Genomic DNA, 388,623 nt, shown 5'->3' on the forward strand with positions numbered 1-388,623 from the left:
CTAACATCATGAAGGCTAAGAAGAAGCCACTAGATACTACAACGCCTGACGAGTTGGGTGTTGATGTAGCTCCACGTGTACAAACCTTGAAAGTTGAGCCACCTGCCGAGCGCAGTGCGGGCATCAAGGTTGCGGACGTAGCTGAGCTGGTTGAGAAACTAAAAAATGAGGCGAAGGTGATCTAAGATGAGTATTTTAGTAATTGCAGAACACGATAATGCTAGCCTCAAGGCCGCTACTCTAAACACTTTGGCTGCGGCTAAAGCGATTGGTGGTGACGTACATGTACTAGTTGCTGGCTCTGGCTGTGGTGCCGCGGCTGAAGCGGCTGCCCAAGCTGATGGTGTGGCGAAAGTATTAGTTGCTGACAATGCCGCATACGAATATCAGTTGGCTGAAAACGTTGCAGCGCTAGTTGCTGATTTGGGTAAAGATTACACCCACGTTTTAGCTTCTGCGACCAGTAACGGTAAAAACATCATGCCTCGCGCTGCGGCTTTGCTGGATGTTCAGGCTATTTCTGACATTATTTCTGTTGAGAGCAGCGATACCTTTAAGCGTCCTATCTACGCTGGTAACGTGATCGCAACAGTGCAAAGCTCTGACGCCATTAAGGTGATCACTGTTCGTGGTACAGCGTTTGACGCTGTGGCAGCCGAAGGTGGTTCTGCCGCTGTTGAATCTATCGATAATGCCCAAGATGCTGGTGTTTCTTCTTTCGTTGGCGAAGAGCTAGCGAAGAGCGATCGTCCTGAGCTAACCGCTGCCAAGATTGTGATCTCTGGTGGTCGTGGTATGCAGAATGGCGAAAACTTCGAAATGCTGTACAAGGTAGCTGACAAGCTAGGTGCTGCGGTAGGTGCTTCGCGTGCTGCGGTAGATGCCGGCTTCGTACCTAACGATATGCAGGTTGGTCAAACCGGTAAGATCGTTGCGCCTGAGCTGTACATTGCTGTAGGTATCTCTGGTGCTATCCAGCACTTGGCAGGTATGAAAGATTCTAAGGTTATCGTTGCAATCAACAAAGACGAAGAAGCACCAATCTTCTCTGTAGCTGACTACGGTCTAGTTGCTGATTTGTTTGAAGCTGTGCCTGAGTTGGAATCTTCCATCTAAGCCGGTCTTGAGTTTATTGATGGAGAAGGGCGGCTTGCTGCTCTTCGCTGAGCTTTGGGCTCAGGTGATTTCCATCAGTAAATTTCAAGCATAAAAAAAGCCGCAATAGCGGCTTTTTTTATGGCTGCGAATTAATCAATTATTCGCTTTTTAGCTTTTCAAGAGCGCCTTCAGCTTTCTCTTTTAGCTCGTTCATTTTTTCTTCGTCCTGAACGGCTTCTTCAACCTTGTTCATAGCGTCGCCAGCCGCTTCTTCAACTTTATCAGCAACAGCACCAACAGCTTCTTTGGCGCCTTCACCTAGCTCACCAGCTGCTTCTTTTGCGCTATCGCTCATTTCGCTCATGGCGTCTGAAGCTTGCTCTTTAAGGCCAGATGCAGCGTCTTGAGTCGCTTGGGCGGCTTGATCCAATAGATTACCAGATTCCGCTTTAGCTTCAGCAGCTGCTTCTTCAACAGCAGCGGCCGCTTTTTTCTCTTCGCTAGCGTCTTGTGAACAGCCAGCCAATGCCAAAACAGAAGCTGCCGTGAAAGCCAATAGACCGTTACGCATCAATTTAGTGTTAATTTTCATTCTATATCCCCTTTGTCTTCACTTATAATAAACCTAATACAGGTATATTAGGCGCGGCATCAAGACCCTTGTTCCTGGCAGCGCCTTTTTACTTTTATGAGCCCGCTCTTATGAGCGACTCAGGCAGTGTATCTGGCTTATCCTGAATAGAAAAGTAACCGATACCACATTTTTGCGAAGAGTTTGGAGTTATTAGTGGATATTGAAGTATTTGAAACCTGGTCACTGTATCTTGGGGTCGGTGGCTTAATCGCCTTTATGGCATTTATTGTTTGGGATTTAGCCAAGCAGTCAAATGCAGGGCGCTTCGGTACCATGATTTTGTTTACGGCTCTTGGCTTGGGGGTTCTGGGTTTTATCATAAAAACCGTCATTGTACAGATGATGGAGCAGTAAGCTCGTCAGCATCAAATCGCTAGCCATAGCTGTAAGCTATGCAGTAACCCGTTTTTGCGAGAACAGACCCTATGTTTAAGCTCTTTATTCCAGAATCCAAAGTTCATCGTGATCGCCGTTTAATGCGCGAAACTGATAGCCGAATGGCGAAATACAGTCGCCGAGGCATCTTAATCAATCTTGCGGTGTTTCTGTTTTGTGTTTGGATGGGGGAGCTATACCTGCAAGCGCCTACTGCTACCGCAATTTTAACCGTCGGCCTATTGGCATTAACGGGGGTGCGCAGCTTTTTTCTATTTCGTTTCGATGCACTTTACCCAAGAGCGCCATCACGATGGCGCAATCAGTACTTTTTAGCCTCTTTACTTGGTGCGCTATGGTGGAGCGTGGTTTTGGTAGCATTCACCTTGATCAAGGGTTTGGATGACGCTTCTACCATCTTGTGGTTTTACACCATCGTATTCTTTTCTTCGACGGCCAATGCTCTGGCTCCCTATAACCGGTATATGAGTTGGTATCAGTTCTTTGGTTTGATCCCTGGCGCGCTGGCCATGGTCTCACTGGGCACCATCAACGGTTATTTATACGGCATTATTATTTTATTGTTTTTCTTGCTCATGATTCATCAAGGTAGAATCGTTGCGGAAAGCTACTGGAAGAGCTTGGAAACCAATCAAGCCCTGACTCGCAAAACCATCGAGTTAGAAGCTGAAAAGCGTGATATGCAGGCCGCTGATCAATTTAGCACCGAGTTTTTACAGAACTTAGGCAGTGAGGTTCGGGTTAATTTGAATGATCTATTGGGAAGCTTGTCCCTGCTTGATCGCGATCAGCTTAACTCACACCAATCTGAACTGGTGGATATGGCGCATCGAACAGCCATGCACCAATTGGAGTTGATCAACAATGTTGGTGAATATCTAACCACAGTAGGCCGCCAGTATGAACGCGATATCAGTGTTTTCAATTTACGCCGCCTGCTGGAAAACGTGCTTGAGGACTTGTTTGAAGATGCGGCTCACCAGCATACCGAATTGAACTACTTGCTAAATTCCAGCATTCCTTTACGAGTGCGTGGCGATGCGGTTCGCGTTCAGCAGATTTTACATCAGCTGATTTACCACGTGATGTACTCGACTCAATCCGAAGAAATCACCATCGTTGGTAACTATAAGTTGGATAATCAACGCGATGGTAATTTAACCTTGAAAATCCGTTTGATAGGTTCGGGGGAAGATAAGTATTCGGCCTGGGAAACGACAGGTGAGAGTGGGGAGAGTGCTACTACCTTGGTTAATAGCTGGGAAAACAGTACTTCATTTGTTGTCTGTAAAGCGTTGGCCGAATCCATATCGGGTTTCGTTGAGGTTAGTCCTTCGCGTCACCAGGTTTTGGTTAGCTTGCCACTTGAAATATCTGGTAGCCTCACGCAAGAAGTTTCAGTCAACGCTCGCCTAAAAAACAAACGAGCTTTATTGGTGGATGTATCCAAAGAAGTGCGCAAACCAATGATGCGCGAATTTAAGGACTGGGGCTTAAGGGTCACCCACGAAAAAGATTTAGGCTCGGTGGTGCAGCTAATGTGGGACGCTCGCAACGATGATGAAGCCTTTGATTTAGTGCTGTTTTACACCCGTCATGGCAATCGTGACTGGATGGAGATATCCCAGCAGATCTTAGATAACGAACAGCTATGCGATGTAGCGCAGTTGATAGTGGGTAATAGGCGCGACATGGAGTGCACGGAAGTTACTGATTATGCTATCGATAAAATTCAAGTTGCTCGTTTAAACAAACCCCTGTCGCCACATGCAGCTCATAATGCCTTGCAATATTTATTGCTTAAAGGCGACTACGCTAAGCCGGACTGCCTCAATCACGATAAAGATAATATTTTGTCTTTTGAGGGGCACACGGTTTTGCTGGTTGATGATCATCGCGCCAATCAACTGGTGACACAGAAATTATTGGAAAAATTAAAGCTGCAAGTTACCGTCGCGATTAACGGTAAAGAAGCTTTAGATAAAATGCAGAATCAGAACTTTGATATTGTATTAATGGATTGCAATATGCCATTGATGGATGGCTTTGAGGCCACACAGATCATTCGTGAACGTGAAATCGAGCATGAACTGAAAAGCGCCGAAGCAGGTGAGCCTGTCTCAGAGCATATCCCAATTATCGGAATGTCATCGCATTTGTTTAATGGTGAAAAGTCACGCAGTTTTGCCGCGGGCATGGATGAATATTTGGCCAAGCCTATCGAGTTTTATAAGCTGCAACGATTGTTGCAGCGCTGGTTGAATAATTAGTTGTTCGCACTTTTAGATCAACAAAGATTAAAATCGCTTTAGTTTTGCTTTGATAACGTGCAGAAGCTTAGCTATTTTTGGCGCTTGCGGTTTGCTTAAACTCTGTAGTGGTCATGCCGCTCCATTGTTTAAAGCGTCGAAAGAAAGATCTGGGCTCAGCAAAACCTAGTTGAGTGCAGATGCTTTCGTTGTCTACTCCTTGCTTTAACATAGTCTTTGCTAAGCCAAAACGTAATTCACTGAGTTCTTCTTGATAACTGCTGCCGTTTTCTTCAAGCCTGCGCTGTAAAGTTCTTGGGCTAATATTCATTTTTTTCGCAAGGGCAGCTTTACTAATATCCTGTTGATTGAGTAATACTAGGATATGTCGCCGAATTTCGTCTAGCTCACTATTTTCCTTTTTGGGGGCCAGCTTTAGTAAAAGTTGATTAGCATGGCTAATCAGGGAATCCTGTAATGCGGGATTAGCTTGTGGTAAAGGTGCGTCCATAGCTTCTTTAGGTAGGCGTAATGCGGTGTGTGGGGCATTGAAATCAGGCGTACAAGAAAATACAGTTTGATACTGCTGAAGGTCGCTTTTACTTTGTGAGTGTTCAAAGCTTAAACCAAGCACATCGCCTTCAAGGCCCAGCATGTTTTTTCCGTATAAATACCAAGAAGAAAGCACCGCTTCGCTGATATGTCGCCGGGCCACTGGATCTTTTAGTTGGCAGTTCCAGCGCTGCTCGAAATACTCTTCCTGCTCAATTAACTCGGTGGTGCCCATATCCCCAACCAGTGTCTCATAGGTTGGCACCAGTTCAATGCATGCCCGTAAGCTAGCGGCGCTAATTGAGATAAGCCCAAGGCTTGCATACATGGCAGGGCTGATATGATTGCTAGCATAAAGCCCGAAATAGGGGTGTTTACTGGCGTTGATCAAGGCTATAAAAACGTCTTCGAAATGGGCCAAGTCAATTCTGGCTTCATTGTCTTGCAGCAAGCTCTCCGTAAGGTCGTGCTTTTCCAGTACTGGCGCTATATCCACGCCAAGAGCTTCAGCGGCGGTGAGGTATTGTTTTAGTGCGGGTATCGATGCGCTTAAAGAGGTCAAAATTAGCCCTTATTGTTGTTTCATTGCCGCTTTATCACGGTAAGTTAAGCGAAGATCTTATATTTTGGCTCGTTTGGTGATTCTAGCGTCTTCTCTCGTCATCGCAAAGTGCGCAATCTCACAATACTATAAATGCTGATATCTATTTAAAACTTAATGCCCTGTAATGGGCGATTGGAAATCAGGGGGTGTTTATGGGTGGGCAGTCAAATGGCCAAAAGCGTTGGAACGGTTGGGGCAAGCTTAATGGCGAATATGCGCATAGCCCAAGTTCGCAGGCTGTTGCGATGGCCGAGGAGCGCTTAGGTGCTGCTGCAGAGCTGCCGCTTGCTGATCTTCAAAGCGTGCTCGCAAAAGTACCCGCAAGTAACATTGCTGAACACCCCTTGCTGGATTTAAGTCCAGAGGTTCGTGTGCGTCATAGTCGGGGCCAAAGTTTGCCCGATTTATTTGCGCTTCGCTCTGGGGAATTAGGGGCAATACCTGATGCAGTGGCCCTGCCAAACGACGAAGCGGAAGTCGAGGCGCTACTGCAGCTCGCCGAAGAGCGCAATGCCATGATTATCCCTTATGGCGGCGGCACCTCCGTAGTCGGTCACATTAATCCGGCCAAGACCGAACGGCCTGTCATCACTGTGAGCCTAGCTAATTTCAACAAGCTTTATGAGCTGGATCGCGAGAGTCAAATTGCTACCTTGGGGGCTGGTTTGGCTGGTCCTGAACTTGAGGCGCTATTAAAAGCGGAAGGTTATACCCTGGGCCACTTCCCACAATCGTGGGAGCTTTCAACGGTAGGTGGCTGGGTCGCGAGTCGCTCCAGTGGTCAGCAATCTTTGCGCTATGGCCGCATTGAAAAAATGTTTGCTGGCGGCACCATGGTGACGCCAAAAGGCAGCTTGGACATTCCAACTTTTCCTGGCACATCGGCCGGCACGGATCTGCGTGAAGTCGTACTTGGTTCGGAAGGGCGTATGGGAATCATCACCAAGGTGAAGATGCGGGTTACGCCGCTACCCGAAGAAGAAAATTTCTATGGCGTGTTCTTTCCAAGCTGGCAACAAGGCAAATCATTAAGCAAAGCTTTGGCACAGCAGATGTTACCGCTCTCGATGATGCGGCTAAGCAATGCCGAAGAAACCTCTTCTCACTTAAAGCTTGGCGGCGATCCCAAGGCGATTGCTTATCTGGAAAAATATCTATCTTTTCGCGGTGTGGCTGAAGGCAAAGTAATGTTCACTTTTGGTACCACCGGTGACAGCAAAAGCTGCCGCTTCGCGCTCAAGCAAGTGAAACGTCTAAGTCGCAAATTTGGTGGTGTCTATATCGGTAAGTTAATTGGCAAGGCATGGGAGCACAGCCGTTTTCGTAGCCCGTATTTGCGCGATGGCTTTATGGATTTGGGTTATGCGATTGATACCATGGAAACCGCGGTAGATTGGAGCAAAACCGATACCACCATGGCTGCGATTGAAGAGGGTATTCGTAAAGCGGCTGAAGGCTTTGGTGAAAAGGTTCATGTCTTTACCCACCTCTCACATTTTTATCCGCAAGGCAGCAGTGTCTATACCACCTATATGTATCGTGCAGGCAGTGATTACCAAGAAGCCTACGGTCGTTGGTTGGCGTTAAAACAAGCTGGCGCTGAAGCCATTGTTTCTGTTGGTGGAACAATTAGCCATCAGCATGGTGTTGGCGAAGATCACAAGGCTTACTTGCCGGCTGAAAAAGGTGAGTTGGGCATTGCAACAATACAGAGATTGTGTAAACACTTTGACCCAAACAATATTATGAACCCCGGCAAGTTGGTTGATTAATTGCTGTCACTGTAGCAATTTTAGTGGAGACTAATGTGGTGAGTAAACGCGCGCAAAAGCTTGCACAAGCGCAAGACCAAAGTTGGGACATGATTGTTGTTGGTGGTGGTATTACCGGTGCTGGTGTGGCTCGGGAGGCGTCACGGCGTGGCTTGAGTGTTCTGTTATTGGAACAGCGAGACTTTTCCTGGGGAACCTCTAGCCGCTCTTCAAAAATGGTACATGGCGGTTTGCGTTACCTAGCCATGGGAGATAGGAAGCTCACCAAGGAATCCTTGCTGGAGCGCGAACGTATTCTGCGCGAGGCGCCGGGCCTAGTGGAGCGCATGGGCTACTATTTTTTATTGCCTAAAAGCTGGATGCCATGGCGCATGGTGATGAAGTTATTGCTGTCTAGCTATGATCGAATTGCAGGCATCAAAAATCATAAAATATGTGATACCGGTGAATTGCAATCGAACTTTAGCAACATATCTGTCGAAGGCTTAGAGGGCGCTGCTTATTATACCGATGCGGTAACAGACGATAGTCGCTTGGTGTTGCGAGTACTACAAGAAGCCGAGGCAGATGAGGCATGTTTGCTAAACTACTGTGAGGTGAAGAGTTGTACTGCCGATGACAAAGGCTTGCAACAGCTAGAAGTGTTCGATGCAGTTTCTTTAGATAGCTTTAATTGCAGTGCCAAAGTGGTTGTAAATAGTACAGGCGCTTGGGCTGATAAGCTTCGCCAGCAGCGCGTTGATGAAACCCGAGTGCGCCCGCTTAAAGGAAGCCATATTGTGCTTAAGCGTGGAGTGTTACCAATGCAAAGCGCTTTAAGTTGCCAGCACCCAGCGGATAAACGCAGTGTTTTTGTATTTCCCTGGGAAGGGCACAGTGTTATCGGCACGACTGATTTAGACTATGATAAAGAGCTGAGTAGCGAGGCGGCAATATCCAAAGAAGAGCTAGATTATCTTTTAGCGATTGTTGAAAAACACTTTCCCGGCACCAGCATTAACCAGAAAGACATTGTCTCCACTTGGTCTGGCGTTAGGCCTGTTATTGCCGGTGATAAACAGTTTAAAAAGTCACAACAGCTTGCGGCTAAAAACGCCAAGCGAAAAAGCAGCAAAAAGAAGCCTTCTAAAGAAAGGCGCGATCACGCGGTCTGGAATGATAAAGGTTTGATCAGTGCGGCGGGTGGAAAGCTTACCACTTTTCGAGTGATGGCTTTGGATGTCCTGCAAAAAGCTGAACAGTACATACCCGGATTCAAGTATGCTCGTGATGATGCCCAAGTGTTTCGAGGAGTAGATGCATCAAAACTTGAAGCGCTAAAACCTATTGTCAAAGACGAGGCTATTTTCGATACTGCAAGCGCATTTTATGGCTTTAAAGCAGCAGACTTTTTGTCTGAAAGTAACAGCGATGAGCTGCATGCCATCGAGCAGCAAAAATATTGTTTAGCGCATCTACGCTGGGCCCTTAAACATGAGTGGGTTGAGCATCTCGACGATTTATTGCTACGCCGTACACGCCTTGGCTTGCTACTTGAAGATGGTGCGAGCTCTTTGTTTTCTGTGTGTAAGACCTTGTGTATTGAAGAGCTGGGCTGGAGTGGCGAACGCTGGGAAGCAGAGCTTGAGCGTTACAAAAATATTTGGCAACAGCACTACAGCTTACCAACTGAATAATAATTGGCTCTAATATAAGAATTGCCCTATGAGTGATAAACCTTTTGTACTCAGTATTGATAATGGCACACAGAGCATTCGTGCGCTGGTCTATGATCGTGATGGTAATCAAATCGATAAGGCTTATGTACCCATAGAAGCCTATACCAGTCCAGAACCAGGGTGGGCTGAGCAATCGGCCGAATATTTTTGGGAAAAACTCTGCGTGGCCTGTCAGTGTTTGTGGCAACAGGGAATAGTAAAGCCAGAGCAAATTGCAGCGCTTAGTGTCACCACCCAGCGTGGCACCGTGGTGAACGTAGACAAAAATGGCGATGCTTTACGTCCGGCCATTATTTGGCTGGATCAGCGAGAGGCTCCGAATCCAGTTTCTTTGGGTTGGCTCGACTGGCCATTAAAACTACTGGGCCTAAAATCTAATATAGATTATTTTACCCGCCAGGCTGAAGCAAATTGGTTGGTACAAGAACAATCAGACTTGTGGCAGCAAACCCATAAATTTTTGCTGCTATCGGGCTACCACCACTTTAAACTTTGCGGTGAATTTAAAGATAGTGTCGCGAGTCAGGTTGCGTATATTCCATTCGATTACAAAGCACAGCAATGGGCAAAACCGAGTAGCTGGCATTGGAAGGCCTTACCGATTACTCAATCAATGCTGCCTGAATTAACGCCGGCCGGGGAAATGCTTGGGCACGTAAATGCTATTGCTGCTCAAGAAACCGGTTTGCTCGAAGGACTCCCCATTGTCGCTTCTGGCTCCGACAAAGCCTGCGAGCTATTAGGCGCGGGCGCCGTAGAAGAGCATATCGGCTGCTTAAGCTATGGCACCACGGCAACCTACAACGGTAATTTCGATCGCTATATAGAATCGGCCCCGATGATACCGCCATACCCAGCTGCAACACCTGGTCGATACAACACCGAAGCGATGGTGTATCGCGGCTACTGGATGGTAAGTTGGTTTAAGGAACAGATGGCACTGGAAGAGCGCTTGCGTGCTAAGGAAGAGGGCGTAGCGGTAGAAAGCTTATTCGACGAGCTATTAGAGCAAGTACCCGCCGGCTCAATGGGCCTGACTCTGCAACCTTACTGGAGCCCCGGCATTAAAAATCCAGGGCCAGGTGCAAAGGGCGCAATTATTGGTTTTGGTGATGTCCATACCAAAGCGCATATTTATCGAGCCATTATCGAAGGGCTTTGTTATGCCTTGCGCGAAGGTAAAGAGCGTGTCGAAAAGCGTAGCGGTAAAAAAATTAGCAAACTGCGCATCTCAGGTGGTGGCTCCCAAAGCGATCAAATTATGCAAATCTCGGCCGATATTTTCGGCATGGAAGTCGAGCGTCCCAGCACTTATGAGACCAGTGGTTTAGGGGCGGCGATAAATTCAGCCGTCGCTTTAGGTTGGTATAAAAACCACACCGAAGCCTGTAAAAGCATGAGCTCCATTGGCACGGTATTTACACCCAATAAGGGTAACGTGAAGCTCTATAATGACTTATACAAAGATGTGTATCTAAAGATGTTTCCTTCCTTAAGTCGTCTCTACCAATCAATACGTAAGATAACTGGCTATCCTGCTTAAAGCGGTTTGCTAGCTACTGTTCAGCGCAACGTCACGAGTCGAGTGCCAGCCTCCTGCGGCCTGTTTGTGCCTTCGCTTCTCTCAATAGTGGCTTATTAAGAGCTTCTTGACGTAATTCGGCCGTCGCTAGTGGCTACATCGTAATGGCAGGCCAACGCGCTAAAACCCTAAGGAAAGTATGTTTAATAGTACAATTTGCTTCATTTTTAGGCGCATAAAGCACTAAAGCGTAGATATATATCAAAAAACAATAAGAATAATACTCATTTGCCATTCCATTTTGTTTGGTTTTACTGGATACTTGCGCCCCATTAAAAACGGCTTAAAAAGCTCGGCGAAGATCTTGGCCAAAACACGGCCATGTCGCTCGCTAACGCATATATCCAAATAGGTATGGAGTGGAGAACATGAAAAAATTGCCTTTAGCTATTGCGCTAATCGCTGCAAATCAGGCCTTACTTTCTGGGGTGGCTATCGCTGAAGACGCTATCGAAGAAGTGATCGTAGAGGGTTCATACCTTTCTATGGATAAGCTCAATTCGGTTAAAAGTCCAACTCCTATTATCGATGTGCCACAGAGCTTATCGATCATCACAGCGGCGCAAATCAGCAAGCAGGGTTTCGATAGCGTTGCCGATATCATTAATTACACTCCTGGCGTAAACAACACCCAGGGCGAAGGCCACCGTGATGCGGTTGTATTCCGTGGTGTTCGTTCAACCGCTGACTTCTTTATTGATGGCGCACGAGACGACGTTCAATACTACCGTCCACTTTATAACCTAGATCAGGTTGAAATCTTGCGCGGCCCTAACGCACTACTATTCGGTCGTGGTGGTACTGGCGGCGTACTAAACCGTGTTAGTAAAAAAGGTCAGCTAGATAAAGATTTCACGAAATTTAGTGTTAGCGCTGATAGCTTCAGTGGCGTTGGTATTCAGATCGATACCAATACCAGCATTAATGAAGATGTAGCGTTGCGTATTAACGGCATGTACGAAGCTTTAGAAGGTGATCGTGATCATTTTGATGGCGACCGTTACGCGATTAACCCAACCCTACATGTGAAGTTGGGTGATGAGACGGCTTTAGATGTTTCTTACGAATATGTAGACTTCGAACGTTTTATCGATCGTGGTATTCCAACCGGTGCTGACGGACGCCCAGTTGAAGCACTTGATGGCGTAGTATTTGGCGATCGTAATCTAAACACAACTGGCTTAGAAGCTAATGTGTTCCGCGCTACTTTGCAGCACCGTTTTTCTGACAGCTTAAAAGGTAACTTCAATGTTACTTACGGCGACTACGATAAGCTGTATCAAAACCTTTATGCCTCTGGTTACGATCAGGCCAACACCCCAGATCGTGTGACCTTAGACGGTTACTTAGATACTACTCAGCGTGAAAACCTAACTTTGTCTGCAAACTTAGTTGGCGAGTTTGATACCGGTAGCATCGAGCATACTTTGATTGCTGGCGTTGAATACGGCGATACCTCTTCTAACCAAGATCGTTATAACGCTTTTTGGGACACTTCGGGTAAAGATAAAGAAACCATTCTTATCGATCAGCTAAGAAACCTGGTTGGTGGTGTAGGTGTTAATGCAGCAGGGCAGGCAACTACCGTTGTTTTCAATAACCCTGATTCTTTAAACGATGATACCCACGTCGATATTGAAGTGGCTTCTGTTTACATCCAAGATCAGATCGCACTTTCTGAAAACTTCGACATCGTTTTAGGTGCGCGTTTCGATAGCTTCGACATTGATGTGCTCAACGTAAAAGCGGATAACGAACGACGTACACGTAAAGACGAAGAAATTTCTCCACGTGCAGGTTTGGTTTATAAGCCACAAGAAAATATTTCTATCTACGCCAGCTACAGTGAATCTTTCTTGCCACGCAGCGGTGAGCAGTTTGCGAATATCAATGGTGATGCGAACAACCTAGACCCAGATGTTTTTGAAAACTCTGAAATCGGTTTGAAGTGGGACTTTGAAAGTGGCTTAAGCCTAACGGCTGCTTACTTTGAAAACGAACAGACTCGCGCTGCTCGTGATAACGAAACTGGCGAGAACTTTGAAGTTCGCGGTTTGGAAGTCGAAGGCTACGAGATTCAGTTGCAAGGTAACTTAACTGAGCAGCTTTCTATTCAAGCGGGTTACAGCAACCTAGATGGCAAAACTGGCTCAGGTGTTCAGCCTCGCGAATTGCCCGAGAACATGGCCTCTGTATGGGCTGGCTATCAAGCGACAGACAAGTTTGGTTTGGGCTTCGGTGTTATCTACCAAGATGAATCACTGATCAAAGACGGAAGCGATTTAACCTTGCCTAGTTACACTCGTGTTGATGCAATGATGTCTTACCAGGTTTCTGATGAGTTGCGTCTGCAATTGAATATCGAAAACCTAACAGACGAAGAGTACTTCCCAACGGCGCACAGCACCCACCAGGTAACTGTTGGCCAGCCAATGAATGCTCGTTTGACAGTTAGTGGTAGCTTCTAAGAAATTACCACTATTGAGCCTTTCTGTTGTTCAGTTAGGCTTCTCTAAAAACCCGCGGTTTTTGCCGCGGGTTTTTTATTGGCTGAGAGGTGGTAAAAGATTGATCATATTGGGCAAATGTTGTTCAGCCTGACATTGCAGCGTTGTTAAAGGCTGGTCTACTTAGTTAAAAACTGAACAGCAGGGCGCCTATTGTGTGGCGATTCTGGGGCTATCAAACCACCGACTCGGACCGCCTATGCCGGTTTAAGCTTACTAATAACGAGTATTTATCTTATTTATGGTGCCTGATCGACCCAGCTAATACTCAATTACACCCTATATACAAAGGGTCTAGCCGTTTTTCAGTTGGAATACATTGCTCCGACTTGCCCTAAGCTCCCTAATTTAGAACCCCTAGAGTACTGATCTAAAGGGCGAATTCTGCTAAAATTGGCACAGTTTGCCAAATTTGCCGACTAGATTAAGCCAGATAAAAAGAGGTTATGTAAGTTAATGAACTTGTATGCTGAATATCTCCAAGAGATTGAGCTTCGCGATAAGGAGCTTGGGTTACACCCTAAACCTATTGATAGCGCCGATCTACTGTCAGAGATCATCGAACAGATTAAAGATCAAAATCACGAACACCGCGCTGATTCCCTAAAGTTTTTTATTTACAACACGCTTCCAGGCACCACTCCAGCGGCTGGTGTTAAGGCGGAGTTTTTAAAAGACATCGTACTGGGTAATGAGAAACTTGATGAAATAAGCCCAGAGTTTGCGCTTGAGCAGCTTTCCCACATGAAGGGTGGTCCATCAGTTCGCGTATTACTAGATATCGCATTGTCTGATGACAGCAACAACAACGCGGCCGGTGAAGTACTAAAAACTCAAGTATTCTTGTACGAAGCAGATACCGCGCGTTTGGAAGAGGCCTATAAGGCTGGCAATTCAATCGCCAAAGGTATCCTAGAAAGCTACGCACAAGCTGAGTTCTTTACCAAGTTGGACGACATTCCAGAAAAAATTGATGTTGTTACCTATATCGCCGCAGAAGGTGATATTTCTACCGACTTGCTTTCCCCAGGTAACCAAGCGCACTCTCGTTCAGACCGTGAATTGCATGGTCAGTGCATGATTACCCCTGAAGCTCAGCAAGAAATTGCAGCGATGGATAAGCAATACCCGAATGCCAAAGTAATGTTGATTGCTGAAAAGGGCACCATGGGTGTTGGTTCTTCTCGTATGTCAGGTGTGAACAACGTGGCCTTGTGGGCGGGTGAAAAAACCTCTCCATATATTCCATTTGTTAACAATAAGCCTGTAGTTGCCGGTACCAATGGTATTGCACCTATCTTCCTTACCACCGTTGGTGTTACTGGTGGTATTGGCTTGGATTTGAAAAACTGGGTTAAGAAAACTGACGAGAACGGCGAAATCGTTTTCGATGAAAATGGTGATCCAGTACTAGAAGAAGCCTACTCAGTAGAAACTGGCACTGTGCTAACCATCGATACTAAAGCTAAGAAGCTTTATAACGGTGACAAAGAGCTAGTTGATATTTCTTCTTCATTTACTCCACAAAAAGTTGAGTTTATGAAGGCTGGCGGCTCTTATGCGGTAACCTTCGGTAAGAAGCTACAGACATTTGCAGCAGAGACTCTAGGCGTTGAAGCTCCAGCGGTTTACGCTCCTTCAAAAGAAATTTCTCACGAAGGTCAGGGCTTAACAGCGGTTGAGAAAATCTTTAACCGTAATGCTGTAGGTGTAGCCTCTGAAACACCACTGCACACCGGTTCTGACGTTCGTGTAAAAGTGAACATTGTAGGTTCACAAGACACCACCGGTTTGATGACTTCACAAGAACTTGAGTCAATGGCCGCTACGGTTATTTCACCAAGTGTTGACGGTGCATACCAGTCTGGTTGTCACACGGCTTCTGTATGGGATAAGAAAGCTCAAGTTAACATCCCTCGCTTGATGAAGTTTATGAATGACTTCGGTGTGATCACCGCGCGCGATCCTAAGCACGTTTACCACTCAATGACTGACGTAATTCACAAGGTATTGAACGATATCACTGTGGACGATCGTGCAATCATTATTGGTGGTGATTCACACACTCGTATGTCTAAAGGTGTTGCCTTTGGTGCGGATTCAGGTACCGTAGCGATCGCTTTGGCAACTGGCGAATGTGCAATGCCAATTCCAGAGTCTGTAAAAGTGACCTTCAAAGGCACCATGAAAGAGCATATGGATTTCCGTGACATCGTACACGCTACCCAAGCTCAGATGCTGAAGAAGTTCAACGGCGAAAACGTTTTCCAAGGTCGTGTAATTGAAGTGCAGATCGGTACTTTATTGGCTGACCAAGCGTTTACCTTTACCGACTGGACAGCAGAGATGAAAGCGAAAGCTTCTATCTGTATCTCTACTGATGAAACGCTTATCGAATCACTTGAGCTGGCGAAATCTCGCATCCAGATCATGATTGATAAGGGCATGGAAAACCGCGACAACATGCTGAACCGTTTGATCAACTTGGCCGATCAGCGTATTGCTGAAGTGAAATCTGGCGAAGCTCCTGCTTTGGCACCAGACGACAATGCCAAGTATTACGCTGAAATGGTTGTAGATCTTGATGTTATTGAAGAGCCAATGATCGCTGACCCAGACGTAAACAACGAAGACATTTCTAAGCGTTACACCCACGATGTGATTCGTCCAACGTCTTACTATGATGGTCGCAAAGTTGATCTAGGTTTTGTGGGTTCATGTATGGTCCACAAAGGCGATATGAAAATCATCGCTCAGATGCTACGCAACCTAGAGAAAAAAGGCCCAATCGAGTTCAAAGCACCTTTGGTTGTAGCTCCACCAACATACAACATCGTTGATGAGCTAAAAGCCGAAGGCGACTGGGAATTGCTACAGAAGTATGCCGGTTTCGAATTTAGCGATGACAATCCTAAAGAAGAAGCACGTACTAAGTACAAAAACCAAATGTACTTGGAGCGTCCTGGCTGTAACCTTTGCATGGGTAACCAAGAGAAGGCTGAGCCAGGTGATACGGTATTAGCAACTTCTACTCGTTTGTTCCAAGGCCGTGTTGTTGAAGATACTGCCGAGAAGAAAGGTGAATCATTGTTGGGCTCAACTCCAATGGTAGTACTAGCGACTATCCTTGGCCGCTTCCCAACTTTGGAAGAGTATAAAGAGGCTGTAGAGGGTATTAACCTAACTTCTTTCGCTCCACCTTCTGAAGATCTTGCAGTTCCTGCACAGGTTCTGAAGCTAGGCTAAGTTACTTTTTAAGCTTTTCAGCACCTTTTGTAAGGACTGGAAAGCTTAATTGTTAACCAGCTGCAAACAATGCTCGCTTTTCTACTGGCAATTAAAATTGCTTGTTAGAAGCGGGCATTTTTTATGCCTGGATTTTCATGTCTATTACAGGCATTCAATACACTAATGAGACTCATTATCATAATCGATTAGTCATAGCCCTCGGTTATGTGGGAAATAAACTTAACTTGAGGGAGGATGTTTAGAGGCTATACTTAATTATGAAAGCTGTAGTTTGCTACGATTGTTGGTGTTTCATCGAATTCACTTGACGCCCCTTAGTCTTATAAAGCCGCTATAACTACAAATTATCTAAATGAAGAGGCTCATGTCTAAGAACTCAAAATTTTTCATGGGGTGTAGCTGTATCTTGCTCCTGCTTATCAGTCCGCTCAGCTGGTCTATAGAGCCTCTCCGTCTGTTAAATTGGGAAGATTACCTAAGCCCAGAGCTTATTGAAGCGTGGGAGGCTAGTAATGTGCCCTTGCAAGAGGTTTACTTCGATAGCGATCAGGACAGGGATGCCATAATCGTCAACTCAGAGAGGCATCATATCGATGTGGTGGTGATCGATGAAATTGTTGCTCACCGCTTCGGCTCCAATGGGAAATTTCTAAAGCTCGACGAGACTATCCTTCCTTCACTAAGGCATATAGATCCATTTTGGCGCGAGCGCTGCGGTGAATATGCCATGCCTTATTTATGGGGCACGCTCGGCATAGCCTATCGTAACGATAAACTCGCTTTACCACCGAGCTCTTGGGCCGATTTACTCTCACCTGTCGAGAGTGTCCGCGGGCATATCGCCATGTTAAACGATTACACCGATATGCTGGCTCCTGCATTGTTTCAGCTAGGTTATGATCTTAATACTGAAAATCGTGCACATCTAAAGCAGGCCTTTGAGCTTTTAAAGCAGCAGGCTGATAGTGTTTTGACTTATGAATACGCATTAACCTATGCAAAGCACGGTGATAAATTACAGGATCTGCATATGGCGGCGGTTTATGGTGGTGATCAACACACGCTTAACGAGCTTGATGGAGATCAAGGACGCTGGGAATATGTCGTTCCGGCGGATGGCACGGTGCTGTGGGTAGACTGCTTGGCAATCATTAAGGAAAGTTCAAAACAAAAACAATCGATAGCACTGCTAAATTATTTAAATACACCAAGCGTAGCCGCCAAAAACGCTGTTTATAATCGCATAGCTACAACGAACCATGCCGCTGTTACTTATATGGACAAGGCAGAAGCTGAAGAACTAGGTATGCAAGCTTTAAAGAGGTTGCAAAATAAGGCCCAGCTTTACCGTGAGTTAAGTAATCAAAACGTAGCATTAAGACTCAAAATTATCAATGCGATAATGAATATTCATGAATCTAAGAACTCGAACTAGTTTACTATTGTTGCCGGTTATAGTGATTAGCTATGCCTTGTCGTCTTGGTGGATTTACCAGCAGGAAAGGGGGACATTGCTGGAATTAGAAGTCGCAAAGCTGGAACAAAGGCTAAGTAGTCTGCACTCAGACTACATGGCTTTCAGAAACTTCCAGGACGCTTATTTGATGTCTTTAGTTGAAGGAGATTTGCTTGCGCAGTACTTATCTGAACCCGACAACATCTATCGATTAAGAGTGTTGCAGCGGCATATGGATAGTGCCTTAAAAAGACAGCTGTCTCAGAGTAAACCCTATCTATCGATTCTAATTCTCAATGCTGATAATCAGCAGCTATTGTACCTAGAGAATAGCTTAGATCCTTTTGCTGAAGTATCAACAGAAGAGATTCAGTTTGCGCGCCAATTAAGGGCAGAAGGTGTCGACAAGCGTAGCAGTGTGCATATCGATAGCAAAGAAGAAATGTACATATATCAAGCCATAACCTTAGATGAAAGTACCTATAAGCAACCTTTGCCATCTCAATTGTCTGAAGCCTTAATCGTAGTCGTGGCTATTAAATCTGAAGGCCTACTGCAGTCCTTAGATCGCCTAAGAAACCTCTATGATGCGGAAATTCGTTATATTAAAAATAATGAGAAATCGCTTAATACAGCAGGGGGTTTAAACTTCGAATTTGAATTGAAATTAAGTGATCTCGACTCAATATCTTTTAATGTCCCTAGATCACATTTTGATGGGGTTTTAAAAGACCTTAGGCTTAGAATGGTGTTGCTAACCTTTCTATTTGCCTTGCTTACCTATCTACTTCTGCAGTCTCTAGTTGCAAGGTTTATAACAGTACCTATAGCCGATCTTGACTCACAGCTTGACGAGCTTATTAAAAACGAACGCAAAGAAATTGTTGTCGCGCAAGATACGGGGGAAATAGGGCGTCTGGCAAAAAAATTCCAGGAGCTCTATGTCAGGCTTACAAACTCATATCGTCAAAGCTATAAGCAAGCCAGAGAAGATTCCTTGACTGGTCTTTCCAATCGAGTAGCGTTTAATGAAATGGCAAGTCGCCTCTTTTCTAGATCACTTGATATCGCCCCTGTTTACATCTGTTATATAGACGTCGACAACTTCAAATACGTTAACGATAAGTATGGGCATGAAGTCGGTGACAAGCTGCTATGTTCTGTATCCAAAAGACTTAACGCTACAGTCGAAGAGCATAACAGAGACGGTCGGCATCAAGTTGGAGTTTTTCGCTTATCTGGCGATGAGTTTGTTATCTTGGCTGCAGATTGCAGTAAGCAGGAAATGACAGACTGTGCGGAAGCTGTTTTGAAAATGTTCAAATCTGGTTTTGCCATCGACGAAGAAACCTATCCAGTTACGGTTAGTATAGGCTTGGCCGTCTCAAGTAGTGATTTATCTTTTTCTGAACTGATGTCCAATGTAGATCTGGCAATGTATCAAGCCAAAAAGTCGGGTAAAAACTGTATCGCCTATTACTCTGAAGAGCTGGCTCAACAACATCGAAGAATGCAGGAAATAGAACTGGAGCTTAAAGGTGATCGCTTTGATAAGGAGCTGCAGATCCACTACACGCCAATCGTAGATGCACAAGGTAAGCTATGCGCGTTAGAAGCCCTGTTACGTTGGAACTCTGAAACGCTAGGCTCGGTTCCTCCGGATGAATTTATACCGCTAGCGGAATCTATTGGTGCATTCGAAAAAATTGATCTGTGGGTGATTTCTCGAGTCTTCAAAGATTTTAGTGTGCTCAACAATACTCTACCCACGGTGAGCCGAGTATCAATCAATATTTCGTCAGCCGAACTCAACTCGCTAACCTTTGTTGATAAGCTTAATCGATTGGCAAAGTATTACCGGGTTGTGAATCAGTATTATGTTTTGGAGGTAACCGAGACTTTTGCTACTGGTAATAATGAGCAAGTTATGGATAACTTAAAGAACATTCGAAAGCTTGGGTTTCGAACGGCTATTGATGATTTTGGTACGGGGTATACCAGCCTAATGCAAATGCTGGATTACCCCGTTGATGTAATAAAGTTTGATCGTTCTTTAATAAACCGCATCGGTCAAAAAGGTAGTGCGGAAACAGCACGATCTTTAGTTAATCTATGTAAGTTACAGGGCTTGTTTGTTGTCGCTGAAGGTATAGAAACCAAAGTTCAGAGTGAATTGTTTAATGATATTGGCTGCGATTACCAGCAGGGCTATTTTCATGGTAAACCTGCCCTCCTGGAATCACTACAGGCGCAATACAACCCACAGCTTAGTAAAGAAAAAATCATCGATACAGCGAACTGATGCATTGATTATTTGGCCTTCAGTTATCAAAACCACTCAAGACTAACTTTCCGATTGACGTTCCTGATTCCAGCTTCCGGTGTGCTGCAATCAAATTCTCGGCATTAATAGGGCCTAGGTTTTCTCCTATCGTTGACCGAATGATTTGCTGATCAACTAGCTTTGCTATATTGGCTAGAATGCTTCCTTGTTTGTGCATATCATCGGTTTCAAACATAGAACGGCTAAACATAAATTCATAACATAGCGATAAGCTCTTTGGCTTCAAGAGTGTGAAGTCTAAATCACTTGGGTCATCAATTAGAGCGATTCGACCGAATGGTTTAATAATCTCTACAAACTGCTCAAAGTACTGTTCAGTGTGACTTAAACTGGCGATGTGAGTCACTTTTAAATTAAGCCGATCAATTTGGTCTGCTAATGCTTGGCTATGGTCGATAATATGGTCGGCGCCGATTTCTACAAGCCACTCCTTGCTCTCTAGCCGTGAAGCTGTAGCGATCACTGTTGCATTGCTTAGCTGTTTTAGTAACTGAATAAGTATTGAGCCAACGCCACCTGCCGCTGCGGTAATTAATACAACTTCGTCTTGTGTGTGGAAATCAGCTTTCATGGCGATGCCTAATTTTTCAAAAGCCAGCTCCCAAGCGGTAATTGAAGTAAGGGGCAGGGCGACCGCGTGCTCAACTGAAATATTTTTAGGCGCTTTAGCGACAATACGTTCGTCAACGAGGTGATACTGAGCGTTGCTGCCTTGTCGGTTTAGATCGCCGGCATAAAAAACGCGATCGCCAATTTCAAACTCGGTGCTGTTTTCGGCTTTAGCCACTACCAAACCTATAGCATCCCATCCCAGCACCTTATTCTCTCCCTTATTGGGCGCAACCATTTGCCGGATCTTGAAATCTACTGGGTTCACTGCAATCGCCTCGGTTGCTACCAGCAAATCACGGCCAGTTGGGGTAGGGGTGGCTAACTCAATATCCAGTAGAGCGGCGGGATGGTCGATATCTAAGGATTGTTTATAGGCCACGGCTTTCATTGTGTTGGGGATAGCTGGATTGATTGCTTTGTTCACACTTAACTCTCTCTCAATTGACGATTAGCGTAGTGTAGAGATTGAATTAAATGGTAAAAACAGCCTAAAATTTGAATTATTAACAAAATAATTTTGATAAAGGCTTATTTTGAATACCGAAGATCTAAAGATAGCCATTACCATAGCTGAGCTTGGCAGTATTACTGCGGCAGCAAAGCGACTGGATATGCGAAATGCCACAGCAAGTGCGGCATTAAAGCGACTAGAGCAACAGCTGGGTGCCGAGTTGTTTATTCGTACGACTCGGAGTTTGCGCTTAAGTAAAACCGGTGAGCACTTCATTCCACAGTGCAAAGAGGCTTTATCTATATTAGAGGAGGCTAAACTACAAAGTTCAAACACAAATAAGTCAATTACTGGGGAGCTAAAACTTGCAGTCTCGTCAGACCTAGGACGAAATCTGTTACTACCATGGCTCGATGACTTTATAGCGCAGCATCCAAAAGTAAGTCTTAATCTAAGCATCGATGACCGACAAGTAGATTTCTATCGGGGCGGTATAGATATCGCCATTCGGTATGGATCACCAAAAGACAGCGGATTCTACGGGTTTAAACTTTGTGACGTTCCAGGTTTACTATGTGCTAGCCCAGGCTATCTGCAGCAATATGGCGAACCTGCGACACTGGAGGAGCTAAAACAGCACAACGCCTTGCTGTATCAGTTATACGGCCTTAGCCACGATCTGTGGGAGTTTACGCATAAAGGCGGCAACCGTAAGTTACGTATGAAGAGCAACCATATTTGCAACGACGGAGATGTCGTTAGACGTTGGTGTGTGGCCGGTAAAGGAATAGCCGTAAAGTCCAGTTTAGATTTGGCCAACGATTTAATTGCCGGGCGACTTAAAGTCATTATGGAAGATTTCCAGCCTCCAGTAAAAGAGCTTTGGCTAATCTGTCCAAGTAGGCAACTGATCACGCCAGCGGTAAGAGCGCTTAGAGATCATTTGCGTAATCGGTGTAAGCAGTTATTGGTGCAGCTGCAGGAGCAAGGGATTTTTAATGGCTACACAGGGCTGTAGGCCCTTGATTATAAGGGTTTAGCTCGATCTGGCTGGACGACTCGCAAAAGTGTTCAGTCGAGCATATTTTTAAGTTATTGATTTATAAGGTAATTTGATATTTGAACTTTTTTCAAAGTGTTCAGTTTTTGCAGCGACTTTCAATTTTGATGTATTGGTTACTAGCTTTTTCTATTGTATACAGCTGGTCGTCCAAGTGGTTAGCGATTTCTCGGTTCTGCTGTTTCTTGGGCTTATTCAATGGAACGACTGGGGCTTATATCAAGGGATGCCCTACATTTTGCTGGCCAACGTTACGGTGTTTTTGGTGTGCGGCTTATTTTGGAGCTAACAAGGTTGGTTAGATTGATTGTTGACCCGTGGTTATCTATATAATCTGCTGTGCAATCAAATGGCCAGACAGGAAGAATTTAGCTTCATTCGAATAAACTGATTGTCTTAATAAAATTAAGTTCTTACTAAAGATTGGGTAGTCACTATAGGAGGCCTATAGCTTAAATATTGTTAAATGCTCTAGTGTGCAGCCTCTTGGCTCAAGCCTAGACACTATTTGCTGCTCAATAATTGAGCGCCTAACTTTGGCCAAGGGTATTTGCTGTTTATATGTTATTCCCTTTTAGGACCTTTAGAGTCTCTGAGGGGTCTAGACCCAAAGCTTCGCAATACTGCACAAACTGGAATATATCGAGTTTCCTCTGATTTGACTCAACTTTTTGAATCACAGAGTGAGGTTCATTTATGCGCTCCCCCATTGCCCGCATACTAATTCCAAGCTCTAAGCGTCTTTTTTTGAACAGTAAGCATAGCTGCCTGTAACGTTCTGATGTGATTGCTTTTTTCATCACGCCAGATTAAAGTAAAACCCCCAGTGTACCCTTATAGGGTACACTGGGGTGTCCCGGCAGTTATATACATTGAGTTATAACATCGGGGGGGCTATTTTGCTAAGAAACCTTTTCAAGCCAATGAAAGATATCAACTCGTTAGACACCTATAGTAAAATTTGCCTGTTGGCATTTACAGCATCTGTACCGGAAGGCCGTTTTAAAATCCCTGTATCTAGTTTTGACGACTTAAACATCTCTCCTGCACGATTTTTAACCAAGTCAATTTTGTATGTCCTCGAGGCTGATGGTTGGATTGAAATAACCGGTGAGGACCTGGTACTTAACTATAAGAATGATGACCAATTTCTTGTAGAGCTAATGTCAGGGCTTGAACCAAGCTGTGAGACTGAGCTTATGGCTATTCGCGATCTTGCACACCAACTCTTAGTCGCGGAGTGTATAGAGTTTTTGGCAGCCATTTGTGGAGCTTCATTAGAAGATTCAGCGAAAAAAGGTGAGCCGCCTAATCTTCTATTTGAATTGACTGAGACTTGGTCGTTATCGCTTGTCCATCAATTTTTATGGCGTGCAACAAAGGAAATCGAAAACTGTCGTTTAACCCGCTTATCAAGCTCTGGTCAAAATTATCTAATTCAGGTCTCAGAAAAAGCAAAAGAGAAATCTGAGGATTTTATCGAGTCCAAATTTAAGACAATTAACTTTAAAAGGTCACTATCTTTTAGTCGTAGCAAACTAGCAGTTGTGTTATACACAATGATTAATCCATTGAGCGATCGCGATGTTTTCACTGGGGCTCCATTGGAGGGTTTTAAGTCTATGAAAGTAAAAATGTCGGAGGCTATGGAATAGCTCGCCATATGTTTGCTGTTAGCCGACGACGAGTCTAGAAAAGAAAATGGTACTAACCGTCGAACACTCAGAAACTGGGTTGCCATATTTCGCGGACTCGGAGTTAAAGGAAAAGATTAACAAATACTGTACAAGTCCAGATGAAGTATTGTGCGATATGTACAGTATCCTATTTGGTTGTACAAGAATAAGACTCGAGTTTTATCCATGTGATGTCAAATGTGCTCTTATTAAACTTGGTATTTCAGTAAAATTCTACGACCCTTCGGTTGGAAAAATGATCTATGTTAGTGCAAGGTTATCAGGGATTTACGATTATCATTTTTCACAAAGCTAAAACAATTGAATGCAGTCAAGTAAAAATTGCTACTTTCATAGAGGGCTTTTCAAGTAACAATGATCTTGGTGTATTAGATCAGGAGGGCAGGGGTTCTCAGGAGAAAAATTAATATCGTAAAACTTAGATCTTCTAAGATTGAGAACACGCTTGGATCAAGTAGAGCATGACTACTTGGCATTACAATGAGGTGCAATGGTGGGTGCGAAGCCCCCGATGTCACTGCACATAATATCTTGATACTTCTCAGGAATCACAACGACAAATTGTTCATCAATCAAATATATCGCAATATCATCACTATAATACGAATATGGATGAGCCCAGCTTGGTAGCATTCTTTGCAAATCACCTTTAGATAGAATGTTATTGGTTGATGAGTTAATTCCGTTTACGACAGTTGATAAAAAAGTAAGAATTGAGCGAAACAAGCACCAGCAGTCGACTTCATAAATCAGCAGGCTTAGGCATACTGGCAACGCATTTTCATTGCGTATAGGAGACCCTGGCATGTGGAATCGCTGTTTACCTTCTGTGAAGTTAGTCATGAGGGCGGGTATTAAAGGAGCAGTGTAGCCAAACGTGTTTATGTATATACGTTCACCGACAAAACCTTTTGGCCTATTATGAGTGCTGGGCGATATCTTTAGCAGAGAACTCCATATCTTATACGCTATGATTAGGATATCCATTCCTTCATAGAAATAATCTAAGACTTCCACCTCTTGAAGTCTAGTTTTAGTAAGCTTTACTCCCGATACTGATTGTATTAGATGTTCTATTCGAATTTGGACTTTTTCACGAACCAAATTAGAGCGGGCATTTAGATCGGCAAGATTAAACTGATGAAAATTTGGTTTAGAATGTCTCGGTATTCTTTTTATAACGCTTTTTTGGAAAGAAGGATTCAAACCTTTAACAAATTCCCTGCTCGATGGATAGATGGCCAGCATGATACTTAAATATATCTCTTCGTTGGCAAAATGACTATTGTGTTCAGCGAGCGTATACGCCCCTTGAAAAGGATTGGATGTGCTGATTGGCGTTATAGGAAAATCCAGCTCGCAAAAAGAAACAAGGGGGGAAAGTGCTTCAAAATATGGGGTGGGGTTAAATAGTGCGTCGATTAACTCGGATTTCGAGTTGTAATGTTGCGAGTTCTGGGGGTTAAAATTATTTAGTGAATGGGAAAGGGGGGAACTGCTGTTTTTTTCTTCCAATGGGTGTTTGTGTATGGGGCAGCTGTTTATCCAAGAAATCTCGTAGAGCCATGAGTGATATCCCAGTTCACTACAACGAGGGCAAAAGCTATGAGTACTTTCTTGGCGCCCTTGTTTGAACATAGGCCAGGGCGGCTCTGTAGTTCTTCCGTATTTATTTCGCTGATAATCATTAACTTGATGTCCGGGCTGTGGGAATATGCAGCTTTCTTTGTAAGGAGGGGGGTGTTTTCGCCAACGCTTATTTTTTGATAATATTGGGTTGGCAGCGATATGTCTTAGTTGTTTTCCATAATCGCTTTCAAAGGGTTTCCATAGTGCCCTGCCAGAGTTAGGTTTCATCGGAAAAGACCGTCGTCAATGTTGGCTCATTACCAGCGGCATCTAGTGACTTTTCAAATATCTGCTGAAGAATAACTGAGTCGGGCGACCAGTATTGTGGAAAGTAGTCTCTTATCGCAATAGATAGCGTCCGGTTAACATATGTCATCCCCCAGCTATCGTAGCCAAAACGTTCAGCATAGTTTATGTTCCATAAATCCCACAGCATTTCCGTAATATCAGTTATTTTAAAACCAGCTCGAACTGCCTTTGGCGAGTGATAGTCTAGCCAGCTGCGGGGATCAGAAGGTGAAATAGGAGTTTCGTCATAGAATGTTAAGCAACGGCGCAACTCATCAATTGTACGTATACCATGAAACTCATAAATATAATTGAAAAATCGCTCTCGGATAAATCTACTGTCTTTCCCTAAGAGCTTCTTTGCCAAGGGTTGAAAGCGATCTTTATTAGCAATGAAAAAAATGCTTATGTTAACTTTCAGTTCTTCAAGTTCATTGAATAATTCCGCAAACGCATATAGCTGAATTACCTCTAATTCTTGAGCTTCATCAATGATCAGAACGATTCTGCGGTTGATGTTAGAGATCGATGCATCAGTAAAGAATATTAGGAGGTGATTCAACAGGTCGTCGGCCGTTCTTAGATTACTTATGGGGTCGATGAGACGACGCACAATTGTCGCGTATACGCTTCTGATTGTATTTTTGTCACGGGTACCGTAGCTAACTCGAAAAACCGGTATAGGATCACCGTTGTGGTCGAAAACAACGTTATCAAGTGAATTAATGGCTTTTGTTTTGCCCATTCGAGCGTCCCCTACAATTAAGCCGCCTGTAAAACCACAGTTAATCCATTGTATGACCGTTGCATGCAAGGCCTTAACCATTGGGGTGTTAATGCAAACTTGGCTTATATCATTATGCATCCGGTTTACCCTTGCGGCTTAAAAATACGGCTTGCCAATCGGGAATTGTTGATTGTGACCGTCTTTGTTTACGTGTTGATTGCTTAACCTGACGACTTTTACGTGTTGATTGCTTAACCTGTTGAATGTCCTTTTCAATCGGTTTTTTACTTTGGTTGGCACTAAGCTCTCGTCCAATACGTACAATTTCTAACGCGCAGCTCGGTGCACTTCGATTAGCGAGTAGGTAGTCGTAGTATTCGCCAAACGGATCTATCCCTTGTATCAGTTCTGTTTTAACCAATCGCATGATGTATTTGCGAGTTGCAACGCTATGTTCAAATCGCAGCCAAGTTCTAGGGGCCAGTAGCTCACCTAGGAAATCGCCATTAATCGTATATACTCGAAGTCGTGAAATGGCCTCGATGTGATACTCAATACTAACTTTTTTATTGATGAGCGATGCAGGTAGAACACCTGGTGCGCTATATCTTACGTAAAGAAAGTTGACCCAAGGTGCGCGGTTGCTCCCTTTTTCCGCGTGGACAGTAACCGTTTCTCGCAAGATACGGGGATCATTCTGAGCCGCAGAGCACGCTGGAAGTAGGGGTACTAGGTGTTGAGCCATTTGGGAACGCATCAAGTTAATCGGGGACTGCGCGCCAATGTTTCCCATAATGCGGTTATTCATTGTAGCAATATGCAAATCTATCATTTCCTCGACCGATTTTAGGGATACCTCAGGTGCGTGCTTTCGGTTGCGATTTGGCTCTTTTAAGGGGTCATTTGGGTGACTGCCAGTTGTTGATGGTAGTCGATGAATTGTCAAGTTTAGATCTCTGAATGCCGACTCAATAAGAACGCGGGCAATTGGATAGCCCGGAATACCAAGGTTCAATGTAGAGCACATAACTTCGCAGATATAATGACGGACATCATTTGCGATATGAATCAAAGCATTGTCCAATCGAATTATTCCCACTGCAGGACGCAGAAATTCTTCCCCTAGCTGTGTTGGCATGCTCGGCCCGTCTGGCCAGGATAAGCCTGGAGTCTTTAAATCATTGCTTTTCCAATGCGATTTCATTTGAGAAAACAGGGTTAGCATGTCATTTTTACTTACATGTTTGGATAGTACGATTTGGCGCGCAACTATACAGTTGGAGGCTACATCGCGACATGCAATAAGGGTAATTCGAGAAATTCGTAAACTGTCCAACAGCTTATTCAATTCCAAAACAATTTGTGATTCACAGTCGAGGGTATGTTCGTCTATTTCAAGTTCTTCGAATATACCCAGTGGCCGCTGTCTAGGTGCGCTTTTAGGTTGATTGGTTCTTTGAACTTTCAATTCAAGACTACGCTGCACGAAATAGTTACGGGCGCCTTGGTAACCGTGATTCTCAGCGGTAAAAGGATAGTGGTCTTTCGACCAATTCTGTTGACGCAAATAACGCAAGACGGCTTTGTGGAATGTATTTACTTTGAGGTTCTGGCTTCTACGAGATCGTGCTAAAAACTTCTTAAGTAACTTGTCGAGATGTGGCTTTAAACCCGGGACAACCTCCAATAAATGTTTGAATGCGTAGGCAGACCCTGATTTTTGGGAGTGCGTTGCCAGTCGAGTTTTTCGATGCCCAGGTTTGATTCGTACGCCTGGGATTAGAGCTTTTGTGAGCGCAGGTTCTTCTTGGCTCTCGCCACCTAAGCAACGATTCATAAATCGCGTCATTCGTCCACTGGATAAGTTGAATTCATTTTCAATAGATTTAAGGGGAACATTGTTTAGCGCACGATGTAAAAGCTGCTGATTTCTTAAAAATATTCGCCTCTTTTCTTTCGGTAAGCTAAGCACATCAATAGCCGGCCAGTTATTGAAATCATATAGCTCAGGCTTCTGTTGTAAACGCTCTTGCCAGCTTATATACATAGTTGTATTGGTGTGTCGTAATCAAGTTGCAAGACAGAAAGGTCGACTTCCAGCTCATGTCTATGAATGAGTCGATATAGTGCAGTCAGGTGATTTGTGTTATCTGCGTGACGAAGAGGGTTGATTATATCTCCAACGACGCATGAACCCAGTGCGCCGCAATGATTGAGCAGTTCCGCTTCGTCTGCGCGTGTATCAACTCCGTAGCGATTGGCTGCAGCTAAAGTTTGTACAATTGGCCTCCAGTGCAAAGCTTCTTTTTCTCGCGCGATCACCTCATCTACATTAAGTATAGTAAAGTACATTTGCTCTCGAGCAAAAAATACCCTGACTAACTCAGGGTCAGGCCAAGTCATTACGCCTTGTTTAGCAAGCTGGACCACCTCGGCTTTATCATCGTGTAATACATAATACGTAGGTACGTAACGGCTATTGTCGACTTTAAGTAAAAAGGGATGTGGAACGAAACTTATTACTGCCTTTCGACTTTCAAGCCACAGTGAGTGAATATACTCTGCATAACTGTGATAAACCCCTACGTTGGGATACTTAACACCAACATATTGAAAGGTATTGTTTTTCTTTAAGTTCTTGAGAGGGGTGGGTTGCTGATGAGGTACAAGATTTATAGCATCAACGCGAGCGAGCACATCGAGCGCATATGGGTTTTTGATAAAATCTTGGGGCATCGACATCCTCCTTAAATCAAGTATCGCTTACAGCCGCATCTATTCTTTCGACCTTCCATGTGCTTTCTCAAAGAGATCGAATTTTAGCTTTGGTGGCTATTTTTCATTCATGGCTATGCACAATTCCAATTATCAGTAATCTTCCTGGTTAGTGGATTATTAAAGAATAAAAGTGGCTGTTCGTAGCAAAACCATTTATGTGCAAATAAAACATTCAACAAAATAGAGAACGCTTTGTTGGCTGTTGCTCATTCGCGAGGTTGGTTTCAAGCGTTCCTAGAATAAGAGTCGCTTCTTAGGTGTTTAGGCGACCAACGATTTTGTATGCGAGCTCATGCTTGTTTTTTTGTTGCGTAATCTTTCGTGGTTAATCTGTAACATTAATTACGAACAGTATAAGGGGAGATAAGAACATTCGCTTCGAATTTGTTCTGATAAAAAGTATGATAAATATGAGGAATTGTTGTAATTAATCTAAATTGTTAGCGTTACTATTTTTTCCGTGATCCTGATTTAGAATTGCTAGATAGTCTGTTGGGAAAAGGTTGCGCTACTAAACTAACTTAGCACTACTGGAGTGCTAAGTAAATGCTATCTTTTATATATAGATAATGCATGTTTCAAACTAAGGCTAATCTAAAATAAAATGACAAGCATAAAATATTTTAAAGTATGCTTTTACTCACAGTGAACAATTTTAGAAAGTCAAATAAGCCGTTGCTTTAGGTAATCCTGCTTGATGGTTGTGTTTTGTTAGAGGGGCGATTAGCTAGATCACATGAGAGAGGGAGGCTGCATTTGTTCCTACAGGGTAATCAGCTTGATCACACTCAGGCATCAATATTTCAAATTGCGACTAAGATGTATAAAAGCCTTTTATACGGCAGCAGGCTAGATTTAGGCTGCTGTACCTTGACTTATGATAGTGGGTTTTACAGTATCAATCTGCTACATTAATACTGTATCAATACCATATGGATAGTGTTTATGCCATCAATTAGGTCAAGACAAACCGCCTCTATTAGGGCAATGGCGACGGTTAGCAAAATGGCAGGTGTTCGCCTGAAAACCGCACGTGATGAGGTACAGTTGAGTCAGCGCGGTATTTCTCCCGATGTTATAGACCAACTTAAGCAATTGGGAACTTCCAGCGCTGAATTACATTGGATTATCAAGCCCAGAACCCTGGCTCACCGAAAGAGCAAGGGGGAAGATTTAACCCAAGAGGAGACGGGGCGCTGGCTAAGGGTTGCAAAAATTCAAGCGCTGGCGTTGGAAGTCTTTGGTAGTAAAGAAAAAGCCATTTCCTGGCTTAGGAAGCCTACGCGTTCTTTCGATGATCAATCAGCCCTAGTGCTGCTCCAAAGTGAAGCAGGCGCACAGCTTGTTGAGGATAAGTTGAATCAACTGGATGCCGGTTACTTTGCATGAAGTGCCGGCGCATTATTAATTATGCGGAGCTCAAACGCATTGACCGCTTTAAAACATCCAGCGGGTAGCTCTACAAGGTAGTTCCTGTTGTTTACATGTAGGGTACCCGACATAGTTAAGCAGAGACCTAGCTAAATTAGAGATCTCACCAGAGGAAATGGCAGGCGATTATGAATTGTTGTAAGTAGAGCGTAGTATTCTTGAGTAATTAGGGCCTGAAAGGCTCAATTACAACCTTTGATAAGCATTTTAGTCGTAGGTAGGTAATAGAGGTTTGATTCCTTTGTGAGAGTTAGATGTTTTAGTTTATGTGGTAGCTATAGATCGCGTATACCAATTACTTGGTCGCAAGTATAAGAATGCATGCCAAGGTCATATATGGTGCTGGCCGATAGCTTAACTTCTCTAAATCAAATTAAGTGCCATCGGTAAAGCTTATTAACCATTTGCCTTATTTTGGTGTGTTCTTTTAGATAAAAGATAAGCCCCTGATCTTATATGGGAAACAGTGTTGCCCATATCGAAAAGCCCTGCCTATAATAGGGCTTGTTTTACACCTCGGTTCAAGGACGAAATGGTACAAATAACAGCCAGTAGCAAAAGATTATCCTCGACTCGCCCAGGCCGACCCATTCACCCGGTGGAAGCTCCCTCGGCCGCTTTTTCGATCCAGCCCGTGCAGATCGACTGGGACCGCTTAGTAGCCAAACGGCCCACGGTCCTGGACACTATCAACGCAATGCCGGCCTATCTGCTCAAGCCTAAAATCTTGATGTTGCTCGATGCGGAAAAACAGCCGACCAATCGCCTGATCCTTAAATTGATGTGGGCCACCGGCGCCCGAGTTTCAGGGGTGCTAGCGTTAAAGCCAACGTCTTTTGTCGATTACAGCTATGACGCTGGCGTGGTTCTCAAAACGCTGAAGCAGTGGCACGGTAGCCCTACCCAAAAAGCATTGAAACGTTCGCCCAAAAGCTATATAGCTATCATCGACCAGGCCTTGGAAGGTCGTATTCAAATTTATCTCTACAAGGGGCCTTTCAAGAAAATCGAGCGGATTTATCCAATGTGCCGGCAGTCGGTGAATCGGCATATTTATGCGTTGGTGGAAAGGGGAGGGGGCGCATCCTTTGTCATTTCATCGCATAAGTTTCGATATTCGTTTGCGATTCATTTGTTGCTAAACGAGCGGCTGTTGAAATACTTGAGTCAGCAACTGGGTCACAAGACAGTGGACAGCACCGAGATTAACACTAATGTGTTCACCGTCGATGGGACGCATTTTATGGATGGGGTGGATTTTCAATGATGGATTACTTTCGACACCAAATTAGTAATCTTTTCCTGCAACTCCAAACCCGCCCAGATACCTTGGTTAATTTATGAAGAAACCCCTTCAGCTGGAAGAACTTAATGAGATTTGATCTGAATGAAGCAATTCGCGATGTTTTAGATTTTCTGAAGAGTCATTGGAAGCCCTCGTTAGCGAAATATATTATTCTGCCATCAATGACGGTCGGACTAACTGCGCTTAGTGTTCCACTATGGGTCGAGGTAGCCAACTGGGTATTAGTCCACCAAAATATTCTCCCCGATTATAAACTTCCTCTTACGCAGCCAAATTACCCTCTGGGGGCGTCGCTTATAGGTTTAAGTGTTCTAGTTTATTTCCTTGATGTATGGCTAAAGAAAAATAGTACTCTGCCAAATCAATTAAATAAACTGCCATCGCAAGTGGCTAATGAAATAACAACTCATATGAAGAGTGGCGGTTTTACCGCTCAACACCTTCAAGATGAAAAAATAGAGAAGCTTGCTCACGAAATTACCGCGCTGCGATTTTTCGGTTCGTTTCCCAAGGAAGAAAAGGCGGCTGCTTTAGCAGAAAGCGTTATTGATGGAGAGTTGTCCGGCGGTACCCCTCAAGCAAAAGCCAGGGCACTAGCACTCCTGGCAAGGTACTTGTGTGTGGGGGAAGGAGTAGAGCAGGCCAAAATTTGGTTGTCACAATCTAAAAAACTGTGCCAAACGGAGGAGGCGGTAATAGCACAGGCCTTTTTTGATGCGATTGAATCGAACGATGTAGAGGCCGCGTCTGGTTTGCTTAAGGCAAGTGGCCCATCAAATTATGCCGCCTTCTTCATGATTAAAAAAACAGTGGAGGGAAGTGGGGCTGCTTTTGACTGGCTTGACGTCGCAGATTTAAGCGTTCAGGATTTAGATGATGATGGAAAAGTCGTTTTAATTTCTGCGTTACTGTCAGAACGTCACTGGGAAAAGGCTTTAAATATTGTAAAGTCTGTGGGCGAAGAATCCTTGACGAAGTCTACAGCGCTGGCTCAGCTTTCTGCATTCACATTTCTGGTAAATTCAATTAAAGCCGTTGAACTCCGTGAGAGCGTATTGACTTATATTCCGTTTGCGGCGGACAGATTCCCACTGGCTGATGATTCTGATTCTGTAGTGCTTAGAAATCGAGCTGCTGAGTTGTTTAAAATTTGCTCTAGCTTGGCAAGACATCTGCGGGCTGAAGATGTCGCGAATATGGCGGATAACTATGTGCTTTGGATAGAGCTTAGAAATAGTGAAACTCATGAACAGGCGAAGGCACAACTCCAGAGCTACTTTATTAGTTACACCCAAAAAACACTTGAGTATTTGCCGCTGGCGTTTGCATTTGGCATTGATGTCGATTTTGAGTCTATTGAAAAGGAAGTTAACAGGCAGACAGCGCTAAATCACGATAATGACCCAATTCTTGGTTTAGCAAGGTTTGTCTTGGCAAACACGAAAAAGTCATTCCCAGCAGTGGTGGAATATATTGCCAGTCACAGACATCAAATGGAAAAAGCAGTTAATCCCGTTGCTGTTGGAATGCTTGAAATAGAGGCATTGGCGCGGTCAGGTCTGGGGGATGATGCAGAAAAGCTCCTCCAAAAGGTAGAGAGCTCAGGTGCGCCTGATGCCGAAGTAAGTAATCTAAAAAATATCATTGAGTCAGTCAAGGGTAAAGATCCAGTTGCATTAGCCATAAGCCAATATAAACAAAGTAAAACTACCAATGATCTTTCACATTTGGTTGATTTACTGGAAAGAGAAAACATTGGGGATAGATACTACTCATATTGTAAGGAACTCTTTGATCGAACTGGTCAGGAATCTGATGCTACCAGAGTGTGTAATGCCGCCTCTTCGCTTGGAAAATTTTCTGAGCTTCATCAATTTCTGTTAGATAAGATGGATCTAGTTAAGAGAAGCGAGGGATTGCAGGCTCACTGGGCTTGGTCTCTATTTAGAAAGGGGGACCTAAGTGGTGCTCATGAACAGATTGCACTGTTGAAGCAATCTAAATCCCACCTACCTGATCTTAAAACGCTTGAAATCAATTTGGCCATATTAGGGGGTAACTGGGAATCCCTTAGCGTTTTTGTGGAGGATAGCTGGAATAGCCGGAAGGAGTTGAAGGCCGATGATCTTTTTCAGGCCGCACAGTTAGCCAAGGCCGTTTCTCCAGGTCGAGCAAGGCAAATAGTAGAGTTTTGTACTGGTAAATATTCTGAAGATCCTGAAGTGTTAGCAGCTTCGTATTTTACAGCGACCACAATGGGCTGGGAAGACAATCAAAAAACATCCGAGTGGCTCAATAAAGCGATGGTTCTCTCCAATGACGACGGACCATTGCATAGGGCATCATTAGAAGACTTAAAAGAGATGATGTCTGAAGCCAGGGAGAAAAATGAGAAGGTTTATAAAGCCTATATTGATGGTGATGCGCCTGTTATTACTGTGGCGGAGTTATTGAACAGGACAATATCTGACTTTTATCTGGTCCAGCCCCAGGAAAACAAAAGCGCGAAAGATATACGGCGGAAAAACTTAGTTCCAATATTTCATGGTGTTAGGTCGGATCAGATTATTGATTGTGATACTATTGCCATCGATTCTTCTAGTGCGCTGGTTATGGAGAATATAGGGCAGCTACATCATTTGTTTGATTGCTTTGAGAGAATTGTTATCCCTCACTCGTTCATGCGCTGGTTGTTTGTAGAAAAGCAAAAAGTTGCCTTTCACCAGCCGAGCCAGATCGCAAAGGCAAAATATTTTGAGCGTCTGGTATCTGACGGCAGAATTTCTGTTTTCCATCCTAAAACGATCAGCAACCCGGGGCTGGCGCTTGATGTAGGTGATGAGCTTGCCTATATACTTGAGGAGGCACACGCGAATCCTACAAATGAATCGCAGGCATTGGTGGTTTGTTCCTGCCCTGTGTATAAGGTCGGTGGCTCCTTCAGGGAGGTGGAAGCTGACCTTTCTTCATTTAACAACAGTCTGATTTCATGCACACAATTAATTAAAAAACTCGAAGGCCTGGCTGTAATCACTGAAGCTCAGCGTGTTAAAGCCATAAATTACCTATGCCAACACGAGAAAGAGTGGCCTGTCGATCTTGATGTGTCAAGTGGTGCGAGATTATATCTCGATTCATTGTCCATCACCTATTTGATGACCGTTGAAATGCTCGACAAGCTTAGTGATGCTGGATTCGAAGTGTATGTATTTAAGGGCGAGCGTGATAGGTATAGATCGCTGATAGACTACGCTTCAATCATCGAGCATGCAGATTCTAAAATAGAAAATATCAGGAAGTTATTTTCTAATGGACTTACATCTGGGAAAGTGATCCTTGCTGAAATGCCGCTAAATAGAGAGCAAGTCGCTGTTTCCAAGAATAAGTATGCGAGGCCAACAGAGGAGCTTTTTGAGACGCTTAAAGTATGCGATGCCGCTTTGATAGATGACCGATTTATGAATAAGCATAGAAATATTACATTTGATGAAAGAACAATACCAATTTTTACATCATTAGACCTTGTCGAGACACTACACCATAAAGAACTTATTTCTCAAGAACAAAAGCTTGATGCCAGAACATCACTTAGGGAGTTTGGGTTTGAGTTTGTTGGTATCTCCACAGAAGAGCTTGAATATCATTTAAATCACTCAGCTATGGCAGATGGTGAGTTTAGGCCAACTAAGCAGCTAAAACTGATAAGAGAAAATCTGCTTTTGATCAGGATTAGTGGCTTGGTTCAGCTCCCAAAAGATGCCCAGTGGCTACATGAAACCATGAAATCGATTGCACAAACCATAAAGGCTCAGTGGTCGGCAGATATCCCACTCGAACTAAGCCGTGCTAGATCTTGCTGGCTTTATGAGTTGATGGGCTTTCGAGAGTGGGCTCAGACCCACGAAATGAGGGACGATGGAGGCATGGCCTATTTGGGTGAGGTTTTAAGGGTGAATTTCATATTGATTGCGCAGGAGTCTATATCTGATAAGCAAAAGGAAGGCTACAAAGCTTGGTTGGATGAGTTTGTACTGGGGCCGTTGAGTGATATCGATTCGTGGAGCTTTAAGAATGTGGTTGACTCTATGAAGCAGCAGGTTAAAAGCGTTTCTCAACAATCGATATTGGAGGAAGAGTTGGATGGCTAACTCTGATTCTATGCGAGCTTATATGGCCTCCCATCTTATCAATTTATTCCCCAGCCTGGTCAGGGCGGAACTATTATCTGACTCTGAACTGTTGGAAGAGCTAGGTATTGCACCAGATGCTACGGTTAGTTTTAGTGATAACGGTGTAACTTTTGCCAGAAGTGCTCTCTTTAAGGCTATTCGCAGTGCTTTTGAAAAAATCGAGGAAGAATTTTTTCTTGAGGATATTAAGGGGGATCATTGGTCTCTGCGCCATCATCCGGGTGAACGACCAGCCTTTTCTTTAACTAAGGGCGATTTGCAGATACTTAATGATAGTTTTTGGCCGTTTTGTACTGAGGTGGACAGACGGTTAAGCGTATTTGAGGCTGAAGCGAAAGGTAGATCGTTTTCCAGAGAGGACCTGGAACGTTTGGGGGCAGTACTTTCGGCATCAATACTCAGTGATGAAGACGTATCAGATTTGTTGCTTGATTTGGATTGCTCGCCAAGTCACATTGAGGCTCTGTTAAGGCAGGAGTTTCAAAGCCCATCAAATAAAGTTTCCACGCTAGTTCCACGTGATATTCGCTATTACGAAAGGCTTGTGGGGAAATATTATGGGAGTAACAATATTGACGAGTATTGTGAGGTCGAGCTAAAACAGTATTTTGACAACAGAATAGAAAGTGAAGTGACTGAGAGTGATTTTTTGATGTGCATTCACAAGTCTATATCAGCAGTCGTTTCCAATTGCCTTGTTGATGAGGCTCAGTATCACGCAATGGCAAGCCGGGCGATCGAAACCTGCCACCCAATACTTTTAATATCATGCCTCGAAGTAGGCATACTGAAATTCAAAGATTCATCAGTTGCCATTATTAAGAAGCTGTTTGGGTGCATATCTTCTGCCAAAACGTTAGATAACCTGCGTCTGTTTTGCTCAATGGCAGTTTTTGTTGATGGCGAACTGGCGCGATTGCAGATATTCAAAGGAATGCCACCATTCTACAGGCGCCTTGCTTCATTCGCCCAATCAGCATTAATTGTTAAAGTGGCACTGGAAGAGGGTGTTGTTTTTGACAAAGTTGAGCAGTGGGCTTCTCAGCAAAGGGGGCTTTACTTTTTCTGCCAAAGCTTTATCGATTTGATAGAAGAGCCAAGGTGGCTCCCAACTTACTTAACCGAAGAGCAATTTATTAATGAACTGTATGGGCGGGTCAATGTAGCGTGTCAAGAGCCCGATGAGTGTGAGGTGGTTGAATATCTTCAAAAAGAGCTTACGTCTGGTTCGAGGTTGAATATGCACTCGTTCTTGCCCGGGCCATTGGAAGGTAACTCTGCACCAGCGGTTATACCAGATGAAATCTCGGATTTGCTTGCTAAGCATATCAACGGCAAAGCGTCATTTGATTCCTACAGGATTTTGATGAATTCAGCTCCCTTCTGGAAAATTGATGACGAATATTTGGAACATGCAGTTTCGCTACTCGAAAGCGCACAGCACAAGTTGGCATCAGTTAACGACAAGGATTCTGTCTACCAGGTGTTAAACGGGCTAGCTCAGGTTGCCTGTATGACCAGAAGTAAAAAGCTTGCTGTATCTGTGACGATCTTAAGCCGACTATATCGGGACTATATTGATGTGGATTCTGAGCCCGAAAACTATCTGGCAATAGGCGTTGTGGGGGGAGCAGCCTTTGAGGATAAAGATGGCTGGGCAGAATATATAGGACAATGGTGCACAGAATTGGCGTATCTGCAAATTAGTGAAGACTCTATTGAGAGAATGGAGCGGATGCTTGAAAGGCTTTGCATTCTGGAGCCCTATTTATTTTACACCTGTTCAAAAGCACTCAATATTTTTAGGATGCTGAGTAATAAATAAAACGCAGTCTATAAGGATGCCGGAGCCAGTTCTTTAATGTTGTATTTACTTGATTTTCTTTCTCCGCAAACAACGGATCATAGTTAAAATTTCAAGTATCCACTTTTGGCCTATGAAAGTTCAAAGTTAATGATTATTTGGATTTCCCCCAATTTAAATAAAAGGAGTGAAAAGTTTGCCTACAGAAATAATGGACTGGAAAGACATTGGAGATCAGTTTGATGGCGCGATCCTAGTTGGAAATGGTGCAAGTATAGCGGTAGACCAAAGCTTCCATTACGGGTCTTTAAAGCAGCATGCCATTGATAATGGGCTACTTACTAAAGATGTAGAAAGTATATTTGATTTCTTCCATACAGATGACTTTGAACTCATCCTGAGAATTGTCTGGCAATCTACGAATGTTAATAAATCACTTGATATTGATGATGATAAGACCGAGCAAGCATATCAACATATTCGTGACTGTTTGATAGCAGCGGTAAGAGATATCCATCCGGAGCATGAGGCGATATCTAATCAGGTACCAAATATTTATAATTTCCTCAAGCAGTTTAATACAATAATCGATTTAAACTACGACCTCATTGTGTATTGGGTCATGATGTATGGCCTTGACATCAATGATAAACATGCTTTTAAAGACTGTTTCGTAGGTTCATGCTTTGATGATGACTGGCAGCGCTTCAGAAAACCGCTTAGCGGACAGAGGCATTGCTCCTTGGTTTTTTACCCGCATGGAAGCCTTATTCTTGCCAGAGACAGAATTGAGAATGAAAAGAAATTAGCCGCATCAAGTTTTAGCCTTCTAGAGGGCATTTTGGATAAGTGGGAGCGAGGAAGTTATGTGCCATTGTTTGTTAGTGAAGGAACAAGCAATCAAAAGACGAAATCTATTCAAGGCAGTTACTATTTGAATACTGTATATCGAGAGGTGTTAACAAGCCTTCCCTCAAATTTAGTGGTATATGGATGGGGGTTTGGAGAACATGATATTCATTTACTAAAGCGTATAGGAAAATCAGGTATAGAAAGAGTTGCCGTATCAGTGTTTCGTGATGATCAGGCATATTGTAACCGCGTTACTCAAATCATTTCTGATGAGATTGGCAAGGATTGTGCGGTTTCTTTTTTCGATTCCAATAGTGCCGGATGTTGGAATAATGAATGATCGCCATGAGTTACAAAATCTTCTAAAGCATAGTTATGACATTATCAAATGTTCGATTTTTGGCCCAGACAGGACTAATCCATACTCTTTAAGGTTTCTGCTAGGATTTCCTCAGGAGGCTCTTCGTATATTAAAGTTGTTGATGGATTAACATGACCAGCAATTTTCTGTGCTATTTTGACAGATTTTTTCTGCTTGTGGATAACATTAGTAATCAGTGAGCGGCGCCCACTATGTGAGCTGGCTTTCTCAATTCCGGCCCAACCCCGCAACATCAAAGCCATATGTTCTTGTAGCGTGTTGGAAGAGTAGGGGCCACCTTTCTGAGTGATGAAAAGAGGGGAGGAAGGCTTTAGCTTTTCCCCTTTGCTAAGTCGCAAGCTTAGGTACTGAGCTAGAGCTTCACGAAGGCTCTGATCAACCATGGGAAGATCCCGTGATTTCCCTTTATGCTGTTTAACTGGCGGGTAAAAATTTTCTGAGTCAATGTCAGCCCCAGATTTAGCTAAGGCTTCAATTTGCCGAACAACTTTGTCAAAACTCTCAACATCAAAACTGATTGTTTTCCGTTGGTAGTGACTTTTGGAGCGCTTCATTGCGTTTGCACCTTTGGTGTAGGCTGCAGGCAGGCTCATTACTTCCAGCAAATTGAACTCAGTACCCGAAGAATTAAGCCTAGCAACTTCCTTCACTTGTAGGAGAGCAACCTCTTGAGCACGCAGTCCCAGCTTGAAGCTGATCTGCATGATAGCTGTGTTCTTTTCAGGGTGGCGGTGGTTCTGAATCAACTGGAAAAAACGACGTTGTTGTTCCGGAGTAGGCACACGTGCCTGGCCAGATTTAGCCATATAAACCTCAAAATAGGGGGGTATTGGACGACCTCAAAAAATGTAAAACCTATAAGGATTATAAGTTGCTGATTTATAATGATATGATTCTTGAAGGAACCTTATAAAGTTGATGATTTTCGTGGCTCAATGCTTATTGAAGCTGTGCGCCCAATGCCTCCTATAAAGTTGATAACCGGTCATCATACTAATCCTCGTATAATTTAAGCAAAAGTAGACCTTGTCATTTCATGACTTACCCCATACTCGTGTTTTGTTCTTTACGAATAATTCGAGGCACAAAGGGGCAGTATCAATCTCAACCTACCAACGGAAGCTCTGGAAAGAGCTGTTGTTGCAGGTGATGGCGCTGGTTATAAGCTATCCAGTTTAAGACGCAAATATAACCAATATATGGTACTTTCCTTTTCGAACGCTATTGTACAGTTCTCACAAGTCAGGGCTGACTACGCTAGTTAATACGGAGGTCAACAATAAAATACTAGATGCTATTCCCATTTCTAGATATATAGAATTAGCTAGTTTATTGCGCTGCTGTTTGTGATTAAGGCTTGGCACGAGCCTAAGCTTGTGATTGGCTGCGATTCCTAAAATGATAACCACAAATACTACCTTTAGAAGCAGCACTCTTCCGTGATCAGTGTAGAATAGGCTGTTTAAGCCTGAGTTTAGAGAAACACCTAAATAGAGCCCTGCAAAAAGAAGTAGAGTTACTAAAATCGAAGCTTGTTTTCCAAACCTATCCATTAGGCCTTTTAGCTTTCTGGTTTCCAGTGTTTTGCATGCGATTGCTAAAGAAGGAAGTGATCCAAACCACCATGCCATAACTAAGGCATGTATCATTAATGATAGCTTGGCTAGGTAATCTAGTTCGGATACATGACCGATAAGCGTGAATGAATATGTCAGCAAGATAATGGATAAAATCAAGATGCAGCTGCGAATCCACAAAGCGGGTGTTGAATCGACCTTTCTTTGCCCCTTTATTATTATCAAAAGGGCAAAGAATAAACCAATAGCGCGCAAAAGCGCTGAGCTTCCGATGGGAGAGTGAATCATAATTAACAATATATCTTGATCGAAGGCTCCTCTTAACCCTTCTTCTGCCATTGCCCCTGAGTTAGCAATGAACCATAAAAGGTTTGCGATGTTTGCGATGACTATGAGTTTTGTGTATTTGGGCTTCAATAAGGGAACCTTGAAAAGAAATGCATAGCTGACTATGCTGGCAAAGCCGGTGTAAAATAGTACCTTTGAAAGTACAATTAACCCATTCCAAATATGCATTTCCATAGTTGTGCCTATATATTAATGTACCATAAAGGTGTATTTTTCTTTCATCTTATGGCCGTCATTACCTAAGTAGATAATTTCGACAGAGTAGCTCTCGGGTTGTAGGTCCGGCAAGGACCATTGAAATATTGATTTAGATTGTTTTGATGGTTTGAAACCAAAGTTTACTTTTTCCCCTTTCCTGTCCTTCAGGGCAACTTTTACGATTCTAACCTTTTTATTGAATTCCAATGTTAGGAGTTCAGGCGGCATTTTCAGCATCGCATCTTTTGATGGAGTGGCTTGTAAAAGTTTTACGTGGGCGATTGCTGGGAAACTGATGGCAATGCTTGTAATAACAATGAGTTTTAGTAAATTTTTCATAAAATTGTCCTTGTATAAGTAATTTTTCTAGCTATTAAATTTCTCTTTGTTTATGAACTCTTGATTTACCCCGTTTTCTAAGATTATCTTCTCGATACTATGAATCATGCTTTCTGGGCCGCACAGGTAAAATTCGTACCTTTCGGTTTCAAGTTTTGGCATTTGTATAGTTGAAAGAACATCCTGAATCCGGCCTCTCTTTCCCATCCAGTGGCCTGAAGGATTTGAGACGGTAGGTGTGTAATGAAATCTGTCAATTTGTCTGCTTAGATTTAAGAACTCGTTATGGTAGACCAACTCTTCTTCATTGTTCGCGGAGTAAACTAATGTTATTTTCTCAGTCGATTCAGTGTTAGATAACATTTTAATGATCATGGGTCTTATTGGTGCAATTCCAGTTCCTGCAGCAATAAGGAAGTTGTGGTCTACATTTCTACTTGAAATTTGGAAGTTGTGTAGTGGTCCTTTTGCTGCTATACAATCCCCGATCTTTAGTGAACACATATAGCCAGAGCCAATTCCCGATGTTAGTTGCTCGTTACAAAAGTGCCACTTTATTAGGAATGTGATCTCATTTAGGTCAGCATTGTATTCGGTAATTGAGTAGTATCGTTGCGTTTTCTTATGCGGCATTTTCTTTATTTTTACGCTACTGCCTCTTTTTATAAATCTGTCTGGGACTTTATTCTGCGTATAGCCCTCAGGAATTGTTAGTTGCATGCTAGATCCTGGCGTATACAAAATACGTTCTTGTGATTCAATCTTAAATTTTAACTCTTTGATAGACGGCGTTATAAATTTGGATTCTGTCAGGCTTAGAGTAAGTTCGTTATCTCTATGGACTAAGTTAACTGACTCCACCTCATGGACGTAGTGTTGGCAACTAAGGCGATAGCCTTCTTTTAGCATACTAAGCGATATAAATGTTTTATCTAAATTTGTAGCATTCAGCGTAGGGGAGGTCCGGACCATGCATCTTCCGCAGGATCCTGCTCCGTCACACTGATTGGGAACAGAAATGTTAGCGCTTTTTAGGCACTCAAATATAGTCAAATACTTATTGCAGATTACCTCAGTTTCAATTTTTCTCTGATAATGTTGGCTGCTTACGGATATGGATTTGTAATCTCCATTCAGACTAATTTTATTAATCTTCTGTCTGAGTAATTGGATTAGCCAAATCATTCCAGTAATTGAAAGTACTGTGCTTAGTACCGCAAATAAGGTGATTAGCCAATTGTTAAAGCCGCCAGATACTCCATAGTCCATGAAATGCAGTATTTTCACCAACTCATTAAATCTGGATTGGTTTGTCGAGTGGCGTAATAACTTGGCCGTTACTATATCGAAATAAATTGTTGTATTTAAATCGTCATTTAAGGATGCAGTCCACATGGGATTTTCCTGTTGCGGATAGTCCAAAAATGGCGGATGGCGAATGGTTATAGAGTCAAAGGAGATCTTTTCATGGTAGATTGATTCAACTAAGGCTTGAATTTCAGCCGGTCCAACTGATTTTTGCAATCCCGTTGATGCATTGTATAAACGTGATCGACGTTCCTGATAGCTATGTGATCCTTTTTCAAAAATGAAATGGTAAAATGGCTCTCTTTGTATCCATACCAGTTCAATTTCTAAAGGCGGTTCAGATGAGATGGAGAAGGGATCGACAAACGTACCTCTGTTGTTGATTAAAATTTGTGGTGGCTGAATTTTTTCCTGCCCGATAGGCGAATGATCAGACAGGTTGAAGTATAACCCGGTCACAACCCAGATTATGACCTGTGTGCCAACAACAACAGAAATCCATTTGTGTATAAGGCGGTTTGACAGTTTAAGCTGCATCACGATTATCTCTCTGCTTATTGCGAGTAAAGTTCGCCACTGTTAGATATGCGCCAGCTACAGCTGAAATTAATGAGAAAATTGCCGCTATTCGAAGTAACCAATTCGAAACTTGATCTCCCTGTTTATAGTCCATTATGTGAAATCGCCACATCCAATCGAATAATCGCCAGTAATTGTGACGAACTGCTGTCAATTCTCCGCTCGACTGGCTAACGTAAAAGCTAGTATCGATAAGGTCGTTGAAAGATATCTTCCAAGCAGGGGTGTGTCTAGGTGATATCTCATTTAATTTGTCATCATATTCATCGATTAACGTTGCAGATTTAATGGGGGATTGTCCAGAATAGTAATGGCTGGCTATTTGAATGGCTTTCTCTCTATTTACAAGACCGAGTTCTTTACCATTCCTGATGCTAACAAGATGCGTCCTTGCTATAGCTGTTCTGATCCTATACACAGGTTGACCTACCAAGGTTGTCATGGTCAGCTCTATCGCAAGGGGGTACCTTTTTCGTATTAGCTCTATCGGATAGTTGGCTTTCACCATTTTTAATTTTTTATCCGTTTCCTTGAGCTTAGATTCACCGTGTATTTCGTGAATGTTGATGCTCACCATATATAAACCAGTAACTGACCAGATTAAAAACTGAAGGCCTAAAAAGGCCATCAGCCATTTGTGATAACGCCGAGCATATTTAATCACTGTGATTTACGCCCTTGGTGGTGCCCAAGACTTTGCTTTCTATAGAGGAAGTAAATCGCCGGTAAGACTAGTAATGTGAGAACGACAGCACTTGCCATCCCTCCGACCATGGGTGCTGCTATCCTGCTCATTACCTCCGATCCAGTTCCTGACCCGTACAAGATTGGGAGTAGTCCAACTATGATTGCTGCGGCTGTCATCATGACTGGTCGTACTCTCATACCTGCGCCTTCGAGAACGGACTGTCGCAATTCATCGATATCTAATGTCCTTCTATTCAAAGAGGCATGTTCTATTGCTGCGTTAAAGGATTGGTTTAGATAAACCAGCATAATCACCCCAATCTCTACGGCTACGCCCGCGAGAGCAATAAATCCAACCCCTACAGCTACTGAGAAGTTGAAGCCTTGAATATACATGAGCCAAATACTGCCGATCATTGCCAATGGTAAGGTGCCCATAATGATGGCAACTTCAGCAAAATTTCTAAAATTCATGTAAAGCAGAATAATGATAATCCCTAAAGTGAGAGGTATGACGTAGCTCAGTTTTTCCTTTGCTCTGAGCATATATTCATATTGGCCTGACCAGTTGATTGAATAGCCTGCAGGCAGCTGCAGTTCTTGTGCTACTGTTTTTTGGGCCTGCTGAACATAACTACCGACATCTACTCCTTCGATGTCGACGAAAACCCATCCGTTAATTCTTGCGTTTTCGCTTTTAATTCCAGGTGGCCCATCTTCAATTTTGATCGACGCAACATCAGCTAGGGAGATTCTCAGCCCTTCTTTGGTTACGATTGGGAGTTTCGATAGCTTTTCTGGTGAATCACGATAATCCTGTGGATAGCGAAGATTGACAGGGTAGCGCTCCTGTCCCTCAATGGTTTGAGTTACATTCATGCCTCCAATTGCGGAGGCTATAACCTCTTGGACGTCGGCTATATTTAAACCATAGCGAGAGGCGCTTTCACGTTCTATGTCAACTTTCAAGTATCGGCCGCCCGCAACTCGCTCCGAGTATACAGAAGCTGTACCGGAGACTTTCATCATGATTTCTTCGAGCTGTTTTCCTATGTCTTGAATCACGGAGAGTTCTGGCCCGGCGACCTTTATGCCGACTGGCGTTTTTATACCGGTTGCCAACATATCAATTCGAGTCTTGATGGGCATAACCCAGGCGTTGGTCAGTCCAGGGAATTTGACAAGCTTGTCAAATTCTTTTTTGAGGCTTTCGGTTGTAACTCCTTCTCTCCATTGTGACCTTGGTTTCAATTGGATAAAGGTCTCAATCATGGTTAGAGGGGCAGGATCAGTAGCGCTCTCTGCGCGACCAACTTTCCCAAATACCGTCTGAACTTCCGGAACGGTTTTAATTAGTTTGTCTGTTTGTTGTAGTAACTCCCTTGCTTTGCCAATAGAAATCCCCGGATAAGTCGTAGGCATGTACATGAGATCCCCTTCATCCAAGGGGGGGATAAATTCACTTCCGATTTTGCTTACTGGCCAGAAACCTATCACGCTAATAATAAGGGCGCAGGAAATAGTTGACTTGGGAAACTCAAGAACTATTTTTAAAGCTGGCATATAAATAGTTGTCAGCAAGCGGTTCACTGGATTTTTGTGCTCAGCTAGCACCTTACCACGAATAAAATAGCCCATTAATACGGGGACCAAAGTGATAGCTAGTGCTGCAGCTGCAGCCATGGCATACGTTTTGGTAAAAGCAAGAGGGGAAAACATACGTCCCTCTTGGGCTTCTAGGGTAAAGACGGGTACAAAGGAAACGGTAATGATCAATAGTGAGAAAAACAAGGCCGGCCCGACCTCACTGGCCGACTCGGCAACTATTTGCCAGCGGTTTTCTTCGGTGACTTCAGTTTTCTCCATATGCTTGTGCATATTTTCAATCATCACGATTGCCCCATCGATCATTGCGCCGATGGCAATAGCGATTCCTCCAAGGGACATGATGTTGGCATTGATTCCTTGCAGGTGCATTACGATAAACGCAGCAAGAATGCCAACAGGTAAACTGAATATGGCAACTAGCGATGAACGAACATGAAATAGAAATACGATGCAGACAAGCGCTACGACAATAAACTCTTCCAGCAACTTGAACCAGAGGTTTTCAACAGCTTCACCAATAAGCCCTGACCGGTCGTAAACAGTAACTATTTCAACACCTTCCGGAAGACCTTTCTTTAAGGTTTCTAACTTAGCCTTTACGCCGTCTATAGTTTTTTGTGCGTTCTCTCCGAAGCGCATTACCACTACACCGCCAACAACTTCGCCTTCTCCATTTAGTTCTGCCACCCCGCGCCTCATTTGGGGGCCTAAGTTTACTTGCGCTACATCTGCAATTGTTAGTGGTGTGCCATTTTCATTTATCCCGAGCGGAATGGATTCGATGTCTCGAATGTTTTTTATGTAACCTGAAGCAGTCACCATATATTCAGCTTCAGCCATTTCTACTACTGAAGCGCCAGTTTCTCTATTACCTCGTTGTAAAGCCATTTTGATGTGGCTGATAGGGATGTCATATGCACGTAAACGGTCGGGATCAACTTGCACCTGGTACTGCTTTACCATTCCACCAATGGCGGCGACTTCCGATACGCCCGGGACAGTTTGTAATTCGTATTTCAAAAACCAGTCCTGAAGACTTCTGAGTTGACTGATGTCAAGATTTCCAGTTTTATCGATCAAGGAGTAAAGATAAACCCAGCCAACACCGGTTGCATCTGGTCCTAGCTGGGGCTTGGCCGTACTTGGGAGGGATGGTGCAACTTGGCTTAGGTACTCCAGAACACGGCTTCTCGCCCAGTACAGATCAGTGTCTTCATCAAAAATAATGTAGACGTAAGAGTCGCCAAAAAACGAGTACCCTCGAACTGTAACTGCTCCTGGAACGGATAGCATTGCTGTTGTAAGAGGGTAGGTAACCTGGTCTTGAACAACTTGTGGCGCCTGACCGGGATAGCTGGTTTTAACAATAACTTGTACATCTGATAGATCAGGAATTGCATCTACCGGGGTATTTTTCAATGAGTACAGCCCAGCACCTATTAGTATAAAGGTTGCCAATAGAACAAAAAATCGGTTTCCTATTGACCACCGTATTATTGATTCAATCATCTAATTGCTCCGGTACTAGTGAGTCGAGTGGTCTATGGTTGACGGCTGAGGCTTCTCATTTTCCTTGGCCATCTGGGTAATCAATAGTTCATCCCTGACTTCAAATGTAAAATTGATATTGTCCCCTACGTTGAAATTTTGGATGTCAATGTCTTTAGCAATAGAAAACTCGACAGTTGCAGCAGGTCTATCCCATTTATCAATGGCGCCTCTATGAATGCTGGATAGTCTCGCACTTCTGTCTAGTGACTTTATTACGCCAGTTACCGTTGCACTTTGTGTTTCCTCTTCGCCCATAATATGTATGGCGGTAACTGTGTATTCACTTTCTTCAGTTCTTGTGACTTCAAAGTGCAAAGTTTGGCCCGGTTTCAACAGGCTTGCGTCAATGCTTTCGTGCAGGCCGAACTTCATTGTCATTTCCGGCCAGTCCCATACTTCTACTGCATTGTGATGAACTAAAATCATGCCATGGTCCTGCATTAGCTCTTTGACTTCACCTTGTAGCCAAGCTTTTTCTGGTTTTTCCTCGTGGGTCATGCGTTTAAAGTCGGAACTTTTGCTTGATTCAGAGTCTATTAGGAACTGTGCAGAAGTTACTACGCTGTCGCTCTCTGATAGACCGGCTGTAATTTCTGCGTATCGATCGTTGACTCGGCCGGCTTGTACTTCGATAGATTTAAATTGCCCGTCACCCAGGGCTAATACGACGCGGTCTTGACTGCCGGTTCGAATAAGTGCTTCTTTGGGAATCAGTATGGCGCTATCTGTCTGATTAGAATGTATATCCACCTTCGCGAACATATTTGGCCGCAAAGATTTGTCTGGGTTATCAAATTTCAACCTAACTCTTAATGTACGAGTTTTACTGTTTAAAGTTGGGTACACATAGTCAATATGCCCCGACCAATTCTTACCGGGCATATAATCAAGAGTCATCGATGCTGCTAAACCCTTTCTTATGAGGTTTGAGTCATTTTCAAATACCTCGGCTTCTACCCATACTTTGTCCAGCTTACCTATACTCATAAGAGTGTTTCCGGGCTTAACATAAAACCCCTCCCTTATCTTCAGATTTTCAACAACGCCAGATTGTGGTGCATAAAAAGTAACGTTTTGACTGACCCGTTGCTTTCTAATCAAATCTTTAATGAAATCTTCTGGCAGCTGTAAAGAACGCAGTCTATCTTTGGCTGCTGATATCAAAGCGCGATTATTGCGTTTTATAGCTATCAGAAGTTCTTCTTGGGCGTTCACGAGCTGAGGTGAATAAAGGGTGTAGAGTGCCTGCCCTTTTTGTACTGGTTCTCCGGTAGATTTAACGTGGAGTTTCTCTATCCAACCTTCAACCCTTGGGTGTATGTGAATGAGAAAGTCTTCATTGTATTGAACGTAACCTACTGTTGAAATTCTATTGTGCATTACTTTTCGTTCTACAGCTGCGGTTCGTACACCTAAGTTATTGATAACATGAGGTGCTATGGTTACAGCTCCAGGTCCAAAGTTTTGACTGGATGATGCTTCTTCGTATACAGGGATTAGGTCCATTCCCATGGGTGACTTTCCAGGTTGATCTCTACGATAATTGGAGTCCATTGGCGCCACCCAATATAGGGGTTTATCTTCTGCGCTATTATCCATTTCGCCTGGATTATTTACTTCAAATACCTTTATTCCAGTCACGCCTAGAGCTACGCCGATCAATGTTGCTAGCAGAGTTTTATTACTGAATGGCATTATAGAGCTCCTTTTTCTTGAGTCTTATTAGTGTTTTGGGGATAAGAAGACTGGCTTAAGTAGTAGTTAATTCGGGATACAGTTTTTAAAAGGTCAACATCAATTCTCAGTGCAGATATACGTGTGTTTAGCTCGGCAATTCGTGCTCGTACTACTTCTGAAAAGTCTCCGTCGTCATTGGTGTATGCTGTCAATGAGGCTTGCGCTTGATCGCGGCTCTTCATTAGCAAACTTTCTTTGTATAGTCTTTGCCTTTCTAAAAGTCGGGTTAAATTTCGCAACTCTTTTCTCAGCGAGCTAATAAGGCTTTTGTGTATTAAATACCTTTCTGCTTTGATAGCCTCAGCATCAGCAGTCGCTGCGGAGAGGGTTTTATCCTGTTTGTTTCGGGTGAATAGGGGAACGTCCATGCTTATGCCAACTGAAAATAAATCACTTCTATCTCTACCGTCTTGTGCGTTGTCTCTGTATCCGTAAGACGCATTGAGCGTCCATTTGGGCTTGTATAATTGCTCGGCAAGTTTAATCGATTGATTGAATACAGATTGTTTTACATCTATAGCGGCAAGTAGAGGGTGTGTTGACAAAAGGCTAGCGAGCTCTTGTTGGCTTGCGTTTTTCAGCTTCGTTAGGGTGGACCGGCTAAGTTCAATGTTTGGCAATTTCTTGGCTATTTGTGTTCCAGGGCTAAGAATTTGGCCATAGTTTTCAATTTCCTTTGAAAACATCCACTCGTTTAGCTTTTCATTTGATATTTCGAAATTTTGCTTTTCGCGAGTCAATCTGTCCTCGAGCTGCAGTATTTCGAGCTGAGCGCGAATAATGTCGTGTTGCCGAGTTTTGCCAATGGCGCTTGAGTAGCTAGACTTCGTTATATCAGTTAGCTGCTCAAATAAATGCCAGTCTTTTTCAATAAGCTCGATTGTAAACTGAGCGGCATAGCTGTCCAGCCATTGCTCTGATACAACTTTCTTGAGTTTGGCTCTGCGATCCTCTCTGAGGATAGGGTACTCAGCTGATTTTTTAAGAAGTTGATTTTTACGAATCGATAGACTATCACCCCGAGGCAGTGTTTGAGATATGCCAAGTTGCATTTGAGTCATGGGCTCCTGATCAAACTGTAGGGAATCAATCGCCAAGTTGGATAACTTCAATGACACTTTTGGATCTGCTAGGGTGCCTGCCGCAACACTTCTTGCCACGGTTGCTTTCTGATTAAGAACGCTTTGCGTTAACCAGGGGTCATTCTCTATGGCTATGGATACAGCCCTTTCAAGCGATAAAGTCTGTTCAGGAACTAGCCTGGACTCACTGTCAGCCAGCGCGGTTAAAGAAATGCTAGCCACAACGGCCATAATGCTTCCAGATCTATGCTTCATCGGATGCTCCATTTAGATCACTTCAAAAGTTATGTGAACTATCGACCAGTGGTATGTGGGCTGCGATTAATTCACATTGCCCGCCGCGTAGTGCGACAGCCTAAAGTAAGTATGTAGGGCTAGGGGGTGATGGGGTGCTACAGATATCAAACGCTATCGTTTTTGAATGAGGTTCGAAGATAGTGGTTTGATGTGCGAAACCAAGGCGCACTTACCCTAGCTTAAGCGTGAGCTGGTGGGCGATAAAGGGAGCTAATGTTAGAGCTTAGCTGAGCTTCTGAAATAATGCTGAAGGCATTTGAATGGAACAGCAGTAATGCTTGAGGAAGTTCACTATTTGCCGCATACGTTGAATTGCAGGCATTAGCAGGGCAGTTGCAGTCAATGTTACAGCAATCTTCTGCCATCTCACCAGGGTTGTTCGTTCCGTCATCCATTGCGGCATGATGGTGCATATCTGAATGGCTAGATGATGCAGACACGTCCAGGTGACTGGAGTTGTGAGTGTCGCTGGGCATTTCGCAGGCGGCATATGCTGAAGCAGATACTTGCGCAATTAAGGCAAATATCGCAAATAGCATTATTGCTGCTTTTGAAATTCTCACGTGCATCTCGTTCTCATTTACCAGGAAGCCTGTCGGCGCATAGTAAATCAAGTCTCTAGCGGATGTAAATACATTTCCTCATTTATATAATAGCAAAACTGAATATTACTATTCTATTAATATGGTTAGACGTTATTGATCACGGGTTGCGGATAGTGGGGCGCCTCATTTTTTCCTGTGAGGGCTACTGAGTGCTTCTAGCACTCTATTCATAGATGGATAATTGCAATTTAGGCGGCTATTTTCGGCTCTGCCACTATTGTTTTTATTAGAAATTTATTTGGCCATTTAACTTAGAATAATATTACCTACCTATAATCGTGTTGCAGTTTTCAATAAATTGAACTATCTTCGATCCAACACGCTCTATAGATTCGAAACGTCAGTTGTTCAAAAGTTGGATTATGAAGTCTGTAATAAGATATAAATACATTGTTGCGATTGTTCTGATGATGGCATTCATCTCTCAGACATATGCGGCTGTAAGTATGTCTTGCGAAACTACAGCGATGACGTCAGCTGTTGTAGCAAACGATGGCTTCGAAATGGATCACTCTCAGCATATGGGAATGTCCCAACCCACTGATGAGAATTCATCCACCTTTGTTGAATGTTGTGCAGATTGTGACTGTAGTCTCGGAGGGTGTAATGCCGCAGTTTTAATAGGAACGCATATAGCTTTTGCTCCTCCCTCCAACTTGCTGGCTAATCACTATTCGGATCATACAGTTGACAAACTAATTATCCCGCTCTATCGCCCTCCCATTTCCTGCTAACAGAGGATAAGTGCGCCTGAATTTTGGCGTATTTTCCACTTACCAGAGTTAGCGGGAGTTAAATACTCCCAGTTATTTCGCTATCTAAGCAGACCCGACTGTTATGGGAGTTGTTATGAAATGTGCTGTCAAATGTGTAAGCCGATTTCTGGTTGCTACACCTTTATTATTTAGTATTGCCGCTTGTTCTGAGCAAGCGGACCTCAGTCGCGATATAAATTCGCCTAGAATTCCTTCTGATCTCATAGTGCTAGATGTTTATAAAAGCCGAACTTGCGGTTGTTGTAAAAAATGGATTGATCATGCAGAAGGTATGGGTATTGAAGCAGATGTACACCATCCGTCAGACTTGAATAAGATTAAAATCGATCAAAAAATCGAGCCGCGCTATCAGTCTTGTCACACAGCCATCTCTACTGATGGATATGTATTTGAAGGCCACATCCCTGCTGAAGTAATTCAGAAGTTCCTAGCGTCTCCACCAAAAGATGCCATTGGCTTGGCCGTACCGGGTATGCCGGTGGGTAGTCCCGGCATGGAAGTGGGAGACCGTTTTGATCCCTATGACGTCCTGTTATTGAAAAAAGACGGCAGCTCTGAAGTGTATCAGCATATCAGTAAGCCCCTGATTGCCAAGTGAGGTGTAAAAAAGCCGTGAAAAAAAACGAAATAATCACGAGCCCGGCGATAGAATTTGATTGTTCACGTCGACGTTTTGTGACCGGCATGGCTGCTGGTAGCGCGTTGCTAGGCCTCGGCCTGGTTCCAAAGCTTTCCTTGGGACAATCAAATCCAATTCGCCGTAATCCTCAAGTCTTGAACGGTACAAAATTTAACTTGGATATCGGTTATCAAGCTGTCAATTTTACCGGGCGCGAACAAATGGCCACGGCGGTCAATGGTTCCGTGCCAGCACCCACCTTACGTTGGCGTGAAGGGGATCGCGTCACGTTGCGCGTCACTAACCATTTGGTTCATGACAGTTCAATACACTGGCACGGCATGATTCTCCCGGCAGACATGGATGGAGTTCCTGGATTGAGCTTCGACGGTATCAAGCCGGGCGAGACCTTCGAGTATAGCTTTGATGTGAACCAAAGCGGCACCTACTGGTATCACAGTCACTCTGGCTTTCAGGAGCAAACAGGCTTGTATGGCGCAATTGTAATTGATCCAAAGGAGCCGGACCCAGTAGCTTATGACCGGGATTATGTGGTCATGTTGTCAGACTGGTCAGATGATGCTCCTGAAGAAATATATGCCAAACTTAAAAAAAGTAGTGACTACTACAACTTTCAAGAGCGCACTGTGGGCGACCTTTGGCGCGATATTAGCGAAAAGGGTGTGGCTCAGACTTGGCGCGAACGCGGCATGTGGAACAGGATGCGCATGAACGAAACCGATATCAGTGATGTGACGGGTTATACATATACCTTTTTGATGAATGGCCAGACCCCGGATGACAACTGGCTCGGCTTGTTTAAGAAAGGGGAGAGAGTTCGCCTGCGCGTTATCAACGCTGCCGCAATGACAATTTTTGATGTCCGTATACCAGGACTGAAAATGACGGTCGTCGCAGCTGATGGACAAAACATTGAGCCGGTTACTGTCGATGAATTCCGTATCGGCGTTGCAGAAACCTATGACGTGGTGGTCGAACCCAGTGCGGATTCCGCCTATACCGTATTCGCACAAGCCATTGACCGTACCGGTTATGCACGGGGCACCTTGTCTCCTAGCCCTGAATGGAAGGCGGAAATCCCTGCACTGGATCCCGCTCCACTGTTGCAACACCGTGACATGGGTATGGGCGGAAACCACACAATACATGGTGGGGCAGCGATGGCGAGTATGTCTGCGATGGATCATAGCCAACACAATATGGGTGGGATGACAGCGCTTGAGCATACTGGCAATGCTCAGCTGGGCAAGGCTGGTTTTGGCAGCAACCGTCCAATCACTCATGCCAGAACCGAGAAAGGACCGCAGGTTAATATGCGAGCGGAAAATGCGCGCAGCGGCTTGAATGATCCAGGTATTGGGTTGCGGGAACATCAGCAGCGTTACGGCCGGCGGGTGTTGACCTATGCAGATATTCGCAACCTCTACCGGACTCAGGATTCTCGTGAGCCTAGTCGCGAAATCGAGCTTCATTTAACAGGCAATATGAATCGCTACATGTGGTCAATCAATGGTGTTAAATACACGGATGCCGAACCGATCCAGTTGAAATACGGTGAACGTGTTCGCTTCACCTTGGTGAATGACACGATGATGACGCACCCCATGCATTTACATGGTGTGTGGAGTGAATTGGAAACTGGTGAGCCAGACTACATTCCCCGTAAGCACACTGTGATAGTACAACCCGGATCTAAAATCAGCTATTTGGTCACTGCTGATGCCATAGGGCGTTGGGCTTACCACTGTCACCTGCTATTTCATATGCCGGGCATGTTCCGAGAAGTGCGCATAAGCTAGGAGGGAAATGAAAATGAAGATGTTAAACAATTTCTTATACCAGCTTACGTTGGGCGTGGCATTCACGGCAGCCCTGATTGAGGATAGCTTGGCGGGCAGCAAGGATGACCCGGTCCTTGCAATGACATTGATCGAGCGCCTGGAGTATCGTGATGGCGATGATCAGGACCCATTGTTTCTGGAAGGTCAAGGTTGGATTGGCCAGGATTTGCGTAAGTTTTGGTACAAAGTCGAAGCCGAAACTGTTGACGGGGAAACTCAGGAAGCTGAGTTACAAGCTCTATATAGCCAAGCGGTTGCACCCAATTGGGATCTGCAGTTTGGTTTACGTAAAGACTTTCAGCCAACGCCAAGCCGTAATTGGGCTGTGATTGGTTTTCAGGGGCTTGCTCCCTATTACTTTGAAGTGGATACAGCCTTATTTATTGGAGAGAGCGGTCGCACAGCCTTGCGACTAGGGGCAGAGTATGAATTGTTATTTACACAGCGCCTGATTTTAACACCTAAAATCGAAGTGAACATTTACGGTCAGAACGATCCTGATATTGGTGTTGGTTCAGGATTATCTGACTTAGAGGCAGGCCTGAGGTTGCGCTATGAAATTCGACGTGAGATTGCTCCCTATATCGGTGTGAATTGGAACAAGAGTTTTGGGAATACGGCTGATTTTGCTCGTCAAGCGGGCGAAGACACCGATGACTTCCAATGGGTTATCGGTGTGCGAGCTTGGTTTTAGAGAATATCCAAGATCGCCAATTTTTCTATTTTTAACAAGAGGATTTTTTAAATGAAAAAAATAATGCCTAGTGCTTTTATATTGCTAGCGCTTAACTTGGTGGTAATGCCTACCTTTGCTCACGACCCTGCTTTACATAAATTGAAAGAGGGGGCTTCCGAGTGTGAAGCCAAAAAAGGTATGGACCATTCAAAAGGTGATGCGAGTCATTCATCCAAAATGAAAAACTGTAAAAAGGCTGTTTCTGATAGCGAGGATCACTCTAGACATGAAGTCAATAAAGTTAAGATCGATGTGAAGAAAAAAGCTGCGAAGGATCATAGTAAACACTAGTAGCCAGCTGATTCACTTGGCGTCAGCGTTCTAGTGGACGTCAATATTCATGGGTGGGTGCGGGCGTTAATAGGATTAAGTAACGCCCATCACCCATGTTTTAGAATGATGGTGTCAATTTGAAGATGCAACTGTTTCGGTTGCGTTCAGTAGTGTTTTTTATTTTGCTCGACCCGAATTGATTTTCTGTATTAAGTATTTTTTAAATGCTTGTCAGGATCTAGTTGTGTTCAATAACAATTTAACTTGGGGTGCTCTGTAAAATGGTGATCAGCTTTCACAGTTCTCAAAGAATATTCTCTATATCTTTGTGGTTGGTACATATCTTTGTGATGTGATCTTGTTTAATTGACTTACTTCAATGTTTTTTAGAAAAATAGATGTATATTAAGGCTTGAAATAAAATAAGAGTACAAAATGATTCGTTTAATAGGTTTAGCTATTTTGATTTTAGGATTGATTACTCAGCCTATGGTCGTTGCTGTGCCTGTAACCATGGCGAATGAAAATCATGAGCCTGTAGCCTCTTCTGAATCTGGTGTGATGCCTCATGGCATACATCATCGTATTGATCAGCCTTCTGATAAAAGTTCCAAACATTCTGAACCCTGTCATCAACAGAAAGGTTCTACTACCAAAGCACATTCGGAATCTTGTGACATGTGCGACATGCAGTGTATCGATGGCATGTGTGCAACGTCCTGCACTTCCGGAGGTATGGTTGTGTTCAATAATGAACAGGTCAATTTGAGCAGATTAAATAAAAATCTTGTTTGCCATAGCCTTCTTATATCGTCACCTAACAGATTCCCTTCATTAATTTTTCACCCCCCTAAACACGCCTGATTTCCGATTGGCGTCGCTGCGCGTTTTTCGGAGCTTCCAAACATCGACCTATTGACCTAGGTGCTGCACGTAGGTTGTATGATCGTCCCTTGGTTCGGTTCGCGCTGGTTTTGCGTTCCGAAAGTCACTGGAAATGTATTTGCGATACCAATAAGCGCTTGTAAATACACAATTCGATTAAAGGCGTAATGAAAACGGTAACTGAAATCGCTCGGCAGTTTAGCGTCAGTGCTGAGACTATCCGGCACTACACCAAGCTTGGTTTGTTGTCTCCAAAAAGGGATGCGACTAATGGTTATCGGCTCTATGACTTACCACAGGAGAGACGTCTTCGTTTTCTCTTAGGGGCGAAACGGCTCGGGTTCACTTTGAGAGAAATCCAAACAATCCTGGAAGTGGCGTCTACAGGTGATAGCCCATGTCCATTGGTTCGCCAATTAATCGATCAGCGATTGGAAACTACCCGTACAGAGATGCGTGACGCACAGATGCTGATGGCTCGAATGGAATCGGCGTCCAATGAATGGCATGAACTGCCCAATCGTGATCCATCTGGAGAGAGTATTTGCCACCTTATCGAAACATGGGATAGCACCAATAGTAATGATGACCCTGCAATCTCAGGAGCAGAATAGAACAATGCAATTGACTGATAATAACGTATTAAAAGAAAAACAAATCCATAGTCCCGAACGTATTACATACCTACGCGTACACAATGCCTCTTGCGCCAGCTGCGTAAACAAAATTGAGGGTGCGCTAAAAGGTGTTGATGGCGTTCAAGAAGCGACGATGAATCTTGCGCAAAGCACGGTATCAGTCACGGGAGGTGCTCCTGTCGATAACTTAATCAATGCCATTAAGTCTGTCGGATATAACGCGGAAGGTATTACGGATACGTCAGACCAGAGTGTGCTTGATGAAAAAGAAAAAGCAGATGAGGCCTACTACCAACGCTTAATGCGAGAGATGTGGATTGCATTGTCGCTCGGTGTGCCCTTGATGATTTACAGCCTGGTTATCGGTGAAATGACCGTGACCACAACGACAGAGCGAGTGGTGTGGTTAACCATTGGTCTACTGACATTTGGTGTGATGTTTTTCGCGGGCAAGCATTTCTATGTGGGGGCCTGGAAGTCCTTTATCAATCACAGCGCCAATATGGATACTCTCATTGCCCTGGGTACAGGTACTGCCTGGATCTATTCCATGTTTGTTGTGTTCTTCCCATCTCTGGTACCAGAGATGGCTAGACACGTTTATTTCGAAGCTACGGCTATGATTATTGGCTTGATTAACCTTGGCCTCGCACTTGAAATCAAGGCGCGTGGCAGAACATCGGAAGCGATCAAACGCTTGATTGGCTTACAGCCCAAAACAGCAAGAGTGGTCCGCAACGGAGAAGATGTTGACATCGCCATTGAGGATGTCCAACTCGGTGATCTCGTAAGAGTTCGTCCTGGTGAAAAAATATCGGTTGATGGCGTTGTTTTAGAAGGTCAGACAGCAGTGGATGAATCCATGCTGACCGGAGAACCTATGCCGGTTGAAAAGGCGATAGGGGACGAGGTAGTCGCTGGTACTGTCAATAAAAGCGGCTCGATCTTATTTAGAGCCACCCGTGTCGGAAAAGATACCGCGCTTGCTCAGATTATAGAAATGGTCAAGCGAGCACAAAATTCCAAGCCGCCAATTGGTCGCTTGGCTGATCTGATTTCGGCGTATTTTGTGCCTATCGTCATGATCATTGCCGTTGTCAGCGCGCTTGCTTGGCTGAATTTTGGCCCTGATCCTCGTATTGCTTTCGCAATCGTGTCAGCTACCACAGTACTCATTATCGCCTGCCCCTGTGCGTTAGGATTGGCAACCCCCATGTCTGTGATGGTCGGTGTTGGCAAGGCCGCTGAAGCCGGTGTGCTGATTCGTAACGGTGAAGCGCTACAAACTGCCTCAAAGATAACTGCGATGGTGTTAGACAAAACAGGAACTATCACCTTAGGGCAACCGGCTGTCACAGACATAATACTCGCCAACGAAAATAACAAAAGTAGTGTCCTGCGTTTAGCTGCCAGCCTAGAGGCCGGTTCGGAGCACCCCTTAGCCCTATCGATCATTGAGTCCGCAAAAGAACGCGGTCTTGATTTTGGCACTGTTGAACAATTTCGAGCGATTGCCGGACATGGTGTTGAGGGAATCGTTGAGGGTCAGTCACTTTTGTTTGGCAATGAAAGACTGATGCAGGAAAAAGGGATCGATATCGACGCGTATGTCGAAAAAGCGCAAGAGATGGCCGCTCAAGCGCAGACACCTATGTACTTTGCTGTTGATGGAAAACTCGCTGCCATTATCGCCGTTTCCGACCCTATAAAGAGCGATTCTATCGAGGCCATAAAACGTCTGCAGAAAAATGGTGTGCGTGTCGTCATGCTGACTGGTGACAATCGCGCTACAGCGCAAGCCGTCGCGAAAAAAGTAGGCATAACCGAGTATTTTGCCGAAGTCCTTCCTGATCAAAAGTCTGACAAGATCGCGGAACTGCAGGGGCAGGGTGAAATAGTAGGCATGACCGGTGACGGTATTAACGACGCGCCCGCTCTGGCCTTGGCGAATGTGGGATTTGCTATTGGTACAGGGACAGATGTCGCCATTGAAAGTGCTGACATTACACTGATGCGAGGCTCGCTGCACGGTTTGGCCGATGCCATTGCTGTGAGTAAGGCAACACTCAGCAATATCAAACAAAATCTTTTGGGTGCTTTTATCTACAACGTTGCGGGTGTGCCCGTTGCAGCGGGCTTGTTGTATCCATTTTTGGGGCTGTTACTTAGCCCGGTCATTGCTGGTGCTGCAATGGCGTTTTCGTCGCTGACGGTGGTGACTAACGCAAATCGCCTCCGCTTGTTTAACGCAAAGAATCATTAGGGAGATGCCGACATGATGATCATAAATTTACTCGGTGTGGCGCTCATCGTCATGATTGTTTGGTGGTTTTGGCTTTACAAACCACAGGTCGTTTCTGCTGACAATAACACAGTGACAATCGTTGTGGATAACGGCACTTATGAGCCTTCGAGAATTCAACTGGCAGCAAGCCAGGACACGACCTTGCGATTCGTGCGCAAAGACGCATCCCCATGTGCAGCAACTGTGGTTTTTTCAGATATCGACATCAGCGAGGAGTTACCTTTAAACAAACCCAAAGATATCAGCCTTCCACCTTTGCCCTCAGGGGAATATCTATTCAGCTGTCAGATGCAGATGTACCGAGGCACGCTGATTGTGAACAGGAACGGAGAGTAACGACATGAAACAAAAGCAGTCTTTCTGGTTTAGCTCCAATGGTTTAGCAGCACTGATACTTATTGGCGCCGTTAGTTATTTCCTACTGATGGAACACCGCGAGCATCTGTTTCAGGCTTTGCCGTTCCTGATTTTATTGCTTTGCCCACTTATGCACATCTTTATGCATGGGGGACATGGTCATGGTGGCCATGGGGAGCATGGGGGTAACGACGATAAGAGTAGGGATGGTGATCCGGGTTATCAAAAAGGCTACGAAGATGGCCTTCGCGATCGAAAAGAACACCAGAATAAATCATAGATATTATTGAGGAACAGTGTCATGCAAGAGCATGAAGCTTATGGATTGTGGGTTCTAGTGATTCTGAACTCGGCAATATTTATTTTCTTCGCTTTTAGTTTTACAAAACCAAAAACGAAGCGCGACTGGCGGAGCTTAGGGGCGTTTTCCGCTTTTATTGTCGCCTTGTTCACCGAAATGTACGGCTTCCCTCTCACTATTTACTTTCTCTCTGGATGGCTCTCGGAAAATTATCCCGGCGTTAATTTTTTGGACCATGAGAACGGTCACTTGTTACATACGATTTTCGGTTTTGAGGGTAATGCACATTTTGACCCACTGCACATTGCCAGTAATGTGCTCATTGTGTTGGGATTCTTCTTGTTGGCGTCGGCATGGGGCGTATTACACAAGGCGCAGCAGTCTGGCGTGCTGGCAACGACAGGGTGGTATGCCCGCATGCGGCATCCTCAATACGTTGCTTTTGTTCTAATCATGTTTGGATTTTTGCTGCAATGGCCAACCATTCCCACCCTGGTCATGTTTCCCATTTTGCTGGTGGTATATCTTCGCCTTTCAAAGTCGGAGGAACGTCAGGCCATCGAGCAGTTTGGTGATCAGTACATTGAATACAAAAATACCACGCCAGCGTTTATACCCAAGCTGGGATCAATTCAAAAGGGGGACCTATATGAGTAATGAACAGCAACACAAACCAGGCGTCAACGAGAATTCACTCATGGTGCGAAATCTGAAATTGGAGGGGGACGTTCGGGATAACCAACAGATGATTGTTGAAGAAATTGAACAACTTTTGGGGGTAGATGCAGTCGCGATAGATGCTTCAGAAAATTTACTCAAGGTAGCCTATGACGCAACTAAAAGGCAGTTAGATGAGATCGAAGAGATAGTCAGGAAGTACGAATGCGATATCGCTGACGATTGGTGGACGCATATTAAAGAAGGTTATTACAAATTTGTCGATCAAAACGTAAAAGATAATGCAAACCATGAAGCCTGGAGCTGTCATAAAAGGCCGTCCGGAAAATAGCTAAAGGTTCACTGAGGGGAACGCTTTATGAAAATACAAAAATTAATAGCAAGTATTGGGCTTGTCATCGCTACGTCTAATTTCTCAGGGGCGGTATTTGCTGATACGACTGAAGAGCTAGCGAATCGGCTAGAGAAAATGCAGCAGGAAATGAATCAGCTCAGGCAGCAGCTTAGAGAGCGTGCAACAAAGAAAGAGGTGCAGAATATTCGTAAGGATGTAGCGTCCGCTGGCGAATGGTTACAGCCTGATACCCTAGTCCATATGGCTGGCTATGCTGACGTTGGGTTTGTCGATTCGGAATCTTCCGATGGCAGTTTTAATGTTGGTACCTTCGCTCCTATTTTTCATTTTCAGTACCGTGATTTAGTGATGCTGGAATCTGAATTGGAGTTTGAAGTAGGAGATGATGGCGAGACTGAAGTTAATCTCGAATACCTGAGTATCGACTGGTTTATCAATGACTATATGGTTTTGGTGGGCGGTAAGTTCCTAAGCCCTATCGGTCAATTTAGACAAAATATTCATCCCTCCTGGATTAATAAGCTGCCCTCAGCCCCCCCAGGGTTTGGCCATGATGGCGCGGCTCCGATTTCGGATGTGGGGTTCCAGTTGAGAGGTGGATTTCCTATAGGAGCCGTTAGAACTAACTATGCCGTTTATATCAGCAACGGACCTGAATTGATTGCGGAATTCGAGGACGGGGAATATGAACTCGACGGCGTTGAGGCCGAAGGCTTTGGAGCTGACGGTGACGGAGAGAAAGTTGTGGGGGGGCGTTTTGGGTTTATCCCCTTCGCAGGTTTTGAGCTGGGTTTATCCGCAGCCAGTGGTAAGGCAACGGTGACGTCGATTGAAGGTGGCGATAATAGCCTGCTCAATAATGAGGGTGCGCGCGACTACGATGTCATAGGCGCAGATTTTAGCTGGCAATACAAGACCTTTAACCTACGCGGTGAATATGTCGAGACTGAAGTCGGTGAAGATGTCGGAAACGGAACCGCGGCCTCTGAAGGCGCTACGTGGGAAACTTGGTATACCCAAGGATCCTACCGATTTGCCCAGTCCCAATGGGAATTGGTTGCCCGCTATAGCGATTTCGATTCCCCCCATAACAGTCAGGATCAAAAACAGTGGGCCATCGGTACCAATTACCTCTTTACCAATAACTTTATCGGCAAATTCAGCTACGAATTCAACGATGGGCAAGAGGGGAGTGAGGCTGATCAGGATCGATTTCTATTTCAAATGACTTACGGGTTTTAGTAGGGGAGAGCTATGATGATTACATTAATTATGAAAAACCTGAGTAGCGGTGGCAAGAGTGCCACCCTGTTGTTGGTGATGTTACTCGCAACACCTTCATTGTATGCATTTGATTATCCAGAAACGGGGGATTTCGCTAAGGGGAGTAAAGCGTGGAGTGAAAATTGCGTTCGCTGCCACAATATGCGTAGTCCTTCTGACCTGCGTGATGATCAGTGGGTTACGACCTTATTCCACATGAGAGTGCGAGCAGGCCTTACAGGCCAGGAGACCCGTGACATTCTGACATTTTTACAAAATTCAAATGCCAAAATAGAACGCACCAAACTAGTGAAGGCTTCAGTCACTACAAGCCAATCAACCACTACGAGCCAATCCACCAATATTTCTGGCAAACAGATATATGAAGGCAACTGTCAGGCATGCCACGGTGTAAACGGTAAAGGCACACTGCCGGGCGTGCCTGACTTGACGGATAAGAATGGTCGATTCTCAAAAAATGAGAGCGAGTTATTGAACAACATCATCAGCGGTATTCAAAGTCCTGGCAGCCCAATGCCTATGCCACCAAAAGGAGGGAATAGTAAATTGTCAGGGGATGAACTTGGTGCCGCATTGAAATATATGAAAGCAACATTCTATAAATAACGAACAGCGTTATATGTCCATTGATTTTTTACAACACTAGAAGGAAGCATGAAAATGTCAAATAAAATGGTAAGAGCATTTTTCCTGGTAATTTTTGTAGGTAGCCTGACAGCTTGCGGAACTACTCAGTTGTATCACGAATACCTTGCGCGAGGTCAGGTAGTTGGTGTGGATAGCAATGAAGTTGTTGTCTGTATTGGCAGCAGTGATGGTGCGAAAGTTGGGCAGGGTTTGCAGGTTTATCGCTACATTTGGGAAGGGGCGGAGGAAGAAGGTAATGATGACTATAGAAAAGAGTTCGTCGGAAACGTGGAAATCACAACTATCGTTAATGAACATTTTGCGCGGGCGAAAGTATCAGCTGGTGATGTGCGGAAACATGACATGGTAGAACTTAAAAAATAGTGATAGCTATAGAACTAGCGATATTTATTAGATAAGTCCTGGATAAACTACTTCAGTCTAAGATTGCCATTCATTAATTTCGCTGTAATGCATTGGTAGTAAAAGATCGAAGTTGCGATCCCTAATGGCTCTCGATAAGTTTTCTAAATATTAAAAAAGCATTACATCATGGCGCGCTTTAAATGTAACGAAAGGACATCTTTATGAAAAACTTCAGAAAACATGCCTTTATTGCAATGTTATTTATCACCCCTTTGGCTGATGCTCACAAAAGTCAGAACACAATACTAGATTGCAAGGCAGTACATTCAATGGGCGGCAAAAAGATTGAGATGATGCAAAGTCATATTTCTGAGATGGAGCAGCTTCTTGAGCTTGCTAGGCAAGAGGGAGATCTGAGAAAACGTCAAGAAATGTTACGGGATCATGCAGTGAGTATGGGGGAGGTGGTGAAAGTGATCGGGAAGGAAATGGATAACACGGGAGGGTGCCAAGGTAAAAAAATGTTGGATGCTAAAAATATAAGCGCGGCGAGAAAGATGGAAGCGATGAAAAAACGGATGGCTATGATGGAAAAAATAATGAGGCAAATGATGCGCCATACGACTGAGGAAGCAAAAAAACATGGTCACATGAATATGAATTAATGTAGTCAAAAAGCACTGCCCCCTCCTTATAAGTTGTAGAGGCGGTAGCTAGGTTACCCGCAGTGCAGTAGCCTTATTGCCTTTGGCATTGATCATGAAATGCCAAAGGCAGGTCGAGCTTAATCTATTCGGAATGTTTGATACACATGAAAGGCGTGCGTCATATGAAAAACTTACTTAAATCAATTGTCAGTGAACGAGGTCGTTCGTCACTGCTTATTCTTTCGGCCACCCTGCTGTCCGCTTGTTCGACCAATGCACAGCCTGCTGATGAAAAGGAAAGAGGCCCCGTACCTGAAAGTACTCAAGGAGTTGAAGACAACTCTGCCAGTGATTTCTCCAAGATACAGCGTGCGCTGGACCAAATAAACGGTAATTCAAAACTGGCAGTCTCATACGCCTCCTCAAAAACAACATCCATCGATAGGCAACTAGCAGGGGAAAGTTCAACGGCTTTGCAAGAAAATCCCAGCATGCAATCCTCTAAGAAGATTAACATGGGTAACGGAATGGGCATGAATATGGGTAAAAGCATGGGCATGGGTAAAGGCATGAAAATGGATATGTCTGCGCCTATGTCTATGCAAGGTATGCAGAAAGATAAAATGATGATGGGTAAGTGTAAGGGCATGATGTGCAAAATGGGCATGAAAAACATGTCCATGATGGGACAACCACCTAAAGATCAGGCACCTGGAACCACCAACACTGAAACTAGCCTTCCTGGCTACGTTAATGTGCCTCATCTCTACCACATTGGTGAAAGCGAGTTTTTTTTAGATCACTCTGCGCATCTTGACTTAACGCAAAATCAAATTGATCAACTTAAAGCCATTCAATCGCAATGGCAAAGCCAGCAAAACACCATAATTTCAGAGCGAGATTCCCACGAACAACGCCTGTGGGAATTTACCGCGATGGGTCAACCTGATTATAAGGCGATTCAAGAAACCGTCATGGCAATTGAATCGATAAATTCAAAGCTCCGCTTGATTTTCATAAAGCAGGTCGGACAGGCGGTAACGGTTTTAACCGCTCAACAAGTATCCAAGCTCACCGACACAAAGCTTTGAACAATCTTAAGGGAACACAGTGATGCCTCAAAAAAATAAAGTAAGAAAGTATTGGCCAACTGCACACTATTCGAGATTCCTGACGGTCGCGATGGTAGCTGTAGCAGGGTTGTTAGTGACCTTGTCAGTACATGCACAAGAATCTGACGCCGAGCATCGCAGCCATCACCCGGATGTCTATGGTGAGAAGAGTCAGTCTGAACCGGTTAATACAAAAGGCGGAAAGCTAGGTAAACAACCTTCCTCCGGCAATGGAATGGGGGCCGGTATGGGAGCTGGCATGGGCAAAATGATGGATGGCATGATGGAGAAGATGGGAGCGCCAAAACCCAAGGATCTTTACCCATCATTGATGCGGCTCCCTGAATTACCTGAGGAAAAGCGCGAAGAAGTCCTGGCAAAAGCGGTAGGGCGAATGCGAGCCGGTACCGCCATCATGGTCCAAGGATTCGATGCTTTGTCGCGAGCTGATTCACGACAGGATTTTACACGGATGCAATCGGCGGTCCTGGAAATCGAACAAGGATTAAGTCAGTACAACAGCGGCTTGGCGGCAAAGCGCGCTTTGACCGAGGGGCAAGCGCCTCGCCGGGTTGCCTTGGAATGGTTTAAGCGTGAAATGAACCTCCTGCCTACGGTCAGTTCGCATGAACCCCCTCGATTTCTGGGGATGACGCCATTGCATACGGGCATCATGTTGGTTCTCATCGCATTTGCCGTCACCATGATTTGGATGTACGTCTTCAAAATGCGTCGAGCGGGTGCATTGATGGAAGAACTCAGGCAGCAATCGCTTACCGATGCAGATGCTTCGCCAAAGACACATAAGGATAGTCAAAAGGAGTCCCCTTCAGCCAAGACCGCTGATGTCTCTAACACTGTTGTTCCAAGTAGTGATGCCCCGGCGGCCAATAAAGCTGGCCGTTATACCGGTCCTCTGCGAGTAACCGGTATATTTACTGAGACTCACGATGTCAAAACATTTCGCCTGGCGCAGCCGGACGGAGAACAACTGCCCTTTAATTATGAGCCGGGGCAATTTGTCACCTTCAGCTTATCGATTCCTGGCCAGGAAAAAATCGTCAAGCGTTCCTACACCATCGCCTCATCTCCAACTCAACGTGACTATATGGAGGTCACTATAAAGAGAGAAGAGCACGGACTTGTTTCACGCCATATGCACGACACCGTCAAGCTCAATGATCTGTTAGAAATTAAAGCACCCAATGGCAAATTCTATTTTAACGGCCAGGGGGTAAACAGTGTCATGCTTATATCCGGCGGAGTAGGGATTACACCAATGATGAGTGCTGTTCGTTATCTCACGGCTCAGTGTTGGGAAGGGGATATCTATTTCATCTTTAGCGCGCGAACAACCCACGACTTTATTTTTGAGCAAGAGCTACTTTATTTACAACGACGTCACAGCAACCTGCACGTATTGATTAGCATGACTCGGGCGGAAGGCACGGCCTGGATGGGCCCCCAAGGGCGACTAACCCCAGAGTTAATTAAGGGGTTCGTACCTGAATTGACATCGAAAGTTGCTCACATCTGTGGCCCCCCAGCCATGATGAATGCCATTTCCGATATGTTGCATGAACTAGGTATGCCAAAGAACAGTATCAAGACTGAAGCATTTGGTGGTGAACCCCCCAAGAAAAAGGCCGCCCCTTCGACGACATCGGGTACTGAGCCTACAGCTGAAGCCTCGACTCATGAGGTGAAGTTTGTTGCGTCTGGAAAGCATGGAAAATCAGGCCCTGAAGAAACCATTCTGGAGGTGGCCGAAGAATTGGACGTTGACATCGAAAGCTCCTGTCGAGCCGGGAGCTGTGGCAGTTGCAAAGTGAAGCTGCTTAGCGGGAGCGTCGAGATGGATGTGGACGACGGTCTGGAAGACGAGGATAAAGCCGGCGGTTACATACTGGCATGCCAAGCGATTCCCTCCACACCGGTTGAAGTAGAGGCCTGACACGATGAATAAGCAAGAACGACAGATTGTCGGTGGACTACTCCTGCTTATGTTGCTGCTCTGGCTGGGCTTTGTTTGGCATCGAGACCCCCGTTTCCCTGGCAGCTTTGAAGGCAGTCTTTTAGGGATCATTGCCGCGCTGTTCATGGTTGTTCCTTTGTTTTACCTGGTGATCAAAAGGGTGAAACCTTTGAAGAAATGGATCACCCGAAGAGTTCCTATGCCAAAGCTTCTCCTTTGGCATGTCTATGCCGGTGTACTCGGCCCTATATTGGGACTGCTGCACAGTGCTCATCGGTTTGACAGTTATGTGGGTTCTTCGTTGATCATTCTTATGTTTGTCGTGGTCATTAGTGGCTTTATTGGTCGCTACCTGCTCTCCCTGATTTCCTCCAGTTTGCGCGATAAAAAAGCGTTAAGGAGTGACCTTTACTCGAAATTTCAACAGGTCAGAGTGGAGTTGGAAAACCTTGGGAAAGAGGGGCTTCTCAGCCCTGTACATTCTTTTCACCGATTGCTTTTACCAGCACTTGTAGACACCAGTTTTTGGTCTCAGCATCCAGCCAGGGCATCAACTGCACAGGCTCTCAAACTGGTAGATGCCATATCCGATGTCGACTACAGCATCAAAATCCATGATACCGCTAAAGGATGGTTTCAACGCTGGTTGAAATTTCATATCGCCATTTCGTTATTGCTTTATGCATTGTTAGTTTTTCATATTGGTTCTGAAATTTATTTCGGGTTGAGGTGGCTTTGAAAACGCGTATTTTGACTTTTATTGGCATTGCTTTGTCGGTGCTTTTGATCAGCCATCTGTGGCATGAATCGGATAATCCAGCGGATATAAACTGGGAAAAAACGGTGAGCCCGGGAGATCTGAGCACAGCTCATGCTTTTCTTGAAAACAACTGTGAGGGGTGCCATACACCCGTACAAGGTGTGACACGCGAAAATTGCGTGATGTGTCACGCCAATGAGTTAGAAATTCTTCAACGACAGCCCACAGCATTCCACGCCGATGTGACTGAATGTACTTCCTGTCACCAGGAGCACCTTGGGCGAAACGCCAAGATTTCCGTTATGGATCATAAGTTCCTTACGACGGTGGGAATGGCAATGTTGCCAAATCCGGCCATTCAATTCGATGAAGGGACGGCTACACGCGATCTTCTGCAAAGCATCGTATCCAGTGATCGACCAACTGATCCATTGTTCGTACACCCGAGCATTTCAGTAGAAGAATCCGTTTTACAGTGTGCGAGTTGTCACGGCAATGATGACCGTCATTTTGGCCTCTTTGGTAACGACTGTGCTTCGTGTCATAGAACAGATCAGTGGTCTTTACCGGAGTTCATACACCCGTCAAATCAATCCTACGATTGTAACCAATGTCACGAAGCGCCACCCAGCCATTACATGCAACACTTCAAAATGATTTCTGCAAAAGTTGCGGGTCAACATAAGGCCAAGGTGGAAGAGTGCTTTGCTTGCCATCAGTCGACCTCCTGGAATGATATTAAACGTGCTGGCTGGTACAAGCACCATTGAGCCAGGAGGAATATATATGTTTTTAAATAGCGTTGCGGTCAGTGTCACATTGTTAGTTGGTATCATGCTGTTTCACCGACGGCTTCGTCACTCAGAACAATGGCGCGCTACTGTGACCCCCCTTGCATCCATTATTGGTAGCGGTTTTTTAATCGTTGCTCCCTTGTTGCATTCAGTGATGGGTAAATGGGCCTTACTGGGTATGGTAGGGCTATCGGTATTCGCTTACGCATTGGGCTGGGTCATACGTTTTAATATTGCTAGCGCAGAACCCTATCTGGAGAAACACCCCACAGGCGTTATCTCTCGATTAGAGAAAGCGGCTCAATGGAGTCTGGGGATTGCGTACGCCATTTCTGTGGCCTTTTATATCAGTCTGTTTACAGCCTTTATATTTGACAGGGTGGGAGTTTCTGACCCTGTAGCCGGAAAGTGGGCCACCACGGTTTTACTACTTTCAATCATGACAATCGCCTGGCTGCGCGGGGCGAAGGGACTGGAGTGGATAGAGCTTGTCGCGGTAACCATTAAACTGGCCATTATACTGGGTGTGCTTGCTGCACTACTGTCCTTCGACATAGTTGAGGGGGCTGTCTGGTTTCAGCATGAAGCCATTATGGAGCTCAGCGTGATTCAGACCATGGCGATGCTGGCAGGTATGCTGATGGTTACGCAGGGGTTTGAGACTGCTCGGTTTATGGGAGAACAGTACAATACCGAACAACGCATCAAAGCGGTCAAATATTCCCAGGGAATCGCTATCACACTTTATGTGGTTTTTATTGGGTTGACATGCCCGATTTTTCTTACTTTCCCTATTGCCGAACTCAATGAAACCACGATTAGCCATACCCTGGGTAAAGCCGTTTGGGTGTTGCCGTTTTTATTGTTGATTGCTGCAACTGCAAGCCAACTAAGTGCAGCGTTAGCTGATACGATCGGAGGCGGGGGCTTGTTAAAAGAGCTGGTTCAATGGCGACTTTCCAACAATGTTTACTACATGCTTATTATTGTACTGGCACTGTTTCTTGTTTGGTCCGCCAATGTATTTGAAATTATCAATTTTGCGTCGAAGGGGTTCGCGCTTTACTACCTTATCCAGGTTCTCATTGCTATTTCTTTAGTTTGGAAGTTTCCTCCAAATGGTATGCTGATATGGCTTCGGATAGCTTTCATGGGTGTGCTGAGTATTGCGCTTGTTTTTGTCATAGGCTGGTCAATTCCTGCGCCGCACACTTAAAAGGGAATCACATGTGAGGGCTGGCTCACCAATAGTGCTGCAGATTTACCGAGCAAAAAACTTAAATTTATATAACAAGCACCAGGTGGCATCCAAAAATTTCCACAATAGACCAGTGCTGGGGCATGGGCATGTACCAGACAATCTGCTTGATGGTAAGCGAATCAGATTTTTGGGATGTTCATTCTCAGAAAGTCCTAGATAGGATGCATGACCTAGACTTCGATGAATGCCCTATATGTTTGCTGGATAGCTTTGACATGGAGGGATTGCAATGTCAGTTATGCGGCCATGAGGACAGCTATATTGATTGCATTGAATGTAAAGAAGAGTTTTTGGCATCTCTCGGAGAAGAAGTAGGGGATTACGAACTCTGTCCTGTATGTGTTCGAGCAGATGCAGCAGCATTTAATCATGAAAAATATTAATTAACGAACGCCTGCTATTGCCGAAAGGAGCCTAGCCTAAATTTTTTAAAGCATCTTCTACGACTTCTTCCGGTGGTTCCTCATAGATCAGTGTCGTTGATGGGTTAACGTGACCAGCAATCTTCTGAGCGATTTTGACTGATTTCTTTTGCTTATGGATCACATCAGTGATCAACGATCGTCGTCCACTATGTGAACTGGCTTTTTCAATACCGGCCCAGTCGCGCAACATTAAAGCCATGTGCTCTTGTAATGTGTTAGGTGAGTACGGTCCACCTTTCTGGGTAACAAAAAGAGGAGAGGAGGGCTTTAGTATCTCCCCCTTACTGAGTCGCAAGCTTAAGTGCTGAGCCAGAGCATTACGGAGGTCCTGATCAACCATGGGGAGATCCCGAGATTTCCCTTTGTGCTGCTTAACAGGTGGATAGAAATTTTCAGGGTTTATGTCAGCGCCAGATTTGGCTAATGCTTCAATTTGCTGAACGACTTTATCAAAACTCTCTATATCAAAGCTGATGGTTTTGCGTTGATAATGGCTTTTGGAGCGCTTCATGGCATCGGCACCCTTGGTGTATGCAGCAGGCAAACTCATTATCTCAAGCAATTTGAAGTCATTTCCCGAAGGATTAAGTTTAGCAACTTCTTTTACTTGTAGGAGTGCAATCTCCTGGGCCCGCAGTCCTAGCTTGAAACTTATCTGCATTATGGCCGTGTTCTTTTCCGGGTGACGGTGCTCCCGAATCACTTGAAAGAGGTGGCTTTGTTGTTCTCGAGTAGGTACACGTGCTTGGCCTGATTTAGACATGAAATGCCTCAAAGTAGGGGTCCTGTGGAAGAACCGACAAATTTGACAAGTTTGCATAAACGACCAATTTATCATCAATTCTGAGGCCCATCGTCACGCCAAAAATGCTGTTTCACATGATCCTCCAATATCCTTGCCATCGCGTCTACATCAATTTTCCCGCTGCTTTTCTTGAAGTTATACCGACCTGTAAATAACGTATGTGTCCAGGCAATCGGTGAAATCCGGATAAATTCATCGATGACCGCTTGAGGCGCGCCGTTGGCCAGCATCCTTTGGTACACGGCATTCAAGATCATGCTGTTGTAGGCCACGATACAGTTGGCGATTAACCTGGCAGCATGGGCACTGACCCGGTTTTCGACGATTCTTTTGCCTTGAAAGATGCCGTTATAAGTCTTCCGGATATTGCTCTGAAGCTGATGGTAGGCCTCTGTGCGATTACGGGCGCTTCGGATTGCTTTCCTGAGCTCCATATCGTCAATCAGATTGAGAACATGGATACTCTTGAAGATGGTATTATATTCAAACAGCGCGGCTTTGAGCCTGGCATAACGGGCATGTGAGTTGAGCTTACGGATGATATTGCTCTGGGTGTTCTCCTGCATGATGAGTGAAAGTAATACCCGCATGACACCTCGACGTTGTGAGCGGATACGATCAACATTGATCACGCCCTTGGGTTTGAGGATTCCGGTGTCATAGTCTAACGGTTCAGCGGTATAGATATCGTCAGCAGCGTCTCGCACATTTTTGATGCTGGGGACATAATCCACGTCGATGGAATCCAGCGTGACAAAATTCAGCTTGTTCAATGAATGGTTATCACCGGTCACCATGTGGATATCAATATCGGTTTTGTTGTTGTAGATCATATCGTACAGCGAATGTCCTTCGTACTCGTTCAGGCCGATATTTTTCGCATTAACTGCCACATAGTTGGCGAGCAGCGTGTAGAGTGAGATACCACGGCCTTTGCCAAGGTGCTTCCTGGAGTAACGGGATTGAATTGTACTGTCTGTGGTCGCAAATTTTTGTCCATCCGCATCCGCTAGTACTTTCTCATCCATCAAATTCCACTGATTAAATATGGGAAGCGAATGAATGTGGTTACTGACAATTTCATTGGCGGCGCATAGCGTATCCACCCGCACGAAATCCTCCCGCATTGCACGTAACTGGCTGATTTCCAGGTCAGACATATCAGCCATTTTCAATGTACCGAACCCAAACGCCTCTGATAACAAGCAGGCGTTGATCGCCAGAGGCAGCGGTTTTTTCCGCTTGGTGTAGCGATCTTTCATGTGGGTAAATGCGCTCCACATTCCAATCCGATCGCCGATGAACATGACAATACTGGCAATGTCCACCTTGGGCAGGTTTTTAAAGAACGCATCATCCAGCTTTTCAACACTGTCATAGAGCAAACTCCAGTGTTGTTGTCCGGTCTTGGTTTCTCGAACACTGAATCCATGATTATTATTCTCACGGATATTGTGAGTCGTTCGCTCCCAGGCGTTGTTCAGCTCCTGAAGCGCCTCCTCAAGTCGCTGATCACAGTAGATGGGTATCTTGGGATAACCAAACTCCGCCGCGATCTTCTCAACATCGTCTACCAGTGCGTCGTCCACCAGATCGGTATCGATATCACAGTAAGAGACACTGTCATTGCAATAGAGACGGCCACGGTCAATCTCATGATAAATTTTCTGGTAAACAAAGAACTCGAACAGGTACGGATCGATGTGCGTGTCATTCGGTTCCCGCTTCAAATATTGATTCATGTTTTTGGGGATGGTAAACCCCAGGTCATCACAAATTTTTAAATCCGATGGACTTTTCCCGCTGGCATAATGCGCTTTCAGTAGATTGATCAATTCGCCGATGTAGCTGTTTTCCTTGTAGTACTCCAGCTTGACTGTTGTAAATATCGGGCGAAGATACAGTGCAAATATGCGAGAAGATTTTCCATAGTACTCCCACAAGGCGGCTTTCTTATCGAAAGATTTGCCTTCCAGAAACTCTGCCATGGCTGAAAACTGCTCTTTGGGCAACATGCTGTAGGCTGCTTCATTCAGTTCATCCTGACTCATGTTGGGGTTTCGATTTGGGAACCACTTCAAAAACTTGGCCAGCTTGGGAAAGTCGGTCACCACCTTGGAGCTGTGCTCCATATGAGCCATTGAGGCGTAGGTCTTGCCGGCGTCCATAATGGCGCGGGTGTGATAGCAAAAACTAACGATCAGATTATCCATAATCTGTTGGTAGCGGTGGTAAACAAAGCACAAAGCATAGAGCCATTTTTGCGGTTTGCTCAGCCGACGTAAGCGGGATGCGGCATACTGTTCGGCAACATCGGCATAGTAGCGAACGGCATTCTTTGACAACCCCAGAGACGGAATAAAACCGTTCGCAAACTCGTACAACTCCTCAATCCGCAGGGCTTTGTCCACTTCCGATTTGACCGCCGTATACTGAAAGTCTTTTTGATCCGCGCGAATGATGTTGAGCGCCGTGATACCATCATCTCGCCGCACCAGCGTCATAAGCTGGCCACTGATTGATGACGGTATGGAAGAGATGGCGTTATTTAACCGCTGTTCCTCGGCGGCAAAGGCGCGGCTGAACATGTCCTGGAACGTTCGATAGGACGGAATGATTAAATTCTGGTGATCGAAAAACGCGAGCAACTGCCGGAAAGCACTGTGCCCTTTGGGGTAATAGCGTAATAACAGACCGATGTGGGATTCTATTTCAGCTCTAAATTGAGGCGACCAGCTTCGGTAGTCGAAAAGTGACAGTATCGCCTGGCGTTGCTTACGCGAATATTCACGAGAGAGGTTTCCGGTGAACTGTGCCGCATCTGCACCGTTGTAATAGGTTGCAACGATATATTCAACATCGGCACTGACCTCATCGAGCGAATAGTTAAAAAACTGCTGCTTGGCCTTGAAATAACCCAATTGCAGGATGAAGTGGATACGGGTCTGGGTATTGCGAAACTGCTCAAGCGCGGCGCGTTCTGTCGGACTTAATGAAAAATACAGGCTTTGTTCATGGGTATTGAATTCTGGGCGAGCATATAACTCTTCGACTTCCGTGCTGGATAACAGCTGAATACGTTCGATATTTTCCATAGCGAGTGCCGATTCAATGCGGCCCGATCGTCAGCCACATTTAAATCACCTCGCGCCCATCCAGGTGATTCACTGGCACCATCCGCTTGTGCAGGACACCAAACACCACCAACTGCTGCGCATGAACCACGTAATAAATGACATGACTGATGTGGGGGAAGCTCAACACGTCCTCCCCTACATCCGGCCTGGGCTTTCCCAGGGACGGGGTTTCAGCCAGCAGGTGAAGGGTTTGTCGGAGTTCGAACAGGTATTTCTTCGACTGCGCTTCTCCCCATCGGTCTAGGGTAAAACGACGAATGTCGATAAGATCGGATTGAGCATCCGGGGTTAAGCGGTAATTTGACATGGCGTATTGGCGGGACTAATGATCCTTGGGAACATCGACAATGCCATCGGCGATCCCCTGTGCCAGCATTTCCATGAGTTTGGCAAAACGATAAAAGCCATCGTATTGCTGACAGATGTAATCCATTTGGATGTGAGAGGTGCTATCCATCACCCGTTTGAACACATCCATGTAGTCGTAGCAGGTTTGCAATAATTGCTCATCCCCGGCTTCGGTAAGAGGAAACCGGAGGGCGTGGTCATGGATGATCTTTACCATCTGAAGTTGTTCTGCATTCAGCTCGACAGCAGACATTTTTCTTCCCCCAGAAATTTTATCGTCTAGTCGTGGTGACCTGATTCCAAATCATTAAAAAATGCTTCACCATCAACGGTGTTACCTGCTTTGATATCAGCTTTGGTCTGAGTGGCCCTCGACTGCAACAATCTCAGCTTGAGCGCTTTAATGCTCTCGTACTCATCCATTGAGATAACCACAGCAACCGGTTTTCCGTTTTTATTGATCTGGATTGGCGCACGTTGCGCTTTTAGCAGCAGGTCACCAAACTGGGTTTTGGCTTCATTGGCAGAAAGTGTGTCCATGGTCTGGTACCTCACCAAATATCGTTCGATTCGTCCATAATATTCGAAACGAGCGATCTACGTCAATGCCTTGCCTCGCCTGTCTACACGGACATAGCCTCGAGCAGTTTCCCTGGAACTGGCCAGAAACTGCGCCATGAGCCCGACCTCAGTGAAAAATCGCCGAACAAGGTGGAATGGGATATCCAGGGTAGACGTGTGACTTCCAATGATCAGAAAACCAATGTTACCGCTTCGGATTCTGACTAGGTGGTCAGATTTTGCAGTATGCCGCACTGCTCCACCGTGCGGTCGCTTGAGCAACTGCGGCGCAACGCTTTGAGTTGCCTACGCAATTGCGTCAGCTCGGCAATGCGGTCTTCCACTTGTTGAATATGGGCGTCCATCATCCGATTCACCTTATCACATTGCGCGCCAGGCGAGCGTTTGAGCGCCAATAGTTGACGGATTTCCTTCAAGCTGAGATCCAGACTGCGGCAGTGTTTAATGAACAGCAACAGGTCGACGGCCGCTTTGTCATACAAGCGAAAATTTCCCTCGGTGCGTTGGGTTGAGGGCAGCAGATTTTCTTTTTCATAATAACGGATCGTCTGTATTGAGCAGCCGGTAACGCTCGCCAATTCTCCTATTTTCATAACCACCAATTTCACTCTTGATTCTATAGTGACTATAGAATTTAAACTGCATAACCAGGAAAAAACAAGAGCGTTTTAATATGACTGAGCAATGCTGTGCTAGCTGTAACAGCGATGCACGAGACAACACACCACAGATTTCCGATGGCACAAGCGTCGTCCAAGGCGGCTATGTTAGCGAGTATCATGTCTCCAGGATGGACTGCCCTTCGGAGGAAGGCGTGATCCGCATGGCATTGGATAGTGTGGAACCCAAAGTAACGCTGGAATTTGATACCCCCAATCGCATAGTGCGTATCTTTCATGGGGATAATGCCGATGTGATTGAGGAACGGATGCACTCTGTTGGTTTGGGCGCTACGCTTGAAATCACATCACCCGTAGACAGTGATGCCATCGCCCAAGCACATGAAGATGCACAACAGGAGGCACAAAAAGAATCGGGTATTCTGAAATGGCTACTCGCCATCAACGGCATCATGTTTGTCATTGAAATCACCATCGGCTGGTGGGCGCAATCCACTGGCTTGATCGCCGATTCCCTGGACATGTTCGCTGATGCCGCCGTTTATGGCGTGGCGCTCTATGCCGTTGGGCGCAGCACTCGGTTGAAACTGCGCTCGGCACATTTTTCTGGCTGGTTGCAACTGATGTTGGCGTTTGGCGCTTTGAGTGAAGTTGTGCGGCGGTTTATGTTTGGCAGCGAGCCAGCGTCCGTCCTGATGATGAGTATGGGCCTGGCTGCTTTGGCGGCCAATGTGTTGTGCCTTGTGCTGATCGCCAAAAGCAGGAATCGTGGAGCGCATATGAAAGCCAGCTGGATATTCTCCGCCAACGACGTGATTGCCAATCTGGGGGTTATCCTGGCTGGTGGCCTGGTCGCCTGGACCGGTTCCCGCTATCCGGATCTGGTGATTGGTCTCATTATTGGCGTCGTTGTCCTAAACGGTGCACGACGTATTTTGCAGCTGAAATCCTGACCGGAAACGGTTTTGGTGAACTTTTCTATAATATGATAGTCTATGGCAGCTAGTGTTTTGAACCTGACAACATAAGGGCTCCACATTTCACATGAACATCCGCCATCATTTAACTTGTCTACTGGCCTTACTGATTGCCCTGCAATCTGTGGCTGCCATGGCGGACGTTCACCAGCTTCATCAATCCGGGACGGAGCACCTGGAATTCGACCATTCGCATCAATCCACTGCCACTGATACCCACAACGACAATCTGCTCGCCAAGCAGACACCCGATCAGCCCGGACAGTCTGTATATGACTGCCACCATTGCTGCCATTGTCATGGCCACGGCTCTGTCGTTCTGATCGGAGCCACTTCACACTTAGCCGATTTATTCTCAGAAAACGGACAAGCCGACTATCAGGCCAACCTCACCTCTGGTATTCCCCCCTCTCTGTTTCGCCCTCCAATCGCCTGATCGCGCCTCAACAGCACGTCATCAGCCTCTGTAGCCTTGGGTTACAGCGAACAATTGGTATTTATTTTAGGGTGAAACATCATGAAACAGATCGCTATTGGGCTCGCGCTGAGCCGAGCGCTTGTCAATTCCGCTCAGGCCGAAAACAGCTTGCCTGAAATTGAAGTCGTCAATACCGACAACCAACGCTGGCATTTCCGCCAGGTGACCGTGAACCATACCGCCGCGGAGCTGACCGTCTTCGGACGGATGGATGCTCACCTGCGCTACGGCCTTCCCCGAGGCCATGTAGACATCGCAGCCTGGTCTGCTGATAACGAATTGATTGCGGAAACAACCACTGATTACTCACCGCGCCTTCTCACCAGACGCGCATCACGCAAGGGCGGCGTGCGTTTTTCTGCAAAGCTCCCCGCCTTGCCTGGTGATACCGTAATAAAGGTCGCCTTTCACCGGGATGAACCCCAACAACGGCAAAATCCGGTGCACGACCAAACCGTCGCACGCTGAATTTCAGGAGCATCAATATGAGACGATTTGACTGGCCCAGACGGGCCTTGCTGGGCGCGTGCGTGCTTTTTCTGCCCATGTTTGCTTACGCAGAGACATCGAGTTGGAGCGCCTGGCTCGCCTCCCAGATACAACAACACCCCGAGGTGCTTGCCGCCCGCGAGCAATTGCTGGGCTCCAACGCCAGCGCCGATGCGCTGGAGCAGCCGCTTTACAACCCGGAGCTGTCCACCGATTTGGAGCGTAATGGAGAGGAAGACAACTACTGGGTCGGCGTTCAGCAGACCATCGACTGGTGGGACAGACGGGGTGCAAGACGGCAGCAGGCGGGCTTTATGCGAAGCGCCGCCGAAGCGCTGTACCAGCAACAAGTGTTGGACAAAACCGCCGAGGCGCTTGCCGCACTGGTGGAGTGGCATGCCGCCAACCGCGCCGCCGCCATTGCCCAAGCGCAACAGCAGCAACTTAACGCCTTGCTCGAACAGGTGGATAAGCGCCAGCAGGCAGGTGATCTGGGCAGCATCGATGCCGAACTCACCTTTCTGTCCCTGTCACAGCAGCTGGCTCAGGTTGCCGAGGCCGAAGCCGCGATACAGAAAGCCGAAATCCGGGTTCGCGAGCTGCTGCCCGCATGGGCGCCCACGCGAGGCGGCATTCCTGATGATTTCTGGCCCTCCCAGCCAGACTTGACCTCGGATCAGGAGTTACTGCAACACCCGGCCGTAGCCAGCGCCCACGCCCGCTGGCAGTCGCTGAAGGAGGAAGCTGAAGTGACACGGCGTACCGCCAAGGCGGAGCCCACCTTTGGCGTCAATGCCGGGCGTGATGGTGGAGAAGGCGTTGTAGGGCTGACCTTCTCCATCCCGTTGAATGTCCGCAACAACTTCAGCGCAGAAACTCGCGCCGCTGAACGCATAGCGCTGGAGGCCGAGGCTCGTTTTCAGGCTATCTACCGCAAGCAGCGCTTTGACTGGCAGGCTGCACAGGCCACCTGGCAGCGCTTTGAACAGCAATATCGCCGCTGGCAAGAGGTTGTTCAGGGTCGGGTCGAGAACAGCGCCGAACTGCTGAAACGGCAATGGCGCACGGGTGATCTGTCCACCACTAATTATCTGCTGGCCTTGAATCAACGCACCGAAAGCCTGCTGGCAGGCATTGAGCTGGAAAAGCAGACACGGCTTGCGCTCACCGAAGCACTTCAGCAATCGGGCCACCTGAACAACGCAACAAAGTCATCGACAGCGTCAACGAATTAAACAGGAATGATAAACATGAATAAAACACTGGTAGCCATTTTGGTGGCTGGTCTTGCGACCGCAACCGCCAGCCACGCCAAAGAATCTGAGTCTGAGCATGGGCAGGAAAAAGCGACAACGGCGGCACCCCATAGCGAACAGGATAATCATGACGATCATCGTGAGGAAAACCATAAAGAGCATGATGCGCATAAGCCTGACAGCGAGCACGGCCACGATGATCATGGCGACGAAAATCATGATGAACACAGTGCCCACGACGAGCACAACTCCGGCTCAGAACACGGGCATGAAGAGCATAGCGAGGGCGGTGACCACGATAATCATGGTGGGCATGGAGGTCACGAAGAAGCTACTTCTGCCTCACTGAACCCGGCGCAAATGACCCTGGCCGATATTCAGGTAAACCCACTGACTCCCAGAAAGGTCGATTATCAGCTTTACGCACCGGGGGAGATCCTTTCCAACGGCTACACCAGTTACCGGGTATCGCCCCGGGTGCCCTCCGTGGTGCTGCGCCGCCATGTCGCCCTGGGCGATCACGTCGAACAGAGTCAGCCGCTGGTTACTCTGTTCAGTGAAACCGTGGCGCAAGCACAAGCCAATTACCGCACGGCTTGGCCTGAATGGCAGAGAGTACAGGAACTTGGGCGCAAAACCGTGGGTGAGCAGCGTTACATCACGGCCAAAACCAACCTAGAAGCGGCACGGGCGACGCTGCTGGCCTACGGCCTTTCCGCCTCGGACTTGCAAGCGTTGGTCGCTTCTCAGCAATCTGTTGCATTAGGGGAGTATACCCTGCATGCCGAGATTGACGGCGCGGTGCTTAGAGATGATTTCGAGCAGGGGCAGCGCATCGAGGCGGGCGCGCCCTTGATTGCGTTGGCCGATGAAAAGCAACTCTGGGTGGAGGCCCACCTGCCCGCCGATCTCTCCCTGACGCTGGGCGCGGGAACGCGGGCGGAAGTGGTGGCTGGGGATGTCCGTGTAAACGCCAAGGTCACTCAGGAGGCGCACACCATTGATCCCATCTCCCGTACCCGTACCGTGCGCCTGTTGGTCAATAACCCGGAACACCGCCTGCACCCTGGCCAGTTCGCCGAGGTGTATTTCCGATTCCAGACTAAAAGGCCCGTGCTAGCGGTACCCGAAACCGCACTGATGCGCGGCGCAGACGGAGATTGGACGGTGTTCGTGGAAGACCATCCTGGCGAATTCCAGCCAGTGGAGGTGGAGCTGGGTCGAGCGCTCGGGCCGCTACGTGAAATTAGCGGTGTCGGTCCGGGGGCTCGCATCGTCACTCAGGGCGCTTTCTTTGTTGCCTCTCAGATCGCCAAGGGCGGCTTTGACCCCCATAACCACTAAGCAGTAGGAGACCCCATGTTTAACCGAATTATCGATTGGGCGGTCATCAACCGATTGCTGGTGGTGATAGCCCTGATCACACTAACGGTCAGTGCCGTTTTTATTATTCCCAAACTGAATCTGGATGCTTTTCCGGATGTCACCAACGTGCAGGTGTCGGTCAATACCGAAGCACCGGGGCTGGCTGCCGAAGAGGTGGAACAGCTTATTACCTATCCCATCGAAGCCGTGATGTACGCCTTACCGGATGTGGAAGAGGTGCGCTCAATTTCCAAAACCGGCCTGTCCGGCGTTACCGTAGTCTTTAAAGAAGGCACCGATATTTATTTTGCCCGGCAACTGGTATTTGAACGGCTTCAGGCTGCCAAGGAGCTGATCCCCGATGGCGTCGGCACACCGGAAATGGGCCCGAATACTTCCGGCCTGGGTCAGGTCTATCAGTATCTGCTGGTGGCAGAACCCGATGCCGGTTTCGACGCCATGGCTTTGCGTAGCTTGAACGACTGGGTGGTGAAGCTGCTATTGATCCCGGCCGAGGGCGTGACCGATGTGCTCTCCTTTGGCGGTGAGGTGCGTCAGTACCAGGTTAACCTAAACCCGTCCCGACTGTTGGCCTACGAGCTGACCCAGGACGACGTCATGATGGCACTGGAGCGCAACAACACCAACGTCGGCGGTTGGTATATGAACCGGGGCCAGGAGCAACTGGTGATCCGGGGTACGGGTTGGCTGGATCATGGTGAGAAGGGCTTGGAACAGATCCGTCAGGTGCCACTGAAAACCGTGGACGGTACTACGATCACCGTGTCCGACGTGGCGCAAGTGGCCCTGGGCAGTGAGATCCGTCAGGGAGCGGTGACCATGACGCGCAAGAACGCCGACGACAAGGTGGAGAATCTCGGCGAGGTGGTGTCCGGCATCGTGCTCAAGCGCATGGGGGCCAACACCAAGGCCACCATTGATGGAGTCAATGCACGCATTGAGCGTATTAACCAGGCATTACCGGAAGGTGTTCGCTTCGAGGCATTTTACGATCAGGCGGATTTGATCACCCAGGCCGTACAGACCGTGGTCAATGCCCTGCTGCTGGCGTTTATTTTCATCGTCGTGATCCTTGCGCTATTCCTGATGAACCTGCGCGCCACCTTTCTGGTGTTGATGTCCATCCCGATATCTATTGGAATCGCTTTAATGGTGATGGCTTGGTTCGGATTGTCGGCCAATCTGATGTCGCTGGGGGGGATTGCGGTCGCCATTGGCATGTTGGTGGATGGCTCCGTAGTAATGGTGGAGAACATGTTTAAACATCTGACGCACCCGGATGCTGAACATGATACCCAGAGACAATCGCGGGTGGATTCCGATGACGTGGACCCTGTTGATGCGGCCCACGACCACGACCGTCATGGTATTGCCTTGCGCCTGCAAGAAGCCGGTAAGGAAGTCGCTCGCCCCATCTTTTTTGCCACGGCCATTATTCTGGTTGTCTTCATGCCACTGTTCAGCTTTGAAGGTGTCGAAGCCAAACTGTTTCAACCCATGGCCATCAGTATCATGCTCGCCATGCTCTCGGCGGTGTTGGTGGCCCTGATCATCGTGCCTGCACTAGCAACCTATCTCTTTCGCAGGGGGGTTCGCCAACGCGAGAGCTTTGTATTGAAGCCGCTCGATCTGCTCTATCGTAAAGGTTTAGCCTGGGCGATGGGACACAGCAAAGTGGTGGTGGGTGTCGCTGCCATTATGGTGGTAGCGGCCGCGTTGGTTCTGCCCCGCTTGGGTACCGAATTCGTGCCTGAACTGGAGGAGGGTACCATTAATCTGCGCGTCACCCTGGCGCCTTCTTCCAGTCTGGATACCGCGCTGGAAGTGGCCCCCAAACTGGAGGCCAAGTTGATGGAGTTCCCAGAGGTAACCTATGCACTGTCACGTATTGGCCGGGCTGAAATCGGCGGCGATCCTGAGCCGGTGAATAACATCGAGATCTATATTGGCCTTAAACCGGTGCCGGAATGGACCAGTGCAGACAACCGTTATGAACTCCAGTCATTGATGGAACAGAAACTGGAGCAACACCCAGGCTTACTGCTCAACTTCTCGCAACCCATCGCAACCCGTGTGGACGAGTTGCTCTCGGGCGTCAAAGCGCAGCTGGCCATCAAGTTGTTTGGTCCCGATCTTGCCGTGCTGGCCGAAAAGGGCCAGGCCATTGAGGCCGCAGTGAAAGAAATCGAAGGGGCGCGCGATGTGGCCATGGAGCAGATCGCCGGTGAATCTCAACTGGTGGTGAAGCCGAACCGCAGAGCTTTGTCCCGTTACGGTCTGGCCGTGGGCGACGTGATGGAGCTGGTACGCGAAGGGCTGGGAGGTGCCAGTGCCGGCCAGATCATCAATGGCAACGAGCGTTACGACATCTACGTGCGGCTCGCCGAGCGGTTTCGCGAAGACCGTGAAACCATTGCCGATCTGCGCTTACAGGCCCCGTCAGGTGCCTGGGTACGCCTAGGGGATGTGGCGGAAGTCAGTATCGCATCTGGACCACCGCAGGTACGTCGTGATGACGTGCAGCGTCGGGTTGTAATTCAGGCCAATGTTCAGGGACGGGACATGGGCAGCGTGGTTGCCGATATTCGTCAGGCGATTGTGGAGCAAGTGGACCTGCCCACCGGCTATTCCGTCGATATCGGTGGCCAGTTTGAAAACCAGCAGAGAGCGCAAAAGCGTTTAGCACTGGTGGTGCCGGTTTCGCTGGGATTAATTGCCTTGTTGCTTTATTTTGCCTTTGCCTCGGTTGGCCAGGCCATGCTGATTCTGGTGAATGTCCCGCTGGCGGTGATTGGTGGCGTGTTTTCACTCTGGATTTCCGGCCAGTATCTGTCGGTACCCAGCTCAGTGGGCTTCATCACCCTGTTCGGGGTCGCTGTACTGAATGGCGTTGTCATGGTGGAAAGCATCAATCAACGGATTGCGGACGGCCTTAAAGTATCGGATGCGGTGTTTGATGGAGCGGTTTCAAGGCTAAGGCCCGTGTTGATGACTGCTATTACCTCGGCACTGGGCCTGATCCCCATGCTGCTGTCGAATGGTGTCGGCGCAGAAATCCAAAAGCCTCTGGCGAGTGTGATCGTGGGCGGGTTGGTAACCGCTACGTTCTTGACGCTGTTTGTATTGCCGGTGCTGTTTGCCTGGTTTTCAAAAGGCAAGTTAAGCGACATGGCATAAACGTTGTGCCTGCCCTTATCGTTACGGTCAGGGCAGGTACATTTATTGTGTAAGGGTTGCTCATGCATCAACACGATCATTCACACCACAAAGATGAAAGTGCAAGCCGCATAGCAATGGCGTTCTTTCTTAACGTGGGCTTTACCATCATCGAATTCATCGGCGGCTGGCTCACCAACAGCACGGCTATCATGGCCGATGCGGTGCACGATCTGGGCGACAGTCTGTCCATTGGCAGCGCCTGGTTCCTGAACCGGCTGGGACGTAAATCCGCCGACACCGAATTCACCTATGGCTACCGGCGGTTGTCCCTGTTCGGCGCCCTGATCAACGGCCTGGTATTGATTGCCGGATCGCTGTGGGTATTAGGCGAAGCAATTCCCCGACTGGCCAATCCAGTGATGCCCGTCACCGAGGGCATGTTAGCGCTGGCGATTCTGGGCGTCACCGTCAACGGTATTGCTGCTTATCGCCTTAGCAAGGGAAATACGCTGAACGAAAAGGTATTGAACTGGCATTTATTGGAAGATGTGCTGGGGTGGGTGGCAGTGCTGATTATTTCAATCGTTTTGCAGTTTGCCGACTGGCCTATTCTCGACCCATTGTTATCGGTGGGGTTTACTCTCTTTATTCTGTTTAATGTGTGTCGGAATCTTTGGGTAACCTGCAAGCTTTTCTTTCAGGCTGTTCCAGATAAGGCGCTTCACGAAGAGATCCGGCGAACACTAATTGGCATTAATGGCATCAGCGGAATTCATCACCAGCACCTCTGGTCCCTGGATGGTGAACAGCATGTATTGACGGCCCATATCGTAGCGGATCACGAGGGAGTTTTTGGCCCTGACGAATACTGTGCCATCAAACAATCCATTGCTATGGCGCTCGAACAATACCCGCTGGCTCACACCACAATTGAAATCGAACTGCCCGAAGAAGCTTGCCGGGATCAACCCGTGCCCAGCCAAACGGATCAGCACTAACAAGAGAACTTCGTATGTCCATCCTCTACACGCTCGGTTTGTTTATCATCACAGCTATTGCGGAAATAGTCGGCTGCTACCTGCCATACCTCTGGCTGAAGAAATCGGCATCCGCATGGGTTCTGCTGCCGGCTGCGTTCAGCCTGGCGTTGTTTGCCTGGTTACTGTTGTGGGCAAACAAATAAGTCTGTAACTGGACAGTGCTGGAGCCCCGATTCTACCGTCGTCAGATATGCCTTACCGAAAATTATATTTGTAACTGAATGAACGATTTTCGCCTTAAATCACGCTACAGCCTGCATTCCACCGTTTTAGTTACAGACTTATTTGTTACGGTTACAAACATATTTGTTCAACTACAACTGTCTCTTCATCCAACCACCGCGGGCCGGGTTTATGCCGCCTATGGCGGCGTCTATGTTTCGACAGTCATGCTGTGGCTATGGGGTGTGGATGGGATTCGCCCGCACCTATGGGATTTTGTTGGCGTGGCCGTCACTCTGGTAGGGATGGGCATTATCATGTTCGCACCGAGATGATTTCGATCCTGTTTACTTTCCCTTTTTTGGAGATTCAGCGTTCAGCAGCAAACTCATTTTTTCCATCAGAATGACTGACGCGTTATTGTTGAACTGCTGTCCTTCCTCAATGTACTCCCAAACGGTAGCATCACTTTTCCAACCTCCTTGCTTTTTAATCAGTTCATAGTCCACGCGTTCCCGAGCCGCCGAGGTAGAGAGGCCGCGACGAAAACTGTGACTGCTCAGTTCGGGGACAAAATCGAACTGACAGGCTTTACCAAGGGTTTTGAGCACATCATTGATTGCCCCAGGATTCAATTGCCTGGCTTGAACCTGATCCCAGCGATTGACCGGCCGAAACAGCGGACCAATCGCTATATCAGCGGTATCCATCCATTGCTTTATTGCTCTGGCTGGACAACAGGTTGGATTCCCTGCAAAAGGCAGGGCTCGCACTAAGCCAGTAGCTTGCTGATCGGTCTTGGAACGGGGCAGCCGAATGATCAAGCCCTCAGGCTCCCACACCAGGTCCGTGACTTGTATTGCGAGCAACTCGCTGCGACGAAACGCCCCGAAGAAGCCCGTTAGCACCAGTGCGATATCCCGATACTTCTTCTTGCTATCTGGTAGTTGCTGGAGATGCTTTACCATCTGTGCGATGTGCTCCAGGCGCAGCGCCTTGGCTTTGCGTTTGGGTTGGCCGTGAGTGCGGCGGATGCCTTCCATCGTTTTGCGCACGAGAGGATCTTTTACTGGATCAGCGACTCCCTGGTAGTAGTGCCATTGGCCGATGGCCGTCAGGTGGAGATCCAGTGTCCGAGGGTTGAGAGATTCAGCTTTGATCAGTAGATAGCGCACGACAGTATCCCTGTCGGTAGGCAGTCGGCCACCCCATTTTTCGAATTGGCGAATGGCCGAGCGATACGCTTTGCGCGTGTTGTCAGAGGTGGCTGCCTGGAGATAGTGACGCAGCGCTTCGGATTCCCGATGGGCAATCTGATATGATCGCTCATTACGTAATGATAAGTCAGTGGTCAATTTGGGTGGTTTGCTGTGCATGAATCGAATTCCTATCGCGGTCGCTCAAAAGGCGGCTATGTACCGGCGTTACAAGTGAAAAAATTATGCCTGATTATCATAACCAACGATAATGGTCATTATCGTTGGTTAGAATTTGAAATTCAATCGTATTTGAAAAACATCAATATAATGTTATTTTACGTGTTACATAATACGTTATTAAATAATCTGAGAGGAATCCACATGGCCCGTGCCGGTGTCACTTACCACGACGTTGCCAAAGCCGCTGAAGCGATCAAAAGTCAGCGCCAAGAACCTACTGTAGACCGGGTGCGTGAACACCTCGGAACCGGCAGCAAAAGCACCATCGCACCACTGCTCAAACGTTGGCGATCAGATAACGGAGAGGCGGCCGATATCGGCGGGCTACCGAACGACTTAATCGAAGTGGTAAAGTCGCTGTATGAGCGGGTACAACAAATGGCCGACCATCGTATCGAGCAGGCCCGTCAGGAATTTGAAGGTTTCAATAACGAGCTTCGTAAAGAGTTGACCGATTCCAAAAACACAATCGCGCAGCTTACTGCTCGACAACAAGATCTTGAAAGCCAGATTGAGCGGCAAAACAAAGAAAAAGGTGAGGAAAAAAAGTTTCTGGAAGGTGCGCGTATCAGCCTGGTTAAAGCCGAGTCCCAACGAGACGAAGCGATTGCGAGGACTACTGAACTGAAGGGAAGCGTTGCTGAACTCAAGCAGGAAAACAAGGATATTCGAGAGCACTTTGAACACTATCAGCAGCGCACAGCGGAAGACCGTCAGCAGGAGCGCGAACAGTTTCGCACTGTTATTCAGGGATTAAAAGATCAGATTCGTGATCTGCAACACCGGCTCACCCAAGCCGAGTCCAAAGCGTCTGAGTTATTTGATGCTAATGCACAGTTACAAAGCAACGCCGGTAAACTTGAACAAGCCAATGCAACGCTAAACAGGGAGCTAAACGGAAAGATAGAAGATATCCAGGGTCTGAAGCGCGAGCTTGAAGACGCCGTGACGAAGTATCGGGATTCCCAGCATAAAAATGAACAAATGGCGGAAAACATGGCAGTGATCACCACCCAAAAAGCAGATGTGAGCAAGGAATTGGCTGTGTCAGCTCAAGTATTGGAGACCACCAAAGCCGAACTAAAAGCCTGCCAGGACAAGATTGCATTTCTGACTGACGAGAACAAGGTAATACTTCAGGAAAAGGCGATGATCCAGGGGCAGTTTAAGCAACTCCAGGGCTCGCTATGATCGTGTTAGAGCCAAACTTGTCAAATTTGTCGGTTCTTCCACAGAACCCCAAGTAGGGGTGAAATAAAATCCGTAATAATGATATTTTAACGGATTATTAGTGTTTTGCCAGCCAAATTGAAATTGCTGGCTAGTTTTTGCGCGCTAAATTCAGAGCTTGCCAAATGATCTTGGCGTCATCCAACGCTCTATGAACCGTATACTCATCCACATTTTCTAACTTGCTCCTGGCAGCAAGAAAAGTTTCTAAGTGATTATCTGAATCTTTAAGCAGTTCCTGGATATCGAGAACTTCAAATCGTTGGTGGATACTGCTATCGGCAAAAAGAACATTGCACCAGAAACCATCCCATTGGACAGAATCGCAATAGACCAGCTGCCCAGAGAGCTTGTTATTCAAGGCGTGTGCTACATGTGCTGGATTAAGCCCGTCAGATTCCAATTTAGACTTGGAAAGCGTATGAACAGCCTCAGCTTCGTCCGACCAGTATTGCCAATGGGGCATTGGTTTTATAAGAGCTTGGTACTCATCTGATCCATTTGTAAGCCCAACCTCTATGGGATAGCTCTGTTTAGATAAGCCACTGGCTTCAAAGTCGATGATCCACATACAACAGTATAAGGGTTATAGAGTTCAGACCAGTATATAGATCGGATATACAGGGGCAATTAGTAGTTGAAAGAAAAGCTGCCATTAGCAGGGGGCGCCTAGTTTGTAAGGAAATTGCCAACCTTACATGGAGAGTTGTTCCAGGTTAGGACGGCCGTATATTTATCGTTCTGACGACCACCTGTACACTTTGGAGAAAAACTGTACGGTATAGCGAAAAGAACTGAACACTTTTGCGAGTCGTCCACTGGCGTTCTGGTAGCTTTATCCATTAAGGTGCGCATAATGTATATTATGTTAAATAACATATTGCGCGCTCCACACATAAAACCCGTATTCCAGTTGGACGTCCATCTAATTGCTAAAGTTTCTTTTGATACTACTTACCTTCTCTATCATAGCAGCCAACAAATTTACGCAGTAAGTGACGCCAAGATTTTCTTCGATGTTCTTGCAGCTTTATTGCTTCCTTTAATATTAGATAACACATTCTGGACATTTGCACTTACGGGCCCGCCAATTTGTATTTGTACCTCATACAGTACTTCAAGTATTTTAAAGAAGTTGTTTTGTTTTGGGTTAGCTTTTTCGAGCCATTTGCAAAGGACCTCTCGGATTACCGAGCTATGCATCGGTGACGCTTCGGAAATATGCATTAAGTTGTCGCCAAGCCGGTTGAGTTTTAACCAGCCATTCTCTGATAGTTGAATAAGTACTCTCGCGGTCGTCATGACATCTAAGCAACGATTATCTACGCCTTCAATAAATGCATCTATAGCTAATCCGCGTGCATCAGCATCCTTCCCGGCCAGCCCCAAGCATAAAAGTAGATGGCTAGCCTCTCCCCAGTGGCGTTTCTTTGCAAATAAGCCAAAAAAGAAGCCAAAGTTAGGATCCCATGTACTGCTGTTATCATCGATCCTTGCGGCGAGATGCCGCACGCCGAGAACGTATGCACTTTCGGGGCATTGCGGCCACTGGTAAGTTAACCAGTTTCCAACCCATGGTGTGTTAAATTCGCAATACAGCCAAATTTGTTTAGCTAATGTATGACTCAGTGCTGCCGTTGGGATTTTCTTCCAATCGGTACTCACATCAGGGTGTATTACATCTTTTATTTTCCCTATCAAATCATTTAATGGCGAAGCTTTATCTATCTCGCATACCCCTACACTGATTTCAAACTCTGGGCTCTTCCATTCAGTTATACTGGTAGTTCCATTCCAAGTACTTTCGTTTCTGTTTTGGTGAATATACGCTTTCCAGGTTAATTCTGCAGGTTGTAGGCTATCGGGCCAAGAGTCTTTTATACCAACTTTGTTAAACTCAGTTTTCCAATCTTTGTATGGATCTCTACATCGAGCTGCAGAAATCCACAGGTCATAATCTACTTTATCGGCTTTACTGATTTCTAGACTGCCACCTAATGCAAACTGAGCAATGCGCCTAATTTTTTCGGGGAGATATATAGTGTCACCTAGAGCAAGTTCACGCTTATCTGGCGCCAACCGAATAACTGATAGACAAAAATCCTCGCGTTCCTTTTCCAAATACGAAGGCTTCATTTCATTTAACCTTCTTACCCATACGACGGGGTCGATCCATCCGGCAGTATGAGTAGGCGCAGCAAGAGTTTGAGCGGATTCTCCCTTATACACGCGATCTTTGATGTTTATAATGCGCCTAACTGCTGGTATGAGTGTTCCAGTGCTGGGAAAATACTTATCGTTAGGTGAGCGATACAGCGTACCCGTAATCCAGGTTAAAATGAGATCAGCTAAGGATAACTGTACCCCTCCCCAATTGACTGCGATACCATTTGAATTGGCAAGCCCCCCTCCTTCACACAAACGATGCTTGAGTGGGCTTACCAAATCTTCGAAATTTTTAGGTTTGCAATCACAGAGTCGGCTTATCCCATCGATAATTCGCTCTACCTCATCAGGCGAATCGACAACTTCAACGGCATGCGAGAGAGAGATGATAAGTTCGTCGATATCTTTAATTGGAGAAATCTCGACTAGGTCTTGGAGAATCTCCTGTTGCCTGATGTCTTTTGATAATGGAACGTATTCTAGGTCTTTAAGTTCTATCTCGACTTTGCCATTTTCACCACTCTCGAATGAATCAGATAAACGTGAAAGCCTAGCCCTCAACGCTGCAGAGGAATATTGTGAAATAATTTTAAGCTCTTCGATGACTTCGTAATCTGTTGGAGTTATCTCAGCCTCAATTAAGTCGAGTGCCTGTTCTTGAATTTCGATATTTGAATGCTTCAAGCCTTTCAGTAATGCTCTTAAGCTATCCTCCCGTAAGTCAGCTTGTGATTTATTAATTTTCTTTATCATCTTTAGAGTAGAGGCTGCATTTCCTTTTGCCTCTCTCATAAAGATTGAAGTGGATTCGCCTAAAAACTTTTTTTTGTCGAGATTGCCATCCTTTTCGATTTTCGAAAGCATTGCTAAGCTAAACTTGGCAACATGTCCAATCGGGTGGCTGAGCAAATCCATATATATGGATTGCATGGTTTGTCTCTCTGCCTTGGTCGGTTCTAGGTTCTTGTGAAATTTATGAATACCAGAAAGTTGATTCTGCTTGATGTCATTTTGCAATCCTAGCAAGGAAGCCTCAAGGAGCTTGTCACGATTAATAATGCCCTCTTCCGATAGCTTTAATAAAGCTTCTGTCCAGGTCTCGTAATTGTCGGGCGCGCCCTTTCTTAACCAAGATTCGGTATTAAAGGCCTGGTTTTCCACTTCAAATAAGCGCCAAACATACTCTATTAATATTGGATTGTTTTTTAAGTGTTCGCTGATAGGAGTGTAAGGTGGGTTGTTTGGTGATCGAGGTATTGACATCATTTCCCAAGCAAATTTGGCAATAAATCCATCTGCTGTTGGTGCGGTACAAATTCCCTCCGCTATCCAAGCAAAAACATCCTTGAAGGATGTTAAGCCAGATTCTAGATCTAAATCATAAGCCAGCCAGTCATCTAGCCAATCTGGTTTTCTGTCGGATATTATTCCCCTCCAAACTTCACGGCTATCTTGGTATATCATGAAATTTCCGGTTTTCAATGAGGAGAGAGGGCAAAGAGCAAATGCTGCTATACTTGCGTTAATCTGAGCTTTTCCATTCCAACAGTATTCTCCTTGACTCTTTATCGTCATCTTCAGTTGATCAGATGCATCATTATTAGCTTTGTTTCTACAAAGCTGCGAACGTAATTTGTTTGCTTTAACCGACAAAGCTTTTCGCTGCGCTTCGGTATAGTCTGATAATGTACTTCTAATTTCCTTTGGTGTTGCAGATAAAACAAGGCTTTCTAGTTTTTCATATGTAATGGCGTGGCTCATGAATCACTTCCTTCGATTATTAGCTGTACCGCAAGTATATGCTTGCATGGGCCGCGAGCGCCTTGGTATTTGCTAAACCATGGGCAAGTACAAACTTCGTCAGAATCGGATAGTCTCACACGATGGCGTGTTCCTGTGCCAGGGACAACGTACACTAGCTCCCCCTCTTTATCTGAAGTGGTTTGGATTTCACCGGTTTTCGCAAGTTTACGTGCTTGTTTTAATCTAGGCTGAAGGTCTTCCACCTTAGAAAGATCGAAAGGAAGTTCTCGATGAAAGTACATTTGGCTAGTTGCGTCAAATCCTGCCAAGCCTCGAGATCCTAGTACTGCAAGAGAGGACCTAATTTCGTGGGCATCTATTTTCAAGTTATTCGACATGTCTTTGATATCAATACAAGACTGCCATTTTAACTGTGCTCTTACTTGGGCAATAACTTCATCACTAGGAGGGTTTGCTAGCTTGGATAGCACTTGTCCTTCTCCTGAGAATCCGCGGTAGACTTCAGGGCTTATCATCAAGAAAAACGAGCCAACGTTGAAACACACCTCCCATGCACTTGTACCATTGGCTTCGTCACGCCAAATTCTTAAACTTTTAGCTCTGACGAGTAGCGGCTCAATGACTTTAACGCGATGAGCGCCAACCAATCTGACTGCGTCTTTTTGTTTTCTTTGACTAAGTCTAATAGACCTTCCCATTGAGATTACATAACTCGGCATTTTAGATTTAGCTGTTTTAGGCAAGCTTCGAACAAACCTCAGAGCGTCTGCTGCCCCCACCTCCATAGCTAACTCGAGTGAGGGTTGGTAAGCTTGCACTTCGCTAAAGCCTTTAATCCACCTTAGTGGTAGCTTTACCTTTTTTTCAATTGTCCTTTGATTGCCCTTAGTAAGTTCAACCCCGTCATTACCCACCGAAAACTGGACGTCCTCGTTATCACGAAGACGCATAAGTGCGTTTCGCATTGGTGTATTAAAATCGACATTAGTTGTACCCCGCCCAAACAAATCTCCTTCGAAAAATGGCGTTGGCAAGTCAACCCTTGCATATACACCACAACATCCACTAAACCCCTCTAACCTTAATAGCTCTTCATTACTCGTTAGCACAGGATCTAGATTTGTGGGGCGAGGTAAAAAGAAATGAGAACGAACCACGTCCGTTAAAGTAATCAGCATATCTCCCATAATACGAGGATATAGAACTCTACCATCAAAAAAATGAGGGTGAGCTTGATTTGAATCGCATGTAGCTAAAGAAAGCACAGGTTTACCAGCACTGTTAGTTAGGATTTCCGACGCGAATGAATATTTATACGTAAAATCGATCGAGGCTGCCATTCAGTATTTCCTGGTTCTTCAATGGATGTGTAGTCCAAATACGGTCGTAATAGTGAATTCAATGCTGTAGAGAGGGGGGAATACGACAATCCAGTAGCATGTAAATAGCAAAAGAATGTCTAAGGGGCACTTTCGAAGAGTAATTAAGAAGTCACCAGCATGCTCAACGAGAGCGTGAATATAGTGTTTGACTGTTACATCTAGCGTTTTAATCAGCTGCTCTCCTTTGCCGTACTCCCCTGTCCGCCGATAACACGGACTTGGCCTGTTTACAGAAAAAAGTACAGGCCTTCTTATGCAAGTAGCATCGTATCAAGAATCGCATTCAAGGTCGACTGTGACGAAACTTAGAAACCGTCGAAAAGTCGCAAAAAAATGTACCTTGTGCCAATTAGGCATTCAGTATTGAACTACGCTTTCACAGACAATCAGTATGTAAAGTTGAGGCTAGATGACAGTTGCTTATCAAACGCTAACAATATGTATTCCGAGTCAAAAGGCTCATGCTGCCAAATGCCCTTGACATAATTTTAGCCCCCTATAAGCTTTCAAGCTTCAATAATTAGACTGGCTGGCAATACTTACTCTATTCATAATGCCTAAACTCACTAAACCCCCTTCCCGGGCAAAACGTATAAACATTATCGTCATTCCTATTTCTACCCTCTCCTATCGTCCATCTAAATGTAAGGCAGTTATCTGGGCCGTTTAGCTCTAGTATTTCTATGCGAATACCGGCACGGGTTTTGTAGTGTCTTACTTCGCCTTGCTTCCAATAGCCTAGCGGGAATTTACTGCCTAGACCGTCGTAGCGGCGTTCTCCCCAGCGTTTGCGCTTGTCGTATACTCTTACTAAGCCATCTTTTGAATTGTTGACGGTGAAATGGGATTCTACTGGGCCGCCGCGTGGGGTGCTAAAGGTTCGTTTGTAGTATTTAATTTCCTCGCCCACCCAAGCGATTTTGCTTTGGTTTTTAGCTGTAAAGGGGCCTGTTAAATGGTATTTATCGCAGGGCCGGTTTCGCCCTATGGCTTGGGCGCAGGCCGTGTTTTCTACGGGGGCTAGCTTTAATTCGTGTTTGCCATCCCAAGTTGCACCAGTGAAAAGCTCGACGGGAATAAAGCGTTCTTTGCTTTGTTCATTATAGGCGTTTGCCCAGGGGTTTTCGCTTGCTTTGCTGGGCTTGCTATTGTCTGTACTTTGACTGCTGCAGCTTGCTATTAAACTCATTATTGCCGTTAAGCTCAGTGTCTTAAATGTGTGTATTGCTATAGGTGCTTTCATTATCCATGGCCTGTTATATAGCAGCGTTTTTTACGCTACATAAGTTACGCCGCATAAAGCGGCGTTTTATTATTTTATGACTTTCATTGAGGGGCTATTACTATGACGATGTTTTGCCTTTATTTGTTACTTCACTGGTAAATTAATCCGCTAATTCAAACCTTTTTATTCATACCTTAGGGAATGTACGGGCCTTTGTCTGGCTACTCGCCAAGCGTGTATCGCTACAATGCCCCAGGCCATTACAATAGCAATAATTACGGCGATGGCGACAAAGGGTAAGATAGACTGAATGGATTCTGGGAAGAAATCGATATACATGCCGGCCGCAAGGTAGCTTAAGGGCACTGCGATTAATACCGACCACAATACCGGCTTGGATATTTGCCAAACTAATAAGCCTATCACCTGCCCTAGGCTGGCGCCCAGTACCTTACGAATACCGATTTCTCGGGTTCGGCGCTGGGCCATAAAGGCCGCTAAACCAAATAAACCAATTAGCGAGAGCATTAACGCAATACCAGCAAAGCCTGAGATCACTGCGTTAATACCTTCGGCGATACGATAAAAGAGGCGGAAGTAGTAAGTTAAAAACTTGCTTTGTATTGGGTAGTTGGGAATTAGCGCATCCCAAGTTTGCTCGGTATTCAAGACGCCCTGCTGACGCTTGTTGGGCAGCAGATGTAACGATAAGAAGCGATAATCTTCTGGTCTTACCATAAAGCCCGTTGGCGGTATGGGTTGGTGTACACCAAAGAAGTAGCTATCGGCAACCACACCAATAATATGGTACTCGCGCTCTGTGGGATATTTCTCGTCGAGGATTTTATGGAAGTTTTGCCCAATAGCCGCTTCAGCTGACGAGATACCAAGCTTCTGTAACATACGCTCATTAACAATAACATTAATGGTGGTGCGTGAATCATCGAAGATATCTTGTGAACGCTGCTTATTAAAATTGCGGCCAGCGATCAGCTCTTGGCGATAATTACGCAGGTAGTCAAAGTCGATGGATACAAAGCTAACATCAAAGCGCCCTGCTTCATCACCTGCTCTAGCCGCTGCGCTGCGACGATAACCGCCCGATTGAAAAGGTACGGCATTGGAATAACTCGCCGCAGCTATACCTTCTTTGTTAAGCAATTGCTGCTTAAGTGCTTCTTGCTTTGGAACAATAGCTTCCACATCCATACGGCCAAGCACCAAGGTATCGCTTTTATTAAAGCTGGCGCTTAGCTCTTGCATTTTGGCGTTCTGAAAATAAACCACCATCACCATGGCTAGCATGAATATAGAAAGCGAAAACTGTGCGGCGATTAGAATGTTTCTAAACCACTGGCTGCCACCGGCTTTATTGGCACCGCCACGTAAACTTTCAATCGGCTGATGACGGGAGATTTGATAAGCGGGGTACGCACCAGCGCCTAGGCCGACCAGTAAGGTAATGCCGATGGCATAAGGCAATACCTGGCTATAATTTAACGCAACGGCTTTGCTGGTGCCGCTATTATATAAAGGCACGAGCCATTCAATCGCTGCTAAGGCTAATAGCATCGCAAAACTGGCGATCGTTAAGCTTTCAATTAAAAACTGCTGCAGCAATTGTGCTTTGCTGGCGCCAAGTGCTTTGCGTAGGCCCACTTCACGCACTCGGCCAAAGCTTTGTGCGGCGGCTAGATTGGTGTAATTAAGTGCGGCAATAATCAATACCATCAAGCCTAAAACCTGAGCGGCGATCATCACCGGAAAGCCCATGGCATCCCACACCATAGTGTTCGACATAATAAGCGGGCGTACTCGTAGCGCCTCGGTATATTCTCTGTCTTCTTCTGGAGTATGTGCATCAAACATGGCATCAGCTTCATGCTGTAACCAAGTTTTATCACGATTTTGGGGCAACAATACATAAATAGCCGCCGAGTTATTACCCATCTCGCCTTCTACAGTGAATTTATCGATTTGCGTCAGCGCATGATAGCTTGCGATCAAACCCAAGGCGTATTTAGGGCGCATATCCGAGTTTAAATGGCTGTCGGCGGCGATATCTTCGATTACCGCCGTTACTTGCAGTTCAATGCTCTGCTCTACTTTTACGGTTTTACCCATGGCATTCGCACTGCCAAATAACTGCTCGGCTAGGCTGCGGGTAAGCACTAGACCATCGGGTCGATCCAATGCCGTTTCGTTGCCGTGAATATAATTGAAATTAAAAATACGCGTGAAATCTTTATCGACAAAGCGCGTCCCTAAATAATAGCTATCTTTATCAATCGTTACTTGTTTGATGCGATGTACAGCCCGGGCAACCGCTTCTAGCTCAGGCAAACGATTTCGAATTAATGGGCCGTAGGCGGTAGCCGAATCTGGGTAAAGACCAATGGCTTCGCCTGAGGTGGGCGCAAATTTGCTCGCCAAGGTATAAATTCGCTCACGCTTATCGAACATATGATCGTGATTCTCTTCGTAAGCGGCGAGCAATACAGAGAACATAAAGATCAATAAACCGAGGGTTAAGCCCACGATATTAATCAGCGCAAACAATTTATGTTTGAGTAAGTTTCTAAGGGCAATGGTAATGTAACTTAAAATCATGACCGCCCCCTAGGAAACCGCGCGCAAGTTTTCGGCTAGAACCTGGCCATCAAATAGATTGATGCAGCGTCTGGCGTAATCAGCATGCGCTGATGAGTGCGTTACCATGATAATGCCAGTGCCTTCACGATTTAGGCTTTGCAGCATCTTCATTACTTCCTGGCCATGGCTGCTGTCTAGATTACCAGTAGGTTCATCGGCGAGGATTAGGATGGGTTTGGCCACCACAGCGCGGGCAACGGCTACACGCTGCTGCTGACCACCCGAAAGCTGGCCAGGGCGATGATCGGCGCGGTGAGCAATACCTACCCTATCCATCACTTCTGCAACACGCTCGCGGCGTTGCTTGCTGGGAATATTGTGGTATTGCAAGGCCAGCTCGATATTTTCACGTACGCTAAGCTCGTCGATCAAATTAAAATTTTGAAAGATAAAGCCAATATTCTCTTTTCTTAGCTGGCCTAACTGGCGCTCGCTATAGCCGCTAATATCTTGGCCCTTAAAAAAATACTGCCCTGATGTTGGCTGATCCAACATGCCTAGGATATTCAACAAGGTCGATTTGCCGCAGCCCGAAGGCCCCATAATGGCGACAAACTCGCCTTCATCCATACTGATATCGATTTGATTCAGTGCAATGGTTTCAATTTCGTCACCGCGATAGCTCTTGCACAAGTTTTGAAGTTTAATCACTGTTCTCTCCTAAGAGTCTTGAGATAATTTTAAGCGATCTGCGTCCTTAAACGCAGCATAAGGTGAGGTAATTATTTCTTCGCCGGCATTAAGCCCGGAAATCACCTCTATAAAGTCGTTGTTGCGGCGTCCTAAACGCACTTCCCTGCGTCTAGCTTCGCGGCCATCGTCACTTAAGACATATAACCAGCGCCCGCCGGTATCTTGAAAATAAGGGCCGTTCGGTATTAATAGCGCTGGAGTATTGGCGCCAAGTTGCAAGCGGCTTTGTACGCTTTGGCCTAAGCGAAGCTTTTGGGGTGATTCTGCTAAGAAAGTCATTTCAACTTGAAATTGACCACCGCGCACATCGGGGTATATTTTGCTAACGCTTAGCTGAAAGGCTTGGTCCTGTAGCTCTATTTGAGCTTTTTGGCCTGCACTTATGCGTCCTAAGTAATACTCATCAACAGCGGCTTTTAATTTAAAGGAATGTGGCTGGCTAATTTGCCCAATACGATCACCGCGCTGCACGCTTTGCCCGACCACCAAATCAAAACCAGAAAGACGCCCGTTAAACGGCGCACGAATATGCAGGGCTTCTAGGCTTTCTCGCGCAAACGCCAGGTTATCTTCCATTACCGTGGCTTTGGTTTTATAAAACGCGAGTTGTTTGGCCATCATGCGTTCATCCGAGGCTTGAGCCTCTTGGCCGATCTCAAAAAGCCTTTGATAATGGCGCAGCTCATCTTGGGTTTTATCAACGCTTTCCTGGGAAATATGGCCAGCTTTAAGTAAACGCTGAAAGCGCTGGTCTTGCCGCCCTAAGCGCTCAATGTGATAACTCAGCTCGGAAAGCTCGGTTTTATGACGCAGGCGGTTTTGCTCTAAGCGCAGCTCTTGCTCGCGCATGATATTCAACTGTTCGATCACTCGGGACTCGGTGCTCATCACGCTCAACTGCAAATCGGAATTTGAAAGCCTGGCCAGGGTTTGGCCTGCTTTTACCTCAGCGCCGTCTTCCACCAAAAGCTGATCAACTCGGCCTCCCTGTATCGCATCTAAAAAAACCGTTTTCTTAGGCTCCACTCGAGCGCGTAAGGGAATGAAATCATCAAACACGCCCTGCTGAGCCTTACCCGTTACCAGTCGATCACGCTCTAGGTTTAAGGATTTACCCTTTTCATAAAACAAGGCAAAAGCTAAAACAGCGGCTAGTAAAGCGGCCGCCATCAATAGCCAGCTAATATAGGGCTTTCTGCGTTCTATACGCCTATCCATTGGGTGATCGCTCAGTAGCTTGTCTTTATCGGGTAAACCTGTGTTGTTCATATGCAACCTATTAATGTACTGGCCCGGTTTTCGCTTTAATCATCTATATAACGCGCTTGGCCATGATGAATGTCATTGCCCAGTGGAATAGCAAAGCTGATGCCAATGTGTAAGTTGTTGTTTTTATTGGAATTAACGCTTGGCGCAGGTACTGACTGTTCGAAAGCGTTCATGGAGTACTGTTCGATAACGAACACAGGCTGTACGATAGCGAACATAATTGAGGAGATAGATTCTTGCCTGAAGACCACAAGATACTGGTAATCGATGATGATCAGGACATTCTGCTAGCCGCTAAGCTTCTGCTTAAGCGCCACTTTGCCGGGGTGGATATCTGTAATCGCCCAGAGCAGCTGCCTAAATTAATGGCCGCCACGCAATATGATGCGATTCTCTTGGATATGAACTTCTCCCCGGGTGAGAGCAGTGGCGAGGAAGGTTTGCATTGGTTGCAGCAAATCTTAGCGATCGATGCCGATGCCGTAGTGGTGCTCATTACAGCTCACAGCGCCGTTGAGCTTGCTGTAGAAGCCATGAAGTATGGCGCCACCGATTTTATTGCAAAGCCTTGGCAAAACGAGAAGATACTGGCCACGCTTTCTGCAGCGATAAAACTTAGACAAAGTCGGCAAGAAGCCAATTTACTGCGCCAAAGCAATGAAGGCCTTATCGAAGCCAATCAGCCCCATAGTGAAATGATTGGTGAATCGGATCATATGCAGCTGGTGAAAGCTATGATCAAGCGCGCAGGCCCTACAGATGCCAATGTGCTGATCCTTGGTGAAAATGGCACGGGTAAAGAGCTGGTCGCTCGGGATTTACATCAGCAAAGTTTACGTCACGATAAACCCTTTGTAGCCGTAGATTTAGGGGCTGTATCAGAAAATTTATTTGAATCGGAGTTATTTGGCCATGCCAAAGGCGCTTTTACCGGCGCCGACAAATCTCGAGTTGGACGATTGTTGGCAGCCAACGGTGGCACCCTCTTTCTTGATGAGATTGGTAATATACCCTTACACCTCCAAGCCAAGCTGCTAACGGTTTTAGAACAGCGCACGGTAACACCACTAGGCAGCAATAAAAGCCAGCCGCTGGATATACGCTTGGTGGCCGCCACTAATGTGGATCGCGAACAACTTTCCGATGAGCGTTTGTTTCGCCAGGATTTATTGTATCGTTTAAACACGGTGGAAATTAAACTGCCGGCCTTGCGTGAGCGCGCTTCCGATATCACCTTAATTGCCCAGTATTATTTGCAAAACTACAAGCGCAAATATCAAAAGCCCGAGCTTGCCTTTTCCAAAGCAGCATTAGCGGCCATAAGCGCCTATGACTGGCCAGGCAATGTTCGAGCTTTGCGTCACGCTGTTGAGCGCGCGGTTATTCTATCCGACGGGCCTTATATTGAAACGGCAGATATGCAGATGCCAACTGGAAACGCGCCTCTTAAGGAACATGAAGTAGCCAATGTAAACAATGACGAGCAACAGGATTCCGGAGCGCTATCACTCAAGGATTTAGACCTAGAAAAAGCCGAACGCGAATTGGTTACTACGGCCCTGCACCGTCACAGCTTTAATATCAGCCAAGCGGCCAAGGCTTTAGGTATTACCCGTGCCTCCTTATATCGCAGGATGGAAAAATATGATCTTTAAACGTTTTTCCCACGCTTTATATATTCAGTTGCTGCTGCTGTTTTTGAGTATGTTGGGCCTAGTGTATTTTATCGTGTTGCCGGGTTACTACGCCGTAAGCTTAATATTCGCCTTGCTAACATTTGCCAGCGTCTGGGCAATATTAAACTTGCTAAGTAAGCACAATCGCCAGTACAGCCGTTTATTACAAGCGGCAAATCATCTTGATTTTGATAACCGCCTGCCCGAGCCGCCTTTAGATTGCGGTTTTCCAGAGCTTAGCGAGCAACTTACAAGCCTGCTACAACATTGGCAAGAAAAGCTACAAGGCCAAGCCTTAGAGCTGAAACACGCCCAAGCAATGATCGAGCATATGCCCATTCCGCTGATTTCTATTCAGGGTGGTGATGGAGTCTATTTTCATAATCAGTCGGCTAGACGTTTTTTTGAGTTGGGTGATTACTGCAAGGCACAGGAGCTATCGCAGTTTGGGGAAGATTTTTTCTATTCGCTCAGCCAACTTAAACCCGGACAGCAAACTCTTTTAGATTTTTATGATGGCAGCCAATATCGAAAGCTTACTGCCCAGGCCAGTTTGTATATCAGTAATAAAGGCCAGGAAAAACTCGTGAGCCTGATCGATATTGAATCGGAGCTGGATCGCAATCAGCTGCAGGCATGGCGAGAAATGGCAGCGGTATTGAGCCATGAGCTACTTAATAGCATTACGCCGGTGGCTTCGCTGGCCGATACCAGTCAGCAGTTACTCGAGGATTCCATTGCTGTTTTAAAACAATCTAATCAACAGCCAAATGCCGATCAAAAGCAATTGGCTGTCGAATCGATCAATGATGCACTGGAAGCAAGTCAGGTATTAGCCCGTCGCTCCAAAGGTCTTATTGAATTTGTTAGTAACTATCGTCAGCTGCAAAAAAATGCCGAAGTACGCAGTGATATTTTTGCCCTAAATGATTTGCTCAAGACGCTGCAAACTTTGTTGAGCGCTGATAGCACCTTCAGGGATATCAATCTATCATTTAGCTGTGAACCAAAGGGACTTCAGCTGCATGCCGACCGGGAACTGATTGAGCAGCTAATGATCAACTTACTTAGGAATTCCGCGCAAGCCCTGAACGAGTATAGTATTAGGGGGCTGCGCTCCCAGGCCAGTATTCAAGTGCGTGCTTATTTAGATAAACGTAATCGCTGCCATATTGAAGTGGAAGATAACGGCCCAGGAATTAAACCAGAACACCAAAAACGTATTTTCCTGCCGTTTTACACCAGTAAGGCCAACGGTAGTGGTATTGGCTTGGCCATGGCCAGACAGACCATGGTGGCCCACGGTGGTAAAATTAGCGTGCATGATGCACCCGAAGGCGGTGCCCTATTTCGCCTGAGCTTTTAGAATGCTGGCAAACACTGTTTAAATAATGGAAACCTATTAATGCAATTAACCGTTGGAACTGATTCTACCTGGTCTTTAAGGGCTTGGATTTGCGCGCAAATCGCGGGCGTTGAAGTGGATATAAGCGTTATCGACTTAACGAGTACGGAATATAAAGCCAAGATACAACAGCAATCAAAAGCTGGCCAAGTTCCATTTCTAATCGACAATTCTGTAGAGAAGCAAGGTAAGCAGGCTTTAATTTATGACTCCCTAGCCATTGCTGAGTATTTAAACGAACGCTCCGAAGGTGCTCTGTTGCCTAGAGATATAAGCGATCGCGCATTGGCCCGAGGTTTATGTGCCGAGCTGCACTCGGGTTTTATGGCATTACGCTCTAACTGCCCGTTCAGCTTGCAAGCAGTAAGCCCTCTAAGCGAAATAAATTCCGATATTCAAAAAGAACTTGATCGTCTAGTTCAAATTTTTGAGAGCGCCAAGGGGCCATTTATGTTTGGCTCTGCAACTATGGTCGATGCCTTCTATGCCATATTGGCGTTTCGCTTGGCTCATTATGGGTTAAAACTTGAAGGCAAAGCTGGAGCCTATCAGCAAAGCTTATTGCAATGGAACCTGCTAAAGGCCGCTACTGAAAAAGCCAAGCAGTGGAATCAGCAAGCTAAGCAAACCAGCTAAGGAATAACTGTGAGCCACCGCCGCTTTACCTCAAAAGATGCCGCTTTAACCATTAACTATATTGGTTTTGTGTATCGTAGTTTGGTGGCCGAGGGCTACTCGGGCGATGCTTTGCTGCATGGCACCGGCTTATCAGGTGGTGATTTATTAAACCCAGATTTTCGTTGTACCTTTGAGCAGCATAAGGCGTTTGTATTGAATGCCATTGCTCTGACTGGTGATCCTCATCTTGGGCCTCGTATGGCGGCGCGTTTTAATCCACTTAATATCGGTTTACCTGCTTCGGCCGCGTTCAGCAGCGATGTATTTGCCACCGCCCTGGATGTTTTGCGACAGTTTGTCTCATTGAATTTCTCGATACTGTCTTTTGATTATGTACAAGAAGGCGAAGAGCTAATCATTCGCTGGCAGCCGGCGGTGGATGTCAGTGATATTGAGTACTTTGTGGTGGGCAGCAGCATTGTAGTCACCGAGAATTTTTGGAAGCTGCTCCTCGCTGAGGATCAAATCACCTTGTTTGCCGAGCTCGCTCTACCGGAACCAGAAGGCTGGGCAGAGTTCGCCCCAGAGCTAAACTTCCCGATTCGCTTTAATGCGCCTTTTAGTCGCGTTGTAATGCCAGCTCATTACCTAGATAAACCATTAAGCGGCACAGATCCAGTGTTGCATCAAAACATGCTCAGGCTCTGTGAGCGCCAGCGCGCTGAGACCTTTTTTGAAGAAGGCTTGGATGCCAAGCTACGCAAGCTGATTGCGCAAAGGCATTATCAAAGCTTGCCCATTGAGCAAGCCGCAGCTTATTTAGGGCTGTCAGAAAGAAGCCTACGTCGGCAGCTTTCTGATGCTGGTAGCAGCTATAAAAAGGTCCTGGATGAAGAGCGCCAATCACGTGCCAAGGAATTGCTAGCGGTTTCAGGCTTACCTATTAGCACCATTGCTTATGATCTGGGCTTCAGTGATCCATCCAATTTTAGCCGTAGCTTTAAGCGCTGGCTCGGGCTCTCACCGGCGGATTATCGAGAGCAACTTATTCAGGGCGTCAAAACTGACCAGTAACTGGCCGCCAATGACCGCCTGCCACTACTACTAAAAAGCCGTATATTCGTTAAGATACTCCTTAAAAGAACAGTAATAATAAGGAGTCCACAGTGGCCGATGAGCTGAAAACAGTCGATGTATTCTTTTCCTTCCGCAGCCCCTATTCCTATCTCGTTACCCCAGATTTGCTCAAGTTACGGGCAGATTACAATGTGGAGGTGAAGCTTCGCCCCGTATTACCCATTGCCCTGCGTGCCAAAGGCGCCCTATTCGATGATCCTCAGGCCCAGTTAAAAGTGGGCTATATCCTGACCGATGCTTTTCGTCGTGCAGAATTTCTAGGCATGAAAATGGCCTGGCCATCACCAGATCCAATCGTACAAGATCTCACCACCTTCGAGGTAGCTGAAGATCAACCCTATATTTACCGCTTAAGTGCATTGGGAATCGCGGCTGAAAAGCTCGGCAAAGGTATCGATTTCGCCCACGCCGCCTCCCATCTTATTTTTGGCGGCACTGAAAATTGGGATCAAGGTGATCATCTTAAAAATGCACTGGCCGACGCAGGTATAGACTTAGATGCATTAGAGGCAAATCTAAACATCGAAGATTGCCTTAAGGAAGTAGAAGCCAATCAGGCCATGTTAGAGAAAGCCGGACACTGGGGTGTGCCCACCATGGCATTTAACGGCGAGCCTTTCTTTGGCCAAGATCGTATTGATACTTTGCGCTGGAGACTGGATCAAAAAGGATTAAAGAAAGCCGACTAAATAAGAACGCCTTATTCCGAAAGGCAAAGATTGCTAAATACAAGAATAAATAAAACGTGGCAGTGCGCTGCCCATAGGGGAATCATAGGAGCAAGCGATGGATCTTCAAATACAAGGTAAAAAAGCCTTAATGGCCGGTGGCAGCGCGGGTATGGGGCGTGCGACCGCCGAGCGTTTGGCCGAGGCAGGTGCCGAGCTGTATATCAGTGCCCGCCGTGAGGCTCGCTTAAAGCAAGCAGCTGAAGAAATCTCTGATAAATACAATGTATCCGTTACTCCCGTTGTGGCGGATTCTTCTACTGATAGCGGCCGTGAAGCATTGTTTGCCGCCTGCCCTGATCCAGATATTTTAGGCATTACCATTAAGCCTCCGGCCCCAAATGGTGATTTTTTAAAGGTAACACCAGAGATGTGGCGCGAGTCTATTGAGACCACTTTGCTAGGGCCAATAGAAATTATGCGAAACTATATACCGGTAATGAAGGATAAAGGCTGGGGGCGCATCGTAAACATCGCCACTTTTTCCGCAAAGAACCCCATGATCTGGCGATTAATGTCTGGCCCCGCACGCTCGGCCTTGATTAATTACACGGCCAGTGTTTCGCGAGAAATAGCGCCTTACGGGGTAAATATAAATAATCTTTTGCCCGGAATGTTTCAAACTGAGGGCATGAGCGAGAGCTTAGAGCCCTATGCCGATGCCTTCGGTTTAGAGCCGAATGAAGATGTGGTGTTCACCCACTTTTTAGAGAACAATAAAATTCCCGCAGGCTTTTTGGCTGAAGCCGATGACCTAGCACCAATGGCCGCCTTACTGTGCAGCCCATTATCACGTTTTATTGTTGGGCAGAATATTGTAATTGATGGCGGACAACATCATTCCTTGTTTTAAAGCGGATATTTCTGAGCTGTTATTCAGCCGTGCTGAATAACAGCTTTGCTCACTTCCAAGCACTTTAAATCCCATATTACTTCTCTCGTCTCTCCTTTCCCGTCTCACATCTCACCTCAGGTGTCACCTTGTTCATTAGTGTATTTAAGTGGCTCATTCTAAGGTCGCATATTCAAACGATTTATCAGCGTGCTAGCCTGCAATCGCAATGCCTTACGACAATAATGCAATGAGGACATTCGATATGCGTTCTAGCAAGTTATTTTTATGCCTATCCAGTTTTGCTGTTTCTTTTTTAACTGTTTTTCAGTCTCAAGATGCTATGTCATTAAGTTGCGGTAGCTATAGCTTTCCAGCCTGCTCTGCCGCTGAAGATCAATTTGATGGTGGTTTTACACCACCTAACGGTTATGGAGGTTTCGGTGGCGGGCAATGTAGTGCTAGTAAAACACCAGTGATTTTTATTCATGGCAATGGTGATCATGCTATCAATTGGGATGCGCCACCTACACAAACTGCTCAAGGCTATAGCTTACCAAACCGAAGTGTCTATGATGAATTTAAAGCTCAGGGATATAACGATTGTGAGTTATTTGGTATCACTTACTTAAGCGCTCAAGAGCGTTCTTTACCTGGTTCAAATTATCATGAGCAAGACAAGCAAGAAATACTTGCCGATTTCATTGATAGCGTAAAGGCCTACACGGGCAAGAGCAAAGTCGATATTGTTGCTCACTCGCTGGGTGTCAGTATGGCGCTATCTTCACTTAAGCGATACGGACAATGGGGTAGCGTTAGGCGCTTTATTAATATCGCCGGCGCCGTAAGAGGTTTGCAGTCCTGTCGTTATGTAGGCTATGCCAACCCCCTATTTCCAACCTGCGCAGGACAAAACGTATTTGATAGCTACACCTTTGGCTTGCACCCATCAACTGGCGCTTTTTATGTAAGCTGGGGACGTAACGATTGGACAGGCAGCAGCAGTAACAAAAGTATGCGCCGATCACCGCAATACAATAGCGCGGTAAAGTTTTATACCCTGCATGCAGGTTTTCGAGATCAAGTACACTGCAGCACCTTGATTGGGTTTAGTTCCTGCGACAGCGGTGCTTTGTTTAATAGTCGCTCTAATGTTCCGGCACAGCTAAATGTAGGCGCCGGATCGATCGCTAACACGATAGATTTAGACTTCGATGATTTTAGTCCATTGAATCTATTGGGTGGTGATGCTGACGGTGTTGGTCATTTTGGTGCAAAGATTAATACCGGTGCGATTTTGTATAAAATGCTAAGCAGTAATTGTAGTGGTGCTGCATGTGCAGGCCAATATAGTGGGCCGGTGCAGTAGATTGGATTGCAACGACTTCGGTAGATTTATTACTGTATTCTACTGAAAGCTCTTGTAACGCTTATCCTTTAATCTTTGACTATAGAAATTGCCAGCGTAACAATTGCGCTGGCAATGCTAACAGGTTCACCACCTAGCTGAGCAGTAAAAAAACACTAGTTATAGTATCTTATCGATAATTCTAGGCTTATAGTTTTGCATTAGCTGCAATAATGTCTTAGGTTGCTCTTCCACCAGTAACAATTCTTGGTGCTGGGGTTTTACAAAGCCTTCTTCTGCCGTGTGCTGTAAAAACTCGACTAGCTTCTGATAATAAGCATTGATATTTAATGCTCCACATGGCTTTTGATGAAAGCCAAGCTGCGCCCAAGTGAGCATTTCAAAAAGTTCTTCGAGGGTGCCTAATCCCCCTGGCAAAGCGATGAATCCGTCAGCGAGCTCTGCCATCATTGATTTTCTTTCGTGCATAGATTCAACAATAATAAGTTCGCTTAAGCCTTTATGGGCTATTTCCTTGTCGGCTAATGATTTAGGCATTACGCCAATAACTTCGCCACCTGCGGCCAACACAGCATCAGCGATTTCTCCCATTATCCCTATACTGGCACCACCATAAACCAGAGCAATGTCTTGCTCGGCCAATAGCTTTGCTAGCTCTTTAGCGCCCTCGGCATACTCAGGGGCATTACCTGGGCTTGAGCCGCAGTAAACACATATTCTTTTCATATCGGTGCTTCTCGTTTATGGGTTCATTATATCGGCGCGACACATTATCGCTCTCTTTTATCGACAATCTAAATGCCTAAAAGCACGCATTATACCCCTGAAAAGACTGCTTCTAGGGTTGGCACCAGTCAGAAAGGTCTCATTTCCAAGCCAAAACTGACAGCTTACCTTGTAACTATTGTTATGAGACCTGAAGTTTGCTCAAATGCTTATTGGGCTGTAACGCGTTCATGAATGATGGTTTTATCAAGGACACGGCCCTGCAAATAAAGACACTGAATAACACCGCTAATAAGCAAAAAAAGGAGTGATCAATGTCGTATCTAGACACCGTAAAAGCACTTATCGAAGACTGGAAGCGTAAAGATCTCGACGCCGTGGCAAATTACGTTACCGACGATCTCGTCTATTTCTACGCTGCGGGCCAAGCCCCAATAAACGGCAAAAAAGCTTTTCGTGCTTTTCTTGAAACCATCAAAGAACATCAACAGCAGCCGGCTTGGCGTATTAAACGGAGCGCCGAATCGGTGAATACCTTATTTGTCGAAGGCGTTGACGACTATGTAAACCCTGCTGGGCATCATATACAAACTCCTTATGTAGGAATTTACGAATTTAGAGATGGCAAAATTTCTGCGTGGCGTGATTACTTTGATTTTGAGCTACTCAAAAAGATGGAAACCGGTGAAGCGCCAAACGAACACTATCAAGCACTAGCTAAGGCTTGAGGTCTGCTCTACTCAATGAATGTAAAGGATAAACCATGACAACCTTGGAATTAGCAAAGATATTTATTAATGCAGTACAAGCGGGTGACGAAGCAACCATGCGTAGCTGCATGCATAAAGACGCTGGCATATGGCATGATTACGATAATGTTACTCAAACGGTTGATGAGAATATTGCGTTGATGCATCAGATGATCAAGTTCGCCAAAGACAGGCAGTATACAGTACGCCGCTTGGAAGAATTGTCCGATGGCTACCTGCAGCGCCATACCCTAACGGTAACGGGCCTGAGTGGAAAAGTGTATACCGCCGAGGCGATGTGCATTATTACCGTAAAAGACGGCAAGATCTCACACATTGAGGAGTTTATAAACCCAGCTACGTTAGCTGGATTGTTTTCGGAGGCCAGCTCATGAATATCAAAGGCTGTGTCGCCATTGTCAGTGGAGGTAACCGAGGAATTGGTGAAGCCTTCGTGCTAGAACTTCTGGAAGCCGGTGCTAAGCATGTTTATGTAGGATCACGCGATCCGCAAAATGCCAAAGCTCTACAAGAAAAAGAACCTGAGCGTATCAGTGTACTCAGCTTGGATGTGGCTGATGAAAAACAGATAAAAGCCGCCGCCGAGCAATGTAGTGATGTTAACCTAGTGGTTAACAATGCCGGGGTATTCAACAAATTATCTCTTATGAACGCGCCTGATCTCTCAGCAATGCGCAATGAGATGGAAGTGAATTATCTCGGGCCGGTAGCAATGGCCAGAGCCTTTGCGCCTATCATTGAGCAAAATGGCGGTGGTTGCATTCTCAATGTGCTTTCGGCTGGCGGCATAGTTTCAGTTCCAGAGATGGGCGGTTATAGCCCTTCGAAGTTTGCAGCCAGAGCGGCCTCTAATTGTTTGCGAGCCGAGCTTGCTCCAAGGGGCATTCATGTATCTTCTTTGATAGTAGGCTCGGTAAAAACTCGCATGGCCGAACATGTAAAAGGTGTCGCTCAAGTGGAGCCTGCTGTAATTGCAAAGGCGGGAATTCTAGCGGCAAAAGCCGAAATTGATGAGCATGATACCGATCTCCATGCGATAGGAGTGCGTGCAGCTTTAGCGCGCGATCCCGCTGGTTTGGCGAAAGCTCTAGCGGCTGGGGTGGGTGCAGCCTAGCGAAGAAAGCTACCCTTTACTCCCAACCCTTTGCTTAAACCTTTTCAATAAATGCCCGCTTATGTAAAAAACCAAAGCGGGCATTTTTGTACGGGATCAACTTAGCAAATAATTTACGCAAAACCCGACTGAATACTAAGCAACTGATCTAAAATTCAATCAAGAGCTTGCATATCAGGTCATATATTTATCAAACCATTGTAGCATCAGCTCAGGTTGTTCTCCGCAAAAGTTATAACCGTCAAAGCGTTTGCTGGTCCCTTCGATCCAGTGTAGTTTTTTGTGCTCCGATTCAAGGCTGTTTAAGTTGTCAAAGGTCACCTGCACATCTTTATCGGTCTGGGACCAGCTGTCCTCTTTAACCTGGATAATTAGCGTGGGAACTTTTACATGGGGCGCATAAGGATGTGGGGACATCTCTTTATTCGCATATCCACCCAGCTTAATTTGCTCAAAATCCAGCTCCTCCATAAAGTCACCAAGACCAGCCTCGGTCATTATCATCTTCATACCAATATCCATAGAAGCTGGTTGCGGGCAAACAAATGCTTTTATCTCGGTGAAATACTCTGGGTGTTTGTTCATTGCAATCATGGCGGCGTTACCTCCCGCGCAGTGATTGAGTAGGCCGATCTTCATGCCAGAGAGCTTCACATTGCTCTTCACATAGTTTAAAGCCCCAATTACATCGCGCCATTCATTTAGGCCTACGGCACTTACTCCACCGTGAGCGCTGCCACTGCGCCCATGATTCCGTAGATCGTAACTAAGCACATTATAAGAAGCGTCATGCAAAGCCTTGTAAACAATGTTGAAATCTACAGTGACATCGTTGAATTGGCTCCAGGGCTCTAAATGCCCTGGGAAACCATAGCGGTTCATCGTCATTGGGTGATTAACGATAATAAGTTTATCTGAGCCTTCAGCTGGGATAAACCAAGCTTCTAATGGCACCCCGTCAAGGGCAGAAAAAAATACATCTTCATAGGCCATGCCGTAATCGCTCGGTGTTTTAAGCAGTGGCGCACGCTCGGGCTTCACACCGGCCGCCATGGTTTTTATCAACTGCATTTGCTCTGGGCTTGGGGCTACTTTGCTCATAAGAGATCTCCTGGCTATACCTGAAAAGTAAGGGTTTTGCTTGCGATGCCTAAGAGGCTAAGGGGGCTCGGCAGGCCTTTGCTCATAAGCACATCGCATGAATACAGTTTATAAATAAGCTGCGCTCACGAATAGGCTCTGATATATTGAAATACTATTAACATGAGACTAACAATGGAGGGGCTATGGCGGACTTTATTAATGGTATTACCTACACCCAATTACTGAGCTTTAGGGCCATCTTTGAAGCTGGCAATATCAGCAAAGCTGCCAAAAAGCTGGGTGTAAGCGCCGCTTCTGTAAGCCATTCCTTAAAAAGTCTGGAAAAGCAGTTATCTGCCCCTCTGTTTTTACGAACAACTCGTACTATCAGGGCGACCGAGCTGGGTGTGCGTTTATACGACGGTAGCTGCGCAGCCATGGACCAATTAAACACAACGGTCGAGCAAGCTTGCGAAAATCAGTGCGCCCCCAGTGGACGCTTATCACTCAATATGGCAAAGAATATTTATGATGTGTATTTGAAGGATATACTGCGTGAGTTTCAAGCCAACTACCCTAGTATTCAACTAGACATTAATTTGTCTGACTCCCTAGATCAGCATATCGATAACAACTTTGATATTGGCTTTCGTTTTGACAATACCGTCAATGAAAATATGGTGGTGAAACCTTTAGCCGAACGATTGAAAAAAACAAAAATTGCGCTGGCTGCGGCACCAAAATACATAGAACAAAACGGCCGGCTAGAGTCCATTGATCAGCTGAGCAAGCATCAATTTATCAAGTTTAGAATCCCCAGCAGCCAAAAACTGTTCCCTATTCGATTACGTGAAAATGATAACCCATCAAGTACAATACTATCGTTTGATGATTTGCCAACGGCAGCAATTGTTAACAATACCGATGTGTTGATCGATATGGCATTAGAGGGTGTTGGTATAGTAGTGCTGATCGATGCTATGCTAATGGAAAATTTTAGAAGCGGTGAATTGCTCCCTTTGCTAGAGACGCATTGGTGTGAAACAAATCCGATCTACATGTATTTTGCTCCAGAAAACCGGCACCTTGGGCGAGTGCGCTGCTTTTTGGATTTCGTGGATTTAAAGTTGTCGCCTTAAACTAGATGATATCGGGTGATAGTTGGAATATTGTTATAAATGCTTCGCAGGGAGTTCCATTGCTTGAAAATTATCGAACTATAGGGGACTCAATCAGCTCCGTTTTTTAGAATCTTAACAATACGCCCCAAGACGATTTCTGACAAATTCCATTCATATCCGGTAAAATCGGTTGTGTTAATAAACTGCACCACAACCGTATCAATATCTTCGTGATACTCTGCCAAGCTTTGGTATCCCGGCACTAAGCCACCATGCTCATAGACATAAAGCGTGTCATATAGGGCTTTCTCACCAGGTTTAAAAACTGTTCCTTTATTCAAGGCTCTTAGAAACAAGCCTACATCTTCGGCGCTTGCCAACATGCCATTATCGTTTTCTTTAAAGTCGTCCTCTACTCCAGCATAATAACCACTCATTACTCGCTCTAGGTCAACGTCTTTAATTGAGCTAAAAGTGTTTTTTAGGCCAAGGGGATTGAGTATTTCTTCTTGAATATATTGGTGATGACTATAGCCAAGGACTTTTTGAATAATATTGCGCAATAAAAAATAATTAGTGTTTGAGTATTGGTAGCTCTCTCCCGGATTGAAACTAATCGGCATATCAAGCGCAAACTTCATGGGCGTTAAGCGATTATTCTGTTCGTCGTCCCAGTAATCGGGGTGGTAGGTGAAATCAGGAACACCGCTGCGATGTTGTACCAGCATTCTTAGCGTAATTTTATCAGCCTGTGGAAGCTGCTCAGCATACTCTGGAAAGTAGTCTGCTACGGTGTCGTCTAAGTTTAGGCGTTCACTTTTAGCCAGCTTGGTGATTGAAACGGCGACATAGAGTTTACTAATACTGGCAATCTTAAACAGAGCATGGGGGTCGGCCACCACCTTGCTTACCCTATCCTTCCATCCTCCGGTATAGAATGCAGGAGGCTTGCCCGCTTGATCGACATAAACAATCATGCCGTCAAAGCCGTGCCCTATAGCTTCATCCACTTGTTCTTGTATTGTGGAGGGTAACGGTAATAACCAGGCTTTTACCAAAATCCAAGGCACGAAAAACAATGAGATACACGTAGCTGTTAAAAGTGCAATTCTTAGTGTTAGTTTTAACTGCTTGCTGTTCATAGCTGGATTTATTGGGTTCTAATTCGTTTATATTTGCTGATATATTAGGTCAATCGTCTTGCTAAGGCCACAAAGCGGTAGTTATCTCGGCCGAGATTAAGCTCCCTTTAACGAACTTCCTAGCCCTTGGCTTTGTATATGCGTTTATTAGCGGTCGAAACATTTTTAGAGGCAAACAGCCATCGTCCCTATTCTGACGAGAAATTTACCTGCCAATAGCCAACATCAACCCACTGATCAAACTTATAGCCGACCTCTTTGAAATGGGCTACCTGTTCCATGCCAAACTTCTCATGTAGGGCAATACTGGAAGGATTGGGAAGAGCAATCCCAGCAATAATCGAGTGGATGGAGCTCTCTTTGAGCGTCGCAAAAAGAGCCTCATAGAGCTTGCTGCCCCAACCTTTTGCTTTATTGTGCTTAGAAAGATATACCGTCACTTCAACCGAATAGCGATAGGCGCAACGCCCCTTCCACTTGCTCGCATAGGCATAACCTATAATCTCTCCATCTTGCTCGGCGACTAACCAGGGTAAATCAGATTGAATAGATTCCTGTATACGCCCTTTCATATCATCTTCAGATACTGGGTCTTCTTCAAAGGTAATGGTGGTGTTGGCGATATAGTGGTTATATATGTTCACGATGCTTGGTGCATCGCTTGGTTTTACAGATCGGATCATTCAAAGGCCCAGGGTAATTTGCTTGCTCGAGCTTATCATTGGTTTTACATATTTATAAAGACTTAGGTACGAGCGTTGTGGTTGCAGTAGCCAGCCTTGTTAAGCAATTTCAACATGGAGCCTCCATTCAGGAGAGAGGCTCGAATATTCGAGATTATCAGAATACTCACTAATATAGCTATAGCCCTCCCCCCTTGCCGACAAGTCCATCAGATATTTGCTCAGCTCTAAAAGCACCTCTTTGCACCCAAAAACCCGCAAATAATTTCTATTATTCCAGTCTTCCATGGAGTAGTAGTCATTTGTATCATTTTGTAGAGAAGTGAACAATTCATGATCAGAATCACTTAGATATATCTGTATCGTGATTTCAGACTCGGTAAGCATTGGCACAAAAGCTTTAGACGTTATTGCCTTTTCCACTAAACTTGCAAATAGTACATATTCTTCAGCCTTTCCAAATAGAACAAAGTCGTCAATAAGGCCGTTAGTACGGAACATTTGTCTCGTTTCGATTCTCACAGTTCTCACCTAGATTGAGGATTTTACTGGCTTAAGTAGCAGCATGCCCCAATAGATAGCAGCTGTGACAAAGGCGCCTTTTATGATTTAGTACTTGAACCAAAATACATGCCCTACCTCTAAAGTTTCCAGGTTCACATATACGTCACCATCGCCATGTAATATGCTCCGCTCAGATTGAAGCGATTGCGGCATTAGATAAGCGTAACAGCTCTTGTTACCCCTTATCAATTTCCCTTCGTTTAGCAGCGATTGCGACATTTTGTATGTGACAGTTTTCGTGCTGATGGTTTGTATAAAGACGTCAATATTTTCTATTGCTCTCGCTCTACTTTCTGGGGGAATTTGACAATAGTGATCAGTATTAAGACTTGTGCACCCTGCTACTAGCAGAGCCACTAGCACGATGCTTGTTTTAATCATAACAGTTTGTTTCCGGCAACAAAGCCTGTATCGTATTGAATGCATCACGTATTGCCTTTCCACATGCTATAGGGTTTGATTGCGCAATAAAATGTCCCCCGCTAATTTCGACCTCCTTAAACGTGGTGCACCTCGATTCTAAATGGGTAATTGCCTTGTTGCTGACTAATAAATCTATAGTTGGTTTAATATAGGTAACCGGACACTCTATAGGCGATACTGCTTCATGTAAGCTCGCTATATTGCGTAATCTTGAGTTCAGCTTCGCCTTGTTTGCCAACCCTAACGATTCAAAAACCGGGTTAACACGCGTTCTGCTTCCGGAAGCACTAAACCCTATTAGATAGAGTGCCCACCTACTTAGGATATTCGCCCTGAATAGGAAGCTAGGGATATACTTTGCAAGCCTTGACATTTGGCTTGGTCGAGAGACAAAGCTAGCTAAAAAGACTACGCCTTTAACCCGTGCTCCCAATAATTGACATAGTTCATATGCGACTCGACCTGAGTATGATTCAGCGATAATGAAAACTTCGTTATTTATCTTGGTAGATATTTCTACTGCCTGATTGATATATGATTCTGCATCAATATGATCATAAGAATATATGGTGGTATCCCAATCATTCGGCAATTGCTTCATTAACTCTTCAAATAGGTGCCCTGTTCCATCTAGCCCAGGAAGGAGTATTGTTTTCATAAGCAAACGTTTCGCCTGCAGTCGAATAGAGGAAACGTTTCGGATTTTCCTCCTCTATCGCGAACTTTATTCAAGATATTCATCCTTCCTCTAAGTTAGAGTCAAAAAAGGTGGTGAGTGGTCTATCGCTTGTCACGCTGGCTTGCAGTGTCAAGCGAAAATGCACGGCTGACATTTAAAGAGCTATAAGCCCTATATATTTTTGCAATTTGCTCCGATACTTTGGCTGCCTCTTCGTTTACAACTGTGAATCCATATCCCGAATTAGTATCGACCCAGCCAGATGTACCTACAACAAAAATAGAGTTGATCTCGTTTGTGCTTCTACCGTCGAAGTGGCCGATATAGGTAATAGCTCCGGTCTTCACTAGGAAAGGCTGGCTTAGATCTGGGTCTTTTATTGGAACCCGCTTGCCAACATCTCCTATGCCCCCCATTTCTACTAAATTGGATAACCTATAAGAGCCCTCACTGAACGGGAAAATTTCGATATCGCTATGATTCTTAGGCTGTTGCAGCTCAATAAAGAAAGATTCATTAGTTGACGTGTTGTGAATTTCTAAGGCCATTCTGGCGAAACTTTCACGATAACTATTTAGGAATCCGCCTGCGATGTAACCCACGTTACTGGCTGGAGTCGTGCCGAAACCTGAACGATCCTGGATATTATTGGCACAAGCAGATAATAAAAGTATCAATGGTAATGCTACATAAAGCTTTTTCATTACTTTCTCGATGTGTAAACGTTAAAGTCTGTCAGCTAAGGCAGTGTCAAGCAAGTCTAGCCTGTGTCTTTCTATGAAAACATTACTCACTTTATTGTGAGTGATATTGACTTAAGACCCTGCCTCTCTATATCCCAAAAATCAGACAAAAAGCAAAGCGCTATAGTTACCCTTGAAGTCGGCTGGAACGATAGCTGTGATTTGTTATGTGGCACGACCTAAATACCTATAACCGAAAAAGAACAACAACCCTGTGAGAAGCCATACAAGGCCAGCAATTATACTAAATGCACTAACTATCTCAGGGAACAATATGGATAACGGTAGAGTCGCAAGCCCGCGAAAAATGAAACCTATAGATATCACGTACATACCCAATTTAAGAAAAGGTAATGTTCTTAAGAGCGATGCGGCAGATAACGCGTAAGCTGCACAAAGGAGAAAAATAGACGAAACTAGCAAAGTACCCACCGGAGCGATCCAGGTGCCATCAATGGCAGATTGGACGATTTCAGGTGGTGCCATTTGGGCTTCGAAGCAAGCTGGCCCGAGGTAAATGCATGACATGTGGGCGATTGCAGTAAAAACTACAATCAAAGCGCCTAAAATTAGGCCAGCTTTAGCGATGGCCTGACTACTCTTCATAGCTAATCCTTTAAACACACAACGGCTGCCGGCACTTGGTAAACGGACTAGTCAGCGCCACCACCAAAACCCCCGCCGCTTGAACCATAATCGATGTTGTGCTCCCGGGAATACCCTCTATATTTTTTCATAAGAGCTTGATCCACACCAAATGCCTCGGCGACTTCTTCATCGCAGAAGATGCTGATAGCCACTTCTTCTAACTCAGCTTCATATCCTAATTTTTTAAGCGCCGCCTTAACCTGACCCTCCGTGTAACCTGAAGGCCTCCCATAGTCGATAGCAAGGGTTTGCGACATCGAAACTATGAACTTTTTCATCTTCCTTTTTACGAAGAATTCACGAAACATTTGATTTCCTTGTGTAACGCCGAAAACAAACCCAACGCCTAGGGGTGCCGATTTTCCTTAAATTGATAGGCATGCTTTACTCACAGCCTATCAATTTTCCAAGGTCGCTAGAAATTAAACCGGATATTTTCCACCCTCGGCCACCTCTATTATAAAGTATAAAGGTTGTTGCTCCCTGAGAGTATGTTCCGTCAGCGTAGTGATGCTTAAAGCCGATACTATACAAGCTCATTTTTTCTCCAAGAATACATTCTTTCTCTTTAATAATCTCGCTCTTTGTCAGAGCTTCAGTGTTTAACTGACTTCTCATGGTGGCTAGCAATTTCTCGAGAATCCCAAAAGAGTTTATGTACAACTCGTCTTCTGGTGTGAATATATTTACTGAATAATCCCAACGTTTTCTAATGAGATCGGAGATTGGCTTATTCCCACCAATATCATGAAAATGACCTACTATTACAGATCTTGCTGATTCAACCGCAAGGGATGAATTTGTCAAAAAAAGTAAACCGAGTAATGTAAATATTTTTTTCATTTAGATCCCTGTGGTCAGCTGCGTCTTAAATCGGTACGGAACGTAATTTTAGATAAGGTTTGGGCTTTGCGAGCAACACAAGATGGGTGTAGCATTGATTTTCACAATCGAGGTATTTTTAATGCATTTCTATTACCGTATAGATTCCGACAGGCATACTTTTACCATTACTGTGCCAGGTACCCACTTATCATTGCTGCGGTTGAATTTCATACTTATCGCTCTACTTAAACACGTATCACGGATATTCTGAAATCGACACAGTAACATGCCGCTATTACCATTTCCGAACCAAGCCTCTTTGTATGCCCCGTCAATCTGAAATTCGGAACCTAAATTTCGCAACATTGAATCCATTTCTCTAGTTTCAATCGCATCCATTGAAAGCAAGGTCCACTGGCCGTCATGCGCTACAGCACAATGTTCAAAGTCCGAGGGGATTGAAGCACAGTTTACTAAGCAAAGTACTGTGACCATGAGAGCTGTTTTACGTATAACACCCCGCACAGGGATGACAGATAAGAGCAGCGTTTTAGCGTTCCCGGCGGCCATCGAGAGTGACTGCTTTGGTTTGTTAAGCATTTGAGTTGCCCAGCATTACTACTATTATTACCTCGGTAATTATGGCAACAATAGGAACTGGAATTGAGTACAGAATGGCTCGTTTGGGCTTGAACTCTAACATAAACTTAAGTATTGATAACGGTACAAGGAAATACAACACATACCCTAATAGAACCCAATTCAGCGATAAACTTAATGCAGAGATCCCGATTGATATAAACATAATCAGTATCGATGGGGCCCATACAAACACGAAAGCCATCCACCAATCTACTTTAGGATCGAAATCCTCCGGCACTCGATTTCTATCAATGAATTTATATAGTCCTAGTAAAATTAGGCCTGCAATTGCAGCTTGAATCATAGCTCTTCCTTGTGTATTGCTCACGCCTAAAGCAGCGTATTTATCCACTGCTTTTTTGTTGAATGCTATTCGCTATCCATTGGATAAAACGTATAGCCTGTTTTCTTTGACCTTGACCACCAACTAATTTTTCTAACGCTCTCCATATAGATTTTTGGTTCAGCTTCGAAAGCTTGATCTATAGATGATATCAAATTTTCATCTTCTCTGATTTCAGCTACCGCAACGAGTTCCGCCTGCGCCTCGCTATCAGCTGTAACACTGCGAGTTGTATAGAAACCATATAATTTTGTTTCAGATTCAAACCTTAGAGGGAAGTTCCGGCCTTCCAATAACACTGCGTATCTCGACATTCGTTGTCTTCCAATGATACTCAGCTACAGGAACGTAGTGTAGCGAGTAGAGGCTGTGATTTTTGCGGGCAATTGTACCGCTGTTTGTTACGCATTTTTCACCACGAAGTGCACTTGCAGCGTTACCGTACTTTGCTGGGTTCTAAATTCTATAGATTCCAAGGAGTTATAAAATCCTTGAAGATATTTCTCTGAAATCTCGCCTCGATACGACATTTTGAATTCAGGGTTATTTTCCTTACGTAGCTCGATTTGCAGAAGTATCTCACCACCATTTTCATACCCCTCAGTTTGTTTTTCTAGGGAATCTTGAATAAACCCTATTAATTTCGCCAAATCTTCAGCTGTTGTATTTCTTTCAAAATCAGCCTGGGTGCTCAGAAGTCGCACTCCTGAGTTTATAACGCGCCCGTCTAGTGGCTTAACACCCTCCTTAGGCTGGTAAGTTTTCCAATCTGCTACGTAAGTTTTCCCGTCAACTGGATTGGTATACTCGTCCTCAGAAGCTATTACTTGCGAGCAAGCCGCCATTAAAAAAAAGATTAAAACGCGCATATTTATCCTTGGTGCAAAATGCTTGGCTTTGGAGCAGTCGGAACGTAGTGTACGTCTGTCTCCGCCGCGTCTTATGCGGCGAACTACAGCCACTTTTATGTCATTGTTCATAAACAATACCAAGGCTGAAAATGGCGCCTTGATGCTGTCCCAGGTGCCCATCATCGTTCTTGTCAAAAACACCCTTGATAATACCTCTAGACTGGCCTTCGTAACCACGCTCATCATAGAACCTTGGAATATACTCCACCCAAACTTGCCCATTGATATGGCTGCCCTCTGTAATAATATAATTGTCTTCTGTGCCCCAATTGAACATACCTTCTACCATTACCGTTTTATTATGAAAGCGATCGGGATTGATTAAGAGCTGCTCAGCTTGAACTACACAGTTCTCGAAATGGAGAGCAGGACTGCTTAGATCGCACTCTAGATGCCTTTCTCCCTGTAGAGTAGTTGTATAGAGTATAGATATCGCCATAGCTACACCGGCGCAAAGAAATAAGATACTTCTGATTGTGCTATTCATAAGTGCCTCAAGAGACTGGTCCTACCCAATAAAAGTAGACACTCTAACTATGCAGCCAATGCTGCTTTCTCTTCAAACTCAACTGGACTCATATATCCAATTGCAGAATGTCTTCTTAAACGATTATAAAACACTTCAATATACTCAAAGATACCTGATTTAGCTTCGCTAATCGATGCATATTGCTCAGCGTAAATTAATTCTACCTTTAACCTACTAAAGAATGATTCCATTGGTGCATTATCCCAGCAGTTTCCCTTTCGGCTCATACTCGGTTTGCATCCCCAAGACTTCATAAAGTCTATGTATTTTCTAGAGCGGTACTGCACACCTCTATCTGAATGAATGACCAGACCAGGCTTTACATCTCGCCTCTTAAAAGCCATCAGTAACGCCTCTGTTACTAGCTCCTCCGTCATCGATGTATCAAGCGCCCAACCTACAATAGCTCTCGAAAATAGATCCATGACCGTTGCCAAGTACAACCAACGATCTTTTACCCAGATATATGTTATATCTGAGGTCCACTTTTCGTTTGGCATATCAGAGCTAAAGTCTCGCCATAACAGGTTGTCCGATACGTTATTCATCGTAAGCGCGTGACTACCATATCGAAACGATTTTCCGTTTCTAGCTTTTAAACCCTGCCCCTGAAGAATATCCGCCACTGTATTCGTGGAACATGGTGTCCCAAGCGACTTTAGCTCTTCGGCGATTCTCGGTGCTCCGTAGCGAGCTTTATATGTCGAATAGACATCAGCGACTTGTGCTTCCATATACTCTCTGCGCCGGGCTCGCTTACTCTTTGGTCGGTTCAGCCACTTGTAAAAACCAGAACGCGACACTCCCAACACCTTGCTCATCAGACATAAGGTATACTGCCCTCGATACTCCATCATCAAGGCGTACTTCACTCTTGGTGGTTCGCGAAGTACGCAGCTGCCTTTTTTACGAACTCAAGCTCCTTTTCCAAAGCAGCTTTCTCACGCCTTAGCTTTCTAATTTCTTCGCTTTCTTTCTTGGAGTAATCCACGCCATCCATAGAGTTAAATTGCTTATCCGATAAGCGATTAAATTGACGCCGCCAATTGTAGATTTGCTGAGGACTAACCCCCAGCTCTTTAGCGACGGATGCTGTGGTACTACCTTCCTTTTCTGTTCTCTTAACGGCTTCCCTTCTAAATTCCTCGGTATAAGCCTGAGCTCTCTTTTTACGTGCCATTTGAGCACCTCCATATAGGTTTTCTAACTATACAGGGTGTCTACTAGTTTTGGGTAACTCGGATGCTTAACGCCACGCTCTGTGGCAAATTTGGAGCGCAGCGGAAAATTTGTCCGACAGCGCTTTGTTAGGCGTGTTGCTCATTTTCGCTTTCTAAGTCCAATTTCATAATTTCTTCGAAAAGAAAGTGCATTCCTAATAAAAGTTGATCGAACTCAGAAGCGTAATCCCCTTCATCAATATTTAGCTTTGACATAGTCTTTTCGTATTCCGTACCTTTTCTATGTGCTACACCAGTTGATCTAACAGACTGAACTCCTTTCAATAGACCGGATAGAGCCGAAAAATGTGGGGATTCTAACTTTTCAAGAAGGGCTTCCATTAATGATATTGATTTAGTCGATTTGTCAGTTACTCCTAGGTGATTTCTAAGAGACTTAACGTTTATTGAGTCTATCGTGATTTTTGTAAGAGCAAGCACTTGAGCATCAAATTCTGACTGTTCATTACTTAGCATTGAACGCAACGATTCATAGAAATGCTCATCCTTAGTAGAAAGAGGCAAGAAAAGATACCAGCCGTATTTTTTGTACCAATATTCTTGTATGTCTCTAAACTTCTGTTTAAATCTGTGTTCTGGATTTTCAGCATCGTAGAAATTTCCCAAAAAGCTCCGCTCAAAGTTTGTTCTACTAATTTTTCTTCCGTCGGGTATCAAATTAAAGCTTTTCCAATAAACCTGCTCTTTACTTGGCAAGTCCCTGCCTAAATCACCCAAAAATACTGACACATGATTTGGTGAATTATTATCAAACCTCAAACTCCACGCACCTGTCCTATATAAATGCCCATCTGTGATTTCATAATCAGAGGAACTGTAGTATTTCTGCATAACTTCTTTACGAAAAAATACTGGAGTTAGGTAATGAGGAGCATCGGGATTGGCGCCGAAATAATTAGCCAACAGATCAGGGTTACACGAAAACACTTCAGGATCATCAATATCGCCACCAATAATGAAATCCTGATACACCTTATCTTGCTCAAATGGCCATACGCCACACTTTTCCACGGATTCACATCGAATCAGCTTTTTTCCTAAGATCCTCGAAAAAGATGTGTATCCATCTGAATATGAATCTCCGGAATAGATTGTGTAGGTAAGCGATTCACCATTTACGTCGTCAGAAAAACCTGTTCTCTTTTCGTAATGCCGAGTCAGTTCAAAATATAGAAGCAGGTTCATCTGGCGTGCGGCCATAAAGGAACGTAAGTATCGCTTTCGGATTTTTACTTCATTTCGTTCTACTTTTATCACTTCAACTTCATCACCAACTTCATCGAAGCTGAGAAAAGAGCCTGTTTTGTTGTCATGATATAGGTTGTGAAACAGGCGAAACTCTTCAAGAATTTCTATGTAGTCTTCCTTTCTTCCATGAAAATCTCTAACTAGAATTGGTCTCAAAAAATCATCATCTGAATTGGTGTAGTAAGTCGTAATTTCTTCACCATCTTGATATGACGTACAAAAACCCGGCCCCCCACTGCCTATCATCAAGTCCCAGCCAGGTCGCTCCATTGCATGTTCCGTTTTTTCTTGACTAACAAGGGCGCAATACATTCCACCATCATGATCAGTATTGTTAATTGGCTCGCGTTTATAGACTGTAACCCAAAGCTCTTCGCCGTGCTTGTTGGATAAAAATTCGATAAAGTCTTCAAAAGTACTATTTGACATACTTAAAAATTATTTCCTTTTTCGCCAACAGCGGCGCTGTTGTTAGGCATTTTCTGGTTTCTTAGCCCAGGATGCGTTTTCGAAATAACCGAGTTCCTTTTGTATTCTAGTTACTTGTTCTTCGAAATCATCATTCCATTCTGGGATGTCTACATAAACAATATCGTGAGAGTACCCAACCTCTGACGGCCCCAACTTATCTCCTGATATGCCAACTACAATTTGGACATCGGGAAGGCGACCTCTTACAACCAAGCACCTTAAGCCTAGCTCTTGAACCCTGGCTTCTCTATCACTGCTTGGCCCTAGATGGAATACAAATGCCGTGTTTTTGTGCGCCAAAACTACTCTTGCAGAAATTTTTAACTCAGGCTTATGTAAAAACTCAGAAAAGGCATCGACTAGATTTGCTCTGTGACCACGCGGCTGGAGGGCCATTTGAACAAGAGCCAGCTGATTATCAGTGACCTGATTTGTGCCATATTCAAACATTCCGTCAGTAAGGAGATCGCCCACAAAATGCTCGATCAACTTGTCCCAAAAATATGAATCCTTATAAGACTCTTGGATCGCTTTGTAGTCATCAGAGTCTATGAACCCTCGGAAAACCGTATCATCAATCATTAGTAAATCAGCTTCTTCGTAAGGGAACGAATGATTGTTTAATAAATAGATAGCCAATAAGTCTTCAATGCCACCGCCGCTGAAAACTATATTGGCCCTGTTTATTAGAGCCTCAAACTTCGGAAAGAAAACCAACGAAGTCCGTGATCGTATCTAGAAGACCAAAAATTGCTCCAAGGCTAAACTCATCGCAAACATGTACGATTCCATAACCTAGGTCTCCCGACTTTGTTGGTATTCTTCGCTGAGCCCCAAGTGATACAGATACACGATGTACGATTCGATACTCTTTTGGTGGCAATTCGACCTTTCGGCCATCGTGCCTGGTGAACTCAACAGAAGAATCTAGCCATCGTTCAGCGCCCCATATTTGAGAAGCCGATTTATCTATTGCTGCTTTAGTCCACCTCTTCCAGCCAGCTTCATCACCTGTATCTTTGTATTTAATATCCTTCACAGAAATAATAACGATATGATTTCCGCAGACAATTAAGCAATCACAAAGCTCTTTTCCTTTCTTCCCAATTGGATTTGGATGAGTCCAAAGATTAAGAAAAGCTCTCTCACTAATAGAGTTCACAAATTTTTCTGATTCAGTCAATCCCTCGGACATACAATCCTCTCTGCGTGATGCCTAACGCTGCAGTTTGGGGCCGACATGGAGCGCCAGCGGAATGGCAGTCCCAGCCGAAGGCGACAACACCGCCTTGTTAGGCATTCTTGGCACCTTTAATAATTTCAATGAATTTCTTAGCACCGTAGCAACGAAATTTAAACACACCAAAAGCCGTAGATATTCTTATGATTTTTGTGAAGAAGCCATTCTCAAGTTCTATTGAGTTCATATGAGTAAACAATATTGATAATGAGTTATCTCCTTTGTGGAATAGTTCATTCAACCCATTCGGAGAGAATCTTAGACCTTCCTCAGTCAAATATACAGTTCCTCCGACCCAAAGGCCTCCATACTTATTCTTATATTTAGCAAGTACAGCCTCTACAATTTTCTCGTCGAAATCGACACCAGCAATATCAGCTATTTCACCTGCAATCGAAAGATCTTCTTTTGCATTTTCAATGAGAAAATTGCAAGCTTTTTTAGCCAAGTATGATTCTGGCATTTTCTCTCCTTGATGCCTAACGTAAAACGCATGTGCGCGTTTTTTTGCATCACATGGCGTTTCTTGTTAGAGGTTTTACCGGCGTAAACTCAAAAGGAATGCCACTTAGCTCTTTGCTCATTTTTAGAGCAGTCGCTTTATCTCTTGTGAGTAAGTTAGAAAGCTGCATGCTACTTGTAACCAAGTTATCATCGACGTTTAGTATTTCACCCAAGTAGTTCACTTGAGCAGGTTTAACATCAAACTTGAAAGCAATTCCTGTAGCAGAAAAACCTTCGTCAAAAACTCCGAACGCACCGCCACCAGCTACAACCACACTGCTTCCTCTTCCTTCTTCGCCAATTAAAAAATACTCACCAACAGGCAACTCAAAGATATGAAGAAAACCGTACTTCCCTTTGCCTAAGTTACCTAGTGGATACTTAGGTGCGCCAGGCTCGGCAGGAAGAAACTTGACTCTTTCTAACTCACCCACAGGATTCTTTTTCATAACGTGATAGCTAACAAACGACAAATTACTAAAAGAGATACCCGAAACCTCATTTCTGCCAGTAGCCACTGCGACAATTCCATAGCCTTCTGGCAAAGACCCATATTTCTGAAGCAAGGGAATACTGCTGGTAGATGTACACCCCGTGATGAATATTAAACAAATAATAATTGCAATCCTGGTCATTACCCTCTCCTCTAACGCCTGCAGCATGGGAAAGCTTGGAGCGCAGCGGAAAACTTGTCCTCATGACTGCTCTTGTTAACACTTGTCTTGAAGACAACTAAGTATTTCATTTTGCTGCCTTTTGTTAAATAGACCCAATTCAAATTCTATTTTTGAATTGCTACCATAAACAGATAATAGTTTATTCATAAAGCCAGATACCTTATATCCCTCGATATCTGATACAGAAAGAATTACCTTTTCTCCAAAATTAGAGTAGATCACGTACCGATCATTTATTTCTATCGAATATTCATCGATCTTTACTTTTCCAAAGTTAAATATTGCCAACCACAAAGTAAGAGCCAGCGGAAAAGATATCAACAAAATTAAATAAAGATTGAATGATTCAAGATTTAATTCATAGCCGAACAAGATGCCAATTGAAAAAGTAAGCGCCAACGTAACCAGAGAGTAAAAAGCCCCTTTCATTCTATAAACAATACCTTGCAACCTACTTTGAACAATTTTCATCTCTTTCTAGGCACTTTATGAGTGTTAACAGCTTATTCAACAGACCGGTATAAATAAAACCAAAAAGCGGACGCGTCTTAATAATTCGGGGATATCAGAAATAATAGGATGGTGTCCGTTTAAATACCTGTCTGCATTCCTTTGACTAAAGCTCTAATTTATTGTTTTAGCAGCTCTTTTTCAAGCATTAGTAAAATCATACCAAACTCACGAGACCTGGCGTTTAAATCATTAATAATTGGCGATCTTCTTGCTTTTTCTCGTGTGTAGCTTTTTTAGAGAATCGATTTTTTCTATCTAAGTTGTTGATATTACGAATGTTTGTGTTTTATTAATTGTTATTTCCCGAATTATTAGGAATCTATCGAAATAGTGCTTTTAAAATTATAACTGTATATCCGTGCAGTCGTTTTACTGTGGGCTTGTGGTTTTTGCTGGTTTTTCGAGCTATTTCAAGGAAGTACGATATGCCCTGCTATGGCTCTATTTTAAACACCTGCTGAAGCTGCCCGCTTTTCATACCTTGTAGTGCGGCGGGCTTGTAATTTGTTTCTTCTATGCGCTCAAGAACCGAGCTATGCAATGTTGAGTCTGGAGCGATTTCTCTATAGTCGGGTGCGGTGCGTAATACTTCCCTTTCTTCTTTCACCGACCAAACGCTTCTTGGGATATTTTGTACCCAGTGCCATGCACCTTGCAGTGACTTATGTTGCTCCGCAAGTGGGTTGGGTGCTATGTATTTGGCATCACTGCCCTTACCCATTACATAGCGATCATATTCCTTGGCTTCGATTTTTAAGGGGTATTTGTTTACCGTAAGGTTTTCGGTATTGCCTTTGGCTTCATTAATCATCCATTGCAGGGTTACTTTGGCTAGGCCAGATTCGCATTCGGGATAGCCTCCCCCGATATCGGAATGGACGCCGGCAAACCATACTTCTTTTATGTCTTGTTTATCTTGATGTTTCCTGCCCCACAGCATAGGTTGAAAGAAGGCTCGTTTTTCATCTATGGCTAAAGCGTGCCTGATAACTTCGACGCTTGGGTTGTTGGTGGTAAACGGTAAAAACACCGGGCTGTATATCCAACCGAAGGTGCTAACCGAATCCCATAGGCCTAAAAAGTTGATATTAATATTGCGGCCGTAGGTCTTTTTAAACTGCGCCATTAAGGCAAAATCGGTTTTCTTAGCCCTGTATAAAGTCAGTGCGTAGGGAATGAGGTTATGACAGCCTGAATCTAATAGGCCGATACTATGAATAAAGCCAGCTAGTACTCTGGCCGTATAGGCGCCGCGGCTAAAGCCGAAGATATACACTCTGTCGCCGTTTTGGTAATTCTCCATCAAGAAGCTATAGGCCTGCACCATGTTTTCTATAAGGCCCAACCCAAATGCTTGGCCTAGGCCTTTATAAAGTGTTTTTGCGATGGAGGATTTATATTTTGGGTCGCCTAAAGTACCTACGCCTGGGTCGTAATAGCATATTTGGGTGGTGTTGCGCTTAAGTACGCGAAAGAGCTTCACGATATTGGTATTCTCTTCACCAAATTTATTGCCCGTGCCATCAAGGCATATCACGATGTTTTTCGCCATGGCGGTAATCCTTTACGGTTTTATTACAATGCTATTACAGTGTGATTGGGGTATTACAGGGTTTTAATATTATTACTTTGATTGCCTTTGCTTATGAGGTTAATCCTTCCTATCTACTATGGCAAATTAATTACAGTTTTGCGGTTTAGCTAGGCCAAATTGAGAGCTTACAGGGAGATAGTTAGAGAATAGCTGGCGCTTAGAGTGACTTGAAGCAGTGAAAAGAAGCCTAGGGCGTAGCTTCTGCGAATGATGGGCATGCACCCTATTTTAAGATAAGGTACATGCCCGTTTTTTAACTAGCCGATCGGATTGGCATTAGCAAATTTCAGTACAACCTTAGCCAGTGCTTCGCCTTGGTCTTCTTGTAGAAAATGGCCGCCATTAACAATAGTCGTATGGTCCTGCCCTTCGCAACCAGGAATGAGCTTTTGCATAATGGCATCGCCACCTTTGGTTATCGGGTCGGAATCACTAAAGGCGGTTAAAAATGGCTTTTTCCATTTGCTTAATACCGCCCATGCAGCGCGATTGGCATCAGATGCCGGGTCGTCTGGTGTTGCGGGTACTAATAGCGGAAACTGACGTGCGCCCTCTTTATAGCTTTCGTCAGGGTATGGCGCATCGTAAGCAGCAACTACCTCTGGGCTGAGTTCAGTTGTGGTTGCACCAGAGATAATTCCACCTACGGGAAACTCGGGCACTTCTTGTGAGAATTTACGCCAATCCAAAAAGGCTTGCCCCGGCGCTTGATCACCAGTTGGCAGCATGGTGTTGGCCGCAACGGCTCGGGCAAATCGGCTCGGATTTTCTGCTAAAAGACGCAAGCCAATTAAACCGCCCCAATCCTGACAAACCAAAGTGATATCGTTTAGTTCTAATTGATCCAGTACGGATTGCATCCAATCCACATGGCGCTGGTAAGTATAATCGCTGCGCTTACTGGGTTTATCTGATCGTCCAAAGCCAGGCAGATCAGGTGCGATAACGCGGAAACCAGCCTCTACAAAAAGTGGGATCATTTTACGATACAAAAACGACCAGGATGGCTCGCCATGTAACAGTAAAACTGTTTCGCCATCGGCTGGGCCTTCAGCCACATAATGGACGCGCAACTCTCCGCCTTCACCGTCAGCAACGTTCAGGTAATTCGGTGCAAAGTCATAACCGGGTAAGTTTTCAAAACATTCATCGGGTGTACGTAAATATTCCATAGTGTTGTTCTCTCATTATTCTGTATTCAGTGGAGTAAATCTTTGACGCTGTGCATGGCATGTTTTAACCACTTTTTGTCGGGCGATCCGCGCCATTGCACGAGCATGCCATTAAAAAGCAGCAGTAAACTCTGGGCGCGCTGTCGGCAATCTATATCGTTGCCTAGCTGACCTATCGCCTGCGCTTGGCCTAGCGCATACTGCATTCCCTTTACTACTTTTTTCATGGCGGTTTTGCTTCGAAGCCGAACAGACTCTTCATGGGGGCCTAATTCAACAGAGCTATTTACCATCAGGCAGCCTAAGCACAGCTCGGCTGGGCCAGGATCAAAAGCGGTTTCAATAAAGGCTTCTATACCCGCCAAAGGGGCATTCAAATATTGGGCCTCAGCAGGCAATAGGTATTGTTTTACGCGCGCGCCGATAACGGTTTCGTTATAATGATCTAGGCAAGCTAGAAACAAGCCATCCTTAGAGCCGAAGCTGTTATAGATGCTGCCAGGTGTTAAGGCTGTTGCCGCCTCTAGATGCTTCATGCTTGTCGCACTAAATCCTCGCTGCCAAAAGCACTCTATGGCTTTGCCAAGCACAATATCCTGATTAAATTCTTTCTGTCTTGCCACAGCTCATCTCTTTTAGTGCTAATATTTCTAGAACGACTATTCTAGAATGATCACTCTAAAATAGCGCTGATAGGATAACTACAGCCATAAGGCCCATAAAACTGGCTATATTTGCCATCCCCTTGCGAAGATTGAAGCAGTAGCTTTGAGTTAAGGGGTAAACATTGAGAACGGCAGAGAACAATGCTTGGCAGCGCAGCCATAAGGCCGCACCACTAAGCGAAATCTTGAGCTGTGTATCGCTCGCAGGTCGAGTGGGTTTAAGCTGGCTTCTTACTAAGCACCCAGCTTATCGCAATTACAAATACGATATACGCCAATAAAACGGAAAGTGCTAAGCCTACCTGCCCCATCATTAGTAAGCCTGGTATAAAAGATACTAGCAATATATCTACCACAGACCCTGGCACATAGGCGATAGCATAATCGTCTAATACAGTGGATTTGGATTTTGGATCAACGATGCGCAGCAGCAAAATCCCCATAGCTACTGTTCCGGTCATCCATCCCCAGGAAAACAAGCCGGTCTCTACCCATTTTTCCCCAAAGATCTTTGGGGCGACATACAGTACCAAAAATACGCAGAGAATAATTCCGCTGATCATTAGCAAAATAAAGGGCGCTGCAAAGCTGATTAAAACACTCAGCTTGATAGAGGCGATGCCAAAAAATACCAGATAATCAGTGGCGGAGCTGGCACCGATATTAAACAATTTATCGTCGAAGTGATTTAAAGCCCCACTGGCTTTTAAGCCATAACGCAGTAAGCAGCCTAGCAAAAACGCACAGGCAAAAACCGGTACGCTAACGAACTGATTAAAAGACGATAAGATTTGGGATGCGTAATACGCCGCCATTACCACGACGGAAATTAAAGCGATATGCAAGGTAAAAGCATTCACGGATGAAGATGAGACCGTTTCCATCCCGATACTTTCACGCTGTTCTTCAGGAATTAGCCCTTTGCGAAAATGCTCTTCGAATTCTTCGAATTTTTTAATATGAGTAAGAATACCCAACCTAGACATAATATTGATCAAGGTCAGGCCGCCAAGTATGGCTAAAAATACACCCACCGTTGCAGCGGTAAGCGCTAAGCTCATACCGGCATCCCAGCCTAATTTATCTAAGCTATCGCCCACTGCCGCTGCGGTGCCATGTCCACCCATAAATCCAGAGGGCATTACTACTGCAAATGCTGCCGGTAGCTCGGGCCAAATATTGCTGAGCACATAAGCGCCCATTACGATGGCTAATAACCACTGGGATACGGTTATGATTTGATTAAATGCCCACAGCCGCCCCGTGCGCTGAATTAATGTGCTGGCTTTTGGGAATTCGGTACTTAAGCCTAAAGCGGCGAATATCACTGCAATTAGCACGCCGCCATAAGCGTTTTTTGAAAGCGGTAAAACATCAAAGCCGTTGCTTCCCAGAAGTAGTGCCAGCAGGCCCGCCATCATAGCAACGGGTATATACAGGCGTTGAAATAGGCTAAGTTTTACTCTTATATATTTGCACAACAAGATAAGTGCACTGGCTACGCCGACATCGGTAGCTAAATCCCAGGTATTAATACGGCCCCCTAATAAATCGATTACATCTTGGCTGTTTTATAGTTCTTGTTAAAGCTGTCTATTTCATGGCTCTGCGCTTATAACCTTGTAGTTTGTGCTAAGCCAGCTTGTGTTAAGCGCTCATCCTAATCTTGATGGCCTCGAATAGCCAATTTCTGGCCGAGCGTTCATTTCGTAATGCTCACTAGTATTTAGCATTAGTAAACTCATCATGCCGAGGTATTCACCTGAGATATAAGTCACCATAAACAATATAAAGTCTTCTAGGCTTGCTCGGCCTCACCTTTCACTTTATGCTCATATAGGTATTACTACCTATTTTGGGGTGGTGGTTTTTAGATAACGATAACAATAAGTGAGTTGAGGAAGCCTTGTGAGCAGCGAACTATCCAACACCTACAGTCAGTACGACAGCAAAAAGTCCCGCCGCTACGCCCTTGCTATGCTGGTGGCGGCTTATACATTTAACTTTATTGATCGCCAAATTCTAACCATTTTGCAGGAGCCCATTAAGGCCGAGCTTGGCCTTTCTGATACCGCTTTAGGGCTACTAACCGGTTTTGCTTTTGCCATGTTTTATGTGTCCATGGGTATACCTATTGCCCGTATGGCTGATAAAGGTGTGCGCCGTAATATTATTTCTGTGTCTGTTGGGGTATGGAGTTTCTTTACCGCTATCAGTGGTATGGTGCAAAACTTTTGGCAGCTCTTATTGGTGCGCATTGGCGTGGGTGTTGGCGAAGCCGGCTGCAGCCCCCCAGCCTACTCGATGATTTCAGATATATTCCCCCCGAAGGAGCGAACCACGGCCCTAAGTATTTACAACTTTGGCGTTAGCGGCGGAATACTCTTTGGCTTTCTAGCGGGTGGCTGGATAAACGAGTTCTTTGGTTGGCGTGTGGCGTTTTTGGCTGTTGGCCTACCTGGCATTTTACTAGCGTTCGTTTTGCGCTTTGCCTTAAAGGAACCGCAACGTGGTCGCTACGATACTGTGCAAGATCTAAACCAAACTGAGTCCCCTTCTTTGTCAGAGGTGCTTAAAACCTTATGGGGCTTTGGAACCTTTCGCCACTTAATGCCCGCTGCGGCACTCTACGGCATGGCCTGTTATGGCTTGCTTAATTGGGTGCCTTCCTTTTTTATTCGCACCCATGAAATCGGCACCGGTACATTAGGCACTTGGTTCGCGCTTATTTTAGGTATTGGCGGCGCCATTGGCACCTTTGCTACTGGTTATCTTGCCGACAAACTTGGCCACAATAATGCACGGTGGTTTTGCTGGATAACGGCTTTAGCGATGGGCAGTAGCATTCCCTTTATTTTGTTTATGCTGTTAGGGAACGATGCTCAGCTTTCCCTATGGTTGTTTATTGTGCCTGGCGCAATGCTGACAGCCTACGTGGCGCCAATTCTTTCAACGGTTTTGGGCTTGGTTAATACCAATATGCGAGCCACGAGCACAGCGATCACGCTATTGATTTTAAATGCGGTTGGCTTGGGCTTGGGGCCATTAATTATTGGTTTTTTAAGCGATTATCTCTCCGCGAGTATGGGCAGCGAAAGCTTACGTTATGCCATGTTGAACGTGATACCGGCCGCGATGATTTGGGCCATTGTGCATACCCTGTTTGCTGCGCGTTATATCAATGATGAGCTGAAAACAGAAGCTTGATAAGCTAAATTTGGGTGCGCTAATTGTATTAGCGCGCCAACGCTTCCACTAATGGATGACCGACAAACACCGCGGCATAAATATAAAGCAAGCTCGTGGCGAGTAACGCAAAAGATAGCAGCCCGCTATTCGCGACCAATGCCGTTTCGATAGATAAGTTTTGCTCTAAGCGGTTTAGGCGTTGCGGGCATTTTGTTTGATCATGTGCTTGCCCTTGTTGTTGATACAGCTGCTGTAATGCTTCAAGAAAGCCTTGCTGATTAATGTTATTGCCGAGTGCCCGGTAAGCTTGCAAATCACAATCGCTAGCACTGTGACGTAAAAAATCCTGCCTTATGGCTAACTTTATCGGCTTGGGCCACGCCGTCGTTGCCCATTTGAGTAGCCAGTATCGTAAATTCTCAAAGCTCGCCGCCTTGGCAAGTTGCCTGGCGATAATAACTTTTTGTTGCTGTGCTGCGCTTGCTGCCATTAAGCCGGTAGAAACAAATACTTTGGGCTTTAATAAGCCCACACAACGCGCCAGTGGCTTGGCATCTTCAACAATTCGATAACCACCCCGCTCTGCACTAGATAGCATATTCAGTAAACGTTTTAAGCGCAGATTCTCACGTAGCTGCCAAATCATACCCAAGCTTAATAAGGTGATGGTGGCAAGTGCAAAGGCGATGCTGCCAGAGCCTATTATGGAATCGACACTCACATGTAGGCTGTGTGGATTGCAGGCATCGCCATGGCAATGATCGGAAACAATGGGAAATGCCAATTCAGGGTGAGTAAGAATAAGTGTGCTAAACAAGGCACTCAGTGGTGCCATAAAGGCCAATACAAAAGTAAACAAGGCAGATTTAGCCGGTGCAAACCGCTCCAGTGATGAAGCAATCATTGGATAGATAAACGCCGAAAGCCAGCTTAAAAGTACACTTAATAGCAGCCATGCTAGTAGGTAAAAGGCAAACTGGATAAGGAACTCAATCATTTTTCAGCCCCTTTTACTGTGCCCATTGCGGGGCTCACTTTTGAGTCTGATTCTGAATCAGCATCGCTACCTTGCAACTGTTTAATAAGAGTTTTTGAAGCTAAGTTATTATCTTGGCCTTGCTGATCCAAATACGACACAAAGCCCGATATCATTGGCTCGATATCACCTTCACTGAATTGATCGGCAATATCGCCCAATAGCTGACCAATAATTGTACTGCGGCTAACTACGGCACGATAAAGGTATTGTCGCCCCTGTTTATTTCTGTGTAATAACTCTTTACGACACAGACGCTCTAGGGTGCTTTGTACTGTACTAAGGCTTAGAGTGGCTTCTTCGCTGTACTCTAAAACTTCTCTGGCACTGAGAGGCTGGTGTTCCCAAAGTATCTTCAATAGCTCTAATTCACGCTCACCCAAAGTTGGCGCAGGGCTTCTTGCCTGTTTTTTAAGCAGTAGCTGACTAAGACCTAGGCCAATGGATTTCATAAAGTTCGATCTATTATCGGTTTTCGTTTCTTGATAGAGAATGTAATGCATGGGAGCTCATAAACTGAGCGTGAGTCTAACAATTGTTTGAAATCGAATAAATGAAAAAACCACTTCTCGGCTTATTTGTCGCGATAAGCCAAATCTCACTGTCCTATGGTGAAGAGATTGAAACCATCACCGTCGAAGGTCGACAATCGAATCTCATCGGCAAGGCAATATCGGCATCAGAGGGTGTTATTGGCAAGCAAGAGATCGCCTTAAGGCCCCTACTTCGAACTGGCGAAGTCTTAGAGCTGGTGCCCGGGATGGTCGTTACTCAACACAGCGGTAGCGGCAAGGCCAATCAATATTTCTTGCGGGGCTTTAATCTGGACCATGGCACCGATTTCGCCAATTTTGTCGATGGTATGCCAGTGAACATGCGTAGCCATGGGCACGGCCAAGGTTATACCGATCTCAATTTCATTATTCCTGAAGCGGTTTCAAGTATCGCCTATAAAAAAGGCGCCTATTACGCCGATGTGGGTGATTTTAGCGGCGCTGGTAGCGCACAAATAAGCACATTAAAACGCAGTGATAAAAAGCGTCTGGGGCTAACGCTTGGTAAAGATGGCTTCCAACGTTTGCTGGCACTTGGCGGTGTCGAAATGGCTGGTGGTGATACCATTTTGGCGGCTGAGTCCAATCGCTACAACGGTCCTTGGCAGGGTATCGATGAAGATTTAGAAAAGAAAAACCTACTCATTAAGCATACGCGCCCTATCAGCGATGGCGAGTTAAGCCTTAGCTTCATGGCCTACGATAATGAGTGGAACAGTGCCGATCAAATTCCATCGCGTGCGGTTCAACAAGGACTAATCAGTGATTTAGGCATTATCGATGATACGGTAGGTGGCAAGTCCAGTCGCTATAGCCTGAATGCCCAGTGGCAGCAAGACGGCTTTCAGGCTGCGGCCTATCTCATCAATTACGATTTGAATCTTTGGTCTAACTTCACCTATTTTCTCGACGATCCTATTAACGGAGATCAGTTTGAGCAAGTGGACGACCGTAATATCTACGGCGCCAATATAAGCCAGTTAATAAACGCGAATTGGGGCAAGCTTGCCGTTAGCAACCGTATTGGTGCTGATCTTCGTATCGATGATATTTCTGAGGTAGGTCTATACCAAACACGCCAGCGAACTCGTCTAGGCGCCAAGCGTAGCGATAGCGTTGATGAAAAAAGCTTAGGCTTGTTTTGGGAAAACAAAATTTCTTGGACTGAAAACCTACGTACGGTGCTGGGTGTGCGCTATGACTATTTGGATTTTGATGTTAGCGATCGTCTAGGCATTAATCAAAATGGAATCAATCTCGCGGCTAATAGTGGCTCCGGTGATGACGATATCGTTTCCCTGAAAGGTAGCATTGTTTACAACCTTTCAGATAACTACGAGCTTTATGCTTCAGCTGGTCAAGGTTTGCATTCAAATGATGTACGCGGTGCTACGATTAAACTTGATCCAGCTAATGGTGAAGCGATCGATACGGTAGATCCTTTGGTAAGATCTTTCGGTTATGAAGCCGGTGTTCGAGCATTTATCGATCAGCGACTCAATGCCTCTTTAGCACTCTGGTACCTAGAGCTAGATAGCGAGTTATTGTTTGTGGGTGATGCGGGCAATACCGAAGCTAGCGGTCAATCTGAACGTCAGGGAATCGAGTTAACCGTTTATTATCATTTCAATGACTACCTCAGTTTGGATCTTGAATACGCCTATACCGATGGAGAATTTAGCGAAGCGCCGAGTAACGAAAATGCCATACCGGGTGCCATTGAGGATGTTGTACAAGCTGGTTTAAACCTCGATTTAAACAATGGTTGGTTTGGCAGCTTGCGCTGGCGCTACTTTGGCGATAGACCGCTAATAGAAGACGGAAGCGTCGTATCCGGTGAAAGCTCTATCATTAATCTGCGCGCTGGGTATCGAAGCAAGAATTGGACAGCTTATGCGGACATATTAAATCTTAGCGATAGCGATGCTCATGATGTCGATTATTTCTACGAATCAAAACTGAGCTCAGAACAAGAAGCAATCGAAGATGTGCACTACCATGTGATTGAGCCCAGAACCGTTCGTGTTTCTTTGGAGTATAACTTCTAAGAAGCAGGTAATATAAAAGCCGCACAAATAAAGCCGCCAATTCTCTCTAGAAATGGCGGCTTTATTTTTTCTTTCTTTTTCCTCAGCTATTTCCTATATCTACAATCTCTCAGGAATTATAAATTTACATTGACCACTGTTCGCCCGTGAGTTTTAACACCCTTAAGCTGCTGAGCGGTGGCTTCTGCAAGGTCAGCCAATCCCAATTCTTCGGTCATTGCCTCTAGCTTGCTAACATCCAAATCTTCAGCCAAACGTCGCCACGCTTCCTCTCGGCGAGCTTTTGGCGCCATTACACTATCAACCCCTGCCAAAGTAACGCCACGCAAAATAAAAGGCATTACTGTCGCCGGTAAATCACTGCCTTGGGCCAAGCCAGTTGCAGCAACAACCCCGTCGTATTTTAAGCTGGCGCAAATATTCGCTAAGGTGTGGCTGCCTACTGCATCAACAGCCGCTGCCCAGCGCTCTTTGTTAAGAGGTCGGCCTGGCTCGCTGAGTTCATTGCGATCGATGATTGAGCTTGCACCCAGGCTTTTTAAATAGGCTTCCTCACTAGCACGACCAGTAGATGCAACGACGGTATAGCCCAGTTTAGATAATATAGAAATCGCCACACTGCCAACACCACCGGCGGCTCCGGTAACCAATACCTCGCCCTGATCCGGTGTTACGCCATTTTTTTCCAACGCCATCACACATAACATGGCGGTATAGCCTGCCGTACCAATCGCCATGGCTTGGCGAGTTGTAAAGGCTTCTGGCAATGCAACTAATTGTGATGCTTGAACCCGCGCTTTTTGAGCATAACCACCCCAGTGGTTTTCGCCAACGCCCCAACCATTTAAGACGACCTTATCGCCAGCGCTAAATGCTTCACTTGAACTTTCAATCACGGTGCCGGCGAAATCAATACCTGGCACCATAGGATAGTTACGTATCGAAGGCAATCGTCCGTTTAAGGCTAAGCTGTCTTTGTAATTGAGCGAGGAATAATCCACATCAACTAAAACTTCACCATCAGGCAACTGGGACTCATTGATATCGTTTATTTCAATATTAACCGCGTCTTCGGTTTTAATTAATTGCAGGGCTTTCATGTTTTTTATTAACTCCAGCTTGGCTAGCTTAAAAAGAATGACTGGAGCTTAAAGTGCGGGGCTTATTTAGGTCAACATAAATAGCATTGGCTATTAGTCTAGGGAGTCGGGAGTGTCAGCTTTAGTGTCTTAATAGCCAATTGTAAACCGTTGTTACAAAAGTAGTGAGGCCGTCAAACGCCAAACAACTCTTGCTGTGCCGACCATTGCCCATCACAAATGCTATTTTTACCAAGCGCTTTTGCTTTATACATAAGGTCGTCGGCTGAATTTATTGCCTGCTCAGTAAGCTGAACACCCGGCATAGCGGTGTAAAGTCCAATGCTGGCTGTTAGCCTGCCAATCAACTTATCGTCTCGATTAACAATCTTAATGCGATTCAAATCGCGCAGGACATGGCGGGCCAGCCTTAGGGAATCAGTGTGTCCCATATTTCCCCAGGCGATGATAAATTCTTCACCACCGTAACGTGCGCATAAGTCTGAAGCTCTACCCGTGTATTTTCGCAAGACTTTCGCCGTTTGTTGTAAACAGCTATCACCAAATTGATGCCCACATCGATCGTTTATCAGTTTAAAGTCATCAAGATCGATAGCTAGCAGAGATAGGGGTTTGCAATCACGCTTGCACTGACGCCATTGCATTGAAAGGAAATCATCGAAGGCCCTGCGATTAGAAATCTTTGTTAAAGGATCTTGTTTCGCAAGTGTTCTAGCTTCTTGTTCTAATTTGACGCGCTGAGTAATATTTTTATGAGTGATGACAAAGTACTTGTCTGCGTCCATGCAAAACGATTCAATTTGCATATTAAACCAACGATCTTCAGACGCAGAGTGACAAGGGTAGTTCATATTGAACTGATCGATTTTACCACTCAAAATATCGTCAAGCCCTTTCAACACAAGCGTCGAAAACTCATCACCGTCTTCAGCGGCATTTATACAGGCTTTACGATAATTGATGCCCAGCCACTCGAAATCTAGTGCTTGTCCATTTTCAAAACCGAAATTTCGCCAGGAATCATTGACTAAAACGATATTAAAATGCTCGTCGAGCACTGCGATATTATTGCCGAGTGTATTTAACACCTGCATCAAAAATCCATTTGATAAAGACGTCATGATTAAAATCACTCTAAGTGGTAAGGGTTAATACAGTAGAATTCAGCCAAGCTCATTATCATCAATGATTAAGCGCTCGAACAAAAATGTCTGCACTCTCTAGACTGCTGTTTCCTTGAGCCGTGCAGAAGATATTAAAAAAACCTATTAATAAGGCGATAAGTCTTCTACGTCTTTAAGCAGATATTTAACACGTAATGCTAGCAGCCTAACTGTGAATAATAAAGATTGTTTAGGCATACATTTCTACAACTTATAATTTATTGTTATTTAAGATATTGGCCGCTGCTATTGCCAATTGATGGCGTTTACCGGACCTTTACTGAGGGCAAGCTATTCTAAGCTATTGATTTTCAGCGGTTTCAATATGGTTAAAGAGATCTAGCTGACACTTAATTTCTCTTTTTCGGTATGAGGGATTTTGTTCGAGCAGTAACTGGTAAGCCCTTCTTGGAGTTAGAAAGATACCACCACTTGTAGGGCCTCTAAGGCATTCACCGCTAAGTAGCCAATACCGCTGCCTTTCAGGGCAGGAACTTGCTACTTGATTCTGGCAAACATCCTTTACGCCATAGACGATCTTGCCTGAGCTCAACTCTTTAAAAACAACGTTAAATTCCATTTAAAACGCTCCTTTTATTTCAGCTTAAAAGCTACCACAAATGACAGTATATCTGGAATGAGTTTTAGGAATATCAAGACGAAAGGTCTCAAAAACGGTACTGCAGGTAAAGAAGCCAACAGGTCTAAATATTGTTGGCTTTTTGTCGAGAATATTTTAAGAGTGTTTTAAACAATCTAGCTTTTTACTGTGCTTTGCTACAAGTAATCCAGTGGGTTTACCAGTGTACGTTCACTATCTATCTGTAACAAATCCTTAATAATTGCCGTATGACCTGTTCCGCCGATCAAAACTATTCGCTGACCTGCTTTGGCCTGTTGTTGTAAGTTTGCGTACATTCTAAAGTTTCGATGCCACCAGCTAGCCGTCGAGTCGGCACCGGAATAACTGCCAAATGCCCCTACTTCGTTTAAAAGTAGGTAAAGTGCTTTGTTCTTTCGCTCAGTATCCACAGTGTTGTTAAAACGTAGAATAGTTTTAAGACTTTCAGTTTGATGGAGCTGATTGCTTTCACGGCTCATTTCTTCAATTTGCTTATTAACTTTTTGAGCGATTACTGGCGCATGCTTGCTCATTTCTTCAAAGACCGAGCTAGATTGCCAGTGCACTTCTTGCTCGTCATAACAAATGATATGTTTTAGACCGGACTGTTTGGCTATTCGAAAACCTAGCTGTTGATTTTCATTGATGCTTAGCTGGTGTTGGTTGGTAAGATAATTTCTGTAGGATTCATTTAGGCTGGCCTGCTGTTCTTTTCTACACTCCAAAAGAACCTTAGTTGGCTTATAGCCTTTGGCAATTTCTTTGCTTAAACCGATTAGATAGGTTTGACTCTCTTCATCTGTAACATCCAGTACTTCAGTTTTTACTTTATCTAAGCCAGGGTTGGCAAAGTGGAATACACTTATCGGCATAACTTGTGCTGGGCTACTCGCAAAGCTGATACTGCTAAAGACAATTGTCAGCCAAGCTAAAACGCCAATCTTGTTTTTATCTATATAAACTATTCTTTTCACCTGCTCTTTACTCCGCTAAAAAGTTACTTTTTATTGATTTGCAGCTTTAGACGATGCTTCTCTTTGATTGGATGTTGCGGATACTGCCTAGCTATTTATCTAGCTATTTATCTAACTACCTACTTACTCCCCGGTATTGCTTTAGCCTATGAATTGACCTTATTTACCAGTGTTGAGACGACCGGACTGTGGCTTAATAGCCAATTGAGCCAGATTTAGCTCGGGGCCGTATATGCTTCGACAAAGGATCTAGTTTTTGACGCATAGAGAGTTGGGAAAGTCATGGATAATAACGACGTCATTATTAGTTACGAACAAGAGCTAGTGCGGGTGCATCTTAACCGGCCAAAACAGCGCAATGCCTTAAACGATAGTATCCGACAAAAAATATCGGCTCTGCTTGATGAGCTAATGGAGCGGCCAGACACCCGCGTATTGCTCTTTTCTGGTGAGGGTGAATCTTTCTGCTCTGGCGCCGACCTTAAAACGACCTCATACCCTAAGGTAGAGGGCTCTTGGTCGCAGAGGCGAAATCGAACATCTACCTGGCAGCGTGTTCTCGAGCAGCTAGACCGTATTCCACAAGTTACCGTCGCAAGCATGCAAGGCTTTGTGATTGGTGGCGGCGCCCTTCTCGCAACGGCCTGCGACTTTCGCCTGGTGGCAGATAATGCCGTTCTATCCATACCCGAGGTTGCCATGGGAATACCCAATGTCTGGAATGGTACCCCCTTATTGGTTCGAGAAGTCGGCTTGCCGGTAGCTAGAGACTGGGTGATGACCGCTAAAAGAGTTAATGCCGATGAGCTGCTCAAGGTCAACTGGGCCCAGCGCCGCTTTCAAACGGAGCAATTAGCCAAAGAAACCCAGGCTTTTATTGAAGAGCTGCTGGAAATGCCTGCCGCTTCCCTGGCTATGACAAGATCTATGATCTCTGCCTTAGCGCGCAGCCAATCAGGCATGCAATTGGGCTGGGCGGATGCTGATTTACAGCAATGGTCCTTTACCGAAGAAGAATATCAGCAGAGTGCCCTGCGCTATTTAGAAAAACTTAAAAAATAATCTAAAGCTAAATTAAGCGAAATCGAATAAAACAAAAATAGAAATAACTAAAACATAAGAGAAGCTAACCATGCCTAACACATCACACAGTAAACTAATACTCAGCGGCAAGATCCTACTCGCCCTCTACTTCTTGCTACCCGGTCTCATGAAATTTATGCAGTTTGAGTTACACCTAGGGCTCATGCAGCGCCATGGTGTTCCCGCAGCAGAGCTAATGCTTATACTGGCCGGTATCGCCAATATCGGCGGTGCGGTTCTGCTGCTCGCCAACCGTCATGTTCGGCTTGTCGCACTGGGTTTCGCAGCCTATGTGATATTGGTTAATTTTATGCTGCATGATTTTTGGAATTTTGAAGGCATTGAGGCCAAGCACGAGTTACAGAACTTTATCAAGAACCTGGGGATATTGGCCGGCTTGCTTGTGCTTGCGGGTGCAAGCAAAAAGCGCTCGCTTGAGATGTCTAGCTTACTTGAATCTGATTCTAAGGCGACATCCGCCAGCTAAGTTGGTTCGCAACCCAAATTTGGGGCGCCTTCAACGATGTTGAAGGCGCCCAGTGGCTTATCGCACAGCGGTACAAGAACCAAATGAGACTAGCCACAGCAATAATGCGCCAGAACGCTTTTTAGCCTCTTTGGGCGACCCTTAAATCTTGTTACTGTATGCTCGTTGTTTACATTTGGTACGATCATGTTGTGCAAGCCCTCTATCTTCAAACTACTGCTGGTCTCATTTATAAGCGCTCTGTTTAGCTTTAACGCTGATGCTAAGGATACAGAGCAGCTTAATGCTAAGTACAAAAAGCTCGCCGATGGCCCATCAGCAGAGCTAGTAAAAAACAAGCTGAGAGAAGCCTTTGGCGGCGAAGAGGCGCTTCAAGGGCTACGCAGCTTCGAGGCGAAACTTACCATTAGTGTTCCTCAGGAGCCAACAAAGAGCAGCCGAAGCTTTTACTCATTTGCCCGTAAGACCATCGCTAAACAAGATGCCGATGGAAGCTTGTCAATGCTCAAAGGCCAGCACGCCATCAAGCTTGTGAATGAAAATGTGATCCGCTTGAGCCGCAAAGAAGTTAAAAGCTTGGCAGGTAATATGAAGCTTAACTTTTTCTACCTTCTAAGAAACAAACATTTAAAGCTTATTGGGCCTTTAGATATAGCCGAACACCCGAACGAGAGTTGGTGGATATTCAAGCTTAGAAAGACGCAGTCTCCGCCGATTGGGGTTGACTTAAAGAGCGGCCAAATACGCAAGCTGCTGTTTGATGATGGAAGCTATGTAGTCGAAAGCAATTATCAAAAAGTCAGCTGCGGCTTGAATTGGCCTTTAAATTTTACCGTATTTAAAGGTAATTCTGTTCAGCTGCAGGGTGAGTTTAGTGATATTAGGATCAATCAATCGCCCAGCTTTGAAACACCGCTATGGTTCTATCCTTAGCTACGGTCTTCACTTAATCCTCGATCTTTTCGACCAGTTCATCAAGCAACTCATACAATAACTCAAGCTTGCCAGGGCCAAAGCGCTGGCTAATAAATTCATATCGCTCGCTAGACTTTGGTGCAATCTCTACAAATAGCTGATGCCCAACATCGGTTAAAGAGATTAGCGATCGTCTTTGATCGCTAGAAGAGCTAGAGCGAGAAATGATATTTCTTGATTCAAGGTTCTGAATAATTCGACTTAAGCTGGGTTTTAATAGATAACAGGCCTCTGCAAGCTCAGAAATATCCATATCGCCATCGGCTTGCAATGCTCGTATTACTCGCCACTGCTGTGCGGAGAGATTGTGGGCTTTTAGTGCCGGCATAAACTTTTTCATTACCGCTTCCCTTGCCCGCAATAAAGACATGGGCAAGGAGCGGTCAAAACTGCGTAAACTGTCGCTCATAGATCCTCAGTATCCCGCAGCATTAGTAGTGCGGGCAATTACAGGGGCTCGTCGATCACCCCATTTACCAAGGTGCCCACCCCTTCTACTTCTACCTTAATTTCGTCTCCCGGTACTAAGTACCTAGGAGGATCGAAGCGTGCTCCAGCGCCATTGGGCGTACCTGTAGCAATGACATCACCGGGTTTAAGATGATAAAACTTCGAAAGATAGCTAATGATATATTTAAAGGGGAACATCATACTAGCGGTAGTGTCATCTTGGCGTAATTCACCGTTTACCCAGGTGCGCACGCGCATATCTTCGTATTGCTCGGGGGTAAATTCATCGGCGCTGACCATCCAGGGGCCAATACTGCCGGAATTAATAAAGTTTTTACCTTGGGTAACATTAAATTTTGCGTGACGTACCCAATCTCTTAAGGTGCCCTCGTTCATAATGCTCAACCCGGCAATATGTTCATAGGCGTCTTCCTCCGCAATACGACGCCCCGCTTTGCCAATAATAATGACAATTTCACCCTCATAATCTAACTGATCGGATTCAGGTGGGCGCCACAAAGGCTGACTGTGCGCGGTAAAGGAGTCGCTCGTGCGCATAAACAAGCTAGGAAACTTCGGCTGCTTAGAGCCATCTTTGTATTCGGCATTGCGATTTGCATAGTTCACACCAATACAGGCGATCTTTTCTGGTGTTAACACCGGCTGCAACAGCTCAACGTCAGATAATGCACAATCGCTGCTGGCAACAGCTGCAAGCGATTTGGCCTCCTCTAAACACCCCTCCCTAAGGGCCGAAAACAGGCTTCCCCCGAGTTTTTGACCTAAATCTACAATTCCATCCTCTTTGAGCACGCCCCAGCTAACTTCGTCCGCCTTTTTAAAGCTAATAAAACGCATCTTTCCACCTTTGAAAGCAATTTATAATTAACATGTTAATTTATATTTAAGGGGAATAGCAAGTTTGGCAGCCTATGCAGCGCGTTATTCGCTAATAAAAATGGGCTTGCGGTGAATATAATTAACATGTTAACTTAAATAACACGTTAATCAAATCCATGGAGTTACCATGTCTAGCTTTGCTCAGAACCAAGAGTCGGCAGCACGCTATTTAGAGCGCTTTCACAGCCAGAGCACAGGCCACTTTATTAATGGCGAATTTGTCTTGCCGAACAGCGCTACAACTTATGAAAACCTGAGTCCTAGCGATAATCAGAGCATGGGCAGAGTTGTTGCCGGCACTGCAGAAGATATGGATGCGGCGTGCCAGGCCGCGGCAGACGCCTTTCCCGAATGGCGAGATATGCCCGGTCAAGAGCGCAAAAAACTGCTGAATCATTTTGCCGATTTGATCGAGGCCAGAGCTGAAGAGATAGCCCTAGTAGAATCCTCTGACTGTGGCCAGGCGATTCGCTTTATGAAACAGGCCGCTATCCGAGGGGCCGCCAACTTTCGATTCTTTGCCGATAAAGCCCCGGAAGCCCAAAATGGCTTAGCACTTCACCAGGCTGAACATACCAATTACACCCTTCGCAGCCCAATTGGTCCAGTAGGCATTATCACACCTTGGAACACGCCATTTATGTTGGCGACATGGAAAATAGCACCAGCTCTAGCAGCCGGCTGTACCATCGTTCATAAACCAGCGGAGCTCACCCCATTAAGTGCCATGCTGCTGGCCGAAATAGCTCAGGAAGCCGGCCTGCCAGCAGGTGTTTGGAATACCGTCAACGGGTATGGCGCAACAGTAGGTAAGCGACTCAGTGAACACCCAGCCATACGAGCCGTGGCCCTGGTAGGTGAAAGTGCGACGGGCAGCCACATCATGCGCCAAGGTGCCGATACTTTAAAGCGTGTGCATTTTGAGCTTGGTGGTAAAAACCCAGTCATCGTTTTTGACGATGCGGATTTCGAGCGCGCTTTAGATGCCGTCGTTTTTATGATTTATAGCTTAAATGGCCAACGCTGCACGTCTTCTAGCCGCCTGCTCATTCAAAGCGGTATTAAAGATAAATTTTTAGCGGCTCTTGAGCAGCGAGTCAAAAACCTAAGCGTAGGTCATCCGCTCGATCCAGCAAGTGAAGTGGGCCCACTTGTGCACAAAGGGCATTATGAAAAAGTCATGTCTTATATGGATATCGTTAAGCAAGATGGGGCGACGGTAAAAGTGGGTGGGGTAGCTCGTAAAGATCTAGGGGATGGTAATTATGTTAGCCCGACCCTATTCACCGACGCGGATAACACCATGCGAATCGCCCGTGAGGAAATTTTCGGTCCGGTATTAACTAGCATCGGTTTTGATACCGAAGACGAGGCCATCGCCTTAGCCAATGATACCGAGTATGGCTTATCCGGGTATATATGGACAGAAAGCAGTGGTCGAGCAATGAGAATGGCTAGAGCGGTAGAAGCCGGAATGCTTTGGGTTAACTCGGAAAATAATCGCAACCTGCCCTCACCTTTTGGTGGCATAAAAATGTCTGGCATTGGTCGTGATGGTGGTGACTATAGTTTTGATTTTTATATGGAGACCAAAAACATATGTATTGCGCATGGAACTCACAAGGTACCGGTCTTGGGTGGCGAGTTACCATTGAAGTGATAGCCAACGATAAGACGTAGTTAGCCCTTAGTATCGAAATCAGAGCATGAGACCATTATGAAACAACCGATTTTAGGCCTAGTCAGCACAGCGATAATTGCAGCGCTCGCACTAGGAATAATTGCTTTATCAGAACCGTCATTTTTTATGGGTTGGCTTTCTTTTGCGGTAATGGCCTGCATCCCCACCCAAATCATCGCGGCCTTTGTGTGGGGGCCATTATTTGAAAATATGCCAACCGTCAGCAAAGGCTGTATTCAAACCGCCATCAGCCTGTTAGGTGGATTAATCTTTGGCTCCGCCTTACACTTTTTAGCTGGGCAAGGTTTTGGCCCAACACCCCAACTGATGATGCTAACAATTGTCACTGTTATCGCTACATTTTGGATTATGGTGGCTTGGAATGCTTGGCCCTTTGCCGCAATAATCCAGTCTCCGATTGCCTTGGGTATTGTTATTCTTTGTTCAGCCTATGTTTTAGCCTACGGCGTTTTCATCAGTCTGTTTAATTTCCACTTTTTAGCTGGAGCAGAAATCTATATTAGCAGCTTGGAAACAGATGGTTTATTTTCGGCCTGGCCAGTTTTAGCCTATCTGGTTACCACCGTCGCTATAATAATGCTGTGCTTGTTACTCGACTTTTACCCAGTAAGCCTATTATCCCTTGAGGGATCTAAAGCGGCCATTGTTAATAGCCTCTGGATATTGGCCTTAGCTGCAATTCCCTTTTATGGTTTTGTTTATATTGCGGGATTCGACCCTGTTAAATATATGGTACGTGGTCCGGTCAGCTTTATTTTCGGAGCTTTTATTGTGCTTAATCTCTTGGAGAATAGCCTATTTGGAAATCATCGAGCGATTATCAAAGCGCTACTCTCAGTGCTCTTGGCACTGGTGCTAGCTTTTACCATGCAGCTGATTTATCAGGCCTTTGCCCAGTGGCTAAATCCAGATATCAATTCTGGGCTACCTGACTATCAATTAGAGCTTTGGTTGGCAAACGCCATGCTGGCGATTACCTTTCCATTGATTGTGATGTTCAGCGATTTCTTTGGTTTATGGCCATTTCGACAAATTCGAAACGAACAAACAACGACTGATTCGCCAAGTGTTAATGACACACTAAAAACAGAAATTCAAAACTAGGAGTATTAACATGGGGCAAATATCTTTAGCGGCAAAAATTACTCATGTTCCTTCAATGTATCTCTCCGAGATGGATGGGCCCAATAAAGGTTGTCGCGAAGCAGCCATCAACGGTCACAAAGAAATCGCCCAGCGTTGTCGTGATGCAGGCGTCGATACCCTGCTGGTATTTGATACCCACTGGCTGGTCAATGCGGGCTACCATATTAACTGCGCTGAGACTTTCTCTGGGGTATACACGAGTAACGAACTGCCCCATTTTATTAAAAACCTTCCCTATGACTACAAGGGTAATAGAGCATTAGGTCATCTCTTAGCGGATGCTGCAACAGAGGCAGGAATCCTCACCCGAGCCCACAGCGATACCAGTTTGCCTTTAGAGTACGGAACCCTAGTGCCAATGAGGTATATGAACGACGATAATCATTTTAAGGTGGTTTCTGTTTCTGCGATGTGCCAAGTGCACAACTTAGAAGATAGTCGACGACTTGGCGCTGCTTTTCGCGAAGCAATCGAAAAGGACTATGACGGCAATGTGGCGATACTCGCATCGGGCTCCTTATCCCATCGTTTTGCGCAGAACGGCGTATCTGAAGAATATCTTTTTAGAGTTTGGTCTGAGTTTTTAGAAACCACCGATCGAGAAGTTATCGATATGTGGAAAAACGGCGAGTGGCAACGCTTTACCCAGATGTTGCCTGAATACGCTGAAAAGTGTCACGGCGAAGGCTTTATGCACGATACGGCAATGTTATTAGGCGTATTAGGTTGGGATAAATATCAGGGCCAAGTAGAAGTAGTAACACCCTACTTTGGCAGCTCTGGTACTGGGCAGATCAATGCCGTCTTTCCAGTTGAATAATACATCTACCTGCAACGCTACGCTCTAGGATATAAAAATGGCGCACTTTATTCTTGAATATTCAAGCAACCTTAGCCCTAGCGAGTTACAGTTTGAAAACTTGTTCGCTTCCTTACATGAGGCGGCCCTTGCTACCGAGCTTTTTCCGGTAGCGGGCTTGCGCAGTCGCGCTCATTGTTGTGAGCATTTCCGAGTGGCTAATGGTGATCCAGACTTTGCCTTTATCCATTTGGAGGTTCGCCTTGGCGCTGGACGAAGTGGCGCGGAGAAACAAACGGCGGCCGATGCGATCTTTGCAGCACTTAGCAATCACTTAAAAGATCTCTATGAACAGAGAGCTTTGGCTATATCTTTTGAAATGAATGAATTGCCAGCAACCTTAAAGTTTAACCAGAACAACCTCAGAACTTATCTTGCAGAGCCCTAAGCCCTTTTTTAGAAAACAAACACTTGAAAACTTGCATCTAATACAGTGATTAATATGAGTGAACCGCTAACACTATCAACTTCCGAAATTAAGCATGCTGCCCAAGAACTCTATCAAGCCGAACGTCAAGCGCAGCCTATAGATCCGATCAGTTTACGCTTCCCAGAAATGACCATTAGCGATAGCTATGCCATCCAAGAGCAGTGGGTGCAGCGTAAAATCGATGATGGCCAGCGGGTAGTCGGTTATAAAATTGGTTACACCTCTAGGGCCATGCAAAAAGCACTCAATATTAAAGAGCCCGATTATGGTGTGCTATTGGAAGATATGGTTTTTGCTGATGGTAGTGATATTGAGGTCAGTCAATTTTGTGACCCGCGCATTGAAATGGAACTCGCGTTTATTCTGAAAGAAGAGCTTAGCGGTGAGAACGTCACTGTCTTTGATGTGCTCAATGCCACTGATTATGTGGTGCCAGCATTAGAAATTATCGCTGCTCGCAGTCATCGCGTTCACCCAGAGACTCAATATAAACGCACCGTAAAAGACACTATTGCGGATAATGCAGGCAACGCAGGCATTATTATGGGCGGCCGCCCTATTAAACCCGATGCCAAAGATCTACGCTGGTGCGGCGGCTTGTTGTATCTCAATGGTTTGCTGGAAGAAACCGGCTTGGCTGCTGCCGTCCTCAATCATCCAGCTAATGGGGTTAGCTGGGTAGCAAAACGATTTGCGCCGCACGGGGTAAGCTTAAAATCTGGGCAAATCATTTTATCGGGCTCCTTTACCGCGCCAATAGCCGTAAAAGCGGGTGACACGATTCATGCTGATTACGGTCCATTAGGCGGAATCTCCTGCCACTTTGTATAGCCCCAGCGGCGATGAGAAAAAATTTCTGGCACAAAACAAGGCGAGCGATAATGAAATTAGAAGAGAACCAGTTTAAACAAAAGCTCAATGGTGGCGCCTGCCAGTTCGGTCTTTGGCTTGGGTTGCCCAATCCTATTTGTGCGGAAATTGCCGCAACAGCAGGTTTCGACTGGCTGTTAATTGATGCAGAACATGCACCCTATTCCCTAAAAGATATTCAAGGGCAGCTGCAAGCTTTGGCCCCTTATCCCAGCAGTGCTTTGTTGCGGCCACCGGAAGGCAGTACCAGCAATATTAAGCAGCTTCTCGATTTAGGCTGCCAGACACTATTGATTCCCATGGTGGAATCCGTCTTGCAAGCTAAACAACTTATTAATGCCATGTACTACCCGCCTAAAGGAGTGAGAGGTCTGGGTACTTCAATGGCAAGAGCCGCGAAATGGAATGGCATTAAAAACTACGTTGAGCAAGCCAATGATAATGTTTGTCTTATCCTACAAATAGAAACCCAGCAAGGACTGGAGCAGCTAGATGAGATTCTAGAGCTGCAAGACTTCGACGGGATTTTTATCGGCCCTTCAGATCTCTCTGCATCCTTAGGCTATATTGGTCAACCCAACCACCCAGATGTGGTCGACAAAATTGAACAAGCCATTTCAAAAATTAAATCTAAGGGCAAAGCTTGCGGCTTACTATCGGTCGATACCAGTATGACCCGACATTACGAGAAGCTAGGCGTCGATTTTATTGGGCTTGGTGTCGATGCTGCCTTATTGGCTCAATCCTTACGTTCACTCTCTGCGGAGTTTTGTGGACATGCTAGTAATAACATCAGTAGTGATAAGGATACTAATAACAAGCATGCCGGATATTGATTGCTCGGTGTATGTATAACTGTAACTGCAAAAACTACCCCTATTGCTTTGAACCACAGCATCATGATGAGCTGGTCTTACTGCTTAGCACCCTAAAACATATGGGGGAAAGCCACGGAATTGAGCTCGTTCATTGCCCTGTCTGTGGGCAAAGTTACAAAATAGAACAGTTAAAAATGGGCACACTCGTTACCAAGCATCAGAATCCACACTCTGTCTGTTTTTAGGCGAAGCGGCTGCTTCCAGCATGATTCAAGCTAAAACTGGAGTAAAGCACAAAATTCTCTTTAATTATTTCTTGTATTCTCCTCACTGTATAACTACAGTTAGCCCTGTTACTAAGGATAAGTAAGAGGCTAGCATGACTGGGCTCCAACACTGGTCTACAAGCCTCAATGCCTACCCAAGCTTGGATTTAGATCAGCAAAGCACAAAACTGGATGCGTTGTTTAAGCAGGCTTTACAATATAAAAGCGTGCTCGAAACCCTTCTTAGCATCACTGATGACTTTGTTTATATCAAAGATGCACGACATAAGTTTATGTTTGCCAGCGACGCCTTTGCACGCCTTACGGGTCATGAGCAATGGCGTGAACTACAAGGCAAAGACGACTTCGATATCTTCCCTAAAGAGCATGCCGAGCTTTATTTTGAGCACGAGCAAGGTGTTATTAACAAGGGCATTAGCCTTGCTCAGCATGAAGAACCCTACTACTTGCCCAGCGGCGAACTCGGCTGGGTGAGCAGCACCAAAAATCCAGTATTTGACGACAAGGGCAAGGTCATAGGCCTCATTGGTATTAGTAAAGACATTACCCAGATAAAGCGGCACCAAGAATTAATTGCCCATCAAGCTACCCATGATTGTTTAACTGATGTCTACAACCGAAAGGCGTTCTATGATTTTGGTGAAACCATGTGGGCTAAATTGCAGCGCGATAAAACTGAATCTACCCTGCTATTTATGGATCTCAATGAGTTCAAACAAGTTAATGATCGCTTAGGGCATCAAGTTGGCGACAAAATACTCTGCCGCTTTGCGAGTTTTCTTAAAGAGGAATGCAGGGATTCTGATCTTTTGGCTCGACTAGGTGGAGATGAATTCGTTATCTATATGGGCGGCGATAAAGACGCTGCGCTTAGTTTAGCGCGAAGATTGATTAGCGCTTCACACAAAGAAGAATTGTTAGGCTGCGCAATTAGTATTGGTATTGCGCATAGCAGCAATGCCGAAAATTTGGCCGAGCTGGTAAAACATGCCGACGAGGCGATGTATAAAGCTAAACGAAGTAAATCTCAGCAATATTGTTTTTATCCATTTTTAAGAGCCTAAAAATCATTCCGGCTCTTTGACGTAGACCTTTAGCTCCTCCTCCATTTGCGCGGCCAAACTCTTAAGTCGCGCAATCATTTCCTGATCTATTTCAACACCCTCGGCAAGCAGAGTGGCACCATTGCTGGCAACAAGGTCGCGTTGCAAACACATGCCAGCTTGAAGTTGATCCAACTTAATATACTTGTCTGCAGCATCTCGCAAAAACAGTTTCAATTCACTTTGTAATGTACAAAGCTGCTCGACAATAAGAGGATCATATTTGCTGCCAGACTGCTCTTTTAGTTTCCCTAGCGCCTCATCGATAGACAAGCAATTCGTTTCGATCAATCCCTGGCAATACAACAACAAGTCTGACACTACGGATAAAATCTTGGCTTCTGTAGAGATGTCTTGTGAATAAAGCCCCTTGGGATAACCTTGGCCATCCAGCTGCTCATGGCGCTGACTAATAATCTTAGCGGCACCTTTTAAAGGCGGCATACTGGACATCATGTTTTCTGCAATACTGATATGCGTTTGGAAATCGCGCTGCTCTTGCACGTCAAGGTCCAAGTAAGCACGCTTTATAAGCTTGTCTGGAAAACTAACCTTACCTAAATTTCGCAGAATGCCCGCATAGATTAATGCCCGAGTTTCATCTTTTTCAAGTTCAGACAGCTCAGCCATCTTTTTCAGCAATAACATAAGGTTCTGCTTGCTGATCAAAGAGTTACCCATTCTTTGTTCTATTAGGCTAGAGAACAAATTGGTCGTCTGTTGGTAATTGACTTTAAGCTGATCCAGCGAACTTTGCAGCTTGCTATTGCTCTCCGCTAAATCCTTGCTTCTTTCAGCGACTTTCTTCTCTAGGTCTTCATTGAGCTCTTTTAGCTGTTCATTCTGTCGTTTTACTTTTTCTTCCAATAGCTGTGTACGGTGCTTCCCATGGCTTATCGAAATACCTTTTTGAACAATCCGGCGTAACCGATCATCATCCCAGGGCTTCTCCATATAGAAATTGATTTTGCCCTTATTGATAGCCCCAATCGTAGATTCTAGGTCTGCATAACCAGTAAGCAAAATCCGCTCAGTTTCTGACCAGCGACTGGCAACTTCATTGAGAAATTCAACGCCATCCATGCCTGCCATGCGCATATCCGAAATGACAATATCGGCTGCTTGATCTTGCAGCGCCTGCAAGGCCTCGTGGCCGCTTGTTGAGGTGCGAATATTACAGTCCATATCAAAAAGCAGCCTTTGCAGGCTGTTTAAAATCGACTGCTCATCATCAACAATCATAATCTCGATAGCTGGCAAATCACCGCTATCAAATGACAGAATATCGCTAGTATTGGAATCCATGCCGAATTTCTCTTTAGATTTCATGGCTTTAGTATAAACCTAATACAAAACTTAGCCATTACAGTTTGCTATTTGTGATATTCAGCATAAACTGAATACGTCGCAACATGGAGGCTGTGCTATGAAAGGAGTAGTTTTTACAAATTTTGCCGAATTAGTAGAGGACAACTACGGCTTGGCTATGTGGCAAAATATTCTCGATACGGCGAATCCGCCATCGGGAGGTATCTATGTCGCTACCGCACAATATGACGATCAAGAGTTGATTTCTCTTGTCGGGGCGGCTTCTGAGCTGCTAGATATGCCGGCACCGGTGCTTATTCGACGTTTTGGCCAGTTTCTGTGGCAGTATTTTGAGGAAAACTACCCTCAGTTCATCACCTCACACGATAATCTCTTTGACTTCTTAATCTCGGTAGATTCGGTGATTCATATGGAGGTGAATAAACTCTACCCCAATGCCTCGACCCCAGATTTTGAATACGATCGAGAATCACCCAAGCAACTATTGATGCACTATCGCTCTCCACGAAAGCTCTGCCATCTATCTGTCGGATTAATAGAAGCATCCGCAAATTACTATCAAACCCCTATACGCATCGAACACCCAGTGTGTATGCATGAAGGCTCAGACCATTGCGAAATACGAGTTACCATTGCCGATGGATGAAATAGAAGTTTATAAAAAATCACTGGCACGTGAGCGCAAAGCCAGACAACAAGCTGAGCTTCTTCTGGAATCCAAGGTACGAGATATATACGAGGCTAATCAGCAGCTCGAGGCTGCAAACGCAAAGTTAAAACAGCAGCAAAAAGAGCTAATACAAACCGAGAAACTGGCCTCTTTGGGTACACTTTCAGCGGGTATTGCCCATGAAATCAATAACCCACTGGCCTTTATCAAAAGTAATATAGGCACCTTAGAGCGCTATTTTTTGTTTTATCAGCAGCATCTCCCCGAAAAACCTGGCGCTCAACACAGCGATATTAACCACGCCCGTCTAGAGAAAATAAAGTTTATTGCTGGGGATTCAGAAGCGATATTCTCGGAGCTGCGCGAAGGTGTGGATCGGGTACAAGCCATTGTGGCCGATTTAAAATCGTTTGCTCGCTCAAAGTCAGCGGATGTGCAACTTAACGATAGCAATGAAGCCATTCTTTCTGCGATTCGCATTACCAATAATAAGGTCAAATACCACTGTGAGATTCATACCGACTTGGCCGAATTACCGCCTATCATGTGTAATCTAAATGAATTGAGCCAGGTCTTCATTAATCTTATCGTCAACGCCTGTGATGCTGTCGATGAAAACGGTCTGATCAAAATTAAGGGTTATCAAGAGAGTGGCTATATTCACTACCTTGTAGAGGACAATGGCAAGGGTATATCTGAAAAGGATATGGATAAAATTTTCACCCCTTTCTACACCTCCAAGGAGGTTGGCAAAGGCACTGGTCTAGGGCTTTCCGTATCCTATGGCATTATAGAGAGCCTCGGAGGCACGATTCGCGTCTGCAGTGACATTGGCAAGGGCACCAGCTTCCACATCAGCTTACCGGTCAATCGCGAACCTATCGCAGCCGAATAAACTCCTTCAAATAGCTCTCTATCCTGCGACTTTCATGGGTTTTTCCTCTTTGCAAAATGCAAAAATTGCAATTTGGCAAGACATTTACAAACCCTTTTCAAGTAATAATCTCTTTATTTTCAATCACTTACCATTATAAATCTATAATGGCTTAAGTTTTGCAGAGCTAGCGTAAAGAAATCATCTTAAATTAGCTATGTGGAGTTATGCCATGAGAAAACAAGCCAGCTACCCCCTGCTTGGACTTGCAGCCATACTCAGTTTAGCGGCCTGCACCCAGCAACATGGACTAGGCCTGCCGGACAATGGCAATAATAGCGAGCGCCACTTTCTATACGGCAGCCAAGTTGACGTGCCAAACCACATTTACGGTATCGAGCCCATGTGCCAGGCCAGCTCCTTAAACAAGCCGAGTAACACTCTCCTGCGAAACAACAATGCACCCAAATCCGTGTTGGGCCCTGGTGATCTAATCGAGATCGAAATAAGCCTGGATAAGGCTCACTCAGGACATTTTATAATTTCCGCTGATGGTTATTTGAAGTTAGCCATGATCGAACCCATAAAGGCCGCAGGCTTGAGTAGCGTCGAGCTAGAACAGCAGCTAGAACTCGCCCTAATCAAAGGTTCTATTTACCAAGCCCACGCCCTGATGGTTGATGTGCGAGTCCTGCAATGGGCCGCAATCGATATTACGGTGCAAGGTTCTGTATTCGAGCCTGGCCGTGTTCGTATCAATGAAAAAAATAAAGAGCAGCAGGCTGAAAGTAAGTTGCTTGCTAGGGGTGACTTTGCACAAACTCGCTTGCTGTCTGAAGCATTACGTGCAGCTTCCGGCGTAAGGCCAGATGCGGATCTAAAAAATGTGCAGATCAGTCGCGGCGATTGGCGCTATCGTGTTGACGTTTCGGGAATCGTAGATGGCGGTGAATACCAAGATGTCGGTTTACAAGCTGGCGATAAAATTCATGTGCCGAGCACTGGCTGCATGCAGGAGTACTTAATCCGCCCGAGCATGATCACGCCAAAGGGGATGCGTGTATTCCTCTCAAACCTCAGTGAAACCGCTTCTAACAATGCTAATGCAGCCGTGGGGCGATACAGCAGCAACCTACCTTATGGTTCACGCCTGCTACATGCCGTTACCTCGGCTAACTGTGTTGGAGGTGCGAGTCTTAGTAACTCTTCTCGTAAAGTGATCCTAGCAAGCCGAAATCCATTTACTGGAAAAACCCGCGTGTTAGAACGATCAGTCGAAGAGCTTATTAGGCACCCAGACAGAGATAACCTCAATCCTTATCTGATGCCAAATGACGCTGTTGCCTGCTATGACTCAGACATTAGCAATGCTCGTTCATTTGCACGCTCTTTGTTAGACATATTGTCACCGATTAAATTGTTGTAACAGCCAAACAAATATTGAGAATTGATATGAAATCAAATAAGAAACAGCTAAAGAAAAAACAGGCAAGCCGCACTAAGCGTCGCTTGACTGTGCTGCTGTTTCTTGCCTTGAACATAATCCCAATATTGATGGTTGGACTGTATCTAATAAAGACACCGATTTTTCAAAGTAAAATGTCCATTCTTCTACCGGGCAAAGGTAGTAATAGTAATGTAAAACTAGAAAACGTTGGCCAAGTTAGCTCCAGTTCGAGCTCACCGTTCAGCCAGCAGTTTAATCCTAGAGCGAATTACAAATCGATTCTAGAAAGCCGAGACGTCGCCGAAAAAGTAAAGCGTCAACTTAATCTAGCCGAAGCCCCCGCTAGGCCCAAAGTTAAGCTATTGCAGCAAACTTCAATAATCGAGCTGGACATTCGAAGTGTTAATGCTGATCACAGCCAAGAGCTCGCATGGGCTTATTTTTCCGCACTGCAAGAACGCTTATCGGAGCTGCGAGAGGACGAGTTAAAAAGACGCCAACAAAGCACTCGCAAGGCCCTGTCTGTACAACTCAGTACGCTCAATGATAGTCGCTCGAAACTACTTAGTTTTCAGCAGCAATCTTTACTGCTAGACAAAAAAATGATGAGTGATCACCTCGCCTTAATTTCAGACACTCGTAGCAAAAAATCATCGCTAAGCGCCGCAATCAAGCGACTTGAGTACGAGGTGGATAGGCTCAGTAAGGATCTTGGTATCTCGCCTTATATTGCGGCAAAAGCCCTTAATTTACAGTCTGATATCCGCTTTAACGTTTATCTGGAAGAACTGGCGATCATTAACGTTAAATACAACGAGCATCGCGCTAAATTTGCTAAAAATCATCCAGAGATGCGCAAAGTTCAGCAGCGTTACAGTACCGCTCGAGCCAATATTCGCAAACGCAGCGAAGAAATAGCTGGAGAGTTCTCAGCGGAAATACTGCAAAACACTAATTTAGGCTCAAGCAAACAGTTGGCATCCCTATTTTCAAAATTGCTCATGGATAATGCCGAGCTAGAGGGCCTCAATGCAGAATACGAACAGATCAAACTTAATGAACTTCGCCTGCAAGACGAGTTAAAAATTCTGGCCCGTGAAGCTGCTGAATTAGACCGTCTTGAACGTGAGTTTCAAAGAGCCGAAGCTGTTTACAATTCCGCGGCGGCGCGTCTAGAGCTTAACCAAAGTGATATTTATGCGTCCTACCCTATTGTTCAACTACTCGCTGCACCGAGTATGGCTCTTAATCCGATCAGCCCTAATCCGATGATTGCCTTATTGGCCATTATTGCTGCGTTAGTCTTACTGAATTGTGGAGGGGTTTTGCTATGGCAAAGACAAGCCATTATTCAATTCTTATTGAAGAAAAACTGATCATTTATGCAATCCTAGCAACCTGGCCAGCGTATATTTTTGGATTGCTATATCTATTGGGCTCTGTTATCGCCTGGGTAATATTGCTTATTGTAATGCTTCGCCTGTATATCGAGGGCCCTAGGCACTACCAGCAACTATCTGTTTTGGTATTGCTTTGGGCTTTAGGCATGTTATTACTGCTTATTTGTCTATTGATCGCGCATGCAGAGTGGCAACTGGGCGCGGCGAAGACAATTAAGTCTAGTTTTGGCTGGGCTAAGGGCTGGGCGCTATTCGCGCTGTTTATTGGTCTTGGCGCATTGTTGCCTTTAAATTTAACGAATATCAGCCGCGCTTGCTGCTGGCTTGCACTAATGGGCGGGCTTTATGCATTTGTGTCTGTATTTGCTTTTATACTAAAACTGCCGCAGAGCTTATACATCTCTCCTTTGCAGTTTATGGGTGGTGGTGGTCCAGAGTTCTTTGATGTGCGTTTATACGGTATCAACCCAGAGACGAGCTGGCCACGCTGGTTTTTCTATGCGCCTTGGGCCCCGGCTGGGGGTTTAGTCGCCAGCTTGCTGCTGATCATGTGTAGCCGTACAGAACAACGGCCATTGAGATTAGCGGGAATGGCGAGCTGTGTACTTATGATGATACTTTGCCAGTCGCGTGTCGCTTGGATCTTACTCGTTATTTGTGGGCCCCTTTATGTTTTTATGCGCTTAAGCGCGCAGCGTCCGATATACCTTTTACTTGCAGTCATTGCGCCCGTATTGCTGTTGTTTAGTGTTGAGGCTATAGAGCTATTACAGACGACTATGGACGATATCAAGAATGCCCGACCAGACTCCACGAGAGTTCGTGCCGAGTTGGCGCAGATCGCCATCCAAAGCTGGCAGAATGACGCCTATTGGTTTGGCCATGGGATTGTAATCGCAGGCCCTAAGAGCGTAGAGTTTATGCCTATTGGCTCACACCACAGTTGGTATGGTCTGCTCTATGTTAAGGGTCTGGTGGGTTTACTGGCATTTGCTTGCCCACTCGTCATGACTGCACTTTATCTGCTCTGGCGTGCCCACGAAGATGCTGATATCTGCTGTGGCTTCGTACTCTGCTTTATACTCTGTGTTTATAGTTTCACTGAAAACCTAGAAATCCTTGCCTATATAATCTGGCCCGCTTTGCTGTGGATTGGCGCAAGCCTGAAAATACCTAGCAATCACAGTATCGATAAAAGTTGCCTTGAGCCAATTTTGCAAAATGCAAAATATTCCTAAACTGCAGTGAAATATGCTCCTGCAAGACTATAGCTTTCTTTAGGCTCAGCAGCATTCAGCCATTTAATTTATATAAAACAATAACTTACCAATACTCAATTTACTGGTACAGCGCTTGCAATAACCGCTGTACGACTACAGAAATGGAGTGGTGTTATGAATAAAGCATTCTTATTTGGCTACTATGGTATGCACAATGCGGGTGACAATGCCCTTCTGCTCGCCAGTGCCTGGGGCGCAAAGCGTTACTTCCAAGCTGAGCAAGTTACGGTCAATGCATGTCATGAACTCAAATTGCCACTACTCGGCTCTATTCCTTCGTTGATTAATGAGCATCAGGACTTTCCCGGACAGAATAGATTGCTGCAATACCGAGCTGCCTGGCAAAACAAGCATCTAATTTTCGGCGGCGGAAGTGTCTTTCATTGTGCCCGTGATATTCAACATATGCGCCATTTGTGCCGCATTAACCAAGGGCGCAACTCCGCCTTAGGGGTTGGGCTTGGGCCTTTTAAAAATACAGCCGCTGAAAAAGAGTGTAAAAAATTCTTAGAGCAATGTGATTTTGTTGGCGTTAGAGATCAGCAAAGTTATGAGATCGCTAAATCTCTATCTGCTAACGCGAATGTAGAACTAACTTTCGATCTCGCTGCGATACTAAGTGAAATCCCCAAGGCTCAGTTGCATCGCTGTTCGGAAGCTCAAGCGACACCTGGAGATAATAGCATTGTGGTAAATACCTCTCAGAAAGATAAACGACGTGGCATTGCTGTTGCTCTGTGCCCAGTTGAAAGACTCGGTGGCGACTATGCGGCTGAAACTTATCGCTTAAAAGCCTTAGCGCGGAGTCTAGCCTTAATACACGCATTAACGGGTGAGCCCATCTATTTATTTGATTTTAATGGGCATCCCACCCTGGGTGATAGCGCGGTTCACAAGCAGCTCAAAAACCTTATTCCCCAAGGTGTGCCCGTTATCTATTACTACTACCAAAGTAATCCGGCCTTGATAATAGAGAAGTTTAAACAAATGCGTGTTGTTCTAGCTATGCGTTTGCATGCGGCTGTTTTTTCCTACTTGGCTGAAACACCCTGCATCAATCTTTCCTATCACAGTAAATGTGATGGCTGGCATCAGCAAGTTAAGGCTCCAGCTCGATATCGCTTTGATGCATTTAAACTTAATGAAATGAGACTACAAAAAGAGTTGATTGACGGACTTGAGTATGGATTTGACGGGGCGCAGCTTGCTATCTCGGATGCATTAAGAGCTTCTTTGAAAAACTTTGATCTTCGTTCAATCGCTATGGAGGATCTGCTATGCGTAAATCACTAAGCATTAGTGTGGTAATACCCTTGTACAATAAAGCAGAAGAAATTATTGCCACTCTTGAATCAGTATTGAAACAAGATCGTGCTGCCGACGAAGTTATTATTGTCGATGATGGTTCTACGGATTCATCCTTTGAAGTTGTCAGCGCCTATATTTCCTGCTTAGCCAGCACTCAGAAAGACGCCATAAATCTTGTTCGGCAAGAAAACCAAGGTGTATCGGCTGCTAGAAACCATGGCATTGAACTAGCCAATGGCGAGTACATTGCCTTTTTGGATGCTGATGATGTTTGGCTGCCCCAGTTTTTGAGTCAGATTGAGCAGCTATATTTTGATGGTCATTCAAGTGAATTTCTCGCTACAGCCTATCAGTATCAGCTTGGCCAGCTTGATTACCAGGCTGCTAAATTTCGCTACGGTCGAAACACTGATTTAGAAAACTATTTTGATATGGTGGCTGAAGGAGATCTTCCTTTTAATGCTTCAAGTGTTTGTATCGCTAAAGCCTTATTACTAAAGCTAGGTGGCTTTCCGCTTGGTCAGCGTATGGGAGAAGATCAAGAGCTTTGGCAGCGCGCGGCTTTGTGTGGTCGTATCGCCTATTCGCCGCTACGCTTAAGCGTATACCGTTTGGAGGCGGATAATCGTGCTTGTGCGCAAAAACCTGAAACTCAGGAATGTCAGTACAGTCAGCAGTTGTTTGATATAGCTCGCCATGATGGTTTGCAGGATAGTCTACGCGGTAGTTTGCTTGCTTGCACAGCCACGCACCTTAGGCATTTGGCTAAGCTCAATATTGATGCTGCTTGTTTTGAGCAGGCTAAGAGCTTGCTTATTCGTAGTTTAGAGAGAAAGTTTACTTTTAAGAGTTTGTTTTATCTGCTTTTGAGCCATGCTTTCTTGTCCAAACAAGGGCTAAAGGCTTGGTTCTGCAAGATTGATGAATTGAGGGGAACCGAGAAAAATTCGCAGCTGTCACAGCTACGGTATAAAAAGCGCTGGAGAGGTAGTTTAGATCAGCTTTATTAATCGGCAATACTTATAGGCTTATTGTACTTCGAGGTAAATATCCAGACGCCAGCTTGGGGGAGCGATTTTCCGTTCCGACGCTGAGTGGACTCGCAACATCCAGTTGCTCACCCTTCGGGCAAGCCCTATTCTGCTCCTCGCAGAATAGTCATGCAGCAACCCGTTCCGTGGATTCGCGCCATCCGGGCGCTCAGCCTTCGGCCAAGCCCAAAACCTCTCCGAGAGATTTTGTCAGGAGCCTAGTCACTCCAAATCCCTCCCCCAAGCTGGCGTCTTTTCTATGTGGCCAAATTAAGATCGTTTTACTTTTTATGCTAACGATGAACGATACCCTTATTGTTCATCACAAGACTTTACTCAACACAACTCTCACTGCTGAAGCTCAATATATTGGTTCTCATTAACCGATAAATATAATTTGGAACTAGATAATGCTCTAGGGATAGGTGTACACGCTCGATTTCAACACACTCGAGGCTTGAGTGGAACGCAACTCTAAACTAATTGTCGAGCTAACAGATTAAACGAGGGCTAGTTTAGGTGCCTTTCTAGTAGTCAGGCACCTATTTACATTGGGTTCTATGCTCCACTTGATTTCATACTAGAAAAGGCTAAAGACTTCACCTTTTCAAAAACAATACCAGGCAGATAAGACGCCACTACACCGGCGAGCGTCATCAGTGTACGCAGTGGCTCTTGGACAATGATCTTACTATTACAAGCTACTGCTTTAATAAATAGCACGGTTGCTTTAAAGCTCTCTTGATTCATAACCGCACGCCTTGCCAGGTAGCGCAATTGATAGGCCCTGGCCAAGGGGTAATAGCGATTAAAAAACTTTGTATGCTTTTGCTTAAGTTTGGCAACTGCAGATTCCCAGCTAGCCAGTTGTTTGGAAACATTACCTGACAAGCCCTGCTGATTTACACGGTAGAATGTTAAGGCTTGCTTTAGGCCCTGTACTTCCCATTGTGTTTGTAAGGCAAGACGTAGCCAGCAATCAACATCTTCAGATTGACGTAGATCTTCATCGAAGTACTGTAATTGGTTGGGCTTGCTGCTATTGGGATTGAAGAATGCAATTTGATTTAATGCGGCCCTTCGTAAAACAGCGGCTGAGCCATTGCCTACTGGATTACGGCAAAATACATCGGCCGCGCTAATATTGTTTAATTTAGGATGCTGGCCGATGCCTAGGGCTTGATCAAGCTCATCGACAAACAGAGATGCGCTATAACTCAGTCCTAGCTTAGGGTTCTGCAGGAAGTGCTCATGATGCAGTTTGAGCTTGTCTTGATGCCAAAAATCATCCGAGTCAAGGAATGCTATGTAGATACCACGACTATAGCGGATGCCTGTATTACGCGCCGCAGCCAGTCCGCTATTCGATTGCTGAACTAATCGAATTCTTCCATCTTGGTATCGATTGAGCTTTGCGAGCGTTTTGTCGGTGCAACCATCATCAACGCAAATGATTTCAAAATCTTTATAGCTCTGATTTAGCAGAGAGTCTAAGCAACACTCAATATAGTCCTCGACGTTATACATAGGTACGACGACTGAAAATACCGGACGTTTACTATTATTCATAATGGCCTCCTGGCATTTTGTTGAAATATAAAACAACATTTAGTGCGATCATTGAAAGAAAGCTCAAGAGCCCTAGGCCGACAACAAAGGCTTGAGCGAAGGAATAGGCGGAATCAAAGTAACTGAATTGCAACAGTGCACATAGGCTTAGCAGACCAGAGCTTTGTAATAGAGCTTCCCATTTAAAATAATTTAGGCAGCGAATAATTAGTAAGCTGCAATCAAGCAGCAATAGAGCTACGCTGGCATAGCAGAGCAGACTCACGAGTTTTACGGCACCCTGCCACGCCTCACCAAAAAGTAGCGGCACATATAGCGGCGCTAACAGAGATTGCAGCACGAAGAAGCTGCTAGTGACTAGGCAAAGTCCATAACTACGCCAAATCGCTGAAAAACCTTCATTGCGGGAAAACTCTTTAGCTAAATAAGGGTGAATAGCTCTTAGAAAAGCGTTGCCCAGTGATTGGGCAATTCCAATTGCTGCATTACGAGCAAAGCTATAAAAGCCGAAAGCCTCAGGCCCAAGAACTCTCGCTGCAATAAACACATCACAACTTAGGCGAAATTGTTTGGCGAGTTCCGAGCCAAATACGGGTATAGCTTGGCGCAATAGTTTATGTGCTAGATTTGCCTTGAACTCAGCTTCAATATTATCTTCGCTATAGCGATAGAATAGAAAACACCACACTGCTGCGGAAGCCAACTTTGCATATACTATGCACCAAGCTGATTGCAGGTAAAAAGCTAAGAATGCACAACTTAGATCTTCTACAACAACAGAACTGGTGCTAAGGACAGCGAAACGCTTTAGCTGTTGGCGACGATGCATTAGATTTACACGCACCATAACCAATGGATAAAGCAAGTGGGCAAGCGCACTGTACTTTAGAAGCGTTGCTGCCTCCAATTGATTGAAATAGCTGCCGATAACGTTGGCCAATTGCCACTGGAGAATCATCGTAATAATAGCGATACCCCAGTTTAGGCTGGCAGCTTGCTGGGCCACCCAAAGTAGATCTCGCTGCTTGCATTGGATAATGAGTAGGCCGCCAGATAGCTTGGAGAGGCTTCGGAAACTCTCATGACAAATAGCGACAAACACCATCGTGCCATAAGCCTCGACGCCCAGTGCCCTCGCGATCACGATTATACTGAGCAAGCGACTGATGCGATGGACCCCTTCTGCACTCAGCAGTGATAAGAGGTTCTGTAACAGGCGACGATTGCTTTTGTCTAGCCGTTTAAAGGCTGCCGATAGATCCATACCCAATCTCCTTTTAGAGGGTATTTCAATATTCGGGCCAATCTAGATAGTTGCTGTAAGTAATTGATTAATATAGATATGTAAGGGTTTCAAAGCTGGGGTGCGAATTCGCATTTTGCAAATTGCATTGCGTTTTGTAGCTAGCGGGGACGCCACTGACGGGTCCCCAAGAGGGTACTAATCCTGCCACTGCTGCATTTTACGATATAAGGTTGACGGGCTGACTTCCAGCATGGCGGCCGCTTTTGCGACATTCTGATCACAATACTTGATTGCATCTTCAACCGCTTTACGTTCAACCTGGCTTAGGGGTATAGGGCATAGAACAGCTGAACTATCAGCGACATATCCATGTTGCTGTGAAGCCGCCTGCTCCATCACCGCCTCGCCGGCCTCACCTTGCACTTGGGAAACTGCTAAGGTTTTAGCGCTTTCAAACGCGGTACTGTATGACTTAGAGCGTATCTTCTTGGGCTTAATAAGTTGGGCGAGTTGATCCGTGCTCAATTTAAGGCTGTTATTGAGCTCAGTGCTATTAATCAACTGCTCCGAGCTAAGGATTACCGCACTATAGACAGCATTCTCTAGCTGGCGAACATTTCCTGGCCAATGATAATTACTAATCAAGGCCTCCGATTTTTCATCAAAGCCGATAATCAGCTTGTCTTCCTTTTGCGCAAAAAGCTGAAGAAAATGATTTGCCAATAGTAAAGCATCCCACTCACGCTCGCGAAGGGCTGGCATATCAACAGCGATGACGTTCAGTCGATAATACAAATCTTCCCGTAAAATACCGTTTTCAATTGCGGCTAATGGATCTCTATTACAGGCGCTAACGAAACGAATATTAACGGTCTCTTCCTGACTCGAACCGACTTTAGAATAGCGACCTGTTTGGATAAACCGCAATAGCTTCGACTGCAAAGACATATCCATTTCGCTGATTTCATCGAGAAAGAACGTTCCTCCGTCTGCTTTACTGGCTAATCCCTCATGCTCTTTGTGCGCCCCTGAAAAAGCACCTTTTACATGGCCAAATATTTCCGATTCCAATAATTCACTGGGTATGGCGGCGCAGTTCAGGGTGACAAATGGTTTATCTTTACGTTTACTATGCTTGTGTAAGGCTGCGGCCACTAGCTCCTTACCTGTCCCGCTTTCGCCTGTTACAAAAACACTGGCTTCACTGGGCGCAGCTTTGCTAATAAGCTGATATACGCACTGCATGGCGAGGCTGTCGCCTATAAAATCATCGAATTGCTCTTGGTTCAAGCAGCTAAGCTGACTCACGCTACGCTGCAGCATGAGTCGCTCTAGAATTAGACTTCGCAGGTACACCGCTTGCTCTAAGCTGTTTAGCAATTGATCGTTATCCCAGGGCTTTGTTATAAAGCCCCAGATACGGCCTTGATTGATGGCATCGAGTACCGTGTCTTTTTCACTCATGCCACTGAGGGCCATTCGAATAATCTCGGGGTATTCTTCAGCGACTTGAGCGAGCAATTCAATACCACTCATTTCGGGCATATTAATATCAGATACCAGAATGTCGACCGGGTTTTCTCGAATATAATCCAGCGCTTGTAAAGGAGAATTGAAAAACAAGCAGTTGGCCTCGCTTTCGAAGGTAACACGCTCGATAGCTTTTAAGATTGATTGCTCATCATCCACAAAAAGGATGCTGTACTGTCTGCTTCTTGCGACGATATTTGCTTCCATACCCTGGCCACTAATTCAGAAAAAGGCGTTAGCAGTTTAGCCTATAAAGGCCAGTTTTGCATAAAAGCTCATTTTGTTTGGGGGCTATTCTAGTAAAGAGTAATCGCCTTCGAGTTTTCCACATGCCCACTATTACCTCTATTTGAATATCCATTTGCATTCTGCCTTGCACAGTAAAAATTTTAGCAAAATGAAATAAATACATTGAAACCCAAGAATGGATAACTTCTTTATTTTCAATGGCTTAAGATATTTTTGAGTTTTGGAATAGCCATTGCAATAGCCCTGTTACATGACAAACAGGAGCTTGCTATGACTAAAGATAAACTGTCTATCGTACCCCAGGGGAAGTTAACGCGCGCCTGCGACGTGGCTACCGCAAGCCTCGCTTTAGGTCTCTATAGCCCATTTATTATAGGCGCAGCAATACGCTCATATTTCAAATCTGAAAGCCTCTTCAAAAAGGAAATCGCACTAGACGCCTTGCATCGACCTGTCCACCAGCTGTTACTCAGAAACAGTGAGCACAGCAATATTGGCCTGTACTTGAGTGTATTGAAGGGCCAGTTAAGCATTGTCGGGCTCGATCGCTTGCCTACTGACAGCCGCCTAGTCCCCCATGATATTAGTCCTGAGAATAGCAAAGCGGCTCATCCGGCAGGATTATTCAGCTTGGCCAGCAATCATCGTTCAATCGGCTTATTAGGTCCTAGCGAAACTCTCTCTTTGGAACAACAGTTCCAATCCCTGCAGGGGTTTACCTATTTTAAAACACTCGCCAAAACGGCCTTATGCAGCTTGCTTTATAAAGGCAAAAAACTGAAAAGCGAGGCAAGTTTCTATTTGTTTGGTTTGAAAATAGACAACCACTCCATGAGCGAAGCGATTGATTGGCTGTTCGATAAACCAGAACAAGGTTGTGAGACCGCCGTCTTTGTGAATGTAAATTCTGTCAATCTTAGCCACGAGCAAGCTGAATTGCGCCATGCAATCAACTCGGCCAATAAAGTTTTTGCAGATGGCTCAGGTGTTCGAATGGGAGCGCGTAAATTAGGCATTGCACTAAAAGGTAATGTCAACGGTACCGATATGCTACCAATTTTATGCCGTGAAGCCAGCTCGACTTCTAAACGTTTATTTTTATATGGCGCGGCTCCTGGTGTAGCTGCTAAAGCCGCAGACAAACTCCGCAAGAAATACCCTGGTTTAAGAATCGTAGGCGTACAACATGGCTTTGCTAATACTGGGAATAACGACAAGTTGGAACAACAAACCATTGACAGCATTAATAACAGTAAAGCGGATATTTTATTGCTAGGTTTGGGCTCGCCTTTGCAGGAGCAGTGGCTAAAGCGTAACCGCCATAAACTCAAAGTCGACAAGGCCCTAGCCGTTGGTGGTTTGTTTGACTATTACTCTGGAAATATTCCCCGCGCACCACTGTTTTTGCGAGAGCTTGGTTTTGAATGGTTATGGAGGCTGTTCCAGGAGCCAAGTAAAAAATTCTATCGCTATGTGATCGGCAACCCTCTCTACCTATTTCGCCTGCTTCGTTTAAAGCGTCAGCTGTAAGGAGTATTTGTGATGAATAATACAAGAATTAATTTTGACGCCATCAAACACAGTGGCCGGTTATACGTGCAATCTAATTGGCTTTACTACCAAAAGCCAGATCGAGGTTTACCAATTGTGCTGCAGCGTATAGCGGCGTTATTGGGGATTATAATCTTATCGCCACTATGGGCATTGCTTGTAATTGCAATACGAATGGAATCTAAAGGTAGCGCTATTTACCGCCAACTCCGGGTGGGCCGGCATGGACAGTGTTTTGCATTTTACAAATTCCGAACCATGTATTGCGATGACGACCCAAACTATATAGAGCCCGATCCGAAAGACAGCAGTCGTGATGGTATTTGCCTGAAGTTTAAAAATGACCCACGCATTACCCGCATCGGTGGCTTTCTGCGGCGCTCCTCGATTGATGAGCTGCCACAATTGTGGAACGTGCTAAAAGGCGATATGGCCCTAGTGGGCCCTCGCCCTGCGCTAGCGCAGGAGTTCGCCCAATATAGCCTTGCACAAATGGATCGCTTAAAAGTGCTCCCCGGTATTACCGGCATTTGGCAAATTTCCGGTCGCGCAGATATCCCATTTGAGCAGCAGTTAGAAATGGATCGCCAATATATCCAGTCACAATCAGCATTAGCCGACATCAAAATACTGCTATTGACCATTCCGGCTGTTATTCAAGCCAAAGGCGCCTATTAACAGGCGCCTGTTAATCTGCAATTCCTGCTTTAGTTTACTTAGCGCATAGACTATTATCCGCAGCCGCAAAAACGGATTCTATTATGCCTATTCGACTCATTTTAATTGCTGTCCTTGCTGTGCTCAGCATGTCCTTAGTGCCGGTATTGATAAAGTCAACCAGCGCTAACGAGGTGAGCATTGGCATTTTCAGATTAGCTATTGCACTCATTATTATTAGCCCTCTGGTTTTTTACAAAAAGCTATTGAGTGCTTTAAGTCGCCAGCAATTACTGGGATTGTTTTATATCGGCTTTTGCTTTGGGCTACATTGGCTAAGTTATTTTTATAGTATTAAAACAGCTGGAGCTGCCCTAGCCGCTATCGCTGTATCCACTTATGGCGCTCATCTCATACTTCTAAATGCCCTATTTAAGGGATACCGTGTTTCATTATCGGAATGCTTGGCGATTGCCGTGTGCATCGGTGGCTGTGTATTGGTTTCTCCTAAGGTCAATTGGCAAGAGGCCTCATCAATCGGCCTTATAAGTGGCTTAATTAGCGCCGTTTTATACGCTGCTATGCCACTACTTCATCAGCGTGTTGGCGAGCTGCCTACTCTAACGCGCACTTGGGGGCAATTCGCCTTTGCACTGCTGGTCTTTCTTTTGTTCTTCAGTGAATTTGAGATGCCCAAAACAACACTCGATTGGCAGCAGCTATTGGCTCTAGCGATAGTTTGCACATTGTTAGCTCATGGCCTTTGGGTAAAAGCCAGCACCGAACTGCCCGCCCTATTTACCGCCATGATTTATTATTTGTATGTGCCGCTAGCCATGCTATCCAGTTATTATTTTTTGAAAGAAGAGATTGGACTTAAAATGATGCTCGGCGCCGCATTAATTATTCTGGCAAATATGAGCTTGGCCCTATTGCAGTGGCGTCGCCAAAAATCATAATTCCAAATACTTAGTAACTGCACTTATTAAAGTCTCGGGTTACGCTAATCCAAGCTAATTAGCAATGTCGCAATACCACAGTGGCTACTTTTGACAGTAGCTACCTTTGTTCCCGCTTTCCGCCCTTTTCTCGAATTGCTCACTTTGACAGAATCTTCTGCTAGGCGTTCGAGGCAGCTATCAAGATCTGGTACAGAAAAAGCGATACCCCAAAAGTGGTCATGCTCTGCTTTTTGCTTCTCATCGAGAAACTCCATCACCTCAAGAATGTTGGCGCCAACCCTGAAAAATAATTGTCGAGCTCCCCATTCAGGACGGCTTTGATCAAGACGCATCGATAAGCCAAGCCCTTCGGCTAGATAACTTTTCAGCCCATCGCCATCACTACTATTGAGAACTATATGATCAACATCGTCGATCAGGCTTGCTGGATTAATACCCGCTCTAGCTTTTGCTAAGGGTAAGCGCAGCTTGTCTGGGCATTCAACAATAAATATACCTAAATCCATAAAGCCAGCTGATTCGCTGATTAACATTTGTTCGCCAGCCAGATAGCTATCAGCGTTGATCTGAGTATAGGAACCCCCCTGCTCATCTAACAGATTACGGCTAGCTGCCATTTTTTCACTTCGTAGTGCTATTGCCATGATGCCTTCGCCATAGCTCTCAAGGCGTTTTGAAAGTAGTCTTGAAAGAGGATTAGCTGAGCCTTCCTCAGGTAACTTAGCGATAAGCTCGAGGGTAGAATTTAACAGCCGAAAACGGGCATATCGGATGCCAAGCTTGTTGTCTTGGCCAAGCTCAGACTCATATCGCCCCAGTAAGGCCCGATAGCTGCTAACGCCATTTTCAAGATCATTTACAGCGATCATAATTCGGTCAATAGCACTAAAAGTAGCCATAGCGATTCCTTGTCTCGGGTTATCTGTGTCTCAGGTATTCAGCAGTCATCCGTTGGACAGCAGTTTACATTATCCCGACTATAGGATTTAGGGCGTAGACCGCCAATACTGGCGGATAAAACGCTCATTTCGGGCTTGGTCCAGTTGAATAGATTCTATAAGAGCATGTTCTCAAGTGCTTTAAAGCTCTGAAACAGCTTATTTGGGCCTGGTTCTTGCTGTATTTTTAAACAAATTAGAGGCATTTAACGCGAAAACCGCTCCGATCGTGGAGGCTCGGGATCAAACGAGCTAGTATTGGGTCTATAAATGCATACAAAAGCAAATCTGATACTCGCTGGCACAGCGCTCAGCGCCCGTTCAGATCAATGGATGTAACAATAACGTCCCCTGTGGGCTAAATAGCGATATATGATTATGAGAAAAACTGCCTTGTCTCTTTGCCTTCCGCTGTCGACCTTTTTGATTAGCGGTGCACTCGCCCTTTTACCGGGCCAGGCTGCTGCACTGCAGAAGCTCAGCTACGACAAAGACCAATCAAAAACGGCCCAGGACATCCTGGAAACCCTCAGTAGTCAGCATTATCGTCGTCAAAATATCGATGACAATCTGTCCCAACGCCTATTTGAAGAATATTTAGACCGGCTAGACCCGTATAAAGCTTATTTCCTTGCCCAGGATATTGCCTTATTTTCGGAATACAAAAAACAGTTCGATGATCAGCTAAGAGCGGGCTCACTTGATGCCGGTTACGATATTTTTAACCTATTCAGGGAGCGGCTCAGCGAGAGAACTCAATGGGTCCTCGATCAGCTGAGTAACGAGCAATATAAAGTCGATTTCAGCAAAGATGAAGTCCTTAACTTAGATCCAGATTTACGTCGCTGGGCTCAGTCGAGTAAAGACCTTGATGAATTCTGGCGCAAACGTCTGAAAAGCGACTTACTAAACCTTAAGCTTGCCGACAAAGACTTGGCTGAAGCCAAAAAGACCCTTAAACGCCGCTATAGCAATCTGCTTAAGCGCGTAGAGCAACAAGATACCCATGATGCCTTTGAGGCTTATATGAATGCCCTTGGAGCTTTATATGATCCTCACACCAACTACCTATCGCCAAGAACGATGGAGAATTTCAACATCAATATGTCTCTATCCTTAGAGGGGATTGGTGCGGTACTACAAACCGAAGATGAATACACCAAAGTCGTGCGTATTGTGAGTGCTGGCCCAGCAGATAAACAAGGTGACTTAAAGCCTTCCGATCGTATCACTGCTGTGGCGCAAGGGCGTGACGGTGAAATGGTTGATGTAATTGGCTGGCGTCTTGATGAAGTGGTACAGCTAATCCGCGGTAAGAAAGGCAGCGTCGTGCGATTACAGGTACTGCCAGCCGGTGAAGAAAGCGGCTATAAAATAGTAGAGATTCGCCGAAATAAGGTGAAGCTCGAAGAGCAAGCGGCACAAAAACACATTTTTGAAGTGAGCGATGGTGACAAGCTCTATAAGCTAGGCGTAATCGACTTGCCAGCATTTTATTTGGATTTTAACGCTCGTCAACGCGGTGATCCAAATTATAAAAGCACCACAAGAGATGTGTTGCGCTTGGTGCGCGAGCTAAAGACCGCAAAGGTTGACGGTATTATTTTGGATCTTCGCAACAATGGTGGAGGCTCACTGCAGGAGGCCACTTGGCTGACAGACTTGTTTATCCACCGCGGCACTGTGGTACAGATTCGTCAGGCAAACCAAACCATTAGTCGCGCCCACAGGTCACACAATACTCCGGTATATCAAGGGCCATTAATGGTATTGACCAATCGCCTCAGTGCGTCGGCCTCGGAGATTTTTGCCGGTGCAATCCAAGATTATGGTCGCGGACTTGTTGTTGGCACTCAGACCTTTGGTAAAGGATCGGTACAATCTTTAAGTCGTGTTCACAAAGGTCGTTTAAAAATTACCGAATCTAAGTTTTATCGTGTATCCGGTGACAGTACCCAACATCGCGGCGTTATCCCCGATATTGCCCTGCCCTCAATGGTTGATCTAGAGGAAGTGGGTGAGAGTGCATACGACAATGCATTAGCATGGGACACGATCCATCGTGTTCGCCATGGGTCTTATAGCGACATTGCGGCTATCAAGCCAAATTTACAGCAGCTACATGATAAACGTATTGGCAAGGATCCTGACTTTACTCACCTACTCTCCCAGCTTGAAATCATTGAGCAACAAAGAGAGAAGAAGTATGTTTCTTTGAATGAGGAAACACGCCGAGCTGAAAAGAAAGAGCGTGAAGAAAAGGCCTTTGCACTAGAAAATACCCGCCGAACCGGCAAAGGTATGGAGCCTTTCGCCACCATCGAAGAATATAAAAACGACGGCAAAGAAGAAACTGATGAAGAAACCGCCGAGGAAACGGCACAAAACCAAGAGCCTGAAAACCGCATCGACCCGGATAAAGATCCCCTTTTGATGGAAAGCGGATATATAATGGCGGACTTTATTCGTTTACAGTCTTCAGATCAGAGCCAAATTGCCAAACGCACTCAGTCTGACAAACTTAGCAAACGATAAACTTAACTATAATCACCGACGAGAAAGCAAGAGATTGCTTTCTCGTTCTATTTTTTTAGACCTGGTTTTCAAAAAATATGCGCGCAATCTCTTTTAATACCAACAGTATTCGCATGCGCCTGCATCAATTGCAGGCTTTAACAGATACTCATCAACCTGATTTTATCGGCATTCAAGAGACGAAAGTTACCGATGAAGACTTTCCTATAGCCGATATCGAGGCTTTGGGCTATCACGTTATTTTTCATGGTCAAAAAACACACTACGGTGTGGCTTTGTTAAGTAAACACCCCTTTAAAGAAGAATTTAAAGGCTTCAGTGGTGATAGCGAAGAGAGCCAACGCCGCTTTATTGGTGGCCGCTTTGATGTAAATGGTCGAGAAATTACAGTTTTAAATGGTTATTTCCCACAAGGAGAAAACCGCGAGCACCCTGTAAAATTTGTCAATAAACGAAACTTTTATTCTGATCTAATGGGCTTCTTAAACGAAAACTGTAAGCCCGAAGATGACTTAATTGTTATGGGTGATATGAATATTTCACCAGAAGATATCGATATCGGTATTGGCGACAGTAATCGCAAGCGCTGGTTAAAAGATGGTAAGTGCAGTTTTTTACCGGAAGAAAGAGAGTGGCTCAAAACCCTATCTGACTGGGGCCTAAGCGACAGTTACCGTGAAATCCATCCAGACAAAGATGACAAGTTCAGCTGGTTTGATTATCGCAGTCGCGGTTTCGAACGTGACCCCAAGCGCGGCCTGCGAATTGATTTAATCATGCATACCAAAAGCCTAGCCACGGGCTTAAAAGGTGCCGATATTGATTACGATGTGCGCGCGATGGAGAAGCCTTCTGACCACTGTCCAATTTGGGCTCATTATGAGCTTTAGCGCTGCCAAGTAGCCTACAACTGAGCAGCAAGAATGGCTAAAGCTACTCTTGCTGCTCAGTTTTATACAGCCTTGATATATAGGCATAAAACCTTAAAGCCTTACCCTTTCTAGCGATCAGCCGATCTAAGACCCTAACTATTTCTAGCACTATAACTTTTGTAATCTTCTGCCGACAATATAGTTCATAACCCCAGCAGTAATCATTTAATAAAAACGCCAAGGACACTATATTCACGCTCTTAAGTTAAATGTTTACGCCCTCACTTATCTGAGTTTGAGCTGACATTTTCTTAGAATATACCGGCTCTTTTTAGCCATCGGATGCGCGACATGAATACACCCGCCTTACTATTAACCGTATTTGGCAGCCTCCTAGGCATTGGGGGCTTTTTCGGTGCTTACTTGTCTATTAAGAGGGTTCAAAGCGACACAAAGAAATATGATTTTAGTCAAAAGCTAATCCCCTTGGTTATCGCTGTTATTCTTTTCTTATTATCTTGGTACTGTTGGGCCGAATTGCGAAATGATTTAGACAATAAACTGATATATACAAAGCAAATTAATCACCTGGTATTGAGCCAAAACAAAATCGTCAAACTGAGTATTCCTCTTCGCGCCAAGTCCTCTCTCCTACTTGACATTAAACCGGTAAATAACAGTGGCGAACAAAAGCAAGCCTTGAGCTATGTCTTAGAAGTAAAAGATCAACAGGGTACAACTATCTTTAGTCAAAGTAGATCGCACCGACTGTTTCAAGCAGGAAACAAGAGCCCTCAAAGCCTGAGTTCTGACGCCTCTGCCCCTCACTGGCTAGACTTGCCTGCCATACACTTAAGCCCCAACGGCGACTACTTTACCCTATTTTTAAGTGATATAGATGTTAAAAATACAGACTTAAATGTCACCGTTAGCAAGCAGTAAGCTGTAGGTCTCACTGTCGCAGTTGCTTGCACTCGAATAGCTCTTTGGCCCACTATTCCCACAAAGCTTCTATATTTGATCTACGCTTAAGGTATTCGCTTACATTCATAGGTTAACCCTGTGCTATATTGCGCCTCTATAGCGGTACATGGCGGCGGCCACCTAAGGCATTGTCTATTAAAGAAAGCAATACATTGCCTAATCCACTTCTTTCTTGGGCTTTTGTATTTCTCAAGCGCCAGCATTAGCAAGGCAGATATTTTTAACCTTGCTTCCCCCGAATTTCATAAAACCATTAGTAACCGCGATGGCAATGCCAGAATTACAACCTTCGCTCAAGATCAGCAAGGTTTAATCTGGGTCGGTACAGAGACCGGCTTATACTTCTACGACGGCTACAATTACCAATCAGCTAACTTTATCGATAGCGAAAAAAAAGCTCTGCCAAAAGCCTGGGTGACAGATATCGCGATTGACTCTTCAGGCACTATTTGGGTGTCTAGCTACCAAGAAGGTTTACTTAAACTAAATCCACGTTCAAAACACTATAAACAATACAAACACTCAGCCACGCAAAAGCAGAGCCTTAGTGCCAATCGTATTGCTAAGATACTGCCGGACAACGGTACAGGCTTGTGGCTAGCTACAGATAACGGGCTGAACTATTTTAATATTAACGATGAAACTTTCAGCCATTATCCGCACCCCAGCAGCGACCCAAAATCAAAACTGGCCAACAGAACTAGGGAAATAATAGTAAACAGAAAAGGACAGTTACTGTTAGGCAGTTGGGATGGTATACATCATTTCGATACCCAAAAGAAAACCTATAGCCGCTTAAACATCCAGAATAAGACCCTGCTAGCCAATAAAATTGTACGAAAGATCGTTGCAGATAGCCGGGGGCAACTATGGATAGGTACCTACGATGATGGACTCTACATATTAGACACAGATGGTAACTTAGAGCGTTTGGAATCCGATCAACGAATAAACGACATCCTACAAGTCAATGGGCAGCACATTTGGACAACATCTTTGGAACAAGGGATATCTGTTTACGACATCGATAGCTTTAAGAGAATTCAAATTTACCGGCATGACCCCTACAACCCTGCTTCACCTAGCGCCAACTATTCCCGAGGTTTGTTGCTCGATCAGGCTGGTCAAATTTGGATTGCCATTACAGATTTCGGTGCTAATCGTGTAGACCCCAATAATCAGTTCAGTCGCACCCTATTCCCATCCTCACTTGACCCTAGCAAACTAAGCTTTAAGGATGTCTACAGCATTGCCCAGCTTCAGGACGGCACTATTTGGTTTGGCAGCTCCGGAAATGGTATTGATGTCTTCGACCCTAGCAAAGGGCGAACCCAAAGCTATCGCGCCAATAGCTCTATTAAAGGAGCACTGCGAAGCAACTTTATCACCCGAATCATGGAACATAGCGATGGTCATATCTGGATCGGTAGTGCTGGCAACGGTTTGTTTCGCTTTGATAAATACAGTCAAAAGTTTGAGCAGTTTACCCTTGGTGAAAGCAGCGCTGTTAACACGATTTCCCATATTATCGAAGATGGTTATGGTGATCTCGTTTTAGGAACCGGATCGAGCTACATTAAGTTTGATGTCAAAAATAAGCGATTCAGTGATATTGAATTTCCGGAGGAGCAATCGTCGAAAGTTGGCAATGTAATGGCAGCAGGCCCGGATGGTAGTGTTTGGGTAGCCAGCTTTAATGAAATTGCTGTCCTTAAAAAAGGCAGCAAAAAATTGGAGCTTGTACCTCTGCAGATCCCCGAGCAAGCAAAAGATAACTTTCGAATTCAGGGCTTAAATGTTTATCCGGATGGCGAAATGGTATTGGTCAGCAATAGCGCCATATTAAAAGCCGAAAGTGTACAAACTTATCAAAGCGGCGCATTGGAATTAGAACTCTTAGCGCTCCACCAGTCGCCTATAGAAACATTATTTAGATTAAACAATGGTGACTACTGGGGTGCCACAGCATTTCTCGATGCCAGCCAAAAGAAAGTCGTCACACTGAGCCAGGCTGATGGCGTCTATAACCGGAGTCAGTTCTTGAGCAGTGCCATTCAAAGTTCAGATGGTACGCTACTGTTTGGTGGTGGATCGGGCGTAACAGTTGTGCGCCCAGACTACTATCGCCCGTGGAGCTTCAAGCCAAGCATCATAATTACGGAGATAAAGCTTGATGGTGACCCACTACATGGCGATACCGATAAGTTAGTGATACCCGCTGGGTATTCCAGTTTTAGCATAAGCTACGCTGCATTGGACTATACGGCGCCAGGTGAACTCAAGTACATGCAAAAGCTAGAAGGCTATGACGACGATTGGATCGAAATAAGTAGCAAGGATCGAAAAGCCACCTACACTAACCTCGCTGCTGGCAGTTACACCTTAAAGCTTCGCGCCAGTAATCGCAGTGGAACTTGGAGTGATAAAGAGCTTAATATCGCGATAAGCATCTTACCCGCTTGGTATGAAACATTACTTTTCAAGCTTTTTATTATTCTGTTGATCATTGCAATGGTCTGGTTTGCCTTTCAGCTGCGTTTAAAGCAGATTAATGCCAAGCGCCAACAATTAAGCTTGCTCGTAAAGCAACGTACTCAGGAACTAGAAACCTCTTTACAAGAGCTTCGTGAAACGCAAGATCAACTGGTGGCCAGCCAGAAGAACGCGGCTCTTGGGCGATTGGTCAGCGGTATGGCACATGAATTAAATACCCCAATGGGCGTTGTAAAAACGGGATTTTCTTTAGTCAAAGAGCAAGCCAAATTTGCTATTGAAGAGCGCGCGTCTATGCCCATCAGTCACGACGTAATCAGCCGAAAACTAAAGCACCTAGATAAATCCTGCGAGCTGGTGGAAAGTAACGTAGAGAAGATGATTAATTTAATTTCAAATTTCAAACTGGTCAATGCCGATCAAGATAATCCTCGCCCGCAACGCTTTATGGTGATGCCAATGCTAGAGGATTTACTGATTCCACTAAAAGATAAACTTAAGCAAGCTAAAGTAGAAGCCTTTATTACAGGCGAGCAGCATGTCTTCCTTAACTCATTACAGGGCAGCCTTCGGCATTGTTTAAACGAACTCATAGAAAATGCGCTACGCCACGGTTTTGGCAACTCAGCCTCCTTGAGCGGCCCTTGTTTTATCGAAATTCGAGTCAGTCAATTACCCTGTGCCCATGAAAACACTCGAATCTCTCACTGGGTAAAGCTTCGCATTCGGGATAATGGTAAAGGTATAGACGATCAATTAATTGGGAATATATTTGACCCCTTCGTCGCCAAACAAGCTCAGGATACCGGCTTAGGTCTGCACATTGTCTATAACACCATCACTTTACAAATGCGTGGAGAAATCTCAATAGCCAATGAGGATGGCGCTTGTATCGAAATAAAGCTTCCAAGCTATCACTTCAATACCGAGTCATTACCTGAAATTGACAGCTATGAACCTAGTAATGATCGCCCTTAGGAGGCGAGCCTCTATGTTCTTTGGCAAATATTAATCTCCATAGAGCTTTTGGCCGTCATAGACGCACTAATAAAGCAGCTACTTTCAGCGTTATGGAGAGCCTTTTCGGCCGTTTCTCGATCCTTCATATCGTCGATTACTAAATGGACCTTATTATGTATCTCAGTAAATACTACGTTTTTATCAGCCTTGGCTAGTAGTAGCTCTACTTCAGAATGTACTGAGTACCAGGACAATTTAGCAGCTCGCGCAATTGCGCGAAACGACAAGCAAAAACAGCTACTAATAGCCGCGCTTTGTAAATCTTCTGGTGACCAAACATCCCCAGGGCCGCCAAAGTTACTTGGCGGTGCAATGTATTGCTGCGATAAACCATCCACTGAAACTTTTACCGTGCCATCGCGCAAGCTTTGACTTTGGCTGATGTAACTATGTGGCAAAGAGGCCATGTAAACTCCCTAATGAAACGATGCCTAAGTAGAGCCGACAGCCTAACAATACTGCAGATAGAAACCTTGATCTATATTAGTAAAAGCTTACTTATATAAAAATTCTTAGCTAGCCATTACTATTGACCCTGCTAAGGCTCAGATCTTTATAGTCGATCTGAGCCATTTCTTCACACCACTGTTTCCAGGTAAACGGCCAGAGTATTGGATCTCCATCGGCATCTTGATACCAGCTTTGGCAGCCGCCCACCCAGGTGGTTTTTTTCATGCCCGCTTTCATGCGCTGGTTAAATAGATCTACAGCCGATTTTTTCACGTCGAATTCATCAAACTTTTCTTCTTGCCAGTCTTTAACTAGCTTAAGAATATAGTTGGTTTGCACCTCGCTCATCGCGATAACCGAGAAATTTCCAATCGGTGTGTAGGGACCAAGCATAAGGAACATATTGGGAAATTTAGGCACCAGTAACGATCGATAGCAATTTATTTTATCTTTCCAGGCGCTATCAATATGCAAGCCGTCTTGGCCAAGCAACTCCATAGGCCGCATAAAATTAAAAGGCTTAAAGCCAGTTGATAAAACAATGACATCAAGGTCATGTTGCTGGCCATCTTTGGTTTTTATACCGCCTTCATTGATGTTCTCTATACCTTCGCAAACCAACTTAGCGTTTGGCTTTTGAATGGCCTCATAAAACGTATTATTGATAATGACACGCTTACAGCCGACCTTATAATCGGGGGTCAATTTTTCGCGTAATAGCGGATCTTTAATGCTCTTTCGCAAATAGCGCTTACAGGCCCAACTCAATAAAGCCCCCTGAAGTTTCTGCCCAGTTACCGCCTTGGTAAATATATGTTCCAAACCAAGTTCGGCTTGTTTACGTATTCGCTGTATGATTTTTGGGTTGCGACGCATCTTAGCTTTATCAGCTTCGCTGTATTGCTTAGAACCTAAACTTAACAGCCACTGTGGCGTTCTTTGAAAGATCGATACTTCGGCCCCAGCATTTACCAGCTCAGGGATAAACTGAGCCGCAGTAGAGCCGGTACCTATGACGCCCACGCGCTTGCCCTTGAAATCAATATCTTGATTCCATCGAGCCGTATGAAACATCTCCCCTTTGAAGCTATTGATACCTGCTATATCTGGTAGCGAGATGTGATGGAGGATGCCGGTAGCGTGAATAAGGAAATCAGCTTCATAGCGCTCACCGCTTTTACAACTTACCTGCCAGCGCCCATTTTTACGCTCAGCTTGGCTAACCTCTTGCTGGAATTTAATATGCTCGTAGACCTTATATTTATCCGCCACTTTTTCGAAATACTGCTGTATTTCAGCACCTTTGGCGAAAAAATCGCTCCATTCGGGGTTATGCTCGAAGGAATAGGTATACATATGGGCTGGCACATCGCAGGCCACACCTGGGTAGCGGTTTTCCCGCCAGGTCCCCCCTACTTTTTCGGCCTTCTCGAGGACGGTAATGTTGTTGATGCCGGCTTCTCGCAGTTTGATCGTCAACAAGATGCCAGTCATACCAGCACCAACTATCAGGATTTCAGGGGAACGCATTGTATTATTCTCAATTATTTTGATTTATGGGCTCTAGGGGTAGTTTAACCAGCTTAGGGCAGTACTGGCATGTGACAGCAGGTCATAAAATTGTGAATTCCGGCCATTGCGAACATTTATTAGATTGCATAGCATCAGCATATCAAGCGACTCATAACCCTAAAACGTGAAAAATAAGCGCAATGCATTCAGAGCAATCCAGTAAACATCACTTAAAAGGCCTTCAGCCTGTATTACGCCTAATGCACGCTAAAGGCATCTCTGCAGAACGCTGCCTGATGGATACTGGCTTAGATCTGGCCGACATCCTTTCGGACCAGGCAGAGCTTAGCTTGGCCCAAGAATTCACCATTTACCGCAATATGCTATCAGCCAGCGATGAAGAGTGTTTGGGGCTAGCATTGGGTCAGGCCTTTGAGTTGCAAAGCTATGGTGTTTTAGGCTATGCCATTTTAAGTGCGGCTACTGTCGCTGATGCCTTATCGCTGGTAGCTGATTTTAGTGAACTCACCTACTCCCATTTTAAAATATCGCTGGAACAGCTTGGCGATCTTGCGGGGCTAGTGTTTAGCCCGCGTATCCCTCTTCCTAAAGAGCTATTGCCACTGTACGCCGATCGGGATATTTCTGCTGCGGTTACGGCATTTAATAGCTTTTCGCTTCAGAATCATCAGGCAAAAAAAATCTTGATGATGCATGATGAGCATAAAAACGAAGGCCATTATAGAGAATTCTACAATTGCGAGATTGAATTTAATGCTGAATACAACGCCTTGTTGTTCGAAGCCAGCCTACTAGAACAGCTGTTACCACAGCGCGACCCACAAGCGGCCACCTACTTGCGCAAACAGTGTGAACAGCTGCATCGTAGTTTCAGTCAAAGTAGCGAGCTTGCCAATAAAATAAGAGAACTAATGCTGGCGGAGCCAGGGGTATTTCCAGATATAAAAGCTTTGTCTGATAAACTACATATATCCGAAAGAAGTCTACGGAGAAAATTGAAAGAAGAAGGCTTTAGCTTTCAACAATTACTGAATGATGTACGTCGAGAACTGGCCAAACAATATTTACAAGCCGGTTTGAGTGTCGAGCAAATTGCCGAATTATTAGATTATAGTGAAACCGCGAATTTTTCCCATGCCTTTAAACGCTGGACCGGCATGTCGCCGGTCCAGTATCGAAAGACTAAACTGCTTAGCTAACAGGCTCTCGCATGGTCACAAATTCTTCCGCAGCCGTTGGGTGAATTCCAATCGTGCTATCAAAAATAGCTTTAGTTGCGCCAGCGCGAATGGCAACCGCCAAGCCCTGAATAATTTCACCCGCTTCACTGCCCACCATATGACAGCCAAGCACTTTATCGGTATCGCGATCTACGATAATTTTCATCAAGGTGCGCTCAGGCAAGCCGCTCAAGGTGTGTTTCATATGCTTAAATTCAGACTTATAAACATCCACGTTGGCATACTTTTCATTGGCTTGGGCTTCGGTTAAACCAACCGTAGCAATATTAGGCTGACTAAATACCGCCGTTGGAATATTGTCGTAATCTACCTTACGACCGCCCTCACCAAATAAATTGTGCGCTAGAGCCATGCCTTCGGCCAATGCGACCGGCGTTAATTCAATGCCACCAATCACGTCACCTAATGCATAAATGCTTGGTTCAGCGGTTTGATAATTCTCGTTGACCACAATAGAGCCATTCGCACGCATTTCTACATTGGTGTTTTCTAAACCTAAGCCTTGAGTTTTTGCTCTTCGGCCAGTGGCATACATCACACAATCAACTTCGATCTGTTCGCCGTTAGTAAAGCTTACCTTAAGACTACCATCAGCATTTTTAACAATTTCTGTAACATCGCTATTGAAATGAAGATTCACGCCCTTGTGTTGCATTTCGTTTGCTACAAACTCGCGCAAATCATCATCAAAACCGCGTAGAAACATTGGCCCGCGATAAGCTTGATGCGTTTGGGCGCCCAAGCCTGCAAAAATACCCGCAAACTCTACCGCGATGTAACCACCACCTACAACCAGCGCGCGCTTTGGAAACTCATCGAGATAAAATACTTCGTTAGAGCTAATGACATGTTCGCTACCCGGGAATTCAGGTACATAAGGCCAGCCACCAACGGCAACCAGAATGTATTTGGCGGTGTATTGCTGCTGGCCAACCATCACGCTGTTTGGACCGCTGATTACGCCACGCCCATTAATGACTTCAACACCGGCGCCTCCCAGAATGTTGCCGTAGATACCATTTAAGCGCTCGATCTCGCTGGTTTTACGATCTCGTAAAGTTGGCCAATGAAACTCAGTTTTGCCTACGCTCCAACCAAAACCTTCGGCCGCTTCAAACTCTTCACTGAAGTGGGAGCCGTAAACAAATAACTTTTTAGGTACACAGCCAACATTTACGCAAGTTCCACCTAAAGCGCTGTCTTCAATGACCGCTACCTTTGCACCTAAACCAGAGGCCATACGGCTAGCGCGCACGCCACCTGACCCAGCGCCAATCACCAAAAAATCATAGTCAAATTGGGTTTCACTGCTCACAAGATTGTCCTTTATTAATCAAATTCTGAATGACCTTACTTTAGGTCAAGTGGGGGAATTGTGGAATTATTTTAATCTAATGCGAGTGATAGATTTTAGCTATTTTGCTGAACTTTACTTCACTTATCTATCACAAACACTTAATCGCTAAGCGTTGATGTCAATATGCGGGTGCTCGTCATCACCTTTACGGCGTTTATCTTGGCGAGTATCCAGTACCTTTTCTTTATCTTCTTTACGGCGCTCTCCCTGACGACGATCAATATTGCCATATTCACCCACAGAGTCCGTAGCCTGAGTATGGGTAACATTACTCTGCCCGGGCAGTTTTCGCTTAAGCGCTTTGCGACTTATGTTGGGGCGAAAGATATTTGGAATATTAATCATATAGCACCTATATTCTTCTAAAGTTTGCTGCCATGCAGCCTTCTGAACAAATAACGGCCTACCTATCTGTAACAGTTTAGCGTACTTTCACACATATATAATCTATCGATACCTACTATATCGACCATCATGTATATTTATTAAACAACAAGCTGAGCCACAAAAAAAACCGAGTTAAGCGTGGCTTAGCTCGGGTAAAGGGTTCGGCAGGGATGTATGAAGAAAAAGGTTTAACTCTCAAAGCTTGCCGCAAGATCGGTGTATCCACCTATGTACTCGCGACCGTTAAAAATCTGTGGCACGGTTTTTACCGGCTTACCGATGGTCTTTTCTAAATCCGCTTGGCTAATGCCTTCAGCGTGAATATCAACATATCGAAAAGGCAGCTCTTTTTGCTCTAACAAACGCTTAGCTTGTTCACAAAAGCCACAACCAGGACGGCCAAAAACGGTATAACTCATTGCTCAATCTCCTTGAATACATTTCGTGTTGCAGTTGCTATGTTTGTTATTATCCACACAGGAAACCATACAGATATTTAATTTAACAAATACTCTTGATAGTTTTTTTTAATTACTTGATTTCAAGTCATCATTTGCTGAATGAATAGAAGCCCAGTTTAAAGAAATATGAGCAATAACAACGAGATAGATTACATACCTCAACATAAACTTAGGTTAAGCTATATGCCATGGTTGTATTTTCGGTTAAAGGCCAAACAATTGGCTTGGGCAAAACCATGGCAAGAAACCCTTCAAGGACAGCTTGAGCAACTCGAAACCGTTTCGTTTGCTGATAATTGTTTTGTGGCGCCACAGGCTCGCTTGTTTGCCGAACCTGGCCGCTTAATCCATGTAGAAGAAGGCAGCTTTATCGCCGCGGATAGTGTCTTGCATGGGCCCATTCAGCTGGGTAAAAAAGTCAGCATCAATCATCACTGCGCCTTGGATGGCGGTAAAGTGGGTATAAAGATAGGCGATAATGCTCGCTTGGCGCCCTATTGCAGCCTATACGCCTTTAACCACAACATCGCCTTGGATCGCCCTATCAACCAACAAGGGGTGAGTTCCAGAGGCATCACTATCGGAAATGATGCATGGCTAGGCACCAAAGCTGGGGTTGTAGATGGGGTTAGCATTGGAGATCATGCTGTTGTAGGCATGGGGGCAGTGGTAAGCAAAGATGTACCAGCCTATGCAATTGTCGCGGGTAACCCAGCGAAGTTAATTGGTGATCGGAGAAAGTTGAGCCCTGAAGAATTAGCCGACTTAGCTATTGAAATTGGGCTGTGAAGGCCGTTTTTTGTTGCCAATAAACACCGAGATTGGATCTGAATTAGGCAGTGCCACTGGGGCACTGCCAGTAAGATTAACGACCAAACAAGCCTTTTAGCTTATCAACCGCCTCACCGCCGATCTTGTCTTTTAGTTTTTCTTGAAGCTTCTCTTTTAACTTTTCTTCCGCTTTATCTTTAGCCAACTCGGTAATTTCAGCGGTTACAGCGGTTTTAACCTGCTGCAATAGTGGAGCGACAACGGCTTGTCCTAACTCTTGTGGGGTCAATCCTTTTGTCTTGTCACCAATATTGTCCAAGGCTATTGTTGGCAAGCTAATTTCACGCTCTCCAAATTGAGCGCTTTTAAGCTGAATCTTGCCATTGGTGAAACGGAATTTCTCCACCATCAATCGCACATCGGGGCCGGCTTCGGTTTCGACTGGCTCGCTGCTAGCGGCATCTTGCTGGATATTATCCAGTAGCGCCTGCAAATTGGTATCTTTTAAGTTTTTTTGCTCGGCCAATAACTTGGCTCCATCAACACTGATCTCTTTGATAACTTTTACATCTTCAAGCAGTGATTGAGGGTCGATATGTAATGTAACCGCACCCATTTCAACCGCATTAGCCGCGCTGAAGCCTGGAGGATTTGCCACTGTCAGATTTTGTAAGCTGCCTTTGCCTTGGCTAAGTTCGATATTAGCGGCTCCTAGCTTTACATCCGTCTTAAGCAGCTGTGTACCTTGGGTTTGTACCGTATCAACAGTTAGCTGGTTAATATTGTTAAGAAATAGCATGGTAATTACAGCGGCGGCGATAAGCACCACGACTACCAAGCCTAGAATGATCTTTAGGGCTTTCATAAATTATCCTTAATTAAGTCTCTGTTGCGCTACTATCATTTTTGGAGCCTTGATCAGCGGGTGGCTTAGCGGGCTCAGCCTGCTTGCGACGCTGCTGCTCTAGGTTTTGTCGTGCTTGATCGATTTCCTTACCCACTATACCGATAAGAGATTCCCAACCTTCTAGAAATGCATCATTGGCCTGATCAGCAATGCCCTTCAGGCTGTGTTTTTCAAACTCTAGCAGCTTTTCACGCATAAAGCTCATTTCGTCTTGATTCGCTTTAAGCTCGGCCAGTAGCTCTTCATTATGACTCTGTATAGATTGCATTTGTGAGGCAAGCTGCTGTGATTGCTGCCACAACTGATAGCAGGCAGCGGCCAATAGCATACTGACGATTAGCGAAAGCAAAGAAAGATATTTCATAAGCAACACTCCATGGCTTTATGGTTGCGGACAATTATTCTAAAAGCCAGGTTAACCCAAACTTAATCAGGTTTGCTTAGATGTTCCATTAAGCGCATTTTTAAAGCGCTAGGAATGGCTTTAATTGTCAAACTGTCTGCTGATGGATCATAGACAATACTATCGCCTAAACATTCCGCATTAAAGCTCATGCTAAGCTGATCACTGCGCCCGCTGATCCTAAGGAATTGACGAAGTTTTGAACGATCGGGAATCAATTCCTCAGTTTTAGCAATGTCACGCTGAGATTGGTAATCCGCGACGAAATCCGAGAAGCTACTATCTTCTTCAATGGTTTTTGATTCGGCTAATGCGCTAGATAGCTCTTCAAAAACCACCGTCTCGCCCAACTTGTCTTGTGCTATGCAATAATCCACCACCTCATTGCGACATAGCGCGGCCTTATCTTCATCCATATCCCTTGTAAATTCCTCGACAGCCTCTAGGAAATTAGCGGTATCGGCCTTGGTATCGAGTGGATCTCCCATGCCGATAAGCTCACAGAAGAAGTCACTAAGCTCTTTGTCGCCCCTAGGACGCAGCATCGCAATCGGACTATCACTTTGCATGTCCTCGTCGCTTATCAATGCATCAGTGATGTTAACCTTACAGCCAGCAATTATTTTACTGACATCAAGATATAAGCTGTCGCCTAATTGAATATCGCTATCGAGGTATAAGCCCTCTTTGTGATCGAGTAAATAAAGATGAAGGAAATCACACTCTGCCAAGCTTTCAATAAATACAAGAATGTGGGCATCTAGATCCACACTGCTACCGGCCAGGCTGGTTTCAAAATGCTGCCAAAGCTTGCTCGATAAGCTTTTGAAGCTCATTTTTTCTTCTTGCAGCTCCTGTAGCCAAGGCTTTAAGGGGGCCTCAGATAAATCACGGCTAAAGTTACCGTGAATTTTACCCGCCTTACCGACAAAAGCTTGTTTCAATTCGCGCAATAAATACTCTGGTCGACCACCGGTACCAAGTTCTTGTTCGGGCTGTTGACAGCGAAACTGATTAGCTTGTGCAGTATGCTGCATATAACAAGCTGTGAAAAAACTAAGCGCCATAAATCGTAAACACCCTTTTGATGATAGCGGTTCAAATCCAAACGACGATTATACCTTGCTCGCAGAGCTAATCACATCCTATCTATCGCTAACGCGCTTGGTTATACTGCGCTTAATAACGTGATCCCCATGCTTTATTTAGGAGTTAATATGGTGAATAGAAAACGCCGCAGCACAGCCGGCCTGCTTGTAGGCCTTGCCCTATTCATACAACTGCTTAGCACAGCCACCATGGCGCAGGACGAGGAACTGAGCGTTAAAGATTTTGGTTGGATCGACCGTAGCCATATCCAAAAACAGATCGACAGTGTCGAAGAAATTACTCGCCGCCATTTTGGCGGAGGCTTACATGGCAGCAAACAAGACTTAAAGCTTATACAGCGCGTGATAGATCGAAGCTTAATTAAACGAGACGATCGCTTAATGCTGCAGGCACTAGGTGCTGTTTTAGGAAGAGTGTTGGTCAATGAAGAAAATTTGGTCTGGCAAAACTACGAAGATCGGCTGGGCAAAAGTCGCGCCGTATGTGTGCCTAAAACACAGCACTGCCTGTTCCCAATTACCATGCTGTCAAGACGTATGGAAGTAGGCCTTTTGCCGCGAGTAGACGATGTCTACAAAAAGGCGATGGATCAAATCGCTGATTACCAACCTAAAAACCCTTATGACGCTAAAGCTGATTAAGTCACATTAGTGCTTGCGGCATTTTTCATGTGCCGCAAGCTATCTATCTGCTTTAATCTTTTCTAACTTTCCCCTTGATCACTGCCCCCCATACTTGGTGCATGGGAGATAATTCGATCTGCCAAACGTGAAAACGGTAAGCTTTGTAGCCAAACCGTACCGGTACCACTTAATTCAGCAAGAAATAGCCCTTCGCCGCCAAAAAACATGCTTTTAAGCCCGCTGGCAAGTTTAATGTCGTATTCGATTCCAGATGTAAAGCCAACTATACAGCCGGTGTCCACCTTTAGAGACTCTCCATTAAGTTCCTTTCGAACCACGGAACCGCCGGCATGAACGAAAGCCATGCCATCGCCATTTAGGCGCTGTAAAATAAAGCCTTCGCCACCAAAAAAGCCTGCCCCTAAACGCTTTTGCAAAGCGATACCAATACTGGTGCCCTTCGCCGCGCACAAAAAGCTGTCTTTTTGGCAAATCAATTCCCCGCCGATACTCGCCATATCGACAGCGACGATACTGCCAGGGAACGGGGCTGCAAAAGCCACTTTAGATTTACCTTCACCGCGATGGGTGAAATGTGTCATAAAAACCGACTCACCCGTCAATGCGCGCTTACCAGCGCCCCAAAGCTTACCCAGAATACCCTGCTCAGCGTCGGAGCCATCACCCATTTTGGTTTCAAACTCAATCCCTTCCTCGAAATAGTTCATCGCTCCTGCTTCAGCGATTACCGCCTCACCGGGATCCAGCTCAACTTCCACCAACTGCATGCTTTCGCCGATGATCTGGTAATCTACTTCGTGACACTTTGTGCTCATGGAGGCCTTCCTTTATTGCAATATTCAGAACCAATTGATTAGCCGCAGTGTAAACAAATTTGCTGCTTTAAGACAAGAAAAGCCCGGCTCAAGGCCGGGCAAAAGATAACTTACTGCAGGGGTGTTAAATGACTGAAACGTGTAGCCAGAATGATCAGTAATTGCCTAGATCATTACTCAATCGCTGCCTAGCGGCGCTTAATTGATTTCGATAAGTAACCGCTAAAAAGCTAGGATCGTTGACACCCTGATCCTTTAAGCGGCGCCTTTCTTGATGTAAGTAACGCGCAAAGTTGTGGTACTTAGCCTTATCTAGACCGTATAAAACCTTCACCCAACGATTGATGCAATCGATGTAATCCCGGCCTTGCAGGCCAAAATACGGGGTAAACTGATTATGGATACCTTGAAGTGTCTTTTCACCCGGAGCATTAAAGCCACGTGGCGGCAGGAAGGTGCCAACATATCTAAAGGGGAACAGCATCCACAGCCAACACTGTTTAAGGAACTGCCAAACGATATTGATCGGTAAAAATAATAAGTACAAAAACAGCTGCACCGCGAAGCGCCAGGGTGTTTTGGACCAGCTTAGCGAACTCATGCTAATTGCGCGAAAGAAAGCAGCACCGTCAAATGATCGCTTACACAAAGCTTTACGCTGTAGTTGACGTCCTACTTCGAAGCACTCTACTTCGGCCTCTGTTAGGAGTGTGTCAGAAAATACCAGACTTTTCATGCTAGTCCCTGCGTCAGCTACCGTTTGCACTATGACCTCCATTTGCACAGCGTTATTGGTATTCTTTAGGGGCGCTGTGCTTTTTACTTAATATGGGGCTATATTGGCAAATTGGAGCTTAACAGGGTCTGAATTTGTACATCCGCGCTTTAAAGGTGCTGATACGACTCTACCCCGCGCTCTAGAAGCTGGCGGGCCAAGATTTCGTCCAGCTGGGCCAAATCAGACAGACTCAAACTGATATAGGGGATGGACTGTCGATCGTAGTATTCCTGCCTTTTAAATTGAGCACTAATTTCCTGAGGAGCCAGGTTCAGGCCCCACACTTCGATATAAAGACGACTATCAGGTAGGTAAAATTGACTTTTTAGCTCACGTGCTTGAGGCAAGGGGCGTGCGCAACTGTGCCCCAAGCCAGCCAGATAGAGCCAATCGCCAACCAGCTTTAAGGCTCGGCAAGAATGGCTTTGCCCATCTAAGGCGGTACACTGGCAAGCTTCGGCTAAAGCTTCCTCGCTCAACTGATTACCGGCAGCCAGATCCTGCAACTCAGCAGCCACAGGTTTTAAACGGTCTAGTAAATCCTGCTCCCATAAGGCAAAGGTTCGACCAGAGGGTTCATGAATGTGGATACTGCCGCCACTTTGTCTGCCAAAATCGCTAAGTCGCCAGCCCCGAATATCACGTTCAATTAAGCCCTGCTCAGCTAACAGCGCATTTACCTGGCGAGCTTTAATGCCGAATTTTTGCGCAATAGCCGAAGCATTCAGCTGACTGGGTGTACGATCAGCGAAAATGGCGTGATCGCAAACCGTGGCGGGCCAGACAATATAATCTCCATAGCGCTTGCTATGACGAATCTCGCCGCCTTCGAACTCGCCTTTGGCCGTCAATTGCCAAGCTTCATCAACATACTGAATCCAGCCGGCATCTAATAGTGTTTTAGTCAGTAACTTGAGCGGCATATCAAGTTTATCGGCTAGCGCTGTTCGCGAATAAAAACCCGCCATTGTTTCATTTCGTTCTTCAGTCACTGTCTTACCATTAGACCTTAAAGGGTTGATCATTATAACGTATAAATCGGCGCATTTTACCAGCTTCGTAATGAGCGGAACTCGACAAGCTAGCATGCCTCAGGTAAGGTGGCGCGAAATCAGCCCTGCAATCGGATTTACATCAATGGACCCACAGAAACTACTCGCTAAGCACAATATCAACTCCGCTGAACTGGAACTTATTTCCCAGCAATTTGAGACCAGAGTAGCCAGCAAAGGGCTGCCTAGGCAGGCAAAAATTTTGCTAGAAACAGCGGCAATGGATCTCGCTTTAGGGGCTGTCGAAATGAGTCAAGAAACCGAATCAGCCATGGGCGAGTCGCTCAGTGCCCTGCAGTTACTGGAAATACTGTGCGCAGTTGAATTTGCCTCCTAGTAGGCGATCTAAGATTTCTAGGCCTATCTAGCTGTGTGCTTGACCATAAAAGGCCAAGCGTAAGGCAAAACAAGCGCCAATGTAGGCGCTTTATCTGAATTTCTTAAGCTAATTTGCTAGCGCTTAAGGGTTGTCTTGGCACTCGCTGGCAGCTTTTTAAAATGTTCAAGCGCCTTACTAAAGCCAAACAGGGAGTGGATTGAATTGACCACCCTGCCGTCTAACGCAGCAAAAGCCAACTTCAACTTTCGCCCTGCTTGCATTGGCTTGATTAATTCATCGCCAAGCGTATAGGTCAACATACAGCCTATTTGGGTGCAATAAGAATAACCATAGTTTTTCTTATATATCTCTTTACCGTCATATCGAATAATACTGAGATCAACACCGTGATCGATACGGGTCATTAATGGGACGGTAAAGGTAATTAAAATCGAATCGGCTTTTTGGTGTAACGATACAGAGCTGATTACGCGTTTTTTTTCATCGAGTATATACTGGTGAACAATGCAGTCCCCATCACCGCAATTTAACACCCAATCTTTAAATACAGTTCGATCCGTTTCTCTTTGCGCACTGGGATTTGTCGGCGGGCTACTTGGCGCCTCATCCGGTAAGTTGCTTGGCTTACTCAATGTGGTAGTTTTAGTGACATTGCCATTAAGTTCGGCTTGAGCGCTACTGTACAAGCTCAAGGTCACGGTAAATAATAGTGTTAATAACGTCATACCAATACGAAAATTAAAGCTGTTAAACAGGCCGCCTCGTTTTTCCATATCACACCCTCATCCTTTAGTGTTTTCTATTTATAGTATATACATGCGGATCGATGTAGCACAAAAGCAGTCCTTTTCTGCTCACTAGGGCCTGTTAACGCTAACCCGCCACCACTGTTAGAGCCAACAACGTCTTAATCATGGCGCGAGACTCGTAGCTTGGTCGCCCCAAATAAGCAACGAGCAAAGCTAAGTAATGCGATTTTAGCCTAAGCTTTTGTAGCCAAAGGCCATAAAGGCCGACTTATTTCATCGCTCGGCTGTGCTAGTGCTCGCTGAAATGGGATGACCACAATACTCTCGCCCTAGCTTGCCGAATTGGTGTTAACAGACCCTAGCTAAGTATGCCCTGCTTTAATGTTGATGACCACCGGGGCCATGGGCATGGCCATGGTCAATCTCGGAACTGCTAGCCTCCCGTATAGTTAAGATTTCAATATCAAACTGAACCTTTTTACCAGCCAGAGGGTGGTTAGCGTCAACATCGACATTTTTAAGGCCAACTTTAAGAACGGTCGCTTGCTTTTGACCTTGGTCGGTATTGATATGAACGATATCACCTTTCTTGGGCTTTTTATTACCGAGCAGGTGCTTGATAGGCACCCGCTGCTGCCAATTGTCACGACGTAAGCCATAAGCTTTCTCTGGGTCTAGGGCAACACTAAAAACATCACCTTCTTCATGGTCTAACATCGCCTCTTCTAGCGCTGGTAAAATATTGCCGTAGCCGTGCAAGTACAAGCTGGCTTGCTCGCCATGGGAAGACTCCAACTCGACTGAAGGCTCCTGCGCACAATTCCAAAGTCGATAATGGAAAGAAACAACTTTGTCTTTACTGATTTTCATAACTCACTCTCGTTTAGTTTTTCTTCTCACGTGCTAGAGAAGCTTTTGTCTTTGCGGTGGCGATTGCCGCCATTGGATTATCCGGCCAAGGGTGCTTTGGGTAGCGGCCACGCATTTCTTTTTTAACGTCTTGGTAGGCGTTTTCCCAAAAACTCTCTAAATCATTGGTAAGCGCCAAGGCACGTCCTGCCGGCGATAGCAGCTGAAGCTTAATGGCCAAGCGACCATTTAATAAAGTAGGAGCTTGTTTGGCACCAAACATCTCTTGCAGTTTTACCGATAATTCGGGCTCACCATTTAAGTAATTAATTTCCTTTAAGCTACCACTGGCGACTTTAATTTTGCTAGGTAAATGCCGATCTAAGTACTGCTGTTGCTCCCAATCAATAGTTGCCTTTAACGCCGCAGCAATATCCAGTGCCTCGAGCTGGCTAAGCTTGTCAATTCTAGCCAATTGGGTCTCTAAAACCGGCGCTATCCTGTCCAAAATGCCCGGCCAACTGACTGCAAAAGGCATCTTTCCCGGTTCATTTTTATTCAGTATGTTAATCCGTGCGCTTAGCTGCTTAGCTTCATCACTGAGCGACAGGCAACTGCCGTAATGCTGTTTTATATAGCGCAATAACGCTTGAACTTTGATTTCGGGGTCGAGCTTATGAATTGGTTTACTATTTAACAATAGCTTGCCGAAATAGTGGCGCTCTTGCGCAATAAAGCGCCCTAGCCTTTTGTCCCAATCGATAAAATGTTCAAGCCTGAGTTTATTAGCACAATAAGTTAATAGATGTTCTTGATCAGCGGCCGCCGCGAGATAGATTCTGTCGTATTGCTTACCTTTGCGACCACCCACTTGCGCAACCACTAAAAATTGTTCCCTTGCGAGCGGATCAGCGGCATCCAAAATCGCTTGCCGGCCATTACTTAGGTGATAAACAACTTCAGCGTTGTCTGTTTCACGAATACGCTTGGCAAGGCGATCTGGATAGGCAAGTAGCAACAGTTCCATAACATCGAGCGTTGTTTTGCAGCTTGGCTCAATATTATCGGCTTTTTGTAGCTCCTGCTTTCTGAGCTGCTGTACACTGGCATTAACACGCTTTCTGATAGCAGCCTTTTGTTGAGTCTTTTCCTTTAGCCATTGCAAGCGTAAACCGATATCGCAGCTATGAGCTTGGGTGGACAATGGGTCTTTTTCTAAAAGTAAGGCCGCCAATTTTTCTGCCAGGTTTTCTTCGGCAATAGCATGCTCTCGACTGATAGAGATCATATGCGCCAAACGCGGATGCAGGGGCAATTTAGCCAAGCCTTCGCCATGAGAGCTAATGGCAAAGTTAGGCTGCTGAGCGCTAGCGCTTGTGCCTTTGGAGTGTTCGATAGCTTGCAAGGAATACAATAAATCATGCGCCTGCCAAGCATTTGCAACAGGCGGTTGATCCAGCCAATGAAGCTCATCAAGACTTTCAGCGCCCCAGGCTGCTGATTGCAAGCAAAGGCTACTTAAGTCGGCTCTTAGAATTTCAGCCTGACCATGTTCAGCCAAGCCTTGCTGATCACTTTCACTCCAAAGGCGAAGGCAAAATCCGGCTTTTGTACGCCCTGCGCGCCCCGCTCTTTGCTTACAATTGGCCTTTGAGCTGCGTTCGGTAAGCAATCGATTCATACCGGTGTTAGGATCAAATGCAGAGCTTCTTTTTAAGCCACCATCAATAACAATACTGACATCTTCAATTGTCAAACTGGATTCTGCAATATCAGTGGCCAGTACAATTTTACGTTCGCCATTCTTAGCCGGAGCAATTGCCTGAAACTGTTTCTCTAAAGCCAGCTCACCATATAAGGGCACAAACTTTAAAGTCGATTGATCGCCAATTGCTCCTGCCTGATACTGTTCTTCTAAATACTGCAGGCAACTTTGAATTTCACCCTGCCCAGGCAGAAACAGCAGTATTGAACCTTCGTGTTTTAGCAGTGCAATCTTAATAGCTCGAAAAATGGCTTCACAAAGTTCTCGACGAGATTTGCCATATATGGACAACTCAGGCAAATAATCGATACTTACTGGATACTGGCGCCCTTCACTGGTGATAAGTGGGGCGCCAGGAAAGCTTTCTTGCAGCTGCTCACTTTGCAAAGTCGCCGACATCAACAGCATCTTAAGTGGCTGTTCATCCCTAAATATTTCTCTAGACTGCAACGCAAGTGCGAGAGCCAAATCTCCGTCTAAGTGACGCTCATGCAATTCATCAAAGATTAGCAGGCCAACATCTTTAAGCTCAGGATCCTGCTGTAGTCGACGAATAAATAAGCCTTCTGTCATGACTTCTAGGCGGGTTTCTTGACTAACCCGACTTTCCATTCTTACTCGGTAGCCCACGGTTTTCCCCACCGCCTCGCCCAATAAATTGGCCATCCGTTCAGCTGCCGCTTTAGCAGCCAAACGCCTCGGTTCTAGTAAAATTATTTTCTGCTGAGCAAGGGATGGCATCGCTAAAGCTAGCAAAGGTAACACAGTAGTTTTACCAGCCCCTGGTGCCGCCTGTAAAATCAGGGTGTCTTGTTGACCGTCCAAAGCCTTGGCTAATTCGTCAAGCAAATCAATAATCGGCAGATTGGGCAAGCTAATATTTGCTAATAGACTGGATACAACTGACATAACAATACGTGTTAGAAATCTTTTAAATTATCGGCCAGATCATCGCCATTTACCCAAGACAAAAATTCCTCACCTAGCTGGCTACTGGCTTGCATCGCTTGTCGCCAACGTTGCTGTCGAATTTCGTTGCGCCCTTTGTAAATTGAGAAGTCTTTGCGATCGGGTAAACGTCCATCTGGTAAGGCAGCCACAAACTCAGCACTTGGCGATAACATAATGACATTGTCCAATTGTGTAGCGCTGGCTTTTCGCGAGGGGTAAAATTTATCGAACCAATTGGGTACCAAGTAATTGTAAAAATGTGGGTATAAAACCAAACCGCTATCCTGCCAAAAACGGCTCGGAATCGGATGATAATCTAGCAGTCCGCCATCACGGTACAAACCTTCACTAGCCCCTGCAATCCCAGATATTGGATCCATAATATAGGGAATGGCCGCTGAAGCTCGCAAAGCCGCGCGCAGGTTCTGCTGACTTAATGGTATATGTTGAGTTTTAACACCGGCCTCATCTTTCAATTCTGGCAAGTCTCTCCCATCACTAAAGACCGCCCTATCAAACATTGCGCCATAATTTTTATTACTGGCCGAGCGGACAAAACCCTCACTCATTCCTAGCGCTAAACTAAAGGGTTTCTCCTTAGATAAAAAGCTGTGACACTTTACGGCACCGCAGCTATACCTAAGGTAAGGATGCTGCAATAACTCATCGAGCTTATCTTCAGGCATTAATGTATCGAGAATTCGCTCAGTTTGATAAACAACTTCCGCAGGCTTCGCTTTACGGCCATAGCTTTGGTTGATGTAAGCGTTAGCTAAACGCTCTAAACTTGGCCCCGGATCAGTTTGGCAGGCCGCTGCTAACTTCCACGCTCCGACAGAGGTACCGTAGAGCTTGATTGGCGAGATGGTCTTATCAATTACCGCATTATTTTGCTCGCCATCGAAATATTCAGGCAACCACTGTTCAAATACTGCGCGATCCAAGCCGTATATTGCTAACCATTTAGCAGCACCAGAAGCTCCAAATATGGCTTGGATATCTTGTGGTTTTAAACCGTGTTCTTGTATATGTCGCTTAGCCTTAGCGCCCGCGTATATCTCTAATAGAGCCATAGTGATCGATAAACAGTAATCTAATGGGAGTGAAAATAAGCAATCAGTATCTAAATAATACGCCGATGGCGATCTAGGCTGTAATGATAAGCTAAACGGCACAAAGTATCAGCACAGCGAAAAGCCTTATTTCAATGCTGTGATTTAAGGCTTTTAGTAGTGACGAACTAGCTTAAGCGTCCGGACTTGATAAATGGCCGCCAAACACAAGATTTTCTAGCGAAAGCGGCAATGAGGATCAAAAACTCAGTAGCACCTTTCCCCCACGAGAGGGCTGCTGGCTTAACTCTAGTGCCTTTAAATAATCCTCCAGCGCAAACACTTCGGCGACCTCAGCATGAAAAATGCCTTTAGCCGACAGCTTTGCCATCTGACGAATCGTTGAAATCAGCTTTAAAGTAGATTGCTGCGCAAGCCAATTGCCCGCGAAGAATCCTTCTATTCGACAACCAGGCATCATTAAGTCACGGCTGTTCACAGAGAAACCATTTGCAGCTAAAGTGCCATAAAGGAGCATAGTCGCGTTTACAGACAAACAGCGCGACATATCGCTAGTAAGCTGACCACCAACGCAATCCATCGCATAGCACACGCCACGAGAGCGTGTTATCGAAGCAACCTTCGCCAGCAAGTCCTCCTCAGGGTACACAATAACCTCATCCGCCCCCAGACGTTTCAGTTCATCTTTTTGATCACTATTGCGGACAATATTAATGGTGCGAAAGCCAAACTCCTTACTTAGAGCGATGACCATTTTCGCCAAGGCTGAGTTTCCAGCACTCTGCAATAAATACTCTCCGGCCTCAACTTTTAATACCTTACGAACCATTGCAAAACTGGACAATGGATTAATAGTGTACATCGCCGCTTGTTCATGGCTTAGCTGCTCTGGTACTGGTATCGCTTTTTTGGCGTCAACAAGAGTATATTCTTGCCAACTTCCCTCTGGCGGGCCAGCGCTAATGGCCACCCTTTTACCCTTTAGTCGTCGCGCCAATAAACTGCTGCCACAGGCATCGACAATACCCACGCCTTCACCGCCCAAAACATAAGGGTGCTCGGGATAGGGCATCGTTCTGGCCGGATCAAAGCAACATTGCTCTTGCTGATAGTTCCATATAAGGCGCTGTAAAGCGGCTTTATAATCACCACGAATAAAATTGAAATCCGAAGGGTTAATAACCGCACGGAGCATTTTAACTCGGACCTGATTGGCAGCTGGCTCAGGCAAAGATCGCTGCTGCAATTCCATGTTGGATAGATCCTCGGCAAAGCCTGTTACAACAAGAGATTTCATCACACTGCACCTGTGTCATTATTGCGTTTAATCGCTTCGCTTATTTTCTGTTTAAATTCTTCAGGCATTGGGCAGGTATGTTTGTTCTTTAAATCAAAGTACACCAATGTTGAACTGGCCTTGAGGAGCTGGCGATCTTGCTGAAAGATGTCCGTACGAATCTGCAATGAGCTGTTACCAAGTTTATCGATCCAGCTGTGATTGCTGACTTGGTGACCGAAATAACCTTCAGCCATAAAGTCCATATTGACGTTTGCTAAGACGAAGTTGAAGCCAGCTGGCAGCTGCACTGCCCTATCTCCCATCAGTAAGCTGGTTCGACTCTGCTCGACCCAGGCACTGTAACTAACGTTGTTGATATGCCCCAAGGCATCAGTCTCGCAAAAGCGAGGCATAAAGTGTTCTACCAGCATTGCTTATCCTTATTATTGCTTAGCGTGAGTAGGCGTCTTAGCGGCAAGTTTGGTTTTTACCTTTATCGCTCTTTGTTATACTAGCGCCTTCGTAGACGGCTTGATACAGGCGATTTTAGCATGAATATTTTGGCGAAATTTGACAGAAAAAGGCTATTGATGGTGGCAGGCTCAAGCCTATTCTGCCTATTATTAAGCGCCTGTGGCCCAGCACCGGACAGCCCGCCAGAGCGCATTGTTAAAGGGCTTCCCTGGCAGATAGAGCAGTTTGAAGATGGCAGTAGTGAGGTCTTTGGGCTTAGGCTCGGGCAAACGACTCTTGCGCAAGCCTTAGAAATCATTGGTAAAGATAGCGAGAGCGCTATCGTTATCGATCAGCAAAACCATGCGAGCCTTGAAAGCTACATCAGTCATTACAAAGCGGGCCCGCTCCAGGGCAAACTTATCTTATTGGTTGATATTCCAGCAAGCCAGCTACAAGAGATGATTCAAAACCTTGAGCATGGTGATTATATGGCCAGTGGTGCACGCAAACTACTACCGACAGACAGTGATTGGGAGCTTGCGCAACAAGCGACTATCGCAGGAATTAGCTTTATCCCGGCGATTAATCTTGATGACAGCATCATCAATAATCGCTTTGGCAGCCCGCAAACGCAGCTGCAATCAGAGGAGCTGACCCACTACCTTTACCCAGATAAAGGCCTTGATATTGCCCTTAGCGAAAATGGCAAAGAGGTGTTGCAGTATATTGCGCCTCGCCAATTTCATAAATTAAGCCAACCACTGCTAAATGATCCAAGCTTTAAAGTGGCCAGCCAGTAATAAATACAAATTTTCATAGGATTTAACGATGGCCATTCAGTGGTACCCAGGGCATATGCACAAGGCCCAAAAGCAAGTTCGTGAAGCGGCCTCGCAAATTGATTTGTATATTGAGGTTTTGGATGCGCGCCTGCCCTATTCTAGTCAAAACCCAATGATTGCCGAACTTCGCGGCAATAAACCCAACATCAAAGTACTGACCAAAACTGATTTGGCCGATTCCAAAATGACGGAATTGTGGCAACAACATTTCGAACAAGAAGCCGGTGTTAAAACACTTCTAGTGAGTAATGATCACAATTCGAAAGCTAAAATCTTGCCCGATCTATGCCGCAAGCTATTACCAGATAGCAATCAGTTTAAAACCATCAATGCGATGATCTTAGGCATCCCTAACGTTGGCAAATCTACGCTGATCAATACCCTAGCCGGACGCTCTATCGCTAAGGTAGGAAATGAGCCCGCCGTTACCAAAGGCCAACAAAAAATCAATCTACGTAATGGCATCATGTTATGGGACACCCCCGGGATGCTATGGCCTAAGGTTGAAAATGATCACAGTGCCTATCGGCTAGGCGTATCTGGCGCCATTAAAGATACCGCGATGGAATATGAAGACATCGCCTTTTATGCCATCGGCTTTCTGCAGCAGCACTACCCTGAGCAACTGCAAGAGCGCTACCAATTAGAACAGGTTTATGAAAGCGAGATTGAAAACTTAGAAGCAATAGCAAAGCGTCGGGCCTGTGTTAGAGCTGGCGGCCGAGCAGATCTTCATAAGGTTTCTGAGCTTCTCATTAAGGATCTTCGCGGTGGAGTCATTGGTGAAATAACTCTAGAGACACCAGAGATGATCGCCAAAGAGCTTATCGAGGTGGAGCGCAAAAAAGCTGAGAAAGAAGCCCAGAAGGAAGCTCGACGAAAGGCGCGAGCCCCTCAACGCGGGAATCCCAAACCCTAAGAAACTTTCTAGACATTGTGCATTTTTTAATGCTGATGCTTGGTGCTTGATGCAGTATGGCTCGCAGTGAAGAGCTATCGGCTAGCAGATTTAACCGCTCTGCTGGCCACTGCAACCCCCCAGCGTCGCTCATCGGTTTTGGCCTCCAGCGATTGAATACCTAAAACCTGCCACACCCCATTTCGGCGTCGCAAAATAGGCCCGCCAGAGTCACCTTGGATAATCTCACAGCTATGATCAAAGGCCGAGCCATCTTTATTCCAGGCTAGCAGCTTGCAATTAAGCTGGGCGGTTAATACCTCAGGACGATCACGACGATAGCCTGCCAGGCTAATCGAATCTCCTACAGCAACAGAGGTTTCGGCAGACAAATCTAAAAAGCCCACCTCAAGGCCAATATCTTGCCGCAGATGCAAAATCGCCCAGTCAGTATGAACAGAGTCTAAATCTATTTCGCCTTTTGCATTGAACTTACCCGCGGCTTGAAAAGACTCAATCCGGCTATACGCTAGATAATCGCCTTGCGCATATGCTGCAACAAAGTGGATTTCAGATGGGCCATACCAATCTTTGTTGTACGCATCCCAAAGGCAATGAGCTACAGTAAGAACCTTGTCTTTGGCAATCAAGACACCGCTGCAATAATGTGAGGCGGCAACATTCACTTGCCCAATAGCCCGCCATGGCCACTGCTTAGAATTAACTTGTTGCCGTTGCTTTGGGTAGTTTAAGTGTAAGCCCTGCGCATCTAAAGTAATTACTTCAGGGCTACTGGCTTGATTATCTAGCAGCAAATGATGGGGAATGCTTGTAGTGCGGGAGGACTGTTCAGCAATAAGCTGCCCGCAGCTGACTAGCAAGACTACGATTAGACATACCGATCTCTGCAGCTTGTGATTCATGGCGAGCTCCTTGCTTGCGCTAAAAAACTGAATAAAAATATTCAAGCTTTAAGAAGTGTAGCCAAGAAAACGAAGTAGGAATGTATACAATCGACTGCGTCAATTGTCATAGCAAAGAATTATGCTGCATGGGCCGCAGCATAAGCTCTTTGGTCGATTTGTAGTACTAAGATTGTTTTTTCATTAGGCCATGACCACTTAAGCACATTGCTAATGTGGCCAGGCATTTAAAAGACTTAGGCTGCAATGTTATTTAGATTGTTTTAGCTGTGCCAATTGTTTTTGTATGTCTTTTAGCTGATCCTGCAAATCAAACATCGTCGGCTGGCCGCTGGCCTCTGCGGCTTCTTGGCGCTCGCGGTTATGCTCCTCTTCCAGTACGTTTACGACAATACCGATGATCATATTTAAGAACGCAAAAGCCGTAAAGAAAATAAAAGTTAGATAAAAGATCCAGCTTAACTTGTAGACAGCCATGGTTTCATACATGACATCTGTCCAATCTTCAAAGGTCATCACCCGAAACAAAGTTAATAAAGCGATACTGATATCGCCCCAGAGCTCAGGGTTTATTTCGTGGAACAAGGTGCTTCCAATGGCCGCATAGATGTAAAAAATAATAAACATCAAAAGCATGACATAGCCCAACTGGGGCAAGGCCTTAGCGAGGGAGTTAAGGAGCATTCGAAGCTCCGGTATGATGGAAACCATCCTTAACACCCTAAAGATACGAATCAAGCGCCCCAGCAAGGCCATCTCGCCGTTCTCAATAGGTATCAGACTCACCACAACGATCAAAGTATCAAAAACATTCCACGCCTTGTGGAAAAATCGCTTCTTGTTGGGCTCAGCGATAAAACGAATGCTAATTTCGATCAAAAAGATAAAAGTGATTACCCAATCTAAAACCGCCAATACCTTAAGAGCAGCAGGAGGGACAGCATAGGTTTTTGCCCCGACAACCAGGGCGGACAAAATAATGACCGAGACAACAAACATCTCAAAGGCCTTATTGGCCATTAAGCGAGTAAAAACATTGTCTTCAACAGTTGCTTTATTCACCATATCACTTCTACTTTATCCTGCTCATCGATTGTTGTTACAAGCATTCTTCAGCAAAGCGCTGAAACTCATCTTCCTGCCATTGCTTGTTGGGTTTATTTTCCATATCAGCACACCACTGTGATGCACTTGTATTCTTCTCTGCTTGAACCGATTCTTCGCTGTCTAAAAAAAGCGCAAGCTCTTCTGGGCCAACGAGCGCAGCAAGCGACAATAACAGCACACTAAGCCCAAGCAGAATAAAGGTGAGTTTTTTCAACATATAAGGCTCGTTCCCTTATTCTTCTTTTAGCCAGCTAATGATGTCTTCGGCATAGTAGGTCAAAATCAAATCACAACCTGCACGCTTAAAGGCAATCATACTCTCAAGAACAATAGATTTTTCATCAATAACGCCGGCGGCAGCGGCCGCCTTAATCATGGCGTACTCACCACTCACATGGTATACCGCCAATGGCTGATTACTACCATCACGAATCTCGCGAATAACATCAAGATAGGCCATACCTGGCTTAACCATCAAAATATCAGCCCCCTCACCTTCATCTTGCAGGGATTCCGCTAAGGCCTCACGGCCATTGGCCGGGTCCATTTGATAGGTATTACGTGTGCCTTTAAAGTTACTATCAACAGCGTCTCTAAACGGGCCATAAAACGCCGATGCGAATTTTGTCGAGTAGCTCATGATCGGTATATGAGTATAGCCCTCGCTGTCGAGCGCCTCTCTAATGGCAGCGATCATGCCATCCATCATGCCCGAAGGAGCAATCATATCGACACCGGCACGGGCGGCAGTAATTACTTGTGCCTGCAAATTCTCAAGCGTGGAGTCATTATCAACATCATTATCATGCACCACACCGCAGTGCCCATGATCAGTATACTCACAAAAACAGTTATCACTGATGATTAGCATATCTGGCGTGGCGGCCTTAGCCGTTCTGATGCAGCGAGCCATTAAACCCTTGTCGTTCCAAGTATCACTGCCGCAATCATCTTTATGCTGACTAACACCAAAAAGAATGACGGCTTTAACACCAAGCTGCCATAAACGACGTAATTCGCCACCTAGCTGGGTTTCAGGGAATCGCTTAACACCTGGCATGCTGGCAATTTCAACCGGCTCCTGAATGCCCTCTTCAACAAAGATTGGCAATATAAAATCTTCAGGGCGTAAATGATTTTCTCGAACCAGCTGTCGTAGAACCTTGGTTCGGCGTAGTCTTCTAAATCGAAAATCAGGAGTTGTTGTCATTACGGTCTCTTAAATTAGTTTAGTTTTAAGCAATACAATTATTAAATGGGTACCTAGTGCCAGCTGGCTAACTATTACTTTGAACAAGCCCAACAATTAGTGACTATTTTCCGCACGCGGTTTATACGGACTGAAAAAGTACCAAGCTAGCATCAGCAGCAACAAAGCGCCGCTCACGGTAAAAAGCTTATTCCACAAACGCTTTGCCTCACGTATCACCTCAAATTGCTCTACGTAAATAGTTTCACAGGCTCCATTACCCGTATCGTCTCGGCGAATACTGGTACCTCGAATTGCACCTTGATCATTACCATACTCCGACAGCCAGCCTTTTATCACAATCTGATCGCCGATATTGATGCCGGTAATTTTCTTTCGAATATATGGATCTGCGCTAATTAAATGATTATTAGAAAGCTGATTCATATTAAAGCTTTGCCAAGCTTCGTTGCTCGAAGTTCGTACATTGCAAGTGAACTGGCCGTTCCAAAAATCAATTTGATTTAGAAAAGGTGACTGCGCAGTATCGCTCCATACCACACAGACATCAGCAATATTCAAGTGATCGCCCCAGCTTTTATGAAGCATTTGATCGCCATCGTGCTCTCGAAAAGAAACCACCATGCCATAGAGCTCATAGCGAAACTTTCGATCAACAAAGTACTGGCGATCCTCAAACGGCAATTGCTTGCGTTCGTGCTCATCAGCGTATTGCAGGGGCTCATTTAGCAAGCGTGAATCTAGCGACACATTGCTTTCAAATTGATTGCGTAGAAAAAAGCTCAACACACAAAGCAATACCAGTGCCCACGCTAGTAGCTTCATTCAACACCCCTGCTCTACTAACTTCGACCCTAGCCTTCTCGGCGCCATTTAGTGGCGATGCCGCCGCCATCAGCACGGTAGTCATCCAGTAGTACGCCCTGCTCTTTGAGCTGATCACGAATCTCGTCAGCGCGCGCAAAGTTTTTATCTGCACGTGCCTGTAGCCGCTCTTCGATCAACGCTTCAATTACATCAGCCGCCAAATCGTCAGCGCCGCCTTGGGTGAACCATTGCTCCGGATCTTGTTCAAGCAGCCCCAAGACTCCAGCGATGGCCATAAGCTCGCCTTTTAGAGCTGGCTTGTCTTGGGCTTCTGCTAGCTTCAAACGCTTGGCTACTGCCAACAACTGAGTAATTGCCTCACGTGTATTCAGATCATCCAGCAGTGCCGCAAATACCGGCAAGCTTTGAAGCTCACACTCAGCACTTGAGGTATCAGCCTCGTCTCTTAAGACACCGTAGATATAATCTAGGTTATCTTTTGATTCCGAAAGCAGCTTCTGAGAGAAATCCATATCCGAGCGGTAATGCGCTGAAAGAATGGCATAACGCAACACTTCGCCCGGGTAAGCTTTCAATAGATCGCGGACTAAGCGGAAGTTGCCTAAGGATTTAGACATCTTCTCGCCATCTATATTGATATAGCCGTTGTGCATCCAGTAGCGCACATACTCTTCAGCATCATTGGCGCAGCAGCTTTGAGCAACCTCATTTTCATGGTGAGGAAAGATAAGATCTTTACCGCCGCCATGAATATCAATGCTTTCGCCCAAATGCTTTTTAATCATGGCTGAACACTCTAGGTGCCAACCTGGGCGACCGAAACCCCAAGGGCTTTCCCAGCCTGGCTCATCACCAACTGAAGGCTTCCAAAGTACAAAATCGCCGGCATACTTTTTGTAGTCGGCCACTTCGACACGGGCACCATCAAGCATATCTTCCAACTTTCGATTTGAAAGCTCGCCATAATTTTCCATGGACCGAACATCAAACAAGACATGCTTTTCAGATTCATAGGCATGCCCTTTTGCGATGAGCTTTTCGATCATCTCGATCATCTCAGGCAAATGCTCTGTCGCCTTTGGGATTATATCGGGCACCAAGCAGTTAATCGCGGCCATATCTTCGGCAAAGGCAAGGGTATAACGCTCAGAAACATCCTGGATGGTTTCGCCATTATCTTTTGCCGCTTGCATAATTTTGTCGTCAATATCAGTAATATTGCGAGCATAGCTAACCTTTGGATAGGCAGACTTCAAAACGCGATAAAGCGTGTCAAATACAACCGGTGGTCGCGCATTGCCAATATGCACATAGTTATAAACGGTTGGCCCGCAGACATACATACGAATATGCTCAGGGTCGATTGGCTTAAACTCTTCTTTTTTTCGTTTTTTGGTGTTGTACAGTTGCATAAACTTAACTCTATTTTTGATCTCCTGCGTAAATGTCGCATCTAGCGTTTGTCCGCTATAAGTAACGCGCAGAAAATCGAATTTCTATACCTTGTTAGCCCAGTTATCTTTTAGGCCTATGGTGCGATTGAAAACCGGCTTATCGGCTTCACTGTGTTTGGCGTCCAAACAGAAGTAACCTTCGCGTTCAAACTGATAAGCCTGCTCTGGCTCAGCATCAGCTAGGGACAACTCAGCCTTCGCACCTGAAATAATGCTCAGGCTATCTGGGTTAATAAAATCTAAAAAGTTTTTATCTCCCGCATCAGGCGCTTCGTCATTGAACAAGCGATCGTAAAGTCGAACCTCACAATCCACATTATGACTTGCCGATACCCAATGAATCACACCGCGTGGTCGAATGCCTTCTGGAGGGTTATTACCAACCGTTCCGGGCACTAATGAAACTTTCAGTTCGGTGATTTCACCAGTTTCGTCTTTGATAATGTCTTCCGCCTTGATGACATAGCTGCCACGCAAACGTACATATTCACCGGCCACTAATCGTTTAAACTTTTTACGAGACAGGCTACTATCTTCGTTAAAATCAGCGCGATCAATATACAGAGTTTGCGTAAATGGCAAACGGCGCTCACCGCGACTTTCATCGTTGGGGTGAACTGGCTGTAGCATTTGGGCCACACCATCAACAAGCTCATGACCATCATTCGCTACTTCGTCAAAATTAGTTACCGTGATCAGCAATGGATCAAGTACACACATCGCTCTAGGGGCAACATTATTTAGATCATCGCGAATAGCATGCTCTAAGGTCGCCACATCGATAGTACTGGCCGATTTGGTTACTCCAATCAGATCACAGAAATGACGAACCGCTGCAGGACTAACACCGCGACGGCGCAAACCCGATATGGTCGGCATGCGAGGATCATCCCAACCATCGACAAAGCCTTCGTCCACCAACTGCTTCAGCTTGCGCTTGGAGGTAACGGTATAGTTCAACTCAAGGCGCGCAAATTCATATTGCTTAGGCTGGCTAGGAACCGGCAAGTTTTCAATAAACCACTCATACAAGGGGCGATGATCAGCGAACTCCAAAGTACAGATCGAATGGCTAATCCCTTCAATAGCGTCTTCTTGACCATGGGCAAAGTCGTACGTTGGGTATATGCACCACTTATCGCCAGTCTGGTGATGGCTCTGCTTACGAATACGATACAACATAGGGTCACGCATATTCATATTTGGGCTGGCCATATCTATCTTGGCCCGCAAGACACAAGCACCTTCCTCATATTCACCGGCGCGCATTTTCTCGAACTCAACCAAGTTCTCTTCAACGCTGCGATCGCGATAAGGGCTGTCTTTGCCGGGCTTAGTCGCCCAACCACGATATTCTTTGGTTTGCTCAGCATCCAAATGGCAAACATAGGCTTTACCTTCTTGAATCAGGTGCAAAGCCCACTGATAGAACTGCTCGAAATAGCTTGAGGCATAGCGGATATCACCATCCCATTTAAAGCCCAGCCATTCTACGTCGCGAACAATTGACTCAACGTATTCTTGATCTTCTTTTGCAGGGTTAGTGTCATCAAAGCGCAGATTGCAGCGACCACCAAAGCGTTCAGCCAGGCCAAAGTTCAAACAGATCGATTTGGCATGACCAATGTGCAGATAACCATTAGGTTCTGGCGGGAATCTTGTCGTCACAGTTTGATGTTTACCGGCCTCAAGATCTTGGCTGATAATCTGCTCTAAAAAGTTCAGCGGTTTGCTCGTTTCGCTCATGGCGTTTGCTTTGTCCTTACTTCATTGGCTTATAGAGATCTCTGACGGAAAAGCCTCTGGTATCTAGATATCACAGCTCCACTAAGGAAGCTGTGTATAGGGCTATTCCTTTTACTGGCTTATGAAACTGCTTTTCGAGCCTCATAGTTTGAGATCCCAGTCAAACCGCGTATTATAGCCGCCCCAAGGCCCTCTCGGCACCCTTTTCCTTTGGTTTTTGACCCTCCGGTAGCCAATGGCTTAATAAACGACCGGTGACAGCAGTTATAGGACATAAAATGATTACTTTACATACCAATTTCGGCGATATCAGCCTTGAACTAGACCACGAGAATGCCCCGAATACCGCGGCTAACTTTAAGCAATACGCTGAAGATGGCTTTTACGAGGGCACCATCTTCCACCGTGTTATCGATGGCTTTATGGTGCAAGGCGGTGGCATGACGGCGGACATGGAAGACAAGAATGAAGGTCGTCGCGCCGCTATTGAAAACGAAGCTGACAACGGCCTTAGTAATGACCTTGGTACTGTCGCAATGGCACGCACTATGGATCCACATAGCGCTACCTGCCAGTTCTTTATCAACGTATCTGATAACAACTTCTTAAACCACACCGCAAAAAACAGCCAAGGCTGGGGATATTGCGTATTTGGCAAAGTCGTTGAGGGTATGGATGTCGTCAATAGCATCAAGGCCGTCTCTACCGGTAACATGATGGGCCATCAAGACGTACCAAAAGAAAGCATCGTCATCGAAAAAGTAACCGTTAGCGATTAATAGCGACCAAACCCATGAAACTACTGTTTATCTCCGATTTGCACCTTGATGAAAGTCGCCCAGAGGTGACCGAAAGCTTTTTGACCTTTCTTAAAGACAGGGCCAGCAAAGCCGACGCGCTTTACATCTTGGGAGATTTCTTTGAAGTTTGGATCGGAGATGACGACGACGCCCCCTTGGCTTCCAGTATTCAGCAGCAATTGCTGGCACTTAGCCAGGGCGGCACCGCCGTGTTTATCATGCACGGCAACCGCGATTTCCTCTATGGTGAACGCTTTTGCCAAAACAGCGGTGCAAGTTTATTGTCCGACCCCACTCTCATAGAGCTTGCTGGCAAATCTTGCCTGCTTATGCATGGCGATAGCCTCTGTACAGATGACAGCGAATATATGGCCTTTCGCCAGCAGGCGCGAAACCCTGCATGGCAAGAACAACTACTCTCTCAACCCTTGCAAGCCAGGCGCCAACTGGCCCAGCAGTTACGTCAACAAAGCAAATCCATGAGCGCCATGAAGGCTGAAGACATCATGGATGTAAACGCTGATGCGGTTGCACAAGTTTTAGCTGAGCATAATGCTGACATCTTGATTCACGGGCATACCCATCGTCCTGCGCGACACTCATTGGACAAGGGCAAAGAGCGTATTGTTTTGGGGGATTGGCACGATAAAGCTTGGTGTATCAGTGCCGATCAACAGAGTATCAAACTGGAATCTTGGTCTATATAGCCCTACGCAAGCTACGCTCCATATAAACTGCCGCCCTTCGCTTGCTATGTTTATCTCTAAGCCATGTTTTTAGGCCGGTTTTCTTATCCTTTGTCTATTATCACCCTGTGACATAAGCTAAGCTTTGGGCTTAATATAAATTACTCGTTTGCGATGATTAGCTAAACGCGTACTTAGCAGCGATTAGCGCCGAATAAGCGCAAATGGATTGCGGAATAAAACAGCAATAATAAATCAGGTGCCAATGTGGACAATTTTGTTTTTAATACAACCAAGTCGTTTATCAATCAACCTGGAGCCATTGCTCAACTCGCTCAAATCTGTCGCCAGCAAGGCATTAAACGCCCAGTTATTATTACTGACCAAGGTATTGTTACCTGCGGATTGTTAGCAAAACTGGAAGCGGTCTTACACCGCGAAGATGTCCCCTTCTTCAGCTTTTGCGACATCGTTGCCGATCCACCAGAAAGCATCATCTTACAAGCCTTAGAAAGCGCCAAGACTCATCAGGCTGATGGTGTGATCGGGTTTGGCGGTGGAAGCTCTTTGGATAGCGCCAAATTAATCGCACTGATGTTGTCATCCGAAGAGAAACTTGAAGATATTTATGGCATAGAACAGGCACAGGGGCCACGCCTACCTCTGCTGCTAATACCTACGACCGCCGGAACTGGCTCAGAAGCCACAGCTGTTGCGATTGTCACAACCGGCGAAACCACCAAAATGGGGGTTGTTTCCCCATTGCTACTGCCCGATGTTGCCATCTTAGACGCCGAACTCACACTAGGATTGCCGCCGGCCATTACAGCGGCTACCGGGATCGACGCCATGGTTCACGCTATCGAAGCTTTCACCAGCGCCCATAAAAAAAATCGCTACTCTGATTTACTCGCCAAAGAAGCCCTAGCCTTATTGAGCGCAAACATTCGCGAGGCCTGTCAAAACGGTAGTAACTTAGAAGCAAGGCAAGCCATGTTGCTTGGTGCATTTATGGCCGGTCAAGCTTTTGCTAATTCCCCTGTTGCCGCCGTACATGCTTTGGCTTATCCCCTTGGCGGGCATTTTCATATCCCCCACGGCTTAAGTAATTCTTTAGTGCTCCCCCATGTTATGCGCTTTAACAATAGCCACTGCCATGAGCTTTATGCTGAGTTAGCGCCAATAATTATGGGAGCAGAATATATTGCCCATGAAGATAGCAAAGCCGTCAGCATAGAGTTGATAAAATATATCGAGCGCCTGATTGGAAAATTAAAACTCTGTACACATCTGCGTGATTTAGAGATTGGCGAAGAACATCTACCCACTTTAGCAAAGGACGCCATGCTGCAAACAAGATTACTGCAAAACAACCCAAGACCACTAAACGAAGCAGATGCCCTCGAGATATACCAGCAAGCCTGGTAAACACAGGCTTAGCAAGTGCTAATTACCTTTAAACTTGGAAAAAAGTTTCTATACTGCCTTTTTCCCACATGGCATCTTGGTAGCCTAAATCCATAAGCTCTTGGCAATACTCAGGGCAAAACAACAGGTAGCTTGCCGCTGCCGATCCACCACCACTGGCTGTTGCACCGGTAGAGCGGAAAAACCATTTTAATGATGAGGGCAAATAGCGTACATTACGCCCTGCAATTTTATCTAATGGTTTTGACGGTGAGATAACTAAGCTTTCAATAGGACGCAATCGTTTTTCGGCCGCCCTTTCCTCTTCGCTCATTTTTCTAAGCAACTCATTCACGCGCTCTAAATGTTCGATGTCGCCCTCAAGGCTATCGATAAAAGCGCTATTAAACATATGGCCAATAATTTGAGCTATTGATGGCGAATGCCTGATAGGCTGAGGCTTTTTGTTCCACTGCTTTACATTACGATTGCCGCTGACCCCGATAATAAACACGCGATCAGCCCCTAGGTGCAAAGCCGGACTGATTGGTGCTAACTGACGCATAGCACCATCACCAAAATATTGTTCGCCAAGCTTTATAGTTGGAAAAATCGTAGGGATGGCTGATGATGCGAGCAAGTGCTCCACTTGAATTTCACTGCGACGCCCTACTCGTCGATGGCGACGCCATTCATTAAGCTTAGGATTCGACTCTGAAGTTTGAAAAAAACTGACTGACTCACCCGTCGAATACCCCATCGCGGTAATCGATAGCGCCTCCAAAGCGCCCTTTTCCAACATGGTAGGTATTTGCTGAAACTGAATAGCCTTGGATAAAAATGCTCTTAGAGGCGAATTATCCAAAAGCGAAACGGGCTTATTTACACCAACGCCTCGGTTAAACAAAGAGCCGAATAAACTCAAGCCACCCTTGCTGACATCCAGCCAGCCGGACTTAAATACATGATCGGCCGTCAGATTGCCCCAGAAATTTTCCAGATTATCGACAGCAAAAGAAAAATCATCACAGCGAGAAGCCAAGCTCACCGCATTAATAGCACCTGCAGAGGTTCCACAAATGATAGGAAATGGATTTTGATTTGTTGGGACGATTTCCTTGAGTGCCTTTAGCACTCCGATCTGGTAGGCGGCTCGCGCACCACCACCAGAGAGAATCAAAGCGTTCTTCATAAGCTACGACTGCGCTTCTACCTGTAAGCTCATACCATGGACAGCTAGCACTTTTACTTTAGTGCCGGCGGGATAATTTTCAGCAGCACTAACTTCCCACAAAGTATCGGCTATCTGCACCTTACCTTTCAGTGCGCTCATATCGTCTAGAAGCACGGCCTCTTTACCAAGCAGTCGAGCTTCGGCGCTATTGAGCAAAGGCTGATCAGTTGCTTCGTTGATATGGCGAAAACGCATCCAATACAAACAGGTGGCCGCAATCGATAACACAGCAAAACACAATAGCTGAGCCTGCCAGCTCATATCACTGAGCACCGCGGCAATAACAGCTGTTAATATCGCGCCAACACCAATACCCAATAAAAAGCCTGCCGCGCCTAGCATTTCTAGTATTAGCAGGACGATGCCTAGAATCAGCCAATGCCAGGCTGATAAACCGCTCAAAAAATCCATCAAAACACCTTAGCTTTGTTTTGCCGATTTAACCAGCTCATGTATACCCTCAATTGAACCGATCACACTTGAAGCTTCTAATGGCATTAGCACCACCTTACTGTTATCGGCCGATGCGATCTGACCTAGAGCATCGACGTACTTTTGGGCAACAAAGTAGTTGATCGCCTGAGAATTACCCTTAGCAATCGCCTCGCTCACCATAAAGGTTGCCTTGGCCTCGGCCTGGGCTTCACGCTCACGAGCCTCCGCTTCTAGGAAGGCAGATTCCCGTTCACCCTCAGCTCGCAGGATTTGTGAGCGTTTCTCACCTTCAGCTACTTTAATCGCAGACTCTCGCTCACCTTCAGCCAATAAAATTTGTGCACGTTTTTCCCGCTCCGCTTTCATTTGGTTGGCCATGGCATCAACCAAGTCCCGCGGCGGAGTAATATCCTTAATTTCAATACGGGTGACTTTAATTCCCCAAGGGTTAGTCGCCTCATCAACTTTTACTAGCAGCGCACTGTTTATCTGATCACGATTCGACAACATTGAATCGAGCTCCATGGATCCCAAAACCGCACGTATATTGGTCATGACCAAATTCTGCATGGCGCGCTCTAGATTATTAACCTCATAAGAAGCTTTTACCGCATCGATTACCTGGTAAAAACAAACCGCATCGGTTGTCACCATCGCATTATCGGCGCTGATCACTTCTTGGGGCTGAATATCCAACACCTGCTCCATGACAATCTGTCGATGCCCAACAGTATCAATAAAGGGCACGATGACCTGCAGTCCAGGACGCAATAAACGGGTGTATTTGCCAAAACGCTCAACTGTCCACTCTTCGCCCTGCGGAACACTTTTTACTGATTTTAAGATCACCACCAATGCTAGTACCACGGCGACAATCACAGCGACGTTCATATCGAACATAAAACCCCCAAATTATAGAAGCCAAAATTTATAGAGCAACGCTAACAGATAGTTGTTCAGACTGAAAGATATGAATATAGATCTAGCCCCCAAATAACAGGCAAAGGTAGGCTAAGCTAACGCCGTAAGGGGCAAACAAGGGAGAGAATATGGACCGAACCCGAAAAACAAAGCGGCCTACAAAGTGCAGACCGCGGTAATGCAGGTTTTAATAGGCTACAGTCGCTGCGTCAGGGCGACGAGTATCAGAAGCGCCGTACATATAGCCTTTCAGAGTGGCAATGGATTGGGTACTTCCCATGGTTCTGGAGTACTTCACATCGTGACCATTTTGCTTAAGCAGCTCAACGGTATCTTTGCTGACACCAGGCTCTACAAAGACTTTGTCTGGGAACCATTGATGGTGCATTCGTGGAACAGAGGTAGCCTCAGCAATATTCATTTCAAAATCGATCGTATTTAAGACGATCTGCAGCACAATGGTAATAATCGTACTCCCGCCTGGACTCCCTGTTGCCAATACTGGCTGACCGTCTTTAATGACCAACGTTGGGGTCATAGAGCTTAATGGACGCTTACGGGGCTCAATGGCATTCGCCTCGCTGCCCAACAAACCATAAGCATTTGGTTCACCCGGCTTAGCAGAGAAGTCATCCATTTCATTGTTTAACAAAATGCCCGTACCATCGACAACAATACCAGAGCCATAGCTGTAATTAATGGTGTAGGTATTAGACACTATATTGCCCCAGCGATCGGCGACCGAGTAATGGGTGGTATCGTTACTTTCTTTGCCAAATAGCTTAGTAGGCGCAACCTCTTCCGATGGCGTGGCTTTGTTAGGGTCAATCTGCTGACGTAATGTCTTGGCGTATTGCTTGTCCAATAACTTTGCCACTGGCACACGGTAGAAATCCGGATCACCCAAGTGCTGACTACGGTCGGCATAGGCTCGACGCATCGTCTCCGTCAAAGTATGAAGATACTCAGCGCTATTGTGCCCCATTAACTTTAGATCATATGCTTCTAAAACATTAAGCATTTGTATTAGGTGGACACCACCAGAGCTTGGCGGTGGCATTGATACCACATCGTAACCACGATAGTTACCTTTTACCGCTTCTCGCTCTACGACTTTATAGCCTTTAAAGTCATCCAAGGTAAACAAACCATTGTATTTATCAGATGCCGAAACAAATTTCTTAGCGATGGAGCCACCATAAAACGCCGACTTGCCGTGCTTACTAATTTCAGACAAGGACCAAGCCAAATCTTTTTGGATTAGACGCTCACCCGCTTGCAGGTTACGGCCATCACTGTGGTAAAAAATTTCTTTGGTGGCAGGGTATCGTGTTAAACGCTTACGCTTAACCACCAAATCATTTGCGAGCCCTGGGGTAACAATAAAACCCTCTTTTGCCAGCTTTATCGCAGGAGCAATAACTTGCGCCAGTTTCATGGTGCCGTAGTTTTCCAGCGCATGAATCATGCCGGCTACGGTACCCGGAACACCACCGGCCCTATAGGTGTAACCAGCCATGTCGCGATCAAAGTTGCCATCTTTATCAAGAAACATATCAGCATAGGCTTTAATGGGCGCCATTTCGCGGTAATCTAAAGCAACCACTTTGTCACGCTCTTTTAGATAGATCATCATAAAGCCGCCGCCACCGATATTACCGGCCTTAGGCAAAGTAACAGCCATCGCAAAACCTGTAGCAACAGCGGCGTCCACAGCATTGCCACCTTGCTTTAGTATCTCTAAACCAACCTCAGAAGCTAAGGCCTCCTGACTGGCGACCATTCCCTGTTGGCCAATCACTGGGTGAAATCGGCTGTCATAACTAATAATGGCTGAATCCTGAGCACTTACCAGAGGCCCCAAGACAATCGACAGCAGCAAGAATAGCCCCTGACTGGCGGTCAGCAGGGAAGATTTAAAACCGGAAAAAAACATAGTGCGTCCTATAGTTAATTGCGGGACAGATGATGACATAATAACTGGCAGGGGCCTAGAGCCCCGCCCACCTTTATAGCAACTGAAACCACTGCAGCAAATCGATTAATTAAACCATCTCTTGTGGCAGTACAAACCAGCGCACAGCTTCAGCCTCAGCTTGTAAATTCAGACAAAAACGCTGCCAGCTTGGGTCTGGCGACAGCAAATGCGCTTTAGCAATGGCCAGCGCCTGCTTATAGCTTTCTTCTCGGCTTAAATCAGCCTCTAAAGTGCGACTATAATCCTGCCCTGCCAGCCAGTTATCCAAAGCCGAGCTTAGACTGGCGCTAGCACCATGGCGATGCCCTTGGAAGCACCAGACTCCGGGGCTCTCTTGATATTGATAATAGGGCAGTAAATCTGCGCCATGATTAGCCACCAATTCAATGGCGGACAGGATATAGTCAACGGTATGATGATCAAGAAAATAGTTTAAGTTGAAACGTATCCAGCCTGGGCGTAACAACATCGCCCCACTATACATTTGCTCTTCAATCCTGCGGCTTTTTTCATCATCGAGATTCAACAGATAATGCCCATAAGGCCCCGCACAGGAGCAGCCACCGCGCGCCTGAATACCAAATAAATCATTCAGCAAGGCCACCACAAAACTATAGTGAAGATGCTTTTCATTGTGACGAATTCTGAACGATATAATGGATAAACGATCGGCGTCTGGGTCACCTAATATTTCGATGTTGCCATGCTGGCTTAAGCGGGCAATCGCCTCTTGTGTATGGACTCTTTCAAGTCGCTCAATATTTTCTGTGCCAACAGCTTGCTGCAAGGAAAACACTAAGCCAGCTCGAATAGATTCAACAATACCCGGTGTGCCGCCCTCTTCTCTTCGTTCAACATCGCTTAAATAGGTGTGCTCATTCGGGGTAACGAATGAGACAGTGCCACCACCGGGCACTGCCGGTATTTCATTGGCGAGCATATCTTGATTTACCAGCAATATTCCCGGCGTCCCGGGGCCACCAATAAATTTATGGGTAGAAATAAATACTGCATCCAGCTGCAAACCTTGCACGTCAATGCCCACATAAGGGCCAGCGGCGGCGTAATCCCAGCAGGACCAAAAACCATAGCGCTTCAGCAACTTCGAAACTTGCTCGACCGGCGTACGAAGGCCAGTAACATTGGACGCCGCAGAAAAGCTGCCAATTTTTAGTGGGCGATCTTGATATTGTTCAAGCTTTTGCTCTAATACTGTTAGATTCAAATGCCCCCTCTCATCCAAAGGTATCGAAACGACTTCCGCTTTAGATTCACGCCAAGGCAACTCATTGGAATGATGTTCGTATGGGCCGACAAAAACAACTGCTCGATCGACATCTACCAACTCACCTGTTTTGGCGCCACAGCGTTTAAGCTCAAGCATCGTGATCAATTTATCGATTGCCGCCGTAGCGCCACTGCCACTAAAGATTAGCCTATGTTGCTCACCGGCATTTAAAGCCTTGCGAATCGTTTGGCGCGCTTGTTCCCTCAATTCTGTGGTATGCCGTCCGGTATAGGAAGTCTCAGTGTGGGTATTAGCGTAGTAAGGCAATACCTGAGCTTGGATATATTGCTCTATGAAGCGAAGACTTCGCCCTGAAGCCGTGTAATCCGCATATACCAAGGGCTTTTTACCAAAGGCCGTCTCCACAACGCTATCGTCACCGATAATTTCCTGTCGAATTTGGCATAACTGTGGGGGTTGAGGCATCACCGGCTCCTTTAAACACGTTATTAGGCTTGCTCTAAATGGCAATCAGCGATGTGTATATTAATAGCTAAAGCTGGGAACATTGTTGCTATAATCAAATCAATACGGGCATATTCGGAACATTGTTACAGTAAACCCGCCAATTTTGTTATTTTGTTCTCTTGGTAACTATAATGGATAAAATCGATAAATTACTACTCGATGCACTACAAAACGATGCCTCTCGCTCGATCGGAGCCATAGCCGCGGAAATAGCCATTTCCAAAACAGCAGCATGGCGTCGAATCAAAAAGCTTAGCGAAGATGGAGTAATCAAAAGCCAAGTGGCGCTTTTAGATGCAGAAAGTCTAGGTTTACCCTTAACAGCTTACATCGCCTTACGCACTAGTGCGCATAATGCCGAGTGGTTTAATCGCTTCAAGGAGGTACTTAACACCATCCCGGAGGTACTGGAGGCCTACAGAATGAGTGGCGAGCTGGATTACTTGGTAAAAGCTCAGGTCACCGATATGGCCGGCTATGATCGACTCTATAAGCAGTTGATCAAGGCCGAACTGAATGACGTAAGCTGCAGCTTCGTGATGGAAACCCTTAAACACACGACAAAACTCCCCATCAATTAAGGCTTAACGCCCCACACCTAATGCTTTTAATGCTTTCAAACTAGATAAATTACTCCCAATATTTTATGGGTCTCAAATAGCTGAGACTCATAAAATAAGGTATCCCTTTGTTTTTATTCATTTTTTTGATTTGGCACACTGTTTGCGATTAATTACAGCAAGTAGCAAATTCATGAGTTTGCACAGCTAGATTTCACAATTTATTGAGACTAAGCCGCGTTGGAGTTGAAGGGCTGACGCGAGTATTCAGGGAGAAAGCCATGAGATCTTTTGTAAGACGCCTAGTAGAACAAGCCTTGTGCCAATGGCAGGACTATCGCAATGAACTTAGCCTGCTGGCCTTAAGCGCATTAATGCTAATGAGTAATTACTGGCGCGACTCAAACAATTATCGAGTTGAAGATTTGTGGAGAGAGATTTACCTCACACATATTTTGCTGCCCGGTGTTTTTTAAGCCCGTGAGACAAATTACTCTGGGTAAGCGTCAGCTTTTCTTAAGTTATGGAAAAAGCTAGAGCTTAAGAAAAGCGCTGTTACTCACTGAATTAATCAAGCTCTAAGGTAAGTTTTTGCTGAACTACTGATTAGCTATTGTTTGTTCAGATTAGGAAGCATTTTAATTAACGTGGCAAATCTATTACCCATACCACATTAAGATAATAAGAATCTTTGCCTGCTTAAATCCTCACACCCCTATGCATTTTGGCTTCAAAGCTAAAGCCTGTATTTGTGTAGAATTTTAAAAAGTGGCCTAACAATTATCGTTAGGCCACCTATGTCTTAACGCGGCCTTTCAATGGAGAAGTTATTCATACGATAGCTCAAGGTCGATGGCTTAATACCCAATAGCGCGGCCGCTCCTTTCGCGCCCGACACCTTCCAATCACACTTTTCTAAAGCCTTGATGATATTGGCGCGCTCTAAAGCTCTAAATGCTTCTTCATCTAAAACTTCGGCCTCGGGCGCACTCGCTTCATGAATGACCTCTTCCACATTCTGAACCAGGTCCGGCATCGCTAAATCCAACCTCAAGCGAGAACCTCGACTTAAAATAATCGCTCTTTCAATAACATTCTTAAGTTCTCGAATATTGCCTGGCCAGCTCAGTGCACTTAGAGCCTGAGCCTGAGCCTTACTAATTTGCATTGCCTCCCGACCCAGCTGTTGGCACTGCTCTTCTAGGAAATGCTGTGCTAACAAAGGAATATCTTGGGGGCGTTCTCGTAATGGCGGTACTGAAATAGGGAAAACACTCAATCGATAATACAAATCTTCTCTGAAACGACCTGCCGCGACTTCTTTTTCGAGGTCTCGATTTGTCGCCGCGACTATGCGAACATCAACGGCATGAGTTGCATCATCACCGACACGTTCAAACTCCTGCTCCTGTAGCGCACGAAGCAGTTTACCCTGCAAATCAAGGGGTATTTCACCCACTTCATCTAAAAATAGCGTGCCGCCATTAGCAAGCTGCATTCGACCAACACGATCTTTATGGGCGCCGGTAAAGGCACCCTTAACGTGACCAAAAAATTCACTTTCAAACAGATCCTTGGGTATTGAGGCACAATTTACTTTTACCAAAGGCTCATCTTTTCGCGGGCTTTGAGTATGAATAGCCCGCGCAATCATTTCCTTACCGACACCCGACTCACCTAGAATGAGTACGCTACTTGGCGTTACCGCCACGGCCTCTATTTGCGCCAGAGTTCTATTCAAGGCAGGGCTTTGCCCCACTATATTGCCAAAGCTCGCCCCGGCATGTATTTCGTCACGCAAATAGTCTCGTTCTAGCTCCAGCTCTTCTTTTAGTTTTTTGATCTCTTGAAGTTGCAGCTCTTTTTCGTCTTCTAGTTTTTTGCGGCCCGAGATATCTTTGAAAATAACCACAGCACCTTTAATTTCCCCATTGTGGACTATGGGGGTGCTAATATATTCGACTGGAATCGAACTACCATCGGCCCGCCAAAAAACCTCATCATCAACACGGTGCACTTCACCATCTTTAAATGCCGCATATATCGGGCAACATTCGCGAGGATATGGACTACCATCCGGATAAGAATGATGATGAATATCATGCAAGGGCGTACCAAGAATATCATCCGGGTGCCAACCTAAAATATCGACAGCCGCCTCATTTGCAAAGGTCGTACAGCCATTAAGATCCAAACCATATATTCCCTCGCCGGCTGCTGATAAAATCAATTCATAACGCTGTCGTAGAAGATCCAACTCATCATTTAGACAGCTTGCATCTTTGTCCATTAAGACAATATTCAACGCTAAATCATTCTCACCCCAAGGTTCTTGCCAGAGCATGAGTACCCGGACATCTTCAGCATCGGCCGTTACGCGCACCTCTACACTTACTACCGCAGAGTCTTGCAACACATCATCCACTAAGGCCTCCACAGAACCTTCACTAAGAAGTTCAATGGCGCCTAAGAAACCTGCTAGATTCGGCTGCATAATTGATTCCTGCCAAAGCCGACTCTGCTTTAACCAATTACCCTCTGCATCACAAACCGCACTGTAAAAAGGGCTTTCCAACAACACAGGGCCATCAAAATCTTGTTGAGTACTGCTTTCCATATAGCTTTCCATATAGCTATCCACTTAGTTTTTCCCAGTTAATTCCCGTAAATAAGCTCCCAATATCCTTAAGTTTAACAACACAAAACTATCAAATATCTGTGTCTCCCAGTTTTCTGAGACACAGAAGTTTTCACTAAGCTGTTGTTTTTAAAGGTTTTATTAAGTTGGCACGCTTATCGCAATAAACCACTTAGCGGGTTTAGCGAGGAGAATTTGGTATTGCTTGTGTGAGAACTGCAACACTAAAAGCCTTGCCCTGCTGTTGTCAAGGATACCGAGTAACGAAAACTTGTTAGTGAAATGAAAAACGAAAAACGATTAATGCCACCCCCGTTAGATAAAACCAGCGCTGAATTCAACCGGCAGCTTATTTGCGACCTCCTTAACGAAGGTGCATTACAGGCGCTACTGGATTTAGGCACAGACGATGCCAGCTGGCAGCACCAGGGGGAAATTTGCAAAAACAAAGATGAGATTGCCGAGTTACTGAGCAAGCGTAATCAAAGACTGTTGCACTACCGCTGGCACAGCACCATTTGGAATTACTCTGAAGAGCGCTTGAGCTTACAAATTGTCTCTGAATGGCAACATTGCAGCAGCGGTCAATGGTATCGAAGCAATGGTCAATTGCTATTGAGTTTTAACGAATCTGCACTGATTACCGGCGCCGTAAGCACGTCGCAAGATCATAAAATTAGCGCAGATAGCAGGGAATTATTTAAGCCGCAATACGCTTGATTTTTTAAGGAGAACAATATGACGCAGCCGCGACCACCATTACCGCCGTTTTCATTAGAAACAGCAAAAGCAAAAGTCCAAGCCGCTGAAGACGCCTGGAATAGCAAAGATCCAGTCGCAGTTTCCATGGCCTATAGCGAAGACAGCCAATGGCGAAATCGAGATGCCTTTTTTAGTGGTCGTGAAGCCATACAACAATTTTTAAGCCAAAAATGGCAAAAGGAACAAGACTACAAACTCAAAAAAGAGCTTTGGAGTTTCACCGAAAATCGAATTGCCGTTACGTTTCAATACGAATGGCACGATGAAGATCAACAGTGGTACCGCTCTTACGGGAATGAACTTTGGGAATTCAATGATGATGGCTTAATGAGTCGCCGCATCGCAAGTATTAATGATGTTCCCATTCAGGCCTTTGAGCGTCAACTAACCCCTTAAGTAAAGAGGACTTTAGCATGTCTACCATTAAATTATATCGTCATCCTTTATCTGGTCATTCACATCGAGTGGAGTTGTTTTTATCACTGCTCAATATAGATGCCGAAATTATCGATGTCGATCTTTTAAAAGGTGAGCACAAATCGCCTGAGTTTCTAGCGAAGAACCCAGCCGGACAGGTGCCTGTTTTGGAAGACGGTGATCTTATTTTGCATGATTCAAACGCTATCTTAGTTTATTTAGCGGCGACTTATGACAAAAACCACAGTTACTACCCCCATGACCCCGTAGCAGCCGCCGAAGTACAGCGTTATCTAAGCGCCGCTGCAGGGCCAATCGCCAGCGGGCCAGCAACAGCGCGATTAATCACTGTCTTTTCGGCAGCGCTGGATGCCGACAAAGCCATTGCTACCGCACACGCTATCCTGGCTCGATTTGAGGCAGACCTAAATGGCAAAAACTGGCTAGTAGGCGAAGAGATTAGTCTTGCCGACATTGCTAACTACGCCTATATCGCCCATGCCCCCGAAGGCAATGTCAACCTTGCCGATTACCCCAATGTACAAGCGTGGCTGAAGCGTATCGAAGCGTTGGATAATTTTGTCGCCATGACATCAACCCCAATTGGCTTGGCCGCTTAGCGATCAGAATCCATGAGCCCTTTGCGGACAATGCCCGTGATAGCAGCTGGGCGGCGTCCGCTTTTTTTGGAGAGCAAGGAATGTCAGAGGCAATTTTTCATAGTGGTGAATTAAGCATACAAGAACGCCTAGGCGTAAAAGATCAGATGGCGGCTTTCGCTCAACGTGTGGTTAGACCCTTCATGCCAGATCAGCATCGCGAATTCTACCAACAACTGCCCTACCTATTCTGTGCTCATCAAGACAAAGATGGGCAAATGTGGGCTTCAATTTTGTGGCAAGAGGCCGGCTTTATCGAAAGCCCATCGGATACCCGTTTGCATATTCGTGGTGGGCAGGTTTATTCCGACTTTTTCTTTAATGATTTGGAGCCTGGACAAGCGATTGGGGTTCTGGGTATCGACTTATCCAATCGCCGTAGAAATAGGTTGAGTGCTAGCGTAGCTTATAGTGATGGCAAACTGCTTGAACTTGAAGTCAGGCAGAGCTTTGGTAATTGTCCGCAGTACATTCAAACGCGAGACTTTTCTCAGCTGAAAATCGGCTCTGGTAAAACTAAGATTGAAACCGAAAAGTTCAGCCCCGAAATGCTGTCTATTATCAATCGCTCAGACACCTTCTTTGTTGCAAGCAACAGCGGAACAGAAAAAGGCGAGGCCAGTGATGGCGCGGATATTTCGCATCGTGGTGGAAAACCAGGTTTTGTTTATGTTGAACATAACCAAAGTCTGTTAATCCCAGATTTCCCCGGCAATTTTCATTTTAATACCTTGGGTAACTTTTTAAATAACCCTAGTGCAGGTCTCTTATTTCTTGATTTCGAAGATGGTCATCTATTGCAGCTAACTGGAGAAGCCGAAATAGTATGGCATCATGAGTTACTAGCACATTTTGACAATGCCGAGCGCTTTTGGAGGTTCAAACTCAGCAAAGCACGATTGCTACCGAAACGTTTAGCTGGCTTAAACCATATTGCTGAATATTCTCCAAACAGTTTATTAAGCGGCGACTGGGAAACCGCCAAGCAGCGCTTAGCAAACTCGAAAAGAACCAACAAATGGTTCCCTATGGTGATTAGCGCTTCTGAAATGGAATCCCAAATTGCCAAGTCACTTTATCTACATGGTGAGGTAGATAGCTTCATCGCTGGGCAACATATCAATGTGTCACTGCAAAAACCTGACAGTAAAAATAAAAGCGTTCGAAGCTATAGCGTGTCTGGCGCAAGCGCCGATGGCGATTTGCGGATTACTGTAAAACGCGATGGCGAGCTGTCCACCCAAATACACCAAGCGTTGAAGACTGGGGACACTATATGGGTACAACAGGCTAGAGGTAATTTCACTTTTGACAGCCAATCAAAAAAGCCTGCCCTACTCATCGCTGCAGGAATTGGAATAACCCCAATAGTTGCTATGGCCGAACGTCTTATTAAAGACGCCATACGTCACCGTTACGCCCGCCCATGCCATATCGTTGCGATCGCCAAGAACCGTGAAGAAGCTAGCTTTTTTGATTTACTCAATGATATGGCACATTACAGCCAAGGTCGATTAAGCATCAGCTGGCATTTTACCCAAGTTGCTGCCATTTCCGCTACAGAGAATATTTTAACGGGCCGGCCGAGTAGAAATTTTTACAGCAATTTACTTAAAAGTTGGATCAAGCACATCACTCCAAAGAACGATTTAGATCTAGAGGCCTATTTGTGCGGCCCGAATGCATTTATGCAAGAGACCTATGAGCATTTAATGGATTTAGGTTTTAGTGATGAACATATACATGGGGAAACCTTTGGCCCTTCCCAGTTAATACGGAAAAACCAGACAAATCCTCTTCAATTGCCCGAGAACAAGCTCGTCGAAATTGAGCTAGCTGACCGCCTGCGCCATGAGCTCAACTGGTTTCCCAAAGACGGTAGTTTATTAGATAGCTTTTTACAACACGGACTAGAAATTGATTTTTCTTGTCGCAGCGGACGCTGCGGCAGTTGTCGCTGTCGATTAAAAGGTGGTGAGGTTCAATATCAAAGCGCCCCTGAATATCCCCTAGCCGACAATGAAATTTTGCCCTGTATCGCCTATCCGGTCGACGGGCAGCCGTTACAACTTGTAAAAGACTAAGTAGATATTCAAATTGAAATAGGCACTGCCCATTACTGTGCCATTGATGAAAGGACGCCCCATGAACCAAGCCGTTAAAAGCAAACACTGGACGAAAGACGTTTTACACAGTAGCGACAGTACTGAGCTAAATGCCAATCAAAGCTTAAGCAGGCCGGTTAATCTAAACACCAATGCCAAACGGCAGGCTTATGTCAGTACTAGCGATTTGGCTTGGCAAAGCAGCCCCGCTTTGGGCGTACTTCGCAAGCCCTTAGCAAGACGCTTTTCAGAACATGGGCATGCCACCAGCATTGTCTGTTATGAAGCTGGCTGTAGTTTCAGCTCCCACTCACACCCTGGTGGTGAAGAGATATTGGTGCTCGAAGGGATATTCAGCGATGAGCATGGCCACTACCCTGCTGGTAGCTATATTCGAAATGCCGCGGGCTCTATCCACCAACCGTACAGCGATAGTGGTTGCACCCTTTTTGTAAAACTTCATCAATTTCAAGAAAGCGATCAACTTAGTACTCGGATCGATAGCGGCAATAATAAGCTCTACCATCAGCATAGCCCGGCGCACAGTAGTTTGTGCTTGCACGAGCATAAACGTGAGGCCGTTTATATCCAGCGCTACTTAGCTGGCAGTAGCCACCAAGCTATTTACAGCTATGGTGTGGAAATTTTACTGCTGAAAGGCTCGCTACAACACGGCGAACGTACGCTACTTAACGGCGATTGGCTTCGTCTGCCAGCTGGAAGCCCGGTACAGTGGACGTTTTTGGAAGATTGTGAATTTTGGATCAAGGAAGGCCACTTAGGACTCTAAGCTAAGAATGGTTTAACCAAGGAGCGCAGCCATGCAGGCTCAATTAAGTTGCATCGACCATGTACATATATTCACCAACGACAGGGATAAAGCCTGCGATTGGTATTGCCAGCATCTAGGTTTTGAGATCGACACACGTTATCAAAGTTGGGCTGAAGACCCAGCAGGCCCCCTAACACTGCTAAATGGTGAAATACATCTAGCACTGTTTAAACGCGATAACGCTATTCAATCGCGCCATATCGCCTTTGGCTGTGACGCTAAAAATTTCCTTTTGTGGCGCGAATATCTTAGCTCAATTGCAGCGCTTAAAAGTTGTAGCGATCACCATTTATCCTGGTCACTCTATTTCGAAGACCCCTGGTCCAACCAGCATGAAATCACTTGCTATGACCATCACGCGATTCGATCAATGATTTCTCAATCTTAAGGCAATTACGCAGCAGTCGATTGCCACTTTTTAGCGACTTCTACCGTCTAAGGCTCATGTTATACTTGAGCCTTTATCAACAGAGATCGCAAATTCACCATGCTGCTATTAAGTCGCCTACGTCGAATCATCCTAAAGCACTTTATGGATTTGGGTTGGCGCAGTATGTTGCTCATCATCGCTTGCTATATTGGCAGTGTTTGGATATTGCTCTACGCGGCGGACGAAACCCAACTCTTAGCGGCTGATAGTTTTTTCTATTGGCTATTGGTTACCGCTTCAACAGTGGGCTATGGCGATCTTTCGCCCACTAGCGCAAACGGCAAATTGATTACGGCCTTCTATGTTATCCCTCTGGGGCTAGGCTTATTTGGTCTAGCGATTGGTCGAGTTGCTGCATTTATGTCCTATCAATGGAGAAAGTCTGTGCAAGGTTTAAAGCCTATAGATTGTAGTGGCCATATTTTAGTCGTCGGTTGGAATGAAAACCGTACACTGGAATTAATTAAACTGCTACTACGGGAGATGGAACATCAGGCTGACAAGCGTCGAGTTATACTCTGCGTCAAAGCTGATATTGAAAACCCGATGCCCGAACATATAGGCTTTGTAAAGGTCAACAGCCATAGCAAAGATGAGGAAATGGACCGTGCCTCTGTTGCTCAAGCGGCCAGTATTATTATTGACAATAGCGACGATGACGCCACCATGACGGCGGCTTTATACTGCACAGGTCGGAACCCCGATGCCCATACGATCGCCTACTTTAATCAAGAAAAACTGGGGCAGCTGCTAAAAAAACATTGTCCGAATGTTGAGTGCATGCCTTCGGTTGCCATTGAAATGATTGCTAAATCGACCATGGACCCGGGCTCCAGCGCACTTCATCATGAGCTTTTGGATGTCGACCAAGGCATGACCCAATACTCGATCATCTATAATCACAGCAATAGCAGCTCTGTAGCCCACATCTTCCCTTACCTAAAAGCCGAATATGAAGCGACACTTATCGGCATTAAGCACGGCGATGATCAGAGACTAAATATTAACCCTTGCTTGAGCGAAGAAATCGATAGCGGCGATCGACTGTTTTATATCGCTGACGAGCGAATCGAAAATATTGATTGGCAAGCGGCGCAAAAAAGTCAGTAAGGCCTCGTAACTTTAAATTCCCAACAGAACATCATTTTTAGGTGGAAAGATAAATGGATGCAATAATTGAATCACTAAATGGTTTTAGCAGCTTTTTAGTGTATTTTGGCTTCTCTATTGGCCTTTTTTTAGTCTTTAAAATTCTGTACACCTTAATTACCCCTCACGATGAGTGGCAGTTGCTCAAAGAGCAACGCAATACCAGTGCGGCTTTAGGATTGGGCGGTGCACTCATTGGCTTTGCCATAGCTTTAGCCGGCGCTGCTAGCAACTCTGTGTCTATTCTGGACTATGCTATCTGGGCAATTATTGCGCTTGTCGCCCAGCTTATTGCCTTTGCTCTTGTTCGTTTTGTTTTGATGCCGAAATTAGTAGAGCGTATTGAGAACGACGAAATCTCCGCCGGTATTATTTTGGCCTCAATGTCTATCGCCGTTGGCTTAATCAATGCCGCCTGCATGAGTTATTAAATACCCATTGGAGATAACGATGAAACGAAGCAAAAATGTCGATTTATCCCGTATGCGAAAGGCTTGGCATTACCGAGCGAAACTTGCGCCTTCGCTTGCGATTATCGCAGCGGGCGGCAGTTTAAGTGGTTGTGGAGAAGATGTAGAGGTATTTTCAACGCTAGGTGATTGCGAAAGTCGTTACCCATTGCGAAGTGAGGAGTGCCGCTACAGTTACCAGCAAGCTCTACAAGACGCCGATCGATACGGGCCACGCTACACCAAAGAAAGCGATTGCGAATTCGATTTCGGCCAAGACACCTGTCGCGAACGTGAGCTTGATAGCCGTGTTTGGTTTATGCCCTATATGGCAGGCTTCGCAATGCACGATGACGACTATCGACGCAGTGCGCCCTTTTTTAGCTCTAGGAAACGCGGCTCCCCTCTATATAAAAAGTGGGTCAACTCTCAAGGTTCTATTTTGGGGCGACAGCAATTCGGCCCGCAGAATATTTCCAGCAGCGCGTTTAATAAAGGTAGCAGCTCCCAACGCGTTTTTGGTCGCGGCGGCTTTGGCAAGCTTGCGGCGAGCAAAGCGCGCTCTGGCGGCAGCTTTTCCAGAGGTGGCTAATGCGTAGGATTTCAATTCCAGAAAGGCAAAACTGGAAAGCGCTCGCCGAGGATTATGGCTTTCACTTCCACACTATGTATGGCGAGCCTTACTGGGACGAATCCGCTTATTATGAATTTACCCTAGAGCAAATCGAAAACGATCTTGAGGATCCCAGTGAGCAACTACAAACGCTTTGCCTAGAGGCCGTAGATGAAGTATTGCAACGAGAATCCTGGCTAAAAGAATTTCAAATACCCGAGCAATACTGGGATTGGATAAAGCTATCTTGGGATCGTAAAGACCCCAGCCTCTATTCTCGCTTTGACCTTTGCTATGACGGTAAGAGCCAAGCCAAGCTGCTGGAAAACAATGCCGATACACCAACCAGTCTTTATGAAAGCGGATTTTGGCAATGGCTATGGTTAGAGCAACTGATCAATAAGGGCTCCCTTACCGACAATAGCGATCAATTTAACTCCCTACAAGATAAGCTTATTGAACGCTTTCGCTTTTTTAAGCAGCACTACAACATCAATGAGATGGCCTTTAGCAGCTGCTTAGATACCGAAGAAGACCGAGCAACCGTACAGTACTTACAAGATTGCGCGAAGGAAGCCGGCATTGAAGATCGCTTTTGCTATGTCGAAGATATCGCGACTAATGAGCAGCAACAATTTTGTGATCCAGAGGGGCTTAGTTTCAATGCTATGTTTAAACTCTACCCTTGGGAATTTATGTTGCGCGAAGAGCTAGGTTCGAAATTGCTCCTGGATCAATGCCAATGGTTTGAGCCCCCCTGGAAAGCGATTCTGTCTAACAAGGCCATCCTTCCGGTATTGTGGCAAATGTTCCCTGGCCACCCACATTTACTGCCCGCTTATTTTTCTGAAAAAGAAGCCTCTGAAAAGCTCACAAGCTACGTTAAAAAGCCTATCTTTTCTCGCGAAGGTGCCAATATCAGCATAATCAAAGACGGGGAAGAGATTGCAGCTTCCTATGGCCCGTATGGCGAAGAAGGATTTATTTACCAAGAGTATCAAGCGCTACCTAGATTTGGCGATAGCTACACCCTTATTGGCTCTTGGATAGTAGGTAATCAAGCAGCGGGGATATCTATCAGAGAAGATAGCGAGCTTATCACTCAAGATTTATCACGCTACCTGCCCCATGTAATTAAAGGCTAGAGCTTTCGAACAATACGATAAATAAGCTTCTGAATTAAACCCGCACGTACGCTAAGCAAAAGCGAAAATCGTAATACAGAGCGCTGGTAAAAGCTCAACGAGTTCCCATGCTGACTCATAAAAGCTTTAGATTGATCACAAACATAGCCCAGGTCATGGCTTGTAAAAAGCAAAATATACATCTTTTTAAGGATACCCAAATTGGGACTTAGGCCAGCCTTGTGCTTGGCGCCAAGCGTATTTGCTCCATGTTGACGATACTTCATTAGTGGCTGCCTAATAAACACTATCTTACCAAAGGACTGAGCTATCAAAGCTAACCACCAGTCGTGCATTATTGCCCTTTCTGGAATCGGCAAAGACTTTTCTAACAAAGGCTTATTGAAAAGCATCGTACAACCGGTAACAGAACTATTGATTAATGACCTGCCGAATAAATTATGACCAGGTAGCAAACCCTGATATTCGCTCAAACTTTTAGAAATAAGGCCTAGCTTGTCATCTACCACTTCGAGCTCGGAATGAACTAAAACTGGATAATCTCCTGACTCTGGAGCCAATGTTTTTATCGCTTCAATAGACATAGAGATCTTATTTGGCAACCACACATCATCCTGGTCGCAAAACATAAAGTAATCAGCTGTTCGATCAGATTTAAGAAAATCCTGCATTAAAGATGCAAAACTCCCACAAGGCTTTAAGTTTCGCTCTTCACCTTGTAGCCACAAAAACTGCGTAGGGTATCTGGAAATATAGTCTTGAATAATATCGCGAGTACCGTCGCTAGAGCCGTCATCCCTGCAATACACACAGAAATCCTGATGATCTTGAGCCAACAAAGAATCGAGTTGGGCGTTTAGAAACTCAGCGCCGTTATAGCAACTCAGAAAGATTGCGACAGTACTATTTGCAGCGCCCTTACTCACCTGTTAGCGGCCCACTATGAAAACGAAACTCAGAATCCCCACTCTCAACGAGCTCTTTGTCAAGCGCTAGAAAAATATCCACTCGTTCGTCAATAGGCTCGCCAGCCGCCGCTTTTTTCGCCAAGCCTAAGTAATCTTGATAGTGGCGCGCCTCAGACTTTAAAAGGGAAAAATAGAACTTTTTAAGCTCCTCATCAAGGAATGGTGCCAGCTTATTAAAGCGCTCACAGGATCGTGCCTCGATGATGGCCCCCACAATTAAGGTATCAATCAAGCGTCCTGGCTCATGAGTACGAATGGGCTTGCGAAGCTCTGCGGCATAACGCGAAGCCTGAATCTGCGGGTAAGCAATGCCACGTGATTCCATGATTGCTATCACCTGCTCAAAATGACGCAGCTCTTCACGCGCTAAACGAGACATCTTGTTGAGCAATTCAAAGTCATCGACATAGCGGTACATTAAGTTCATCGCCGTACCGGCGGCCTTTTTTTCACAATTAGCATGATCAATCAGCATAAGATCTTGCTGTTGCAAAGCCTGCTCTATCCAGGTATCTGGGGTCTCACACCATAAAAAGCTGTGAATTTCACTGAGGTCAACCATGTAATTTTCTAAGTTCCTTTAGGACGAATACCGGCGAATTAGCGCGGCGTTTAAATATTTGATTCAGATAGCTGATACTTTTTCTAGTGTTAATTAGCCCACATTACTCGTCATCCACTTTGCCCGGAGCAATATAGCGATCGTAGTAAGCACAGGATAAAGCATAATAGTCTTGATCAATCGCGTCCTTGATTTCAAGCAGGGACTTGTCCTTCCAAGCGACTTGTAATTGCAAACCAAATTCCTCGGGTTCTACTTGTGAGGCCCCTGCTTTTAGCAAGTTAAATACCCAGCAATGAGGATCCTGCTGATCATCTATGCGTATATTTTGATGTTTTATCTGAAGCTGTAACTTCTCAGGGTCTTTGACAGTGACTTTATTGGCAACAACCTGCTGCAAGAAGCTTTCTAAGCGCTGGGCAATAGTACGGCGTTGCTCTTCACTGTAGGCATTCCAGTCGATAACTTCATGGCTAAAGCGCTTGCAGCCCCGGCACACGTCATCCCCTAGGCTCGCTGAGCAAACACCAATACAGGGGGTACGAACACGCTTTAGCATTAACTGTTTTCTCCGCAAATAAAAAGCGCGCACCTTATCCGAGCGCGGCTTAAAAATAAAGCCCCCTATAACGGCGGCCCTATCGAATCAGCCTATTTTAAAGCACATTTGGCCATCTTGTGGGCATTACAAGGATGAGGCAAAATTTGTTCAAAATCATGGCGATACACAAGCGACATACCCTATCATAGCTTGACCATTCCCTTGGGTACTAATTGATCGAATTACGGAGCCAGCATGAGCGGTGAATACAATACGGCACAAACTTTAATCGAAAATGCCTTAACAGAAGCAGACAACAGCGCCAACTCTTCGGCCGATGCCCTAAGCCAAGCCTTATTGGGTGTGCTGCTGCAATCTATGGCCAAGCAACGTGGAATTGCCGATTTGAAGAGCTTTATAGATTTTCAGCTGGAAAACCTCGATACCGACGAGATTGTAGTTACTCGAGGCTGTTAAGAATCTTTTTTGAAAGCTTCCTTCGCCCTAGCAATGTGATGATTAAAGCCATTACTGGCTTCAGCTAAGTACACCCATGTACATCAAGCGCATTACGGGCCGCGCAAACAACAACCCGCTATACGACAATAGCGGGCTCGACCAAACGCTAATTGCCCATCCTTGCCATTTTTTGCACACTTATTCTTTGCTAACAGATTTTTTATCCTAAGTTTTCAGCGACTTAGCGTTGCGAAGAGTCCATTAGCTGTATGCCAATGGTCAAATATCAGGCAGCTTTCATTAGCCGCTCAAGCGTGCTAGCTTAAGTTTAGCCGCTCGATTCGGACGATTAGCCTTTTACTTGTTTCGGCTGCCTAATAAGGTGGCAGCCTTACTGTAAAGAAAATCGGCCACAATCAAGCAAACACTTGATCAATCAAAGCAAGCTACCCATAGATCGTAAAAGCGACAGTCCACCCGGAATTGAGGATAACAACCGTGCTTGAAGCTTATCGTAAACATGTTGAAGAACGTGCCGCCCAAGGTGTACCACCCAAGCCTTTAACCCCGGAACAAACAGCGGGTTTGGTGGAATTATTGAAAAACCCACCTGCGGGCGAAGAAAGTGCATTAGTAGACCTAATAACTAACCGTGTTCCGCCGGGAGTTGATGAAGCCGCCTACGTAAAAGCTGGGTTCTTATCTGCAGTGGCCAAAGGCGAGGCTGTAAGTCCACTGATCAGTGCCGCTAAAGCTGTAGAGCTCTTAGGTATGATGCTGGGTGGCTACAACATCTCTACCTTAGTGGAGCTGCTAGAGGACGCCAATCTTGCCGTATTGGCAGGCGAGCAATTAAAAGGCACCCTGCTGATGTTTGACGCCTTCCACGATGTGGAAGAGAAAGCTAAAGCGGGTAATGAGGTTGCCAAATCGGTAATGCAGTCATGGGCTGATGGCGAATGGTTCACCGAACAGGACAAAGTGCCCGAAAGTATCAAGATGGCCGTGTTTAAGGTTACCGGTGAGACCAATACCGATGATCTATCCCCCGCGCCCGATGCTTGGAGCCGGCCTGATATTCCTCTACACGCACGTTCGGCCTATAAAATGACTCGCGACGGTCTAAAGCCAGAAGAGCATGGCGTCACCGGCCCCATGGACCAAATCGAATCCATTAAAGCCAAAGGCTTACCAGTAGCCTTCGTAGGGGACGTTGTCGGCACTGGCTCCTCCCGTAAATCGGCCACTAACTCTGTTTTGTGGTTCTTTGGCGATGATATGCCTGGGGTTCCCAATAAACGCGGTGGCGGTGTTTGCATCGGCGGTAAAGTCGCCCCTATCTTCTTTAACACAATGGAAGATGCCGGCGCATTGGTATTTGAAGCCCCAGTAGACAATTTGAAAATGGGCGATGTGATTGAAATACGCCCCTATGACGGCAAGATTCTATCTGAGTCTGGTGAGGAACTATCAGAGTTCGAGTTTAAATCCGATGTTATCCTTGATGAGGTTCAAGCGGGTGGGCGCATCCCCTTGATCATTGGACGTGGTTTGACCAGCAAGGCGCGAGAATCACTTGGCCTGCCGGTTTCCGACATCTTCCGCCAGCCAGAAACCCCAGAAGAAACTAATGCAGGCTTCTCTCTTGGTCAAAAAATGGTCGGCCGCGCTTGTGGACTGCCCGAAGACCAAGGCGTTCGACCTGGCACCTATTGCGAGCCAAAGATGACCACTGTCGGATCACAGGATACTACTGGCCCCATGACTCGAGACGAGCTGAAAGACTTGGCCTGCTTGGGATTCTCTGCCGATTTAACAATGCAGTCCTTCTGCCACACGGCGGCTTATCCTAAGCCTGTTGATATTAGTACTCAGCACACCTTGCCAGATTTTATTATGACCCGCGGTGGCGTTTCACTGCGCCCAGGGGACGGGGTCATTCATTCTTGGCTAAACCGCATGTTGCTTCCCGACACCGTTGGTACCGGTGGCGATTCTCATACTCGCTTTCCAATGGGTATCTCATTTCCAGCGGGCTCAGGTTTAGTGGCCTTCGCAGCGGCAACCGGTGTTATGCCGCTCGATATGCCCGAATCTGTATTAGTGCGCTTCAAAGGTGAAATGCAGCCGGGCATTACTCTGCGAGACCTCGTGCACGCGATCCCCTATTACGCCATCAAAGAGGGCCTATTAACCGTAGAAAAGAAAGGCAAGAAAAACATCTTTTCTGGCCGCATTCTAGAAATCGAAGGTCTGACAGGCTTAACGGTAGAGCAAGCTTTCGAGCTGTCTGATGCATCGGCAGAGCGTTCCGCAGCTGGTTGCACCATCGAGCTAGAAGAGGACTCTGTTAAAGAGTACCTGAATTCCAACATCACCCTACTTCGATCCATGATTGCCGACGGCTATGGCGACCCTCGCACTTTAGAGCGTCGCGCCCGAAAAATGGAGCAATGGCTAGAAAAACCAAGCCTAATGAAAGCAGATCCTGATGCCGAATATGCAGCCATCATCGAAATTGACCTGGCGGACGTTAATGAGCCGATCGTTTGCTGTCCAAACGACCCAGACGATGCCAAGCTTCTGTCCGAAGTCGCCGGTGATGAGGTTAATGAGGTCTTTATCGGCTCATGTATGACCAATATTGGTCACTTCCGTGCAGCCGGCAAGCTGCTAGAGCAGCATAAAGGCGGTATCTCAACACGCCTATGGTTAGCGCCGCCCACAAAAATGGACGAGCACCAGCTCATGGAAGAAGGCTATTACAACATTTTTGGTCGCGCTGGCGCGCGTATGGAAATGCCTGGCTGCTCCTTATGTATGGGTAACCAAGCTCGCGTTGCCGCTAACAGCACTGTGTTATCGACCTCTACCCGTAACTTCCCTAATCGCCTAGGCGATGGCGCGAATGTTTACCTAACCTCCGCTGAGCTTGCCGCTGTAGGATCCATCATGGGTAAACTGCCCACCCCCGCGGAGTATATGGAGTACGCTAAAAATATCGACTCGATGGCTGACGAAATTTATCGCTATTTAAACTTTGATCAAATTGCTGAATTCCAAGCTAAACATGATGAAGGCAAGAAAATAGCGGCGGTAGAAATTACAGAAGTTTCGCTGTAACGACGACTTGAAAGCCTAAAGCCCATGCCTTAGTGGCGCTTTAGGCTTTCTTCGCTATACAAGGGCCATCTTGGCCTAGTAATGGATATTACTAAATCGCTTATTGTGAACACGATAGACCATAATAAATACTGCTACCCCCCTGCGCATTCTGTTACTTTTCATCGCATTTCGCATTTAAGGCTATAAATACCTAGTTTTTTTTGTGTATTAATTGTCTATGCACCTATAATTAGATTTGCCTAATGCTTTTGTAGTAGATCGGCTAGCAGGTTTTAGTCTTGGTAAAGCGGTATGAAGAACTGGACGACTCAAAAAAATAATATCCAAATCATAGTAGCGACAGCATTTATACTCCTTATCGCTGGCGGTGTCTGGGGCATGATTGATCATCAACAAGGCTTTATGCGCCAACTGATACAAGATCGCCTACGTGACTACAATCTGGCCTTCTGGGAGTCAGTAGCACAAGATGCAGACGACCTATTTCAGATTACCCAAGAACAAAAAGCTGCCTTTATCAACAAAGACCCAAAGCTAATTAGACATCAGTTAGCCGAGACCTTTCCCGCTCTCAACAGCACAAAAAAAGTCCACCACTTAGCCTTTTACGGTAAAGATACCAAATTACAAGGCTTACAAAACCAACAAGGCTTGCAACTCGACCGCCACAGCTTACAACTGTTAAACCTACCTGGAGCACCGTCGGAGTGGCATATAGAGCTTTCAACAAGAGGCGAAATGCTGCTGTGCGTATTGGATGAGATAAAGGTTGATGGCACGGTACATGGTTATCTCGAGGTCGCCAAACCAGCCTCCGAGAAGATGCTGGGCCTCGCCAGACAGTACAATATATTTTCTTTAATTGCCGCTTCTAAAACTCGCCCTATCATAGGCGACACTGATGCCAGTATTGATTTTAGCGATCTCAACAAGGGCGACTTTGCCGTTATTCATAACGATTTCAAAGAGCTATCCCTGATTGAACTGCAAGAAGAACAAGGTTGGTTAGCAAATATAAAACAGATCCGCTTCCACTACCAAGGCCGCGAGTACCAGGGCAGCCTAAGAAAAGTTTTTGACAGCAAACAACGATTGGCCATGATCCACATGGCAGCTATCGACATCACTGAAATGATGGCCGCTCACAAAAGAAAACTAGCCATTTTCATAGGGCTGGCATTATTTTCATTCACCCTACTAAGTTATGTTGTTATTCGTTACCTACGCGCCGTTGAAAGAGACCTAAACTCTACCTACGCATCATTAGCCAACGAAGTGGAAGACCACAAAAAAACCGAGTCCCAGCTAATAGAGGCAAAACAAGGCTTAGAGTACCGCATTACTGAACGAACTACAGAGTTAAGACGACTGAATGAAAAGCTTCGAGATGACCTAAAGACTCGGCATAGCATGCAGCAAGCGCTAATGGTAAGCGAAAGACAATACCGGACCCTCTTTGACCATTCTTCCGATGCGATGATTTTGCTAGAAGATGGAAATCCAAGCCTTTGCAATACCGCTGCTGTCGAACTTATAAAGCTAGAAAGTCACAACCAAATCAAAGAGGTCGACCTTTACGATCTGCTGGCTGAAGACACCGATAAAAATAATGGCTTTCGAAGCCAATTTATCCGCACCCTAGGCTCGAGCATCTATGGGCAACCCTTGAAGCATGAGTGGCGCTGTAAAGATTTTGAAGGCCGCGAGTTCTTCGCCGATATCACGCTCAGCAAAATACCCTCTGAAGATCATCGACGCCTAGCGCATTTAACAATTCGGGATATCACCGAGAAAAAAGAAGCTGAGCTAAAAATTTCTAGCCAGGCTTACTACGATTCCCTTACCAGCTTGCCCAATCGTAACTTATTTATGGACCGACTCCACCAAGCAGTGGCTTTTGCCGATCGCAACCAATGCTACGGTGCCGTTCTGTTTATGGATCTAGATAACTTTAAGTATATCAATGACTCGCTTGGCCACGCCGTAGGCGATGCCGTTCTTATTGAAGTCGCCAAGCGCTTAAATGCCAGCGCTCGCAGCCAAGATACGATTGCAAGATTTGGTGGCGATGAGTTTGTTATGTTGATACCCGCCAATTTCGCCAATAAGCGTATGGCAACTATCAACACCCAGAAGATTGCCGAAAAAATACGACGCACCTTTTCACCGCCAATAAACCATCAATCCCATGAGTTTCACCTCACTCCGAGCATAGGGGTAACCTTATTTAACTCTAATGAGACCGCCGTTGCGGATATTTTAAAACACGCCGACACGGCTATGTACCAGGCCAAGAGCCTAGGTAAAAACTCTATTTGCTTCTTCGAATTAGAAATGCAGCGCAGTATCGATCAACGATTACGTTTGGAAAGCAAAATGCGCGAAGCCATAAAGCGAAACGCCTTTGAATTGCGCTTTCAGCCCAAAATCGGTCAACAAGGAGATATTATTGGCGCTGAGTCTTTATGCCGCTGGCAATTACCAGAAGGCGATTGGGTCTCTCCTGTCGAGTTCATTCCTATCGCTGAAGAAACCGGGCTTATAACAGAACTTGGCAACTGGGTTTTCGAAATGGCTATTGCAACATTAGCCGAAATTCAACAACAGCACCTCAGTAAGTTTACGATGTCTATCAACGTTAGCCCTTTGCAAATCAACCAAAGCAATATTGTTAGGCAGCTTTTGCATACCTGCACACATCATCAGGTAAAACCCTGCGATGTCACTCTAGAAATAACCGAAAGCGTATTGATGCAAGACGCCAAATCCACTGAGGAAAAATTACGCCGATTGAAATCACATGGCTTCCAAATTTCAATTGATGATTTTGGAACAGGTTACTCCTCACTCGCCTACTTAAAGCACCTGAGCATTAACGAACTAAAAATCGACCGTTCATTCGTATCCGATATAGGCCAAGACCCTGATGACGACGCGATTGTAGAAACTATCTTAGCCATGTCGCGCCACTTGAAGCTAAGCGTTGTTGCCGAAGGGGTGGAGAACGAGGAACAACTACGGTTTTTACAGCGTCACAGCTGCGAACAATACCAGGGCTTTTACTTCAGCAAGCCTCTCAAAGAGGCTGAGCTAATGGAATTCATTAGCAACAAGCAACAACATTCAGCAAGTGAAATAAGTATCTAGTACTTAAGCTATTGCCCAAATGACAAAGCGCCAGAGCCAAACTATGGCGACCTAATAAAATGATACGCAAAAGAAAACGGCGGCAAGCTAAAAACAGCTGTACCGCCCTATTTTAGTCTTTAAGCATCAATTACTTTTTGCTATCGACTTCACGCTGATAGTTTAAACGTTTAGCGGCATCCAAAGTAAGCATTTGCATAAAGGCGCGAGTCTCAGAATCACTGCCAGTTGGCGCGGATCCAGAGCCGAAAACATTGGTTGGAACCTTACGGCGTGCAAATGCATCCGCCCACAGTTTTTGAATTTCTATTTCAGCCTGCAGCTTTTGCGCTAGCGCATTATCTGCCTGCAAGATCACCTTTTTCTGGTAAGCCTCTGCATCTGCCAAGGTTTTCTGGGTCTCCGCTTCTACTCGAGCCTTCTCAAGATTGATCTTGGCGGTTTCTGCAGCGATGGTGGCCTCCTCTCTTAGCTTGGTGGCCTGTGTAATTGCAAGTTGCTTTTCGGTTTCCGCCTCTGTCGTTTTTTGAATCTGTTCTACCTTGGCACTGGCTTGGCGCTCTGCAACCTCACGCTCACCTTTGGCAATGGCCAGCAAACGCTGCTCTTCTTCCTGAATCCTCTGCTCGCGTGCAATCGCACGATCAGCCGACGCTTTCTGCTTCAAGCGCATGCGCTCAACAAATTTATTGTTTGGCTTGATATCCGTGACGCGAGCATCAACCACAGAGATTCCAAACTCGGTAAAGCGTTGCTTTTTACGACGAGCTTGACCATCTTCTCCAAGAACTTTATTAACAACAAAAATTGTTTTTGACTCGTCCCCATATTCTTGCTGCTGGGTACCTAGAGCAGCATTCGCTGACCCCGAAACTTTGCGCTGTGACTCAACTGAAACTTCTTCACGGCGCACTAGATAAATACCCTGAGCCATCTGCTGCTCAAATTCAGAGTTAAACTCAGTACGACCACCGGAATAGTATTCTTCGGCACTCATTAAGGAAGCATTGGCTTGCAAAGTTTCTTTGAAAGCTGGTATTAAGGCTGTTCGCAATAGGTTTTCTGGTGAACGGTACTCATGGGCAAGGTTCAAAAAGGCCTCTTCATCTGAGGGGATGGAATATCGCACGGTTGCCTGCGCATGGGCGTCTACTTGATCTAAAAACATGATGCTAAGCGGCGGTAAGCTTGCACTGGTTTCGCTGCTTTCTTTCTCAGCGTTCACCTGATCGCCCATGGTTGCGGCAGTCGCCTGTACAGTCATAGCACGCTTCCAGGCATTCCAGCGCCCAAGGATAAACAAGTGATAGCCCACATCAGTGACAACCTGCTCATCACCAGTTACCGTACGTACATGATAGATGTAACCCGGCTCAGCATAAAAAACAGATTTTCGGAGCAATAACAGCAATGCCAGTACGACAATTGCGATAACAATATATTTTGGGGATAAGCGATCTTTGATCATCGGCTGTTCCTTTTATTCACCGAAATGAAATGATGCAGAAAAGAAACGCTAAGTTACACGGTAAATCAAAGACTTACCAGCGTACCAGATCACTATTTAAGGTCATTGAAAGAACAGCCAAAGGGCCGCCAAGGGAATGGCCACCTAAAGCCATAGCATGAAAAGCAATAAAGCCCACCGACTATACAACTCAGCCTAGCCGGTGGTATTGCCCGAAGGCAAAACTGTTTACTCAGATCGATCTACTTACCGCTCTTCTTAATGTCATCTTTTACGTGATTGTACATAAAACGGCCTATGTACAAGGTGATTACAGTTGTAGCAACAACAATAGCAACTCCGGCAATTACAGCATCATCAAAATACATGGCTAGTTCCTCTCACAGTTGATAGGTATTTCTGTTTTGATCTTGTATAAGCACATACTAAAACAAGATACACAGAGGATATTGATACGGATCAATTACAGCCCTTGCTGCTTGCGAAGCAAAGAGTCAGCTTTAGCTTTATTTGAGCTAGATCAATATTTGATTCAGAAGGAATGACTACATAGCCGCTTAAACTTTAAAGAAAATTGTTGCGGCAGCACTACAAATGGCTTCTTGGGCCTTTTTATCAACATAGATACCATCGATTAGCAAGCGGCTGATCCCGTGAAGACTGCTCCAACTCACCTGCGCAAACCTAAGCGCACTAAGCTCTTGGCCAATATGACCGCTGCGCTGCCAGCGCTGAACCCGCTCAACATAGCGTCTAAAATAGCCTCTAGATTCTTGCGCGAATTGCTCTGGGGGGGTATTGCCCTGCCACACCTCGCTACCGAACATCAAATCGTAATACTCTGGGTGCTCAACTGCCCAATTAACATAGGCATTAACAAATTGCATGACCTGTGCTTCAAATGCCGCTTCACCTTGACATTCTGCGGCATCAATTGCCTCGGCCTGCAAAACAAAACCTCTATGGGCAATAGCACTCAGCAAAGCCTGCTTGTCTTCAAAGTGATGATAGGGAGCGCTGCGCGAGACGCCTACTTTGTCAGCCAGCTTGCGCATAGAAAGTCCGTTAACACCTTCTAGACGTATTATCTCAACGGCAGCCTCTTCTAAAGTGCCCTTAAGATCGCCATGGTGGTAGCTTTTTTTCGCGGTTGTCATTTCTACCCTACTTGCTGTCTATACGAACCAATAACTGTCTTTACGAACCGGGACAATGTATCAGCACATCTTGACACTGTCAAAATAGCACCGTAACCTGAACACATCCATCTTGACAGTGCTCAGTTAACCGGAGTCAGAATAATGAAATACAGCACCTTTAGCGTCACCATCAACGATCATATTGCCCATATCGAACTAAACCGTCCCAATGAGCTGAATACTATGGTTCCGGCATTTTGGCGAGAGCTGCCTGAGGCGGTCAGAAAAATTGACCGAGAAGCTGCCGCTCGAGTGATCGTAATCTCCTCAACGGGCAAACACTTTAGCGCCGGCATGGATCTAGCGGTATTTACCAGCGGTGGACTAGATGAAGATGCTGAACTAGGCCGCAAGCACGAACGCCTTCGCCATATGGTATTGGAACTGCAAGACAGTTTTAGCGCCCTCGAAAACTGCCGAATTCCCGTTCTGGCGGCCATTCAAGGTGGCTGTATTGGTGGCGCTGTAGACATGACCACCGCCTGCGACTGCCGCTACATTACTGAAGAAGGCTTCTTCACTGTTTACGAGACCAAGATTGGTATGACCGCCGATGTTGGCACTCTGCAGCGCCTGCCAAAGTTAATTCCAGAAGGCCTAGCCCGTGAATTGGCCTACACTGGACGTCGTATGTATGCCGATGAGGCCAAGGCATGCGGCCTAGTTAATCAAGTATTTAGCGATCAGCAAACCATGCTCGATGAAGTGATGACGATCGCCAAAGAGATGGCAGCAAACTCTCCACTGGCGGTTAGTGGTTGTAAAGAGATGATTAACTACACCCGTGATCACAGCACCGCCGATAGCCTGCGTTATATGAGCATTTGGCAAACCGGCATGTTCCAGCCGCAAACCGATATGATGGAGTGCTTCACGGCCAAAATGGAAAAACGTGAGCCCGAGTTCGCCGAGCTTTGCAAAATCGGTCCGGCCATCAAGGAGTAAGGAGATCACCATGAGCGATCTGAGACTGGCCAAATGGCACGAGGTTGTTGCCCAAGGCAATACTGAGTTATTGACTGAGCTATTGCATCCAAATATGGAGTTTCACTCCCCTACTTTCTGGGGCGCGAAAGAAGGCGGCCATGTTGCGCACTTTATCCTTTGCCAAGTATTGGATATTTTTGAAGATTTCGAATATCACCGAGAATGGATCGATGGCAATAACTTTGCGCTGGAGTTTAGCTGTAAAGTTGAAGACAAAAAAATCAAAGGCATTGATTTAATCCGCTGGAATGATGAAGGCCAAATAATTCACTTTGAAGTTATGGTAAGACCATTAAACGGTTTAGCTCGCCTTGCCGACCTAATGACCCAACGATTCGTTGATGCCGGATTTATTAAAAAGTAATACCTAAAAATTATATTAAAAGGCTGCCTAAGACAGCCAAACGATTAGCTAAAGGTAAGAAAGATGACTCAACATTTTCCTAAATTAATGGAGCCCCTTGATCTTGGCTTCACCACCTTAAGAAACCGCTCGCTAATGGGCTCAATGCACACCGGCTTGGAAGAAGCACCGGATGGCCATGCTCGCATGGCAGCCTTTTTTGCCGAGCGTGCACGTGGCGGCGTAGGCCTTATCGTTACCGGAGGCTTCGGGCCAAACGATCGCGCCGCGACGCATGAGCACACCAAAAGTCTTAAAACCGAAGACGATGTAAAAGATCATTTACAGATTACCGAAGCTGTTCACGCAGAAGGCGGTAAGATTTGTATGCAGATTTTGCATACCGGCCGCTATGCCTTTAATGAGAACCCCATCGCGCCTTCCGCAATTCAAGCGCCAATCAACCCGTTTAAGCCCTCTGCTGCTACTGAAGATGAAATTGAACAACAAATTGTCGACTTCATTAACACCTCTGTACTCGCACAAAAAGCTGGCTACGATGGCGTTGAGATCATGGGCTCTGAAGGCTACTTTTTAAACCAGTTTTTGGCGGCACGTACCAATCAGCGCGACGATGATTGGGGTGGTAGCTATGAAAACCGCATGCGCTTGCCGGTCGAGGTGGTAAGACGTGTTCGTGAAGCAGTAGGTGAAAATTTTATTATTATCTACCGTTTATCGATGCTAGATCTTGTTGAAGGCGGCAGCGATTATGAGGAGATCGTAACACTGGGTAAAGCCATTGCCGAGGCCGGTGCAACGATTATTAATACCGGCATCGGCTGGCATGAAGCACGTATTCCGACTATCGCCACTAAAGTTCCCCGTGCTGCATTTACCTGGGTAACGGCCAAGTTCAGAGATGAATTACCGATCCCAGTGGTAACCTCTAACCGTATCAATACACCAGAGGTCGCCGAAGAAGTATTAGAGCGCGGCGATGCCGACATGATTTCCATGGCTCGCCCTTTCTTAGCAGATGCCGACTTTATTGCTAAATCAGCCGCCGGAAAAAGCGATGAAATCAATACCTGTATTGGTTGTAACCAAGCCTGTTTAGACCATATCTTTAGCGGCAAAATGACGAGCTGCCTAGTAAACCCGAGAGCATGCCATGAAACCGAGTTAAACCTGCTTCCAACGAGTAATGTTAAAAAGCTCGCCGTTGTTGGTGCCGGCCCGGCTGGCCTGGCTTTTGCAACATCCGCTGCTAGCCGTGGGCATGAGGTGACTTTGTTTGATGCAGCCGATGAGATTGGTGGACAATTCAATATTGCTAAACAAGTCCCCGGCAAGGAAGAGTTCTATGAAACCCTGCGCTACTTTGATAAGCAAATTGAGCTAACCGGTGTTAGCGTAGTATTGGGCAAAAAAGTAAGTGCTGAAGATCTAAACGAAGGCGACTACGATGAAGTTATCATCGCTACGGGCATCAGCCCTCGCACACCAGATATTCCTGGTATCGACAGCCCGAAAGTACTGAGCTATTTGGATGTGTTAAAGCACAAAAAACCCGTTGGTAAAAAAGTGGCGGTTATTGGTGCTGGCGGTATTGGTTTTGATGTATCGGAATACCTTGCACATTCAGGCGAAGCGACCAGTCAAAATATCGAAGCCTTTATGAAAGAATGGGGTGTCGATATGAGCCTGCAAGCACGTGGTGGCATCGAAGGCGTACAAGCTGACGTTACCCCACCAGCACGTGAAATTTATCTATTACAGCGCAAAAACTCTAAAGTTGGCGGTGGCTTAGGTAAAACCACTGGCTGGATTCATCGCACTGGCCTTATTAACAAAGGAGTGAATATGATTCCAGGCTGCCAGTACGATAAGATTGATGAGCAAGGTTTGCACATCAGCCACGGGGATAGCAGCCAGGTATTAGATGTCGATAACATCATTATCTGTGCCGGCCAGGAGCCTCTACGTGAGCTAGTTGACGGTTTAAACAAGCCGCACCATCTAATTGGTGGCGCCGATGTGGCAGCTGAGCTGGATGCTAAACGTGCCATCGATCAAGGTACGCGCCTGGCCGCAGAAATCTAAGTAAACTCATTACAACTATTGGGTTTGGCGCGTTCTGCGCTAAGCCCAAATTGTCACACTAGCCTTCCCACATTAACCTTCCCAAACCAGCTCAGCAAAGTGCTTACGACACATAGATTCGTAGCTATCATTGCCACCCACGTGAACCTGCTCACCTTCTCTAACAACACGACCGCTCTCGTCTCTACGAACCACAAAATTCGCCTTGCGGCCGCAATGGCAGATCGTCTTTAACTCGACCAGTTTATCGGCCCATGCTAGAAGGTAATGACTACCGGCAAAGGTCTCGGCTAAAAAATCCGTACGTAAGCCATAGGCTAATACCGGAATATTTAACTCATCGACAACTTTGCACAATTGCTTAACTTGGGATTTCGATAGAAACTGCGCCTCATCAATAAAGACGCAATTCATCGCACCTGCACTATGCAAAACACTGATGGCCGAGAATAAGTCGGTTTCATGTTGAAACAAGTGTGCATCGGCATGTAAACCAATTCTGGAGCTGACTTTACCGCGACCATAGCGATCATCTAAGGCCGCGGTAAAGATTTCCACATGCATGCCGCGCTCTTTATAGTTATAAGCCGATTGCAGCAATGCTGTAGATTTACCCGCATTCATTGCCGAGTAATAGAAATAAAGTTGAGCCATAAATCCATCAGTTAATTAAATGTTCACCCAAAAACTTATCGATTTCTGTAAACGTCGCCAACTCTTGGGCATTGCTTGAGCGCCAATGTTCGCCGCCTTTTAACTCGATAAACTTCACCACGCCTCCATTCTTTTTCACCGCCCTTTCCATCCGACGACTGTGTTCGGCATCGGCCACTGCATCAGTTTCAGCATGAACTAAAAGTAGCGGCGCCTTAATATTTTCAGCTAGATGTACCGGAGATACCTGCTCAGCTTCTTCTCGATCATTAAGAGTTTCACGCTGCAAACCTTTAAACAAGGCAGTATCTCGAATATCTCTCCTTAACAAGGGGAAATCCAAGACTCCATTGATACTGATACCGCACTTAAACAGTTTGCCATCTCTCGCCAAACCCATCGCAGCGGCATAACCACCATAGGAATAGCCCATAATACAAATATTACCTTTTTCAGCCACACCTTTTTCTAGCAGCCAAGACACGCCATCTGCAACATCATCCTGCATAAGCTTGCCCCACTGTTTCATGCCAGCTTCACGGTGCTTACTACCAAAACCTGTAGATCCCCTAAACTGCGGCTGAAAAACGGCGATCCCGCGAGAAGTTAGCATTTGAACCAGAGTTTGATAACCAGAAAAATCTCGCGCATGTGGTCCACCATGTACTAACACAACCGTTGGCGCCGCTTTATTGGCACTTTGCGGCACACTTAAATAGGCTGGCACCTTGTAGCCATCACGAGCCGCATAAACGACTTTCTGTTTTTTGCTGCCGTTGAGCTTCTCAAGCTCTGGGTATTGTGAAGCTAAATATTGCAACTGCCCTGTCTTGGGGTAATACAAGTGGTATTTCATGGGCTTGTTACCACGCTCAGACTTCAATACCAACACGCTTTTATCCCGACTACGGCTGACTACCTGAAAATTTTCACCATCTAACAGAAAGGCCACATCCTCTTTGATTCTCTGCAAGTCTGGGTCTACATATTCAGGGCCGTATTCACGAGTTATAAGATTAAACTCTCTCAGCGCCGGCGTACTGTCAATTTCATCAAGCCCAGAAGACTTCTCACTCGCCACAAGTAGCGTATCTTTACTATCCGGCTTCATACTGACAGGGACTATTCGATCGGTATCAAAAAAGTTCTTCTTTTCAAATACACTCCATGCTGAGCCTGTTTCGTTTCGAAAAAGCACTTCGGCATGTTTACCATCTTTTCCCTTTTCTAAGCGCCCACCGACACGAAGCTCCCCCCAATCATCGGCAAGCCAATAAGAAACCTGATCCGGGTTATCTTGTACTCGAGTTCGAACGCCCGTTTCCAGATTAACCTTGTGCACTATGGGAGATGCCCAATTGTTTGGAGAATCATCTAAGCTAAGCAAAACATGATCGTGGTCGTCCTTCATTAAGCTAATCAAGCTTGGGTTACGCTTATAAAAACCTTTACGATTAGGCTTCGCCTTATAGAATATAGGGTCTGTTCCGTCACGCTTGACGCTGCCTATTGTTGAAAGAATGATGACATAATCACGTATTTCGCGGGTTTTGCGAACGCTCAATAATAATCGCTCGTCGTTAGCCCACTTAAACCAGTTAATATAGTACTCACCATCCGACAAACGCGTCAGCTTGGCCTCAGGGTCTGCAAGATCCCGCATTACGATAAAGCTATTTGTCCCATCGGACATTTTGGCCGCTAAGTATCGACCATTGGGTGAGATCTCGGGATTGGAAAATCTAGGCAGTTTTGCAAATTCAGCGACATCAACAACTGAGCCCGATGATGTGCCGCTATGTAAAAAAGCAATCAGTAACAACGATATCCAGACAGTGTATTTCATAAGCATCCCTTCATATTATACTTCACACATCAGATCAAAGAAAAAAGGGAGCGACCAGCGCTCCCTTTGAAACTGGCTTACAATCCAGTTACTCCCATTCGATGGTTGCTGGCGGCTTACTTGAAACGTCGTAAGCCACACGAGATACACCGGATATCTCGTTAATAATTCGATTGGAGCAACGTTCTAGTAAATCATAAGGCAAATGCGCCCAGCGTGCTGTCATAAAGTCCACGGTTTCTACGGCCCGCAAGGAAACAACCCACTCATATCGGCGACCATCCCCAACCACACCAACAGATTTGACCGGCAAGAATACCGCAAATGCCTGACTAGTTTTGTGATACCAATCGGCTGCATGCAATTCTTCCAAGAAGATGGCATCTGCTTCACGTAAAATGTCAGCGTATTCCTTCTTAACCTCACCCAGAATACGTACCCCCAAACCTGGCCCCGGGAATGGATGGCGATAAACCATATCGTAAGGCAAGCCTAACTCTAAACCAATTTTACGAACCTCATCTTTAAACAGTTCACGTAATGGCTCAACTAACTCGAAATCCATATCGTCAGGTAAGCCACCAACATTATGATGGGATTTAATAACATGGGCTTTGCCAGTTTTTGCTGCAGCCGACTCGATCACATCAGGGTAAATGGTGCCCTGAGCCAACCACTTAACATTTTGCAGCTTGGCAGCCTCTTGATCGAAAACCTCAATAAAGGTATTCCCAATAATTTTACGCTTGTCTTCAGGGTCAGCAACGCCTTGCAGCTTACCAAGGAACAAATCCTCAGCATCGGCGCGAATCACTTTTACCCCCATGTTCTTGGCGAACATATCCATCACCTGATCGCCTTCATCTTTACGAAGCAGGCCATTATCTACAAACACACAGGTTAATTGATCACCGATTGCTTTGTGCAATAAAGCGGCCACCACTGATGAATCGACACCACCTGATAGACCAAGAAGTACCTTATCCGTACCCACCTGCTCTCTTACTTTCTGGATGGCATCTTCAACAATATTGGCTGGATTCCAAAGTGCTTCACAGCCTGAAAGCTTGAGCACAAAATGCTCAAAAATACGCTTGCCCTGCAAAGTGTGCGTCACCTCAGGGTGAAATTGAACACCATAAAAATCACGCTCTTCGCAGTACATACCCGCAATTGGACAAGAATCCGTGGAAGCCATTAGCTCAAAACCTTCCGGCATTTCGCTAACTTTATCGCCGTGACTCATCCAAACATCCAGCAATGAGCCACCATCGTGATCAACATGATCGCGAATGTCATTCAATAAAGCTCCGCGGCCATGCACTTTAATTTGTGCATATCCAAATTCACGCAAATCAGAGGTGCTAACCTTACCTCCAAGCTGCTCGGCCATGGTTTGCATGCCATAGCAAATCCCCAATACGGGGACACCTAAGGTAAATACACACTCTGGGGCGCGAGGTGACTCCCCTTCGGTAACCGACTCAGGGCCGCCAGCTAGAATAATTCCACGAGGATCGAAATCTCGGATTTCTTCCTCGCTCATATCAAAAGCACGAATCTCAGAATAAACACCAATCTCGCGCACACGACGTGCAATCAATTGAGTGTATTGAGAACCGAAATCCAAAATCAAAATGCGTTGAGCATGAATATCGTGAGTCATAGAACTGTCTTGTCGCCTAATAAACAAAAAAGGCCAGCCCGAGAGCTGACCTATAGATCAATAATCATTTAGCCTTAGCGGCCACCCACCGGATAATTGGGCGCCTCTTTGGTTATTTGAACATCGTGCACATGGGATTCACCCATTCCAGCGGCGGTAACCCTTACGAACTCCGGCTGAGTGCGCATAGTATCGATAGTGCGAGAGCCCGTATAGCCCATGGAAGAACGTAGACCACCCATCATCTGGTGAACAATTGCTGACATTGGGCCTTTATAAGGTACGCGACCTTCAATACCTTCTGGAACCAACTTTTCAGCTCCTTGACTGGCATCCTGGAAGTAACGATCAGAAGAGCCTTGAGTTTTGGCCATAGCTCCCAAAGAACCCATACCGCGATACGCTTTATAGGTACGCCCCTGATACAACTCAACTTCACCAGGTGCCTCTTCGGTACCCGCAAACATGGAGCCCATCATCACACAGTGGGCGCCGGCTACAATTGCTTTAGCAATATCACCAGAAAAACGTACACCACCGTCAGCAATAACCGGCACATTGGTATCTTTAAGGGCATCCACTACGTTAGCAATTGCCGAAATCTGTGGCACACCAACACCAGATACAATTCGTGTGGTACAGATGGAGCCTGGGCCAATGCCCACTTTAACACCATCGGCCCCCGCCTCTACGAGCGCCTTGGCAGCCGCCGCAGTAGCGATATTGCCGCCAATCACTTGCACATCAGGGTAATCGGTCTTAATTTTACGTACACGATCAAGTACATTTTTAGAGTGGCCATGGGCCGTATCTACAACCAGCAGATCAACGCCGGCCGCGATTAAAGCGGCAACACGATCATCGGTATCAGGGCTTGTCCCCACAGAAGCGCCAACTCGCAAACGGCCTTCAGGATCTTTACAAGCGTTTGGATACTGCTCAGCCTTGGTAATGTCTTTAACAGTGATCAAGCCGGTTAACTCAAAGTTATCATTAACCACCATGACTTTTTCAATACGATGACGATGTAGCAAAATTTGCACTTCATCTAACGGGGCACCTTCGGAGACAGTTACCAACTTGTCTTTAGGTGTCATGATGTCCGCTACAGTAGCGTCTAAATTAGGTTCAAAACGCACATCTCGCGCAGTTACAATACCTACTAGGTCGCCATTATCCAGCACCGGAAAGCCTGAAAACTTATTCTCTACTGTTAAAGCAACCAGTTCGCGGATCGTTGCCGATGACTCAATAGTAATAGGGTCACGAACCACGCCAGCCTCAAATTTCTTAACGGCGCGTACTTCAGCAGCCTGGCCTTCTATGGTCATACTTTTATGGATGATACCAATACCACCCTCTTGGGCGATGGCAATAGCTAGACGAGCTTCTGTTACGGTATCCATTGCGGCCGAAACCAGTGGGATATTTATCTCAATCTCACGGCTAATGCGTGATTTTAAGCAAACATCTTTTGCAGTGATCTCTGAATAGCCTGGAACCAGCAATACATCATCAAACGTTAAAGCTTCTTGTGCGATACGCAACATTGTTTCGAAGAACCTATATAAAAACGGTGTATAAAAAACAGCGCCAAAATCGCCTTGTGGGGCTATTAGTAACTATGCCAATAGCTAGAAGCTTCGGCAAAGTTCGATAGGACTACAAGGTGATGGTATGGCTTTAGATAACCGTCAATTATATAGATTTTCTCACCCTGGGTAAACATACGTCATCAAGCTTTGGCGCCCCCGCAAGCCTGGCTAGCCTGCCCTTTGCTTCAAGCTGTTCAAATAAACAACAAGCCAAGCCAAATATGAAATTCAAAACCCTAAATACTGTGCTCTCGCCAGTCGATCCCCTACAATATGCCCTATGAATCAATCTCAAAACAAACAAGTCCTTAGCGTCAGTCAGCTAAACCGTAAAGCCAAGCAACTTCTCGAAACCCACCTCCCCTTAATTTGGCTGGAAGGTGAGATTTCTAACTTGGCCAAACCATCCTCTGGACACTGGTATTTAACCCTTAAAGATCAGGGGGCCCAAGTACGTGGCGCCATGTTCAGAAATCGCAATCAAACGCTGCGTTTTAGCCCTCAAAATGGCGACAAAGTCATCGTGCGGGCAAGAGTAAGCCTGTACGAAGGACGAGGCGACTATCAGCTGATTGTCGAACACATGCAGCCTGCGGGCGCAGGGGACCTACAAGCGCAGTTTGAAGCCTTAAAAGAAAAGCTATTCAAGCAAGGCCTTATGGCTGCTGAGCGCAAACGCGCACTCCCCTCCCATATCGGCAAAATAGCCCTTATCACCTCGCCCAGTGGTGCAGCGGTAAGAGATGTGTTGAGCGTGCTGAAAAGGCGCAGCCCCAGCACCGAGGTGACCATATTACCCTGCCAAGTCCAAGGTGATATGGCTGCCAGCCAAATTATCAGCGCCATTGAGCTGGCCAACAGGCATCAGTGTGCCGACGCGATACTGCTTACAAGAGGCGGTGGCTCACTGGAAGACCTATGGGCCTTTAACAATGAAGCACTGGCTTATGCCATCACAAATAGTGACATCCCTGTTATTTCAGCAGTTGGCCACGAAGTCGATTTTACGATCGCAGACTTTGTCGCCGACTTGCGAGCCGCAACCCCTTCGGCGGCAGCCGAACTGCTCAGTCAGGATCAAGAAAACCAACAGCAACTGCTATTGGGCAATGCCGTATTACTCGGCCAAGCCTGCCAGCGAAAGATCGCCACCGAAAAGCTCAAGCTTGAACAGCTATCACGGCGCCTACGCCATCCCGGTCAAATATTGGAACAACAGAGCCAACGTCTAGACAACCTAGAGATTCGCCTGCAACAAAGCTGGTCGAACCGTTTGGCCCTGCAACAGCAAAGGCTCGCAGGCGTACAGTTGCGCTTTGAGCAACAACACCCCAAGCAGCAACTTGAGGAGCTACAGCAGACGGTAAACAAGCAATCCAAAAACCTATCCCAACTTATAAACAACCGCCTGCAAAAACTACACATGTCTCTTAGCGCTCCGGCCGGCAAGCTACAGGCTTTAAGTCCATTAGCGGTATTACAGCGTGGATTCAGTATTAGCCGCGACAGCAAAGGTAAGATTATTCACAAAACAGCACAGACAAACACCGGCGATCTTATCTCGGTTCAGCTGGGAGACGGAAAATTAGACTGTCAGGTGGCAGCGATACACACAAGCAAGTAGACTTGCAAACTATGAGGCCATGTCATCAAAGTGTTGCATAGGCCTGATTTAATATGGCGTTTATTTTTTACGTCGCTCACGGTGAGTGACATCACTGCGTAAACAGCACTGAATTGGACTGATTTGCTAAATTGCACATCAGCGCAAATGAACACGGATTATCATGTTAAACATTTATAGACATAAACCATTAAAAACGTTCATTTTTACCGCTAGCATACTGGCGCTGGGCGGCTGCGATCTTTTAAACAGCCCCACAACCGGCTCCGGCCAAGCGAACGCCGGCTGTCTACTGGAGCACCATGCCAGTGGCGGTGAATATCGCATCATGATGGTTCAACAACACAATGGCGAGTGGAATTTCCCTGGTGGCGGATTTCGCTGGCGCGAAACTCCCGCACAAACCGCTGAGCGAGAAACACTCGAAGAAACTGGCGTCGCGGTTAGCGCCGATAAAATGATCAAAATTTTCGATAATGGCTTCCAGTTGTTTAGCTGCACTAATAAAGAAAAAATGCGGCCAAACCCGGAAGATAACATTGAAATCTTGAGCGCCCGCTGGGTTAACCCCTCACTTATTCCTGCAGTGCAGTGGCGCTTTCCCTATCAAAGAGCTTGGCTAATGGACTATTTAAACCAATCCAATGCCAGCCAAAACAACAGCGAAAACTAATCAGGCTCAATCATGATTTTTAAGAAAAAACTTTTTTGTTTATCGTTAGGTCTCGGCCTGCTGGCTGGCTGTAGCGATGACAGTATTACCCATCAAAAAACCAACCCTTGGTTCGAGCAGGGACAATCCCAGCTCAAAGCTGCATTAAAACGCGAGAATAATGAAAACAAAGCTAAAAATATTATTGTATTTGTTGGCGATGGCAACGGTATTGCTTCGGTAACCGCAACGCGGATTTTTAAAGGCCAGATTGATGGTGGTGATGGCGAAGAGTTTCAGCTTTCCTATGAGCACTTCCCACACATGGCTTTATCGAAAACCTATAATACTAACGCACAGACACCAGATTCAGCCGGTACTGCCACCGCCATAATGACCGGCATAAAAACCAAGATGGGACTAATTTCAGTTAACGACAGTATCGAACGCGGCGATTGCCAGGCGGCACTAAAAAATCACGCTTCAACACTGCTTGAACTGGCTGAACTTGACGGCCGCTCAACCGGTGTCGTTACTACGACGCGTATTACTCATGCCACCCCTGCCTCTACTTATGCTCACTCTGCCGACAGAAACTTTGAGGACGACAGCAAGCTTAGCACCCACGACAAAGAAGCCGGCTGCAAAGATATTGCCCAACAACTAATCGAGTTTCCATATGGCGACGGCATTGAGGTCGCCATGGGCGGCGGACGTCGACACTTCCTACCAAGCAATGTCAGTGGACCAGAAGGCAAATTTGGCAAACGTCGAGATCAGCGCAACTTAATCGAAGAATGGCAGGAAAAGCACCCTGAAGGGCGTTACGTTTGGAATCAAAAAGGTTTTGATAAGGTAGATCCAAAAGAAACCGACAAACTATTCGGCCTATTTAACAGCTCTCATATGGAATACGAGCTTGATCGCGAAAAAGACCAAGGCGGAGAGCCCTCTTTAGCCGAAATGACGGGTAAAGCGATTGATATTCTGAGCAAAAATGACGACGGCTTTTTTCTCTTGGTTGAGGGCGGTCGAATCGATCACGCTCACCATGCTGGCAATGCAAAACGTGCCCTAACCGACGGTATTGCAATGGCCGATGCCGTTGAAATGGCTATGCGTAAAACCGACAAGGAAGACACCTTAATTATTGTTACCGCTGACCACTCGCACACCTTTGTGATTCAGGGTTACTCTTATCGAGGCAACCCAATTCTTGGCTTAGCCCAGGGTATTGACAAAAAAGGTCGTCCAGCCAACACACCAAACCTAGCCTTAGATGGCAAGCCTTATACCACGCTTTCTTATGCTAATGGTCCAGGTGCACACAGTCACGGCCCTCGCCCTCACGCCACAGAAGAACAAGCTCAAAGTCACGATTACAAGCAGCAAGCTTTAATCCCGCTTGAGTCAGAAACTCATGCTGGTGAAGACGTAGCCATATATGCCCGTGGCCCCTGGGCCCACCTATTTAACGGTGTCGTTGAGCAAAACTATATTTTTCACGCCATTAATCATGCTGCAGAGCTAGACGCTGAACGATAAGCTGCTAATAAAACTCTAAAAGCGGAAAATAAAAAAGGGAGCAAAAGCTCCCTTTTTTATTTTTGAACCAAGCAATCTTATAAAGTTATTTCTTCTTTTTCTTCTTAGCGTTTTTATAGTGTTCCATCAAACGCCTCTTCTTAGCTGCTTGACGAGAGTTCAGTTCATTTTTCTTTCCATTGTAAGGATTGTCAGTAGACTTAAACTCCATTTTGATTGGAGTACCGTGTAAATCTAAAACACGACGGAAAGTTTTCTCTAGGTACTTTTTATAGTGCGCAGGAACAGATTCAGTCTGATTACCATGAATTACAATAATCGGAGGATTCTTACCCCCGGCGTGCGCATAGCGCAACTTAATTCGATGTCCACCTACCATAGGTGGCTGATGGGTAGAGACCGCATCCTGTAAAATTCTTGTCAAATGATTGGTGGTTAACTTATCTGTAGCGGCACTATAAGCCTGCTCGATAGACTCGTACAAATGACCAACACCGGTACCGTGTAAAGCCGAAATAAAATGGATATCGGCAAAGTCGACAAAACGCAAGCGGCGTTCTAGTTCATTTTTAACAAACTCTTTATGCTCGCTATCCAAACCATCCCATTTATTTAGAGCAACTACCAAGGCTCTACCCTGGTCAATTACATGCCCCATTAAATGAAGATCTTGATCAACCAATCCTTCGGTGGCATCCACTAATAAAACCACAACGTTGGCATCGTTGATCGCCTGCAAAGTTTTAACGATGGAAAACTTTTCTACAGACTCCTTAACATTCTTACGGCGTCGAATACCCGCCGTGTCTATTATCGTATAAGGCTTTTCGTTGCGCTCATAGTTAATATAAACGCTGTCTCGGGTAGTCCCCGGCATATCAAACACAACTACACGGTCTTCACCCAAAAGACGGTTTACCAAAGTGGACTTACCCACGTTTGGTCGACCCACAATGGCCATTTTTATACCCTTGGCCTCTTCTTCCTGCTCATCCTCGAAGACATTTTCAGGAAATTCTTCAAGCACTAATTCCATGAGTGTTTTCACGCCACGGCCTTGGGTAGCCGTTGTACCATAAACCTCACCAAGTCCCATCTCATAAAACGGAGCCATAGCGACATCATGATTCTGACCATCAATTTTATTGGCCACTACATAGGTGCGTTTATTGTTAATACGCAAGTGCTCTGCGATCATCTCGTCAGCCGCCGTTAGGCCATCACGGCTGTCCACCAAAAACAGCACCACATCAGCCTCTTCTACCGCTAATAGCGACTGCTCCGCCATGGCAGAATCGATACCCTCTTCATCACCGGTAATACCACCTGTATCAATCACCATAAATTGGCGCTTATTAATCTCACCATCGCCATACTTGCGATCCCGCGTCAAGCCGGCGTAATTTGCCACAAGGGCATCGCGACTGCGAGTCAGACGGTTAAACATGGTGGATTTGCCAACATTTGGGCGACCAACCAAGGCGATTACAGGTATCATTTGGTATTCCAATAGAAGTTTAGGGTTAATTTACAAGCTTATAACCCATTTTGATGGATCTCGTGGGCCGCGAGTATAGGGATTTTCTCGCCAGTAGCAAGTTTTAGTAGCTATGAGGCAAATCTGGCATGAATATATAGAAGACAAAAACGAAAAAAGGGCCAAAAGGCCCTTTAGTTTTACTAGGGAGTTATCCCTATTGTATGCGATAAGCGACTAGCTCTCCGCTATTACCATACACATACAGCAAACCATCACTACTTATCATGCTAGCGCGCACGCCATCACCATCAACCTTTTCCCGCGCCACAAAACGGCCATCTTCACGATCTAATATGTGGATATAACCTTCAAAATCGGTCACGGCTACATAGCCACCTATCGCATGGGGGGCACCCAGTTCACGGCGCAGCATATTGTCGTTTTCCCAAAGCTGCTCACCATTGGCGCTATTTAAGGCGCGTAAACGATCATCCGCAGAGGCCACATAAATATTGCCATGCAAGGAGCTGATATCCTTATGGCTAGAGGAATCGGCTGCCCACATTGCACGGCCGTTACTGCGGTTAATAGCCATAATTCGACCTTGATAGGCCGAAGCGTAAATAATGTTGCCTATTAATAGAGGTGTCGCATCAATATCTACGACACGCTCAAGCTCAGTCTTGCCCTGTGGAACCGCTACGCGATGCTCCCAAACTTGAACACCATCAGCCAAACGCAATGCTACAGCTTTGCCTGACGCAAAACCCGCATAGACTTTATCGGCAAAAATAACAGGATTAGCGGTACCACGAAGTGTTAACACAGGTACAGGGTTGTCATAGCGCCATATTTGCTCACCATTTTGAGCATTTAGGCCATACAGACGACCATCTAAGGTTTGCACGACGACAATTTCACCATTACTCTGCGGGGCAGATAGAATCTCACTGCTTAATTTTGTCTGCCACTGTTCCGAACCATCTTCGCGGGATAAAGCGTAAACCGAACCCGTGTAACCACCCAAGTAAAGATTATTAGGACCAACACCAACACCACCTGCCAGCTCACGATCCAAGTCCTTCGACCACAGCTCTTTGCCAGTTTGAGCATTTAAACTGACTACCTCACCTTCGGAACCTGCCGCGTACAAAGTATCACCTGCAATTGCAGGGGTAAGCCGGCTAAAACGCGTATCTTGACCTGCGCCGATATCTTTAGACCAAGCTTCTTTAAGCTCGACCGATGGCTCGAAATCCACCAATTCCATCGGTTCAATATTAACTTCATCAGTAGAGGAACAAGCAGAGATAATCGCTGACAAAAGCAGCAATGCTATTGGTTTTTTCATATTATTGAGCATTCCCATCCTGAGTTGCCGCTACCGGTACGCTAGCTAATTTATCCTGCAGAGGTTGACGCCTTGCAATATCCTCAGCAGCTAATGAATCTATTGCCAGCTGATAAGAAGCACGGGCACCGTCGGCGTCGTTCTGAGCCATATAGATATCACCGCGAGTTTCAGCGAAAGAGCCGATTACTGCTTGAGTTTGACCTTTATCTAATGTTGCCAAGGCAGCTGCATTATCACCTTTAGCCGATTGAACTTTAGCGAGTCGCTGGTAAACAATAGGACGTAGCGCTTCGCTAGGGCCTTGCGCTATCGCAGAGTTTAAATGCGTAGCGGCTAGATCCAACTCATTGGCTTGCACCGCTATCTTGGCCAAAAACAAGTCACCGCTAATGCCATAAAAGCTACCACTGTGCTCATCCACCAGCTGTTGAGCCAAAAATTTAGCGGTATTCTTTTGTTCGGCCGTAGGGTTTTGAGGGCTAGCGGCTTGCAGCAGCTCCTCATAAACGACCGAACCTGCTTCGGCCTGAGCCTGTTGCTTTGTTTGCCAAAATTGAAAACCCGAATAACCCGCAACGATCAACAATGCGGTGGTCAGCAATGCTTTGCCGTTTTCGTCCCACCAGCGTTTAATGGCTTCTAATTGTTCTTCTTCAGTGAGATGTTCTGCCACTGTAACTCCTACTTACCTGCATTCTGTTTGTTTTTTGCACAAGGCTGAAAGCCAACGTCATAAAGCCCGCTAGACTATCATAAGCCGCTTATAAGCCCTAGGCCTTATTATGGCTTTGACTTAGTCCTCTAGCGCATTAGATAAAGATGAAACTAAATCAGCTTGCTCCAGCAATTGCTGCTCGCCCTGCCCTCGTAAAGGCTTCATAAGCACCTTAGCCTGCTCTAACTCTTGATCGCCAAGAATCAGTGCGAACGCAGCTCCGCTTCGGTCCGCTTTTTTGAGCTGACTTTTAAAACTGCCGCCGCCGCAATGATTGACCACTCGACAGCCCGGGAGTTCAGCGCGAACTCTCTCTGCCATATTGGCCGCCGCACACTGAGCTGCATTTGCATCATTGCTAGCTGCCACAATGTAGATATCTGCAGCATTTGGCAGGCTGGTTGGAAACTTATCTAAAGCCTCCAGCAACAGTATTAAACGCTCGACACCCATGGCAAAGCCAACCGCTGTATTCGGTTTGCCGCCCAACTGCTCTATGAGTCCATCATAGCGGCCGCCGGCACAGACGGTTCCCTGAGCGCCCAGCTTATCGGTCACCCATTCAAAAACCGTCTTTGAGTAATAATCCAAGCCTCGAACCAATCGGGGATTTACCTTGAATGGCACTCCTGCTTCAGTCAGAAGACGCTGCACTTGCTCAAAATGCGCGCGCGACTCATCATCCAAATAGTCAGACAAACTAGGGGCGGCATCTAAAAGCTTTTGAGTGTCAGGGTTTTTACTGTCTAGAATTCGTAGCGGGTTACTATCAAGACGACGCTGGCTATCTTCGTCTAATTGATCTTTTCGTTCACTTAAATAGTCTACTAATGCCGCCTTAAAAGATTCACGCGCAGCATTTGAACCCAAGCTATTAATTTCTAAGGTCAGCGCATCAAGAATTCCCATCTGGCGCCACAAGCTTGCGGTAAGCAATAATAATTCTGCATCAATATCGGGCCCCGGCATTCCGTAAGCTTCGACCCCTATTTGATGAAACTGACGCAAACGTCCTTTTTGAGGTCGCTCATAGCGAAACATTGGGCCGGTATACCATAGGCGCTGGGTTTGGTTGTACAACAAACCGTGCTGTTCACAGGCACGCACACATGAAGCCGTGCCCTCTGGTCGTAAAGTTATACTGTCACCATTTCGATCATCGAAGGTGTACATTTCTTTCTCTACAATATCGGTGACTTCGCCAATCGAGCGCTTAAACAAATCAGTAGACTCAACGATCGGAAACCGAATCTCTTGGTAGCCATAACTCGCCACACAGTCTGCTACGGTTTTTTCTAGATACTGCCAACGTGCAGACTGCTCTGGCAATAAATCATTCATGCCTCGAATGGCTTGGATCTTTTTCAAACTGCTACCTATCTCTCTAAAATAAAACTTAGCGTTTTACTGTAATGTTTTTTAATGGTGTTTTACGTTGCTGCTGCACTTGAGCTGTTTTTGCTTACTATACCGATTTTGCAATCAAATCTTTTTCGGCCTCTGCCTTCTCTTCCGCCTTGGCTCGAATAATACGCTCTAGATTGTCTACCAAGTTATCCTTACCCAATTTATGATCAGCCTGACCGTCGATATAAATTGAATGACTCGGCGTTCCGCCAGCAAGACCAACATCAGATTCTTTGGCTTCACCAGGACCATTAACAACACAACCAATAACTGAAACATCCATCGGCGTACGAATATCTTCTAGGCGCTCTTCCAATTGATTCATTGTGGAAACCACATCGAAGTTCTGGCGAGAGCAGCTAGGACATGCAATAAAGTTAATACCTTTCGCGCGTAGCTTTAGGCTTTTTAGAATATCCCAACCTACTTTAACCTCTTCGATTGGGTCGGCAGCCAGGGAAACCCTCAAGGTATCGCCAATGCCATCCATCAACAACATGCCCAGACCGACGGCAGACTTTACCGTTCCAGAGCGCAGGCCACCTGCCTCTGTAATTCCTAAATGCAGTGGCTGCTCAATCTGCGTAGCTAACTGACGATAAGCCGCAACCGCCATAAAAACATCAGATGCTTTAACACTCACCTTAAAATCATGAAAATTCATTTTGTCGAGTATATCAACGTGACGTAAAGCCGACTCTACAATGGCTTCTGGCGTAGGCTCGCCGTATTTTTTTTGTAAATCTTTTTCCAAAGATCCGGCATTAACACCGATACGAATAGGAATATCTAGATCCCTAGCCTTTTCAACAACCGCGGCAATACGTTTTTCCCGCCCTATATTCCCAGGGTTAATTCTCAAACAATCAACACCTAAATCGGCAACACGAAGCGCAATACGATAGTCAAAATGAATATCTGCAACTAAAGGTAAGTTCACCGCTTTACGTATTTCACCGAATGCTTCGGCTGCATCTAAAGTAGGTACCGACACCCTTACAATATCGGCTCCAGCGTCTTGCAAGCCCTTTATCTGAGCTACAGTCGCATTAACATCGCAGGTGTCGGTATTCGTCATACTCTGCACAGAAATTGGTGCGTCGCCACCTACGGCTACATCGCCAACCATAATCTGTCTGGATTTACGGCGTTTAATCGGTGATTCAAAGTGCATAGTATTTACTTAATTAAGGAATGGTTACGGCCAAGGTTTTACGACCCGCTTTGGCCTGCAAAGGAACAGCTTCACCATCGATCGTTAACGATACCGCTCTTACATTGCCAAAGTTCATTCTAAATGGCGCCTGCCCCTGCAGACGAAGTTCCTGCCCGGCTTGCTTAGTATTACTGAATAGGCGCCGCCCTGTTGCATCGCGAACCTGAAGCCAACAGCTGTCGGTAAAAGTGAAAACCAGAGACTGCTCTCCATCAGACAAAGCCGTCACGGCGGTATCTGGAGACACCTCTGTACTGATGTTTGGCTCAGCTGAAACTACGGTATCTTTAATAGGCGATGGCGACTCCACTATAGCTGCTTCGGTGGATGCTTCAGCAGGTTCAGTATTTGGGGTTTTCACTTCAAGCGAAGTGTTTTTTATCGCAGTAGCCTGCTCATTTGCGCCAGCCCCAGATTCCATTGATTGCCCTAGCGATTCATTGCTACGACTAGCTGATAAATTATTAGCTGTAATTGCACTGGAAGTTTCAACTCCAGAGTTTTGGGCTTGTACAAGCGATGGTTTTTGGCTTGGCTTTTCTTGTTGCCCAAAAAACCAAAAGCCAAGTAGAAGCAGCAAAAACAGCGGCACTATCAAAATCAATTTAGACTTATTTCTACTCTGAGCTGCTACCACTTCAGTTTGAGTATCTTTGTCTCTATTTGGGCTATCGAGCTCACAATAGGCATCGTATTCCGCCAATAGAATATCAATATCCAGCTGCAAAACACGCGCAGCATTGCGTAAATAGCCGCGCACAAATGTCTCTGTGCCAGCCAGCTCAAACTGGTTCGACTCAATGAGACTGAGTTTATGCTTAGTAATTTTTAGCTCTGCGGCCAAATCCTCGGAACTAATCCCGAGTTGCTCACGGGCGTAAAGTATTATTGCCCCCGGCCCTGGTATCTCCTTTTGTACGGGGGACTCAAGACCGGTCATTAGCGATCACCGATCGATTGCTTAGTGCTCAAAGGCTTTCCATTTGGAAAGATTGTTTTAAGCTTTAATCGGGCACTCGCTTCACGATTCTTATCACCTAGCGCAGTTGCAATTTGCAATTCCATTTCAATAGAGCGAGGTGAATAAGGAGAAACTAAGTGGTATTGATCTAGAAGCCTTAGAGCCGCAGTATATTCAGCTTTTTTTTGAGCTATACCCGCCAACTCAATGTAGGGTCTCGGCATGTTGGAGTCTAGAGTAATAGAACGGACAAACGCCTTCTCTGCAGCGGAGACGTCCCCCAAGGCAAGCGCCGTCAAACCAACGTTGTTAAAAGCAAGCGGCCGCCGATCGTAATTGAGGTTTTGTGCTGCACTTTGAAAATGCTCCAAGGCTTCCGAATAGCGCCTTTTCCCGTATAAAAATGAACCATAATTATTTCTCGCCTGAGGAAAATCACCATCAATGCGAATCGCTTTTTGATAAAAGCGCTCTGCGTTTACGTCGTCACCTTCGCGCAACATTAGAGCAGCCAAACCACTATAGGCACCGGCTGAATCCGGATCAATTTTCAAAGCTTTATTGAGATGGAAGCGTGAGGAATCTAAATTATTTTGGCGCAAATATTGTAGACCTAGACGAATATGAGTCTCTTTGGCCTTTTCCATATTAGGTTTTTTAGGCTCTTTGTCATAAGTTGTTACGCATGCTGTCAAGCTCAACAACAGCCAACTTGTTATGGTGGTTTTTACGAGGCTGCGAATCATTTTATATTCCGGTTCTATGCGTTATTAATAATTCGAACGGCTTGCTCTTGGTATCTCTGCGAACGGCGAGTTCGGTCATTTACATTGCCAGCCAACTGGCCACAAGCGGCATCAATATCATCCCCACGAGTCGTGCGAACCGTGGTTATGTAGCCCTCTTCCGTTAGAATATCTTGAAATCGTCGCAAGCTATTATTGCTGACACGCTTGTAATCTGACATTGGGAACGGATTAAAAGGGATCAGATTGATTTTGACCGGAATATCTCGCAATAGTTGCGCCAACTCACGAGCATGCTCTGGTCGATCATTTACTTGATCAATGAGTGTGTATTCGATGGTAATCTTGCGTCGATTGTCAGGCAAGTTATCGATATAGCGCTTAGCGCTATCCAACAACATGGCAATCGGGTACTTTTTATTGATGGGTACCAACTCATTACGAAGCTCATCATTGGGCGCGTGCAAAGATATCGCCAAACAAGCATCAGTTAGACCATCAAGCTTATCGAGTGCCGGCACTACGCCCGAAGTACTTAAAGTGACTCGGCGTTTTGAAATTCCGTAACAATTATCGTGCATCATCAGATTCATCGAATCGACGACGTTGTCAAAGTTGAGTAATGGCTCGCCCATACCCATCATCACGACATTGGTAATTTTTCTTGGTCGGTCTTCACCAAATTGACCAAAAGACTTTGCGGCAATCCATACTTGGCCAATGATCTCGGCCGCTGTCAAATCACGATTAAAACCCTGCTTACCGGTTGAGCAAAAGCTGCAATCCAAGGAACAGCCTACTTGAGATGAAACACACAAAGTGCCACGCTCACCATCCGGTATAAATACTGTCTCGATGGCACTGCCACCGCTAACCTTAATCAAAAACTTGCGAGTTCCATCAGCAGAATCTAGCTGCTGCATCACCTCGGGGGCTTTAATTTCAGCCTTTGCGGACAGTTTGGAACGCAATGCTTTGCTGATATTGGTCATCTCATCAAATGAATCCACACCCATTTGGTGGATCCACTTGAGAACCTGCGCCGCACGAAAGCGCTTTTCACCCATTTCTTCAAAAAAGGCTTCCAGCTTTTGCTGAGACAAACCCAGCAAATTAACTTTTTCGACAGTATTTTCGGACGGCGTCAGGGACATCAATCTACTACCTATAATTAGCGGCCGCAGATTTCGTCAGCAGCGAAGAAGTAAGCTACTTCGCGCTCAGCAGATGCAGCAGAGTCAGAACCGTGCACAGCATTGGCATCGATGCTTTGAGCAAAATCAGCGCGAATGGTGCCAGCGTCAGCTTCTTGAGGATTGGTAGCACCCATCAACTCACGGTTTTTAGCAACAGCGCCTTCGCCTTCTAATACCTGTACAACAACAGGGCCAGAGGTCATGAAAGAAACCAAGTCACCGAAGAAAGGACGCTCTTTGTGCTCGGCGTAGAAACCACCAGCTTTTTCGTCGTCCAACTGAACCATTTTCATAGCGACAATCTTTAGGTCTGCAGCTTCAAAACGAGCGTTGATCTGACCAATTACGTTTTTTGCTACAGCATCTGGCTTGATGATGGAAAGAGTGCGTTCTACCGCCATGAGTTAATCTCCAAAAATAAATGAATAAAATTCTTAAACCCGCAGGATCCGCCGTCGACCTAATTTAGCCGTTTTACAGGAATCCATACGGAAAACCCGCGACTTGCCAGCTGGGCATTAGCCACGGGTTTAGATCTGTTGGGAACCGACTTGCCCTGTTTGGCAGTCAGCTCAGCGGCGGACGCTATGTTACTGATCTATATAATCATTTTTCAGTTTTATGAAAAATGCCAGAAACACAGAGCCCGGTTTCTACAGAGGCGCCGATTATACACCTCTGAGGACAGCGGTTAAATAGCTTAAGATCGCGTAAAAGCACCTATTTTCATACTAAATGACTTCAAAGCGAGGCTTATGAAGGGCAAAATCACCACGTCTAAGGTGTTTTTAGATTCTGGCGCGCTATTGGCCCGCCAATACTCTTGGCGAATCCTATATCAAAAGCTAGTCGCTGGCCTCTTCTATCCAGGCCGCCTGAATTGCTTCCAATATCTTTTCCCCACAGCGCTCAGGCTGATCATTAAAGCCTTCTAGCGCCATAACCCAATTACGCAAATCAACAAAGTTCACATATTGCGGGTCCACATCCGGGTGCGCATCATAAAGCTCTATGGCGATATCGCTCACATCTGTCCAGCGTAAATCCAACATAGCGCCCCCTTAGTGATGTTCAGAAACCTGGTTAATGGTGTATTTTGGAATTTCGACAACCAAATCTTCATCCGCAACCAGAGCTTGGCAGCCTAGACGCGAGTCAGGCTCGAGCCCCCAAGCTTTATCGAGGTAGTCATCCTCCAGCTCATCGGCTTCTTCTAGGGAGTCGTAGCCTTCACGAACCACCACATGACAGGTGGTACATGCACAACTCTTTTCACAGGCATGCTCAATTTCGATGCCGTTGCGAAGTGCAGCATCAACAATGCTTTCGCCTTTTTCAGCGTCAACCTCGGCACCCTTAGGGCAAATCTCTTCATGGGGTAAAAATACTATCTTAGGCATAATTCACACTCATTAAATCTTCAGCAGCTGCTATCTGGCAACTACTCTGAATCAATATCATCTAGGCTCTGGCCCGCTAACGCCGCCTTGATACTTTTATCCATCCGGCGAGCTGCAAAGTCATCAGTACACTGCGCCACAGCCTCAATGGCCGCCTCAATATCACGTGGACTCTCCGCACTCTGACGCACTTGAAGCAGCTTCTCCATGCTTGCAACAATGGTTTGTCGCTCTCCATCGCTGAGCAAATCGCCATCCGCCTCCAGTGCCGGCACCAAAGCCTCCAATACGCGCTCTGCCTCCACCTGCTGCTCACGCAAGGCCCGAGCCTTCATGTCATCTTCAGCATGACTGAATGACTCTGAAAGCATGCGACTGATTTCATCGTCCGCTAAGCCATAAGACGGTTTGATATCAATGCTGGTTTTTACCCCACTATTGAGTTCTTCGGCAGACACCATCAGCAGGCCATCAGCATCAACTTGGAATACCACGCGAATCTTAGCCGCACCCGCCACCATTGGGGGTATACCGCGCAGCTCGAAACGCGCCAGCGAACGGCAAGCCGAAACCAAATCGCGCTCGCCCTGTAGGACATGTACAGCCATCGCGGTTTGCCCATCTTTGAAAGTGGTAAACTCTTGAGCCTTGGCGACGGGGATGGGTGTATTACGGCTAATAATTTGCTCGACTAAGCCGCCCATTGTTTCTATACCTAGAGACAATGGGATAACATCCAATAACAACATATCACTGTCAGGCTTGTTACCCACTAGTATATCGGCCTGAATAGCCGCGCCCAGAGCCACCACCCTATCAGGGTCGATATTGGATAAAGGCTCACGACCAAACAAATCAGCTACTGCCTCACGCACAGCAAGAGTTCGCGTAGAGCCACCGACCAACACAACGTTATCAATTTCATCAGCACTTATATCAGCGTCACGCAAAGCACGACGGCATGACTTGATACTACGAGCAATCAGTGGTCGTAATATCTCAGACATTTGCTGGCGATCTAGACTGCCATGCCATGCGGCAAACTCAATATCTACAGATTCACTTTCTGCAAGAGATTCTTTGGCAGCTCTAGCCTTAAGCAATAGCGCCCGCTGCTCTTGCGCTGAAAGCGCATGCTCATTGTTACTTTGCTGCAAGATCCACTGAGCTAACAACTGATCAAAATCGTCACCACCTAAAGCAGAATCACCGCCTGTAGATAGCACCTCGAAAACGCCCTTACTCAAGCGCAGAATAGAAACATCAAAAGTACCGCCGCCCAAGTCATAAACTGCAATCAAACCTTCGGCTTGCTGATCAAGTCCGTAGGCAACGGCAGCCGCCGTAGGCTCATTTAGCAAACGAAGAACCTTCAAGCCGGCCAATGTTGCCGCATCTTTGGTTGCCTGTCGTTGGGCTTCATCAAAGTACGCCGGTACGGTAATAACCGCGCCATCCAAATGCTGAGATGCACCACTGGCCAAACTGCGCTCACCCAATGCGGCAAGGTGCTTAAGTATTTCAGAGGAAATTTCTACCGCACTAAAATCACCTGCCACCGTAGACAAATAAGGCAATGCACTGCCATCTTTTTCTACAAAACGATAAGGGAGCTTTTCACCTAAGCTGACGATATCTTCAGCACCGCGCCCCATAAGACGTTTTATAGAGCTAACGGTATTAGCTGGATCGCTTAATAGTTTTTTCTCGGCGCCTTGGCCAACGAGCACTGGGCCAGAAGCTTGATAATGGACAACAGACGGACAAATTGACTGCCCTTTTTCATCGGCCAGCACCACCGGCTCACCGCTACGCACAGATGCAACAACGGAGTTGCTTGTACCTAAGTCGATACCTACCGCGAGCTTTCGATCGTGGGGCTTAGCGCTTTGTCCAGGTTCTGAAATTTGAAGTAACACAAAATACCTATTTCTTATCGGCAAATTTGGTCGCCAGTGATCACGGTCATACTGCCGGCCAAGCTAATTATCAATTAATCTAAATCGAGCAATTCATCTTCTGCAGCTCGCAACTCTTTAGCGAACTTACTGGTAAAGTGCATTTTAGCTAAAGGCGCAACACAAGCAGAAAACTCTCCAGACTCATAACATTTAACAAATTCAGCTTGAATTTTTTGCTCAAGCGATCGCTGCTCAGCATACAAAGCTTGTAGTTTCTTTTCTGCCACCGCCTCATCACTCGCAATCAATTGACGTAATTCAGAAAGCTCTTCTCGCCACTCCATTTGCTGCATCAAAAAAGCTGGATCTTGATGTGTTTTGTTTTCAAGATTGGATTCGCAACCCGCGAGCTCCAGTAGATACTCAGCCCGTTTAACATTCACACTTAGTGTTTCAAAGGCCTGATTTACATAAGCCATGGCCTGCACAGCCAAACGCTGCTGTTGCGCACCTTCGGCACTAAATTTATCCGGGTGGCATTGAGTCTGTAGCTTGCGATGCGCTGCTTTTAGCGCAGCCAAATCAATATCAAAGCTCGGCTCTAACTGATAGAGGGCAAAATAGTTGTCGCTTAGATCCATAAATATGCTTACTTGTTCTCGCCGAGTAACGACTTACAAAGTTCATACAAAAAAGCCGGGGAAACGCCCCGGCTTTAATCTTTTCAACTGCGACGCTTACAAGCTTATGACACGAATTAAACGTGAAAGCTCTCGCCACATCCACAGGCGTTTTTAGCATTGGGGTTGTTGAACTGAAAACCTTCGTTCAAACCTTCTTTTACGAAGTCCAGCTCTGTGCCATCTAAATAGGCCAAACTCTTTGGGTCGACCACTAAGCTAAAGCCACCTTGATCGAAAGCCTCATCCTCTGGATTAAGCTCGTCAACAAATTCCAACACATAAGACAAGCCGGAACAACCTGTGGTTTGAACGCCTACTCGAATACCAACGCCTTTACCGCGTGTACTCAAGTGACGCTGAACATGCTCTACCGCTGAATCTGTCATGGTTAAGGCCATGATATTACCGCTGCCTTTTAGCTAAAATTATAACGGAACCGATGAAGTCTTAGTCTTCACCGCGTTTTTCGCGTAAATCGCGTACTGCGGCTTTAATAGCATCTTCAGCCAAAACCGAGCAGTGGATTTTTACCGGAGGCAAAGCCAACTCTTCAGCAATCTCAGTGTTTTTGATCGACTCAGCCTCACCCAAGGTTTTACCCTTTACCCACTCTGTTAGCAGTGAGCTTGAAGCAATGGCTGAACCGCAGCCGTAAGTCTTAAACTTAGCATCTTCGATGACACCTTCGTTATTCACCTGAATTTGCAGGCGCATTACATCGCCACAAGCTGGGGCGCCGACCATACCGGTACCTACGCTGTCAGAAGCCTCATCTAACTTGCCAACATTACGAGGGTTTTCATAATGATCGATTACTTTGTCACTATAAGCCATTTTATTTACTCCACCTTAGCTACGCTAAAGGCTATTGCTTAATGAGCTACGCTTAGTGCGCAGCCCACTCAATTTTACTTAAATCAACACCATCTTTATACATATCCCAAAGCGGCGATAACTCGCGCAATTTGGCTACGGCGTGGCGTACTTTTTCGATCACAAAATCGATCTCTTCTGGCTTGGTAAAACGGCCGACACCGAAGCGGATCGAGCTATGAGCCATCTCATCATCAACGCCCAGAGCGCGCAGCACATAGGAAGGCTCCAAACTGGCCGAGGTGCAAGCCGAGCCCGAGGATACAGCCAAATCGCGCAAAGACATCAATAATGACTCGCCTTCCACATAGGCGAAACTAATATTGATATTGGTAGATACACGCTGATCAAAAGAGCCGTTTACAACAACTTGCTCCATATCCTTCAAACCATCCCATAGACGCTGCTTTAAGGCGTTACAATGATCGAAGTCTTGCTGCATTTCAGCTTTAGCTAAGCGGAACGCCTCACCCATACCAACTATCTGATGGGTTGCCAAAGTGCCCGAACGGAAGCCACGCTCGTGTCCACCACCGTGAATTTGAGCTTCCAAGCGAACACGTGGTTTACGGCGTACATATAGAGCGCCGATACCTTTAGGTCCATATATCTTATGGGCAGAGAAAGACATTAAATCGACCTTCATCGCCTCAACATCAATCTCGATTTTGCCAGCGCTTTGGGCCGCGTCGACGTGGAAGAAAACCTTACGCTCTCTACACAATTCGCCAATGGCTGCAATGTCAGTAATAGTGCCGATTTCATTATTTACATGCATCAAAGAAACCACGGTGGTGTCTTCTCGCATTGCATCAGCCACTTGCTGTACGGTAATTAATCCTTCGGAATCTGGATCTAGGTAGGTAACCTCAAAACCTTCACGCTCAAGCTGACGACAAGTATCTAAAACGGCTTTATGCTCGATTTTCGAGGTAATAATATGCTTGCCTTTGCGCACATTGAAATGAGCCACACCTTTGATAGCCAAGTTGTCGGACTCGGTAGCACCGGAAGTCCAGACGATTTCGCGTGGATCTGCATTGATAAGATCGGCGACCTGCGCCCTAGCGTTTTCAACCGCCTCTTCAGCTTTCCAGCCGTACACATGTGAGCGGGAAGCGGGATTACCAAAATTGCCATCCATAGTTAGGCAATCCATCATTAACTCAGCCACGCGCGGGTCCACTGGCGTTGACGCAGAGTAATCCAAATAAATCGGTAACTTCATGATTTAGCCTTCAATATCCCGGGTTCTACCCCGGGTTCACGGTTATCAACCCAAGCTAGCGGTAGTAATTCGCTGCATTGAGTTGGCCTCTGCCTGTTGCAGGGCTTCTTCTTTATCCAGACGCTCAGATACTTCTTGTATATCTTTGCGGGCCACTAAACTGGCCAAACTGATTCCACTTAGGAAATCATGGATCTGCTCACTTAAGTCACACCATAAGTGATGCGTTAAACAGGTAGCTCCATTTCTGCAGCTACCACTGCCACCGCAGTTTGTCGCATCAATCGATTCATTGACAGCATCGACAATCTGAGCAACAAAAATCTCTTCACTCGGACGACTCAAGCGATAACCACCACCTGGGCCGCGCACACTACTTACTAAGTCATTTTGACGCAATTTTGAAAACAGCTGCTCCAAATAACTTAGGGAGATCTCTTGTCGCTTCGAGATTCCTGCCAGGCTAATTGGGCCATTGTCGGCATGGAGCGCTAAATCCAGCATTGCTGTGACCGCATAGCGGCCTTTTGTTGTTAGTCTCATTATCAGGCTTCCAGCATTGAGGCGCGGCGCGCATTATTAAAAAACCTAGGATTAGAGTCAAGAATAATACCTAGTATTTAACTCAGGTATATACCCTAGCATTCTACTCAGGTTTAAGCAATATACACCTTTATGCTATAAAGCTATTAATCAGAATCTTTCGACTTAAGCTTATTCTCCGTGTGATAAACGTAATTCTGCATAGCCGTTAAAACACCGCGGAGAATGTTTAACTCCATTTCATCCATACGCACGCGACTATATAAGCGGCGCAGACGAGTCATGGTTTGACGCGGGTTATCAGGCTCCAAGAAGCCAATCTTCTCCAAGGTCTGCTGTAAGTGCTCATAATAATGCTCCATCGCCTCACTCTTGGCAGGCGGCATATCCCAATCGTCAAAACTTAGGGCCTTGCCTTCACGCTCATATTCGATACAAGCCAGCCTCATTTCATAGGCTAACACCTGCACAGCAGCACCTAGATTGAGAGAGCTATAATCGGGGTTGCTAGGAATGTGGACATGGTAGTTACATTTCTGTAGCTCTTCGTTAGTCAGCCCGCGGTCTTCACGACCAAAAACCAAGGCCACATCATGCTCTTCGGCTTCTGCCCAGGCTCGCTCGCCGCATTCTCGAGGAGTTAACATTGGCCAAGGGATTCTGCGGTCTCGAGCGCTGGTACCCACTACTAGGGCACAGCCAGCAATAGCCTCATCCAAGCTATCAACGACTACCGCCCCATCAAGTACATCAACCGCATTTGAAGCGCGCCAGACCGCTTTATCTGCTGGGTATTCTTTCGGAGCAACCAGATATAAACTAGCCATCCCCATATTCTTCATAGCACGAGCTACGCCACCGATATTGCCAGGGTGGGACGTATTGACCAAAACGATACGAATTTTCTGCAAACGTTGGCTATTTTCTGGAGCTAAACTGTCGGCCATGTTGATTCCTACTGACTTACTGGACTGGCCTAGGGCCAAAACGGCGGCAAGTCTACCCGAGAATAGCGCCGCTCGCCAGAGCAGCGGCTGCAAAGGCTATATAGATAGACCCGCCTCTCTCGCCCCAAAGTCATTTTGAAAGCAAATTATCACCCTAAAACCGCAATATTATTGGCTAGCGCAGCAACTCGCTTTACTCTATAATCGCCGCCAACCGCTGCGCTGGCCGCAGCCGTATGTTCTTTGACAATTGAAATTGGTGATCCATGGAACCCATGCTGACTATTGCCCTGCGTGCTGCACGCAAGGCCGGCGAGCTTATTGAGCGCGCCCTGGAACGTGTCGACGTTGTAGCTTTTGAAGAAAAAGGCCGCAATGATTTCGTAACTGAAATCGACCAAGCTTCCGAAAAAGAGATTATTTACCATCTACGTAAAGCCTACCCAGACCACACCATTCGCGGTGAAGAGACAGGCCTAAGCGTTGGTGAGAACAGTGATTATGAGTGGATTATTGACCCACTTGATGGCACCACCAATTTCATTCACGGCATTCCCCACTTTGCCGTTTCTATTGCCTGTAAATATAAAGGCCAGATCGAGCACGCTGTTGTGCTAAACCCCATCACCCGAGAAGAATTCACCGCCAGCCGTGGCCGGGGCGCCGCCTTAAATGGCCGACGTATCCGTGTATCTCCACGTAAAGGCATGGACGGCGCATTGATTGGCACCGGCATTCCTTTTAACGGTTACGCCTTCGAGCACATGACTCCCTACTTAGCAGCAATGCACGAGATTGCTGGTCAGACCGCTGGAATCCGCCGCCCTGGCGCTGCTTCCCTAGACTTGGCTTATGTCGCTGCTGGACGTTTTGATGGCTTCTGGGAGATGAACCTACAAGAGTGGGATATCGCAGCAGGTGTTTTGTTGGTTAAAGAAGCCGGCGGTCTAGTGTCCGATTTTAAAGGCGGCAACAGCTTTATGGACAGCGGCAATATCGTTTGCGGCACACCAAAAGTCTTTAAGCCATTGCTGCAAATTGTTGGCAAGCAGATGGGCAATATCTAAAACCCCACGGGCCGTAGGTCCAGAGTTTTACACCCTACAAACAAAAAAGGGGGAGAACGAAAGTTCTCCCCCTTTTTTATGATCAGCAGATCCATTTAGCCAAAGAAGCTCAAACCAAAATACTTGGTGGCTACGGTATTCACGAATATAAGCAATAGCACCAACGGAATAAAGGTAGACAGGGAAAAGTTAACGTACTTCTCAGCAAAGGAGCCACGATAGCTCTCGTCGCCCTGCTCTAGCTCTTCATTAAAGTTGTGCTTCTTCCAGCGATAAACTACAAACAAACAAGCCAGCAAACCATTTAGCGGCAAAATGGTGTCGTAGAAAATATCGTATACCACATCAAATAAAGACTTATTCGCCCCAGCGTACTCCATAAACTGAGTTAGAAAATCAACACGCCCAAAGCTCAGGATACAAGCCACGGTAAACAAACCCATGGTCACACCTAAAATGCTCAACGCTTTTTTACGACTGTAGCCTTTCTCATCAACCAAGCTCGCAGTTGGCACCTCAGTAATGGATACCAATGAAGTCAGAGCGGCGAAGAAAACCAGGGTAAAGAACAAAATTGCAACAATACTGGCACCAACATAACCAATGCTTACCTGCATCGCTAAGAAAATCTTTGGCAAAAAGCTGAAGATCAAGCTGACCGATGAATCACTCAAAGCATCAGTATCGGTAGCTGGGTCGAAAGAGAAAATCGCCGGCAAAATCATAAGGCCTGCAGAGAATGCCACCATGGTATCGGTCAAGGCCACAAACTTGGCCGAGCTGACAACATTTTCTCGGCGCTCCATATAGGAACCATAGGTAATCAAAATGCCCATACCCAGAGACAAGGAGAAAAACGCCTGAGATAAAGCACCATTAATGACCGAGGCATTGATCTTGCTGAAATCAGGAACTATATAGTACTTAACCCCCTCCATCGCTCCGTCCAAGGTTAGGACAAAGATCACCAAACCAAGCAGCATAACGAATAAGCCAGGCATCAAAATCTTAGCACCCTTTTCGATACCATCTTTAACGCCACTAACGAGAATAAAGTAGACCAAGCCTACTACCACCAACAAATGAATAAATACCTCATTGCTGTTGATAAATTGACCAAAATAAGACGGCTGCGCCAGCTGATCCAGATTCCCCATCAGCGCGGCAACCAAGTAGCCGAAGATCCATACCGTGATCACACTGTAGAAAACAGCAATCATATAAGGGGTAATCACCGCAAGCCAACCCGCAATAGACCACAAACCACCGCCTGCCGAGCTGCTATAAGCCCCTAAAGGATCTTTTTGAAAACGGCGACCGATAGCTAGCTCAGCCATCATGACCGGAAGACAAATCAATGCCACAAATATGGCGTAAATAAATAGAAAGGCGCCCCCACCATTCTTAGCGGCACCCACAGGAAAGCCCACCAAGTTACCGATACCCACCGCACTGCCTGCGGCGGCCAGAATAAATCCTATACGGGACCCAAAATGCTCTCTGGCTGCAGTCATAAATTGTCTCTTCTAAGTATTATCATCTTTTAGCTGCCCAGCTCTTTGGCCAAGCTTTTTGTCATCATCGCCCATTTGCCGCTTTTATGCCAGTCAATCACTATTCATATCTGAACAACATGAAGAAAAGCTAGGTGACAACTGCAGGCAAGCAATAACTGTAGGCTTGCTAACTAGACGAGCTAAGGACGGGATGCCGCAAACAAGCTACAGCAGCAGGAATGGTAGCAGCAATAAGTAGAAGAAAGGCGACACAGGGAGAGATTAAGCAAGGAGCACAGCTCCCTGCTTATAGGTTTAAGCGCTTAGGCTTTTAACCACACATAGCGAGCTTCAGAAATAGCAACAACCTCACCATTATCATCGGTTAGCTCTTGCTGGTGCTTCATCTCCGCCTTACCATTCGCCAGAGTTTCCTCTTTCATGCGATCCAGATCCGCAATATCCATCTGCATATCCACATGAATATCAGTCATGGCCGGGCGACGATAGCGAATGTTCATTTCAGCGACGATGGGGTATATCTTTTCGCCCGCCAAGTAATCGAGGAACAAGACGCCACCTGGAAACTCTGCCAAGGTGAATAAAGAGCCTGCATACATGGTACCCACGTGGTTTGCATTCGGGGCCAATGGCATTTTAGCTTTAACTCTGCCAGGGCTTATCTCGATAACATCTGCGCCCATATGGCCAAGAATGGGTATGCTAATTCCAACGTCTTTTGCATCGCTCATTATTTTTCTCCATAGAATATGTCTTTTTAGATGCCGCGGCGGGCATAGCTATCATCATACTCATGTGAAGGTGCAATGGCTTTACCAGAAGTGACAAAGCATTTACCGATTTGCTCAGTAAGCAGAACTACTCGCGCAAAGGCTTTACAAAAACTAACCCACCAATCACTTACAACCCTTGTTATTTATGGCTCTCACAGCCATTGTAAACCAACAACCCTGAAAATATTTTGATAGCAGTGCCGATTTATGAGCTCATCGATAAACTCCGTGGAAAGTGAAGCCCCAAATGAGGGCGCGAGCAACAGTGACGAGATAGGGAAAACCTCCCAAGAACAAGATAAAGCTAAAGGCAATCGCCTAAGCGTTTTGCTTGAGCTTAGCCCCTTTGTACGCCCCTACAAGAAGACCTTAATAGCCGCCCTATTCGCCCTTCTTTTAACGGCGAGTGCAAGCTTAGCTATTGGGCATGCTGTACGCCTGTTGATCGATCAAGGCTTTGTAGGTGGCTCTCTCGAAGAACTCAATCAGGCCATCTACTTTTTAATAGCTATTATTTCGGTAATTGCATTCGGTACATTTATTCGCTTTTATTTAGTGTCTTGGCTTGGGGAAAGAGTCTGCGCCGATATACGCACTAAAGTGTTCGATCACCTTTTGACGTTAGAGCCAAATTTTTTCGAAACCAATCGCAGTGGCGAAATAATGTCTCGCCTAACCACCGATACCAGCCTGCTAGAAAATATAATCGGCTCCTCTTTATCCATGGCTCTGCGCAACAGCCTCACCTTTATAGGCGGGCTGTTAATGCTGTTGCTGACTAACTTTAAATTAAGCCTGATCGTGCTCAGCGCGGTACCGTTAATTTTAATTCCGCTTCTTGTATTTGGCCGCCGAGTGCGGACACTTTCTCGAAGCAGCCAGGATCGAATTGCCGATATGGGCACTTATGCCGGCGAAGCCATTGAACACATTAAAACGGTTCAGAGTTTTGGCCAAGAAAACTATGAGCGTAAAGCCTTTGCCACAGAAGTTGAAAATGCCTTTAAGGTGGCCCGCAAAAGAATTAAGCATCGCGCCCTACTTATCGCGGCCGTCATTCTATTTGTATTTGGCGCCATCAGCGGCATGCTCTGGGTGGGCGGCTATGATGTACTGCAAGGGAAAATGAGTGGCGGCGATCTAGGTGCATTCGTGTTTTATGCCGTCATGGTAGCCAGCGCTGTCGCGACGCTTTCAGAAGTTTTTGGCGAACTACAAAGAGCAGCTGGTGCGGCCGAGCGACTTGTCGAGCTAATTAATGTCGAGCCTAAAATCAGTACCAACAGCGAGCCAAACAACTCGCTAGCTGAGCCGGCTCGACAGTTAGAGTTTAAATCTTTGAACTTCTCCTACCCCAGCCGCCCCGATCAAAAGGCACTGGACAACTTCAGTTTAAATATACCCGCTGGGCAAGCTGTTGCATTAGTTGGTCCTAGCGGCGCTGGCAAGTCGACTGTATTTGAACTGGTGCAACGTTTTTACGACCCGGAATCGGGCGAGCTCACGCTATCCGGCATTAATTTGCGTGAGTTGGGCCCGCAGCAACTGCGAGAGCACATGGCCTTGGTGCCACAACAACCCGCCCTCTTTACGGCTAGCGTCGCCCATAATATTGCCTACGGCAATCTTGAGGCTAGTGAAGCTGAAATCATTGCGGCCGCTAAAGCCGCTCACGCACACGACTTTATTATGGCATTGCCCCAGGGCTATCAAACTGAACTCGGAGAGAAAGGCGCTCAGCTATCCGGCGGACAAAGACAGCGGGTCGCGATTGCCCGGGCCATTCTAAAAGATCCCGATATTTTGTTATTGGATGAAGCAACCAGCGCATTGGATGCTGAAAGTGAATACCATGTGCAAGCTGCACTGAATGAGCTCATGAAGAACCGCACCACCTTGATCATCGCCCACCGCTTGGCAACCATTACTCATGCCGACAACATCGTGGTAATGGATCAAGGCAAGATTGTCGCCCAAGGCCGGCATGAAGAGCTGTTAGACAGCTCACCCCTATACAAACGACTGGCCGAACTGCAATTCAATAAATAAGAGCTGAGCCCAGCACAAGCGAGTGAGAAAGCTGAGCTAAGGGCCCGAACACCGGCATAGGCCTAGAGGGGCTTCGATGATATAATCGCGCCCCTTTTCTGCCCTGTAAACCTGAGGTCACATCTTTGAACGCAAGTAACACCCCATTAAACGAGCTTATCCAGGACCGCCAATTGCACCGCGCCTTGGAAGCTCAAGAGCTAAGCACTGCGACCCCAGTACAGGAGATTGCCATTCCAGCGGCCCTAGAAGGCCAGGATCTAATGGTTTCCGCGGCAACAGGCAGCGGTAAGACCCTCGCCTTTTTGCTACCGCTTTACCAAAAACTGTTGGCACAAGACGCCCCCAAAACCGGCACTCGCGCTTTAATACTCTGCCCTACCCGAGAATTGGCCCGCCAAATCCTCAAGCAAGCGACCCTGCTGAATAAATTTTGCAAAATTGAAGCGGCGGTTATTGCTGGTGGTGCCGAGTTTAAATATCAAAAGGCAGTACTTCGCAAGAACCCCGAGGTCATCATCGCCACCCCTGGGCGTCTGGTTGAGCATATCGACAAAGGCAATACCGATTTAGCAGACCTTGAGGTGTTAGTGCTAGATGAAGCCGACCGCATGTTGGACATGGGCTTTAGCGAAGACCTTGAGCGTATTGCTGGCGAATGCGGAGAGAAGCATCAAAGCTTGCTGTTTTCTGCGACCTTGGCACATAGCAAAGCCGAGCATCTAGCCAGCAATATATTGAAAGAACCTAAATCCATTGCGCTAGAGAACCAGGAAGAAAGTCAGCCCGACATTCACCAGCAACGCATTTTGGCTGACAGCCCACAGCACAAAAAGCAGCTCTTAAGCTGGCTGCTTGCCAATGAACGCTTTAACAAAGCGCTGGTATTTACCAATACCAAATCTCTTGCTAGCGAATTGCGCGGCTTTCTTGCCTACACAAAGCAAAGAGTCGGCGCCCTGCATGGCGACATGGAGCAGGAAGAACGTAATCGCACTATGGACCGATTCCGCCGCAATCACATTAATGTCTTAGTCGCGACCGACATTGCCGCTCGAGGACTCGATGTAAAAGAAGTCGATCTCGTCATTAATGTCGATATGGCCCGCAATATAGATGACTACACTCACCGCATTGGGCGTACCGGCCGCGCTGGCGAGCAAGGTGTTGCTATCAACCTAATCAATGCCAACGAATGGAATTTGATGGCGAAAATTGAGCGCATTCTAGAGATAGAAATGGACGCTCGTGTTATCGATGAACATCCCAGCAACTTTAAAGGCCCCAAGAAGATTAAAAGCACGGGCAAAAAAGCGGCGGTTAAAAAGCGTAGCGACAAGGACGATAAAAATAGCAAAAAAGCGAAACCTAAAAAGCGCTTACGCGACCAGAAAAACATCGGCAAACGACGCAAAGCAAGCACTAATCGCGCGGAAGCTCTCGGTGATGGCACCAGCAGCTTCAGCCCTGTTAAGCGTAAACCTATTAAGGATGACAGCGAGTAGCCCAAAGCGCCGCAGCACTTACACCAGGCCATCCAACTGCTTACTTCAAAGTGGAGATGACCTAGATACGAAAAAGCCCCACTTGCTATGCAGGCGGGGCTTTTTAATTTCAGGGTAATCTTAAATTAGAATTGGGTTTTAGTCAGTGCAACACCACCCTGCTGATTACCTTCTCGACTCAACCAAAGCAGTCCGCTTTTGTTTTCATCCCAAACCAGAGCCTCCCATTGGCCATCAGGCTCGATGTCGTAGCGCTGGGCACTAGTCCAATCCAAAGACTTGCCGTCCGCAGAGCGATTAGCACGCCACAAAAAACTGGACATTCCACTCCAACCCAGCTGATACCCCAATAGCGCAAATTCATTTCGCTTTGCATCGAAATCAGCTGCCGTTACTAGCATGTCTACGGGATAACTCGCCGCTGGGCTCACCAACTGTTTGCTTTTGTTTTTATTTAAACGATACAAACTAGTTTGGCCGTCTTGGCGATTTTTACTAAATAGCCAAAGTTCATCATCAACGCTGCTTAAGCCTTCAAAATCAAAGTTATGTACGTTTTTGTCCACCACAGTTTTCGGTTTACCGGCAACAATAATCGTCATCTTATGGGCAGAAACACTGCTGTTGTCATCAGCCTTAGTTAAATCTTCCCAGCTAATACGGTATAAATACAACTCATCTCTCTGAGCAAAATTATCGCCAATATCCGCCACATACAGATGCTTATCATCATGGGCCATTTCTTCCCAATCAAAGTGATGGCCATCTTTGATATTTATGGTTTTTAAAATCTTACCCGCTTCATCAATAGCGTAAATACGGGGCTGGTCACCACTATCATTATGGGTCCACATTAACCCATTATGCTGAGCCAAACCCGAGGTTTCTTCTAAGGTCTTCTCAAGGTCAAACATTTGCGACTTTGCAAAGCTCAGACCCAACTCGCTATGTTGTTGCATACCCGTAAAAGTGCAAGCCGAAGCAAAGCAACTCGCCGACAAAACAGCAAATTTAGCTGCAGACTTACAAAAAGTAGTTTTAATTTTCATCATCGTATTCAACAAACTTTAATGGTCTTTCAATTAAGGCCAACACGTAGCTCCCTCTCTTTTTGAAAGATAACTATTCGAGCACTTTTGCCTTGGCCATTTGCCCTTTTAAGCTTATTCAGCTTCCTCGGGTCTTTCCAATAACTGGTGGTAATTTTCACCATAGTCATCAAGATTATCATCTAGAAAATCCCGAAATCGCGACGCCAAATGTTTAAAATATTCCGAGCGGTCCTCGACAAAATCGGCCTGAGATTCGCTATTAGCGGCCATTATAAAAGTGGCAAAGCGCGCCGCGGCATACATCAGGGCTTCGCTAGCGACACCAGGGTCAGCTACTTGAGCTTTGTCATTAGCAAGGCTTAATGCTTGCTCAACGATTTCCCAGAAATGCTTTTCTAAATCTTGATCACTCATAAATCTACCATTCAAATTCAAGCGCAAAAATTTAAGCGCCCACATTTAACCACTTATATTTAACAATGCCATGACAATGCCATTAGGCGGCTACAAAAAACCCGGCGAACTAAGCCGGGTTTTCACTAAGCTCAATAGCTAAGCGATTAAACGATAGCCAACAACTCGACTTCAAATACCAATGCGGCATATGGACCGATAGCACCACCGGCACCTCGCTCACCGTAGGCCAGCTGATATGGAATAAACAATTTCCATTTAGAGCCAACCGGCATCATTTGCAAGGCCTCAACCCAACCGGCAATAACACCAGTAACAGGAAATTCAGCAGGCTCACCACGATCAACAGAGCTGTCAAATACCGTCCCATCAATTAATGTACCATGATAGTGAACGCGAACCTGATCACTGGCCTTTGGAGTTTCGCCATCACCCGCATTCAATACTTCATATTGCAAACCGCTTTCGGTGATAGAAACCTCACCACGCTTAGCATTATTTGCTAAGAACTCTTCACCCTCTACCGCTAACTCTTTAGCACGCTCCGCTTCTTCAGCTTGCAATTTAGCTTGGATAGCTTGAAAAGCTGCATTGATGTCTGCCGCTGAAACCTGACTCTCCTCGCCTTGCAAAGCATCGGTAAAACCAGCTAATGCCGCTTCGCGATCGAAGCCTGGAAACGGACCTTGTGCCAGCTGGTCGGCCATTTGACGGCCAATGCCGTAACTCGCGTGCTGTTCTTGTGTATCGAATGACATAATTCTCTCTTATCCTGTCAAAAAGCCAATAAGCAATTGGCGCTAATAATTATTCAGTCAACGTTATTCGCTGCTGTTTCTCGCGGCGACAAAATCCCTTACCGCCAGGCCGGTTCCAAAATTCCAGCCCTGTAGCTCGTTCACGGGAACGAGCTTGGTGGCATCCAATTCGTGGTTTAACTTTATCTCACCCGCCGCTTTTACATGGTAGGCAATGATTACCTGGTTCATTTGAGCAAACGGATAAACGCCAATAAGCGCTGGCTCAAAGGCGCTTAAACCAAGCTCTTCGTGAACCTCTCGCATCACGCCCTCGGCGGGATCTTCACCCTGCTCTAAGAATCCAGTGATGACAGAGAATACCCCCTCAGGCCATTGCACGTTGTGAGCAAGTACAATATTTTCACCATACTCAACAATTGCGGCGACAACTGGCACCGGATTATTCCAATGCACAAAGCCGCACTCCACATCCATACAGGCCAGCCGCTCTTCGTTATCAACTAAAGCATTGACCATATCAGAGCGACACTCAGGGCAATATCTCATCGTTTATCCTTATTCTTTTTGTATTTACGATAGCTTTTGCAACAACAACTAATACAGTAACGACAGTTAATCAACAAAAACGCGTGCATTACGGAACAAACGTGTCCAAGCACCATCTTCTTCCCAGGCATCAGGCGCCCAAGAGTTAGTCACAGCACGATACACACGCTCTGGGTGCGGCATCATAATGGTGCAGCGACCATCTTCACTGCTCAAAGCGGTAATACCCAAAGGAGAACCATTCGGGTTCATCGGATAGGTTTCGCTCACCTGCAGGTGATTATCCACATAGCGCAGCGCTACCAAACCTGAATCATGACAGGCCTGCAAAGCTTCTTCGCTAGCAAATTCAGCGCGACCTTCACCATGAGAAACCGCAACCGGCATGCTAGAGCCAGCCATGCCAGCCAACAATACCGAAGGCGACTCTTGAACCTGCACCATTGAGTGGCGCGCCTCAAATTGCTCAGAACGGTTGCGTACAAAACGCGGCCAATGTGCGGCACCAGGCACCAAATCTTTTAGATTCGACATCATCTGACAGCCATTACACACGCCTAAACTAAAGCTGTCATCGCGATGGAAAAAGCTCTGGAACTGATCACGCACCTGCTCATTAAACAGAATGGTTTTTGCCCAGCCTTCACCGGCGCCCAATACATCACCGTAGGAGAAACCACCGCAGGCCGCCAAACCTTTAACATCGGCCAAGTTAATACGGCCCGCCAAAATATCACTCATGTGAACATCAACGGCTTCAAAGCCCGCGCGGGTAAATGCCGCGGCCATTTCAACGTGGGAGTTAACACCTTGTTCACGCAGCACAGCCACTTTAGGTTTTACCCCGGTAGCAATCATTGGCGCTGCAACATCTTCACTTGGGTCGTAACTCAAGTTAGCGCTTAAACCAGGATCAACTTTGGTGATTTGCTCAAACTCAGAGCGTGCACAATCGGCGTTATCCCTCAGAGCCGCCATGCGGTAGCTGGTTTCGCTCCAAGCCGCCTGCAATACCGCACGCTCTTGTTCGTAGATCACTTCGCCATTGGCTTCAATGCGTAGGCAGTCTTTATCGTTTAACCAACCTAGCTTACTGGCATGAATGCCGGCTTTTTCGAATTCAGCAATAAAGTCGTTAGCATATTCACGGCGCATCTGCACCACCGCACCCAACTCTTCAGAGAATAAGGCGGCCAGAATATCTTCGCCTAGCAGGTCGATATTGATATCAACACCCACGTGGCCAGCGAAGGACATCTCTGCGATCGTCGCCAATAAACCGCCATCGCCTTTATCGTGGTAAGCAATCAATTTGCCTGCCTGATTAGCAGCCTGAACAATCTCAAAGAAGGCCCTTAGCTGCTCGGCGCTATCTACATCAGCTGGGGCATCACCCATCTGGTTATACACCTGAGCCAAGATGCTTCCGCCCATGCGGTTCTTTAAGTTACCAAGATCGATATAAACAAGATCGGTACTGCCCTTATCGCTACGCAACTCTGGCGTCAGGGTCTTGCGCACATCCGTAACCGGCGCAAACGCGGTAATTACCAAAGACAAAGGTGCAGTTACCGATTTATCTTCACCGTCTTGCTGCCAGGCAGTGCGCATGGACATAGAGTCTTTACCGACCGGAATGGTGATACCCAAGGCAGGACACAAATCCATACCGACGGTTTCAACGGTACGATAGAGTTTTTCATCTTCACCTGGGTGGCCGGCCGCACACATCCAGTTGGCGCTCAACTTAATATCTTTGATGTCGGCAATGCTGGAAGCGGCGATATTGGTGATCGACTCAGCAATGGCTAGGCGACCAGAGGCTGGCGCATCTAACAGTGCAACCGGCGTACGCTCACCCATCGACATGGCCTCACCGGCGTAATTACCGGTATAGGTGTCGTAGGCCGCAGTAGTTACCGCACAATCGGCTACCGGCACCTGCCAAGGACCAACGAACTGATCACGTACAACCTGGCCGGTTACAGTGCGATCACCAATGGTGATCAAAAAGCTCTTACTGGCTACCGTAGGATGCTGCAATACACGGCGAATGGCTTCGCCAAGCTCAATATTGGCACCATCAAAGGCCCGGGTTTCATAATCGCGCTTATTGCCTTCGCGATGCATCTTAGGTGGCTTACCAAACAGTACCGACATAGGTAGATCGACAGGCTTGGCGTCAAAGTGGGTATCGTTAACGATTAATACATCATCATCTGTCGCAGTACCCACTACCGAATAAGGCGCACGCTCACGCTGACAAATCGCTTCAAAACGTGGTAAATCTTCCGGCTTAACCGCTAACACATATCGCTCTTGAGATTCGTTACACCAAATCTCTAATGGGCTCATGCCCGGCTCATCATTGGGTACGTTGCGCAGCTCGAAGTGGGCGCCGCAACCACCGTCTTTGGCTAGCTCAGGGAAGGCGTTAGAAAGACCGCCAGCACCCACATCGTGAATAAAGGCAATGGGGTTATTTTCGCCCTGCTGCCAGCAAGCATCGATCACTTCCTGACAACGGCGCTCAATTTCAGGGTTTTGGCGCTGAACAGAAGCAAAATCTAAATCCTCACTGGAAGAGCCAGAAGCCATAGAGGAAGCGGCACCCCCGCCTAGGCCAATCAACATAGCAGGGCCACCCAGCACAACCAGCTTAGTGCCCGCATCAAATTCATGCTGATCTACATGCTCTTCTTTGATATTACCGTAACCACCAGCCAACATAATCGGCTTGTGGTAACCACGGCGCTCGCCATCAAAATTTTCTTCAAAACTACGGAAATAACCGCAGATATTCGGACGACCGAACTCATTATTAAAGGCCGCGCCACCGATAGGGCCTTCGATCATGATATCCAATGCGGAAACAATGCGGCCAGGCTTGCCGTAGTCCTGCTCCCAAGGCTGGATAAACTCAGGGATCTGCAAGTTAGATACGGTAAAACCGGTTAAGCCGACCTTAGGCTTAGAGCCCTTGCCCACCGCGCCTTCATCGCGAATCTCACCACCGGAGCCCGTACCCGCACCTGGAAATGGCGCAATTGCGGTTGGGTGGTTATGGGTTTCAACCTTCATCAAGATATGGATATCTTCTTGTTTAAAGGCGTAACTGCGAGTTTCAGGGTCTGGGTAAAAACGACCAGCCTTGGAACCGCGGATCACCGAGGCGTTATCGGCATAAGCAGAGAGTACGTTTTCGCCACCCTGTTCGTAAGTGTTTTTGATCATCTTAAACAGTGATAGATCTTGATCTTCACCATCGATAGTCCAGCTGGCATTAAAAATCTTGTGGCGGCAGTGCTCTGAGTTAGCTTGCGCAAACATCATCAACTCGACATCGACCGGGTTGCGGTTTAGCTCTTTAAAGCTGTCTACCAGATAGTCGATTTCATCGTCAGCCAGCGCCAGGCCAAGCTCGACATTGGCTTTCTCTAGGGCCGGGCGACCACCACCTAGAATATCTACATCACTGGAGGGTTTTGGACTCTCATGGCGGAACAAGGCGCTAGCCTGCTCTGTTTCAGTAAATACCGTTTCAACCATACGGTCGTGCAAAATAGCCGCAATAGCATTACTGCGCTCAGCGCCAACCACATAGTAAGCAATACCACGTTCAACGCGCTCCACATTGGCGAGTCCGGCATTATGGACGATGTCTGTCGCCTTTGAAGACCAAGGGGAAATCGTTCCTGGGCGAGGCACTACCACATAGGCAACCCCAGCAGGCTCTTCCACAGCCTCACTGGGCCCGTAATGCATTAACTTGGCCAGAACCTCTTGCTCAACTGAACTCAAAGATTCAGAAAGCTCTGCAAAATGCATATATTCAGCATAAACCGCGCTCACTGATGAGTCTGCAGCCTGTAATTGCTGTAAAAGTTTCTGTTTACGAAAAGAAGAAAGTGCCGGAGCGCCGCGAAGGGTCAGCATAGTGTTAAATCGCCTCTTAAAACAGGGGGTTAGCCAGGGTCTCAGACCTACCTGGGCCTAGAAGATAGGCGCGGTATTGTACTAGGCTGCACAGCTTCGGTCTAGCAATGGCTGGACTCCAGCAGCAAGGTAATCCTTACATCTAGCTAGGTAAAATGACGGCGGCTTAATGAAGCTTTCAAACAAGGCGGCCGAGTGATTAAAATTTAAGCAACGCAAAAGCCATTAATCCATTAAAAAAGCCGCTCAGCCTAAAGAAAACAAAGTGGCTACTATTGCTACATAGCCCATGACATCCGAGCTTAAACAGCCTAGCGCTTAATATCCATTAACACAATTGTACGAAATTTTGCACACTACTGAGCGTTCTGGTACTGGTGAGCTAAGCTTTGCTTAGATACACTATAACTATAGAAAGAGCTGATACCTGAAGGCAGGATCTAGGTAAGCAAACCAAAGATGAGCGCGTCTCAACTTAAACCTCTTTACCTCACTTCTAGGTATTACATACGCAACAAACCATTCACTCATGCAAGCTTAAGACAGGAGGCGCGACGATGATTTCAATGCGAACTGCCCTCCGCCATGTTAGCCGAGGCGTCATACTATTATTTTTCGCCAGCTGCTTGTATTCCAGCCACTTTCCATCGCAACTCGATCGCATAAAACAGCGGGGCTACCTAGTTGCTGCCGCTAAAGGTGCGCAAGATGATGGCCATGTAGCGCCACATTTAGAATTTGAGGCCGCTTTATTAAAACAGTTTGCGCAATACCTTGGCGTTGACATCAAGTTAAAGAGCCCACAAACATTAAGCCAATTGCAATATGGTGTCGCCAAGGAAACCTACGACATCGGTGCAGCTAATACCCGCCGACACCTATTCCCAGTTCGCCAAGGTGTTCCTTATTTATTTGTAAAAGAATATTTAATTTACAAAAAAGGCACAGAAAAGCCCAAATCCATTGAAGATGTTATCGGTAAATCACTGCGCGTAGAGTTTGGCAGCCATCACAGTCATAGCTTAAAAAAATTACAACAGCTACATTCAAATTTACGTTGGGAAGAGCTCGCTGATACCGATAATATTAACTTAATCGCCGAGGTACAGGGCGGCCTGTTAGATTACGCCGTTGTTGACTCGAATATATTTGATATTAGTCGACACCTCTACCCAGAGGTTCGCATCGCGTTCTCATTGTCTGAATCTAGCGAGATTGCATGGAATTTTTCTAACACCGCCGACCATAGCCTATACAATGCGGCGGCGGCGTTTATGCAAAGTATTTATGAAAATGGCAAGCTAGAGCAGCTTACAGCTCAGCATTACAGTCACATTAAAAAAATGGACTATACCGACGCCGTAGCCTTCTATAGAAGAGTACAAACTCGCCTTCCCCAATGGCGTGAAATGCTGAAAAGCACATCTAAAGAACACAATTTAGATTGGAATCTATTAGCTGCAATAAGCTATCAAGAGTCACACTGGAATAAAAACGCCAAATCATACACCGGCGTTCGTGGCTTAATGATGCTCACCAAGGCAACTGCCAGAGAAATGGGGATTGATGATAGAACCGATCCGGCACAGAGTATTGAAGGTGGTGCGCGATATTTTAAAAGTATTTTCAAGCGGCTACCCAAGGGCATTCAAGGTGACGACCGAACGTGGTTTGCTCTTGCTGCATACAATGTAGGCTTCGCTCATTTAGAAGATGCTCGAGTACTCACCCAACGCTTAGGCGGCAACCCAAATCAATGGCAAGATGTGAAAAAACGCCTACCGCTACTCGCCCAAAAGAAGTACTACAGCACCCTAAAATACGGCTATGCTCGCGGCCGCGAGCCGGTCAAATATGTGCAAAATATTAGACAGTATTACGACATCTTGTCTTGGCAGGATGATATTGCACAAAGCCGTCCAAATAACGCGATCAAGAAAGATATTGAAACCGTGAAGATTCAGCAGGACGAGCGCGACTTGAATATGTCACTGCTGTAATAGCAAGCAAACCGGCAGCAGCCCTTCCAATAAAAGCTATACTTTAAGTACGTTAACAGCGTTAGTCATCCGTTGAGGTACAGTTAAAATGATATCTTCACACAAGCAAGACAAAAAACTACCCACAACATTAGTGCTTATCTCTAGCCTTTTTGTTTCTGCAATGATTGTTAGCGCTAGCATTTCTTATAGCCAACAAAGCCATGCCGCCAAAACACAGGCTTGCATTGACCTCAATAGCGGGCGCTTTGAACTGGATACGCAAAGTGGAGAGGTGGAATTTGTGATCGAGGGCTGCGATGGTCAATTGCACCGCTGGGGTACGGCGCAGCGAGAAGATACGCGACTGTAGCATTAATTCGCTATAGCAGTCGCGCATTTCTGTTTGTTTTACTTAATAACAAACTTACCTTTCATGATGGCCCAATGACCTGGGAAAGAGCAAAAGAAGCTGTAATCGCCGCCCTTTTCTAGTTTGCTCAAATCAAACTTAACTTCTGTCTCTTCGCCACCACCAATAACCTTGGTCGCCGCCAAAACACGGGCATCACCAGCAGGCAGATAGCTATTCGCCGCACCAGCACTCATTCCAGCAGTCGCTAGCGGAGCAACGTCAGCTGTTTTTGCTAACACCCAGTTATGGCCCATGCTGGCAGCAGGTAGCTTACCTACATGCTTCAATTTAACAGTAACCTCTTTGCAAGATGCATCTACAGCCATTTCGGGCAGGTTAAAACGCATTGCATCATTGGCCTCCACCTCTAAGTTACAAGCAGCGAATGAGCTTGAAGCCAACAACATCAATGGCAAGGCAAAAATAGATTTCATAAGGTTTTCCTTAAATTAAATTGAGAATCAATATTATTGAACACCAAGCTATATTAGCTTTTCAAGGAAAAGCTGCGACAAAATGTCACGCCATTGATTTGGCACAAGAATTTGGCTTTATACGTTTAAGAAATGAGCAGCTAGTCACTTAGACCGATTAATCTTTGCACACAAAATTCAGTCAATAGTGCTTGCTTTCTAGTCACCCATGTAATAATTTTTAGTTATGGGCGGGATAGCCCATCATTGTACCCTACTCGGCCGCCCTAAGTGCGGTCGCTTTTTATACATGCCTATTCGAGCGGGCCAAGAAAAAGCAACTTGAGCCAAGCCAAGCCTAAAAGATCCTACTTATTTACTACCCAGAACTCCCTAAGACACTGAATTTCTAAGATTTTCAATTCAAAAAACAACACTAGCCGCTGAATCAAAAGCGCTAGCAGCTGGGTTAAGCTTGGCTAAATATTGTTAGTTGAAAGGAAAGTTTCATGGATGGGCATACTGTCTCGGAAAAACTAGTGCGTCACCTACCCGCCAAACAGCTAAATGCTTTGGTACTGCCTGTTTTCGACTTAAACCTGGACGGCAAACCCCAGCTGCATGAGATTGTAAAAATGTATAAAAGCGGACGCTTAATTCAGGTTATTTGCCGTATTAAAGACTTTGAGGGCTTGGTGAGTTTCACGATTGACCTTCTCAGGAAGGTCGCTATCAATATTCACGCCTTTGTACTCAACGGCCAACAATTGGATCTAAAACCACTAAACATCGATATTGTTTATAAAAGACTACTAGTGAAAGGCGACAAATCTCATCTACACAGCAACATAAGCAAAATTGCCATTTCTGCAAGCAAACACCACTTCAGTAATTTCAGTGCAGAAGATATTACAGAGTAAAACTAACGGTAAAAACGGCGCCCTACAAGCAGATACCTTCTTAAAGAACTGCAACACAAAATCAGACAATTGCTTTTGACAAGAAGGTACCACTTCATTTATATCTACCACTATCCTTATTTGCCCAGCGCTCACATAATGCATCAGTTCGCTAAACAAGAAGAACAAAGCCAACAAGCGCTTAGCCAACGAACGAAATTTGAGTTTTTTGCTGTTATCATTTTTTTACTACTGCTTGCCGTTGGCAGCATAATCTACAAAAACTCCAGCTCCGCGCCCTACTATTACATCCCCATTTCAGAACTTAAAAAACCTGAAATGAATGTGTTTTATAAAGGGCAAAATACCTATCTTGTTTTTGCTCTTGACGATACCGACCCACCACTCGTAAATATGCACACAATCGATAAAAACCCAGCTATAGCTTGGCGCGTATTCGCAGTGGACTCGCGTTACGGCCATATACTTTTAGCCTATAAAAAGCATCGCTACCCCAGTGTAAATTGCCCCAACTTAAAGGTTGAGAAAACGGGCTTTCGATACAATGGCCGCTTTCTAAAGAACGGGATTCGCTGCATTGATACTATCGAACGCTGGAAACAAGACACCTTTGTTTATGACCTACAAGGTAAGAGCCACAATAAGTTTATTGCAGATTTATATCGCCCCAAAACAATACAGACGGAAAAGCACATTCGCATAAGTTTGTAATACTAAGCTTTCCAACATAAGTCGATGCCTCTCATCAATTTCTCAGTCGAACCATCCTCTTTCTTATTGAAGCTCTCGTTTTTAAACGAAGATCAATAGTTCAAACACATACAATAGACAATCAATAAACATAAATATTTGTTGATCAATAAGGAATCTAGTGGTTAGAATGGCCCCATCACGCGTCTTGTCGGGGTGCCTAAGTGTTATCGATCCATATCGTTACACCATGGCTGAGATGGAAAATCCAAACCCGTTGCACCTGAACAGGTTAGTACCTGCGTAGGAAACAAGTCTTTGACCAAAGGGACCAATAGGGCTATTCCAGCCTCTCTCCGTCAGGCCGCATGTATTTTCTCTTTTTGGAGCAAAACATGTCGAAGCCGAATAGCCAAACAGCTTTTTTAAGCGAATCTGCCAGCGTTGATAAACTATCAACCACGCCCCTAGCGAACTCTAAAAAAATTTATATCCGCGGAAGCCGTGAGGACATTCGCGTTGCCATGCGTGAAGTTTCGCAATCGCCAACACATCAACAAGACGGCCACTTAGAAGAAAATCCAGCTGTACGCATTTACGATACCTCTGGGCCCTACACTGACCCCAATATTGCGATTGATGTTCGCAAAGGCTTGGCGCCATTACGCCACAACTGGATAGACGAGCGAGATGACTGCGAAGAATTAGCCGGATTTAGCTCTGATTATACCCAGCACAGAGCTCAGCATATTGGATTGGAAGCCCTGCGTTTTCACACCACCAGAAAACCTTTACGGGCTAAAGCTGGCAAAAGTGTTACCCAACTGCACTACGCCAAGCAAGGCATTATCACGCCGGAAATGGAATATATCGCCATTCGGGAAAATCTAGCCCTAGAAGAAGCTGCTATCGAAGAAGCCTCAAAAAGCCAACACCCTGGTGAAAACTTTGGCGCCAATACACCGAAATTTATTACCCCGGAATTTGTTCGCTCAGAGGTTGCCGCCGGCCGGGCTGTTATTCCAGCAAATATTAATCACCCGGAATCTGAACCGATGATTATCGGTCGCAACTTTCTGGTTAAGATCAACGCCAATATTGGCAACAGCGCAGTCACCTCCTCCATCGAAGAAGAAGTTGAAAAATTGGTATGGTCCACGCGCTGGGGCGGCGATACCGTGATGGATCTGTCTACCGGTAAAAACATTCATGAAACCCGTGAATGGATTGTGCGTAACTCACCAGTGCCCATTGGCACAGTACCTATTTATCAAGCCCTGGAAAAAGTTGATGGCATTGCCGAGAATCTTAGCTGGGAAGTCTTTCGCGATACCTTGATTGAACAAGCCGAACAAGGCGTGGATTATTTCACTATTCATGCAGGGGTTCTACTACGCTACGTTCCCATGACTGCAAAACGTGTCACCGGTATTGTTTCCCGCGGCGGTTCTATCATGGCCAAATGGTGCCTGGCACACCACAAAGAGAATTTTCTCTATACGCACTTTGAAGAAATCTGTGAGATTATGAAGGCCTACGATGTGACCTTCTCCTTAGGTGACGGCCTTCGTCCAGGTTCTATCGCCGATGCCAATGATGAAGCCCAATTTGCTGAGCTGCGCACCCTAGGCGAGCTAACCAAAATTGCCTGGAAACACGATGTACAAGTATTTATCGAAGGCCCGGGCCATGTTCCCATGCACATGGTGAAAGAGAATATGGATGAGCAGTTAAAACACTGCCATGAAGCCCCCTTCTACACACTTGGCCCTTTAGTGACAGATATTTCACCTGGCTACGATCACTTTTCTTCGGGCATTGGGGCGGCGATGATCGGCTGGTATGGCTGCGCCATGCTCTGCTATGTAACACCAAAAGAACACTTAGGGCTTCCCAACCGTGACGATGTAAAAGAAGGTATTATCACCTATAAAATTGCGGCGCACGCTGCTGACCTTGCGAAAGGCCACCCTGCTTCCCAGATAAGAGATAACGCCCTATCCAAAGCCCGCTTTGAATTTCGTTGGGAAGATCAATTTAACCTAAGCCTCGACCCTGATCGTGCCCGCGAATTTCATGACGAGACTCTACCCAAAGAATCCGCCAAGGTGGCACATTTCTGCTCTATGTGTGGCCCCAAGTTCTGTTCGATGAAAATCACCCAAGAGGTTCGCGATTACGCCGCACAAAACCCGGAATCACTGACATCCCCGGAAACCCATTTTGCAAACACCGGAATGGAAGAGATGGCCGAGAAATTTAAAGCAAATGGCAGCGAGATTTACCAAGAGGTGTAAGCAGGCGTGGCTAGTCTCAACCGCAATACAGAACCCAAAAACTTAGCGATTGTGGGTGCCGGTATTATGGGGCGCTGCTTAGCTTGGCGCCTATCCGGCTACGAGCATCGTATCACGCTGTTTGATAAGGATAGCAAAAACCACGGCTCGGCAGCAGCCTATACCGCCGCCGGAATGTTAGCGCCTTTTAGTGAGCTGGAAGCGGCCGAAGATAATATCTTTTTGTTGGGCCAGCACAGTATCGCACTGTGGCGAGACTGGCTAGAGGTTTGGAATGCTGAAGATCTAATGGCGGAATCAGGAACCTTAGTCTTAGCTCATCGCCAAGATATCGGCAGCTTACACAATTTCAATCAACAGTTAGAGGCAAAATTAAACGCCCTAGCTGGCCAACAGAAAGAAGCCCTATTGCTAAGCAAGCAACAACTCAGCGAGCTAGCCCCAGAACTGGCACAGCACTTCGATCAAGCCACCTTTTTAAAAAGCGAGGCCTATTTGGATAACCACGCTGTAATGGATTGCATGGCTAAGCAGTTAGAGACCGCCGATATCAAATGGCGTGAAAACTGTGAAGTTAGATCTATTAGCGACAATCAACTGGTGAGTGACAATGGCGCAGAAGCATTCGACCATATATTTGATTGCCGTGGGCTTGGCGCTAAAAACGATATTCAAAGTTTAAGAGCCGTAAGAGGTGAAGTAATAAGGGTATACAGCAAAGAGGTGCGCTTAAAGCATATGGTTAGGCTAATGCATCCGCGCTATCGGCTTTACTTGGTTCCCAAGCCAAACTATGAATATGTGCTTGGTGCTACACAGATAGAATCTGAAGACTATAGCCCCCTTAGTGTTCGCTCAGCTTTGGAGTTGCTTTCGGCGCTCTACACCATTCACCCAGGCTTTGCCGAAGCACGAATTGTTGAAAGCCAAAGCAATTGCCGCCCAGCCCGGCCTGACAATCAACCCTTGATTAAACACAGCAAAGGCTTAAGCCAGATTAACGGCTTATTTAGACATGGCTTTTTACTCGCTCCAGCCCTCGCCGATATCACGGCGCGTTTATTTCATGGTGAATGTCAGAAAAACGTAGAGCTAGCCAGATTGAGTGAAGCAATGATTGATTCGCAAGAATAAAACATGGATAAATCGATAGAAATGACAAATTCAAAACAATTTAATCGGCCCAATTAAAATCACTATGAATATCACTCTAAACGGTAAAAACATTAAGATTACGCAGTACAAAACACTGACAGATTTCTTTGCCAACCTCAAAGAAGAAAATTCGGCCCTGCAGCTACCCAAGCAGTTTGCAGTCGCATTAAATGGCAATTTTGTTCCCCGCGAGCAATACGATAAATCCTCATTGCGTGAAGGGGATGAGCTCGAATTACTTGTACCTATGCAGGGTGGATAGGCTATGTGGAAAATTGCCGATAGAGAAGTTAATAGCCGTTTATTGATAGGTAGCGCGCTTTACCCCTCACCCGACATTATGTGCAAGGCCATTCGCGCCAGCCAAAGTGATATCGTTACCGTCTCTTTGCGCCGCCAAGCGTTTGATGGTGCCGCGGGTGAACAGTTCTGGAATTTATTAAAAGAACTGGATATCAATATCCTACCCAATACTGCAGGCTGCCATAGCGCCAAAGAGGCCATCACCACCGCACAAATGGCTCGAGAACTGTTCAATACCAATTGGATTAAACTCGAAGTTATTGGTGATGATTACAGTTTGCAACCCGACCCTTTTGCATTGCTCGAAGCTACCCAGGAGTTATGCGTACAAGGCTTCGAAGTCTTTCCCTACTGCACGGATGATTTTGTGCTGTGTGAGAAATTGCTCGCTGCGGGCTGTCGGATACTCATGCCTTGGGGTGCACCAATTGGCACAGGTAAAGGCCTAATGAACCCTTACGCCTTAAAGCAACTTCGCCAACGTTTACCAGAAGCTACGTTGATTGTGGATGCCGGGATCGGAGCCCCCTCCCATGCCAGCCAGGCGATGGAGTTAGGTTACGACGCCGTTTTGCTAAATACCGCAGTCGCCTCGGCAAATAAGCCGATTGCAATGGGTGAAGCCATGGGGCTTGCGGTACAAGCTGGACGCCTCGCCTATGAAGCGGGAATTATTCAAGAGCAAGAAACCGCACAACCCAGCACCCCTACATTGGGTACTCCGTTTTGGCACCAAGATTCAACACCCTAATGCCTCAAACTCCACTTACTAAAAGTACTCGCTTGCGCGATAAGAAAACGATAAATCATGATGGATAAAAAGTTACACCGCCCTTTAAATAGCCCAGCACAAAGTCACGCTGCGCCACGTAAAGGCCGCAACCGCCCAGCCGTGTTGTGCATAGGTGGCAGCGACAGCTCAGGTTTAGCTGGGCTGCAAGCCGATGCTCGTTTTTGCGAAGCCCTCAACGTGCATTGCTGCCAGGTAGTAACCGCCGTAACGGCGCAAAACAATAACGGTGTTTATGCATCGACGATAAGCTCAATTGCCGATTGCCAGGGTCAACTAGATGCCGCCCTTGCCCTAAAGCCCCAAGCCATAAAAGTTGGTCTTATCGCGAGCATTGAACAACTCAACTGGCTATGTGAAGTCCTACCGAGGATAAACTCCCTACCCGTCATTTTTGACCCGGTTACCATTGCCAGTAGCGGCCAAGCTCTGGCCGACAGTAACGTTAATAAACACATTGAAAAGCTGCTGCCCCATTGCGAGCTTATTAGCCCCAATTTGCTGGAGGCCGCCGAGCTCAGCCAGCTAACCATTAAAACAGAAAAAGATATTCAAAAAGCAGCCGATGTTTTTCACGAACATGGCACGCCCTGGGTTTATATAAAAGGTGGTCATGGTGATAAACAATCCTCGCTAATCACCGATATCATCAGCCATGAGCAACACAGTTTTGCACTAGAGCAGCCCCGCCAAAGTAACAACAACAGCCGAGGAACGGGATGCGCCCTTGCAAGCAGCATTGCGGCTTGCCTCGCGCTAGCTTATGACATGGTAGATGCACTCGTCATCGCCAATATGATTTTGGCCGAAGCTATACAAAATGCCGAGGCGGTAAACGAACAAAAAGGGTCAGTAAAAGCTTGTGGCTTTCCCAAGAGTCATTGGCCGCGCTACCGTGAACTCCATAAAAACAAGATCAGCCCTTTTGATTTTCCTGATTGTATTGGTGATAGCTGCGGAAGAACTCTTGATGCTCAAGGCCGCCAAAGCTTGGGCCTTTACCCTGTTGTCGATAGCTATGAGTGGCTAGAGCGCTTGCTGCCTCTTGGCATAAGCACCATACAATTGCGCATCAAGAACCTTGAAGGTGGTGCTTTAAAAGAAGAAATTAAAAAATCCATCCAGCTCGCTGAACAATACCAATGCCGTTTATTTATTAACGATCACTGGCAGCTTGCCATTGAGCTCGGCGCTTATGGCATTCACCTAGGCCAAGAAGACGCTGACACAGCTGATTTACAAGCAATTGCACAATCTGGCCTGCGCCTAGGCATAAGTAACCACACTCATTTTGAATTGGTCCGCTGTTTAGCCATAAACCCCTCTTATATTGCCTGCGGCCCAGTTTTTGCCACGTACAGCAAGGAGATGCCCTGGATACCCCATGGTATCGCCGGCTTAGAGTATTGGTGCGAAGCGTTAGCCCAGCAAAAACGCCCACTTGTTGCCATTGGCGGTATCAATGAATCAAATATCGCTGAAGTGGCCCAATGTGGCAGTAGCGGCATCGCACTTATATCCGCCATCAGCAAAGCCGAGAGCCCAGAAGCTACCTGCAGGCAGCTACAAAAGCTAATCGAGAGTAATCAGCCCCAAACAAGCAGCAGCCGACTGACACTCGATCAGCAGCTAACTCAATAAACTCACGAACTAGCAGCCCTTAAGCCATGTCTTCAAAAGATAATTTGCAACTAAGCCAACAAGAACAGCAGCGCTACCTGCGTCAAACTCAATTGTCGAGCTTTGGCGAATCTGGGCAGCTCAGGCTTAAACAAAGTAAAATACTTATTATCGGCCTAGGTGGCCTGGGCTGCCCCGCCGCCCAGTATTTAACGGCCGCTGGCATTGGTGAGATTACCCTAGTCGATGAAGATCATGTGAGCCTAAGTAATTTGCAAAGGCAGATCCTATTTAGCGAGCCTGACATCGGCAAAAACAAATCCCAAGCCGCAAAGGAAAAATTGCAGACCAACAATAGCGACGTCAAAATTATCGCCTTCCCCCACAAACTAAATCCGCATAATGCGCATCAGCTTATTAAGCGTAGCGACCTCGTTTTAGACTGCACCGATAACTTTCATAGCCGCTATCTAATCAATGATATCTGCGCACACTATAACAAACCCTGGGTCTACGCCAGCGTATTGGGATTTGAAGGCCAGGTCGCACTGATCAAACCAGAACACTCCTGCTTTCGCTGCCTATACCCTGAACTTGCTGAAACTCCGAACTGCAACCAAGCCGGTGTACTGGGCGTTGTGCCGGGTATTGTAGCTAATATGCAAGCGCTATTAGCCATAGATTACCTAGCCCACATCAACGCAAATGGTGTAAGTAGCAACAGCAATAGATTACAAATTATCCATGGCCTCAATAGCCGATCGATTAATCTTTTTAAATCTAATGACTGCGAGCTATGCAGCGGTGAAAAGAATTATTTGGATTACGCTAGCGGCTATCAAGACTACGAGCAGCTTATTGAAAACATTCCTGAAGAACAGAAAATTAGCTGGGCGGATTTTGAGAAGCTTCCAGCAGAGAATACGGTTTTGATTGATGTGCGCAGTAAGGCAGAGCATTTGGCGTTTAATCGAGGAGGGATGAATATTCCGCTAGAGGATCTGAGTAAATCACTACAAATTGAGACGGATAAAAACTATGTATTTTATTGCCAAAGCGGTCAAAGGGCGGCCATAGCCCTTCTTGACGGAAGGACTATTTCAGAAAAAGAGAACCTTAAAAACAATGATGTATATTACATCCACGAAAATCTAAGCATTCCATAAGAATAAGATACTTACAAAATACAGGCGTTTCATACTTTTGATAACATTTGACACTCACTCTAGGCAGATCCGGCTCGCTTACTCTGATCATGTGCTAAGAGGTCAAAAACTATCTATACGACACTGGCTTTTGTTTTCCATGGGGTATAACTACCTTTCGATTTATAAGATGCCTTAAACAAAATCGAATTAGCAAGCATATCGAAAACATCCATGTATTAACGATGCGTAAATACAGAGTTAAACCTTCGAACAATAAAGCCTAGTATCTACATAGCATTGCTCATGCCCCACTAGTAGTGAGCGAGGTTACTTTACTGTGGGCACCGTATTTGGCGAATGAGGTAAGTTGACCGATACGCTCCAACCATCCTCTGTTTTGGTTAGGAGATATATAGATGCTCGCTGCTCCACTGTTCGATTATTTTTATCAAGTGCATTTGCCAACCCACTTACCAAAGCCTGCGAGCCGCTCAACTTAGCCACTTGCAACTTAGTCCATTCCAGTTTGACGACTCCCTTCTTTTTAAGTGCCTCTTCCATAAAGTACTTAATATTAGGGGCGAAAGCTTCATGTGTGGCCATAGGTGCGGGCCCCGTTGGTGGCATCATTACAAGGGGCTCTGAAAAATGCTCTGTGACCCAGGCGATATCCGCATCTTCACTCGCTGTTAGATACTTTTCATATCCATCTAAATAATCTTGCATAAAATCTTCAATGCTCTGGCTAGAATCGCCTGCCAAGGACAGTGGAGATATTAGCAATGCAAGGGTAAAAAATAGGTTACGCATATTACATCCTTAAAGTGGTAATCTTTTAAATTAGGCTCTTCTTAAACGCCTCTTAAATCGACAACTTTGTATTCATCAGTGGAAGCTTGGCAAAAACAGAGACATATCGACTCATGTAGCTTGCTGAGGGTGAGATTATCAAGAATTGAAGGACAGCTGAGGATAATAGACTACCTTGCTAAAAACGACGTCTAAACTCATAGGCACGTAGATAAAGCGAGCTGGAGCTACCAGAACTTATGCAAAGAATCCCCCCTAGAATAGATAGCCCCATAGATTTTGTTGCGTTATTTATTAGAAACAAAACCCGAAGATTACGACGGCGTGTACCGTAAGATACATACCGCCCCTATCAAGAGTTTCAACAGCCCAACAAACACAATTGCTTAAACGAGACCCATAGCAAGAGCGAAAGCTGCTATGTTGAATTTAGCGAAGCTCTACGCTTACTCCCGCTAACATTAAAACCAAAACTATTGCGGCCATAATGAACAATTGCCGAAAGAGAAATTTCACTAGCTGCATTCGTTATTACATTAGCAATATATAACGACTCTAAACACGGTAAAATTATTAAAAACAGCCCACTTTGCTATACAACAGCAATACAATATCGAGATCTACAAAAAATCTGCTATACCTTGCTGATGAACGCTTGGAGAGGCCAAAGTTTCAATACCACAGATGAAATTATTAACCGGGCAGCATAAATACCCTATTGTTAATCATATAGAGGCGACCACTAAAATATTTATCGGCGGGGGCGATAAAAGACAATGCGAAGGCAGTATTCTCCGGGCGCGGATTTATAGAAAGAATCTTAGCTTTAAAAATGAGAATTCGAGCTACAAAGTCAGTGCTGAAGATTAATAGCCGAAAGAAATAATGGGGTGGCTGACGGGGATCGAACCCGCGACCACCGGAATCACAATCCGGGGCTCTACCAACTGAGCTACAGCCACCACTGCAAAGGATGAATATCCTTGAGGGTGTCGCTGGATGGGCTTATAGGGAAAATGGCGCGCCCGGCAGGACTCGAACCTGCGGCCATCCGCTTAGAAGGCGGATGCTCTATCCAGCTGAGCTACGGGCGCCTATAAGGTCAAACGTCGCTCTTAAAAAAGATGGTCGGAGTGGAGGGATTCGAACCCCCGACCCTCTGGTCCCAAACCAGATGCGCTACCAAGCTGCGCTACACTCCGACTGCAAACTCGGTAACGACCGCGTTTGAAGAGGTGCGAATAATACAGAGCCCCCCTATGGTCGTCAACGTCTTTTTTGAAAAAAGTTAAATTTCTTTTAATTCAGCAACTTATGTCGTTATTTTGGCCGCTTTGGCGATTTAACGGTCATGCACAATACCGCCCCTGGAAGCACTGCTCTATATCTAATTTAGTGGCCCTTAATTCAGCCCAATTGTTGGCCTACTGGCTCAGCTATGGGAGAATACGCCGTTTTTAATTGCCCGAGATTTAGCCTATGCCTGCCCTACTGTTAGATGGCAAAGCCCTTGCCCAAAAAACAGAAGAAGAACTGTCTAGCCGCGTTGAGGCCCTAAAAGCCCGCAGTGGCGGCCAAACGCCTATTTTGGCCACTATTCTAGTGGGTGGCGATCCTGCCTCTGCTACTTATGTAAAGATGAAAGGTAATGCCTGCCAGCGTATTGGCATGGATTCTTTAAAGGTAGAGCTACCTGAAGAGACTACTACTGAGCAGCTACTGGCTGAGATCGACTCTTTAAACAACAACCCCAATGTCCACGGCATTTTGTTACAACACCCGGTGCCGGCTCAAATCGATGAGCGTGCTTGCTTTGATGCTATTGCACTAGAGAAGGACGTTGACGGTGTAACATGCCTTGGCTTTGGCCGTATGAGCATGGGTGAAGAAGCCTATGGCTGTGCGACCCCTAAGGGCATTATGCGCCTTTTGGAAGCCTACAATATCGATCTTGAAGGTAAGCATGCTGTTGTGGTTGGCCGCAGCCCTATTTTGGGTAAGCCGATGGCGATGATGATGCTTGGCGCCAATGCGACGGTAACAATTTGCCATTCTCGCACGCAAAACCTGGCTGATCATATTAATCAAGCCGATGTTATTGTGGGCGCGGTGGGTAAGCCTGAGTTTATTAAGGCTGAGTGGATCAAAGACGGCGCAGTTGTGGTTGATGCTGGCTATCATCCGGGTGGTGTTGGTGATATTGAGCTTGGTCCTTTGGTGGATCGTGTGGCTGCCTATACGCCGGTCCCTGGCGGTGTTGGCCCAATGACCATTAATACTTTGATTTATCAGTCGGTTGATTCTGGTGAGAAAAAGATTGGGTAGTTAAAAACTGCCTGTTCTTTTTTAATCCGCTTAAAGGGGCGGGTATTCTTCAGGGGGACGCATAAACCCGTCCGTGGGGCTCTGCTTTTGCTTCCTGCAAAAGAAGCCCCCTGAAGAATACCCGCCCCTTTAAGCTATCGAAGCTGCAGAACTGATACTTTTAAATCTTCTTTCGCTAGCAATCACATGACAGAAACACTGACCATTCTTTATCAAGATGAATATCTACTTGCGGTAAATAAGCCCAGCGGTTTGCTGGTGCATCGCAGTATGATAGATCGTCATGAGACACGTTTTGCGATGCAAATTTTACGTGATCAGATCGGTCAGCATGTGTTCCCTATTCATCGCCTGGATAAACCAACCTCTGGGGTTTTGGTTTTTGCACTTTCTAGTGAAGTTGCAGCCTTGATGAATAAACAGCAAGTAGCTAAAGACAGTAAGTGGCATAAAGGTTATTTAGCAGTGGTTCGCGGGTGGGCGCCGGAAGATATATTTATCGATCACGCTTTAAAAGAGAAGCTCGATAAGATTGTCGATAAAAAAGCCCAGCAAGACAAACCGGCTCAAAGCGCGCAAACCCAAATCAAACGTTTAGCCACCACCGAGTTGGACGTTAAAATAGAAGGCTTTGATAAGAGTCGCTACTCTTTAGTTTGGGCCGAACCCGAGCAAGGGCGTAAGCACCAGATTCGCCGGCACTGCAAACATATTAGCCATCCAATCATTGGAGATGCAAAGCATGGCCGGGGGCGACACAATCGCTATTTTAAAGAGCAGCTCAACTGCCCTCGCCTAATGCTGCATGCCGCTTATTTGCAGTTGCAACACCCAATTACAGCAGAAACAATCGTTTTATGGGCCGAGCTAGACGACTGCTGGCAACATTTATTGCACGGTTTTGATTGGCAGAGCGCACTTCCTGAAAGCCTGCAGCTTGATAGCATTTGAAGGTATTTATGATTCGTTTAGATAAATTTATCGCCAGCGCCACTGAGCTTTCGCGCAAGCAAGTACAACGCTTAGCAAAGCAAGGCTTCATTACTGTAAACAGTGATATTCAAAAAGATACCAGCATTAAAATTAATGAAAACGATGAAGTCATTGTCGATGGTGACCTTATCAACGCTGCGCGGCCGCGCTACTTTGCTCTATACAAACCGCAAGGTTATGTATGCACCAATCAAGATGATGAACATCCTACCGTACTAGAACTGCTTGATGAGCCTCGCAAATCCACACTGCAAATCTGCGGACGCTTGGATATAGATACCACCGGCCTAGTATTGATCAGCGATGACGGGCAATGGAATCATAAAGTTACCTCTCCCAATAAAAATCAGGGTAAATGCTATTATGTCTGCTTGGCAGGCGATATCAGCGATGAAGACATTGAGATTTTAAGAAACGGCGTGCGATTGCAAGGCGAGCCAAAACCTTGCAAACCTGCTGAGATTACAAAGCTATTCAGCAATGAGCTTGAGATCACCATTAGCGAAGGCCGCTACCACCAGGTTAAGCGCATGTTTGGCGCAGTGAATAATCGCGTTGTGGAATTACACCGCAAAAGTGTCGGTAAAATTGAGCTTGGCGATCTGCAAGAAGGTGAATATCGTGAGCTTAGCGCCGAAGAAGCCTCCTTATTTTAAGTAGGCAAAAATACAAAGAGCTTAAAGACCTATGGATTCTGCTATTCGACTTTGCCTACCCTACTTACGTAACTGCGACAGCAGCGTACTGTGCCTTGATGAAAACACTCTGGATAGTGTTGCCACGCTGCCAGATAGCTGCACTATCGTTAGCAACCGTTTCGATGTGGCCGCCCAAAGCGACAAGGCCATTTTTTGCGATTGGGATATTAAGCAAGGCCATGAAACTGGAAGCTTAGACTGCCTAGCGTTTCGCTTAAGCAAAGAAAAAGCCGTAAACCACCATATTATTAATCAAGCCTTGTCAGTCTTAAAAGACGGCGGCGAGCTGGTATTTGCCGGACAGAAAAACCAAGGCATTAAAAGCTACGCAAAAACACTTAAGAAGTTATTGGGCAACTGCGAGATAGAAAAACACGGCTTGGATTACCTATGCTACGCAACGGTAACTAAGCAACAGAACATCACCCTGCTAGACGACCAAGACTACCAAGAGTTACGCCCCTGCCTTGAGCATCAAGGCTTTGATATCCAAAGCAAACCTGGGCAATTTGGCTGGAACAAGTTGGATCAGGGTAGTTTATTGCTCTTAGAAGCACTCTCTACCGAACTGAAAGTACAGCCAGCGAAAAGAGTGCTGGATCTTGGATGTGGCTATGGCTTATTAAGTGTAGGGGTGGCTTTAAGTAATGATTTAGAGCTTTTGATAGCCACTGATAATAACGCTGCGGCTGTGGCTAGCTGCTCGGCAAACTTACGCAATGTGCAAGAGCACCGGGGTCAGACCCCAAAGGGGTCTGCCCCCTATCGGGTGATTGCCGATGATTGTGCAGCGAATATTAGCGAGAAGGTTGATACCGTGATTTGCAACCCGCCTTTTCATCAGGGCTTCGATGTTGAAAATCAATTGTGCGATAAGTTTTTAAAAAGTGCGCGGGATCATTTATTACCATCCGGCCGAGCGTATTTTGTGGTGAATAGTTTTATTGGGATTGAAAAGAAGGCTCAGCGATTTTTTCAGCAGGTGGATTGCTTGGTGAATAATAAGCAGTTTAAGGTATTGAAGTTGAGTTGATGCGCTGCCGTGAATTTGCTAGCTGTGGCTTCGATTGGGGTCAGAACCCTTGGGTTCTGACCCCGGTATTTATTTGGAGATCGTCGCTAGGGCCAGTTCGATCATTTGATCGAATGTAGTCTGGCGCTCATCAGTGCTTAGTGCAGCACCGGTTCGAATATGATCACTCACAGTGGCGATGGCTAGGGCTTCCACATTAAACTCTGCCGCTACGGAATAAACCGCTGCCGCTTCCATTTCTATAGCCAAGATATTGTACTTAGCCAAACGGTCGTAGATGTCACCTTCGGGCCAGTAAAATATATCGCTGGTAAAAATAGAACCTATACGATGCTGCGTGCCTATTTCACGGGCCGAAGTTACGGCTTTTTCCAACAAGTCATAAGTCGCTGTTGCTGCAAAATCAAAAGCCCCAAATCGTTGCTTCATTGCGGCAGAATCTGTTGAAGCACTTTGCGCAATGATAATATCGCGCAGTTGTACATCTGGATGAACAGCGCCGCAGCTACCTACGCGCAACATACGCTTTACACCATAATGCTGCACTAGCTCAGTACAATAAATCAGTGCCGATGGCGTGCCCATACCATGAGCCATCACTGACAGTGGCTCACCTTTATAGCTGCCAGTAAAGCCCAACATATTGCGCACATCGGTCACTTGTTTGGCATCACCCAAAAAGGTTTCAGCAATATATTTGGCACGTAATGGGTCACCCGGCATGATGACAGTTTCAGCGAATGCACCATCGGGCGCATTCATATGTAAAGAAGGCATGTTTTGCTTTCCTATATTTTATATTTTGTTTTACGCTCGATCATGTTAAGTCGAGCATTAGATAAAGCTCTTGCCATATTCCAAGGGCGGCAACCCTAAATGGCTGGCTATGCTCTGCCCTATATCGGCAAAGCTTTCTCGTTTACCTAGGTTTTTAGGGCTTAAATCTTTTTTGTAAGCTAAAACAGGCACATGCTCACGAGTGTGATCACTGCCAGGCCAAGTTGGATCACAACCATGATCGGCACTAATAATTAGCAAATCATTTTCGTTCAGCGCATTCAATAAAGCGGGAAGCATTGCATCAAATTCTTCCAAGGCCTTAGCGTAACCATTAACGTCACGGCGATGACCAAAGCTAGAATCGAAATCAACAAAGTTAGTGAATATCAGAGCACCTTTACTTTCATTTTCAGCACCAGCATCACTTAGCGCCGCCATGGTCTGCTGGAACAAGGCATCAATACCATTGGCTTTATAGCGGTGGCTAATGCCCTGCTGGGCAAATATATCTGCAATTTTACCTACCGAATATACTTCGCCTCCGGCTGCCAGCAAATTATCCAATAAGGTGGCTGAAGGCGGTGGCACAGAATAATCTCGACGATTACCTGTGCGTATAAAATCTTCGGCGCAAGTGCCCACAAAAGGCCTAGCAATTACTCGCCCCACATTCAGGTTTTCATCGGCATCCAATATCTTGCGAGTTGCCTCACACAATTCAAGCAAGCGTTCTAAGCCAAAACTCTCTTCGTGAGCTGCAATTTGCACTACGCTATCGGCAGAGGTGTAAACAATAGGCTTACCACTGGCCATATGCTCTTCACCCAAACGAGCAATGATTTCCGTGCCCGAGGCGTGACAGTTAGCAAGAATTCCAGGCAGGTCTCCCGCCTTACATATTGCATCCACCAAAGCCTCTGGAAAGCTATTGCTTTTGGCCTCAAAGTAGCTCCAATCAAAAAAAACTGGAACGCCTGCCATCTCCCAGTGGCCACTGGAAGTATCTTTACCAGTACTTAGCTCTTTGGCATAGGCATAGCTGCCAATGATGGAAGTTTCTGCGTCGGCTAACTGATTTAGAGCTGCAATAAAGCTATCGCTTTCTTGCCCAGCCTTAAACAAGCCGAGCTTTGCCAAATTAGGTAAATTTAATGCCCCACTGCGACCATCTTCACATTGACCATTGGCGCACTGCTCAGCAATATGCCCTAAGGTGTTGGCACCTACGTCGCCAAAGTTTTGGGCGTCAGCACTGGCACCAACACCAAAAGAATCAAGCACCAGTAATACTGCGCGTCCTTTTGCCTTGGCTCCCGATGGAGTGGCTGTCGAATGGTTAGAAGTCTCTAGCATCGCAATGCAGCCTAAGCTTCCTTAGGCGCCCACTCTTTTACTTTGTCCAACAAACCCGCTAACTCAGGCTTACTGTTGGCTATTTCTTCGTGGCTCAAGCCTAAGATTTCGTGGGGGAATACCAACCACTCTTCCGATTCATGCACGTAAAAATCTGGTTGGCTATCCGTTTTGTTGTTCTTTGGCTTGTAATACAAAGTCGCCACACGCACATCTTCTGGCGTGTTCTTACGACAGCGAGCCTTAAGCTCACGCAATACAGCCTGCACACTCAAACCACTGTCGTAAATATCATCTACGATCAGCAATCGGTCATCCGAATTAATCTTATCAACGATATAGCCCAAGCCGTGTACACGTACATTATCGCTACGCTTACCAATGCCATCATAAGATGAAGTGCGAATGGCGATGTGATCGGATTCTACGCCGCAGAACTCAAGCAATTCTTGTACAACAATGCCCACCGGCGTACCACCACGCCATACACCAACAATGTAATTTGGACGAAAATCACTTTCAAAAATCTGAGCCGCTAATTTGAAGGAATCCTCATAGAGGGACTGCGGCGAAATATACGTTTTTTCAATCACAGAAAAACTACCCATAAACTAAATATTAAAAGCGCCGCTTCGAGAAGCGCCTTGTACAAAGCAGCGTTTTGACCAGTTTTTACACAGCAGTAAGCGTCAAGGGTGCCAAATGCCTACCTAAAGATGGCATTATATAAGGCGAGGCATTACTTGGAGCTGTGATCAAGCTAGGTCGATCGCGAGCAAATGGCCATGAGCTTGATGCCCAACATACCATCTCTAGAGACTGCCAATCCCTTCAGTAAGCGGCTTTGGCTTGCTGAGGATTCCACAAGTCGAAGGTAAAACGATAAAACGTGCCGTAAAGGCGCGATAATACCAGTGTTCTCCATACTCTTAAAGCTTCGGGCGTATAGGGCAGACTAAGAGCATAACGCTATTGCGGGCAATGAATGCAACTAGCTACGCTGGTCATACTTTAAACGAGAGCTCTCGATTTCCTCTTGATGTACTTCGGCCCAAGAAACCAGCTGGTAAAGGGGCTTAACGAGTCCACGCCCCATATCGGTCAACTCATATTCAACCCTGACAGGCACTTCAGGAAAAACCGTACGATTGACGTAACCTTCGCGCTCTAAATCTCGCAAGGTTTGGGTCAGCATTCTCTGCGAAATGCCCACAACCCGCGATTTAAGGGAATTAAAGCGATCTGGGCCGTCCACTAGGGCAAAAAGCAACAACATAGACCATTTATCACCGATCTGAGCGACTACGTTTCGAATGGGACATTCTTCATCATTGTAGAAAACTCGCTTGATATCTTTTTCTCCTGAACCAGAGCTTGCGCCCTCCGCCGCTTTAGCCACCACATTCCCCTCTAGCTACGCCCAATTTCAATTTACCGGTTACCAAAAACTGCCTTAAGCACCTTAAAGTGCCTAATTGTTATGCAGGTTACTATTTTATACCATGGTAAACAAGTAATACTTAATCATCGAACAGCGAGATATTTGATATGTGGAAAGTTATTGCCTCAACTTTGTTAATCACTGCCGGAGCAGCCGTCTCAGCACAACAAGCGCCGCAAACCAAGATAGATCTAGATAGCCTTACAAAAGCAAACTGGAGTGAGCAGGAGCTCGCCAATGTCAGGCTTGTCGGCGAGTTTGTGCAAAAACTTATGAATGATCACGACTTTGACTATGTCCTTAAACGCTTCAGTAACAGCCGTTATACCCAGCACAATAGAAACCTGCCCGATAAGATGGAAGGTTTGGTGGCTTTTTTAGATGACTTCGTTAAAGACTATCCTGACTATAGCTACGATGTGAAACACATCTATGCCGATGGCGACTATGTAATCTTCCATTCCCACGCGACTTTAAAGCGCGAAGATCGAGGCAACGATCAAAAAGGTATGAATATAATCGACAGCTGGAAAATTAAAGATGGGGAAATTGTAGAACACTGGGATTCCATACAAGCACTCGATGGATTTATGCGTTTCTACTCACTGATTAGCGGGGGGAATATTCGGAATGACAATGGGGTGTTTTAATGGAAGCAAAACCAAAGTTGTGTTTAAAAATTCTAGTTAACTAGCAAGCAAATTCAGCTTAATGAAGCTGGATTAAATGTACGCAGCAAGCTTGATTGTCATTACTCAAAACAATCAAGCTCTTGCCTAAAAAGGTGCTTACTCAGTCTCATTGGCTAGCCCCCTTCAAGACAAAGTTCGTGAAATTTACCTTTTCCGTAATCCTCATGGATTTTAGGTAAATACTTATCCTTGCAGGAATTTTTCTGAGTTGGGTCCCACTTAGCACATCGCCCCTCTGCTTTTATAACTGCTTCAACATAGCTCTCTAAGGCGCATCTTTCTGATTTTGAAGTTTCAGAGTTAATTGCATCCATCTTTTCTAAGCGCTTTACTTCAGCTTCCACGAAACCTTTCCATGATATAGAGGCATTTGCTGCATTAGACATTAACAGCAAGAGAATTAAAATGCAGAATTTATAAAGCATCGGGTCAGCTCCAATAGTTATGGGCCCTAAAGACCCGACTCGGTTTCACCCAGGCTACTCTTATAAACATAAAAGCCAAAGATTAAAAACCAAACATAAATAAGCAACTCTAAACAACGCTGAACTAAACCTACATAAGACAGCTCCGCATCCAAATTGAGCATCAATGCAAACGCACAAACAGCAAGCAGTAAGCCAGACACTAAGGGCACTTTGGATTCACACCAATTTTTAGAATCGATGGCTAAAATAGCAACGCCAGCAATGCCCGCAAGGTAGGCAATTGCGCCAAAAAGCATATGCATATCATGGGAAAAGCTAGGGTCGACAGGTCTACACTGGTAGTCGCAAGGATAAAACGCCGCCGCTATTAGTGATAAGGCATAAACCGCAATACAGGCCACACCCAGCACTAACAATCTCGATTTATGCATTACTTTCAGCAATGCGAATAAGAACAATAGGATAAAAAGCTCAGTTGGTATAAACCCCAAATAATTAACCAGATCACCATCAGGGCTTCCGCCGGCGCCAAGCTCACTCATAAATTGTAATACATGGCTATAACCGGGATAAGAGCTACCCGCAAGGATTACAGTAAGGCTTAGCCATAACAAACTCAGCAAGGGAGATATTAAAATTATCTTTTTCACTATCAATCAGGCCTATCTCCATTTATTTTATAACCAAAGGCAGCTGACAACAAAAAATACAAATAAAATTTTATTATCAATTCGAAACTTTAACACTATCAGCCGCCGATATTTGCACCATACCAGATAAACGCTCTAATCAGAGTAATTATACCAGCCTACAAGAAAGCTGCGCTAGTCTTGATCACCTACAGGAATCAGAGGTAAAAATGCGAGATCAAAAAAGTCTAAGAACATCGAACGCAAGAGAAAAAGTAATAGAAATGTCAATGAGGCCGAAGTATAACCATACGCGAGCATCGTGGCATTAATAGTCAACATTAAAACCGACAAAATTGTAGAGCCGAATGGGCTTGGTTCAAAGTTAGACCGACAAGCCGTACAGTAAAGCTGCCCCAACCCTAGTTGAACTTGCATGTTAACAGAACAATGAGGGCACTTTCTTTGAATAGACATGTCAACTCACCCATCCACAAACTTGGAAAACAATAACCTCAACACACTGCTGAGGCCAGTCAAAATTATCGTGCAGCACCACCAGAGCTTGGCGGATTTCCACCAAGAGCTTTAGCAGTATCATAGCTTGCACCAGCGAGTGCAGCACTATTGACTACATGCCGAACGGCCGCGTTTGCAGTAAATCTTGACGCGACAGCAAGTGCCAACCAAATAAACGGATGACCACCTGAAACTGAGAATGCTTGATTATTGATAACTTTCATAAATATCAACACCTTTGTAAAAATTTATACGAAATAGCCACTTGAAATTTAATCAGTGGCAAACTAATTATCTATTCGAATTCGAAAAATTAGAAATACTATAACTTCATATAAACTTTAACTTCATATTCAGCGACAACCGTTATCTCGAGTTGTTAAACGATGGGAAATTAATAATTTAAAATTAGTATTTAGGAGACGCTTGGCCACGAAAAAAAATGGGGATTCAAATATTTTCGAACACTCTCTCCAAGCTTTTCAAAAGGTAAATCAGATTGACTTAAGCCAGAATAAAGCGATGTAACTTGCCCCTCACCAAGTGTATAAAGAAACTTCCTGCCACCCAACTCAAAACCAATCTGAAAAGCATGCAAACAGAACTCACCCTGCTCGCCTAGTTTTTCATCACAGCCATAAAGCTTATCCCCCAATATCGGGCTGCCTAAACTTTTCATGGCGACTCGAAGCTGGTGAGTCTTGCCAGTTTTGGGGCGCCAAAGAAACAGGCGGTAGCCACCGCCCAGGCCAGCGCTAAAAAACTGACTAATGGCATAGTTATCTTTGGCTTTTCCAAGCTTCCAGGCGCCACGTCGCGCCTTTTCCATGCCGCCTTTAACGGCACCCTGTTTCTTTTTGGGTTTGTGCTTGCTTAATGCCAGGTAATACTTCTGCACCCGGCCTTCCTCGAAGGCCGCCCCAAGCTCTTGGGCAACCTCTTTAGTACGTGCAAATAACAGTAACCCGGAAGTGCCTTTATCTAAGCGATGTACTGGGTATAGCTTGTTATTGATTAGCTTATTTTCCAGTAGCGCGCTTTGAACTCGGCTAAAAATTCCGTATTGGCGCAGCTCTTGCCCATTCCCAATTTCAAGCTCGTCGTGAAAACCGATGCCACTGGCTTTATCGATCAATACAAATTGTGCATTTAAATCCACCAACTGGAAACCAAGCTGCATAAATTGACGGCTTTGATCTGAAGTAATTTCCATCAACTGACACCTGAAACCGGTGCCAATCTAGCTGCCCTCACGCAACGAATTTCATTGTAGTTATAGCATTCGTCCAACGCCTCAAAGACGGGCTTTAAGCGAAACGGTTCGCCCTTAGATTGGCTTTCGGCTTCCACTTCGTCTAGCGCCTCTTCAATGGCTTGAATATCTTCGGTTTCTAGCTCTAATACGTCTGCAACACTCAGGGCACCATCAGTGATTAACTGTTCTAGATGTTGGTAAATTGTGCCTTCACTCAAACCTCGCTGGGCAGCGATTGCGGAAATTTCCATTCCGGCTTTAAACAGCGTATAGCTTTGGTAAACCGTGTGTTCCCTCTCAGCGTCAGAATCGCCTTCGTCGGCATGCTCTAGCAAACATTCCAAAAAGGCATCGCCGTACAATTCAAGCTTGCTATCACCTACCCCACTCACATTGGAAAGATCGCCCAAAGTTTTAGGGCTCATCCTGATCATTTCCATCAATGTGGCATCATGGAAAATCATATAAGGCGGTACATCTTGCTCCTGAGCTAACTCTTTACGCAAGCCCCGCAAGGCCTCCCAAATAGCTTGCTCACTGTCCTTAAGAAAGCTCTTGCCAGATCTTGTGGCCCGGGCTTTAGTCGCTTTCGCTTTTAAGGCTTCTTTACGCAAATAGAGAGCTTGCTTGCCCTGCAAAACCGCTCGACAAGATTCCGCTAAACGCAAGCCCCCAAATGCAGATACATCAACACTCAATAAACCCTGAGCGACAAGCTGGCGAAAGATATTGCGCCACTGGGTTGCGTTAAATTCTTTACCAATGCCGTAAGTGCTTAAATTTTGATGGGAGAACTGAAAGACTTTCTCTGTCTCCTTGCCCAGTAAAACATCGATAAGGTGATTGACTCCAAATCGCTGACCACTACGATATACCGTACTCAGTGCTTTTTGGGCGGCCTCGCTGGCATCCCAAGTTTCTGGTGGCGTAATGCAATTGTCGCAGTTGCCACAAGGTTCGGGCAAATCTTCGCCAAAGTAGGCCAAAAGAGTTTGACGCCGGCAAGTCGTCAGCTCGCACAAACCCAGCATGGCATCAAGTCGATGGCGCTCTTGCATTTTAAACTGCTCAGAACCATTTGAACCTTCGGCCATTTGCCGCAGCTTTATCACATCTTGCAAACCATAGATCATCCAGGCCGTTGCTTCTTGACCGTCACGGCCAGCACGACCTGTCTCCTGATAGTACGCCTCAACACTTTTAGGTAAATCTAAATGTGCCACAAAACGTACATCCGGTTTATCGATACCCATGCCAAAAGCAATGGTGGCAACAATAATAACGTATTCCTCTCGCAGAAAACGGTCTTGATTTTCTTGTCGCAAGCCTTGGCTTAAGCCCGCATGATAAGGCAAGGCATCGAAACCCTGCTGCTGCAAAAATTCGGCTATATCTTCAACTTTTTTACGGGACAGGCAATAAACCACCCCAGCCGATTGTGGATACTCTTTTTGCAGAAACTGTAACAGCTGACGCTTGCCGTCCTGCTTTTGCTCAATACGATACTGAATATTGCTACGATCAAAGCCGCATATAAAATTACGCTGCTGTCGCAACTGAAGACGACTGATAATTTCCGCGCGGGTATTTTCATCAGCTGTCGCAGTAAGCGCAATCCTCGGCACATCAGCGAAGTGACCCATCAGCTCAGCGAGATGCAGGTAATCCGCCCTAAAGTCGTGCCCCCACTGGGATACACAATGCGCCTCATCAACGGCAAACAAACCGATATGTAATTGCTCAAGCAATACAGCAAACGAAGCGGTATTAAAACGCTCTGGGGCGACATACAGCAGATCTATTTCACCCGCCACTAGGCCCTGCTCTACCGCCATAGCCTCTTGATGGCTAATCGATGAATTGAGAAAGGCAGCGGAGATGCCCAATTGTGCCAGGGCATCCACTTGGTTTTGCATCAATGCAATCAAGGGCGAAATAACAATTGTTACTCCAGCTCTTGCTAAAGCAGGTATTTGATAACAGAGGGACTTACCGCCCCCAGTTGGCATTATCACAAGCGCATCTTGCCCCTCAATAACAGTATTGATGATATCTTCTTGAGGGTCGCGAAAAGCGTCGTAGCCAAAGCGGTGCTGTAGTATTTCGAGTGCAGAATTCATGAGGCGCAGTATACCTTGCTTGCCAATGCTATGCTTGGGGCAAAGCCATGAGATTGAAAATGAGCCCAACGACAAAGCGATCACTTTTTGTACTCAAGCGATTTCAAGCTTCGTCTTATTTTAGGGGCTAGATCAATACTTAGGCGCTTTTTTTGGGTATGATTTACCCATAAAACATATGGCCAAGAATTGGTCTGCTAATTATAAAACCACTAAGGGCTCTAACCATGCAATACGATATTTTTAAAGAGGTTCTACCGGTCTTTCCTATGGGCCGCTATCTAGTTAACAGCTTTCAGCTGCGCAACCTAATTCAACACGAGGGCTGCACGGGTGTCGCCACACGTATTTTACATGTTGGCACCATTGGATTAGATAAAGACGATTTATGCGCTCGTTTGGCCAGCGATCAACACCCTAGACTGGATGACATTAAAATTACTTGTTTGGATGGTGAGATTATCATCGACAATCCAGATCTAGGCTGCCAGTAATCTGTCATTTGCGCATTAAGCGTAAATTGACAAGCCAACAAAAAGCAGCCATTGGCTGCTTTTTTGTTTATGGCTTATATGCTTCTAAGCCCAATATAAGGCCATTGTAGGAGCTGTGGTTAGCTGTATTATTTGGCCGCTTGAGCTTCAACCCATTCTTTTATTAAGTCTTCCAATACCGATAGCGGCACAGCGCCATTGGTAAGAATTTTGGTGTGAAACTCGCGCAAATCGAATTTCTCGCCTAGCGTCTTTTCGGCAAAAGCTCGCAACTCGCGGATTTTTAGTTCGCCCATTTTGTAAGACAAGGCTTGCCCCGGCCAAGTAATATAACGGTCAACTTCGGTAGTGATGTTATGCAAAGACAGAGCGCTGTTATTGGCCATAAAATCAATCGCCTGTTGACGCGTCCAGCCTTTGGCGTGCATACCCGTGTCTACCACTAAACGCAATGCTCGCCACATTTCATAGGTTAAACGACCAAAACGCTCGTAAGGGGTTTTATACATACCCATCTCCTCACCCAAATACTCGGCATACAGAGCCCAGCCTTCACCGTAGGGGTGAAAGTAATAGAAGCGGCGAAACTCTGGCAGCTCTCCCATTTCATTTTGGATAGAGATTTGTAAGTGGTGGCCAGGCACTGCTTCGTGCAATGTTAGAGCTGGCAGCTCGTAAAGAGCACGGCTTTTTAAATCGTAGGTGTTCAAGAAATATTTACCCGAGCGAGTGCCATCCGCAGCGCCACGCTGGTAATAAGCGGGCGTGACCTTTGGAGCAATTTGATCAGGCACCTTCTCAATCCCGTAGGGCAAACGTGGCAAGTAAGAAAAATACTCGGGTAACTTGCCGTCCATTTCTTTGGAGATTGCCGCAGCTGTAGCCATATATTCTTTAGCGGTCTTAGGATAAAACTGCGGGTCGGTTCTTAAAAACTCCAAGAAAGCCTTAAAATCACCTTTAAACTCCACTTCCTCCATGACTTTTTTCATATCGTCACGAATACGCTTCACTTCACTTAAACCAAGCTTATGAACGGCTTCAGCATCCGTGTCGACAGTCGTGTAGTATTTAACGAAGTGGTCGTAAAGCTCTGCTCCACCCTTCACCGATGAGATACCCACAACTTTACGACACGCCGGTGCGTACTCCTTTAAGTAAAAGTCCAAATACTCCTGGTATTTAGGCATTACAGAATTACTAATGGCCGCTTTCGCCTTAGCCTGAAGTTGCCCTTGGAATTTACTGTCTAGTGTCTTAGGTAGATTTTTAAAAGGCTTGTAAAAGTCACTTTCTTCAGCCGGCTTTATGTAACCACGAATGCCCTCTTCGTACCCCACCAAAGTTTCGCAAGGCTGCGTATTTCCAGTTTTAATGCCCTCTCGCATCAATGCCATGTTTTGATCAGCGTAGGTTTCAAATGCTTTTAGACGATTAATGTAGCTTTTGAAATCTCCAACATTCTTTAAGCGAACTCGCGGCGCAGAACGAGCAAAGCCATCATGCCAACCTGCATAGGTGGTGAAGGTATACATATACCAATTGGACTTTAAGGTTCGACGTTCATGGCGCAACATCCAATCCATTAATTGGTAATTTACCTTTTGCTGATCACTTAGCTTATTAATGTCGATGCTTTCCAACTGGTTGATCGACTTATCAAACAAACGCTCGAGAGATTGGCGCCCCTTTTCGTCCACTTGAGATAATTTATCGCTATGGCGCATATCACCATTCATATTGGCAGCGAGTGGATACTGATCCAAATACGCTTCCCAATAAGCCGCCATAACATCATCTAACTGCTGATTGGCGTTAACGTTAGCTAAGGCACTTGCTGAGCTCAGCATAGCCACGCAGCATGCGCTAACAGCTGACTTCATAAACGATTTTGTTTGCACAACTCTTCTCCAAATAAGGGCGACAGCAAAGGGGTATTTTAACGAATTTATCAAGCATAGATAGCAAAGTACCAGCAGAACGATTAAACCTAGCAATTAAGGTTGCGCTTGTTAACCCGATAAAGACATATGTAAAGGCCCTAGCTGAATAGAAATTAAGCAGCTAACATAGGCGCATTATCGCCTTAGCTATGAATTCACTATTCAAGACGGTTAATTATGGAAAAGCCCCAAGATTCAGAGAACAAGCAAGACAGCACAACCATGGATAAACCAGGTTTTTTTACGCTCATTGTAAGCACATTCGCCGCCGCCTTTGGCGTGCAAACAGACAAAAACCGCGAGCGCGACTTTCAGCACGGTAATATTTACAGCTTTATCGCCGCCGGTATTATTTTTACCGTCTTTTTTGTTCTGGGGACGGTATTTTTAGTGAAATTTATATTGGCAGGAGATTAAAAAGCGGCCGCAAAATACGCCAAGCTTTACGCAAAGCACAACCATAAAAAAACTCAGCAATCGCTGAGTTTTTTTATGGTCTTAGCTCGATGACAATTAGTGTGGTTCAACACCTAGCTGCTTTAGCAACACGCGCACCTGACCGTTTAAGGCCACCACATTATCTTGCCCCAAAGACATGTTGAGACGTCTTTGATGCTCATCAGCCTGCTGATTTAAGGTAAAGATAATACGACTACCTCGAGGGGTTAGGCACAGCTGTACACAACGGCGGTCTACACCATCTTGCTTACGCTCTAACAAACCTTTTTTCGCGAGGCGATCGGCTAAGCGAGTTACCGCTGAACGATCAATACCTAAATAATCAGCCACCTGAGCCGGAGTCTGTGCAATCTGATGGTATAAAACATTCATCACCATCCATTGCGGCCAAGTTACATCCGTATCGGCTAAGTTTCTATTAAAGGATTCCTGAAGCTCATGACTTGCTCGGCCTAACCAAAACAAAAAACTGTCATCCAGACGAAATCCATGACTGCTACTTAACGTTTCCATAACACACCCTTTTTGTGATTACGGAGTAGCAGGCCCTATTCCCTTTAAAGCACTCACTCTTCGGTGATTTATTGGACGTTTATTGCCCGCTAATCCAAAATATGCAAGTAGCCACGAATATTGTTATTAAGGCTACCGCTGCGATTGCATCTGCAGTACTGTCCGCTTGATCTTGTAAGCTTACTTCTTCATTCATTTTTATTGCTCCGCCTGTTATAGATTATTCAATGTACGAAGTACTTATATTTGATTGTATCTCTAATGCTTAAGGCTGCAAGGTGATTTTGGCCATATTCTCAATTGTTCTTAACATATGAATAGGCAATAGTTTTATATTCTATCGCGAACTGGTATTGTGCCGCTCTACGCGTGAATCTAGGGGTATATTACCGGCAAAATGCGGCGAAAAGATCGCATCTCCAGCCATTATCCCCAAAGCAATGGAATATTCCCCAAGGAAGTATTCTGAATTTTTATACCATTTGCTTATATGGCCTGAGAAAATGTACATCTACGACCAGCACGACCATAGCATTCTTCAACAGCGTGTTGAGCAGTTTCGCCAACAAACTGAACGCTATTTAGCCGGCGATCTCGCCGAAGAAGCCTTTTTGCCACTGCGTTTGCAAAATGGCCTATATGTCCAGCGGCTCGCCCCCATGCTGCGAGTGAACGTGCCCTACGGCATGATCAACAGCACCCAGCTGCGTCGTGTGGCTCGTGTCGCTCGTGATTACGATAAGGGCTATGTCCATATCAGTACTCGTCAAAACATCCAGTTTAACTGGCCAGACCTTGCTGATGTGCCGGCGATCCTAGCCGAGCTTGCCGAAGTCGAGATGCATGCTACCCAGTCCAGCGGTAACTGTATCCGCAATACCACCGCCGACCAATTTGCCGGTATTGCCGAAGACGAGCTATTGGACCCACGACCGTACTGCGAAATTATTCGCCAGTGGTCTACCCTGCACCCTGAGTTTGCCTTCTTGCCTCGTAAGTTCAAGATTGCCGTCAATGCAGCTAAAGAAGACCGTGCTGCAAGCCAGGTACACGATATTGGTTTAGATCTATATCAGAATGAAGCGGGCGAGACCGGTTTCAGAGTACGTGTTGGTGGCGGTCTTGGCCGCACACCACTAATCGGCAGTGTGGTACGTGAGTTCTTACCGGAACAAGAGCTATTAAGCTATCTCGATGCCGTCTTAAGGGTATACAACCAAAAGGGACGCCGCGATAACAAATACAAAGCCAGAATCAAAATTCTGGTCAAGGCCATGGGTCCAGGTGCCTTTGCAGAACTGGTTGAAGCCGAGTGGGAACGCATTCGCGAAGGCTACACTCGCCTAACTCAAGATGAAATAAACCGCGCCAAGAGTTTCTTTACCGAGCCCGCCTACGCCAGTTACGATACCGCAGCTGTTGAAAACACCTTAACGGAGCTGCGCACCGAGCATAGCGCTTTTGACAAGTGGCTAACTCGCAATGTTCGCCAGCACAAAAAAGCGGATTATGCCTCTGTAACGCTATCGTTAAAGCCTACAGGCGTAGCACCAGGTGATGTTACCGAGAAACAGCTAGAAATCATTGCTGACCTTGCCGATGAATACAGCTTTGGCGAAGCTCGCACCACCCATGAGCAAAATATTGTTTTAGGTGATGTTGCCAAAGATAAGCTATTTGACCTCTGGCAAAAGGCCAAAGCCGCCGGCTTTGCCACCCCGAACATCGGAACCTTAACGGATATAATTTGCTGCCCAGGTGGTGATTACTGCTCCCTGGCCAATGCTAAGTCCATCCCTATTGCCGAGGCCATTCAGCGTCGCTTTGCCGATATGGATTATTTGTATGATCTTGGCAATTTGGATTTAAATATATCAGGCTGTATGAACGCTTGCGCTCACCACCACGTCGGCCACATCGGCATTCTTGGTGTTGATAAGAAAGGCGAAGAGTTTTATCAGGTTCAGCTAGGCGGCAATGCCGGCAACGCTACCAAGCTCGGAAAGGTGCTAGGCCCAGCTTTTGACGCTGACGAAATCCCAAGCGTATTGGAAAAAATCTTAAATATCTTTGTAGATAACCGCCATGAAGGTGAAGAGTTTCTACAAACCTATGAGCGTATCGGAATGGCGCCGTTTAAGGAGCGTGTCTATGCCAAAGATCATTAAAAACGGACAAGTTACTGAAGACAGCTGGCAATTGCTAGCGCTGGGCGAAGACGCCGAGGTGGCCAAGGCAGACGTACCGGCCGGCCAGTGGATCGTGCCATTACAGCTTTGGTTAGCACAACGCGATCAGCTAAAGTCGCGCTCTGATATCGGCGTTCAGATTGGTATTGACGACGATATAGAGCTGCTAGCCGAAGACTATGACAGCCTCCCGCTATTAGCTTTCGACTTTCCAGCATTTATGGATGGACGCGGCTTTTCAGCGGCTTTTTTGATTCGTGATCGCTTTGCCTTCAAAGGTGAATTACGCGCAAGCGGAGCCTTTATTCGCGATCAACTTTGCTATTTGCAGCGCTGCGGTTTTAACGCCTTTGCACTAAGCGAAGAAGATTTAGAAGCCGCCAAGGATTCTCTAAGCGATTTACAAGAAGCCTATCAGGCTTCTGCCGATAAAGCGCCCTTGTTCCGTCGCCGCGGCTAACCGCTTAGCGACATGAATTAACAGCAAGGCCCTCGATGCCATAGGGTTTTGCTGAACTCCCCTATACCCCCCCCTCGCATTCCTTGCCTATAAAGCAATCACTGCACAGAGCATCACACTCAAACCTTTGGCCAACTTATACATCGCAGCTATCGCCTCAGCATAGCTACACCTTAAGGCAGAACGAGAATAAATGATGCCAATGAAATTTCCCGCAGGACTGTCTAAAACCAGAATCTTTATTTCAGGTATAGGTTTTGGAGTCTCAATCGGCATCTCAATCGGTATGCTAATTTCTAATCTATTTGGCGCTTAAGAAGTGTTGGCATAAGCACTAATTTAGACCCGGCTAATGTTAAAATTATTGCTCTAAAGAATAGTTTTAGGCACATATTTCATCAAAAATATGGAGCGACTTTATTGTTTTTCTAATTTGATAAAAAAGTACTAAAGAAACTCGGCACTGCTCCGATAGCGCATTTAAATGACTTGTAAATTATTGCTGCTGGAGCCATAGCCATGTCAAGCAGGCAAAGCCGGGGACAGGAAGTTCACTTTAGCGAAGATGAAAGAATCATCTCGACCACCGACTTGAACGGTGACATTACCTTTGTTAATGATGTATTTGTTCGCGTCAGCGGTTTCAGCCGTGATGAGCTCTTAGGACAGCACCACAATATTATTCGTCACCCCGATATGCCCAAAGAGGCCTTCGCTAATCTATGGGAGCACATTAAGAACGGGCAAGCCTGGGTAGGCGCGGTTAAAAATCGCTGCAAGAATGGTGATTATTATTGGGTAGACGCCTACGTTAGTCCCATATACCAAAATGGCGAACATATCGGTTATCAATCGGTACGCTCGGTTCTTTCCGAGCGATTAAAACAGCAAGCTGATGATTTATATCGGGCGATAAACCAAGGCAAATCAGTGAACCTAGTCCCTCAAGGGGCGATATCGACTCAGCTGATCTGGGGTGGCATCGCCACCCTACTAGTCACCATGCTGTCGATTTTCTTTTTCGACAGTGATATCACAAAAGCCGCCCTAATAGCTACCGGCTTCAGCGTGTACATTTTGTTTATCCAACAGCGTTTAAAGCTTCTTGGTTTTCTACGTAAAGACAGCCAAAAGCTGGTAAACAACCCATTAGCGCAATATATTTACAGCAAAAATATGGGTGATCTCGGCGCAATTTATTTTGCAATGCATAAAACCAAGCTGCAAATAAGAACCGTATTGTATCGACTAAAGGAAATTGCCGACAACACATCTGAAGTTATGCATTCCAACAAGGACATATCCACCAGCAATGTTCGAAACATCGCCGAGCAAACGGAAAAAATTGATTCAACCAACCACGATATTGCTGATGTCAGCCAAAGCATCGACAAGTTTTCTATTCGAATTGCAGAAACCTCGCTTGCCAGCGACAACGCCAAAGCCGAAGCCGTCAAAGGCCAGCAGTTAGTTGAGCATTTAAGTTCTGACATCGAAAATATGGCCAGTAATATCGAAAAAGCAAGCCAAGCCATGACAGGTCTTAAAAACCAAGTTGGCGAGATAGATTCAATAGTAAGTCTGATTACTGAGATCGCCGAACAAACCAACTTACTTGCTTTAAATGCCGCTATTGAGGCTGCGCGTGCTGGGCCGAACGGCCGAGGTTTTGCTGTGGTTGCTGAAGAGGTTCGCACCCTGTCAAATCGAACCCAACAGTCAACCAGTCGAATCAAACAAACGATGGAGCAGATTCAAAAGCAAGCTCAAGAAACTGCAAGCATAATGGATAAGGGCCAAGACACGGCTTTAGCCGGCCTAGAATACGCCGGCAGGGCCAATCTGGCTTTAAGCAACATCACCGTACAAGTAGCCAATATCGCCGACGCCAATGCGCAATTGTCAGAGGCCGCTCAACAGCAAGCAGGCTTAGTTAAAGGCATAAACAGCAGCATCGATGATATACAGCAAATAGCCCACCAAACCAACAGCAGCTCGAAGCGGGCTGTAAGCTCTAGCCTAGAACTAGAAAGCTTGGTCAACCAAATGGATTCAGCAGTGAAAGGGTCGAGCTTTTAAGCCTTAGCTCAAATACATCTTAAAAAAGAGTCGTATAAAAACAAAACCCCATTCGGCTATCTGAATCACCAAATGGGGTTTTATTCAAGCTGTAAACAACCTTATGAGCGATGATGCCCGCTATTGGCTTTACCAAAAACGGCGCTGATTCGCCCGTGTCCACCACTTACTGGCCAATCGATCAATACTCGCCTCGATAGACAAGCCTAGTTTTTCTGCCATAGATTTTTTATGGGTAAAGCTTAGTTGATACACATCGCGCTCTTTGGCCTGCAATTGCAAATAAGCATCACTGGTTTGAACTTCATCAATCAGTTTATTTTCAATCGCTTTAATACCGTACCAAACCTCACCGGTAGCTACAGCAGCGATATCCAGCTCTGGACGTCGCTCACTAACATAATGTTTAAAGAGCTCATGGGTTTCTTCCAGCTCTTCAACAAATTTGCTTCGGCCTTTTTCCGTATTCTCACCAAACATGGTCAAAGTGCGCTTGTACTCACCTGCCGTCAATATTTCCATATCGACGTCGTGCTTTTTCAAAAGGCGATTAAAATTAGGAAGTTGCGCAAGCACACCAATTGAACCTAGCAAGGCAAACGGTGCTGCCATTATTTTATCGCCAACACAAGCCATCATGTAACCGCCACTGGCCGCTACCTTATCAACACAAATAGTTAAACCGAGCTCAGCTTGACGAATCCGATCTAATTGACTGGCAGCAAGACCATAGCTATGCACCATACCACCGCCGCTTTCCAGACGCAGCACAACCTCATCACCCTTTTCGGCGATGGTAAGTAAGGCGCTAATTTCTTCACGCATGGACTCAACTGGGCTTGCCTTAACATCGCCATCAAAATCCAGCACGAAAGTACGTTGACGCTTAGCCTCAACCGCCTCGCTGGTTTCTTGATCTTCCGCAGATTCTTGCTTGGATTTCTTTTTGGCCTGCTTCTTAGCGTCTTTTTGCTCCTGCTTTTTTTGCTTGGCCTCACCTTTTTGCAACTCTTTATAGGCCTCAGGCTCTAGCGTGGCCGAACGTAATTGATCACGGTATTGATCGAACTGGTCGTTTAACTTTTTAACCTCGATGCTACCCTGCTCTTCTGCCCCCCCGCGCTTGGCGGATGCTAAAATCGCGGCAATAAAACCAAAAGCAATAACCACAGTAATGGCTTTGGCCAAAAACAGGCCATAGTCACTCAAAAACTCCAAAATACTCTCCTATCGATTGGCAGCTTAGCGCCACTGATTTAGTGCATCACGCGCTTTGTCATTTAAGGGCTTAGAGCTTAAGCCGTTTGCGCTGAGACTGATTTCATATAAGCCATCATCAACCATTGGCATAAATGTAGCGCTACCAAAGGTGGTACGCTGCAAGGATAATCGCTGATAATGGTTTTGCAGTAGTTGCCACACATCAACACTAATACTGCTATTTAAAGGGTGAACACTGCGCTCACTATCTCGCTCCTGTCCTAAGGCATAATAACGGCCACTAATGCGATCTAAACGAAAGCCCGGCTTGAGGTGTATCATGCCACCCAAATTTGGCCAACGAATAACTCGAGCGTCAACCTGCCACTGATCACCCTTAATTTCAAAGCGCTTTTCTTGGCCATTGCCAAACAGTACATTGACCTCGAATTCTTGAGCCCCAATAGCTCGAGTGCTAATTGTTGCAATGGCCTTTGGTTCATTGAGCTGCTGGTAGCTATAAATATCATAAGCCGCCAAAGCAACCAAAGCCGCCATTGCCAACACGACCGCCGCACAGCAGCCACGTATAAAACCTAAAATCCAGCCGGTACGCAAAATAATGCGCAAGCCCAGATAAAGTAGCAGGACGCTCAGCATTCCTATGCCAATCGCCAAGCCCATATAAACCATGCCGTACTCCTAGATCCTTAGCGAAAGCTGTCGACAAAATTTTGAACCAGCTGCCCTGAAATACTCACCGTTGGGGGCACTTGGGGCAACTCACTGTAATGATACCAGTCAGCTTCAGCGATTTCCTCTTCATCCACGATTATATCGCCACTGTGAAATTCGGCCGTAAAACCCAACATCAGTTGCCCTGGGAATGGCCAAGACTGGCTTCCCTGGTAAAGCAAATTCTGAACCTTTACGCCAACCTCTTCGAAAACCTCACGGTGCAAGCACTGCTCAGCATTCTCTCCCGCTTCCATAAAGCCGGCAAGACAGCTGTACATTGGGGTTTTGTATCGCTGATGACGGGCCAATAAGCAATATTCACCACGGGTCACCAAGACAATGATACAAGGTGAAATACGAGGGTAAGTATGCAAACCGCAGCTGCTACAAACTCGAGCGCGATCTTTAGCATGGTAGTCAGTAGTGGTACCACAGTGTCCACAAAAGCGGTGATTGCGATCCCACTGGCACACTTGGCTAGCACGCCCAATCAGCTCAAACTCGTCTTCACTTAAAAGTGGCAGTAATTGGCGTAAGCCCAACCATTGACCATCAACTAAGGCGTTTGCAGTTTCTAAATAAACGGCAAAGTAATCTTGGCCATTGTATTGAGCGATATAGTGCAGCTCTTCACGCTTCAAACCAAACGATTCAGAATTATCCTGCCACCACTGGAAGTCGACAGTTTGCCAGTGCTGTTCACTGGCCCAGACGCCCTCTTCAGCGATCAATAAGATCTTACAGCCCGGCACAAAGCGCTCAGAGGCTAAACCGAGGTCTTGGGGATGAACTATTGCACTCATTCTTCTTCGGCCGGAATAGACACAGGAAAGCCTAAGGACATCAAACTCTCTTCACCCAGAATTAAAATCGACTCGTCCGCTTGGTGCAACGCGCCATAGCTGGCTAGATAGTACTCTAAACTGATAATCGAATCGGCCAGAGTTTCCAGTAAGGTATCCAGAGCCGGTGGCTGAGCGCCAGAGAGCAAAATTTGATCAACAAACTGCTGAATAGATTCAACCATAGCGCCAGCACGACGCAAAGAAATCATATTTAGACCACCGCGCACACTGGTAATGGTGTTACTGATATTGCCAATATGATTGAGGTCGTAGCCGGATTCTGAATAAGAAGACAATGCTCGCTTAATCATCATTAATCCAGATTGGCTTTCGCTAATAACAATAGCTTCCGCCTCTGCCAATTGATTTCCAGCCACGGCTTCGCGGGTCGCCAAATGATTTAACTGATCTAAGTTGTCATCTGACAAAGAAAGGTTTTCTAAACCCGCCACGGTGCTTTCTACATAGACAAGCGCATCAGCAACCGCAACTAAGCCTTCGCTGTGATACTCTACCTCACCATCGTGCCAGTCTTGGATTTTACGCACCTGTTCGCGCATGATTTCGTGAGCTCGACTTAAACCCAAAACGGAAAGCGCATCGGTAATACGCTCGAGCGTCGCAATAAGCTCTTCAAAGTCGACGATCAAGCTATCGCCCGCTTGGGAAGCCATCTCCAGAATTGATTGGCTAACTTTAAACTCTTCGGCCAGTGCCTGTACCACAGAGTGCACTGTATTAAGACTAGGCCCGTGCAGCTCATGCTGAAACTTTTTAAGCTCAGCCTCACTGTACCAAGCTGCGCCCCCTAAGCTTTCTTGCAGTTGCTCTGTCAGGGCTTCATCGGGTAAACCTTGGCTAGCGAGATAAAGCAACTCTCTTAGCAATTCTAACTTTGGCGGCTGATCTAATACCGCTTCGCCTTCTTGCTGCAGGCGACGAATTTCTCGGTCAATATTGCGCAGCAGGATCTTACGACTCGCGGTCAATGTAACGCCTTGCTGTAAAGCATTTACCGCAGCACTGGCTACCCACCAAAACGTGGCGAATCGATAGCCCCCACACACGGCCTGCAGCCGCTGCAAAGAACGCTCCATTAAACCAAGTGCATTCATATTGGGAGAGCGAATGGTCTGCAACAAGCCTAACTGGTACATATGCCGCAAGCGACGACATAAGCCACCAAACTCTTCGCGAATGCTGCTACTGCTTTTATCCGGCGACTTGAGTAGATGCAAATTTGCTGGAAAGAAATAGCTTTCCGGTAAAGGCGATTGCTGAGTACAAGCACGCAGTTCATTAATCTGCGGAAGCAATAAATCTGGTAAATTTAATTTTCGCTGTGCGGTTAACTCTAAGTATCTGGGGAGGATAAACAAGCTTGCGCTAATAGCTGCAAAATCATCCGTGCCCACACTTCGACCCTGTAAAATGGATTCAAGCAAACGCATTAGCTCACTGCTCAGCAATTCCACACCGCTGAGCTGCACCATTCTAACGGCACCATGAATTTGTGATACCAATGCAATGGCATCACTCAGCAAATCCATATTGTCTGTTTCGCGGCTAAACTGCTCTAGTTTAACTACCGCCATTTCAACATTGGCATTCAGCTCCGGCGAAACGAGGCTTAGGGAGACCAACTGTTTATATAAATCTGTCACCGCAATGTTACCTTCCAGGTGATCCTATTACGCTGTTCAATAATTGAGCGCCCTATATTTCTTTGGCGTCTTAAGTACTTTTGAACACTAAGGGTTTAGACGAGCTTTTGTCGGCTATCAGCAGTTTATCCTGTTTACCGCATCGTTTTCGCAGCCCAGTCTACATATCTGACACAGAATGAAAAAACCAAAGCCGGACAGTAACATAGACAAGTAAAAGCTGGCTAGCAATCAGCTACTAGCGAACAATTTGGCGCCTGGAGTGCCCTTTAATGATGAAATTTCGTGCGCCCTTTGGTCAGAATTTAGCCCACTCGATGCGAAAGGGGCTAATAATCCTTTAAATAAAGCCGCTGTAGGATAAAGCGGTGGATTTCTAGCGGTGAATGTCTAAAATCAACCCAACCAAACGATGATGCTAGCAACAGCTAAGGATTCTTATAATGACAAAAACCATGGGCCAAGCGCTTACCAGTAACTTTCTAGGGCATGCCCCAGATTGGTACAAAAAAGCCATCATTGCCTTTTTAGTCATCAACCCTATCTTGATGGTAACTGTCGGTAAATACGTTACTGGCTGGGTTATTATCCTCGAATTTATCTTTACCTTAGCCATGGCACTGAAGTGTTACCCGCTGCAGCCGGGCGGCTTATTGGCTATTGAAGCGATTGCCATGGGTATGGCCACACCAGAAGCGGTTAAAGAAGAGCTCTTTGTTAACTTCCCGGTTATCTTGCTACTGATGTTTATGGTTGCCGGCATCTTCTTTATGAAGGACCTGCTGCTTTACGTGTTCACCAAGATCCTCTTAGGCATACGCTCTAAGATGATTCTGTCATTCTTATTCTGTTTAACCTCAGCGGTATTATCAGCGTTTCTAGACGCCCTCACCGTAACCGCGGTATTGATTACTGTCGCTGTGGGTTTTTATTCGGTTTACCACAAAATTGCCTCGGGCAAGAAATTTCATCATGAGCACGACCACGGCCAAGATGAAGAAGTTTATGAGTACCACCGTGAAGACCTAGACCGCTTCCGCTCTTTCTTACGCAGCCTCATTATGCACGGCGCTGTGGGGACCGCTCTAGGTGGCGTATGTACCGTTGTCGGCGAACCGCAAAACTTATTAATTGCCAATGTAGCCGGCTGGGATTTTATTACCTTTGTTAAAATCATGTCCCCGGTAACCATGCCTGTATTAGTAGCCGGTTTAATGACCTGTTTGCTGCTAGAAAAAACAGGCTGGTTTGGCTACGGCGCGACTCTACCTGAGTCTGTGCGCGGCGTTCTAGAAGACTTCTCTGAAGAGGAAGACGCCAAACGCACCATTAAAGATAAAGCCGCCTTGATCGTCCAAGCCTTAGTCGGTTTGGTGTTGGTGGTATCTTTAGCCTTGCACGTAGCTGAAGTGGGCCTAATCGGCTTGATGATTATCGTCCTGCTTACCGCCTTTAACGGCATTATCGACGAGCACCAGATTGGGCACGCCTTCGAAGAAGCATTGCCATTTACCGCCCTACTGGCAGTATTCTTTGCCATTGTTGCCGTAATTCACGCCCAGCACTTATTTCAGCCAATTACCGCACTCGTTCTTTCTTTGGAACCAGAGCAGCAAACACCGATGCTATTTCTTGCCAACGGTGTCTTGTCGATGATTTCGGATAATGTATTTGTAGCAACGGTTTACATCAATGAGATTAAAGCCGCTTTGGATGCCGGCACAATCACTAAAGAACACTTTGATAAGCTAGCCATTGCCATCAACACCGGTACCAACTTACCGTCTGTTGCAACGCCTAATGGTCAGGCGGCATTTTTGTTCTTGCTGACTTCGGCCCTGGCGCCACTTATTCGCCTATCGTATGGCCGCATGGTTATTATGGCTTTGCCCTACACCTTCGTTTTAGGTGGTGTTGGTATAGCTTGCGTTATCGCCTTCGTATAAGCGCCTTCACGTAAGTATATCCGGGGCAGCAAACGCTGCCCCAAGCCTAGCCCCTCTTCCAACCCCTGCTAACACTTAAACCACCCACCTTGTACAATGACGACGCTTTATACCATTGGTTACGCGACAAAACCCTTTGATGAATTTTGCCGCCAACTAAAGCAATTCAATATTACCGCCCTCGTTGATGTTCGATCCCTGCCCTTTAGCCGTCGCTTTAAAGAGTACGACCAGCCCAACCTGCAACGCAATTTACCCACACAGTCAATCCACTATATCTATATGGGGGATAAACTTGGACCACGCTCAAAGGACGGTCGACACTACAATAGCGACAGGCAAATTGACTTTGGAAAGCTGCAGGCAAGTAAGCTATTTTTAGCCGGAATTGATCGCCTAAAGAACGGCATCAGTAAAGGCTACGGCATTGCCCTTATGTGTGCTGAGAAGGACCCGGCGAGCTGCCACAGAAGCCTATTAATCGCGAATTTTCTGGAGGCTAACAGCAAATGGGAAATTCGACATATTCTTCATGATGGCACACTGGAAAGCCAAGCTGAACTCATGCATCGTCTGATTGACGAGCATAAGCTAGAACAGGATATGTTTAGCTCTTCCGAAGATGTGAGGCTTCAGGCTTACCAAGCGCAGTGCTGCGCGGTGAACTATCGCCGCCCCAAAACAGACGGCGAACTAGTAGCTGACGACACACAGGAAAGCGGCATCACAACTGATCCAGAGTGATTAAGCCGCGGGCATACTCAATGGCTCAGCACTCACAATAACACCATTACTATCGGCGTATACGTACTCACCAGGAATAAAATCCACAGCAGCAAAATTGACCGGCACATTAAGATCACCTAAGCCACGTTTTTCGGTCTTCAATGGAATAGTGCCTAATGCCTGAACACCCAGATCTAAAGTTGCCATCACGGCCGCATCACGGATACAACCGTAAATGATAATACCCTCCCAGCCATTTTTAACCGCGTTCTCAGCAATCATGTCGCCCAATAGCGCTTTGCGCAATGAACCACCACCGTCGACCACCATAACCTTACCGCAACCGTCAGTACCTGCTTGCTCCTTAACCAAGGAATTATCTTCATGGCACTTTATGGTTACAATTTGACCACCAAAGTTTTCGCGGCCACCAAAATTGCGGGTAATTGTTGGAGTGGTAACTCGCACGAGCTCGGGATAAGCGTCGCATAGATCAGGTGTTGCTATAGTCATATCGCTTCTCTCTATGTTTGTAGCAAGGAGTATATGTGGCAAAAGTTGAGTATGGCAGCATCTTAACAGGCAAAGAAAAAAACCAAAGCTATAGCGGTTATTCAGGAGATTTATTTAGACGGGAAATTTAGAAGCTAGGCGTTAATTTAAACAAGAACGACAGCTAAAGCTCAACACCCAGCGTATCGCCATCGTAGGCGACAGGGTAATGGCTTAGTTTGAATTTTGGCTGTTCAAGACACTGCATGGTATTGAGACTGAAGCCCAAGCCGTGAACTGGACACCGTAAGACTTTGCCATCACAACTACCATTAGCCAAAGAGCGCCCCGCATGAGGGCAACGACTGTCAATTAGATAGCTTCGACCATTTTCATGAATCAGCAATATCTCTCGACCTGCGACACGGAAGCAGCCTCGATAGCCCTCAACAAGCCGGTGCAATTTGATCAGTGGGTAAAAGGCCAAATGCCAACTCCAGTTGCCCAAACCAATGCTCTAAAGGAGCCCAAATAGCGGCGACTTCATCGGCAGACATCAACCGCTGTAACAGCTCTGCAGCTTCAAGGCCCCCAGCCAAAGAGTGGAGCTTGCCCTGCTCAATCAATTTGAGCAAGCCTGAATCACCTTTACTTGCCGCATTAGGGCGTTGAATGGCCATAGGCAACTGTAGGCGCTCCAAAGCTGACCAAAGGTCTACGTCTAAGCTACGGCCTCTGCGGCCGAATACGCCCTGCTCTCGCCAAAGCTGGTGGCGCAAGGCCTTTGATTCCAGCTCCGGCCCTAGCGTCTCATTTCGTACGTCGCCAAAGCTGACCATATCCGCCAGATGATTAGCCAAGGGCAAACGCCGTAAGCTACCCAAGGGAAATGGCTCACCAAGACCCAATGCCGCGCTCAGTGAAGTCTCACTCAAGGCGCCACAAGCTAAAGACATAAGTAAGGCACCAAAGCCCTCATTATGCCCTAACCACATTGGCGGCCTTTCACAGACCTCGGCCACAAAAGCCGCGGCCGCCGGAATATCGTAACGGGCATAGTCGGCTAAGGTGTTATTTTCGAAACTATCATTTACGATGGAAAGACCATGTCCTCGCGCATCGAGCAACCATACATCAAGCCCATTACGGGCAAGCATTGGTGCCAAGCCATCGTAAGAATCACCCAACCACATTTGGTGATTCTGATAGCAACCATGGAATAAAATGAGCGGCGCCTGGTTACTGTGCTCAATGTCTCGCGCACCCAATCGAGTAATCGCCAGCTCAACACTTTTATCTGGGCTATTATTAGGCTTGATTAAATACACGTCCTCTAGCAAATCACCTCTAGATTCGGCGCTTTCTAAACGAACAGGAAATAATCGACTACTACTTTTCACTCGGAATCCTTTAAATCACCCAGAGAGTTTTATTGTTAAGTTCTGGATTGCTAGCGCGAAACAAACATTCTAGTTCACAGCAATAATTTACAATCGACAGTACTTTTGTTTGGATATTTTTTGTACTCATAGACCTAAAACTTATCTATAGCTAATTATAGGTCAAATATGAATGGCGCCAGAAATATATTCTGTATAAATCAGAATATTTCTTTATAAGCTAACTCGATATTCAATACAAAAATTTTTATCTTTGTAATTTAATCACTTGCGTTCTGATACTACGCTGAATCGTGAAGAACTCGCGCCAAGTGCTTGTAGCCATGACTCGCTTTAGCTCAATACTACACCCTATAGTAATAGAGGCTAAATTAAAAAGCCCATTACATGAAATAACAGCTTTCAAGGTCGGCCTGATAAGGGTACATGGTATATAAGCAACATTACTTTGCCCTATGTTTTGCCCTAGATATAGCTAAACGTTAGAATGGTGCGTTTATAGCCTATTGTGACACCACTGTTTTTATGCTTTGCTTTGACCTACCCTACTTCACGGACAGCGCCGACCTTTTTCAGCGAATCGCAAAATTACCCGGTGCCATTTGGTTTGACAGCTGCGCGCACGGCCCTCGTAGTGGACGTTACGATATTATGTCCGCCCAACCTATCCGCACCATAAGTGTAGAAGCAGGCAAATGCCTTATAGAGGAGAAAGGGCAGCAGCAAGAACATCACGGTGATTTTTTTGAGTTGCTTGAGAAGCAAATTGCCTCACTGCCAAGCGAATGCTCTAACACCCATATTTTTTGTGGCGGATTATTGGGCTACATCTCTTATGATCTAGGCATGCAGCTGCCTTTCAATTGCGTAAAAAGGCCTAGCAATAAAAGCTATATCGCTGATGCCCATATGGGCTTGTATGGCTGGGCAATTGTGCAAGATCACCACAGCCAGCGAGCCTGGTGTCTAGGGCCAGACCTTGGGGTAGAGCAGCAACAGCAAATGACCAAAGTGGTAGAGGCCTGTCAGAGTAAGACCTGGCCAAAAGTCACCAAGAGCTACCAATGCAGTAACTTCGAAGCACAAATCAGTAAAACTCAATACCAAGCAAACATCAACAAGATTCAAGATTACATCCAAGCTGGCGATTGCTACCAAGTTAACTTTGCACAACAATTTAGCGCTGATTTTTCGGGCGATTCCTTAAGCGCTTACTTAACACTAAGGCAGGCACTACCCTCACCCTTTAGTGGCTATTTGAAGTTAGAAAAAGGCAGCATATTAAGCCACTCACCAGAGCGCTTTATTCGCGTACAAGGTGAGCAGGTAGAGACCAAGCCAATCAAAGGAACCATCGCGCGCGGAGATAGCGCAGAACAAGACCTGGAACTAGCCCAAAAATTACAAAACAGCGAAAAAGATCGGGCCGAAAACTTGATGATTGTGGACTTGTTAAGAAACGATCTAAGTCGTAATTGCAAGCTAGGCAGCGTTCGGGTTCCAGAGCTGTTTGCCTTAGAAAGCTACCCCAATGTACACCATCTAGTCAGCACGATAACCGGTACTCTAAAAGAAGACAGCAGCGCCATCGAACTGCTAAAGGACAGCTTTCCTGGCGGATCCATCACTGGCGCCCCGAAAAAGCGAGCTATGGAGATCATTGCCGAGCTCGAGCGGGAGCCGCGCTCTATTTATTGCGGCAGCATGGTATATATCAGTGCAAATGGAAATATGGACAGCTCAATTACTATTCGCACCTTATTGGATGATGGCGAAGGCCAAATTCACTGCTGGGGCGGCGGAGGCATCACCGCTGATTCCTCAAGCGAAGGTGAATACCAAGAAAGCCTCACCAAAGTCATGAAGCTAATGACCAGCCTGCAGAACCATTCAAAGGACAGCAAATAAAGACACTCCTCCCACATAAGAGGGGTTCACACCGAATTAGCCGCTAACTTCTCGCCTAATAGCGTGCAACGAAATCAAAAGAAGAAAAGGAAAACCGAGCTTAGCTAAGGGCGCCTAAGCGCTCCTCGCAATGCAAGATCGCTTTAAGCAAGCAGTTTCACACAACTACCCCACTCAAAGCGATCGACGCTGCTATAAAAATAGGGATTTTTATAGCAGCAGCAGGCTGATCAGAAACGATAACCTAGATCCACACCTACCATACGAGGTAAGCGACGAGCTACAGTATGAGAACCGACAGCACTACCAGGGCCAGTGTAATCCAACAGATCTTCTTCGTCGGTTAGATTATTTGCCCACAAAGCAACACTCCAAGTGTCATCAGAGCTGATTAAAGTAGCACGAGCATTCACAGTGAAATAATCTTCAATTTCTTCACCGCGTAACTGACCGATACGATCATCAACCCAGTTGTAGTCAGCGCGCAATACCAAATCACCTACATCAGTTACTGGGATGGTGTACTCACCCATGATGTAGAACTTGTGCTCAGGTGTGTTGGCCAATGGCTCACCAGTCTGATCACGCTCACCAAAGATTACATCGTAACGAGTAATTTCAGTATCTAAGAAGCTGTAGTTAGCCGACAAGAAGAATGCATCAGTAACAGACCAATACAACTCCATATCAACGCCCTTACCTTCAGCATCAGCTGTAGTAATGTTGTAGCTTGGAATCGCATTAGCAGGACCGATCAATTGCAGATCTTGCTTATTGTCATACTCATAAAAGTAAGCAGCAACGTTATAACGCAGTTCGCCTTCTAGGAAATCGCCCTTAAAGCCAATTTCATAGTTGGTCACTTCTTCCTGATCGAAAGTTGGCTCAATACCCGGACCAAAGCTTAAGCTGTTAAAACCACCGGACTTAAAGCCCGTTGCTACACTACCGTAAACCATCGCATTTTGACTGAAGAAATAATCAAGCACTAATCGGCCAGATAACGCATCCCAATCTTCATCGTATTGCTGTACGACATTGCCGCCATCAATACCTGAATTAAAGAAGAAAACACCTAGCGGTAATGGCTGACCAAGAATATTAGTTACTAAATTATTAGCAGGGTTATAACCTGTTTGAACCGTAAAGCTCTTCTCGTCATAGGTATAACGCAAGCCTGCACTGAGGTTCATATCGTCATTAACGGCATAGGTGAAATCGGTATACAAAGCACTACTCTCGTAAGTACCAGTATTGCGCACAGATTCCTGCCAAGTTGGGTTATTGTTAATACGCGCTTGAATCTGTGGCAACATACAACCACCAATCGCGGCAAAGGCACCGGCAGAGGCTGCAACATCACCCGCATTCGTTGGGCCACAGCTTACAATATGCAAAGCACCAAATGGGCTAGCTGGGTTAAATGGGTTTGGCGTAGCGGCATATGCAGAGAACAAGAAGCTTGAAAGCGCTAAGCCTTCTAAGCCAGCACCCGCCAAAGTACTACGAACGCCATTAACCACTTCAGCAACTTCTTGCTCGGTGGAATTAGCATCGATACCTAGTTGTGCACCAGTAATCTGCAAAGGAGTTCCAGCCAAGGCATTCGGATCGGCTAACAAGGCATTATAAATTGCGAAGTTTTCCAACATGCTGGTGGTAGCGGTTGCTTCAGTAATGTGATCGACATGCTCTTTACTGTAGGCCAAACCTACCGTCCACTTAAGATCGTTCCAATCACCGACTAGACGAAATTCTTGTGAAAACTGATCTTGGTCATCAATGTTTTCAGAGGCAAAGTAATGGGAAGGATCAGAAGAACCATCTTCGTCATTGATGAAGTTTACATTCATTGAGCGAAAAGCCGTGATCGAAGTAAAAGTCGCGCTTTCGAACTCGTGATTAACTTCTAGTGAAGTACCAAATAGGTCACGCTCTTCCAGTGAAGTTTCATCTAGAGACACATCGCCGTAAAGGTCGTAAGCACCTTCTACATTACCCGCTGCATAAACGCTTTCGGTAGTGGTATAGACGGTACCAGAATTTTGCGAAAGCTCGCTGTACTCGCCACGCCAAATGACTTCAGTGTTATCACTAGCATCCCAACGAATAGCCGCACGTACAGACTGGCTGTCAACATCGTTTAAATCTGGGCCATTATTGTTGTTCAAATAGCCATTGCGGTTATTTACGGTACCACTAAGGCGTGCTGCTACCGTATCGCTAATAGGCTGATTTACGGAAAAACTAAATTTCTTTTTACCGTAGTTACCCAAACTTAGATTTACTGAACGCTCAGCCTCATCGCCTGGTTTTTTGGTAATGTAGTGAATCGCACCACCGGTGGCATTGCGGCCAAACAAGGTGCCCTGTGGGCCCTTCAAAATTTCGATGCGTTCAACATCTTCTAGTGGAATCTCTGCACCAGCACCACGAGCGGCGTAAACACCATCCACATAAAGCGCGACAGCAGGATCAGAACCTACGGTGAAGTCATCAGTTTGAATACCACGCACATTATAATTTGGCTGCGTAACACTCTCATTGTTCATTTCAACACCAGCCGTGGCACGACCGATATCACTGATGCTTTCAGCACCCATCTCTTTTAGCGCATCACCGCTAAAAGCAGAAATAGAAATAGGTACATCTTGCAAATTTTGCTCACGCTTCTGTGCAGTTACAACAACTTCTTCCAACAAAGAAGACGCTTGTACCCAAACAGGCGCAGCGGTTACGGCGCTAAAAGCAACCGCAACAGACAGACTTTTTACGGGAAACGGAATTCGATTGTGTTTCATACTCTTCTCAAAAATATTTTGTTCTAAAAATAAGCAATCGCTAAAACAACAAAAAGCGCAGCATTATAGAACAATAGAAATCGCAATCGCTTGCCGAGACGACCATATGAACTGTCATTTTTAACCAACTCTCTTTACACACAAAGCAAGTTGATCACTTGGTCGACAACCAGTGCGTAATACGTACTATTTTAGGCACACACTGTTTCCCATTCGAAAAAAGTAAATGATATTTTTTGACGAAAATATGACATTAGAAGCCGGAGAAATACGAGCATATAGCTCATGGCGTATTCTTTAAACAAAAGGATTTGGGATGTTAATCTGCCCAGTCAGAAAAATTATTCTCATCTAAACTACAAATAAACAATCAAAGGCATTTCAGCAAAACATAAAAAACCGGCACTAGGCCGGTTTTCCTGTTCGCTAATTTTCAGTTAATTAAAAATCAGCACTTACACGCATGTACCAAAAGGCGCCGTTAAAGCCAAATGGAGAAGTTACTGCATATTGCTGGCCCAAGAAGCCCAATACGCCATTACCTTCTCTGTCTGGATATTCATCAAAGATGTTTTCACCACCGATGGCAACGGTGTATTTATCATCAAAGACAACACGTGCTTCCAAGTCTACCAATACTGCACTGCCATAATCGAAGACATCGCTACCATCACCTGGGCCAAATAAGCCACCGGTAGATTTCCAATCGCCGTAGCGATTTACGCGTAGTAGGCCTTCAAAGATGTCCTGGCTGTAGTTGAAGCTAAGAACAGAGTTGTGCTCTGGTACTTGATTCTCCAAATCGAAAACTCGACCTTGGTTTATCGTACCTGACTTAACATCGGATACTTCCTGCTGGTTGTAGTTGTGGCGGAAATCCACATCTAACATACCCTGGCCCACTTCAAATGAAGAGTGGATGTTTAAGTCAATACCAGAAACATTAGACTCAAAGCCATTCACGAAGAAGTTACCATTACTGCCCAACAACAAATCAGCATTAGGAATATTGGCCGCTTTTAGCTTCGCTAGCTCGTCATCACCAATGGTGAAGTTTTGCAGAGCGATACGATCTTCGATAGTAATATCGTAGAAGTCCATGGTAATGGTTGTGTTATCACCTGGGGTGTAAACAAAACCAATGGTGAAGCTGGTGGATTCTTCTGGATCAAGATCCTGCGCGCCCAGTGCAACCGCGATTGGATGATTTACCGGATAAGTACCACTTGGAATCAAGTTACCGCTTGAATCAGAAGTTGTGGTTACGTTCAGAGTGTTAACCTGGCCAGGCGTTGGAGCGCGGAAACCAGTGTTAGCGGTAGCACGCACAGCAAACTGCTCGGTGAATTCGTAACGACCAGAAATCTTCCAATCTAGCGTCGAGCCAAACTCTTCGAAGTCCTCATAGCGTAGCGCTACCGCTGCAGAAAGCTGCTCAGTAATATCAGTTTCAGCATCTACATAGAAGGCATAACTTTCACTGTCGAAAGTACCTGCAGACTCAACAGGGAATCCTTGGAAACCATCTGAACCTAAGCCAAAGATTGTGGTAGTTGGACCAGCCTGAATAGAAGCCGCGTCACCCGCACCAATGGTGTAAGACTCTTCACGCCACTCAAAACCAAAACCTAAGTTAAGCGGTGAATCATCCCAAGTTTTAACAAAATCAGCATTCAAGCTAGATTCTTCTTGGGTCAGAGTACCTGGCTTAAAGCTGGTTGGTGACAGACGACCTAAGCTTGGGTTAATACTTTGCTGAAGTACGTATTCAACTTCATTTTCAGCAGAACGAACACGAACATCCCAGCTCAAGTTTGGATTGAACTCGCCCTTAGCACCCAACACTACGCTGTAATCGCTAATGTTTGCACCAAACAATGGACTATAACCACCGGGGAATAACTCGTGAATCGGGTTACGCAATACATAACCGCTTGGGCTATTGCTGTCAGCTGTTAGGTAATCTGCTGGATTCAAACCTTGGTTAACAATGCTATTTACAATATCGGCAGAAGCGTTATCCGGCAAACCGTCGCCATCGGCATCAATCTGCAAGGTAGTACGAGCACCGATATTCTGCTGATCAGCGGCGTTTGGCAGTACTGGAGTACGGTAGAAGAAACCCGATAAGGTCTCATTGTCTAGGTAAGAAACGTTACCGTAAACTTCTGTGGTTTCATTCAACTCGATACCGGCGTTTACAAAGAACTTCAACGCTTCGATATCTGGATCACCCCAACGTTGACCAAAGCCGTTATAAGGCACTAGGTTATCACCAACAATATCGCCAACTGAGGCGGCATCAGGACGCGGAGTACCACGACTGGTGATATCAGAAGCGCTGTACTCGACAGTGGTATTAATGAAACCGTTTTCAGTTAATGGCAAACCAAAGTTTGCACTAACCATTGAGCGCTCGCCATCGCCTTCACTGTACTCACCGTACTGTGCAGCTAAGCTAAAGCCTTCGTCAGAGTCATTTAAAACAAGGTTTACAACACCCGCAATCGCATCGGATCCATACTGGGCTGATGCACCATCACGAAGTACTTCTACGCGCTTAATTGCAGCAGATGGAAAAGCCGAGAAATCAACACCTTGTGAACCTTGGTTAGTGGTCCCAAGAGGAGCCAACTGCAAGTTCACCAAAGCTGAGCGATGACGACGGGTACCATTTACGGTTACTAAAGTGTGGTCTGGGGATAAATTACGCAAAGTCACCGGGCGAACAAATGCGGTACCGTCCGCAATTGGGAAGCGCTGAGTATTCAGCGAAGGAGCGACCTTGGTTAATGAATCGGTTAAGTTAAAAGAAGCTTGTTGGCCTAGCTCACTACCACCCATAACATCAATTGGCGATAACGTTTCTTCTGGGGACAAACCTTCTTTACGAGTACCAATGGTAACAACTTCTTCAATTAGCTGATCATCACCGTTGGTTTGCGCTACCGTGGTATTTGCACTGGCAGCGATGGCAATCGCTAGAGCCGATTTTAAAAACAGGCGCTGCGAACTGTCGCGGTTGAACATGGATGCTCTCCTATCACATTGACCCAATCGGGCCGATTATTATTCTTAGAGAGGCGCGGCAGAAGGTTTAAAACCATTATTATCACTACCGGCCCGCTATGGTGCCGCGCTGATTCTTTATATTGCGCTTCTGCTTAGACGGCAGAAACACAGGAAATGATTAAGTCTTATTGCTCAATCACCGACCAGCGCTGACATTGCAGCAATTATTACAGTTTTAAATTGAAATATATATCTAAAATATTGCACAAAAGTGCTCATTTATTTCGATAAAAACATTAGAAAAGCCTAATCTTATTCGATTTAGCTATTTTTGCAGCACTTTGTAAAAAAAATCCCGCTAAAGGTAGCGGGATTTTTTGCGGGTAAAGCCACTCTTGCAAGCAGGTTTTGTGGATTATTTTGTATTTAACTGCTCAATAATCGGTAAGAAATCACGCGCCCAGACTTTATCGTCCACCACTCCGACATGTTTATGGCGGATAAATCCTTGTTGATCTACCAAATAAGATTCAGGGGCCCCAAATACACCAAGATCCAAACCTAAACGGCCGTCACGATCCATCACGCTAAACGCATAAGGGTCTTTTAGATCTTTTAGCCACTGACGTGCCGCATCGGGTTGATCTTTATAATTAACACCAACAATACGTACGCCCTGCTCGGCTAACTCTAACAAATACGGATGTTCAACTCGGCAGACAACACACCAAGTCGCCCATACATTAACCAAGGTTACCTGCCCTTTTAGATCATTTTGATTTTTCAGCTGCTGCTCATCTTTCAGTATCGGCAAACTAAATTGCGGGAAAGCTTTGTCTTTGAGGGCCGAAGGCATCGCCGTCGGATCAAGTGAAAGGCCTTTCCACAATAATGCCGCCAGGGCGACAAATATGGCTAATGGAACAAAAAGCTTTAATCGAGCCATGAAATCTCCGTGTATTACAAGCTGTTATGCCGCTGAGGTTGTAGCGGTATATTCCGGGTGTACCGCATTTAAACGGCGGTAGCGTTTATCAGCTACGGCAACAAAGCCACCCAAGCCCATCAATAAACAACCAATCCAGATCCACATAATAAAAGGCTTAACATAAACCCTGACAGCCCAAGCACCCTCACCCAAGTGCTCGCCCATAGCCATATACAAATCACGACCAAAGGAAGAATCCACTGCGGCTTCTGTCATCATATTCCCACCGGAAAAATAACGGCGTTTTTCCGGACCCAACACAGCGACTTGCTCACCATTTTTTGAAACCGTGACGTTAGCTCTATCGGCAATATAATTAGGGCCTCGGATACCTTCTGTGCCAGAGAAATTAAACTCATAAGCGCCAACAAGAACCTTATCACCAGGTACTAAACGCACATCCGATTGCACGCTGTAAATTGAACTCAAACCGCCGCCAACAACTGTCATGCCCAAACCAACATGTGCTAGCATCATCGCGTAAAAACTTGCGTTCATATTTAATAACTGGCCAAAAGTAGAGCCACGCTTCTTGCTCGCCTTGTTCCACCAGTCTCTTAAACTTACAGCAATTACCCAAAAGCCGATTGCTGCACAAAGCCAGCCTTTCCAGTGAAACTCATCGCCGTACATTAGCGCCACGGCAAGCCCAATCAAAACGGCCGCAGTGGCAGGAACCCAAAGAAAACTCGCCAGCTTTTGCCCTTTAGTTCTTTTCCACTGTGATATTGAACCGATACCAAGCAACACACTGAGAACTAATACCAGCGGAACAAAAAAGGCATTAAAGAACGGCGGCCCCACTGAAATACGACCTAAGCCCATCGCATCAGCGATTAAAGGATATAAGGTGCCCAGCAATACCGTTAGCATGATCACAATCAACAACACATTGTTAAGGAGCAAAAACATTTCCCGCGACATCCAACCGAATGTTGCCACAGCTCTCATGGTTGGCGCTTTCAACGCGTATATAGCTAAGGAACCGCCAACCACTATGGCGAGAAAACCCAAAATGAACACGCCCCGCTCTGGGTCGGTCGCGAAAGCATGCACCGAAGTGATAACACCAGAGCGAACCAGAAAAGTACCCAACAAACTTAAAGAAAATGCAAAGATAGCCAGTAAGATCGTCCAGCTTTTAAATACGCCGCGTTTTTCAGTAACCGCAAGCGAATGCACGAGCGCAGTAGAAACTAACCAAGGCATAAACGAGGCGTTTTCTACTGGGTCCCAAAACCACCAGCCACCCCAACCTAATTCGTAATATGCCCACCAACTTCCTAAAGCAATCCCCAGTGTCAGAAATGCCCATGCCGCAGTAGCCCAGGGCCTAGACCAGCGTGCCCAAGCACTATCCAAACGCCCTGATAGAAGAGCCGCAATAGCGAAGGCAAAATTCACACTTAAACCAACATAGCCCATATAAAGGATGGGCGGATGGAATACAAAAGCCGGATCTTGTAGCAAGGGGTTTAAATCGCGTCCTTCGCTTGGAGTATCTGGTAGCAGGCGATCAAAAGGATTGGAGGTGAGCAGCATAAACAGCAAAAAGCCGATGGTTAAGAAGCCCAGTACCGACAGTACTCTGGCAACCATTGCCATTGGCAAAGAGCGACTCAAGCAAGCTACCGTAAAGGTCCAACCGGTAAGCATCAAGACCCACAACAAAAAAGAACCTTCGTGACCACCCCAGACCGCTGAAGCCTTGTAGTACCAAGGCAGCATAGAGTTTGATGTTGCTGCGACATAAGCAACGGAGAAATCACTCTCCATAAAGGATATTGTTAAGCAGGCATAAGCCAAAGCAATAAATACAAACACCCCTGTTGCTAAGCTGCGAGAGCTGCGCATCCACAAAAGGTTATTGCTGTAGCTACCAACCATTGGAATGGCGGCCAGCAAAAATGAAAGTCCCAAGGCTACAATGAGCGCAATATGTCCAAGTTCGGCTATCATCAGAAATCCAATTATTAGTAGTTTTTATTACCCGACATATCCATGCCATCACAGCTGGCCTGGTGTGATGTTCCGGTTTTCGCGCTGGCATCCGCCATCGCTTCTGCAACCTCTACCGGGGTATAGTTTTCATCATGCTTTGCCAACACCTGCTCGGCCATAAAAATGCCGCCTTGCATTTGGCCATTCACCACAGCGGCCTCACCTTCACTAAAAAGATCTGGCAGGATGCCCGTATACTTAACCGTAACATCACCCTTACCGTCGGTGATGGCAAAACTTACCGCAAGATCGGTCTTACTGCGCGAGATAGATCCTGGGACCACACAGCCACCAGCGCGAATATTAACGCCCTCAGGAGCTTCGCCATTGATAAGTTTGGACGGAGGATAAAATAGATTGATATTTTGTCGCAGTGCGAAGGCCATTAAGCCAACCGCCACCGAGGCAAAGACCACAATAAATAAAACAATCATTAAGCGCTGCTTTCGCACTGGGTGCATTGCCATAGTACTTCTCTTTCTAATCAGACTTTAGAGGTTAAGCGTTTCTATCATTATTTTGCATAGCTAATTGTTGCTCAGCGATTTTTTCCTGCCTTAGCAACTGTGTTTGTATCGACTTTCTTCGGCTAATCGGAGCCAGAATGATATAGCCTAGCGCCAATACGGCCGCAAAATAGCAGGCCCAAACGTAAGGACCGTGACCGGCCATGGATAAAAATTCAGCGAAGCTATCGAATCGAAATTGCATACTAATCCTTAGGCTTTTTGCAAAAGCGCCTGCTTAACCCATTTTGTTTTAATCTCTCGCTGCAAAATCTCACTGCGAGTCGCCGACAGAAGCGCCCAGGTAAAAAATAGATAAAAGCCGATAATCATTGCCAGCAAGGGGTACAACATCTCTGAAGCAATACTGCTTGAGGTCATTTTGATTGACGCAGGCTGATGTAGGGTAAACCACCAGTCTACAGACTTGTAGATAATGGGAATATTCACCGTGCCCACTAAGCTTAAAATGGCACTGGCCTTATCGGCCATTTCTTGATCACTGAACGCTTCTTGCAGAGCGATCACCCCCAAGTACAAGAATAATAAGATGAGTACTGAGGTTATGCGCGCATCCCAAACCCAATAGGTTCCCCAAGTAGGTTTTCCCCACACAGCACCGGTAAACAATGCCAAGGCCGTTAATACGGCACCTATAGGCGCGGCGACTTTCATCACCATATTGGACAATTTCATTTTCCAAATGATGCCAATACCGCCGGCTATCGCCATAACATAGTAAGCGGCCATTGCCACAATAGAGGTAGGCACATGCAGATACATGATTCGATAACTATTGCCTTGCTTGGCGTCCATTGGGGCAAAGCCTAAAGCCCAAATAGAAACAGAAATAATGATCAACAGGCTGATACTCAACAGCCAAGGCATCCAAGCTGTCGTTTTTTCATAAAACCACTTTGGCGAACCTAATCTGTGAAACCACTGCCAAGCCAATGTTTGCCTCTCTCAGCCGCTGGGGGCGTTAATTATTCACACTCATTTTCAGCGCACCGGCAATCGCCAGTGGTGCTGCGATAATAGCTAGGGCTAAAAAAGACCCCAATACCGCCAACTGGGTATTATACGCAAATCCCTCAATGGCTGCTCGTACTCCGCTGGCGCCAAAGATTAACACTGGCACGTACAGGGGCATTACGATTAGGGACAATAATAAGCCCCCTTTTCTTAGGGAAACCGTCAGTGCCGCCCCAATCGCCCCGATCAAACTTAAACTGCCTGTGCCTAGTAACAAACTTAATAAGAGCGGAATATATCCCGCCTCAGGCAAGGACATCATTACACCCAGTAACGGTGCCACAAGCGTTAATGGCACGCCGGTTGTTAGCCAGTGCACAAACACCTTGGCCATCACATTGATATAACTGGATTGGGGACTGAGCAGCAATTGCTCTAAGGTTCCATCGTCAAAGTCCGATCGAAATAAGGCATCTAAAGAGAGTAAGGTCGCTAGCAGTGCCACCACCCACAACATCCCTGGCGCCAACAGGGCCAAGGTTTTAGGACTAGGACTCACCCCCAGCGGCACCATGGTAATGACCAGCAAAAAGAAGATCAGCGGATTAGCCAGTTCACCACGGTGTCGAATAGCGATTTTTAAATCGCGCTTTAGGGTCGCCCAAAAGGCCTTAGCTACTCTTGGGCTTGAAGGACCTGGGTTTGAATAACGCGAATTTGAACTCACTTACAAGCCCCCCAAAAGCATTTCGGGTGTTGGTAAATAATCCTGTAAATCCACCTGCTTGAGTGTGTCTAACTGTAAATCTTGATGAGTACTGAGAATGACGATCCCGCCACTGGCACTGTGCTCGGCGAATCGGCGCTCAAGCTTTGCAACACCGGCCTTATCAATTGCGGTGAGTGGCTCATCCAATACCCAAATACGGGCCTTGCTCAGATACAAACGTGCCAAAGCAACTCGGCGCTGCTGGCCGGCCGACAAATTAAAACAGCTTTGATCTTCATAGCCATATAGGCCAACGTCTTTCAAAGCTAATTCGATTCTCTCTTCCAGATTGACATCATCCCCCTCTAAGCCGGCATACCAGCGCAAATTTTCAGCGGGGCTTAAGGTCGATTTGATACCAGCAAGATGGCCCAAATACAGCAGCTGGCTGCGATAGGCATAGAGGTTTTGATTCAATGGCTGCCCATTAAAGCGGATTTCACCCACTGCAGGCTGGGACAGGCTTACCAAACATCTAAGCAAGGTCGTCTTCCCCGCGCCATTAGGGCCCAGTAACTGCAATACATCCCCTGCATTGATCTCGACACTAAGACCACCAAACAATTGGCGCTCATCGCGCTGGCAGGCGATATTATCCAGGCTAATAGCAAGGGCTTGTTGGTCTTTACTGTTAGCCATTCTCTAAGGCTTCCACTCGGGCTGATTCAAACGAGCGGCATTATAGAGCTTTTTTCAGCAGGAACCTATTGCACAGGATCAAACTCTAGTCATTTCAGTGACTTATCTCTTACCGTTCATGACAGTAACCCCATCCACCAAGCTCTAGAAAGCTTGCTTATTGCCGATACAGGCATATAGGCAACTTTTTGAAGCGAATTCTTGGGGCAATCTTATGGTGATAGCGAACACGGCAACCCCCAGTTCAGGGCAAAACGTGGCTAAAGCCGGCAAAGAAGAGCCTGCTGCGCTTAAAGAACAAAGCCAAAAGTCGGATTCAGTGGCCTCTAAACAGAGCTCCACTGAAAAGCCATCGACAAATAACAGCTTAAGCAGCGCATTAACCAGCCGCCTGAACAACGTGCAGTCCAATAACCCCAGTAGCTCAACAGTTCAACTCACTACAGATAAGCAACTTTTTAAGCTGCTACCTGCTCGCTTGCAAGGCTTGTTTGCCCTTGGGCTTATCAGTACACATAGTGATGCAAAAGCTAAAGTCGTTGCCAGTTCCGCCGCCGAGGCTAGACAAGTACAGTTGCTACTCCCCCTATTAAAGCAGGATAAAAGCTTTAGCAGTGCAGAGCTCATAAAACAGCCGCCCACCCTGCTCAAACTCGATCTCGCCGGCCATCAAATTATTACCGTTACCAAAGAGCCAGTTTCCAAAGGGGAATGGGTAAAGCTTAGGCTCAACCAACAAGGCCAACTGATACTTAGCCAGCCAACAAATGCTACTGGACAGCCCAGCAATGGTAATGTGAGTACATTAACGAAAAGCCCGCAACTCACTATTCAGCAGGCCTTACGTGAAGCCTTACCAAGCCAACAAAACCTGGACAAAGCCATCGGCCAAATTCAGAGACTTCATCAAAGTTTGACCCTACTCCCCCCTAAACATAATTTAATCAATGCCAATAGCCGCATGATCATTCAGCAGCTGGCCGAAAAGTTACCCAGCCTGCAACAACTTGGGAGCAGCAATGTCGTAAAACAAAGCGTGCAAAACAATGGCATACAGCATGAGCAACAACTTGCCAAACTTGCTGAAGCCCTGGGTCAATTTTCCGAAAAAGGCGCTGCGACATCTGCGCAGCCAAACATTATAAAAGGCTTATCGGTCTCTGCGCCTCTGAGTGATCTAAAGACTCAATTACTGCGTTTAGCACAAAGCCTTAAAAATGACGTGCAGCTTAGCCGCTTACAACAATCCATAGGCCAGAGCGCGCCTAGCAGCAAAGGCGCTAGCAGCCCTGACACTAGCAGCTCAAGCCAAAATCAGACGAGCAAGCTGCATAGCAACTTGAGCCCCAAACTCAGCAATATGCTGGATCTATTGCTCAACCCCAAAAACCTTGAAGCCAAGAACCAAGCATTTCTATTGGATCAGTTTAAACAGCTACAAGGGCCACAGCTGCGCCTATTACGAGAGCAGCTAAAGCAAAAGCTCATTAGCATTAGCCAAGCGGGTGTCGCAAAGATTCAAACCCAGCAACTTAGCTCTCTTAGTGAAGCCGCTAACGGTGTTGTACAACGCTGGTTAATGGAACTTCCCTTCAGCCACCAAGGGCAGATTCACAGTATTGAACTTGAAATACAGCAGCGCGAAGCAAAGAAGCAAAGTGAAGAACAAAAAGCGGTAAAACAATGGCAGCTGCGACTAAATATCGACCTAATGGAACTGGGTGCCCTACAAGCGGATATCAAGCTACATGAGCAACAAAGCAACATTCAACTCTGGTTTGATCAGGCCGACACCCAAAAACTGGCATTGAGCCATATTAATCATTTAAAAGACGCCTTGCTGTCTAAAGGACTGGATATTGAAGAGCTTCGATGTCATCAAGGCATACCACCAAAGTTAGAGAACAAGCTGCAATTTCAACTTATCAATACCAAGGCCTAAGTCATGAACAATCAAAGCGAACACTTCAGTGATGCCGAATTAAGCCAAGCGGTCGCCCTGTTCTATGATGGCCAAACCGCTCCCCAAGTGACCGCTAAAGGTGCTGGCGCTACGGCGCAAGAGATAATGGATATAGCCCGAGAGCATAAAGTCCCTATGTGTGAAAACCCCGAGCTTATCAAGCTTCTTAGTGAAGTCGAGCTAGGTGAGCAAATTCCCGAAGCCCTCTACATTTGCATTGCTCAAATTTTGTCCTTTGCTTACCAGCTGCAAGGTAAAACGCCCGCAGACAGCCATTGAACGCCAAAGACACGAAGCACTACCCAGCGATATACCCAACAATCTGTCACCCTGGCACTTGAGGCGGATGCACGCAACAGGTAAGGTTAAGGCCTCTTGTCATAACTAACGATAACAAACCTGTATTAGAGCCTTTATGGAAAAGCAGCACCTTCTTGCGCCTTGTGTTTCAACGGATGACCTAAAGCAAGCTATCGATGCACGCGATAATAAAACCTTAATTTTTGACTGCCGATTTGCCTTAGGTGACCCCAACTACGGCTTACTCTCTTATGAGCAGGGCCACATACCCGGTGCCTATTTTTTAGATATTGAGGCCGATTTATCGGCACCTGTAGAAGGTCATGGTGGCCGCCATCCTCTTCCGCGCATTGGCGAGCTGCAAGAGCGATTACGTAGCTGTGGCCTTACCCGTTTTCACACAGTAATAGTTTACGACGATCAGTTTAGCGCCTATGCGGCTCGCGCTTGGTGGCTACTCAGATTTATGGGCTTAGAAAACGTCTATATTCTGGATGGTGGCTATAAAGCTTGGCTAGATTCTGGCGGTAGCGTGGACAAGCGCGAGCCAGCTCCCAAACCCGGCAATTTCCTATGTCGACCACGCGCTGGCTGGATTAGCGATTATGAAGGCATCAGCCATATTAGCCAGCAATTGCAAAATAACAGCAATAGCGAACACCTGCTTATAGATGCTCGCGAAGAAAAACGCTTCCAGGGTATTGAAGAACCTATTGATCCAGTTGCCGGACATATTCCAGGCGCTAACAATATGCCGTGGCAAGATCTTGTTGATGAACAGGGTTTTTTCAAACCGCTAAACTATCACCAAAATCGTTGGGCTTTTGTAGAGCCACAACAAGTGCCCATCAACTATTGTGGCTCAGGGGTGACAGCCTGCATGAATTTGGTATCTCTGTATATTGCCGACAGGCAAAACGCGATGCTCTATCCCGGCAGCTGGAGCGATTGGTGCAGCTACCTTTAGCACCTATTGTTACACTGCCAATAAAGGCCGGCTAAAATACTGCTCTATTGCGTACCAATGCGCCCTTTTTCAGGCCGACGATAACTTATGCTTTACTTGTTGCTCTTTGTTGCCGGCGCGATTGCTTGGATGATCAGCACCGTCGCCGCTGGCGGCGCAGCCATGCTATTAATCCCTATCTTAGGCTTAAGCGTGTCGGCACAATCGGTTGCACCGGTGATCACGGTTGCCAGCCTTATGGCAAACCCTTCTCGCACCTTTGTGTTTTGGCAATATATCCACTGGCCGGTTATTGTTCGCTTGCTTCCCGGAAGCATTTTAGGGGCCATTATCGGTGCTTATGCTTTTACCCAAGTACCGGCTTTTTACCTACAATTTATCTTGGGTATTTTTTTGTTATCTACCCTGTGGCAATACCGCTTTGGCAAACGTAAGCGCTCTTTTCCCATGCCAAGCTGGGCTTTCTTCCCCTTAGGTATTTGCGTTGCTTTTGTATCTGGCATTGTAGGTGGCGCAGGCCCCGTCATGAACCCATTCTTTTTAAATCACGGTTTAGAAAAAGAGCAACTGGTCGCCACCAAAGCATTTAACTCCCTAGCCTTACAAAGTACAAAGCTTCTTAGCTATTTAGGACTTGGGGCGATGAGCTGGGAAATGGGCCTTAGCGGCTTGCTTATTGGGGCCGGTGGCATTGTGGGCGTTTTCTGGGCACGCAATCATCTAGAAAGAATCGACAACGAGCGCTTTCGCCAATACGCACTTTATTTAATGCCTATAGGCGGTGTGCTGTTAATCGCCAAAGCCTTTGCCAGCCTATAAGACTAGTATTGAAAATACACTTACTAAAAACACTGGGCATAAAAAAGCGCAAGAATACAAGTCCTGCGCTTTTGGCTGTGGCTAGGCTAAAACGACTTAGATTAGATATCCAAACCTATCGGGCAAGTCACCCCAGTACCGCCAATGCCACAATAGCCTTGCGGGTTTTTGTCCAGGTACTGCTGATGATAGTCTTCAGCGTAGTAAAACTCAGGAGCCATTTGGATTTCAGTACTGATCTGGGCTAAGCCAGCTTTATCCAACTGGGCTTGATAAGCATCGCGACTGGCATTTGCGAGCTCAAGCTGTTCTTCACTAAGGCAGTAAATAACCGAGCGATACTGGGTTCCCAAATCATTACCCTGTCGCATGCCCTGGGTTGGATCATGATTCTCCCAAAACACTTTTAATAAATCCTGATAGCTTATTTTATTGGCATCAAATAAAACTCTGACCACCTCAGAATGCCCTGTCATTCCAGAACAAACTTCTTCGTATGTTGGGTTCTTGGTGTAGCCACCGGCGTAACCAACCGCAGAGCTACGCACACCCTCTTGTTGCCAAAACTTTCTCTCGGCACCCCAAAAACAACCCAAACCAAAGACCGCCTCACTTAAACCTTCAGCAAAAGGCGGTACGATAGATTCTCCGGTAACGGTATGAGCCGTGCTTACTTGCATAGCTTCGTCACGCCCAGCTATGGCTTGATCAGGGCTGACCATTTGAGATTTATCGTGTTGCAACATATTAAAAATTCTCTGTTTAAGCGCCGTTAAAAACACCAAAGCTGCGCTACTGCTGAGCCGCAGCTTCTGCGAGCAATTCGCGTGCAATAATAATTTTTTGTACCTCGGACGTTCCTTCATAGATAGAAGTAATTCGAACATCACGAGCGTACCGCTCCAGTGGGTGATCTTTTAAATAGCCAGCGCCACCGAGCAACTGTAAGGCGGTATAGCAAACCTGATTGGCCTTTTCAGTGGCAAAAAGTTTAGCCATCGAAGCCTGCTTACCAAATGGCAAACCCTGGTCTTTCAAATAGGCCGCGTTCATTAATAATAAGCGAGCTGCCTCTAGATCGGTATAAGCTTCACTCATCATCCACTGAATGCCTTGAAAGTTGGCAATGGGCTGCCCGAATTGCTCGCGTTCTAAAACATAAGCGCGACCATAATCCATCGCTGCAGTCGCCACACCTAAAGCAAGCGAACCAATACCAATTCGGCCACCGGCCAATTCGCTCACGGCTATTTTAAAGCCTTGATTCAGCTCGCCCATCATAGCGCTGGCAGGCACTCGACAATTATCAAAAATGACTTCATTAGTGGCTGAGCCATGCTGTCCCATTTTATGTTCAGCAGGCGCAATAATCATCCCAGGAGTATCCGCTTCCACCAAAAAGCAGCTAATGCCCTTGCCCTTTTTCGCATCTTTGTCTGTTACAGCCCAAACTACAAACACACCGGCGTATTCTGCACTGGTGATATAAAGCTTGCTACCATTTAAAATAAAGTCATCACCCTCTCGAACAGCACTTGTGCGCATTCCCGCAGGGTCCGAGCCCGCTGAGGCCTCCGTTAAACAAAAACCACCTGCAGCGTATTCACCACTACAGATTTTTGGAATGTATTTCTGCTTTTGCTCTTCATTTGCAACAGCTTGGATCACCTCGGCAACCATATTGGTAACCGACATGGTTACTGCCGTCGAAGCACAAGCTTTTGCAATTTCGCTAATCGCTAAGCTGAAAGAGATCACGCCAGCTTCGCTTCCGCCGTATTCAGAAGAAACATTGAGCCCCATAAAACCCAGCTCAGCCAGTTTACGCAGATTATCTAACATAGCAGGCCTAGCAGCTGCCCCACTATCAACCTCTGCAGCAACAGGGGCCAGTTCAGATTCCGCAAAACTACGAGCGGTGTCTTGAATCATTTGCTGTTCTTCGTTTAGGGCTAAATCCATGGAATATCTCTCTTCTTATCTTTTCGTTATTAACTGTCGCTAGGCATTAAATACTTTATTTAGGTCAATTGACACATTACTTGAAGCAATATCAGTTTACCTTAGCTATGTATGGTTTTAGATAGCTAAACCAAAATAACAATAGTTGTTGCCATTAACGCTCAAACTTAGTGGAAAGCACCACAGAGGTCTGGGTACGAATCACCCCATCTAGCTCAGAAATATGATCTACCGCCCTATCAAGATCCTCTGTCGAGGCCGATTTAATATTGGCCACTAGGTCAAACTCTCCACTAATACTGTATAACGCCCCCACATCCTCCATCGCCTCTAACTTTCTACAAAGCTGAGTAACTTTACGCTGCTCAGTTGCGATTGAGACATGAGCTTCAATCATCGTTCCGCGATAAGCATTCGAGAGGCGCAAGGTAAAGCCCTGAATAATGCCCTGCTGCTGAAGCTGCTGGATGTGACTTTGTACAGTGGCGCGCGTTACCCCAAGCTCTCGAGCAAGCTCAGCAACAGAGGCCCGGGCATTATTGCTAAGCAACTGGATTAATTTACGATCCAACTCAGATACGGCTCTCATATTCAGCTCTCAATTAGTAATATCAACCCTAGGGATCACTTTTAATCTATGAGTATTTGACCCGATATTTTACATTTTGACAAGTTAGCAATACCTTTTGATCATCAAAACAAAGCAATTTGTAAAGTCTGATTATTAATTTTGACAAGCAAGCTGTCTATACTGCCAACTATCTGAGGGGCATACACTCCCATTGCATTACCGGCTGTAACACTAAACTACAGCAAGCTTAGCCGAGGTCAAAATGAATCAATATCACCCGTTTCCACACTCTGATAACAGTGCTAAAAGCCAGTCGACGGCCAACCCACTGCAAAGCAGTTATAGCGGGCCAAAGATTATCATCGATAGCGCTATGATTCGCCGCCAAGCCAAGCGTTTTGCAAAGGCTATGCCGCGCGTTCAAGCCCACTATGCGGTTAAAGCCAATCCACATCCTGAAGTGCTACGCACCCTACAAAACTGCGGTGTAAACTTCGAAATTGCCTCACGCAAAGAATTAGAAATGCTACTGGCCCTAGGCGTGGATCCTAAGAGCGTGTTTTACAGCAACCCATTTAAAGGCCCTCAACACCTAAGTTACGCGGTAGAGAACGGTGTCCAATGGTACGTTGTCGATTGCATTGAAGAAATGGAGAAAGTGCTCAGCGCCAAGCCTGATGCCTCTTTATATCTGCGCTTATACACCACCAATAAGGGCTCGCTATGGCCACTATCCAGCAAGTTTGGCGCCGCAACAGATGAAGTAGTGCCGATTTTAGAGCGCGCCGTTGAGCTCAAAGCCGATTTGGCAGGTGTGACTTTCCACGTAGGCTCACAGTGCACCAATACCGAAAACTGGCAAACCGGTATTCGTGAAGCTAAGGCCTGCTTTGAAACTATGCGCAATATGGGTTTAAAGCCTCGCCTATTGAATCTAGGTGGCGGCTACCCCATGCAGCCTAGCGAGATCATTGAAAACCCAACCAAGCAACAACTGGCACCGAGCATCGAAGCGATTGCCGATGTTATCAATACCGAGATTGCCGATCTACCAGATGATATTCAAATAATCGCCGAGCCAGGCCGTTACATGGTGGCAGAAGCAGGCCGCATTATTTGCCAGGTAATTGGTACCACCAAGCGTGGTGACGATCGCTGGGCCTATGTTGATGCAGGCTTCTATCACGGCCTAATGGAGCTAACCGATGCCTTTGATACGGCGGTTACTTCCAATCACTCAGATGAAGATGAGCAAGCGCTGTGGACATTTGGCGGGCCAACTTGTGATTCGATTGACGTATTTGGCAAGGGTGCGGATGGTAAGGGCACACCTCTAAGCGCTAAATTACAGACCGGCGACTTTATCACTCTACACAACACCGGCGCTTATGTGCATGCATGTGGTACCGAGTTTAATGGCTTTGAGCCGTTAGAGGTGGTAGTTATTTAAGGGTAAAAATACTACCTAAGGTTTGCATAAACTTGCAGTGGAGATTATCGCCCCGAGCAAATAATGATCAAACATTAATGAAACACCGTGAAATCCGGCTAAAAAAGACAGCAAATTGCACAAAGCGGACAAACGGTAAAAAAGTTGGAAAAAAACTACAAATTTTATTGAGGGAGCGCTGCTCCCAGACGTTAAAGGATTGCTATTGCTATGGTGCTTAAGCGGTGAAATTACCGCGGAAACGGATTTTGCAAAAGAGCATGGATGCTCAATTTTCTTTCTTTGCACCTAATTCTTTTATTCCCCCCTCGCTTAAAGACGCCCAGCTCGCCATTAATCAAACAGCCAATCGCTTCAGGCGGCTAAATTTCAAGCGCACTTGTGCTTTTACCTCTTAAGGCTTCGGATCAGAGCCTTCAAATCGACTTAGCGACTATCTCACGCTGCTCAGCCAGGATTTGCTGAAGATGCTTCAACTGGGTATAGGGATTTGCCAGAACCACACGCAATACATGAATTGGATCACGACCATAATGAGGCAGGTGCAACTGTGTGCGAGAGACAAAACCCTGGGTCGCGGCCGCTTGCGCAATTTGAATGGCTACCGTTTGCGCGCTTAGCCTTTTGTTGATCTTTTCCAGCTCGGCTTCATTGGCATCAGCGAGAGCCAGCGCTAACAGCGCCCTATCCGCCGGTGGACAATAACGATAGGCCAAAATATTCAACTCTGGCTGGAGGATTAACTCAAAATCATCACTTGCTTCAATAAGCTCGGCAAATGCTTTTGCCATGGCTACAGAGTGATCCACCAAGGCCCCGTAACCTGCAGAACCAATTAGATGGAGGCCGGCGTGCAACAACAGCGACACAGCAGGCCTAGAGCCTTCTAGCGTGTATGCCCCCAGATCTTTAGAGTCTGAACGAATAATATAGGAAGCATGCTGCTTGATGGCATTTACATGCTCAGGATCCTTAAAGAGCACCATTCCTGCCCCCATGGGCACGTAGAGCTGCTTATGGGCATCGAGAGTAATAGAATCGGCCCGCTCAATCCCGGCAAGCTTATTGCGATGCTGAGTGGAAAAGATGGCCGCCCCACCCCATGCGCCGTCGACATGTAAATGGCAATTCAGCTCATCGGCTAAGTCCGCCATTTCATTGAGCGGATCAATAGAGCCAGTTTCTGTAGCACCAGCGACGGCAACCAAAGCCAGAATTTTGATACGACGATTTTGCAGCTCAGCCACTTGCTCACGCAGCGCCGACATATCCATACGATGCTTATCATCGACCGCAACGGCTATTAGATTCTCTCGGCCCAAACCCAGTACATCAGCAGCTTTGCTGAGCGAATAATGGCCACGCTCACTCACCAAAACGGCAAGCCCCAGGTAACCATCTGCGGCCATGGCCGACATGGCTCCTAGCAAACCTTTGTCAGCCAAGTGATATTTACTGAGCAGACGATTTCTTGCCACCCACAAGGCCATGATATTCGCCAAGGTACCACCAGAACAAAATACACCAAAGGCTTGCTTGGGCTGGTGCATATGGCCTTGGTAAAAACGATCCAATTGCTCCGAACTGCGACCCGCCGAAAAGAAACAGCGATGCAACATCGCTAAAACTTGACGCTCTAGATCCGTGAAATAACCAGAGGTTTCCAACTTGACGTTGTTTTGATTTAAGGCGGCCATCAGCTTTTGCACCACCGGCATAAAGGCTGGCAACGCCGAGGTCATATGGCCGATGAAATCAGGCCTCGTGGTATTCACCGTGCCGCTCACTGCTTGGTTTATTAAGCGACTATAATCCGCGTAACTCTGGGCTTGCTTGGGTAACTCGCTGGAATAGAAGCATTGTTCAATTTTGCTATTATTGGATAATCCAGGTCGCTCACTGGCCTGTAAATGTTGCTCAACTTGAGCGCTGAGCTGACGTTCAAACTCGGCCAACTCTGCAGCATCGAATTCAAAGGTCTTGAGGGCCTCAAGCCAAGCTTGGGACAAAGACAGATCGTCCTTCATGGGAGATTTAATTACTCTTCGACTCATAAATGAAGGGCCGGCTAAGGTAGCGGATAGGATCACTAAGAGCAAGTGAATAATGTTAAAAATGATCAGCATTTGCTGTCAGTATTTCTACTACGTTATACAATATAGGGGGACTAGCCAAGAGCGCTCGAGCGTGCCAAGCTGGTGTTTGATCTTAACCCACTTTACGCAGCACCAACATTGCCACTAAGACCCTATGAGTAAAATGAGTAGCTGGCAATTACGCCCCTATCAACAAGAAGCCGTCGATGCCACGATTAAACATTTTCGCAAAAGCAACGATGCCGCCCTTATCGTGCTGCCGACAGGCGCTGGAAAAAGCCTAGTTATCGCCGAATTGGCCCGACTTGCCAAACGAAAGATCTTGGTACTGGCCCATGTTAAAGAACTGGTCGAGCAAAACGCCACCAAGTTTCGTGCTACCGGCGCCCAGGCTTCTATTTTTTCTGCAGGCTTGCAAGAGAAGCAAACACAGGCACAAATAGTGTTCGGCAGCGTGCAATCTGTTGCGCGAAATCTCGAACAGTTTGAACAAGAGTATTCCTTGCTGATCATTGATGAATGCCATCGATTAGCACAGGATGATAACTCTCAATACCAGCAGGTAATTAACACCTTAAAACTTCGCAATCCCTCTTTGAAAGTACTGGGCTTAACAGCAACCCCTTATCGCCTAGATAGCGGCTGGATATACCAACAACATCTTGGCGAAAACATCTGGCGCAGCGATGCCGACACGCCCTTTCAAGCCTGCATTTATGAATTACCGCTGCGTTATATGATCGACAACGATTACCTTACTCCCGTTGAGCTGCTTGATGCCCCTGTCGCACTCTATGACTTTGAACAGTTGCGCACCAAACAAAGTGGTTTATTCAGCCCAAACGATCTCAACTCGGTACTCAACAAAAGTAAACGTGCGACCGCTCGAATTATTGAGCAGGTTTTAAGCTTGAGTGAGCAACGTGAAGCGGTGATGATTTTTGCGGCAACAGTAGAACACGCTAAAGAAATCATGGGCTATTTGCCTGCTGATTGCTCGGCTATTGTGCTGGGCGACATGAAACAAAAAGCTCGCGATTCGGTGATTCAGGCCTTTAAAAATAAGCAGATTAAATATCTGGTTAATGTGGCCGTACTCACCACAGGCTTTGATGCCCCCCATGTTGATACCATTGTGCTGCTTCGCCCAACCGAATCGGTAAGCCTCTATCAACAGATTATTGGCCGAGGACTACGCCTAAGCCCGGGTAAAAAACAATGTCTAGTGCTCGACTATGCCAGCAATAGTCATCGCTTATTTTCCCCTGAAGTGGGCGAAGTAAAACCCAGCGGCGACAGCGACGTGGTAGAAATCCCCTGCCCAGCCTGCGGCTTTGATAATCATTTTTGGGGCAAGCTTGATGAACAAGGCAATTTGCTTGAACACTATGGCCGCCGCTGCCAGGGCTTAATTGAGCAAGCCGAACATAGCGAGAAGCCACAAAGCAAAAAACTACGCTGCGAGTTTCGTTTTCGTTTTAAAGAGTGCCCTAACTGCGGGCAAGAGAATGATATTGCTGCACGCAAATGCCTAAGCTGCGAGCAACTTTTGGTTGATCCAGATGATAAGCTAAAACAGGCCCTAGCCTTACGTGACCACATTGTTTTACGTTGCGCCGGGCAAAGCCTAGATGCAGACCAGAAAGATGGCAAAGAGCGTTTAGAGGTCTGCTATCACGATGAAGATGGCGGCGAGCTTAAGGAGTATTTTTATCTCAACACAAGCAAGCAACGCTATGCTTGCTGGCTGCATTTTCTAAAGCCCCATAAATTACTGCCCGAACACTTTCCCAAGCGCTGCATTGAAGATCTCAGCATCGACTATATTTTACAACGGCAGGATCAACTCAGGCCACCGGATTTTGTCATTGCTCGCCAAGAAAAACGCTACAACCAAGTGATTGAAAAGCTATTTGACTATGAAGGACGTTATCGCAAAGCGAACGAAATACACTAGCGCTGAACAAATAGATAAAAAAATGTTCTAGCGATAAACCACTTCAAATGATTCACAGACTATCGGCATATCCAATGACGGCCTCTGCCCATAAATAGCCAGCTCACGATGATAATAGGCCCAGTGCACCTGTCGCCAATAGGCTAAGCTTTTATCGCCCTCACCTTCAAGGTGGGCGAAACCAGCATCAATCTCTAAATAAGGTCGTACTAGCACTTGTGTTGTTTCAATAAGACACTGGGCAATACCCGCCCAATTGGTGACAATATTTAAATCGCCGACTGCAGGCATAGGCTCGCCGCTATGCTCTAGCCACCACAGGGAGCTCGCGGTAGCGCTTTTATCGCCAGACAATACCCAGGCAGCACATTCGTCGGCATCTTTTGGGTTATCGCAAAAATACCATGCCGGCAATTCCTTCTGCGTTTGATTTATAGACTCAAAATACGCTCGGCTCATGGCTTGAACCGAGGGATGGCTATCATTCATTAGATCAGCACTGTTTTTGTTATCGTTTGTTATATTGTCGCTATGTAATCGGCCCTTGAATACCGCTAAGCGGATTTTGCCTTTTCTTCCATCAACGCCAATAAATTACCTTCAGGATCTCTCAAAAACGCCAACCACAGATCGTGATCCGGCATAGCTGCGGCCAATTCCGGCTCCCTTTCACAATGAACACCGCTTTCCTTTAGCGCTTGAAACTTGGCCTCTATATCAGAAACTTGATAGTACAAAATAGAGTTTTGCCCAGCTTCACCAGCCCCTTGGGGCTCCGTTAGCATTAAACGACTTGCCCCACACTGCAAAAAGGCCAGCTGATCACTGGGGGCAAACAAGAACTCCAAGCCAAGCTGATCGCGATAAAAACTTAAGGCTTCTTTCACATTGGATACCGTTATAGCGATTTGCCCTATGTGGCTGATATCACCCATATCTCTTTCCCATCTCTTTCCAATCACTTTAACTAAAGTAAAATAACAGAATTCAAAAATTCAAATCAAACCCTGCTTTTGCATCTGCCTTATTCTCGCTTTCACCGATGCCGCTTCGTCTCGAAGCGCCATTTCAATGTAATCGCTCACCTCAGCTTTGTATCCAGGAAAGCGTTCGGCAAACAAAACCCAAGCATAATAACTCCACGCTCGGACAAATTTATTTTCACTAGTCAAAGCGCTTTTTAGTATCCGTTCCCAGCTAGCTCTGTCTTCTTCTATCAACTCGAAACTCTTAAAGCTTTGTAAAATATGTAATAGAGTTTGCCAGTGCGGCTCGTTTTCCAATACAGATAAAATAGAGCGGTTGTGCTTTGCCAGTACAATATAGCCGCTATCGCAATGCTTTTTTAGTAGGTGGCTTAAGGAAATATACAGGCGATCGCTAGCTTCCATCTCTATTGGCCATAAGTAAATCAGCTCTTCAAATGAACTATCTTCGACATTCACCCGATAGAATTGCTCAAGCCAGTCTGTATCTTTTCCATCCCAAGCAATCAAATCGGATAAAATATCCACCTCAGCTCTCCCGAGTTAAAGCTAAAAGGGTTAATCCTTTAGTATAAAATTAGCCAATTCCGGGCGTTCTGATATTGCATCATCTGGTGGCATATGTCGTAAGCGAAAAACTCCCGAGGTAACACCATCAGAACCTATAGCTAAACCACCAGAACGATCGCTTTTTTCCAGGCGAATAAAGTGTGTTTCTCCGGCCAGAATATCTAACTCCACTTTATGCTTACTGATAGCCTGTACAGGCATCATACTGGAAGCACCAAAAACATGGCTACCTGGAGCCACATCAAGAATCAAAGCCTGGCCTCCAGCGACGCGTCCTGCTAAACAGGTATTATGTCTCACGGCTGGCCTATTCAAGCTAGAATTCCAAGAAGAAGCTTTATAAAAAACCACTCTGGCCCCACCCTGCCCTGATGGCTGACAAGCGGGTAAACTTGCACAGGCTGGTAGCACCAATACCAATAAAATCAATACAAACCCGACTCCAGATCTCATAAAGCTCACCGTGAATTACTCCTCCCTAGGAAACATCACTCTCAATCCAACTAACGCCGCTGGGTGATAAACACTTAAGTGTGTCTCATCGGGCAGTTCTTTAAACACAAGATCAATGCGATCATCCTTTGAGAAGACTTCAGACAATGCTCGACTGGGCTCAACAATACCTTTTTGGCTGCTCGCAGCGATATAGACTCGCTTCTGATTAGCCTTAGCTTGAGCTTGTTGATTTTTATCCGACAGGTTTTTATTCAGTCTATCCGCCGCGGTAGATACCAAGCGCTCTTTATCCCACCATAGACTAGGATCAACCGCTAGATAGCTATCGAATAAACTTGGTTCCTCAAGGAGTGTTTCTATAACAAATAGGCCCGCCAATGACTCACCGATGATGGCCGTTTCGCCTGATGTACGATAGCGCTTATTGATCTCTGGCATCAGTTCATCGCGAATAAAGGCCCTAAATTTATCAGAACCACCAATATTCGGCGCAATGTCCTTGTCTCTCGGATCACTTGTTGGGCCGGTGAGATCGCGCTTTCTTTCGGTGTTTTCGATACCCACTAAGATAAAGGGGCGCATCGTCCAATTTAAAGCGCCAATTTGCACCAGGCCGGCAATATGCAGAAAGTCCTCTTCTAAGCCACCATCAGGCATGTACAGAACAGGGTATTTGCCCTTTGTATTGCGATGGTATTCAGAAGGAAAATAAATATTAATTCGGCGCTGTTCATTCAGCACAGTCGATTTAAGCAGTAAAGAATCGCCAATGGACAATGAACTCTGCTCTACCGCCAAACTGAGCTTACTTAGCATGGCACATAAAAGCATGAGCAATAGCTGACTATAAGCTTTCCTTCCTAGCTTATTCATATCTAAATCCTTCAATAATTATTGTTTTAAAGGCTGTTGATCATAATAAATACAATCGAAGCAATACAAGTTTAACGCGTAGAGCGCCAGTTCCATCAATTTATATACCACAGCCCAAGATCCAGCCTACTAGCAATGCATTCGAATCCAAGCAAGTGATATCGAAAAGCATCATAGATGGCCAGTAAACCACAACAAAACTTTGATCTACCCACCATCAGAGGTGATCGTGCTGTCGAGGCGTGAAAAACCCTCAAAAACAAGGACGTTTTTGGGGAGCCCCCAGGGATGGGTTCACCGCGTGTTTTTCACGCCTCGACAGCACGATCACCGACTCGAAGCCCCAAGCAAAAGGGAACTAAGCAAAAAAGAATCTATACAGAAGAGGAAAAAGAAGAATAGAAAGGAAATGAAAAAACCGTGGCCGTCAAAGCAGCCACGGTTATAGATTTAACGAAGGCTTTCGTTAATGGCCTGTAAGGCTTTATCGCCTGGGCATAACTCAGATTCACCTAGGGTGCGCAGAGCCTTTTTACTGGTGCCAATGGTTTCGTGACAATCTTGCGAATCGGCATCCATATACAGCAAGCCCGTTAAAATCTTATCTTGGGCTTTGTAGTCTTTAATTAGCTTTAAAGCACTACGGCGATCATTCACATTCAAGTCTGCATCAGCTTTTTGCAGATGCACCACACTGCCATCATGCAAAGTAACTTCTTGTGCGGTGCCGGCACCATAATCTGCGGTAATCTCTTCACGCATTGGCACAAAATCTACAGTGCCGGTAGCGGCTAGGTGATCACGTACGTGCTCGTAGTTTTTGGTAGAACCCGGATTATTGTTAAAGGTTACACAAGGTGAAATCACATCAATTAAGGCAAAACCGCGGTGCGAAATAGCCGCCTTAATTAAGGGGATCAACTGGTTTTTATCGCCAGAGAAACTGCGCGCGACAAAAGTTGCCCCCAGCTGCAAGGCAACACTGGCAAGGTCAATGGCTTCAAACGGGTTTGGCTCACCTTTTTTACTGATAGAGCCTACATCGGCGGTGGCCGAATCTTGCCCTTTGGTTAAACCATAGCAGCCATTATTCTCGACCACGTACATCATGTTCAAATTACGACGCACCGCATGGGTGAACTGCCCCATGCCAATGGAAGCTGTATCCCCATCACCCGAGACGCCCACATAGATCATCTCACGGTTTGCCATATTGGCGCCCGTCGCAACTGAAGGCATGCGACCATGTACCGAGTTAAAACCGTGTGAATTGCCTAGAAAGTAGGTCGGCGTTTTTGAGGAACAACCAATACCTGACATTTTGGCAATATTATGTGGTGGAATTGATAATTCAAAAATCGACTGCACAATGGCGGCACTAATCGAATCATGGCCACAGCCAGCACATAGTGTCGAGATCGAACCCTCGTAATTCTTTTTAGTAAAGCCCAACTCATTAGTGGGCAGTTCTGGGTGGCGAAAAGCCGGCTTAAAGAAACTCATTTCATATTCCCCTCTTCCTTCCCTTATTGGGCCCGTTTAATGGGCGTCACATTATCGTGCTGCACCACATCTTTCACTCGCTGAACAATGGTATCGGCCGTTATGGGCATACCATCGTAATGCAAGATCTTGACCAGGGATTTAGGGTTTATTTCACATTCATTGACCAGTAGCTGACGCATTTGGGCATCACGGTTTTGCTCAATAACAAAAACCGTATCGTGCTCGGCAATAAAATCTTCAACTTCATGATTAAACGGGAAGGCTTTAATACGGCAGCTATCGGCGGCGATGCCCTGTTCGGCCAATTTATCAACCGCCTCTAAGGTCGCATCTTTACTGGTACCGAAATGAACCAAGCCTACTTTTTTACCACCCTCTACACTGATAATTTCAGGTGCCGGGACATAGCTTTTTGCGGTTTCCCATTTATGCAGCAAGCGCTCCATATTCTTCACATACTCGCTGCCGTCTTCGGTATACACCGCGTATTCATCACGCGAGGTGCCACGAGTAAAGAAAGAACCTTTAGTGGGGTGCGTACCTGGATAAGTACGGTATGGAATACCATCACCATCAACATCCAAGTAGCGACCAAAACGCTCACTCATCGCTTCAAGTTCTTCGGCATTAAAAACCTTGCCGCGATCGTATTCACGGGCATCATCCCAGCTTAATGGCTCGGATAAATTATCGTTCATACCCAAATCAAGATCGGTCAGCATGATAACCGGAGTTTGCAAACGCTCGGCCAAGTCAAAAGCCTGTGCTGTCATATCGAAGCAGTCTTTCGGCGTCGATGGGAACAGCAAGACATGCTTGGTATCACCATGAGAGGCATAAGCGGCGGCCACAATATCGGATTGCTGTGTACGCGTCGGCATACCAGTAGACGGCCCTGCCCTTTGTACATCAATCAGAACTGTTGGAATTTCCGCAAAATAAGCCAGGCCCAAAAATTCACTCATTAAAGAGACGCCAGGCCCAGAAGTTGCGGTAAAAGCACGCGCACCATTCCAGCTGGCGCCAATTACCATACCGATTGCGGCCAGCTCATCTTCGGCCTGCACGATGGCGTAATTTTTCTGGCCGCTGGCCGGATCGATACGCATGCGCTTACAGTATTTTTCAAAACCTTCGATGACCGAGGTAGACGGCGTAATGGGATACCAGCCTGCTACGGTAGCACCGGCATATACAGCACCTAAGCCACAGGCTGTATTTCCGTCCAACAAAATACGATCGCCAACATTGTCACAACGCTTCACGGTAATGCTACAGGGGCATTCAAAATTGGCTTTGGCATATTGAAAGCCAAGCTCTAAAGCATGCACATTTGGCGCGATTAATTTTTCTTTGCCTTTAAATTGATCGGCGATCAGGCCCGTTAGCACATCGAACTCAATGTCCAACAAAGCTGCCAGAGCGCCCACATAAATCATATTCTTAAATAGCTGACGCTGACGAGCATCCTTGTATTCATCCATGCAAATCTGCATTAAGGGAATACCGATAAAATTAATATCGTCACGATGCAAACGCAGATCTAATGGTTTGGTGTTGTCATATAAGAAGTAGCCACCAGGACTCACCTCTTTAACATCTTTAGCCATACTCTGCGGGTTTACCGACACCATAAAATCGGTGCCGCCACGACGCCCTAGATAGCCCTTTTCGCTTACCCGTACTTCATACCAGGTCGGTAAGCCTTGAATATTAGAAGGAAAAATATTCTTAGGGCTCATCGGAATGCCCATTCTAAAAATGGACTTTGCAAATAAGTTATTAGCACTGGCCGAGCCCGTGCCGTTTACATTAGCGAACTTAATGACGAAATCATTGACCGCTTCAATGCTTTTTACACCTTTGGCAACTGAACTCATGATTCCGCTCCTGCTTTGGCCATTTCATAGCTAAATTTCTGCATGTCCCAAGCAGCGGTTGGGCAACGCTCAGCACACAAACCACAGTGCAGACAAACATTTTCGTCTTTCACCATCACACGGCCGGTTTGCAATTGACCTTCTGATACCAACAGGTCCTGAGTCAAATTATTAGCAGGCACAATGAGCTTTGCCCTTAAGGCGGATTCATCCTCTTCATTGTCAACAAAGTTAATGCAATTGGTTGGGCAGATGTCGGTACAGGCATCGCACTCAATACACTTGCTCTCGGTAAACACCGTTTGAGCATCACAGTTCAAACAGCGCTGGGCTTCTGCAAATGCGAGTTGCTCATCGTAGCCAAGCTCAACCTCTAAAAGACGATCTTTAACTGAAGTAGCCACATCAGCGTGGGGAACCGCATAGCGAACATCTTCAACCACGCCATTATCGTAGCTCCACTCGTGGATACCCATCTTCTGACTCACGAGATTAGTTAATGCCGATGGGCGCTCGTTTAATACCGATTTTCCGTTCAAGAACAGATCGATAGAAACTGCGGCATGGTGACCTTGCGCAACCGCCGTAATAACGTTGGCTGGGCCAAAGGCCGCATCGCCACCAAAGAATACTTTTGGTAAGGTAGACTGGAAGCTCTCTTCATTAACCACGGGCATATCCCATTGGCCAAACTCGATACCCAGATCGCGCTCAATCCATGGGAAGGCATTATCTTGGCCAATGGCGATGCAGACATCGTCACATTCAACCAATACTGGCTCTTCGCCTAAAGAGACTAAACTGCGCTTGCCGTTTTCATCGTACTTAGCTTCCACACGATCAAAACGCATACCCACAAGCTTGCCATCTTCAACAACAAATTCTAGCGGCACATGGTTTTCCATCATTGGAATGCCTTCACGTTCGGCATCCTCAACCTCCCAAGGCGAAGCTTTCATTTCGCTCTTAGGGCTGCGCACAATGACTTTCACTTCGTCTGCACCGATACGCAGCGCAGTACGACAGCAATCCATGGCGGTATTACCACCACCTAACACAATGACTTTTTTACCCACTTTATCTGTGTGTTCAAAAGCTACATTTGCCAACCACTCAATACCTAAATGAATATTGGCATCACCTTCTTCTCGGCCAGGAATTTTAAGATCACGACCGCGTGGCGCACCCGTACCCACAAACACCGCATCGTACTCTTTGTCGAGAACGGCTTTAAGGCTATCAACATAAGTGTTGAACTGGGTGATAACGCCCATATCAAGAATGTAATTCACTTCTTGATTTAGCACTTGCTCCGGTAGACGGAAGGAAGGGATCTGACTGCGCATAAAGCCGCCACCAAGCGGCTGATCATCATAAAGATGAACATCATAGCCAAGCGGCATCAAATCACGGGCAACCGTCAGTGAAGCTGGGCCACCGCCAATAAGGGCGACTTTTTTACCGTTCTTTTGCTTGGGGATTTCTGGCATTCGAGCAGCCACATCCTCATCAAGCTTATTATCTGAAGCCACACGCTTCAGACGGCAAATAGCCACGGGCTCCTCTTCCACCCGCCCTCGTCGACAAGCGGGCTCACAGGGTCGATCACAAGTTCGCCCAAGCACACCAGGAAACACATTGGATTCCCAGTTGATCATATAGGCGTCGGTGTAACGGCCGGCGGCAATTAAACGGATATATTCGGGCACAGGGGTATGCGCCGGACAGGCGTACTGACAGTCCACCACTTTGTGAAAGTGATGACCGTCTTCGGTCTTTGTAGGCTTCACAACACGGTTCCAATTGCTACTGCTTGCGCAGGTTCATCATTATTACCCGCTTTTGGCGGGTATGGCTTATGGGGCATTTATTCAGTGGTTTACCACTCAATTGCCTCTCATTCTTTCTTTTTTATTCTGTTGAATTAGCGTTTGCTTATTCGTTCTTGTAGATGCTAACGCATATTTACTTTACAAGTAAAGAATATCTGCTTACAGATAAACAAGACAACAGAGCTTTTTCCTGTAATTCGCCGTATTCTAGTAGAAAATGAAGGAAATTTGACAGGCCAAATACGCCAATAAGTAGGTATCCACTACCAACCGTAGCAAATTGTCCAATTAATCTACAGCTAAATAAGCTTCAGTGATTAATGCCTATAAATAGTGGGCTTTTATCGAGCTTATGAGTGAATTGCCGCTAAACTGTACAAAGAGAGCTTACATAGCCAAAGACTAGCTAGGACTGCCACATGGAAATGAGCGACTACCTTCAATTTATGGTTGAGCATGGCGCATCGGATTTGTTTTTTAGCACCAATGCACCGGTGATGATCAAGATCGAAGGTCAGATACACCCGGTACAATCTCAGCATACAATGGCCGTTGGCGAAGTAAAAACCCTAGCCTATAGCTTGATGCAAGATCATCACATTCAACGCTTTGAACAGGATTGGGAACTTAACTTTGCGGCCTCCATTAAAGGCCTAGCTCGCTTTCGAATTAACCTGTTGAGACAGCGCGGTGAAGTCGCCATGGTGGTGCGGCATGTGAAAACCGAAATCCCAAGCTTCGCCGAACTACACCTTCCCGCCTCTCTTAAAGAGCTAGTAATGCATCGCCGCGGACTCGTACTAGTAGCCGGCGCAACCGGCTCGGGAAAATCTACCACCATGGCCGCCATGCTGGATTATCGAAATGCCCACCATCACAGCCATATACTCACCATCGAAGACCCAATTGAGTATCTGCACCACTATAAAAGATCCATCGTGAATCAACGAGAAATCGGCAGTGACACCCAAAGCTATGCCAGCGCCTTAAAAAATGCCATGCGCGAAGCACCCGATGTAATTTTGATTGGCGAGATTCGCGACAGCGAAACCATGCATAGCGCCATTACCTATGCTGAAACAGGACATCTATGCCTAGGAACCATTCACGCTGCCAATGCCATTGAAACCTTAGACCGCGTGTTGAACTTCTTTCCTGAAAAACAACATCGACAGCTACGCACCGATTTATCGCGCAACCTAAGAGCCATTGTTTGCCAGCGCCTTCTTATCGGCCTGGATAAAAAACGCTGGCCGGCCTTCGAAATATTGCCAGAATCACCCTATATCAGTGAACTGATCCAAAACGATAAAATTGAAGAAATCGCCGAAGCATTAGAGCGCGGCATGGACATCGGCGCCAGAAATTTTGATGACGATATCTTCGCACTATTCCAAGAAGGAAAAATCAGCGAAGAAGAAGCACTAAGCCATGCCGACTCGCGCCACAATCTAAAAGTAAAAATGCGCCTAAGCCAAAAACAAGAGACAAGCCAATCAGAAATAAGCAACGACCTAGACTGGGACCACAGCCCTTAAACACCCTTTAAATAGAACCAGAACTAGAGCCAAAAACAGAGATAAAATAGAACAAAAAACATCCAACAAATTAACAACAACAAAGAAACAAAGCCAAAGCCTATACAAAACAAAAAAGCACTTGACCCAAACCCCACAACCCCCTATTATTCGCGCCCTCAACGCACTCGTAGCTCAGCTGGATAGAGTACTCGGCTACGAACCGAGCGGTCGAAGGTTCGAATCCTTCCGAGTGCGCCATACAAATAAAAACGCCCCCTTAGGCTAGGCCTAAGGGGGCGTTTTTATTTGTATGGCGTTCTTGGCCGGTAAGAAACTTCGTGGTTCGACCGATTGCGACCAAGCAATCGGGACTGCGCTCAGGAGAGCGCACCCGCAGGGTCAAAATACGCCCAAGCGTATTTTGAGTCCATCCTTCTTAACGATGCACTACCAACTACCAATTACCAATTACCACGGTAATAGGCGTGTAAAAACAAACAATATCAATTCAACAGCCTTCTGTATGAAACCGTATAAAAAATCTCAACATTACGATAACTCCAAAAAAGCTGAAACGGCGCCAAACACAAAACATATAAGTAAGGCCATTCCCAAAAGATAGAACCCAACAACAGTTGCCCCGAAAAACAAACCAACAATTGAATACACAATGTTCATAGCGTGAGCAGATGCGACATATTCTGCACCACAGACCTTGCACACACATGGGTGAAGCTGTGTCGAATAGATCAGATTAAATTTCCCAAGCTCTCCACCACAGCGTATGCAGCTATACATCTAGATCTCTCCAGCCTCCAACTTAAAAATCAAACCCAACTCACTTACCTTCAAACTCAGCGCAAGCGTAAAGATAAAATATCAAAGCCGTAAGCAACGGAGTCAGCCATAAAAAGAAACCAATACTAAATTCCTCGCCATTACCTACACCGTAAAAAAAGTACTTAGTGACGGCGAAAAACAACAAAGCCACAAAACCAACTAAAAAACCACGAATAGCAATGTGCTCAATACTCACTTGATCCTGCACCCATCTACGAGGCAAGATCGCACAGCAAATGAAGTAAATTATAATGATTAGAGTAGCCATTGTTTATTCATACTCTTTTAGAATTTAAGGGGGAGGAATATACGGTGTAAGAACTTCCCGCAAAACCCCACCCTACTTCCGCAACCTAGAATCATACCCAAAAGGCAAAACCTCTCCATACTTAAGCTTGGCAAAATCCGGATGAGCTGGATTAAGTAAATAATTATACTCCCCCATTACCGCCACACTAGGCACTTGAAGAACGACAGAACTTTGCGCATCTACCCAGGCATCACCTGTGGCTTGAACACTAGGCGCCATGGCAGGCTCGGCCCAATCTTTGGGGAGGTCATTAAGATCGATATGTTCTACAAGGGATTCGTCAAAAGAAACCGAGACTTGACGATAGACATTGAGAATATCCGCTCGCCCCAAATGCACCAGAAGCTCCATGGCCGCTTGGGCAAGGCTGCTACCTAAATACACCACCCTAATGCCTTTAGAATTCCAGCGGCCGCCATATAGAAAAGCGCCCTCTCCCGATATCATTTCTGCAACGCTGCTCGAAAATTCTGGGGCTGCAATACGGTAGCCGCTAAGCACTAGCTAAAGACTCCATGACGAAGACGCCCGATTAAATCTTCTACATCTCTGGCGCCAAATTCGGTGCTGGCTCTCTCTAAAGGAGTTTCTCCCTCCAACAAATCAAGAGGCATTCTAAGCCAGGCTATCGCAGCCTCATCGTCACCCTGCATTAAAGCCAGTGCTTGATCCTTCAATTGTGCAAAGCGAATCGCCCGATCAGATTCATCCACTTCAAGCCGGCCACTCTTTTTGCGGCGGGTCATGGTGCTGGGAGGGATCCCCAAAATCTGCGCGACTTCTTTTTGGGAAGCATTAAGGCCGATTTCGAGCTGCTCGATAGCCTTGAAGGACAAACCCTCTTTTAGGCTTTTGCGCACGCCTGCTCGACTAAACTCCTTGATGCCGGAGACTTCCTTGGTCAATGCCCTTACTGGGCGAAGACGGGCCGTGCTAAGCGGCTTGGCCTTGGCCGCAGAAGCCACCTTGGGCTTATTCTTCGCAGGGCCTTTTTTGGGGGATGCTATAGCTGTAGCCATTTGGGCACTCCATAACGTTCATATGGTTTTATTATCGGTTTGAATTTGGGTGCTGTCAAACTTGGTTTTGGGGGGGGCGATTGATCTTTGCTGCTGCGTATCGAGCTTATTGGCTTAGGTGTTTTAGGCTTTGGCTTTGGATTTTGGAGAAGGATGGACTCAAAACACGCTTAGGCGTGTTTTGACCCTGCGGGTGCGCACTCCTGTGCGCAGTCCCGATTGCTGGCCGCAATCGGTCGAACCACGAAGATTCTTACCAGCCAAGAACGCCATACAAATAAAAACGCCCCCTTAGGTTGGGCCTAAGGGGGCGTTTTTATTTGTATGGCGCACTCGGAAGGATTCGAACCTTCGACCGCTCGGTTCGTAGCCGAGTACTCTATCCAGCTGAGCTACGAGTGCGTTGAGGCGCGTATAATAGGGATGCGCACCTATCGAGTCAAGCCGTTTTTTAAAAAAATGTCACAATTACGCTTAGGCTCTATTTACTCCGCTGCTATTTTAATCAGTAGCTGCCAACGTTGATTAAACTCCTTTAAAAACAAGCACTTCCTAACTAGCTTCATTCTAATCACAGCAACTGTTTTAAAAGCGTTGACAGTTCTTAATACGAGCAATACACTAATGATAACGATTATCATTTACTAAGCCGAAGCTAAACATGAATGCTATTTGTCCATCACATCAACAAGCGCTAATCCAAAACCCAAAACAAGCGCTTTCCGCCTGCCGTAAGCTTATCGATGAGGGGACTAAGTGCCATCAAGCGGCTGAGTATGGTGAATCTTGCCATCGCTTTCAGGCCGGGGTGGAAATCTGCCAAATGATCTTGTCCCACTCCCCCAACCCAGCAATGGTGGCATTACGAGTGATTGCTGGGCACAATCTTTCGGCTTCTTATGTTGCGCTTGGCAATAATCATTACGCCGAAACAGCTCTGCACAATGTGCACAATGAGATTTGTGCGCTATGTCAGGATTCTAGCCAGCAGCGTTGCATTCGACTTGAGGCACTAAGCCAATTACAAACTACTCTATTCTCTTTAACATCACAGCTTGGCCATATGGGTAAAAGTGAAGAACTGCACGAGACCATTACTGAGGCAGAAGCGATAGCCGAGCACACGGCCCAGCAACTTTTTCACTAACAAAAAAGCGAGCCTTTAGAGCTCGCTTTTTGGTGAATCCAGCTTTCCAGTTAGGATGCTTGCTTCTCATCCATCATGTCGTCAATGCGCTTTAGAATTAAATCACTTTCGCTTTCAGCAAGCTTCATGTTATCGATAATTTTCTGTCTAAGCTCAGGCACAAATCGCCAGTTGGCATCTCGCAATTCAACCGCTTCTTGCACAGCCAAATGAACAGCAGCATGTGGTGCCTCTAAGGCTTTATAGGCGTGAGTGTGGCTAAAGCTCTTTGAGCCGTCACCTTCGTAATACCAGCGCCCCATTCGACAGCTGGTGTGATCGATGGATATTGCCGCAATTTCATCGCTGCGCTCACTGGAATCATCAAGTGCTAAATAACCGTTTTGTTTAAAAATAATATGATCAAGTTTTGCCAAGGTACCAAAGGTTCTGTCTTTGGCATTGGTAACGTAACGGCGAGTCGTTTCGGCAGAATCAGAAAAATCACTAAAACGATGTTTAAATTCTTCCACCTGCTGACTGATTTGATTAGCGGAGCTGCTCGAGGTCTCGGCCTTACTCACCATATCTTGAACACGAGAGCTAAAACCACCCATGGTAGAAGAAACTTCAATGGCAGCTTCTTTAGTACGATTCGAAAGCGCTTTTACTTCTTCGGCCACCACCGCAAAACCACGCCCCTGCTCTCCAGCACGAGCCGCTTCAATGGCCGCATTCAAAGCCAATAGGCTGGTTTGATCGGCAATTTCAGTAATAATTGATAAAGACGCTGAAACTTTTTCACTGTCCTCACCCAAGGCTTTAACCACCTCGGCCACTTCTTGAATACTGCTATTAATCTCGGTTAGCTGGCTCGCCATCTTATCAACTTCTTGCTGACTCTCCCGCGCCGCCTCACCACTGGTATTTGCAATGGTCTCCACCTCATAAACTTCACGAGAAATTCTATCCAGATCGGCCTGGTTGGTTTTTAGATTTCTAATTAAATTTACGGTATTGAGGTTATGTAGTTCGGAGTGCAATTCGTTGGCAGCCAACAAATCCATGCCCTCTTTCATACGATCAATCGATAAATTAATCGAGCATAGAGAGTTTCTTAACTGGCCGGGCAATCCCTTATACAAGGCTTTACGATCGTAAGACCCTTGTGCTACGTAGTTAAAGCAGCTATTTACTTCCTTAAAATAGGATTCAATACGATCTAATAAATCGTTTAGCTCCCAAGCCACTAGGCCTAACTCACCCATACCTTTTGTACGAACAATGCGCCTGTAAAAAGAGCCTTGATTCGCTGATTTAATAGTACCCTGTACAGCCTCAATTAGGTTAAATATTTGCTTGGATGACTGGTGGATCCACAATGAAAAAACTAAGCTAAGGATTGGTGCCAACAACAACCACCATGCTGGTTCTAATAAAATAAATGCTAAGCCATTACTGATCCAAACTAAAGCAAGCACCGCCCAAACTGCGATTTGTATACGGGTTCTAAAAAACGGAATCTGGCTACTAATTGTATTATTTCTGCTCGCCGCTTTAGATTTGAATTCTGGTTTTTGATTCACATTCGCACCATCTTGCATAACATTGCCTCCTATGCTGCATCCAAGCTTTGCATAAACTGAATATAGGTTTGATTCTGTTCGGCAATATGGTCTTGTAGAATTTTTATTGAGCGATCCGGTGCCGTTTTTCGATCACCTTCAGCCTCAACTGCCAGCATCTTTTCGTAAACAGCTTCAATAGTTGCTATGGCGCCCGGTGCGGGCTTACGACGCACTGAATAGTACCCACGTAAATTTTCACGCTCATCAAAATCAGGCGTTACATTAGCAAACACCCAATAATAGGCCCCGGACTTACACAGGTTTTTTACGTAACCAAAGAATTCCCGGTTAGCTTTTAGCTCTTGCCACAACAACTTGAAGACACCACGCGGCATATCGGGGTGCCTGATAATATTGTGCTGCTGCCCTAAAAGCTCATCCTCAACAAAACCCGATACCTCCATAAAGGTGCGGTTTATATAGGTCAAACGCCCGGTAGTGTCGGTTTTACTCACAATAAAGCCGTCTTCGGCGACATGCACTTCCTTGTCTATAGGCTTAATGAGCCTTTGCTTTGATGATTTCTTTTCCAAATTTCCTGCCCCAAACACGCACTGCTATTTGCATCCTGCGATCATTCGCGTACAAGCCTGCAATTAAATGCCACCTGTCATTATTTACAAAAAATCGCTTCCTAACCCTATATCGACCAAGGTTATTACGGCTTGAGACTACTTAAGTATGGATTAGGCCACTTTTGTCAGGTGAATCATCAATCAGGCTAATATATTGATGCATATCAACTTTTATATTCTATTTAATGGCTTTTTCACCCCAGCCGAGCTCCCAGCACGCCCCCTTCACGGCACATATTTCAGTCAATTATATTGACCCAACAATATTGTGTGAGCCAGTAGGCAGCTCGCTATAACGCTTTAATACCAATAAAGTATTAAATATCTATAGAGCCACAAGGTAAGCTTTAGCTCTATCGAGCCAAGGCTCGCTACACAACAGGCTTTATTAACCACAACCCGGCAAGCTTTTCCGCGCCACAACTGACGGGAGAAGAACTATGCTGCTTCGCAAGCAACTCGAATCCATAAGCCAGGCACACCCTAGACATCAACAATGGGCGTATCTAGAACGGCTGGCGCAATACAATAAGCACAAAATTCGCCCAGTTGCCGATCCTTGGCCCCAAAGCAATTACACCTGCTTGGTATATGCTTTAGGGCTTTGTAAATCTCGGGTTTACCAGCAAATTGTTGCCCGCAATGAAGACGTATTTGCTGGCCCAGAGTTTGCCCAGTACCTAATTAGCCAATCGGCTATTAAGCGCAGCAAACATCCTCAAGTTGGAGACCTAGTCTTATACTGCAGTGGTAGTGACGAAGATAAAGCCGTCTATCACGCAGGAGTACTTCAAGAAGATGGACTGGTAATTTCTAAATGGGGGCTTGGCGGCCTATGGCAACACGGCCTCTATGAAATACCTTCGAGTTACGGCAAAAATGTGAATTACTTTGATGCGGTAGATTCAGAGCGAATGCTCAATTGGTTCTTAAAATATGCACGCAGCCGAGGGGCAGACAATGCCCGCCCCCGATTTAATATTCAGAGCCTTAAGGAAGCCTAAGGCGCCATTGCCATATGGAAATCTTTTGTGGCCTCTTCATTACCCGAAGGGGTCATTTCAAAGCGCCCGATATAATAGCCATCATTCGGATTTACAAACAGCTCAGCGGTATAGCTGCCACTGCTGCCTGAGCAGTTAAAACTTCCCTGTGTTTCAACCCTGTTGTAAAAAAACTCGATACTTCCTGTGTAATCACAATCACCCAGGTTTGTGCCTTGACGCCGCATAAAGAAATTATCTTCGCCAATCTCAAAAGTAAACTCGGTTGCATCTAAGGCGCCATGGCCTCTATCTGGGCGAGCGGGGTCATAACCTCTGGCATGACCAAAAAAAGTTCGATTAAAATCAGAAACCATGCGACTTGGGTTAACCAAGTTTCGAAAAGATCGAGAAACTGTGAAAGACTGTTTAGAAGCTTGCCACTGAAGCTCAAGTGCATCGCCAGCCTTGGGGAAATCTATTGCATATTCTGTATGTTCTTGCTGCGGTACAAACTCTGTATCAGCGCTTGGGCGCACTGTTGAAAATTGACGCTCCTGCCAAACTTCACCGTCAACTTTAACAACGATGGTATGCTCACCATCACTTAGCGAACCGTAATTAACCAATAATGAAAAGCCTGTTTCTATATGGCCGCAACGGGCTTGCGTGTCGCTACGCTGGGTACCTAACCCCGCTTTTCCTAATGAATTACCATCGATTTCAATTTCAATTTCGGCCGCATTGCAGTGCCAGCCACTAATAGCGCTGATACCTGACTCAACACCATTTGCAGCCGGATTTTCTAAATTTCCTTGGGCTGCACTTAAGGAACTTCCTAAAAAAAACACGCCAGCAACGAGAAGCGATTTAGCCAATCTATAAAAGCTCATGGTATAACTCCTTGAATAGTAAAATGTATATTCCTTTAATCGCTAGATAACTAACTTTTTAATTTCGCCGCTTTTTTCTCTTTCCTGCGGCGTTTAAAGAATGCCGAGAGCTGCTCACTGGCTTCTTGCGCCAAAACGCCGCCCACACAGCTCACGCGGTGATTAAGGTAATCGCTGCCTAGAAAGTTAGCCTGGGATTCGATAGCCCCCGCTTTAGGCTCACTCGCGCCATATATTAACCTCTCCACACGAGCATGCACTAGTGCGCCAGCGCACATACTGCAAGGTTCCAAACTAACGTATAGGCTTGTATTAGAAAGGCGATAGTTCTTAAGCTTTTCTCCACCCTCTCTTAGTACCAGGATTTCAGCATGGGCACAGGGGTCACAGCGACCAATCGGTTGATTGAAGGCTTCGGCTAGCAAGCGGTTGTTTTGTACCAACACCGCGCCCACAGGTACCTCACCGAGCTGGGCACCTTGCTCTGCCAGACGCAAGCAGTAACGCATCCAGTATTGATCTTGCTCCTGCTGGCTTAGGCTATGTAATTCCTCCGGGCTCAATAATTCGATCACCGCTACACTCACATGCTTGAGCTATCGCCTTGCACTAAAGCAAAACGAGGAACTTCCTGGCCATTATATTCAACGGTTTCGGTGAACATCGATAGTGGGCGTACCCATAAACTGAAGTCCCCGTATAGACAGCGGTAGACCACTAATGGCTCTTCGGTTTCGCTGTGCTTAGCAACAGACTCTACCCAGTAATCTTGACCTTTGTAATGGCGATACACACCACGCGCAATAGACATATGACCTCCTCAAAGAAGGCCATTATACGCTGCTTACTTTCATCCAGAGAAGTGGCTTTTTAGTTGTCGGCCTGCCAAGGAAAGAAGTCCGGCATATCCGTAGAAACTTTCGCTGAAAACTTAGCCGGACGCTTCTCCCAAAATGCATTAATCCCTTCTTTTCCGTCAACTAAGCTCTGGTAAAATATCGCTAAAGAATCAACCTTATGGGCCGCAGCCGGATGATCTGCCGCCGATAAGCGGTACATCATTTGACGAGATAAAGCGATGGCAACAGGAGAGGTATTATCCGCGATTCGTCTGGCGATTTTATAAGCGGCTGCCAGCAAATCATCGGGCTCATGTATAGATTTTACAAAGCCACCACTTTTCGCTTCTTCGGCGTCAAAAATCTCGGCGGTGTAAACCCATTCTAAAGCTTGCGAAATGCCAACAATTTTTGGCAAAAACCAAGCCGAGCAAGCCTCAGGGGTAATACCCAGCTTAGTAAATACAAAGCCGACTTTTGCTTTTGAGGAGGCAAGGCGAATATCCATGGCGCAGGTCATAGTGGCACCAATCCCAATCGCTGGGCCGTTAATAGCCGCGATGACAGGCTTAGTGCAGTTATAGATAGCCAGAGTGACTGTGCCCCCCGAATCTCTAATGCCAGGCTCAACTTTATCGAGATCTTGAATATCCTCTAAACTAGGCTCCAGCTCCTCATCCAAGCCAAAGGCATTACCATCACTATTGAGCTTCATGCCTGCACAAAAACCACGACCAGCACCGGTTACTACTACCGCCCTAACCTCATCATCTTTACTGGCTCTATCAAAAGCATCAATTAGCTCTTCGGCCATTTCAATAGTAAAAGCATTGAGCTCATCAGGACGATTAAGTGTAATAGTAAGAATGTTATCTTTAATGTCATAGATAATGGCTTGGTAGTTCATTGCTGCTCCCATGATGGCAATATACATGATCGGTATATGGCCTAGCATAAAAGACAATGGCCTTTAGGATAAGGTGAAAATGCTAAATTGGCGGGAATCAACAAGAATTGGCCGGTATTGGCCTACTCCCCCAATTTTAGGCTGGCCATAAAAGCGAAGATTTGAGGCGCAAAAGTTAAGAATCAAATCAACGCGAGAAGCTTTTAAAGATTAAAATATTGGTATCGATACTCTTGATAGCGCGCACTATCAAGCCAGCTAGCCTCTTCTTTGATATCCGCATATTGTTTGCGCCAGATTTGTACTCGCCCTCGGCAGTCTTTTGGGTCTATTTCTCGCTCTACCAAAAAATCCTTAACAGCTTTAGCTTCTACTCGAACGACACCATGGCGCAACTGATGTTTTGAAAGGGAATAACTAAAGTCATTAAGATATTCAAAAGCTCCGCTTTCTGACATTCTACAGGCCAGTTGAATTTGCCCAGTGTCTGCAGCAGGAATAGATCGCCACTTAGCTTCTACAAAATAGCTTTTATCTTCTACCGGCGTTAAAGCAAGATCAATTCTAGGTAAAACTTTCACAACAGCTTCATGCAAAAACTCGCCGGCCCTACACAAGCCAACGGTTAAACTACCTTGCGTAGAAACCCTGGCTACATAGCTTTTGCCACCGATAAAGTTACTCAATTTATTTTGTTCAGCCCCAAGTCGAATCAAGCCTTCATGGGTTTTTACATAAAAATAGTCGTTTTCCTGCAAAGCAACACGATTAGGAAACACAGTGCTTTCACTCATGCTCGCTGTAACTCGTAAAGACCCCTCAGCACTTGGACTTACACTGTAACGCAGTAAATAGTGATTTGGCACACCCTTAACTTCAATGCAAGACTGCAGAAGAAAGCTTAAGCCCAGTGCCAATATTATCTTCTTTGAGCTGTCTTGATAGCGCTTAATCATCGTCAACAGCCTCTTGCAAGCTGCTTTGATTGTCATGCTTATTTTGCCGCTGTTTTTCTAGCTTTTTACGATAGGTACTTTTTCGCCGCTTTGTGGGAGAGAAAATCAGCTTAAACAACCATATAAAAAAACCCAGCACAATTAATGAACTAGCGACGACAAACAACCAAACAGAGCCCCCAAGGCCTGAAGAGCTGCCCCCTTGCATATCATATGTTTCTTGCAAGCCTGGAACATCACCCTCAGCAATAAGCTCTGTAGAAAATAAACCAGCAGCCAACAAGATAAAGCTAAAAGTGGTAATCAATACAATAATTTGTCTTTTCATTTTTATACTATAGCGCCATTATGATTTACCGGTTTTCAAAAATAAGGCCTTGCAGCCTGCGATAATTCAGCCAAGCCTTAAGAAACAGAATGGAACTGCCTAGTAACAAAATAATCATTGAGCCGAATACAAATGCCACCTGGTAAATATTTGTTGCATAAAGCCGGCCATCTTTGGCATTCGAAGAATCAAAATAAACCCTTATTGAAGTGCCTATTGGAGCTGGGTAATCAAGCCTAGCTAAAGATTGGTATTCAATTCCTTTAAAAGTGTATTTATAAGTAACTCGCCATTTGGAGAACTCCACACCCGTTCCTGACTGTCGATAACTCTCCCCCTCCAAGCCGACAACTTCACCAAGCACTACTTCATTCAAAGACAAGCTGTGCCACTGCGATTCAATACCTTTTGCACCACCAAAGCCAAAATACAGAAATACCGTGAGTAATGAGAGCCCAGCCGCCACTCCTAGCTGCCAGGTGTAACGATTTTTTAGAAAATTCCTTTGTTGCCTTTGCTTAGGATTTAGAGCCATTTGATTTCCCTTTTGAATGGCTGGTGTGGGATTAACACGTAGAGATTAGAGCTTTGCAGCTAAGTCAGCGGGTGTATATCGCTAGAAATGGTTTATGGCTGACTTGCTTGTTGTATAGAAAGGAGGGTTGTGTGGGCCAAGTTAATAAACGAAGTGGCTGATAAAAGGAATTAAGGGTGCCTGCTTTAGGGCCCACTATTAAACCCGGGGTCAGAACCCACGGGTTCTGACCCCACGCTAAGCCAAGCATATACAATAAGCCCCAGGGCTTTCGTTGGCCTAATGAATAAAGAAACACTGACACAAGGGATTAACGAGCCAGCGATAAAGCTCACTACAAACCCGGGGTCAGAACCCATGGGTTCTGACCCCACTCGAAGCCAAGCACATACAAAAAAGCCCCAGCGCTTTCGCGCTAGGGCTTTTTTGTATATGGCGGAGAGGGAGGGATTCGAACCCTCGGTACGTTGCCGTACACACACTTTCCAGGCGTGCTCCTTCGACCACTCGGACACCTCTCCACAGGAAACAGATGGGCTCTGTTTCAAGAGGGCGCAACTGTACACAAAAGCTCTTTGGGATGCAATCTTAGTTGGGCCAATTTTGAAAAAAATCAGGCACTTGCAGCTCTGGTGCGCTGCGCTTTGGTATTTGTGGAGTTCCCATATAAACGAAGCCCACAATTTCTTCATTGACTTGTAACCCCAGGCCATCTTTAACCACTTGGTGGAAAGCCATATCACCACTGCGCCAATAGGCACCGACTCCAAGAGCAAAGGCCGCAGTGATCATATTTTGAACGGAAGCTGCCGCCGCCATTAGCTGCTCTTCTCTGGGTACCTTAGGGTGCTCTATGATATTTGCAATGGCAACGTATAGACAGGGTGCCCGTAATGGCATTTTTAAAAAACGCTCTTTTTGCGACTCGTCCAATCCAGGCTTATCGAGCAGCGCCGCTTTTAAATAAAGCTCACCCAAAGACTTCAAACCTTCATCACTAATGTACAAATAACGCCAAGGTCTTAAATTACCGTGGTCTGCCGCCCGAAGAGCGGCGGCCTCAATATCTGCGCGCTGCTCCTGGGTCGGCCCAGGGGCTTGTAATTTACCGTGTGAGATTCGATTTTTTAGGGCATCTAAAGCTTGCATATTGTATATATTTCAGTCAGATAGAGAATATTTTTAATAAAATACACAAATGCTCATCAAAAAGCGAAGCGAAAGCATATTCTTCTAATCAATTGTACTACGAACCGAGAAAATATACGCCATAAAGACCAAACAGGCGCTAATTTGTGAAATATACATCTATATTATGTAGTAATTGAGCTTATTAGTGAGCTTTATGCATTAAGCTCTTCCATTCCAGCATTAAAAAGACGATGATAGCTGGGTTTTGTGATCTACTACACATTATCCGAGACCCAACTACAATTAACACAAGATGCCAAAGTAGTTTTCGCGCTTGATGAATAAAACAACGGAATTTGCTAACAGCACCAGTAATCAGGCTCAGGAATTGCCTGAATACCCTTTATATTTCAGGATTTTACTGTGCTTCTCAATGATCGGAACCTTAGCGACTGGTTTACAGTGGCCTGAGGTCGATTATTTGCGCTCGGGTGCCATTATTGGTCTACTCGCCTATCTCTATGCCACTTACAGTCTACAAAAGCGACTAAGGGACGACACCAACCCTCCCCTATCTGTCATTCTAGGTACATTAGACAGCTTCTTTATGGGCGCCTGTATTGGCATTATTGAGCTGAGCCTTTTACCCGCCATACTCTTTTGGATTCTCATTCAATTTAATGCCATTACCAGTGGCGGACAACAAAAATGGCTTAGAGATAATATTGCCTATTTTGTGGGCTTAGGGCTGGTATTGCTGATAAGAGAGCCAGACTGGTCGGTTAGCGGACGCCTAGAAATGGGGGTTGCAGGGCTTATCGGGATTGCAGCCTACTTTTGCGCCTACGGGGTTTACACTAAGAAGCGCCTAGAGTCCTTGGACTTTGAGCATCAAAAGCTACTAAAAGATCAGACTACCCACAAGTTGCGCTCATATCAGCTATCTCGCTATTTACCACCACCGGTTTGGAAGGCCATTAACAGAGAAAACAGCAAGCCGCCTCCAACCCAGCGTAAAAAGCTAACCTGCTTTTTTTCTGACATCAAAGACTTCTCTGTTCTGGCGGAAGAACTTGAAGCCGAAACCCTAACCGATTTGCTTAACAACTATCTTACCGAAATGTCGAAGATTGTTGAGGAGCATGGCGGCACCATTGATAAGTTTATGGGCGATGCCATTATGGTGTTGTTTGGTGATAACGATAGTAAGGGTGCCAAAGCCGATTGCCGCCGCTGTCTTGCTATGGCGATCGCAATGCGTAAGCGAATGAAGGTTTTGCAACAACAGTGGCGCAATCAGGGTATTAGCCGCCCCTTAAGCATTCGTATGGGCATTAATACCGGTTACTGCACTGTTGGCACCTTCGGTACTCGCCATCACTTGGATTACACCGCTCTTGGTGCCCATGTAAACTTGGCAAGCCGCCTAGAATCTGCAGCCTCTCCTGGTGAAATCCTAATCACCCATGAATCTTGGTCACTGATTAAAGACGTTGTTTTATGCCAGGACAAGGGTGAAATTACCGTTAAAGGTTTCAGTCACCCTATTAAGGTGTATCAGGTTATCGACTTGCGTAAAAACCTAGGTAAGCAACAAAATTATATCGAAGAGAATACCGAAGGCTTTGCCATGCACCTAGACATGGACAAGCTAAGAAATTACGATCGCGAGAGAATTATTAAGACGCTAGAAAGTGCAGTCACTACACTTAAGGGGCAAGACATTATCAGCATCAAGAAAGACCTGTAGTTCATTGGCAAAAAACTCCCCCCGCTAGCACAGCTTGTTTTTCTATTTCTTGTTTTTTGCCCTTCTTCTCAAAGTCACAATACAGCCATTACTGCCTAACTAAACGCGAGGCGATCTCTAAGGCATCATGCGCCTCATTTAAACTGTGCCGCAGTGGATTGATATCCAAGCCGCCTCGGCGTGTGTATCGCGCATAGACCATCAAAGAGCTAGGCTGGCAACGCTCCATAATGTCGCAATAGATACGCTCAACACAGTTCTCATGAAAGTCTTGATGATCGCGAAAAGATACAACATAGCGCAGTAACCCTTCAGCACAAATTTGCTTGCCTGAATAACTCACAATCAAAGTTGCCCAATCAGGTTGCGCGGTTACCGGGCAATTGGATTTAAGCAAGTCACTGTAAAGTGTCTCACTGCGCTCCTCCTCCAATGTATTCAGTAAGTTGGCATTGGGCTGATAATCTGTGATTTTTACCTCTTGCTGATCAATACAGCTGCCACGAGGCCGCTGTACACCCGTTGCTGCAAACTGGTCTAAGCCTTCAAGATCCACCAAAACTGGAACACCAGCCGCCACCTTAAGATCGGATTCCAAGGTAGCTAGAACTTCGGAGCGATTATTGAAACGAGTTTGATTAAAAGAGTTTAGATACAACTTAAAGGACTTTGACTCAATAATATTGGGGGAATCGGCAGGTATCGCAAAAACTGCAATAGCTTGTTGAGGCAAACCATTGTGGTTTAACCAAGAAACCTCATAGGCTGTCCATATATCGACACCCGCAAAAGGCAGCTGTTGCTGGTCGATCGCTAAACTCTCGCGCGCAAGGCTCCTAGGAATAGGATCCAAAAGCGACGGCGTGTAAACTGAAATGTACTCAGTGTGCTTACCCAGTTGTAAATGATCCACAATAGACTCTTCAATTATTTTCTTAAGTAAGACTGCAACTTGAAATTAAACTCGCTGCTGTTTATAAACCTTGATTAATCTCGCGCGCTAAATGCATTAGGAGCGCAAGCGCTTTCCTGACTCCAGTAAATACATGGAGATCGTCGCCAGCACGACAATAAATGCCATTACACCCATAAATGCATAATGCACCTGAATATCTGTTACACCTAAGATGCCATATCGGAACACATTAACCATATACAAAATAGGGTTCAGCAGAGAAACACCCTGCCAAAACTCTGGCAACAAGCTTATCGAATAAAAGACACCACCCAAATAGGTAAGAGGTGTGAGGATAAAAGTGGGCACAATAGAGATATCATCAAAGGAGTTTGCGAATACCGCATTGATAAACCCCATTAATGAAAATAAAACAGACGTTAAAAATACAATGGCCACTGTTATCGCCAAGTTTTGAACTTGTAGCTTAGTAAATAACAATGACATTAAGGTCACCAAGAAACCAACAGCGAGCCCGCGGGCTACCCCGCCCAAGACATAGCCGATCAAGATGATGTAATTAGGTGTTGGTGAAACCAGTATTTCCTCGATACTGTGCTGAAACTTTGCACTATAAAATGACGACACCACATTAGAATAGGAGTTGGTAATAACCGACATCATAATCAAACCCGGTACAACAAACTCCATATAGCTGAAGCCACCCATCTCGCCAATACGGCTACCAATTAAGGTACCGAAAATCACAAAGTATAAGGACATGGTAATAACTGGTGGCAAAAGGGTTTGCACCCAGATACGAGAGAAGCGATGTATCTCTTTATTGAGTATCGTTTGTAAAGCGACCCATTGTTGTTGTAGCGTCATTAGCCTTCTCCTCCATTTTTACTCACCATGGAGACGAATAATTCTTCTAGCCTATTCGCCTTATTTCTCATACTCAACACTTCAACACCCTGCTCTTGCAGCGCTAAAAATACGGGGTTGAGAGACTGCCCCTTCTCAACTTCAATCTCGATACTGTGATCTTCTATCAATTGGCAATGGTAGCCTTTTAATTCAGGAAGCTGGCTTAGCGCCTCTTTAGTATCAAGTACGAAGTGCTCTTTATTAAGGGTTTTGAGCAAGGCTTTAACGCTAGTATTTTCAACGATTTCGCCATGATTAATAATGGCAATGTTTCTACACAGGCTCTCAGCCTCTTCTAAATAATGGGTTGTTAAAATTATGGTGGTACCAGCCTCATTAATTTCCTTAAGAAACTCCCACATCGATCGGCGCAGTTCAATATCAACGCCAGCGGTTGGCTCATCTAGGATTAATAAGCGCGGCTTATGAATCAAAGCACGCACGATCATCAAGCGACGCTTCATGCCGCCAGACAGCATTCGGGCTTGATCATTCCTCTTTTCCCATAAGCCCAGCTTGCGTAAATACTCTTCAGCTCGCTCCTTAGCCAGCTCTCTAGGCATGCCATAATAGCCCGCTTGATTCAGCACGATGCGCCAAGGGGTTTCAAATTGGCTGAAGTTGAACTCTTGAGGAACAATACCCAACTCTTGCTTAGCCAGAGAAAAATCTTGGTCGATATCATGACCAAAAACACTTACCTTTCCAGCTGTTTTTCTAACCAAAGAGCAGATCACCCCAATGGTAGTAGATTTGCCTGCCCCATTGGGGCCTAGCAAGGCAAAAAAATCGCCTTCTTCAACAGACAGGTCAATTCCCTTCAGCGCCTGAAAGTCATTGCCATAAACTTTTTGCAAACCTTTAATATCTAGGGCCTTGCCCATATAAAGCTCCTTAATGCAGGCCGCTTAACAGCCTTTAGGTAAGAAGGGGTATAATGACTACCCACTAGGAGTTCACCATGAATCAAAAACAATATTGTACACAACAACTGCAGAATCTGGCGCACGAAGTTAGCCAACAAGCGCCTTTTGCCGAAGCAAATGAAGAATTACCCCTAACAGAAAGTGATCAGCGATTTCTCGATACACTTACACACCTCGCCGCACCCGGTACTCCTCATGACGAAAGCTTTTTCGAACAGGGCCAGTGGTTAATCGGCCAAAGCGTCGCCAACCAAGCCCATCTCACAGCCTTAATCCCCAGGGATTTATTTTGGTACTTCGGCGGTGACTGCCTGCACTACATGCCAGACGAGGAAATCAGCAAGTTTCAGCAGCTAGAAGAAGCCTGCTACGACAAAGAAAGCAACGACTACCAAGAAGAACGCGCACGCATCTTTGGACTCCACTGAGTTAGCCTATATTGAGGCTCTTGTGTTTTTTTCTAGTGCACCTGATAAATTTATTTACCCGCTAAGCACATAAGAACACCTAAGCCCGCAGGCAACCCGGGGTCAGAACCCAAGGGTTCTGACCTCATTTCAAAGCAACTTTAGACAAGACCATCACCCAATAAAGGATAAGCGCATCTTCGGGACAGGTTGACACATAGATATACGCTAATATCGCGAAAACTAAAACAGAAGTATTTTAAAGGAAAACAAATAGACCAACCGAAGCCACGATAGCGGGACAAAATCGCCCGGAGCGATTTTAGACAGCTTCGCTGCCCCGAAGGGGTGAGCGCCTTGGATGGCGCGAATCCAACGAGATGAAATCTCGATTCCCGTGTTAACCGAAAGCAACCACGTTAAAGAATCATGAGGAGTATAAACTTGTGGATTCTAGAAAAACTGGAGCGGGAAACGAGATTCGAACTCGCGACCCCAACCTTGGCAAGGTTGTGCTCTACCAACTGAGCTATTCCCGCAATGGCGTCCCCTAGGGGAGTCGAACCCCTGTTACCGCCGTGAAAGGGCGGTGTCCTAGGCCTCTAGACGAAGGGGACTTAGGACTTTCCAAACACTGTCTGTGCCGGAAGAGCTGCGCATTCTAGAGATCTACCCTACCCCTGTCAACAACTAGTTAGCGTTTTTTTAATATTTTTTAAAAACAAAGGCTTATAGAGTTTTTAAGGCCGTCAGATCGAAGAATCAAAACTACCTTTTATCCCACCGCCCAACGAATCAAGCCAACCACAACGAAACACATGAAAGGCAGTGCACCAGCAGAGGCAAATACCCCAAAGGCATACCAGGAAGCATAAAAGAGCCCGCCCTTACAACCCAGCCATGAAACGCCTGCAAGCCACTCACCTCACCAATACATCTTAAATAGATGCCCAGTAGAGAAATGAAAGAATACACCCGAAGCTAAAGCAGCAGGACCAATTGCCAGAGCAACCTTGGGCAGCTCCACCACCCCAAAGAGGGAGCATCCGGATGATGGGATGGAAGCATACGAACATGCCAATGACGCGAAAACTAAAAACGCAGAATTTTAAAGGGAATCAAACAGCCCCTCGAAGCCACGGTAGCGGGACAAAATCGCCTGGAGCGATTTTTGACAGCTCTGCTGCCCCGAAGGGGTGAGCACCTTGGATGGTGCGAATCGACGCATACGGACATGCTAATGTCGCGATTGCAGGAGCAAAAGAGCGACAAACGAGATGTAATCTCGATTCCCGTCTGGAGCAAAGGCAACCAAGCAACGGAGATATCGAAACGAAAAGATCTGTAGATTCTGAAAGAAACTGGAGCGGGAAACGAGATTCGAACTCGCGACCCCAACCTTGGCAAGGTTGTGCTCTACCAACTGAGCTATTCCCGCAAATGGCGTCCCCTAGGGGAGTCGAACCCCTGTTACCGCCGTGAAAGGGCGGTGTCCTAGGCCTCTAGACGAAGGGGACGTAGGACCTTCAAAACGCTGTCTGCGTCAGAAGTGGGGCGCATTCTATGGAGATGGGCCCCTACTGTCAACACTTGTTTTTAATTTTTATTGTTTTTGAAACAACAACTTAGCGAGATGTGCAATTAAACAGCAGAACGCTTACTTCGCACTCGTTAACGCCCTGCTGGCCTGAAAACTTTGGGCGCTGCAGCGGTCAATAAAGAAATAATTGCATCGTCAAAAGCTTCTTTTCCAATATGTATCCTATGATTCCCCATCAAATTGGATAAAGACTCTATTTTTTCTCAACGCTGCCGATACACTGTCTATACTTTAGCTATAGCCGTGGCACCTTGTTCAACATCACGTCTATAAAATACACTGCGCAAAGCAAGCGATGTAACCTCTAGCTTTGTATAAAGTAATTTTATTAAAGAAAGACCCAGCGAGACACAGGAATTTATGGGAGCCAATGTACCAATTGTGGTAACTGCGGGAATTGTCATAGTTTTGTCAATTCTGGCTTGCTATGCCCTTTTCACGCACAGTGTTAACTCAAAGCGTGAAAAGCGCCGGCTGCTGATTAACTCCTTAAAAACACGCGCTCGCAAAATAGAAGAGACCATGTCCTGCTTCCCGCCAAACTATCTGGGCTCATCATTAAGCCTAATTATTCAGCAAGCTTTAGTGGTTACCTTTGAAGAGCTATCAAACTTGCAGCCAGAAGACGGCAATCACAAAGCAATGCTCAAGCAATCTAACGAGCGATTTTTGGCACTTAGCAAACAAAAAGGCAGCAACCAACTAAAATCACTTAGCAATGCTAGGCAAATTACTGGCACACGTAAAAATTTGAAGCTGTTACTGAAATTCTTTCAACAGTTAGGTCAAAAAGGCGCATTAAATTCAAACAAGGCCGCTGAAGCTCGCAACATTATCAAGAATAAAATGGCACTATTAGCGGCTGACGAGCATGATATTCAGGCACGCGGCGCACTCGCTAACGGCAAACACCAACTGGCTGCCCACTATTTCACACAAGCCAATACCATTCTTACTAAATACAACAGCGATCACGTTTTTAATGAAAACATTCGCAATCACCAAGAATGGATTAATAGCGCTAGCGATATGGCCAAAGCCGAGCAAGATCGTATTAAAGCAGAAAAAGAAGCACTTGAAGCCGAAACCAAAAAATGGGATGACGGTGACTGGAAGAAGAAAAATTTCTACGATTAATTTAGCCGAGATCCCGCTGTGAACAAGACCTCGGCAAAGAATAATGACTTAGGACTGCATTGCTTTTAAAAACGCTCGAATACGCTTAGCATTCGCACCCAAATCACTCAAACCAACTCTTGATGCGGATCTAACATCAACTACACTGCCGCTTGCACTGGCTTCAATTCGAATAATAACGTCGTCCTTAAAACCAAATACGGCACTTTCAACCAATGCTTCAACGTGTCCAGTTTTCGCATCTTCCCATTGTAATTGCCAGCCAAAATCGGCAACTACGCCCTTAGCCTTCTCAAAAGCTTCTTGCGGGGCGATAGCTAAACGCAGAGTTTTAACATCAGGATAAGCTTCTGCTTGCAGTTTTGGTAGCATCTCAAAATTATATTCAATGGGGTTATCACTATCTTTACGTTCAACAAGCGCCGAAACAAATAGTGGAGGCCGACTGGTATCAGTACTAATATCGTGGATAGCTGGCACTGAAAACGCCCCCAAGCCCACCGTAAAGACGACAGCTAAAACTGGCAGAGCGCCAATTAAGGTAGCCACTAAACTGCTTGAGCGAAGATTTTCCTTGCCAGCAATTAAGGCGTATAGCAAAACCAAAAGTGCCAAAGCACCTAAGGCTACAACCGTTAACATGCTGAACGCCGAACCAAGAAAGCCCATCTTAAGATCTAAACTTCCACTACGATAAGCCAATATCAGCACAGGCAATACAGCCAACAATAAAATTTGCGCTCTAATTAACCAAAGCGTCCAGGGCTTCTTTGCAACAGGGTTGTTCATAATTATCCTTTTTTATCCATTCGGTATAGCTACATTTAAAATTTGCAGTTGAGATTTGGTGAGCGAGCTTCATCTAGGCTTGAGAAACCAACCTCAACTATAAGCCTGATCAACATTGGCCGTAAACGATACTATGCGACTTATATGGGACATCGCCAATCCACTTTCTTCGTGCCATTTATTAAAAGCTGACTGAGCCAATCTAATATCTCTTTGCGAGGTTGGCTTTTTATCAACAATCTGTTGAGAAACAAGACTGGCTACTACATCATCAGTCAATATAAACGTGTCCTTGCCCACCATGCGCAAAAACCTTGGCGCTGACAAGCCGCCTAACTGTGCGCCTTTTTTCTTCAACATAAACCAAAGCTCACATATATTATCCGCAGGCCAGTCGGCTAGGAAACGGCCAAAACTGCCAAACTCCTGACTGATCTCCCTAAGCATTTGAGCATTGCTGCGTATCGAGCGGATTTTACCAAAATGCCGAATGATTTCTCGGTTCTGCATTTGTGCCTCTAGGTCCTCGTCGCTCATCATCAATACATCATAAGGGTCAAATCCGTGAAAAGCTTTCTCAAAAGCTGGCCACTTATTATCAACCAGCTCATGCTTTAAGCCGGCCCTAAATACCCTTCTGCTCATCATCGATAAATAATAAGCGTCACTGTTTGCCAGCAACTGCTCATTGCTAGCCACGCTTGGCAACATGGTGGCTATATGCTTAGCCCCCCCTTTGTGCAGCTCTGCGGTAGCCTGAATATCGGAAAAAGACAGCATTAATCGTCCCCTGTAAATCGAATAGAAAGGGAATTTATGCAGTAACGGAGGCCTTTTGGTGCTGGTCCGTCGGTAAAAACATGGCCTAAATGGCTCGCACATTTTCGACAGTGCACTTCTGTACGCACCATACCGTGACTGCGATCCATCTGCTCCTCTACGGCTTGCCGCTGTGCAGGCTGAGTAAAACTTGGCCAGCCACAGCCTGAATCAAATTTTGCGTCTGATTCAAACAATGGCTCACCACAGCAACGACATAGGTATTGCCCTTGCTCCTTATGATTCCAATATTCACCTGTAAACGCGCGCTCTGTCCCCTGCTCTCGGCAAACATGGAACTCCTCGGGACTGAGCTTATCACGCCAATATTCTTTGCTTTTTATGTCCTCAGACATCATTTACACCTGCGATTCGATTGTTGTGAAAGGTTGTCGCCCAATTAGCCGCTAATTGATCAAACTTTAAGTCGACAGATCCCACCCGCAGCCCCTAGAATAATGGCAGCTGCTCGACAGCAATAATATAAGCACCATACAAAAAGCACTACATCATGTATACCATAGAAAAATCAGACAAACTTCACGGGGTTTGCTACGACATACGCGGGCCGGTTTTAGAGCACGCTCAGCGTATGGAAGAAGATGGCAGCCGTATCTTAAAGCTCAATATTGGCAATCCAGCGCCATTTGATTTCGCCGCACCCGATGAAATTATTAAAGATGTCATTCTCAACCTGAGTGCGGCCGAAGGCTACACCCACTCTAAAGGCCTATTTGCAGCGCGCAAAGCCATTATGCAAGAATGCCAAAAGCTAAATATCACCGGCGTTGAAATTGAAGATATTTACATTGGCAATGGCGTCAGCGAGCTAATCACAATGGCGACTCAAGCCTTACTCAATGATGGCGATGAGATTTTAGTACCCTCACCCGATTACCCGCTTTGGACAGCGGCGGTTGGTTTAGGAGGCGGCAAGCCAGTACATTACCTGTGTGACGAGCAATCGGATTGGCAGCCCGCTCTGGACGATATTCGCTCTAAGATTAGTGATCGTACGCGAGCTATTGTCATTATCAATCCCAATAACCCAACGGGCGCCGTCTATTCACAAGCCATGCTTCAAGAGCTGGTGCAGATTGCTCGCGAACACCAGCTAGTGCTATTTGCAGACGAAATCTACAGCAAGATTTTATACGATGACGCTGAATTTACGCCTTTGGGTCGTTTAGCTAAAGATATTGTATGCCTAAGTTTTAATGGCCTATCTAAATCTTATCGATTGGCCGGCTTTCGCTGCGGCTGGCTGGTAATCTCTGGAGCAAAGCACCTAGCCAAAGGCTATCGCGAGGGTCTAGACATGCTGGCCTCGATGCGCCTTTGTGCGAATGTACCGGCGATGTATGCGGTACAAACGGCACTAGGCGGTTACCAAAGCATTAATGAACTCATTTTGCCAGGCGGGCGCTTACTTGAGCAACGTAATATTGCCCACGAAGCCATTAGCCAAATCCCCGGTGTATCTTGCGTAAAACCTAAAGGGGCGCTGTACTTATTTCCGAAAATTGATTTAGACATCCATAAGATTCAAGACGATGAGCAAATGGTGTTAGACTTTTTACGGCAGAAAAAAGTACTCCTAGTGCAAGGTAGCGCCTTTAATTGGCCGAACCCGGATCATTTTAGAATTGTGTTTTTGCCACGCAAAGAAGAGCTCAAGGATGCGATTGAGCAGTTTGCAAATTTTATCGAACACTACCGACAATAATTTTATTTGATAAGGCCGAGCAGACTATGAGTGATTTGCATATCGATGACTTTTATCGAGATAGCGCGCGTATTCTGCTCCAGCTTTATCGACACTTCCCTCGCCGAGATTTAATTTATACCGAAGATATTATCGGGCCAGATACGCCGGATGACTTTGGCTTGCCTAGCGATCGTCACCAAGCCTGTTTCGCCACTATGCTGTGGCTCGCGGAGCATCAGTATTTAAGTTATGGCAGTACAATTGGCCAAGAAGCATTAGATCAGGCCGCATTGAGTCAACGAGGCTTTAACCTGCTCGCCCTACTCGAACAAGATACTGAGTTTCTTCCACAAGACTCTGAAACCAAGGCCAGACACGAAGAAGGTTTAAGTCGAGCCCAGCTATTACGCCATAAGCTCAAAAGCGAAAGCTCTATTCGCTTGAACCATTATATGCGTTATCTATACACTCTTTGAGCGATACTTTATATACCTCCCAGGCACATCCCAATAGGTAAAGCACTTACACTATTAAGCACGCGTATCCTGCTGCCACTGGCCTTCATAACGATAATGAAATAGCTTTAACTGCTGATCACGATTGCGGTCCGGAAAATCTTCACTCGGCATTAAACGCGCAAGCTTAATACATTCTGGACACTCTTGTGCGATCAACTCATCGATAAAGTCTTCACCCAATTCGGGTGCATTTAAGCACAGTAAAATATCGGCACCGTGCTCAGCCAACTGAGGTATACGGCGGACTAGCTTGGCATAATCCTGCTTTGCGACAAAACTGCCCTTTTGAAAGGACGGTGGATCAAAGATTAATACCCCATAGGGCCCTGGCCGGCGAATACGTCCCCAGGATTTAAGAATATTCTCCGCCAAAAAACGAGTTTTACAGCCCGCAACTTCAGCGAGATGATGATTGAACTGATGATTTTTCTGCCCCGTCTTAAGTGCACCGCGTGCCATATCAACATTCACAACCTCCGATGCACCAGCAGCAGCGGCAACAACACTAAAAGCACAAGTATAAGAAAATAGGTTGAGAATTTTTTTACCCTTAGCATGTGCCCCTAGCCACTTGCGGCCGGGTTCCATATCCAAGAAGAAGCCGGAATTTTGGCGTCCACCAAGCTGAATCTGAAAGCGCAAATCTCCGCGCTGTGCAAATAAGGCTTCTTCGGCATCGAATCCATCGGCGCAGTATAGCCACTCACTAGGCGCGCCACGAACATAGCGATAGGAAACACCAAAAGCTAAAATCTCATTAGCGGCCATTAGGGGTTTGAGCTGCTCGCAGAGCTGATCTAAAAAAGATTTTTCTACCTCAGCAAAACATACGATCCACAATACTGGACTGTAATAATCAATAACCAGGTGCTCCAAACCCGGATAACACTGGCCGCGACCATGAAATATCCGCCTTGAGTCCTTGGATTGAAAAACGCCCTGCTGGTTTTTTGCTTCGACATGCTCCAGCAACTGGGCAAGTTGTTTTTCCGTATCGTTCGATAACACTACTACAACCTCTAAAATCTACAGCCGATCTGCCAAAATAACATTATCCACAAACACTTATACACCGCAGCTAATTGGGTAATAAATGGTATCACGATAACCACAGAGCACGGGAATGTGACCGCTTAATTCGCGATCAAGCTCAGGGTCATTACTGTCAATAAGTAAAGGTCTGTTCTGCAATTCGGTAATTTTTGTTTTTGTCGCCAGCACCCAAAGATTGTCACGCCCCAAAGCCTTTAAAACAGCTGGACTTAACTGCTGATTGCCTCGCCCTAGCAAGTGCCCCTGACCGCCAATAGCGGTTATTAAGGCTTTGCACTTGTCAGGATGCTCTCGCAACAATGCTTCTAAATGGCTAGCATCAACATCTTTGGCAATTACCTCACCAGCATGTAAAACATCAAAGCCCAACAAGGTGCCTTCCAAATGCAGCTCATCAAGTACAGCCTTAGGTGTACTGCCTGGGCCAATCAAATAAAACTCGTCGTCTTCAAGGCGCTCGACGATATCAGCAGCAATATCTGCTAGCACAAGCTCCTCTACTTCGCGTCCGGAATTCTTGGTTTGCTGTACAAAGTGGCCAACTTCAGGCACCCATAATTCACCATAGTACTTTGACCGCACCTGCCCCTGACGAAATAAAGTTTCATCGATATCGCGCACTTCTTGCTGGCGTAAATCAACCAAACCGTTTTTAAGAAGTAATAACAACACTTCAGCTGCCGATTCAGGGTTAATGGCAAATACTGCTGAATGCATTTTTACACCAGCTGGAATTCCTAAGCACACCTGGCCAGAAAGTTCAGAAGAAAATGCATTGACCATATTTCTCGCAGTGCCATCCCCACCCACGAATAGCAGTAAATCGATACCTTCTCGAGCTAATTCTTGGGCTATTCGCTCACTATCTTGTGCGGTGCTAAAGCCCTGATCATTTAAAGCGCCTACAACGCGATGAGACAGCCCTAACTCCTCAAGCAGCTGCTCACCCATTTCAGCAGGCGCACTGAGAATTTCCAAATCAGCTTGTCGCTCGAGTAATGGCGCAAGTGCTCGCCTAGCACGCTCGGTCGAGCGGCCAGCTTGCCGACGCAAGTCATCACTGATGTCATCACTGCCTTTTAAGCCCTCAGGGCCGCCTAAACCAGCATAGGGGTTTAATAAAAAACCAAGGCGAAAAGGCTTCGCCTTGCTATCCAATTCAGAATTCATGTTTTGAACCACTAGTGGAAATTCAGTTGCGACGATCCAAATAGGAATCGTCGTCATAAGACCTTACAAGGTGGGGGTAAAATATCGTTAACACCGATGTCATCGCACCATTAATAAAGCCCTCTGGAAAGAGCATTAATGCAAACAGGTGCGCATATTGAGCCAACATTCCCCAATGGGCATCGGCCTCAATTATATAAAATAACAGCACTGAAAAACACAACACAGCCAGCAGGGATAACATAGCCCCGACAAAGCCACCACCAAGCATAAAAATAAAGACGTTGCGAACCCGCATTCTTTCTAACAAAGCAATAAAAGCCATGCTAACGCTGGCCGGCACTATGACGTTAAGAAAAAGCTCGATCGGTAGCTGGACGCCAAAGCGGCTGCACAGCAAACTATTCAACAATAAAGCTAGCGAGCCCCCCAACACAGCAAGATGCCAACCGAAAACCAAACTGAGCGTAGTGATAGCCAATGGGTGAAAGGCAATGACATCCCTCACATTGACCTGCAATAACCAAAAGAAGGCCAAAGCAATAATAGCGGCAAACCACGCGTGCTGGCGTTGTGACTGGGCTAACCATTGCCGCCAGGGGGCTTTAATTGCAGCAAGCATCAGCACCAGCCCAGTGAGTAATAAAAGCGCGTAATATGAAAAGTTAAGCTCTGTGGGGATCAATAAAAACATGGGGCTATTGTCTCCTTTTTGCCAACGCCCCTGCAAATAAGAAAGGCGTCAACGCTTGGAATTCTCAGTTTTACGAGCGGCAAAATTTCGCCACCTTAGCATTTAGCAGCTTTGAAACAGCGCCAATAAATCGCCATGAACCGCCCGACAAGCGGCACATGTTATGTAAGCCATTGTTTTTAAAGGTTATTAAATAAACAAAAATACTGGCACGGTTTTCGCTATTACCTTAGTAATCGAACCAAAGAGCAGGCCAAAGCAGCCACTATGGCAAGTTTTAGCCTTTGCCGCTTTTTGGGAAAGCTAAGAGATAACACTAGGATTGCTATATGGTCACCTCAGTACAAATCAGTTCTCGCCCCAATAAGGCCAAAGAAGTGATTGCACCCAGCCGTATTGCCGTACCACAGCAGGATTTAAGCGATGAGCTTTTTCGCTTAACCCAACGCCTTCAAACCAGCCTAGAGCTTGAGCAGGTTTTAGAGATATTCTTTCAGCAGTTGCAGCAGCATGTGAATATCGGTGGAATGGTTTATACCAGCCCTTGCAAGCAGCATATTAAGTTGGGGCGGCCCAATATACACCACGTGGACTATCAATTGAGCCGACAAACCGCAGAAGGTGATGATGGATTAGGGTCAATTGTCTTTAGTCGCGCCAAACGCTTTGCTGAGCATGAGCTGATCTTAATCGAATCGTTCCTCGGCCCGCTTATTTATCCTTTGCGAAACTCCCTACTCTATCGCCAGGCCTTAGCTGCTGCGATGTGCGACCCATTAACCCAAACTGGTAATCGGGCTGCAATGAGTAATGCCTTGCAACGCGAAATCCAGTTGGCTAATCGCTATCAACAGGCACTATCGATGATGGTCATTGATATTGATCACTTCAAATCCGTCAATGATAACTACGGCCATGCCGCCGGTGATGATGTAATTTGTAATGTCGCCAAAGCCATTACCACCGTGTGCCGAGAGACCGATCTAACCTTCCGCTTTGGTGGCGAAGAGTTTGTGGTTTTGCTCAACAAAACCGATGCCGCTGGCGCCCGAGTAATTGCTGAGCGAGTACGCCGTCATATCGCCTCACTGAACACCCAATCCGATCAGCACGCTATTTCTGTAACGGCCAGTATCGGAACCGCAGAACTTAACCAAGATGACAATGGCGAGAGTTTATTTGAGCGGGCGGACAGCGCGCTGTACAAAGCCAAGCAACAAGGTCGCAACCAAGTAGTAAGTTACGATCTAATGGATAATGTTCAGCATTCCCTGCTAGAAATGTAAAACGGAAGCCTAAGCTTCCGTTTTACATTAACTTTACGACCCGTTTAACGTTCCTACTTACTCTTTCCAGGATTGCTAAAGTGGTGAGGCCGCTGCCCTTTACCGGCACGCAAGCGTTTTTGATGGCGACGTTGATATTCTTTTTCAGACTTTGTTTGCATTAGCCTTTCAGTGGCTTCCAAGCCCGCTGTCATTGCCAACTCGGCAACTTCTTTATCGTTAAGCTCAATCCATTGACCGACTCGTACATGGGAGGGAATAAAGATATTTCCATATCTTACCCGCTTAAGACGTGAAACATTAACGCCTTGAGACTCCCACAAACGGCGTACCTCGCGGTTACGGCCTTCCATCACCACACAGTAAAACCAGCGGTTTTTACCTTCTCCAGGCCCTTCTACAATATCCGTAAAGCGCGCCATGCCATCATCTAGCATCACACCCTCACGCAAACGCTTGAGCATATCCTCATCAACATCTCCTTGAATCCTAATCAGGTATTCGCGGTCAATATTTGAAGATGGATGCATAAGCTTATTGGCCAAATCACCATCATTGGTGAATAACAACAAGCCACTGGTATTAAAATCCAAACGCCCAATTGAAATCCAGCGCCCAGACTTTAACTTTGGCAAACGCTCATAAACGGTTCGACGACCTTCGGGGTCTTTACGTGAGCAAATTTCCCCTTCTGGCTTGTTGTAAAGCAACACTCTAGGGCGCTCACGAACAGCACTGTCGATACTGACCCGACGACCATCAAAATTAATGCGGTCATCTTCTGTCACACGATCCCCGAGCTTCGCCAGCGCACCGTTAACTTGTACACGACCATCAGAGATGGCACGTTCCATTTCACGACGAGAACCAAGTCCTGCTCGCGCTAAAACTTTCTGTAATTTTTCATCAGGTTGTGCCTGATCACTTTCATTGCGCATGCTGACCTACTGGTTTTCTTGCTCGGCCTGTTCGGCCATCATTTCACGTTCTAATTCTTCGGCGGCGGCTAATTCCGCCTCCTCTTGAGCGATTGCTGCGGCTAATTCAGCAGCTTCTAGCTCCGATTCGGCTTCGGCTTCGGCTTCGGCTTCGGCTTCGGCTTCGGCTTCGGCTTCGGCTTCGGCTTCGGCTTCGGCTTCGG

General features: G+C 45.8%; 358 protein-coding genes, 10 tRNA genes, 1 pseudogene and 1 riboswitch (1 of these 370 cut by a window edge). Of the genes and pseudogenes, 158 read left to right on the forward strand and 211 right to left on the reverse strand.

Translation table 11 applies throughout. From position 1 onward, the window contains the following. Together Q1A41_RS04940 and Q1A41_RS04945 are read left to right on the forward strand one after the other, a co-directional pair. On the forward strand, positions 1–185 hold the 3' end of the coding sequence (locus tag Q1A41_RS04940; protein WP_299975472.1) for an electron transfer flavoprotein subunit beta/FixA family protein. The gene continues 565 nt to the left of window position 1, outside the view; the window shows 185 of its 750 coding nt (coding positions 566–750); its start codon lies beyond the left edge, outside the window; it ends in the stop codon at positions 183–185. A gap of 1 nt (position 186) precedes the next feature. Beyond that, positions 187–1,116 (forward strand): FAD-binding protein, encoded by a 930-nt coding sequence (locus tag Q1A41_RS04945; protein WP_299975474.1) that lies wholly within the window; start codon positions 187–189, stop codon positions 1,114–1,116. Positions 1,117–1,255: 139 nt separating this feature from the next. On the opposite strand, the gene Q1A41_RS04950 is transcribed toward Q1A41_RS04945, so the two are convergent. Continuing rightward, on the reverse strand, positions 1,256–1,690 hold the full coding sequence (locus tag Q1A41_RS04950) for a hypothetical protein (RefSeq protein ID WP_299975476.1): 435 nt from the start codon (positions 1,688–1,690) through the stop codon (positions 1,256–1,258). 195 nt (positions 1,691–1,885) lie between these two features. On the opposite strand from Q1A41_RS04950, the gene Q1A41_RS04955 reads away from it, so the two are divergent. Further along, positions 1,886–2,086 carry a DUF2788 domain-containing protein gene (locus tag Q1A41_RS04955; RefSeq protein ID WP_299975479.1) on the forward strand — a complete coding sequence of 67 codons (201 nt, stop codon included), beginning with the start codon at positions 1,886–1,888 and terminating at the stop codon, positions 2,084–2,086. Between the two features lie 71 nt (positions 2,087–2,157). Next, positions 2,158–4,398: a response regulator gene (locus Q1A41_RS04960; protein WP_299975507.1), complete on the forward strand. Its 2,241-nt coding sequence runs from the start codon at positions 2,158–2,160 to the stop codon at positions 4,396–4,398. A gap of 67 nt (positions 4,399–4,465) precedes the next feature. On the opposite strand, the gene Q1A41_RS04965 is transcribed toward Q1A41_RS04960, so the two are convergent. After that, positions 4,466–5,491, reverse strand: a complete 1,026-nt coding sequence (locus Q1A41_RS04965) for an AraC family transcriptional regulator ligand-binding domain-containing protein (RefSeq protein ID WP_299975509.1) — start codon at positions 5,489–5,491, stop codon at positions 4,466–4,468. Between the two features lie 194 nt (positions 5,492–5,685). Here Q1A41_RS04965 and Q1A41_RS04970 point away from each other — a divergent pair, with 194 nt between their 5' ends. The 7 genes from Q1A41_RS04970 (at position 5,686) to Q1A41_RS05000 (ending at position 20,119) form a co-directional block, all read left to right on the forward strand. Continuing rightward, on the forward strand, positions 5,686–7,305 hold the full coding sequence (locus Q1A41_RS04970) for an FAD-binding oxidoreductase (RefSeq protein ID WP_299975511.1): 1,620 nt from the start codon (positions 5,686–5,688) through the stop codon (positions 7,303–7,305). A gap of 35 nt (positions 7,306–7,340) precedes the next feature. Then, on the forward strand, positions 7,341–8,981 hold the full coding sequence (locus Q1A41_RS04975) for a glycerol-3-phosphate dehydrogenase/oxidase (protein WP_299975513.1): 1,641 nt from the start codon (positions 7,341–7,343) through the stop codon (positions 8,979–8,981). Between the two features lie 28 nt (positions 8,982–9,009). Further along, on the forward strand, positions 9,010–10,566 hold the full coding sequence (locus Q1A41_RS04980; RefSeq protein WP_299975515.1) for an FGGY-family carbohydrate kinase: 1,557 nt from the start codon (positions 9,010–9,012) through the stop codon (positions 10,564–10,566). Between the two features lie 407 nt (positions 10,567–10,973). After that, positions 10,974–13,073 carry a TonB-dependent siderophore receptor gene (locus tag Q1A41_RS04985; protein WP_299975517.1) on the forward strand — a complete coding sequence of 700 codons (2,100 nt, stop codon included), beginning with the start codon at positions 10,974–10,976 and terminating at the stop codon, positions 13,071–13,073. 495 nt (positions 13,074–13,568) lie between these two features. Further along, positions 13,569–16,358: a bifunctional aconitate hydratase 2/2-methylisocitrate dehydratase gene (locus Q1A41_RS04990; protein WP_299975518.1), complete on the forward strand. Its 2,790-nt coding sequence runs from the start codon at positions 13,569–13,571 to the stop codon at positions 16,356–16,358. A 367-nt stretch (positions 16,359–16,725) separates the two neighbouring features. Beyond that, a complete protein-coding gene (locus Q1A41_RS04995; RefSeq protein ID WP_299975520.1) occupies positions 16,726–17,796 on the forward strand; it encodes a spermidine/putrescine ABC transporter substrate-binding protein in 1,071 nt (356 codons plus the stop codon). Continuing rightward, a complete protein-coding gene (locus tag Q1A41_RS05000) occupies positions 17,774–20,119 on the forward strand; it encodes an EAL domain-containing protein (protein ID WP_299975522.1) in 2,346 nt (781 codons plus the stop codon). The genes Q1A41_RS04995 and Q1A41_RS05000 overlap by 23 nt, the downstream gene beginning before the upstream one ends. A gap of 19 nt (positions 20,120–20,138) precedes the next feature. On the opposite strand, the gene Q1A41_RS05005 is transcribed toward Q1A41_RS05000, so the two are convergent. Then, positions 20,139–21,161, reverse strand: coding sequence for a zinc-binding alcohol dehydrogenase family protein (locus Q1A41_RS05005; protein ID WP_363322344.1), 1,023 nt, complete (start codon positions 21,159–21,161; stop codon positions 20,139–20,141). 145 nt (positions 21,162–21,306) lie between these two features. On the opposite strand from Q1A41_RS05005, the gene Q1A41_RS05010 reads away from it, so the two are divergent. Beyond that, positions 21,307–22,242 carry a LysR family transcriptional regulator gene (locus Q1A41_RS05010; RefSeq protein ID WP_299975525.1) on the forward strand — a complete coding sequence of 312 codons (936 nt, stop codon included), beginning with the start codon at positions 21,307–21,309 and terminating at the stop codon, positions 22,240–22,242. Between the two features lie 599 nt (positions 22,243–22,841). Here the strand turns inward: Q1A41_RS05010 and Q1A41_RS05015 are convergent. After that, on the reverse strand, positions 22,842–23,084 hold the full coding sequence (locus tag Q1A41_RS05015; RefSeq protein WP_299975527.1) for a helix-turn-helix transcriptional regulator: 243 nt from the start codon (positions 23,082–23,084) through the stop codon (positions 22,842–22,844). Positions 23,085–23,207: 123 nt separating this feature from the next. On the opposite strand from Q1A41_RS05015, the gene Q1A41_RS05020 reads away from it, so the two are divergent. After that, a complete protein-coding gene (locus tag Q1A41_RS05020) occupies positions 23,208–23,939 on the forward strand; it encodes a hypothetical protein (protein WP_299975529.1) in 732 nt (243 codons plus the stop codon). 507 nt (positions 23,940–24,446) lie between these two features. Here the strand turns inward: Q1A41_RS05020 and Q1A41_RS05025 are convergent. From Q1A41_RS05025 to Q1A41_RS05040, 4 genes are read right to left on the reverse strand one after another with little or no spacing between them, the layout of a single operon-like run. Then, complete coding sequence (locus Q1A41_RS05025) at positions 24,447–25,838, reverse strand: hypothetical protein (protein ID WP_299975531.1); 1,392 nt, start codon at positions 25,836–25,838, stop codon at positions 24,447–24,449. Then, entirely contained in the window at positions 25,828–26,763 is a 936-nt protein-coding gene (locus Q1A41_RS05030; protein WP_299975533.1) for an ATP-binding protein, read from the reverse strand. The genes Q1A41_RS05025 and Q1A41_RS05030 overlap by 11 nt, the downstream gene beginning before the upstream one ends. Next, on the reverse strand, positions 26,756–28,672 hold the full coding sequence (locus Q1A41_RS05035) for a hypothetical protein (protein ID WP_299975535.1): 1,917 nt from the start codon (positions 28,670–28,672) through the stop codon (positions 26,756–26,758). Before Q1A41_RS05035 ends, Q1A41_RS05030 begins: the two co-directional genes overlap by 8 nt. Beyond that, a complete protein-coding gene (locus tag Q1A41_RS05040; RefSeq protein ID WP_299975537.1) occupies positions 28,663–29,361 on the reverse strand; it encodes a hypothetical protein in 699 nt (232 codons plus the stop codon). Before Q1A41_RS05040 ends, Q1A41_RS05035 begins: the two co-directional genes overlap by 10 nt. Before the next feature lie 987 nt (positions 29,362–30,348). Between Q1A41_RS05040 and Q1A41_RS05045 the strand changes: the two genes are divergently transcribed. The 5 genes from Q1A41_RS05045 to Q1A41_RS05065 all read left to right on the forward strand — a co-directional run bounded on the left by Q1A41_RS05045 (position 30,349) and on the right by Q1A41_RS05065 (position 39,326). Continuing rightward, positions 30,349–30,792 (forward strand): antitoxin Xre/MbcA/ParS toxin-binding domain-containing protein, encoded by a 444-nt coding sequence (locus tag Q1A41_RS05045; RefSeq protein WP_299975539.1) that lies wholly within the window; start codon positions 30,349–30,351, stop codon positions 30,790–30,792. 640 nt (positions 30,793–31,432) lie between these two features. Further along, complete coding sequence (locus Q1A41_RS05050) at positions 31,433–32,101, forward strand: site-specific integrase (protein WP_299975541.1); 669 nt, start codon at positions 31,433–31,435, stop codon at positions 32,099–32,101. A gap of 104 nt (positions 32,102–32,205) precedes the next feature. Next, entirely contained in the window at positions 32,206–36,288 is a 4,083-nt protein-coding gene (locus Q1A41_RS05055) for a hypothetical protein (protein WP_299975543.1), read from the forward strand. Beyond that, complete coding sequence (locus Q1A41_RS05060; protein WP_299975545.1) at positions 36,281–38,155, forward strand: hypothetical protein; 1,875 nt, start codon at positions 36,281–36,283, stop codon at positions 38,153–38,155. Before Q1A41_RS05055 ends, Q1A41_RS05060 begins: the two co-directional genes overlap by 8 nt. 175 nt (positions 38,156–38,330) lie before the next feature. After that, positions 38,331–39,326: a DUF4917 family protein gene (locus Q1A41_RS05065; protein WP_299975547.1), complete on the forward strand. Its 996-nt coding sequence runs from the start codon at positions 38,331–38,333 to the stop codon at positions 39,324–39,326. 74 nt (positions 39,327–39,400) lie between these two features. On the opposite strand, the gene Q1A41_RS05070 is transcribed toward Q1A41_RS05065, so the two are convergent. The 9 genes from Q1A41_RS05070 to Q1A41_RS05110 all read right to left on the reverse strand — a co-directional run bounded on the left by Q1A41_RS05070 (position 39,401) and on the right by Q1A41_RS05110 (position 51,242). After that, positions 39,401–40,174 carry a site-specific integrase gene (locus tag Q1A41_RS05070; RefSeq protein WP_299975548.1) on the reverse strand — a complete coding sequence of 258 codons (774 nt, stop codon included), beginning with the start codon at positions 40,172–40,174 and terminating at the stop codon, positions 39,401–39,403. Positions 40,175–40,603: 429 nt separating this feature from the next. Continuing rightward, entirely contained in the window at positions 40,604–41,467 is an 864-nt protein-coding gene (locus tag Q1A41_RS05075) for a CopD family protein (RefSeq protein WP_299975549.1), read from the reverse strand. Between the two features lie 15 nt (positions 41,468–41,482). Further along, positions 41,483–41,830: a copper resistance protein CopC gene (locus Q1A41_RS05080; RefSeq protein ID WP_299975550.1), complete on the reverse strand. Its 348-nt coding sequence runs from the start codon at positions 41,828–41,830 to the stop codon at positions 41,483–41,485. Positions 41,831–41,857: 27 nt separating this feature from the next. Next, positions 41,858–43,675 carry an FAD-binding oxidoreductase gene (locus Q1A41_RS05085; RefSeq protein WP_299976165.1) on the reverse strand — a complete coding sequence of 606 codons (1,818 nt, stop codon included), beginning with the start codon at positions 43,673–43,675 and terminating at the stop codon, positions 41,858–41,860. Further along, the gene (locus Q1A41_RS05090) at positions 43,665–44,381 is read right to left on the reverse strand and encodes a hypothetical protein (RefSeq protein WP_299975552.1); all 717 of its coding nucleotides are present in this window, start codon (positions 44,379–44,381) and stop codon (positions 43,665–43,667) included. The genes Q1A41_RS05085 and Q1A41_RS05090 overlap by 11 nt, the downstream gene beginning before the upstream one ends. After that, positions 44,378–47,521 carry a CusA/CzcA family heavy metal efflux RND transporter gene (locus tag Q1A41_RS05095; RefSeq protein ID WP_299975554.1) on the reverse strand — a complete coding sequence of 1,048 codons (3,144 nt, stop codon included), beginning with the start codon at positions 47,519–47,521 and terminating at the stop codon, positions 44,378–44,380. Before Q1A41_RS05095 ends, Q1A41_RS05090 begins: the two co-directional genes overlap by 4 nt. Positions 47,522–47,536: 15 nt before the next feature. Beyond that, positions 47,537–49,258 (reverse strand): efflux RND transporter periplasmic adaptor subunit, encoded by a 1,722-nt coding sequence (locus Q1A41_RS05100; RefSeq protein ID WP_299975556.1) that lies wholly within the window; start codon positions 49,256–49,258, stop codon positions 47,537–47,539. Then, on the reverse strand, positions 49,258–50,637 hold the full coding sequence (locus Q1A41_RS05105; protein WP_299975558.1) for a TolC family protein: 1,380 nt from the start codon (positions 50,635–50,637) through the stop codon (positions 49,258–49,260). The genes Q1A41_RS05100 and Q1A41_RS05105 overlap by 1 nt, the downstream gene beginning before the upstream one ends. Positions 50,638–50,858: 221 nt before the next feature. Continuing rightward, a complete protein-coding gene (locus Q1A41_RS05110; protein ID WP_299975559.1) occupies positions 50,859–51,242 on the reverse strand; it encodes a hypothetical protein in 384 nt (127 codons plus the stop codon). An 891-nt stretch (positions 51,243–52,133) separates the two neighbouring features. Here Q1A41_RS05110 and Q1A41_RS05115 point away from each other — a divergent pair. The 21 genes from Q1A41_RS05115 (at position 52,134) to Q1A41_RS05215 (ending at position 70,278) form a co-directional block, all read left to right on the forward strand. Further along, the gene (locus tag Q1A41_RS05115; protein WP_299975562.1) at positions 52,134–52,658 is read left to right on the forward strand and encodes a DUF411 domain-containing protein; all 525 of its coding nucleotides are present in this window, start codon (positions 52,134–52,136) and stop codon (positions 52,656–52,658) included. Between the two features lie 32 nt (positions 52,659–52,690). Beyond that, a complete protein-coding gene (locus tag Q1A41_RS05120; protein WP_299976167.1) occupies positions 52,691–54,499 on the forward strand; it encodes a copper resistance system multicopper oxidase in 1,809 nt (602 codons plus the stop codon). A gap of 13 nt (positions 54,500–54,512) precedes the next feature. After that, positions 54,513–55,235: a copper resistance protein B gene (locus tag Q1A41_RS05125; RefSeq protein ID WP_299975564.1), complete on the forward strand. Its 723-nt coding sequence runs from the start codon at positions 54,513–54,515 to the stop codon at positions 55,233–55,235. A gap of 51 nt (positions 55,236–55,286) precedes the next feature. Next, on the forward strand, positions 55,287–55,568 hold the full coding sequence (locus tag Q1A41_RS05130; protein WP_299975566.1) for a hypothetical protein: 282 nt from the start codon (positions 55,287–55,289) through the stop codon (positions 55,566–55,568). A 417-nt stretch (positions 55,569–55,985) separates the two neighbouring features. Then, the gene (locus tag Q1A41_RS05135; RefSeq protein ID WP_299975567.1) at positions 55,986–56,414 is read left to right on the forward strand and encodes a hypothetical protein; all 429 of its coding nucleotides are present in this window, start codon (positions 55,986–55,988) and stop codon (positions 56,412–56,414) included. 188 nt (positions 56,415–56,602) lie between these two features. Continuing rightward, on the forward strand, positions 56,603–57,049 hold the full coding sequence (locus tag Q1A41_RS05140; RefSeq protein ID WP_299975569.1) for a MerR family transcriptional regulator: 447 nt from the start codon (positions 56,603–56,605) through the stop codon (positions 57,047–57,049). 4 nt (positions 57,050–57,053) lie between these two features. Then, positions 57,054–59,336, forward strand: a complete 2,283-nt coding sequence (locus Q1A41_RS05145; protein ID WP_299975571.1) for a heavy metal translocating P-type ATPase — start codon at positions 57,054–57,056, stop codon at positions 59,334–59,336. Positions 59,337–59,348: 12 nt separating this feature from the next. Then, positions 59,349–59,714: a cupredoxin domain-containing protein gene (locus Q1A41_RS05150; RefSeq protein WP_299975573.1), complete on the forward strand. Its 366-nt coding sequence runs from the start codon at positions 59,349–59,351 to the stop codon at positions 59,712–59,714. A gap of 4 nt (positions 59,715–59,718) precedes the next feature. Continuing rightward, on the forward strand, positions 59,719–60,015 hold the full coding sequence (locus Q1A41_RS05155) for a DUF2933 domain-containing protein (RefSeq protein ID WP_299975575.1): 297 nt from the start codon (positions 59,719–59,721) through the stop codon (positions 60,013–60,015). A gap of 21 nt (positions 60,016–60,036) precedes the next feature. Beyond that, entirely contained in the window at positions 60,037–60,693 is a 657-nt protein-coding gene (locus Q1A41_RS05160; protein WP_299975576.1) for an isoprenylcysteine carboxylmethyltransferase family protein, read from the forward strand. Then, positions 60,686–61,045, forward strand: coding sequence for a cation transporter (locus Q1A41_RS05165; RefSeq protein ID WP_299975578.1), 360 nt, complete (start codon positions 60,686–60,688; stop codon positions 61,043–61,045). The genes Q1A41_RS05160 and Q1A41_RS05165 overlap by 8 nt, the downstream gene beginning before the upstream one ends. Positions 61,046–61,072: 27 nt before the next feature. Continuing rightward, positions 61,073–62,311: a hypothetical protein gene (locus tag Q1A41_RS05170; RefSeq protein ID WP_299975580.1), complete on the forward strand. Its 1,239-nt coding sequence runs from the start codon at positions 61,073–61,075 to the stop codon at positions 62,309–62,311. 12 nt (positions 62,312–62,323) lie between these two features. Further along, a complete protein-coding gene (locus Q1A41_RS05175) occupies positions 62,324–62,959 on the forward strand; it encodes a cytochrome c (protein ID WP_299975582.1) in 636 nt (211 codons plus the stop codon). Positions 62,960–63,013: 54 nt separating this feature from the next. After that, complete coding sequence (locus Q1A41_RS05180; RefSeq protein WP_299975584.1) at positions 63,014–63,364, forward strand: hypothetical protein; 351 nt, start codon at positions 63,014–63,016, stop codon at positions 63,362–63,364. A 203-nt stretch (positions 63,365–63,567) separates the two neighbouring features. After that, entirely contained in the window at positions 63,568–64,011 is a 444-nt protein-coding gene (locus Q1A41_RS05185) for a hypothetical protein (RefSeq protein ID WP_299975586.1), read from the forward strand. A gap of 164 nt (positions 64,012–64,175) precedes the next feature. Further along, the gene (locus tag Q1A41_RS05190; protein WP_299975587.1) at positions 64,176–65,084 is read left to right on the forward strand and encodes a hypothetical protein; all 909 of its coding nucleotides are present in this window, start codon (positions 64,176–64,178) and stop codon (positions 65,082–65,084) included. 22 nt (positions 65,085–65,106) lie between these two features. Further along, complete coding sequence (locus tag Q1A41_RS05195) at positions 65,107–67,059, forward strand: 2Fe-2S iron-sulfur cluster-binding protein (protein WP_299975589.1); 1,953 nt, start codon at positions 65,107–65,109, stop codon at positions 67,057–67,059. Positions 67,060–67,063: 4 nt separating this feature from the next. Beyond that, positions 67,064–67,819, forward strand: coding sequence for a hypothetical protein (locus Q1A41_RS05200; RefSeq protein ID WP_299975591.1), 756 nt, complete (start codon positions 67,064–67,066; stop codon positions 67,817–67,819). After that, positions 67,816–68,610, forward strand: coding sequence for a cytochrome C (locus Q1A41_RS05205; RefSeq protein ID WP_299975593.1), 795 nt, complete (start codon positions 67,816–67,818; stop codon positions 68,608–68,610). The genes Q1A41_RS05200 and Q1A41_RS05205 overlap by 4 nt, the downstream gene beginning before the upstream one ends. A 16-nt stretch (positions 68,611–68,626) precedes the next feature. Continuing rightward, positions 68,627–69,850 carry a hypothetical protein gene (locus Q1A41_RS05210; RefSeq protein ID WP_299975595.1) on the forward strand — a complete coding sequence of 408 codons (1,224 nt, stop codon included), beginning with the start codon at positions 68,627–68,629 and terminating at the stop codon, positions 69,848–69,850. A gap of 131 nt (positions 69,851–69,981) precedes the next feature. Further along, positions 69,982–70,278 carry a hypothetical protein gene (locus Q1A41_RS05215; protein WP_299975597.1) on the forward strand — a complete coding sequence of 99 codons (297 nt, stop codon included), beginning with the start codon at positions 69,982–69,984 and terminating at the stop codon, positions 70,276–70,278. A 31-nt stretch (positions 70,279–70,309) separates the two neighbouring features. Here Q1A41_RS05215 and Q1A41_RS05220 read toward each other — a convergent pair whose 3' ends face one another. The 6 genes from Q1A41_RS05220 to cadR form a co-directional block, all read right to left on the reverse strand. After that, positions 70,310–71,083, reverse strand: coding sequence for a site-specific integrase (locus Q1A41_RS05220; protein WP_299975599.1), 774 nt, complete (start codon positions 71,081–71,083; stop codon positions 70,310–70,312). Positions 71,084–71,157: 74 nt separating this feature from the next. Beyond that, a complete protein-coding gene (locus tag Q1A41_RS05225) occupies positions 71,158–74,220 on the reverse strand; it encodes a Tn3 family transposase (RefSeq protein ID WP_068435046.1) in 3,063 nt (1,020 codons plus the stop codon). A gap of 40 nt (positions 74,221–74,260) precedes the next feature. Further along, positions 74,261–74,569 carry a type II toxin-antitoxin system RelE/ParE family toxin gene (locus Q1A41_RS05230; protein WP_068435048.1) on the reverse strand — a complete coding sequence of 103 codons (309 nt, stop codon included), beginning with the start codon at positions 74,567–74,569 and terminating at the stop codon, positions 74,261–74,263. A gap of 15 nt (positions 74,570–74,584) precedes the next feature. Then, positions 74,585–74,863, reverse strand: coding sequence for an arylsulfatase regulator (locus Q1A41_RS05235; RefSeq protein ID WP_076515235.1), 279 nt, complete (start codon positions 74,861–74,863; stop codon positions 74,585–74,587). Positions 74,864–74,889: 26 nt separating this feature from the next. After that, on the reverse strand, positions 74,890–75,150 hold the full coding sequence (locus Q1A41_RS05240) for a type II toxin-antitoxin system Phd/YefM family antitoxin (RefSeq protein ID WP_068435052.1): 261 nt from the start codon (positions 75,148–75,150) through the stop codon (positions 74,890–74,892). A gap of 245 nt (positions 75,151–75,395) precedes the next feature. Further along, complete coding sequence (cadR, locus tag Q1A41_RS05245; protein ID WP_068435055.1) at positions 75,396–75,785, reverse strand: Cd(II)/Pb(II)-responsive transcriptional regulator; 390 nt, start codon at positions 75,783–75,785, stop codon at positions 75,396–75,398. Positions 75,786–75,865: 80 nt separating this feature from the next. Here cadR and Q1A41_RS05250 point away from each other — a divergent pair, with 80 nt between their 5' ends. The 9 genes and pseudogenes from Q1A41_RS05250 to Q1A41_RS05290 all read left to right on the forward strand — a co-directional run bounded on the left by Q1A41_RS05250 (position 75,866) and on the right by Q1A41_RS05290 (position 85,094). Further along, entirely contained in the window at positions 75,866–76,765 is a 900-nt protein-coding gene (locus Q1A41_RS05250) for a cation transporter (protein WP_068435057.1), read from the forward strand. 91 nt (positions 76,766–76,856) lie between these two features. Next, on the forward strand, positions 76,857–77,225 hold the full coding sequence (locus Q1A41_RS05255) for a hypothetical protein (RefSeq protein ID WP_299975603.1): 369 nt from the start codon (positions 76,857–76,859) through the stop codon (positions 77,223–77,225). A gap of 81 nt (positions 77,226–77,306) precedes the next feature. Further along, on the forward strand, positions 77,307–77,735 hold the full coding sequence (locus Q1A41_RS05260; RefSeq protein ID WP_008284410.1) for a hypothetical protein: 429 nt from the start codon (positions 77,307–77,309) through the stop codon (positions 77,733–77,735). A 17-nt stretch (positions 77,736–77,752) separates the two neighbouring features. After that, the gene (locus tag Q1A41_RS05265; protein WP_299975604.1) at positions 77,753–78,991 is read left to right on the forward strand and encodes a TolC family protein; all 1,239 of its coding nucleotides are present in this window, start codon (positions 77,753–77,755) and stop codon (positions 78,989–78,991) included. Between the two features lie 15 nt (positions 78,992–79,006). After that, the gene (locus Q1A41_RS05270; protein WP_156873594.1) at positions 79,007–80,356 is read left to right on the forward strand and encodes an efflux RND transporter periplasmic adaptor subunit; all 1,350 of its coding nucleotides are present in this window, start codon (positions 79,007–79,009) and stop codon (positions 80,354–80,356) included. 15 nt (positions 80,357–80,371) lie between these two features. After that, entirely contained in the window at positions 80,372–83,575 is a 3,204-nt protein-coding gene (locus Q1A41_RS05275; RefSeq protein WP_299975608.1) for a CusA/CzcA family heavy metal efflux RND transporter, read from the forward strand. 62 nt (positions 83,576–83,637) lie between these two features. Then, positions 83,638–84,555 carry a cation diffusion facilitator family transporter gene (locus tag Q1A41_RS05280; protein WP_035458167.1) on the forward strand — a complete coding sequence of 306 codons (918 nt, stop codon included), beginning with the start codon at positions 83,638–83,640 and terminating at the stop codon, positions 84,553–84,555. 14 nt (positions 84,556–84,569) lie between these two features. Beyond that, a pseudogene (locus Q1A41_RS05285) lies at positions 84,570–84,722 on the forward strand (hypothetical protein); the annotation flags it as partial. Between the two features lie 96 nt (positions 84,723–84,818). Then, positions 84,819–85,094, forward strand: a complete 276-nt coding sequence (locus Q1A41_RS05290; protein ID WP_363322337.1) for a YnfA family protein — start codon at positions 84,819–84,821, stop codon at positions 85,092–85,094. A 12-nt stretch (positions 85,095–85,106) separates the two neighbouring features. On the opposite strand, the gene Q1A41_RS05295 is transcribed toward Q1A41_RS05290, so the two are convergent. Next, positions 85,107–86,135, reverse strand: coding sequence for a site-specific integrase (locus tag Q1A41_RS05295; protein WP_035458165.1), 1,029 nt, complete (start codon positions 86,133–86,135; stop codon positions 85,107–85,109). On the opposite strand from Q1A41_RS05295, the gene Q1A41_RS05300 reads away from it, so the two are divergent. Further along, positions 86,130–87,389, forward strand: coding sequence for a DNA-binding protein (locus tag Q1A41_RS05300; protein WP_245820078.1), 1,260 nt, complete (start codon positions 86,130–86,132; stop codon positions 87,387–87,389). The two genes, Q1A41_RS05295 and Q1A41_RS05300, sit on opposite strands and share 6 nt — an antisense overlap. Positions 87,390–87,519: 130 nt before the next feature. Here Q1A41_RS05300 and Q1A41_RS05305 read toward each other — a convergent pair whose 3' ends face one another. The 8 genes from Q1A41_RS05305 to Q1A41_RS05340 all read right to left on the reverse strand — a co-directional run bounded on the left by Q1A41_RS05305 (position 87,520) and on the right by Q1A41_RS05340 (position 98,752). Then, positions 87,520–87,999: a hypothetical protein gene (locus tag Q1A41_RS05305; RefSeq protein WP_299975612.1), complete on the reverse strand. Its 480-nt coding sequence runs from the start codon at positions 87,997–87,999 to the stop codon at positions 87,520–87,522. A gap of 413 nt (positions 88,000–88,412) precedes the next feature. Further along, positions 88,413–91,355 carry a DUF6493 family protein gene (locus Q1A41_RS05310; RefSeq protein ID WP_299975614.1) on the reverse strand — a complete coding sequence of 981 codons (2,943 nt, stop codon included), beginning with the start codon at positions 91,353–91,355 and terminating at the stop codon, positions 88,413–88,415. Further along, positions 91,352–92,698 (reverse strand): SWIM zinc finger family protein, encoded by a 1,347-nt coding sequence (locus Q1A41_RS05315; RefSeq protein WP_299975616.1) that lies wholly within the window; start codon positions 92,696–92,698, stop codon positions 91,352–91,354. The genes Q1A41_RS05310 and Q1A41_RS05315 overlap by 4 nt, the downstream gene beginning before the upstream one ends. Before the next feature lie 586 nt (positions 92,699–93,284). Further along, on the reverse strand, positions 93,285–93,983 hold the full coding sequence (locus Q1A41_RS05320; RefSeq protein ID WP_299975618.1) for a hypothetical protein: 699 nt from the start codon (positions 93,981–93,983) through the stop codon (positions 93,285–93,287). Between the two features lie 165 nt (positions 93,984–94,148). After that, entirely contained in the window at positions 94,149–96,575 is a 2,427-nt protein-coding gene (locus Q1A41_RS05325) for an ABC transporter permease (RefSeq protein WP_299975619.1), read from the reverse strand. Positions 96,576–96,584: 9 nt separating this feature from the next. Next, complete coding sequence (locus Q1A41_RS05330) at positions 96,585–97,268, reverse strand: ABC transporter ATP-binding protein (protein ID WP_299975621.1); 684 nt, start codon at positions 97,266–97,268, stop codon at positions 96,585–96,587. 9 nt (positions 97,269–97,277) lie between these two features. After that, a complete protein-coding gene (locus Q1A41_RS05335) occupies positions 97,278–98,579 on the reverse strand; it encodes an efflux RND transporter periplasmic adaptor subunit (RefSeq protein WP_299975623.1) in 1,302 nt (433 codons plus the stop codon). Positions 98,580–98,614: 35 nt separating this feature from the next. Continuing rightward, entirely contained in the window at positions 98,615–98,752 is a 138-nt protein-coding gene (locus tag Q1A41_RS05340) for a hypothetical protein (RefSeq protein WP_299975625.1), read from the reverse strand. A gap of 63 nt (positions 98,753–98,815) precedes the next feature. On the opposite strand from Q1A41_RS05340, the gene Q1A41_RS05345 reads away from it, so the two are divergent. The 7 genes from Q1A41_RS05345 to Q1A41_RS05375 all read left to right on the forward strand — a co-directional run bounded on the left by Q1A41_RS05345 (position 98,816) and on the right by Q1A41_RS05375 (position 106,344). Then, entirely contained in the window at positions 98,816–100,234 is a 1,419-nt protein-coding gene (locus Q1A41_RS05345) for a sigma-54 dependent transcriptional regulator (protein ID WP_299975627.1), read from the forward strand. Further along, entirely contained in the window at positions 100,224–101,621 is a 1,398-nt protein-coding gene (locus tag Q1A41_RS05350; protein WP_299975629.1) for a HAMP domain-containing sensor histidine kinase, read from the forward strand. Before Q1A41_RS05345 ends, Q1A41_RS05350 begins: the two co-directional genes overlap by 11 nt. 39 nt (positions 101,622–101,660) lie before the next feature. Next, positions 101,661–102,296, forward strand: a complete 636-nt coding sequence (locus Q1A41_RS05355) for a glutathione S-transferase (RefSeq protein ID WP_299975630.1) — start codon at positions 101,661–101,663, stop codon at positions 102,294–102,296. Positions 102,297–102,305: 9 nt separating this feature from the next. Then, positions 102,306–103,352 (forward strand): AraC family transcriptional regulator, encoded by a 1,047-nt coding sequence (locus Q1A41_RS05360; RefSeq protein ID WP_299975632.1) that lies wholly within the window; start codon positions 102,306–102,308, stop codon positions 103,350–103,352. A 92-nt stretch (positions 103,353–103,444) separates the two neighbouring features. After that, the gene (locus Q1A41_RS05365) at positions 103,445–104,104 is read left to right on the forward strand and encodes a DsbA family protein (protein ID WP_299975634.1); all 660 of its coding nucleotides are present in this window, start codon (positions 103,445–103,447) and stop codon (positions 104,102–104,104) included. A gap of 97 nt (positions 104,105–104,201) precedes the next feature. Next, positions 104,202–104,996: an SDR family oxidoreductase gene (locus Q1A41_RS05370; protein WP_299975636.1), complete on the forward strand. Its 795-nt coding sequence runs from the start codon at positions 104,202–104,204 to the stop codon at positions 104,994–104,996. Positions 104,997–105,240: 244 nt separating this feature from the next. Next, complete coding sequence (locus Q1A41_RS05375; protein WP_299975638.1) at positions 105,241–106,344, forward strand: hypothetical protein; 1,104 nt, start codon at positions 105,241–105,243, stop codon at positions 106,342–106,344. A 159-nt stretch (positions 106,345–106,503) separates the two neighbouring features. Here Q1A41_RS05375 and Q1A41_RS05380 read toward each other — a convergent pair whose 3' ends face one another. Then, on the reverse strand, positions 106,504–107,070 hold the full coding sequence (locus Q1A41_RS05380) for a TIGR00730 family Rossman fold protein (RefSeq protein WP_299975640.1): 567 nt from the start codon (positions 107,068–107,070) through the stop codon (positions 106,504–106,506). 314 nt (positions 107,071–107,384) lie between these two features. Between Q1A41_RS05380 and Q1A41_RS05385 the strand changes: the two genes are divergently transcribed. The 3 genes from Q1A41_RS05385 to Q1A41_RS05395 are packed head-to-tail and all read left to right on the forward strand — an operon-like array spanning position 107,385 to position 108,954. After that, a complete protein-coding gene (locus Q1A41_RS05385; protein WP_299975642.1) occupies positions 107,385–107,798 on the forward strand; it encodes a nuclear transport factor 2 family protein in 414 nt (137 codons plus the stop codon). A 35-nt stretch (positions 107,799–107,833) separates the two neighbouring features. After that, complete coding sequence (locus Q1A41_RS05390) at positions 107,834–108,214, forward strand: nuclear transport factor 2 family protein (RefSeq protein WP_299975644.1); 381 nt, start codon at positions 107,834–107,836, stop codon at positions 108,212–108,214. Further along, positions 108,211–108,954 carry an SDR family NAD(P)-dependent oxidoreductase gene (locus tag Q1A41_RS05395; protein WP_299975646.1) on the forward strand — a complete coding sequence of 248 codons (744 nt, stop codon included), beginning with the start codon at positions 108,211–108,213 and terminating at the stop codon, positions 108,952–108,954. The genes Q1A41_RS05390 and Q1A41_RS05395 overlap by 4 nt, the downstream gene beginning before the upstream one ends. 174 nt (positions 108,955–109,128) lie before the next feature. Here Q1A41_RS05395 and Q1A41_RS05400 read toward each other — a convergent pair whose 3' ends face one another. Beyond that, positions 109,129–110,055: a prolyl oligopeptidase family serine peptidase gene (locus Q1A41_RS05400; RefSeq protein ID WP_299975648.1), complete on the reverse strand. Its 927-nt coding sequence runs from the start codon at positions 110,053–110,055 to the stop codon at positions 109,129–109,131. 185 nt (positions 110,056–110,240) lie between these two features. On the opposite strand from Q1A41_RS05400, the gene Q1A41_RS05405 reads away from it, so the two are divergent. After that, positions 110,241–111,176, forward strand: coding sequence for a LysR family transcriptional regulator (locus Q1A41_RS05405; RefSeq protein WP_299975649.1), 936 nt, complete (start codon positions 110,241–110,243; stop codon positions 111,174–111,176). Between the two features lie 89 nt (positions 111,177–111,265). Here Q1A41_RS05405 and Q1A41_RS05410 read toward each other — a convergent pair whose 3' ends face one another. The 25 genes from Q1A41_RS05410 to Q1A41_RS05530 all read right to left on the reverse strand — a co-directional run bounded on the left by Q1A41_RS05410 (position 111,266) and on the right by Q1A41_RS05530 (position 130,036). After that, on the reverse strand, positions 111,266–112,168 hold the full coding sequence (locus Q1A41_RS05410) for a serine hydrolase domain-containing protein (protein ID WP_299975651.1): 903 nt from the start codon (positions 112,166–112,168) through the stop codon (positions 111,266–111,268). 320 nt (positions 112,169–112,488) lie between these two features. After that, a complete protein-coding gene (locus Q1A41_RS05415; protein WP_299975653.1) occupies positions 112,489–112,983 on the reverse strand; it encodes an arsinothricin resistance N-acetyltransferase ArsN1 family B in 495 nt (164 codons plus the stop codon). A gap of 99 nt (positions 112,984–113,082) precedes the next feature. Then, positions 113,083–113,505, reverse strand: a complete 423-nt coding sequence (locus Q1A41_RS05420) for a hypothetical protein (protein ID WP_299975655.1) — start codon at positions 113,503–113,505, stop codon at positions 113,083–113,085. 415 nt (positions 113,506–113,920) lie between these two features. Then, positions 113,921–114,628, reverse strand: a complete 708-nt coding sequence (locus tag Q1A41_RS05425) for a hypothetical protein (RefSeq protein WP_299975656.1) — start codon at positions 114,626–114,628, stop codon at positions 113,921–113,923. A gap of 122 nt (positions 114,629–114,750) precedes the next feature. Beyond that, positions 114,751–115,353 (reverse strand): hypothetical protein, encoded by a 603-nt coding sequence (locus Q1A41_RS05430; RefSeq protein WP_299975658.1) that lies wholly within the window; start codon positions 115,351–115,353, stop codon positions 114,751–114,753. Between the two features lie 204 nt (positions 115,354–115,557). Further along, the gene (locus Q1A41_RS05435) at positions 115,558–115,998 is read right to left on the reverse strand and encodes a hypothetical protein (RefSeq protein WP_299975660.1); all 441 of its coding nucleotides are present in this window, start codon (positions 115,996–115,998) and stop codon (positions 115,558–115,560) included. Positions 115,999–116,045: 47 nt separating this feature from the next. Beyond that, entirely contained in the window at positions 116,046–116,348 is a 303-nt protein-coding gene (locus tag Q1A41_RS05440) for a DUF6559 family protein (protein ID WP_299975661.1), read from the reverse strand. 76 nt (positions 116,349–116,424) lie between these two features. After that, a complete protein-coding gene (locus tag Q1A41_RS05445; protein ID WP_299975663.1) occupies positions 116,425–116,883 on the reverse strand; it encodes a hypothetical protein in 459 nt (152 codons plus the stop codon). 132 nt (positions 116,884–117,015) lie between these two features. Continuing rightward, positions 117,016–117,360, reverse strand: coding sequence for a hypothetical protein (locus Q1A41_RS05450; RefSeq protein ID WP_299975664.1), 345 nt, complete (start codon positions 117,358–117,360; stop codon positions 117,016–117,018). 97 nt (positions 117,361–117,457) lie between these two features. Further along, complete coding sequence (locus tag Q1A41_RS05455; protein ID WP_299975666.1) at positions 117,458–117,859, reverse strand: hypothetical protein; 402 nt, start codon at positions 117,857–117,859, stop codon at positions 117,458–117,460. Positions 117,860–117,876: 17 nt separating this feature from the next. Next, the gene (locus Q1A41_RS05460) at positions 117,877–118,164 is read right to left on the reverse strand and encodes a hypothetical protein (RefSeq protein ID WP_299975668.1); all 288 of its coding nucleotides are present in this window, start codon (positions 118,162–118,164) and stop codon (positions 117,877–117,879) included. Positions 118,165–118,251: 87 nt separating this feature from the next. Next, the gene (locus Q1A41_RS05465; RefSeq protein WP_299975670.1) at positions 118,252–118,830 is read right to left on the reverse strand and encodes a hypothetical protein; all 579 of its coding nucleotides are present in this window, start codon (positions 118,828–118,830) and stop codon (positions 118,252–118,254) included. Next, on the reverse strand, positions 118,820–119,248 hold the full coding sequence (locus Q1A41_RS05470) for a hypothetical protein (protein WP_299975672.1): 429 nt from the start codon (positions 119,246–119,248) through the stop codon (positions 118,820–118,822). The genes Q1A41_RS05465 and Q1A41_RS05470 overlap by 11 nt, the downstream gene beginning before the upstream one ends. A 47-nt stretch (positions 119,249–119,295) precedes the next feature. Further along, positions 119,296–120,147, reverse strand: a complete 852-nt coding sequence (locus tag Q1A41_RS05475) for an IS3 family transposase (protein ID WP_363322338.1) — start codon at positions 120,145–120,147, stop codon at positions 119,296–119,298. 11 nt (positions 120,148–120,158) lie between these two features. Next, the gene (locus Q1A41_RS05480) at positions 120,159–120,470 is read right to left on the reverse strand and encodes a transposase (protein ID WP_299769923.1); all 312 of its coding nucleotides are present in this window, start codon (positions 120,468–120,470) and stop codon (positions 120,159–120,161) included. Between the two features lie 127 nt (positions 120,471–120,597). Further along, entirely contained in the window at positions 120,598–122,208 is a 1,611-nt protein-coding gene (locus Q1A41_RS05485; protein WP_299975674.1) for a hypothetical protein, read from the reverse strand. 42 nt (positions 122,209–122,250) lie between these two features. Further along, the gene (locus Q1A41_RS05490) at positions 122,251–122,967 is read right to left on the reverse strand and encodes a hypothetical protein (protein WP_299975676.1); all 717 of its coding nucleotides are present in this window, start codon (positions 122,965–122,967) and stop codon (positions 122,251–122,253) included. Then, on the reverse strand, positions 122,945–123,445 hold the full coding sequence (locus tag Q1A41_RS05495) for a hypothetical protein (protein WP_299975678.1): 501 nt from the start codon (positions 123,443–123,445) through the stop codon (positions 122,945–122,947). Before Q1A41_RS05495 ends, Q1A41_RS05490 begins: the two co-directional genes overlap by 23 nt. Positions 123,446–123,542: 97 nt before the next feature. Then, the gene (locus Q1A41_RS05500) at positions 123,543–123,953 is read right to left on the reverse strand and encodes a hypothetical protein (RefSeq protein WP_299975679.1); all 411 of its coding nucleotides are present in this window, start codon (positions 123,951–123,953) and stop codon (positions 123,543–123,545) included. Positions 123,954–124,002: 49 nt separating this feature from the next. Continuing rightward, positions 124,003–124,629: a hypothetical protein gene (locus Q1A41_RS05505; RefSeq protein ID WP_299975680.1), complete on the reverse strand. Its 627-nt coding sequence runs from the start codon at positions 124,627–124,629 to the stop codon at positions 124,003–124,005. A 75-nt stretch (positions 124,630–124,704) separates the two neighbouring features. Beyond that, entirely contained in the window at positions 124,705–125,142 is a 438-nt protein-coding gene (locus Q1A41_RS05510) for a hypothetical protein (protein ID WP_299975681.1), read from the reverse strand. Between the two features lie 475 nt (positions 125,143–125,617). After that, the gene (locus tag Q1A41_RS05515; RefSeq protein ID WP_299975682.1) at positions 125,618–126,736 is read right to left on the reverse strand and encodes a DUF2235 domain-containing protein; all 1,119 of its coding nucleotides are present in this window, start codon (positions 126,734–126,736) and stop codon (positions 125,618–125,620) included. A 299-nt stretch (positions 126,737–127,035) separates the two neighbouring features. Continuing rightward, a complete protein-coding gene (locus Q1A41_RS05520; RefSeq protein WP_299975683.1) occupies positions 127,036–127,950 on the reverse strand; it encodes a haloalkane dehalogenase in 915 nt (304 codons plus the stop codon). A 26-nt stretch (positions 127,951–127,976) separates the two neighbouring features. Beyond that, positions 127,977–128,573: a TetR family transcriptional regulator gene (locus Q1A41_RS05525; RefSeq protein WP_299975684.1), complete on the reverse strand. Its 597-nt coding sequence runs from the start codon at positions 128,571–128,573 to the stop codon at positions 127,977–127,979. A gap of 260 nt (positions 128,574–128,833) precedes the next feature. Then, positions 128,834–130,036, reverse strand: coding sequence for a hypothetical protein (locus Q1A41_RS05530; RefSeq protein ID WP_299975686.1), 1,203 nt, complete (start codon positions 130,034–130,036; stop codon positions 128,834–128,836). 487 nt (positions 130,037–130,523) lie between these two features. Between Q1A41_RS05530 and Q1A41_RS05535 the strand changes: the two genes are divergently transcribed. Next, on the forward strand, positions 130,524–131,822 hold the full coding sequence (locus tag Q1A41_RS05535) for an MFS transporter (RefSeq protein WP_299975688.1): 1,299 nt from the start codon (positions 130,524–130,526) through the stop codon (positions 131,820–131,822). 28 nt (positions 131,823–131,850) lie between these two features. On the opposite strand, the gene Q1A41_RS05540 is transcribed toward Q1A41_RS05535, so the two are convergent. Continuing rightward, positions 131,851–132,801, reverse strand: a complete 951-nt coding sequence (locus Q1A41_RS05540) for a hypothetical protein (protein WP_299975690.1) — start codon at positions 132,799–132,801, stop codon at positions 131,851–131,853. Beyond that, on the reverse strand, positions 132,798–133,343 hold the full coding sequence (locus tag Q1A41_RS05545) for a BlaI/MecI/CopY family transcriptional regulator (RefSeq protein ID WP_299975692.1): 546 nt from the start codon (positions 133,341–133,343) through the stop codon (positions 132,798–132,800). Before Q1A41_RS05545 ends, Q1A41_RS05540 begins: the two co-directional genes overlap by 4 nt. Before the next feature lie 50 nt (positions 133,344–133,393). On the opposite strand from Q1A41_RS05545, the gene Q1A41_RS05550 reads away from it, so the two are divergent. Next, on the forward strand, positions 133,394–135,442 hold the full coding sequence (locus Q1A41_RS05550; protein ID WP_299975694.1) for a TonB-dependent receptor: 2,049 nt from the start codon (positions 133,394–133,396) through the stop codon (positions 135,440–135,442). A 116-nt stretch (positions 135,443–135,558) separates the two neighbouring features. Here the strand turns inward: Q1A41_RS05550 and Q1A41_RS05555 are convergent, their stop codons facing one another. The 4 genes from Q1A41_RS05555 to Q1A41_RS05570 form a co-directional block, all read right to left on the reverse strand. Further along, positions 135,559–136,542 (reverse strand): MDR family oxidoreductase, encoded by a 984-nt coding sequence (locus tag Q1A41_RS05555; RefSeq protein WP_299975696.1) that lies wholly within the window; start codon positions 136,540–136,542, stop codon positions 135,559–135,561. A gap of 173 nt (positions 136,543–136,715) precedes the next feature. Continuing rightward, on the reverse strand, positions 136,716–137,663 hold the full coding sequence (locus Q1A41_RS05560) for a GGDEF domain-containing protein (RefSeq protein ID WP_299975698.1): 948 nt from the start codon (positions 137,661–137,663) through the stop codon (positions 136,716–136,718). Between the two features lie 343 nt (positions 137,664–138,006). Next, a complete protein-coding gene (locus tag Q1A41_RS05565) occupies positions 138,007–138,285 on the reverse strand; it encodes a hypothetical protein (RefSeq protein WP_299975700.1) in 279 nt (92 codons plus the stop codon). 197 nt (positions 138,286–138,482) lie between these two features. Then, on the reverse strand, positions 138,483–139,301 hold the full coding sequence (locus tag Q1A41_RS05570; protein WP_299975702.1) for a DUF5694 domain-containing protein: 819 nt from the start codon (positions 139,299–139,301) through the stop codon (positions 138,483–138,485). Between the two features lie 282 nt (positions 139,302–139,583). Between Q1A41_RS05570 and Q1A41_RS05575 the strand changes: the two genes are divergently transcribed. The 3 genes from Q1A41_RS05575 (at position 139,584) to Q1A41_RS05585 (ending at position 141,804) form a co-directional block, all read left to right on the forward strand. Continuing rightward, positions 139,584–140,363 (forward strand): enoyl-CoA hydratase/isomerase family protein, encoded by a 780-nt coding sequence (locus tag Q1A41_RS05575; protein WP_299975704.1) that lies wholly within the window; start codon positions 139,584–139,586, stop codon positions 140,361–140,363. 70 nt (positions 140,364–140,433) lie between these two features. Beyond that, positions 140,434–140,871: a DoxX family protein gene (locus Q1A41_RS05580; protein ID WP_299975706.1), complete on the forward strand. Its 438-nt coding sequence runs from the start codon at positions 140,434–140,436 to the stop codon at positions 140,869–140,871. 186 nt (positions 140,872–141,057) lie between these two features. Beyond that, positions 141,058–141,804 (forward strand): hypothetical protein, encoded by a 747-nt coding sequence (locus tag Q1A41_RS05585; RefSeq protein WP_299975707.1) that lies wholly within the window; start codon positions 141,058–141,060, stop codon positions 141,802–141,804. 13 nt (positions 141,805–141,817) lie between these two features. Here the strand turns inward: Q1A41_RS05585 and hpaR are convergent, their stop codons facing one another. Together hpaR and Q1A41_RS05595 are read right to left on the reverse strand one after the other, a co-directional pair. Then, on the reverse strand, positions 141,818–142,255 hold the full coding sequence (gene hpaR, locus Q1A41_RS05590; RefSeq protein WP_299975709.1) for a homoprotocatechuate degradation operon regulator HpaR: 438 nt from the start codon (positions 142,253–142,255) through the stop codon (positions 141,818–141,820). A gap of 38 nt (positions 142,256–142,293) precedes the next feature. After that, positions 142,294–143,154, reverse strand: coding sequence for a fumarylacetoacetate hydrolase family protein (locus tag Q1A41_RS05595; RefSeq protein WP_299975711.1), 861 nt, complete (start codon positions 143,152–143,154; stop codon positions 142,294–142,296). Positions 143,155–143,323: 169 nt separating this feature from the next. Here Q1A41_RS05595 and hpaE point away from each other — a divergent pair, with 169 nt between their 5' ends. From hpaE to Q1A41_RS05630, 7 genes are all read left to right on the forward strand, one after another. After that, on the forward strand, positions 143,324–144,856 hold the full coding sequence (gene hpaE, locus Q1A41_RS05600) for a 5-carboxymethyl-2-hydroxymuconate semialdehyde dehydrogenase (RefSeq protein ID WP_299975713.1): 1,533 nt from the start codon (positions 143,324–143,326) through the stop codon (positions 144,854–144,856). A gap of 57 nt (positions 144,857–144,913) precedes the next feature. Next, on the forward strand, positions 144,914–146,002 hold the full coding sequence (locus Q1A41_RS05605) for a hypothetical protein (protein WP_299975715.1): 1,089 nt from the start codon (positions 144,914–144,916) through the stop codon (positions 146,000–146,002). Between the two features lie 10 nt (positions 146,003–146,012). Further along, positions 146,013–146,864 carry a 3,4-dihydroxyphenylacetate 2,3-dioxygenase gene (gene hpaD, locus Q1A41_RS05610; RefSeq protein ID WP_299975717.1) on the forward strand — a complete coding sequence of 284 codons (852 nt, stop codon included), beginning with the start codon at positions 146,013–146,015 and terminating at the stop codon, positions 146,862–146,864. Positions 146,865–146,901: 37 nt separating this feature from the next. After that, positions 146,902–147,291, forward strand: a complete 390-nt coding sequence (locus Q1A41_RS05615; protein ID WP_299975719.1) for a 5-carboxymethyl-2-hydroxymuconate Delta-isomerase — start codon at positions 146,902–146,904, stop codon at positions 147,289–147,291. Between the two features lie 54 nt (positions 147,292–147,345). Next, positions 147,346–148,164 (forward strand): 2-oxo-hept-4-ene-1,7-dioate hydratase, encoded by an 819-nt coding sequence (hpaH, locus tag Q1A41_RS05620; RefSeq protein WP_299975721.1) that lies wholly within the window; start codon positions 147,346–147,348, stop codon positions 148,162–148,164. Between the two features lie 50 nt (positions 148,165–148,214). Continuing rightward, entirely contained in the window at positions 148,215–149,039 is an 825-nt protein-coding gene (locus Q1A41_RS05625; protein ID WP_299975723.1) for an aldolase/citrate lyase family protein, read from the forward strand. A gap of 361 nt (positions 149,040–149,400) precedes the next feature. Beyond that, entirely contained in the window at positions 149,401–150,372 is a 972-nt protein-coding gene (locus tag Q1A41_RS05630; RefSeq protein ID WP_299975725.1) for a GGDEF domain-containing protein, read from the forward strand. Between the two features lie 3 nt (positions 150,373–150,375). Here Q1A41_RS05630 and Q1A41_RS05635 read toward each other — a convergent pair whose 3' ends face one another. Further along, positions 150,376–151,716 (reverse strand): HD domain-containing phosphohydrolase, encoded by a 1,341-nt coding sequence (locus Q1A41_RS05635; RefSeq protein ID WP_299975726.1) that lies wholly within the window; start codon positions 151,714–151,716, stop codon positions 150,376–150,378. Between the two features lie 121 nt (positions 151,717–151,837). Between Q1A41_RS05635 and Q1A41_RS05640 the strand changes: the two genes are divergently transcribed. The 7 genes from Q1A41_RS05640 to Q1A41_RS05670 all read left to right on the forward strand — a co-directional run bounded on the left by Q1A41_RS05640 (position 151,838) and on the right by Q1A41_RS05670 (position 159,729). Further along, positions 151,838–152,386, forward strand: coding sequence for a heme NO-binding domain-containing protein (locus tag Q1A41_RS05640; protein WP_299769152.1), 549 nt, complete (start codon positions 151,838–151,840; stop codon positions 152,384–152,386). After that, complete coding sequence (locus tag Q1A41_RS05645; protein WP_299975728.1) at positions 152,337–153,305, forward strand: ATP-binding protein; 969 nt, start codon at positions 152,337–152,339, stop codon at positions 153,303–153,305. The genes Q1A41_RS05640 and Q1A41_RS05645 overlap by 50 nt, the downstream gene beginning before the upstream one ends. Before the next feature lie 211 nt (positions 153,306–153,516). Beyond that, on the forward strand, positions 153,517–154,710 hold the full coding sequence (locus tag Q1A41_RS05650; RefSeq protein ID WP_299975730.1) for a polysaccharide biosynthesis/export family protein: 1,194 nt from the start codon (positions 153,517–153,519) through the stop codon (positions 154,708–154,710). 26 nt (positions 154,711–154,736) lie between these two features. Further along, positions 154,737–156,107, forward strand: a complete 1,371-nt coding sequence (locus Q1A41_RS05655) for a hypothetical protein (RefSeq protein WP_299975732.1) — start codon at positions 154,737–154,739, stop codon at positions 156,105–156,107. Next, positions 156,062–157,369: an O-antigen ligase family protein gene (locus Q1A41_RS05660; protein ID WP_299975734.1), complete on the forward strand. Its 1,308-nt coding sequence runs from the start codon at positions 156,062–156,064 to the stop codon at positions 157,367–157,369. The genes Q1A41_RS05655 and Q1A41_RS05660 overlap by 46 nt, the downstream gene beginning before the upstream one ends. A gap of 156 nt (positions 157,370–157,525) precedes the next feature. Further along, positions 157,526–158,704 carry a polysaccharide pyruvyl transferase family protein gene (locus tag Q1A41_RS05665; RefSeq protein ID WP_299975736.1) on the forward strand — a complete coding sequence of 393 codons (1,179 nt, stop codon included), beginning with the start codon at positions 157,526–157,528 and terminating at the stop codon, positions 158,702–158,704. Then, positions 158,689–159,729: a glycosyltransferase family A protein gene (locus Q1A41_RS05670; protein ID WP_299975738.1), complete on the forward strand. Its 1,041-nt coding sequence runs from the start codon at positions 158,689–158,691 to the stop codon at positions 159,727–159,729. Before Q1A41_RS05665 ends, Q1A41_RS05670 begins: the two co-directional genes overlap by 16 nt. 579 nt (positions 159,730–160,308) lie before the next feature. Here the strand turns inward: Q1A41_RS05670 and Q1A41_RS05675 are convergent. From Q1A41_RS05675 to Q1A41_RS05685, 3 genes are all read right to left on the reverse strand, one after another. Further along, the gene (locus tag Q1A41_RS05675) at positions 160,309–161,319 is read right to left on the reverse strand and encodes a glycosyltransferase family A protein (protein ID WP_299975740.1); all 1,011 of its coding nucleotides are present in this window, start codon (positions 161,317–161,319) and stop codon (positions 160,309–160,311) included. Next, positions 161,312–162,583, reverse strand: coding sequence for an oligosaccharide flippase family protein (locus Q1A41_RS05680; RefSeq protein ID WP_299975742.1), 1,272 nt, complete (start codon positions 162,581–162,583; stop codon positions 161,312–161,314). Before Q1A41_RS05680 ends, Q1A41_RS05675 begins: the two co-directional genes overlap by 8 nt. Positions 162,584–162,760: 177 nt before the next feature. After that, the gene (locus Q1A41_RS05685; RefSeq protein ID WP_299975744.1) at positions 162,761–164,302 is read right to left on the reverse strand and encodes a sigma-54 dependent transcriptional regulator; all 1,542 of its coding nucleotides are present in this window, start codon (positions 164,300–164,302) and stop codon (positions 162,761–162,763) included. 312 nt (positions 164,303–164,614) lie between these two features. Here Q1A41_RS05685 and Q1A41_RS05690 point away from each other — a divergent pair, with 312 nt between their 5' ends. The 3 genes from Q1A41_RS05690 to Q1A41_RS05700 all read left to right on the forward strand — a co-directional run bounded on the left by Q1A41_RS05690 (position 164,615) and on the right by Q1A41_RS05700 (position 167,511). Beyond that, a complete protein-coding gene (locus Q1A41_RS05690; protein ID WP_299975746.1) occupies positions 164,615–165,874 on the forward strand; it encodes a WecB/TagA/CpsF family glycosyltransferase in 1,260 nt (419 codons plus the stop codon). Positions 165,875–165,886: 12 nt separating this feature from the next. After that, on the forward strand, positions 165,887–166,573 hold the full coding sequence (locus Q1A41_RS05695) for a sugar transferase (protein WP_299975748.1): 687 nt from the start codon (positions 165,887–165,889) through the stop codon (positions 166,571–166,573). 83 nt (positions 166,574–166,656) lie between these two features. Then, the gene (locus Q1A41_RS05700) at positions 166,657–167,511 is read left to right on the forward strand and encodes a DMT family transporter (RefSeq protein ID WP_299975750.1); all 855 of its coding nucleotides are present in this window, start codon (positions 166,657–166,659) and stop codon (positions 167,509–167,511) included. A gap of 44 nt (positions 167,512–167,555) precedes the next feature. Here Q1A41_RS05700 and Q1A41_RS05705 read toward each other — a convergent pair whose 3' ends face one another. Continuing rightward, a complete protein-coding gene (locus Q1A41_RS05705) occupies positions 167,556–168,413 on the reverse strand; it encodes a VOC family protein (protein WP_299975752.1) in 858 nt (285 codons plus the stop codon). Between the two features lie 417 nt (positions 168,414–168,830). On the opposite strand from Q1A41_RS05705, the gene Q1A41_RS05710 reads away from it, so the two are divergent. From Q1A41_RS05710 to Q1A41_RS05725, 4 genes are all read left to right on the forward strand, one after another. Next, positions 168,831–170,987 carry a carboxy terminal-processing peptidase gene (locus tag Q1A41_RS05710; protein ID WP_299975754.1) on the forward strand — a complete coding sequence of 719 codons (2,157 nt, stop codon included), beginning with the start codon at positions 168,831–168,833 and terminating at the stop codon, positions 170,985–170,987. 77 nt (positions 170,988–171,064) lie between these two features. Then, entirely contained in the window at positions 171,065–171,877 is an 813-nt protein-coding gene (gene xthA / locus Q1A41_RS05715) for an exodeoxyribonuclease III (protein WP_299975755.1), read from the forward strand. Positions 171,878–172,210: 333 nt separating this feature from the next. Beyond that, entirely contained in the window at positions 172,211–172,801 is a 591-nt protein-coding gene (locus Q1A41_RS05720) for a hypothetical protein (RefSeq protein ID WP_299975757.1), read from the forward strand. Positions 172,802–172,921: 120 nt separating this feature from the next. Continuing rightward, the gene (locus Q1A41_RS05725; protein ID WP_299975759.1) at positions 172,922–176,314 is read left to right on the forward strand and encodes a sensor histidine kinase; all 3,393 of its coding nucleotides are present in this window, start codon (positions 172,922–172,924) and stop codon (positions 176,312–176,314) included. Positions 176,315–176,325: 11 nt separating this feature from the next. On the opposite strand, the gene Q1A41_RS05730 is transcribed toward Q1A41_RS05725, so the two are convergent. Beyond that, positions 176,326–176,763 (reverse strand): OsmC family protein, encoded by a 438-nt coding sequence (locus tag Q1A41_RS05730; RefSeq protein WP_299975762.1) that lies wholly within the window; start codon positions 176,761–176,763, stop codon positions 176,326–176,328. 109 nt (positions 176,764–176,872) lie between these two features. Next, positions 176,873–178,336 (reverse strand): NAD(P)/FAD-dependent oxidoreductase, encoded by a 1,464-nt coding sequence (locus Q1A41_RS05735; protein ID WP_299975764.1) that lies wholly within the window; start codon positions 178,334–178,336, stop codon positions 176,873–176,875. A 182-nt stretch (positions 178,337–178,518) separates the two neighbouring features. Here Q1A41_RS05735 and Q1A41_RS05740 point away from each other — a divergent pair, with 182 nt between their 5' ends. Then, the gene (locus Q1A41_RS05740; RefSeq protein ID WP_299975766.1) at positions 178,519–179,538 is read left to right on the forward strand and encodes an AraC family transcriptional regulator; all 1,020 of its coding nucleotides are present in this window, start codon (positions 178,519–178,521) and stop codon (positions 179,536–179,538) included. On the opposite strand, the gene gorA is transcribed toward Q1A41_RS05740, so the two are convergent. The 3 genes from gorA to Q1A41_RS05755 form a co-directional block, all read right to left on the reverse strand. Then, a complete protein-coding gene (gorA, locus tag Q1A41_RS05745; protein WP_299975768.1) occupies positions 179,531–180,895 on the reverse strand; it encodes a glutathione-disulfide reductase in 1,365 nt (454 codons plus the stop codon). The two genes, Q1A41_RS05740 and gorA, sit on opposite strands and share 8 nt — an antisense overlap. Positions 180,896–181,042: 147 nt before the next feature. Further along, entirely contained in the window at positions 181,043–181,282 is a 240-nt protein-coding gene (locus tag Q1A41_RS05750) for a hypothetical protein (protein ID WP_299975770.1), read from the reverse strand. A 230-nt stretch (positions 181,283–181,512) separates the two neighbouring features. Further along, positions 181,513–181,743 (reverse strand): GrxA family glutaredoxin, encoded by a 231-nt coding sequence (locus Q1A41_RS05755; protein ID WP_299975771.1) that lies wholly within the window; start codon positions 181,741–181,743, stop codon positions 181,513–181,515. A gap of 168 nt (positions 181,744–181,911) precedes the next feature. Between Q1A41_RS05755 and Q1A41_RS05760 the strand changes: the two genes are divergently transcribed. Next, the gene (locus Q1A41_RS05760) at positions 181,912–182,574 is read left to right on the forward strand and encodes an acyltransferase (RefSeq protein WP_299975773.1); all 663 of its coding nucleotides are present in this window, start codon (positions 181,912–181,914) and stop codon (positions 182,572–182,574) included. Between the two features lie 76 nt (positions 182,575–182,650). Here Q1A41_RS05760 and Q1A41_RS05765 read toward each other — a convergent pair whose 3' ends face one another. The 3 genes from Q1A41_RS05765 to Q1A41_RS05775 form a co-directional block, all read right to left on the reverse strand. Next, entirely contained in the window at positions 182,651–183,421 is a 771-nt protein-coding gene (locus tag Q1A41_RS05765; RefSeq protein WP_299975775.1) for an AsmA family protein, read from the reverse strand. A gap of 13 nt (positions 183,422–183,434) precedes the next feature. After that, complete coding sequence (locus tag Q1A41_RS05770) at positions 183,435–183,827, reverse strand: hypothetical protein (RefSeq protein WP_299975777.1); 393 nt, start codon at positions 183,825–183,827, stop codon at positions 183,435–183,437. Between the two features lie 62 nt (positions 183,828–183,889). Continuing rightward, on the reverse strand, positions 183,890–184,933 hold the full coding sequence (locus Q1A41_RS05775) for a nucleoid-associated protein (protein WP_299975779.1): 1,044 nt from the start codon (positions 184,931–184,933) through the stop codon (positions 183,890–183,892). Between the two features lie 150 nt (positions 184,934–185,083). Here Q1A41_RS05775 and Q1A41_RS05780 point away from each other — a divergent pair, with 150 nt between their 5' ends. Then, a complete protein-coding gene (locus Q1A41_RS05780; RefSeq protein WP_299975780.1) occupies positions 185,084–185,617 on the forward strand; it encodes a DUF3806 domain-containing protein in 534 nt (177 codons plus the stop codon). 62 nt (positions 185,618–185,679) lie between these two features. Here Q1A41_RS05780 and Q1A41_RS05785 read toward each other — a convergent pair whose 3' ends face one another. The 3 genes from Q1A41_RS05785 to Q1A41_RS05795 all read right to left on the reverse strand — a co-directional run bounded on the left by Q1A41_RS05785 (position 185,680) and on the right by Q1A41_RS05795 (position 188,205). Beyond that, the gene (locus tag Q1A41_RS05785) at positions 185,680–186,435 is read right to left on the reverse strand and encodes a TIGR00266 family protein (protein WP_299975782.1); all 756 of its coding nucleotides are present in this window, start codon (positions 186,433–186,435) and stop codon (positions 185,680–185,682) included. Positions 186,436–186,589: 154 nt separating this feature from the next. Next, positions 186,590–187,171: a hypothetical protein gene (locus Q1A41_RS05790; RefSeq protein ID WP_299975784.1), complete on the reverse strand. Its 582-nt coding sequence runs from the start codon at positions 187,169–187,171 to the stop codon at positions 186,590–186,592. A 149-nt stretch (positions 187,172–187,320) separates the two neighbouring features. After that, a complete protein-coding gene (locus Q1A41_RS05795) occupies positions 187,321–188,205 on the reverse strand; it encodes a hypothetical protein (RefSeq protein WP_299975786.1) in 885 nt (294 codons plus the stop codon). Positions 188,206–188,350: 145 nt separating this feature from the next. On the opposite strand from Q1A41_RS05795, the gene Q1A41_RS05800 reads away from it, so the two are divergent. Further along, positions 188,351–188,602, forward strand: coding sequence for a hypothetical protein (locus Q1A41_RS05800; RefSeq protein WP_299975788.1), 252 nt, complete (start codon positions 188,351–188,353; stop codon positions 188,600–188,602). A gap of 116 nt (positions 188,603–188,718) precedes the next feature. Here Q1A41_RS05800 and Q1A41_RS05805 read toward each other — a convergent pair whose 3' ends face one another. The 6 genes from Q1A41_RS05805 to Q1A41_RS05830 all read right to left on the reverse strand — a co-directional run bounded on the left by Q1A41_RS05805 (position 188,719) and on the right by Q1A41_RS05830 (position 195,702). Beyond that, on the reverse strand, positions 188,719–189,378 hold the full coding sequence (locus Q1A41_RS05805; protein WP_299975790.1) for an invasion associated locus B family protein: 660 nt from the start codon (positions 189,376–189,378) through the stop codon (positions 188,719–188,721). Positions 189,379–189,732: 354 nt separating this feature from the next. Continuing rightward, positions 189,733–190,224: a peptidylprolyl isomerase gene (locus Q1A41_RS05810; RefSeq protein WP_299975792.1), complete on the reverse strand. Its 492-nt coding sequence runs from the start codon at positions 190,222–190,224 to the stop codon at positions 189,733–189,735. A 13-nt stretch (positions 190,225–190,237) separates the two neighbouring features. Then, on the reverse strand, positions 190,238–192,877 hold the full coding sequence (hrpB, locus tag Q1A41_RS05815) for an ATP-dependent helicase HrpB (RefSeq protein WP_299975794.1): 2,640 nt from the start codon (positions 192,875–192,877) through the stop codon (positions 190,238–190,240). Positions 192,878–192,888: 11 nt separating this feature from the next. Beyond that, positions 192,889–193,992 (reverse strand): patatin-like phospholipase family protein, encoded by a 1,104-nt coding sequence (locus tag Q1A41_RS05820; protein ID WP_299975795.1) that lies wholly within the window; start codon positions 193,990–193,992, stop codon positions 192,889–192,891. 238 nt (positions 193,993–194,230) lie between these two features. Continuing rightward, positions 194,231–195,289, reverse strand: a complete 1,059-nt coding sequence (locus Q1A41_RS05825) for a zinc-dependent alcohol dehydrogenase family protein (RefSeq protein WP_299975797.1) — start codon at positions 195,287–195,289, stop codon at positions 194,231–194,233. Next, a complete protein-coding gene (locus tag Q1A41_RS05830; protein ID WP_299975799.1) occupies positions 195,289–195,702 on the reverse strand; it encodes an acyl-CoA thioesterase in 414 nt (137 codons plus the stop codon). The genes Q1A41_RS05825 and Q1A41_RS05830 overlap by 1 nt, the downstream gene beginning before the upstream one ends. A gap of 120 nt (positions 195,703–195,822) precedes the next feature. Between Q1A41_RS05830 and Q1A41_RS05835 the strand changes: the two genes are divergently transcribed. Then, positions 195,823–196,527: a hypothetical protein gene (locus Q1A41_RS05835; RefSeq protein ID WP_299975801.1), complete on the forward strand. Its 705-nt coding sequence runs from the start codon at positions 195,823–195,825 to the stop codon at positions 196,525–196,527. 28 nt (positions 196,528–196,555) lie between these two features. Then, a complete protein-coding gene (gene ylqF, locus Q1A41_RS05840; protein WP_299975803.1) occupies positions 196,556–197,488 on the forward strand; it encodes a ribosome biogenesis GTPase YlqF in 933 nt (310 codons plus the stop codon). Between the two features lie 74 nt (positions 197,489–197,562). Here the strand turns inward: ylqF and Q1A41_RS05845 are convergent, their stop codons facing one another. From Q1A41_RS05845 to Q1A41_RS05875, 7 genes are all read right to left on the reverse strand, one after another. Beyond that, complete coding sequence (locus Q1A41_RS05845; protein WP_299975805.1) at positions 197,563–198,390, reverse strand: trypsin-like serine protease; 828 nt, start codon at positions 198,388–198,390, stop codon at positions 197,563–197,565. A 249-nt stretch (positions 198,391–198,639) separates the two neighbouring features. Beyond that, positions 198,640–199,455, reverse strand: coding sequence for an ion transporter (locus tag Q1A41_RS05850; protein ID WP_299975807.1), 816 nt, complete (start codon positions 199,453–199,455; stop codon positions 198,640–198,642). A gap of 34 nt (positions 199,456–199,489) precedes the next feature. Continuing rightward, entirely contained in the window at positions 199,490–199,714 is a 225-nt protein-coding gene (locus Q1A41_RS05855; protein ID WP_299975809.1) for a DUF3012 domain-containing protein, read from the reverse strand. 15 nt (positions 199,715–199,729) lie between these two features. Next, complete coding sequence (hemB, locus tag Q1A41_RS05860) at positions 199,730–200,707, reverse strand: porphobilinogen synthase (RefSeq protein ID WP_299975811.1); 978 nt, start codon at positions 200,705–200,707, stop codon at positions 199,730–199,732. A 96-nt stretch (positions 200,708–200,803) separates the two neighbouring features. Beyond that, positions 200,804–201,532 (reverse strand): hypothetical protein, encoded by a 729-nt coding sequence (locus tag Q1A41_RS05865; RefSeq protein ID WP_299975813.1) that lies wholly within the window; start codon positions 201,530–201,532, stop codon positions 200,804–200,806. Positions 201,533–201,561: 29 nt separating this feature from the next. Further along, the gene (gene cysS / locus Q1A41_RS05870; protein WP_299975815.1) at positions 201,562–202,947 is read right to left on the reverse strand and encodes a cysteine--tRNA ligase; all 1,386 of its coding nucleotides are present in this window, start codon (positions 202,945–202,947) and stop codon (positions 201,562–201,564) included. An 84-nt stretch (positions 202,948–203,031) separates the two neighbouring features. Then, a complete protein-coding gene (locus Q1A41_RS05875) occupies positions 203,032–204,735 on the reverse strand; it encodes a glutamine--tRNA ligase/YqeY domain fusion protein (RefSeq protein ID WP_299975817.1) in 1,704 nt (567 codons plus the stop codon). A gap of 278 nt (positions 204,736–205,013) precedes the next feature. Between Q1A41_RS05875 and Q1A41_RS05880 the strand changes: the two genes are divergently transcribed. The 3 genes from Q1A41_RS05880 to Q1A41_RS05890 all read left to right on the forward strand — a co-directional run bounded on the left by Q1A41_RS05880 (position 205,014) and on the right by Q1A41_RS05890 (position 207,649). After that, a complete protein-coding gene (locus Q1A41_RS05880) occupies positions 205,014–205,514 on the forward strand; it encodes a peptidylprolyl isomerase (protein WP_299975819.1) in 501 nt (166 codons plus the stop codon). Between the two features lie 14 nt (positions 205,515–205,528). Beyond that, complete coding sequence (locus Q1A41_RS05885; protein ID WP_299975821.1) at positions 205,529–206,242, forward strand: UDP-2,3-diacylglucosamine diphosphatase; 714 nt, start codon at positions 205,529–205,531, stop codon at positions 206,240–206,242. Between the two features lie 246 nt (positions 206,243–206,488). After that, complete coding sequence (locus Q1A41_RS05890) at positions 206,489–207,649, forward strand: iron-containing alcohol dehydrogenase (protein WP_299975823.1); 1,161 nt, start codon at positions 206,489–206,491, stop codon at positions 207,647–207,649. 28 nt (positions 207,650–207,677) lie between these two features. Here the strand turns inward: Q1A41_RS05890 and Q1A41_RS05895 are convergent, their stop codons facing one another. The 5 genes from Q1A41_RS05895 to Q1A41_RS05915 all read right to left on the reverse strand — a co-directional run bounded on the left by Q1A41_RS05895 (position 207,678) and on the right by Q1A41_RS05915 (position 213,910). After that, positions 207,678–208,820 carry a patatin-like phospholipase family protein gene (locus Q1A41_RS05895; protein ID WP_299975825.1) on the reverse strand — a complete coding sequence of 381 codons (1,143 nt, stop codon included), beginning with the start codon at positions 208,818–208,820 and terminating at the stop codon, positions 207,678–207,680. Positions 208,821–208,823: 3 nt separating this feature from the next. Next, complete coding sequence (locus Q1A41_RS05900; protein WP_299975827.1) at positions 208,824–209,273, reverse strand: NfeD family protein; 450 nt, start codon at positions 209,271–209,273, stop codon at positions 208,824–208,826. A 9-nt stretch (positions 209,274–209,282) separates the two neighbouring features. Beyond that, positions 209,283–210,197, reverse strand: a complete 915-nt coding sequence (locus Q1A41_RS05905) for an SPFH domain-containing protein (RefSeq protein ID WP_299975829.1) — start codon at positions 210,195–210,197, stop codon at positions 209,283–209,285. Between the two features lie 208 nt (positions 210,198–210,405). Then, complete coding sequence (ggt, locus tag Q1A41_RS05910; RefSeq protein ID WP_299975831.1) at positions 210,406–212,154, reverse strand: gamma-glutamyltransferase; 1,749 nt, start codon at positions 212,152–212,154, stop codon at positions 210,406–210,408. A gap of 109 nt (positions 212,155–212,263) precedes the next feature. Next, on the reverse strand, positions 212,264–213,910 hold the full coding sequence (locus Q1A41_RS05915) for an aminotransferase class V-fold PLP-dependent enzyme (RefSeq protein ID WP_299975833.1): 1,647 nt from the start codon (positions 213,908–213,910) through the stop codon (positions 212,264–212,266). A gap of 173 nt (positions 213,911–214,083) precedes the next feature. Between Q1A41_RS05915 and Q1A41_RS05920 the strand changes: the two genes are divergently transcribed. After that, positions 214,084–214,533, forward strand: coding sequence for an Lrp/AsnC family transcriptional regulator (locus Q1A41_RS05920; RefSeq protein ID WP_299975834.1), 450 nt, complete (start codon positions 214,084–214,086; stop codon positions 214,531–214,533). A gap of 260 nt (positions 214,534–214,793) precedes the next feature. Then, on the forward strand, positions 214,794–214,988 hold the full coding sequence (locus tag Q1A41_RS05925) for a hypothetical protein (protein WP_299975836.1): 195 nt from the start codon (positions 214,794–214,796) through the stop codon (positions 214,986–214,988). A 326-nt stretch (positions 214,989–215,314) separates the two neighbouring features. Here Q1A41_RS05925 and Q1A41_RS05930 read toward each other — a convergent pair whose 3' ends face one another. Then, positions 215,315–217,129: a sigma 54-interacting transcriptional regulator gene (locus Q1A41_RS05930; RefSeq protein WP_299975838.1), complete on the reverse strand. Its 1,815-nt coding sequence runs from the start codon at positions 217,127–217,129 to the stop codon at positions 215,315–215,317. A 303-nt stretch (positions 217,130–217,432) separates the two neighbouring features. On the opposite strand from Q1A41_RS05930, the gene Q1A41_RS05935 reads away from it, so the two are divergent. The 10 genes from Q1A41_RS05935 (at position 217,433) to Q1A41_RS05980 (ending at position 225,711) form a co-directional block, all read left to right on the forward strand. Further along, complete coding sequence (locus Q1A41_RS05935; RefSeq protein WP_299975840.1) at positions 217,433–217,870, forward strand: DUF1348 family protein; 438 nt, start codon at positions 217,433–217,435, stop codon at positions 217,868–217,870. Between the two features lie 18 nt (positions 217,871–217,888). Beyond that, a complete protein-coding gene (locus Q1A41_RS05940; protein WP_299975841.1) occupies positions 217,889–218,308 on the forward strand; it encodes a nuclear transport factor 2 family protein in 420 nt (139 codons plus the stop codon). 17 nt (positions 218,309–218,325) lie between these two features. Next, positions 218,326–218,949, forward strand: coding sequence for a glutathione S-transferase (locus Q1A41_RS05945; protein WP_299975844.1), 624 nt, complete (start codon positions 218,326–218,328; stop codon positions 218,947–218,949). Between the two features lie 80 nt (positions 218,950–219,029). Continuing rightward, on the forward strand, positions 219,030–221,072 hold the full coding sequence (locus Q1A41_RS05950) for a pyridoxamine 5'-phosphate oxidase family protein (RefSeq protein ID WP_299975847.1): 2,043 nt from the start codon (positions 219,030–219,032) through the stop codon (positions 221,070–221,072). A 61-nt stretch (positions 221,073–221,133) separates the two neighbouring features. Beyond that, a complete protein-coding gene (locus tag Q1A41_RS05955; protein ID WP_299975849.1) occupies positions 221,134–221,883 on the forward strand; it encodes a cupin domain-containing protein in 750 nt (249 codons plus the stop codon). 31 nt (positions 221,884–221,914) lie between these two features. Continuing rightward, positions 221,915–222,313 carry a VOC family protein gene (locus tag Q1A41_RS05960; protein WP_299975851.1) on the forward strand — a complete coding sequence of 133 codons (399 nt, stop codon included), beginning with the start codon at positions 221,915–221,917 and terminating at the stop codon, positions 222,311–222,313. A 99-nt stretch (positions 222,314–222,412) separates the two neighbouring features. Next, on the forward strand, positions 222,413–223,465 hold the full coding sequence (locus Q1A41_RS05965; RefSeq protein ID WP_299975853.1) for a potassium channel family protein: 1,053 nt from the start codon (positions 222,413–222,415) through the stop codon (positions 223,463–223,465). Positions 223,466–223,518: 53 nt separating this feature from the next. Next, the gene (locus Q1A41_RS05970) at positions 223,519–223,935 is read left to right on the forward strand and encodes a DUF350 domain-containing protein (protein ID WP_299769338.1); all 417 of its coding nucleotides are present in this window, start codon (positions 223,519–223,521) and stop codon (positions 223,933–223,935) included. Positions 223,936–223,954: 19 nt separating this feature from the next. Next, entirely contained in the window at positions 223,955–224,545 is a 591-nt protein-coding gene (locus Q1A41_RS05975; protein WP_299975855.1) for a DUF1190 domain-containing protein, read from the forward strand. After that, on the forward strand, positions 224,545–225,711 hold the full coding sequence (locus Q1A41_RS05980; RefSeq protein ID WP_299975857.1) for a glutathionylspermidine synthase family protein: 1,167 nt from the start codon (positions 224,545–224,547) through the stop codon (positions 225,709–225,711). The genes Q1A41_RS05975 and Q1A41_RS05980 overlap by 1 nt, the downstream gene beginning before the upstream one ends. On the opposite strand, the gene Q1A41_RS05985 is transcribed toward Q1A41_RS05980, so the two are convergent. The 3 genes from Q1A41_RS05985 to Q1A41_RS05995 all read right to left on the reverse strand — a co-directional run bounded on the left by Q1A41_RS05985 (position 225,708) and on the right by Q1A41_RS05995 (position 227,800). Then, complete coding sequence (locus Q1A41_RS05985) at positions 225,708–226,637, reverse strand: glycosyltransferase family 2 protein (protein WP_299975859.1); 930 nt, start codon at positions 226,635–226,637, stop codon at positions 225,708–225,710. The two genes, Q1A41_RS05980 and Q1A41_RS05985, sit on opposite strands and share 4 nt — an antisense overlap. Further along, positions 226,630–227,241, reverse strand: coding sequence for a tRNA isopentenyl-2-thiomethyl-A-37 hydroxylase MiaE (gene miaE / locus Q1A41_RS05990; RefSeq protein ID WP_299975861.1), 612 nt, complete (start codon positions 227,239–227,241; stop codon positions 226,630–226,632). The genes Q1A41_RS05985 and miaE overlap by 8 nt, the downstream gene beginning before the upstream one ends. Positions 227,242–227,344: 103 nt before the next feature. Next, positions 227,345–227,800: a DUF1289 domain-containing protein gene (locus Q1A41_RS05995; RefSeq protein ID WP_299975864.1), complete on the reverse strand. Its 456-nt coding sequence runs from the start codon at positions 227,798–227,800 to the stop codon at positions 227,345–227,347. A gap of 237 nt (positions 227,801–228,037) precedes the next feature. Between Q1A41_RS05995 and Q1A41_RS06000 the strand changes: the two genes are divergently transcribed. The 3 genes from Q1A41_RS06000 (at position 228,038) to Q1A41_RS06010 (ending at position 234,514) form a co-directional block, all read left to right on the forward strand. Further along, complete coding sequence (locus Q1A41_RS06000; protein ID WP_299975866.1) at positions 228,038–228,259, forward strand: hypothetical protein; 222 nt, start codon at positions 228,038–228,040, stop codon at positions 228,257–228,259. Positions 228,260–228,739: 480 nt separating this feature from the next. Then, a complete protein-coding gene (acnB, locus tag Q1A41_RS06005) occupies positions 228,740–231,364 on the forward strand; it encodes a bifunctional aconitate hydratase 2/2-methylisocitrate dehydratase (protein ID WP_299975868.1) in 2,625 nt (874 codons plus the stop codon). Positions 231,365–231,658: 294 nt separating this feature from the next. Beyond that, the gene (locus Q1A41_RS06010; protein ID WP_299975869.1) at positions 231,659–234,514 is read left to right on the forward strand and encodes an EAL domain-containing protein; all 2,856 of its coding nucleotides are present in this window, start codon (positions 231,659–231,661) and stop codon (positions 234,512–234,514) included. A gap of 130 nt (positions 234,515–234,644) precedes the next feature. Here the strand turns inward: Q1A41_RS06010 and Q1A41_RS06015 are convergent, their stop codons facing one another. The 3 genes from Q1A41_RS06015 to Q1A41_RS06025 all read right to left on the reverse strand — a co-directional run bounded on the left by Q1A41_RS06015 (position 234,645) and on the right by Q1A41_RS06025 (position 237,139). Next, the gene (locus tag Q1A41_RS06015; protein ID WP_299975870.1) at positions 234,645–235,982 is read right to left on the reverse strand and encodes an SPFH domain-containing protein; all 1,338 of its coding nucleotides are present in this window, start codon (positions 235,980–235,982) and stop codon (positions 234,645–234,647) included. 242 nt (positions 235,983–236,224) lie between these two features. Further along, the gene (locus tag Q1A41_RS06020) at positions 236,225–236,350 is read right to left on the reverse strand and encodes a hypothetical protein (RefSeq protein ID WP_299975872.1); all 126 of its coding nucleotides are present in this window, start codon (positions 236,348–236,350) and stop codon (positions 236,225–236,227) included. A gap of 189 nt (positions 236,351–236,539) precedes the next feature. Beyond that, on the reverse strand, positions 236,540–237,139 hold the full coding sequence (locus Q1A41_RS06025) for a TetR/AcrR family transcriptional regulator (protein ID WP_299975874.1): 600 nt from the start codon (positions 237,137–237,139) through the stop codon (positions 236,540–236,542). Positions 237,140–237,283: 144 nt separating this feature from the next. On the opposite strand from Q1A41_RS06025, the gene Q1A41_RS06030 reads away from it, so the two are divergent. The 3 genes from Q1A41_RS06030 (at position 237,284) to Q1A41_RS06040 (ending at position 240,617) form a co-directional block, all read left to right on the forward strand. Continuing rightward, positions 237,284–238,126 carry a crotonase/enoyl-CoA hydratase family protein gene (locus Q1A41_RS06030; protein ID WP_299975876.1) on the forward strand — a complete coding sequence of 281 codons (843 nt, stop codon included), beginning with the start codon at positions 237,284–237,286 and terminating at the stop codon, positions 238,124–238,126. 10 nt (positions 238,127–238,136) lie between these two features. Then, positions 238,137–238,532, forward strand: coding sequence for a nuclear transport factor 2 family protein (locus Q1A41_RS06035; protein ID WP_299975879.1), 396 nt, complete (start codon positions 238,137–238,139; stop codon positions 238,530–238,532). A gap of 63 nt (positions 238,533–238,595) precedes the next feature. Then, entirely contained in the window at positions 238,596–240,617 is a 2,022-nt protein-coding gene (locus Q1A41_RS06040) for an NADPH-dependent 2,4-dienoyl-CoA reductase (protein WP_299975881.1), read from the forward strand. 72 nt (positions 240,618–240,689) lie between these two features. Here Q1A41_RS06040 and Q1A41_RS06045 read toward each other — a convergent pair whose 3' ends face one another. The 4 genes from Q1A41_RS06045 to guaB form a co-directional block, all read right to left on the reverse strand. Continuing rightward, positions 240,690–241,271: a thymidine kinase gene (locus tag Q1A41_RS06045; protein ID WP_299975882.1), complete on the reverse strand. Its 582-nt coding sequence runs from the start codon at positions 241,269–241,271 to the stop codon at positions 240,690–240,692. A 7-nt stretch (positions 241,272–241,278) separates the two neighbouring features. Then, complete coding sequence (locus Q1A41_RS06050) at positions 241,279–243,117, reverse strand: alpha/beta fold hydrolase (protein ID WP_299975883.1); 1,839 nt, start codon at positions 243,115–243,117, stop codon at positions 241,279–241,281. A gap of 88 nt (positions 243,118–243,205) precedes the next feature. Next, positions 243,206–244,783 (reverse strand): glutamine-hydrolyzing GMP synthase, encoded by a 1,578-nt coding sequence (guaA, locus tag Q1A41_RS06055; RefSeq protein ID WP_299975885.1) that lies wholly within the window; start codon positions 244,781–244,783, stop codon positions 243,206–243,208. Positions 244,784–244,857: 74 nt separating this feature from the next. After that, complete coding sequence (gene guaB, locus Q1A41_RS06060; RefSeq protein ID WP_299975887.1) at positions 244,858–246,333, reverse strand: IMP dehydrogenase; 1,476 nt, start codon at positions 246,331–246,333, stop codon at positions 244,858–244,860. A gap of 325 nt (positions 246,334–246,658) precedes the next feature. Here guaB and xseA point away from each other — a divergent pair, with 325 nt between their 5' ends. The 3 genes from xseA (at position 246,659) to Q1A41_RS06075 (ending at position 250,199) form a co-directional block, all read left to right on the forward strand. Further along, complete coding sequence (gene xseA / locus Q1A41_RS06065; RefSeq protein ID WP_299975889.1) at positions 246,659–248,002, forward strand: exodeoxyribonuclease VII large subunit; 1,344 nt, start codon at positions 246,659–246,661, stop codon at positions 248,000–248,002. Positions 248,003–248,165: 163 nt separating this feature from the next. Next, positions 248,166–248,675, forward strand: a complete 510-nt coding sequence (locus tag Q1A41_RS06070) for an NUDIX hydrolase (RefSeq protein ID WP_299975891.1) — start codon at positions 248,166–248,168, stop codon at positions 248,673–248,675. 12 nt (positions 248,676–248,687) lie between these two features. After that, entirely contained in the window at positions 248,688–250,199 is a 1,512-nt protein-coding gene (locus tag Q1A41_RS06075) for an alkaline phosphatase (protein ID WP_299975893.1), read from the forward strand. Between the two features lie 85 nt (positions 250,200–250,284). Here the strand turns inward: Q1A41_RS06075 and der are convergent, their stop codons facing one another. The 18 genes from der to trmJ all read right to left on the reverse strand — a co-directional run bounded on the left by der (position 250,285) and on the right by trmJ (position 266,849). Then, complete coding sequence (gene der, locus Q1A41_RS06080) at positions 250,285–251,697, reverse strand: ribosome biogenesis GTPase Der (RefSeq protein WP_299975895.1); 1,413 nt, start codon at positions 251,695–251,697, stop codon at positions 250,285–250,287. Between the two features lie 196 nt (positions 251,698–251,893). Continuing rightward, positions 251,894–253,030, reverse strand: coding sequence for an outer membrane protein assembly factor BamB (gene bamB, locus Q1A41_RS06085; RefSeq protein ID WP_299975897.1), 1,137 nt, complete (start codon positions 253,028–253,030; stop codon positions 251,894–251,896). A 1-nt stretch (position 253,031) separates the two neighbouring features. Then, positions 253,032–253,706: a tetratricopeptide repeat protein gene (locus Q1A41_RS06090; protein ID WP_299975899.1), complete on the reverse strand. Its 675-nt coding sequence runs from the start codon at positions 253,704–253,706 to the stop codon at positions 253,032–253,034. Positions 253,707–253,826: 120 nt separating this feature from the next. After that, positions 253,827–255,116, reverse strand: coding sequence for a histidine--tRNA ligase (hisS, locus tag Q1A41_RS06095; RefSeq protein ID WP_299975900.1), 1,290 nt, complete (start codon positions 255,114–255,116; stop codon positions 253,827–253,829). Between the two features lie 97 nt (positions 255,117–255,213). Continuing rightward, positions 255,214–256,329, reverse strand: coding sequence for a flavodoxin-dependent (E)-4-hydroxy-3-methylbut-2-enyl-diphosphate synthase (gene ispG / locus Q1A41_RS06100; RefSeq protein ID WP_299975902.1), 1,116 nt, complete (start codon positions 256,327–256,329; stop codon positions 255,214–255,216). A 13-nt stretch (positions 256,330–256,342) separates the two neighbouring features. After that, positions 256,343–257,311 carry a RodZ domain-containing protein gene (locus Q1A41_RS06105; RefSeq protein WP_299975904.1) on the reverse strand — a complete coding sequence of 323 codons (969 nt, stop codon included), beginning with the start codon at positions 257,309–257,311 and terminating at the stop codon, positions 256,343–256,345. Continuing rightward, on the reverse strand, positions 257,311–258,078 hold the full coding sequence (gene pilW / locus Q1A41_RS06110) for a type IV pilus biogenesis/stability protein PilW (protein WP_299975906.1): 768 nt from the start codon (positions 258,076–258,078) through the stop codon (positions 257,311–257,313). Before pilW ends, Q1A41_RS06105 begins: the two co-directional genes overlap by 1 nt. A 14-nt stretch (positions 258,079–258,092) precedes the next feature. Further along, positions 258,093–259,232 (reverse strand): 23S rRNA (adenine(2503)-C(2))-methyltransferase RlmN, encoded by a 1,140-nt coding sequence (gene rlmN / locus Q1A41_RS06115; protein ID WP_299975907.1) that lies wholly within the window; start codon positions 259,230–259,232, stop codon positions 258,093–258,095. Between the two features lie 17 nt (positions 259,233–259,249). Then, positions 259,250–259,675 (reverse strand): nucleoside-diphosphate kinase, encoded by a 426-nt coding sequence (gene ndk, locus Q1A41_RS06120; RefSeq protein ID WP_299975909.1) that lies wholly within the window; start codon positions 259,673–259,675, stop codon positions 259,250–259,252. 444 nt (positions 259,676–260,119) lie between these two features. Next, positions 260,120–260,323, reverse strand: a complete 204-nt coding sequence (gene iscX / locus Q1A41_RS06125) for a Fe-S cluster assembly protein IscX (protein ID WP_299769906.1) — start codon at positions 260,321–260,323, stop codon at positions 260,120–260,122. Positions 260,324–260,335: 12 nt separating this feature from the next. Further along, positions 260,336–260,674, reverse strand: coding sequence for an ISC system 2Fe-2S type ferredoxin (fdx, locus tag Q1A41_RS06130; RefSeq protein WP_299975911.1), 339 nt, complete (start codon positions 260,672–260,674; stop codon positions 260,336–260,338). Between the two features lie 41 nt (positions 260,675–260,715). Continuing rightward, complete coding sequence (gene hscA / locus Q1A41_RS06135; protein ID WP_299975913.1) at positions 260,716–262,593, reverse strand: Fe-S protein assembly chaperone HscA; 1,878 nt, start codon at positions 262,591–262,593, stop codon at positions 260,716–260,718. A gap of 74 nt (positions 262,594–262,667) precedes the next feature. Beyond that, complete coding sequence (gene hscB, locus Q1A41_RS06140) at positions 262,668–263,216, reverse strand: Fe-S protein assembly co-chaperone HscB (protein WP_299975914.1); 549 nt, start codon at positions 263,214–263,216, stop codon at positions 262,668–262,670. A gap of 116 nt (positions 263,217–263,332) precedes the next feature. Continuing rightward, on the reverse strand, positions 263,333–263,656 hold the full coding sequence (gene iscA, locus Q1A41_RS06145; protein ID WP_299769422.1) for an iron-sulfur cluster assembly protein IscA: 324 nt from the start codon (positions 263,654–263,656) through the stop codon (positions 263,333–263,335). Between the two features lie 49 nt (positions 263,657–263,705). After that, positions 263,706–264,092, reverse strand: coding sequence for a Fe-S cluster assembly scaffold IscU (gene iscU, locus Q1A41_RS06150; RefSeq protein ID WP_299769424.1), 387 nt, complete (start codon positions 264,090–264,092; stop codon positions 263,706–263,708). A 52-nt stretch (positions 264,093–264,144) separates the two neighbouring features. After that, the gene (locus Q1A41_RS06155) at positions 264,145–265,359 is read right to left on the reverse strand and encodes an IscS subfamily cysteine desulfurase (RefSeq protein ID WP_299769426.1); all 1,215 of its coding nucleotides are present in this window, start codon (positions 265,357–265,359) and stop codon (positions 264,145–264,147) included. A gap of 45 nt (positions 265,360–265,404) precedes the next feature. After that, positions 265,405–265,902, reverse strand: coding sequence for a Fe-S cluster assembly transcriptional regulator IscR (gene iscR / locus Q1A41_RS06160; protein WP_299975917.1), 498 nt, complete (start codon positions 265,900–265,902; stop codon positions 265,405–265,407). A gap of 146 nt (positions 265,903–266,048) precedes the next feature. Further along, positions 266,049–266,849 carry a tRNA (cytosine(32)/uridine(32)-2'-O)-methyltransferase TrmJ gene (gene trmJ, locus Q1A41_RS06165; protein WP_299975919.1) on the reverse strand — a complete coding sequence of 267 codons (801 nt, stop codon included), beginning with the start codon at positions 266,847–266,849 and terminating at the stop codon, positions 266,049–266,051. 266 nt (positions 266,850–267,115) lie between these two features. Between trmJ and Q1A41_RS06170 the strand changes: the two genes are divergently transcribed. After that, entirely contained in the window at positions 267,116–267,916 is an 801-nt protein-coding gene (locus tag Q1A41_RS06170) for an inositol monophosphatase family protein (protein WP_299975921.1), read from the forward strand. Positions 267,917–268,011: 95 nt separating this feature from the next. On the opposite strand, the gene Q1A41_RS06175 is transcribed toward Q1A41_RS06170, so the two are convergent. Together Q1A41_RS06175 and Q1A41_RS06180 are read right to left on the reverse strand one after the other, a co-directional pair. Continuing rightward, complete coding sequence (locus Q1A41_RS06175; RefSeq protein WP_299975923.1) at positions 268,012–269,430, reverse strand: sodium-dependent transporter; 1,419 nt, start codon at positions 269,428–269,430, stop codon at positions 268,012–268,014. A gap of 305 nt (positions 269,431–269,735) precedes the next feature. Beyond that, entirely contained in the window at positions 269,736–270,164 is a 429-nt protein-coding gene (locus Q1A41_RS06180) for a YiiD C-terminal domain-containing protein (RefSeq protein ID WP_299975926.1), read from the reverse strand. A 249-nt stretch (positions 270,165–270,413) separates the two neighbouring features. Between Q1A41_RS06180 and Q1A41_RS06185 the strand changes: the two genes are divergently transcribed. Both Q1A41_RS06185 and Q1A41_RS06190 read left to right on the forward strand, forming a co-directional pair. Continuing rightward, positions 270,414–272,255 carry an ABC transporter transmembrane domain-containing protein gene (locus Q1A41_RS06185; protein WP_299975928.1) on the forward strand — a complete coding sequence of 614 codons (1,842 nt, stop codon included), beginning with the start codon at positions 270,414–270,416 and terminating at the stop codon, positions 272,253–272,255. A 125-nt stretch (positions 272,256–272,380) separates the two neighbouring features. Continuing rightward, positions 272,381–273,760 carry a DEAD/DEAH box helicase gene (locus Q1A41_RS06190; protein WP_299975930.1) on the forward strand — a complete coding sequence of 460 codons (1,380 nt, stop codon included), beginning with the start codon at positions 272,381–272,383 and terminating at the stop codon, positions 273,758–273,760. Between the two features lie 125 nt (positions 273,761–273,885). Here Q1A41_RS06190 and Q1A41_RS06195 read toward each other — a convergent pair whose 3' ends face one another. The 5 genes from Q1A41_RS06195 to purL all read right to left on the reverse strand — a co-directional run bounded on the left by Q1A41_RS06195 (position 273,886) and on the right by purL (position 280,469). Next, positions 273,886–274,719 (reverse strand): hypothetical protein, encoded by an 834-nt coding sequence (locus tag Q1A41_RS06195; RefSeq protein WP_299975932.1) that lies wholly within the window; start codon positions 274,717–274,719, stop codon positions 273,886–273,888. 204 nt (positions 274,720–274,923) lie between these two features. Next, a complete protein-coding gene (locus Q1A41_RS06200) occupies positions 274,924–275,226 on the reverse strand; it encodes a DUF3144 domain-containing protein (RefSeq protein ID WP_299975933.1) in 303 nt (100 codons plus the stop codon). Between the two features lie 146 nt (positions 275,227–275,372). Then, entirely contained in the window at positions 275,373–275,984 is a 612-nt protein-coding gene (locus tag Q1A41_RS06205; RefSeq protein WP_299975934.1) for an FKBP-type peptidyl-prolyl cis-trans isomerase, read from the reverse strand. Positions 275,985–276,047: 63 nt separating this feature from the next. Next, positions 276,048–276,533, reverse strand: a complete 486-nt coding sequence (locus tag Q1A41_RS06210) for an NUDIX domain-containing protein (protein WP_299975936.1) — start codon at positions 276,531–276,533, stop codon at positions 276,048–276,050. A gap of 66 nt (positions 276,534–276,599) precedes the next feature. Then, entirely contained in the window at positions 276,600–280,469 is a 3,870-nt protein-coding gene (gene purL, locus Q1A41_RS06215) for a phosphoribosylformylglycinamidine synthase (RefSeq protein ID WP_299975938.1), read from the reverse strand. A 557-nt stretch (positions 280,470–281,026) separates the two neighbouring features. On the opposite strand from purL, the gene mltF reads away from it, so the two are divergent. Both mltF and Q1A41_RS06225 read left to right on the forward strand, forming a co-directional pair. Then, entirely contained in the window at positions 281,027–282,469 is a 1,443-nt protein-coding gene (gene mltF / locus Q1A41_RS06220; protein ID WP_299975940.1) for a membrane-bound lytic murein transglycosylase MltF, read from the forward strand. Between the two features lie 88 nt (positions 282,470–282,557). Further along, complete coding sequence (locus tag Q1A41_RS06225) at positions 282,558–282,821, forward strand: hypothetical protein (RefSeq protein ID WP_299975941.1); 264 nt, start codon at positions 282,558–282,560, stop codon at positions 282,819–282,821. Between the two features lie 38 nt (positions 282,822–282,859). Here Q1A41_RS06225 and azu read toward each other — a convergent pair whose 3' ends face one another. Further along, complete coding sequence (gene azu, locus Q1A41_RS06230; protein ID WP_299975943.1) at positions 282,860–283,297, reverse strand: azurin; 438 nt, start codon at positions 283,295–283,297, stop codon at positions 282,860–282,862. Between the two features lie 488 nt (positions 283,298–283,785). On the opposite strand from azu, the gene Q1A41_RS06235 reads away from it, so the two are divergent. The 8 genes from Q1A41_RS06235 to Q1A41_RS06270 all read left to right on the forward strand — a co-directional run bounded on the left by Q1A41_RS06235 (position 283,786) and on the right by Q1A41_RS06270 (position 292,217). Beyond that, positions 283,786–284,196 carry a hypothetical protein gene (locus tag Q1A41_RS06235; protein WP_299975945.1) on the forward strand — a complete coding sequence of 137 codons (411 nt, stop codon included), beginning with the start codon at positions 283,786–283,788 and terminating at the stop codon, positions 284,194–284,196. 138 nt (positions 284,197–284,334) lie between these two features. Beyond that, entirely contained in the window at positions 284,335–284,907 is a 573-nt protein-coding gene (locus Q1A41_RS06240) for a hypothetical protein (RefSeq protein ID WP_299975947.1), read from the forward strand. 181 nt (positions 284,908–285,088) lie between these two features. Next, positions 285,089–285,213: riboswitch (TPP riboswitch) on the forward strand. Between the two features lie 68 nt (positions 285,214–285,281). Further along, a complete protein-coding gene (gene thiC, locus Q1A41_RS06245; protein WP_299975949.1) occupies positions 285,282–287,183 on the forward strand; it encodes a phosphomethylpyrimidine synthase ThiC in 1,902 nt (633 codons plus the stop codon). Positions 287,184–287,189: 6 nt separating this feature from the next. Then, entirely contained in the window at positions 287,190–288,317 is a 1,128-nt protein-coding gene (gene thiO, locus Q1A41_RS06250) for a glycine oxidase ThiO (RefSeq protein WP_299975951.1), read from the forward strand. A 64-nt stretch (positions 288,318–288,381) separates the two neighbouring features. Next, positions 288,382–288,600 (forward strand): sulfur carrier protein ThiS, encoded by a 219-nt coding sequence (gene thiS, locus Q1A41_RS06255; protein WP_299975953.1) that lies wholly within the window; start codon positions 288,382–288,384, stop codon positions 288,598–288,600. 3 nt (positions 288,601–288,603) lie between these two features. Beyond that, positions 288,604–289,392, forward strand: coding sequence for a thiazole synthase (locus Q1A41_RS06260; RefSeq protein ID WP_299975955.1), 789 nt, complete (start codon positions 288,604–288,606; stop codon positions 289,390–289,392). Between the two features lie 57 nt (positions 289,393–289,449). Then, a complete protein-coding gene (gene thiE, locus Q1A41_RS06265; RefSeq protein WP_299975956.1) occupies positions 289,450–291,072 on the forward strand; it encodes a thiamine phosphate synthase in 1,623 nt (540 codons plus the stop codon). A gap of 26 nt (positions 291,073–291,098) precedes the next feature. Then, entirely contained in the window at positions 291,099–292,217 is a 1,119-nt protein-coding gene (locus Q1A41_RS06270; protein WP_299975959.1) for a HesA/MoeB/ThiF family protein, read from the forward strand. Positions 292,218–292,526: 309 nt separating this feature from the next. On the opposite strand, the gene Q1A41_RS06275 is transcribed toward Q1A41_RS06270, so the two are convergent. From Q1A41_RS06275 to Q1A41_RS06290, 4 genes are all read right to left on the reverse strand, one after another. Then, entirely contained in the window at positions 292,527–293,009 is a 483-nt protein-coding gene (locus Q1A41_RS06275; RefSeq protein WP_299975960.1) for a hypothetical protein, read from the reverse strand. An 886-nt stretch (positions 293,010–293,895) separates the two neighbouring features. Continuing rightward, positions 293,896–293,971, reverse strand: a tRNA-His gene (locus Q1A41_RS06280). Positions 293,972–294,026: 55 nt separating this feature from the next. Then, positions 294,027–294,103 (reverse strand) — tRNA-Arg (locus tag Q1A41_RS06285). A gap of 31 nt (positions 294,104–294,134) precedes the next feature. Next, positions 294,135–294,211 (reverse strand) — tRNA-Pro (locus tag Q1A41_RS06290). A 277-nt stretch (positions 294,212–294,488) separates the two neighbouring features. On the opposite strand from Q1A41_RS06290, the gene folD reads away from it, so the two are divergent. The 4 genes from folD to Q1A41_RS06310 all read left to right on the forward strand — a co-directional run bounded on the left by folD (position 294,489) and on the right by Q1A41_RS06310 (position 298,058). Next, a complete protein-coding gene (gene folD, locus Q1A41_RS06295; protein WP_299975962.1) occupies positions 294,489–295,334 on the forward strand; it encodes a bifunctional methylenetetrahydrofolate dehydrogenase/methenyltetrahydrofolate cyclohydrolase FolD in 846 nt (281 codons plus the stop codon). Between the two features lie 186 nt (positions 295,335–295,520). Next, positions 295,521–296,285 (forward strand): tRNA pseudouridine(65) synthase TruC, encoded by a 765-nt coding sequence (gene truC / locus Q1A41_RS06300; protein WP_299975964.1) that lies wholly within the window; start codon positions 295,521–295,523, stop codon positions 296,283–296,285. 8 nt (positions 296,286–296,293) lie between these two features. Beyond that, positions 296,294–296,983, forward strand: coding sequence for a pseudouridine synthase (locus Q1A41_RS06305; RefSeq protein ID WP_299975966.1), 690 nt, complete (start codon positions 296,294–296,296; stop codon positions 296,981–296,983). Between the two features lie 31 nt (positions 296,984–297,014). Continuing rightward, the gene (locus Q1A41_RS06310) at positions 297,015–298,058 is read left to right on the forward strand and encodes a methyltransferase (RefSeq protein WP_299975968.1); all 1,044 of its coding nucleotides are present in this window, start codon (positions 297,015–297,017) and stop codon (positions 298,056–298,058) included. Between the two features lie 69 nt (positions 298,059–298,127). Here Q1A41_RS06310 and deoD read toward each other — a convergent pair whose 3' ends face one another. From deoD to Q1A41_RS06330, 4 genes are all read right to left on the reverse strand, one after another. Continuing rightward, positions 298,128–298,835: a purine-nucleoside phosphorylase gene (gene deoD / locus Q1A41_RS06315; protein WP_299975970.1), complete on the reverse strand. Its 708-nt coding sequence runs from the start codon at positions 298,833–298,835 to the stop codon at positions 298,128–298,130. Between the two features lie 57 nt (positions 298,836–298,892). Next, on the reverse strand, positions 298,893–300,191 hold the full coding sequence (locus Q1A41_RS06320) for a phosphopentomutase (RefSeq protein ID WP_299975972.1): 1,299 nt from the start codon (positions 300,189–300,191) through the stop codon (positions 298,893–298,895). An 11-nt stretch (positions 300,192–300,202) separates the two neighbouring features. After that, positions 300,203–300,784, reverse strand: coding sequence for a phosphoribosyltransferase family protein (locus Q1A41_RS06325; protein WP_363322339.1), 582 nt, complete (start codon positions 300,782–300,784; stop codon positions 300,203–300,205). Positions 300,785–301,182: 398 nt separating this feature from the next. Continuing rightward, a complete protein-coding gene (locus Q1A41_RS06330; protein ID WP_299975974.1) occupies positions 301,183–301,590 on the reverse strand; it encodes a helix-turn-helix domain-containing protein in 408 nt (135 codons plus the stop codon). Between the two features lie 149 nt (positions 301,591–301,739). On the opposite strand from Q1A41_RS06330, the gene Q1A41_RS06335 reads away from it, so the two are divergent. Next, positions 301,740–302,282, forward strand: a complete 543-nt coding sequence (locus Q1A41_RS06335; RefSeq protein ID WP_299975976.1) for a nuclear transport factor 2 family protein — start codon at positions 301,740–301,742, stop codon at positions 302,280–302,282. 155 nt (positions 302,283–302,437) lie between these two features. On the opposite strand, the gene Q1A41_RS06340 is transcribed toward Q1A41_RS06335, so the two are convergent. The 5 genes from Q1A41_RS06340 to recQ all read right to left on the reverse strand — a co-directional run bounded on the left by Q1A41_RS06340 (position 302,438) and on the right by recQ (position 307,275). After that, entirely contained in the window at positions 302,438–302,749 is a 312-nt protein-coding gene (locus Q1A41_RS06340) for a hypothetical protein (protein ID WP_299975978.1), read from the reverse strand. Positions 302,750–302,775: 26 nt separating this feature from the next. Next, a complete protein-coding gene (locus Q1A41_RS06345; protein ID WP_299975979.1) occupies positions 302,776–303,402 on the reverse strand; it encodes a DUF998 domain-containing protein in 627 nt (208 codons plus the stop codon). Between the two features lie 521 nt (positions 303,403–303,923). Next, positions 303,924–304,124: a hypothetical protein gene (locus Q1A41_RS06350; RefSeq protein WP_299975980.1), complete on the reverse strand. Its 201-nt coding sequence runs from the start codon at positions 304,122–304,124 to the stop codon at positions 303,924–303,926. 191 nt (positions 304,125–304,315) lie between these two features. Continuing rightward, on the reverse strand, positions 304,316–305,113 hold the full coding sequence (locus tag Q1A41_RS06355; RefSeq protein WP_299975982.1) for a pseudouridine synthase: 798 nt from the start codon (positions 305,111–305,113) through the stop codon (positions 304,316–304,318). After that, positions 305,113–307,275, reverse strand: a complete 2,163-nt coding sequence (recQ, locus tag Q1A41_RS06360) for a DNA helicase RecQ (RefSeq protein WP_299975983.1) — start codon at positions 307,273–307,275, stop codon at positions 305,113–305,115. The genes Q1A41_RS06355 and recQ overlap by 1 nt, the downstream gene beginning before the upstream one ends. Before the next feature lie 227 nt (positions 307,276–307,502). On the opposite strand from recQ, the gene Q1A41_RS06365 reads away from it, so the two are divergent. Further along, the gene (locus Q1A41_RS06365) at positions 307,503–307,769 is read left to right on the forward strand and encodes a hypothetical protein (RefSeq protein WP_299975984.1); all 267 of its coding nucleotides are present in this window, start codon (positions 307,503–307,505) and stop codon (positions 307,767–307,769) included. A 128-nt stretch (positions 307,770–307,897) separates the two neighbouring features. On the opposite strand, the gene Q1A41_RS06370 is transcribed toward Q1A41_RS06365, so the two are convergent. Then, on the reverse strand, positions 307,898–309,670 hold the full coding sequence (locus tag Q1A41_RS06370) for a DUF885 domain-containing protein (RefSeq protein ID WP_299975985.1): 1,773 nt from the start codon (positions 309,668–309,670) through the stop codon (positions 307,898–307,900). A 219-nt stretch (positions 309,671–309,889) separates the two neighbouring features. Between Q1A41_RS06370 and Q1A41_RS06375 the strand changes: the two genes are divergently transcribed. Then, positions 309,890–310,129 carry a DUF2970 domain-containing protein gene (locus tag Q1A41_RS06375; protein WP_299975987.1) on the forward strand — a complete coding sequence of 80 codons (240 nt, stop codon included), beginning with the start codon at positions 309,890–309,892 and terminating at the stop codon, positions 310,127–310,129. A 96-nt stretch (positions 310,130–310,225) separates the two neighbouring features. Here Q1A41_RS06375 and Q1A41_RS06380 read toward each other — a convergent pair whose 3' ends face one another. After that, a complete protein-coding gene (locus Q1A41_RS06380) occupies positions 310,226–310,684 on the reverse strand; it encodes a MarR family transcriptional regulator (RefSeq protein WP_299769556.1) in 459 nt (152 codons plus the stop codon). Between the two features lie 503 nt (positions 310,685–311,187). Between Q1A41_RS06380 and Q1A41_RS06385 the strand changes: the two genes are divergently transcribed. The 3 genes from Q1A41_RS06385 (at position 311,188) to Q1A41_RS06395 (ending at position 315,412) form a co-directional block, all read left to right on the forward strand. Beyond that, the gene (locus Q1A41_RS06385; protein WP_299975989.1) at positions 311,188–312,852 is read left to right on the forward strand and encodes a nitrite/sulfite reductase; all 1,665 of its coding nucleotides are present in this window, start codon (positions 311,188–311,190) and stop codon (positions 312,850–312,852) included. Next, the gene (locus Q1A41_RS06390) at positions 312,836–313,333 is read left to right on the forward strand and encodes a DUF934 domain-containing protein (RefSeq protein ID WP_299975991.1); all 498 of its coding nucleotides are present in this window, start codon (positions 312,836–312,838) and stop codon (positions 313,331–313,333) included. Before Q1A41_RS06385 ends, Q1A41_RS06390 begins: the two co-directional genes overlap by 17 nt. A gap of 519 nt (positions 313,334–313,852) precedes the next feature. Beyond that, positions 313,853–315,412, forward strand: a complete 1,560-nt coding sequence (locus Q1A41_RS06395; RefSeq protein WP_299975993.1) for a PAS domain-containing methyl-accepting chemotaxis protein — start codon at positions 313,853–313,855, stop codon at positions 315,410–315,412. 129 nt (positions 315,413–315,541) lie between these two features. Here Q1A41_RS06395 and sohB read toward each other — a convergent pair whose 3' ends face one another. From sohB to Q1A41_RS06415, 4 genes are read right to left on the reverse strand one after another with little or no spacing between them, the layout of a single operon-like run. Continuing rightward, positions 315,542–316,630: a protease SohB gene (gene sohB / locus Q1A41_RS06400; protein ID WP_299975995.1), complete on the reverse strand. Its 1,089-nt coding sequence runs from the start codon at positions 316,628–316,630 to the stop codon at positions 315,542–315,544. Between the two features lie 24 nt (positions 316,631–316,654). Beyond that, the gene (locus tag Q1A41_RS06405; RefSeq protein WP_299975997.1) at positions 316,655–317,305 is read right to left on the reverse strand and encodes a cation/multidrug efflux pump; all 651 of its coding nucleotides are present in this window, start codon (positions 317,303–317,305) and stop codon (positions 316,655–316,657) included. A gap of 17 nt (positions 317,306–317,322) precedes the next feature. Then, on the reverse strand, positions 317,323–318,153 hold the full coding sequence (nudC, locus tag Q1A41_RS06410; protein ID WP_299975998.1) for an NAD(+) diphosphatase: 831 nt from the start codon (positions 318,151–318,153) through the stop codon (positions 317,323–317,325). Then, on the reverse strand, positions 318,150–319,859 hold the full coding sequence (locus Q1A41_RS06415; RefSeq protein WP_299976000.1) for a pilus assembly protein: 1,710 nt from the start codon (positions 319,857–319,859) through the stop codon (positions 318,150–318,152). Before Q1A41_RS06415 ends, nudC begins: the two co-directional genes overlap by 4 nt. Before the next feature lie 443 nt (positions 319,860–320,302). On the opposite strand from Q1A41_RS06415, the gene nhaB reads away from it, so the two are divergent. After that, positions 320,303–321,805, forward strand: coding sequence for a sodium/proton antiporter NhaB (gene nhaB / locus Q1A41_RS06420; RefSeq protein ID WP_299976002.1), 1,503 nt, complete (start codon positions 320,303–320,305; stop codon positions 321,803–321,805). A gap of 96 nt (positions 321,806–321,901) precedes the next feature. Further along, complete coding sequence (locus Q1A41_RS06425; RefSeq protein ID WP_299976004.1) at positions 321,902–322,549, forward strand: DUF488 domain-containing protein; 648 nt, start codon at positions 321,902–321,904, stop codon at positions 322,547–322,549. Here the strand turns inward: Q1A41_RS06425 and rraA are convergent, their stop codons facing one another. The 3 genes from rraA to Q1A41_RS06440 all read right to left on the reverse strand — a co-directional run bounded on the left by rraA (position 322,550) and on the right by Q1A41_RS06440 (position 324,423). Then, complete coding sequence (gene rraA, locus Q1A41_RS06430; RefSeq protein ID WP_299976006.1) at positions 322,550–323,044, reverse strand: ribonuclease E activity regulator RraA; 495 nt, start codon at positions 323,042–323,044, stop codon at positions 322,550–322,552. A gap of 163 nt (positions 323,045–323,207) precedes the next feature. Then, positions 323,208–323,510 (reverse strand): Rieske 2Fe-2S domain-containing protein, encoded by a 303-nt coding sequence (locus tag Q1A41_RS06435; protein WP_299976008.1) that lies wholly within the window; start codon positions 323,508–323,510, stop codon positions 323,208–323,210. After that, entirely contained in the window at positions 323,470–324,423 is a 954-nt protein-coding gene (locus Q1A41_RS06440) for an alpha/beta fold hydrolase (RefSeq protein WP_299976010.1), read from the reverse strand. Before Q1A41_RS06440 ends, Q1A41_RS06435 begins: the two co-directional genes overlap by 41 nt. A gap of 525 nt (positions 324,424–324,948) precedes the next feature. Between Q1A41_RS06440 and pabB the strand changes: the two genes are divergently transcribed. Continuing rightward, positions 324,949–326,331 carry an aminodeoxychorismate synthase component I gene (gene pabB / locus Q1A41_RS06445; protein WP_299976012.1) on the forward strand — a complete coding sequence of 461 codons (1,383 nt, stop codon included), beginning with the start codon at positions 324,949–324,951 and terminating at the stop codon, positions 326,329–326,331. A 230-nt stretch (positions 326,332–326,561) separates the two neighbouring features. On the opposite strand, the gene Q1A41_RS06450 is transcribed toward pabB, so the two are convergent. From Q1A41_RS06450 to ccmA, 9 genes are all read right to left on the reverse strand, one after another. After that, entirely contained in the window at positions 326,562–329,132 is a 2,571-nt protein-coding gene (locus Q1A41_RS06450; protein WP_299976014.1) for a TonB-dependent receptor, read from the reverse strand. Positions 329,133–329,573: 441 nt separating this feature from the next. After that, positions 329,574–332,162 carry a TonB-dependent receptor gene (locus Q1A41_RS06455; RefSeq protein ID WP_299976015.1) on the reverse strand — a complete coding sequence of 863 codons (2,589 nt, stop codon included), beginning with the start codon at positions 332,160–332,162 and terminating at the stop codon, positions 329,574–329,576. A 397-nt stretch (positions 332,163–332,559) separates the two neighbouring features. Beyond that, a complete protein-coding gene (locus Q1A41_RS06460; RefSeq protein WP_299976017.1) occupies positions 332,560–333,090 on the reverse strand; it encodes a DsbE family thiol:disulfide interchange protein in 531 nt (176 codons plus the stop codon). Between the two features lie 24 nt (positions 333,091–333,114). Continuing rightward, positions 333,115–335,091: a heme lyase CcmF/NrfE family subunit gene (locus Q1A41_RS06465; protein WP_299976019.1), complete on the reverse strand. Its 1,977-nt coding sequence runs from the start codon at positions 335,089–335,091 to the stop codon at positions 333,115–333,117. Between the two features lie 14 nt (positions 335,092–335,105). Further along, positions 335,106–335,594, reverse strand: a complete 489-nt coding sequence (gene ccmE / locus Q1A41_RS06470; protein WP_299976172.1) for a cytochrome c maturation protein CcmE — start codon at positions 335,592–335,594, stop codon at positions 335,106–335,108. 37 nt (positions 335,595–335,631) lie between these two features. After that, positions 335,632–335,844, reverse strand: a complete 213-nt coding sequence (gene ccmD / locus Q1A41_RS06475; protein WP_299976020.1) for a heme exporter protein CcmD — start codon at positions 335,842–335,844, stop codon at positions 335,632–335,634. An 8-nt stretch (positions 335,845–335,852) separates the two neighbouring features. Continuing rightward, positions 335,853–336,593, reverse strand: coding sequence for a heme ABC transporter permease (locus Q1A41_RS06480; protein ID WP_299769604.1), 741 nt, complete (start codon positions 336,591–336,593; stop codon positions 335,853–335,855). A gap of 28 nt (positions 336,594–336,621) precedes the next feature. Then, positions 336,622–337,341 (reverse strand): heme exporter protein CcmB, encoded by a 720-nt coding sequence (ccmB, locus tag Q1A41_RS06485; protein ID WP_299976022.1) that lies wholly within the window; start codon positions 337,339–337,341, stop codon positions 336,622–336,624. Continuing rightward, positions 337,342–338,022, reverse strand: coding sequence for a cytochrome c biogenesis heme-transporting ATPase CcmA (ccmA, locus tag Q1A41_RS06490; protein WP_299976024.1), 681 nt, complete (start codon positions 338,020–338,022; stop codon positions 337,342–337,344). A gap of 214 nt (positions 338,023–338,236) precedes the next feature. Between ccmA and Q1A41_RS06495 the strand changes: the two genes are divergently transcribed. The 4 genes from Q1A41_RS06495 to Q1A41_RS06510 all read left to right on the forward strand — a co-directional run bounded on the left by Q1A41_RS06495 (position 338,237) and on the right by Q1A41_RS06510 (position 342,071). Further along, entirely contained in the window at positions 338,237–339,964 is a 1,728-nt protein-coding gene (locus Q1A41_RS06495; RefSeq protein WP_299976026.1) for a flagellar hook-length control protein FliK, read from the forward strand. Positions 339,965–339,967: 3 nt separating this feature from the next. Then, positions 339,968–340,264 carry an EscU/YscU/HrcU family type III secretion system export apparatus switch protein gene (locus tag Q1A41_RS06500; protein WP_299976028.1) on the forward strand — a complete coding sequence of 99 codons (297 nt, stop codon included), beginning with the start codon at positions 339,968–339,970 and terminating at the stop codon, positions 340,262–340,264. Between the two features lie 136 nt (positions 340,265–340,400). Continuing rightward, positions 340,401–341,252 carry a sulfurtransferase gene (locus Q1A41_RS06505; RefSeq protein ID WP_299976030.1) on the forward strand — a complete coding sequence of 284 codons (852 nt, stop codon included), beginning with the start codon at positions 340,401–340,403 and terminating at the stop codon, positions 341,250–341,252. Positions 341,253–341,339: 87 nt separating this feature from the next. Next, positions 341,340–342,071: a sulfite exporter TauE/SafE family protein gene (locus Q1A41_RS06510; protein ID WP_299976032.1), complete on the forward strand. Its 732-nt coding sequence runs from the start codon at positions 341,340–341,342 to the stop codon at positions 342,069–342,071. Between the two features lie 101 nt (positions 342,072–342,172). On the opposite strand, the gene msrA is transcribed toward Q1A41_RS06510, so the two are convergent. The 3 genes from msrA to Q1A41_RS06525 form a co-directional block, all read right to left on the reverse strand. Continuing rightward, complete coding sequence (gene msrA, locus Q1A41_RS06515; protein ID WP_299976034.1) at positions 342,173–342,817, reverse strand: peptide-methionine (S)-S-oxide reductase MsrA; 645 nt, start codon at positions 342,815–342,817, stop codon at positions 342,173–342,175. Between the two features lie 46 nt (positions 342,818–342,863). After that, positions 342,864–344,033 carry an acyl-CoA dehydrogenase family protein gene (locus Q1A41_RS06520; protein WP_299976036.1) on the reverse strand — a complete coding sequence of 390 codons (1,170 nt, stop codon included), beginning with the start codon at positions 344,031–344,033 and terminating at the stop codon, positions 342,864–342,866. 154 nt (positions 344,034–344,187) lie between these two features. Next, positions 344,188–344,622: an Lrp/AsnC family transcriptional regulator gene (locus Q1A41_RS06525; protein WP_299976038.1), complete on the reverse strand. Its 435-nt coding sequence runs from the start codon at positions 344,620–344,622 to the stop codon at positions 344,188–344,190. Positions 344,623–344,866: 244 nt separating this feature from the next. On the opposite strand from Q1A41_RS06525, the gene Q1A41_RS06530 reads away from it, so the two are divergent. Then, positions 344,867–346,054, forward strand: a complete 1,188-nt coding sequence (locus Q1A41_RS06530; RefSeq protein WP_299976040.1) for a type III PLP-dependent enzyme — start codon at positions 344,867–344,869, stop codon at positions 346,052–346,054. A gap of 416 nt (positions 346,055–346,470) precedes the next feature. On the opposite strand, the gene panP is transcribed toward Q1A41_RS06530, so the two are convergent. Beyond that, positions 346,471–348,081 (reverse strand): pyridoxal-dependent aspartate 1-decarboxylase PanP, encoded by a 1,611-nt coding sequence (panP, locus tag Q1A41_RS06535; RefSeq protein WP_299976042.1) that lies wholly within the window; start codon positions 348,079–348,081, stop codon positions 346,471–346,473. A gap of 232 nt (positions 348,082–348,313) precedes the next feature. Here panP and Q1A41_RS06540 point away from each other — a divergent pair, with 232 nt between their 5' ends. Further along, positions 348,314–350,107 (forward strand): DEAD/DEAH box helicase, encoded by a 1,794-nt coding sequence (locus tag Q1A41_RS06540; protein ID WP_299976044.1) that lies wholly within the window; start codon positions 348,314–348,316, stop codon positions 350,105–350,107. Positions 350,108–350,134: 27 nt separating this feature from the next. Here Q1A41_RS06540 and Q1A41_RS06545 read toward each other — a convergent pair whose 3' ends face one another. From Q1A41_RS06545 to Q1A41_RS06580, 8 genes are all read right to left on the reverse strand, one after another. After that, entirely contained in the window at positions 350,135–350,596 is a 462-nt protein-coding gene (locus tag Q1A41_RS06545; RefSeq protein WP_299976046.1) for an ASCH domain-containing protein, read from the reverse strand. Positions 350,597–350,661: 65 nt separating this feature from the next. After that, on the reverse strand, positions 350,662–351,042 hold the full coding sequence (locus tag Q1A41_RS06550) for a VOC family protein (RefSeq protein WP_299976048.1): 381 nt from the start codon (positions 351,040–351,042) through the stop codon (positions 350,662–350,664). 60 nt (positions 351,043–351,102) lie between these two features. Beyond that, a complete protein-coding gene (locus tag Q1A41_RS06555) occupies positions 351,103–351,621 on the reverse strand; it encodes a hypothetical protein (RefSeq protein WP_299976049.1) in 519 nt (172 codons plus the stop codon). A gap of 30 nt (positions 351,622–351,651) precedes the next feature. Further along, complete coding sequence (locus tag Q1A41_RS06560; protein ID WP_299976051.1) at positions 351,652–351,963, reverse strand: hypothetical protein; 312 nt, start codon at positions 351,961–351,963, stop codon at positions 351,652–351,654. A gap of 168 nt (positions 351,964–352,131) precedes the next feature. Next, on the reverse strand, positions 352,132–352,992 hold the full coding sequence (locus tag Q1A41_RS06565) for an alpha/beta hydrolase-fold protein (RefSeq protein ID WP_299976053.1): 861 nt from the start codon (positions 352,990–352,992) through the stop codon (positions 352,132–352,134). Positions 352,993–353,442: 450 nt separating this feature from the next. Next, the gene (locus Q1A41_RS06570; protein WP_299976055.1) at positions 353,443–354,495 is read right to left on the reverse strand and encodes a 2-oxoacid:ferredoxin oxidoreductase subunit beta; all 1,053 of its coding nucleotides are present in this window, start codon (positions 354,493–354,495) and stop codon (positions 353,443–353,445) included. A gap of 23 nt (positions 354,496–354,518) precedes the next feature. Continuing rightward, positions 354,519–356,378, reverse strand: coding sequence for a 2-oxoacid:acceptor oxidoreductase subunit alpha (locus tag Q1A41_RS06575; RefSeq protein WP_299976057.1), 1,860 nt, complete (start codon positions 356,376–356,378; stop codon positions 354,519–354,521). Further along, complete coding sequence (locus tag Q1A41_RS06580; protein ID WP_299976059.1) at positions 356,375–358,168, reverse strand: FAD-dependent oxidoreductase; 1,794 nt, start codon at positions 358,166–358,168, stop codon at positions 356,375–356,377. Before Q1A41_RS06580 ends, Q1A41_RS06575 begins: the two co-directional genes overlap by 4 nt. 461 nt (positions 358,169–358,629) lie before the next feature. On the opposite strand from Q1A41_RS06580, the gene Q1A41_RS06585 reads away from it, so the two are divergent. Next, positions 358,630–359,748 carry a PilT/PilU family type 4a pilus ATPase gene (locus Q1A41_RS06585; protein ID WP_299976061.1) on the forward strand — a complete coding sequence of 373 codons (1,119 nt, stop codon included), beginning with the start codon at positions 358,630–358,632 and terminating at the stop codon, positions 359,746–359,748. 163 nt (positions 359,749–359,911) lie between these two features. Continuing rightward, positions 359,912–359,988, forward strand: a tRNA-Arg gene (locus tag Q1A41_RS06590). Between the two features lie 580 nt (positions 359,989–360,568). Here Q1A41_RS06590 and Q1A41_RS06595 read toward each other — a convergent pair. From Q1A41_RS06595 to Q1A41_RS06610, 4 genes are all read right to left on the reverse strand, one after another. Further along, positions 360,569–360,766 carry a hypothetical protein gene (locus tag Q1A41_RS06595; RefSeq protein ID WP_299976063.1) on the reverse strand — a complete coding sequence of 66 codons (198 nt, stop codon included), beginning with the start codon at positions 360,764–360,766 and terminating at the stop codon, positions 360,569–360,571. Positions 360,767–360,910: 144 nt separating this feature from the next. Continuing rightward, complete coding sequence (locus Q1A41_RS06600) at positions 360,911–361,381, reverse strand: RES family NAD+ phosphorylase (RefSeq protein WP_299976065.1); 471 nt, start codon at positions 361,379–361,381, stop codon at positions 360,911–360,913. Next, positions 361,381–361,899, reverse strand: coding sequence for an antitoxin Xre/MbcA/ParS toxin-binding domain-containing protein (locus tag Q1A41_RS06605; protein WP_299976067.1), 519 nt, complete (start codon positions 361,897–361,899; stop codon positions 361,381–361,383). The genes Q1A41_RS06600 and Q1A41_RS06605 overlap by 1 nt, the downstream gene beginning before the upstream one ends. 325 nt (positions 361,900–362,224) lie before the next feature. Continuing rightward, a tRNA-Arg gene (locus Q1A41_RS06610) sits at positions 362,225–362,301 on the reverse strand. Positions 362,302–362,560: 259 nt separating this feature from the next. Between Q1A41_RS06610 and Q1A41_RS06615 the strand changes: the two genes are divergently transcribed. Beyond that, positions 362,561–363,046 (forward strand): hypothetical protein, encoded by a 486-nt coding sequence (locus Q1A41_RS06615; RefSeq protein WP_299976069.1) that lies wholly within the window; start codon positions 362,561–362,563, stop codon positions 363,044–363,046. Between the two features lie 50 nt (positions 363,047–363,096). Here the strand turns inward: Q1A41_RS06615 and Q1A41_RS06620 are convergent, their stop codons facing one another. Both Q1A41_RS06620 and Q1A41_RS06625 read right to left on the reverse strand, forming a co-directional pair. Beyond that, the gene (locus Q1A41_RS06620; protein WP_299976071.1) at positions 363,097–364,629 is read right to left on the reverse strand and encodes a methyl-accepting chemotaxis protein; all 1,533 of its coding nucleotides are present in this window, start codon (positions 364,627–364,629) and stop codon (positions 363,097–363,099) included. 11 nt (positions 364,630–364,640) lie between these two features. Further along, positions 364,641–365,186, reverse strand: a complete 546-nt coding sequence (locus Q1A41_RS06625; protein ID WP_299976073.1) for a PAS domain-containing protein — start codon at positions 365,184–365,186, stop codon at positions 364,641–364,643. Positions 365,187–365,668: 482 nt separating this feature from the next. Here Q1A41_RS06625 and Q1A41_RS06630 point away from each other — a divergent pair, with 482 nt between their 5' ends. Next, positions 365,669–366,232: a hypothetical protein gene (locus tag Q1A41_RS06630; RefSeq protein ID WP_299976075.1), complete on the forward strand. Its 564-nt coding sequence runs from the start codon at positions 365,669–365,671 to the stop codon at positions 366,230–366,232. Here the strand turns inward: Q1A41_RS06630 and Q1A41_RS06635 are convergent. The 9 genes from Q1A41_RS06635 to Q1A41_RS06675 form a co-directional block, all read right to left on the reverse strand. Then, positions 366,229–367,104 carry a hypothetical protein gene (locus Q1A41_RS06635; RefSeq protein WP_299976077.1) on the reverse strand — a complete coding sequence of 292 codons (876 nt, stop codon included), beginning with the start codon at positions 367,102–367,104 and terminating at the stop codon, positions 366,229–366,231. The genes Q1A41_RS06630 and Q1A41_RS06635 overlap by 4 nt on opposite strands. Positions 367,105–367,154: 50 nt before the next feature. Next, entirely contained in the window at positions 367,155–367,667 is a 513-nt protein-coding gene (gene tadA, locus Q1A41_RS06640; RefSeq protein WP_299976174.1) for a tRNA adenosine(34) deaminase TadA, read from the reverse strand. 20 nt (positions 367,668–367,687) lie between these two features. Next, positions 367,688–367,915 carry a DUF1653 domain-containing protein gene (locus tag Q1A41_RS06645; protein WP_299976079.1) on the reverse strand — a complete coding sequence of 76 codons (228 nt, stop codon included), beginning with the start codon at positions 367,913–367,915 and terminating at the stop codon, positions 367,688–367,690. Between the two features lie 59 nt (positions 367,916–367,974). After that, positions 367,975–368,898: a crotonase/enoyl-CoA hydratase family protein gene (locus tag Q1A41_RS06650; protein ID WP_299976081.1), complete on the reverse strand. Its 924-nt coding sequence runs from the start codon at positions 368,896–368,898 to the stop codon at positions 367,975–367,977. 155 nt (positions 368,899–369,053) lie between these two features. After that, positions 369,054–369,806 (reverse strand): hypothetical protein, encoded by a 753-nt coding sequence (locus tag Q1A41_RS06655; RefSeq protein ID WP_299976083.1) that lies wholly within the window; start codon positions 369,804–369,806, stop codon positions 369,054–369,056. Beyond that, positions 369,799–370,134, reverse strand: a complete 336-nt coding sequence (locus Q1A41_RS06660) for a hypothetical protein (protein ID WP_299976085.1) — start codon at positions 370,132–370,134, stop codon at positions 369,799–369,801. Before Q1A41_RS06660 ends, Q1A41_RS06655 begins: the two co-directional genes overlap by 8 nt. A gap of 25 nt (positions 370,135–370,159) precedes the next feature. After that, the gene (locus Q1A41_RS06665; protein WP_299976086.1) at positions 370,160–370,669 is read right to left on the reverse strand and encodes a DUF3592 domain-containing protein; all 510 of its coding nucleotides are present in this window, start codon (positions 370,667–370,669) and stop codon (positions 370,160–370,162) included. Between the two features lie 433 nt (positions 370,670–371,102). Beyond that, positions 371,103–371,190: transfer RNA gene (locus tag Q1A41_RS06670), tRNA-Ser, on the reverse strand. 67 nt (positions 371,191–371,257) lie between these two features. Beyond that, on the reverse strand, positions 371,258–371,818 hold the full coding sequence (locus Q1A41_RS06675; RefSeq protein ID WP_299976088.1) for a nitroreductase: 561 nt from the start codon (positions 371,816–371,818) through the stop codon (positions 371,258–371,260). A gap of 319 nt (positions 371,819–372,137) precedes the next feature. Between Q1A41_RS06675 and Q1A41_RS06680 the strand changes: the two genes are divergently transcribed. Continuing rightward, the gene (locus Q1A41_RS06680) at positions 372,138–373,550 is read left to right on the forward strand and encodes an adenylate/guanylate cyclase domain-containing protein (RefSeq protein WP_299976090.1); all 1,413 of its coding nucleotides are present in this window, start codon (positions 372,138–372,140) and stop codon (positions 373,548–373,550) included. Positions 373,551–373,638: 88 nt separating this feature from the next. On the opposite strand, the gene queF is transcribed toward Q1A41_RS06680, so the two are convergent. The 3 genes from queF to Q1A41_RS06695 all read right to left on the reverse strand — a co-directional run bounded on the left by queF (position 373,639) and on the right by Q1A41_RS06695 (position 376,259). Next, complete coding sequence (queF, locus tag Q1A41_RS06685; protein ID WP_299976092.1) at positions 373,639–374,463, reverse strand: NADPH-dependent 7-cyano-7-deazaguanine reductase QueF; 825 nt, start codon at positions 374,461–374,463, stop codon at positions 373,639–373,641. A gap of 96 nt (positions 374,464–374,559) precedes the next feature. Next, a complete protein-coding gene (locus Q1A41_RS06690) occupies positions 374,560–375,333 on the reverse strand; it encodes an ABC transporter permease (RefSeq protein WP_299976094.1) in 774 nt (257 codons plus the stop codon). Beyond that, positions 375,333–376,259: an ABC transporter ATP-binding protein gene (locus Q1A41_RS06695; RefSeq protein WP_299976095.1), complete on the reverse strand. Its 927-nt coding sequence runs from the start codon at positions 376,257–376,259 to the stop codon at positions 375,333–375,335. The genes Q1A41_RS06690 and Q1A41_RS06695 overlap by 1 nt, the downstream gene beginning before the upstream one ends. Positions 376,260–376,336: 77 nt before the next feature. Here Q1A41_RS06695 and Q1A41_RS06700 point away from each other — a divergent pair, with 77 nt between their 5' ends. Beyond that, positions 376,337–376,729: a PA2817 family protein gene (locus Q1A41_RS06700; RefSeq protein ID WP_299976097.1), complete on the forward strand. Its 393-nt coding sequence runs from the start codon at positions 376,337–376,339 to the stop codon at positions 376,727–376,729. Between the two features lie 442 nt (positions 376,730–377,171). On the opposite strand, the gene Q1A41_RS06705 is transcribed toward Q1A41_RS06700, so the two are convergent. From Q1A41_RS06705 to Q1A41_RS06720, 4 genes are all read right to left on the reverse strand, one after another. Further along, a tRNA-Gly gene (locus Q1A41_RS06705) sits at positions 377,172–377,247 on the reverse strand. A gap of 2 nt (positions 377,248–377,249) precedes the next feature. After that, a tRNA-Glu gene (locus Q1A41_RS06710) sits at positions 377,250–377,325 on the reverse strand. A 745-nt stretch (positions 377,326–378,070) separates the two neighbouring features. After that, a tRNA-Gly gene (locus Q1A41_RS06715) sits at positions 378,071–378,146 on the reverse strand. 3 nt (positions 378,147–378,149) lie between these two features. Continuing rightward, positions 378,150–378,225 (reverse strand) — tRNA-Glu (locus Q1A41_RS06720). Positions 378,226–378,668: 443 nt separating this feature from the next. Between Q1A41_RS06720 and Q1A41_RS06725 the strand changes: the two genes are divergently transcribed. Further along, on the forward strand, positions 378,669–379,445 hold the full coding sequence (locus Q1A41_RS06725) for a hypothetical protein (RefSeq protein WP_299976099.1): 777 nt from the start codon (positions 378,669–378,671) through the stop codon (positions 379,443–379,445). A gap of 48 nt (positions 379,446–379,493) precedes the next feature. Here Q1A41_RS06725 and Q1A41_RS06730 read toward each other — a convergent pair whose 3' ends face one another. The 3 genes from Q1A41_RS06730 to msrB all read right to left on the reverse strand — a co-directional run bounded on the left by Q1A41_RS06730 (position 379,494) and on the right by msrB (position 381,412). Then, complete coding sequence (locus Q1A41_RS06730; RefSeq protein WP_299976101.1) at positions 379,494–380,234, reverse strand: DUF1499 domain-containing protein; 741 nt, start codon at positions 380,232–380,234, stop codon at positions 379,494–379,496. 93 nt (positions 380,235–380,327) lie between these two features. Then, positions 380,328–381,014, reverse strand: coding sequence for a DNA-3-methyladenine glycosylase I (locus Q1A41_RS06735; RefSeq protein ID WP_299976103.1), 687 nt, complete (start codon positions 381,012–381,014; stop codon positions 380,328–380,330). Beyond that, positions 381,014–381,412 carry a peptide-methionine (R)-S-oxide reductase MsrB gene (gene msrB, locus Q1A41_RS06740; protein WP_299976105.1) on the reverse strand — a complete coding sequence of 133 codons (399 nt, stop codon included), beginning with the start codon at positions 381,410–381,412 and terminating at the stop codon, positions 381,014–381,016. The genes Q1A41_RS06735 and msrB overlap by 1 nt, the downstream gene beginning before the upstream one ends. Before the next feature lie 152 nt (positions 381,413–381,564). Between msrB and Q1A41_RS06745 the strand changes: the two genes are divergently transcribed. After that, positions 381,565–382,779: a pyridoxal phosphate-dependent aminotransferase gene (locus tag Q1A41_RS06745; RefSeq protein ID WP_299976107.1), complete on the forward strand. Its 1,215-nt coding sequence runs from the start codon at positions 381,565–381,567 to the stop codon at positions 382,777–382,779. Positions 382,780–382,805: 26 nt separating this feature from the next. Beyond that, the gene (locus tag Q1A41_RS06750; protein ID WP_299976109.1) at positions 382,806–383,237 is read left to right on the forward strand and encodes a hypothetical protein; all 432 of its coding nucleotides are present in this window, start codon (positions 382,806–382,808) and stop codon (positions 383,235–383,237) included. A 54-nt stretch (positions 383,238–383,291) separates the two neighbouring features. Here Q1A41_RS06750 and Q1A41_RS06755 read toward each other — a convergent pair whose 3' ends face one another. From Q1A41_RS06755 to Q1A41_RS06765, 3 genes are read right to left on the reverse strand one after another with little or no spacing between them, the layout of a single operon-like run. Beyond that, the gene (locus tag Q1A41_RS06755; protein WP_299976111.1) at positions 383,292–384,287 is read right to left on the reverse strand and encodes a class I SAM-dependent methyltransferase; all 996 of its coding nucleotides are present in this window, start codon (positions 384,285–384,287) and stop codon (positions 383,292–383,294) included. Between the two features lie 57 nt (positions 384,288–384,344). Beyond that, positions 384,345–385,502: an ATP-NAD kinase family protein gene (locus Q1A41_RS06760; protein WP_299976113.1), complete on the reverse strand. Its 1,158-nt coding sequence runs from the start codon at positions 385,500–385,502 to the stop codon at positions 384,345–384,347. 22 nt (positions 385,503–385,524) lie between these two features. Continuing rightward, positions 385,525–386,196 carry a hypothetical protein gene (locus tag Q1A41_RS06765; RefSeq protein WP_299976115.1) on the reverse strand — a complete coding sequence of 224 codons (672 nt, stop codon included), beginning with the start codon at positions 386,194–386,196 and terminating at the stop codon, positions 385,525–385,527. A gap of 329 nt (positions 386,197–386,525) precedes the next feature. Between Q1A41_RS06765 and Q1A41_RS06770 the strand changes: the two genes are divergently transcribed. Then, a complete protein-coding gene (locus Q1A41_RS06770; protein WP_299976116.1) occupies positions 386,526–387,482 on the forward strand; it encodes a GGDEF domain-containing protein in 957 nt (318 codons plus the stop codon). Between the two features lie 53 nt (positions 387,483–387,535). On the opposite strand, the gene rluB is transcribed toward Q1A41_RS06770, so the two are convergent. Then, positions 387,536–388,420: a 23S rRNA pseudouridine(2605) synthase RluB gene (gene rluB / locus Q1A41_RS06775; RefSeq protein ID WP_299976117.1), complete on the reverse strand. Its 885-nt coding sequence runs from the start codon at positions 388,418–388,420 to the stop codon at positions 387,536–387,538. 6 nt (positions 388,421–388,426) lie between these two features. Next, on the reverse strand, positions 388,427–388,623 hold a 197-nt coding region (locus Q1A41_RS06780), incomplete at its 5' end, for a hypothetical protein (RefSeq protein ID WP_299976119.1).

The organism is uncultured Pseudoteredinibacter sp. (assembly GCF_947502065.1).
GTDB lineage: Bacteria > Pseudomonadota > Gammaproteobacteria > Pseudomonadales > Cellvibrionaceae > Pseudoteredinibacter.

Excerpts from the sequence above, each read along its gene's own strand:
- Q1A41_RS05450 (WP_299975664.1), bottom strand. The coding sequence starts at position 117,360 with ATGGTCACAGTACTTTGCTTAGTAAACTGTGCTTCAATCCCCTCGGAC.
- ylqF (WP_299975803.1), top strand. The coding sequence starts at position 196,556 with ATGGCCATTCAGTGGTACCCAGGGCATATGCACAAGGCCCAAAAGCAA.
- Q1A41_RS05800 (WP_299975788.1), top strand. The coding sequence starts at position 188,351 with ATGGACCCACAGAAACTACTCGCTAAGCACAATATCAACTCCGCTGAA.
- Q1A41_RS05680 (WP_299975742.1), bottom strand. The coding sequence starts at position 162,583 with ATGGATCTATCGGCAGCCTTTAAACGGCTAGACAAAAGCAATCGTCGC.
- Q1A41_RS05015 (WP_299975527.1), bottom strand. The coding sequence starts at position 23,084 with ATGAAAAAAGCAATCACATCAGAACGTTACAGGCAGCTATGCTTACTG.
- ispG (WP_299975902.1), bottom strand. The coding sequence starts at position 256,329 with ATGCACTTTGAATCACCGATTAAACGCCGTAAATCCAGACAGATTATG.
- Q1A41_RS05055 (WP_299975543.1), top strand. The coding sequence starts at position 32,206 with ATGAGATTTGATCTGAATGAAGCAATTCGCGATGTTTTAGATTTTCTG.
- Q1A41_RS06725 (WP_299976099.1), top strand. The coding sequence starts at position 378,669 with ATGGGAGCCAATGTACCAATTGTGGTAACTGCGGGAATTGTCATAGTT.
- Q1A41_RS04995 (WP_299975520.1), top strand. The coding sequence starts at position 16,726 with ATGTCTAAGAACTCAAAATTTTTCATGGGGTGTAGCTGTATCTTGCTC.
- Q1A41_RS05145 (WP_299975571.1), top strand. The coding sequence starts at position 57,054 with ATGCAATTGACTGATAATAACGTATTAAAAGAAAAACAAATCCATAGT.
- Q1A41_RS05510 (WP_299975681.1), bottom strand. The coding sequence starts at position 125,142 with ATGAAAATTGTTCAAAGTAGGTTGCAAGGTATTGTTTATAGAATGAAA.
- Q1A41_RS05560 (WP_299975698.1), bottom strand. The coding sequence starts at position 137,663 with ATGACGTCTTTATCAAATGGATTTTTGATGCAGGTGTTAAATACACTC.
- Q1A41_RS05250 (WP_068435057.1), top strand. The coding sequence starts at position 75,866 with ATGACTGAGCAATGCTGTGCTAGCTGTAACAGCGATGCACGAGACAAC.
- Q1A41_RS04985 (WP_299975517.1), top strand. The coding sequence starts at position 10,974 with ATGAAAAAATTGCCTTTAGCTATTGCGCTAATCGCTGCAAATCAGGCC.
- Q1A41_RS06520 (WP_299976036.1), bottom strand. The coding sequence starts at position 344,033 with ATGGATTTAGCCCTAAACGAAGAACAGCAAATGATTCAAGACACCGCT.
- Q1A41_RS06175 (WP_299975923.1), bottom strand. The coding sequence starts at position 269,430 with ATGACTGCAGCCAGAGAGCATTTTGGGTCCCGTATAGGATTTATTCTG.
- Q1A41_RS05475 (WP_363322338.1), bottom strand. The coding sequence starts at position 120,147 with ATGATGGAGTATCGAGGGCAGTATACCTTATGTCTGATGAGCAAGGTG.
- hrpB (WP_299975794.1), bottom strand. The coding sequence starts at position 192,877 with ATGTCAGTTGTATCCAGTCTATTAGCAAATATTAGCTTGCCCAATCTG.
- thiE (WP_299975956.1), top strand. The coding sequence starts at position 289,450 with ATGATGGATAAAAAGTTACACCGCCCTTTAAATAGCCCAGCACAAAGT.
- Q1A41_RS05430 (WP_299975658.1), bottom strand. The coding sequence starts at position 115,353 with ATGAAAAAGCTTTATGTAGCATTACCATTGATACTTTTATTATCTGCT.
- Q1A41_RS06020 (WP_299975872.1), bottom strand. The coding sequence starts at position 236,350 with ATGTATTTTGATGATGCTGTAATTGCCGGAGTTGCTATTGTTGTTGCT.
- Q1A41_RS06750 (WP_299976109.1), top strand. The coding sequence starts at position 382,806 with ATGAGTGATTTGCATATCGATGACTTTTATCGAGATAGCGCGCGTATT.
- Q1A41_RS06770 (WP_299976116.1), top strand. The coding sequence starts at position 386,526 with ATGGTCACCTCAGTACAAATCAGTTCTCGCCCCAATAAGGCCAAAGAA.
- Q1A41_RS05660 (WP_299975734.1), top strand. The coding sequence starts at position 156,062 with ATGGCAAAGACAAGCCATTATTCAATTCTTATTGAAGAAAAACTGATC.
- Q1A41_RS05595 (WP_299975711.1), bottom strand. The coding sequence starts at position 143,154 with ATGCGTTTTATTAGCTTTAAAAAGGCGGACGAAGTTAGCTGGGGCGTG.
- Q1A41_RS05025 (WP_299975531.1), bottom strand. The coding sequence starts at position 25,838 with ATGAAACCTAACTCTGGCAGGGCACTATGGAAACCCTTTGAAAGCGAT.
- deoD (WP_299975970.1), bottom strand. The coding sequence starts at position 298,835 with ATGCCTTCTTTACATATGAATGCGCCCGATGGTGCATTCGCTGAAACT.
- pabB (WP_299976012.1), top strand. The coding sequence starts at position 324,949 with ATGCTTTGCTTTGACCTACCCTACTTCACGGACAGCGCCGACCTTTTT.
- iscA (WP_299769422.1), bottom strand. The coding sequence starts at position 263,656 with ATGGCCTTAACCATGACAGATTCAGCGGTAGAGCATGTTCAGCGTCAC.
- Q1A41_RS05775 (WP_299975779.1), bottom strand. The coding sequence starts at position 184,933 with ATGGCGCTTAGTTTTTTCACAGCTTGTTATATGCAGCATACTGCACAA.
- Q1A41_RS05355 (WP_299975630.1), top strand. The coding sequence starts at position 101,661 with ATGCAATTAACCGTTGGAACTGATTCTACCTGGTCTTTAAGGGCTTGG.
- Q1A41_RS05495 (WP_299975678.1), bottom strand. The coding sequence starts at position 123,445 with ATGTCCGAGGGATTGACTGAATCAGAAAAATTTGTGAACTCTATTAGT.
- Q1A41_RS05855 (WP_299975809.1), bottom strand. The coding sequence starts at position 199,714 with ATGTTGAAAAAACTCACCTTTATTCTGCTTGGGCTTAGTGTGCTGTTA.
- nudC (WP_299975998.1), bottom strand. The coding sequence starts at position 318,153 with ATGAGTGCAATAGTTCATCCCCAAGACCTCGGTTTAGCCTCTGAGCGC.
- Q1A41_RS05020 (WP_299975529.1), top strand. The coding sequence starts at position 23,208 with ATGAAAGATATCAACTCGTTAGACACCTATAGTAAAATTTGCCTGTTG.
- Q1A41_RS05295 (WP_035458165.1), bottom strand. The coding sequence starts at position 86,135 with ATGCACAGCAAACCACCCAAATTGACCACTGACTTATCATTACGTAAT.
- fdx (WP_299975911.1), bottom strand. The coding sequence starts at position 260,674 with ATGCCTAAGATAGTATTTTTACCCCATGAAGAGATTTGCCCTAAGGGT.
- miaE (WP_299975861.1), bottom strand. The coding sequence starts at position 227,241 with ATGGTTGACCTCAGTGAAATTCACAGCTTTTTATGGTGTGAGACCCCA.
- Q1A41_RS04960 (WP_299975507.1), top strand. The coding sequence starts at position 2,158 with ATGTTTAAGCTCTTTATTCCAGAATCCAAAGTTCATCGTGATCGCCGT.
- Q1A41_RS05790 (WP_299975784.1), bottom strand. The coding sequence starts at position 187,171 with ATGAAAAGTCTGGTATTTTCTGACACACTCCTAACAGAGGCCGAAGTA.
- Q1A41_RS05140 (WP_299975569.1), top strand. The coding sequence starts at position 56,603 with ATGAAAACGGTAACTGAAATCGCTCGGCAGTTTAGCGTCAGTGCTGAG.
- Q1A41_RS05075 (WP_299975549.1), bottom strand. The coding sequence starts at position 41,467 with ATGGAAATGCATATTTGGAATGGGTTAATTGTACTTTCAAAGGTACTA.
- Q1A41_RS06690 (WP_299976094.1), bottom strand. The coding sequence starts at position 375,333 with ATGACGCTACAACAACAATGGGTCGCTTTACAAACGATACTCAATAAA.
- Q1A41_RS05940 (WP_299975841.1), top strand. The coding sequence starts at position 217,889 with ATGACGCAGCCGCGACCACCATTACCGCCGTTTTCATTAGAAACAGCA.
- xseA (WP_299975889.1), top strand. The coding sequence starts at position 246,659 with ATGAATCAATCTCAAAACAAACAAGTCCTTAGCGTCAGTCAGCTAAAC.
- Q1A41_RS06270 (WP_299975959.1), top strand. The coding sequence starts at position 291,099 with ATGTCTTCAAAAGATAATTTGCAACTAAGCCAACAAGAACAGCAGCGC.
- Q1A41_RS05545 (WP_299975692.1), bottom strand. The coding sequence starts at position 133,343 with ATGCATTACATTCTCTATCAAGAAACGAAAACCGATAATAGATCGAAC.
- Q1A41_RS06155 (WP_299769426.1), bottom strand. The coding sequence starts at position 265,359 with ATGAAGTTACCGATTTATTTGGATTACTCTGCGTCAACGCCAGTGGAC.
- Q1A41_RS05675 (WP_299975740.1), bottom strand. The coding sequence starts at position 161,319 with ATGAATAATAGTAAACGTCCGGTATTTTCAGTCGTCGTACCTATGTAT.
- Q1A41_RS05825 (WP_299975797.1), bottom strand. The coding sequence starts at position 195,289 with ATGAAATCTCTTGTTGTAACAGGCTTTGCCGAGGATCTATCCAACATG.
- Q1A41_RS05965 (WP_299975853.1), top strand. The coding sequence starts at position 222,413 with ATGCTGCTATTAAGTCGCCTACGTCGAATCATCCTAAAGCACTTTATG.
- Q1A41_RS05370 (WP_299975636.1), top strand. The coding sequence starts at position 104,202 with ATGGATCTTCAAATACAAGGTAAAAAAGCCTTAATGGCCGGTGGCAGC.
- Q1A41_RS05095 (WP_299975554.1), bottom strand. The coding sequence starts at position 47,521 with ATGATTGAATCAATAATACGGTGGTCAATAGGAAACCGATTTTTTGTT.
- Q1A41_RS05005 (WP_363322344.1), bottom strand. The coding sequence starts at position 21,161 with ATGAAAGCCGTGGCCTATAAACAATCCTTAGATATCGACCATCCCGCC.
- Q1A41_RS06540 (WP_299976044.1), top strand. The coding sequence starts at position 348,314 with ATGAGTAGCTGGCAATTACGCCCCTATCAACAAGAAGCCGTCGATGCC.
- Q1A41_RS06635 (WP_299976077.1), bottom strand. The coding sequence starts at position 367,104 with ATGAGCTTTTATAGATTGGCTAAATCGCTTCTCGTTGCTGGCGTGTTT.
- Q1A41_RS05240 (WP_068435052.1), bottom strand. The coding sequence starts at position 75,150 with ATGGACACACTTTCTGCCAATGAAGCCAAAACCCAGTTTGGTGACCTG.
- Q1A41_RS05225 (WP_068435046.1), bottom strand. The coding sequence starts at position 74,220 with ATGGAAAATATCGAACGTATTCAGCTGTTATCCAGCACGGAAGTCGAA.
- Q1A41_RS06185 (WP_299975928.1), top strand. The coding sequence starts at position 270,414 with ATGAGCTCATCGATAAACTCCGTGGAAAGTGAAGCCCCAAATGAGGGC.
- Q1A41_RS06570 (WP_299976055.1), bottom strand. The coding sequence starts at position 354,495 with ATGAGTTTCTTTAAGCCGGCTTTTCGCCACCCAGAACTGCCCACTAAT.
- Q1A41_RS05340 (WP_299975625.1), bottom strand. The coding sequence starts at position 98,752 with ATGAACGCTTTCGAACAGTCAGTACCTGCGCCAAGCGTTAATTCCAAT.
- hscB (WP_299975914.1), bottom strand. The coding sequence starts at position 263,216 with ATGGATCTAAGCGACAACTATTTTGCCCTCTATCAGTTAGAGCCGAGC.
- Q1A41_RS05950 (WP_299975847.1), top strand. The coding sequence starts at position 219,030 with ATGTCAGAGGCAATTTTTCATAGTGGTGAATTAAGCATACAAGAACGC.
- hemB (WP_299975811.1), bottom strand. The coding sequence starts at position 200,707 with ATGACAACAACTCCTGATTTTCGATTTAGAAGACTACGCCGAACCAAG.
- Q1A41_RS06660 (WP_299976085.1), bottom strand. The coding sequence starts at position 370,134 with ATGAAAAGACAAATTATTGTATTGATTACCACTTTTAGCTTTATCTTG.
- Q1A41_RS05325 (WP_299975619.1), bottom strand. The coding sequence starts at position 96,575 with ATGATTTTAAGTTACATTACCATTGCCCTTAGAAACTTACTCAAACAT.
- Q1A41_RS06030 (WP_299975876.1), top strand. The coding sequence starts at position 237,284 with ATGAAATACAGCACCTTTAGCGTCACCATCAACGATCATATTGCCCAT.
- Q1A41_RS05460 (WP_299975668.1), bottom strand. The coding sequence starts at position 118,164 with ATGTCGAGATACGCAGTGTTATTGGAAGGCCGGAACTTCCCTCTAAGG.
- Q1A41_RS05150 (WP_299975573.1), top strand. The coding sequence starts at position 59,349 with ATGATGATCATAAATTTACTCGGTGTGGCGCTCATCGTCATGATTGTT.
- Q1A41_RS06565 (WP_299976053.1), bottom strand. The coding sequence starts at position 352,992 with ATGAATAAGCTAGGAAGGAAAGCTTATAGTCAGCTATTGCTCATGCTT.
- bamB (WP_299975897.1), bottom strand. The coding sequence starts at position 253,030 with ATGAAAAAACCAATAGCATTGCTGCTTTTGTCAGCGATTATCTCTGCT.
- Q1A41_RS05270 (WP_156873594.1), top strand. The coding sequence starts at position 79,007 with ATGAATAAAACACTGGTAGCCATTTTGGTGGCTGGTCTTGCGACCGCA.
- Q1A41_RS05235 (WP_076515235.1), bottom strand. The coding sequence starts at position 74,863 with ATGTCTGCTGTCGAGCTGAATGCAGAACAACTTCAGATGGTAAAGATC.
- der (WP_299975895.1), bottom strand. The coding sequence starts at position 251,697 with ATGATACCTGTAATCGCCTTGGTTGGTCGCCCAAATGTTGGCAAATCC.
- panP (WP_299976042.1), bottom strand. The coding sequence starts at position 348,081 with ATGAAGGACGATCTGTCTTTGTCCCAAGCTTGGCTTGAGGCCCTCAAG.
- hpaR (WP_299975709.1), bottom strand. The coding sequence starts at position 142,255 with ATGAGCGACAGTTTACGCAGTTTTGACCGCTCCTTGCCCATGTCTTTA.
- Q1A41_RS06585 (WP_299976061.1), top strand. The coding sequence starts at position 358,630 with ATGGAAATGAGCGACTACCTTCAATTTATGGTTGAGCATGGCGCATCG.
- Q1A41_RS05115 (WP_299975562.1), top strand. The coding sequence starts at position 52,134 with ATGAAATGTGCTGTCAAATGTGTAAGCCGATTTCTGGTTGCTACACCT.
- hpaH (WP_299975721.1), top strand. The coding sequence starts at position 147,346 with ATGAGTGAACCGCTAACACTATCAACTTCCGAAATTAAGCATGCTGCC.
- Q1A41_RS06525 (WP_299976038.1), bottom strand. The coding sequence starts at position 344,622 with ATGAGAGCCGTATCTGAGTTGGATCGTAAATTAATCCAGTTGCTTAGC.
- rlmN (WP_299975907.1), bottom strand. The coding sequence starts at position 259,232 with ATGTCCCTGACGCCGTCCGAAAATACTGTCGAAAAAGTTAATTTGCTG.
- Q1A41_RS05780 (WP_299975780.1), top strand. The coding sequence starts at position 185,084 with ATGGTGAATAGAAAACGCCGCAGCACAGCCGGCCTGCTTGTAGGCCTT.
- Q1A41_RS05955 (WP_299975849.1), top strand. The coding sequence starts at position 221,134 with ATGAACCAAGCCGTTAAAAGCAAACACTGGACGAAAGACGTTTTACAC.
- Q1A41_RS06675 (WP_299976088.1), bottom strand. The coding sequence starts at position 371,818 with ATGCAAGCTTTAGATGCCCTAAAAAATCGAATCTCACACGGTAAATTA.
- Q1A41_RS06380 (WP_299769556.1), bottom strand. The coding sequence starts at position 310,684 with ATGGAAACGTTAAGTAGCAGTCATGGATTTCGTCTGGATGACAGTTTT.
- Q1A41_RS05925 (WP_299975836.1), top strand. The coding sequence starts at position 214,794 with ATGAGATCTTTTGTAAGACGCCTAGTAGAACAAGCCTTGTGCCAATGG.
- Q1A41_RS05130 (WP_299975566.1), top strand. The coding sequence starts at position 55,287 with ATGAAAAAAATAATGCCTAGTGCTTTTATATTGCTAGCGCTTAACTTG.
- Q1A41_RS05685 (WP_299975744.1), bottom strand. The coding sequence starts at position 164,302 with ATGGAAGCAAATATCGTCGCAAGAAGCAGACAGTACAGCATCCTTTTT.
- Q1A41_RS05260 (WP_008284410.1), top strand. The coding sequence starts at position 77,307 with ATGAAACAGATCGCTATTGGGCTCGCGCTGAGCCGAGCGCTTGTCAAT.
- Q1A41_RS06735 (WP_299976103.1), bottom strand. The coding sequence starts at position 381,014 with ATGCTGTCTTTTTCCGATATTCAGGCTACCGCAGAGCTGCACAAAGGG.
- Q1A41_RS06745 (WP_299976107.1), top strand. The coding sequence starts at position 381,565 with ATGTATACCATAGAAAAATCAGACAAACTTCACGGGGTTTGCTACGAC.
- Q1A41_RS05045 (WP_299975539.1), top strand. The coding sequence starts at position 30,349 with ATGCCATCAATTAGGTCAAGACAAACCGCCTCTATTAGGGCAATGGCG.
- Q1A41_RS05865 (WP_299975813.1), bottom strand. The coding sequence starts at position 201,532 with ATGAAGCTACTAGCGTGGGCACTGGTATTGCTTTGTGTGTTGAGCTTT.
- Q1A41_RS05625 (WP_299975723.1), top strand. The coding sequence starts at position 148,215 with ATGAAATTAGAAGAGAACCAGTTTAAACAAAAGCTCAATGGTGGCGCC.
- Q1A41_RS05405 (WP_299975649.1), top strand. The coding sequence starts at position 110,241 with ATGGCGGACTTTATTAATGGTATTACCTACACCCAATTACTGAGCTTT.
- Q1A41_RS05275 (WP_299975608.1), top strand. The coding sequence starts at position 80,372 with ATGTTTAACCGAATTATCGATTGGGCGGTCATCAACCGATTGCTGGTG.
- Q1A41_RS05920 (WP_299975834.1), top strand. The coding sequence starts at position 214,084 with ATGGATAAAATCGATAAATTACTACTCGATGCACTACAAAACGATGCC.
- recQ (WP_299975983.1), bottom strand. The coding sequence starts at position 307,275 with ATGAATTCTGCACTCGAAATACTACAGCACCGCTTTGGCTACGACGCT.
- Q1A41_RS05850 (WP_299975807.1), bottom strand. The coding sequence starts at position 199,455 with ATGGTGAATAAAGCAACTGTTGAAGACAATGTTTTTACTCGCTTAATG.
- Q1A41_RS05630 (WP_299975725.1), top strand. The coding sequence starts at position 149,401 with ATGACTGGGCTCCAACACTGGTCTACAAGCCTCAATGCCTACCCAAGC.
- Q1A41_RS05105 (WP_299975558.1), bottom strand. The coding sequence starts at position 50,637 with ATGAAGCATAGATCTGGAAGCATTATGGCCGTTGTGGCTAGCATTTCT.
- Q1A41_RS05305 (WP_299975612.1), bottom strand. The coding sequence starts at position 87,999 with ATGTGGATCATCGACTTTGAAGCCAGTGGCTTATCTAAACAGAGCTAT.
- Q1A41_RS05290 (WP_363322337.1), top strand. The coding sequence starts at position 84,819 with ATGAACGATTTTCGCCTTAAATCACGCTACAGCCTGCATTCCACCGTT.
- Q1A41_RS05665 (WP_299975736.1), top strand. The coding sequence starts at position 157,526 with ATGAATAAAGCATTCTTATTTGGCTACTATGGTATGCACAATGCGGGT.
- Q1A41_RS06700 (WP_299976097.1), top strand. The coding sequence starts at position 376,337 with ATGAATCAAAAACAATATTGTACACAACAACTGCAGAATCTGGCGCAC.
- Q1A41_RS06650 (WP_299976081.1), bottom strand. The coding sequence starts at position 368,898 with ATGCTAGGCCATATACCGATCATGTATATTGCCATCATGGGAGCAGCA.
- iscU (WP_299769424.1), bottom strand. The coding sequence starts at position 264,092 with ATGGCTTATAGTGACAAAGTAATCGATCATTATGAAAACCCTCGTAAT.
- Q1A41_RS06575 (WP_299976057.1), bottom strand. The coding sequence starts at position 356,378 with ATGAGTTCAGTTGCCAAAGGTGTAAAAAGCATTGAAGCGGTCAATGAT.
- Q1A41_RS05605 (WP_299975715.1), top strand. The coding sequence starts at position 144,914 with ATGAAACAACCGATTTTAGGCCTAGTCAGCACAGCGATAATTGCAGCG.
- Q1A41_RS05125 (WP_299975564.1), top strand. The coding sequence starts at position 54,513 with ATGAAGATGTTAAACAATTTCTTATACCAGCTTACGTTGGGCGTGGCA.
- Q1A41_RS05765 (WP_299975775.1), bottom strand. The coding sequence starts at position 183,421 with ATGAAAGCCCTAAAGATCATTCTAGGCTTGGTAGTCGTGGTGCTTATC.
- Q1A41_RS06320 (WP_299975972.1), bottom strand. The coding sequence starts at position 300,191 with ATGCTAGAGACTTCTAACCATTCGACAGCCACTCCATCGGGAGCCAAG.
- Q1A41_RS06760 (WP_299976113.1), bottom strand. The coding sequence starts at position 385,502 with ATGAATTCTGAATTGGATAGCAAGGCGAAGCCTTTTCGCCTTGGTTTT.
- Q1A41_RS06510 (WP_299976032.1), top strand. The coding sequence starts at position 341,340 with ATGCTTTACTTGTTGCTCTTTGTTGCCGGCGCGATTGCTTGGATGATC.
- Q1A41_RS05265 (WP_299975604.1), top strand. The coding sequence starts at position 77,753 with ATGAGACGATTTGACTGGCCCAGACGGGCCTTGCTGGGCGCGTGCGTG.
- Q1A41_RS05390 (WP_299975644.1), top strand. The coding sequence starts at position 107,834 with ATGACAACCTTGGAATTAGCAAAGATATTTATTAATGCAGTACAAGCG.
- Q1A41_RS06170 (WP_299975921.1), top strand. The coding sequence starts at position 267,116 with ATGGAACCCATGCTGACTATTGCCCTGCGTGCTGCACGCAAGGCCGGC.
- ccmE (WP_299976172.1), bottom strand. The coding sequence starts at position 335,594 with ATGCACCCAGTGCGAAAGCAGCGCTTAATGATTGTTTTATTTATTGTG.
- Q1A41_RS05640 (WP_299769152.1), top strand. The coding sequence starts at position 151,838 with ATGAAAGGAGTAGTTTTTACAAATTTTGCCGAATTAGTAGAGGACAAC.
- Q1A41_RS05255 (WP_299975603.1), top strand. The coding sequence starts at position 76,857 with ATGAACATCCGCCATCATTTAACTTGTCTACTGGCCTTACTGATTGCC.
- Q1A41_RS06210 (WP_299975936.1), bottom strand. The coding sequence starts at position 276,533 with ATGAGATATTGCCCTGAGTGTCGCTCTGATATGGTCAATGCTTTAGTT.
- Q1A41_RS05435 (WP_299975660.1), bottom strand. The coding sequence starts at position 115,998 with ATGAAGAGTAGTCAGGCCATCGCTAAAGCTGGCCTAATTTTAGGCGCT.
- Q1A41_RS06200 (WP_299975933.1), bottom strand. The coding sequence starts at position 275,226 with ATGAGTGATCAAGATTTAGAAAAGCATTTCTGGGAAATCGTTGAGCAA.
- Q1A41_RS06355 (WP_299975982.1), bottom strand. The coding sequence starts at position 305,113 with ATGGAAATTACTTCAGATCAAAGCCGTCAATTTATGCAGCTTGGTTTC.
- Q1A41_RS05485 (WP_299975674.1), bottom strand. The coding sequence starts at position 122,208 with ATGTCAAATAGTACTTTTGAAGACTTTATCGAATTTTTATCCAACAAG.
- ggt (WP_299975831.1), bottom strand. The coding sequence starts at position 212,154 with ATGTTTTTTTCCGGTTTTAAATCTTCCCTGCTGACCGCCAGTCAGGGG.
- thiS (WP_299975953.1), top strand. The coding sequence starts at position 288,382 with ATGAATATCACTCTAAACGGTAAAAACATTAAGATTACGCAGTACAAA.
- Q1A41_RS06260 (WP_299975955.1), top strand. The coding sequence starts at position 288,604 with ATGTGGAAAATTGCCGATAGAGAAGTTAATAGCCGTTTATTGATAGGT.
- Q1A41_RS06765 (WP_299976115.1), bottom strand. The coding sequence starts at position 386,196 with ATGTTTTTATTGATCCCCACAGAGCTTAACTTTTCATATTACGCGCTT.
- Q1A41_RS05070 (WP_299975548.1), bottom strand. The coding sequence starts at position 40,174 with ATGGCTAAATCTGGCCAGGCACGTGTGCCTACTCCGGAACAACAACGT.
- purL (WP_299975938.1), bottom strand. The coding sequence starts at position 280,469 with ATGCTGACCCTTCGCGGCGCTCCGGCACTTTCTTCTTTTCGTAAACAG.
- Q1A41_RS05575 (WP_299975704.1), top strand. The coding sequence starts at position 139,584 with ATGGATAATAACGACGTCATTATTAGTTACGAACAAGAGCTAGTGCGG.
- Q1A41_RS04970 (WP_299975511.1), top strand. The coding sequence starts at position 5,686 with ATGGGTGGGCAGTCAAATGGCCAAAAGCGTTGGAACGGTTGGGGCAAG.
- Q1A41_RS05155 (WP_299975575.1), top strand. The coding sequence starts at position 59,719 with ATGAAACAAAAGCAGTCTTTCTGGTTTAGCTCCAATGGTTTAGCAGCA.
- Q1A41_RS05980 (WP_299975857.1), top strand. The coding sequence starts at position 224,545 with ATGCGTAGGATTTCAATTCCAGAAAGGCAAAACTGGAAAGCGCTCGCC.
- Q1A41_RS06000 (WP_299975866.1), top strand. The coding sequence starts at position 228,038 with ATGAGCGGTGAATACAATACGGCACAAACTTTAATCGAAAATGCCTTA.
- Q1A41_RS05785 (WP_299975782.1), bottom strand. The coding sequence starts at position 186,435 with ATGAGCACAAAGTGTCACGAAGTAGATTACCAGATCATCGGCGAAAGC.
- Q1A41_RS05550 (WP_299975694.1), top strand. The coding sequence starts at position 133,394 with ATGAAAAAACCACTTCTCGGCTTATTTGTCGCGATAAGCCAAATCTCA.
- Q1A41_RS05445 (WP_299975663.1), bottom strand. The coding sequence starts at position 116,883 with ATGAAAAAAATATTTACATTACTCGGTTTACTTTTTTTGACAAATTCA.
- Q1A41_RS06605 (WP_299976067.1), bottom strand. The coding sequence starts at position 361,899 with ATGGCTACAGCTATAGCATCCCCCAAAAAAGGCCCTGCGAAGAATAAG.
- Q1A41_RS05350 (WP_299975629.1), top strand. The coding sequence starts at position 100,224 with ATGATCTTTAAACGTTTTTCCCACGCTTTATATATTCAGTTGCTGCTG.
- msrB (WP_299976105.1), bottom strand. The coding sequence starts at position 381,412 with ATGATGTCTGAGGACATAAAAAGCAAAGAATATTGGCGTGATAAGCTC.
- Q1A41_RS04950 (WP_299975476.1), bottom strand. The coding sequence starts at position 1,690 with ATGAAAATTAACACTAAATTGATGCGTAACGGTCTATTGGCTTTCACG.
- Q1A41_RS05555 (WP_299975696.1), bottom strand. The coding sequence starts at position 136,542 with ATGAAAGCCCTGCAATTAATTAAAACCGAAGACGCGGTTAATATTGAA.
- Q1A41_RS05375 (WP_299975638.1), top strand. The coding sequence starts at position 105,241 with ATGCGTTCTAGCAAGTTATTTTTATGCCTATCCAGTTTTGCTGTTTCT.
- Q1A41_RS05845 (WP_299975805.1), bottom strand. The coding sequence starts at position 198,390 with ATGAATCACAAGCTGCAGAGATCGGTATGTCTAATCGTAGTCTTGCTA.
- Q1A41_RS05585 (WP_299975707.1), top strand. The coding sequence starts at position 141,058 with ATGTTGTGCAAGCCCTCTATCTTCAAACTACTGCTGGTCTCATTTATA.
- Q1A41_RS05320 (WP_299975618.1), bottom strand. The coding sequence starts at position 93,983 with ATGAAAGCACCTATAGCAATACACACATTTAAGACACTGAGCTTAACG.
- Q1A41_RS05175 (WP_299975582.1), top strand. The coding sequence starts at position 62,324 with ATGATGATTACATTAATTATGAAAAACCTGAGTAGCGGTGGCAAGAGT.
- Q1A41_RS05995 (WP_299975864.1), bottom strand. The coding sequence starts at position 227,800 with ATGCTAAAGCGTGTTCGTACCCCCTGTATTGGTGTTTGCTCAGCGAGC.
- Q1A41_RS05400 (WP_299975648.1), bottom strand. The coding sequence starts at position 110,055 with ATGAGCAAAGTAGCCCCAAGCCCAGAGCAAATGCAGTTGATAAAAACC.
- Q1A41_RS05195 (WP_299975589.1), top strand. The coding sequence starts at position 65,107 with ATGCCTCAAAAAAATAAAGTAAGAAAGTATTGGCCAACTGCACACTAT.
- Q1A41_RS04945 (WP_299975474.1), top strand. The coding sequence starts at position 187 with ATGAGTATTTTAGTAATTGCAGAACACGATAATGCTAGCCTCAAGGCC.
- Q1A41_RS05945 (WP_299975844.1), top strand. The coding sequence starts at position 218,326 with ATGTCTACCATTAAATTATATCGTCATCCTTTATCTGGTCATTCACAT.
- guaA (WP_299975885.1), bottom strand. The coding sequence starts at position 244,783 with ATGACTCACGATATTCATGCTCAACGCATTTTGATTTTGGATTTCGGT.
- Q1A41_RS05830 (WP_299975799.1), bottom strand. The coding sequence starts at position 195,702 with ATGCTGGTAGAACACTTTATGCCTCGCTTTTGCGAGACTGATGCCTTG.
- Q1A41_RS06075 (WP_299975893.1), top strand. The coding sequence starts at position 248,688 with ATGATTTTTAAGAAAAAACTTTTTTGTTTATCGTTAGGTCTCGGCCTG.
- Q1A41_RS06505 (WP_299976030.1), top strand. The coding sequence starts at position 340,401 with ATGGAAAAGCAGCACCTTCTTGCGCCTTGTGTTTCAACGGATGACCTA.
- Q1A41_RS06615 (WP_299976069.1), top strand. The coding sequence starts at position 362,561 with ATGAATGCTATTTGTCCATCACATCAACAAGCGCTAATCCAAAACCCA.
- Q1A41_RS05695 (WP_299975748.1), top strand. The coding sequence starts at position 165,887 with ATGAATAATACAAGAATTAATTTTGACGCCATCAAACACAGTGGCCGG.
- Q1A41_RS04980 (WP_299975515.1), top strand. The coding sequence starts at position 9,010 with ATGAGTGATAAACCTTTTGTACTCAGTATTGATAATGGCACACAGAGC.
- Q1A41_RS06375 (WP_299975987.1), top strand. The coding sequence starts at position 309,890 with ATGGAAAAGCCCCAAGATTCAGAGAACAAGCAAGACAGCACAACCATG.
- Q1A41_RS05030 (WP_299975533.1), bottom strand. The coding sequence starts at position 26,763 with ATGCATAATGATATAAGCCAAGTTTGCATTAACACCCCAATGGTTAAG.
- thiC (WP_299975949.1), top strand. The coding sequence starts at position 285,282 with ATGTCGAAGCCGAATAGCCAAACAGCTTTTTTAAGCGAATCTGCCAGC.
- Q1A41_RS05230 (WP_068435048.1), bottom strand. The coding sequence starts at position 74,569 with ATGTCAAATTACCGCTTAACCCCGGATGCTCAATCCGATCTTATCGAC.
- Q1A41_RS05385 (WP_299975642.1), top strand. The coding sequence starts at position 107,385 with ATGTCGTATCTAGACACCGTAAAAGCACTTATCGAAGACTGGAAGCGT.
- Q1A41_RS05135 (WP_299975567.1), top strand. The coding sequence starts at position 55,986 with ATGATTCGTTTAATAGGTTTAGCTATTTTGATTTTAGGATTGATTACT.
- Q1A41_RS05215 (WP_299975597.1), top strand. The coding sequence starts at position 69,982 with ATGTACCAGACAATCTGCTTGATGGTAAGCGAATCAGATTTTTGGGAT.
- Q1A41_RS05500 (WP_299975679.1), bottom strand. The coding sequence starts at position 123,953 with ATGCCAGAATCATACTTGGCTAAAAAAGCTTGCAATTTTCTCATTGAA.
- folD (WP_299975962.1), top strand. The coding sequence starts at position 294,489 with ATGCCTGCCCTACTGTTAGATGGCAAAGCCCTTGCCCAAAAAACAGAA.
- Q1A41_RS05650 (WP_299975730.1), top strand. The coding sequence starts at position 153,517 with ATGAGAAAACAAGCCAGCTACCCCCTGCTTGGACTTGCAGCCATACTC.
- Q1A41_RS05565 (WP_299975700.1), bottom strand. The coding sequence starts at position 138,285 with ATGGAATTTAACGTTGTTTTTAAAGAGTTGAGCTCAGGCAAGATCGTC.
- Q1A41_RS05060 (WP_299975545.1), top strand. The coding sequence starts at position 36,281 with ATGGCTAACTCTGATTCTATGCGAGCTTATATGGCCTCCCATCTTATC.
- Q1A41_RS05720 (WP_299975757.1), top strand. The coding sequence starts at position 172,211 with ATGAATACACCCGCCTTACTATTAACCGTATTTGGCAGCCTCCTAGGC.
- Q1A41_RS05820 (WP_299975795.1), bottom strand. The coding sequence starts at position 193,992 with ATGGCTCTATTAGAGATATACGCGGGCGCTAAGGCTAAGCGACATATA.
- truC (WP_299975964.1), top strand. The coding sequence starts at position 295,521 with ATGACAGAAACACTGACCATTCTTTATCAAGATGAATATCTACTTGCG.
- Q1A41_RS05200 (WP_299975591.1), top strand. The coding sequence starts at position 67,064 with ATGAATAAGCAAGAACGACAGATTGTCGGTGGACTACTCCTGCTTATG.
- Q1A41_RS05415 (WP_299975653.1), bottom strand. The coding sequence starts at position 112,983 with ATGATCCGATCTGTAAAACCAAGCGATGCACCAAGCATCGTGAACATA.
- Q1A41_RS05180 (WP_299975584.1), top strand. The coding sequence starts at position 63,014 with ATGTCAAATAAAATGGTAAGAGCATTTTTCCTGGTAATTTTTGTAGGT.
- Q1A41_RS06465 (WP_299976019.1), bottom strand. The coding sequence starts at position 335,091 with ATGATAGCCGAACTTGGACATATTGCGCTCATTGTAGCCTTGGGACTT.
- Q1A41_RS06455 (WP_299976015.1), bottom strand. The coding sequence starts at position 332,162 with ATGTTCAACCGCGACAGTTCGCAGCGCCTGTTTTTAAAATCGGCTCTA.
- Q1A41_RS05710 (WP_299975754.1), top strand. The coding sequence starts at position 168,831 with ATGAGAAAAACTGCCTTGTCTCTTTGCCTTCCGCTGTCGACCTTTTTG.
- Q1A41_RS05040 (WP_299975537.1), bottom strand. The coding sequence starts at position 29,361 with ATGCCCCAAGATTTTATCAAAAACCCATATGCGCTCGATGTGCTCGCT.
- Q1A41_RS05750 (WP_299975770.1), bottom strand. The coding sequence starts at position 181,282 with ATGATTAATATTCCAAATATCTTTCGCCCCAACATAAGTCGCAAAGCG.
- Q1A41_RS05035 (WP_299975535.1), bottom strand. The coding sequence starts at position 28,672 with ATGTATATAAGCTGGCAAGAGCGTTTACAACAGAAGCCTGAGCTATAT.
- Q1A41_RS06385 (WP_299975989.1), top strand. The coding sequence starts at position 311,188 with ATGTACATCTACGACCAGCACGACCATAGCATTCTTCAACAGCGTGTT.
- Q1A41_RS06425 (WP_299976004.1), top strand. The coding sequence starts at position 321,902 with ATGACGACGCTTTATACCATTGGTTACGCGACAAAACCCTTTGATGAA.
- Q1A41_RS05170 (WP_299975580.1), top strand. The coding sequence starts at position 61,073 with ATGAAAATACAAAAATTAATAGCAAGTATTGGGCTTGTCATCGCTACG.
- Q1A41_RS06390 (WP_299975991.1), top strand. The coding sequence starts at position 312,836 with ATGCCAAAGATCATTAAAAACGGACAAGTTACTGAAGACAGCTGGCAA.
- Q1A41_RS05670 (WP_299975738.1), top strand. The coding sequence starts at position 158,689 with ATGCGTAAATCACTAAGCATTAGTGTGGTAATACCCTTGTACAATAAA.
- Q1A41_RS06655 (WP_299976083.1), bottom strand. The coding sequence starts at position 369,806 with ATGATTAAGCGCTATCAAGACAGCTCAAAGAAGATAATATTGGCACTG.
- Q1A41_RS05875 (WP_299975817.1), bottom strand. The coding sequence starts at position 204,735 with ATGAGCGAAACGAGCAAACCGCTGAACTTTTTAGAGCAGATTATCAGC.
- Q1A41_RS05895 (WP_299975825.1), bottom strand. The coding sequence starts at position 208,820 with ATGAAGAACGCTTTGATTCTCTCTGGTGGTGGTGCGCGAGCCGCCTAC.
- Q1A41_RS06620 (WP_299976071.1), bottom strand. The coding sequence starts at position 364,629 with ATGCAAGATGGTGCGAATGTGAATCAAAAACCAGAATTCAAATCTAAA.
- Q1A41_RS05975 (WP_299975855.1), top strand. The coding sequence starts at position 223,955 with ATGAAACGAAGCAAAAATGTCGATTTATCCCGTATGCGAAAGGCTTGG.
- Q1A41_RS06275 (WP_299975960.1), bottom strand. The coding sequence starts at position 293,009 with ATGCGTAACCTATTTTTTACCCTTGCATTGCTAATATCTCCACTGTCC.
- Q1A41_RS06695 (WP_299976095.1), bottom strand. The coding sequence starts at position 376,259 with ATGGGCAAGGCCCTAGATATTAAAGGTTTGCAAAAAGTTTATGGCAAT.
- Q1A41_RS05470 (WP_299975672.1), bottom strand. The coding sequence starts at position 119,248 with ATGAATAGCACAATCAGAAGTATCTTATTTCTTTGCGCCGGTGTAGCT.
- Q1A41_RS05810 (WP_299975792.1), bottom strand. The coding sequence starts at position 190,224 with ATGAAAATCAGTAAAGACAAAGTTGTTTCTTTCCATTATCGACTTTGG.
- Q1A41_RS05885 (WP_299975821.1), top strand. The coding sequence starts at position 205,529 with ATGAAACTACTGTTTATCTCCGATTTGCACCTTGATGAAAGTCGCCCA.
- Q1A41_RS05645 (WP_299975728.1), top strand. The coding sequence starts at position 152,337 with ATGAAGGCTCAGACCATTGCGAAATACGAGTTACCATTGCCGATGGAT.
- Q1A41_RS06225 (WP_299975941.1), top strand. The coding sequence starts at position 282,558 with ATGATATCTTCACACAAGCAAGACAAAAAACTACCCACAACATTAGTG.
- trmJ (WP_299975919.1), bottom strand. The coding sequence starts at position 266,849 with ATGGCCGACAGTTTAGCTCCAGAAAATAGCCAACGTTTGCAGAAAATT.
- Q1A41_RS06645 (WP_299976079.1), bottom strand. The coding sequence starts at position 367,915 with ATGTCTATTGCGCGTGGTGTGTATCGCCATTACAAAGGTCAAGATTAC.
- Q1A41_RS05735 (WP_299975764.1), bottom strand. The coding sequence starts at position 178,336 with ATGCGTTCCCCTGAAATCCTGATAGTTGGTGCTGGTATGACTGGCATC.
- cadR (WP_068435055.1), bottom strand. The coding sequence starts at position 75,785 with ATGAAAATAGGAGAATTGGCGAGCGTTACCGGCTGCTCAATACAGACG.
- Q1A41_RS05480 (WP_299769923.1), bottom strand. The coding sequence starts at position 120,470 with ATGGCACGTAAAAAGAGAGCTCAGGCTTATACCGAGGAATTTAGAAGG.
- Q1A41_RS05210 (WP_299975595.1), top strand. The coding sequence starts at position 68,627 with ATGTTTTTAAATAGCGTTGCGGTCAGTGTCACATTGTTAGTTGGTATC.
- cysS (WP_299975815.1), bottom strand. The coding sequence starts at position 202,947 with ATGCAACTGTACAACACCAAAAAACGAAAAAAAGAAGAGTTTAAGCCA.
- Q1A41_RS05880 (WP_299975819.1), top strand. The coding sequence starts at position 205,014 with ATGATTACTTTACATACCAATTTCGGCGATATCAGCCTTGAACTAGAC.
- Q1A41_RS06025 (WP_299975874.1), bottom strand. The coding sequence starts at position 237,139 with ATGACAACCGCGAAAAAAAGCTACCACCATGGCGATCTTAAGGGCACT.
- Q1A41_RS05185 (WP_299975586.1), top strand. The coding sequence starts at position 63,568 with ATGAAAAACTTCAGAAAACATGCCTTTATTGCAATGTTATTTATCACC.
- Q1A41_RS06235 (WP_299975945.1), top strand. The coding sequence starts at position 283,786 with ATGGATGGGCATACTGTCTCGGAAAAACTAGTGCGTCACCTACCCGCC.
- Q1A41_RS06350 (WP_299975980.1), bottom strand. The coding sequence starts at position 304,124 with ATGAAAGTTATCAATAATCAAGCATTCTCAGTTTCAGGTGGTCATCCG.
- Q1A41_RS05465 (WP_299975670.1), bottom strand. The coding sequence starts at position 118,830 with ATGAACAATGACATAAAAGTGGCTGTAGTTCGCCGCATAAGACGCGGC.
- Q1A41_RS06495 (WP_299976026.1), top strand. The coding sequence starts at position 338,237 with ATGGTGATAGCGAACACGGCAACCCCCAGTTCAGGGCAAAACGTGGCT.
- Q1A41_RS06105 (WP_299975904.1), bottom strand. The coding sequence starts at position 257,311 with ATGACCGGTCTTGAGTCCCCCGTACAAAAGGAGATACCAGGGCCGGGG.
- ccmA (WP_299976024.1), bottom strand. The coding sequence starts at position 338,022 with ATGGCTAACAGTAAAGACCAACAAGCCCTTGCTATTAGCCTGGATAAT.
- Q1A41_RS06730 (WP_299976101.1), bottom strand. The coding sequence starts at position 380,234 with ATGAACAACCCTGTTGCAAAGAAGCCCTGGACGCTTTGGTTAATTAGA.
- Q1A41_RS06550 (WP_299976048.1), bottom strand. The coding sequence starts at position 351,042 with ATGGGTGATATCAGCCACATAGGGCAAATCGCTATAACGGTATCCAAT.
- Q1A41_RS05635 (WP_299975726.1), bottom strand. The coding sequence starts at position 151,716 with ATGGATTCCAATACTAGCGATATTCTGTCATTTGATAGCGGTGATTTG.
- Q1A41_RS05190 (WP_299975587.1), top strand. The coding sequence starts at position 64,176 with ATGAAAAACTTACTTAAATCAATTGTCAGTGAACGAGGTCGTTCGTCA.
- Q1A41_RS06035 (WP_299975879.1), top strand. The coding sequence starts at position 238,137 with ATGAGCGATCTGAGACTGGCCAAATGGCACGAGGTTGTTGCCCAAGGC.
- Q1A41_RS06630 (WP_299976075.1), top strand. The coding sequence starts at position 365,669 with ATGCTGCTTCGCAAGCAACTCGAATCCATAAGCCAGGCACACCCTAGA.
- Q1A41_RS05615 (WP_299975719.1), top strand. The coding sequence starts at position 146,902 with ATGGCGCACTTTATTCTTGAATATTCAAGCAACCTTAGCCCTAGCGAG.
- Q1A41_RS05315 (WP_299975616.1), bottom strand. The coding sequence starts at position 92,698 with ATGGCAGCCTCGATCGATTTTACGTATAAATATTCATTCGCGTCGGAA.
- nhaB (WP_299976002.1), top strand. The coding sequence starts at position 320,303 with ATGACAAAAACCATGGGCCAAGCGCTTACCAGTAACTTTCTAGGGCAT.
- Q1A41_RS06070 (WP_299975891.1), top strand. The coding sequence starts at position 248,166 with ATGTTAAACATTTATAGACATAAACCATTAAAAACGTTCATTTTTACC.
- Q1A41_RS05515 (WP_299975682.1), bottom strand. The coding sequence starts at position 126,736 with ATGGCGAAAAACATCGTGATATGCCTTGATGGCACGGGCAATAAATTT.
- ccmD (WP_299976020.1), bottom strand. The coding sequence starts at position 335,844 with ATGCAATTTCGATTCGATAGCTTCGCTGAATTTTTATCCATGGCCGGT.
- hpaD (WP_299975717.1), top strand. The coding sequence starts at position 146,013 with ATGGGGCAAATATCTTTAGCGGCAAAAATTACTCATGTTCCTTCAATG.
- Q1A41_RS05165 (WP_299975578.1), top strand. The coding sequence starts at position 60,686 with ATGAGTAATGAACAGCAACACAAACCAGGCGTCAACGAGAATTCACTC.
- Q1A41_RS06040 (WP_299975881.1), top strand. The coding sequence starts at position 238,596 with ATGACTCAACATTTTCCTAAATTAATGGAGCCCCTTGATCTTGGCTTC.
- Q1A41_RS05690 (WP_299975746.1), top strand. The coding sequence starts at position 164,615 with ATGACTAAAGATAAACTGTCTATCGTACCCCAGGGGAAGTTAACGCGC.
- Q1A41_RS05085 (WP_299976165.1), bottom strand. The coding sequence starts at position 43,675 with ATGCAGCTTAAACTGTCAAACCGCCTTATACACAAATGGATTTCTGTT.
- Q1A41_RS05905 (WP_299975829.1), bottom strand. The coding sequence starts at position 210,197 with ATGTTCGATATGAACGTCGCTGTGATTGTCGCCGTGGTACTAGCATTG.
- Q1A41_RS05000 (WP_299975522.1), top strand. The coding sequence starts at position 17,774 with ATGAATCTAAGAACTCGAACTAGTTTACTATTGTTGCCGGTTATAGTG.
- Q1A41_RS06335 (WP_299975976.1), top strand. The coding sequence starts at position 301,740 with ATGTGGAAAGTTATTGCCTCAACTTTGTTAATCACTGCCGGAGCAGCC.
- Q1A41_RS05755 (WP_299975771.1), bottom strand. The coding sequence starts at position 181,743 with ATGAGTTATACCGTTTTTGGCCGTCCTGGTTGTGGCTTTTGTGAACAA.
- Q1A41_RS05805 (WP_299975790.1), bottom strand. The coding sequence starts at position 189,378 with ATGGAAAAACGAGGCGGCCTGTTTAACAGCTTTAATTTTCGTATTGGT.
- ndk (WP_299975909.1), bottom strand. The coding sequence starts at position 259,675 with ATGGCGGTAGAACGCACTCTTTCCATCATCAAGCCAGATGCTGTAGCA.
- Q1A41_RS06545 (WP_299976046.1), bottom strand. The coding sequence starts at position 350,596 with ATGAATGATAGCCATCCCTCGGTTCAAGCCATGAGCCGAGCGTATTTT.
- Q1A41_RS05740 (WP_299975766.1), top strand. The coding sequence starts at position 178,519 with ATGCATTCAGAGCAATCCAGTAAACATCACTTAAAAGGCCTTCAGCCT.
- xthA (WP_299975755.1), top strand. The coding sequence starts at position 171,065 with ATGCGCGCAATCTCTTTTAATACCAACAGTATTCGCATGCGCCTGCAT.
- Q1A41_RS06205 (WP_299975934.1), bottom strand. The coding sequence starts at position 275,984 with ATGTCATTCGATACACAAGAACAGCACGCGAGTTACGGCATTGGCCGT.
- Q1A41_RS06015 (WP_299975870.1), bottom strand. The coding sequence starts at position 235,982 with ATGATCAAAGATCGCTTATCCCCAAAATATATTGTTATCGCAATTGTC.
- Q1A41_RS05960 (WP_299975851.1), top strand. The coding sequence starts at position 221,915 with ATGCAGGCTCAATTAAGTTGCATCGACCATGTACATATATTCACCAAC.
- Q1A41_RS06010 (WP_299975869.1), top strand. The coding sequence starts at position 231,659 with ATGAAGAACTGGACGACTCAAAAAAATAATATCCAAATCATAGTAGCG.
- Q1A41_RS06050 (WP_299975883.1), bottom strand. The coding sequence starts at position 243,117 with ATGAAATACACTGTCTGGATATCGTTGTTACTGATTGCTTTTTTACAT.
- Q1A41_RS05100 (WP_299975556.1), bottom strand. The coding sequence starts at position 49,258 with ATGCCATTCAGTAATAAAACTCTGCTAGCAACATTGATCGGCGTAGCT.
- Q1A41_RS05655 (WP_299975732.1), top strand. The coding sequence starts at position 154,737 with ATGAAATCAAATAAGAAACAGCTAAAGAAAAAACAGGCAAGCCGCACT.
- Q1A41_RS06680 (WP_299976090.1), top strand. The coding sequence starts at position 372,138 with ATGAATAAAACAACGGAATTTGCTAACAGCACCAGTAATCAGGCTCAG.
- rluB (WP_299976117.1), bottom strand. The coding sequence starts at position 388,420 with ATGCGCAATGAAAGTGATCAGGCACAACCTGATGAAAAATTACAGAAA.
- Q1A41_RS06310 (WP_299975968.1), top strand. The coding sequence starts at position 297,015 with ATGGATTCTGCTATTCGACTTTGCCTACCCTACTTACGTAACTGCGAC.
- Q1A41_RS06240 (WP_299975947.1), top strand. The coding sequence starts at position 284,335 with ATGCATCAGTTCGCTAAACAAGAAGAACAAAGCCAACAAGCGCTTAGC.
- Q1A41_RS05335 (WP_299975623.1), bottom strand. The coding sequence starts at position 98,579 with ATGAACAACACAGGTTTACCCGATAAAGACAAGCTACTGAGCGATCAC.
- Q1A41_RS06340 (WP_299975978.1), bottom strand. The coding sequence starts at position 302,749 with ATGCTTTATAAATTCTGCATTTTAATTCTCTTGCTGTTAATGTCTAAT.
- msrA (WP_299976034.1), bottom strand. The coding sequence starts at position 342,817 with ATGTTGCAACACGATAAATCTCAAATGGTCAGCCCTGATCAAGCCATA.
- Q1A41_RS06665 (WP_299976086.1), bottom strand. The coding sequence starts at position 370,669 with ATGGCTCTAAATCCTAAGCAAAGGCAACAAAGGAATTTTCTAAAAAAT.
- azu (WP_299975943.1), bottom strand. The coding sequence starts at position 283,297 with ATGAAATCTATTTTTGCCTTGCCATTGATGTTGTTGGCTTCAAGCTCA.
- Q1A41_RS06500 (WP_299976028.1), top strand. The coding sequence starts at position 339,968 with ATGAACAATCAAAGCGAACACTTCAGTGATGCCGAATTAAGCCAAGCG.
- Q1A41_RS06365 (WP_299975984.1), top strand. The coding sequence starts at position 307,503 with ATGCAATACGATATTTTTAAAGAGGTTCTACCGGTCTTTCCTATGGGC.
- Q1A41_RS06450 (WP_299976014.1), bottom strand. The coding sequence starts at position 329,132 with ATGAAACACAATCGAATTCCGTTTCCCGTAAAAAGTCTGTCTGTTGCG.
- Q1A41_RS05520 (WP_299975683.1), bottom strand. The coding sequence starts at position 127,950 with ATGGAATATTTACGTACACCCGATGAATGTTTTGAAAACTTACCCGGT.
- Q1A41_RS05580 (WP_299975706.1), top strand. The coding sequence starts at position 140,434 with ATGCCTAACACATCACACAGTAAACTAATACTCAGCGGCAAGATCCTA.
- Q1A41_RS05770 (WP_299975777.1), bottom strand. The coding sequence starts at position 183,827 with ATGAAATATCTTTCTTTGCTTTCGCTAATCGTCAGTATGCTATTGGCC.
- Q1A41_RS05440 (WP_299975661.1), bottom strand. The coding sequence starts at position 116,348 with ATGTTTCGTGAATTCTTCGTAAAAAGGAAGATGAAAAAGTTCATAGTT.
- Q1A41_RS05080 (WP_299975550.1), bottom strand. The coding sequence starts at position 41,830 with ATGAAAAATTTACTAAAACTCATTGTTATTACAAGCATTGCCATCAGT.
- Q1A41_RS05425 (WP_299975656.1), bottom strand. The coding sequence starts at position 114,628 with ATGAAAACAATACTCCTTCCTGGGCTAGATGGAACAGGGCACCTATTT.
- hpaE (WP_299975713.1), top strand. The coding sequence starts at position 143,324 with ATGTCTAGCTTTGCTCAGAACCAAGAGTCGGCAGCACGCTATTTAGAG.
- Q1A41_RS05505 (WP_299975680.1), bottom strand. The coding sequence starts at position 124,629 with ATGACCAGGATTGCAATTATTATTTGTTTAATATTCATCACGGGGTGT.
- mltF (WP_299975940.1), top strand. The coding sequence starts at position 281,027 with ATGATTTCAATGCGAACTGCCCTCCGCCATGTTAGCCGAGGCGTCATA.
- Q1A41_RS06405 (WP_299975997.1), bottom strand. The coding sequence starts at position 317,305 with ATGGTTTATATGGGCTTGGCGATTGGCATAGGAATGCTGAGCGTCCTG.
- Q1A41_RS05280 (WP_035458167.1), top strand. The coding sequence starts at position 83,638 with ATGCATCAACACGATCATTCACACCACAAAGATGAAAGTGCAAGCCGC.
- Q1A41_RS06530 (WP_299976040.1), top strand. The coding sequence starts at position 344,867 with ATGAATCAATATCACCCGTTTCCACACTCTGATAACAGTGCTAAAAGC.
- Q1A41_RS05395 (WP_299975646.1), top strand. The coding sequence starts at position 108,211 with ATGAATATCAAAGGCTGTGTCGCCATTGTCAGTGGAGGTAACCGAGGA.
- Q1A41_RS05160 (WP_299975576.1), top strand. The coding sequence starts at position 60,037 with ATGCAAGAGCATGAAGCTTATGGATTGTGGGTTCTAGTGATTCTGAAC.
- pilW (WP_299975906.1), bottom strand. The coding sequence starts at position 258,078 with ATGATTCGCAGCCTCGTAAAAACCACCATAACAAGTTGGCTGTTGTTG.
- guaB (WP_299975887.1), bottom strand. The coding sequence starts at position 246,333 with ATGTTGCGTATCGCACAAGAAGCTTTAACGTTTGATGATGTATTGCTG.
- Q1A41_RS06305 (WP_299975966.1), top strand. The coding sequence starts at position 296,294 with ATGATTCGTTTAGATAAATTTATCGCCAGCGCCACTGAGCTTTCGCGC.
- Q1A41_RS05700 (WP_299975750.1), top strand. The coding sequence starts at position 166,657 with ATGCCTATTCGACTCATTTTAATTGCTGTCCTTGCTGTGCTCAGCATG.
- Q1A41_RS05835 (WP_299975801.1), top strand. The coding sequence starts at position 195,823 with ATGAATATTTTGGCGAAATTTGACAGAAAAAGGCTATTGATGGTGGCA.
- Q1A41_RS05530 (WP_299975686.1), bottom strand. The coding sequence starts at position 130,036 with ATGATGGCGGGCCTGCTGGCACTACTTCTGGGAAGCAACGGCTTTGAT.
- Q1A41_RS05935 (WP_299975840.1), top strand. The coding sequence starts at position 217,433 with ATGAAAAACGAAAAACGATTAATGCCACCCCCGTTAGATAAAACCAGC.
- Q1A41_RS05900 (WP_299975827.1), bottom strand. The coding sequence starts at position 209,273 with ATGGATTTTTTGAGCGGTTTATCAGCCTGGCATTGGCTGATTCTAGGC.
- iscR (WP_299975917.1), bottom strand. The coding sequence starts at position 265,902 with ATGAGACTAACAACAAAAGGCCGCTATGCGGTCACAGCAATGCTGGAT.
- Q1A41_RS06045 (WP_299975882.1), bottom strand. The coding sequence starts at position 241,271 with ATGGCTCAACTTTATTTCTATTACTCGGCAATGAATGCGGGTAAATCT.
- Q1A41_RS06195 (WP_299975932.1), bottom strand. The coding sequence starts at position 274,719 with ATGCAACAACATAGCGAGTTGGGTCTGAGCTTTGCAAAGTCGCAAATG.
- Q1A41_RS05730 (WP_299975762.1), bottom strand. The coding sequence starts at position 176,763 with ATGGCCTCTTTGCCACATAGTTACATCAGCCAAAGTCAAAGCTTGCGC.
- Q1A41_RS05380 (WP_299975640.1), bottom strand. The coding sequence starts at position 107,070 with ATGAAAAGAATATGTGTTTACTGCGGCTCAAGCCCAGGTAATGCCCCT.
- Q1A41_RS05705 (WP_299975752.1), bottom strand. The coding sequence starts at position 168,413 with ATGGCTACTTTTAGTGCTATTGACCGAATTATGATCGCTGTAAATGAT.
- Q1A41_RS05915 (WP_299975833.1), bottom strand. The coding sequence starts at position 213,910 with ATGCCTCAACCCCCACAGTTATGCCAAATTCGACAGGAAATTATCGGT.
- Q1A41_RS05540 (WP_299975690.1), bottom strand. The coding sequence starts at position 132,801 with ATGATTGAGTTCCTTATCCAGTTTGCCTTTTACCTACTAGCATGGCTG.
- Q1A41_RS05930 (WP_299975838.1), bottom strand. The coding sequence starts at position 217,129 with ATGGAAAGCAGTACTCAACAAGATTTTGATGGCCCTGTGTTGTTGGAA.
- Q1A41_RS06180 (WP_299975926.1), bottom strand. The coding sequence starts at position 270,164 with ATGAGCGATGCAAAAGACGTTGGAATTAGCATACCCATTCTTGGCCAT.
- Q1A41_RS06460 (WP_299976017.1), bottom strand. The coding sequence starts at position 333,090 with ATGGCTCGATTAAAGCTTTTTGTTCCATTAGCCATATTTGTCGCCCTG.
- rraA (WP_299976006.1), bottom strand. The coding sequence starts at position 323,044 with ATGACTATAGCAACACCTGATCTATGCGACGCTTATCCCGAGCTCGTG.
- Q1A41_RS05310 (WP_299975614.1), bottom strand. The coding sequence starts at position 91,355 with ATGAGCCACGCCATTACATATGAAAAACTAGAAAGCCTTGTTTTATCT.
- Q1A41_RS05220 (WP_299975599.1), bottom strand. The coding sequence starts at position 71,083 with ATGTCTAAATCAGGCCAAGCACGTGTACCTACTCGAGAACAACAAAGC.
- Q1A41_RS06395 (WP_299975993.1), top strand. The coding sequence starts at position 313,853 with ATGTCAAGCAGGCAAAGCCGGGGACAGGAAGTTCACTTTAGCGAAGAT.
- Q1A41_RS04990 (WP_299975518.1), top strand. The coding sequence starts at position 13,569 with ATGAACTTGTATGCTGAATATCTCCAAGAGATTGAGCTTCGCGATAAG.
- Q1A41_RS05760 (WP_299975773.1), top strand. The coding sequence starts at position 181,912 with ATGAGCAATAACAACGAGATAGATTACATACCTCAACATAAACTTAGG.
- Q1A41_RS05970 (WP_299769338.1), top strand. The coding sequence starts at position 223,519 with ATGGATGCAATAATTGAATCACTAAATGGTTTTAGCAGCTTTTTAGTG.